Origin of the sequence: Sorangium aterium (assembly GCF_028368935.1) — a bacterium.
Lineage (GTDB): Bacteria > Myxococcota_A > Polyangia > Polyangiales > Polyangiaceae > Sorangium > Sorangium atrum.
The window spans coordinates 173,015-634,387 of sequence record NZ_JAQNDK010000001.1; the positions used below are offsets into that span (position 1 = coordinate 173,015).

The following is a 461,373-nucleotide window of genomic DNA, read 5'->3' on the forward strand; positions in this document are numbered from 1 at the left end:
GCGCCGCGGAGGTCGGCGCCCGAGAGATCGGCGCCCGAGAGATCGGCGAGAGAGAGGTCGGCGCCCTGCAGATCGGCGCGAGAGAAGCGCGCCCGCACGAGCTCCGCCCTGTGGAAGACCGCGGAGCGAAGGTTGGCCTCGCGGAGATCGGCGCCGCGGAGGTGAGCCCGAGAGAGCTTTGCGCCCACGAGGCTCGCGCCGCGGAAGCTCGCCTCGCGGAGGTCGCCCTCGCTGAGGTCGACCGCGTCGAGGCGGGCGCCGGCGAAGCTGAGCTCTCGAAAGTCCGCGCGCCGGAGGTCCGCGCCGCAAAGATCCACGCCATCCATCGGCCATAGCGGGAAATAGCCCGCGCGGTGTGCGCTCACGAGGAAGCGGGCCCCGCCGCTCGCGAGCGCGCGCACCTGCTCCTCGACCGTCCAGTCGCTCTCCGAGAGCCCATCGGGGTAAACACGGCGAAGCCAGCTCGGGGTGTCGATGTCGCCCGAGGAGCCAGCCTGCCCTCGGGACAGGGGCATCGGCTCGAGCGCGCGGACGCTCGTCACGGCGGCGTCGATGCTCGGAGCGTGCACCGCGCCCGGGACCGCAGCGAGATCGGGCCCGGCGTCGAGCAGCACGAGCCTCTTGCCGAGGCCGAAGGCGGTGCCGACGGCGACGATCTCCGCGCCGCTCCGAGGGCGCACGACGACCACGGCGTCAGCCCCGCCGAACGCCGCGGCGAGCTCGCCCAGCGACGCGCGGCCGGCGTCGATGCGCTCGACGTCGTGAGCGAAGGCCGAGAGCCCCGCTTCGATCTCCGTCGCAAGGATCTCCGTCGCGCTCGCCACAAGGATCACGTTCGGCACGGCTTTCCCCTGTCACCTGATGCGTATGATCTTGAGGAGACGCATGCATCTGGGCAGCGAGCTTGCGCCCTCCGTCTCCTGCGTCGACTCGCCGTTGAAGGTGCCTGATTGGAGGGGGTAATACTCTGACGTGCTCGCCGTGACCTGATGCTCGTGGTCCGCTCCGGCGAGCTCCTCCGTCCCGTAGTAGGAGCTCTCGTTCGCTGTCCCCTCCGGCCCCGTGCGCTCGAGCTCGACGCTGACCGGATGCGTGTGCTGGATGCCATGGCGGTGCGTGGTCTGCCACTTGAATTGGTGTGTGTGCGCCGCTCCGCCGCCCACCTCCCCGGGCGCCTGATCGCCGGCGATCGGCAACACGAGCCTCTCGTTCAGATCGGGGACACGCAGGCCTGCGAGCTCGCTTCTCGCATCGACGACCTCCGAGCCATCGCAGAGCTGGAACCCCGCGGGAAGCCTGGGGCTGTTGCGCTCCTCCGGCCACAGGTACCAGTCGAGGATCGCGCCGATCGGGAGCTCCCGCTCGCCCTCTGTTTGCCTCTCTCCGCTCTGAAAAACGAGCCCGTCCTTCGCATAGATGAGACCGTTGACGGTCAGCTCGCTCTCGGCGTCAGACGTGCCGATCCCGACGTGGCCGTGCTTTGCGGACACCACGAGCGTGGCGTCGGTCGTCTGAGCGTCCGCGCCCGAGATGAGCCGGATATCCCCCTTCGAGATCACCGCGAGCGAGCTCGCCTTGAAGGCGATCCCGTCGGAGAGATGATGGCTCTGCCCCGAATCGCCTTTTAAGATCCCAAGCTGCCCATTTTCCGGGAGCACCAGCGCGCAGCCGGCGCCGAGCGCGAGGGAGCCTTTGACGTGGAGCCTGGACTGTGGGTTCTCTGTGCCGATACCGACACACCCGTTGCCCGTCGCGGCGAGCAGCGGCCGCCCGTCTCCGAACCTCACCACGGCGAGCAGCTTGTTACAAGGCTTGGCGACGACCTCCAGGCCCACGTTCGAAGGAGCCACGCCGCTGCCGACGCTCATCGACCCGTGGACGGCCACGGAGCCGAAGACGTCCATCTCGCTCGCCTGGAACTGGAGCTCACCAGGCCCTATCGCGGAGATGCTCGTTCCGTCGTCCCCCGTGCCAGCGGGGTTGAAGGCCACCTGGTGGAGCCTCACGCCGCTGTATCGCCGGCCGTCTACGTCGATGGAGGCAACGTAACGTTCCTTCGATAAACCGATCGTTGCCAGCAGGATCTCGATCGACGGCTCCTCATCGCGATCGCGGCGGGTAGAGCGGCCGGAGACGCATCGGGAGGAGACGCGCGGCGCGACGACACACGATCTGAACTCGAGCCCGCGCGCGTCGCGCGCCGGCGACGCGGCGTCCTCGTGGTAGCAGATCGTGACGCGAAAATTCCACGGCGCGACAAAGGACTCCGGCTGTCGGACCACACCAAAGTCGATCTTCACGGGCGCGGCGAGGGCGATCTCGCGGCCGAGCGAGTCCAGCGCGAAGCCTGGCTGCACCACGACGCCTTTCGGGTTCTCCGGGTCGAGGACGACGTCGAGCCCGCTCGCGATGCCCCATGTGTGGAGCGCCCGATTGGCCGCTCGGTAGCTGTCGATCTGATAGCGCTGCTCCTGCGAGAGATCGATCGCCCGGAGGAGCTTGTCCGCGGTGAAGCTAGGCCTCTCCATTCCCGACCCTCTCGTTCCTACTGGATCCGCATGAGCTTGAGCAGCTTGACATACGGCGGCGTGATGGCCGCTGGCCCGGTTCGATAGGGGTTCGTCGACCCGGGGGCGCGCGATCCGCCCTCGCTGCTGGCGCCGGTCATCACGTTATCCGCTGGATCCACGAGAACGACCGGTGTGTGCTCGTGCGTGAGGATGCAGCTCGCCCCGGGCCCTGTCCCCTGGCCTGCGCCGTCGGCGCCGTTGTCGACCGTGGCCGAGCTGGTGTGCGAATGCCGAAAGAGGTGGTGATGCGTGAGCTCGCCGAACGTGTGAACGTGCTGTGTACCGTCGTTGCCCTGGCTACTGATCTGGCTCCCGTCCCACGCGCCGCGGACGAAGTAGCCCGTCAGGTCGGGGAGGGTCTTTCCGTCGAGCAAGCTCCCCGGCGCGCTCACCTTGGACCCGTCACAGACCGCAAATCCATCCGGGATCTGGCGCTTCGCATCCGGACGCCACCAGTCGATGATCCCTCCGATCGGCACCGCGATCACCGCCTCCTTCTGCTCCGTGCCGTCGGGGAAGATGAACCACTTCGACGCACGGATGGCGCCCTCCACGACGAGCTTCGGCTTCGAGCTCAGCTGGCCGTGCCCTCCGTTCACCTCGCCGAGCCTTACCGTGCCGTCCTCGGAGAGGTGAAGCGCCACCTGTCGCGCATCGGGCGGGCTCGCCGATGGCCGCGCCGTCAGCTCCATCCTCTTCTCGGTGCGCAGCTCGACACCGCCGCGCTCCTCGAAGCGGATCTCTGGCGCGATGGACGCTCTTAATTGGATTCCACCGCCGCCGGCAAAGACGATGTTGCCTCCTCCCGATTCACTGTCATCATACCGGTTCTGGTACGTTTGCCCTGCCCTGGCTTCGGCGCGCGTCAGCCGAACGTCGCCGCCGGACACCGCGAAGCACTCTTCGGGGCTCTCCGTCCCGAGCCCGACGCGCGGCTCCCCATCACCCACATTGCACACGAGCAGGGCAGCCTCGCTGCCGCACGCGAACCGCGCGACGCGCGCCCGCTGGAACGTCCACGTCGCGTCCTCGGCATTCAGCTCTTCGCTCGTGGACACCGTCTCGCCCGGTCCGACGGCCTTGACGTCGGCCTGGACCGGATTTCCGGCGAGGTTCTGGGTGAAGATCCGGTCTCCGGGCGCGACGATCCGATCGATGGGGATGCGGATGGGAGCGCCGTTACCGGGGACGGTGGCCGAGACGGCCTTGCCGCTGCTCCGTATCGTCCCAGGGCCCGCGAGCGGCGCGTTGGGGGCTCTCACCTCGAACACGGCCCTGTGGATCGTGGTACCGATCGTGACCGGCCCTCTCACCGAGAGCTTGACGGCGGGGGCGCCTCCGCTCCGCGGCCGGAAGCGCACCTCGTCGGCGCTCGCGCGCAGCCCCGTCGTCGCGCTCTCCTGGTCGCCGGCCGACCAGCCGACGATCCTCGGCTCCCTGTTGCTGGGGAGCAGCGCGTGCGCGAAGCGCAGCGCCCCGGCGCTCATGCTGACATAGCGGCGGCAGCGCGTCGTGAGGACCGGCGACGAGGACGGATGGCTGAGCTCGGCGAGGACGATCTCTCTCTCCACGTCGATTTCGGCCTTTTTGTACCAGGAGAAGCTCACTTGTTCGCGCGTCCACGGAACCCTGGTCTTGTTCGTGGCATAGACCGACTTCCTTGTGCTCCTGGCGACCAGGGTTGCGTCGTCCGACGGAGCCGGGCCTGACCACGGATCGTCGACGACCAGGATGTGCTCGCTCCTATCGAACGCGAGCCCCGGAGAAACGGTCACCGTGCCGCGCTCGAGCGTCACGTCGAGCCCGACCGCGATGCCCCACGTGTGCAGCCCGAAGTCGTGCGCGCAGCGGAGGGCGTCCACGTAGCCTTGCTCGGCGGTGTAATCGCCCACGGTGAGGAACTCTCCGGGGAAATAGTTGGGTCGGCGCAGTGACGTCTCATTCGCCATCAGGAGCACCTCGGTCACTTGATCCGTATGATCTTCAACAGGTCAAAGTGAGGCGGCAGAACCTCGTCGGAGCCACTACCCACCGGTGGAGAGCCTTCACCCTCCGCAGAGCCTTCTGCCACTGGAGGGCCCGTCTGCAGTTCGCCGGATGGTATCGCGGACTCGTCACACTCTAGCCCGCTGGTGGGATTGACCGTGACATCGATCATATGCGTATGCTTTTTTCCGCTGAGCCCGTTGGAGCCGCCGCCTTTGGATGGAGATGTGGTGCTCGCCTCGCCCGAGGCGAAGGCGAGCGGGCCGCCATGACCATGGTCAACCGAGTGCTTGTGCGGCGGGACGACCAGCTTGTGCCGGTGAGCACCGTCCTCTGTCTTTCCGACCTTTCGGGAGTCCGTGGTGCCCAGGACGAAATAGCGCCGAAGGTCGGGGACCGCTCTCCCGTGGAGCGGGCTATCCTTGTCGTAGACGGTCGCACCGTCGCAGAGCTGGAAGTTCTCGGGACATTGCTGCGCGAGGGAGCTCGGATCCGACCACCAATCGATCACAGTGCCGATGGGGAGCGTGGGGTGCGCGGTCGTTTGCGGGGTCTGCTGGGTTCCGATGAGGAAGCCGCCGCGCAGCGACTGCACGGCTCCCTCGACGTTGAGCATCGCGTCGAGAGACGCGCCAGCGTCGGGAGACACGACCTGATCGCTCGGGTCGATATTCACCCTGTCAGGGAAGATCTCCAGAACCGAGCGCCCGCTCCCCGAGTCGCCTCCGGTCTGGAGCGTGATCGTCAGAGGCCAAGGGACGGCCACCTTCAGGCCGCTCTTGCGGAAGGTGACGGTCTCCCCCTCCGGGCCACGAAGCGAACCCTCTTCTCGAAAGAATATCGTCTTGTCGCCGTCGAGGAGGAGGTCCCCGTTAATCTCGAGCTTGGCCGTCGGCGCTTCGACGCCCACGCCGAGATTGCCCTCGCAGGTAAGAGCGAGCACCGGCTCGATCATCCCCGGCGAGGTGCTCGCTTCGGTCCCCATGAACAGGACCTTGTCCAGCGGACCGCCCGTGCCGGTGACGTCGAGTTGCGCCTTCGGCCAGTCGCGCGGCGCCGGACCGAGCAGGTTCTCCTCACCGGGCGGGCGGCCCAGAAGGGTGGGGCTGTCCAGGCCGAGAGCGTTCGACACGGTGAGCGTCCCCGTGATCTTCAGCGCGCCCGTGAACGAGACCTGGTCCGCGCTGACCTCCAGCGCCGAGGCGCGAGGCTCTTCCTTGTCGACGCTCGCGCAGAGGCTCGGGGGCTCGGGGTCCGTGCCGTCGAGCACGAAGGCAGCCTGGCCGACGCGCACGCCGCTCCACGCGCGCGTGTTGGGATCAATCTCCACCTTGCCGTCGTCGTCGATCGTCAACTTTCCGAGCACGATGCTCGCCTCGCGTTGAGCCTCGCCCTTCTCCACGAGCTTGATGCGCGGCTCGAGCAAGAACCGCTTGAACCCCTGGGCCTCGTACCGGGAGGAAGCTGAAGCAGGGTCCGGTCGCTCCGCCAGGGCGAGGAGCACGTAGAGCTCCGTCCCCCGTCGATGCCCGAGGTCGAGGCTCTTCGGCTTGTCGAGGAAGAGCGGACGCCCCTGGTCGTCGATCGCCATCCCGGGGTTCACGTTCACGGCATTCTTCGGGCCCACCGTCAGCGAGAGCGTGAGCCCTTGAACGATGCCCGCGGAGTGAAGCGCAGCGTGGCGCTCCGCGATCAGCTGCTCGAAGTAGCGTTGGTCCGCGCGGAAGACCGAGGCGGTGAGCAGCTGGCCGTCGAAGAAGGCGATACGCTGGCACTCCGGCGATTTCACCCTCGCCCTCCGCCTCGCTGAGCGCCCTCGGCTTCGAGCTCCGCGACACGGGCGCTGAGCTCCTGGATCGACCGGATCAGCAGGGGCACGAGCTCCTGGTATGCGACCGTCTTCAAGCCCGCGGCGCTCTCCCCCACGATCTCGGGCACGACGCCCGCGACCTCCTGCGCGATGAGCCCCAGCCGGCGCCGGCGCGCGGGATCGGAGCGCCAGGCGAACGACACGGGATTCAGCTTGGCGACCCGAGCGAGGGCGCCATCGATAGTAGACACCTCGACCTTCAGCGCGGCGTCACTGGGTGAAGAGGTGGCCGACTCCGGGCCCCACGCGACAGATTCCCGTCCAGAAGTATCCGCGGTCGTGGGATTTGCATCTGCGTCGGTCTTGAATGAACCCAGAACAATCCCGATCGGCATTTCTATACCGTTCTCATCGGTCCATGCAGGATCCGTAGGCACCGGATCCCCGAATTTTACGTACGCCAGCAGAACACTCTCATTGATCAAGTGACCAGCTTGCAGGCCCTGCTCGTCGTCGGGATCTTCGCCATACGCTATGTAAACAGTGTACTCCGCGTCAGCCTCAAGCTCAGGATCACCCAGATCCAAAGACTGAATCAGATCGCCCACGGTCGCGTAGTCAAGGATCAGTGGCTTCCCCTGGTAGTCGAAGGCCATGCCGAGAGATACATAGACAGCACCATCCTGCACGGACAACTCAAGACCAGAGACGACACCCGGCCCAAACAAGAACAAGTTCTGCTGACGGACCAGATCACGAAGATACTTTTGCTCTCGATTGAAATCATCCTCGACGAGCAGCTCACCATCGTAATAATACGTACGCGTCAGCTGGTTGGTGGTTGCGAGGTAGTCAAATTTATCCGACATGATTCCTCTGAGCGCCGTCTGATCATGCTGGCGCTGAAGACCTGAGCGCTTCGGCCCGCGTGCACACCGGGATGGTTCAGCCGAGGCAGTCCGGCTTGCTCACATAGATGATAGAACAGCGCGCATGAACGGGCTTCTCCTCGTCCACAAACGAGCTCATGGTGCTCTTGAGCCGCTCCAGCTGCGCCTGGATCCGATACTTGTTTGCATTCAAATAAATCCCCACAACAAAACTATGTGGCCGCATCCCATCCAGCACGGGCAGGAGCGCGGGCGGCATGACGATCTTGTCGGGATCTTCCGGTTCAGGCGAGGCCGTCTCTGCGAGCGTCGTGTTCGTGCCGAGCTCGACGGGCTGCGCCGGCGTCATATCGACCACGCTGGTCTTGATCCATACTGTCTGACTGCCAGATTGCTCAACGACGACGTTGTCGAAAAATGCTTCCATGAGCCCCTTCAGCCCTTCCAGCGTCCCGCGCTTCCGGTAAAGAGGCATGATCCTTGAGAGCACATCTCGCCGCCTATCAACGCTCCAGTCGCGGATAGGCACGAGGGCGATCCACCCCGAGAGCCATTCCAGGAGCTGTGCCAGAGGTTCCAGGATGAGGCCCATTCGCTGCCGGCGCGTCGAGACGGAGAGGGACTCCGGGGGGACGAAGGGGACGACGCCCAGGAAATGGTTCAGCACCTCCAGGACCTCCTCCGTCGGGGCCAGGGGGAACTGGGCTGTCTGCTCCGCGACTTCGATCGGAGGTAGAAGCTCCGTCGAATCAGGGAACAGGAACGACAGGCGCGGAGAGAGGATCGAGGGTAGCGCATCCAGGAGCGCCGCCATCCCTTGTTGCACACCGGCCTCGCCCCCGTCCCTCCGCCCGAGCAAGCTCTCCGCGATCATCAGGTAGCGCTCGACGAACGACGGCGTGCCGTCCTCGCCGCGGCTCGCGTGAACCGCGGGGAGCAAGCGCAGGTACTCGGATTCCTCATCGCTCACGTTCCACCTACCTTCGCAACCATCGTATTTTTGCCGATCTGACTAGCACCTACCAGCATGCCATACGCGGAAGTCACGGCCTGGAGCGACAGCGACACGATCCATGGAAAGCCCAGGTCGCGAGCCGAGCGCAGCACGATCGTCGTGTAATTAACGCTCGCTTTCCCTACGCGCAGCCCGGTCATCCGCTCGATATATACACGGACCGGCTGGCTGGCATCGAGCCCGTCAACGCCCTGCAGGGCGGACGCGATGTCCTCGCTCGTGAGGGGGCGGCGGTACGGGTAGCCCTGCCCTGAAGGGCCTCCGATCAAGGGATCGAGCAGCGCCGTGATGCGCTCCCACGCTCTGCGCAGCACGGAGGCCGGGTTCGTGTCGATGATGCTCGGGTCACTCTTGCTGGGCGTCTGCGTGACCAGGGCGGCGACCGTGGCGACCACCCGGGTCGGATCGAACTGCGGCCTCACGACGGACGCGCTCGTGCCGATGAGACAGCGTGGCGCAAGGTACCGGCCGATGACATCCGTCAGATCGCCGTACTTGTCATAATAATCAGAGTGAGACACCGGGTCGTAATAGTCATCGATCGAAGCCAAACAATTGGACGAGTCATGCACGCTTGGCTCGCTCATGACGTAGGACAAAGTGGCTCCGGAGACGATGGTCACCTCGACGCTCTCCCCGCGCTTCCTGACGATGGCGCGCTCCGCTCTGGACGCGGCCTCGGAGACGCTCGCGGTGCACTCCAGGGCAAGCGCCGCGAAGTCCTGCTCCGTGATCGCCCGGCACGGGGAGCGCCAAAACCCTGACAAGGCTGTATACAGATCGGCCGGATCGGGGTTCTTTCGGCCAGAGCTCGAGCGGAGGGCCCGCAAGAGCTCGACGTACGAGGGATCGCGCAGGACCACGCTGCCAGCGAACTCCAGCGGATAGCCGTCCGCGTCCATCAGCACGTCCTGCTCCGCCTCTTGAAGCGTCTCGTCGAGGCCCTGCTCCGGCGTGCCGGCGGCAAGCAGGGCGAAATTGCGATAGGCCCCCGCCGGGACCCGATCGACACGGTAGGATGTCCCCTCCGCGATGAAGGCGAAGAGCTGAAGCAGCGTGATGCCTGGATCGGACGCGTTGTAGTCCGTCCAGTTCGAAGTCAGCGCGGGGATCGTCTCTCGAAGCCAGCGGAAGATCTCCGCGTAGCGTTCGGGCGCGAGGTTCGGGAGCTTCCGCTCAACCGCCACGGCGCACCTCGAGTCGGAGAGCGCCCGCCGCCGGTAGCTGGCGGTCCGCCATCGTGACGACGGCCCGCTGGATCGGGTCGCGCCTGGAGATCGCGACGTCGTGGATCCGGGCGACCCTGGGGATGCCCTGCAAGCCCCGAGCGACCATGTTGCAGGTCACCGTCGCGCGGAAATCCCAGCCCGCTGGTTGCTTCTCGCCGCCGAGCGGCTTGAAGAAGTCTTTGAGGCGGCTGATCATCCTCGCGCGGACATCGGTCTCGTTCGCGCCCGGATCGAGCGACGCGCCAACCTCGACGTCGATGGTCACGTACTCGGGCTCCACCACGGTGATCGCGTCCGCGACGGCGAAGAAGGCCCTCGCGTGCAGGTACGCCTCGACCTCCTCGATCAGAAACGACGTCGGCATCGGCTCTTCCGTGTCCTCGCGCGGCACGATCGCGACGATGAGCCGCTCGCCCGTTGCGTACGCCGTGGCCCGCCCGACGCTCGGCGACGACGCGAGCGCCAGGGTCGCGAAGTCCTCGGCGCTCATGGCCCTGTCCATCGCCTTGAGACGCTTCGGCCCAAGCCTCCGCAGGGTGTCGAGGTCGTCTGCGTCCATTCCGCCCTTGGCTGCGAGGACGTTGGTGACCGATTCGACGCCGGTGATCGCCTGCTCGAGCACAGCCAACTGTCCGGCGGGCAGGTTCCCGCGCGCGCCGCCGCCGCTCGAATAGCTCGCCGCGCGGATGTCGTTTTCGCCGAGCGGCGGGGCCATGCCGCGAATCCCATCCCCGAAAGAGAGCTCTCCGGTCGTGGAATCGAGCATGTAATGCCGGTCGTCCGCCTTCGAGAACGCGAAGGTGGTGACCTTCTCCCAGCGCCGCCAGGCGTAGAGCTCCCCCGGCGCCGCGCCTGCCTGCCCTGTCACCTGCTCGCGTACCTCCACGACCTCGCCGTCGAGGATCGGCTTGCGCGGGAACTCGAGCACGAGCCCCGGCGCGGCCGTGCCCGAGCCAAGGACGTCGTTCTTCCACAAGAGGGCATTTTCGGCCACAACTGCGTTCGGCACGACGCGCTTTATCCGCGGCAGCCACCTGGGCTCTCTCTGCGGCGCCGACAGCCGCAGCCATACAAGGGTCTTGTCGAACCGGGTGCTCTCGGTGATCCAGGTCGGGATCTGGATCTCGACCAATCCGCTGGTCGTGAAGCCGTCCGTGCGGTCCGTGACCGTGAGCGGGCGGAAGGCGGTGCCGTCCCAGCCTTCCCAGACAAGCTCGTCCTCGATCTGCTGCTCGACGCCCCGGCTCGGCGCGTCTTCGTCGAGCACGATGAAGAGCGACATCGTGCGGCCCAGCACATGACGGAGGAAGCTCGCCGGCGAAAACCCGAACGAGTACGACGACGCCGGCTCGAGCTCCGGCCGATAAGGAGCGACGATCCCGAGCGGCATCTCCACGACGTCGAACGCGTTGTGAGCGATGGTCGTGTCCGGCCGGCCGATCAGCTCGTAGGAGAGCCATAGCGACGATATGTACGGCGGCGTGTAGGCCGGAGGGAGGTAGACGCCGAAGTTGATGTTCTTCGTCCGGAGATCGGTGAGCGCCGCGCTCTTGTCGGCGACGTACTTGTCGAGCCACTCGTTGAGGGCATCGGCCTGCGGCGGGATCACCGAAACCTGCCCGGGCGATCCATAGCCGCCCGCCGCGATGCGCGCGCGCACCCAGCGGCTCTCGAGGCCGTGGATCGATACGGGATCCATGGCCGGGCAGGTGAAGGTCACCGTCCCGCCCTGGGTGAGCGCGTTCGTCCCGTCCTGCACCGTGCGGAGCGGTTGCCAGCCGGCATCGGTCCAGTACTCCCAGGCGAGCTGGACCGAGGGGCTCGGGGTGATGGTCTCCGCCTGGACCTCCAGGGTCACCGTGGCCCCGGCGCGCGAGAACACCTCCTCGGACGCGAGGTAGAATGCGTCCTCGACCGCGGGGGTATCGCCGAACGGGCGGCCACCCATCATCAGGTCGACCGGTGTGTTGTTGGCGTACGCCGCCTCGGCCTTCTGCCGCTGCGAGCTCGCTGTCACCGAGATGCTGAAGATCTGCGGCAGGATCTCCGCATCGGCGGCGCGAACGCCGACGGTCTCGGCGGGCCTCACCGCGATCCAGAACGAGGAGATGCCCTTGACCTCCGCCGGAGACGCCTGGAAAAAGTCGACGAAGCTTGCCTCGAGCACGGCATAACGCTCGGCATCCCCCTCGGTGTCGGAGCAATCCGGAGGCGAGTACGGTGAATCCGCCTCATTTGGTTCGTCGACCGCCACATCGGGCTCGACACCGAACCTCGGCCTGAGCTCGCGGCCCGCGCCGTCCGACCATCGGGCGAAGAAAACCTGGAACAGATTGATGCCCTCGAGCCGGACACGCAGCTCCTTGAGGGCGATCCGGTGCTTGAAGAGCGCCTCGCTGCCCAGGTAAAGGGCGTGCTCGAACGGCTGGAGCTGGGGCTCCACGTCGTCCGCCTCCGAGAGGACGTCCTCGCGGAGGACATCGCCGCGGTCGATCCATGCGTCCGCTGCCGGCAGGAGGGTGCACGCCGCCTCGAGCTCGGCCGGGAGCGCCAGGAGCTCGCCGGTCGTCTCGAACAAGAGCTCGGGGTCGGCGGCGGCGCCGACCTGCGTCCTTTCGGCGATGAGGACTGGCTCGTTCCCCTCCGCCAGCGTGAACGTCAAGACGACCTTGGCCGGGCGCGGCGCGCGCAGGTCCATGCCGAAGAAGCTCAGGAACGCGAGGAAGTGCTTGTCAGGCGCCCGGTTGAGCTGCGTGGCGAGCGAGGCGTGCAGCCGCGAGAGGAGCTTGAGGAGGACGAGCCCCGGATCGGTCGGGTCAAAGTAGCTCTCGCCTTCCGCCGTAGCTGGGTCCGGCCAGAGGAGGGACCACTCGGGAAGGTAGTAACGCGCGAGCCTGATGGCGTCGCGGTAGACGTCATCCGCGGAGCGGGCATCCAGCGTGTAAGGCTCACGGCGCATGGGCTGCGACTCAACTCTCCGGGAGGGCGGAGCGGAGCTGCGTGCCGTTGTTCTTCTCCGCGGCGATGCCCGGGGCGCGCGGCGGCTGCGACAGGACCTCCTCGAGCACCTGGATCGCGCCGCTGATGCGGAAGAGCGTGCTCTTGAGGTCATTCGTACGGACCTCTATGGCCGCGAGCTGCTTTTGCCCGGTCTCGAATTCTTCGCGAAGATCCCTGAGCCTCTGCTCCACATAGTCTCTCATGCCGTCTCTCCGGTTCTGGCTTGCGCCTGTCGTCACATCCGATCTGCCCGTCGCGCTCACTTCTGGCTGAGGTAAAACGGGTAAACGAGATTTTCGCGCTGGTTCTTCGAACGCACGAGATAATCGATGGCGATGAGCATCACCCCCGGCCGCTTCGGGTCCATCGAGGCGCGGACGTCCTCGACCTCCACGCGCGGCTCCCACCGCTCCAGCGCCTGCTTCACGTGGAACGAGGCGAGGGAGAACGTCGCCGGGCTCTGCGGAGCAAAGACGAGCTCCCAGATCCTGCTGCCGAACTCCGGCTCCATCACCCGCTCCCCGGGCGAGGTGCCGAGGATCAGCTGGATCGATTGACGCACCTTGAGCTCGTCGGACGCGAGCTCCACCTTCCCGCCCGAGAGCGTCACGGGGAACGACCACCCTGCGCCGAGGAAGCTCTTCGACCCTTTCACGCTACCCTCCGACGAGGACGCTGCTCTGCGCAAGGACGGTCCCCGAAGGCAGCGGCGCGGGATCGTTGCAGGTCAGGGCGCGGTCGGCCGCTCGCGCGGCCGGGCGCTCTCCGAACATCACCGTCGCGCTGCCCTTGACGATCTGCGCCTGGTTCGTCGGCGGCACCGCGAACGTACCGCCGACCGGGATGTGAGGGGGGATGTTGGTCGCGATCGATCCGAGGACGGCGGCCATCCTCCCCTCGATGAGGACGCTCGGGCAGAGGTCGCCGGTGATGATCCCGTTGAACGGGAACGGCTGCGCGACGGGCACCGGGCCCGTGGGCGAAGGCACGAGGACGATATGCGTGTCGATCGCCTGCACGCGATCTCCTTGCTTGGCTGCCGGTAGTCCCATAGATTTCCTCAGTTGAGCCGGATGAGCGCGCCCTTCACGGCGACATCGCCCGTCGAAGAGACTTCCACCTGAGCCTGCGCCGAGATCTTCACCGCCGCCGTCGCTGATAGCTCGATCTGCGTGGCCTTCAGCGTGATCTTCCCCGGTCCAGCGGACACGTCGATGTCCCCGCCCGCGGCGATGGTGACGCTCCTCTTCACGGCGTCGAGGACGACCTTGTCGCCGCTCTTGTCGGTCACCTCGATCCTCTCGGCGCCAGGCTTGGAATCGAGGACGATCTTGCCACCGCTCTTGTCGGTCACCTCGATCCTCTCGGCGCCGGGCGTGTCGTCGATGCAGATCTGGCTGCCGCTCCGCGTCTTGATCATGCGCACGTCCTGCTGCTTCTGCTCGCCGGCGACGGGAGGGCGATCCTGCCCGTTCCACAGCGAGCCGATCACATAAGGCACGTTCAGGTTGCCCGCCTCGAAGATGACCAGCACCTCGTCGCCCTTCGCGGGAAGAAAATACGCACCGACGTCCTTGCCGGCGAAGAAGGATGCGACGCGGCACCAGTTCGACATGATCGTGGCGCCAAACAGCGGGTATTGCACCTTGATGCGCCCGAGCCTCTCCGGGTCGCCCGTCGTCTCCTCGACGATCCCGACGATCACGCCGGTCATGGATCGCTCATGGTGCGCATTGCTCCCCTGCCACGCGCTCATACGCCGGTCCTCCGCAGCGAGATGGTGGTCGTATAGCCGTCCTGTTGCGTATAGACGTGCTTTGCCGCGGTCACGTAATAGAGGCCGCTGAAGCGGCCGCCGATGCCCTCGATCTCGACGTTGACCCCGGGCCGGAGCGCGGGGTTTCCGGCCGCGGACGCCTCGACCTCGATGAACCCCTCGACGTCGGCCTCGTACGTCGCCTCGGCGATGGCGCGCGCGCTCTTCTGGTCGAGGATCTCCGGGTCCATCGCCGACACGGGTGAGGCCGCGTAGGCAGCGGACAGCTCGTAGCCCGTCTTCTGGCCGCCCATGCGGAGCGACGCGGGGCCGGAGCTCACGGTCGCGACGATGGACTGCTTCTTCTTCGGATCCCAGCCCACGCGCGTCACGCGCGACCCCTGCTTGAGCGCCCGAGCTCGCACGGTCAGCGTCGTGAGATCCACGCCGAGGCGCAGCTTCGTCGTCGGCGACTGGCCCGCGATGCTCCGGCGAAAATAGAGCGTGCGCCCTGTCACAAAGAGCTCGAAATGGATCCGGGCCGCGCGCGCGGAGAGGAACGCGAAATCACTCTGATCGGCCTGGATCACGTACGGGTAGGTGACGCCGCTGTCGTCGGCGCGAATGTCGAGCCCGTTGTCGCGGGCGATGCGGGTCGCGATCTGGGTGTCGCTCGATCTCTCGAACGTGCGCGTCGTGGTCCCGAACTGGAGGCGGTAGAGCGCGTCATAGCCCTGGAGCTCGACGGCGCTCTCGTCGCCGAAGACCATCTCCAGCGCGCCGAGGCGGCCTTCGAAGATGGGCTTCGTGCTCTCCATGCCGAAGCCCACCACGACAGGGTCACCGATGCGGGCGGAGGTCAGATCGATCCCCTGAAAAACAGAGCGCTTGAAGTCGACGCTGCCGACCTCGACGGCGCACGTCGAGGGGAGGTTCAACTCCTGATCGACCTCGGCGCGGGCGAGCGCGGCGCTCATGCTGTCCGGAAGCGGCTTACCCGCAACGGTGACCGAGACGACGCCCATTACCGATCCGCTCCGGCAGCGTTGCCGCCCTGAGAGAGCGCGTCGCTCTTCGGTAGATCGGCCGCGTCGGGGATCGCGAGGAGCGTCCCGATCTGCTCCGGCATCGGGAAGCGCAGCGGATCATCGATGTTGTTGGCCCTGGCGATCCAGAGCCATGCGCTCGCGTCCCCGAGCTCCCGGGCCGCGATGGCGTCGAGCCGCTCTCCCACCTTGACCAGGTGGAGCTTTGGGCAGTTATCGAGGCCGGCGTCCTTCTCCACCTCGCTCGGCAGGAGCTGCTCCTGAAATGTGACCGTGAGATCGGCGCGGACCGGGGTGCCGGTCGAGAGGAACATGGTGAAGTGCTGGTCGAGCTGGCTGACGATCCCCTGGTAAGAAAAACCTCCCCAGCTGAAGAGGCAGACGGGCGGCCGGCGCTTCTCCCCCTCACCGACCGTCGGCCTCTGGAGCGCGGCGATGGGCTTGATCAACGCGCGCACGTCGGTGCCCTTTTCGTACGTATCAAAGAAGAGCTTCACGGTGAACGGCAGCCGCTCCAGGCGGTCGAACTGCAACGTTCCGGCCCTCCCCGAGTACAGGATCTGGGACGAGCTCGTGTATTGATCCGGGTTGTACATCACCTCGATCTGCTCGCCCGTATCGATATTCTTGATGATCGCTTTGCTCAGGGTCATCTCAGCCCCGTCCGCTCCTCGCGGTGGCGAATCCGCTTGTCCATCTCGGCCATCAGACGATCGACGAGCCTTCGCAGCTCCGCCTGCGAGGGCTGGTCGGCGAGCCGTGGCGCTCTCGAGGCAGCCGGTCGAGGCGCCCGCGCGCCTTCGAGCTCGGCCTGCATGTGCGGAAGAGAGAGCGGTGAGCGGGCGCGCGCAGCGGCAGGCGCGCTCTCGATCGGGCGGGCAGCCGCGGGAGCCCCCCGGTGCTCGAGCGAGCGCAAAGGACCAACCTGTAGGAGCTGCGAAGGATGGGTGAGTACGCGATCGGCAGGCGCGCGGAACGCTGCCGTCGGTCGGTGCGACGCGTGGGCGTCGGCTGCCGGCGCGGCTACGTGGGTGGTCGTCAAGGACAAAGGCCGGAAGGGAGCAGCCGACGTTTGCAGTGTTTGCCCCTTGCCGCCGAAACTGCCGTTCGAAGGGCCCGGGAGCGAGAGTGTGGTCGTGGAGGCAACGTGCACCGCCGCCGGCCGATGCCGAAAGACATGCCGGCTGAGGCGCCCGAGCGCCGCTCCAGCGCTGGCCGCGCTGCGCCCGGGCGCCGCTCGAGCGGCCGCGAAGCGGATGCTGGGGTTCCCAGCTTCGCGCCAGGGAAACAAGGCTCGGCCCGCGCGCAACGCCGCCGCGAAGCCGCCGCCCGTCGTGCGCCCGAACGCTTGATGGGCGGCGCTCGTCCGGTATCCCCGAAGCGCCTCTCCGGTTCGAGATAGCCGGGAACCCCGCGCCCCTCGCTCCCCCTCCCTCGCGCGCCGGCGCACGGCAACAGCGCGAGGAGCTACGCTCTTCGGCGCCGAGCGGACGGTGGCTGCGTCTGGGGCTCCAGGGAAGAGCATGAGAGACGCGGGGCTCTCGCGCCTGATCCCGCCCTGTCTCGGGTAGGTCGCGGGCACGCTTCGAGCTCGGGGGAGCATCACGGAGGGAGGGCGAACGACGAGCTGAAACGGCAAGGCGAACAGCGCCGCCGCCAGGCGGCGTGGCGTGTCAGAAGGCGCTGTCCGCGTGGCTTGCTCCGTGACGATCGAGAGCAACAGCCGGAGAGGCGCTGCCAACGTTCGCCACGCCTGGCCGGTGCCATACCGGCGCGGCGCCTGCGGGGAGGCAGCGGGTACATGCCACGAACGCGCGCCGCGCATCTCCGGTCGCGCGTGCTCTGAAACGCGCCCCTCGTCGAGGGGCTTTCGCACGAGCAGCACGCCTGGGGGCGACGAGCCGAGGAGTGGCAAGCGCGCGAGCAGCAGGCGTGCGACGGTCCGGCGCAGAAGGGCCGCAGCGGCTCGCACGCGCCGAGGCTCCGGGGAGCGCCACGTTCGCGCCGCGAGGGTGGCGCGCAGCACGGTCGCCACGGCGCGCGGCAGGCTCACCGCGAGCGCAGCGCCCACGCTGCGGGCACCGTCGCCCACGCTGCGGGCACCGTCGCCCACGCTGCGGGCACCGTCGCCCACGCTGCGAGCAGCGTGATCGGTCACACCCGCTCGGCCGCCCGTGGCGGCGACCCGAGGGCGCGCGTGCGAGGCACCGATCGCTGGCCGCAATTGCCGCCCGAGCCGCCCCGCCTCCGGGCCGACCTCGTCCATCGTCCGCCGCCGCAGCGCGGCTCGCTCGTATCGCTCGGCCCGCGTTCCGGGCGAGCTCCGGTGGGCGCTCGCGCGGAGCGCGGCGCCGAGCGCCTGAAACACCGCACGCTTGAGTGTGAGCCACACCGGCTGGATGACCGTGGATGCCCGGACGGCAACGTGGGTCAGGCCGAGCGGACGACGTCCGAGCGGCTCGCCTCGCCCGTACCGCTCGCGGATCTCGCGCGATGAGCGCATGGCGGCCCGAGCCGCGCTCGGCCACGCTGGACGATTGACCTGCTCGCGCTGAACCCGATCCAGCATCGCTCAGGCCCCTATGCCTCGAAGATCCCGTCGTGCGCCAGCGTGAGCGACTGGAACAGCACCTGGTTCGAGGCTGTGTCGAACTCGGGACCTTCCCAAGCGATCGGGTAGGCGCTGCGGAAGTGCCATTGCTTGAGGAACGCCCCCGTCCGGTCCATGAGGTGGACGGTCCCGTCGTAGCGGCTGAACCTCCCGGCGATGACCTGCTGGTACCAGCTCCATAGATTGTCCATATCGGACATCCCGCGCCGAAGGACGAGGTCCGTGTACGACGTGGGGCCGGGCAGCCGGTGCTCATGCGTGTTGACGCCGCCCTCGCGGCGCGACTCGACCGCCGTTTGGATCCGCAGGCCGCTGATGCTGCTGAACCCGCCCACGATCAGCGACCCGATCTCGACCTGAAAGTTGAAGCCCAAGTACGGATCCTTCCGAGCCGCGCGTCCGCCCGACGACGAGCCCCTGCCGCCGTTCGCCATACCGCCTCCTCACGCCACGGTTACACCCAGGACCGAAGGCCGTCCGCTCCCCTCGCGATCAGAGGTCGAGCAGCGACCGCTCCTTCTTTTCGGAACCCATGATCTCCCGGTTGATCTTGCTCGCCTCTTCGCACCACCGCCTGCGCTCGCGGTGCTCGAGCCTGAGCAGCGAGTCATACTCCCAGTGAAAATAGTACGCGAGAAAGGCTATCTCCTCGTGCATCGCATCGAGGGGATAGCCCTTCATTGGTCCCGGGACGTGTCCACCTCGAACTCGAACGCATGGTTGCATTTCGGACAGAGCACCTCGACTGCGTTTCGCCCCCGCTCGTTGATGCGGTTGTACATCTCCTGGAGAGCGGCGAAGTCCGCCGCGAACAGGCCCTCGATGACCTTGGGCGTGACGGCGGGCAGCGTGCCGAGCCGCGTCACGACGCGCGAGAGGAGGATGATGGAGAGGTAGCTCTGGTTCTGCTGAACGCGGCTGTCGCGCAGCGGCAGGATCTCATCGGCCGCGGTCGCGAGGCGCATGGTGCCTTCCTTGTGAAGATCGCCATTGTCGTCAGCGTAGCCGAGCTTCAAGACAAATGGGAATTCGGTGATTAGCGCGGTCATCTCAGCCTCCTCTCTCTGGCGCTGTCATTGCGTGCGCTTGATGTTCTCCACCGCGACCTCGAGCGTCTCGATGAGGACGTCGTTCCCCTTGCCGTCGAGATCGCCCGCCTGGTACTTCGACGGCCAGGCCCCGACCAGGTCCCAGCGCGCGGCGTCGTTGCCGGCGTCATCGACGAGGATGATCGATATATTCCTCCGAGCGTTCGGCACGCCGGTGCCGGTCTGGCGGATGATCTGCCACCACTCGTAAAGCTCCATCGACGTCGTGATGCCGCGCTTGAGGGTGAGCGACCCCACCTTGGGATACCCGGAGAGCTTGCGCGTGAAGGGATCGGTGCCCTCGCGGTACTCGATCGGGTCCGACGACTCGTCCGGGATCGTCGCGCTTGCGAAGGCGGCGACCTGAATGCTCGCGATCTCGACGCGGAACCGATAGTTCCTGTAAGGGTCCGTTCTCTCCGCCATGATAACTATAGCCTCTCTTGATGCCCGGCCCCGGAGGGCTCCACATCAGGCTCGATCAAGCCGATGGTAGCGTCTGCTGTTGAATGCGGAGCACGACAAACTCCGCAGGCCGCACGGGGGCCACCTTGATGTCGATGTAGAGGAGCCCCTGGTTCCTCGTCGCCGGAGGGTTGTTCGACGCGTCCACCTTCACCTCGAACGCGTCCGAGTCCTTGGCGCCGAAGAGGCCTCCTGCCGTCCACACCTGGGTCAGAAACACGGTCACGTCGCGACGGACCGTGCCCCAGAGCTTCTGATCGTTCGGCTCGAACACGACCCATTGCAGGCCCCGGTAGAGCGACATTTCGATGTACGTCAGCAGCCTGCGCACGCTGATGTAGATGAGGCTCGGGTCCGTCGACAAGGTGCGCGCGCCGTACGTCACGATGCCGTAGGTCGGCAGGCTCCGTATGGCGTTGATGCCATCCGGGTTGAGGATACCTTGAGCCTTCTCCGTGACGAGCGCCGTGAGGCTCACCGCCGACGACAGCCTGCCGTCGCGGATACCCGCCGGAGCCTTGAACACGCCGACGCGGCTATCGGTCTCGGCATAGGTCCCTGCGATGGCCCCGGCGGGAGGGATCGTGATGCTGCGCGCCGTCGACGCATTGAAGAAATCGATCCATGGATAGTAGATCGCGCCGCGGTCCGAGTTGAGCGCGTTTTCCAGGTCGATGGCCGCGGTTGCTCCCGGGGGAGTTATCGGTTCGCCCCTCTTGAACGACCTGAGCGTCGGCGGGTCCAGCCAGAAAGGGGCGTCTGCGATCATGAACATGTCGCAAGGAGTCCGACCTTCGCAGTAGTTTATACCCTGCTGGATCGTCGCTTGCTGCGTCTTGAGATCGTCCAACATGCCCGTGTCGGGCATCACGAGGAGGCTTGCGTCGGTGATCGGATCGAGCCTGGCGAGCGCGTCTTGGTAGTCGACCGGAGTGCCCGACGTGGAGTCAGCGCCGGTCACGAGCAGCGCCGGGGCGAGGGCTGTCGGCGCCGGCGGCGTCTCGGCGTTGACCGTGACACGGATGAAGAGCGATTGGCCGTTGATCTTGGCCTCCAGCGAGCTAGGCTGCCCGTTCGCCCCCTTCTTGAGATCCTTGATGGTCAGCCCAGGGAACTCTTCAATGACGTAATAATCGACAGTGCGGGTGATCTTGGCAGAATCGAGGTTGTTGTTCTTGATGTAGCGGGTGATGAGACGCTCGAGGACGGTCTTCTTGCTGTCGTCTTGGTCCACCTTTGCGGCGGAGTAGAGGACGCGGACGCCGAAGGTGGGCGTGAGGGTCGTGCTGGGCGTGTCCTCCCAAGGGTAGTTTTCGATCGCGATGGCGAGATCGTTGCCCCACAGGCCCGGTGACGACGCCGTGAACTGGAGAGGCGCATGCACGACCGTCGCCGCGGCGAGGCCATCGCTCGCCTTCGCGCGCACGACGTACGCGTACGCGCCGCCCTCGGCGAAGAAATTGTATACCGCAAACGGGACGTTATAGCCCCACGTGAAGTTCCCGAATTTCGCCAGGAAGGCGTTCCAGCTATCGATCAGCGTGGGCTCGTCCGGCCCTCTTTCTGTCCATCCCACGAAGGCGGTGGTGCTGGTGCCGACGCCAGAGATCTGCTGCGGTCCCCGGATTTCTTCGATGTAGATGCCCGGATACAAGTAGTTGGACACGGGTTCAACCTTTCCAGAGACGATTCGGACGAAGGAGGTTGCCAGATCCTCTTCGACACACGCCGCATCGCGACAGACCTCGGCCTCTTCCCCATGGCCTCTCGCCCATGGAGGGAACGGTGGAGGCCGCCTTCGAGGGCATCTCCCTCCACCTCTCTTTGAGGAGAGGGAGATGCTGGGAAGACAAGATCGCGAGGGCGGAGTCCGCCAGCTGATCTCGGCTACCCCCCCGAAGAGAGCCTGGACATTAGGTTTCCTTTGCCGGAGTTGTCAACGCGGTCTGAGGATGCCCGATCCGATCTTTCGTCACAATCATGGGGCCGGGTCTATCCCCCAGGCGCTCGTTTTGTCACCCTCATGGGACCAGCAGTACCGTTGTGGAACGGTGATCTCGTCAACCTCATGGGATCACCCCGGCGATCGGGGATCCGTGTCGATCACCCACTCTTCCGGGGAGGGCGGGCTCCCCTCGGTGGGCGAGTTCACGCGGAAGTTGGACTGGACCTTGCGGACGAGGGCGCCCTCCTCCGTGGCGGCTCGGGGGATGCGCACGGGCGTCACCGTATAGAAGAGCGAAAGTCGGTACGGCTTGTTGGGAAAACCCGCCCAGATTTGATGGATCTGCTCCATGCTCGGCGCGTCCGACAGGACGGGCAACCGTTCGTTGCCTGTAACGAACAGCACGCCGTTCGGGCTCTTGTCCTCGAGCACGGGGCAGTCGGAGAACAGCCGCTTGAGCTTGCTCACGAGCAGGAGCTCGTTCTCCGCGTTCTGGGCGTACGGGACCATCATGTAGGAGAGATCGACGGCGAGCGGCGCCGCTCGACGCACGAAGCCGGTCCCCGTTCTCACGATCGACGGGGGCTCGTTGATCAGGTAGGGATTGTCGGCTACCCGATACAGATAGACCAGGATAAGCGGAGAGCGCCCCTGCCCTGAATCAGGCTCGTCCGAGGGAGAGTGATACTTGACCTCCACCCTGTCCACGTCCTCCAGGTCTCCAGGTCGGCGGCCGTGGTAGAGCGAATCATGATCGTCATCAATCGGAGACGCCGGGCCCGGAGGATCGTTGAGAAATACGTTCTCGCGGATCAGCGTGCCCAGGCTCTCGCTCACCTGGCGGAGCACCCATCCTGCGGGATCTCTCATGGTAAACCGCTCCCTCGTGCGCGCTCGACCGCGCTTCATGGCCGGCCGATCGATCTTCACCGGCTGTGGGCTGTGACCTAACCGAAGGTCTCGTCCTTCACCACCTTGCCCATCTTCTGGAATTCGAGCCGCGCCGCCCGGAAGAGGTGCCACATCCCCACCGCCGCTGCTTGCTCCGCCGCGAGCATCGCCGCGGCGAGCGCCACGTTCCGGATCGAGCCCCCGGCGAGCTCCAGCCGGGCGCCGAGGCGCTCGAAATCGACGTCGGGATCGAGCGGCGTCTCGGCAGGAAAAGCCCTCTTCCAGATGGCCGCGCGTTCTTTGGGGCTCGGGAACGGGAAGTCGACGATGAAGGACAGCCGCCGCATGAAGGCCTCATCCATGTTCTTCAAGAGGTTGGTCGCCAGGATCACCACCCCCTCGTGCGCGTCGATGCGCTGGAGCAGGTAGCTCGTCTCGACGTTCGCATAGCGGTCGTGCGCGTCCCGCACCTCCGTCCGCTTGCCGAAGAGCGCGTCGGCTTCGTCGAAGAACAGGATCGCGCTCGTGGCCTCGGCCTCGTCGAACAGCTCGCCGAGGTGCTTCTCCGTCTCGCCGATGTATTTGCTCACCACCTGCGACAGATCGATCTGGTAGAGGTCGAGCTCAAGCTCGCTCGCGATCACCGCCGCGGCCATGGTCTTGCCCGTCCCCGGCGGGCCCGAGAAGAGGGCCGAGAGCCCCTTGCCCAGCGAGAGCTTGTCATCGAAGCCCCACGAGACAAAAACCTGGTTTCTCTGCTGCATGAACCGGCAGATGGCACGGAGGAGCTCCCGCCGATCCTCGCGGAGGACAACGTCGTCCCACCGATGCACGAGCGGCACCTTGCGCGCGAGGAAGCTCTGCTTGCCGCCGTGCCGGAGCCTGCACGCCTGGAGCACATCGGCCGTGCTCATGACAGCGCCCTGTCCGCGCGTGAGACAGAGGGCGCGCGCCGCGGCGACAGCGCCGTGGATCTGCCCGCCGGTCAAGCGGAAGCGGCTCGTCAGCGCTGCGACGTCGACGGCCATCGCCGGCGCGTCGCCGGCGCGGAGCGCGGCGTTCCACAGCGCTGCCTGCTCGGCCATGCGAGGCCGGGGGATCTCCAGGCGAAGGAGCGGACGCCCGCCCAGCGCGCCCGCGGGCGCCCACGGCCCACGCTCCAGAAGGAACACGGGCCCATCGTGCTCGGCGATCGCCGCCGCCACGGCGAGCTCGAGCGCCTTCCGGTCCGCGGCGCCGAGCGCGCCGGATCCATCCCAGCAAAGCGCCGCGCTCCACAGCCTCGCCTCGCGCGCGACGAGCGGCAGCGCCGCGCGAAAAGGCGCGTCTCCCTCGGCGAGGAGCGCCTCGAGATCCACAACGAGCACGGGGACGCCGATCTCCCCGCAAAGGGCCTCGACGAGCGACGTCTTCCCCACGCTCTCCGGCCCCTTCAGCGTCACCACGGGCCACGTCTGCCCCCGATGCGACGCGGCGAGCCGGAGCAGGCTCGCCTTGGTCTCCTCGGGCAGGAGCAGCTCCTCGAGCCGCGCTCGAGGATGCACGAGCCGCACACCGCGGCCGAGGCGCGGGTCGAGCTCCTCGCTGCCGAGCAGATACCAGATGATGCGCTCCTCCACCTCGAGCGGGGCGGCCAGGAGCGAGCCTTGCCGGGCGGCGGCATCGAGGCCGCGGAGCAGACCATGGCGCACGAGCGGGGCGCGCGGCGCGAAATGGCGTCGCGCGGCGAGGCGCTCCTCGAACGAAGCAGCGAGCAGGAAGAGCCCGATGTTCACCGTCGGGCGCTTGCGCGTGATATCGTCGTTGAGGTACGCAAAGAGGCGCTCGTAGCGAAGGTCGATCTCGGGCGCGAGCGCGAGCAGGAGCACATCCAGGTCGAAGCGCGTCAGCCCGAACCGCTCGGCGAGCGCCACGAGGCGAAGATGGACGCCGCGCCTCCCGCTCTCCGCCGCGCGGCGCGAAAGCACGGCGGCCTGCCTCTCGATCGCCTCTTTGACCGCGATCACCTCCGGCCCCTCGGGCCCGGTCGTCCAGTGGGGCTCGCCCGGCGCCCGATCGAGCAGCGCGTCGATCTCGGCCTCGGAGATGGTAAGGCCGGGGAGCGAATCCTCCTCTGCCACGAGACGTGCCTGAGCGACGCCGAGGCGCACCATCCGATCGACGCGGTCGAGCTCGGCCATGAGGTGATCGAGCGACCGCGCGAAGGGCGCATCGCCCGCTGGGTCCGGGGCGCCTTCCGGCTCTTCTGCGATGTTGTGATGCGGCTCCAGCATAGAAGAGGCGGTCGTCGTGGGACGCGGGGCGGCTCGCTCCAAGCTCTTGGGCTCGCTCCGTGGCTCTCATATTCACCCGGGTAGGGGGCGAGGCGCAATAGAGGGATCGGCAGAAGCGGCGCTGCCATGTAACTTTTCGGCTGACCCATGATCCTGACGACCGGCTGGCCCCATGAGGCTGCATAAATGGGGCTCAAGTGGCCCCATGAGGCTCATGACAGACAGAGTCCACGCTTGAGTGTCGAAAGCCCCTGCGTCATCACGGATCTTCGCCTGTGATTGCGGTCGAGGAGTACGGCTGTAGTGCTAGTACCTCTGCCGCCGGACGAGCTCTATCGCTTTCTTCTTCGCTTCCTTGGGCGGGAGGACGAGGATCTCCTTGAAGAAACTCTCCTGCTGCTCACGCGGGAGCGAATCGAGGAGCCTCTCAAGCATCTTGAGGCTGGTCAGCAGCTCCTCGTCGACGACGGTCCGCTTCCCGCCATACTCTGCGGGCGCCTTCGCGCCGAACAGCTTCGACGCTTTCTGCCCGCCCGTGGCCGAGAGCTTCATGGTTTGATCCTCGGCGCCGCTCGAGGCCGTGTGCGCCGTGCCGTACATGTTCGCGGTCAGGGGGGCCGACCCTTCCAGGCCGACCATTAGGGCCATCGTGTCGCCCCTCACGTGCTTGTTCATGTAGATGTGGCCGTGCTGATTCTTCCTGGGGATGGCCACGAGCTGGCGCTTCCGGAGGTACTCTCCGGTCGCGGGGTCGATCGGGTGGCCGCCGGGGCCGATGATGTCCCCCTTCACGTTGCGGTTCCCGATGCCCCCCAGCGGGACGTTCACGCCCCTGTGCCGGCGCAGACCCATCTGCGCGTGGAATGGGAGCTTCAGCTCCTCGACGCGCCTCGTCCCGTCCTTGCGCCTCTCGCCGACCTTCGTCGCGTGGGAGGCGAACCCGCGCCAGGCGCTCTTGTCCAGCACGTCGCGGCCATCCTGCGAAGGTCCGCGCCCCAGGTAGTCATAGAAGGCCTCGCCCAGGCCCTTCTTCTCCTGGATCTCGAAGAGTTGCCGCTGCCCGTGACCGAGGACGCTCGCCAGCGGCCACGGATATTCGGTCACCATGTCCTCGGACTTCGACAGATCGGGGTTGTTCCGCGTCGACATATCCACCCCGCCGAGCGCCATGGTCAGGTGGAGCCGTCGCATGAACTTCTGCTTCGCGAGCGTCATCTCCGCGGACGCCTCCAGCTTCTGCCTCGCACTGGCGCTCATGCTCTTGTCCGACCCCTTGGGATCGGCGAACATCGTCTGGAACATGACCGCCGGGTCAATCTCGTTGAGCTGGCGCACCATGAAGTCCTCTTCGGACTCGGTGTGCTCGCCGTCCGGCCCTTTTCTGCGCCCCTTCCAGGTCTCTTCATCCACCGCCCATGGGTCCTTGGCGGCCGCCGCTTGTCCGTCGGGCAGCCGCTGGATCAGGTGCCGCGTCGCGCGGTTGCCAATCTTCGCCTGGAGCTGCAAGACCGGGTGAACCGGGGGCGGGGCCGCCGGGGCGGCCGCTACCGCCGCCTTTCGAACGGTGGCTGCTCGGGCTGCTGCCGTCTGTCTCTGTGCCATCTAACGCACCTCGTCTCCAGGTTCGACGCTATTGAAGTGGTTCACGTTGATGCAGGAATCCTCCACGGTCCATCGACTTTGCCTTTGGTTGCATGCTGTCACACCGCGAGCTTGAAGCCGCCTCGGCTGCGAGTGATACGCCGGTTCTTTATGGCCCGTTTCAACGCAACCTTGAGCGCTCCGGGCTTGAGCTGAGGAGTGCTGGCGCCTCGATTTGCGTTGATGTGGTTCAGGATGTCCTTGAAAGGGTGCGTCGGCCCGAGGGCTTTGATCGCGCCGATCACCTCTTTCTCCAGAGGGCTCACCTTCGTCACATTTGGCACGCTCGGATAGGGCGGCACATTGTCTACGCGGTGCTTCGTCAGCTCGTTGGGGCCACCCTGCTGCTCCGGCCAGGGGTGGTTCTTGCCCGCGATGTCCTTGCGGATGGGCTTGAGGGTGATCTCCAGCCCGGAAGCCAGCTTCTTCTCGCTCGGGTCGTACGGAACGCTCCCGCTCGGGCTGGGAGGCAGGACCGTGACCGTGTACTCTGCCCCGTGCTGGTAGCGGGAGTCGCCCAGCCGGCTCCCTGGCCTGATCTGATCCGCAATTTGCGCGAGGGCCTTGACTTTCCCTTCCACGCCACGGTGCCTCTTGTTGGCGTCCGAGCTCAGCACGGTCAGGTTCTGGTTCTCGCCCCGCCCGCCCATGTTGTCGTTGAGCAGATGCCCCGCGATGTACCGAGGCTTCCCGCCCACGATCTTACCGACCTTCTTGATGATGGTCGGGGTGTCCGCGTTGGGCTTGGACCCATATTTCCATTCGCTTTCCGCGCCGATCTCGGCTTCCATCCTGGTGCCCCCGTAGTAGGGGCTTGGCTTTCCCCAGGTGGCTTTGACCGGGAACCGCTGGACGGCCGCGTCGGCTGGGGGGGTAGCTGAGTGTCCCTCTGTCCTCCCCACCCCCGCAGACACCCACGGCCCGCCGGCCTTCCCCCGCGCCGCCCTGGCCCCCATCGCGTCGGCCTCGGCCTCCAGTGCCGGGTCATCATTGAGCGCCACCCCCTTCATCTGTGCCGTCGCCCGCACGCGCCCCGCCCGCTGCTGCACCACGTGCGCGAGCTCGTGCCCGAGCAGTTCCTGTCCCCGCGTCGTCTCCGGCGCCCAGCGCCCCGGCGCCACGTGGATGTCGCTCCCCTGGGTGTATGCCGCCGCCCCCAGCGCCGTCGCGCGCGGCGAGCCCGGGTGTACCCGCACGTCCGAGAAGCCGGCGCCGAAAGCACCCTCCATCTTCTGCTGCACCGCCTCCGGCAGCGGCCGGCCCGACGTCGACGCGGGCACGTCGCGCTCGGTCTCCGCAGGCGCTCGCCCGGCGGACAGCCGCTGGATCACGTGCCGCGTCGCGCGGTTGCCGATCCTCGCCTGGAGCTGCAGCACAGGGTAAGCCGCGAACGGGGCCGCCGGGGCTCCCCGGGCCGCCGGCGCCGCTTCTGGGACCGGCCTCGCAATCGTCGGTGCGCGGTTCACGGCAGAAGCGCCTTCGCGGCGGATGGCTTGCTTGCTCATGGGGTATCGGGAGCCTATCGGGGATAGGAAGGCAAACGGCTTGTCGAGTCAAGCGGCCTCGCCCGGAGCTACGATAGCGCTCGAGCCACGAGGTATCCAGCTCGCCCGTGCGCATGTCCGCCGTGTCAACACAAATCCGTGCGCGCTCAGCACACCAATATTCAGAGTGATGGGGCCGCCCCTCTTTCAGCGTCATGGGGCCAGCGAGACAGGCCAGGAAAGAAGAAGCGCATGTCTATTGGTTCTTCGCTCTCCTGGAGCTCGGAGGATTGCCCACCACCACGCGCATCATCCAGCCTGCGCCACCGTCTGAGAATCGACGGAGAGGTGCCCCGGGGGGCGGCTCCCCCGGGCCCCTCGCCGGAGGCGGACAGTGCGAGTTCCGCCTCCGGCTCTTCCGCGGATCCCCGGTCAGAGCTCGTCAGGATGTTCCTGTTCGTCACGGCCGCTGACCGCGCTCTGGGCGAGCGCCTCGCTGGCCGGGGGCGCCTCCCTCGCGGACACCCCTGAAGGCCGCTCGCGCCAGCCGAGCTCCCTGTGCGCGAACCGCCGCAGCGTGCTGTATGTCACCTGCACGCCCTCGAGCGCCAATCGCTTCTGCACGCGGACCAGCTGTAACGGCTTTGGGCCCATGAGCCACCCTTCGATTTGAGCGCGGCGAGATTCGAGCGTCTGCCACGCCGATGACGGCGGGGGGTGCGGGCGCGCCTGCACCTTCCGCGCGACCTCGGCGACGAGCTCGTCGCTTATATCGCTCCGCGGTTCGATCCCGCATCGGCGCGCTGTCTCGATGTACCGGAGCGCCGTTTTTCGATCGACCACGCCGGCGCGTGCGATCTGCCGGGCGCTCTGCCCTTCCTGCCAGCGATGGATTACGCCTCGTACATCCGTCATGCTCAGCTGTCTAAAGCTCATTTGTATCTCCCAAGAGCGGCGTGAGCGGACGGAGGCCCGTCTCCGGACCTCGACCGCCAGCGGTGCGCGTCAGTCCGCGTCAGCGCTGAATCACTTCTTGTGCCGCCCAGTTAGCAACGCGTTGAAGATCGCGCTTGCCGGGGTGAGATCAGCGATCGGCGTGGAGATTGCAAGCCGTCTAGAGTGTTGATCGCCACGCACATGGGACCAGCCTGCGGCGTTTTTTCCACCCTTATGGGGCCAGTCGCGAGGTGGCGTGACATAAGTTCGCCAGGGTCATGGGGCCGGCAGATCGCCAGGATCATGGGGCCACCCTGGCGCGGATGACCCAGGGCTTGACGACCGAGAGCAAGGACATGGATCCGACCGGCGGCGCGGGTCGCCCTGTATGTCAGAGTCGCCCTGTATGTCAGAGAGGATGCCGTCTCCTCGGTCCGGCAGTCCGGCCTGTGGAGTTCAGGAGATCGCGATCAGGGCGAGCCCGGATAGCTCGCTTGAGGCCGCCGTACGAGGAGGCGTTTCGAGAAAGATGGTCCAGCGGATGGCCGGGCTGGGCGCCCTCGCCGCGACGCCAAGCAAGTCGGTGTCCCGCAGCCCGCCGTGTCGAGGTGGCTGCGCGAGGCCCATCGTCTGATGGTATCAGTTATCTCAAGACCACCGTTCGCGGTCGTTTCCACTTTCTGTAGGTGATCGTCGAGCGCGGCGGTGGCCGACTCTACCGCGACATACTTGATCGACACGCTCGGCTAGCAGACAGGGGACTGGACGCGACGGCCGCTGACCGAAGGCCAGGTCGCCTATGCCGCGCTGGACGCGGAGGTGCTGGTGCAGCTGTACGACGACTTCGAGGGGGCGAGGCTACAGGGAGAGACGCGCGCTTGGCACAACCGCCGGGCGGCGGATCCGATGCACAGTCCTGAGGACATCGAGCTCACGATGGCGATAAAGAGGGCTGCTGATCTAGTAAGCCGTGTCTTCGCGGTTCAGCTGCTCTGCAAGAACGGACATGGATCAGGCTACGGCGGTGATGGCGTGTCGTTCACCATCCCCGTGGTCAACGACTGAGAAGCGGAGCTCGAACGCGTGAAGATCTCCGAGCGCACGCACGAGCACCTGCTCACCAAAGCCCTCTCGGAAGAGCTGATCCTGGCGGTGCTCAAACAGCCACGCCATCGGCTCGCGGAGCGAGCCAAGCTGACGACGTCCGACGTCCCTCAGCTCGAAAAGGAAGCGGTGCGGCTCCGGACGGAGAGGAGCCGCCTGGTGCAAGCCCTCGCCAGCACCGACCAGAAGCACCGCAACCCCGAGGATGCCCGGCAGGTCCTCGCCCCCCTCTTCGAGACTCCCTTGAACGTCACGCCCGTCGAGACCGCCGAGGGGAGGTGCTTCTGGATCGAGGGCGCCGCGGTGGTCGGGCGGATGCTCGCGACCGATGCGGGATGTCTTAACTCTGCGTCCCCAGCGGGATTCGAACCCGCGTAGCAGCCTTGAAAGGGCTGAGTCCTGGGCCGGGCTAGACGATGGGGACCGGCGATTCGGCGCGGGACCCTACCGTCCGTCGTCGAGCAATGCAAGCCCAACTCGCGTCGCCCGTTGGGGTTTCCGCCGTCGGGCCCGCTCCCGCCCCGCGACCCCCGCGGCCGCGGCGAGCGCCGACCGCGCGGCCTCTCGTGGCGCACCGCAGGCCACCCGCCGAGGCGTTGGTCGCTCGGCGCCGCCGCCGTTCGCCGCTCGCCCGCCACGAGCCTCCGTCCCGACGCGAGCTCCTTCCCTGCTCCCGCTTCGCTGCACGCCATCTGCCCCGCCCACGGCGCCCGCGGCCTCCCGAACCGCTGGACGACCGCTCTGAATCGGGCGACCATCCCCCACCTCACCCGACCCACGGAACGCCGCACAGGCCGAGCCCTCCCCATGCTGCCGTCCCCGCGCCTCGAGCCTGCCGTTCCGATGTCCCAGGGAGGACCGTGCCCCGGCGTCGGCGCCTGACGCGCGCCGCGCTGCTCGCCTTCTGCCCGCTCCCGGCGCTCGTCCCAGCCGCGTTCTCGCGCCCTGCGCTCGCGCAGCTCTCTTCCGAGCAGCCCTCGGCCGCGCCCCCTTCCTCTTCGCCTCTTCCCGCTCCTCCGACTCCCTCTCCCGCTGCTCCTCCTCCCTCTCCACCGCCTCCCCCCTCGCCCGCCGCGCCGCCGCCCCTCGAGGTCGTCGTCACCGGCACCCGCACCCCCGAGAGCAGCCAGCGCGCCACGGTGCGCACGCGCGTCGTCACCCGCGACGAGGCCGAGCGCCGCGGCGCCACCAACGTCGGTGAGGCGCTCGACGGCGAGCTCGGCGTCCAGGTCAACCCGAGCGCCTACGGCGCGCTCGGCAACCCGAGCGCCATCCAGATCCAGGGCTTCGACCTCGACCGCGTCCTCGTCCTCGAGGACGGCGAGCGCGTCATCGGCGACGCCGGCGGCGCCATCGACCTCTCCTCCCTCCCGCTCGGCGACGTCTCCCGCATCGAGCTCGTCACCGGGCCGACCAGCTCGCTCTACGGCACGAGCGCCATCGGCGGCGTCGTCAACGTCCTCTCCGCGCCCCCCGAGCACCCAGGCTTCAGCGGCCGCGCCCGCCTCGAAGGCCGGAGCCGCGCCGGGCTCGTCCTCCATGGCTCGGGCGCCTACCGCGGCGAGCGCGCCTGGGTCAGCGCCGACGCCTCGTTCCAGCGGGAGGAGAGCCTCTCCCTCGTCGAGCCCAGCGACAACCTCGCCGATCCCGGCGCGGGCGCCGACGCCCCCACCGTCCTGCCCGAGCGCTCGCAGCGCCTCCTCGGCCTGCGCGCCGGCGCCACGCTCGGCAAGGGCATCGACGTGCGGCTCCGCGCGCGATGGATCCACGACGAGCAGAACGGCGTCGAGCAGAAGGTGTGGCCCGTCCTGGGGGCCTACCTCTACGACCTCCCCGAGGTGACCGACCGCGTCACCCTGCACCTCGCCGAGACGATCGACCTCGGCGGCGGCTCGAACCTGCGCCTCGCCGCGGGCCGGCAATGGGCCCTCCGGACGAGCGGCCGCGACCTGCGCGGCTCGCCCGACGAGGAGCTGCGCGAGCGCTCGGGCGCCCTCCACAGCTACGAGGCGATCGCCACCATCGCCGACGGGCCGCGCACCTGGGTCGCCGGGGCGCGCGCCGAGGTGGAGACGCTCGACCAGGTGCTCGAGATCACCAAGGTAACCCCCTCGGGCACCGAGGAGACCCCGCCGATCAAGGAGGTGCCCGACACCCGGCTCGGCAGCGCCGCGCTCTACGGCCAGCTCGCGTGGAAGCTCACCGACGAGCTCACCCTCATGCCCGGCGTCCGCGGCGAGCTCCGCCTCCGCTACGGCGGCGTCATCGCCCCACGCCTCGCCCTCGCCTACCGGCCCGCCCCGTCCCTCACCCTGCGCGTCTCCGGCGGGCGGGGATTCCGCGCCCCCAGCGCGAAGGAGCTCGGCTTCTCGTTCGACCACTCGAGCCTCGGCTACATCCTCGAGGGCAACCCGGCGCTCGCCCCCGAGACGTCCTGGGGCGTGAACGGCGATGTCACGTGGATCCCCCGAGAGGGCCTCACGGCGCGCGCCGGCGCCTTCGCGAACTGGGTCGACAACCTGATCGACGTCAACCCGAAGCCCCTCAGCTCCTCCGCCGGCGTCGACACGTACACCTACATGAACATCGCCGAGGCGCGCACCGCGGGCCTCGATCTCTCGGCCACGCTCCAGGCCACACCGTGGCTCCGCATCGAGGCCGGCTACGCCTACCTCTGGACGCGCGACGACACGGCCGATCCCAGACAGCCGCTCTCCGGCAAACCGCCGCACACGGCGCAGGCGGCGCTCCGCGCCGATCTGCCGTTCCAGTTCGAGCTCGTCGCCCGCCTACGGACCCTCAGCAGCGCGTTCGTCGAGAGAGACCCGAGCGAGGCGAGAGACGTGCGCGCCCCCGGGTTCACCACGCTCGACGCGCGGCTCGCGCGGCCGCTCTGGCCCTCGTCGCAGGCATATATCGGCGTCAGGAACCTGCTCGGCGCGCAAAAGGACCCTGATCGCCGCGGCGACCACCGGCCCCTCGAGGGGCGCACCGTTTACGTCGGCGTCCGCGCCGAGCTACCGTGGGAGGACTCATGACGAGAGCATCGGTGACGGCGGCGCTTCTCCTGCTCACCCCGGCGTGCAGCGACGGCACGGAGGACGGGACTTCGACCGGAACCCCCGGGACAACGAGCAGCGGCACGGGAGCCGGAAGCTCGACCGGAGACCCCGAGCCCCCGAACGACGGCGCGCTCCTCGAGGTCGACGTGCCGGCCGCCGGCCGCGTCTTCCTCCACCTCGCCACCCCGGAGATCGTGGTCCCGGAAGGCGACGGCGCGGCGTCCACCGACTGGGATCTCGCGCTCTCGGGCTACGACGTCTTCACCAACAGCGGCCTCAGCGGCCCCGGCGACGGCGGGGCCCTGCCCATCGGCCTCGACGACTACAGAGCGGGCGACCTGCCGAGCACCCCCTTCCTGCTCACGGACGACTCCGGCGGCGCCTTCTCGCGCTGGTACGCCTACGACGGCGAGGAGCACGTCGCCTTCAGCCGCTACCACGTCCACGCGATCGAGCACGAGGGCAGGTACTGGAAGCTCCAGATCTCCTCCTTTTACGGGGAGGTGAACGGGACGCCGGTCACGGCGCTCTATCAGCTCCGCTACGCCGAGGTGCTCCCCGACGGCTCCGGCCCGACCGTCGAGATTCAGGATCTCGACGCGACAGCGGGCGGCATCGACGCGGTCGAGACCGAGCCGAGCGCTTGCCTCGACCTCGCGGGCAACCGGCAGCTGATGCTCACGCCGGAAGAGGCGCGCGCGTCGACCGATTGGAACGTCTGCTTCCGAAGATCGCTCGTCAGCGTCAACGGCGAGCTCGGCGGCCCCGGGACCACGCGCGCCGCCGACCTCCAGGCAGAGGCGTCGGCCTCCGAGGAGCTCGCCGACGTCAAGGCGCGCACCGCCGCGTCGGAGCAGGCGCGGTTCGACGCGGCCGACCACGCGGCCCTCACCGATCCCGCCGTCCCGTACCGCGGCGACCACATCGCGACCGCCTTCACGGGGCGGTGGCTCGAGCCCGGCGCGACGCCCCCCGCGCCGGCCAAGGACGCCGCGTGGCTCGTCCAGAGCGCGGACGGCGTATCGCGCTTCGTGATCGTCATCGAGCGCTTCGAGGGCGCAACGGAAGCATCGCCAGGTCGCGTGAGAATGCGCGTCAAGCAAGTGGAATGAGCGCGGCATGCGCCATCGCGCACCCCGCCGAGGTCACGAGCGTGCGCAGCGCGTGACACCGCGCGAGGGCCCGCGCATACTGCGCGCGCGGTGAGGGAGGGCCCTTACCGACGCAGGAGCATGCTTATGTCAACGTCGCTTGCACCGGCATCGAGCGCCATCGATCCGTCTCGCGTGGACGGGAAGCCGGGCGGCGAGCGCCGGGCAACGCGGATGCGCGGTGGCGGTCTCCTCGCCGCGGGCGCGCTCGCTGCCCTCGTCGCGGGCGCCTGCGGCGGCAGGGTGGTGGTCGACGGGTTCGAGCCGCCGCCCGACGGCACGGGCGGCACCGGCGGCTCCTGGAGCTCGGGAGACACCACGAGCGCCGCGCCGCAAGGCTCCTCCGGGGCCGGTCAAGGCGGGAGCATCGGCGAGGGGGGGGCGCCACCGATTCCGCCCCTCGTCAAGGAAGAGCACAACAACGTCGGCGTCGACGGGTCCATCCCGGTCATCGTCCAGCCGGGCACCCTGGGCTTCACGGCCGTCGCCGAGATCATGGCGTCATCGCCGAGCTTCGATCCGATCGGGATCGAGAGCATCCGCGGCCCCGACGGCAGGCTGCTGGCGGCCGACTACACCATCCCAGGCACGATGGCCGCGTTCTTCAATCAGGGCATCGGCACGGCGGCCGTCCCCCAGACTGGCGCGGACGCATCCTCGCCGCTCGCGCCGGGCGTCTACTGGGTCAAGCTCGGCAACGGCGGAGCCGGCCCGCTGGCAGAGCCGGCGCGCCTCACGGTGTGGCACCGCCAGACGCTCGACGGGCGCTTTCACGGCGGGAAGATCGACATCAACGTCTTCATCGCCGGCGACGCGGTCTCCGAGCAGTACATGCGGCGCGTGCTGACCTCTGCATACGAGGGGTACGTGGGCCTCGGCGTGGGCAGCATCAACGTCCATCACATCGGCTCGGAGTGGGAGTTCGTCGACGAAGAGGTCCTCCCCGGCGTGCTCGAGCAGACGGCCGGCGCCCCCGGCAGGCCGGCCCTCAACGTGATCGCGGTGACGGCGTTCGGGGGGAGCCTTGCGCAGGCGTCCGGCGTGACGCCCGCCGTGCCCGCGGTCGCGGTCGAGCACGGCACCCACCTGAGCGGCATCGTGGTCACGCTCTACGAGGAGCCATCTGTTGACACCGTGATCCTGCGCCATGAGCTCGGCCACCTCGCCGGGCTGTTCCACACCACCGAGTTCGACGCCGACTTCGGCGACCCGCTGGACGACACCTCGCAGTGCAGCGACGTGAATGCGCTGATGGAGCGCTGCCCGGATTTCGGGAATCTCATGTTCCCGACAGGGGGCGATTTCTCGGGTGCGTTGACGCCGCAACAGACGACGATCGTACGGGCGAGCGCGCTCTACCGCGGGATCGTCGAGCAGGGCGGCGGGGCGGCCGTCCCGCTCCCGGCCGACGCGGACACGCCGGCGAGCGGAGCGCCCATCGCGCCGCCGGCTCCGGGCGAGCGTGCTCGCTCGTTTGCGCCTGACCGCCTCGCCTCCACCGCCGCGCTCCCGCCGCACGCCGCGGCGCTGCTCGCGGGGCACTTCTGCGGCCAGAGCGCGGCCAGAGGCGCCGATTTCGACGAGCTGCTCCGCGCGGCCGGCGGCGCCGACCCCGATCGGCTGCTCGCTGTCGGCCGCGATCCCGGCGCGCCGGCGTACATGAGGGCGCGCGCCCTCACCGCGGCGGGCCGCGCCGCCGCGCGCTCCTCCGCCTCGGCGCGCGTGATCGCCGAGCTCCAGGCCCTCGCCGCGGATCCGCGCCTCCCGCGCCGCGCGCGGCTCGGCGCCGTCGAGGGGGTCGCGTCCGCCTCGCCCGCCGCCGCCCGCGCGCTCGCCGCGCGCCTGACCGGCGACGCCGACAGGGTCGTCGAGCGGACGGCGACCCGCGCCGCACGGTGACGCCGCGCTCGCGCGGCGGGCGTCATCCCGCCCTGGATCTCGCGGCCACGGAGATCACGCCCGTCCCTGCGACGGCGCGCGCGAAGTCCAGCCCCGTCAGCACGCCGCGGAGCCGCCGCCCCTGCACCACGAGCACGCGCCGCGCCTGCGCCGCGTGCGCGGCGGCCGCGGCGCGGTGGAGCGGCGTCCGGACGTCGAGGCAGACCATGGCCGGGCTCATCACGTCCTCGACCGGTGAATCGGACAGCACGCCGTGCGCGAGCAGCGCCTCGGTCTGGGTGAACATCCCCACCGGCCACCCGCCGGGATCCACGACGACGAGCCCGCTCACCTGCGCCGTCGTCAGCCGGTCTGCGGCGAGCGCGAGCGGCGCGTCGAGCGGGATCGTGTATGCGGGCGCCGACATGAGCCCGGCGATCGGCGTCGGGTCCCGCGCCTCGACCAGGGAGAGCAGGAGATCCTTGGTGCTGAAGACTCCGGTCAAGGCTTCGTCCTCGCGCACGAACACGCGATGGATACGGTGCTTCAGCAGCACGCTCGCCGCCTGGACGACCAGCGTCGCGCGCCCGACGGTGATGATGCCCGGGCGCAGCACGGCCCGCGCCGGGACGTCGGGCAAGGTGAGCAGCATTCCTCGGCTGTTCGTCTTCGTCTCGAACCTGCCGAGCCGCAGCAGGTCGGTGCGGGACAGCACGCCGATCGCGCGCGACGCCGCGTCCAGGATCGGAACGCAGGAAATCGCGCGCTCGCCCAGCGTGCGGTGCACCTCGGGCAGCGGTGTCGTGTCGGACGCCGCGATGACTTCGCAGGTCATGTAACGCGAGACGGGTGTCGCAAAAGACATCATGGCGAACATTCCTCGAGGACGCCGGCGAACCGGCGCGCTCCGAGGGAGCAAGAAGCGATCCGCCATGCGACGAGGGCTGCCGGGCCTGGCACACGCGCAGGCACCGCGCATTGGCGCGCGATCTGCGCCGAGGTGTGCAACGGGCTGGGCAGCGGCTGGGCCGCCAGACCCAGGTGGGCGTGCCAGGCGGCGATGTCCTAAAATGCGACAGGTGGGGGCCCCGGAACGTGGCCGTCAGCCGCATGGCTCCCCGGGGCGCCTGGCCTCCAGGAGCTGCGCGTTTGCCGCGAGCTCCCGGAGGCCAGGGTCCCGGTGACTTCCCCCGGGCGACCCGTCAGACGACCCGCTGCTCAGGCATCGGGCGCGCAGGGGCCCCCTCGCCTTCCGAGGGCCCGTCACGCGCCCAGCCAGGGCCCGCGCTCGCCTTCGTCGCCGCGGATGGACTCCGGGCCCGTGGGCTAGAACCTATTGCAGCCGCCGCCCCAGCCGGGGGCGAAGCCGCCGATGCCGGAGCCGCCGCACCCCGGCCTCCAGCTGTTGCCCCAGGGGCTCCAGCCGCAAGGCTTGAAGTTCCCGAAGTTGCCCCAGTTGTTCCAGCCCGGGTTGCCCCAGTTGTTCCAGCCCGGGTTGCCCCAGTTGTTGCCGCAGCCCGGGACGCCGCCCCAGGTCCCGTTGGCCCAGCCCGCGTTGTTCCAGCCCCAGTTCGGGTCGGTGAAGCCGCCGGGGGCCCCGCAGCTCCGCGAGCCGCCGCACAGCGCCTGGGAGGTCTCCTCCACCGTCACGGCCTCGTCCGCGCCACTCTCGTCGACGCCCTCGTCGCCCACGCCCACCGCGCACCCGGTGGTCAGCGCCGCCATCGCCATCGCGACGCACATCAACCTGGTATTCAACAGCTCGATCATTTCTCCTCCTTGCCCTGCCCGCGACGTCTGCAAGACCGTCGCGCCAGTCGGGTTGCGGAGAGAGCAGCGCTCATGCCCGAGAGCTGGTGTGCAGAGCCTGCCGCCCAAGGGCGCGCGCGGCGGGCGCGAGGCAACGACAAACCGACATTCCTAAACAGCGCACGACCCCGCAGTGATCCGGCGCGTCCCCCCGCGCCGGATCACTGCGCAGAGAAGGCGCTTCCAGGCGCGCTCGGCGCCCGCCGGGAGCGCCGCGCGCGACGCGGCGGCTCCGGCAATAACACGCCTTTCGCGCGCTGCGGATTATTCGGCGCAGCGCGCCTCGACGAGGCGTCTCCGACGATGTCGAACCTCCACGCCGACAACATGAGACAAGGAGCGATAGCGCCGCAGATGCATTGGCCGTCCTCAGGCGATCAGCGCCGCGCCGCGCGGCGCGCTCAGCCCATCTCCTCTGCGCCCGTGTACGCAGGAGTGCTCAAAAAGGACGCTCCGGGCGTCCTGCGTTGAGAGCGTCAGGGGTCCTATCGAATCGGCTCATCCTCCGCCGGCGCCGGGCGAGCGCGGCGGCGGCGCGGGGCCGCTCAGGGCGCGGCGATCCAGGTCTCCCAGGCTCGAGAGAAGTCGTCGGCGTGGATCTCGTGGCCGCGCTCCGGGTGCACCACGAGCTCGTGCTCCCAGCCGTGCTGGGTCAGCACGTCGGCGAGGTTCTCGGCGCTCGCGATGGTGGAGGCGAGCTCGAGCTCGCCGACGGCGATGAAGATCGGCGGCCTCTCCTCGGAGAACAGGTCCTCCTCGATGACCATGCGCCCCGCGCCGACGAGCGCCGCGCCGTCGACGGCGACGAGGCCTTCGAGCGCCACGTAGCTCGCGAAATAGCCGCCGTTGGAGAAGCCCATGACATAACGCCCGCCGAACGTCTGGCCGAGGATCCGCTCCATCAGCGCCTCTGCGCGCATCCACTCTTCGAGCAGGGCGGGCGCCGCGGCGTCGACGGTCTCGCGGCGCGTTGGCCAGCAGGAGTAGGTCTCCACGGACGGATCCCATGTGCAGAGTCCTGGTTTCCCGCGCGGGAACACGGCGACGGCGCCGAGCGCCTCGGCGGCCTCCGCGGCGGTCGCCTGGAGGTCCACGGGCAGCGAGTCGGGCGCCATGGCCCCGTGCAGCACATAAAGGATCGGCGCGCCGCGGAGCGCGGTCTCCGGCACATGGAAGCAGGTGTGGTCGTCCAGGCCGATCCACCCTGCCGAGCACCAGTCCGTCTCGACCGGCTCCCAGCTCAGCGCCCCGCCCGCGCCGCCCTGCCCGCCCCCGCCACCCTGGCCGCCCGCGTTGCCTTGCTCGCTCGCGCCCGACGCGCCGCTGCTCGCCTCGATCGGGTCCGCGGCGGCGCCGCCCCCCCCGCCCTCGGGAGCGCCCGCGGCGCTGGATCCACGCGGCGCCTCGCTGGCAGCGCGCTCGCACGCGGCAAGCGCCAGCACCGCCATGCTCGCCACGATTGCCGCGCGGTCCGCCCTGTCCATGCGCGCGGCCAAGATGCCCTGTCGGCCGTGGCGCTGCAACACGCGCACGGCGCCGCAACACTCGCGCGGCGCTGCGCCGCGAGGACTCCCGCCAGCGAACCGACCCGCTCGGCGCGCCGGCGCCGGGGTGAGGGCGAAGACCGCCTGCCCTTGCCCTCCCGGCGATGCCGCACTACCGACCCAGCCATGACCCCGCTTCCCGGCCTCCCCGGCGCCTTCCTCGCGGCCGTCCAGCGCGAGTTCCCCGCGGATTTCCTCTCGACGGACGCTGCCGATCTCGCGACGTTCGGCCGCGACTGGACCAAGGTCCACGAGCCCAGGCCCTCGGCCCTCGCGCTCCCGCGGTCGACCGACGAGGTCTCGAGGCTGCTCCGCCTCTGCTCGGAGCACCGCGTCCCGGTCGTGCCCTCCGGCGGCCGCACGGGGCTCGCCGCCGGCGCCGTGGCGGCCAGGGGCGAGCTCGTCGTGTCGCTCGAGCGGATGCGCAAGATGGGCCCGGTCGATGTCCTCGGCGCGACCGTGCGCGTCGAGGCCGGCGCGGTCACCGAGGCGGTGCACCAGCACGTCGCGCCGCACGGCCTCACCTGGCCCGTCGACTTCGCCTCGAAGGGGTCGAGCCAGGTCGGCGGCAACATCGCCACGAACGCCGGCGGCGTGAAGGTCATCCGTTATGGCCTGACGCGCCAGTGGGTCCTCGGGCTCACCGTCGTCACCGCGAGCGGCTCCGTGCTCGAGCTGAACGGCGCGCTCGAGAAGAACAACACGGGGATCGACCTGCGCCAGCTGTTCATCGGCAGCGAGGGCACGCTCGGCATCATCACCGAGGCGACGCTCAAGCTCACGCGGGTGCCCGAGGCGCTCAACGTGTTCCTGTTCGCGGTGCCCGACCTCGCCGGCGTGCTCGCGCTGTTCCGCGAGGCCCGGACGGGGCCGTTCGTGGTGATGGCCTACGAGTTCTTCACCGAGAAGTGCCAGGCGCGCCTGCGCCGCCACCGGAACGTGCGCGTGCCGCTCTCGGCGCCGTCGGACTACTACGTGCTCATCGAGGTCGAGCGCGGCGAGCCCGAGGCGCTCGAGGCGTGGATCACCTCGCTGTTCGAGCGCGGGCTGGTCACCGACGGCACGCTCGCGCAGCACGGCGCGCAGGCCGCGGAGCTCTGGGCGCTCCGCGAGGGGATCAGCGAGAGCCTGTCGGCGACCGGGCTGCCGCACAAGAACGACGTGTCCCTCCCGATCCAGGAGCTCGAGGGCTTCTGCTCCGAGCTCGAGAGCCTCTTCGAGGCCCGCTATCCAGGGTGGGAGATCGCGCTCTTCGGCCACATCGGCGACGGCAACCTCCACATCAACGTGATGAAGCCCGACGACCTCACGCGCGAGGAGTTCCTGAAGCGCACCCACGAGGCGGATCACGCCATCTTCTCGCTCGTGAAGAAGTACCACGGCAGCATCTCCGCCGAGCACGGCATCGGCCTGCTCAAGAAGGATTACCTGCCCTACTCTCGCTCGGCCGAGGAGCTGGCGATCATGAGGTCGATCAAGCGGGCGCTCGATCCGCTGAACCTCATGAACCCAGGCAAGATCATCGACGTCTGAGCGCCCTCCGGCTCGCTCGCGACGCACGCGGACCCCCATGGTGCAACCAGCGATTCAACCCGTGACCGCACGGCAGAGCGCCGGCGGCCGTTCGATGGAATCAGCGCAAGGAGAGACGATGACCCTCGACGAATCCAAGCTCTCGCACCGGTTCACCGAGCACGGCGGCGTGCGCCTCCACTACGTCGAGGCGGGCGACGGGCCGCTCGTGGTGCTCCTCCATGGCTTTCCCGAGATCTGGTACTCGTGGCGCCATCAGATACCCGCGCTTGTGGAGGCGGGTTACCGCGTGATCGCGCCCGACATGCGCGGCTACAACCTCTCGGACAAGCCGGAGGGCGCCTCGGCCTACGGGGTTAACGAGCTCACCGCGGACGTGGCCGCGCTCGTCCAGGCTTCGGGCGCGGAGCGCGCCGCCGCGGTGGTCGGCCACGACTGGGGCGGCGGCGTCGCTTGGGAGTTCGCGGCGCGGTATCCGGCGCTCCTCGATCGGCTGGTGGTCCTCAACTGCCCTCACCCCGCGCGGCTGCTCGCCGGGTTCCGCACGGCGCAGCAGCTCCGCAAGAGCTGGTACATGTTCTTCTTCCAGCTCCCGAAGCTCCCGGAGCTCGCAGCGCGGAGGGACGGCTTCGCGTGGCTACGCGCGGCGGTGAAGGACGACCCGCGGCGTCCGGGCGCGGTGAGCGACGAGGATCTCGCCCATTACGTCGAGGCGTGGTCGCAGCCCGGCGCGCTCACGGCGATGATCAACTACTACCGCGCCCTCTTCCGTCCGGCCAGCCTCCGCGGGCTGGGCAGGCCGCCCCGCATCGACGCCCCGACGCTGGTGATCTGGGGCGAGCACGATCGCTACCTCGGCTCCGAGCTCGCCGAGCCGGATCCGGCGCTGGTCCCGAACGCCCGAGTCGCGCGCGTCCCCGACGCGAGCCACTTCGTGCACTACGACAGGCCCGAGAAGGTCAATCAGCTCCTCCTCGATTTCCTGCGCTGACGCGCTCGCTGCAGCGCGGTCGCGCCGCGCTGCCCCGCGAGCGGCGCTCGCGCGAGCGCGCGCGGCGCGACCGCCGGCGAGGCGCGTTTCCTGCCGTACGTACCCGTTTGACACGGCGGAGCGACCGATCGAACCTGGCGGGCGCTCATGCTCCGCCGCATCCCCGATCGCAATATCTGGCTCGTTTTTGGCGCGATTTTCCTCCTCGGTCTCGCGTACGGCATCGCCATCTCGCTCACGGCGGTCTTCCTCGATGCGCGCGGGTTCACCAAGACCGACATCGGCCTGCTCGCGTCGTGCTTCGCGCTCGGCATCGTCCTGCTCTCGCTGCCGATGGACACGCTCATCCGCCGGTTCTCGGCGAAGACCACGCTGATGCTCGCGCTGGCCGGGTACGCGGCGGCGGTCGGCGCCTTCCCCTTCCTGCCGAGCTTCGCCGCCATCGCCGCGGTGCGTTTCCTCGACGGGGCCTGCTCGGTCGGCATCTGGGTGAGCTGCGAGACGATCCTGCTTGCCCGGTCGGACAAGGACAACAAGGCGTTCGTCACGAGCCTCTACGCCGTCTCGATGGCGCTGGGCTACGTCCTCGGACCGCTCTGCGCGCCGCACATCGTCGCGCTCTCCTCGATGCCCGCGGCGTTCCTCCTCTCGTGCGTGATCTCGCTGATCTCGGCCGTCCTCGTGCTCGCGCGCCTCGACCGCGACCTGCCGGGCATGTCCGAAGCCCACGGGAAGGCCGGCGCGGCGAGCGCGGAGGATCCCTCGTCGTCCTCCGCCTCGATCCTCTGGCGCATCAAGACCGCGTGCTTCGCGACCTTCGCCTACGGGTATTTCCAGGCGTCGGTCGTGCTGTTCCTCCCGCTCTACCTGATGGCGTCCAAGGGGGTCACGCGCGATCAGACGATCCAGATCCCCGCCTACTTCGCGGTGGGCATGCTCCTCTTCACCAACGTCTTTGGCCGGATCGGCGACCGCCGCGGCCACCTCCTGCTCATGCGCGTGCTCGGCACGATCGGCACGCTGATGATCCTCGGCTTCGTGTACCTCGATCGTTACGACGCGATGTGCGCGGCCGTGTTCGTCGCGGGGGCGACGCTCGCGTCGATATCGCCGCTCAGCCTGGCGCTCCAGGGCGTCGTCACCGCGCCGCGCGACTACAGCCGCGCGAACTCGATCTACAACGTCTTCTACGCCGCCGGGATGCTCCTCGGCCCCCCCGCGTCGAGCGCCATCTACCAGGCCGCGGGCGGCATCGCGATGATCTACCACCTCGCGGTGCTGTGGGCCGCGTTCGTCGTATTCACCGTCGTCTTCGCGGGCGACGACCCGGCCTCGCGGCGCAGCGCCGGAGAGCGCGTCAGCGTCCCGGTCTGGAATGAATAGCGCCGGGGCGCGGCGGCGCCCCGGCTCGACGCGGCTTCAGTAGAGCACGCGGGTGCGGATGCTGGTCTCCAGCGCGCCGATGCGCCGGCTCACCTCGGCGGACACGTCCTGCGACAGGTCCATGATCAGGTAACCGATGTTGGCGTCGGTCGACAGGACCTGGCTGTCGATGTTGGCGTTCACGTCCGACACGATGCGGTTCACGTCGCGGAGCACGCCGGGCACGTTGCGGTGGACGTTGAGGACGCGGTGCGTGCCCTTGAGCGGCGGGAGCTCGACATTCGGAAAGTTCACAGCGCCCGTCGTCGCCCCGGTCGTCCCGAGCTGCGTCAGCGCGCGCGACACCTCGCGCCCGATGGCCTCCTGCGCCTCCTCGGTCGAGCCGCCGATGTGCGGCGTCAGGATCACGTTCGGGAGCTTCTGCAGCTCGGTCAGGAAGCCGTCAGAGTTCGACTCCGGCTCCTCCGGGTAGACGTCGATCGCCGCGCCCGCGAGGTGGCCGCTCTTCAGCGCCTCGGCCAGCGCCGGGATCACCACGACCGAGCCGCGGCTCGCGTTGAGCAGGTACGCGCCCTTGCGCATCTGCGCGAGCTCGGCGGCGCCGATCATGTCCCGCGTCTCCGACGTGGCCGGCACGTGGAGCGAGACGAAATCCGACTCCGCGAGCAGCGCCTGCAGCGTCGGCAGCGCGCGGTTGTTGCCCATCGGGAGCTTCTGGGCGATGTCGTAGTAGACGACGCGCATGCCCATCGCCTCGGCGAGCACCCCGAGCTGCTGGCCGATGTGGCCGTAGCCGATGAGGCCGATGGTCTTGCCGCGGATCTCGTAGCAGGCCTTCGAGACCTTCTTCCAGGTGCCCGCGTGCACCTCGCGCGACCTGTCCCCGAGCTGCCGGGCCAGCATGATGGACTCGCCGATGATCATCTCGGCGACGCTGCGCGTGTTGCTGAACGGCGCGTTGAACACAGGCACCCCGCGCCGGTTCGCTGCGTCGAGGTCGACCTGGTTCGTGCCGATGCAGAAGCACCCGATAGAGAGCAGCTTGTCCGCCTTCTCCAGCACGCGCGCGGTGACGTGCGTCTTGCTCCGGATGCCGAGAATGTCCACGCCCGCGAGCGCGGCGATGAGCTCGTCTTCCTTCAGCGCGGAGCTCCGCGTCTCGATCTCGAACGATCGCGACCGGAACAGCTCGTGCGCGCTCTGGTGAATGTTCTCGAGCAGGAGCACCTTGACGGGCTCCTTCACGACAGGGGGGGTCGTCTGGAATTTCGTTGCTGAGGGCGTCATGGGCTTCATCCGTCAAGGCCACATCTACCGCAACTTCGCCCTTTTGCATCCCAGGATCCGATGCGACGCCGATGCCAGGGCGCATCCGTTCCGCGCATCCGTTGCGCGCGGCAGACTGCCGCGCCGCCCCGCCGCGCGCCGCAGGGGAGACGCCTCGCCGATAGCAAGCTAGATTGCGCCGCATGCGCCACCGCAGACACGCTCGACTCCCTGCCGTCCTCGTCGTCGCCGCGCTCGCCGCCTCCGCTGGATGCAAGGGGAAGCCCGGCCCCAGCGGACCGTCGCCCAACGCGACGAAGGTCCCCGACGCGCCGACGGCGTCGGCGACGATCGACACGACGCCGCCGCCCGTCCCGCCGTCGAAGGGCGCGCTCATCGAGGACGAGCGCAACTCGATCGCCGTGTTCCGCGACGTCGCGCCCTCGACGGTCTTCGTGACCCAGCAGCGGCTCGTGGTGGACCGCTTCTGGGGTACCGCCGTCGAGGTGCCCGCGGGCTCGGGCTCGGGCTTCGTCTGGGACGCCGACGGGCACGTCGTCACGAACTACCACGTCGTGGCCGGCGCCCAGTCGCTCGTCGTCCGGCTCCAGGGGGAGAAGACGTTCCCGGCGAAGCTCGTCGGCGTCGAGCCGCGCAAGGACATCGCGGTCATCAAGATCGACGCCCCCAAGGACATGCTGAAGCCGATCCAGGTCGCGCCCCTGCGCGAGCCGCTGGAGGTCGGGCAGAAGGCGATCGCGATCGGCAACCCGTTCGGCCTCGATCACACGCTGACGACCGGCATCATCAGCGCGCTCGGGCGCCAGGTCCAGGGCGTGGGCGAGGTGACCATCCGCGACATGATCCAGACGGACGCCGCCATCAACCCCGGCAACTCCGGCGGCCCGCTGCTCGACTCGAGCGGGCACCTCATCGGGATGAACACGATGATCTTCTCGAAGAGCGGCAGCTCCGCTGGCATCGGCTTCGCCGTGCCGTCGACGACGATCGCGCGGATCGTCCCGCAGATCATCCGGACCGGGAAGGCCGAGCAGGTCGGCCTCGGCATCCAGCTCGATCAGTCCCGCCGCCTCGAGCGGCGCAACGGCATCCGCGGCCTCATCATCATGAGCGTCGTCCCGGGCGGCCCCGCCGAAAAGGCGGGCCTGCACGGCCTCTCCGAGGGCGACCGCGGGCTCGTCCTCGGCGACGTGATCGTCGGGATCGACGGCACGCCCGTCGCGGACTACGACGGGCTGTACCAGGTGCTCGACGGCAAGAAGCCGGGCGACAAGGTGAAGGTCGACGTGCTCCGCGGCCCCAACGGCGAGAAGGCCACCATCGAGGTCGCGGTAGAGCTCCTCGGCTGAGCCGCCCCGTCTCCGCCCCGTCCCCGATATATGCGAGCGCCTGTGGAGCTCGCCCGCTGCGGCGGGCTCCCCTCTCAGGCAATGATCGTATCGACGAGTCCACCTTCTAGGCTCTCGTCGCCGAAGTCGTCGAGCGGGCCGCCCTGGCCGTTCGTGCAGCCGACGGCCGCGCCGATCGTGTTGAGCAGCTTGTTGACGGTGATCCGCTCGTCGATGAACTGGCCGGTCTTCAGGTAGCCCGCGGCGCCGCCGGCGAGGATGTACGGGACCCTGGAGTAGGCGTGGTACTTGTCCGCGAGGTCGTTGAGCCACACGGCCACGCCGCGGTCGAGGAGCGTCCCCGAGCCGAGATCGTACGACGAGAGCCTGTCGAGCAGGTGCTTGAACATCCGCGCGTGGATCCGGTCGATCTGGTGGTGCAGCTCCTGCGCGCCCTCGATCGGCGGGCCGACCTCGCCGTCGCCGTCGATGCGGTGCGAGATCTTGTGGAAGCTCTTCTGCCGCACGCCGTGGATCGTGTACTCGGTCGAGTCGTTGCCGTCGCCGACCTGCAGGGTCGCCGCGCGCGTCGCGCCGCACGCCATCGCGAGCGCGATGATGTCCATCTGCATGCGGGTGACGGTCTCCACGTTGTCGTAGCTGCCGACGTTCGGGGAGATCGCCTCCATCTCCGCGACCCGCTCCGGCGGGAGCGCGCAGGCGAGCCCGACCTCGAGGTCACGGATGCTGTCGAAGTGGAGCTGTAGCCGCTCGCGGTCGCCCTTGCTGAGGTCCTTCCGGCGCATGAGCGCCTGCATCTGCTCCCGGACCAGGTCGTTCACGCTGGCGCGGCGCGCGGCCAGCGCCTCCGCGGCCGCGGCGTCCACCTCGGCGAGCCCGAAGAGCTTCTGGTACGCCTTGTACGGGTCGCGCTCGGCGGCGCGCAGCTGCTTCGGCCCGCGGTACGAGAGCACCTCGTTGATGTAGCCGGCCATCCTGCCCGCGTAGAGCGTCAGCGGCTCGACGCCCGCCGGGTTGAGCTCGGTCGCGATGCGGTTGTCGATCGACTCGCCCATCGCCAGCGACTCGTTGCCCGCCGGATCCTCCGACACCTGCGCGGCAGTCAGGCACTGGTTGCCGCCGCCGGAGTGGCCGCACCCGTTGCCCTGGAACGCGAAGCGGACGCCGCGCACCATGATCAGCCGGCTCGCGTAGTCCTTGAGCTCGCTCACCGCCCGATCGGCGTCCGCGGCCATCGACTCGGCGGTCAGCGGGCCTGTCGCGCTGGGCCAGAACATCTCCGGCTCGTCGCCGACCTGCTGCGCCACGCCGTTCGCCTGGCGCATGAAGATCGCGAAGGGCGGCACGTCGCCCGTACCGGCCGCCGCGCGGCGCGGCGCGAAGGTCTCCAGGAACGGGAGCGCCACCGTGACGCCGAACAGGCCTCGAAGCACACGTCGTCGGGTGATCATGGCGCCTCCGCGGGAACGCGAGCGAGGAACGGAGTCGAAGAGACGATCCGGACGATGAGCTCCTTGGTCGAGGCGCCGCCGCGCGACGCCTCGCCGAGCTCCTCGACGAGCGCCCGGTCCTCCGCGCGCACGCCGCGGCCGTGGGAGAACTCGATCCAGCGCTGCGCGTAGCACGCGTGCGCCTCGCTGCTCTCGGCAAGGAGCTGGCTGAACTCGACCGCATCCGCGTAGCTCCTCGGCTGGCCGCCGAGGGTGTAGACGTCCGCGGAGTCGACGGGCGCGCCATTGTCGGTCGTGCGGTACTTGCCGATCGCGTCGTAATGCTCGAAGGCGAACCCGGCGGGGTTGATGAGCACCCCGTGGCACGACGCGCCGCACGTCCCCTTGCCCGTGTGCGCCTCGACGCGCTCGCGGTTGGTCGCGAGCTCGCCCGGCGGCAGCGAGGTCGCGTTGTCGGGCGGCGGCGGCAGCGCCGCGCAGAGGATCCGGAGGTTCACGAACACGCCGCGGTGGATCGAGTCCGGCTGCCGCGCCGTCGCCTTCGCCGCGAGGAAGCCGAGGCGCGTGAGCAGCCCCGAGCGCTCCGCCTCGTCGAGCTCCACCCGCTTGAACTCGTCCGAGAAGTCGCCCTCGACGCCGTAGACCGCGGCGAGGTGATCGTTGACGAACGCCGTGCGCGCGGTGAGCAGGTCGGTGAGCCCGCCCTCCTCGTCGAAGACGACGTGATCCACGAAGAGCTCCGCCTCGCGCTGCATGTCGTCGCCCATCTCGGGGACGAACTCGGGGTAGAGCGCCTGGTCCTTGTTGAGGTCGTGGTACTGCTCGTAGTCGTAGAGCTGCCGGTGGAACGCGCCGACGACCTCGCGGGCGCGCTGGTCCTCGAGCATCCCCCCGGCGTAGGCGCGGACGGCCTCGCGGCTCGAGAGCTCGCCCGCCTTCGCCGCCTCGAGGAGCTCGTCGGAGGGCATCGTGTTCCACAGGGTGTAGGCGAGCTTGGTCGCGATCTCGTATCCGCCGAGCGGGATGAGCCCCCCCTCCGCCGGCCCGGCGCCGATCTCGACGCGGTAGACGAAATGGGGGGACTGCAGAAACGCCTCGATCGCCGCGCGGACGCCCGCGGCGAACGGGTCCTCGCCCTCGAAGAGCTCCTCGCCGCGCTGGAACAGCGCGACGTACGCATCCCGCTCCTCGGCCGTGAGCGGGCGCCGGAACGCCCGCTCGCCGAACCGCTCGACGAACGCCTGCGCCCGCGCCTCCGGCGCGTCCGGCAGGTCCGCGGGCGCGATCCGATCGAGCTTGCCCTGGTCGGCGGTCACCATCGCCGCGAGCTCCTCGGCGGCGCGCTGGTAATCGCCCCAGAGGCCCGGCGCCACCAAGAGCGCAGCCTCGTTGTTGTCGAACACGCCGCCGAGCGGGTCGCTCGTGAACGACGCCGAGAGCCCGGGCCGGTCGTCGAGGCGCAGGAGGTCGCGCACCGTGTTCTCCCACTGCGCGTGGGTCAGCCGCGGGAACATGCTGCGCTCGGCGACCTCGGGCCCTGTCGGCCCGCCCGGAATGACGCCATCCCCTTCGCCTTCCCGCGGATCACCCACGGCGCCCGTACACCCCGAGATCAGGAGCGCAGCGACGCTCAGCTGCGCGCCGAACAGCCGCCGCCACCGCGGGAAGGCGGTCAATCGACAAGCCGGTGAGATCATCGAGCTCTCCTGATGAGCAGATCGATTGTGTACGCAGGAGACACACCTTGGCCGCCACCGCGACGAGATGGTCAATCGATAAGCCGGTGAGGTCGCCGACCTCTCCTGAAGAAAGGCTCCGAACAAATCCGGACTGCACCAGGCAGCCGACGGTGGGCGCAACGCCGGGTGCAACGAGGCGCCCTGCTGAAGCAGGGCGTCGCGGAGCAACGACGCGACGCGCCGACCATCGGCTGCCTGGCGACAAGAGGTTTCGTTCGCTCTAAGCCAAGCAGCTAGATCCAGTTATGTAGGAAATACACTTTACTAACAACCCCAAAAAAATCTTGGTCGATGGCAGATGCGCGGCGATCGCCCTGGAGCAGACAAATCCAACGGCACCCAAAACTCTCCTTACTCGTGTGTGTGATCTCCCATGCATGCGGCCATGGCAGGAGATCTCGATGGCTGGCCAGGCCCGCCGAGGCGGGTGCGGTGTTGCCGCCGGGAAGTTCGCTGTTGCTGCCGAGCAGCGGGTTCAGCAAGCATCTCCGCGATGCGCCCCGCTCGCCTCCGCCGCTGCCACGCCTCGTCTGCGCTGGCGCTCGCGTCGCTCGCGTCGCTCGTCTTGCTCGCCGCGTGCGAGCGACGGGCAGCCCCGCCCGGGGGCGGCGCGGCGGGCACCGAGCAGCAGGCGCCTCCCCCCGCGCCTGCCGCGAGCGCGACGGCCCCCGCCGCCGCGGTCGAGTACCTCGAAGAGGTCACGGGCGGCGCGGACCGGAACGAGGCGCTCCCCCTCGTCATCGCGATTCACGGGCTCGGCGACCGGCCCGAGTCGTTCGCGGGCCTGCTGTCGGGCGCCGACTTCAAGGTGCGTCTCATCGTGCCGCGCGGGCTCGCGCCGTACGGCGGCGGCTACTCGTGGTTTCCGCTCCAGCAGGCGCTCGCGAGCGATGACGTGGGACAGGGCATCTTGCGCGCGGCTGCCGCGCTCGCGGCGGCGATCGAGCGGGTCGCCGCCGAGCGGCCGACGCGGGGGAAGGCCATCGTGACCGGCTTCTCCCAGGGCGGCGCGCTCACGTTCGCGCTCGCCCTGCACCACCCGCGCGTCGTCGGCGCCGCTTTCCCCATGGGCGGCTGGGTCCCCCCCGCGGTGCTCCCCGGCGCAGGCGCGACGGCTCCGGCGCTCGTCGCGCTCCACGGCGAGGACGATCGCCGCGTCCCGATCGGCCCGACCCGCGACGCGATCGCGGCGCTCGACGCGCGCGGCGTCAGGGCGAGGCTGGCGAGCTACCCTGGCGTCGGCCACACGGTGAGCGGCGAGATGCGGCGCGACCTCCTGCAGCTCATCCGCGACGCCGCCGCCGAGATGCGCTGACGGCCGTCCGGGCGCAGCTGCGCCCCTCGCCACGAGGGCCGCTACTTCCTCGCGTTCCGCACGGCCCCGAACCACTTCGCCAGCGACAAGGCCGAGATCTACGTGCTCAGCTCGACCGACCAGACGCGCTGGACGGTAAAGACCCGCGTCGCCCTCGGGACCGACGTGCGCGAGCCGCGGCGGCTCTCCTACGGCGGCGCGCTGTACCTCTACTTCGCCGTGCTCGGGAAGGATCCGACGAAGTTCGAGCCGCAGGGGACGACGTTCGCCGTGTACGAGGGGCCCGGCCCGCGACGAGATCCACCTGTTCGGCCGCCGCAACCTGAACGAGACGGGGAATTACGATCTCGACATGGATGAGCTGCCGCCCGCGCAGCAGGCGCAGAAGTACCTCGTCGAGTCCTCGTTCGAGCCCAGGCGCTGCTCGCTCTGGAAGGTCGACCCGGACGCGCTGTCGGTCTCCTTCGTCCTCGACCTGCCGTCGCGCGGGGACACGTGCTTCGCCTCGGCGCTCGACGCCGGCGAGCACGAGATGACGGTGTACAACTACACCTCTCCGCTGGACGGAGGGGATCTCGACTGGTTCCGGGCGCAGGGCGGGCCAACGATCATCTACCGGACGACGTTGACCCTGCCCTGACGCCGCGTTCGCCTCGATCACAAAGCCTCTAGGCCGAGCCCCCACGCGAGCACCGGACGTCGCTGGCTGCCTCCGGATGGCCTATCCGGAAGCAGTCAGCCACATCACCCTCGGGTCGGCTACTTTAGCGATCCTCCTCGGGAAGAACGGAAATTGGCGCAGTGGCACGCTCCGGGCTTCTGGCGTCCCACTGCTCGATTTCGTCGACCATGATGTGGCCATAACTGTCTGCGCTGCGATCCTCGATTCGAATCGACGCGCTCTTTCCTTTGAACTCGGAGATATCCCAGACGCGCCGTCCCATGATTTCGCTCATGCAGCCTGTCGCGCTGCGCACAGGCTGACCATCGACCAGGAGCGACACGGTCAGGCCCTGCGGGTCCATACCGCCGCCTATCTGCAATGTCATGATGTCGCCGACGATCATGAAGGGTGCTGAAACCGACGAACCCGTGGCTCCGTCGAGCAGGCGATCGGCCATGGAGTTCGCGAATGGCCCGATATGCCCCGCCACGAACTGCTGGTCAGGGACCGGGCTCGTCGTCGGAAACCGCACGAAGCTATCTCCCCAGGTCTCCCAGCGTTCGGGCGCATCGAAACCGAGCCGTGCTCGTGGGCGCATCGGCAGCGGAGCTCCACCACGTAGCAGCAGCACCTCGCTCACGTTCGCCAGGCTCGGCTCCCACTCGGTCACGCGCTGGAGCAGGCGCGCCTGGCGCTCCCGATCATCGTGATGCCGAAAGTAATACTGGTCGAAGAACCAGAGATCGCACGCCAGTCGCTCCGGGGTCGGCCGGTCACGCTCCGGGTAGTAGCGATCGATCGTGCGACGCACGTCGGTGAAGCGGACCTCGCGAGAGTCCTGCAGCCCTTCCAAGAACTCCGTGTGGAACCCGGTCATGAAATACTGCGTCCCCGCAAGCCTGAGCCTCGTCAGTTGATCGTAGGGTGCTGGGAACACGGGGTCGGTGGACAGGTCTACTTGGCGGTCGAATAGGTATGCACCGCCGCTGTTCTTCTCGTGGCCGGGGCGGCCGCGCCTCCGGATCGGCTGGTGGGCGATGGTGCGATCTGTAAGGCCAAATACATCCACGATGGGTACACGCGAGAGGTAGCCGAAGATGCCGATCGAACCAGCGGCGACCGTCGGCGTGCCCCAACGCTCCACGACGAGCCTGCGCAGGTCGCGCGCTTGCTGCGCAGCGGGAGACACGATGCCGTCCTCGGACAGCGCTCTCATTGCATAGAACGTGCGCTCGTCGGCGACATGCCAGTATTTCTCGCCCGCGCGCACGACGGTCGTCGGCCACATCACGGGGAGTATGCTGAGCAGAGCCAGCGCGCCCAGCGCGTTGACCGCCAGGTTGCATCGGGTCAGAAGCCAGCGCACAGCGGATTCGGCGAAGACAACGAGCAGCGGCAACAGGACAACCGCCAGCCGACCCAGCATGAAGTCGCCCCCGATCTTGGCGACATATACGGCGTACAGCGTACCTCCGATCAGCAGCTGTCGGGCCTCCGGAAGATGCCAACGGAGCACGGCGCCCTCGACCGCAAGCGGGACGACCGCCAACAGCCCGGCAGAGAAGACGGTGACGGCCCAGTACACCCTACCCTGGCTGAAATAAAGGAGCTCGGCCGATTTCGCGTAGTAGGTATTCGGAAACAGTTCACCGTAATAATGCCACCGCCATATGTAGTATGGCACGTATACGAGCGCGAGCGGCAGCACATAGCGGAAGATCTCGCGGCGGCGCTCCCGGTACGTCAAGAGCACCGCTCCGAGCGAAGCATAGAAGACCGCGTGGTCCGGGTGCGCCATCGTCGCCGCGATGCCCGCTGCCGCCGCGCTGAGCGGGCGGCGCCGCGCGGCGCAATCCATCGCGAGCAGAACCATGAACGCCCCAAACATGGTTTCAAGCCCGGAGGTCCCGAAGCTCCCCATCGTGTAGCTGCACGCGATGAGGAGCGCTGCGAGTGGCATGCCGAACCGCGACTCCGGATTGATTCGGGCGCTCAGCCGTGTCGAGAGGACGATCACGCCGGCGAAGCAGAGCAAGGACAAGACGATGGACGTCGTGATCGGTCCGACTCCGACGGCCATGGGCGCTGCGACCAACAGGGTCCAAAGGAAGTTCGTGTAACCTTCGACGCGCTCGCCTGGATTGAAGACGAGCCCATGCCCGCGTACCAGATTCTCTGCGTACCGGAACGAGATGAAGGCGTCGTCGGCGACCCACATCAAAGTCCAAGCCCGGATCACTCCGAAGGCAGCAGCGCCGAGCGTCAGCGCCCAGGACAGCCGGCCGATGACGCGGCTCTCCAGGGTTGCATGCAGCAGGCGCCGCGCAGCAGGGACCCGAAGGAGCACGAACGGCAATAGGAAGACGAACGCTGCGAAGAGCGACGCCAGCACCCACGGCAGGCACTGGGGCAGCGTGGCACGGTAGCGCTCGAGGAGTTCCGTCAGCAGAGGATGTTGCAACATGGCGTCACCGGCGGGGCAAATGAACTCTCGTTTCTGGCAACCCTGGCAAAACAGATGCCCTCTTTCGGTAGAAGGGCCGCATCACGACGACCCGGAAGCAATGGGGCTCTCGGGCGAGCGCGAGCGATTTGCGCTGTGGAAGGTCGACCCGGATGCGCTGCCGGTCTCCTTCGTCCTCGGCCTGCCGTAGCGCGGGGACACGTGCTTCGCCCCGGCGCTCGACGCCGGTGAGCACGAGATGACCGTGTACAACTACACGTCTCCCCTGGACGGCGAGGACCTCGATTGGTGCCGGGCGCAGGGCGGGCCAACGATCATCGGACGACGTTGACCCTGCCCTGACGCCGCGGTCACCTCAGCCTCGACAACGAGGGCGCGGGCGAGCACCGGACGTTGCAGGCTGGCTACGGACGGCCCTTTCCGAAGGCAGCCGGCCACACCCCGCCTGGCTCGCTCGCATCTGGTTCAGGATCGGTGGCTCAATCACACGAGTCGTGGCTGTCTACGTCCTTGCAGAAAGCCTTCACACACCACTTGAGCTCGTCCTTGACCTTGTCCAGGACCTCGTCGGCATGCTTGACCTTGCCGGCGCCATTCTTGTCAGCGTGCTTGATATCCTTCAGGACATCCTTCACGCAGTCACAGAGGCCGCTGAGGTCGTCTTGGCAATCCTCGCCCCCGGTGCCCCCGCCGCCGCCAGCGGTGCTCCCGCCGCCGCCAGCGGTGCTCCCGCCGCCGCCAGCGGTGCTCCCGCCGCCGCCAGCGGTGCTCCCGCCGCCGCCAGCGGTGCTCCCGCCACCGCCAGCGGTGCTCCCGCCGCCACCGGCGGTGCTCCCGCCGCCGCCCGAGGTGCTCCAGCCGGCTGAAGCCGACGTCGCGTCGAAGAACGTACTATACATAGCTCCAAGGAACAGAAGCGGAGCTGCATACCTGATAATGCTCTTCATAAATATCCCCCTATTATCGGATACCGCTGCGCCACCACGAGCGCGCTGACGTTCGTTCTCTAGGGCGACCAGGGTAGCTGCTCACAGCCTCGCGTCAATCGACATCTCAACCCAGCGACTCACATGCTTTCGATAGACGCTGCCGCCTTGAGCGATCGCCTCTGATGCCCTGGCCGCGTCGGTGACGCCTTGGCCTCAATCGCCACGCCGTCGCGCGCAGCCCGCGCTGAGCACAGGGCTGATCTGTTGTGTCTCGTTCGCATTGAATTCGACAGCCCTGACTCTCGTCTGTCGGCTACACGCGCCGCGCGGACGATCATGGCTCCGCCATCCCGCAATCCGAGGCCGAGCTGGCGGCCGTTCGGCGTAACCATCGCTCATGACGAGCCGACTCGTCCCACGCAGACAACACCGCAGTCACATCGTTTCAGCCCACCGACTCGCTACCGGTGGCGGTTTGCTCCAGGTGCTCGAGCGGTGCTCGGGCCGGACCTCGGGCCAGCATCGCGCCTTGCCGACCGCGTCGGTGCTGGTCGAGGACAAGCGAGCCGAGGATCGCAGCCATGCCCACAAAAAGAATGACCGTCGCGCCGTAGAAATGGGTATCGACCCGCGGCTCGAGAACGGTTTTGTATTGCGCGACACACATTCCCAGGAGACAGCACCAGATCCAGGCATCGAGCGCGCGCACCGGACGAATCTCTCCGTTCGCAGCGCCGGCGCGCTCGACAGCCAGGAGCGGGAACAGAAAGACCATATGAACATAGTAATTCATGGGATTGAAGACGATAGGAACCAGGAACAAGCCGAGCAGGGCCGACTGCTCGATCCGCTTCCCGCGAGCGGCGAGCACGACCGCCAACATGAACAGCGCGGCCACGACGGCGGTCAGCAAGGGAGCCACGCGCTGGATGAGCTGGTCAGAGGGCTCCCAGCCCAGCGCGCCCGCGATTCGGCCCAGCGCGGCGAACGTGTGGTGATCACCGTACCCCACGAGAACGCGCAAGCTCACCTGGTTCACGAGGTCCTCCCGGTTGAGCAGTGAGACCTTCCGCCCCCAGCTCGCCCAGGCCGCCGGATCGAGCACCACGAACGAGAGAAGGACGAGCGCCACGATGCAGAGGATCGCGCCGAGCACCGCGCGGATCGTGCCGCGCTGGTGCTCGAGGATGCGTCGCACCGACGGGAGCCTCCTTTCCTTCTTCCACTCGTGCCCGATCCACCACAAGGCCGGTAGCACCATGGTCACCAGCGCGAGCGCAGGGAATGCTCGGATCAATGCAGCATAGGCGAGGAGCGCACCGCCCAACATCCAGCGCTCGCGGCGCAGCGCACAAACGCCGAGCGCCAGCGCGACCATCCAGTCGTGGCGCAACGTCGCACCTGCCCAGTTGGTGCCGAACATATAGAAATCGTTCGCGCCAAAGATCGTCGCCGAGACCAGCATGGTCCGCACACCGAAGGTGCGCCACACGGCCACGAACGCGAGCAGGAGCAGCATGGGATCGAGCAAGCCGCTGAGGAGCAGCGTCTCGTCGCTCGCGTGCGTGTGGGCGAAGAGGAGCCTCGCCACCGTGAACCAGATCGGTGTCGCGTTGCCGCCGTGATCGATCAGCGTGCCGAGGTAGTCCCTGGTGCCCATCGTCTCGCGGAAGTAGCGCATATCCCGCGTGAACTCCTGCCAGCGCTCGGGTGAAAAACGTCGCTTCACCCCCTCGATCTGATCGGCGACGTCCCTCACCCGGACGACATGGTGCGTGTTCAGATCGCGCAGCTGCACGTCCCCGTAGCGCTTGATGGTGGCGCCCGGCACATCGTCCACCAGAGCGGCGACGCTGGCCAGATAGAGCCCATCGAACCGCAGCTCATGGAAGTACTTCGCCACGGGGTAATACACCCGCATGTCGTAGTTGTGAATGACGCTCGGTCGATGGTGCTTGTGATCCCAGAACTGGGGTTGGCCGAGGTTGTAGAAGGCGGCGATGGCCACGGCCGCCGTGAGGCCGAGCACGCCGACGGTCACCCGGGGCTCCGGCGCGTGGTCTCGCCGCGCGAGCGCCTCGCGCACGACCGCTGCCAGGGCCACCGCTGCGGCTGCGGCCCGGATCAGGGAGATCTCGAGTTGCCCCACCGGCCAGATCTCAGGATTCGACCCCGCGACGACGACGAAGATCGCCGCCAGGCACACCAGCGCGGCGAGCCACCAACGCTGGCCTCGCCGGGCCCAGAACACGAGGGCGGAAATAGCTATACCGAACCAGAGGACAGTCGAGCGGAACCAGGTGTCTCCCGGCGCGCCTCGACGCGCTGAGGGCTCGGGCGGAAACACGGCCGGCTGCTCGGAGAACAGCTGGAGCTCGCTGAGCGCGTAGGATCCATCGCCGCCAGAAGGCGAGATGCGAACGTACCGCGCCGTACCGTCCAAGCCGGCGTTGTGGCGCTGGCGCAACCCGGAACCACCCACAGGCGGGGCAGCCCAGATGGTCTCGAACTCCACTCCGTCCGACGAGGTGGAGACGATGTAGCGATCGTTGTTGTCTCCCTGGAGATATGCTGCTGTCACGCGGACGTCGCGGCCGAGGTCGTACTCGATGAATGACGCAGACGACTCGAACCGACAGGTCATGTCCGTCTTCCAGTCATCGCCTTCCTCCGAGACGACTCCATCAGTCAACCTGACTGGGCTCGTGACCCCGCGAGCGCTGCGCGGCTCGAGCCCGCTCAGCAGATTGCTGTCGACCGGAGCAGCCGTAGACGTGACGCTCTCGCTGGGGTGGCATCCCGAACCTGCCGCCATTAACCAGGAGAGGATCGACGCGACAACGAACAGCGACCAGACATTTTTCCACTTAATCCGCGTCATAGGACCGCACCTGCCAGAGAACGACGGCAGCGCAACCTTCGCTCCCATAGTTGACGTATCAATTTGACAATATTGAATTATGTTCGAGACCACGCTCTCTCCGGCACTGCCGACATGAACTCCGTCCAGGGGCAGAGCGCCATCGTTCATCACAAGGGCATGATTGGGCCCGCCCCCTCGACGTGCGCGGCGCGTGGGCGCGCATCAATCAGCCGCCGATGTGCATCGTCGCGAGCAGCAGCACTGCGCCTGCCGACAGCCCGACGAGGTAGCAGGCTCGGTCCTTGAGCGCGAACACCACCGGGTCGGCGTGCATCTCTCCGCGGTGCGCGAGGATCCACAATCGGCTCACACAGTAGACGAGCAGCGGACATAGGAGCCAGAGCAACATGGGCGTCTCGTATAGGCTCACGACCTGCGGCGAGTTGATGTACAGGCTCAGGATCGCCACGCTGAGGAGGCCGCTCGAGGTGCCGAGAGAACGGAGCGCGTCGGCGTCGCAGGACAGGTACCCTCTCCCCGCCACGACCTGGATCTCCTTCGCGCCGAGGTCGTGGACCTCGATGAAGCGCTTGAGCATGGCCAGGCTGAGGAACAGGAACATGCAGAATGCGAGCAGCCACGACGACGAAGGCAGCCCGGTCGCCGCGCTCCCGGCAAGGACCCGGATCGTGTACAGCCCCGCTAGCAGGTGTACGTCAATGAGGAGTTTTCGCTTCAGATACATCGAGTAAGCTACGGTCAGGGCGTAATAGAGCACGAGGATGGCCTGGAACGAGCCCGGCAGGAGGAGGCTCAGCCCGAGTCCGGCGGCGAGGCATCCCGTGCACATCCAGACGGCAGTCCCGAGCGGCAAGGCGCCCGAGGCGAGCGGCCGGTGACGCTTCACCGGGTGCCGGCGATCCGCCTCGAGATCGAACATGTCGTTCAGGAGGTAGACGCTGGAAGCACACAGGCTGAACGACGCGAACGCACACGCCGCCTGCGCCAGGAGCACGAGATCGAGCAGACGATGCGACGTCAGGAGCGGAACGAAGAGAAGCGCGTTCTTGGCCCACTGGTGGATCCGCAGCGCGCGGGGGAGCACGCGCAGGAGCCGCGGCGATTCTTCCATGATGTCGCGAAGGTGCGGCCCGCCGTGACGGCGGGCCAGGTACACGAACGGGCGGCCGCCGAGTGCGTCGTGAAGACAACGAGGCGCGCCGCTTTCGGATCTGTCGCCGGCGCTGGAGATCACCTGAGTGAAGACGCCGAGGTGCGCGGCGATCGCGTGCCCGATGCGGATGTCCGCCGATGTCGTGAGCGCGATCTCGCGCCCGAGACGGTGCTGCTGCTCGAGGTACGCGAGGAGCTGCTCGTCGTAGGGCAGCGACGCCACTTCGAGCGAGGCCCGGCGTTCCACCTCGCGCCAGAAGGATGCCCGGCTCCAGAGCAGCCAGAGCGGCCACACTATGGCGTAGACAATATTACACTTGATCAATGAGATAAGCGCCTCAACCGAGACATTGGTCTTTACCAGTGTGCTGTCCGCGTCGACCGCCAGCACCGCCTGCTGCGCAAGATCCACCTCTGCGAGCACAGACTTCTGCATGGTCCCTCTCCCCCCAAGGTAGCCAGCACTGTCCACGCTGTCCGAAATTGCTCGATGACGAAGGGTGTGAGGCCCTCGGTTAAGAATATCACAGCGCCTTAAATGCGGGTGTTCCCGAGAATTAATTGCATATACGGGAGCCACGTCAAGCGTTCGGGAGAGCGATTGAACGACGGTGCGCGCAGAGCTGACTCGAGAGCTCCGGATGTCGTGGGACACCGCGATGGCGTGCGTCTTGGTCGCCGTGCGCTGGCAGCGCAGAGGGAGCCTCGTGTGAATTTTCAAACAGAGGAGTCGGGCAGGAGCCGATACGGACTTGGGCATGATATCGACATCATCTGCTCGGTCCGAGTCCAGCCGGAACATCGACCGCGATGTCACGCTCGCCGCGAGCTCCGCATGGTTGTCACGGATCTGCGCGCGCTGGCCGTCTTGCGCGCGGAACGGAGGGAGCACGTGTCCGGGTCACGCCGCACGTTTCGTCAACAGAGCTCGATCAGCGCAGCGCTCCAGGAGACGTCGCCTTCGCACAAACGTAATACAAATCACACTTGCCTGCGGCCTATGCCTGAGGGCCGAGTAAGCCGTGGATACGACGGCGCCGCGCGTAGCGCCCCGGTCCATCTACACGGCGCGCGCGGCATACCCTACGTTGCGGGCCCGAATGAAACCGGATCCTTCCGATCGCTTCGCGCGGTGGCTCAGCCACCCTCGCTTCTTCACGGCTGTCTTGCTCGCCGCGCTCGCCCTGGCGCTGCCCACGGTGGCGATCGCCTTCTATGCCGATGACTACATCCTGTTCTGCTACCTCGCGAAGCTGATCCCTGGCTCGCCGCCCTGGTACGATCTCTACAACTTCTTCCCCGGCGCCCCGGAGGAGACACGGGCTGCCGTCTCCATCTCCGGGCTGCCGTGGTGGACCGATCCGGAGCTCAGGATCCACCTTGTCCGCCCCCTGGCGAGCGCGCTGTTCACGCTGGAGCGCGCGGTCTTCGGCGACACCCCGCTCGGGTACCACCTCGTCTCGATCGCGCTCTATGTCGCCCTGGTCGCGGCCGCAGGCAGGCTGTTCCTGCGCGTGCTCCCGGGCGCGACCGCGGCGCTCGCGCTGCTGATCTTCGCGATCAGCGGGAACCACGTTCACCCGGCCGGCTGGATCGCGTGCCAGCACCTGCTGCTCGCGGCGCTCCCGGTGGTGCTCGGGCTGCTTGCGGTTCTCCGCTACCGCGAGGAAGGGTGGCGGCCCGGGCTGTACCTCGGCCCGCTCGGGCTCGGGATCGGGCTCCTCGGGGGCGAGGCGGCGCTCGGGGGGGCGGCGTACTGGATCGCCTATCAGCTCGCCGGTCCCCTGCCGCCGGGCCGCGCGGACGGCTGGCGCGCCCGGGCGGCCGGCGTGCTCCCGGCGCTCGGCCTCCTCGGGTACTTCGCCGCGTACAAGGCGTTCGGCGGCGGCGCAGCGCACACCGGCGGGTATATCGACCCGCTCACAAGCCCCCTCGCCTTCGTGGCCGCCGCGGCGGAGCGGCTGCCCATCCTGATCGGCGGCGCCCTCGTGGCCGTGCCCGCGGATCTCTCCGTCCCGCTCCCCAAGCTCCCCTTCATCGCGGTCGGGCTCGCGGCGGCCGCCGGCGTCGCCCTCCTCTACCGCGCTTGCCTCCCCGCGGTCCCGGAGCGCGAGCGCGCCGCCTTGCGCTGGCTCGTCCCCGGGGCGCTCCTCGCGTTCTTCACGAGCCTCGGGGGCTTCCCCGGGTCGCGCCTGCTCCTGATGCCGGGCCTCGGGATCGCGCCGCTCCTCGCCGTCGTCGTCCTGCGCGGGCTGGGCCGCGCCGCCTCGCCCGGGGTCGCGTCATGGCCCCGCCGCGCCGGCGCCTGGTTCCTCGCCGCCGTGCACCTCGGGCTCGCGCCGCTCCTGTTCCTCGCCGCCACGGCATCGAGCATCGATATCGCGCGCAAGGTCGAGGACATCGCCCGCAGCGCGGAGATCGACGCGCCGCCACGCAAGCGGGTCTTCATCGCGGCCGCCTCGGATCCGATGGCGTCCATGTACCCTCAGGCGATCCGCGCCCTGGAGTCGCCCGATTCGTTCTCCTGCTGGTCGATCCTCTCCATGAACAAGGGCACGCAGCGCCTCACGCGCACGGGCCCGTCCTCGTTCTCCCTCGGGCCCATCGGCGGGACGATGCTGACCGGGGCGTTCGAGACCCTTTACCGCGCGCCGTCCTCGCCGATCGCCGCGGGCTACGAGGTCGGCCAGTGCGGCGCCACGATCCGGGTCGCCGAGGTCGCGGACGGGAGGCCGACGCGGCTCGAGGTCGACCTGGGCGCGCCGCTCGAGGATCCGGGGCTCGTCATCCTGGCGTGGCGCGACGGGAGGCTCCGCCGCGTCGCGCCGCCCGCTGTCGGCGAGGCGGTGGAGTTCCCGTGGTCGCCGGGGCCGATCGGGTTCTTCTGAGCGCGGCGCTGGCCCCACGGATGCCTGGCGCGCGCTCGAGCCGCCCGGCGCGCGTTCGAGCCGCCCGAGCGCGGCGCGATGGCCCCCGCGCCCGCTGTGATACCGTGGCCGCGTGCCCAGCAGACCTCCGAGCAAGGCGGCCGAAGGCGGCCCCGAGACGCTGACGCACACCGGCTCGCCCGCGGATGACGGCGCGGGCGCGGTGCGCCGCTTCCGTCTGGAGCTCGTCGAGGGGCCGGCCCGGGGCGTCGTGTGGGATTCCTCCGCCGATCGGTGCTCGCTCGGATCGGACGAAGGCAACGACCTCGTCGTCGCGGACCCCACCGTCTCGCGCTTCCACTGCGAGATCCGCATCGACGAGGCCGGCGCGCGCGTCCGCGACCTGAAGAGCCGCAACGGCACGGCCGTCGACGGCGTCTCCGTCGTCGAGGCGTTCCTGCGCACCGGCAGCCTCATCCGCGTCGGCAAGACCGTGGCGCGCTTCGAGTTCGGCACGGAGCACAACCGCCTCCCGCTGTGGGACGAGGCGCGGTTCGGCGCGCTCTCGGGCGCGTCGGCCGCCATGCGCGGGGTGTTCGCGCTCCTGGCCCGGGCGGCGGAGCGCGACGTCACCGTGCTGCTCGAGGGCGAGACCGGCACCGGCAAGAGCCAGGCGGCCCGCTCGATCCACGAGCGGGGCGCGCGGCGCGAGAAGCCGTTCGTTGTCGTCGACTGCGGGGCCATCCACGGCAACCTGATCGAGAGCGAGCTCTTCGGGCATGCGAAGGGCGCGTTCACGGGCGCGGCGGAGCAGCGCGTCGGCGCCTTCGAGGAGGCGTCGGGCGGGACCATCTTCCTCGACGAGATCGGCGAGCTGCCGCTCGACCTGCAGCCGAAGCTCCTGCGGGCGCTCGAGGCGCGCGAGATCCGCCGCGTCGGGACGAACACGGCGCGGACGGTCGACGTGCGCGTCATCGCGGCCACGCACCGGGACCTGCGCTCCGAGGTGAACGCGGGCCGCTTCCGGGCCGATCTCTACTTCCGGATCGCGGTCGTGCGGATCCCGATGCCGCCCCTCCGGCAGCGGCCGGAGGACATCCCGGCGCTGCTCGACGATCTCCTCGCCGCGCTCCACGCGACGCCGGAGGAGGCCGCGGCGCTGCGGGAGCCGAAGGTCATCACCCGCCTGAAGCGCGCGGCGTGGCCGGGCAACGTGCGCGAGCTCAGGAACTACGTGGAGCAGTACCTCGTGTTCCGCGCGCCGCCGCCCGTGAGCGAGCTCGCGCCGGTGAACGCCCCGCCGCCGGTCGACGCGAGCGTGCCGTACGCCGAGGCGCGCGACCGGGTCCTCGCGGACTTCGAGCGCCGCTACTTCGAGGCGCTGCTCCGCGCCCACGACGGCAAGGTCTCGCGGGCCGCGGCCGCCGCGGGGCTGGATCGGCGGTACCTGTACCGCCTGCTCCACCGGCACGGGCTGGGGCCGGAGCGCGATCCCGAGGGGTAGCGCCGCGGCGTCGGAAACTTGGACAGGGTTGGCGGGGGCCGGATAGGAGGGATACATGCTCGATCCCGCGCCGTGGTCGAATCGCTGCTACCGAGGGCGGGTATGCCTCTGAAGACGCCGCCCCTCGCCGTCCGCTCCCCCGCTCCGTTCGCCGACGCGGCGGCGGTGATCGAGATCGCGGCGCGCACCTTTGGCAATTACGCGAGCTTCCGCGCCGATTGCGCCGCCTGGTACGTGAACCACAGCCACTACGACTGGGACGCCTCGGCCGTCGGATTCCTCGGTGATGCGCTGGTCACCCACTGGGGCGTGTGGGGTTACCGGATGCGGATCGGTCGGGCGGAGGTGCGCTGCGGCGGCATCGGCGCGGTGGCCACCGAGGCGGCCCACCGCGGGAAAGGGCTCATGGCCCGCACGGCCCCGCACAGCCTCGAGCGCATGCGCGCTTGCGGCTATCACCTCTCGATCCTGTTCGGGATCGACGACTTCTACCACCGGTTCGGCTACGTGCCGGCCTGGCCCGAGTCGCGGTGGCGCGTGAAGCTCGCCGACCTCCCGGCCACGCTGCCTCCGCCACGGGGGCTCCGCCGGATCCCCGCGGCGCCCACGCAGGCGCTGGTGCGGCTGCACAACCGGTGGAACGCCGGCCTCACAGGCACGGCGGTGCGGCCGACCTTTCTGCGCTCGTGGAGCGGCATGCGCAAGGACGTCGAGGCCTGGTGTTGGGGCGCTGATCGAGAGCGCCCCGAAGGGCATGTCGTCGTCCAGGCGGGCAGGAACCGGCTCGTGTGCGCCGAGGCGACCGGCGCACCGGACGCGGTGCTCTCGGCGCTCGGGGCCCTCTGCCGGCGGAAGGCGCTCCCCGAGCTGCGCTTCGACACGCTCCCCTACCGCTCGGCGCTCGCCGCGCGGCTCCGGACCCTGAACAGCCGCTACGAGCAGCGGTATGCCGAAAGCGGCGCCGCGATGGTCCGGGTCGTCGACCTCCCGGGATGCCTCGCGGCGATGGCGCCGGAGCTCGCGGCCCGGCTCGCCGCGTCCGAGCTCGCGGGCTACCGCGGCGCGCTCACCCTCGCCAGCCCGGAGGAGACGGCGACGCTCCGCCTCGACCGCGGCCGCGTCGAGGTCGTCCACGGGCGGAGCGCCGCGGGGGCGCGCAGCGCCGTCCGCGGCGGCTGGGCGGTGGCGCGGCTCCTCCTCGGGTCGGACGCGCCGCTGGAGGTGTGCGACGCGGGGAAGCTCCGGCTCACCGGAGACGCCGCCCGGCTCGTCCCGGTGCTCTTCCCGGCGCAGCACCCGCAGCTCACGCTGGCAGACAGGTTTTGAAGGGCGCCGGCTCGTTCCCCCTCACCCCACCTGATAAAAAGCCGGTGTAACCACATCGCATGTCGCAGCAGAGGGGTACACCCGCGCCCGGGCAGGGTCACGGCGGCGCGGCATCGGCCTCGATGGGCCGGCTGGCCAGGAGGTCGTCCAGCAAGGCGCGCAGCGCCACCGATTGGCTGGCGGCCCGCGTATACAGGGCGGTCGCTTGGATCATCGGCAGATCGAGGTCGGGGAGCAGGCGTACCAGCGACCCTCGTTCCAGGTCAGGCAACGCGAGGAACTCGGGTACGAAAGCGATGCCCAGCCCCGCCCTCGCGGCATCCCGCGTGACGATCATGTTGCCAGTGCTCATGCGCCAGGGGACACGCACGGTCTCCCCGCCGACTTTCCAGTGAACGAGCTCGGGCCGCGTGACGATGGCGGCATGCCGGGCGAGGTCGGCGGGCCTCTGGGGCACGTCGTGCTGCTCCAGCCAGGTCGGCGAGGCAACGATGACCATGGTGATATCGGCCAGCTTGTGGCTGATCAGCTCGCTGTCCTCGATCGCCCCCATGCGGACCGCCATGTCGTAGCCGCCATTGACCAGGTTGACGCGCCCGTCATGGAGATGCAGGTCGATGCGGACCGCCGGATAACGCCTCATGAACGAGAGCAGCCGGGGCGCGATCGCCGCCTGACCGTAGGCGACGGGCGCGGTGATGCGCAGCAGCCCCGAGGGAGACGCGTGGAGGATCTTGACCTCGGCGGTCGCCTGCTGCGCCTCTCGAACGATGGGCTGGACCTTGTCGAAGAAGCGCCTGCCCGTATCCGTCAGGCTGAGCGCGCGCGTGGAGCGGATCAGCAGCGGAGCGCCGAGCCGCTTCTCCAGGAGCGCGAGGTTGCGGCTAAGGGTCGCCTTGGGCAGGCCGAGCGCCCGGCCGGCCGCGCTGAGCGAGCCTTCCTCGACGATGCGCACGAACATCGACAGACCGGACAGATCATCGGGCTCCCTCAACGTTCCACTCCTCGAACGCGGCCGTTCCAGGGCGCCCTCTAGCGCCGCCCCGGGCATCTTCGCATACTCCGGACGTGATCCCTAAGCGTGGCGGCGCCGGCGCGGCGTCCCGCCTCGCGGAGATCCGCGCGGATGCACGGGCCGCCATCGCGATGCCGGTCTCCCCGAGGCCCCTGAAGGCAGAGCGCGCACCATCGGCCCGCGCGCCGGCTTCTTTCGGCTGATGCAGCCGGCTCGCTACGGCGGCTACGAGTACGGCTTCACCGCGCTCCTCGACGTGATCAGCGAAATCGGGCGAGGCTGCACCTCGTCCGCCTAAGCATGCTCGCTCGGGGCGATCCATCAATGGCTGCTTGGGTTGTCCCCGGGGAAGGCGCAGGACGACGTGTGGAGGGAAAGTCCCCGGGCTATCCTGTGCGGCTCCTACTCGCCCGTTGCCGCAGCGCACGCGGTGGATGGCGGATACCTGATCTCGTCCTCGACCGCGACATCACCGAGGTGGAGCTGACAGCAGCCCAGGGGAGGTCCGTGAGCGTCGAGAAGCGCATCCGCAATCGGCGAGGCCACGCCTACGCGGCGAAGCTGTCGCACTCCGCCATCGATGCGTTGTTCTCGTGCGTCGGCGGCAGCAGCCTGGCGCGGCGGCCTCCGTGCCGAGGCGCGCCGGCCGCGCCGCGCGCCCGCTCCTACAAGCGCTCGATGATGAAGCTTCGGACCTTGTTGTCGAAGCTGAGGGGAGCGAGGTTCGCGTCCGCCGTGAGGACGCGCGTATTCGTGGGATACCCGATCCACCCGTCGGAGATCGTCACCTTGAAGCCGGGGGGGACGCGGACGGAGCTGATCCGCAAGTCCCATGCGGTCCATGGGCTGGCGAACAGGAGGGCGGCGCCGACGCCGAACGCGAACGAGTCGCCCGAGAAGTTGGCGTTCTCGTAGAAGGTGACGGCGTCCAGCTGCGGGTCCGAGGCGTGCGCGACGACGAGGCTCGAGATGGTGTTGTCGAAGCCCGCGGCCGCGAGGTCCGTGTCCGAGGTGAAGACGCGCACATCCCACCCGAAGTTGTCGCCGAAGAAGGCCGTCGCCCGGAGCCCGACGGGGACCGTGATCGCGCTCGCGGTATTGTCGCCGATGATCGCCATGTCCGCGAGCGTGTAGCGCCCGATCCCGAACCCCTGCGAGGCGCCGGAGAAGCTCGAGAGATCGTGGAGCACCACCTCGTTGGCGGCGATGATCTCGGACGACGCCGTCCCGAGCTCCTCGAGCGGCTCGTCCGACACGTCGGCGCCCGAGCAGGCCGTGAAGAGGCCGAGCGCGGCGCCGGCGCAGACCACGAGACCCAGCGTATTCCCAAGTTCTTTCGTCTTCATTCTGTCTCCGCATCATCCTTCTGCCCAGACGCTCGTTCGCGCCGGAGGAGCCCGCCTCTGCCATGCGGCTGCCAGCGTCATCGAGGTCGAGCAAGCGTTCTCAGCAATCAGATTGACGGCCCCTGTGATCGCGCTATGCCTGACCCGGCAACGGCGTCTCCGAGCAGGCCCATCGGGCACACCGGGTCGACCACGGTGGGGGACCACCGGTGCGGGAAGGCCACAGGCGGGCATACGAGACCTGCCCGCGACCGCTCAAGGATCACGTCCAGAGTATGCGGCGTTACCCGGAGCGACGCCAGACGGCGATCTGGAACGGCCGCGTTCGAGGCATGGAACAGGGCGCCATCTGTCGGGTCTGGCAGGCGAGCGGACCCGCGGGCCGGGAGGCCGCCTCTCCAAATGGATGGAAAACTGCCAACTCATTGGCAAGGCGCCACGCGCATCCACCGGGGCTGCTACGTTGCCGCCGGTTCGGCGACGTGGAGCGGCTGTCTGGCCGCGATGCGCGGACGTTCGATCCGTGGCCGGAGCGCCACCCGAAGGTCTTCGCCGAGCTACTCACAACAGGCTGCGACGAGCGCGAAGCCGTCGACAAGCAACACGAGGAACAGAACCATGGCCTTCACTCTTCCCGAGCTCCCCTACGCCAAAGACGCGCTGGTTCCGCACATCTCGGCGGAGACGCTCGACTTCCACCACGGCAAGCACCACAACGCCTATGTCACGAAGCTGAACGAGCTCGTGGCAGCGGACCCGGCGCTCGCGGGCAAGAGCCTCGAGGATCTCGTCCGCACGACGTCCGGCGGGGTCTTCAACCAGGCAGCTCAGGTGTGGAATCACACGTTCTACTGGCACAGCATGAAGCCGCAGGGTGGCGGTGAGCCTTCCGCCGCGCTCCGTGCGGCGATCGAGGAGGCGTTCGGAAGCGTGTCGTCGTTCAAGGAGAAGTTCAGCGCCGCGGCCGTCGGTCAGTTCGGCTCAGGCTGGGCCTGGCTGGTGAAGAACAGCTCCGGCAAGCTGGAGATCGTGCAGACGGGCAACGCCGGGAACCCGCTCACGGAGGGCAAGACGCCGCTGCTCACGTGCGACGTGTGGGAGCACGCGTATTACATCGATTACCGCAATGCCCGGCCGAAGTACGTCGAGGCATGGTGGAACCTGGTGAACTGGGACCACGCCGCCTCGAAGCTGTGACCCACGCGCTCCCGCAAAGGCGGCGTCGAGGCCGCCATGCTTCCAGGCGTCGGAGCGATCGGCCTGAGCTGACGCAGAGCGGGGCCGCGCGCGCGTCGGCCTCGTCAGGCTGAGATCGTTTGCCCGTCCCACGCCCGTGGGCCGGGCGCCTGGAGCGCCGCATTCTCCCCCCAAGACGATGATTCCGGCAACGGCGGGATGGGGATAAACCCGCCGGGGAGCGAGCGCTGGGCTTGACGATTCCGCTCGAGCCATTCCAAGCTTGGCGCGAGTCATGAGCCAGGCCCGCCACACGAGCGCCGAGATGGATGAGCTTGCCCACGCGGCGCAGCGCGATGGGTTCTGCCTCATCAAGAACCTCATTCCGAAGCGCCTGCTGCTCTCGTGGCGTGAGGCCTTCGCGCCGCTCCTCGACGCCCACATCGCGCGTGAGGGGCACCTCAAGAACCGGGGGCCGGGTCGCTATTACGTGACGCTCCCGTTCAGGGCCCCCTTCGCGGAGCCGCGCATCTACGAAGACGAGACGATCCTGGGCGTGGTGGAGCGCCTCGTCGGCGCCGACATGACCATGGTCCAGCTCGCGACCGACACCCCGCTCCTCGGGTCCGACTACCAGGATGTCCACCGCGACGCGCCGCCGCTCTTCCCCGAGACGGGGAAAGAGACGCCCGCGTTCCAGATCGCCGTCAACTTCCCCCTGGTCGACGTCACCGCCGAGAACGGCCCGATCGAGATCGCCCGCGGCACACACATGCTCTCCAAGGCCGAGGGGATGCGGCGCCTCGAGCAGGGCGAGGTCGCGCTCGATCCGATCCCCATGGAGCTCGGCGACGTCATGGTCCGCGACGTTCGCGGCCTCCACCGCGGAACCCCGAACCGCTCGCGCGAGCCGCGGCCCATGGTCGTCATCGGCTACAGCCGCCGCTGGCTCTTCCGCCCGGAGGTCTCGATCCGGGTGCCCCGCGAGAGCCTTTCCCACCTGTCGGAGCGGGCGAAGCGCATGCTCCGCTTCAATCCCATCATCGAGTCGCTCGCCGTGCGCGAGGAGACGGAGGAGACCGAGGTCTACCAGGCCTTCGCCTACTGACGCGACGCCGCTCGCCCGGTGGGGGTGACGCTCACGCCGCCCCGAACTTCTCGTCCAGCTTGCTGAGCTGGCTCGTGAAGCCTTCCTTCTGCATCTCGGTGAACTCGGGGCTGTGCATGGTGTCGAGCAGCACCACCATCTTCACGCGGTCGCCGAGCTCCGTGAGCTCGACCTCGATGTCGGCCTCGTAGGACGGTACGCCGGGCAAGAAGTCGATCACGTTGCGGAGCACGAGCCGACTCATGGGCCTCACCTCCGCGAAGGTGGAGGTCACGGCGTGCGAGGGCGGCTGGCCGATCTCCGCCATGGCGCGGACCATCTCGGGCGTGGCGGCGATCATCTCGTAGCGCAGGGTGCCGCCCGGCCTCGCGTCGAGCTCCGCCACGGCGGCCCGAAAATTTCGCGGCCCCCACCAGGACTCGAAGCCCTCGCGCGTGGTCCAGAGGTCCCAGACCTCCTGCAACGTGGCGCGGTAGGTGCGCTCGACTCTGACTTTTGATCGGGCCTGGACTTTGACTGCGCTGTTCATGATCGCTTTCTCCTGGTTGGGCCGTCTTGAGTGGCCGGGGTCTTCTGAGCTGACGCGCGCTTCTTCTCGAGCGCTGCACCGAAACGATCGAGCCGCTCCTCCCAGAGCTGCCGGTAGCGGCCGAGCCAGTCCTCGAGCTCGCGGAAAGGCTCGGGACGAAGGGAGTAGAGGCGCCGCTGCCCGTCGGGCCGCATCGAGACGAAGCCTGAGTCCGAGAGGATGCGCAGGTGCCGCGACACGCCCGACTGGTGGATGCCGGCCTTCTCCACGACCTCGGCCACCTGCTGCTCGCCAGAAACGAGAGCCTCGACGATGCGGCGGCGCGTGGGGTCGGCCAGGGCCTGGAAGACGTCCAGTTGCATGTCGAAACATATACACCACGGTGCATACGTCGGTCAAGCGCGATCGCCCGCGGGGCTGCGCGCGCGGCCGGACGTTGCCGGCCCGCGTGGAGCGCGCGTCGCGCGCGGCCAGCAAAACGTTCAAAACGTACGAATCCCTGATCCGCGGACAAGAACCCACAGCTCCAGCGGGATCACTCGTTTGAGCAATGTTATCCACACCACGCCGACAGGTATCCACGAGTCGCTCAAGACGTCATTCGAGGGATGTTCGACCAAACCCCGCCGGCGTATACTGCGCGTTTCGGAGGTTTCGTTCCCATGTCCACCCCTTCTCGATCCCAGATGAACGGCACCTTCACACTGCACAGCGCCGTTCTCCTCTCCCTCGCTCTGACCGATTATTCGTGCAACTCCACAGGCCCGGGCTCAGGCTCCGGCGCCTCCACGAGCGCGAGCTCGGCCGCGTCCGGCTCCGGAGGCTCCGCGAGCTCCGCCGCCTCCGGCGCCGGCGGCTCCACAACTTCGGGCTCCAGCGCGTCCGGCGCCGGCGGCTCCACAACTTCGAGCTCCAGCGCGTCCAGCGCCGGCGGCTCCACGAGCTCCGCCGCCTCCGGCACCGGCGGCTCCACGAGCTCGATCTCCGCTGGCTCCGGCACCGGCGCCGGGGGCGCAGCGGGCGACATGCCGAACCACATCGCCGCCGGTGGGCAACACACCTGCGCCGTGCTCTCCGATACCACGGTGCGGTGCTGGGGCGCAGGCAACGCGAGCCAGCTCGGCCAGGGACGCTCCGGAGACTCGAGCGTTGCCCTCGCCGTTCCGGGCGTCACCGGCGTCGTCCAGATAGGGCTCGGGTACGAGTTCACGTGCGTACGCACGAACGCGGCCGCCGCGAGCTGCTGGGGGGCGAATCCGAGCGGCGCGCTCGGCAACGGCGGGACGGCCATCGAGCCGTCGCCGGCGCCGGTCGCTCTCGCCGGCGTCGAGCGCCTCGGCGACTTCGCGCTCGGCCACTGGCACAACTGCGTGATCCATGGCGGCGGCACGCTCTCCTGCTCGGGCGACAACTCCCGCGGGCAGCTCGGGCTCGGCCATGTCGACATGAACGACCACCCGACGCCGACAGCGCTCTCGGTCAACGGCGTCGAGCGGCTCGCGCTCGGCTATTTTCATACCTGCGCGGCGAGCGACGACGGTTCGGTACATTGCTGGGGCTCCAACGGCTGGGGCGAGGTCGGCAACGGCACGTTCAGCGACGAGCCGGTGCCGACACCGACGCTCGTCAGCGGGATCGACCATCCGCTGCAGCTCGCGGCCGGCCAGCAGTTCTCATGTGCCCTGCTCCAGAGCCGTCGTGTCACGTGCTGGGGCGACAATCGGAACGGTCAGCTCGGTGACGGCAGCACCGTATTCCACACGGCGCCCACGACGATCGAGGGCCTCACCGACGTCGTGCAGATCGCGGCGGGGCGCAAGCACACGTGCGCGGTAAAGTCCGACGGAACTCTCTGGTGCTGGGGTCGCAACGACGTTGGTCAGCTCGGCGACGGCACGCAAACGGAGCGGCACATGCCGACCCAGATCACGGACCTCGAGGGCGTCGTCGAGGTCGCGCTCGGCGATCTGCACACCTGCGCGCTCGTCGACGCCGGTGCGATCCGCTGCTTCGGCTCGAACTCGAACGGGCAGCTCGGCGATGGAACGATGATGGATCGAAGCAGCCCGACCGACGTGGTGTGGCCGTAGCCGCGGAAGCGCGTCCGTCCGTCCGCCAGGGACCTCCTAAATCATTGAATAGACAGCGCTTTCATGTCACCACTGGCCAGCGAAAGAAAAAATTCGCCGGCGTGTCGATCCGGCCCCGGCTCGTTCGTCGCCACTTCAGAAGGACGGTCGTCACGAGGGTCGCAGGCGATGCCTGCGCCGGAAGGAGTTGCGCTCATGTCGAGGCTTCGGGTAAACGCGTTTTCGATCTCGATCGACGGTCATGGCGCCGGTCCCGGCCAGGATCTGGCCAATCCGATGGGTGTCGGAGGGATGGCGCTGCACCAGTGGGTCCTAGGCACGAAGACGTTCCAGAAGATGCACGCCGACTTCGCTGGCTCGCTGATCGGCGACACCGTCGGCCGAGCAGGCGTCGACGACGACTTCGCCGCGCGCGGCTTCGAGAACCTCGGCGCCTGGATCATGGGCCGCAACATGTTCGGGCCGCAGCGGGGCCCCTGGCCCGACGACGGTTGGCAGGGATGGTGGGGCAAGAACCCGCCCTACCACGTGCCCGTCTTCGTGCTCACGCACCACGCTCGTGAGTCCTTCACCATGGAGGGCGGAACGACATTCCACTTCGTGACCGAAGGCATCCACGCCGCGCTGAAGCGCGCGAAGGAGGCGGCCCAGGGCAAGGATATCCGGCTCGGCGGCGGCGTCGCCGCCGTTCGGCAGTACCTCACCGCGGGGCTGATCGACGAGCTCCACCTCGCGATCTCCCCCGTGCTCCTCGGCCGGGGCGAGCACCTCCTCGCCGGCATCGATACGGTGAGCCTCGGCTATCGATGCACGGAGCACGCGTCCACGGACCACGCCACCCACGTCGTCCTGACGAAGTAGCTTGATACCAAGGGAGAAGAGCTCCTTCGTGAATCCACCCGGCGCGGGTGGGAAGATGCGGCGCCGCCGCACAGGAGGGCGGCGCGCGAGCTGCGGAGGCGCGCTCCGGCTCGCGGTGCGGCGCGCATTCACGTTGACGCCATATCCGTACAACGCTATCGCACCGCCCCATGAATGGATACAGGTCGAAGGCATTGACGGCGATTCTGCTCCTCTCGTGCGCGGCGCCGCTCGGCTGCGGCGCGTTCATCGCGTCGCTCGGCCCCGAGGAGAAGGCTCAGCTCGACGAGTTCGCGAGGAGGTACAACGAGACGTCCGCCGCGTCGAAGAAGAGCCTCGACACGAACGAGGCGTATTTCAACGCGATCATCGTGGCCGCGAGCTGTGCGGACAAGACCAAGCTGGCGGTGGGCAACGAGTGGATGACCGAGACCGTGGACGGGAAGATGTACGTGGAGCAGGCGCGTGACAAATGCGCCGAGATGCTGACGGCGCTCCGCAAGAAGGACTCGGGAGAGCAGGGCTGCGGCTATGCCTCGCTCCGCGTGGAAGGCGGACAGCAGCGCCCCGGCATGGACTGGACAACCACCGTGAGCGGCGCCCTGAACTTCGGTACGAACGAGCGGACGAACCTCCGCGCCCAGGACGACGGCTCGCGCGAGCTCACGGCGTGCGACAAGGTGCCGGAGAAGGGCACGGCGCCTGCTCCCATCTGGAGGCCGGACCTCGTCAAGGAGGCCGAAAGGATGTGCGGGGAAGGCGCGATCATCCTCTACACGGGCACGGATTGGAAGACGAACGAGGCGTCGTCGACCGACGGGGACCACTACCTGACACGCTACCTCGACGCGGAGTGCTGGTACCCGAAGGGGACGGTCGGCAAGGACTACAAGGTGCCGGTGGACTGCGAATCTGGCGACACGCCGCCCGAGCCCAATAAGTCGTGCGTCACGTCGGCCGGGAAGCTCGTGGTGAGGTGAAATCGCCCTCGGCCGCCGCCGGCCTGAATTGAAATCTCAAACAGGCGCCCTCACGAAGCCGGCTAGCCCTCGTCGACCCCCGCGCGCACGGCTCTCGTGATCACGAGGCCGCGCCGGGGATGCCCTGCCGTCCATTCATTGAGGCGCAAGAGCTCTCCCCCCGCGACCCGCTCCCGCCCGTCCGGGCCCGTGACCGTCGCCGGCGCGGCGTGCAGCACCAGCGCGACCTGGACCGCAGGGCTCGGCCGCGGCCGCGACGCGAGGGTCGCATCGAGCGCGCGCGCCGCCCCGACCAGCCGGGCCCGGGCGGCGCGGCTGCCCTCCGGATCGCCGGGGAGCGTCGTCGCGCCGACAAGCACCCCGCCGCCGTCGACCAGCGTGACCAGGCCCGCCCCGGCCACGGCGCGCCGCGCCGCCGCGAGCACCGCCTCGGCGTCGTCGAAGGCCGCCTCGTCGAGCTCTTCCTCTCCCTCGATCTGCACCGCGACGTGCAGCGCCGCCGCCGGGCAGACGCGGGCCTCGTCCCTCGCGGCGAGCAGCGCCGCGCGGAGATCCGCGAGGAGCTCGGCGACGCCCGGGTAGCGCGCGTCCGGGGACTTCTCGAGGCAGCGCGCGATCGCGGCGTCGAAGGCCCGCGGCACGGTCACGAGATCGCCCGCCCGGGGCGGCGGCGCGAAGAGCTGGAGCTCCTCGAGCTCGACGATGTTGTCGGCGTGGAACGCGGGCTGCCCGGTGAGCAGCTCGTAGAGCAAGAGGCCGAGCGCGTAGACGTCTGTCCGCGCGTCGACGGGGCGGCCGGCGATCTGCTCGGGGGCCATGCTGCCTGGCGTCCCGAGCACGCTGCTCTGCGTGAAGATCGGCCCGCGGCCGAGCCGCTCGGGCTCCAGCAGCTTGGCGATCCCGAAGTCGACGAGCCGCGTCGTGAACCACCCGTCCCTCGGGATCGCCATGACGTTCTGCGCCTTGACGTCGCGGTGGACGATGCCCACCGCGTGCGCGGCGGAGAGCGCGCCGCCGACCTCCTCGAGCACGGCGAGCGCCTCGGCGGCCGAGAACGCGCCGCGCGCGCGGAGCTCCTGCTTCAGCGTGCGGCCCTCGATCCATTCCATCGCGATGTAGGGCCTGCCGTCCGGCAGGTCGCCCACGCCGACGCTCGCCACGATGTGCGGGTGCGCGAGGCCCCGGAGGGCCGCGGCCTCTTGCTGAAATCGCTCAAGGATACGCGTACTTGCGGCGAGCCGGCGCCGGAGGACCTTGAGCGCGACGGGCCGGCCCGTTCCGATCTGCGTGGCCAGGTAGACCACGGCGAAGCCCCCGTGGCTCCGCGCCGCCTCCACAAGGAATTCCCCGGCGAGGGTGCCGGGAGCGAGGTCGTCGGGCGCGCCCGGCTCCTCGTCGAGGAGCGTGGAGGCGGGGTCGAGGGATCGGGTCGGTGCGGTCACTGCATCGCCGAGATCGCAGCAGCTGGCCCGAGAGCGCAAGCCCCACGGTGGCGCTTCGGAGCGCGGCTCCGGCCGGGCGACCGCCGGACGGCAATCTCACGGCTTCTTCGGCCCGCTGAGCTGCGTCGGAACGGCCTTGCGCTGGGCGGGAAGACCATCCATGGGAGGAGGGTCCCCCTTGGGGACGCGAATGATGGGATCCGGCGGCTGCCTGGCGATGACGGGCGGCTGGCGAACGGCGACCGGGCCCGAGCCGTTCTCGTTGAGCTCCTGGCACCCCTTGGGGCCGAAGACATCACACGGCTGGCGCAGGTACACGGTCACGGGGTTCATCCACCGCTTGGCGTCGCCGGCTTCGCCGGTGCAGGGGCCCGTGTACGTCCCGTCGACCGGCGCTCCCTCGCAGACGTTTGCGCGCCCCATCTCTGCAGCCCCGGGCACGCTAGCCGCGTAGCTCTGGCACGCGCCGACATGCTTCGCGAGGCACCCCGGCTGACCTCCCCCCGTGGATCTGGCACACACGCGCCGCTGCATGTAAATGGTGTCGTCGTACTGCGGGCCCGCGGCGTGCTCTTGCGGATGACAGACGAACGCCTCCTTGTAGATCATATCGTCGAGGTGCGCTGTGGTCAGGCTCGGTCGGACGATCTTGCCCGCGACCAACGTGACCTCGAAATCCGTGTTGAGCGCGCTCGCATTGAAGATGTTGCCGAAGAACGCGCCCTCCCGCCAGGGATAATTCGTCTTCTCCGCCGCATCCACCTGGAGCATCCTGGTCGTCCCTGGCTTGTCCGAGGGCACACGTCCGCGAGCCGAGATATTGACCCGCACGCCGAAGGCGTTGTTCTTGGCGAGCAGGCAGGCCGAGACCAGCTCCTGGCAGCTCGCCCTCGTGGCGTTATGCGCCTTGTCCCGCTCGGGCCACAGCGGATCAGCCCACGCAGGGCAGAGCCCCATGGATCCGGAATAAGAGAGAGGGCTGTCGGGCTGCGCGCGCGCAGCGCGCTCCTCCGCCGTCGGGGCCCATGCTCCCTCGTACGCCGGCGGGGTCCACTCGACGCGCTGTTTCGTGGCGAGGGCACACGCGACGAGATCCTTCATCACATCGCGCGCCCAGGGGTCGAGCAGGGCGTCATGGAGGGGGCCGGCGGCGAACGACGCGGTCGTCAGCGGATTGCGGTCGAGCGCCAGGAGGCTCTGCCGGTTGGTCGTCAGCAGGTTGTGGCCCAGGTGGTCGAGCGTCAGGTGGTTGGCGATCACCATGAGCGGCACGGGGACCGCGCTGTTCGCGCTCGTGGCGCTGGCCGCGAGCACGATGCCCGCGGTCAGCGACAGGGTGGCCACTCCGAGACAAGCCGTTCGTCGATTCATCGTTGCCCCTTTCCGGTCATCGAGTCGGAAGCACGTCTAAAGCAGGTCTTGGACACGTCAGCTGCACGTCCACGTCAAAGCACGCCTCGCGCCACGCCGATCGGCCCCGGGAACGCGGGCTCTCCTCTCCGTGGGCCGGGCGCGATGTGGCGCGCGCCGCGACAGCCGGCGGGGGCCTGTCGCCTGGGCGGCGACAGAGGTCGTCGGGCGGCCGCTCACGGGAGCTCGTGCCCGTCGAGCTGCGCCGAGAGGCGCGAGAGCCGCCCCTTCCAGAACCGTGTTCCCCAGGTCTTCTGCGTCGCCTCTCCGAGGAAGCCGCGGGCGTCCTCGCGCCTGCCGCTCTCCAGCGCGGCGGCCGCGGCGAAGCAGAGGACCTCGATGTGCTCGCTGAGGAGCGCGGCCTCCCGCACCTCGGCGACGAGCGCCGCCCACGCCTCCGCCGGCGCGCCCGCGCCCTCCACGACCTGCGCGCACAGGCGGACCAGGACCCGCGTGACCGGCGGGGCGGCGCCGAGATCGCAGCGGGTCCGCACCCAGTCGAGGTGGCGCCTCGCCTCGGCGAGCTCGCCGCGCGCGCACTGGATCCGCGCGACGAGAAGCGCGTAGTCCGGCATGGCGCTCGCCTCGAAGAACCGCTGCTGGAGCTCGAGGGCGCGGAGCGCGAGGGGCAGCGCCTCGGCGAGCTCGCCGCCCCAGTAGAGCAGCTCGGCGAGGTTATGGGCCGGGCCGCGCTCGAGGTACGCGTTGCCGAGCTCGCGCGCCAGCGCGACCGCGGTCCTGAGGTCGTTCACGGCGCCCTCCGGGTCCTCGCGCATCAGCCGGATCGTCAGCCGGTTCTGGTAGGCGCCGCCGAGGTGCAGGCGGTCGCCCACGCGCTCGCAGCGCGCGATGATCTCGTCGAACCGGGCCTCGGCCTCCTCGAACCGGCCGGCGTAGACCAGCGCGGGCGCGAGCAGCAGCAGGGCGATCACCTGGCTCTCGTGGTCGCCGAGCGCCTCGGCGCGCCTCGCCGCGGGCGCGAGGCGCGCGATGGCGTCCTCGAGCTCTTGCCGGCGGAAGTGCCCGCGGCCGAGGGCCACGTCGCAGCGCACGTCGAGGCCGGGATCCGCGCGCTGCTCCAGGAGGGGCGCCGCGCGGTCCACGAGGACCTGCGAGCCGGCGAAGTCGTCGCACCAGTCCAGGATGGTCGCCTCTTCGAGGAGCAGATCGGCGACCGTGGCGTCGTCCCCGGAAGCCTCGGCGATGGCCCGCGCGCCGCGGAGGTCGTCCGCGGCGTCGTCGAAGCGCTGGATGCGGTAACGAACCTTGCCCCGGCCCGCGAGGGCCGCGCCCCGGCTCACGCGGCCTCGGAGCGCCGCCGCGGCCTCCGCAGGCGCCGCGCCCGCGCGCTCGGTCTCTGCGAGCGCCGCGAGGGCCGCTGTGTAGTGCCGCTCGGCGTCGACGTAGAGGTGCCGCCGCCGCGCCTCCTCGGCGAGCTCGAAGCAAGCCGCCGCCGCCTCGGCGTGCGCGCCCGCCGCCGCCGCGTGGCGCGCGATCCTGGCGAGCGCCGCGCCGCCCTCCCTGGGCGCCGCAAGCAGCCCCCGGAGCGCGATCCCGTGCAGCCGCCGCCGCTTCGCCGCGGGCACCTCCGCCTCGATCGCCCGGCGGAGCAGCGGGTGCGCGAACGCGAGCCGCCCCCCGTCCGCGGCGCGCAGCAATCCGCGGCGCAGGAGCCGCGACAGGCCGACGCCGGGGTCGAGCTCCGCGCACGCGTCGACCGCGCGCTCGCGCGCCGCTTCGTCGAGGAGCCTCCCGATCTCGTCGATCGCGAGCTCGTCACCCGCGAGGGCGCACACCTCCGCGAGCTCGGCGAGCGGCGGCGGTAAGCCGGCGAGCGCGCGCCTCGCGAGGCCGCTCATGACCGGCGCGGCCTCGCCCCGCGCGATCTCGTCGCCGGCGAGGTACCACCCCGGGCCGCCGCGCGCCTTCCTGATGGCGCCCGCCTGCCGGAGCGCGGCGGCCAGGTCGACGACGAAGAGCGGGACCCCCTGCGCGGCGCCGAGCAGGCTCGCGACGACCGGCTCCGGCGCGAACTCGACCGGGTGCAGCCGGTCGAGGAGCAACGCGCGCGCGGCGTCGGCGTCCAGCGGAGGGAGCGTCCGTTGCCGGGCGCGCGCCGCCCGCTCGCCGAGGAGCGGGCGCGCGGCGGCCAGCGCGGGGTGCGCCGCCACGATGACGGCGAGCGGCGCGCGCGCGCCCGCGAGGGTCGCGATCTCGATCGCGTCGAGGCCGCCCTGGTCGCCCCACTGCGCGTCGTCGACGACCAGCGCGAGCGGGCGCTCCCGCGCGAGCCGCTGGAGCGCCTCGCCGGCGGCCCGGGCGAGCGTCTGGCGGAGCGCGCCGGGCGCGGCGAGCATGGCGGCGACGGCGGGCTCGGTCTCGGGCAGGGCGTCGAGCGCGAACGCGACGGCGGGCCACGAGGCGAGGCCGAGCTCGGGGCCGAGCCGCGCGACGCAGGCGTCGCGCAGGGAGTCCGCCGCCGCGCTGGGGTCGACGTCGAGGCAGGCGCGGAGCAGCGCGCGGGCGAGCCCGGCCGGCTCGGCGAGGTCGGGCGGCCTCGCTGCGACCGCGATCGCGCGCGCGCCCGGCTCGGCGGAGAGCGCCGCGGTCACCGCCTCGCAGAGGCGCGTCTTGCCGTGGCCGACCTCGCCGAGCAGCGTGAAGAGGAGCGGCACGCCGTCGCGAAACGCCCCGCGCGCGTGCGCGACGATCTCGGCGACGAGATCGTCCCGCCCGCGGAGCGGCAGCGCGGGCGCCGGGGTGTCCAGCGCGGCGGAGCTCGCGCTCGGCGAAGCCTCGGCGCCCTCCTTGGCGGCCTCGGCGCCCTCGTCGAGGAGGGCGGCGGCCTCGGGGGTGACCACCACCGGATCCGGCGCGCCCGGAGGCCAGAAGTCGGCGGGCCGCGCGAGCGCGGCCCCGGCGAACATCATACCGCCCGCGCCCTCGCGCGCGTGGAGCTCGGCGACGTGCACCGCCGCCGAGGTCACGTCGTCCAGCGACGCGACGAGCCGCTGGGCCGCCTGGAAAGCGGCGCGCGCGCGCTGGCGGGCCGGCCCGGGAAAGGCGATGACGTAGAGGCCGTCCTGCACCCTGGCGAGCCGCCCACCGAAGGGGGCTGCGACGCCGACGACGCGGTCCATCGGCGCGTTGCCGCGCACCGCGACGAGCGCGACGGGGCTCCGCCGCGGCGGGGCGCGTCCGCTCGCCGCGGCGCCCTGGAGGGGCGAGGCGGCTCCCTCGCTCCCCGGATCGACCGCGTGGCGCGGCGAGGGGGCCGTGACGGCCTCGAGCGCCGCCCGCAGCGCCTCGCAGAAGGCGCGCGCCGACCCGAAGCGCTCCTCGCGCGCCTTGGCCAGCGCGCGCAGCAGCACCTCGTCGGCGCCCCGGGGCACGGGCGCGATCTCCGACGGCCGGGGCGGGCGCTGGGAGACGTGCGCGTGCACGACAGCCGACGCGTCCCCGGCGAAGGGCGGCCGCCCTGTGAGCAGCTCGAAGGCGACGATCCCGAGCGCGTACAGGTCCGCGCGGCCGTCGACGTCGCGCGCGTCGAGGCACTGCTCCGGGGCCATGTACAGCACGCTGCCGAGCCGGAGCCCCGTGTGCGTGACCTCGCTCCCCTCCTCCACCGCGCCGTTCGCCCCCGACCGCGCGAGCCCGAGATCGAGGAGCGCGACCTCCGGCCCCTCCATCCGCCGCAGCATCACGTTCTCCGGCTTCAGATCCCGGTGCACGACGCCGGCCGCGTGCACCGTGTCGACCGCGGCGCCGATCGCGTCGACGAGCCGCATGGCCTCCGCCGGCGCGGCGGCGCCCGCCCCGGGGAGCGCCTCCATCCATCGCGCCAGCGTCTCGCCGTCGAGGAGCTCGAGCACGAGATAAGGAAAACCTCCTTCCATCTCGCCTTCCCCGAGCAGCCGCGGCACCGCGGGCGGACCGACCCGGCGGAGCGCCGCCGCCTCGCGCGAGAACCGCGGATCGCCTCGATGGCGCGCGATCTTGAGCGCCACCGCGAGGCCGTCCTCGCGCCGCGAGGCCGCGAACACGCGGGCGAAGCCGCCCTCGTCGAGGAGGCGGAGCCCATCGAACCCCGGGACCCGGGGCACGACCTCCCCCGCCCCGGGCTCTTCCTTCGCGGCGCTCGCGGCCGTGCCGCCGTGCAGGGGGCACCCCGCGACGACACCGATCCTGCGGTGACAGAGGGTGCAGCGCATCCGAGGGGTTTCCTCCGGGGCGATGCTACTGCGCGCGTCGAGCCACCGGAAGCATGGATGCCTCCCCCGACCCGAAGAGGTCGCCATCCCGGGGTTTCGTCCGGTAGAGCCCATCCAGGTTCGCGTTATAGTGGCGCGCTTCGGCGGAGGGGGCGTGACGATCCGTCGAGGCGAACGAGCTGCTGACGCTCAGATGGAGGTGAACGGATGCGGACCTTTGTGCTTGGTCTCCAGGAGGTCGATCGAACGAAGGCCAGTTTGGTCGGGGGGAAGGGCGCGAACCTGGGGGAGCTCTCCAGGATCGAGGGGATCCGCGTGCCCCCTGGCTTTTGCGTCACGACCGAGGCCTTCCAGCGGATCATGGGAGGAGCGCCGTCGATCGACGGGTTGCTCGATCGGCTGTCGTCGCTCGCGGCGGAGGACCGGGACGGGATCCGGGAGCTCAGCGGCGAGCTGCGCGGGATCATCGAAGGGACGGCCATCCCCGAGGACCTGCAAGAGGCGCTCACCCGGGTTCTTTCGAGGCTCGGCGCGGGCGACGCCTACGCCGTACGGTCCAGCGCGACGGCGGAGGATCTGCCGGGGGCTTCCTTCGCGGGCCAGCAGGATACGTACCTGAACGTCATCGGGACGCAGGCGATCCTGCAGCACGTCCGCCGGTGCTGGGCATCGCTCTTCACCGAGCGGGCGGTGATTTACCGGATCCAGCACGGCTTCGATCACCGCAAGGTCCACATGGCGGTGGTGGTGCAGAAGATGGTCTTCCCGCAGGCGGCCGGGATCGTCTTCACGGCCGATCCCGTCACCTCGAACCGGAAGGTGTCGTCGATCGAGGCGGGCTTCGGCCTGGGGGAGGCCCTCGTCGCCGGCCTGGCGAGCGCCGATCGCTACAAGGTGCGGAACGGCCAGATCATCGAGAAGGCGATCGCCAGAAAGACGCTGGCCACGCGTGCCCTGGAGGAGGGCGGCACCGAAGAGCGGGCGATCGAGCCCGAGCGGCAGGACGGGCAGGTGCTGACGGACGCGCAGATCCTGCGGCTCGAGCGCCTGGGCCGGCAGATCGAAGGGCATTTCGGCCACCCGCAGGACATCGAGTGGTGCCTGGTCGAGGAGGAGCTCCACATCGTCCAGAGCCGGCCGATCACGACCCTGTACCCCATCCCCGAAGCCGGTGATCGAGGCAACCACGTCTACATCTCCGTCGGCCATCAACAGATGATGACCGACGCGATGAAGCCCCTGGGGCTGTCCTTGTTCCAGCTGACCTCGGGTGGCCGCATGCTCGCGGCGGGCGGCAGGTTGTTCGTCGATCCCACGAAGCAGCTGGCCTCACCGGCCAGCCGCGACGCCCTCCTGGATCTCCTTGGGCGCTCCCATCCGCCCCTCAGGGACGCCCTCTCGACGATCATCGAGCGGGGAGACTTCATCGAGCCCTTGCCCGACGAGCCGACGGGCTCGCGCCCCGGCCAGGGCAACCAGGCGCCGGGGCGCTTCGACGCGCAGGTCGATGACGACCCGGCGATCGTCGCGGAGCTGATCGAGCGCACCCAGGCCGCGCTGGCGGAGCTGAAGCGCGACATCCGGACCAAGACCGGAACGGCGTTGTTCGACTTCATCCAGGAGGACATCCAGCGACGGAGCGTGGCCATGTTCGGTCCGCAGAGCATGGGCGTGATCATGGCGGGCATGAACGCTTCATCGTGGATCAACGAGAAGATGATGGCGTGGCTCGGCGAGAAGAGCGTCGCGGATACGCTCTCCCAGTCCGTGTCGAACAACATCACGTCGGAGATGGGCCTGGCGCTCCTGGATGTCGCCGACGTGATCCGTCCTTATCCGGACGTTGTCGCTCATCTGCAGAACGTGAAGCACGATGGCTTCCTGGAGGAGCTGGTCGGGCTCGACGGCGGCAAGGAAGCCCGGGACGCCATCCAGGCTTACCTCGACAAATACGGTATGCGATGTGCGGGGGAAATCGACATCACGAGGCCCCGCTGGAGCGAGGAGCCAGCGACCCTGGTCCCCTTGATCCTGAGCAACATCAAGAACTTCGAGCCTCGCGCCGGCGAGCGGAGGTTCGAGCGGGGGCGCCAGGAGGCCTCGCAGCGAGCGCGAGCGCTGCTCGACCGGCTGAGGCAACTGCCGGACGGGGAGCAGAAGGCCAGCGAGGCCCAGCGGATGATCGACCGGCTCCGGAGCTTCATCGGCTATCGCGAGTATCCTAAGTACGGCCTCGTCAATCGCTACTTCGTTTACAAGCAGGCCTTGCTGCGAGAAGCCGAGCGGCTCGTGCAGGCCGGCGTGATCCACGACGCCGAAGACATCTACTACCTCACGTTCGACGAGCTCCGCGAGGTCGTGCGCACCCATCGGCTGGACGACCAGCTCGTCGGCAAACGGAGAGCGGAACACGCGCTCCACAAGAAGCTGTCGCCGCCGCTCGTCATCACGTCCGACGGGGAGGTCGTGGCAGCTGCGCACAAACGAGCCGATCTCCCCGCTGGAGCCATCGTCGGCCTGGCGGTCTCGTCGGGCGTCGTCGAGGGACGAGCCCGCGTCCTCCTGGACATGGCCGACGCGGAGCTGGATCCGGGGGACATCCTGGTCACCCCCTTCACCGACCCCAGCTGGACGCCCTTGTTCGTGTCCATCAAGGGCCTCGTGACCGAGGTGGGGGGCCTGATGACCCATGGCGCGGTGATCGCCCGGGAATACGGCTTGCCGGCCGTCGTCGGCGTGGAGAATGCAACCAGGTTGATCCGGGATGGACAACGCATCCGCGTGCATGGAACGGACGGGTATGTCGAGATCCTGACATGAGATCCGCGGCGCTCGCGCTCCTCGTCGGGGCCGCGCTGGGCACCTTCGATCGTCCTGCCGATGCGGGACCGCGCACCTCATCGCTCGCGTGGGTGCGGATGCCCGGGGCCGAGGCGTGCATCGACGCGCGGGCGCTCGCGCTCGCCGTGGAGCGGCGGCTCGGGCGGGTCGCGTTCGTGCCGCCCACCCTCGGCGAGGTGGCCATCGAGGGGCGGATCGAGCGCTCGCAGGAGGCCGGCGGCTGGCAGGCGACGATCCGGGTGTTCGACGCGGGTGGGACGGCGATCGGGTCGCGGGAGATCGAGGCCGATCAGGTCGATTGTCGGGCGATCGACGATCGGCTCGAGCTCGTGATCGCGTTGCTCGTCGACCCCGACGCCTCGCTCGTGCTCCCCCGCGCCGCCGGCAGCCCGGCCGCGAGCGCCGGCGGGGGAGCGCCGGGCGCGGGCGCGGCGGAGCGGCCCGCCCCGCTGCCCCCGGCGGAGCGGCCCGCCCCGCTGCCCCCTACCGCAAAGGCGGCTGCCCCGCTTCCGGCGTGTCCGCCTGCGCCAGCGGCGCCGAGCGCTTCCTGGCGGGTGGGAGGCGCGGTGGAGGCCGTGGGCGGGCTCGGGCTCGTGCCCGGGCCCGCGGGCGTGGGGGTCGGGGTGCGCGCGCACGCGACGCCGCCGCGCGGGCCGGGCTTCGAGCTGGGCGGCGCGCTGTGGGCGAGCCCGGACGTCCGCGAGGCGCCCGGATCGCCGGCGTTCTCGCTCGCCTACGGGAGGCTGTCCGTGTGCCCCATCGAGATCGCGCGCGGCAGGACGGCGCTCTCGGGCTGCGCTGGCGCGATGCTCGGATCGCTGCGCGTCGAGGGGCTCGCGGTGCCGAGCAGGTTCCGCCACGAGCGGCTCGTGTTCGATCTGAGCCTCGACACGCGCGTGCGGCGGCGCTTCGTGGGGCCGCTGTTCGGGGCCGTCGGGCTCGGGATCGCGGTGCCGACCGTGCAGGACGCCTATTTTTACACCGATGCGGCGGGGGCGCGGCGCGAGATCTTCCAGGTGTCGCCGGTATCGGCGATCCTGGACCTCGGCCTCGGCCTCGAGCTGCCGTGACCGGGCCGCGTCGATTCTTTCAAAACGCGTCCGCCGCGCGTCCACTCACCCCAGCGCATGTCCCTGCTCGCCACCGCGCGCGAACGCCGGCCGCGCGCGATCTCCGCGCCGGGAGGCCCGGTCCCGTCCTTCGAGCAGCTCTTCTTCGAACACGCGCCGTTCGTCTGGCGCGCGCTGCGGCGGCTCGGCGTCCATGAGGCCGACGCGGAGGACGTCTGCCAGGAGGTCTTCATGATCGTCCACCGGCGCCTCGCGAGCTTCGAGAGGCGATCGTCGGTCCAAACCTGGATCTACGGCATCTGCATCCGGGTCGCGGCCGACTACCGCAAGCGCGCCCACCGGCGCCGCGAGTCCGCGCGCGCCGAGCTGCCCGACCAGGAAGCGCACGAGGACCAGCACGGGGCGCTCGAGGACCGTGAGGCGCGCGCGCTCCTCGACGCGTGCGTCCAGACGCTGGACGACGACAAGCGCGCTGTGTTCGTGCTGTTCGAGCTGGAGGAGCTGCCGATGACGGAGGTCGCCGAGGCGGTGGGCTGCCCGCTCCAGACGGCGTACGCGCGGCTCTACGCGGCGCGCCGCGTGGTCGAGGCCGCCCTGCGGCGCGCCACGGCCGGGAGGAGGATGCCTTGAGCAAACCGAAGGATCCGCCGCGGCTCGTCGATGCGTCCTCGGACACGACCGACGCCGTGCGCGCCGTCCTGCGCGCGGGTCGGCGCGAGCTCCCCGGGCCTTCCGACCTCGCCCGCCTCGCCGCGCGCCTCCCGCTCGGGCCGCTCCCGCCTCCGGGCGCCTCGCCGCCGGGCGCCTCGCCGCCCCCGCCGCCTCCACCCGCGCCCGGGCACCTCACCGCGGCCGCCGCGGGGCCTTCCGTGGCCTCCAGCGCGCTCCTCGGCGCGCTCCTCGGCCTAGGCGTCGTGGGGGGCGTGTGGTGGCGCGACACCGCCACGGCGCCGCGCGACGCCGCGCCCAGCGCCATCGCGACCGCCTCCGGGCCGAGCGCCGCCGCGCCCACGCCGACCCCCCCGCGGCTCGCGGAGCCCGGCTTCGACGGCGCCGGACACGACGGCGCCGGACACGCCGGATCGGAGGCCGGCCGCGGCGCAGCGCGTGCGCCCTCGAGCGCGACCGCGCCGCGCGACGAGCTCCTCCCGCGCGCGAGCACCGCCGCGCCGCGCGCCGGCGGGGCGGCGATCCCCTCGCCGGGCGCGCCGAGCGGCGACGCCCCCGCGAGCGCGAGCCCGCCTTCCGCCGGCGCCGCCGAGACCGAGGTCCAGCTGCTCCATCGCGCGCAGGACGCGCTCGCCGCCGACGCTGGTTCGTCCTTCGCGCTCACGGTCGAGCACGCGCGGCGCTTCCCCACCGGCGCGCTCGCTCAAGAGCGCGAGATCATCGCCATCCGCGCCCTGCTCGCCCTCGGCCGCGCGGCCGAGGCGCGCGCCCGCGCCGCGAGCCTGCTCGAGCGGTTCCCCGGCTCCGCGTACCGCGGCAGGCTCGAATCGCTCGGCCTCGAGGAATCCTCTCCAAAAGATTGAGCCGATCTCTCCACGTACCAGGTGACCGCACGATGCGGTCCTTTCGACGGAGAACCCCCATGTCGAGTCGCTTTTCCTCGCGCGCCTCGTTCCCGCGGCGCGCCGCGAACCTCTTCCTTCTCGCCTCGCTCGCGGCGACTTCGCCGCTCCTCGGCGGCTGCGGGATCGAGCTCCAGATTGGCGAAGAGCCCAGAGAGGGTGATGGTCCCGGCGCCGCGACGGGCACGGGCGGCTCCCCGCCGGGCGCCAGCACCGCCACAGGCACGGGCGGCGGGGACGCCGCCGCGACGGGCACGGGCGGAGCCGGCGTTGCGGGTGGAGCCGGCGGTATGCTGCCCACCGGCGGCGGTGGCACGGGAGGCGGCGAAGGCGGAGGAGATAGCCTCCCAGGCAAGCCGACCGATCCGGAATGCGCGGACTCCGTCGCCTATCTCGCTCCAATCGAGGTGAAAACCCAGGCGCAGCTCGACGCGCTGCCGCTCATTCACAGCGCGGGTAACGTCGCGATCGCCGGCACCGTCGAGGACCTCCAGCACCTCAGGTGCCTGACCGGGGCGGACATCGTCGAGATCACGAGCGACTCGCTCGAGGATCTGAGCGGGCTCGAACGACTGCAGGTGGTCACGAACGACCTCACCGTCAAAAACACCCAAGCCTTGCGCTCCCTTTCGGGCCTCCAAGGACTTCGTCACGTGGGCCGCTACTTCAAGATCCTCGAGAACGCCGCCCTGCTCGATCTCCACGGCCTCGAGCTCTACGTCGAGGAATCGAACTACCTCGACCTCATCGGGAATCAGCGGCTCGAGAGCCTGGACGGCCTTGGCATCACGGACGCGCGACACCTCACCATCATGGACAACCCGGCGCTCGAAAGCCTCGACGGCCTCCGCGTGGAGCGAGCCGCCAGCTTCGTGATCGTCAGAAATAACTCCCTCACGGACCTCGACGCCCTGTCGTCGCTGACCGAGGTCCGCGATCAGCTCCACGTCAGCCAGAATCGCGAGCTGCTGAGCATCGCCGGCCTCCACGGTCTCACTCGCGGAGTCGAGGTGGTCATCGACGACAACGACAAACTCCGCGATCTCGCCGGCCTGCAAAACATGAGCGAGATAGACCTGCTTCGCGTGAGCCAGAACGACTCTCTCGAAAACATCGACGCGCTCGCGGGCATCGAGTTCGACCAGCTCTGTTTGCAGCGCAACGCCTCGCTCACGAACATCGATGGCTTGCAGGAACTCACGAGCATCGGAGCCATTCTGATCCTCAACCAGCCGAGCATCAAGTCCCTCCGGACCCTGAGCAATTTGACGCGAGCAGGCATCGTCATGATCCATGAAACGGGCGTAACGAACCTCGAGGGCCTCGAGAACGCCAAGATCGACGTGGAGCTCTACGTCAACGACAACGCAAATCTCCAGAGCCTCACCGGTCTCAACCCCGACAATCACGTCCTCGAGGCCGTGTGGGTCATGAGAAATCCGATACTGAGCGATCTCGTCGGACTCGAAATGATCGAGGCCGCGACCAAAGCCATCTACATCAGCGACAACGGTCGACTGGTCTCCCTCTCGGGCCTCGACAATCTGACCTCGGTCCCCTCGCTCCTGATCATGCAAAATCCGGCGCTCACGGACATCGCGGCGCTCGGCTCGGTCGAGACCGTGGTCCAAAGGCTCTCGATCATGGACAATGCGTCGCTTCCGAGCTGTCAGGCCTGGGCCATCGCCGATCAAATCGAACCCGGCACGGCCACCCTCGAGGTGAGCGGCAACTACCCGGGCGGCACCTGCGATTGATCTAAAAAATCAACAAATCCAACGAGTTCATTCGACTGCGCAGGTTTGTCTACACCACGCTGGCGCGGCGGCGTAACCTGCGGCGCATGACCTTCGGCCGCACCCTGCGTCGCGCGATCCCATGCCTCTGTCCGTTGGCCCTGCTCGCCGCGTGCACGGAGGAACAGCCCTCGGACGCGGGCGCCGGCGGAGGCACCGGGACCTCCGAGAGCACCGGGAGCACGAGCACCGCGACCGGGACCAGCGCGGGCACCGGCGGCGCTGGCGAGAGCGATGGCAGCGGCGGCAGTGGAGGCAGCGGCGGCGTGCCGTCACGGGACCCCGAGGAGGTCCCGGTGCTGGAGAACGTCGTGTTCTATGACGGCTACGCCGAGACGGTCGACGAACCGATCCCGGACGGCGTGATCCGCCACAACAACTCGCTGGTCGCGACCAGGTTGACCGACGAGCTGCTCGCCAAGGTCCAAACCACCCTGAAGGTCCGCGTGGTCGTGGGAGCGCTGTGCGACAACTACGACCGACTCGGCTCGGTCAACCTGGCGCTGGTCCCCAAGGGCGCCCAGACCTATGTTCCCGGCGAGGTCGACCGGATCGAGGTCGCGCGGTTCGTCACGCCGTTCATGGACATGAACAAGCAGCCGACGACGGTCCCCTACGAATGGGAGGCCAGCAACCTCGTACCGATCTTGAAGGACCCCGACCTCCTGGCCGATCACGATATTTGGTTCGAGCTGGGCATCTTCGGCGTGCCTTACGCCGCGAACGACGAGGTCCCCGGCTGCGCCGGTCGCAATGACACGCAGCTCGGATCCCTGATGTTGTACACCGACAGCACGAAGGAGGCCCAGGACTTCAGCGTCCTGTTGCCGCTCGCGATCAGCGAAGATTTCAACAATTACGCGACGGGCGCCAGCGACAAGGTCGGCACGACCCGCAAGACCGTCCGCTTCGAGCTGCCGGCAGACACACAGAACGCGCAGCTCGTATTGATCACATCGAATCACGGCGCCAACGAGGGCGGCGAGGAGTATATTCGCCGCGAGCACTACGTGTACGTCGACGGCGAGCTGGCCTTGCAGTACAAGCCCGGGCGCACGTCGTGCGAGCCGTTTCGCAAGTACAACACCCAGGGCAACGGCATCTACGGGCGGTCCCCGCGGTCGGACGCACAGTGGCAGTCGTTCAGCAACTGGTGCCCCGGCGACGCGATCGACACCCGGATCGTCCCGTGGGGGGCGGCGAGCGCCGGTATGCACGAATTCGTGATCGACGTCCCCGACGCGACCTTCGTCGGCGGGGAGGGCAACTTCCCGTTCTCGCTCTACGTGCAGGCTCAGTGAATTCGTCTCTTTGACCCTCTCGACGGCTCGCGTCGCGACGCCGTCGTCGTGCTCGATGTCTCGGGCTGGGGCTGCAGATCGAGCTGTGGCCGCGCAGGCCACACCCGCGCGGCGCGGTGCGACGGCCGCGCGACAAACTCGCCAAAGGCAGCGCGAATTCCGCGGTTCGCGGACGGTACGTCGATTGCTTGGCCGGGCCTCGAACGCACAGCGACCCAGGCGCGTCGCTGCGTGTCAGCCCACCAGCGCCGCGGCGCCGCGCGAGAGCGCAGGAGCCATGGAGACGATCATGTCGAAGCACCTCTTCCGCACCGCACCGTTCCTCGGAATCCTGATCACCACCGGCTGCGCCGCGACAGCCGGCGTCGATGAGCTCGACGATGAGCCGGTCGGAGAGGCCGAGAGCGCGCTCGCCGCCGAGATGACGCTCAGCCCGAACCAGCGGATCGTCAACGCCGCAAGCCTATACACCGCGAACCCGGACATCGCGGTGAGCCAGTTCGCCGAGGCGTCGCTGGGCGGCTACTGCAACGGCGTGATGATCGGCCCGAACGTCTTCTTCAGCGCGGCCCACTGCGGGGGCGGGCCGACGACCATCACCTTCCGGACGTACCGGAACGGCAGCACGGCCACGTCGGACACGGAGGCCTTCACGTGCGACGCGATGGAGCAGACGTTCAACGACACGGACGGCGTGCTCTTCTTCTGCTGGCCGAACGCCGCCGGCGAGAACCCGGGCGACAAGTACGGCTACGTCGATTTCGATGTGTCGCCGCCCGTCGTCGGACAGCAGATCTACAGCATCTCGGCGAACAACCAGCAGAACGGCAGCCTCCCCTTCGACACGCGCATGTTCGCGAACGGCCAGGTCACGAGCGTCACCGGCGCGGGGCACTGGTTCACCCCGTCCTCGGCGCCGAACACCGGCGTCGAGATGAACGTCTGGGGAGAAGGGGGCATGAGCGGCTCGCCCCATTTCAACGCGGCGAACGGAAAGATGATCATCGCCCCGCTCTCCACGGCGTGCTCCGCCGGGTGCTGGGGCCGCAACGCGCTCTCGATGCGCGATCTGCTCTACTGGGGGTACATCAACCCGAGCTTCGACCCCGCGGCCCAGGGCCCCACGGTCAACGTCTCGCTCGTCACGAGCCTCGGCCTCACCCCGGCCAGCTACTACGGCTGGGCGGACAAGGAGCTCGACTGGGAGTTCGACATCCAGCGCGACCTCGAGCGGCTGCGCGGCGAGGCCCGGCGCGACTGGTACAACCTCGGCTTCGACAGCCAGCGCCGCAACGCGCTCTGGGACCTCACCGCGCTCGCGACCTTCGACCTGGCGAACCGGTGGGCGCGCATCAACCGCACGACCGGCGCGGGCTACGCCGACGCGCTGTCGCACGGCAAGCTGAACCTGGCCGCGGGCAGCTACCGGATCACGCTCATGACCTACACGCAGGCGAGCCAGTACTCGAGCTCGCTGTGGGTGGGGCTGAAGAGCGGCGCGACGTGGGTCGGGGGCGAGTACGTGGCGAACACCGTGGGTTCGGGCTGGCAGATGCACACGCTCGAGGTGAACGCCCCGTCCGACGGGCTCACGCTCGGGCTCGGCGTGTACGGGACCGCCGATATCCTCGTGTCCGCGCCGAGCGTGGTGAAGAGCACCGCGGTCATGAACTTCGACACCTTCGACAAGCGCACGAACTGGCGCAATGACATCGACGGGAGCCGGGCGCAGGTGGTCCCTGACGGGCGGGTGACGGGTGCGCCCAACTGGGCGGTTCGCGTGACGCAGAGCGCGACGGGCTACCCGGTGCGCAACCGCCAGCTCGCGCTGGCCGCGGGGCGGCCGTACCAGATCTGCTTCGACGCGCGCAGGACCACCGCGAGCGGGTCTTCCCAGGCCGAGCTCCGCGTCGTGAGCGGCGGCGCCCAGGTGATGTGGACGAGCTTCTCGCCCTCGAGCGCCTGGAGCACCACCTGCTCGGCGTCGTTCACCCCGCCGTCGGACGACAACAACCTGCAGATCCGCGTCACGACCGGAGATCCGGTCCTCGTCGACAACATCGCGATCACCGCGATGTGACGCGGCGCCGGCACGACCACGACCACGACGGTGAAGGATGGTGGGGGGCGGGCTTCGTGCCCTGAGCCCTCGACCGCCTGGCGACGGGAGGCTTTGTCAGGCGCGATAACCTACCTGGGAACGGCCGAGTCGGATCACCGTCACGGGACGAACGCGATGTCGTCCACGAGCATGTCGAACACGGTCGACTTCGCCGTGTGGAACTCGATCGAGTAAGCGTGCGCAGCGTCGAACGCCGGGGGCGCAGGCACACCCCAGCCGTCCGTGCTGAGGATATCGAACATGACCGTGTACTGCGCCCACTCGGTCGTGATGTCGATCCCTTCACCGAAGTGGTCGCCGCAGCCCGTGCCTTCACACACGCCGCCCTCGCGATCGGTGTTGCGGTCGGGGAAGTTCACGTAGATGTGCGTCGGCGCTGCCGCCTTGGCCCAGAAGGTCAGGCCCGAGTAGGCAGAAGCGTCGTAGGTGAGCTTCGCTCCCCCTGGGGCGAGGTTCAGATCGAACCCCATGCCGGCCCCCCTCGTGACGAAGCCGCTCCCCGCGACGTGAGCGGCGTACTCGCTCGGACCGTGCCCGGGCGCGACCGGTACGAACGGGCGGCCGGGCAGAGGGGTCTGCGTGCCGCCCCGGGTGCCGTCGTTGTACGTGTACCAGCTGCCGATGCGGTCCTTGCACCGGACGATCGCGCCGTCGCCGTCCTCCAGGTCGTCGAGGAGCGCGGTGCAGGCAGGGAGCTCGGGCTCCGCGTCCGAGCCGCCCGAGCCGCCGGCGCCGCCCCTACCCTCGTCCGAGCCGCCGGCTCCCCCGGCCCCTCCAGCGAGGCCAAACGGATCGGGGTCGTACTCGCCGGGCGAGATGCCAAGGACGAGGCCGCACCCGTTCAGCACCACCGACGCGCAGAGGGCGACCGTGAGCACCTGGAAGCGCATCAGAAGCTGCCTTGTACGAGCGCTCCGCCCACCGCGGGCGAAAGCCCGAGCGACACGCCCTGGGTCGAGCTCTTCGCCGTGAGCCACAGCACGCCGCCGCCGGCGATGGCCGCGAGGCCGACGCCGAAGACCACGGTCGCGACGTTCGCGCGCGCCACGGCGCTGCCGCGGATGTCCATGCCGCGCCGATCGCAGCGGTCGCCGTTGCAGAACGGGCGCGACTCGTCGAACCTCGACTTCGCCGCGAAGCCGAGCGCCGCCCCGACGCCCACACCCACGACCCCTGCGCCTGCCGTGACGAGCGCGATCGTGCGGCGCCCATCCCCCGCGCCGCCCGCGTCCCTCGATGCAGGGTCGTCCTCCAGCGCGCGCACGACGAGGGTCGAGGTCTCGCCGCCCGGCTTCACCTCGACCTGCGCCGTCCAGGCCCGCTTGCCCGGCGCGCTCGCCTGGATCACGTGGGTCCCTGCGTCGACCGGCATGGGCACGCCCCACTGGCCGGGGCCGACCGGCGTGCCGTCGCGCTTCACCTCGAGGCCCGGCGTGCTCGCGGCCTCGACGACCACCGAGAGGCGGGAGACCTTCGGCTGGACGGCCGCCGCGCGCTCGCGCGCCTTCGCCTCCTTCACGCGGTCGCCGCTCGCGTGCACCCGCGCGGCGACCTCGAGGAACTGCGCCCACGCGGAGGCCATCTTGCCGATGCGCTCGTAGCAATCGGCGAGGAAATAGCGGGTGTTGACGCTGTCGTAGAGGCGCAGGCTCTCCTCGTACTTGGGGCAGGCGCGCGACGCCTGGCCAGCGTCGACGAGCGCTCCCGCCTCCCGGAACAGCGCCACGGCGCCCGCCTTGTCCTCGGCCCTCGCCGCGCGCCCTCCCGCGATCGCCGCCGCCAGGCCGATGCCGATCGCGCAGAGGCGCGCGGCGCGCCCGCGCTTCGGTCGGCTTTTCGTGTGCGGCAGCGTCATCGTGTCGGCGAAGGTATCAGAAGACATCGCGCGAGAACGGGTCGGTGCTGGAGGGCCGCTTCACCTGCGGCGCGCCGCGCTTCGCCGGCTGCGCGGAGCCGCCCGGCCTCGCGGGCTTCTGCGCGGCGGGGGCGGTGGCGCGCGCCTCGGGCGGCGGCCCCTCGGCCGACGCGCGGGGAGCGGCGCTGGACGGCGCGGCACCGGCGGCCGCGGCGACCGCAGCGTCCGGCGCGGCGCTGGCGGCAGGCTCGACGGCAGCGTCCGGCGCGGCGCTCGGCTGCGCGGGGCGCGGCTCCGGGGCCGCGCCCTGCGGGCCGGCCGCCGACGCGGCCTCGCGCTCGATGTCGCGCGGGGCCCGGTCCGGAAGGCGCCAGAGGAGCAAGCCGCCGCTCACGACCGCAAGCCCGATCCCGATCGCGATCGAAGCGGCGCGCCTGTCGCGCGACGCTGGCTTGCGGTTCGTCGTACCGAGCGGCGCGATCGTGAGCGCTCCCGCGTCGAGGGGCACGGTCGCCGCGGGCAGGGTCGCCCCGGCCGCCGTGACCGCCGGCGCCACGCGAGGAGCGCCGGGCGTCAGGGTCCCGGCCGGGAGCGCGCCGCGCAGCGCGCCGAAGAGGCGCTCGGCCGCCGCGCGCGCGTGCGGCGGGGCGAACGGCACGAGCGCGAGCGCGAGATCCGCGACGGTCGGGAACCGGCGATCGCGATCGCGCGCGATCGCAGCGAGGATCACCTGCTCCAGCGGCTCCGGGAGGTCCGGGCGGAGGGCGCGCGGCCGCTGCGGCTCCCCCTGCGTGACCAGGTAGACAAGCTGCGCGAGCTCCTGCGCGAAGAACGGCGTCCGCCCCGTGAGCAGCTCGAAGAGGACGACGCCCAGCGAATAGATGTCCGCGCGGCCGTCGACGTCGCTCGAGGAGCGGAGCTGCTCGGGGGACATGTAGAGGGGCGAGCCGAGCACTCCCCCCACCCGCGTCAACGCGTGGTCCTCCGCGTGCGTCATCTTGGAGATCCCGAAGTCGAGCACCTTGACGCACGGCGAACCGTCCGCGTTCCGCGTGACGAACAGGTTGCTCGGCTTCACGTCCCGGTGGACGATGCCTTGCGCGTGCGCCTCCGCGAGCGCCTCGCAGACCTGGAGCACGAGCTCGACGGCAACGGGCACCGCGAGGCGCCCGCTCTCCGCGAGCACGGCGGCGAGGTCCCTCCCCTCGAGGTGATCCATCACCATGTACGGCGCGCCGCTCTCGAGCGTGCCGACGTCGGCGACGCGCACGACGTGCTGGCTGCGAACGCGCACGGCGGCGCGCCCCTCCCTCAGAAAGCGCTGGAGGATCTCCGGATCCCGCACGTACTTCGGCAACAGCACCTTGATCGCGACGCGCTCGTCGAGGGCGAGGTGGCGCGCGGCGACGACGAGCCCCATGGCGCCCCGTCCGAGGACGCTCTCCACGCGATACTTGCCGAGGAGGACATCCCCGGGGGCAATCGTGGTCTCGTCGGGGCTCGACATGGCAGGCCAGGGCAGCAGAAGGGCATCCACTATGCCACGCCGTGGTCAGAGACTCATGCAATTTTCCACTGCACCGGCCTCGGCCGGGCAGCGCTGCCATGGATTGGCCCATGCTGTCCTGTCGCGGTCGCTCAACCCTGACTCGTCGCGACCCGCCGGGAGCAGAGAGACGACGACTTGATCTTCAGCGATGGCCGCGGCGCTGACAGGCCCTTCCATTCCTTCCACCGATTGTTACGAAACGACACACCCCCACGGATTGTTACGAAACGACACACCTCCTCGCCCAGCAATCGGGCTTGCCTCGACTACGCGCCTCGGCTTGCCTTAAAAAAAATGATATAAATGCTCTCACACATGGAGGCCGCACCGCGGCAATTCACGTCAGGATCGGGAGCGACAGCTCGGAGCTCGGTCCTTCGTGATTTATTTTCTACTCGTCGACTGTTATTGAAATAGCGATAGCGAGATAGCCAATGACCACCACCCTTCGATTCGTCGCGCCCGCCGCCGCTTCCCTCGCAACTGTATTGCTCGCGATCTCGCCGTCATTGGCGGCTTCGTGGCAGACCCGGGTCAACTACGGCGGGAACACGCCCATGGACCTCTATGTCCCGGACAAGGTCGACGCTTCGCCGGGGATCGTGGTCTCGCTGCACTACTGCAGCGGGAACGCAGGAAACGCTCATGGCTGGTTCCAGGGTCTGGCGGATCAGCACGGCTTCCTCATCATCACGCCGCAAGCGGGCGGCAACTGCTTTGACGCAACGCCCGCGCGCAGCGGTGAGCGAGAGGCCATCACCAAGATGGTCCAGTACGCCATCACACAGCACCACGCCGATCCGACCCGGGTCTTCGCTGCGGGGGCGTCCTCCGGCGCTTGCATGACGAACGCGCTCCTCGCTGCCTACCCCGACGTGTTCGCCGGGGGTTCGGTGCTGGCTGGTGTTCCCGCCGGCGCCTGGACGGGAGGAAACGCCTATGGCTGGACGACCCCTGCCAACAGGACCGCTGCCCAGTGGGGTGACATCGTGCGCAAGGCGAGCCCGAACTTCACGGGCGCGCGGCCTCGGATTCAGCTCTGGCACGGAACGGCTGACACCACCCTCAACTACGACCCGAATTTTCCTGCCGAGATCGCGCAGTGGACGAACGTCCTGGGTCTGAGTCAGTCCGACAGCAAGACGAGCAGCTTCAAGGGCTCCTCGGATACCTGGAGTCGGGCCTCTTACTCGAATGCTGCGGGGACGCTCGTCCTGGAGACGAACTCCGCGCAAGGCGCCCCGCACGATCTCTCGGGGCGAGGCTTGTGGGCCGACGCCGTGCGCTTCTTCGGGCTGGATATGGACCCTCCGTCCACCGGAGAAGGCGCGGGCGGCGGTGATGGCACCGGCGGCAGCGACGCGTCGGGCGGAGGCAGCAGCGCCTCCGGCGCAGGTGGCGAAGGTGGCAGCGCAAACGGCGCCACTTCAGGCGCAGGTGGCAACGCGAGCGGCAGCACTGCCAGCAGCGGAGCGACTAGTAGCGGAGCGACCACCGGAGGCGCGGCGCAAGGCACCAGCGGAGCCACCACGGGCGGCTCGACGAGCAACGCGGGTGGAAGCACCTCTTCCGGAGACAGCGATCCGACCACGACAGGCGGCGACAGCGCGTCGGACGACGGTGGGTGCAGCTTCAACGTGGCCTCCAGGGGTCGGCTGCCCGGCGGCGCGCTCGTCGGATTGCTCGTGGCAGGGCTTGGCGCGCTGGCCCGTCGTCGTCGCCGATCTGCGGCGTAAGACGGACTCACCGTTCATCTCCCGGGTCGACCGATGGATCCGGGAGCTCCCCGCCTCCTTTCAGGAAGGAAGCGGATCGCGTCGAAAGACGTCCTGTCAACCCGGTGCAGGTCCCGCAATCGGGGCTTGACGTTTCCGGGGCGTTTGGATTTCCTTCTCTCATCATGAAAACGGCTTTCACTCGCTTTCGACTCGTCGCATCGACGGCGTTCCTCGTCGCGGCCGCCGCGTCCTGCAGCAGCGAAGATGCCGCTCCTGGCACGCCAGGTTCGTCGGGCGGCTCACCGCCAGCGAGCGGGTCGGGCGGGACGGGTGGAGCAGCCGCGAGCAGCGGCGGTGCGGGTTCGGGCTCGGACGCCTCGAGCGCCGAAGGAACCGGCGGCACTTCTACGGGGGGGTCGTCAGCGGTCAGCACAGGCGCAGGGGGCGGAGGCGCGGCATCGGGGGGTTCGGGAGGGTCGACGCCCGAGACGGGCGATCGCTCGCCGGAGGGCACCTGCGCGCGCTTCAACGCCGACACCGCCGACATGAGCGAAGGCACGTGGAGCGGCTCGCTCGATCCCGAGTGCGACCCGGGAGACATCTCTGCCGAGGGTCGAGCGAACGCGCTCCGGCTCTTCAACCTGTACCGCTGGCTGGCGGACTTGCCCCCGGTCGTGACCGAGCCCACCCGCGACGCTCAGGCCCAGGCCTGCGCGCTCATGATGGACGCGAACAACTCGCTCTCGCACGAGCCGCCGGAGAGCTGGAAGTGCTACTCGAAGACAGGCGCGGACGGCGCGAGGACAAGCAACATCTCGAGCGGCCCCGGCGTTGCGAGCGTTCAGGGCTATCTGATCGACCCCGGGAACGAGACGACCTTCGGCCACCGGCGCATCATCCTTGCGAACGATCTCGGTCCGATCGGCCTCGGCTCCACCGGGAAGAGCGGCGCCTCCTGCATGCAGAACATCGGAGGGACGGGGCGCGCAGGCAAGGAGTGGACGGCATGGCCTCCGCCCGGGGTGTTCCCGATGCAGGCGTATGCCGACCGCTGGAGCTCCCTCAGCGACACCGGCTGGTCGATTCAAAGTGAGGACATCGAGCTCGAGAACGCCGAGGTGACGATCACGAGCGCCGGAGCCCCTCTGGCCGTCGACGTCGAGCCGCTCCAGGGGCGCTACGGCTCGACGAACGCCATTCGCATCGTGCCGAACGGCTGGGACCCTGAAGCCGGCAACACCTACTCCGTGAGCGTCTCCGGAATCTCGGCGACCATCGCCTACGACGTCGTGTTCGTCGACTGCGAGTAGAGGATCCTCGCCAACGCAGGGCAGTGGACCAGCGCCCGAACCCTGGCCGATTCCCTGACCGCCGCCCATCGCGCCACGGCATCGCTGCTCGACGCGATCGAGGCCCAGGGTTTTTCATGGGGTGTATCCGACGGTAACTGACGGCGCAGCCGGTCAGCGCACGGCGGAGAGGTCGAGAAGCAAGAGCGTCATTTCGGGACCTTGACGTCGAGCTTGCCGAGGCGCGCGAGCAGCGGGCCCCGATCCTCCATGGCCACGCCGACGAGCCTCCGCGCAGACGCATCGTCGAGCTTCGGGACGGATCGCGCTGCGAATCCTTCCTCGTCCGCGGAGGAGACCTGAAAGATCAGGTGGTAGACGCCGCTGTTCGAGACCGCGAGCACGCGCTGCATCTCCCCCAGGCCGAGCAATCGGCAGAGCGCCGCGGCAAGGAACCCCGCGGCAGCACGAGCGAGAGCGCCGCCGCGAAACGAGAGCGAGACGTGGTGCTCGCGTCCGTCCTTGCCGGCCTCGGCGACTGTATACACAACGGCGATGTCGGCAGACGTGATGAACGCATTGCCCTCGGCGAACGGGTCCGCCGGCGGGCCCTCCCCGGCGCGCCTGAGCGCTGTCTCCTTGGCGCGGCCGACCCCGCGCGAGAGCTCGATCAGGTGGTCCGGCGAGAACAGCCGATCGTAACGCGGCCGCTTCATCGCGAACCGGTAGACCAGGAACACAACGAGCCCGACGAGCAGCCATTTCAGCATCGGACCTTGCACCTCCGCGCCCACACGCCGAGACAGACCATCACGCCCGCGGCGAGCGGCAGGGCGGGCGCCTCGCTGGCCTGCGTCGAGCCCGGCGCGCACCCCTTATCCTGGATCGCCGCAGCATGCGCCTTCCGTCGTCCCATGGCGAGGCATCGTGCCGGTCCTGGCGCGATTCGTCCACGGGGAATCACCTCTGCCGTCGCCTCTCGCATACCCGCGCCTCACGCCCTTGCGGCTCGTCGGGCTGGCGGATCCTGGCCTCCCCCGGCTCGGGGCCGGGCGCCTGGCTCAGCTGGTGGATTGCTCTGGCGCACGTGCTGCTGGCGACGGTAGGCCCCCGGCGCCATGCCCGACCACTGTCGGAACGCGTGGCTGAACGAGGCCTCCGATGCGTAGCCGGTGAGCTGAGACGCCAACGCGAGCGTCGCGCCTTCGCGCAGCAACATCGTCGCCCTCTGCATGCGCATCCGCGTGAGGAAGCCGAGCGGCGGCTCGCCGACGAGGCTCGTGAAGCGCGCAGCGAAGGCGGACCGCGACAGCCCGACCTGCTCGGCGAGCGAGGCGACCGTCCACGGATGCTCCGGTCGGCCGCTCATCAGGCCCAGGGCCGTGGCCACGCCCGGATCGCGCAGCGCGCTCACCAGCTCGAGCGATCGACACGAGTGCGAAGGCTCGTCGCCCAGCGTCTCGACGTATGCCCGCATCACGTGGATGAACAGCACGTCTGCCATGCGGGCGAGCGCGAGATCGGAGCCGAACGGCCTCGACTCGATCTCGCGCGCGAGGAGACGGAGGTGCTCCACGAGCGCCGTCTGACCCGCGCCCGCACCCGCGAGCCGGAACACGGGCGGCAACGACGACACGATCGGGACGGAGAACGGATCCTCGAGCTCGACGAGCGCCGACGTGACCCTCGCCTCGGTCCCCACACCGCCCAGGGTCAGGCGCCACACGCGCTCGTCACCGCCCGCGCGGACCCCGGGCAGCGCTTCGAAAGCGACGAGCGGCGTATCGGCACGATCACGGAGCGAATGCGCCCGGCCATGCGGTACCACGGCGACATCACCGGTCGCCAGGGCGAGCGCGTGGCCGTCGTTCTCGGCCGAGACCCAGGCCGCGCCGCTCACCACATGGTGGACGCAGAAGGTCGAAGGCCTACCTCGAAGCGCGACGCCCCATGGCGCCCTCGCGTCGAGGCAAGCCCACGACGCCGACCTCGCTCGAACCGAGGACAGGAGTTCGCTCAGCGCGTCCATGAGCGGCCCCGGCTGGACGATTTCGCAAACAACGTGGACGCGCTCGGCTGGTCGCAGCCGCTCGAGCGCCGCATGGTTGGGGGGTGATTCGAGGCCTTCATTCGCCTCGGGAAGGGTAGCTCATGTCCATTGAAGCGACCACCGAGCCGGTGCTGGTCACCGGCGCCACGGGGAGGCAAGGCGGGGCCGTCGCCGCTGCGCTGCTCGGGCGAGGCGTCCCCGTGCGTGCGCTCGTTCGTGACCCTGGCGTGGCTCCTGCAATCGCGTTGCGCGCTCGAGGCGCGGCCCTCGTGCGGGGCAACTTCGACGACCCCGGCTCGCTGCGCATCGCCTGCGAGGGGGCGCGGGCGGTGTTCTCCGTGCAGCACCCGAGCATGGCCGATCCCGAGTCGGACTCCGAGCGACTACAGGGGAAGAACCTCGTCGAGGCAGCCCGGGCCGTCGGCGTGCCCCAGTTCATCCACACCTCGGTGTCCGGAGCCGGCGCGCACCACCGGCGAGCGCCGGGCTGGGAGCTCGAGCGAGGCCATATTCGCAATTACTGGGAGAGCAAGGCGTACACCGAAGAGCTTGTGAAGAACGCCGGATTCCGCTTCTGGACCCTCATCAAGCCGTCCTTCTTCATGGAGAACTTCGTCCGCCCTTCCATCATGTTCGAGGGGGGCACGGGGGACCGCCTGCTCACCACGATCGCGCCTGACACGGAGCTGGCCCTGGTCGCCGTGCAGGACATCGGGGCAGCGGCCGCAGCCGCTGTCCAGGAGCCGTCACGGTTCCACGGCGTGGAGCTCGAGCTCGCGAGCGAACGGTTGACGATGCGCGAGATCGCCCGTGCCCTGGCCCGTGCGCTCGACCTTCCCATCGAAGCTCCGTCGCTCACGGCCGACGAGGCCATCGCCCGGGGTCTGATGCCCACGATTGCGCGCCCGCACGAGCGGCTGAATCACCACGGCAGCCCGGCCACGCCCGAGGCGGCACGGGCGCTTGGCATTCCACTCACCAACTTCGAGACCTGGCTTCGACACCACCCTCTGTGAGGCCGGGGGCTCGCCCGATCACGCGCGTTGCTGCGACGCCGGGAGCCGCCCTGATCTGAACGCCGCGCGCGATGGCCCCGAGCTGGCGGAACTGGCGGCGCGCGTGGCGGCCGCCAGGTCCCGGAGCGCGGAGAGGGCCAGAAGATCCGGCAAAAAGGCCGCGGCACACCGCTCGCACTACGTGCCTACCAGAACGCCGCGAGGTCCGACCTCGCGCTGGTCCCGCCGTTGCGGGACGGCGCGAGGCCCGGAAGCGGCGTGCTAGCCCGAGCCGGCGTCACGCGCCGCGCTCGGATGGAGGCACCCATGTCGGTTCATCATGCCATGTCCATGCTTCTCCCTGTCCTCGCGGTCGCCTGCTCCGCAGCGCAAGGCGGCGCCCCGGAGCCATCGGAGAGCACCACACCGCAGCGCGACGACGCAGCGGCGCCGGCCAGCTCGACAGGCGCGAAGAGCTTCGTCGACGCCGAGTCGTACTTCACGAGCTCGGCCGAGATCGACGCCTGGTACGGGCTGCTCCGCGAGCTGAACGACGACTTCGACGTCGTGTGCGGCGACACGTTCTGCGAAGGCGATTTCACGAACTACATGCCGCTTCGACTCCGTTGCTCCGTCGAGGAGCACGCCGGGACGATAGGCAGCTGCGTGTGGGTCCTCGCCGCGAGCAACGAGGAGATCGTGCCTTCCACGGGCGAGGTGGAGGTGGACGCGAGGATCTTCCTCTGCGAGATGCCCGTCGCCCCGGACACCGCCGTGACCGACCTCGTCGAGGCGCTCTCGGCGCCGTCAGGTCGGGCGATCAACGCGGCGCTCCCTGGAACGGACCGATCGCTCTACGACGGCCTCGTCGAGTGCCTCTGACAGCTCGCCAGCGTCGGCCAGCGCGACCGTCGAGCCGCGCCGGCGGCGCCTAATCCTGCCCGTCGGTCGAGCGCCTCAGGCGCCGCTCTCGCCCGTCACCGGCTCGCCTTCGGCGAGCAGCCGCTTGAGCGTGCCGAGATCGACGGGCTTCACGATGTGCTCGTCAAACCCGGCTCCACGCGCCCTCTCGCGGTCGCCCTGCTGCCCGTAGCCGGTGAGCGCGATCAGATAGACGTTCTTGTGCTGGGGCTTCTCTCGAACGCGGCGCGCGAACTCGAGGCCGTCGATCCCCGGCAGCCCGATGTCCACGATGGCCACGTGCGGGAGCACCTCGTCCATGAGCTCGATCCCCGAGATCCCGTGATTCGCCGAATGGCACTCGAACCCGGCGCGCGTCAGGAGCGCGCAGAGCGCCTCGCGGCCGTCGTCGTTGTCCTCCACGACGACGACCCGCGATCTCCTGGGGAGCTTCCCGGGCAGCGAGCCGCGCGCCGCCTCCTGCTCGGATGGCGGCTCGGAGATCGGCAGCCGCACCTCGAACTCGCACCCTTTGCCCTCTCCCTCGCTCCGCGCGCTCACGGTGCCGCCGTGCTTTTCGACGAGGCCTCGGACGAGGGTGAGCCCCACGCCGAGCCCCCCCGCCGATCGGTCCAGGGTGCGGCTCGATTGCACGAAGAGCTCGAACACCGTGTCGAGCATCTCCTTCGGGATCCCGACGCCGTCGTCCTTCACGCGGACCACCGCGTGTCCGTCCACGCGCTTGGCCTCCAGCGTGACATGACCCCCTCGCGAGGTGTACTTCGCAGCGTTGTTGAGCAGGTTCACGTGAACCTGCTGGAGCCGCGCTGGGTCGCCCTCGACCCAGATCGGCTCGGGATCGACGATGACCGCGAAATCGACGCCGCGCGTGTCCATGAGGTTCTTGACCGCGTCGGCGGCGTCCTTCACCACCGAGCCGAGGTCGAGCACGCGCTTTCGAAGCTCGATCTTGTTCTGCGTGACGCGGCTCGCCTCCAGCAGATCGTCGAGCAGGCGCGCCATCTGCGCGGACTGACGCTCGAGGATCTGGACGACCTTCTCGTCAATCCCGGACGCGCCGGAAGGCGCGGAGCAGTCTTCCTTGAGCAGCGCCGTGGCGTGGACGATCGCGCCAAGAGGGTTGCGGAGCTCGTGCGACAGCATGGCGAGGAACTCGTCGCGCCTGCGCACGGCGTCCTTGATCTGCTCCTCCGATCGCTTTTGCGCGGTGACGCTCCGGAAGATCCCGATGATACCCACGATGTGGCGCGCCGCGTCGATGAGCGGGAGCCGCGTGACGAGGTCCCACTCCACGACGCCATCCTGCCGCACGCGCTTCTCCAGCTTGTAATGCTGCGCCTCGCCGGTCCGCAGCACCACCTCGTCCTGCTTGTGAACGGCGAGCGCCGCCTCGTACCCAGGCAGCTCGAAGCCGGTCTTACCCGCCGCTTCGCCTGGATCGGAGAGGCCGAGGCGCTCCGCCATGGCGTTGTTCGTGCGAATGAACCGGCCGCGCGCGTCCTTGAAGTAGATCGCGTCGGGCACGCTGCGGAGCAGGCTGTTCAGGAGATAGCGCTCGTGGAAGAGCGCGTCCTCCGCCGCCTTCAGGCCGCTCACGTCGATGAGCGTGAGCACGACCCCCGCGATGGTGCCCTTGGCACGGTAGGGGAGGATGCGAAGAAAGAACGAGCGACCATGCCGGTCGCGCAGCTCGCGCTCCACGCGCTCCCCCGTCGCGAGCACGCGCTTGAGATCCGCGGTGAGCTCCGGGTGGTCGACCGCATACGTGAACGTCTCGATCGGCCTGCCGACGTCCTGCAAGAGCAGGTTGAAGCTCTCCGCGATCTGCGGCGTGAATTTCCTGATCTTGAGCTCCCTGTCGAGGAAGATGGTGCCGATGTCCGTGCTCGACAGGAGGTTCTCCATGTCGTTTCCGAGCTCGGTGAGATCGGCGATCTTCCGCTGGTACTCCGCGTTCACCGAATAGAGCTCCTCGTTGACGCTCTGGAGCTCCTCGTTCGTGCTCTGCAGCTCCTCGTTGGAAGCGAGGAGCTCTTCGTTCGCCGCCTGCAGCTCCTCGTTGCTCGCCTCGAGCTGCTCGGTCATCGCCTGCAAGGTCTGCTTCGTGTAACCGAGCTCCGCCTCGAGCGCGCCGAGCTGCTCGCGCGACACGTCGTCCAGGTCGATCTCCTTCACCGGCACCGCCGCCCGGCGCGGCGCCCCGTCGTTCGCGTCGATCGCGTCGAACGTGATGAGGACGTGGGGCAAGGTGCCTCGTCGGCTCTCGACCCGGCGCATCGTGACCTTGTAGGTGCCTCCCTCCGCTTGCACCCCCTTGAACACGATCGCCGTGCGCTCCTTGATGACGCGCCCGAGGCCCCCCGTCAGCACCATCTTGAGGTCGCAGTCCAGCATCTCGAAGGCGTCGAGCCCCTGTCTGCCATCCTTGACCTTCAGGAACCGGCTCGCGCCGCCGAACGCGTGGACGAGCTCCCCTGTGTCATTGACGAGGAGGCTCGGAGGCATGAACTCGTCGAGCAGCGCGTCGTAGGTCCCGAGCAGGTACGACGCCGGGGGGCGCGCGATGGGCGCGGTGATCCCCGAGCGCGGGGCGCTCCGGGCCTTCGTCGATGCCGGCTGGAAGCGGGGCTCGACCTGCATCCGCCGGTCGCTGTACTTCCGGTAGATCCGCCATTGCTTGTCGACCATCTCGAAGTCGTGCGCGAGGTGCCCCGGCGTCTCGCTGGGCCCGAGGAAGACCACGCCCCCGCGGTTGAGCGCGAAGTGAAAGAGGCTCAGGACCTTCTGCTGCACCGCCGGCTGAAGGTAGATGAGCACGTTGCGGCAGCTGATGAAGTCGACGCGCGTGAACGGCGCGTCCTTGATCACGTTGTGGTGCGCGAAGACCACCGCCTGGCGGAGGTCCGGGACAACCTGGTAGCTGCGTCCGCGCCGGATGAAATACCGCTCGAGGCGCTCGGGGGAGACGTTCACCACCGCCTCTTCCTCGTAGAGCCCGCGCGTCGCGATCTCGAGCGATCCATGGTGCACGTCGGTCGCGAAGACCTTGAACGGTCGCTGGCCATTCCGGGACGTGAGCTCGTGGAGGAGGATGGCGAGCGAATAGACCTCTTCGCCCGTCGCGCAGCCGGCCACCCACACGCGGAACGGGGCGTCCCGCGGCCCCGCGCGCAGGAGCTCGGGGAGCACCGAGCGCTCGAGGATGCCGAACGCCTCCTCGTTCCGGAAGAAGCGCGTCACGCCGATGAGGAGATCACGGTAGAGCACGTCGAGCTCGCTCGACTTGCTCTTCAGGCGCTTGACGTACTGTTCGATATCGTCCGTATGCGCGAGCTGGATCCGCCGCTCGATGCGCCGGGTGACCGTGCTCGGTTTGTAGTGCGTGAAGTCGATGCCGAACTGCTCCTCGAGCATCCTGTAAACCGCGCTCATCCCCTGATCGACCCTGACCGCGTCCCGCTCCGGGCTACGCCCCTTGGACCTCACGTGATCGAGGAGGACGCGCGGCATGTCCTGGGGAGGCAGGACGCAGTCGGCCACACCGGCGTCTCGCGCGGTCTTCGGCATCCCGTCGAACTGCGCGCTGTCGACGTCCTGCACGACGACCAGCCCGCCCGCGTCGTGGACCGCGCGGATCCCCCGTGAGCCGTCGCTGCCACCCCCGGAGAGGACCACGGCGATCGCCCGCGGGCCGCAGTCCTGCGCGAGGGATCGAAAGAACACGTCGATGGGCAGCGCGAGCTCCTGGTCGCGATCCCGCTCGCTCAGGAGGAGGCGGTCGCCGGAGATGATCATCTCCTTCTTCGGCGGGATCAGATAGACGTGGTCGGGCTCGACCAGCATGCCGTTCTCGACGAGGTGAATGGGCAGCTCGGTGCGGCGCCCGAGGATCTCGTCCATCAGGCTCTTGAAGTCCGGCGACAGGTGCTGGACCACGACGAAGGCCATCCCGCTCTCCTTCGGGATGTTCTCGAAGAAGTGCTCGAGCGCCTCGAGCCCCCCCGCGGAAGCGCCGATCCCTACGACGTAAGGCGCCACCTCTGGCCGGACTGTGCGGGTTCTTGTCTTTGTGGCATCGCGCACCTCGCGCTCGGTCGACATGACCGACCTCGACGGCAGCAAGCGTGCCCAGGCTGGGCCCGCTGGCGAGCGCCTTCACCAGGGCCAAAATCCCCGGGATTCAGCCGTCGGACGGAGGTCGGATGTGTGGCAAATTGCCTCGCTGCGCGCCCCATGTGAGTCTTGCGGCCTCGCAACGGCTCAGGGACGGCGGGGTTCGTGCGCAGGGAGCGAGGCTCCCTCTCACGCGGGGTTCGTCAGAAGGTCGGTATCCCGGTGACGACGACCTTCTCCGGCCGGACGCCGCGGCGGACGAAGAGGTCGCGGTCTCCTCATCTCGTCGCCTCGCTTCCCGCCATGGGGGCGGGCGCGGGGCGGAACGCCGCCCGGCCGCCGAAGAACACGAGCAGGCCGAGCGCTATCCACACGAGCTCCTTGGCTCTCTTGATGAGGACGAAGGCGGCGCCCACCGTGGCGGCGGCGGGCACGCCGAGCGCGGTCAGGAAGGCGACATAGCCGGCGTCCTGCACGCCGAGCCCGGCAGGCACCATGAAGGCGGCGGCGCGGAGGAGCGCGAGGACGACCTCGAACGAGAGGACCTCGGGGAGCGAGACGTCGACCCCGAGGAGCCGGAGGAAGAAGTACGTCTCGGCGCCCTCGGCGAGCCACATCCCGAGCAGCAGCAGCGCCGCGGCCGCGAGCGCGGGGCGGCGCTCCGCGAGCGCGGCCGCGTGCCGGTCGGTCGCGGAGAAGGCCGCGGCCCTCGCGTCGATATAGGCCTTCACGCGCTGGCCGGGCAGGCGCTTGAGCCACGCGAAGACCCGAGACGCGACCGTCCCCGAGAGGAGCGCGCCCGCGAGCGCGAGCGCCACGGCGAGCAGGCCGAGCCCCGAGAGGACCACGAGCCACGGGAGCCCCGGCCCGCCGATCAGGGGGCGCGAGGCGCGCTCCAGGTGGCCGAAGCCGAGCGCGAGGGCGATCCCCACGTAGGCGGCGTTCGCGAGGACGATCAGCGCCCTGCGCACCGCGATGCCGGCGACGGCCTGCGGCCCCGGGGTCCCGCACCACCGGTGCAGCAGATAGAACGTGACCGACTCGGAGAGGGCAGCGCCGGCGGGGACGCTCATGTTGAGCGCCTCGGTCGACAGCGTGAGCGCGAGGTACCGGGAGAACGGCGCCGGCCGCCCGGACGCGGGGTTGCACGTGTCGAAGACGCGCCGGCTCGCCTCGGCCTGGAAGAGCCGCGCGACGAGGTTGGGAACCAGGGCGAGCGCCATCATCGGCGCCCCCACCGAGGCGATGAGCGCCGCGACGCTCGGGAGATCCGCGCCGCGCAGCGTGCTCCAGAGCGCCGCCGCCGCGATGGCGACCCCGAGCCACCTCAGCGCGACGGCGCCCGCGCCCGGGCGGGATCGCGCCCCGGGGACAGGCTCATCGTGGGCGTCACGGGCAGCGTCAGGGGCAAGGAGGGGCATCGCACGTTCGCGCTCCGGCGCCGGCCGAGGGCCTGAGGCCGAGGGCGCATGCTCGTATCGCGCAGGCGCGTCGCGCGCTGATGTCATGGGCGCAACGCCGCGGCGACACGTCGCGGCACGCCGCGACACGCGCGGTCGTGCGTCGAGCTCGTCCGCTCCGGTCGAGCGCGTCCGACGCGCTCGAGCAGCCGACGAACGCGCGGCGTGACGCGGGGATCGGCTATCTTCCTGGTTCGCTGAAGACGCGCGGGAGCGGAGAGCGGCTCCTCGGCGGGGTGGGAGGGGGCGGTCGGAAGGATGGAAGGAAGAGCGAACGTGGCGACGGATCAGGACAGCATCGAGCGGCTCCGGGTGGAGAACGCCGGATTGCGAAAGGAGATCGACAGGCTCCATGAGCAGCTGGGGCGCCGGGAGGAACGGACGCGGCTCATCCTGCAGGCGGCCGGCGAGGGCTTCCACGTCGTCGGGATGAACGGGGACATCCTCGACTGCAATCCATCCTTCGCCGGCATCGTGGGTTACGACCGGAGCGAGCTCCTGACGATGCACATCGGCGAGATCGACCCGCGGCCGCCGCACGAGGTCGCCATGGTCATCGAGGAGATCAAGGCCAAGGGGTCGCTCCGCTTCCTCGCGAGGCACCGCCACAAGGACGGCCACCTGATCGACGTCGAGGTCAGCTCTCACCTCGTCCAGAGCGGTGATGAGCAGTTCTTCTCCGCCTTCTCGCGGCCCCTCACGGAGCAGCTGAGGCGCGAGCAGGCGCTGCGCGAGAGCGAGCAGAAGTTCCGGGCGATCTTCGACGAGACCTCGATGTTCATCGGCCTGCTCACCCCGCACGGGGACCTGATCGAGCGCAACCGGACGATGGCCGATTTCACCGGGGCGCGGCCGGGCGAAGCGCGCGGCGGGCCGCTCTGGCAGGCGCCGTTCTGGGTCGGCGGAGCGAGCGCAGGGGAGCGGATCAAGGAGTGCGTCCGCCGGGCAGCGGCGGGCGCGCCGTCGTCGTGCGAGGTCCAGATCCACGGGCCCGGCGGGCGCGTGGCAACGCTCGACCTCAAGATGAAGCCGATCCTCGACACGCTGGGCCAGAGCGTCCTCCTGATCGCCGAGGGGTACGACGTGACCGAGCTCCGGCGGGCCGAGGCGGAGCGCGCGGCGCTTCAAGCGCAGATGATCGACGCGCAGGAGGCGACCATCCGGGAGCTCTCGACGCCGCTCATCCCGCTCGACGCGGGGATCCTGGTGATGCCCCTCGTCGGGCGGCTCGACCGGGTGCGCATCGAGCAGCTGCTGGAGCGCTTGCTCCAGGGGGTGGTGGCGCAGCGCGCGGTCACCGTCATCCTCGACGTCACCGGCGTGCCGGTGGTGGACGCCGAGATCGCGGACTCGCTGATCAGGGCGGCCCAGGCGGTGAAGCTGCTCGGCGCGGAGGTCATCCTCACCGGCGTCGGCCCCGAGGTGGCGCAGACGATGGTGAGCATCGGCATCGACCTGCGGGAGATCGTCACGCTGAGCTCGCTCCAGAGCGGGCTCCACCACGCGCTGGGGCGCTCTCGCCGTGGCGTCGGGAGGAGGTCGGGCGGCCCGCGGCGCCGCGACGGGTGACGGGCTGCAGAGCGCCTCCCCGGAGGGGCGTCGCCGTCAGGATCGCGCTGGGGTCAGCGGCGGATCGGCTCGGCGAGCCAGCGCACCAGCGCGTCGCTGTCGAGATCGAGCAGAGCATCCTCGACCTCGCCCGGCCCGAGGGCCTGTGCGCGCTCGACGATCGAGCGCTCCTCCTCGGCTGTGGGCCGGCGCCCGACCCGCCGCGCGAAGAGACGGCCGAGCAGCTGGGCGATGACCTGCTGCTCGGCCTCCCGCACGCGCTCGTCGAGCGCCTCTCTCATCCACGGTACGCTCCAGAGCAGCTCCTTCTCCGTCTCCGTGTCGTCCATCAACATGACGATCTCCTTCCGCAGATTGTGTCTCCAGGGGTCGATGGCCGCCATGACGAGGAGCGCTGTATATAACTCGACCCGCTCCTCGCCGGTCGCCACCCGCGCGTGGATCTCCGCGACGACCTCCCGCATCGCGGCGGCAGTGGCGTCCCGGGCAAGCGGGGCGAACACGAGCCAGAACACGCTGCCGCGCGCCCTGAGCTCGGCGACCGTGCGCTGGTAGACCGCGTCGATGCGGAAGCGCGCGCCGCTGAACTGCCGCTCGCGCCAGGCGGTGCGGCGCGTCCCTGTCGCGGGCAGGCGCTGCCTGCGGCCCGAGAGGACCACGGCGACGCTCTCGATGGGCGGCACCGGCTCTCCGGGGGCCTCGCGCCGAAGCGCGGCGAAGAGGAAGCCGAGGTACTCGAACATCTGGTCGGGCACGTCGTCGCGCCACGCGAAGCAGAACTCGACGTGCAGCACGCGCAGCTCGGCGCCGACGCGCAGGCGCAGCGCCTTGTCGAGGCGCCGCTCGAGCTTCGTGACCTGCGTGTCTATCCAACCGAGGACCTCGACCGGTCTGCCCTCGGGAACAAAGACGCGCGTCAGGTCGCCGGGGCACCTCCGGGCGATGTGTCGCAACGTGATGTCGGCGTCTCCCATGCAGCGCGACCTCGGCAGGTCGCATACCAGGGAGCGAATCGCTGAAATCAGCGGGTGCCGGGGGGGTGAGGCGCGCTTCGGGGCTGGCGCCGCCATGGCGGACGGCGGCCTCCCCCGCGCCGGCGGCGGCAGGACGGCGCCCGCGCGGCGCGCCGCTAGGCGGTGCGGCCGCGCGCCTCGCGCACCAGCGACACCATCGCCTTCCGCACCTCGTCCGTCGCCGAGACCGGCGCGCCGAACGGGAGGCGCGCCGCCTTCGGCCCCGCCGGCGTGATGACATCGAGCTCGAAGCCGTAACGATCGACCGAGGTCATCGTCGCGCCGGTGGCGTCCTTGATGCCGGCGAGGACCTTCGCGTATGCGAGGACCGCGTCGGCGTGATCGGTGTTCATGTGCTCGAGGATGCCCGCGGCGTCGGCGGCGAGCGGATCCGGCTCGGCGGCCGCGTAGGCGTCGGCCTCGACCCAGGACATGCGGCCGAAGCCGCCGACGTAGCGGATCGACACCGGGTCGAGCCGGTAGAAAGAAAAGTCTGTGAAATCGACGTAGTACGACGCGCGCGGGTGCGCCGCGAGGAAGCTCGTCCGGGCGGCGGCCGCCTCCGCGCCTTCGAGCGAGCGGCACGGGCCCATCAGGGTCATCCGGCCGAGCGCGAGCGGGTCGGCCAGGCCCTCGGCGGGCTCGGCGAGGAGCAGCGACGCCTCGGCGCGGACCTTGAGGTTGCCTGTGTGCTCGGCGAGCGCCGAGAGCAGCAGCAGCGGGCGCCCGTGACCGTCCACGGTGACAGCGACGAGCGAGCCGTACGGATAGCCGGCGGGATCCCGCGCGAGCGTGCACAGCGTGGCGGCGCGGGCCCGCTGCGCCAGCGTGCGGCAGCGCTCGGCGTGGCTCGGCGCCTTCGCGCCCTGGAGCGGTGGATCCGCCGCCGGCGCCGGGCCGGCGCCGGGGCGGCCATGGTCTGTGCTCGTCGACATGGAAGGGCGGGTAGCACGCCGGGAGGGCCGGAGGAACCGGGGCGCCGCGCCGCCCGGCGCTACGACGGCAGCACCCGGAGCCGCCCTCGCTGCGCCGCTGCGTCGCGTCCGCCCGCTTCGGCCGGACGCGCAGGCGCGGGCCGCGCCACGGCCTGCGGCCACGCCGCGAAGTCCTCCGGGAGCGGCCCCGGGAGCGCCGGCTGCGCGGTCCGCTCCAGGAGCTGGAAGTCGCAGCGCGCGACGAGATCGAGCGGGAGCCCCTTGCCCGGCCCGCCCTTCGCGAACCACGCGCGCGCCGCCTGCACGTTGCGGATGAGCACGGCGTGCTGCGGGTCGCGCTTCGCCGCCGCCGTGAAGTGGTCCTGCATCGCCTGCCAGTCGCGCCGGCCCGCCGCGACGCACGCGAGCGCGTTGAGCGCGAGCCCCGGCAGCGGGTGGCCGAGCTCCAGCGCGCGCGCGGCGTGCCGCTCCGCGAGGTCGAGCTGCCCCGCGTCGAGGTAGGCGACGCCGAGCTCCAGGTGCGCCGCGTGGTGGTCGCCGAGCCGCTCGAGGATCGCCAGGCGCTCCTCCACCCCCTCGCGGTAGAGCTCGCGCAGCCCCTTGTTCTGCTCGAACCAGGCGCTCATCAGCGCCGTGTCCTCCTCCGAGGCGTCGAACGGCGTCTTGAGCTCCTGGAAGTCGCCGCGGAAGTAGACGTCGCGCTCCAGCCAGCCCGCCGCCTCGGCGTCGTCGAAGTCACGCGTGCCGGGGTAGATGGACAGGCACGAGAAGATGTACTGGTGCGGCCTCGCCGCCTCCAGGAACGCGAGCGTCTCGCGGAACGTCTCCGCCGTCTCGCCGCGGTTGCCCAGCATCATGTAGTAGCGGACCTGGATCCCGTACTTCTTCGCGAGCTCCGTCGACTCGATGATCTTCTTGACCGTGATCTTCTTGTCGATGTTCTTCAGGATGGACGGCGAGCCCGACTCGACGCCGAGGCTCAGGCGCTGGCAGCCGGCGAGGCGCATCTCGCGGAGCAGCTCCTCGCCGAGCACGTCGACGCGCGTGTCGCAGCTCCACAGGAAAGAGATCTTCCTATCGCGGATGCCGCGGCAGATCTCGATGACGCGCTTGCGGTTCGTCGTGAAGGTGTCGTCCTTGATCTGGACCATCTTCACCGGCAGCTTCGCCACGGCGGCCTCGATGGAGTCGAGGACGTAGGGCACCGATTGACCCCGGAAGCCGCGGCCCCACGTCGCCTCGGCCCCGCAGAACGTGCACGCCCAGGCGCAGCCGCGCGAGGTCATCACGATGTGCGTGGCGAAGTGGTCGTGCGGCGACGCGAGCGCGTCGAGCTCCTCGATCGCGGGCCGGGGCGGGCCGAGCTCGACCCGGCCGTCGACGCGGTAAGCCGTGCCGGCGACGCCGAGCGCGGGGCGGCCGGCCTCGAGGCGCTCGAGGAGCTCGAGGAACGAGTGCTCGCTCTCGCCGAGCGTCACCGTGTCGATCTCGGGGTGGTGCCGCAGCATCTCGGCCGCGAGCGGGGTCGCGTGCGGCCCGCCGACGACGATGTGCGCCCCGGGGTGGAGCCGCCGGATGCACCGGGCGGTGAGCGCCACGCCGCGCCGGTTGGCGGTCCAGCACGACAGGCCGAACACGTCCGCACCGAGCTCGCGCACGACCCGCTCGACCTGCGAGAACGGGTACGACGAGAGGTTCAGCACCTTCACCTGGTGGCCCGCGCGGATGGCCTGCGCGCCCAGCGAGAAGAGCCCGTACGGGGTCTGGTGGAAGTCCGGGTCGAGGTCGCCCTCGCGGTACTCGGCCGGCGGGCCGTCGCCGCTCGCGTCGAGCGCCTCCCCGGGCGCGGGGATCTTCCAGGGCGGTGGGTAGAGCAGCGCGATGCGCATCGTTCCTGCCTTTCCGGTGCCGTCGATCACGCGGGCGCGGCGCCGCGCTCGCTCCGCGCGCCGCCGGGGCCGTCGGCGTCGATGCGGCGCGCGCGCGCGATCCGGGCGTAGAGCTCGGCGCTCGGCCGCGGGCTGCGCTCCTGGGTCACGCGGTCGACCTCGACGAGCCCGAAGCGCGGGGCGTACCCCTCGGCCCACTCGAAGCCGTCGAGCAGCGACCAGTGCATGTACCCGCGCACGTCGACGCCGCGCTCGATGGCCCGCGCGACCTCCGCGAGGTGCCGCACGAGGAACCGCGGGCGCTGGTCGTCGTCGGCGTCGGCGATGCCGTTCTCCGTGATGTAGATCGGGACCCGGGCGCGGGGCCACCAGGCGTCGAGCACGTGGCCGAGGCCCTCGGGGTAGATCTCCCAGCCGAGATCGCTGACCTCCGCCCCCTCGGGGACGAGCCGCCGGAGGAACCCCGCGCGCGCGTGCGCCGGCGAGAAGCGGACAAGGTCGCGGCTGTAGTAGTTCACGCCGAAGAAGTCGTGCAGGCCGCTGTCGCAGACGGCGCGCGCGAAGGCGTCGTTGAACAGCCGCTCGAAGAGGGCCGCCCACATGCGGTCGGCGAGCCGCCCGAACCGCTCGGGCTCGATGACGCGCAGGTGGTGCGCCACGCCGACCGAGATGGAATGCCCGCGCCGGCCCGCGGCCTCGTGCATAGCGCGGTACATGGCGGCGTGGGCGCGGAAGAGGTTCTGGTGGGCGCGCACCGCCTCGACGGGCGAGCTTCGCGCAGGCGGCCAGACGCCGAGCAGGTGGGCCTGCAGGGCGAGCATGTTGGGCTCGTTGATGGTGATCCAGAGCTGGCACAGGTCGCCGAGCGCCTCGACGGCGCGCTCGGCGAAGCGCGAGAGGAGCGCCGGCAGCTCCTGCGAGAGCAGGCCGCCCCGCTGCGCGACCCAGCGCGGCAGGGTGACGTGGTGGACGGTGACCATCGGGGTGATCCCGGCCTCCCGGTGCGCGCCGAGCACGTCCCGGTAGTGGTCCCACGTGGCGGGATCGAACTCGCCCGGCTCCCGCTCGACGCGGGCCCACTCGATGGAGAGCCGGTGCGCCCCCATACAGAGCCGCGCCTGGAGCGCGACGTCCTCGCGGAAGCGGTGCAGCTGGTCGCACGCGTCGTCCGGCGTGTCGCCGCCGCGGACGCGCCCCGGCTCGCGCGCGAACGCGGCCCAGTCGCTCTGCGCGCAGTGCCCCTCGACCTGTGTGGCGGAGGCGGCAGTGCCGAACAGGAACCCGTCCGGGAAGCGCAGATCCTCACCCATGAGCGCGCATCCTACGCGAACTCGCGCCGGGCGGCTGCCTTCCGGAGCAGCCGTCCGTTTGCTCGACGGGCCCGGCGCCGGTACGCTCGGCCCGGTGTGCGCGGCGCGGTGCGTAGATGCGGGGGGCGCGCGCCGCCGAGCGCGCGCCCTCGCCGCCGCCTCGCTCGCCGCGGCGCTGCTCCACGGGGCCGCGCCGGCCCGGGCGGACGGGGTCGGCTGGGCGACGGCCCAGGCCGCCGAGCTGACGCGCCAGGCCGAGGCCCGCGCCGCGGCCGGCGAGGCCGACGTGGCGCTGCAGCGGTACCTGGAGGCGGTCCGCTTCGACGCGACCTACGGCCCGGCGTACCTCGGGCTGGGCGCGCTGTACGAGCGGGCGGGCGATCCGCGCGAGGCGGAGCGCGCGTATACCGTGGGGCTGGACCACGTGAGCGCCTTCGTCGAGGGCCACCGCGCCAGGGCGGCGCTGCGGTCGCGCGAGGGGCGGCGCGAGGAGGCGATCGCCGACATGGAAGCGGCGGCGGCGCTGCGCGGCGACGACGGCGAGCTGCTCCAGGAGCTCGCAGCCGCGTACGTGGCGGCGGGCGCCCTGCCGGCGGCGCTCGGCGTCGCGCGGCGGCTCTCGGCGCTCGCCGCGCGGAACGGCGATCGCGCCCTCGCGGCCGCGGCGACGACGCAGGCGCGCGCGCTGTCGGTGCTTGTCGGCGAGGCCGATCCGGTGCGCGCCGGCGGCGCCGATCGCGGCCCGGTCCGGCGCGCGCTCGCGCGGTACGCCGCGGGGCCTGCGCGGGGGAGCGCGGCGGCTCGGCATCGCGAAGGGCGGTGATGCCACGACGCCGGCCCGGCGGCCGTATCGGCCACGGGGAGCGGCCTGCGGCGCGGCTCGCTCGACCTCCTGTCGGACGGGCCGCCTGCGGCTGAGCCCCTCTATCCAGGCCGGCGAGCCCGGATAACGGGGCTCGCCCGCGGCGAGCGGCCCCGGACGGGGCAGATTGTCACGTTCGCCCCGCCGCCCGAGGAGCAGCGCGCCGTGGTTGCGAGCAGCGCGCCGGGGCCGGATCTCCCCGGCGATGTCCCGCTGGCACCTCGGTTGCTGCAGCTTCTGTTGAAGCTCCGCGCCGCGGTTGCACGCGCAGGCTGGCACGGGATCGGCACGGATACCCCTCGTCCAGAACCTCGGCGCATCTCTGCAGAGCGCGGCGGCCTGCGCCTCTCGGCCGGCCGGCGCGCCGCCCCCCTGAAGGGAGAAAGCGAGAACCCATGAAGGCGGTAGTGTTTCACGGCATCGGCGACATCCGGATGGACGACGTCAAGGAGCCGAAGATCAAGGAGCCGACCGACGCGATCCTCCGGATCACGGCGAGCGCCATCTGCGGGACCGATCTCCACTTCGTCCGCGGCACGATGCCAGGGATGGTGCCGGGCACGGTCCTCGGCCACGAGGCGGTCGGCGTCGTCGAGGAGCTCGGCGCCGACGTGCGGAACCTGAAGAAGGGCGATCGCGTCGTCGTGCCCTCGACGATCGCGTGCGGCTATTGCTCGTACTGTCGCGCCGCGTACTACGCGCAGTGCGACAACGCGAACCCGAACGGCAAGCACGCGGGCACGGCGTTCTTCGGCGGCCCCGCCGCATCGGGCCCGTTCAACGGGCTGCAGGCCGAGCTCGCGCGCATCCCGTTCGCCGGCGTCGGCCTCGTCAAGCTGCCGAACGGCGTCAGCGACGACCAGGCCATTCTGCTCTCCGACATCTTCCCGACGGCGTACTTCGGCGCCGAGCTCGCCGAGATCAAGCCCGGCGACACGGTCGCGATCTTCGGCTGCGGCCCTGTCGGCCTGTTCACGATCGCGAGCGCCAAGCTCATGGGCGCGGGGCGCATCATCGCGGTCGATCGCGTGCCCGACCGCCTCGAGATGGCGCGCGAGCAGGGCGCCGAGACCGTCGACTTCTCCGCCGAGGACCCGATCGAGGCCATCCTGCGCCTCACCGGCGGCATCGGCGTGGACCGGGCGATCGACGCCGTGGGCGTCGACGCCGAGCGCCCGCACGAAGGCCCCGCCCACAAGGAGGCGAAGCAGCAGGCCAAGGCGTTCGACCTCGAGGTCAAGCAGATCGCCCCCGACGCGCGGACCACGGGCGACGCCTTCCGCGCCGGCGACGGGCCGTCGCAGGTGCTGCAGTGGGCCGTCCGGTGCGTGGCCAAGGCGGGGACCATCGCCGTCATCGGCGTCTATCCGCAGACGTCGCGCACGTTCCCCATCGGAGAGGCCATGAACAAGAACCTCACCCTCCAGATGGGCAACTGCAATCACAGGAAGTACATCCCGAAGCTCGTGGACCTCGTGCAGACGGGGCAGGTGGAGCCCACCGCGATCCTCACCAAGAAAGCGCCCCTGGAATCGGCGATCGACGCCTACAAGGCCTTCGATCGGCGAGACGCCGGGTGGGTGAAGGTCGAGCTCCGCCCGTCGCGGGCCGGGGCGCCTGCCCACCTGGACCGCGCCGTCGCGTAGTCCGGCGCCGCCGGATCGAGGCGGCTCGCGGCGCCCGCCCCCCGCCGGCGGCGCTCAGCTCGGCAGAGCGCTCGGATCGACCGTGCGCGGCGGCCCGGCGCGCGGCAGCTCGACGATGAACATGGCGCCGGCGCCGGGCGCGCTCTGGACGCGGATCGAGCCGCCGTGCGCCTCCGCGATCCTGCGGCTGATGTAGAGGCCGAGCCCCAGCCCGCCGTAGTGCCGGTTGGACACGGCGCGCTCGAAGCGCTCGAAGATGCACTCCTGGCGCGCCGGATCGACGCCGATCCCCTGATCCCTGACCGAGAGCCACGCCATTCCGGCCTCCTCGCCGAGGACGACCTCGATGGGCTTGCCTGCGCCGAACTTGATCGCATTGGCGAGCAGGTTCGTCACGATTTGATCGACGCGAGAGCGATCCCAGCGGCCCACGATCCGGCCGCCGTCCCGGAGCGAGGCCGAGCACCCGGCGCGCTCCAGATCCTGCCTAAACCGCGCGAGCACGTCGCGGGCGACCTCCCGGAGGTCGACCTCGGCGACGCTGAGCCTCAGCCGAGCCGCGTCGATCTGCGAGACATCGAGGAGCTCGCTGTTCAGGCGGGTCAGGCGCGCTCCCTGCCGCAGCGCGCGGTCGACCTGCCTGCCCATGGCCTGCGGATCCCAGATCCGACCCGACCGGATGGCCCTATCCATCGCCTCGAGCGTGAGCGTGAGCGACGTCATCGGCGTGTTGAGCTCGTGCGTCGCCACCGTCAGGAACTCGTCCCGCATCCGGACGGCCTCCTGGGCGGCACGGTAGAGCCGCGAATTGTCGATCGCCATCGCCGCCCGGCGCGCAACTTCCTGCACGAGCTCGAGATCTGCCTCCCCGTAGCGGCGCCCCGGTACGGACGAGACGACGTTCAGCACCCCGAGCGGCTGTCCCCGCGTCACGAGCGGCACGGTGATGGAGCTATGCGTCCCGAGCTCGCGGAGGAGCCTTTCGTGCCCGTCGTCCTCGGCGTATCTGCGGAGGAGCTCGTCGGAGATCTCGGGGAGCAGGAGCGGCTCGCAGTCCCCGAGGACGCGGGCCGCCCGGTGGGGCGAATCCCGGCCAGGAGGGTATCGCCGTCGTAGCTCCGCGAGCAAAAGCTGCTTCGCAGGATCTCTGTGAGCCGAGGCCGCGGGCCGGGCCTCTCCACTGTCGACGACATCGATGATGCACCAGTCGCAGAGCGATCGCACCGACAGCCGCGCGAGCCGCGACAGCGTCTCCCCGTAATCGAGCGACCCGGAAAGGATCTCCCCGGCCTCGGCCAGGAACGCCGCGCGCCGCACGGCCGTCTCCGCCGCGGTCCGGGCAGACTGCTCCTTCGAGAGGAGCCGCGCGTTCTCCAGGGAAATCGCCGCCTGCGAGGCGAGGAGCGAGAGGACGGTGAGCCTCTCCTGCGTGAACGCGCCGGCGAGGAGGTTGTTCTCGAGGAAGAGCAGGCCCACCACCTCGGCTCGCCTCAGGATGGGCATGCAGAGGAGCGATCTGGGCCGATTCCGCGCGAAGTAGACGTCGCCGGAGAACCTGCCCGCATCGGCGGTCGCGTCGTGCAGGATGACGCGCTCCTCCGTCCGCCACACGTAGTCGACCACCGACGAGGGGAGGCGCCGCGAGGAATCCACCGGCCCCGGCTCGAGGGTGCTCATCACCGCCCCTCCCTCCTCGAGCGCGGCCTCCGCTTCGATCGAGGGCCTTCCGTCCTGACTCAGGACGATGCAGGCCCTCTGCGCGCCGCCCTGCTCGAGCACGACCTCGAGCAGCGTGCGAAGGAGCCTGTCGAGGAAGATCTCGCCCGAGATGGCCTGCGAGGCCTTGGTCACCGAGAGCAGGTCGAGCTGCTCGGGCCGAGCCGCGAAGGTGGCGGTGAACGGGGTGGGCCTCGGCTCTCGGAGGTGCGGATTCTCCCTGTCGAGCTGCGCCACCTTGCCGTCGGCGCCCCAGCGGGCGTAGCAGGTCCGCGCGTCGCCCAGGTAGGTGTCGGCGAACCTGTCGAGCCCCCGTGCTCGGTAGAACCGAGACGCGACCTCGCAGGCGACCGCCTCGTTGTGGACGAAGCCGCTGGCGCGCGCCAGGTGGATGGCCTCTTCGTAGAGGCGCTCGGCGTCGAGGTGCCGGTCCTCGATTCGCGCGATCTCGGCGGCGACCAGCGCCGCGCGGTTCCCGAAGTTCTCGGGACAGCTCATCGCCCAGCGCTGGAGCTGCTGGTGGTGGGCGATGATGGCATCCCAGTGCCGGCAGCGCTCGTCGGCGGTCGCCGCGTCGTGGTGGGCTGCCCGCGCGAGCGCTCCATAGAAATGGTACTCCGCCGCCTCGAAGAACGACGCCGACGACCCGAGGAGCCGCTCTGCCTGCGAGGCTGCCTCGACGGCGGAGGCGTGGTCCGCCGCGTAGAAGCGCCCTTGCAGCTTGCGGATCCAGTACCAGCAGGCGGCGACCGTCAGCGCGGGATCGCTCATGAGGTGCCGCTCGAACCGGCCCTCGTCGAACTCCGCGTCGTTGAAGGTGGAGAAGTCCGGCGAGAGGCCCCGGAGCGCCCTGATGAGCCGGCGGTTTCCCGTATAGATGTCGACGATGAGATGGAACCTCGCCCTCCGCGCGAACTCGAGCTCTCTCTCGGCTTCGCGCTGCGCTTCGTCGAGCAGATCGCCGCCCGAGAGCAGGAGCGAGACCAGGGAGCTTCCGGTATAGGCCACATACGCGAGGTCGCCTGTCTCCTGCGCCACGTCGCGGGCGCGCCGCATGAGCTCGATGCTGGCGCGCAGGTGCCTCGTCCAGGGCAGGACCATGAACGCGAAGGTCGCGTAGACGCGGGCCTTGAAGCGGAGCAATCCGTGCTTCTCCACCAGATCGAAGCCCAGCTTGCCGAAGCGGTACGCCGCCTGGTAGTCGCCGAAGCGCGGGCCGAGGCACGTGCTGAGGTAGACGTAGGCGAAGGACGAGGCGTCGCTGTTTCCGTGCTCGATGCTGAGGTTCACGGCGCGACCCAGGATGAGGGCGAGCAGATTGGCGTCGGTGAAGAGCGCCGGCGGGATGGTCGACGTGAGGACGTCCACGGTCGCCCGCGAGACCGCATCGGTCATCGGGGGCAGATCGATGAGCTCCTCGATCGAGCGGCTCCCGAGCCGCTCCCCTAGCCGCTCGAACTCCCGCTGGACCTCCTCGTCCGTCGGGTGCGGCGACCACGCGACGCCGACGCGCCGGAGGTATTCAAGGCACGCGCCGACGGCGCGGTCGCTCCAGGTGAGGGTCGTGAAGAGCTCGACACGAGCGCGCGCGACGGCGGCCGCGTCGACGAGGTCCCGCGCGCGGCGCCAGAGCGCGGAGAGCCGCTCCTCCGCCGCCGGGGCGCCGGTGACGGTCTCGCACTCGGCCAGGTGGAGCTCGATCGCGAAGGCGAGCTCGTACCGCGTGTCCCAGCCTTCACCTCCGAGGAGCTCGGCGGCGACCGTGAGATAGCTCAGCGCCGAGGCGTACGCCGTGGCTCTCCTGGCGCGCTCGCCCGCGACGAGGTTGAGCTCGGCCACGCGCTCGCGCTCCTCCGGTGCCGTGATCAGCGAGGCGCCGCGGTTGAGCTGATTCACGATCTCGAAGATCGTTTCCTCGATCTCCTCGGGCGGCGTCCGCGATGAGAGCAGACGGCCGATCCCGAGGTGCATCGCCGCCCGCTCGTCCTCGGGGATGAGCGAATAGGCCGCCTCCTGGACGCGGTCGTGGAGAAAGCTGTACGCGCCGTCCGTGCGGACGACGAGCCCTGCGCGGACGGCCTCCCAGAGGGCCGCGTGCAACACCCCCTCCGAGCGGCCATGGACCATCGCCAGGAGCGCGATCTTTGCGGCGTGTCCCAGACAGGCGAGCTGCTTCACTCCTTCCTGGGTGCTGGCCGGGAGCCGCATGAGCTTCCCGACCATCAGGGCCACCACGTTGTCGGTGAAGCCCTTGGCGCGGATCTTCGTGACGTCCCACCGCCAGGCCTCTGCGTAGACGTCGAACTCGATCAGGCGCTCCTCGTGGAGCGCCATGAGAAACTGGATCGCGAAGAAGGGGTTGCCGCCCGTCCTCTCGTGGACGAGGTCCGAGAGCGGCGCGGCGTCCTCGCGGCGGCAGTGCAGCGTGTCGCTGACGAGCGCGGCGAGGTGCTCGCGCGAGAGCGGGCCAAGCACGATCTCCCGGACGCTCGCGCCCCCCTTCCGCATCCGATCGAGCGCCAGCATCAGCGGGTGGGAGCGGGTCACCTCGTTGTCGCGGTAGGCGCCGATGACGAGCAGACACCGCGTCTCGGGGTGCGTCATCAGATCTTCGAGGAGCCCGAGGCTCGCGGGATCGGCCCACTGGAGATCGTCGAGAAAGAGCGCGAGGGGGTGCGCCTTCCGGGTGAATACCCCGATGAATCGCCGGAACACGACGCGGAACCGGCTCTGCGCCTCGGTCGGCGGCAGCGCGGCGACCGGCGGCTGCCGCCCGATGACGAGCTCGACCTGCGGGATCACGTCCACGATGAGCTGTCCGTTGACCCCGAGGGCGGCGAGCAGCCGCTCCCGGACGACCGCGAGCCGCTCCTCGCTCTCGGCAAGGAGCTCGAGCACCAGCTCCCGGAAGGCCTGGACGAGCGTCGCGTACGGGATATCGCGCTTGTGCTGGTCGAACTTCCCCGAGATGAAGAATCCCCGCTCGCGGACGATCGGCTTGTACAGCTCGCTCACCAGCGCGCTCTTGCCGATCCCGGAATAACCAGAGACCATGACGATCTCCGGGGCTCCCGTGCCGACCACGCGATCGAACGCGGACAGCAGCGCGGCGACCTCGTCCTCGCGGCCATAGAGCTTCTGAGGGATCTGGAAGCAGCCGGAGACGTCGCGCTCGGCCAGGGGGAACGGATCGATCCTGCCGGTGGCCCGGAGCTCCGCCTGGCACCGCTCGAGGTCATGCAGCAGGCTGCTCGCGGTCTGGTAGCGATCCTCCGCCATCTTGGCGAGGAGCTTCAGGACGATCGCGGAGAGGATCTCGGGCAACTCGGGGACGAACGCGGAGGGCGGCTGCGGCTCGCGGGCGACATGGCAGTGCACCCACTCGAGTGGGTCGCGCGCCTCGAAGGGCAGGCGCCCCGTGAGCATCTCGTAGAAGGTCACGCCGAGCGCATAGAGGTCGGCGCGGCTGTCGATCGCGCGATTCATGCGCCCTGTCTGCTCCGGAGACAGGTACGGCAACGAGCCCTCGATGAGCCGCGGAGGCCCCGCCGGCGGCTGCTCGCGGGAGAGGCGGGACGCGAGGCCGAAGTCGGTGAGCTTGACCTGGCCGGTGGCCGCGTTCACGAGGATGTTCTGGGGCTTGAGATCCTTGTGAAGGATGCCCCGCGCGTGGAGCTCCGCCACGCCGGCCACGATACGGACCGCCAGGTCGAGGAACCGCTCGGTCTGCATCGGCGCGCCGATGAAGTGATCGAGCGACTCGCCGCCGAAATCCTCCATGACGAGCGCTGGCAGCCCCTCATACGTCTCGAGGGCGAGCGGCGTCACGATGGCCTCGTGATTCAGCGTCTTGCCGATCGCGTACTCGTTCTTCAGGCGCTCGACGTCCTGCGGGCGGCTGCGCCTCGCGTCGATGATCTTCAAGATCACCGAGCGGCCATCGGAGCTCCGGACCGCACGGAGCAGCCTGGTCCTCAGGCCCTCGTGGAGGGTCTCGATGATCGTGTATGGCGAGGCGGCGCTCATCCCCATGGGGGAGGCGCTCCGTGGAGCGGCGCTGGCGCCCGGCGGCCTGGCGGCCCCTGGGGGCTGCCGCCGACGCCGGAGCGCTCGAGTCCGCGCGCCCTGCCGAGACGACGCAGCCATACGACCGGCGTGAGCGCACGGCGCCCACCGGGGACCGCATTCTCTGTCACGGCCTCCCACGATCGTGTCACCCCAGCACCCCCTCTATCGATAGGTACCACGGGTCAGGCCCGGCAGTTCCGTGGTGCACGTCGCGGGCCCCGACGTGCGGGGACCTCCATGCTCTCGCGACGCGGCGATCAGGCGGGCTTCGCTGCAGCCGGGGCACGCTGCCGGACGGCGATCGCGGCCTTCAGGCCCGCCCGCAGGTCCCGGAAGGTCTCCACGCCCGACCAGTCGAGCCCGAGCCGCGTGAGCGCCTGCGCCATGGCCGGCGAGATGCCCACGAACGAGCACGCCGCGCCGAGCAGCCGCGCCGCCCGGACGGCCTTGAGCAGGTAGCCCGAGACGACCTCGTCCGCGACCGACACGCCCGTCACGTCGAGGATCACGCGGTCGGACGCGGTCTCCACGACGCTGCCGAGCAGGCTCTCCAGGATGAGCGACGATCGCCGGTGGTCGATGGTGCCCACGAGCGGCAGGACGAGCACGCCTTCCCAGACCTGGATCACCGGCGTGGAGAGCTCGAGCAGCGCCCGCTCCTGCTCCTCGACGAGGCGCAGCTTCCTCTGCAGCTCCTCGGTGCGCACGAGGACCGCGCTCTCCGCCTGCCGCTTGCTTTCGAGGAGCGCCCGCTCGGCCTGCTTCTCTCGCGTCACGTCGCGCAGCTCGACGAGGATCAGCTCCTCGCCCGCGGCGCTCACCTTGCGCGCGAGCACCTCGAGGTCGACCGCGCGGCCGTCCTCGCGCGCGGCGCGGCAGGTGAACCGCTTGCGCGCGCCGCCGAGCACGTCCGGCCACGCCCGCCCGAGCGGCTCGAGCGGGTGCCCGCTCGCCAGCGCCCCCCCGCGGATCGCCAGCGCCTCCGGCCCGGCGAGGCCGTCCCCGAGCAGCTCCCGGATCCGCGCGTTCGCGAACGCGACATCGCCCGTTCCGCTGTAGACGAGGACGCCGTCGCGGATCGCGTCGAGCACGCCCCGCAACGCCTCGAGCGCCGCGCCCTCCCCCGGCGTGTCGCGCTCGGTCATGCCGATGCCTCGCTCGCGGGCTCCGCCCTCACGCCGCCCCCGGCGGGTGGGCCCTGCGCAGCCAGGCCAGCGCCTCCTCCTCGGAGAAGAACGCGGCGATGTGCGCATCGTCCTCCGCGAACCGGCTGGCGGCGAACTCGTGGTTCTCGACGACCTGCTCCGCGCCCGGCGCGGCCTCCCTGGGCAGGAGCGTCGCGACCCGCTTCAGCCCGGCCGCGTAGGCCTTCGGCATGATCTCGTCTCGCTGCCAGTCGTTGATGCCGTCCCAGCTCGACTTGCAGTCGCGTATGTCGATGAGGCACAGCGGGCCCCCGCACTCCAGGAAAACATCGTAGAAATGACCGCCGATGATCTCCTTCATCTCCTCGTCGAGCGGCGTGCCATACCAGCGCGCCACGAAGACCCCGGGGATGCGGCCAGGCTTCTCGATGCGGTGGATGCGCTCGCCAACGACGTTGAAGGTCTCCACGACGTCGCCGTCGTGCACGACGCGGATGCCGGTCCGGGTCTCGATGGGCCTCTTGAGTGTCTTTGTCATCGGAGCTCCCCCGCCCCCCTGCCACCCAGGTCCCCCGGAGCGCCGCAGGGAGCGTCTGGATATACCTATCGAGCGCGACCTCTCCGTCGCAAGCGTCTTCGGGTCCCGGGCGCGCGAGCCGCCGGTGTCCTTGTGAGACAGCCCATGAGCGAGGCAGCCGAAGAGCTCGTTCAGCAGCTCGTGCTCCGCCATCTCGGCCAGGGCCGTCCCGTCGTTGATCAGAGACCTGCGGTTCAGGGCATCAGGCCTCCGCGTTGGCGAACTAGAGCCCGAGGTCGAGACCGACAGGAGGTTGAGCAGGACCTGCTCCAGGCGGCATGACGGGCAAGGGCGTCGCGAGGTAGCCTCCCGGCCATGAGCGGACCACGTCCTGCCGCCCGCGCCGCCCGCCCCGACCCCGCCGCCCGCCCCGACCCCGCCACCCGCCCCGACCCCGGCGTTGCGCCCGCCGGCCGCGCCGTCGTCGACCCCGGCGCCCCTGTCTCCGCCGACCGCCGCCTCGACCCTGCCGACCGCGCCCGCGCCGCGCTGCGGGCCGGGCGCATCGCGGCGCTGACCGCCGGCGGCCTCGCCCTCGGCAAGCTCCTCGCCGGCCAGCTCGGACAGTCGATGGCCGTGACCGCGAGCGCCGTCGACTCGCTCACGGATCTCTTCGCCTCCTCTGCGAACGCCCTCGCCATCCAGCTGGCGCACGCCGCGCCCGACCGCTCGCACCCGTTCGGCCACGCGAAGATCGAGACGCTCGCGACCGCCGGCCAGGGCCTGCTCATCGGCGGCTCGGGGGTCTACCTGCTCATCGAGGGGATCCGGCGGCTGCTCTCGCCCGAGCCGCTCCGCCTCGCCGCCGTCACGCTCGGCACGATGGCGGCCGCCGCGCTCGTCACCGCGGCGCTCGTGGCTTACCTCGGCCGCGTCGCCGCGCGCACCGGCTCGAGCGCCATCCAGGCCGACGCCGTCCACTACCGCACCGACATCGCCGCGAACCTCGCGGTCTTCGCCGGCGTCGCCGTCACGTACGCGACGGGCTTCTCCCGCATCGACGGCGTCCTCTCGGTCGCGGTCGCCGTCTACATCCTCACGTCCGCGGGGACCCTCCTCCGGCTCGGCGTGCGCGACCTCATCGACACGAGCGCCCCGGAGGAGCGCGTCGGCGCCATCGCGGCCGCGCTCGACGCCATGCGCGAGCGCGGCGAGCTCCTCGGCCACCACGCGCTCCGTACGCGGATCGCCGGGCGCACGCTGTTCGTCGAGGTGCACATCGAACTCTCGGGCGACCTCCCCCTCGCGCGCGCGCACGCGACCGGCGACCGCGCGCGCGACGCCATCCTCGCCATCGAGCCCGACGCGCAGGTGCTCGTGCACATCGATCCGGAGCGCGACGAGCCGGCGTGAGCGCGCCTGGCAGCGCCGCTAGCCCGGCAGGGCGCGCGGCGCTGCCCCGGGCGGCGGCCCGGTCCGCGGCAGCTCGACGATGAACGTCGCCCCGGCGCCGAGCGCGCTCTGGACACGGATCGAGCCGCCGTGCGCCTCCGCGATCCGGCGGCTGATGTACAGGCCGAGCCCCAGCCCGCCGTAGTGCCTGTCGGACACCGCTCGCTCGAACCGCTCGAAGATCTGCGCCTGGTGCGCCGGGTCGATCCCGATCCCGTGATCCCGCACCGAGAGCCGCGCCGTCCCGGCCTCCCCGCCGATGGAGATCTCCACGGGCTTGCCCGCCCCGAACTTGATCGCGTTGGCGAGAAGGTTCGAGACGATCTGGTCCACGCGGGAACCATCCCAGAGGCCCACGACCCGGCCGCGCTCGCGCAGCGAGACCGCACACCCGGCGCGCGCCAGATCCAGCTTGAACCGCGCGAGCGCGTCGCGGACGACCTCCCCGAGATCGACCTCCACCACATCGAGCCTCAGCCGAGCCGCGTTGATCCGCGAGACGTCGAGCAGCTCGCTGTTCAGTCGGGTCAAGCGCGCCGCCTGCCGCAGCGCGCGGTCGATCTGCCTGCCCATGGCCTGCGGATCCGAAGTTCGACCCGATCGGATGGTCCGATCCATGGCCTCGAGCGAGAGCGTGAGCGACGTCATCGGCGTGTTGAGCTCGTGCGTCGCCACGGTGAGGAACTCGTCCCGCGCGCGGATGGCCTCCTGGGCGGCGCGGTAGAGCCGCGCATTGTCGATCGCGATCGCCGCCCGGCGCGCCACTTCTTGCACGAGCTCGAGATCGGCATCCCCGTAGCGGCGCTCCGGCACGGACGAGATAATGCTCAGCGCCCCGATCGCCTGTCCCCGCGCCACGAGCGGTACGGTGATGAAGCCGTGGATCCCGAGCTCGCGGATGAGCCTGGCCTTCCCGTCGTCCTCGCAGTATTCCCGGAGGATTGCCTCGGAGACTTCGGGGACCAGGAGTGGCTCGCCGCTCCGCAGGATCCTGGCCGCCGGGCGGGGCGAAACCCGGCCAGGAGGATACCGCCGCTCTAGCTCCTCCAACAACGACTCCTTCGCAGGGTCCCTGTGTGCCCATGAGATTCGCCGGATCTCTCCGCCTTCCACCAGGTCGATCACGCACCAGTCGCAGAGCGATCGTACCGAGAGCTGCGCGACACGCGACAACGTCTCGGCGTAATCGAGCGACCCGGAGAGGATGTCCCCGGCCTCGGCCAGGAAGGCCGCGCGGCGCTCCGACGCCTCGGCCGCGGTCCGCGCGGCCTGCTCGTTTGCGAGCAGCCGCGCGTTCTCCAGGGAGATCGCTGCTTGTGTGGCGAGCAGCGAGAGGGCGGTCAGCCGCTCCGGCGTGAACGCGCCCTCGACGAGGTTGTTCTCGAGGTAGAGCAGGCCCACCACCTCGCCCTGCCTCAGGATGGGCGCGCAGAGCAGCGACTTGGGCCTGTATCGAGCGAAGTAGCCGTCGCCGGAGAACTTGCCCGCGTCCGCGGCGGCGTCGCTCAGGATGACACGCTCCTTCGTCCGCTGAACGTAGCGGACGAGCGACATGGGGACGCGCCGCGAGCCATCCTCCGCCTTCGGCGGGAGGAGGGTCATCGCCGCCCCTCTCTCTTCGAGGGTGGCCTCCGCCTCGATGGAGAGGCGCCCGTCCTTGTACAGGAGGAGGCAAACCCTCTGCGCCCCGCCCTGCTCGAGGACGACTGCGAGCAGCGTGCGGAGCAGCTTGTCGAGGACGAGCTCGCTCGACAGGGTCTGCGATGCCTTGGTCACCGAGAGCAGGTCGAGCTGCTCGGACCGCACCGCGAAGGAAGCGGTTGGGGCGAGCGGCGTCTTCTCCCAGAGGCGCGGATGTTGCTGGTCGATCTGCTTGACCTTGCCGTCCGCCCCCCAGCGGTCGTAACAGGCGCGGGCCTCGCGGAGGTACGTGTCGGCAATGAGGTTGAACCCTCGCGTCCGGTAAAACCTCGACGCGATCTCGTGGGCAAGCGCCTCGTTGTGGACAAAACCGCTTTCGCGCGCCGAGCGGATGGCCTGCTCGTACAGATGCTCCGCCTTGTCCCATTCGCTGCCGATGCGCGCAATCTCGGCGCCGACCAGCGCCGCGCGATTGCGGAAGTTCTCCGGGCAGCTCGAGGCCCAGATCTGGAGCTGATGGTGGTGGGCGACGAGCGCCGTGAGGTGCTGCGACCGCTCGTCGGCGGATGGGGGTGCCGCGTCGTGGCGCGCCGCCCGCGCGAGCGCGCTGTAGAAATGGTATTCGGTGAGCGCGAGGAACACCGGCGACGTCCGGAGGAGCCGCTGCGCCTTCGCCCCGGCCTCGAGGGCAGAGGCGTAATCACCCCCGTAGCAATGCGCTTGCAGCTTGTGGAGCCAGTACCAGCCCGCGGCGATCGAGAGGCGCGGATCTCGCTCGAGGCGCCGCTCGAACCGGCCCTCGTCGAAGTCGTCATCGTTGAAGGAGCCGAGGACCGGCAAGAGCCCCCGGAGCGTCCGGATGAACCCGAGCTGTCCGGTGATGAGATCGACGACGAGGCCGAACTTCGCCTTCCGCGTGAACTCGAGGGCTACCTCGGCCTCTCGCTGCACCTCGCCGAGCGGATCTCCCTCCGTGAGGAGGAGCGTCACCAAGACGGCGGACAGATAGGACGAATACGTGAGATCGCCGGTCTCCTGCGCCGCGCGAAAGCCGCGTCGTAATGGATCGAGGCAGGTGCGCACGTGCCTCGTCCAGGGGTTGATGGTGTACCAGAAGACAAAATAGACGCGGGCCTTGAAGCGGAGTATCGCGCGCTTCTCCATCAGATCGAGGCCGAGCTTGCCGAAGCGAAACCCCGCCTGATAATCGCCGAAGTGCGATCCGAGGAGCGAGCCGAGCCGGACGTAGGCGAGGCATGATGCGTCGCAGTTGCCATGCTCGAGGCTGAGGTTCACCATGCGAGCGACGAGGAGGCTCAGCAGGTTCTTGTCGGAGAACAAGGCCGGCACATCGCACGACGAGAGGACGTCCATGGTCGCGCGGCAGTCCGGGTCGGTCATCGTGGGCAAATCGAGGAGCGCCTCGAGCGGGCGGCTCCCGACCTTTCGCCACATCCGCTCGTATTCCTGCTGGAGTTCCGCGTCCGACGGGTGCGCCGGCCACGCGACGCCGACGCGCCGTAGGTACTCGAGGCACGCCTCCACGCTGCGGTCGCTCTGATCCAGGGTCGTGTAAAGCGCCATGCGCACGCACGTGACGGCGGCGAAGTCGACGACGTTCCGGGCACGGCGCGAGAGCATGGCCAGCCGCTCCTCCGCTGTCGGCAGCTCGCCGGTCAGGTACTCGCACTCGGCCCGGTAGAGCTCGAGCGCGAAGGCGAGCTCGTAACGAAGCGACCAGCTGTCCTCGGTGAGGAGCGCCGCGCCGGCGGCGAGGTACGCCAGCGCCGAGGCGTAGGCGGTCGACCCCTTGGCGCGCTTGCCCGCGACGAGGTTGAGCTCGGCGACCCGTTCTCGCTCGCGCCGCGACGTGATGAGCCCCGCGCCGCGGTTGAGCTGGTTCACGATTTCGAAGATCTTCTCCTCGAGCTCTTCGGGCGGCATATGCGACGCGAGCAGCCGGCCGATCCCGAGATGCACTGCCGCCCGCTCGCCTTCGGAGATGAGCGAATAAGCCGCCTCCTGGACGCGGTCGTGGAGGAACTTGTACGTGCCGTTCAAGCGAAAGACGAGCCCCTCATGAACTGCGTCCCAAAGATCCGTGTGCACGTCCTGCTCCGAGCCGCCCTGAACGATCGTCAGGAGAGTGACCTCCACGATGCCTCCCAGACAGGCGAGCTGCGTCAGCGCTCCCTGGGTGCGCCGGAGGAGCCGCGCGAGCTTGCCGACCATCAGGTCGACCACGTTGTCGGTGAACCCCTTCTCGCGGATCTTCGCCACGTCCCACCGGAAGGCCTCGGCACGCTCGTCGAACTCGATCAGCCGCTCTTCGTGCAGCGCGGAGAGGAACTGGATCGCGAAGAACGGGTTGCCAGCCGTCTTCTCGTAAACGAGGTTCGAGAGCGGCGCGGCGTCCTCGCGGCGGCAGCGAAGCGCGTCGCTGACGAGCGCGGCGAGGTGGTCCCGGGAGAGCGAGCCGAGCACGATGTCCGTGATGCGCGCCCCCTCCTTCCGCGCCTGGTCGAGCGCTCGCAGGAGCGGATGCGAGGGCGTCACCTCGTTGTCGCGGTACGCGCCGATGACGAGGAGAAATCGCGTTTCGGGGTGCGTCACCAGATCATGAAGGAGCCCGAGGCTCGCAGCATCGGTCCACTGAAGATCGTCGAGGAAGAGCGCGAGGGGGTGGTCCTTCCGGGCGAACACCCCGATGAAGTGCAGGAATACGATGCGGAACCGGTTCTGCGCCTCCGCCAGCGGGAGCTCAGGAACCGGCGGTTGCCGGCCGATGACGAGCTCGAGCTGAGGGATAACCTCTACGATGAGCTGTCCGTTGATCCCGAGGGCGCCGAGCAACCGCTGCCGGATGGCCGCGACCCCGTCCTCGTCCTCGGCGAGGATCTCCAGCACGAGCTCCCTGAAGGCCTGGACGAGCGTGAAGTACGGGATGTCGCGCTTGTATTGTTCGAACTTCCCCGAAAGAAAGACCGCTCGCTCCCGGACGATCGGCTTGTACAGCTCGTGGACCAGCGCCGACTTGCCGATGCCCGCATAGCCTGAGACCAGGACGAGCTCGGATGCGCCCGTGCCCATCACGCGCCCGAACGCGCGCAGCAGCGCGGCCACGTCCTCCTCGCGGCCATAGAGCTTCTGAGGGATCTCGAAGCGATCGGAGACGTCGTGCTCGACCAAGGGGAACGGCTCGATCCGGCCGGTGGCTCGCCACGCCGAAAGGCACCGATCGAGGTCGTGCTTGAGGCCGCGCGCGGTCTGATAGCGATCCTCCGCCATCTTCGCCAGGAGCTTCAGGACGAGCGCCGAGAGCACCCCAGGGAGCTCCGGAACGAGCACGGAGGGCGGCGGCGGGACGCGGGCGACGTGACAGTGCACCCACTCGAGCGGGTCCCGTGCCTCGAACGGCAGTCGCCCGGTGAGCATCTCGTAGAACGTCACGCCGAGCGCGTAGAGATCGGTGCGGCTGTCGATCGCCCGGTTCATCCGCCCCGTCTGCTCCGGAGCCAGGTACGGCAAGGAGCCCTCGATGAGCCGGGGAGGCCCTGCCGGCGACTGCTCGCGGGAGAGGCGGGACGCGAGGCCGAAGTCGGTGAGCTTGACCTGCCCGGTAGCTGCGTTGACGAGGATGTTCTGGGGCTTGAGATCCTTGTGGATGACGTCCCGCTGGTGGAGCTCCGCCACGCCGGCCACGATACGGACCGCGAGCTCGAGGAACCGATCGACCTTCATCGGGGCGCCGAGCAAGCGGTCGAGCGACTCACCGCCGAAATCCTCGACGACGAGCGCCGGCAGCCCCTCGTACGTCTCGAGGGCGAGCGGCGCCACGATGGCCTCGTGGCTCAGCGCCTTGCCGATCGCATACTCGTGCTTCAGGCGCTCGATGTCCTTCGGGCGGCTGCGCCTCGGGTCGAGGACCTTCAGGATCACCGGGCAGCCATCGGCGCTCCGGACGGCGCGGAGCAGGCGGGTCGTTTGGCCCTCGTGGAGGGTCTCGGTGATCGCGTAGGGGGAGGCCGGGCTCACCGCCATGGGGAAGACACGCCACGGAGCGCTGGCGCCCGGCGCGTCCGTGGGACACGAGAGCTGTCGACGCCGGAACGGTCGAGCCCGCGCGCCTCGCCGAGGCGGCGCAGCCGCACGGCCGGCGCGAGCACACGGCGCAGGCCGGGCACCGCATTCCCTGCCACAGTCTCCCGCCATCGTGCCACCCGAGGCCCCCCTATCGATAGATACCACGGCTGAGGCCCGGCAGTTCCGCGGCGCACCTCGCAGGCGCGGCGAGCAGGGATCCCCGGGCTCACGTGCATGCCCGCACCGCTCAGCCGGGCGGGCAGCTCGACTCGGCCCCGCGCGGCGGTCCGTTCCGCGGCAGCTCGACGATGAACGTCGCCCCGGCGCCGAGCGCGCTCTCGACGCGGATCGACCCGCCGTGCGCCTCCGCGATCCGGCGGCTGATATACAGGCCGAGCCCCAGCCCGCCGTAGTGCCTGTCCGACACCGCGCGCTCGAACCGCTCGAAGATCTGCGCCTGACGCGCCGGGTCGATCCCGATCCCGTGATCCCGGACCGAGAGACGCGCCGCCCCCGCCTCCTCGCCGATGGCGATCTCCACAGGCTTACCCGCCCCGAACTTGATCGCATTGGCGAGCAGGTTCGAGACGATCTGGTCCACGCGGGAACCATCCCAGAGGCCCACGACCCGGCCGCGCTCGCGCAGTGAGACCGCACACCCGGCGCGCGCCAGATCCAGCTTGAACCGCGCGAGCGCGTCGCGGACGACCTCCCCGAGATCGACCTCCACCACATCGAGCCTCAGCCGAGCCGCGTTGATCCGCGAGACGTCGAGCAGCTCGCTGTTCAGGCGGGCCAGGCGCGCCGCCTGCCGCAGTGCGCGGTCGACCTGCCGGCCCATGGCCTGTGGGTCCAAGGGACGGCACGAGCGGAGCGCCCGATCCATGGCCTCGAGCGTGAGCGTGAGCGACGTCATCGGCGTGTTGAGCTCGTGCGTCGCCACCGTCAGGAACTCGTCCCGAACGCGGACGGCCTCCTGGGCAGCGCCGTAGAGCCGCGCGTTGTCGATCGCTATCGCGGCCCGGCGCGCCACCTCCTGCACCAGCGCGAGATCAGCATCCCCGTAGCGGATCTCCGGCGCGGACGAGACAACGGTCAGCGCCCCGATCGGCTGTCCACGCGCCAGCAGCGGCACGACGATGACGCTGTGCGTCCCGAGCTCGCGCATAAGCCTCTCGTGACCGCCGTCCTCGCAGTACTGCCGGAGGACCTCTTCGGAGAGCTCGGGGAGCAGGAGCGGCTCGCCGAGCCGGAGGACCCTGGATGCAGGGCGACGCGATTCCCAGCGAGAGGGATACCGCCGCTCCAGCTCCTCGATAAGCGGCTCCTTCGACGGGTCCCTGTGCGCCCATGACAGCCGCCGGACCGCCCCACCTTCCAGGGCGTCGATGGCGCACCAGTCGCAGAGCGTCTGCACCGACAGCCGCGCGACGCGCGACAGCGTCTCTCCGCAATCGAGAGACGCAGAGAGGATCTCGCCTGCCTCGGCCAGGAAGGCCGCGCGCCGCTCCGCCGACTCGGCCACGGTCCGCGCGGACTGCTCCTTAGCGAGGAGCCGAGCGTTCTCCAGGGAGACGGCTGCCTGTGTGGCGAGGAGCGAGAGGGCGGTGAGCCGATCCGGCGTGAACGCGCCGGCGAGGAGGTTGTTCTCGAGGTAGAGCAGGCCCGCCACCTCGGACCGCCTCAGGATGGGCACACAGAGGAGTGATTTGGACCGACGCCGTGCGACGTAGTCGTCGCCGGAGAACTTGCCCGCATCAGCCACCGCGTCGTGCAGGATCACGCTCTCCTTCGTCCGCTGCACATAATGAACGAGCGATAGGGGGACCCGCTGCCATGAAGACTCCCCCGGCAAAGGCGCGAGGTGGATCGTCGTCCCCCCGCTCTCGTTCTCATCGAGCGTCGCCTCCGCTTCGATGGAGAGGCGCCCGTCCTGACACAGAATGAGGCAAGCTCGCTGCGCGCCCCCCTGCTCGAGGACGAACGTGAGCAGCGTGCGCAGGAGCTTCTCGAGGACGATCTCGCTTGAAATGGTCTGCGATGCCTTGAGCACCGAGAGCAGGTCGAGCTCCTCGGACCGCGCCGCGAAGGAGGCGGCCTGGGCGAGCAGCCTCGCGTCCCAGAGGCGCGGATTCTGCTGGTCGATCTGCTTGACCTTGCCGTCCGCCCCCCAGCGAGCGTAGCAGGCGCGGGCCTCGCGCAGGTACGTGTCCGCGATCAGATCGAACCCCCGCATCCGGTAAAACCTCGACGCGATCTCGTAGCCCAGCGCCTCGTTGTGGACGAAGCCGCTCTCGCGCGCAGAGCGGATCGCCTGCTCGTACAGCTGCGCCGCCTTGTCCCATTCCTCGCCGATGCGCGCGATCTCGGCGCTGACCAGCGCGGCGCAGGCGCCGAAGTTTTCGGGGCAGCTCGAAGCCCAGACCTCGAGCTGCCGGTGGTGGACGACGAGCTCGACGAGGTGCGAGGGCCGCTCATCGGCAGGTGCAGCGTCATGGCGGCCCGCCCGCGCGAGCGCACCATAGAAATGGTACTCGGCGACATCGAGAAACGACGGCATCATCCAGAGAACCCTCTGCGCTCTCGCCGCGGACTCGATGGCAGAAGCGTGATCGCCCGCGTGAAAGTGCGCTTGCACCTTGCGGATCCAATACAAGCACCGGGCATACGCGAGGCGCGGATCGTCCTCGAGGCGCCGTTCGAACCGGCGCTCGTCGAAGTGGTCGTCGTCGAACGAGCCGAAAGCCAGCGTCTGGCCTCTGAGCATCCGGGTGAGCTGCAGCAGCGTGGTGATGGTGTCCATGGAGAGACCGAACCTCGCCTTCCGCGTGAATTCGAGCCCCCTCTCGGCTTCTCGCTGCACTTCGCCGAGCGGATCTCCCTCGGCAAGGAGGAGCGCGACCAAGGCCGTGCGTATACAGGACGAATACGTGAGATCGCCGGTCTCCGCCGCCGCATAAAAGGAGCGTCGCAAGGGCCCGACGCCGGTGCGCATGTGTCTCGTCCAGGGATTGATCACGTACCAAAAGACCAGGTCGACGCGGGCCTTGAAGCGGAGCAGCCCGCCCTTCTCCGCGAGGTCGAAGCCGAGCTTGCCGAAGTGAAACCCCGCGCGGTAGTCGCCGAAGCGTGGCCCGAGGCTCGTCCCGACCCGAACGTAGGCGAGGCACGATCCGTCGCTGTTGCCACGCTCGAGGCTGAGGTTCACCACGCGAGCGTTCATGAGGCAGAGCAGGTTCTCGTCGGTGAACAATGCCGCCGCGTCGCACGACGTGAGGACGTCGATGGTTGCGCGGCAGTCCGGATCGGTCATCGGGGGCAAGTCGAGGATCTCCTCGAGCGGGCGGCTCCCGAGCTTTTGCCACATCCGCTCGTATTCTTGCCGGACCTCCTCGTCCGTCGGGTGCGGCGACCAGTCGACGCCAATGCGCCGCAGGTACTCGAGGCAGATCTCGACGGCGAGCTCGCTTCGATCCAGCGTCGTGTAGAGATCCACACGCGCGAACGTGACGGCGGCGACGTCGACGGTGCTCCGGGCGCGGCGCGCGAGCTCCGAGAGCCGCTCCTCCGCCGCCCCGAGCTCGCCAGTCAGAAATTCGCACGCGGCCCGGTGGAGCGCGAGCGCGAAGGCGAGATCGTACCGCCGGTCCCAGCTGTCCTCTTCCAGGAACGCCGCGCCCGCGGCGAGGTACTTCAGCGCCGACGCGTAGGCCGTCGACCCCTTCGCGCGCTTGCCCGCGATGAGATTGAGCTCAGCCGCCCGCTCCCGCTCCTCGCGCGACGTGAGCAGCGCGGCCCCCCGGTTGAGCTGGTTGACGATCTCGAAGATCTTCTCCTCGAGCTCCTCCGGCGGCGTCCGGGACGCGAGCAGCCTGCCTATTCCGAGGTGCGCCGCCGCCCGCTCGCCTTCAGGGATGAGCGAATAGGCCGCCTCCTGCACCCGATCGTGGAGGAACTTGTACGTGCCGTCCAGACGGAAGGCGAGCCCCTCGCGCGCTGCGTCCCGGAGATCCGCGTGCACGTCCTCCTCCGAGCCGCCGTGGACTATCGTCAGCAGGGCGACCTCCGCGGTGTTTCCCAGACAGGCGAGCTGCTTCAGCGCTCTCTGGGTGCGCGGAGAGAGCCGCACGAGCTTGCCGACCATCAGGTCGATGACGTTGTCGGTGAAGCCCTTTCCGCGGATCCTCGCCACGTCCCACCGGAAGGCCTCGGCACCCTCGTCGAACTCGATCAGCCGCTCTTCGTGGAGCTCGGTGAGGAACTGGATGGCGAAGAAGGGATTCCCGCCCGTCTTCTCGTGAATGAGGCGGGAGAGCGGCGCGGCGTCCTCGCGGCGGCAGTGCAGCGCGTCGCTGACGAGCGCGGCGAGGTCCTCGCGGGAGAGCGGGCCAAGCACGATGGCCGAGATGCGCGTGCCCTCGTTCCGCACGTGGTCGAGCGCCAGCATGAGCGGGTGCGAGGAGGTCACCTCGTTGTCGCGAAACGCGCCGATGACGAGGAGATGGCGTGTCTCGGGGTGCGTCACCAAATCGCGAAGGAGCTCGAGGCTCGCCGAATCGGTCCACTGGAGATCGTCGAGGAAGAGCGCGAGCGGGTGCTCCTGCCGGGCGAACACCCCGATGAAGTGTCGGAACACGACGCGGAACCGGTGCTGCGCCTCGGCCGGCGGGAGCTCGGGGACCGGCGGTTGCCGGCCGATGATGAGCTCGATCTGGGGGATGACGTCCACGATGAGCTGTCCGTTGCTCCCGAGCGCGCCGAGCAACCACTGCCGCCATGCCGCGATCCGGTCCTCCGCCTCGGCGAGGATCTCGAGCACGAGCTCCCGGAACGCCTGGACGAGCGTGGCGTAAGGGATATCGCGCTTGTATTGGTCGAATTTCCCCGAGAGGAAGAGCGCTCGTTCTCGGACGATCGGCCTGTAGAGCTCATGGACCAGCGTCGACTTGCCGATGCCGGAATAGCCGGAGACCAGGACGAGCTCGGGGGATCCCGTGGCCACCAGGCGGTCGAACGCGCGCAGCAGGATGGCCGCGTCGTCCTCGCGACCGTAGAGCTTCTGAGGGATCTGGAAGCGGCCGGAGACATCGCGCTCGGCCAGCGGGAACGGCTCGCTCCTGCCGATCGCTCGGCGCTGCGCCGCGCACCGCTCGAGGTCGTGCTTGAGGCCGCGGGCGGTCTGGTAACGATCCTCCGCCATCTTGGCCAGGAGCTTCAGCACGAGCGCCGAGAGCACCTCGGGCAGCTCTGGCACGAGCGCCGAGGGCGGCGGCGGGGCGCGGGCTACATGGCAGTGCACCCACTCCAGCGGGTCCCGCGCCTCGAAGGGCAGGCGTCCGGTGAGCATCTCGTAAAAGGTGACGCCGAGCGCGTACAGGTCGGCGCGGCTGTCGATCGCCCGGTTCATTCGCCCCGTCTGCTCCGGAGACAGGTACGGCAACGACCCCTCGATGAGCCGCGGAGGCCCTGTCGGCGGCTGCTCGCGGGAGAGGCCGGACGCGAGGCCGAAGTCGGCGAGCTTCACCTGGCCGGTGGCCGTGTTGACGAGGATGTTCTGCGGCTTGAGATTCTTGTGGATCACCTCCTGCTCGTGGATCGCCGCCACGCACGCCGCGATGCGGACCGCGAGGTCGAGGAACCGCTCGTCCTTCATGGGCGCGCCGATGAAGCGGTCGAGCGGCTCACCGCCGAAATCCTCGAGGACGAGCGCCGGCAGCCCCTCGTACGTCTCGAGGGCGAGCGGCGTCACGACGGCCTCGTGGTCCAGCGCCTTGCCGATCGCGTACTCGTGCTTCAGGTGCTCGATGTCCTTCGGGCGGCTGCGCCTCGGATCGAGGACCTTCAAGACCACCGGGAGGCCATCCGCGCTCCGGACCGCGCGCAGCAGGCTGACGCGTTGGCCCTCGTGAAGGGTTCCGGTGACCGTGTAGGAGGGAGCGCTCGTGTCCATGGGGAGCCCGTGCTGACGGCGCGCACGGGGCGCTGAAGCCTGGCGGTCTAGCAGGACCTAGGGGCTTCCGTCGACTCGGGCGCAGTCGAGCCCGCGCGCCTCGCCGGCACGACCCGGCCACACCACCGGCATATGCGCACGGCGCCCGCCGGGCGCCGTGTTCCCGGTCACCGCCTCCGACGGTCGTGCCGCCCCAGGCCCCCTCTATCGATAGACGACCATGGGGGAGGCCCGCCAGTTCTGCGGTGCGCCTCGCAGGTCCCGGCGTTCGGGATCGCCGTGCTCTCGTGCACGGCTCGCCCGGCAGGGCCGGGCCCACCGCGGTCGAGAACCGCCGCGCGTCGCCAGGCCGCGAACCCGTGACCGCCCCGTTCAGCCCGGTAGGGAGCCCGGCTCGGCCCCGCGCGGCGGTCCGGTCCGCGGCAGCTCGACGATGAACGTCGCCCCGGCGCCGAGCGCGCTCTCGACGCGGATCGAGCCGCCGTGCGCCTCCGCGATCCGGCGGCTGATGTACAGGCCGAGCCCCAGCCCGCCGTAGTGCCTGTCCGACACCGCGCGCTCGAACCGCTCGAAGATCTGCGCCTGACGCGCCGGGTCGATCCCGATCCCGTGATCCCGGACCGAGAGCCGCGCCGCCCCCGCCTCCTCGCCGATGGCGATCTCCACAGGCTTGCCCGCCCCGAACTTGATCGCGTTGGCGAGCAGGTTCGAGACGATCTGGTCCACGCGGGAACCATCCCAGAGGCCCACGACCCGGCCGCCCTCCCGCAGCGAGACCGCACACCCGGCGCGCGCCAGATCCAGCTTGAACCGCGCGAGCGCGTCGCGGACGACCTCCCCGAGGTCGACCTCCGCCACATCGAGCCTCAGCCGAGCCGCGTTGATCCGCGAGACGTCGAGCAGCTCGCTGTTCAGGCGGGTCAGGCGCGCCGCCTGCCGCAGCGCGCGGTCGACCCGCCTGCGCATGGCCTGCGGATCCCACGTGCGACCCGACTGGAGGGCTCGATCCACGGCCTCGAGCGTGAGCGTGAGCGACGTCATCGGCGTGTTGAGCTCGTGCGTCGCCACCGTCAGGAACTCGTCCCGCACGCAGACGGCATCCTGGGCAGCGCGGTAGAGCTGCGAATTGTCTATCGCGATCGCCGCCCGGCGCGCCACTTCCTGCACCAGCGCGAGATCGGCCTCCCCGTAGCGATGCCCCGGCACACACGAGACGATGTTCAGCACGCCGATCCTCTGTCCTCGCGCCACCAGCGGCACGATGATCGAGCTCACCGCCCCGAGCTCGCGGATGAGCCTCGCGTGCCCGTCGTCCTCGGCGTATTCCCGGAGGACCTCTTCGGAGAGCTCGGGGAACAGGAGCGGCTCACCGCCCCGCAGGGCCTTGAGCGCCGGGTGAGGCGAATCCCAGCCAGGCGGATACCGCCGCTGTAGCTCCGCGAGCAACGACTCCTTCGCAGCGTCTCGGTGCGCCCACGAGAGCCGGCGGATCACCCCGCCCTCCACGAGGTCGATGATGCACCAGTCGCAGAACGTTCGCACCGACAGCCGCGCGATGCGCGACAGCGTCTCTCCGTAATCGAGCGACCCGGAGAGGATGTCCCCGGCCTCCGCCAGGAAGGCTGCGCGCCGCTCCGCCGCCTCGGCCGCGTTCCGCGCCGACTGCTCCCTGGAGAGCAGCCGCGCGTTCTCCAGCGAGATCGCCGCCTGCGTGGCCAGGAGCGAGAGGGCGGTGAGCCGCTCCGGCGTGAATGCGCCGGCGAGAAGGTCGTTCTCGAGGTAGAGCAGGCCCGCCACCTCGGACCGCCTCAGGATGGGCGCGCAGAGGAGCGATCTGGGCCTGCGCCGCGCGAAGTAATCGTCGCTGGAGAACTTGCCCGCGTCCGCGATCGCGTCGTGCAGGATGACGCGCTCCTTCGTCCGTTGTACGTAGCGGACGAGCGACATGGGGACGCGCCGCGAGACGTCCTCTGTCGAACGCGAGAGGACGGTCGTCGCCGCCCCGCGCTCTTCGAGGGTCGCCTCGGCTTCGATGGAGAGGCGCTCGCCCTGAGCCACGACGAGGCAAGCTCGCTGCGCGCCGCCCTGCTCGAGGACGACCGTGAGCAGCGTACACAGGAGCCTGTCGAGGACGATGTCGCTCGAGATGGCCTGCGACGCCTTGAGCACCGAGAGCAGGTCGATCTCCTCGGACCGCGCCGCGAAGGTGGCGCTGTGAGGGTTCGTCCTCGCCTCCCAGAGTCGAGGATTCCGCTGCTCGATCTGCTTGACCTTGCCGTCCGCCCCCCAGCGCGCGTAGCAGGCGCGGGCCTCGCGGAGGTACGTGGCGGCGAATACGTCGAACCCTCGCGCCAGGTAGAACCTCGACGCGACCTCGTACGCGAGCGCCTCGCCGTGGACGAAGCCGCTGTCGCGCGCAGCGCGGATCGCCGCTTCGTAGAGGAGCTCTGCGTCGAGAGCCCGCCCCTCGAGGCGCGCGATCTCGGCGCCGATCAGCGCGGCGCGGCTGCCGAAGTTCTCGGGGCAGCTCGAAGCCCAGACCTCCAGCTGCTCGTGGTGGGCGGCGAGCGCCGCGAGGTGCTGGCGCCGCTCGTCGTTCGACGCGGGCGCCACCTCGCAGCACGCCGCCCGCGCGAGCGCGCCATAGAAATGGTAGTCGGTCACGTTGAGGAACGACCGCACCGCCCAGAGGAGCCGCTCCACCTTCATCGCCACGGCGAGGGCAGAAGCGTAGTGGCCGGCGTGAAAGTGCGCCTGGAGCCTGCAGATCCAGTACCAGCAGGCGGCGACCGAGAGGCGCGGATCGCTCTCCAGGTGCCGCTCGAACCTGGCCTCGTCAAAGCTCACGTCATTGAAGGAGGAGAAGCTGGGCGTCAGACCGCGGAGGCACCGGATGAGCTGCAGCTGCGCGACGATGCAATCGATGATGAGACCGAACCTCGCCTTCCGTACGAACGCGAGCGAGCTCTCGGCTTCGTGCTGCACGTCCCCGAGCGGCTCCGCCTTGGCGAGCCGCATCACGAGAGAGGCATTGCGGGCAAAGGCCGCGAACGTGAGGTCACCGGCCTCGCTCGCCATGTCGAAGACGCGCCGCATGAGCTCGATGCTGGTGCGCACGTGCCTCGTCCAGGGATTGACCAGGGAGCCGAAGTCCAGGTAGACGCGGGCCTTGAAGCGGTCGAGCCCATGCTTGTCCACCAGATCGAGGCCGAGCTTGCCGAAGCGGTACCCCGCGCGGTAGTCGCCGAAGCGCGAGCCGAGGACCACGCCGACATGGACATAGCCGAAGCACGATCCGTCGCTGTTGCCGTGCTCGAGGCTCAGGTTCGCCATGCGACCGACGAAGAGGCTGTGCAGCTTCTGGTCGGTGAACAAGGCCGGCGCCTGGCCCCAGTTGAGGATATCCATGATCGCGCGAATCGCCGGATCGGTCATCGGGCGCAAGTCCACGAGCGCCTCGATCGGCCGGCTCCCGAGCTGATCCCACAGCCGCTCGTACTCCTTTTGGACCTCCTCCTCCGTCGGGTGCGGCGACCACGTGACGCCGACGCGCCGCAGGACCTCGAGGCAGATCTCGACGGCGAGCTCGCTCCGATCCAGCGTCGTGTAGAGGTCCACGCGCACACACGCGACCGCTGCCGCGTCGACGAGGCTCCCTGCGCGGCGCGAGAGCATCGAGAGCCGCTCCTCCGCCGCCCCGAGCTCCCCGGTCAGGTACTCGCACTCGGCCCGGCGCAGCTCGAGCGCGAAGGCGAGCTCGTACTGCTGCTCCCAGCGGTCTTTCTCCAGGAACGCGGCGCCGGCGACGAGGTAGGTGAGCGCCGAGGCGAAGGCCGCCGACGCCATGGCGCGCCTGCCGGCAACGAGGTTGAGCCTGGCGCATCGCTCTCGCTCCTCCCGTGACGTGATCAGCGGAGCGCCGCGGTCGAGCTGATTGACGATCTCGAAGATCTTCTCCTCGAGCTCCTCCGGCGCCGTACGAGCGGCGAGCAGCCTGCCTATCCCGAGGTGCGCCTCCGCCCGCTCGCCTTCGGGGATGAGCGAATAGGCCGCCTCCTGCACCCGATCATGGATGAATTTGTACGAGCTGGGGAGGCGCTGGACGAGCCCCGCCGAGACGGCCTCCCACAGGTCCGCGTGCGCGTCCTGCTCCGTGCGCCCGCGGACCATCGCGAGGAGGGCGACCTCCGCGGTGCTCCCCAGACAGGCGAGCTGCTGCAGCGCCCTCTGGGTGCTCCGAGAGAGCCGCACGAGCTTGCCGGCCATCAGGTCGACCACGTTGTCGGTGAAGCCCTTTCCGCGGATCCTCGCCACGTCCCACCGGAAGGCCTCGGCACCCTCGTCGAACTCGATCAGCCGCTCTTCGTGCAGCGCGGTGAGGAACTGGATCGCGAAGAAGGGGTTGCCGCCCGTCTTTTCGTGGACGAGGTCCGAGAGCGGCGCGGCGTCCTCGGCGCTGCAGTGGAGCGCGTCGCTGACGAGCGCGCCGAGGTGCTCTCGGGAGAGCGGGCCGAGCGCGATGTCCGAGATGCGCGCGCCCTCCTTGCGCACCTGGTCGAGCGCCAGCATGAGCGGGTGCGAGGGGCTCACCTCGTTGTCGCGGTACGCGCCGATCACGAGGAGGTGGCGCGTCTCGGGGTGCGTCAACAGATCGCCAAGGAGCCCGAGGCTCGCCGAATCGGTCCACTGGAGATCATCGAGGAAGAGCGCGAGGGGGTGCTCCTGCCGGGCGAACACCCCGATGAAGTGCCGGAACGCGACGCGGAACCGGTTCTGCGCCTCGGCCGGCGGGAGCTCGGGGACCGGAGGCTGCCGGCCGATGACGAGCTCGATCTGGGGGATCACCTCCACGATGAGCTGTGCGCTGCCCCCGAGCGCGCCGAGCAATCGCTGCCGGAAGGCCGCGATCCGGTGCTCGCTCTCGGCGAGGATCTCGAGCACGAGCTCCCGGAACGCCTGGACGAGCGTGGAATAAGGGATGTCGCGCTTGTATTTGTCGAACTTGCCCGAAAGAAACAGGGCTCGTTCCCGGACGATCGGCCTGTAAAGCTCGTGGACCAGCGTCGACTTGCCGATGCCGGAATAGCCGAAGACCAGGACGAGCTCGGGGGAGCCCGTGTCCACCACGCGCTCGAACGCGCGGCGCAGAGCGGCCACGTCGTCCTCGCGGCCGTAGAGCTTCTGAGGGACCTGGAAGCGACCGGAGACATCGCGCTCGGCCAGCGGGAACGGCTCGATCCTGCCGGTCGTTCGCCACTGCGCCGCGCACCGCTCGAGGTCGTTCTTGAGGCCGCGGGCGGTCTGGTAGCGATCCTCCGCCATCTTGGCCAGGAGCTTCAGGACGAGCGCCGAGAGCACCTCGGGCAGCTCCGGCACCAGCGCCGAGGGCGCCGGCGGGGCGCGGGCGACGTGGCAGTGCACCCACTCGAGCGGGTCCCGCGCCTCGAACGGCAGGCGCCCGGTGAGCATCTCGTAGAACGTCACGCCGAGCGCGTAGAGGTCGGCGCGGCTGTCGATACCCCGGTTCATTCGCCCCGTCTGCTCAGGAGACAGGTACGGCAACGACCCCTCGATCAGCCGCGGGGGCCCTGCCGGCGGCTGCTCGCGGGAGAGGCGGGACGCGAGGCCGAAATCGGCGATCTTCACCTGACCGGTGGTTGCGTTGACGAGGATGTTCTGCGGCTTGAGATCCTTGTGGATGACGTCCCGCTCATGGATCACCGCCACGCAGGCCGCGATGCGGACCGCGATGTCGAGGAACCGCGCAGGGTTCATGGGCGCCCCGATGAAGTGATCGAGCGACTCGCCGCCGAAGTCCTCCACGACGAGCGCCGGAAGCCCCTCGTACGTCTCGAGGGCGAGCGGCGCCACGACGGCCTCGTGGTCCAGCAGCTTGCCGATCGCGTACTCGTGCTTCAGGCGCTCGATGTCCTGCGGGCGGCTGCGCCTCGGGTCGAGGACCTTCAAGACCACCGGGACGCCATCCGCGCTCCGGAGCGCGCGCAGCAGGCTGACCCGCTGCCCCTCGTGAAGGGTCTCGGTGACCAGGTAGGAGGGAGCGCTTACGTCCATGGGGAGCCCCCTGCGGAAGACGCGCCACGAAGCGTTGGAGTCTGGCTGTCCGGCAGGACATGGGGGCAGCTGTCGACCCAGGCGCGGTCGAGCCCGCGCGCCTCGCCGAGACGACCCGACCCCGCCGGCGGCGTGAGCGCGTGGCGCCCGCCGGGCGCCGCGTTCCCGGTCACCGCCTCCGACGGTCGTGCCACCCAACGCCCCCTCTATCGATAGACTACCACGGGGGGAGGCACGTCCATTCCGAGGCGCGCCTCTCGCTGGGTGCTCACCGCGCGGGCGCGCTCACCCGAGGAGGCCTCTACGCGCCGGGCTCGTCGATGTCGTCGTGGTCCTCGTGCTCCTCGAGGTAGCGCTCGGGCGCGAGCTCCCACCGCTCGGGCGAGCGCCAGAGCTGCGACAGGAGCAGCTCGCGCATCAGCAGGATCTCCTTGGGCAGCCGGTCGTAGAGCCGCTCGAAGAGCTCCCCGTGCGAGCCGAACTCGACCTTCCACGCCTCGCGGTCGACCGCCATCAGCTGGTAGAACTGCTCCTTCGAGAAGCGGTCCATGCCCCGCCACTCGATGTCTTCGTAGCGCGGCATCCAGCCGAGCGGGCTCTCCTCCGCGAAGCCGCGGCCGTGCACGCGGTCGACGATCCACTTGAGGACGCGCATGTTCTCCCCGAAGCCCGGCCAGAGGAAGTTGCCCTGGTCGTCCTTGCGGAACCAGTTCACCGCGAAGATGCGGGGCGGATTGACGATCTGGCGCCCCATCTGCAGCCAGTGGTTGAAGTAATCGCCCATGTGGTAGCCGCAGAAGGGCAGCATCGCCATCGGGTCGCGGCGCACCTGGCCGATGGTGCCGGCGGCCGCGGCCGTCATCTCCGAGCCGATCGTCGCGGCCGTGTAGACGCCGAAGCTCCAGTTGAACGACTGGACGACGAGCGGCACCGTCGTCGCCCGCCGCCCGCCGAAGACGATCGCGCTGATGGGCACCCCGTTCGGATCGTCCCAGCGCGCATCGATCGACGGACACTGCGACGCAGGCGTCGTGAAGCGCGCGTTCGGGTGCGCCGCCTTGCGGCCGCAGTCCGGGGTCCAGTGCTTCCCCTGCCAGTCGGTGAGCTCCGGCGGCGGCTCGTCGGTCATCCCTTCCCACCAGACGTCTCCGTCGGGCGTGAGCCCCACGTTGGTGAAGATCGTCCCCTTCCGGATGGTCGCCATCGCGTTCGCGTTCGACTTCTCCGACGTCCCGGGGGCCACGCCGAAATAGCCCGCCTCGGGGTTGATCGCATAGAGCTGCCCGTCCCGCCCCGGCTTCATCCAGGCGATGTCGTCGCCCACCGTCGTGACCTTCCAGCCCGCGAACGCCTTCGGCGGGATGAGCATGGCGAAGTTCGTCTTGCCGCACGCGCTCGGGAAGGCCGCGGCCACATACGTCTTCTCGCCCTTCGGCGACTCGACCCCCAGGATCAGCATGTGCTCCGCGAGCCACCCCTGCTCCCGGCCGAGGACCGAGGCGATGCGCAGCGCGAAGCACTTCTTGCCGAGCAACGCATTGCCGCCATAGCCGCTCCCGTAGGACCAGATCAGCCGCTCTCCCGGGAAGTGGACGATGTACTTGTGCTCCGCGTTGCACGGCCACGGCACGTCGGCCTGCCCCGGCGCGAGGGGCATGCCGACCGAGTGCAGACAGGGGACGAAATCGCCGTCGCCGAGCGCCTCGAGCACCTTGCGCCCCATGCGCGTCATGATCCGCATGCTCGCGGCGACGTACGGCGAGTCGCTGAGCTCCACGCCGATGTGCGAGTAAGGCGAGCCGATCGGGCCCATGCTGAAGGGGATGACGTAGAGCGTGCGCCCCCGCATCGACCCGGCGAAGAGCCGGCGCAGCGTGGCCTTCATCTCCTGCGGCTCGGCCCAGTTGTTCGTGGGGCCGGCGTCCTGCTTTCGCCGGCTACAGATGAACGTGCGGTCTTCGACCCGCGCGACGTCGCTCGGGTCCGAGCGCGCGAGGTAGCTGTCCGGGCGCTTCTCCGGGTTCAGGCGGATGAGCGTGCCCGCCTTGACCATCTGGTCGCACAGCGCGTCGTACTCCTCCTTCGAGCCGTCGCACACGTGCACGTTGTCCGGCTGGCACAGCGCGACGACCTCGGCGATCCATTGCCTGAGCTTCTCGTTCGCGATCTTCGCCCGCAGGCCGGGGATCGACACCGGCGGCGGCGGCTCCGAGTGGAACGAGCTCTGGCTGTTCTGGCTGGCTGCTACGGACACTTGCGTACCCTCCTGGCTCTCTGGGTCGAACGCGCTCTGCAAAGCGCAGGCCCTGCCCGCCCTCGACGCCAATTCTGGCCGAAATGCGGCCGCGAGGCTGCACTGATTCTTCCTGAGCCCGATCGCTACAGCAGGGCTGCGCGCACGAGGTGCGCCCCGGGGGCGAGCCCTGCGCCATGCGCTGGCTCGTCGAGCAGCCCGAAACCCGCCCGAAATCTGTCCCCCGGGCGTGACGCCCCTTCTCCGAGAGGAACAGCTTCCTCCTGAGCTCCCATGTCGCGCGGATACGTGTGCTTGGACGTGGGTGACGCGGGTGACGCGGGTGACGAGGACGACGCCGGCGGCCTGCCGTGATCCAGCCCACGGAGGCGTTGACAAGGATAACCGGCTTTGCTCACATACCCAGTCCGCTCGGAGCATCGCGCGTCCCTGGGGACGGCCGGTAACATGGTGGGCACGGGTCAAGACACCTCGGACGCGGAGCCGACCCAGGCGGCGATCCTGGGCAAGTACCGGCTGATCGCGAAGCTCGGCCGGGGCGGGATGGGGGACGTGTTCCTGGCGATCGCGCGGGGGCCGGGGTCCTTCAACAAGCTCGTCGTTGTCAAGCGCCATCGCGGCGTGGGCGGAGACGGCGAGAAGGTCGTCGCCATGTTCCTGGACGAGGCGAAGCTGTCCGCCCGCCTCAACCATCCCAACATCGTCCAGACCTACGAGGTCGATCACGACGACGACGGCTACTTCACCGTGATGGAGTACCTGGAGGGCCAGCCGCTCAGCGCGCTCATGAGGGCGGTGGCCGAGGGGGAGCCGGGCGCCGCGGGCTTCACGCGCGGCGTCTGGGTCAGGATCGTGGCCGACCTCTTGAGCGGCCTCCACTACGCGCACGAGCTCCGCGATTACGACGGCGCGCCGCTCGGCATCGTCCACCGCGACGTCTCCCCGCACAACATCTTCGTCACGTACGACGGCGCGGTGAAGCTGCTCGATTTCGGCATCGCCAAGGCGTCGATCAACGCCGACCTCACCGAGACCGGGAAGCTGAAGGGCAAGACCTCGTACATGGCGCCGGAGCAGGCCGTCGGCAGCGGCTCGACCGATCGGCGGGCCGACATCTTCGTCGCGGGGATCGTGCTCTGGGAGCTCCTCACGCGGGAGCGGCTCTTCGGGGGCGACGCCGTGAGCGCGCTCTGGAAGCTGGCGGCCGTGGACGAGATCCCGCGGCCCTCGCTCCTCCGGCCGGACATCCCGCCGGCCCTCGACGCCATCGTGGCGCGGGCGCTCGACCGCGATCCGGCGAAGCGGTTCGCGACCGCGCAGGAGATGCGCGCGGCGCTCGAGGACTACCTGCGCGCGGCGGGCGAGGACGTCGGGTCCGACGAGATCGGCGCGAGCATGCTGGCGGTGTTCGCGGAGCGCCGGGCGAGCATGCAGCGGCAGGTCAAGGCGTACCTCGATCAGAGCGCGCAGGGCGTGGACCGCCCGAGCACGCCCGCCGAGCCCCGCCCCTCTCGCGTGAGCCACTTCGAGGGCGCAGAAGGAAGGCGCATTCAGCCCGTGATCGCCCTCGACGAGGACCTCGGCCAGCGGACCTCGGGGACGCCGGGCCCCGGGCGCCCTGCCTCGGACTCGACGAGCCTGAGATCGAACCCCCGCACGGCCGCCGGGCCTCAGCAGCGCAGCTACTGGATCGGGGCGCTCGGCGCGGCCGCGCTCGTCGCGGCGGCGGCGTTCTCGACGCGCCGCCCTGGTGGGCAGGCGCCAGCCGCCGGCTCCGCCGCGGCCGTGCTCGTCGAGCCGGACGCCGGCGCTCGCTGCACCGGGGTGCTCCGCGTCCGGATCACGACGGGCGACACAGGGACGGCCACCGACATCTCGCCGCCGTACAACTACGGGGTCTACGACTACCTGCGTCACCTCAACGACAGTCAGGGAGGGCTCCGGGGCTGTCCCATCGACGTCGACATGAAGGACGCGCAGTACGACCCCGCCAAGACGGAGGAGGTCATCGAGGCGTGGCGGCAGCAGCCCGGGTGGAGCGAGGTCTCCACGCTGTTCGTGTTCGGCACCGGGCCGACCACCCGTGTCGCCCCGAGGCTCATGGAGGAGAAGAAGCTCATCATTCCCGGCTCGTACGCCGGCTCGCTCGCCACGCCGGTGCCCATCTCGGCGGACGTCTCCCATGCCGAGTTCAACGCCCTGGGCCAGAGCGCCGCCGCGACAGAGCACAAGACGAGCCCTGGATACCCCTACATCTTCTTCCCGGCGACGGACTACTCGACCGCCATCCGCATCGGCATCAAGGCCGCATGGAAGATCGCGCCCGGGCGCATCGCGATGGTGCACGACACCATCGACAAGTGTCTTTACTGCGTCGATCCGCTCGCCGCGGGCAAAGCCTACGTGGAGGAGCTGCCCGGGATGATGCTCGGCGAGGATCTGATCGTCCCGCAGACGTCGTCCCTCGAGGATGAGGGGCGCATCGTCGACGCGGTGCTCGGCTACGTGAAGCGCGAGATCGAGAAGAAGCGGGCGGACCCGTCGTATGTGCCGACGAGCTGGTTCTGGGCCGGCAACAGCGTCCTCCCCTCGTCCTTCGTCGGGAAGGGCGCGGCCGCGGCGCAGAAGCTCATCCAGCAGGCGTTCCCGGGGCCGGAGAAGAACCGCTGGCAGCTGCGCGTGATGGCGAACAACTGGGGTATCGGCGAGAGGACCCTGGCGATCTGCGGGGCCGACTGCGCGGGGATCTTTTATGGGCTGTTCCCCGTGCCCGTCTACGGCGACACCCAGCACTCGAGCGGGATGGCGGAGATGCTCCGGATCCACAGGGCCTACCGGGAGAAGGATGGCCACCCGCTGGAGCTGTACCAGGACCAGCCCTACGTCCAGGGCCACGCCGCGGCGCTCATGTGGCGAGAGGCCGTCGAGCGGGCCATCGACGCCGGCCGCACGCACCCGACCGGAGAGGACCTGAAGGCCGCGCTCGAGGGCTTCCAGAACGTGGTGCTCGACGGGATGACGGCGGGGCCCATCTCGTTCAGCGCGAAAGACCATCGGCCGCAGGCGAACGAGTCGGTGTACACGATCGGCGGGGGCGCGGACGGGGGTGGGGTCGGGTTTCGGTTCGTCGATCACTGCTCGATCGAGCTCGATGCGAAGTGGCTCGGGTACTGAGCTGAGCCCGCGCCGCGCTGCCGGGAGTGGCAGAGAGACCCGAGAGAATGGAACCGCCAAGACGCCACGAGACGCCAAGATTTTTCTGTGTTTCTTGGCGTCCTATGGCGTCTTGGCGGTTCCTCTCTTTCCGCGACGAACCTCCCGCAATAGGGCTAGGTCGGCCCAGAGATCCGCCAGAACCCGATCCTCGCCGCCCCCGTCAGATCCGGCCCGACCGGCCCCTTCCCCCAGAAATGGTCATCGTAGTTGGGCACCGTCCACCCCTGCCCGTACGCCCCCATCACCGCGTAGATCACCTCGTCGTCCGGCTGGACCTCGATCGCCGTCGTCACCCACGCCTGCCGCACCGGCGCCGGGCTCTCGTCGTCGAGCAGATAACGCGCGAACTTCGATCCTTCGGTCGTGTCGTCGAACGACTCCGTCGCATAGCCGAGCAGGAGGTGCAGCCCGTCGAACGCGCCCGCCCACCGGTAGCGCCACGCGCCGCCGTCGTCCTGGAGCGGGCCGCAGGCGGCCACCACCATCCACTCCAGGTTGGCGTTGCCCCAGCGGGCGTCGCTGAAATGGAGGACCCGGTCGTTCCTCGCGCTGCAGAACATGAACCCGACGCCGTTCGCGTGCCCCGTGTAGAACGTGAGGTCCACCGAATCCGCGAACGACGCGTCCTGGCCGCCCAGCGCCGGATCCTTGAAATCGACCTCCCACGCGCGCTGATCGCCCCAGTTGAAGCGGGACTCGATTCCCCCCTCCCGGAAGCCCTTCAGCAGCCCATCCACGTTCGCCGCCGAGTGATCGAGGCCGCCGCAGAGCCCGACCCACTCGGCGCCGACCACCGCGCGGCCGTCGTCGATCGGCGGCGGGAGCGGCGGGCGCGCCGCGTCGAGCCCCGTCGCCGCGCGGCCCAACGAGAGCTGCTGCGACGCCGTCGCGACAAGACCGTCGGCGTCCGTGACATAGAGCGAGAGCGTGTCCGTCTCCCCGCGAAGGCCAGAGACGCCAGACACCTTCACCTGCGAGCCGCCTTCTCCCCCTTCACCGACCGAGTCGAGCCCATCGAGCGAGCGCGCCGACGATACCCACCTGTACGTGTATGGAGCAGTACCTCCGGTGACGCTCGCCTCCGCGAGCGCGGTCGCGCCGTCCACACGCACAGAGATCTCGGCCCTCGGAGCGTCTATGACGGCCGGCACGATCCGCTTGCGGACGTCCACCACCTCCCCGCCGACGGTCCGCCGTGCGCTGCACACATAATGGGGCAGGATCCGCCGTACCTCGCGGGACAGCGGCGGCGCGTAATAGACGAGCTCCGGCTCGGCCGCGATCACCGCGCCGCTGCCCAGCGCGCCGGCGCACAGCGCGGGGGCCTCGGAGGCCGGGACGATCGCGACGTCCTCCCCTCGCTCGAGCTCGCGCCGCGCGTAGATCAGGTGGGTCACGGCGCCCTCGCCGTCGAACGTCACGCGGACCTTGGCCCCGGGGCCGATCAGCCGGATCCCCTCGAGCTCGTCGCGAAAGCTCACCTGCGTGTCGAGCTCGGCCCGCGCCACATAACGCCCCTCCGCGTCGACCGCCTCGAGCAGCGAGTGGCCGACGGCGAGCTCGCTCCCGACCGGCAGGCCCGCGGCGTCCAGCGCGGCCCACGCCCGCGCCGCCGCGTCCGGCTCCGGCAAAACCTGCAGCGCCGCGAGCGCCTCGAAATCCAGGGCGTCATCGCCCGCCGACGTGGCGAAGCCGCGCTCGTCGCGGAACCCGGGCGCAGGCGGCGCGTCGGCCTTCCTCGTGGGCAAGCGCTGGAATCGCGCGCCGTCGAGGTAGCGAATCGCGCCGTCGGCCACGAGCGCGGCGGCGCCTCCCCGCGCAGGATCCTCCGCGAGCCCGAGCGCGCCGGCGAGCGCCGACGCCCGCGCGACGTCGGCGCCGCCCCCGATCACGCGGTAGGCGGGCAGGGATCGCGCCTCCCTGCCTGGCGACCCCGCCGCGGGCGACGCCGCGCGGAACACGCCGCGATCGGCGCTCTCCGGGAGATCCTCGCGGGCGTCGCGGCCGCTGCACCCGGCGACGCCGAGGGTCACGAGGAGAAAGACGCCCAACACCCCATCCGGTGATCTCTTCATCAAAGTCTCCCTTTCCCTGCGGCGACGGCGAGGCTCGGCGCGCAACTCCGCACGAGCGATCTCGCAGGGAGCCTCCGCGCGGCGCTCGCGGCCCGCGACGCGAGCACCACGCATTGCACGACCCAAGCCACCTCGGCCGCGCCGCTCCGCGGCGCGACTCTCCGCGCTCCGCGCGCTCTCGGCCGAGATTGACCGCCTCGCGTCCGGCTCCTAGGCTGCCGCGCATTCCATGACAGCGCACACGAAGGACGGAGAGAGCGCGCCCGGCGCCGGCGATCGGACGCTCGAAGGCACGGCGGATCCCGGCGCACGCCTGTTCCTCGACTTCCTCTCCTCCATCCGCCCCCGCGTCGAGGCCGCGCTCGATCAGCGCTGGCGCGACAAGGCGGCCTCCGTGGAGCGCTACGGCCGCGAGGTCGCGGCCATGGTCTCCGAGGCGCGGAGCCTCACGCTGCGCGGCGGCAAGCGGTTCCGCGCGGGGCTGCTCATCGCCGCGTACCAGGGCGTCGCGCCGGACGCGCCGCTCGGCCCCGCGATCGACGCCGGCGCCGCGCTCGAGCTGCTCCAGACGTACCTGCTCATCCAGGACGACTGGATCGACGGCGACACCGTCCGGCGCGGAGACCGCACCGTCCACGTCGCGCTGACCGAGACGCTCGGCGATCCGCACCTCGGGGCCTCGTCCGCGATCCTCGCGGGCGACCTCACCTGGAGCTTCGCGCTGAGCACGCTCGCGGGCGCGGACGCGCCGCCGGAGACGGCGCTCGCGGCCGTCCGGCTGTTCTGCAAGATGCACGAGGACGTCGTGATCGGGCAGCACCTCGACGTGGTCGGCCGGGCCGAGGACGTCGAGCAGATGCACGCGCTCAAGACCGGCAGCTACACGGTGCGGGGCCCGCTCGCGCTCGGCGCCACGCTGGCCGGCGCGCCGGCCGAGACCGTGGCGGCGCTCGAGCGGTTCGCGGCGCCCGTGGGCGTCGCCTTCCAGCTACGCGACGACCTCCTCGGCACCTTCGGGAGCGCCGCCGCGACCGGCAAGCCGGTGGGCAACGACCTGCGCGCCGGCAAGCGCACCGCCGTGCTCGCCTCGGCCGAGGGGCGCCTCGACGCCGCGGGCCGGAGCGCCGTCGAGCGCGCGCTCGGCCGCAAGGACGCGAGCGACGACGCCGTGGCGGCCGCGACGGTCGCGCTCGAGGCGTGCGGCGCGCGGCGCGCCGTCGAGGAGCGGCTCTCCGCCCTGTGCGGCGAGGCCGAGGTCCTCGCGCGCTCGCTGCCGGTGAGCGCGTCGGCCCGGCAGATCCTGTGCGGAGCCGCGAGCGCGCTCCGGTGGACCGGCGCATGACCGAGGCGCTCGGCGAGGCGTCCGGCAAGGTCATCCTGCTCGGCGAGCACGCCGTCGTGTACGGGGCGCCCGCGCTCGCCGCCGGCATCGAGCGCGGCGCCCGCGCGCGGGCGACCCGCTGCTCCGGCGCGAGCGCGCTCCGGCTGGGCGGGCGCGAGCTCCGCGCGGCGCCGGCCGAGGAGGACGTGGCGCGGGCGTTCGCGGCGCTCCTCGGGGCGCTGCCCGACGTCGGCCCGGTGCGCGTCGAGGCGGAGAGCGATCTGCCGCCCGGCGGCGGCCTGGGCAGCTCGGCGGCGCTCGGGGTCGCGATCGCCCGGTCGGTGGCCGCGCTCGCGCCCGCGCCCGCGGCCGCCGCCGTCACCGACGCCGCGGCCGCCTGGGAGCGCGTGTTCCACGGCAACCCGTCGGGCATCGACACGACGGCCGCGGCCCGCGGCGGCTGCTTCCGCTTCACCCGGGCGCACGGCGCGACCTCCATCGCCCCGCGCGACGACCTGTGGCTCTGCGTGGGCTCGACCGGGGTGTCGTCGTCCACGCGCATCATGGTCGAGCTCGTGGCGAGGCTCTTCGAGCGCAAGCCCACGCTGGCCGCGACGTCCATCGCCGGCATCACCGCGCTCGTCGAGAACGCGGCCCTCGCGATCGAGGCGGGCGACGTGGTCGGCCTCGGCCGCCTCATGGACCTGAACCAGATGCTCCTCGCCGGCATGTTCGTCTCGACCGAGGCGATCGAGGCCCTGTGCAAGCTCGCGCGCGAGGCCGGCGCGCTCGGCGCCAAGATCACAGGCGCCGGCGGCGGCGGCTCGGTCATCGCGCTGCTCCCGCCGCCAGGCGGCGGCGCGACGTCGAACGTCGCCGCGGACCGCGTGCTCGCCGCCTGGCGCGACGCGGGGTACAGCGGCTTCGTCACCCGGGTGAAGGCGGGCGTGACGAGGACGGAGCCACAGGAGCAAGCATGACCGTCGTGAGCCGGGCGACCGCGATCGCCCATCCGAACATCGCCCTCGCGAAGTACTGGGGCAAGCGTGCCGATGGCCACAACCTGCCCGCCGTCCCGAGCCTCTCGGTGACGCTCGCCGGGATGGCGACGACGACCGAGGTCGCCTTCGACGCGTCGCTCGATCGCGACGAGCTCCACCTCGGCGGCGCGGCCTTGCCGCCGGACGCGGAGGCGACGCGCCGGGTCGCGGGGCTCCTCGACCGGGTCCGCGCGGCCTCGGGGCGGCGCGAGCGCGCCCGCGTCGTCAGCCGGAACGACTTCCCCACCGCGGCGGGCCTCGCCTCGAGCGCGTCGGCGTTCGCCGCGCTCGCGCTCGCCGCGAGCGCCGCCGCCGGCCTGCCCACCGCGCCTGCGCTGGTGAGCGATCTCGCGAGGAAGACCTCGGTATCGGCCGCGCGCTCCGCGTTCGGCGGCTTCGTCGAGCTCCGCGCCGGCCGCCCCGGGGACGAGGCGCTCGCCGCGACGCCGCTCGCGCCCGAGGACCACTGGCCGCTCGCGGTCGTGATCGCGGTGACGCGCGAGGGCCCGAAGGACGTGGGCTCCAGCGACGGCATGCGGCACACCGCGATGACGAGCCCGTACTTCCCCGCGTGGGTGGACGCCGCGCCGTCGCTCTTCGACGCGGTCCGCGCCGCGGTCCTCGCCCGCGACCTCGCCGCGCTCGGCGCCGCGGCCGAGGCGAGCGCCCTCTGCATGCACGCCTCGAGCATCGCCGCCTCGCCGGGCCTGCTCTACTGGACCGGCGCCACCGTCGAGGTGATCGCCGCGGTGCGGAGGCTCCGCGCCCAGGGAACGCCGGCGTTCTTCACGATCGACGCCGGCCCGCACGTGAAGGTCTTCACGACGCCCGAGGCGCAGGCCGCCGTGGGCGCGGCGCTGCTCGCCGTCCCCGGCGTCCTCCGCACCATCACGGCCGTCCCCGGCGGCGGAGCCCGCCTCGCGCCCTCGTCCGGGGGCGCGTGATCGTCCGCGCGCCTGGCAAGCTCGTCCTCTCGGGCGCCTACGCCGTGCTCGAGGGCGCGCCCGCGCTGGTGGCCGCCGTCGATCGGTACGTCCTCGTCGACCCGGCGCGGCCCGCCGCGCTCGTCACCGAGGAGGTCCAGGCCGCGATCGACGCCGGCGCGCTCGACGCGGCGGCGTGGTTCGACGCGTCCGCGCTCCGCTCGGCGGAGCCTGAGCCGCCTCCGGCCTCACCGGGCGCGCCGCCCCGCGAGGCGAGCCGCAAGCTGGGCCTCGGCTCGAGCGCCGCCATCCTCGTCGCGACGCTCGCCGCGCGCGCCGCGGCGGCCTCGGAAGCGCGGGCGGCGCGCGCGTTCAGCGAGGACCAGCGCGCGCCCGCGTGGGACCCCCGCGCGCTCTTCCTCGCCGCGCTCGCCGCGCACCGGCGCGCGCAGGGCGGAGGCAGCGGCGTCGACGTCGCGGCGAGCGTCTACGGCGGCGTGCTCTGCTGCCGGCTCGGGCCGGGCGGCGAGCTCGACGTGGCGCCGCACGCCCTGCCGGGCGGGCTCGTGATCGAGGTCTTCGCCAGCGACGCCTCGGCGCGCACGAGCGCCATGCTCGAGCGCGTGCGCGCGCTCGCCGCCCGCGAGCCGGAGGCGCACCGCGCGCTGCTCGGCGCGGCCGCCGAGGGGGCGCGCGCCGCGGCCTTTGCCGCGGACGCCCGCGCGCTCGTGGCCGCGCTGGATCGCCAGGTCGACGCGCTCGGCGAGCTCGGCGACCGCTCGGGCGCGCCGATCGTCACCCCCGCGCTCAGGCGCCTCCGCCCTGCCGCGGCCGCCGAGGGGGCAACACTCGCGCCGAGCGGCGCGGGCGGAGGCGACGTCTCCCTCTTCGTCGGCGGCGCGCCGCCCTCGACGGCATGGCTCGCCGCGGCGCGCGAAGCGGGCCTCGAGTGCGTGCCGATGTCGCTCGGCGCCCCCGGCGTCCACGTGCTGGACGCAGCCCGCCCGCTCCGCGCCTGAGCGCGCCCCCTCGTCGATCGTGCGCCGCGCGGTGCCGGAGCGCTTGGCACGGAGCCCGCTCTGCTCGCTCCCGGATCGACCGCGGTGCTGCGCTCGGGCGACGCACCGCGGTCCCCCATGAGGCCTTCGGGACGCGAACAGCAGGGAAAGCATGGACTTCGTGGAGCTGGCGATGCTGCAGCGCCGCCGTGAAAGCTTGAGTTTTCATGGTGATACCGCCTGGACGGCCGATGAGCGCGGTGAGCGCCGGGTCCTCCGAGGCGGGCTCCGCGGGCAGGTGGCTGCCAGCGCGGGCTCGGCGGGCGTGACCTGCGTTCACAGCGCGCTGAGACGCATCGGCGCGGGGGCGCGCGCAGGCGCGCCGGACCGCCGACCGTCGGTCGCGGTTCGGCCGCGGGGGGTGGTGAACGGGGTGAGGTGGCACGAGGACCACAGGACCAGGTGAGGAGGGGGGCTCCATGACGACGTGCGATCGAGAGCTTTGCCGATTGGAGGATGTGCTTGGCGCCAGCATGGCCGAGTCGAGGGCGATGCTGGCCGCGTTCGGCGTCCAGGTCGCACCGCTGCGGAGGCGCACCGCGAGCACGTACCTGGGGCGGGTGCTGGTCCACCCGTACAACCTGCTCGTCGTGGGGAGCGCGCTCCTCCTGAGCTTCATCGGCTGGAGCCCGCTGCTCCTGCTGCTCGGGCTCGGGGCGGAGCTCGTGATCCTGTGCGTCGTCCCCTGGCGCGGGTTCTTCCGGCGCAGCATCGACGCGCAGCTCGACGAGGTGGATCGGGCGGCCTGGTCGAGGGCGCGCGAGTCCTTGATCCGGCAGATGGACATCCGGCACCAGCAGGAGCTCGCGCGGCTCGATCGGCTGATCGATCGCACCCGCGAGAACATCCGGCGCCGCGGCGGCGCGGTCCCGCCCCTGCTCGACGAGGGCTTCGGCCTGAGCCGCCTCATCATGAGCTACATCCGCCTCGCGATCGCGCACAAGGCCGGCCAGGAGTCGCTCGCGATGACCAACCACGGCGAGCTCATGGACACGATCCGCTCGCTCGAGGCGGTCCGGAGCACGTCCGCGGGGCGGACCCGCGGGCTGTCCGAGCGGCGCCTCACGATCGCTTACCGCCGCGCCGAGTGCTGGAGCCAGACCCGCGACGGGCTCGAGGTCGTCTCGCAGAAGCTCGCCACCATCCTGGAGCTCATCCAGCTCATGCACGAGCAGTCGATGACGCCCGTCGATTCGCCGGCGACGTGCGTGGAGATCGACCGGTTCATGCGCGAGCTCGACGATCTCGACAACGGCGAGAGCACGCAGCGCGAGCTCGCGGAGCTCGACATGGATATGGACAGGGCGTTCGAGCTCGAGGAGCTCGAGGCCGAGCACATCCAGCACAGCCGCCCCCCGATGCGCCTCGTGGTGCGTTGAGCGGCGCGGATCGACGGCGCAGGCGGGCGCGATCGCTCGGCGACGCGGGGGAGCGCGCGGCGCTGCGCTCGGACCGCTGCCGTTGACGGCGCAGCGCGGCAGGCTAACGTCGGCGCGCGATGCTGAAGCTCAGGCGACTGCGGATCGAGAAGTTCCGGGGCGTGGCGCCGGGCACGGAGCTCCGGTTCTCGGACGGGCTCAACGTGCTGCTCGGCCAGAACGGGACCGGAAAGACGACGCTGCTCGAGCTGATCTCGATGGTGGTGAGGTCGGATTTCAGCAGCCTGGTCAGAGAAGAGTTCTCTATCGAGTACGAGCTCACGGTTCCGGGAGAAGCGACGGTGCTCGTTGCTATCAGCAACAAAGAAGATACGAGCCTCCCAGAGACGAAGCCTCGTACCGCGTTCGGCCTGCCGGAGCACTGGCACCCTGCTGCAGACATTACGATAGAGGAATCGTCGTCGGGCCGCCGTCACCATGTTCGGTACGATAGCGATCTTGGACTCATCATCGGAGACGGACACCCGACCGGGCGCGCTCGCGAGCTATCATGCCTGCAAGCCGGTTTCCTCTGGCTCTACATGCTGGAGGTAGCTGAGCCCGTCGCGATATCTGTACACCACAAGGTTCGGCGCGCGCGCACCGCGCGGCGATTCGACGAGTCACTGGAGCTATTCACGTGGCTCGTTGGTTCGGGCGACGCGCGCGGGATACTGCTGGTTCATCGGGACGAAACACTGATCGCCGAAGCCGAAGCGCACGTCATTGGCGTGCCGCAGGCGCTCTCTAGGCGACTGGCGGAGAGATACGAGAGGCCGAGGTCTGACTACACCTTCCAACACGCCGATTTCGCCTTCCTGACTACCATCAAGGAAACTATGAGGTTCGACGCCGCCGAGCTGAGGGTGGACATAACCGAGCGGCAACCGTGGGGCGAAGATCACGAGATGGTGACATTCGGGAATTTCGTGTTCCGGTTCTGGTGGGAGGGCGGCGAGTTCATCACCCACACGCGCCTGAGCTACGGGCAGAAGCGCCTGCTCACCTTCTTCTATTACCTCGCCTGCAACGACGACATCGTCATCGCCGACGAGCTGGTGAACGGCCTGCATCACCACTGGATCACGGCGTGTGTCGAGGCCATCGGAGCGCGTCAGGCGTTCTTGACGAGCCAGAACCCGCTCCTGCTCGACTACGTCCCCATCACGTCGCCAGAGCAGGTCCACCATAGCTTCGTGCTCTGTCGCGGCGAGCGGCGCGGCGGCAGACCGGCCTGGACCTGGACGAACATGAGCCACGAGGACGCCGCGGAGTTCTTCGCGGCATACGAGGTCGGCGTCGAGCACGTGAGCGAGATCCTGCAGTCGCGGGGCCTGTGGTGAGCCTGGAGGCAGCCCGCCTCTCGATCGTGATCCTCACGGAAGACAGCGGCGAGGACGGTCGCGCGACCGTCGAGGCGCTCGTCGGCCGGATGCTCGAGCTCGTCGTTCCCGGTTACGGGCGCCATCGGGTCGACTTCCTTCCGAGCGAGCCGAAGGAGGAGGAAGCGATGCGCGGCAACGTCTGGAAGACCGACGGGAAGAACCCGCGCGAGCACGAGCGACGCGTCCGGCTGCTCAGGTACATCGCGCGCAAGCTGTTATCGCCGAACACCTTCGTCGTTTTTCATGTCGACGGCGATCGGCCGTGGACCGAGCGGAACAGCAGCGAGAACCTCGACAAGTTCGATCGACGGGTCCTCACGCAGCTGCCGCAGGTCGCCGAGCGGGGTCGCGCGAACGCCCCTCGGACCAGGCTGCGAGCCAAGGACGACGCCGAGCCGCCTGCGCCAGCGCTGCAGATCGAGCATCTCCTTCTCGTCTGCCCGTTCCGGAGCATCGAGGCCTGGCTCTACCAGAACGTTCGACGCGCGAGCGAGATCTGCCGCCGCGAGCACGGGGGCCGCCACGTCGGGGACATCGAGGCATGGGAGGGAAAGCGTGCCGAGCTCGATGAGCTGCCCGCACCCGACCAGGCGCTGTGCCTGAAGAAGGCGCACAACAAGGAGCTCGCATCCCGTGGGTTTCCCACGCAGCTCGCCTACGACGTCGGGAAATCGTTCGCCGAGAGCGTGGACCGCATGGCTCGGTGTGGCTCGTTGCGCGCTGCGCTTGAACGCACACGCGTCTGGGAATGATGCGGCCGCTGCACCTGGGGCTCTGTTGACGACGAGGAGGGGTTCGGGCGCATCGCCGCGTCGGTGACGCGCCCCGGGTCACCGACGCCGCGTCGCCGACGCCCGCCGGGTCACCATCGCCGCATCGCCCACGCCCACCGCCGCCCACGTCGCAAAGCTGCCTCCCATGGCCGGAATCCTTGCCTGCCTCTTCCGCGCCCGCGCGACCGTGATGCCTCCGCCATCATGGGAAGAGCCGCGTTTCTCGCCAGCCGGCCCACGCCGAGCGGGTGCATCGTCGCAGGTACAAGGCTCGCCTCTCACCGAGAGGCGCTGAAATCGAAGAAGATCAAGCTCGCCCCAAGGACGAGACGCACGCGCTCCTCCGTGACCGCCTCCTGTAGCCTTACGAGGACGCGGCGGAAGAGGAGCGGCGCGCCGAGCGTGCCCGCGCCGCGAGCGCCAGCAGGAAGAAGAACGAGCCGTCCATTCCCGCCTGATCGAGGCTCATGGAACGATCCCACGGCGCCGACCGGGCGCGGGTCTCACGGCGGCGGCTTCCCCGGCGCACCGCCGCACCAGGACGGATCACCGGGACGCTGGCGCCTTCGCGAGGACCTCGGCGTTCTCGACCCACGCCGCGAAGACGGGCAGCTTGCTGCGCCGGGCGAGGACGAGGACCAGGAACGGCATGGCGCAGCTCAAGCGCCGCGGGGGTGACATCAGGCCGAAGGAACGCGATGGCGAGGGTGCATTTGCGCCCCCGTCGTCGAGGCGAAAGCGGATGACCTGCTCGAGAGGGCCCAAGCGAACGCGCCCGAGGGACGGACTCTCGAACACGCGGTCGGCGAGCTCGCTCGAGCGGGCGGCGCACGCGATGTCGATCACCGGCATGAACAGGCCCTCGTCGGCGGAGAAGCGCGCCCGGGGGTGCGCGTCGTCTTCTTGAAGAAGGGAGAGCGCGCGGCTGATGGTGCCCGCTAGCGTCGACCCGGCAGGCAACGTGGCCACGATGATCCTGACCTCTGGATCGGCCGCGCGGAGCTCGACGACGAACTGGTTGTATGCGGCGTCGATCTCCTCGTCCCAGAGACCCACGAGCTCGGCGTCCGTGTAGCGGGGGAAATGCACGAGCGCCTGCGTTGCCCGCGACTGCCAGACGGATTCGGGCTCGTCCGGGCTCGACCACACGCCGAAGCAGGGGACCTGAACGCCGTGATGAGATCGAGGGAACGGAGCGCGGGCCAGCGGAGGATCGAAGCGCGGGTGCATCGCGAAGCCGCTCCACAGGGCGATCCTGTCCGGGTCCGCGCCGGACGGCGCGCCCAGGGGCCAGTCCATGCCGAAGAGACGGCAGCTCTCCCGCTGGAGCGCCTCGGCCGAGCTCTCGGCGAGCGGCCCAGCCCAGGCGGCCCAGTACGCTGGGTCCAGGGTGGTCTCGTCGATCAGGCTCTCGCGCATGGCCCGCGTGAGGGGCGCCGGCGGCGCGTCGGTCCCGGCAGGCGCGATCTCGAGGGGAGCCCCTGCCAGCGAGGCGAGCCGTTGCCACGCGGTCGCGCTCACGCCGGTCCACACGAGGCTCACGCCCGGCCGGTGCTCGACGTCGAGGTGAGGGCAGACGCGCACACGCGCGAGCAGCGCGTCGTGGTGGCAGACCGCGAAGGCGGTAGGCGGCATGGCGACAAGGAGAGCCTAATCGCGGACGCTTGCCTCGCGGCGAGCAAAGCCGGTCGCGAAAGCTCGCCACCATCCTGGAGCTCATCCAGCTGATGCACGAGCAGTCGATGAGCCTGTGGATTCGCCGGCGAGAGCACCAAGCGCGAGCTCGCTGAGCTCGACATGGCCATGGACAGGGCGTTCGGAGATCGAGGCCGAGCACATCCAGCACAGCCGCCCCCCGATGCGCCTCGTGGTGCGCTGATCCGCTTCGTGACGCGCGGATCCCGCCGTCGCGCCGCGTGGCGCGCTGAGGATGTGCTCGCCGTTGCGGACCCCTTCAGGGGCGTGAGAGCATCCTTACCCACCATGGGAAAGGTCACCGCCCTCCACATGGACACCATCACCGAGAAATCCGGTCACCAGATGACCGGTATGGCGGTGAGCGTGTGTCTGACCCCGGCCGCTCCCAGCCCGTTGCCCATCCCCTACCCCACCATGGGCACGGTCTCGGAGGGGATCATCGACCCGTGCATGCGCACGAAGATCGAGGGCGCGAAGGTCCTCACGGTCGGCGGCTGCATGAAGGCGTGCCACGGCAACGAGCCCGGCACGCTCAAGGAGGTGGTCAGCCTCAACACCGGCGGGCCTTGCTTCCCGTGGCTCGGCGCGCCGAACGTCATCATCGAGCTCGGCATGGCCGGCATCACCGGCAGCATGGGCCAGATGAACAAGAGCATCACCGTCGGCGCCGGCGCCAGCGCGAGCGGCGCGGGCGGCGGCGGCGGCGGTGGAGGTGGCGGCGGCGGCGGCGCCGGGGGCCCGGGCGGCGGCGGCCCGCAGGGCGGCGGCAACGGCGGCGGGGGCGGCGGCGGGGGCAACGGCGGCGCCGGGCCGCCGAGCCCGCCGGCGCCGCCGGGCGCCGAGGGCCAGGCGGCCGCGGGCCACCCGATCGATGTCGTGACCGGCACGCTGTTCACGATCCCGTCAGCCGACTTCACGCTCACCGGGTTCCTCTGGGTCCAGTGGATCCGCACCTACAGCACCTCGGCCGTGCGCCAGCGCTGTGGCCTCGGGTGGGGCTGGTCGCACGGCCTCGCCTGGCACGCCGAGCGCAACGGCGATCGCCTCGTCCTCGTCGACGACCAGCAGCGCCGCACCGAGATGCGGCTGCCCGCGGCCGGTGAAACGCTGCTCCTCCCCCACGGCCGGAAGGTGCACCTCGAGGGGGACGCGATCGTCGTCGATCTGGACGACGATCTCGCGCGGGTCCTCCGGCCCACCGCCGATCCGCGGGCGTACGCGCTCTCCGAGCTGCGCGACGCCTTCGGCAACAGGGCCACGATCGACTGGGAGCAGGACGAGATCGTGGCCATCACGGACTCGGTCGGCCGCCGCGCGGAGGTCTCCCGCGACGGGAACCTGCGCATCTGGTCCGTCGCGGTCACCGACGAAGGCGGCAATGAGCATCGCCGGCGCCTCGTGACCTACGAGCTCGACGGTCGGGGCGACCTCGTCCGGGTCATCGACGTGGGCGGCGCGGAGACCCGGTTCAGCTACGACGACGAGCACTACCTGCGCTCGGAGACGCGCGCCGACGGGGTCGTCTTCCATTTCGTGTACCAGGACGTGGGCGGCGAGCGGCGCTGCGTCGAGACGTGGGGCGAGCTGCCCGGCGGCGACCTCCTCGCCGCGCTCGGCGCCCCCGAGGCGCACGTGGCCGGCGGCCCCCGCGGCATCTTCCACACGCGCGTCGCGTACGGGCCGGAGCCTCACCAGACGACGGTGACGGACGCGCTCGGCCACGTCCATCGCTACCAGGGCAACGCGCTGGGCCTCGTCGAGCGCTACGTCGACCCGCGCGGCTACGCCATGCTGTTCACGTACGACGGGGTCGGGCGCCTCATCGCCGTCACCGACGGCGCCGGGACCACGCAGCGGCGCCGCCACGATCTCGCCGGGCAGCTGATCTCCATCAGCGACGGCGGCGGCACGGTCCGGTACCAGACGGACGAGGAGCAACAGGGCGTCACCACCATCGCCCCGAACGGCCACCGCTCCACCGTGCGGCGCAGCCGGGGGCGCGTCGTCGAGATCGAGGACGCGCGCGGCAAGACGACGGCCGAGTACGACGCGCGCGGCAAGAACACGAAGATCACCTACCCGAGCGGCCTCGTCGACACGCTCGAGTACGACGCACACGGCAACCTCGTCCGCTACGCGCAGGGGGAGCGCGTATGGACCTATGTCTACGATCTCCTGGGCATGCCCGTGCGCATCGAGTCGCCCGGCGGCGCGGCGACCACGCTCGAGTACGACTCCTCGGGCAACATCGTCAGCGCCGTGGGGCCGACCGGGCAGCGCACCGAACGCGCGTTCGACGGGCTCGGGCTGTGCACGGCGACCTCGTACCCCGGCGGCGGCCGCGCGCAGTACCGCTACGTGGCCAGCGCGCTCGTCGAGCAGGTGCTGCCGGACGGCTCGCGCTGGACCATGGGCTACGACGCGCTCCTCCGGCTGAGCTGGATGCAGAACGCCGCGGGCGAGCGGCGCTCGTTCGAGTACGACGCCGCCGGCAACCTCGTCCGCGAGACGACGTTCACGGGGCTCCAGTACCGCTACGAGTACGACGGCGCGGACCGGCTCGTGTCGATCCTCCGCCCCGACGAGTCCATCGTGCGGCTCTCGCGCGACGGCGCGGGCAACGTCGTCGCGCGGGAGTACTCGTCGGGCCTCGTCGAGCGCTTCGAGTACGACGCCCTGGGGCGCGTCGCGCGCGCGACGAACGGCGCCTGCACGACGGAGCTCGCGTACGACGAGCGCGGCGCGATCCTGCGGGACACGCAGACGTGCGGCGGCTTCAAGTTCGTCACGAGCTACGACTACGACGAGGGCGGCCAGCTCGTGGGGCGCCGGTACTCGTCCGGCTGGCGCGTGGCGCTGGAGCACGACACGTACGGGCGGGTCGCCGCGATGGGCGTCGGCCATCCGGACGCCGCCGAGCGCTTCGTCTTCGAGCGCGACGAGCAGGACGGCGAGCGCGCCCGCCGGCGCGACGGCGGCGCCGGCGCCATCCTGACCCGGCGCAACGCCGAGGGCTTCCCCCTGGAGATCCAGGTGGAGGGCGCGCCGGGCGAGGTCGTCCGGTCCCGCGCCTACCGCTGGCACCCGACCGGGGCGCTGGCCGCCGTGATCGACAGCGAGCGCGGCGAGCGCCGCTACGAGCTCGACGCGCACGGGCGGCCCGTGGAGGTGCGCGGGCTCGGCGCGACCGAGGCGTTCTCCTACTCGCCGCACGGCACGGCGATCGCGCGCGGCGAAGGATCGGTCGGCGCCGGTGGACGGCCGCGCGCGGCGGGCGACCAGGTCCTGTACTGGGATCGGCTTGGCCGGCTCTCGGGCCGGGACGCGCCCGATCCGCAGCGCACGTGGCGGTACGCCTTCGACGAGAACGATCGCCTGACCGAGGCCGTGCGCGGCGACGGGCTGAAGGTCCAGTACATCTACGACGCGCTCGGCCGCCGCGTGGCCGAGATCGTCGGCCAGGGGAGCACGTGGTTCGGGTGGGACGGCGACAGCATCGTCGAGGAGCGCGCCTCGGGCGGGCAGGTCACGCGCCGTGTCTTCGACGCGTCAGGTCACACGCCGCTGCTCGAGTCGCAGGGCGGCGCGGGCTTCCGCCTCGTGGCGACCGACGCCGCGGGGACGCCGTGGCTCACCCTCGACGCGGCGGGCGAGATCTCCGAGATCGATCTCACCACCTGGGGCGAGGTCGCCCACGAGCGCGGCGAGCCGGGCGCGCTCCGCTTCGCCGGGCAGCGCGCCGATGAGCTCACCGGCCTCCACTACAACCGGTACCGCTACTACGCGCCCGACCTGCGCGTGTTCATCTCGCCGGATCCCATCGGCGTCTCGGGCTCGCTGCAGGAGATCGGCTTCGTCCCGAACCCGACGCTCTTCATCGACCCGCTCGGGCTGCTCACGATCATCACGGCCTCGAACGATCCCAAGCTCCACAACGCGTACTACTCGCAGTACGCGGCGAAGTACCCGGGCGCGACGATCCTCAAGCCGAACCAGGTCGTGCCTGGCAGCCTCAAGGGGGAGACCGATGTCGTCGTCGACACCCACGGCTGGCCGGGCAGCGTCGAGTGGGGGGGGAAGAAGATCTCGGGGGCGCAGCTCGCGGACAAGCTGAACGCCGCCGGGTTCAACGGGAAGATGCCCGGAGCGCGCGTCGAGGTCGTCACGTGCAACGGCGGGACGAAGCCGAACTTCATGGGCCGCAGCGTCGCCCAGGCGGTCGCGGACCGGACCGGCGCGACAACGTCCGGCTCGACAGCGAAGGGCGTCCCGGGCGTGGCCTCCGCTGGGCAGATGGGCAACGCGGGCGCCTCCGGCCTTGTCAGCGGAATGCCGACGGGACTCGGGTCCGGCAACGCCCCGGGTGGCCTGCACGTCAGCGGCGGCGGGCACCTGATCAAGGACATCAAGCCGCGCTGGTTCACGTTCGGGCAGTGACGGGCGCCCCGCCGCTCAGGGCGCGCCGGCGGCCGCGCCCTGCAGCGGCTCCGGCGACCCGATCCAGGCGGCCAGCCGCACCTCGTCCTGCGGCGGCGCGCCCAGGACGACGACGAGGAACGGGCCGTCGCACACGAAGTAGCGCTCGTACATATCTCCGCGCCCGAGGGTGAGCGGCCCGGGCTCGGTCGGCGGGAGCGCGTCCCAGCCGAGGCGGAAGCAGACGGTATGGCGGGCGTCGCCGATCCGGCGCCCCTCCCCGCCCGCGAGCGGCTTGCCGACGAGCTCTTCGTGCACACGGGCCGCGCACAGGTCGAGCAGGGGGATCTTCAGCGCGCAGCGCCGGTCGAAAGGCTTCACGCCGAACCATCTCCCGAGCCAGCCCCTCGGCCTCCGCGCCGTCGCGACGACCTCGGCGACGGCGGCCCCGAGCATCCCGGGGTGCGGGCACCGCGCGACAACCACGCGCTCATCCCCCCTGGCCTCCACCTCGATCACGAAGTCGTCAGGGCCGCTGTGGCGATGCACCGTCAGCTGCGCCGCGGCCCGCGACCACGTCGCGTCGTCGACGTCGTTCCAGAGCCCGAACGCGGGCAGGACGCGCTCGCCGAAGAGGACGCCCTCACGCCGGCTGGCGAAGGGCGCCGCGAACGACGGGCGCACGAACGAGAACGCGTACGCCCCGACGGCGTCTCCGGGCGCGCTCTCGGGCAGCGCGCCCTCAGGGAGCGGCCCGAACCTGCGCGCGCTCTCCTGCGCCACCTCCCGGAGCGCTTCTGCCGCGGCGCCGACGCGCGCGACCGACGTGGGCGACCCGGCGGCGCGGGGCGCGGCAAACGCTCCTCCCGCTCGCTCTTCCAGAGGGAAATCCGGCGAGAAGATCAGGGTCTGGTCTCGGGCGATGGGGGACGACAGCGACGGCACGAGCACGGTCGCGCGGCTCATCGTGGGCATGAGGTCCTCTGGTCCTGGCAGGAGGCGGGTAGTATACCGCTCTCCTCCTCTCTCATCGCCGCGCCCGCGACGATCGTGGACCGAGCCATGCCGCTGCCCGACTTCCTCCCTGCGCTGCTTCGTCCGGAGCTCGCCGAGCTCCACGCCTACACCCCGGTCGCGGGGCACTTCCCCGTGCGCCTCGACGCCAACGAGAGCCCGCCGTTGCTCTCGGCCGAGGCGCGGGCGGCCCTCGCGCGGGCCGCGGCGCCCGAGGACTGGGGCCGCTACCCCGACGCGCGCGCCCTCGATCTCCGCGAGGCCATCGCCGCCCACTGCGGCGCCGATCCCGACGAGATCGTGGCCGGCGTCGGCTCCGACGAGGTGATCTCGATCGTGCTCACCGCGCTCAGCCGCCCGCGGCAGGGCGCGGACGCGCCGAGCGTCGTCACGGTCAGCCCCACCTTCGTCATGTACAAGCTGAGCGCGCGCGCGCGCGGGATGCGCGTCGTCGAGGTCCCGCTCGACGCCGGCTGGGATCTCGACGTGGCGGGCCTCGCGCGCGCCGTCGATTTCGCGCGCCCCAACGTCGTCTTCATCGCCTCGCCGAACAACCCGACGGGCGCGCTCATGTCGGAGGACCGGCTCGAGGCGGTCGTGGCCGCGGCGAGGGACGCCCTCGTGATCGTCGACGAGGCGTACATCGACTTTGCCCCGCGCGACCAGCTCGCCCTCCTGCGCAAGCACCCGAACGTCGCCGTGCTGCGGACGCTCTCGAAGATCGGCCTCGCGTCGCTGCGGATCGGCTGGCTCATCGGCGCCCGGGAGCTCGTGGCCGAGCTCGACAAGGTCCGCCAGCCCTACAACCTGCCCACTCCGTCGCAGCGCGCGGCCGCCTTCGCCCTGCGGGAGCTCGGCGGCGAGCTCCGCCGCGCCGCCGCCGCCGTGACGTCCGAGCGCGAGCGCCTCGCGGCCGGGCTCGCCGAGCTCGGCCTCACGGTCGCGCCGAGCCACGCCAACTTCCTCTGGATCGGCACGCGCCGCCCTGCCGGCGAGGTCTTCGAGGCGCTCGCCGCGCGCGGCGTCCTCGTGCGCAGCTTCCACGCGGCGGGCGGACGCCTCGCGCACCGGCTCCGCATCACTGTCGGCCTCCCGGAGGAGAACGATCGCCTCCTCGCCGAGATCGCCGCGTGCGCGTAGCCGTGCCGCCCTCCGCCGCGCGGCGCGCGCCGCGTGCGTTCCTCGCAGCGATCGCGTCGCTCGCGGCGCTCACGTCCATGGCCGGCTGCGCCGCGCCCCGGGTCGCGCGCTCGATCGACGGCCAGATCATCGAGGGTCGCTTCATCGCGGCGCAAGCTTATGCGCTGTATGCGATCGGCGCCGAGGCCGAGGCGCGCGGCGATCTCGCGACGGCGCTGGAGGCGTACGAGCTGGCGGAGGACGGAGACCCCGACAGCGCGGACATCTGGACGCGTATCGGGTCCGTGCGCTGCCGGCTCGGGCGCGGGGAGGCGGCGGGCGCCGCCTTCGAGCGCGCCCGCGCGATCGAGCCCGACTACGAGCCGGCCTACCGCGAGCAGGCGCGCTGCGATCTCTCCGCGGGGCGGCTCGAGGCGGCGCTCGGGCGGATCGATCGGGCGATCTCGCTCGATCCGGATCGTGACGACGGCGCCCTGCTGCGGGCCGAGATCCTGCGGCGCCTGGGCCGAACGGGCGACGCGCGCCTCGCCTTGCGGGCGCTCGTGGTGCGGCGCCCGTGGTCGACGGAGGCGTGGCGCGCGCTGCACGCGGCGGCCGTCGAGGCGGGCGATCGCGCGGTGGCCGAGCAGGCTGCGCGGCGCCTGAGGGAGCTGGCTGCGCCGGGGGCACCCGTCCCGGGGCGGCGGGTGTCGTCAGGCGGGCACCTGGCCGAGGTCGACGAGGCGCTCGTCCTGGGCCAGCTGCGCCGCGCCCGCCGCCTGGCGCGCGACGCGGATCTGACGCCCGGCGAGGTCGCGGTGCGCGCAGCCGCGCTGGGCCGCCTCGGCGAGGCCCGCGAGCAGGCCGAGCTCGTCTCGGCGGCCGATCCGGCGAGCGCCTCGGCGCTCGTGGCGCTCGCGGTGGCGGCCGATCTGAGCGGCGATCTCGACGCGCTGACCCGGGCCTGCGACGCCCTCGACCTGTCCACGGCGGCGGGCGGCCCCACGGTGGCCCCCTCGCGGCTCGCCCGTCTCCTCTTCGCCGAGCTGCTCTTCCGTCGCGTAGGACGCGACGCCGCGCTCACCTGGCTCGGCCCGCCGCCCCCCGCGCTCGGCGCCCCGGACACGCTGTCCCAGGAGGTCGAGCGGCGCGTCCGCCGAGAGCTCGTGGGCGCGCCCTGATCGTGGCGGCGGGGGCGCGTGCCCCCGCCGTGTACCTCAAGGCGAGGGCTTGGTGTGCGGCTTCTCGTTGTACTTCTTGAGGTCGAAGTTGAGCTCGAAATCGAGCGTGTTATCGCCCTCCTTGATCTCGATCTCCCTCTTCACGTCCTGATCGATGGCCGGCAGCAGGGCGGCGGTGAGCACCTTGCCCACGGGGATGTTCTTGATCTCGAACTTGCCGTCGAGCCCGGTCACGTCGTGTGTCGCGAACTTGAGCACGAAGACCTCGGCCTTGAGGAACGGCTTCGGCAGCTTGTCCACGAGGTGGTAGTAGCCTGGCTGCGGCGGGTAGAACTTCACCGGGTCGCCCTGGGGCACGGCGACGAGGACCGCCATGAAGGGGGCGCCCTCGAGGTTCGGCATGTACGGCTCCAGGGGATCGAGGTTCGCGACCTCGAGCCGCTGACCATAGGACATGACCACGGTCCGCTTCGAGAACGCGCACCCGTGGATGGTCACCTTCTCCGCCTCTTCGCGCTCCGGCACGTAGCCGCTGTAGTTGACGACGGTGACGAGCGCGTCGGCGACCCCGTTCTGCTGTCCCACGCGGAACAGCCGCCCGTAGGTCGCGGCGGCCTCGCCGCACTTGCCGATCGGAAAGCTGAGCCCTGTATCGGGCGGCGGGTCGCCCTTGATGGTGACGCGTCCTCGCAGCGTCCCCGTGGGCCCGCTGTACGGCGCCAGTCGCTTCGGGTTCATCACCTTCGCGACGTCCTCGGAGGTCAGCGAGATCTCGTGCGCCGCGCCCGCCCCGGCCTGCGCGCTCCCCGCAGCGCCGGCGCTCGCGCTCCCCGCCGCCCCTGCGGCCGCCGGCGCCGCGCTCCCCACCTGCGCCGCGCTCCCCGCGGCCGCCGGCGCCGCGCTCCCCGCCGGCGCCGCGCTCCCCGCGGTTGCGCCGCCGCTCGCGTTCCCTCCCTGACACCCGAGCGCCCCGAGCAGCGCGACGCACGCCGCTCGCATCGTTCCATCCCCCGCTCTTCTCTGCAGCTTCTCGCCGGTTCGCATCGGCGCCGACTTTAGCAACTCGCGCGCCCCGCGCAGCACCGCGGTTTCATCGCAAAGTCACGCGCCCCCGACGCGAGCGCCGCCCCCCCGCCGCCAGATCAGTTGGCGGCGCAGTGCCCCGCGGATGACAGCGGTAGGCCCTCGGAGCCGCTGCGCGGCGCGCGGAGGACCGTTGTCTGAGCGGACTTGCCCACGTTCCACCGGCTTCGCCGGAGGAGCCCGGGCTCACGCGAGCTCGGTCCTCCGTGTGCCGCGCGACGAGCAGGGGCCCCGAGGGCCGGGCAGCTCGCCAAGGCGCCCCCCCACGGAAGCACCGACAGACGTGATCGAGGAGGAGGTCTAGCGAGAAGCGAGGACCGCGCGCACCGCGATCCCGAGCGAGGTCGTCGGCCAGATGCCGAGGACCATCACGAGCACCGCGGACACCACCAGGGCCGCGTTGACGTAGCCCGAGCGCATCGGCCGCGCGATCGGAGCGCCCGGGGCCGGCTCGCGCATGTACATGTACACGAGCACCCGCAGGTAGTAGTACGCCGACAGCACGCTGTTGAGCAGCAGCGCCACGGACAGCGTGTACAGCTCCGCGCCCATCGCCGCCTTGACGATGTAGAGCTTGCCGAAGAAGCCCGCCGTCGGCGGCACGCCGGCCAGCGACAGCAGGAAGAGCGAGAACGCGAGCGCCGCCACCGGGTGCCGCTTGCCGATCCCGGAGAGGTCCTCGTAGCTCACCGCCTCGGCCCCGCGGCTGCCGCAGAGGATGAGCGTCCCGAAGGCGCCGACCGTCGAGACCGTGTAGGCGAGCAGGTAGAACATCACGCTCGCCTGCGCGTCCTCGCTCGCCCGCACCGTCGCCGCCACGCCCACGAGCAGGTACCCGGCGTGCGCGATGCTCGAGTACGCGAGCATCCGCTTCACCGACTCCTGCCGGCCCGCGATGAGGTTCGCGACCGTCATCGTGAGCAGCGCCATCACCGCCACGGCCGGCGGCCAGCCCGCGGCCCACGACGAGAGCGCCGGGCTACCGAACGCCCCGAGCAGCACCCGCAGGAGCGTCGCGAACGCCGCGCCCTTCACGGCGACCGCCATGAACGTCGTTGCCGGCGTCGGGGCGCCCTCGTACGCGTCCGGCGTCCACATGTGGAACGGCACCGCGCTCACCTTGAACGCGAGCCCGACGAGCATCAGCGCCGCCCCGATGAGCAGCAGCGCCGGGTTCGGCGCCGCGGCCCCCTTCGCGCCCGCGATCGCCTCGCCGATCCCCGCGAGGTCGGTGTGCCCCGTCGCCCCGTAGATCAGCGCGCCGCCGTACAGCAGCAGCGCCGCCGCGAACGAGCCGAGCAGGAAGTACTTGATCGCCGCCTCGGTGCTCCTCGGCGACGTCCTGCGGAACCCGGTCAGCGCGTACGCCCCGAGCGACATCGTCTCCAGGCCGAGGAAGAGCGTCAGCAGATCCCCCGCGCCGGCGAGGATGATCGCCCCGATCGTCGAGAAGGTCAGCAGCGGGTAGAACTCCCCGCGATCGAGCCGGTGCTCCGGGAGGTAGCCCCCGGCGAGCAGCGCCGCGAGCGCGCCGCCCAGGCAGAGCACGAAGGAGAAGAACAGCGTGAACCGGTCCATGACCAGGTACGGGGCGAGCGAGTCGAACCCCTCCAGCGTCTCGGGGCCGACGAACCCGACAGCGCCCGAGAACACCGCCCCGGTGAGGAGCGTGATCGCGGTCCCGAGCGCCATGTCGGACGAGGGGCCGGAGCGGCGATCGTGCGACTCCTCGCGGCGGTGCGAGAACGCCTCCGCGAGCATCAGCAGCGCGCCGCCGAGCGAGACAACGATGAGCGGCGACACCGCGATGTACGGTCCGAGGATCATCGCGCCGCCTCCTCCGCGCGCGCCGCGAGCGCGCCGCCCGCCGCCCGATCGCGCCGAGCCTGCTCGTCTTCACCCGCCCCCGCCGCGCCCTGACCGGATCCCACCGAGGGCGCCCCCTTCAGGAAGGCGGGGGAGAACGTGTCCTCGGGCAGGAGCTTCGCGTTCCGTTCGTCCGCGAAGAGGATCGCCTGCCCGGAGACGACCTTGAACTGGTTGTAAGTAGACAGGACCGACTCCTTCATCCGATCGAGGAAGATCGCAGGGAACAGGCCGATCACGAAGATCATGAGGATCAGGGGCGCGAGCGCGAGACCCTCGCGGGGCGTCACGTCGGGCAGGTGCTTGTTCTTCGGGTTCGTGAGCGGCCCGAAGAACATCTTCTGCACGACGCTCAGCATGTAGACGGCGGCGAGGATGACGCCCGCCGCGGCGCCGATCGTGTGGATCCCGCTGAACGTCCCGAGGCGCTCGGACGCGTAGGTCCCCATGATGATCATGAACTCGCCGATGAACCCGTTCGTGCCGGGCACGCCCACGGAGGCGAACGTCACGATCAGGAAGAGCGTCGCGTAGGCGGGCATCACCTTGGCGAGGCCGCCGAACTCCGCGACCTCCCGGGTGTGGCGGCGGTCGTAGATCACGCCGACGAGGAGGAAGAGCGCGCCGGTGGAGACGCCGTGGTTCACCATCTGGAGCACCGCGCCCTGGATCCCGCTCGGCGTGACGCCGAAGAGCCCGAGCATCACGTAGCCCAGATGGGCGACCGACGAGTACGCCACGAGGCGCTTCACGTCGGACTGCTTCCAGGCGACCAGCGCGCCGTAGATCACCCCGCCGAGGATCGCGATGCCGGCCAGGTTGGCCGCGAGGCTGGAGGCCGGGCCGGGGAACAGGCCCATCGAGAAGCGCAGGTACGCGTACGTCCCGATCTTCAGCATCACCGCGGCCAGGATCACCGAGCCGCCGGTCGGCGCCTGCACGTGGGCGTCCGGCAGCCACGTGTGCACCGGCCACATCGGCACCTTGATGAAGAACGCGATCGAGAACGCCCAGAAGCAGAGCATCTGCGCGCCCCGGGGCAGCACGACGCGCGACAGCGCGAGGTAGTCGAACGTGTAGGCGCCCGTGAGCTTCTGGTTCGCCCACACGAGGTACACGATGCCCGCGAGCATCAGCATCGAGCCCGCCATCGTGTAGACGAAGAGCTTGATCGCCGCCTTGATCTTCTCGACGCCGCCCCAGATGCCGATCATCACGAACATCGGCACCAGCATCAGCTCCCAGAAGAGGAAGAACAGGAACAGGTCGAGCGCGACGAACGCGCCGAGCATCGCCCCCTGCAGGAACAGGAGGCAGAAGCAGAGCTCCTTGATCCGGCTCTTGATCGAGCCGAACGACGCGTACGCCGCGATGGGCGCGATGAACGTCGTCAGCAGGACGAGCCAGAGGCTGATGCCGTCGATGGCGACGTGCCACCGGATGCCCAGCGCCGGGATCCACTCCTTGATCGACTGGAAGTGCCAGCCCACGGTCATCGGCACGCTGAGCAGCCACAGCGACGCGAGGAGGCCCGCGCCGAGCACGGCCAGCGTGAAGCCCCGGAGCAGCGAGAGCAGCTGCCGCGGCATGAACAGCACCGCGGCGGCGCCCACGAACGGCAGCCCGATGAGCACGTTGAGCAGCGACGGCCACTCGTCGGTCGTACCCGCCGCTTCCGCCGCGGCGCCGGACGGCCAGAGCCACTGCACGAAGAGCACCGTGAGCGCCGCGATGAGCCCGAGGCCGACCCGCTGCCACAGGGTGTACCCCGCGGCGGCGTGGGCCTCGCCGTGCTCGTCGCCGCCGTGGTGGTCGTCACCATGGCCGTCGTGGTGATCGTCACCATGGCCGTCGTGGGCATCTTCGGCGCCCTGCCCGCCGCCCGGCGGGAGGATCGCCCCCACGACGCCGGCAGCGAGCGCCGGCCAGTACTGCGTTACGAGGTCGAGCACGCTCATTGCAGGCCTCTCGGCTTGATCAGGTCATGGATCTGCTCCGCCGGGGTCGCCCCCGGGGGCAGCGCGGGCACGTCCGGGCCCAGCAGGGTGGTCGGACCCGCGGGGGTCTTGCGGCTCGCCGGCCTGGAGAACGAGAAGGTCTCGGTCGCCTCGCGGTCGAACGCGTTCCGCACGCGGAGGACGACGTCCTTCGTCTCGCCGGGCTCGAGCTTCACCGTGACGTCGGTCGCCTCGGAGAACTCGCGCGCCGGCAGGCCGGGCGCCTCCCAGCGGTACCGGTAGCCGAGCCCCGGCGCCGCCGAGAGCCTCACCTCGCCGGACCGGCGCAGCTCAGCGTCGTCGACGTTCGCGTCCGCGTGCGGCTTGACGAGGAACCAGCCGACGCCGGCGAGGCCGACGACCATCGACGCGGCGTAGACCTGCACGCGGCCCGTCTGGAGCGCGCGCAGCACCGTGCCGAAGAACCCGACCAGCGCGGCCGAGAGCTTCGCGATGATGCCGTCGATGATCCACTTGTCGGCCATCGTGAAGATGTCGGCGATCGCGTCGACCATGCCGACCACCGTGGCGTTGTAGAGCTCGTCGATCCGCCACTTGTCGTAGATGAGCCGGTAGAGCCCAGGGACGCTCTCGGCGAAGCGCCGCTCGGGCTCGCCGCGCTTGTTCCAGTACACGAGCATCGCCAGGCCGATGCCGGTGAAGCACGCCGCGACGCCGGGCAGCATCATCGGGAAGAGCAGCCCCTCCACCCCCTCGCGCACCGTCACCGCCCGCTCCGTCAGCGAGAAGACCGGCTCGAGCAGGTGCGCGAGCGGCGCGAACGCGTGGTTGTGGGTGAGGTGCACGAGCGGCTCCGCCATGAGGAAGCCGGCGAAGACCGACAGCGCCCCGAGCACGATCAGCGGGATCGTCATCGGCAGCGGCGACTCGTACGGCTCCGGGCCCTCGAGCTTCTCGCCGTGCGCGTGCCCGTGGTGATCGTCGTGGTGGCCGTGCGGGTGCGGGTCCTTCCAGCCGCGCACGATCGTCCAGCCGCGGAACTCGCCGTGGAACGTCTGGAAGTACGCGCGGAACATGTAGAACGCGGTCATCGTCGCGGCCAGGATGCCGACCCAGTAGATCGCCGGGCCGAGCCACTCGGGCCACTGCCACACCGGCTGCCCGCGCGTCGAGACCGACTCGATCCGGCCGGAGAAGGCGCGCCACAGGATCTCGTCCTTCGACCAGAACCCGGCGAACCCGGGGAAGCCCGCGATCGAGAGGCACGCGAGGAGGAAGGTCCAGCGCGTCAGCGGCATGTAGTTCTTCAGGCCGCCCATGTTGCGCATGTCCTGGGACTGGTCGGTGTCGTGGATGCGGGCGTGCATCGCGTGGATCACCGAGCCGGCGCCGAGGAAGAGGCAGGCCTTGAAGAAGGCGTGCGTGAGCACGTGGAAGAAGCCGGCGGCGAACGCGCCGACGCCCACGCCGATGAACATGAACCCGAGCTGGCTCACCGTGGAGTAGGCGAGCACCTTCTTCAGGTCGTTCTGGAAGAGCCCGATCGAGGCCGCGAACAGCGCCGTGGCCACGCCGGTCACCGCGACGACCGCCATCGCGAACGGCGACAGCACGAACACCGCCGAGAGCCGCGCCACGAGGTAGACGCCCGCGGTCACCATCGTCGCGGCGTGGATCAGGGCGGAGACCGGCGTCGGGCCGGCCATCGCGTCGGGCAGCCAGACGTAGAGCGGGATCTGCGCGCTCTTGCCGGCGCAGCCGAGGAACAGCGCGAGCGCGGCCAGCGTCCCCGCGTAGACGAGCACCGGCTGCGACGGGACGAGGAAGCTCAGGAAGCCCGGCACGGTGTCGACCGACATGTTGCCGATCGGCCAGATCTTCACCGCGGAGAGCAGGTTGCCCGCGTTCGCCGCGATGCCGTCGAAGTTCAGCGTGCCCGTGTAGTAGGCGAGCATCGCCATCGCCACGAGGAGGCCGAAGTCGCCGATGCGGTTCACGACGAACGCCTTCTTGCCCGCGCTCGCGTTCTTGTCGTCCTTGAACCAGAACCCGATGAGCAGGTAGCTGCACATGCCGACGCCCTCCCATCCCACGAAGAGGACGGCGAGGTTGTCGCCCATGATCAGGACGAGCATCGAGAAGATGAACAGGTTCAGGTACGCGAAGAACCGGTAGTACCCCGGGTCCTCGCGCATGTACGCGGACGAGTAGAGGTGGATGAGGAAGCCGACGCCGGTGACGACGAGGATCATCGTCCCGCTCAGCCCGTCGACGCTGAAGGCGGCGTCGATCGCGATCGACTGGCCCATCCGGCCGGTGATCGAGAACCAGCGCCAGGCCGTCCAGGTGAGCTTGCCGCCTTCGTGCGGCAGCATCAGGAACGTCGTGACGGCCGCCAGGAAGGCGCCGCCGAGCGCGGCGAGCGCCATCAGCCGGACCGCGTCCTTGCCGAGCCGCTTGCCGAAGAGGCCGTTCACGAACGCGCCGAGCGCCGGCAGGCCGAGGATGACCGCGAGCAGCGCGAACTCGGACGCGGGGAATAAGACTCTCAGGGCTTCCACGCTAACTCCTCAGGAGATCGGCGTCGTCCGAGCGCATCGTCTTCCGGATGCGGTAGAACGCGAGCACGATCGCGAGACCGACTGCGGCTTCCGCCGCCGCGATGGCGATGACGAAGAAGGTGAAGATCTGCCCGGCGTGATCGTGCGGGTGCACGCGGTTGTACGCGACGAGCGTGAGGTTCACGGCGTTGAGCATCAGCTCGATGCTCATCAGGAGGACCAGGAGGTTCCTGCGCAGCAGGAAGCCGATCGACCCGATCACGAACAGCACCGCCGCGACGACGAGGTAGTACTCGATGGGGACGGAGATCATCAGTGCGGCTCCTTCGCCGACAGGGTGGCGTGCCCCGCGAGGGCGCCCGGCTGCGCGGCCCCCTGATCGCCCGGCTCCGGCGACGCGGTGTCCGGGCCTTCGCCGGCGGGCAGCAGCGTCGGGTCGACCTGCTTGCCGCGGGCGACGGCGACGGCGCCGATCACGGCGACGAGGAGCAGCGCGCCCGAGAGCTCGAACGGCACGATCCCCTTCGTGAAGAGCTCGTGCCCGAGCGCCTCGATGGTCCCGAGCGACTCGGGGGCGGCCGGGATGGCCGTGACCCCGGGCTTCGACGCGCTCGCGACCAGGGCGAGCGCGCCGATGCTGCTCGCCCCGAGGACGCCGGCGCCGACGTAGCGCGGCACCGCGGTGCGGGCGTCGCGCGGCGACGTCGCCGACGGGCCGAGGAGCATGATCACGAAGAGGAAGAGGATGACGATCGCGCCCGCGTACACGAGGATCTGGATCGCGGCGAGGAACTCCGCCGAGAGCATCAGGTAGAGCCCCGCGATGCCGACGATCGACGTGAGCAGGCCCATCGCGCCGCGGATCGGGTTCCTGGCCGCGACCGTGGCCAGGCCGCCGAGCAGGACGAGCAGCGACGCCAGCCCGAAGAAGGCGAACTCGAAGATTTTCACGGCGTGAGCACCCCTGTCGACGAGCGGCCCTTGGTCTGGATGTACGCCTCGAACTCCTTGCGGAACTTCCGGAGGAAGCCGAGCGCGGGCATCGCCGTGCCCTCGCCGAAGGCGCAGATGGTGTTGCCCATGATGTTGTCGGCGATCTCGTGCAGCCGATCGAGCTCCTCGAGCGTCCCCTCGCCGTGCACGATGCGATCGAGGATCCGGTGGATCCACGCGCTACCCTCGCGGCACGGCGTGCACTGGCCGCACGACTCGTGGCGGTAGAAGCGCATCAGGTTGTGCATCGCGAGGACGGGGCACGCCTTGTCGCTGAGCACGATGGCGCAGCAGGTCCCGAGCATCGTCCCGAGCGCGCGGAACGTGTCCACGCCGAGCGGCACGTCGAGCACGCTCTGGCCGTGCCACGGGTGGAGCGGCGACTTGTCGCTCGGCGCGTTGACGACCTCGTCGGCGCGCAGGATCGGGCACGACGAGCCGCCCGGGATGACCGCGAGGAGCTTCCCGTGCTTCACGCCGCCGCCGTACTCGTAGATGAGGTCGCGGAGCGTGACGCCGACGGCCGCCTCGAAGATCCCGGGGTTGTTCACGTGGCCGCTCACGCCGAAGAGCCGGCAGCCGCCGTCCTTCAGGTGGTGCAGCGAGGAGAGCTTCGAGAAGTTCTCCCCCCCGAGCTCGAGCGCCGTGGGCACGGCCGCGATCGTCTCCAGGTTGTTCACGGTCGTCGGCATCCCGAACGCGCCGAACTGGGCGGGGAACGGCGGCTTGAGCCGCGGCTCGCCGCGCTTGCCCTCGAGCGAGTTGAGCAGCGACGTCTCCTCGCCGCAGATGTAGGCGCCGGCGCCGGTGTGGACGTAGACCTCGACGGGGTAGTCGATCCCGAACGGGCGCTTGCCGAGGTAGCCCTTCGCGCGCGCCTCCTCGATGGCGCCCCAGAGCCGCGCCTTCGAGAGGTGCAGCTCGTCGCGCACGTAGATGTACGCGGCGTGGGCGCCGATCCCGAAGCACCCGATGATGCACCCCTCGACGACCGCGTGAGGGTTCTTCTCCATCAGGGTGCGGTCCTTGAAGGTCCCGGGCTCGCCCTCGTCCGCGTTGATGACGAGGTAGTGCGGCCGCTCGGGCTTCGGGGGCCACGGCATGAAGCTCCACTTCACGCCCATCGCGAAGCCCGCGCCGCCGCGGCCGCGGATGTTCGCCGCCTTCATCTCCTCGACGAGCGCCTCGCGCGTCATCCCGAGGGCGCGCTTCGCCTGCTGGTAGCCGCCGCCCTTCTCGTAGACGGCGAGCTTGTGGCCGTCGGGCGTGTCGTAGTTCTTGGTCAGATAGCGCGTCAGCCGGAGCATCTCGTCACCTCGTCAACCGATCGAGGATCGCGTCCACCTTCTCGAGCGTGAGGCCCTCGTGGTAGTCGCGATCGACCTGCATCATCGGGGCGGTGCCGCACGAGGCGAGGCACTCTGCGGTGCGCAGCGTGATCCTCCCGTCCTTCGTGGTCTCGCCGGCGTGGATCCCGAGCCGCTTCTCACAGTGGTGGAGCACCTGGTCCGCGCCGTTCAGCGCGCAGCTCAGCGTCCGGCACACCCAGACCTGGTGCTTGCCGACGGGCTCCTTGTTGAAGAGCGTGTAGAAGGTCGCGACCCCCTGGACGTGCGCCGCCGAGAGGCCGAGCTGCTCGGCGACCCAGCGGAGCACCCGCTCGGAGACCCACCCCTCTTGTTCCTGGCAGAGGTGGAGCACGGGGATGCACGCGGCCTGGCGGTTCGGGTAGCGCGCGAGGATCTTCTCGAGCTCGGTTCGCCGCTCGGCGGTCAGAGCAAATTGTTCGGTCATGTCGGCTGTTGGCACGGTCCGCTGGCTCCCTGGGCGCGCCGCGCTCGCGGCGTGCCCGCTTCCACATGCAGTCGGGACCCCGCAACGCGGGTCCCTTTCAACGAGGGTCCGCCCGGCAGACCGGGCGCTACCTCGTGCGCCTCCGATCTGGAGGCGCCTGCCGGAGGCGGACAGCCCCGCGCACCGGCGGCCGGGCATTCGGTTGTCCGTCGTACGGAGCCGTCCCGAGGCGCGGGCACGCTAGTGAGCGACGGTGGTCACTGTCAAGGCGCGCCGGGGGGAAACATAAAGCGGACCACACAAAGCCTGCCGCTGCCCAGAAACCGGACCGCTCCCCCCCGAGGTGCTCGTGCCCTCAATCGTGGCCGTGGCCGCGGACGTGGTCCTGGCCGTGGCCGTGGCCGCGGACGCGGACGCGGACGTGGACGTGGACGTGGACGTGGACGTGGACGTGGGCGCGGACGTGGGCGCGGACGTGGACGCGGTCGTGGTCGTGGTCGTGGTCGTGGTCGTGGTCGTGGACGTGGACGTAGACGCGGCCACCCGCCGGTCCCCGCCCCGCCAGCCCCCGCCCCGCCCCGCCCCCCTCCTGGAGCACGTGGCCACGCGGTACTCCCTGGGTTTTCTGACGAAGACCGCGTAGCCTGCGGAGAAGTCCGCAGCGTTCTTCGTCTTTCACTTGAGAACCGGAACGCGCTTCAACTACCCTCGGCGCCCATTACGACGCGCAGGGGCGCGGATATCCGTAGCAGCGAACCCCCCGCCGGAGGTGGTGCGTGTTCTGTCCGAATTGTGGGACGCAAAACTCGGAAACGGCGTCCACGTGCACGAAGTGCGGCTACAACCTGAAGAGCGCGGCCGCGCCGAAGTTCAAGGGCACCATGCTGATGAGTCAGCCGTCCTCCGGGGCGGGCGCGGCGGGTCCGCGCGCGCCGGGGGCGCCTCCGCCTCCGGCGCCTCCGGCCGGAGCGCCGCCGGGCATGGCCGCGATCCCGAGCCCGCCGCAGGGCCTCGCGGGCACGGTGGTCGGTGTCCCGCCGGCGGGGCTCGGCGCTTCGGCGGGGCCTCCCCCTGCCCCGCCGCCTCCCGGGATGGGCTACGGCTCGCCGCCCCCCGGCGGGCAGCAGCCGTCTGGCCCGGCCTTCGGCGGCGCGGCCGCGAGCCCGTCCGGCGGCTATGCGCCGTTCGGCCAGCAGCCCCAGGGCGTCAACCCGCTCGGCGGCACCATGGCGATCGACCAGCTGCCCGGATACGGCGCCCCGGGCCAGCCGCCCGGGGGCGCAGGCGCGCCGGCCGGCGCGTTTCCTCCGCCCGGCGGCTACGGGCAGCCCCCGCAGGGCGGCCCGGCCGGGAATCCTTTTGGACCGCCCCCGGGCCAGGACCCGATGGGCGGCCTCGGCGGCGCGCCTCCCGGCTACGGGCAGCCGCCCGGCTACGGGCAGCCACCCGGTTACGGGCAGCCGCCCGGCTACGGGCAGCCGCCTGGCGGCGCGCCTCCCGGCTACGGGCAGCCGCCCGGCGGCGCGCCTCCCGGCTACGGGCAGCCTCCGCAGCACGGCGCCAGCGGGTACGGTCCGCCTCCGGGCCAGGACCCGATGGGCGGCGGCTACGGCAGCCCTCCGGGCGGCGGCTACGGCAGCCCTCCGGGCGGCAGCTACGGCGGCCCTCCGGGCGGCGGCTACGGCGGCTCGCCGGCTGGCGGCTACGGCAGCCCTCCGGGCGGCGGCTACGGCGGCTCGCCCGGCGGCAGCTACGGCAGCCCTCCGGGCGTGAGCGATCCCGGCTATGGCGGGTCGCCCGGCGGCGCTCAGATGTCGGCGCCCGGCCAGTTCGGCCAGGCGGCCAGCAACCTGGGCGTGTACGGCGGCGGCGGCTCGATGGCCCCGGGCGCGAAGGGGGAGACCCGCAACCCGGTCACTGTGTGCGTGATCGGGATGGTCTGCTTCCTCTACGCCATCTGGCAGATGTGGGCGATGCTCAACGAGCTCCAGCAGGCGACGAAGGACCCCGAGTTCAAGCCCTGGTACCTCTTCATCCCGTTCCTCAACTACTACTTCCTCTGGGTGAAGGTGCCGGAGCAGGTGACCCGGGCCAAGCAGATGGCCGGCTCGCGCAACCAGCAGGCCGAGGGCATCGTGCTCTACGTCTTCCTCCCGCTCTACGCGCTCGCGAAGGACCTCAACGAGGTCTGGGACCCGAACGCCGGCTGATCCGCGCCGCGGTCCTCCGCCGTGTCGCCGTCCAGCTCGACCGAAGCCGGTCCGCCCGCTCCGTCGGCCCTGTCCCGATGGAGCGCCGCGCACGTGCGCGGCCGCGCCGCGCGACTAGGCACGGTGGCGGCGGTGCTCGGGATCCTCGTCGCGTGCGGCGCCCCGCTCTGCCCGTTCGCGATCGTCACCCGCCACCCCTGCCCCGGCTGCGGGCTCACGCGCGCGACGCTCGCCCTCGCGCAGGGCCACCTCGCGGACGCGCTGCGGCTCCACCCCCTCTCCCCGGTCATGGCGCCGCTCGTGATCGCCGCGCTCGCGTACAACGCGGCGATCTACGTGAAGGACGGCCGCATCGCGGCCGCCGAGGGGATGCAGGGCGCGTGGGTCACGCGGCTCGGCATCGCGCTCGCGATCCTGATGCTCACCGTCTGGATCGCGCGCTTCTTCGGCGCGTTCGGCGGCCCCGTCCCTGTGTAGAGCCAAGCCCGACCGCGTCGCCCCCATGCCGCGCAGAGCGGCGGTCACCCGCACAGGAGACGGGCCCAGATCGGCGTTTTCGGCGCGGAAGCGCACTCCGGTGCGCTGAGCACCGAAAACGTCGAGATGGGTCCGTATCCGAAGCGGGTGACCGCCGCTCTCTAGCAGCCGCGGACGCGGAGCGCTTCGCCCCTCCGCCGCGAGACGGGGCGCAGCGAGCGCACGGCGTGGGCGCCGCGCCGGGGCCAGCCGCGCTGCGAGCGCGCGAGCGGGGTGCCCGCGGGCACGCCGACGCGCAGCAGCACCTCGTAAGCGCGCTCCAGATCGCTGCCGATCACGTCGAGCTGCTCGTCCGTCAGGCCCCGCTTCGCCTTGGGGAACAGGATGTCCTCCTCCTCGTCGGCGTGGTGGGCGAAAATGTCCCGCAGGAGCCGGAGCCGCGCCTCGAAGCGCACATCGGTCACGCGCGTGCGCAGCAGGTTGTCCGCCGCGAAGCGCGCGAGGCCGTGCTTCTCGTACGCGTCGTGGAGCGGCTTCCTGTCGCCGGCCATCCGCTCGGCACACACCGGGTAGAGGTACGTCTCCTCGATGCGTACGTGCGCGTCGATCATCCGGGAGAGCTGCGCGACCATCGATGTCCGGAGGCCCGGGCTGGGCTCGGCGGCGATGCGCGCCATCAGGGCGCTGACTTCGAGATGCTGATGCTCCAAGAGATCGAGTGCGTCCATGGGGTTCCCCTCGCGTGAAGCTCACCGCCTCGCGCCGCCGCGCTTGAGCAGCGCGTGCACAGCCCCGGATCGCGGTGCCGGGCGGCGCGGTGCAGGCGGCACCGTCGTGGCAAGGAGCGGGCCGGCGCTGGGGCGCGCGGAGCGCGGGCGCTGCCTTGGCTACACCGGCACGCCGGCGAGGGCGTCGCGCATCGCCGAGGCGCTGGGGAAGCGGTGGTCGGGGTGCTTGGACAGGGCCCGCGAGAGCACCTCGTCGAGCACGCGCGGGACGTCACGGCGCTCCCGCCGGAGGGGCACGGGCGCGGACCGCACGATCGCGACGAGCACGTCGAGATCGCCCCGGCCCCGGAAGGGGAGCTTGCCCGAGAGCGCGTAGTAGATGAGCAGCGCGGCCGCGAACAGGTCGCTCCGCTCGGTGATCGCGCGGCTCCGCATCGCCTGCTCGGGCGACATGAAGAGCAGCGTGCCAACGAGCGACCCGGGGCTGTCCGGCGTCACGCCGTCGCCCGTGTCGACGCCGGGCTCGTGCGCGAAGCCGAGATCGATGAGCTTGACCGTCGTCGCGCCCTCCCCTGCCCCTGCGCCCCGCGCCCCGGGCACGAGCAGGATGTTGCCGGGCTGGAGGTCGCGGTGGACGACCTTCGCCGCGTGCATCGCCGCGAGCCCGGCGAGGATCTGATCCGCGAGGGCGAGCGCGCGGCCGATCGGCAAGGGGCCGCGCTGCCGGACCTCCTCGCTCAGCGTGACGCCGTCGAAGAGCGGCATCACGAAGAACGGCCGCCCGTCCTCGAGGCGCCCCTCGCCGAGCACGGGGCAGACGTTCGGGTGGTCGATGCGGCGGGCGAGCCGCACCTCGCGGGCGAACCGGCCCTCGATCCCGGAGTCCCCCGCGTGCACGCGCCGGAGCGCCTTGAGGGCGACCGGCTCCCCCGTCGCAACGCGGCGGGCCGCGTACACAGCGCCCATCCCCCCCTCGGCGATGAGCCGCTCGATGTGCAGTCCGTGCTCTGTACGACCGACGAGCGGGTCGACGGCCAGCCGCCCACACGCCGGGGCCCCCGTGGTGATCCCGCCTACCGCCCCGGCGCCACGCCCCGCCGGGAGCCCCTTCGGCGCCCCCCGCTCGCGGCCGGCGTGGCGGACGATCCCGGAACGAGGCAGCTGTCGCTCCTCGACCGGATCGCGGCCCGCGTCGGCAGGGTCAGGCAGCGCCTCAGCGATCATGGACCTCTCCCTGGCCGAACCGGAGGAGCAACGCAGTTGGGAGCCAGGATCCACGTAGAGAACCTCGTCAGAAATTACCTGACGAGTGTCCATGGACCAGGCCCGCCAAGCAAGCGGATTGGGTGCCTAAACGACCAACGACGTGTGGGTGCACCTCCGGCTTATGTCCCGTTTCTACTCAGTTTTTGCCCGGACGAAGCGAACCGCCCAAGGCGTTCCCGAACGGTCGGGAAAATCCTGAAGGAAATTGCGTCCCGATCCCCGTTACCTTCGCAGCGCACTCATCACTACATGCCGAGGACGACGACGTGGCGAAGCGTCTTGATCTCATTCTCGTGATCGACGTGGAATCGACCTGCTGGGAGGGCCACCCGCCGCCGGGCGAGGAGAACGAGATCATCGAGATCGGCGTGTGCCCGCTGGAGGTCGCCTCGTGCCGGCGCCGGGAGCGGCGCTCGATCCTGGTGCGCCCGGAGCGCTCGCGCGTGAGCCCGTTCTGTACGGCGCTCACGACGCTGACGCAGGCGGACGTCGACGCGGGCGTGTCGTTCAGGGACGCGTGCGCGACGCTCCGGAGCGAGCTCAAGGCGCAGGATCGCCTCTGGGCGAGCTACGGCGACTACGACCGGCGCATGTTCGAGCGGCAGTGCCAGTCGCGCGGCGTGCCGCTCCCGTTCGGGCCGAGCCACCTCAACGTGAAGAGCCTGTTCGCGGTGACGCACGCGCTGTCGCGCGAGGTGGGGATGGCCGAGGCCCTGGAGCGCGCCGGCCTGCCGCTCGCGGGCACGCACCACCGGGGCGTCGACGACGCTCACAACATCGCGGGCCTGCTCGCGCACCTCCTGCTGGCCGCGCGGCGGTGACGCCGGCGGCGCCGGCGGCGCCGGGCGCTCACGCGATCGGCGCCGCCTCGAGGGCCTCGGGCCGCGGCCCTGCGGCGTCCCGGGGCGGCGGATCGCTCGCGGCGGCGCCTCCGGAGGACGCCGCTCGCTCGTCGTCGCCCGCGGCGGTCGCCCCGGCCACGGCGGGCGGCACGGTCGCCGCGGCGAGGAGGTAAGCGAGGCCCGCGCCGAGCAGCAGGGCGCTGTAGCCGAGGTTCAGCGCGCACAGCGCCCCGAGGGCCATCCCGGTCGCGCCCGCGAGGGCGCAGAGCGCCCAGCACCACGGCAGCAGCGCCGGCGAGACCGAGTCCACGATCTTGACCCCGAGCGGCGCGAGCGAGCCCGCGAGCACGCCGAACGGAACGAGGATCGCGATGGCGAGGATCGCGCGCGGGAAGGCCCCGAGCCCGAGGCCCCACCGCGCGAGCGGCACGAGCCCCACCGCCGAGAGCGCCGCGGCCACGGCGAGCGCCTCCGCCACCCTCCCGGAGACCGCCGTCGCGGCGCCCGGGGACACCCGGGCGGTGAGGAAGCCGCCCACGCCGGCCGAGACAAGGAGGATCACGAGGACGGCGGGGAGCTCGTGCGCGGGCAGGTCGAGGAGGAGGAGACCATGCCGGAGCACGGCGAGCTCGACGAGCGCAAACCCCGCGCCGATCGCGGCGAAGAACGCGAGCGCTCTGGCGGGCGGCGCCGCCGCCGACGACGACGCGAGGGCCGCGGCGTCGTGCGGCGCGAGGCGCGCGCGCAGGCGGCGCGCGGCGAGCGCCGGGAGCAGCACGCCGAGCGCGAAGAGCGCCGCGCCGACGGCGAGCAGCAGCGCGAGCGCGAAGAGCGCCGTTTGCCCGGCGCGGAGGGCCCCGACGTCGCCGAGCACCGCGGGCAGGCGGCGCGCCGGGACGGTGTACGCGAAGAACGGCCTGTCGTCGGTGGGCGGCGTCAGATCGGCCTCCGCGGCCGCGCCCTCGGCGGCCGCGCCCTCGGCGCCGCGCGCGGCCACCGCGGAGGCCGAGGGCGCGGCCGCCGCGACGAGCAGGCTGCGGACCGGGGTCGCCGGGCGGTCGGGGGCGAGGACCTCCGAGAACTTGTGCTTGCGGCAGTGGCGGCGCAGGGCGTCGACGTCCTCGCGCGCGAGCGGCGTGCGCCGGGCGAGGAGCGCGGTCTTCTGCGCGGCGCTGCACGCGAAGAGGTGGTCCTTCGGCGCGGCGACGCCCGCGCGGCGCAGCGCCGCGGCCGCGAGGGAGAGCAGCCGATCGAAGTCCGCGTCCGCGCGGACCAGGACGAGCGTGCCCTCGGGCAGGAGGCGCGAGAAGAGGTCCCCGACGCCCTCGAGCGTGAGGAGCCGGCTCTCCGAGAGCGCGAGCGCGCCCGTCGTCGACGCCTCGACCGTGTCGGTCGACGGGATCACGATGTTCCTGAAGAGCAGCGGCGTGCGCCTGGCGAAGCTCCGCCCGTCGCTCACCACGAGGTGGACCTCGGGCTTGTCGAACAGGTTGCCGCTGAACGCGGCGTACTTCCCGCGCATCACCTCGAGGACGCCGCGGTCGCCCTCGACGGCGACAACGTCCTTCTGCCCGGCCTTGAGCGCGACGCGCACGTCGCGCCCGCCCCCGGCGCCGACGACGAGCGCGGGGCCCTGGTCCTTGTGCAGCGCGTACGCCATGTCCTCGGGCTGCGGCGGGGGCGTCGTCTTCGCGTCGAGGATCGGGCTCGCCGCGGCGCCGCCGAGCCGCATCAGCGCCGCGCCGGCCTTCGGTCGATCGACGGTGATCAGCGAGCGCTCGGTCCAGGCCTCGAGCTCGGTCCGGTCGGGCGACGCCCGGCGGATGCCGGCGAGCCGGAGCCACGGGGCGCCGACGTCGCCTGCGAGCAGCACGAAGGAGCCGAGCACGAACGTGGCGACGAGGCCGCCGGGCGCCCGCTCCTCGCCCTCGCAGCAGCGCGACCCGAGGTAGAAGAAGATGCCCGCCACGGCGAAGAAGATCGCCGCCGCGAGCGCGGCGCGGGGCGCGCCTGCGCGGAGCGCGCCGGCCGCGGCGAGCCCGCCGAGCGCGCCGCCGGCGAGATCGAGCAGGTAGAGCCGGGGCATCTCGCGCGCCGCGTGCCGGATCGCGGCCGCGAGCGCGAGGCCCGCGAGCGCGAACGGGACCGTGGAGGCCGCGTAGCACAGCGCGAGCCACGGGAGCGACCCCGGCGCGGGGACGGACAGGGGCTCGCGGTGCGCGAGCAGGATGACCGTGGCGAGGGTCGCGCCCGACGCGAGCGAGGCGAGGATCGCCATGCGGGCGAAGAGCGCCGGCGGGCGTGCGAGCGACGGGACGACGTAGAGCAGCGCGCCGCCCACGCCCGCGCCGACGAGCGACAGCGAGAGCGCGAGGAACGCGTGGGCCTCGCCGAACAGCGCCGCGTAGATCCGCGCGAGCGAGATCTCGAGCAGGACCGAGGCGCACGCGAGGGCTGCGACGCCGCTGAAGAGGCCGCTCCGCTGGGGGACCCGCATGGGCCCGCTCCTACCACAGCGCGAAGCGGCCTTTCACCTCTCTCGACCGAGCGGGGCGAGCGGCCACGGCGCGAGCAGCGGCACGGGGCCGCTCGGCCGGAACCCGGGCGCGCCGCCCGGCGCCTCCGCCGCGGCCCCCGCCGGAGGCGCCCCCCCGCCGCGCGGGGGGGGCCCGCCCAGGCGCGGGTCCGCCGCGCCGCTCTGTTGACCCGGCCGCGGCGCTGCCGCGCCGCTCTGGCGGATCGCGCGCGCGCACTCGTCGACGGTGAGGCGGCGCGGCCCGTACGCCGAGGCGTTGGCCGCGTCGGCGTCCATCAGCCGGGTCGGCGTGTCGATCCCGAAATCGTCCGGGTGCCCCGGCTCGTCGAGCAGCACGTGGCCGAGCTCGTGCGCCAGCGCGAACGACGCGCGATCCGCGCGCAGGCCGGCGCGATCCTCGATGATCGTGTTCCGGATCGCCCCGCCGTCGGCGAAGATGAACGACTCGCCGATCCGCCCGCCGCCGGCGAAGCTCGGGACCATCACGACGTCCACGGTCGCGGGGTCGCCGTCGTCGAACGCCTTGAGCAGCGCCCGCTCCTCGACCGTGCCGGCGATGGCGTCCGTGTCGCTGAAGTGCTGGAGGCCGTCGTCGAGATCCACGGCGCCGATGCACGCCGTGAGCGTCGCGTCGGTGCTCAGCGCGCCCGCCGCCGGCGGCTCGATGGTCGCGAGCGCGCCGCCCGGCCGCCGCACGAGCACGTCGGTGGTCCCGTAGGCGCCCGCGCCGATGGCCGGGTTGTCGGAGAGCCGCGCCGAGAACCCCGCCGCGCCGATCGCCGCGGCGACGGCCCGGGCCGCCGCGTCGGGGCGCGCGCGGGGCGCGATCGCCGCGGTCACCTCGTGGCCGTCGACGCGCACCCGGATCGCGCCGCCGCTGGCCGGCAGGCCGTGGTCGCAGCCGATCGCGAGCAGGTGCGGGCGCGGCGGATCGACGAAGGTGACGTCGAGCGCCTCGGGCGGGCCGAAGCTCACGCCGCACGCGCCCCAGAGGGCGTTCGCCCGCTCGACCTCCGCGCGCGCGATGGCGAGCGCGCCGGCGTCGTCCCCGCCCATCGGCGGCGGGCCGCCAGCGCGGGGGCGCACCATGACGATCCGGAGGCGCGCGCGCGTGCGCCCGAGCGGCCCGAGCGGCGAGGAGCGCGGGCCGGCGATGCGGATCATCTGGACCTTCGGCCCGCCGGGCAGGGCGACGACGAGCGCCCCGCCGACCTCGCCCTTCACGGAGCGATCGACGATCATCGGGTGGTTGCGATCGATGTCGTCCGCGACCGCCCGCAGGGGGCGCGTCGATCCGCACACGAGGCCCGGCGGCACGTCCTCCGGGCACCGCACGTGGCCGAGCGGCACGTCGGGCAGGCGATCGATCACCCCGCCCGACGGCGCGGCGGAGTGGATGTCGAGGGTGAGCGGCAGATCCTCGGGCGCGCCGATGACGAGCAGCCGGATCGCGTCGGGATCGTCGAGGTTCGCGAACGGATCGTCGCCGAGCCGGTCCGGCGGTGTCCGCTGAAGCGAGGCGTGGGAGCGCGCCATGTCGATGCGCCGCCCGGCGCCGTCGATCGCGCGCACCTCGAACGCGCTGATCGTCCGCGCCTCGCCGAAGAGCGCGATCTCGCTGCGCCCGGCGCGGACCGCCTGGATCTCGACCCGGCGGGCGCCCGCGGGGATCGCCGCGCCGGGCTTGACCGGGCTGCCGTCGACGAGGAGCCGCAGGCCCGCGGGGATCGCCGCGGGCGCCTGGCTCGCCCCGCGCGGCGCGCGCAGCGCGAGGAGCTCCGGGGCGGGCGGCACTCGAGGCTGCTCGCCGTCCGGCACGCCGTCGGCATCGTCGTCGTCCAGATCGACGGCGACCAGCGCGGGCTCGGCCGCTCGGGCGCTGGCCGGGCCGAGGAGCCCGCCGAGGAGGATCGCGAGTGCAGACAGCCGCCCATTCATGTCGTCATCGCCCTGCCCGCTCGCCCTCCCCGGCCAGTCTATCGCGACTCCGGCCGAGCGCAGCCGGCGCGGCGCGATGGGGCCGTCGGGAGCCCTCCGATGGCGGTGCGTCCCGCCCTGCGCCACGTGTCGCGCCATGGTCAGCGTCAGCGCCGTCATTTTCGGTGTCGACGGCACGATCCTCGACACCGTCGATCTGCACGCGGCCGCCTGGCAGCAGGCCTTCCGGCGGTTCGGCCGCGAGGTCCCGCGGGAGAAGCTGCGCAGCCAGGTCGGCAAGGGCGCGGACCAGCTGCTGCAGACGTTCCTCTCGCCCGAGGAGCTCGGCTGGATCGGCGCCGGCATCTCGTCGCTGCGCGACCAGATCTACGGGCGCGAGCTCCTCCCGGGCGCCCGGGCGTTCCCGTGTGTGCGCGAGCTGCTCCAGCGCGTCGCGCGCGACGGGCGCCGGATCGTGCTCGCCTCGCCGACGCCGCGCGGCGAGCTCGACGCGAGCGTCGCGCTCGCCCGGGTGGGCGATCTGGTCTCGTGGACGGTATCGGCCGACGACGCGGACAGATCGAAGCCGCGCCCCGACGTCCTCGAGGCCGCGCTCGATCGGCTCGGCAGCGTCGATCCTCGCGAGGTCGTGCTCGTCGGCGACGCGCCGTCGGACGCCGAGGCCGCGGCGAAGCTCGGCCTCCTCTCGGTGGGGCTCCTCTGCGGAGGCTTCCCCGAGATGGAGCTCCTCGAGGCCGGGTGCGCGGCGATCTACCTCGATCCGGAGGATCTCCTCGCGCGCTACGACGCGTCGCCGCTCGCGCCGCCGGGGGAGCGGCTCGCGGTCTAGCGACGGCGACGGTGGGTGCACAACGCCTCAGGCTGCGATGTCCTTCAGTGCGAGGAGGCGATGCTTCACATCCGGATGACGGAGGAAGCTGAGGATCTCCGTCTCGAGCGCGTCGAGGTTTTCACACTGGGGCTGCTGGCCGTCGAACAGGTCCAGGCTGACGGGGAAACCTTCGGCCGGAACGTAGACCCGGAGCAGCACAGTACGGAGGTCGGCTTTCGGGACGCGGACAACGAGGAGGAATTGCTGTCCCAAGTTCGCTCGATGCCCGGGCTCGATGCGCACCTCGATGGTGTCCGGCATCAACGACTCTTCGATGGCCGCCGCCATCGCCCGGAGCTCACGCAACACGTCGTGGTACGCCGGCGACACGACGCGCTCATCCTTGAGCACGCTCGCGACCTTCGTCCTCAATTCCTGCAATTTCTCGTCAGTCATCGGCCGTTCCTCCATTCATTCGAAATGTCGCGACGAGAGGGAAGTGATCCGAAGCGCCCGAGCCGCTGCCCGCGCCATAGGTCCATGGCAGCGGCCTCCGGTAGCCGCTGGACGTCGAGCTCGTGGTCGCGTCATCGGCGGCGTAAGCGACGCTGGACTCTCGGAGCGTGATGGGCCCGCCACGAAGGGCGTATCCGGAGACGAGGAGCTGATCGAAGAGGACAGGTGGCGACGCATTGAACGTCGTCCTCGGTCGCGATGCCACGTAGGCTTCGCCGCGTGCCTCGACCACCTCCCACCAGTCTGGCTCGGCGAGGAAACGCCAGGCTGTATTGTAGAGACAGGAGGCAGCTTCCCCGTCCCAGAGGCGCGGGTCGAAGTGACGCACGCTGCGGAGGCCAGCCTCGCCGAACGGCTCCTCGAACGGCTCGGCGTTGAAGTCGCCGAGGACGATCGCGCACCTATCGAGGCGCGAACGGGCCAGCTTGCCCCTGAGCGCTCGAGCCGTCTCGAGGCGCTCCTCAGCGGCATTGCTGGAGGCGTCGGTGACGCGGCTTCTCCAGTGGTTCACCACAAACAAGATCGACGCGCCGCCCTGGTCTTCCCTGAGCTGGCATCGCGCCATCAGCCAGCGCGGCATCGAGGTAACCCACGGGTGATAGGCCTCTTCGACGACGAGCCTGGTGAACGACCCCTCCCGCGCTAGCACCGCAAGACCTGTCCACCGGCCGTCCCCAGAGCGCTCGAAGAGCTTGAGGTACCGGTGACGCAACCGTTGCACCAGGAGATCGAGGATGCGCTGCGTATGGATCTCGGCGAGCCCGACGAGATCCGGCCCGGCGCCTGCAAAGAGACCGTCGAGGCTCCGCGCGATGACGTCGAGCTTGGCGAGCAGCTCTGGCTCGTCCGTGGGCCCGTATTTCGAGGTCCCCGGCTCGAAGAGGTTCTGGACGTTCCAGAAGGCAACGCGCAGGTCGGCCATGACGGGCCGATCCTGAACGCCCGCAACGAGCGGCGCACCCACAATCGCGACGACCGCCTGCGGCGCAAGGGGGGCGGCTACCGGGAGTACTCCGACATCAGCACGCTAGCGCCGGCGCGGGAGTCAGCGGGCGTCCGGCTCGACGTCGCCCGCCGCACGGCGGAGCGCGCTCACCCTTGGGCGGCGCCGAGGCGCTCCCAGAGCGCCCTCCGCCGCGGCTCGTCGATGGACGACGCGGCGGTCGAGCCGTCGCGGCGCTCCACCGAGTAGACGGCGTCGGGCGGCAGGAGGTCGAGGAGCGCGGGGCTCTCGGTCGTGAGCAGGAGCTGGCGCTGGGCGGACGCGCCGCGCAGGTATTCGAGGAGCGCAGGGAGCGCGGCGCGATCGACGCCCGCGTCCGGGTGCTCGAAGCCCGCGAACACGAGCGGGGGCTCCTGCGAGAGCGCCGTGACCATGGCGGCGAGCCGCAGCGTGGCGTCCGGCTCGTCCGCGGCGGCCCGCCAGCGCTCGCGCCCGTCGCCGTCGACGCCGTGGCGCAGCTCCGGGACCAGGTACCCGCCGGACGAGGACGCGCGGGCGCCGTCGACGTCGCCGATCACCTGGGACAGCCCCGCGAGGAACTGCTCCTGCCATCGCTCCTTCGCGAGCGCGCGGAGGACCGAGCCCCAGTTGTCGCCGCTCGCCTTGAGGCGCCGGGAAGCGCTGAGCTTCTGGGGCGAGCGCAGCGTGCGCGGCGCGAGGGAGTAGAGGACCGCCCGGCGCAGCTCGTCGAGCATCGGGGTGAGCGGTCCATCGGAGAGCAGCGGCAGGACGAGCTTCGTGCCGCTCACGGCGATCGGGGCGACGCCGCGGTACGCGAGCGTGCCGCTGCGCCCCTTGTCCTTGCGCGAGAACCCCTTCGGGCTGCCCTTCAGCCGGTCGAAGGAGACCTCGGGCGCGTCGCTGCCGGCGTCGAAGACCTCGCGCAGCCCCGGCTTGACGAGCCGCGTGAGCGCGCTGCGCTGCCACCACGCGGCCGTCTCGCTCTTGACGCGCGCCTCGCCCTCCCGCTCTCCCGGCGCGAGCTGCACGAGCCAGAACCCGTGGCCCTCGGTCCTGGAGACCGCGACCCCGAGCGTGGTGAGCGCGCCGTCGCCGCGAGCGCCCGCCAGCGCGCCGCCGCGCCGGTTCGCCGCCGCCAGATCGAACGCCCCGTTGGCGCACTCGGCGAGGAACCGCACCGCGTCGAGCAGGCAGCCCTTCCCCGAGCCGGGCGGACCGACGAGCGCGGTCAGCGACCCGAGCGTGAGCTCGAGCCCGGGCCCGACGCTGCCGTAGTTGCTGACGTAGACGTGGGTGATCATCGCGGCGCGGAGCCTCGGTTCGAGGACGTCCACCCCCCTGCCCGCGCTGGGAGACCGCTGGCCAGGCGCGCCGGGGAGACCTTCCGGGACGCGGGAGAGACCTTCCGGAACGATGGAGAGACCTTCCGGAACGATGGAGAGACCTTCCGGAACGATGGAGAGACCTTCCGGGGCGTTAGAGAGACCCTCCGGGACGCGAGAGAAACGTTCCGGGTGGCCAGAGAGACCCTCCGGGGCGCGGGAGAAACGTTCCGGGTGGCCAGAGAGACCCTCCGGGACGCTCGAACGACCTCCGGGGACCCAAGAACGACCTCCAGGGACACGCCGCCGCGCTCCCGGGGTGCGCCGCGCCGCGCTTCCGGGACATGGCTCCACGCTTTCGGGACATGGCGCCGAGCTCCAGGGACGTCACGTCGAGCTCCAGGGACGTCACGTCGGGCTCCCGGGACACCCGGACGGCGTGGGAGAGGTCCCTGGAACGCTACGTCCTTCGCGCCACGGAGAGAGCCTCCCGTCCGGGCAGGCCATCGCCCGTCATGGGCCGGCGATACGCGGCCCTCGGTCTCGGTACGGTCCTGAAAATCTCCGATGCGCCCCACCCGACGAGGATCATCGAACGCCTCACCAGCGATGTCCGCAACAAGATCCTTGCGGAAGGAGCACCGCCCCGCGATGCGAGGCGATCACCCCCGCAGGATCGTAAGGCCCGGCACGTAATCGCGCCGGCGCCTCACGATCCGCGCGCTCGCACCGAGCGCCCTGGAGCCCCTTGGAGCGTTCACCCGAGGCCTCCGCCTGAGCCGCTGCTCTCGCTCGTCGAGCGTCGCCTCATGAACGCCACCGGCGAGAGCCCCGCGAGCTCACGGAACTCCCTGACCAGGTGCGGCTGATCGCAGTACCCGCTCGCAAGGGCGAGCTCCGACCACGACCCGCGGGCGACCTGCGCGTTCGAGACGACGCGCTGGAAGCGGGCGATGCGCGCGTACTGCTTCGGCGAGACGCCGACGGTCGCAACGAAGGCGCGCCGCAGGTTCCGCGGGCTGACGTGGAGCGCGCTCGCCGTCTCTTCCACGGTGACCCCTCCGAGCGAGAGCTTCCGGAGCGCGGCGCGCGCGACGGCCGCCGACGCGGGCTCGAACACGTCGGGACCGAGCATGCGGCCCTCGAGGGCGCGCTCGATCGCCTCCAGGCGAGCTCGCGCGGGGTCCAGCGTGACGCCGGTCCCGACCGCCACCAGCTGCTCGAGCAGAGCGTCGGCGCCTCGGCCCCAGAGATCGCGCGCAGGGACGATGCGATCGACGAGCTCGTCCATCGGCACACCGAAGAAGGGGTACGCGCCGCCGGGTCGAAAGATCACCTGCACCGCGAGCAGGAAGCGCGGCACGCGCTTGTACACGGCGCGCGTCTTGGGCCCGAGGACGACGAGGTCGGCGCGGTCCGCGTCGAGCAGGCGAAAGACCAGCGACGTCGTGCCGTCGGGCAGCAGGTCGAGGTTCGTGATCGGCGGCGCGCTGGCGCGGACGGCGACGACGAAATTGCGGAGCACGCGCGACGCCGGCCCGCCGACCTCCGGGCGCGGGGCGCGGGGCGTGCTGCTCTGTTCGATCGATCCCAGCACGACGCGATCGTGCGCTCGCCCCCGGCCGCCATCAACCCACCCGGCCCCGTCCCGGCCGTTTCCTCCAAGATTGAACGCCGGCACGGGCGCAGCGTACGGTCCAGCAAGGGCTCTTCAGCCCGAACCTCCAGGAGGACCACGTTGAACCTCGACCACTACGTCACCCTCGGCCGCTCCGGCCTGCGCGTCAGCCCAATGTGCCTCGGCGCCATGACCTTCGGCGAAGACCACGGCTTCGGCTCCAGCGTCAAGGAGTCCGAGGCGATCCTCGATCGCTTCATCGAGCGCGGCGGCAACTTCATCGACACCGCCAACACCTACAACAAGGGCCACTCCGAGAAGATCATCGGCGACCACCTCGGCCGCCACCCGAGCAAGCGCGACCGGGCGGTGATCGCCACCAAGTTCACCGCCAACCTGTATCCCGGCGACCCCAACGGCGGCGGCGCCGGGAGGAAGGCCATCTTCGCGCAGTGCGAGCAGTCGCTGCGCCGCCTGCAGACCGACTACATCGACCTTTACTGGATGCACATCTGGGACAAGAACACGCCCATCGAGGAGACCGTGCATGCCCTCCACGATCTGGTGACGGCCGGCAAGGTCCGCTACGTCGGCGTCTCCGACACGCCGGCGTGGAAGGTGGCGCAGGCGCACGTCCTGGCGGGCTTCCGCGGGTGGGCGCAGTTCATCGCGCTCCAGATCGAGCACTCGCTCCTCGAGCGCAGCGTGGAAGGGGAGCTCATCCCCATGGCGCGCGAGCTGGGCCTCGGCGTCACGCCCTGGTCGCCCCTCAAGAGCGGCGTGCTCACGGGCAAGTACAGGCGGGAGAACGCCGGCAAGCACAAGTCCGATCGCGGCCCGTTCGCGCTCTCTGCGCTCACCGACAAGGCCTATGACGTCGTCGACAAGCTGGTCGAGATCGCCAGGGACCTGGACACCACGCCGGCCCGCGTGGCGCTCGCCTGGGTCGTGGCCCGGCCGGGCGTCACCTCCACCATCATCGGCGCGCGCACGCTGGCGCAGCTCGACGACAACCTGGGCTCGCTGGAGGTCAAGCTCGCGCCCGATCAGGTGGCCGCGCTCGACGCGCTCTCGGCGCCGGCGCTCGACTTCCCCGCCGCCTTCCTGCGCATGGCCGGCGCGTTCATGAACGGCGGCACGACGATCAACGGCGAGGGCGGGCCGGCGTCGCCGATGGCGCCGAAGAACGACAGCGAGCGGTACTGAGCGCGCACCAAGCGCCCGGGTGGGGGCGCTCGTGCGGGGCCGCCTCATCGTTGGTGCTAGGGCCGCGGAGGCGGGTAGATCTTGAGCGCTGAGGGCGCGGCGAGGAACCGCAGCGCGTTCTCGAGCGTGCGGAACGACCTCGCGCCGGAGGCGCGGAGCACGCCGAAGTCGATCCACTGGGTGAGCTTGAGCTGGTCGAGCGTGGGCTTGTAGATCTTGCCCGGTGGGAAGCGCTTCGAGAGCCATCCCTTCACGTCGCGGATGCCCTCGGGATCTTCCGGGCACGTCGTGCCCTCTGCGATGCGCACGTCAGGCCGGATCTCGCGCCCCGCCATGAGGTGGATGCACGGCAGGAACCACGCCTCGAACTCCCGGTGCGCCAGCACCACGGCGACCGGGAACGGGAGGCTCGCGGCCGCCACCCATGCCGCGGTCTCGGGGCCGGCGGTGGCTGGGCATCCGTCGTCCTCGTCACGGAGCAGCAGCGCGAACGCGCAGTCGCGCTCGCTTCGCAGGAGCTCGCAGGCTTGCAGCACCCCGGCGCGGGTGTTGAGCGCCTTGCCGCGCTTGGGAGCTCCCCAGACGGCGTGCGGCAGCCCGAGGTCGGCCCACAGCCGGATGACCAGGTTCCTCGCCGCCTCGACCTCGCCGTGGCCCTCGACGACCAGGTAGGCCTTAGCCATCGCTCGCGGAGCCTTCGGGGCGGAGGCCCTCGGCGTGTAGGAGATCGCTCGTCGACATCAGGCGCTTGCGCACGAGCTCGCGTTGACGCTCCTCGACCCGCGCCAGCGTCGTCGCGCCATGGCGCCGTTCCACGACGCGGATGTCGTCGATAGGCACCAAGTCCAGGAGGTCGGGGCTGTGCGTCGTGAGCAGGATCTGGCTGCGCGTTGACGCCTCCTTCAAGAAGTCGAAGAGGAGCGGGATCGCCCCTGGATGCACGCCAAGCTCCGGCTCTTCGAAGCCGAGGAGCGCGGGAGCGGGCTCCTGGAACAGCGCTGTCAGGAGGGCCGCTACGCGAAGGGTGCCGTCCGACTCCTGCGCAGCCCCATGCCAGCGCTCACGCCCTTGCTCGTCGAGGCCATGGCGGAACTCCGGGATCAGGAAGCCACCCGCCTGGGTGACGCGGTACTCGTCGATGTCCGAAGCGATGCGCCCGAGCGCGGCGACGAGCTCGGTTCCCCAGGTCGATCGCTCGATCGCCCTCAAGGTCGAGGCCCAGTTGCTGCCCCTCGTGCTCATCGGCCTGGATGGATCCGGGTGCTGAGGAACGCGCAGTACGTCCGGGAACAGCGAGTAAATCGCGATTTGACGCAGCTCCTCCATGAAGGGAACAAAGGTGCTGAGCTGCTTCCACTCCGCAGACGCGAAGAGCTCCTGACGGTGGATGAAGGGGAGCACGAGGACGTCGCGCCCCGGGTGCGCAGCGAAATAGCTGGGCACAGCAGGCTCGGTGGCGCCGTGCGCTGCAGTGCCCCGCACGCTGCCCACTATCGTCGCGCGCTCCTCTTCGGTCCACGTTTCCTCGTGCCTCTCGAGCAGCCCAAAGAGGTGCGAGCGGGTCGCGAGATCCGGCGCCGGCTCGGGAAACCATACAGCACGCTCGCACTTGACCAGCACAGGATCCCCGTCGCCAGACGAGGTGAACGTGAAGCCCCAGATGCCAGCGCCATGCTCGCTCTGAACATGGACCTCGATGGTCACATCACGAGGCTCTCGGGCATCGCCGTGCCTCAATGCACGAAGCCCGTGCCGGGCCGCGACCGCGCCGGCAAGCGACGTGTTCACGCACTCGGCGAGGAACCGCAGGACGTCCGCGACGTTGCTCTTGCCCGAGGCGTTCGGCCCCACGAGGACCGTCATCACCCCGAGCTCGAGCTCGATCCGCTCGCCGATGCTGCGGAAGTTACGGGCGCAGATCTTGGTGATCATCGCGGCAGAGCCCCCCCGGCGCCCTCACGCCGTCCGCGCGAGCGCTATCGCGAGCGCCTCGCCGTCGACGTTGACCTCGCGCCGCTCGGCCTGCCCCCACGCCGCGGGCGCCGCGCCCAGCACGAGCTCGGCGGCGAGCGCCTCCTGCATGAGCATCTCGCGCGCCGCCTCGGCGACCTTGCGGGCCCGCTCGCCGCCGTCGAGCGCGAGCCGGATCCGCTCGGTGAAGCCGAGGTCGAGCTCCTTCCGCATCCCCTGCACCCGCGAGAGGATCTCCCGGCCGAGCCCCTCGTCGCGGAGCGCGTCCGTGAGCGCCGTGTGCAGCACGACGACCCCCGCGCGGCCGCCGGCCGCCGCGAACCCCTCGCCCGCCTCGACCGCGACGTCGATCTCCTCGGGGCCGAGCTCGACCTGCTCGCCGTCGAGCGCGATCGCGATCTTGCCCTCGGTCGCGAGCGCCGCGCGGAGCGCCGCCGCGTCGGCCTTCGCCAGGACCTGCTTCGCGAGCTGCACCTTCTTGCCGAGCTTCGGCCCGAGCGCGCGGAAGTTCGGCTTGAGCACGTAGCGGACGGCGCTCCCCTCCTCGCCGGGCTTCAGGAAGCGCACCTCGTGGACGTTGAGCTCCTCGGCGATGAGCGGCACGTGCTCGGCGAGCGCCGCCGCGAGCCCCTGCTGCGACAGCACGACGTCGGCCCGCGAGAGCGGCTGCCGCACCTTGAGCTTGTTCGCCGTGCGCACCTGCAGGCCGAGCGAGACGAGCTCGCGCACGGCGCGCATCTCGATCGCGAGCGGCTCGTCCACCGCGGCGACGTCCGCCTCGGGGAACGCCACGAGGTGCACGCTCTCCGGCTGCGACGCGGGCCACGGCCGCCGCACCAGGTTCTGGTACATCGCCTCGGCGAGGAACGGCGTGAACGGCGCGCTCAGCTTGGCGATCGCGACGAGCACCTCGTACAGCGTGAAGTACGCGTCGCGCTTGTCCTGGGCCGCCCGCACGGTCCCCGGCGCGACCTCCAACGTATCGACGACCGAAGGGGCCCAGAAGCGCGCGCGGCTCCGGCGGACGTACCAGTTCGAGAGCGCGTCCACGAGATCGACCAGGCGCTGCGCCGCCTCGTACAGCCGGTACTCGTCGAGGTGCGCCGTCACCTCCCGCGTCGAGAGCGCGAGCTCGGACAGGATCCACCGGTCGAGGAGCGACCGCTCCCGCGCCGGCCGGTAGCCGGCGCTCGCCGCGAGCGCCGCGGGCGACGTGTCCGCCGCGCCCGGGTTCCCCTCCGCGGGCGAGAAGCCGTCGATGTTCGCGTAGATGGTAAAGAACGAGTAGACGTTCCGGAGCTTGACCGCGAACTCCTTCTGGTACGCGCGCACGTTGGTGAGCGAGTGGCGCGTGTTGGTCCACGGCGGGGAGGACGCGTAGAAGAACCAGCGGAACGCGTCGGCCCCGGGCGCGGGCGTCGCCGGGTCCTCGATGAAGACGCGCTGGTCCTGCGGCAGCCTGGGCACGTCGTTGGGCATCACCGAGAGCGCCTTGTCGGCCGGCGAGAGGCCCAGGCGATCGAGGTCCCCGCGGGAGAGCGCGACGATGCGGCGCGGGAGGCGCTTGTTGCCCGTCGCCGGCCTGAGCTCCAGCGTCAGCGCCGCGCCCTCGCGATCGGCGCGGTAGACCCGCACCTTCGCCGAGTCGCCCGTGAGATCGAGCCCCTCGTAGTCCTCGCGCGCGATGACGGCGACGCCGTCCTTCGCCGCGCCGAGCCCGGCGCCTCCGCCGTCGGCCGCCGCGAACTCCATCCGGACGCGCTCGAGGATGACCTCGGGCGGCGTGTAGTTGCCCTTCGACTTGCTCTCCTTCTTGCCCTCGCGATCGCAGACGTGCCCGAGCACGACGCACGTCTGGTACGGGTGCGGGTAGCTCCGGATCCGCGACAGCCCGAGCTTCTCCTGCGTGGCCTCGTCGAAGACCAGCGTCGAGACCATCAGCAGCGAGTAGAACCAGCCCCGCGTCTGATCGATCGCCTCGCTGATGAAGTCCGCCGGGAACGCGCGATCGAACAGCTCCTTCGAGCCCTCCGCGTGCGGGTAGCCCCACTGCGCGAACGGCATGCTCCCGCTGTCGAACCAGGCGTCGATCACCTCGGTCACGCGGCGCATCTCGCCGCTGCATGTCGGACAGGGGAACGTCACCTTGTCGATCCACGGCTTGTGGACGATGAGGTGATCGTTCAGGCCGGGGTCGGCCTTCTTGGCCTCGCGGAAGTGGTCGAAGGCGCGCGGGTTCAGCGCCTCGATCTCGGCGACCGAGGCCGGGGCGAGCTGGTGCTCCTCGTCGTTCGCGCAGACCCAGACGTTGAGCGGCGTCCCCCAGTACCGCTCGCGCGAGAGCGCCCAGTCCACGTTGTTGGCGAGGAAGTCGCCGAAGCGGCCCTCCTGGATGTGGGACGGGTGCCAGTGGACCGCGCGGTTGTTGGCGATCGCCTTGTCGATGTTGTCCCGGGTCCGGATGTACCAGGCCGGCCGCGCGAGCTGGATCAGCGGGTCGTCGTCCGCGCGCCAGCAGAACGGGTAGTCGTGGCGGTACTTCTCCTCGTGGACGAGCAGCCCGCGGGCCGCGAGATCCTTGATGATCAGCGGATCGGCGTCCTTCACCCAGAGGCCCGAGAACGCCGTGAGCCCCGGCTCGAACGTGCCGTCCGGTCGCACCGCGCAGAGCATCGGGACGTCGGCGCCCGGCTCGGCGAGCTCCGCGATCCGCCGCCTGTGCGCGTTGAAGTCGTCCTCGCCGAACGCGGGCGCGACGTGGACGATGCCGGTGCCGGAGTCGAGCGTGACGAAATCCGCGCCGAGGACGACCCAGTAGAGCGGCTCTGCCTTGCCGTCCTTCCTGCGCAGGGGGGTGTCGAACAGCGACCTCGCGAAGCTATCGAACGGCGGGCGGTAGCGCTTGCCGACGAGCTCGCTCCCCTTGAGCTCGCGGAGGACGGGCAGGTCCCGCTTGAACTTCTTGGCGAGCTCCTCGCGCAGCGCCGCCGCCACGATGAGCTTGCCGGCCACGGGCGCCGTGCCGCCCGCGGGCGCGCCCGCGTCCACGACGACGTAGTCGAACTCGGGCCGGACCGCGGCGTAGCCGTTCGAGGGCAAGGTCCACGGGGTCGTCGTCCAGGCGCAGAGCGCTGTGTCCGGCTCGTCGACCAGCGGGAACGCGACGAAGACGCTGGGGTCGTCGACCGTCTTGTAGTTCGAGCCGACCTCGGCCGCGCTGAGCGCCGTCCCGCCCTGGGGCCACCACCAGCAGACGCGGTGACCGCGGTAGAGGAGCCCCTTCCGGTGCAGCTGGGAGAGCGCCCACCAGACGCTCTCGACGTAGCTCCGGTGGTACGTGACGTAGGCGCTGTCGAGGTCGACCCAGAAGCCGATCTTGTCGGTCAGGTTCTCCCACGCCTCGGTGTACCGGAAGACGGAGTCGACGCAGCGCGAGATGAACGGCTCGACGCCGTACCGCTCGATGTCGGCCTTGCCGTGGATGCGCAGCTCCTTCTCGACCTCGACCTCGACCGGCAGCCCGTGCGTGTCCCAGCCGGCCTTCCGCGGCACGTCGTAGCCGCGCATGGTCTTGTACCGGGGGAAGACGTCCTTCACGGCGCGCGTGAGCACGTGGCCGTTGTGCGGCATGCCGTTGGCGGTCGGCGGGCCCTCGTAGAAGACGAACGTGCCCCGCGAGGGGCCGGTGGCGCGGGTCTCGGCGCGGAGCGTCTTCTCGAAGATGCGGCGCTGCTTCCAGAAGGCGAGGATCTTCGCCTCGTCGGCGGGGAAGTTCAGCTCGGTCGCCACCCTGTCGAACAGGGGCTCGTGCGGGCCGTCGGTCGGTTTCTTCGAGGACGCTTCGGACATGGCCCGGCCTAGTAGCAAGGCCCATTGCCAGCGTCGAGGGAAGCGCTGGGCCGGCGCGGAGCGCGCGCGACGAACGGCGGGGATGCTAAGATCTGACGATGAGCGCGCAGCACCCGCTATTTCCAGGCAATGCGCCCGAGGTCGAGGCCGCGTTCCAGGCCGTGCCTGACGAGATGGTCGCCGAGATCCTCGACGGGGAGCTGCACACGTTTCCGAGGCCGGCGCGGCCGCATACGCGCACGGCGTCGCGGCTGGGCCGTCGCCTCGGGCCGTTCGATGACGATCCGGGCGAGCCTGGCGGATGGGTGATCCTCGACGAACCCGAGCTCCACCTGGGACCACGGCCCGACAAGGTCGTGCCCGATCTCGCCGGCTGGCGCCGCGAGCGCATGCCCGACGCCCTCGGGCCCGAGGACGCGCCCGCGCATTACAACGTCGCGCCCGACTGGGTCTGCGAGGTGATCTCCCCGCGCACCGAGCGCGTCGACCGGGGCAAGAAGATGCGGATCTACCGGCGCGAAGGGGTCCGCCACGCCTGGCTGATCAACCCGGTCGCGCAGACGCTCGAGGTCTACCGGCTCGACGACGGCCCGTGGTCCTTGCTCGACACCTACGAAGGCGACGAGATCGTACGTCCCGAGCCGTTCGAGGCGGTCGAGCTGCCGCTCGCCTCGCTCTGGGCGCGGTAGCGCGCCGCGTGGCGCCGGCAGCGCGGCCGCGCGCGCCTCACCCCGTGAGCGGCGCCGGCAGCGCGCCGCCGAAGTCGGCGCGGATGGCGGCTACCCCGTCCGCGCCCGCCGCGAGGCAGGCCGGCGCCGAGGCCGCGTCGATGCCGCCCAGGGCGAGGAGCGCGACGCCGCGCGAGGCCGCGGCCAGGCGGGCCCGCGCCTCGCGCAGCGCCGCGAGGCCGAGCGGCGGGCCCTTGCCTGGCGTCGCGAAGATCGGCGAGAGCACCGCGGCGTCCGCGCCGGCCTCGGCCGCCCGGAGCACCTCGTCGACGCTGTGGCACGCGACGGAGACGAACGCGCCGGCCCCGAGCAGGGCGCGCGCGTCGGCCACCGCGACCGAGCGGCGGCCCAGGTGAACGCCGTCCGCGCCGAGGAGGAGCGCCAGATCCACGCGATCGTTGACGACGAACGAGGCGCCGAGCGCGGCGGTGGCGTCGCGCAGCCGCCCGCCGAGCGCGTGGAGCGCCGCGCCCGAGAGCTCGGGATCGCGGAGCTGCACCGCCACGCGGGCGCGGGCCTCGGGGGGCAGGGCGCCGAAGGCCGAGAGCCGCGCGAGCAGGACCGGCTCCGGGACGTCCGCCGCCTGGGTGATCAGGGTCAACTTCGGGGTCAGCATGGCCGTCCTCCAGCGCGCCGGCGGCGGCGCCTCATCGCGCTCCGTCGCCCGGAGGGCGCTCTGCCGGGGCGACCGCCTCGCCGAGCGCATCGAGATCCTGCCGGGCCATCCGGGCGAACCGGCTCGCAGGATACCGATCGACAAGGAAACGCAGCGTGTCGACCCGGGCACGGCGATCACCGCTCGCCTCGAAGCGCTCGGCCAGCGCGTACAGGGCCTCGCTCGGGTCCTCGTACACGCGGCGATCCGGGTCGACCTCGCTCGCGCACTGGTAAGGAGCCTGCGCGACGGCGGCGAAGATCGCGATGGAGCCGAAGGCCGCGCGGAAGCCGGTGAACACGAGCGGCATTCGCCGATGAACGAGCGCGAGCGTCAAGAGGACGCCGCGGTCGCGGCGACGCCGCTCCTCCGGCCGAGCCGCGCGGGCCCGCTCGTCCGCGCGGTCGGGAAGGTGGCTAGTTCAGGGAGACGCCCGTCCGGGCGGCGCCGTTCTCGAACCCGCCCTTCGAGGCCGGGGCGCCGAAGGGCGCGTCGCCCGTCTCCCGACCGCCGGTGCTCGACAGGGGCTCGCCGCGGGCGCGCAGGAGCGACTCGTGGAGGGCGCGCGCGCTGTCATCCCAGTCGCGCCTGCCGGCGAGCTCCGCGATCCGCGCCGGGTCGTAGTCGGCCCGGGCGGCGCGGAGCAGCGCATCCATCAGCACGCCCCGGTTCCCCGGCGGGATGAGCTCGCCGAGCTCGGGGCTGCACAGGACGTCGGGGATGCCTCCCACGCTCGTCGCGACCACGCGGCGCCCCGAGGCGAGCGCCTCGAGCAGGACGTTGGGCGTCCCCTCGTGCTTGCTCGGGAGCGCCAGAGCGTCGCACGCGCCGAGCCACAGCGACACCTGGTCGTGCGGCAAGTAGCCGGTCACCGTCAGCCGCCCGCCCAGCCGGGCGGCGGCGGCCCTGCACGCCTGCTCCTCGGCGCCGCTGCCGACGAGCGCCAGCTCGATGTCCGGGTGGACAGGCGCGAGCTGCTCGAACGCCTCGACCAGATCGAGCACGCCCTTGTCGCGGCTCAGGTGGCCGACGAAGACGATCAGCCGCGAGCTCGGCGACTTGCCGAGCGCGGCGCGCGCCTCGGCGCGGTTGCGAGGCTGGAACGTCTTCACGTCGACGCCGTTCATGACGATGTCGATGCGATCGCGCGGCACGCCGAGCGCCGCGACCCCGTCCGCGAGCTTGCGGCTGACCGTGACCACCCGGGCAGCGCGCGTGAGCCCCCAGCCGAGCGGCCGTCGCATCCGCGGGTCGCGCGGGATCACGTCGATGTCCGAGCCGTGCGTCTTGATCACGGCCGGCACCCCGAGCAATCGCCCCAGACAGACCGCGGCAAAGCCGTCCGGGTAGGCGAAAGCCCCGACGATGACGTCGGGCAACGGACCGCGCCCGATGAGCTCCGGGAGCATCGACGCCGCATACAGCGGGCCGTTCAGGGCGGGCGCGACCCTCGGCACATAGAGGTACCGCGGATGCCGGACCGGCAGCCCCTCGATGACCTCTTCGCGCGGCGCGCTGGCGCCGATAGGCCACTTCGAGAGGCGCTCGATGCCGGGGAACCACGGGATCGTCGCGAGCACCCGGACGTCGCAGTAGCGCGACAGCGCGGCGAACTGCCGCCGATTGTACGGCGCCTCGTCCGGGTGAACCGCGTTCGGGAAGATCTTCGTGATCAGCAAAACGCGCATCCGCCGCAAGAGCACCTCCTCTCCGAGCGAGCCGAGTCGGCGAGCGCCTCTGAAGAGGACGTCGTTCGCGCTCGGTCTCGCATTCGGTCCAACCAGTCTCGCTCAGTCTCGCTCAGTCTCGTCAATCCCGCCAGTCACACGCAGTCCCGCCCATCTCGCTCAGCCACGGTCAGCCACGTTCAGCGTCCCATTTTGCCTCGCTCAGCATCGCTCGGTGTCCCAATTTGCCTCGCTCAGCATCGTATTCGGCCTGGTCACCATCGATTCGGTCTCACCTGGTACCGTATGTCGTTACACGTCCAGACCGGCTCGATGACCGACCCGCTGGTTGCCGTCGTCCCGTCCAGCGGCCGGCCCGGAGGCCCCGGCGGGCGTCGACCACGCGCGCGCCCGGGACGGGGCGTCGACCCCGCGCCGCCTGGCGATGAGCTCGTCGAACAGGCGCACGTGCGCGTCGACCATCGCTTCCAGGCTGAACTGCTCGGTGAACTTCGCGGGGCCGCGCGCGCGCGCGCGCTCGCGGAGCTCTCCGTCGCGGGCGACGCGCGAGAGGTGCTCGGCCAGCGCGCCAGGGTCCTTCGACGGGACGAGGAACCCGTCGACGCCGTGCTCGACGATCTCGGGGACGCCGCCGACGCGGCTCGCCACGATCGGCTTGCCGAGCGCGAGCGCCTCGAGCAGCGCGAGCGGCAGCCCCTCCCAGAGCGACGGGAGCACGTAGGCGTCGAACGCGGAGACCAGCTCCGGCACGTCCGAGCGATATCCGGGGAAGATCACCCGGTCGCCGAGCCCCGCGTCCCTGGCGCGCTGCTCCAGCTCCGCCCGGAGCGGGCCGTCGCCGGCGATGACGAAGCGCGCCTCCGGGGCGCGCCGCAGCACCTCGGGCGCCGCCTCGAGGAGGTAGCGGAGCCCCTTCTGCTCGATGTGCACGACGGCGCACCCGAACACGAACTCCCGCTCGCCGATGCCGAGCTCCGCGCGGATGCGCGCGCCCGCGCCGCTCTCGCGGGCGCGGGCGAAGCGCGCCCCGTCGATGCCGTTGTGGATGACCCGGACGGGCGCGCGGACCTTCACGTCGTCGACAAGGATGCGCCTGAGGTCGTGCGACACCGCGACCATCTCGTCGGCGAGGTAGGCGTAGTAGCCGAACTTGCGCCGATCGAAGCCCTTCGCCCGGTTGATCTGGTTGTGCTCCGAGTAAAGGACCGCCGGCCGATCCCGGAGCAGGCGCGCGGCGAAGCCAGCGAAGATGAGCGGAGCACGGTTGTGGACATGGACGATATCGACCGAGCGCTGGTGAAAGAAGCGCCGGATCCAGAGCAGCGCCTCCGGATCGCTCTTGAGGCCCGGCAGCACCGGCCGCAGATCCTTCGTGATCACGAGGCACTTCGAGCGGGGGAGCTTGACCTCCGAGAAGAGCCGCCCCTCGCCGTCGAGGCAGATCAGCGAGAGGTCGAAGCCGTGATCGCCGAGGCGATCGAGGAGGCTCAGCACCACCTTCTCGAGCCCGCCGACCTCGAGGTTGTTCACGACCATGCAGACGTTGGGCTTGCTCATAGTCTCCTGAGCGGACCGTCAGGTCGCCGCGGTCGTCGTCGGAGCGCCGTGACGCGCCACGACAGCGTGTCGACCGTGCGATGAGCGTTCCGTGTCAATTTGGCTCAGGTAGGTGAGCGTATCATGACATGCGGATGCTGTTCGCTTGACTTGGCGTCGCGGCAGCGCCGTGCTGGACGTCGGAGTTGCTCGTTCATCATCCCTCATCGCGCCCGCGAGGGCTCCCGCATCTGTGGAATACGCCGGGAACGCGAGCTCGCGGGGCTCTGAGGTGCGGGGCCACACCCGCAGCGCCGCGCTACAGCGCGGCGATCTTGCCCTGCTCCGGCGACGAGGCCGTCGCATAGAGCTTCTTCGGCATCCGCCCCGCGAGATACGCCATCCGACCGGCCCTCACCGCGTCCTTCATCGCCTGCGCCATCAGGATCGGGTCCCGCGCGCCCGCGATGGCCGTGTTCATCAATACCCCATCACACCCGAGCTCCATCGCCACCGCGGCGTCGCTCGCTGTCCCGACTCCCGCGTCCACGATCACCGGCACCTTTGCTGTCTCTCGGATGATCATCAGGTTGTACGGGTTGCGGATGCCGAGCCCGCTGCCGATCGGCGCCGCCAGGGGCATCACGGCCGCGCACCCGATGTCTTCCAGCTTACGACAGACGATCGGGTCATCCATGCAGTAGGGCAGCACGGTGAACCCCTCCTTCACCAGGATCCGCGCCGCCTCGAGCGTCGCCTCGTTGTCCGGGAACAGCGTCCGTTCGTCGCCGATGACTTCGAGCTTCACGAGCTCGGACAGACCGAGCTCGCGCGCGAGCCGGCAGGTGCGGACCGCATCCTCGACGGTATAGCAACCGGCCGTGTTCGGCAGGATCGTGACGCGTCCCTGCTGGAGCAGCGACATCATCGACCCCTCGCCCCGCTCCTTCAGATTGACGCGGCGGAGGGCCACCGTGACCACCTCCGCGCCGGACGCTTCGAGCGCGCGACGGGTCTCATCCAGGTCCTTGTACTTGCCCGTCCCCACGAAGAGGCGGGAAGTGAACGTGTATCTGCCGATCGTCAACGCGTCGCTCGTCATCGCAGGCTCCTCGGGTCTCGACCCAGACGATCTGCTAGTCGGACCGGGACACAGGGTCCAGCGCGTCGACGAAAACCGGCGCTCCCGGCGCGCCGCGCTCGGCAGCATGGTATCTTTGCGCCCATGTCTCCCAGAGCTTTTGGCATAGCCCTCCTCGTCGCGTTGCCTCCAGCGCTCACGCTCACGCCCCTCCCGACAGCGGACAGCCGCGCGCAGGCCGACCCGGGAGGCGCCGGGGTGAGCCGCGGCGCGCTGCTGTCCGGTCCGCGCGCGGCGCAGGCGGCCGTGGCCGTTCAGCTCTCGCTGGACGAGCTCGTCGCCGCGGCCTCGTACGTGGTGGTCGCGACCGCGATCGAGCAGCGCAGCCAGTGGGAAGAGCTCGGCGGGGCCAGGAGGATCGTCACCTATACCCGCCTGTCGATCGACCGGACCGTGGCCGGACAGCCCGACGGCGAGGTCTGGGTCAGGACGCTCGGGGGCGTGGTCGGGGACGTCGGACAGCACGTGTCCGGCGACGCGCAGATCGCGATCGGCGCGCAGGCGATGGTCTTCGTCTCCAAGGTGGGATCCGCCCTGGTCGTCTCCGGGATGGCCCAGGGCCACTACCCCGTCGTCGACGGCGAGGAGAAGCCGAGCGTCGCCGGCGGCTCCGGCGCGCGGCGCGTCGCCGTGCGGCGGCTGGCCGCGAGCCCCGACAGCGGGACCGTCCTGTCCCGGCCGGGCCCCGCGATCTCGGCCAGCGAGCGGCTCGTCGGCGCGACGCTCGACACGGCGATCGACGCGGTGAACCAGGCATGGAAGGCGAAGCATGCGCAGAAGTGACCTCGCGCCCCGCCCCGCGGGCGCGCGCCACCCCGCGCGGGCCAACGCCATCGCCGCAGCCTGCAGCGCGCTCGTCGCCGCGGCGCTCGCCTACCCCGGGGACGCCCTGGCCTACTGCCGCACGAGCGTCTGTCCGCCGGAGAAGACGCCGTCGGGCAAGGCGGAGACCGCGGCGGTGTGCACGCCGCCGCAGGGCTCCGACTGCGGCACCCCGCTCGCCTGGCCTGCGCCGTGCGTGAGCTACTCCCTCCAGGAGGACGCCTCCGCCCAGGTGTCGCTCCAGGAGGCGGAGTCGATCTTCGAGGAGGCGTTCGCGGCGTGGACGGAGGCCGACTGCGGCGACGGGCAGACCCCGCGCATGGAGGTCACCTACCTGGGCCCTGTCGCGTGCGCCGCGCACGAGTACAACAAGGCCAAGGCGAACGCGAACATCATCATGTTCCGGGACGACGGGTGGCCGTACGCCGACAGCGGGAACACCCTCGCGCTCACGACCGTCACCTACCACCTCAAGACCGGCGAGATCTACGACGCGGACATGGAGATCAACTCGTTGGCGCTCTCCCAGGGAGCCGACGGCGTCGCGTTCGACCTCCTGAGCATCGCCACCCACGAGGCCGGCCATTTCCTCGGGCTCTCGCACTCGATCGAGCACGACGCGACCATGTTCGCCAACTACCGCTCTTCGCTCCGCGACCTCTCCCAGGACGACCGCGACGGGATCTGCGCGGTGTACCCGCCCGGGGAGCCGATCGAGGGCTGCGACCCCACGCCGCGCCACGGCTTCTCTTCGCTGTGCGCCGCGGATCAGCCCGCGGTGAAGGAGTCGGGCGGCTGCGCCGCGGCGCGGCGCGGCAACGCTGGCCAGGACGGGCGCGGTGGAGGGCTCGTCCTCGCCGCGCTCGCGCTGGTCGGCGTGGTCGCGCGGGCCCGGCGCGGCGCGGCCTCGCGGGCGGGCCGCGAGGAGGCCTGCTGAGCCAGAGCCCTCCCGTCCTGGTCGAGCGCGAAGGCGAGCTCGCCCGGCTGGTCGAGCGCGCCGCCCGCGCCGACGCGCTCGCGGTCGACGTGGAGGCCAACGGGCTGTTCGCGTACCGGGCGCGGCTCTGCACGGTCCAGCTCGCCTTTCGCGAGGGGGACGAGATCGCGATCGGGGTGGTCGACGCGCTCCGGGTGCCTGTCGCGCCGCTCGCGCCGCTCCTCGGGGCCGCTGGTCCGCCCAAGGTGCTGCACGACCTCACCTTCGACGCGCGCATGCTCGCCGAGGCGGGCGCGCCGCTCGCGGGCGCGCACGACACCTCGGTCGCCGCGCGCATGCTGGGGTGCGCGGCGACGGGGCTCGCCGCGCTGCTCCTGTCGGAGCTCGACGTGAAGGTCGACAAGCAGCTCCAGCAGCACGACTGGGGGCGCAGGCCGATCGAGGACGCCGAGCTGCGCTACCTGGCCGACGACGTGCGCCACCTGCTCTCGCTCCGCGCGCGGCTCGCCGAGCGCAGCCGCGCCCTCGGGATCGACGAGGAGATCGAGGAGGAGTGCGCCTACAAGCTCGCGAGCGCCCTCGGGCCGCCGCGCGATCCGCGGCCCGCTTACGCGCGCATCAAGGGGGCCCAGGCGCTCGATCCGCAGGGCCGGGCGATCCTGCGGCGGCTCGTGGCGGCGCGCGAGGCGGTCGCCGAGGGGGCCGACGTGCCCTCCTTCAAGATCGTCGCCAGCGAGGTGCTGCTCGAGCTCGCGCAGCGGAGGCCCGCCAGCGCAGACGACGTGCGCGCGATCCGCGGGGCCGCGGCGGGCCGCGCGGCCGCGTGCGTCGCGGCGTGGCTCCGCGCGATCGAGCAAGGGTGCAGCGACGGCGACGTGCCCGAGGAGGAGCGCGCCCTCTTCCAGCAAAGCCGCCCGCCCCGGAAGGAGCTCGCCGCGCGGCGCGCGGTGGAGACCCGGATCGCGGCGTGGCGCAGGGCGGAAGCGAAGGCGCGGAAGGTGGACGAGCAGGTCGTGCTGCCCGGTCACTGCGCGCAGGATCTCGCGGAGATCGCGCTGGCGACGGCCCACGCCCGGGACGAGGCGATCGCCGCCGCGATCGCGCGCATCCCGGGGCTCGGCGCGGGGCGGCTCGCGCGCTACGGCCGCGCGCTCGCGGCGCTCGTGGCCGCGGCGCAGCCGGGCGAGCCGCCTGCAGCCGTGACGTAGCTCCGCGCGTCGGTTGCGCCTGTCGGTTCCGCTTGTCGATTCCGCGTGTCGGTTCCGCCTGTCGGTTCCGCGCGTCCGCGATCCTCGGCGGGATCTCAGACACGTGGAGCCCGCTGCGAGCGAGCGCACGTGGCGCGCGCGCCGCCCGGTCGACAGAGCCGCCGGGCGATGGAATAGCAGGGCCCATGCCGTCGACCGATCATCCCAAGGGGCCGAGGCGGCTCCGCCTCTGGCCGCCGGCGAGGTGGCTCCGCGCTGCGTTCGCCTTCGCGCTCGTGTTCGGGTGCGCCCTCCTGGGAGCGAGCGCCGGAGAGCTGTCCCCTCCGCCGCCCCCGCCGTCGCCGCCGCCGCCCGCGGCGGGCGCCGAGGCCGGCCCTGAGCCGGAGGCGACCCCTGTCGCGCCCGACTCGCCTCGAGCCTCCATGCGCAGCTTCGTCGAGCTGTGCCGCGCGGGCGATTACGCCGAGGCCGCGCGCTACCTGGACGTGCCGCCGAGGGCGAACGGCGCGGAGCTCGCGCAGAAGCTCAAGGCGGTGCTCGATCGGCACCTCTGGCTGGAGGTGGAGACGCTCTCGCCGAACCCGCAGGGGGACACGCAGGACAACCTCGGGGCCGGCGTGGAGCAGCTCGGCAAGATCCCGACGCGGACGGGGCCCCAGCCGGTGCGCCTCGTGCGGCGCACCACGCCCGACGGCGTGCGCTGGATCTTCTCGCGCGCCACGGTGGAGCGCGTCGATGAGTGGTACGCACGGCTCGAAGATCGCTGGCTCCGCGATCACCTGCCGCCGGCGCTCCTGCGCCCCGGCCCGCGCGAGCTGCTCTGGTGGCAGTGGCTCGCGCTGCCGGTCCTCGCGCTGGCCGGCTGGCTCGTCGGCGCGGTGCTGAGCTACCTCGTCCGCGCCGCGCTCCGCCGCGTCATCGCCCGGACGGAGTCCACGCTCGACGACGTGCTCCTCGGGGGGGCGCGCGGTCCGTTCACGTTCGCGGCGGCGCTCCTGGTGATCACGGCCGTGCTCCCGTGGCTCGGGCTGTACCTGCCGGCCGAGGAGTTCCTCGGCCAGGTGCTGCGCGCCGGCGTCTTCGTCGCGGTCTTCTGGTTCGCACTGCGCGCGATCGACGCCTTCGGCGGCCGCCTGCTCGCCGCCCCCGCGACGCGCGACAACCCGGCGGCGCGCTCGCTCGTGCCGCTCATGGGGCGGATCGCGAAGGTCGCGATCGTGATCATCGGCGTGATCGCGGTGCTCTCGGAGCTCGGCTACCCCGTGGCGAGCCTCATCGCCGGCCTCGGCATCGGCGGCGTCGCGCTGGCCCTCGCCGCGCAGAAGACGGTGGAGAACCTCTTCGGCTCGGTCGCGATCGGCATCGACCGGCCGTTCCAGGTCGGCGACTTCGTGAAGGTCGACGCGCTCCTCGGCACGGTCGAGAGCATCGGGCTCCGCTCGACCCGGATCCGCACGGTCGACCGGACCATCGTCACGATCCCGAACGGCAAGCTGGCCGATCTCCACATCGAGTCGTTCACGGCGCGCGACCGCATCCGCCTCGCCTGCCTGCTGGGGATCGAGCGCGACACATCGCCCGAGCAGCTCCGCGCCATCGTGGAAGAGTGCGAGCGGGCGCTGCGGGAGCACCCGAAGGTCTGGCCCGAGGACGTCGTTGTGCGCTTCATCGGCGTCGGCCCGTCCTCGCTCGACGTGGAGGTGGTGGCCTGGTTCCAGACGACCGACTTCGCGGAGTTCCGGGACATCCGGCAGGCGATGCTGATCACCTTCCTGCAGATCATCGACATGGCCGGATCGAAGCTCGCCTACCCGACGCAGACGCTGCACGTCGCGCCGCGCGGAGGGGAGCGCCCGCAGCCGGAGGCGGCCGCGGCGGGGGGCTCGGCTAACGGGCGGCGCGCGCCGCGGCGGGCGCCATCGGCTGAAGCCCCGCCTTCTCGATGAGCGCGCGGTCCTCGTCCTCGCCGGGGTTCGGCGTGGTGAGCAGCTTGTCTCCGTAGAAGATCGAGTTCGCCCCCGCGTACATGCAGAGCAGCTGCGCCTCGCGCGAGAGCTCCGTCCGCCCGGCGGACAGGCGCACCATCGCGCGCGGCATCATGACCCGCGCGACCGCGATCATCCGGACGAACTCGATCGGATCGACCGGGGGGAGGCTCTCGAGGGGCGTCCCCGGCGAGCGCACGAGGGCGTTGATCGGCACGCTCTCCGGGTGGGGATCGAGGCGCGCGAGCTCGACGAGCATCTCGCAGCGGTCGGCGATCGACTCGCCCATGCCGATGATGCCGCCCGAGCAGACGGTGATGCCCGCCCGCCGGACGTTGCGCAGGGTGACGAGCCGCTCGTCGTACGTGCGCGTCGAGATGATCGATTTGTAGGCCTTCCGCGAGGTGTCGAGGTTGTGGTTGTAGGCGTCGAGGCCGGCCTCCTTGAGGCGGCGCGCCTGGTCGTCGGTGAGCATGCCGAGCGTGCAGCACGCCTCGAGGCCGAGGGCTTTCACGCCGCGCACCATGTCGAGGACGCGCTCGAAGGCGGGGCCGTCCTTCACCTCGCGCCACGCGGCGCCCATGCAGAACCGCGTCGAGCCGCCGTCGCGGGCGCGCCCTGCGGCGGCGAGGACCGCGCCGACGTCGAGCATGCGCTCCGGCCCGACCTCGGTCTCGTAGTGGCTCGACTGCGGGCAGTAGGCGCAGTCCTCGGGGCAGCCGCCCGTCTTGACGCTGAGCAGGGTGCAGAGCTGGACCTCGTGCTCGCCGTGGAACGCGCGGTGGACCGCGCGGGCGCGGTCGATCAGCTCGAAGAGCGGCAGGTCGTGCAGGGCGACCGCCTGCTCGACGGTCCAGTCGTGGCGGGGCGCGCCCGCCGACGGGGCGTGCCCGGCCGGGCCGCCGCATCCATTCCTGTGCTCCGCCCCTTCTCGTTCGATCCCTTCGAGCATGGGCTCGCTCATAGCCGGGCTTGAGGCGCCGCCGCAAGCGAGGCGCGAAAGGGAGGGATTTCCTGGCGTCCTTGGCGGCTTGGCGGCCCGAAATTCTGCTCTTTCGTGGCGGCTTGGTCCGCTCGTCGCTCTAGAGCGCGGTCACCGCCTTCGCCGTCTCCTTGGCGATCGTCCCCTGGGCGACGAGCTGCCTGAGGTGCGCGTCGAAGGTCTGCATGCCGTACGGCGTGACCCCCTTCTCCATCAGCTCGCGCAGCGAGGGGCTCCCCTCCGGCCGGCGGATCGCCTCGCGCACCGCGGCCGTACCGACGAGCACCTCGGCGGCGAGGACCTCCCCCGCGCCGTCGCGGCGAGGGAGCAGGCGCTGCGCGACGACGCCGTGGAGACAGTCGGCCAGCCGCTCGCGCGCCTCGCTCGGGCTCTTGCCGAGCGCGATCAGCCGCCCGAGCGTGCGCGTGACGTCCGCGGCGCTGACCGCCGCGAGCACGAGGTGCCCGGTCTCCGCGGCGTGGAGCGCGAGATCGAGCGACTCGCCGTCGCGGAGCGCGCTGATCAGCACGACGTCCGGGTCCTGCCGCAGCGCGGAGCGCAGCGCGGTCGGGAAATCCGCGGTGTCGACGCCGATCTCGCGCTGGCTCACGCTGGAGCGGTTGTCCTCGTGCACGTGCTCGACTGGATCTTCCAGGGTGATGATGTGGCGCGGCACGGTCGCGTTGATGTGCCCGACGAACGCGGCGAGGGTCGTGCTCTTGCCGCTGCCGGCCGTGCCCGCGACGAGGATGAGGCCGTGATCGTGCTCCACCATCGCCCGGACCGCCGAGGGCACGCCGAGCTCCTCGAACGTCGGGATCTTGAGCGGGATGCTCCGCAGGATGATCGCGAGCGAGCCGCGCTGGCGATAGATGTTCACCCGGAACCGGCCGAGGCCCGGGACGACGTACGAGGTGTCGAGCTCCTGGAGCGTGGCGAGCAGCTCGCGCGACGGGCGCCCGGCGAGCAGCACCCGCGCGGCGGCCTCGCTGTCCTCGGGCCGGATCCTGTCGACGCGGAAGTAGACCATGTCGCCGCGGACCCGCGCGCCCGGCGGCTGACCGACCTTGAGGTGGATGTCGCTGGCGTGGGCGGCAAGCGCCTTGCCGAGGAGCTGATGGAGGAAGGCCTCGGAGGTGTACGGCGTCGTCACGGGGGGCAAGGTACCAAATTGGAACCCGACCGGCCCAAAGGGCGGCTGCACGAAACGAAAGCGCAGAGGGCGCCGCGCCGCCGCGCGGGACGGCCGCGCGCGCCGGGACCGCCGCGACGGCTGCGCGGGACGTCAGGGCCGCGGCGCCGCAGGGCCTCCCGCGGCGCCCGCGACGGAGCCCTCGGGATCCAGATCTGCAGGAATACGGAGAGGATCGACGAGCCCCCGCTCGGCGAGCGCGCGCGCCGCCGAGATGGCGAGCGCGCGCTGGTCCGAAGGGAGGTCGCGCCGACCCGACAGCTCGACAAGGGCCGCGGCCGCGCTGCGCGCCCCGTCCGGGTCGAGCGGCTCGCGCGGGCGCGCTGGCCGCCCGGCGATCCCGAGGAGCGCTTCGAGCAGGGGCGGGAGCGGCGGCCCGGACGCCGCGCGGGCGCGCTCGGCGAGCGGCCCGAGCGCCAGATCGGCGTCGTCGGCGTACGGCAGCGCGCGCAGGGCCGTCAGCGCGATGTCGCCGCCGTCGTCGAGCGCGGCGAGGAGTCCGGCGGCGCCCTCGGCCTCGGCCAGCCGGGCGCACTCCAGCGGGTCGTCCCCCGCGGCGAGGCGCCAGCGCGGATCGGTGAGGCGAGGGCTCGGCGGGCGCGGCGCCAGGGAGGGCGACGCGGCGGCCGAGGCGGGCGCCTCGGCGGCGCGAGGGGCGCTCCCCTGCTCGCGGCGACAGCCGAGGGGCGCGAGCAGGGAGAGCGCGACGGGCACGGCGAAGGCGAGGCGCGCCGCGACAGGCGCCCTCCGCCGCGCGCGGCGGAGGCCGTCGCGGCCCCTCCCCTGCCTCACGGCTGATCGAGGATCGAGAGCGACCGCTTCGTAGGCGCGTTCTCGGGCTCCTGCCGCGCGTTGTACTCGTCGACCACCCGGTTGATGTGCATCGAGCAGAACTTCGGCCCGCACATCGAGCAGAACTCGGAGGTCTTGAAGTACTCCTGAGGGAGCGTCTCGTCGTGCATCGCCTGGGCCGTCTCCGGATCGAGCGAGAGCGCGAACTGCTGCTTCCAGTCGAAGGCGTAGCGGGCGCGGCTCAGCGCGTCGTCGCGATCCCGCGCGCCCGGGCGCTTCCGCGCCACGTCCGCGGCGTGGGCCGCGATCTTGTAGGCGATGAGGCCCTGCTTGACGTCCTCGGGGTTCGGAAGGCCGAGGTGCTCCTTCGGGGTCACGTAGCAGAGCATCGCGGCGCCCGCGAAGCCGGCCATCGTGGCGCCGATGCAGCTCGTGATGTGGTCATAGCCAGGCGCGAAGTCGGTGACGAGCGGGCCGAGCACGTAGAACGGCGCCTCGTGACAGAGCTCCATCTCCTTCTGCACGTTCATCGCGATCTGATCGAACGGCACGTGCCCGGGGCCCTCGATCATCACCTGCACGTCCTTCTCCCAGGCGCGCTTCGTGAGCTCGCCGAGCGTCTTCAGCTCGGCGAACTGGGCCGCGTCGCTGGCGTCGTGGAGGCAGCCGGGGCGGAGGCCGTCGCCCGCCGAGATCGTGACGTCGTACTTGGCGCAGACCTCGAGCACCTTGTCCCAGTGGGTGTAGAACGGGTTCTGCTTGTGGTGCTCGATCATCCACTGCGCCATGATCGAGCCGCCGCGCGAGACGATGCCGGTGATCCGGCCCTTCACGAGCGGCAGGTGCTCGAGCAGCACGCCCGCGTGGATCGTGAAGTAATCGACCCCCTGCTTCGCCTGGTGCTCGAGCATGTCGATGAGGTCCGCGGCCGTCATCTTGTCGGTGCCCTTGCACGCCTCGAGCGCCTGATAGATCGGCACCGTCCCGATCGGCACCGGGGAGTCGGCGATGATCGCGCGGCGGATGCCGTCGATGTCGCCCCCGGTCGACAGGTCCATCACGGTGTCCGCGCCGTACTTGATGGAGTAGCGCAGCTTCTCGAGCTCGCCGTTCACGTCGCTCGTGGTCTGGCTGTTGCCGATGTTCGCGTTCACCTTGCAGAGCGACGCGATGCCGATGCACATCGGCTCGAGGTTCAGGTGGTTCTTGTTCGCGGGGATGATCATCCGGCCGCGCGCGACCTCGCTGCGGATGAGCTCGGGCGCGAGCTTCTCACGGCGGGCGACGTACTCCATCTCCTCCGTGATGATGCCCTTCCTCGCGAAGTGCATCTGGCTCTGGTTCGGGCTCCCGGCGCGCTTGCTCACCCATTCGGACCGCAACATCGACGACCTCGCTTTCGAGGTGGCCGGTTTAGGTCGCGACGGCGCGCGACGCAAGCGCCGCGTCGCGCCTGGCCGCCCGGCCACGAGCCCGCGAGACTGCGCGCCTCTGCCGGCGCTCGCCCAGCGCTCCCCGCGAGCGCGCGGCGGTCAGGGAGGCGGCGCTTCGGGGAGCTCGGTCATCATGCCGAGCGTCTGGGCGCCGGCGGCCTTCGCGCCGTCGAGCACCTCCACGACGGTGCCATAGACGGCGCCGTCGTCGGCGACGACGAAGACGATCCTGTCCTGCGGCCTGCTGTAGCGCTCGAGCAGCGGCCTGAGCTTGCCCACGAGCTCGGCGCGCTCGACCGGCTCGTCGTTCACCCGCAGCTCACCTTGCGCGCTCACCCGGACGACGAGCTGGTCGGGCGGCGGCGGGGTGTCCTGCTTGACCTGCTCGGTGTCCGGCACGCGCACGCCGATGTCCTTCTCGAGGAGCGGCGTCACGACCATGAAGATGATGAGCAGCACCAGCACGACGTCGACGAGCGGCGTCACGTTGATGTCGGAGTTCAGGGGCACCACCGGCTTGATGACGAACTTCCTCTTCGCGCTCATCGCCGCTATCTCCCCTTCAGCTCCTCGACCGCCAGCGAGACGCTCTTCGCGCCCGACTTGCGCGCCGTCTCCATCACCCTGCGGACGTCGCCGAACGAGAGGCGCTGGTCCCCCTTGACCAGCACCTTGCGCCCCGGCTGCGCCGCGAACTCGCGCGTGAGCCGCTCGGCGAGCCCGGCGTCATCGTACCTGTCGTTCTCGACCCACACCGTCTTCTCCAGCGTCACGGAGAGGATCAGCGGGTCCACCTCCTTCTTCTCCTCGTCCACCTTCGCGGCCTGCGGCAGCTTCACGTCCTTGCCGCGCTGGAGCATCGGCGTGACGACCATGAAGATGATGAGCAGGACGAGGACGACGTCGACGAGCGGCGTGACGTTGATCTCGCTCTTGGGGCCCCTCTGCGGGCCGACACCCATCCCCATTGGAACGCTCGCTTCCCTTCTGGGCGCGTCACCGCGCGCCGCGCCGCGGGCGCGAGGCGCCGGGCGCCGCGCTCCGCGGAGAGGCGCGCGGCGTGTCGCGCGGGTCCCCTGTCAAGCAGCCTCTTCGGCGGCCGGCGCGAGGCGCCCGTCGAGCCGCTTCGCCACGACGTCGAGGAGCTCGTTCGACGACTCCGAGATGTCGATCGACCGGGCTTCGACCCAGCCCTGGAGATAGTTGTACCCCATGACGGCCGGGATCGCGACGATCAGCCCGAAGGCGGTCGTGATGAGCGCCTCCGCGATACCCGCCGAGACGGTGCCGAGGCCGCCGGAGCCGGAGGCCGCCATCTGCTGGAACGCCGTCACGATGCCCATGACCGTCCCGAGGAGGCCGACGAACGGCGCCGTGGATCCGACCGTGGCGAGCAGTCCATAACCTCGCTTCAGGCTGAGCACCTCGCGCTGCGCCTGCCGCTCGAGCGCCCGCGAGACCGACTCGAACACTCCCTCGCGCTCGTGCCCCTGCGCCGGCAGCCGCGAGGGCGCGTTCGAGGCAAAGGCGGCGAGCCCGGCGCCGATGACGCGCCCGAGATAGCCGAGCTCGCCGCCCGGCCTGGCGGCGGTCCAGGCCCCCTCGAGCTCGCCCCGGGCGAGCATCGGCCCGACCCGCGCCGCGAACGCGCGGGAGGCCGCGCGCGACAGGAACGACACGACGAGGCGCTCGCCCAAGACGATCAGCGACGCAACGGACATGATGGCCAGCGCGAAGACAATCAGCTTCGCGAAGACCCCCATGTGGCCCCACAGCTCGATCAACGTGAATTGCATCGTCTCGCGCCTCCTGGCGCCCCATGTCGCGTGATGGTTCTGGTGATGCTGGAGCAGCAACTCTGGTGGTGCTGGAGCAGCAGCTCCGGTGATGCTGGAGCAGCAACTCCGGTGATGCTGGAGCAGCAGCTCGGGTGATGCTGGAGCAGCAGCTCTGTGGATACGGAGCGGACTCGGCAGCACCGCAGCGCGGACCCACCCGTACCCTTACATGCTCCAGCGGTTCAATAACACTCCTGCGCGTCCGGACGTCAAGGGAGCTTGAGCCGGATGGGGAACACGTAGTCCACCGAGACCGGGCGCCCCTGGTACATGACGGGGGTGTAGCGATGCGTCGCGAGCGCATCGAGGATCGCCCGGTCCATGTGAGGAAGCGACTTGGCCATCCGGCAGCCGGTCAGCGAGCCGTCCAGCTTGATAATGCACTTGACAATCGCGAGCCCCTCGACCCGCGCGGCGAGCGCCTCGCGCGTGTACTGCGGGTCGCGCCCCGCGATCTTCGAAGGGCGGGTCATTCCGGCGCCGAACGCCAGCACCACGTTCTGCGGAGGCGCCGTGCTGCCCAGCTGGCCGCCGACCTTGCCGCCCAGCTGACCGCCCATCTGCCCGCCGACCTCGCCGCCGACGGTGCCCCCCTGAACGCCGCCCTGGACTCCCCCCTCGACGCCGCCCGGCTGCTCCGGCGCGTCCTCCTTGACCGGCTCCGGCTTCGGCTCTGGCTCAGGCGCCTTGGCCTTGGGCTTCTCCGGCATGTCGTAGATGGTGTCAGGCGTCTTGACGGGCTTCGGCTGCTCGACGCGCTCCACCTTCGGCGGGCGCTTCGCGCCGCCGCCCGGAGGAGGCGGCGGCGGCGGCGGAGGTGGCGGCGGCGCCGGGGCGAAAAATGTGACCTCGACGTCCTTCGGCTTCTCGGTTCGAGGGCGTGTGGCCTGCCAGAGGATCGCCCCCGCGATCGCCACGTGGGCGATGATGGAGAGCGCTGTCCCCGTCCCTAGCCGCCCCTGGGTGGCGGTAGCGCGACCTAGTACCGAGTCGAACATGAGGGGTCGTAACTCCTAGGACTCGAGCCGATCGAGGTAGAGAAGCCGCGACGTATGGAAGCGTGCGGCGCCTACCCGGAGTGTACAAGCGAGCGAGTCCTACAAAAAAGTCTATTGTCTGGCGCGATTCCTGTCTAGGGTAAGGAAGGACTCGAGGGGCATACACTTCTGGAGGGAATTCCGTGAAGTTTCTCGAAAAGAGGCTGGTACACGGAGGGCGCCCACGTGCGCCGTTGGGGCCGTGGGCGGCGTTGCTGCTGCTCGCGATGACTTTGTTGACCGCGTACCCTGCGTTCGCGCAGACGGGCAGCGGCGTGCTCCTCGGGCGGGTCGTCGACGCGTCGAACAGGGCGCCGGCCGCCGATGTGGTCGTGACGGCGACATCGCCAGCGCTGCAAGGGGAGCAGCTGGTCGTCACGGACGGCACTGGCCAGTACCGTATCCCGAACCTGCCGCCAGGCGACTACACACTGCGCTTCGAAAAGGACGCGTTCAAGCCGTACGCGCGCGGCGGGATCGCGGTCCGCGCCGCGACGACCATCCGCGTCAACGTCGAGCTGCTCCCGGAGGCGCTGAAGGCGGACGAGATCGTCGTTGTCGGCCGCGCGCCGACGGTCGACGTCGGCTCGAGCGGCGTGAGCCAGAGCATCACCCAGGACTTCACCCGGCGCATCGCCATCTCGCCCCCCACGGGGAAGGGCGCCACGACGCGCTCCTTCGAGTCGGTCGCCGCGACCACGCCCGGGGCGCAGGCCGATGAGTTCGGCACGTCCATCGCCGGCACCTCCTCCCCCGAGAACCAGTACGTGATCGACGGCCTGTCGGTGAACGACCCGGCCTACGGGATCGTCGGCACGCCGCTCACGATGGAGTTCATCAAGGAGGTCAACGTGGTGGCCGGCGGGTACATGCCCGAGTACGGCCGCGCGACCGGGGGCGTCCTCGATGTCGTCACGAAGAGCGGCGGCAACGCCTTCCATGGCTCGGTCTTCTTCAACATCACGCCAGGCGTCTTCGAGGGCGCGCCCAAGGCGGTCCGTCGCCAGGGCGAGACCATCCAGACGGACGAGACCCTGTCGTCCATCCGCGACTACGGGTTCGAGGTCGGCGGCCCCATCCTGAAGGACAAGCTCTGGTTCTACGCGGGCGCCGATCTCGCGTTCAAGAGCAACTCGATGGAGCGCAACCTGTTCGCCACGCGCTACGACCCCACCACGTTCGAGCCGGTGACGGATCCCAGGACCGGGCTCAACGTCGTCGATCGGCTGCCGGGGACGCAGCGCTTCTACCGCGCCGAGGAGCAGACGCTGCAGTACCTCGGGAAGCTGACCTACCAGATCGATCCGGACCACAGCGTCGCGCTCTCCGTCTACGGCTCGCCCTCCACCTCGGGCGGCAACGGCACGTTCGGGTTCGACCCGCAGCAGGGCCTGACCGAGCTCTCGAACATCATCGGCGAGTACGGCGCGATGGCGCACGAGTACGTGGCGTCGTCCACGGACGTCGCGCTGAAGTGGTCGTCTGCGTTCAAGAACAAGACCCTGCTCCTCGACGCGACGCTCGGCTGGCACGGCCAGCGGAGCGCGCGGCTGCCCCCGGACGGCTCGGAGCTCGGGACGCGCAATGGCCTGGCGGGCGTGCCCCTCATGGTCTGGCAGCGGTATTCCCCGAACCGGTATTCGATCGACGATTTCGAGAAGCTCTCGCCCGAGGCCCGGGCCATGTGCAAGCCGCTGCGCGCGGAGAACGGCGAGATCGCCGCGCTGCCCTGCGCGGTGCGCCAGTACTGGCAAGGCGGGCCCGACTACATCGACGACGCCTCGCTCAACCGCTTCCAGCTGAACGCGAAGGTGACGAGCATCTTCCAGGGGCTCGGGCACCACGTGGTCAAGGCCGGCATCGACGGCGAGATCACGACGTACAAGCACATCAAGGCGTACGCGGGCGGCACCACCTACGTGGAGGAGGGAGACTGGAATGCCTCCCATGACGAGCGAGCGTTCGGCTTCCTGACCGGGCCGGACGGCCTGGCGACCAGCCCTGACGAGAACGGCTTGATCAAGGACTACGTGATTCAGGACAAGATCACGGTGTCGTCGCTCGGAGCGACGATCGGCGCGTTCGCGCAGGACAGCTGGAGCATCCTGGACCGGGTGACGTTGAACATCGGCGTTCGCTACGACGCCCAGTACCTGTATGCCAACGACGGCAAGCTCGGGCTGGCGCTCGCGAACCAGTGGTCTCCGCGCGTGGGCGTCGTCTACGACATCACGCAGCAGGGCCGGTCGAAGGTGTTCGCGAACTACGCGCGGTATTACGAGAGCGTCCCCCTCGACATGCTGGATCGCGCGTTCGGCGACGAGCGGTACATCCGCTCTTACCACGCGGGGGGCGCCGGCGGCTGTAACCCTGGGAACGCCGAGGACGCGACGGGTTATGGCGAAGGGCAGTGCCGGAACGACGACACCCGGGTCCCGGTCGGCGGGTCGCACGACCCGAACAAGAACTGGCTCACGCTCGGCGGCGGCAAGTCCCCGGTGGATCCGGATCTCGTCCCGCAGTCGTCGGACGAGATCGTGCTCGGCGGCGAGTACGAGGTGCTCCCGAACGCGCGGGTCGGCGCGACGTACACGAAGCGCTGGATGAACAACGTCATCGAGGACATGAGCCGGGACGAGGCGAACACCTACTTCGTCGGCAACCCCGGGAAGGGGATCGCCAAGGACTTCCCCGAGGCCACGCGCGATTACGACGCGCTGACCCTCTATTTCAACAAGACATTCTCCGACCTGTGGCTCGCCCAGGTCAGCTATACGCTGTCGTACCTGCGAGGCAACTACCCGGGCCTCTTCAAGCCCGAGACCGACCAGCTCGATCCGAACATCAACACGGAGTTCGATCTGGCGTCGCTCCTCGTCAACCGCGAAGGGGCCCTGCCCGGCGACAACACGCACGAGATCAAGGTCTACGGCGCGAAGGCGATCGAGCTCCCGAAGGGAATGGTCCTCGACATCGGCCTCACGTACAGGTCCCGCTCCGGCGCCCCCATCGACTACTGGGGAGCGCACTACCTGTACGGCCCCGACGAGTCGTTCATCCTGCCCCGGGGCGCCGGCGGCCGCCTCCCCTGGATCCACAACGTCGACGGCCACATCGGCTATTCGGTCAAGCTCGCGAAGGACAGCGAGCTCACCGTCACCATGGATGTCTTCAACATCGCCAACTTCCAGCAGGTCGTCCAGGTGGACCAGCGTTACACGACAGCGTTCGTCGACCCCTGCGTCGGTGGGACGAAGGAAGATCTGAATCCGAGGAGCGGTCCGACGTGCGTGAAGGACCACAACACCGGCGAGCCGCTCGAGGCCAAGGCCGTGAACCCGAACTTCGGCAAGCCGACGCAGTTCCAGACGCCGCGGCAGTTCCGGTTCGGCGCGCGGGTGACGTTCTAGACGCGGCGCGCGCGGGAAAGGATGCAAGCGATGAAGAAGCGATGGCTTGTTTGGATGGCAGCGCTCGGGGCAGTCTCACCGCTCACGGCGATGTCTCCGGGCTGCTCGCAGCCCAAACCCGAGTGCACCGTGGCCACGGCCACCTTTTATCCGTACGCGACGAAGTTCACCCGGATCGGCGGGGATGCGGAGGGCCCCTGTGCTCGGAAGGATGGGACTGTCGAGCTGGTCGGGATGCAGACGTACAGCCCGGACGAGAACGGCGACCAGCTCCCCGACGAAGGCAGGAAGCGCGTCGCGATCCAGACGGCGGAGTTCGGCGACTGGTATCGCGGCGGCGCCACGATCGACCCGAACCCGGATCTGAACGCGTTCGCGCTCGGTGTCTTCGCCGCGCGCGAGCCGGATGACAGCGACATCTGCACGGTGCCGACGTTCGATCCCGCCGAGGTGGTGTTGCTGCCCGGCGGCGAGGGCGGCGCTGGCGGAGCAGGCGGTGATGGTGACGGCGGCGCCGGCGGAGCAGGCGACGGTGGCGCTGGCGGAGCCGGTGGTGCCGGCGACGGTGGCACCGGCGGTGCCGGTGGTGCCGGCGACGGTGGCGCTGGCGGAGCAGGCGGAGCCGGTGGTGCCGGCGACGGTGGCACCGGCGGTGCCGGTGGTGCCGGCGACGGCGGCGCTGGCGACGGCGGCGCACCGCCGTTGGCGCTGGGATCGCACAAGCTCGAGTGGCGCAACCTGCGCGTGTACGTGACGCCCGCCAACCTCGCGAATCAATTCGAGGCAGAAGTCACGTACTCCGAAGAGAGCTGCTCGGCGACGTACAAGGTCGTTGGGCTCTGGCCGACGGTCGACTGTCAGATCTACACCCCGAACCCCGACCCCGAGGGCGATCCCATCCCCACGGGCAAGTTCGACAACGACAAGTGCACGAATCCTAAGTCTGGCATCTCCCCGGATCTCAAGGTGAAGTGCGACACCAGCGTGGGCCTGTGCGTGCTCGACGCGGACAGCATTCCCGCCTTCAAATAGGCAGCCCGGCGGGCGGGGCGCCATCGCCCCGCCCGCGCTCCTCCGGCCCCTCTCCCCTCACCTTCCCTGGAACACCGTCGCCCCGGCGCACCCCCGGCTGTGCGCAGACAGCGGGCCAGGATCGCCGGCTCACGGCGCGGGTTTGACGGCCAGCCTCGCCAGCGCCGCGCAGCCGGCCCCGCTCGCGATCTCGAGCTTCGTCGTGAGCGCGCACAGGCGCGACGCCCGCCCGAGCGCCGCCGGATCGCCCGATACGATGGCCCGCTTGGACTCGTATCCGGTCCGGACCGCGAGCATCGTCTGCGCGCGGGGGGGCAGCTCCGCGCGCCGCGCCACGAGCAGATCGCCGAGCTTCGGCCCGGGATCGGCGGCCGGCGCCCACGTCCAGACCGACGCGACCAGCGCGTCCGCGAAGGCCGCGCGCAGCTCGTCGCCGCCGCGCGCGCCGTCGCACGGCAGCGCGGGCCCCGCCGGCCCGACGTCGGTGGCGAGGAGCCTCCGCCCCGCGATCCGCCGGAGCAGATCGTTCTCCACGCCGGCGATCTTGCCGTCGTCGTCCGAGAACGCCCCCGCCTTGAACCGCACGGCGAGCGCGGCGCACTTCTCGTCGCGCTCCGCGCGCAGCCGCTGCTCCTCGCGGGCCCTCTCCTCGGCGCGCAGCCGCTCCTCGCGCTCGCGCGCCTCGCGGGCCTCCACCGCGGCGCACTGCTCGAGCCGCGCGGCGACGCGCCGCTGCTGCTCGCTCGCCGCGCGGCCGAGATCGTCCTCCGCGATGTCGCGGACCGCGCACACCTCCGGGCGCTCCAGGACCGCATCGACGCGCGCGCGGGCGGCGCGGAGCCGCAGGATCACCGACAGCGCCGCGACGATCACGAGGGCCGACACGACGATCGACGCGATCCTCCGGTTCCGCCGCCGGCGATACGCCTTGGCGAGCGCGCCGCCGCCGCTCTCGTCGAGCAGCTTGCGGCAGCGGCCGATCATCGCCTGCCATTGCGCGATGTCCTCGGCGAGCACCTGGAGCGGCTCCGCGAACGGGCGATCGCGCCGGACCTTGTTCGCCAGCCGCTCGAGCCACATGCCGGCGTCGGGGGCCCGACCGTGGTCGGTCACCTCCGCGACGCCCTCGAGCAGCCCGCCGATGCGCCCGGCGTAGACGTCCCACGCGACGATGGCCTCGGACTGGCTGTCGCCGAGCCGCTCGATGGCCTCGCGCACGTCGGCCATCGGGAGGAGGCGCTCGACGTCCTCCCGGCGCACGCCCGCGAGCTTCGCGGCCTGATCGACGCCGCGCTGGAAGCCGCCGAGGAGCCCCTCCGGCGCCAGCTCGCGGAGCCCCTCCGGCACCCGGCTCGCCTGCATGCACGCGCCGGCGTGGTGCAGCGGCCCCATGGCGCAGGTCAGGAAGGTGCCGCCGAGCTTCACTTCCATCGAACCGTGGCTCTCCTCTCCACGAGATACCCTGGACAGCGCGGCGCGGAAAGGCTCGCCGCGCTGTCCACCGTGCATCACCGGCCGCTGCGCGAGACCTCGAGGTCCCAGAGCGCGTAGAGCACGTCGACGTCGTACTCGGTGTGTCGCCAGCCGGGGTGGAGCCGGTAGCTGCGCGGGAGCAGGCCAGAGCCCAGGATGGCGTCCGTCTGCTCGGCGAAGGTGTAAAGATACATCTTCACGCCGGTCAGCTCGGCGTCGGAGAGCGGGCGCGCGTGGCGCTCGTGGAGCCGGACGTTCGGCCTCCGCTCGACGATGCTCACCAGCAGGCGGCCGCCGGGGCGCATCGCGCCGGCGAGGTTCTTGAGCACGAGCGAGAGATCGTCGCAGAACTCGAGCGTGCCGAGCGCGAGGGCGACGTCGAACCGCCCCCAGGAGCGGGGGATCGGGAGGTGGTAGTCGTGCCGGTGATAGGCGCCGTGGGGCCGCTTCTTGCGCGCGATCTCGAGCATCCCCTCGGCGATGTCGAAGCCCACGACCTCGACGGACTGCGGGAGATCGCGCGTGAGGTGGCCCGGACCGCAGCCCGCGTCGAGCACGCGGGCGCCGTCTGTGACCACCTCGCGCAGGAACGCGCGCACGGGCTTCTCGTAGTGCTGGATGTCTTTCCAGGTGGAGACGTAGTCGGGCGCGAAGTCCTCGTAGTAGTCGACGAGCCGCTCGATCCGGGTCGCTCGCTTCATGACGCCTTTCAGGTGATGTCGTCGACCGCCTGGACGGTCTCCTGGATGTCGTGCTCGTGCGTGTAGCCGAGGATGTCGCGCGCCCGCCGGTCGTCGACCATGCACACGTAGCGGATGTGATCGAGCTCGGGGGCCGGGAACGACGTCGCCCTGAACCGCCAGAGCCGCGGGATGATCGTCTGCATGACGAAGTGGGGAATCGCCGCGCGGGCCCGGCCGGTCATCTCGATGACGCGCGAGAGCGGCAGCGGCGCGGGCCCCGCGAGGTTGAAGATCCCGCGCACGCCGGGGCGCAGCGCCGCGAGGATCGCGGAGACCACGTCGTCCTGGTGGATGACCTGCACCATCGGGTCGAAGCCGAGGAGGGTCGGGATCACGTTGAGCCGGAGGTAGTTCGACGGCGCGTTCCGCACGGAGCCCAGGATGTGGACCGGCCTGAGGATGACCGTCTCGGTCTGGGGGTGCTTCCAGAAGAACGACTGCGCCAGCATGTCGACCTCGATGAGGTCGCGGATCTCGCTGAACGACGCGCCGCCGAGCAGCGGGGCGTCCTCGGTGATGAACTGCGGGTTGTCGGGGCGCGGCCCGTAGGCGTTCGCGCTCGAGAGCACGATGAGCTTGGGCACGTCGTACTGCGCGACGAACTCGAGCAGCCGCTGGAACCCAGCGAGGTTCCAGCTGTGGTGCTCCATCTGGCTCACCCGCGGATCGTGCATGACCCCGAGGTGGACCACCGCGGCGAGCTGCTCCTGGCGGAAGATGTCCTGGGTCTTCTTGCGGCGGATGTCGATCTGGTGATGCTCGATGTCCTTGGGGCGCCCCTCGAAGCTGCGCCGGTCGACGCCGATCACGTGCCGCTCGCGGTGGAGGCGCCGCGCCAGGCGCCGCCCGAGGCGACCGCAGATGCCGGTGATGAGGATGGACCGGAGGGACGGATCGGTGTCCGCGGCGGGACGGCGACCTCGACCGAGCATGCGTTCGCTCATCGGAGCGACGGTCGCTTCGAGGAGGCCGATGGTCAAGCCCTTCGTGCCGGTGCAGGGCCACGCGAGTTTTGCTATCGTCCGCCGCCCATGGCCAGCAGAACGACGCTCGCCAGGCTGAGCCACTTCGTCACCCACAGCGCGCTGCCGCTCGCGCGCGTCGGGGTCGACAGCCTGCGCGGCACGATCGACGACGCGACCATCCGGCTGCTCGGCCAGGACTTCGAGGACCGGCTCCGCCGGGTCACGCTGCCGCACGCGGCGGACGGGGTCGACCCGTTCGGGCTCGACCGGGAGTGGGCGAAGTACGCGGTCGGGGTCGCCGCGTTCTTTCATCGCTTCTACTTCCGGACCGAGGTGTTCGGCATCGAGCGCGTCCCGGCCGGCCGTGTGCTCCTCATCGCGAACCACTCGGGCCAGCTCCCGTTCGACGGCATGCTCATCGCGGCCTCGATGTTCCTGGACGCGGAGCCGCCGCGCGTGATGCGGAGCATGGTCGAGAAGTGGACGCAGACGCTGCCGTTCGTGGCGACCTTCTTCTCGCGCGTGGGCCAGGTGGTCGGCGTCCCCGAGAACGCGCGCCGGCTGCTCGACATGGGCGCGGCGATCCTGGTGTTCCCGGAGGGGACGAAGGGGATCTCGAAGGGGTTCTCCAGCCGCTATCAGCTGCTCGATTTCGGGCTCGGCTTCATGCGGCTCGCGCTCGAGACCGACACGCCGATCGTGCCCATCGCGGTCATCGGGGGCGAGGAACAGTACATCTCGCTCGGCAACCTCGAGTCGGTCTCGAAGGCGCTCGGCATGCCGACGTTCCCGATCATCCCGCAGCTCCTGCTCCCCGGCGGCCAGCTGCCGCTGCCGACCCGATACCGGATCTACTTCGGCGAGCCGATGACGTTCCACGGCGACCCCGACGACGACGACGCGGTGATCCAGGAGAAGGTGGCGCTCGTGAAGGGTCGGATCCAGTCGATGCTGAACCGCGGCCTGAAGGAGCGGAAGAGCGTCTTCTGGTGACCGCGTGACCGCGTGACCGCGTGACCGCGTGATCGCGTGATCGCGTGATCGCGTGATCGCGTGATCGCGTGCGCGCGCGGGCGTTCAGGCGCCCGCCAGCGTGACCGCGGCGTCGGGGCCGTGAGCGAGGACGCGCGCGTGGCCGCCGAGGATGGCGGGCTCGTTGCGATGGCCGTGGCCGATCGGCAGCCCGGCGACGACGGGGATGCCCAGCGGGAGCAGCCTGTCGCGGAGGACCTCGTCCACCGTGATGCCGTCGGTGCCTGGCGCGCATTGCTCGAAGTCGCCGAGGACCACCGCCGTGGCCGGGGCGAGGTGGCCGCCGACCTCCAGCGTCGCCAGCATGCGATCGATGCGGTAGGGCCGCTCGGTGACGTCCTCGAGCAGGAGGATGCACCCCTCCGGGACCCGGAGCCGTCCCGCGGCGGCGCAGGCGTGGAGCAGGGCCAGGTTGCCGCCGAAGAGCGGCCCCTCGGCCACGCCGGCGCGCAGCGTGGTGAGGCCGTCGAAGCGGCGCTCCCCCAGCGGATCTTCGAGGGCGCGGATCAGCGCGGCGCGGGCGCGGGCGTCGCCGCGCCCGAGCGCGGTGACGTGGACGCCGTGGAGCGACGCCACGCCCGCGCGCGCAGCCTCGACGTGGAGGGCCGTGACGTCGGAGAAGCCGACGATCCAGCGGGGGTGCGCTGCGAGGACGCTCCAGTCGAGCCGGTGGACGAACCGGTTCGCGCCGTAGCCGCCGCGGGCCGCGAAGATGGCCCTGACGTCGGGTGCGAGAGAGCGCGGGCGAGCTCGTCGCTGCGTCGGGCGTCGCTGCCGGCCAGGTAACCGGCCCGCGCGAACAGCCCGTGATGGGAGGGCGCCGACAGCGATGGCGGCCCGCCCCGCCGGCCGTCGTCGTCGTCGAACGGAGGCCCCTCGCCCGCGTCGAAGAGGACGCGGTAGCGCTGGGCGAGCCAGCCGATGCCGACCCGCGCGAGGACGTGCTCGAACGGGCTGGAAGGGGCGATCACCGCGACGGTATCGCCCGGCCGGAGCGCCGGCGGCAGGATCGGCGGGGGAGAGCTAGCGAGCACCAGGATCGTCGTCGAGCAACTCCACGTCTTCCGCATCCGTGTCGACGTCGATCGCGTCGGAGCCAGGCAGGGGCGGCACGGGAGCAGCGGGCGCCTCGGGGAGCGCAGGGGCCGAGAGGGATACCTCCTCGTGCGCTCGATGGACCTCGCCATCGTCGATGTCGCCGAGCGCCGGCGGCGCTGCATGAGCGTCGAACTCCGACCATTGCGCGGGAGCGGCCGGCGCATCGGCATACGCAGCCGGAGCAACGTGGATGACCTGGGTGGCGCTATCCAGAGGGAGCCTCTGCCCCTCGCGCAGGGCCACATCGACATGGGCAGCGCCGCCGCTCGCGTCGGCCGCGTCGGCGTGCGAAGCGACGCCGTAGGTCCAGACCTGCTGCACCGGCTCGACAGGCAGCGCTTGCGGGGCGGCGGCATCCGCCGGGTACGCCTCCGCAGCCGGGTACGCCTCCGCAGCCGGGTACGCCTCCGCAGCCGGGTACGCCTCCGCAGCCGGGTACGCCTCCGCAACCGGGTACGCCTCCGCAGCCGGGTACGCCTCCGCAACCGAGTACGCCTCCGCAGCCGGGTACGCCTCCGCAACCGGGTACGCCTCCGCAGCCGGGTACGCCTCCGCAGCCGGCTGTGCCTCGGGAGCCGGCTGCGCCGCCGCAACCGACAGCGCCTCCGCGGCCGGCTGCGCCTCGGCGCCCTCGTGCGCCTCGGAGCCCGCGTAGCCGTTGCTCACCGCCGCCACCGCGCCGGCCTCGAGGCCGAGCGTCTCGAGCGCCGGCGCCCGGGGCGCGAGCGGCGGCTCGGTCAGCGGCGGGCCCGGCGCCCGGGTCGGGAGCGAAGGAGGCGGCGGGGTGCGCTTGAGCTTGCCGGTCTTGGCCCGCTCGAGGCCCGCGGTCGCGTCCGGATCGCCCGCCTTCATGCGGAGGACGCGGCGCCAGGCGTCCGCCGCCTCGCGCGCCTCGCCGAGCTCCTCCTCCCAGAGGCGCGCCACCTTGCGCGCGAGCTCCGCTCGCTGCGCCGGATCGCGGCCGCGGAGGATCTGGTCCTCGTACAGCTGGATCATGCCGCGGTGATCGCCGAGCTCCAGCAGGAGACCCGACAGGTCGTTCATCACGTCCTGATCCGAGGGCGACAGGTCATGAAGCTTCTTCAGGTCCGCCGCGGCGCCCTGCCTGTCGCCGAGCACATCGCGCCGCAGCCTGGCGCGACGCTGCAGGAGCTTGCGCACGAGCGGGCCGTCGAACACCTCGTCGAGCGCGCGGTCCAGCGTCGCGCTGACGCGGGGCAGATCGCCCACCTCGCGCCCGAGGGCCTCGAGCGCGTCGAGCGAAGCGTCGTCGACCTGCGCCAGCACGGCGTCGCCCAGCCAGCCGAAGGCGCGGTCGACGTCGCGGAGGTCCTGGTGCGCGATCGTGGCCGCGCGCCGCAGGAGCGCCGCCCGGGTGCGGCCGCCGTCGCGCGAGCCCTGGCCGCCGGCCGCGAGCGCCTCGACGAGGATCGTGCGCAGCGCCGTCGACCCCGATCGCTCGTCGTCGTCCCGCGCCACCTGCTCGAGCATGGCGATCGTCTCCTCCTGGACGCCGCCGCCGAGGGCCAGCTCGAAGAAGCTCCTCGCCCGGTCGATGGCGCCGCGCTCGCAGGCGATCTGGGCGGCGCGGACGAGCGCCGCCAGGCGATCGGCCGGCGTGCGGCACCGGCTCACCTGGCGCTCGAAGAGGTCGATGATGAGGCCAGGGGCCTCGGCCAGCGCCGCGAGCCGCTGGAGCAGCGGCTCGACCTCGGCGGTCGGCACGCTCGCGAGCGCGCCCTCGCCGTGGTGGATCGACTCCAGCGGATCGGCGCCCACGGAGACCCGGACCTCGGCCTGCCGCACGAGCTCGGCCGCCCGGGCCATGCCCGAGAGATCCCTGGCGAGGAGCTCGTGCGCGACGGTGAGGGCCTCGCGATCCTGGAGCTCCACCGCGATCGCCTCGAGCTTCTCCGCGAGGCCGGCGTCGGCGGTGCGCGAGCGCGCGAGCTCCATCGCCACGCGCGCGGCGTCCTTCTGGCGACCGACCTCCACGAAGCGCTCGAAGGCCCCGCGCAGGGCGAGCTCGCGCCCCGCGCGCGCGATCGACTCGTTCCAGGCGACCAGCTTGGTCGCGACGATCCCCTTCCACCCGACCCGATCGCCGAGCGCGACGTACGCGTCTCGGCACGGCTCGTCGCCCTGATCCGCGAGCCGCTCCAGGAGCGCCAGCGCCTCGTCGCTCTTGCCCAGCTGCTGGTCCAGGATGTCGGCGAGGCGGCGGGTCATCTGCGACGCCTCGTCGTCGTCGCCCTCCACCTCGATCAGGATCGCCATCAGGCGCGCGACCTTTGGCCAATCGTTCAGCCGCTCGGCGAGCCGCAGGAGCCGGGCGACCGCGTCGAGGTCGTCCGGCTCGACGGCGTGGACGATCTCGAGCGCCCGGACGGCGCCGCGCGGATCGTCGAGCGGGCCCTCGTACAGCGCCGCGAGCCGCTGCGCGATGTCGACCTGGTCGTGGCCGTACACGAGCACGAGCTCACGCTCGAGCGCGCCCGCGACCCCCCTCGGGTTGCCGCGCTGCTCCTCCAGATCGGCGATCCCCCGTAGCGCGATCCGGTTCTGCGGATCGAGCGTCGCCACGACCGCCTCGTAGCGCGCGATCGCGGCCTCGAGGTCGCCGGGGCCCTCCGCGAGCATGCGCGCCTCGCGCAGGGCGAGCGAGATCTTGCCGGGCTCGCTGTCCGTCAGATCGCCGAGCTTGCGGAGGAGCTCCGCGCCCTGCTGGTGATCGCCGCGCTCGCCGGCGTCCTGGGCCAGCCGCTCGATGGCCTCGGCGTCGTCGCCGTCGGCGAGCAGGAGCGTGAGCGTCGCGCGCTCCCCGTCGCGGTCACCGAGCTCGCGCTGCAGGGCCGCCGCGGCCCGTCGCGCCGCGACGCGCTCCGCCCTGTCGCCGAGCACCTCGGCCCGGCTCAGGAGGAACCGCACGAGCTCGGGCCGCCGGTGGGCGCGCCGGTAGAGGTCCTCGATCGCGGGGCCGGCGTCCGTCGCCGGATCGATCTCGATGGCGCGCTCGACGCGGTCGAGCGCGCCGTCGACGTCTCCGGCGCTGAGGAGCAGCTCGGCGGCCTCGACGAGGAGCGCCGGACGCGCCTTGCGGTCCGCGAGCAGCGCGCGCTCGCAGAGCGCCCTCGCCGCCTCGGCGAGCCGCCCCGCCGCGACGTAGGCCTTCTGCGCGAGCTCCCACAGCCTCGGCTGGCGCAGGAGCTCGGCGGCCTGGCCGTAGGCGTCGCCCGCGGCGCCCGGCTCGTCGAGCCGCATCCGGAGCTCGCCGAGCTTCTGAAGGAGCGGCCCGTGGGTCAGCTTCCCCTGGAACCAGGTCGTCGCGTCGGCGAGGACCCGCGCCGCGAGGTCGAAGCGCTCGCCGCGCTCGAAGAGCTTGACGGCGGACAGGAGCGCCGCGCCGTCGTCAGGCATGAGGCCCGCGATCCGCACCCACGCCTCCGCGGCCGCGATGGGGTCGCGGCGCTTCTGCTCGTGGAGCGCGACGAGCGCCCTCTCGAGCTCGACCCGCTGCGCGACGTCGGGCGTCGCGGCGGCGTCGTGCTCGAGCAGCGCGGCGAGGTCGTCCCACCGCGAGCTCCGCTCGAGCAGCCGCCTCAGCTCGGCCTGCGCCTGCGCGTCGCCTGGATCGAGCTCGGAGAGCAGCTTCCAGGCCTGGACCGCCGTGTCGACGTCGCGCAGCTGCGCCTCGCACAGCCCGGCGACGTCGCGCAGCTGCGCCTTCCTGCGCTCGATGGGCGCCTCGGGGACGCGCGCCGCCGCGAGCAGCACGTCCCGCAGCTCGACGAACATCCGCTTCTGGCGCAGCTGCTCCTCGACCTGCGCGAGCACGTCCGGGTTGGCCGGCTCGCCCTTGAGCACCTCACGGAGCCTGGCGAGCGTCATCGGCTTGCGAACCTCGGCCGGCTCCTCTCTCGGAGGCTGCAGCTCCTCCGAGGGAGCCGAGCTACCGAAGGCGCCGGGCGCCGGCGCGGCGCCGGCCAGGCCGTACGCCCCCGCGGGGGCCGGCGCTACGGCGTCCGCAGGTGAAGCCAGCGTGTCCGGCGCCGTCGACCCCGGCGCGGGAGCGAACGAAGACGCCGGCGCGAACGCGGCCACCGCCGGATCGACCAGCCCAGCGACGGCCGGCGACGAGAGGAGGCCCGAGGGGGGCACGGACGCGTGCGCATGGGCGGCTCCCGCGCTGGGCGGCACCGACGACCGGTGCGCAGGCGCGGCAGCCACGCCCATGGGCGGCGGCGGCGCCGACGGCAGCCGCGGGGGGGGCGCGACGGACGCCCGCTTGCGCGCCTCGGGGGCCATGAACCCGTTCGGGTTGACCTGGAGGTAGGCGAGGTAGCGCGGGCGAAGCTCCGCGATGCGGCCCAGCTGCTTCCCGTAATGGTCGGCGAGCTGCATGGCGCGATCGTGCCCCGGCGCCGCGCGGAGGGCGTAGACCGAGTACGAGTAGCCGTACTCCCCGTCGTACGTCTCCGCGAGCGCCACGAAGAGCTCCGCGGCCTCGTCGCGCTCTGGCTGCGGCACCGGCTCGCCCGCCTCGATGCGGTCGACGATGGCGACGCCGAGCGCCTGGATGAGCCCCACGTCGTGCGGCACGAACGCGCGCGCGTTCCGCAGCGCCACCGTGGAGCCCGCGAGGTCGCCGGCGCGGCGCCGGATGTCGGCCTCGTCGCGCAGCAGGGCGAGCCGCCGCTCCGGGTCGTCGACGAGCGCCTGCTCCATCGCGAAGTACGGGATCGCCTCGGCGTACTGCTGCTGGGCCTTCAGCATCTCGCGGGCGGCGTAGATGGCGTAGACGTTGTGCGGATCGAGCTCCGCCAGGCGGCGCCAGTTCTCGAGGGCGCGCTCCGGCCGCGAGAGCGGCGGCTCGCTCCACAGCCGGCCGAGCTCCTCGTGCAGGGTCGAGACCTGCGCGCGCACCTCGGGCCGCTCGAAGAGCAGCGGCGTGAGCGCCTTGACGAGCCGCTCCAGGAGCGCGACGAGCGCCTTCTGATCGCCCTTGTCGCGGTAGAGCTGCGCCAGCCGCTCCGCCGCGGTCCGCTGCGTCGGATCCTTGTCGATGGCGATCATGAGCGTCCGCGCGGCGTGGTGCGCGTCGCCGATGGTGGTCGACCACACGTTCGCGGCCTCGCTCAGCCAGTGCGCCGCGTACGATGGATCTGCGGTGGAGCTGCCTACGCGCTCGAGCAGCATGGCGTACGAGCGTGGGTCCTGCTCCCCGGCTCGGTGAGCATACGCCAGGGCTTCCCCGTCATGCGGATTCGTGACGAGCCGCTGGACGAGCGTTTCCATCTCCCGGGGATCCATCGGTGCGCGGCGAAGTTACACGTTAGCCTCCGGCTCGTACAGCGACTCTCGGCGTCCTTCGCGATCGGACGCCGCTGTCTCTCGCGCGACGGGACTCCATGGAAGAGCGGGCAGTCGGGGGCCGACGTCGGCCTCGCGCAGCGGTGCCGCGCGCGTGCCGTCATCAGTCGAATTTCACATACGGCTTGCGCGGCTGCGCTGTCTTTCGCTTCGGTATCGAAGCCGATGGGACGCCCGTCGGCGCGGGCGCCGCGCTGGCGACACCCGCGGGCGACGGAGGCGGCGCCGGCGCGGTCGTCGCGGCGGCGGGCGGCGGCGCCAGAGCGGTCGTCGTGGCGGCGGGTGACGGCGCCGGCGCGGTCGTCGCGGCGGGCATCGGCGGCGGCGACGGCGCGGTCGTCGCGGCGGGCGGCGACGGCGCGGTCGTCGTGCCGGGCGGCGACGGCGCGGTCGTCGTGCCGGGCGGCGACGGCGCCGCCGGCGGGGTCGTCGTGGCGGCGGGCGGCGGGTTGGCGCGCGCTATCGCGTCCGCGAGTACCCTCGCCTCCAGCGCTACCCCTTTCTGAAGACTGTGCGCGCCGCCGTCCGCGGGCCGGCGGAGCTCGCGCACGGCGAGCGCCATCACGATCAGGGACAGCGCGCCGGCGCCGACGGCCACGCGCGAGGTGCGCCTCCGTGGCGCGGAACGCAGCGTGCTCGGCGCCTGCGCGGCGTCGTCGCCCACGACCGCGAGCAGCTCGCTCGTGGCGCCGACCTCGGCGGGCTGAGCCGGGCCGAGGCGCTCGCGGTCGAGGCTCGGCCTGGCCTCGTCCATCGCGCGATCGAGCTCGGCGATGAACTCCTGGGCGCTCCGCGGCCGATCCTCGGGCCGCTTGGCCAGGGCGCGCTGCAGGAGCTGCGAGAGCGACGGCGGTATCCTGGCGTCCGGCGCGGCCTCGCTCGCCGGCACGGGCGACGACTTGATGTGCCTCGCCATCACGACGACCGCATCGTCGTCGATGAACGGCGGCCTCCCGACCAGCATCTGATAGAGCAGGACGCCGAGCGAATACAGGTCGCTCCGCGCATCGAGCGGCCTGCCCTGCGCCTGCTCCGGCGACATGTACCGCGGCGTCCCGAAGACGGTGCCTGCCTGGGTCTCGAGGGCGTCGACCGGCCGCTCTGTCCCGGTCATCACCTTCGCGATGCCGAAGTCGAGCACCTTGCAGATCTCCTCGTGCTCGCCCGCGGGGGGCCTCGCCAGGAACAGGTTGTCCGGCTTGAGGTCCCTGTGGATGATCCCCTTGTCGTGCGCCTCGGCCAGCGACAGGAGCGCGTGCCGCGCGAAGCGGGCGGCGTCGCCCATGCGCAGCCGCCGCAGGCGCTTGAGCCGCTGGCCGAGCGACTCGCCCTCGAGCAGCTCCATCGCGAGGTAGAGCGAGCCGCTGCTCGACGCCGTCCCCTCCATGGGCGAGCTCTGCTCTGCGGAGCGACCGCGGCCGAAGGCCGCGTCCGTCGCGTCGTCCACGACCTCGCCGAAATCGAACACGGTGACCGTGTGCGGCGACCGGAGGAGGCTCATCGCGCGCGCCTCGCGGGTGAAGCGCGCCTTCGCCTGCGCGTCGAACGCCCTGTCCGACCGCAGGATCTTGATGGCCACGTCGCGGCCCATCGCCTCCTGGCGCGCGCGGTACACCGTGCCCATCGAGCCGGCGCCGAGCTTGCCCACGATCACGAACCGATCCGCGATCGTGATCCCCAGCAGCGGATCTCCGTCGGTCTCGGCGAGCACCTCGCGGCTCACGAGGGCCAGCCCGTCGTGGGGGCAACGAGGTAGCCTCGCGCTCTGGCCGTCCTGGGAACCGCGCTCGCCGGCGGGGGACGGGAGCTGGCTGGACGAGGTCCTCCCAGCGACGGCCGCGAGGTGGTGACAGCGCGGGCAAATCAGCGCCATGGCCCTGCTGGGCTCGTCGGGCGACCCGGGGGCGCTGGCTGGGAACTGGCCGTCTGCTGCACGAACTACCACCGCGATGGGGGGATCGTCCGTTACTTGGGCTCGCATCGCAAGGCCCACGACTCGCCTGTCGCTCGCGGGCGACAGCCGAAGAACGCGGCGTCGCCGCAGGACGCATCGCTGCAGCAGACGTCGCTACAGAATCGCTGCGTTTGTTCAGGATCCTTGATGCACATACCACTCCGACAGTCCTCGGGCGTGGAGCACGGAGCGCCGATGGCCGCAAGGCTGTCCCCGGACAGCAGCCTGATGCACGCGCGGACGGTCGAGCGTTCGTCGATCGCGAGCTCGGCGCAGCCGACGCGCTGCCTCACCTCGCCGGGCGTGTCCGGGCACATCTCCGAGCCACAGCACGGGATGGTGCAGCGGCCTCTCCCTTCGACCTCGGCGCAGAGCCCGGACGCGCAGTCATCGTCCAGAGCGCAGGGCTCGAAGTAGCCTCCATCGCCCAGGGCGGCGGCCCGGCACGCCAGGGCCGGGCCGGGCGAGACGAGATCCGTCGTGAGCCGGCACGCCGCCCCGTTCGCGGCGCAGCTGGTGTCGGAGCAGCAGGCGTCGACGCAGACGCCGCCGCTGCAGATGCCAGATCGGCAGTCGCCGGGCGCGGCGCAGGACGCGCCGGAGAGCTGCGTGCCCACGTCGGGCCGGCCGACCTCCCGGCCGATGCGACAGAGGCCGCTCCCTCCGCCGTCGGGGATCCAGCAGACGGCATCCCGGACAGGATCGCAGTCGCTCGAGCTGCAGCAGGCGCGCGAGCATACGCGCGGCCCGTCGCCGTCGAACAGCGCTGGATCGAGGCAGAAATCGAGCGCGCCGCAGTCCTCGTGCCGCGCGCAGCGCGCGCCCAGCGCGCGCTCCAGCTGCTGCTCGACGCAGGCGCCCTCCCTGCAAACGGCGCCCTCGGGGCACGCCGGCGGCCCGATCGCGCCCTCGTCCGAGCAGCGCACCTGGCCCAGCGTCCCGTCGACGAGGACCTCGCACCCGGCGCCGAGCGACACGAGCGCGGCGAGCCCGCGGAGCAGCCTCCGCAGCGCGGCGCCGTGGCGCATCAGAACTGCACCCGGAGCCGGGCTCCATCGGCGCCCAGCGACAGGCGGATCGCCTGCGCCCCTGCGCCGGCGCCGCGCGGGAGAGGCCGGTGGTCCTGACCCGAGAGCAGCGCGCGCGAGCCGACGGCCGAGGCCGCGCGAGAGGCTGGGCTCGCCGCGGGCGCCCCCGGAGACAGGTACAGGTAGAGCGCCGCTGCCCCGGAGAGGCCGGCGACCAGCAAGGCGACGTCCGCGGCGACGGCGCACCGGTGAGCGGCGCTCGCGTCGGCCTGCAGATCGGCGATGGAGACGCCGGCCCCGGTGCGCTCGTCGGCGCCGGGATCCCGCGCCACGGCGAGCGCGGCGAAGACGCCGCCGACCACGAGCGACCCCGCGGCGATGCCCCCGCTGACGGCGAGCCAGGTCGCGCGCGGCCTCGCGCCGCCGACCGCCGCGGGAGGGCGCGGCAGGCGCGGCAAATACGGCAGCGCCGTGGAGACCGAGGCGGCTTTCTCGGGCGCTGGCGGCTTCGCGCTGGCGAGCTCCCGCTTCGCGCCCTTGAGCCGCTTGAGGACCGCGTGGACCTCCTCACGCGCCTTCGGGAGCGCCTCCATGTCGAGGTAGCGGCGGTAGTAGCGCTCGGCCTCGTCGATCTCGCCCAGCCGCTCGTGGATCATCGCCAGGTTGTAGATGAGCTCTTTGCCCTCGGGATCGAGCGCCACGGCGGCCTCCAGCTTCGCGATGGCCGCGCGGTACTCGCCGTGCTGGTAGCGCCGCTGCGCCTCGTCGTGCAGCGCGGTCGCTCGCTCGATGCGGAGCCGCTTCTCCTCCTCGTCACGGGAGAGCGGCGGCGGGGCGGGAGGGCTCGGTCCGCCGCCCTGCGGCAGCTGCGCGGGCGCGGCGGCGGGCGCGACCACAGGCGCGCCGAGCGGCGCCGGCGAGGACACCTGCGCGGCCAGCGCCGGCGGCGCGCCGTGGGCAACCGCCGCGGCCGCTGCGAGCGCGGAGGCGAAGCCCACGACGATGCGCGCGGCCTCGGGGCCGATCGAGCGAGGAAGGCGCGCTGTGTGGCTCGTCACGGCCGCCCACCATAGCGTAACTTCCGCGCGGATAACGGCCTCTTGCGGCGGGCGGGGTGAAGGCCGCCGCCGCGGCGATCACCGGAGCTTGCAGCTGTACTCGCCGGCGAACACGAGCGCGCGCTCGCACCTGACGTCCACGGTGCGCTTCGCCGTGGTGAACTCGAAGGTCTGGCCGAACGGCGTCCGCTCCAGCCGCGTCATCTGCGCTCTGCAGCCCTCGCTGGGGCGGCGCGGCTCCGGCGCGCTCGCGGCGCCGTCCTCGCCGCACGCGACGAGCGCCGCCCTCCGTTCGACGTCGGCGTTGTCCGAGACGACGTTGTAGACCGCCGAGACGCTGAACGCGACGCAGAGAGCGAAGAGGACGAGCTGGCCGAAGCGCTTCACAGCCCGAGCTTACCCTGTCCGGCGCGCGAGGGGCTCGTCGCCGCGCGCGACCCGGCTCAGAGCCGCATGCCCGAGCCGGGCAGCGGGTTCCACGGCTGCCGGCGGGTCGTGTACTGGCCCCGCACGAACGCCCCGAGCACGGGCGCGATGTTGCGCGCGATGTCGTCGTCCCACTCGCCGCCGTTGATCCCGTCCTGCGGGGAGAGATCCGGCGAGAGCAGGAAGAAGCCCGGATAGAGCCGCCGCGGCACCTTGATCTGGTCGAGGTCCTCCTTGAAGAGATCGATGTCCACGCGCACGAGCCGCACGCTCCGGAGGGCCGTCTGCATCAGCGGATCGGCGAGCGCGCGGTCGACCCCGCGGCACGGCTCGCAGGGATCGCTCGTCGTCATCACGAGGACCTTCTCGCCCTGGGCGTACGCCTCCGCGCGCTGCTTGGCGAGCTCCTCGCTGAGCACGGAGACGTCGACGCCGATATCGACGATCAAGACCCCCCCGACGCGCCGGTGGGTCGTGTGCTGAGGGACGCTGCCGCTCGGCTGCGCCGCCGGGGGAGGCGCCTCCGGCAGCGGCATCGACGGCGACGCCGTGCTCGCCGGCTCCGGCGAGGCCTCCCCCTCCGGGATGGCGGAGGCCGTCTCTCCGGTGCGATGGGTGCTCCACATCCACACGCCGAAGCCGATCGCCGAGCTCCAGCAGAGGGTGAGCAGGACGCCGAGCGCGAGCCCGACGCTGGCGAGCGCGTACCCCCTGCGCACGGCCGGGGCCTGCTCGATCTCGCGGCGCGCCGCCCAGCCGAAGGCGATCGCGGCGATCGCCCCGAGCGGCCCGAACAGCGCCGCGACGACCGAGCTCACGGCCAGCGTGGAGAGCTGCCGTCGCTCCGGCGGGGGCGGCGGCGTGAGGTAGGGATCCTGGATGATCAGCCGCGCCGCCTGCGCGCGGCTCAGCTGGGCTGCGGCCGGCACGAGCGCGACGCGCGCCGCGACGGGGTCGCAGGGCGGCGCGCCGGCAGGCGGCTCGTTTTCGAAGGGCAGGGCGGCCGTCTGCACGTCCCTGAGCGCTGCAGGCGGCTCGTTCGCATCGCGGTTCGGCGGTGGCTGAGTCGGGCCGAATGCGTGGCTCACGCTCTTCATCCTAGCGCCGGAGGCCGCGCTACGCCCGCCGCACCGGGCCTCTCGTCGCGTGAGCGCTCAGGGGATGCAGGTGCGCTCGATCACCCGCAAGACTGCGCGCTTCGTGCTCACACCGGTGCTCATGGGCTCCGTCCATGCGACGCCCACCCGCTCACCGGCGAGCGCGACGCTCGGAGAATCCTTTACGGGAAACACCCCATCCGACACCCGGATCCCTCGAGCAGAGGGCGCTCCGTCGGCGGCCAGCTTCACGAGCAGGGTTTGCCCCTCCACCTTGCCATCGTGGCCGACCCACGCCACGAGGGCCCCGTCGCCGCTCGGCGCGAGCGCGCGCCACTTGCCCTTACCGACGACCCAGGGCGCCCCGCGCGGCTGCGCCTCGGCGTCCAGAGCGCGGGCGATCAAGGTGGCTCCCTCGCTCCAGAGCAGCAGCGCGCCGGCGCTGCCTGTAGCCACGAGCCCGAGCCGCTGATCCCTGTCCGGTGTCTCCTGAGCCGCGCCAGCCGGTCGGTCGCCGCCCTGTCGCTTCGCAACGAGGTGGGCATTCCCTTCCCTGCCCGCGGCGTCGAACCGCGAGGCCCGGATGCTCCCGTCCTCCTCGTCCTGCCAGGCGACGAGGTAGCCGCCGGACGCGTCGGCAGCGACCGCAGGCCAGCGCGGCATCTTGGCGCTTCGCGTGACCCCGACCGCCTTGAGCTGCGGCTGCGCAGGATCCACCGGCGCGAACTGGAACACCCCCAGGCGATGGCGGTCCGGCCCGAAGGGCGCCGCTGCGACAAGGGCGCCACCTGGAGCGGGCGCGAGGGCGACATGGTCGCTGACCTCCCTCCCGATCGCGCCGACGCGCTGGATCCCCACCGGCGGGTTCGTCTCCCAGCGGGGCCTCGCATACGCGAGCCCCTCCGCGTCGAACCACGTGACCGCCCACTCGTCGCCCGAGGAGAAGATCCGGAGCCCTGCGTCTCGCGTGCTCGAGATCGCCCTCGCACGAGCGACCTGCCGGGCATCGCTATCGAAGCCGGCGAACGCGATCTGCGCGTCCCCTCCCTTGAGGTCCACGAGCCACACGGCCCCGAACGAACCGTCGGCGCGCCCGGCGATCCCCATCCCCTCGCGCAGGATGTAGGTCGCGATATCACCCGACTTCGTCTTGCACCCCTCGAGGGAGCCGACGGGCACGAACTCCTGCACGCCGGTCCCGCGCGGCACCTCGGGCTCGGCCGGCGCAGTGGCCACCGCGGGCTCGGTCGGGGCGCTCGACGCAGCGGCGGCTGCGAGGACCGCCCCCGAGGCGCTCGGACCAGGGGCGGCACTCGCGGCTCCTCCCGCCGAGGGGGAGGAGCGGCGATCACAGGAACTGCCGAAGACGGCAAGCAGGGACAGAGCCACGACCTTGGCAAGAGTCATGGCTAAAGAAGCAGGACAAGAAGAGCGCTTGGTGCGAAGCAGAGGACTTGAACCTCCACGGGAGTTACCCCACTGGAACCTGAATCCAGCGCGTCTGCCAATTCCGCCAGCTTCGCGAGCGGGGACGGCATCACTACCTCACCCTTTCGCGATCCGTCAAGCGCTGTGTCACGCCCCGAGCGTTTTTCTTCGCCGACCGTTCCGTCCGTTGTGCCTGTTGAGTTCGCCACGTCCGTTGCATCCATCACATTCGTCGCATCCGTCCCATCCGTCCCATCCGTCCCATCCGTCCCATCCGTTGCGCCCGTCGCGTTCCCGTCCTTCGCCTTGCTCAGGCCTCCCTGGCTTCCTCCGGCTGCCAGCTGACCCCGGCGCGCGGCCTCCTTGCCGGATTGGTTCCCCCGCTGACGCCGCACCGGTGCACGACGAGGAGCGCCTGTGCTAGGGGAGCGCGCTCCCATGGCGGCCATCGGCTCACCTCCTCCTCTCCTTCTCTTCGTCGGCGTGCGCGCCGTCGACCCGGCCCAACAGCTCGACGACGTGATCGATGTCGTCGTGGAAGACGGCGTCATCACCCGGGCGGGACGCGGCGCAGCGACCGACGAGCTGCGCCGCGCCGACCGGGCCGAGATCATCCAGGGCGATGGGCTCCTGCTCCTCCCCGCGTTCGTCGACCTCCACGCCCACCTCCGCGAGCCCGGGCAGGAGTACAAGGAAGACATCGCCTCCGGGCTGGCCGCCGCGGCGGCCGGCGGCTTCGCCCACGTGTGCGCGATGCCGAACACGCGGCCCGTCAACGACACCCGCTCCATCACCGAGGCCATGATCGCGCGAGCCCGCGCGATCGGGGGGCCCGCGCTCCACCCCATCGGCGCGATCACGATGGGCCAGAAGGGCGCCGAGCTCACCGAGATGGCCGATCTCAAGGACGCCGGCGCCGTGGCGGTCTCCGACGACGGCCGCTGCGTGACGTCGAGCTCCGTCATGCGCCGCGCGCTCGAGTACGCGAAGACCTTCGATCTCACGATCATCCAGCACGCCGAGGACCACGCGCTCACCGACGGGGCGCAGATGCACGAGGGGGCGATTTCGACGCGGCTCGGCCTCCGGGGCTGGCCGCGCGTGGCGGAGGACATCATCGTCGCGCGCGACGTGCTGCTCGCCGAGGCCACCGGCGCGCGCTACCACGTCGCGCACATCTCGTCGCTCGGGGCGGTCCGCATCCTCCGCGAGGCGAAGGCCCGCGGCATCGCCGTGACCGCCGAGGTGACGCCCCACCACCTGACGCTCACCGACGCCGCCGTGCTCGGCTACGACACGGCGTGCAAGGTCAACCCGCCCCTGCGTGAGCAGGCGGACGTCGACGCGCTCCGCGAGGCGCTCGCGGACGGCACCATCGACGCGGTCGCCACCGACCACGCGCCCCACTCCACGCTCGAGAAGGACTGCGAGTTCGCCGAGGCGTCGCCCGGCCTCATCGGCCTCGAGCTCGTCGTCCCGGTCCTGCTCGACCTCGTCCGGCAGGGCGCCCTCCCCCTCGGCCGGCTCGTCGACGCCCTCACCCGCGCCCCCGCCCGCATCGCGCGGCTCGAGGCGCCCACGATCAAGGCCGGCGCCCGCGCCGAGCTCTGCCTCGTGGATCCGAACCTGAGCTTCGTGCTCGACCCGGCGCGCCTGCGCTCGAAGAGCAAGAACACGCCGTTCCTCGGACGGCAGCTCACGGGCCGCGTCAAGATGACGCTCGCCTCGGGGCGGGTCGTCTTCGTCGACGGCGAAGGAGCGGCGACATGAGCTCGCGCAAGGTCCATTTCGTCAGCCTCGGCTGCCCCAAGAACCGCGTCGACTCCGAGGTGATGCTCGGCGTCGCCCGCGCGGCCGGCTACGCGCACGTCGACGACGCGGCCGAGGCCGAGGTGATCGTCGTCAACACCTGCGGCTTCATCGGCGAGGCGAAGAAGGAGTCGATCGACGCCATCTTCGAGATGGCGCAGCACAAGGAGCACGGCAGCTGCAAGCGCCTGGTCGTGGCCGGCTGCCTGTCGCAGCGCCACCCCGACGAGCTCGCCCGCGAGATGCCCGAGGTCGATCACTTCCTCGGGTCGAGCGACATGCTCAAGCTCGGCCGGGTGCTCGCGGGCGGCGCCGAGCGGATGCTCGTCGGCAACCCCGCCGAGTGGCTGATCCACGCCGGCGATCCGCGCACCCTCTCGACCCCCGGCGGCAGCGCTTACGTCAAGATCGCCGAGGGCTGCAACCGCACCTGCTCGTTCTGCGTGATCCCGGACCTGCGCGGCGCGCAGCGCTCCCGGCCCATCCCGGACGTGGTGCGCGAGGTGGAGCAGCTCGCGGCGGCGGGCGTCCGCGAGATCAACCTCATCTCGCAGGACACGATCGCCTACGGCCGCGACGCGGCCGGCCGCGCCGAGGACGGCGCGCGCGCGACGCTCGCGCAGCTCGTCGAGCGGGTCGCCGACGTGCCCGGCGTGCGCTGGGTGCGGCTCTTCTACCTGTACCCCGAGAAGATGACCGACGACCTCGTCGAGCTGCTCGCCGGCCACCCGCGGGTCGTGCCCTACGTCGACATGCCGCTCCAGCACGCCGCCGACGCGATGCTGAAGCGGATGCGGCGCGGCCACGGCGGCGATCGCCTCCGCCGGGTCGTCTCCACGCTGCGCGAGCACGTCCCCGACCTCACGTTCCGCACAGCGTTCATCGTCGGCCACCCCGGCGAGACGGACGCCGAGTTCGAGGAGCTCTGCGACTTCGTGCGCTGGGCCGAGTTCGAGCGCGTCGGCGTGTTCCGCTACTCCGACGAGGAGGCGAGCCGCAGCCACGAGCTCGAGGGCAAGGTCCCCGCGCGCACGGCCGCGAGCCGCTACCGCCGCCTCATGACGCTGCAGCGCCGCATCTCGCACAAGAAGAGCGCCGCCATGATCGGCCGCGAGCTCGAGGTGCTCGTCGAGGGGACGAGCGACGAGCACGAGTACGTGCTCATGGGCCGCCACGCCGGTCAGGCGCCCGAGATCGACGGACAGGTCTACCTCTCCGGCGGCGAGGTCCGCCCCGGCCAGATGTGCCGGGTCCGGATCACGCAGGCGAGCGACTACGATCTCGTCGGCGAGCTGCTCGACGACGAGGAGAGCGGGCGCGGCGCCGGGCTCCCCCCGGCCGCGGATCTCGGCGCGGCCACGGCGAAGCGGCGCGTCGCCCTGCGCGTGCTGCAAACCGATGGACGCGAGCGCCAACAGAATTGACGGTCCGGCGATCGGGTCGCGGCGCGATCGCTGAAAATCCGGCTGCATCAGGGCGCTCCGCGGCGGAGGGGGCGCGGCACATGGTGTGCTATGACGCCGTGCCGTGCCGATGCTCCGCCGCGCTGCGCTTCACCTCGCCGTCGCCCTCGCGATCTCGCTGCTCGCCGGTGCGGCGTGCCTGAGCCCGACGCTGCCGCTCCCCCCGCCCGAGCCGGCCGACACGATGCGGCCCGTCGCAGACCGCGAAGGGGTATGGCAGATCTCGGGCAACTGCAGCCCTGGCGCGCGCGTCAGCCTCTTCAACGAGCGGACGCAGCGGGGCGTGATCGAGGACGACACCGACAGGAACGGCCGTTACCTCCTCGAGATCGAGGCCGAGCTCTGCGACACCCTGCTCGTATGGCAGGAGCTGGAGGGCAACGGAGGCGAGGAGAGCGAGGCGCAATCGTTTGTCGTCGAGGAGCGCACACCGCTCGGCGTCGTGAGCGACGCCTGCCCCTGAGGGCGCGACGAAGCTCCATGCACCGAAGTGGGAGAGTGACGACGCGGCGAGGTGACGACACGGTGACGTGACGACGCGGCGCGCCGCGCCCGATGGCCGCCATCGACGCGTGAGCGGAGCATCGTGATACGGTGTTGGCGTGATGGCGTCGATCCCGCCGAGCATCCCGCAGAACGCCACCCGGGTGCTGGTCGTCGATGACGAGCCGGGCCTCCGCCAGGTGCTCCACATTGCCTTCCACCGTCAGGGCTACGAGGTCGTTGTCGCGCCCGGAGCGCGCGCCGCCATCGAGGCCATCCGCCAGAACCCGCAGCCGTTCCCGCTCGTCCTCACCGACCTCGTGATGCCCGACGGCTCGGGGATCGAGGTGCTCACGGCCGCGAAGGCGCGGAGCAACGCGACCGAGGTGATCGTGATGACCGCGCACTCCACGGTGGAGAGCGCGCTCGACGCGATGCGCCACGGCGCGTACGACTTCGTGACCAAGCCGTTCTCGCCGGCGGAGCTCACGGCGCTCGCCGCGAAGGCGCTCGAGAAGAGCTCGATCGTCGCGGAGAACCAGCGGCTGCGCGCCCAGCTCGAGCGGCTCGATCTCCCGTCGCGCGAGCCGCTCGGCACGAGCGTCGCGATGCAGCGGATCGCCGAGCTGATCGCCAAGATCGCGCCGACGCGCACCACCGTGCTGCTCACGGGCGAGAGCGGGACCGGCAAGGAGCGGGTCGCCCGCGCGATCCACGACCAGAGCGATCGCGCGGCCAAGCCGTTCCTGGTGGTCAACTGCGGGGCGCTCCCGGAGGCGCTCATGGAGAGCGAGCTGTTCGGCCACGAGAAGGGCTCGTTCACGGGCGCCGGCGCGCGCTCGATGGGGCTGTTCCGGGAGGCGGACGGCGGGACGCTGCTCCTCGACGAGATCGGGGAGCTGCCGGCCGCGCTTCAGGTGAAGCTCCTCCGCGTGCTCCAGGAGCGGAAGGTCCGCCCTGTCGGCGCCGCCGCGGAGATCTCGGTGGACGTCCGGGTCCTGGCCGCGACCAACAGGGACGTGGAGGCCGAGGTCCGCCAGGGCCGGTTCCGGCAGGATCTCTATTATCGGCTGAACGTCATCCGCATCGAGCTGCCGCCGCTGCGCGAGCGCCCCGGGGACGTCTCGCGGCTCGCCGAGCGCTTCCTCCGCCGCTTCGCCGCCGAGCTCGGCAAGGACGTCCGCGGCCTCACGACGGACGCGGTGCGCGCGCTCGACGCCTACAGCTTCCCGGGCAACGTGCGCGAGCTCGAGAACATGATGGAGCGCGCGGTGGCGCTCGCCGGAGGGCCCACGATCGGCCTCGGTGACCTCCCGGGCGCCGTCGCCGGCCTCAGCGCGAGCCCGGCGCCGCTGCTCGCGCAGCTCCCGCCCGAGGGGTGCGCGCTCGACGAGGTGCTCGGCGAGGTCGAGCGCCGGCTCATCCTCCAGGCGCTCGAGCGCACCGGCGGCGTCCGCAAGGCGGCCGCCAAGCTGCTCGGCGTCTCGTTCCGGTCGCTGCGTTACCGCCTCGCCAAGCATGCCCTTGCCGCCGATGGGGAGGGAGACGACGACCCGGAGGGAGGATCCCGACGAGAATCGTCACCGCCGGGCGCCCTGCAGTGACGGTTTTCGTCACCGCCGCAAAAGAACACAACCCCACACCTCCGGCACCCTGCCCTCCTCACCTCAAGGAAAACCGAGGCAACTCATGAGCTTCTCGCGCAACTCGAAGACGGCGCCGCGCCGCGCTCTCCTTGGCACGTCACCTGCTGGAGCAACAGGGCGCATGCGGAGCAGGCGGCGACAGCGAAGCGCAGCGAGGCGAGCGTTCACGCTCGTCGAGCTCCTCGTCGTCGTAGCGATGATCGGTGTCCTCGCGGCGATCGCCATGGTCGGATACCGCAGGTACATGGACGCGGCGGGCATCGCCGAGCCGAAGGCGGTCATGCAGGGCATCCGCGGTGCACAGGAGGCCTACAAGGCCGAGATGCTCGTGTACCTGAATGTGTCTCAGGGATCGCTCGATGCCTGGTACCCTGCGGGGACGCTCAACGATCGCAAGCGCGCGTGGGGCGGCGCTCACCCCCACGCCACGAACTGGCAGCTGCTCAACGTGACGACGGACGGCGCGGTCCGCTTCGGATACGCGACTGTGGCCGGCGACGCCCCCCCCTTCAGCGTGACGCCACACTCAGGCTTCACATGGTCGGGGCTGCCCGCTGGCAACCCGCTGGCAGATCCGCAGTTCGCGCCGAACGGCCCCTGGTACGTCGTCCAGGCGGCCGGTGATCGCGACTCGGATGGGACGTTGGCCTTGCTCCTGACGACATCCACGATGTCAGGGATCTACTGGGAGAACGAGACGGAGTGACGGACTAGAGGAGTTTTGCTCCGGTGAGGCGCAGAGAGCGCCTGTCCGTGGGAGAGGTTTTCGCGCTGCGGGCCGGCCGAGCCCGCACCAGGCGACATCATGGTCAGTCTCGGCAAAGCATCCAATTAAAGAAAGCATCACGGAGGATCGACACTCATGCGTGCAATCAAGCGATATGACAGGAGAGGCTTCACGCTCGTCGAGCTCATGATCGTCGTCGCCATCATCGGCGTCCTCGCCGCGCTGGCGATCTACGGCGTGCGCCGGTACCTCGCGACCGCGAAGACCTCGGAGGCCAAGAACACGGTGGGCGCGATCACCCGCGGTGCGGCTGCCGCCTACGAGCGGGAGAACGCCGCCGCGGCCATCTTGGGCGGCGGCGCCACCTCGACGGCCGCAAGCCACGAGCTCTGCGACTCGGCGACCGATCCGGTTCCGGGGACCGTCCCACAGGGCACGAAATACCAGCCGAACTCGGCCCCGACGGCCGATTTCAACGTGGGCACCTCGACCCAGGGCTGGCCGTGCCTCAAGTTCACGATGTCGCAGCCGATTTACTATCAGTACCACTATCTCCGGGGTGCGAACAACCCCAACCCCGCCCTCACAGGCGCGCCCCTGGTCGGCGGCGGGCTGACCGGCTTCGAGGCGAGCGCCATCGGCGACATCGACGGCGACGGCACTGCGTTCAGCGGCTTCGCCCGCGGCGGCACGATCACCAACGGCGAGCTGGCGCTGGCCACGCAGGTCTTCGTCAACAACGAGTTCGAGTGAGACCTCCCGGCTGCCCGGCTCACATGAGCCGGGCAGCCCCGGTCCATCGGCGTCGTCTGCGAGCGGAGAGGGCGTGTTATGTCGAGCACGACAGCGGTCCGTGGACGAGCCTTCACCCTCATCGAGGTCATGATCGTGGTCGCGATCGCCGGCGTGCTCGCCGCGCTGGCGATCTTCGGCGTGCGCAGCTATCTCGTCACGGCGAAGACGGCTGAAGCGAAGCAGACCGTCGGCGCCATCACCCGCACCGCGATCGCCCAGTACGAGCGCGAGCGCGACGTCTCGCAGATCCTGGCGGCCACGGGCGTCGCCTCGGCGAACACTCACCTCCTCTGCACCTCGGCGACGCCGGTCCCGCTCCTCTTCGCGTCCGTCGAGGGGAAGAAGTACCAGCCGGACGATGCGCCGGGCGCCGACTTCAACTCGGGCTCGACGCTCGCGGGCTGGCAGTGCCTCGGCTTCTCCATCAGCCAGCCCATCTACTTCCAGTACTCGTACCAGGTCGGCGGAAGCTACGTCAGCCAGGGCCTGCTTGGCGCTCCCATCCCCGGACCGGACGGCTTCGAGGTGGGCGCGGTCGGGGACCTGAAGGGCAACGGGCAGAGGTACACGATCGCCCGCACCGGGGAGGTGCGCGACGGCGAGATCGTGACCAGCACCGCGATCTTCGAATCCGAGTGATGCGAACCGTGCCTCCCTCACGCTTGTTCGATCGTGGAGGGGTGAGGTAGAGAGGAGCCCATGACCTGGCGCTCCTGGAGCGCGCTGGAGCTCAGCGCGGCCTTCGCGGTCGGCGGCAGCGTCCTCGCCGTCGCCGTCCCCGCGTTCTTCCGAAACCTCAGCGCATCCAAGCTGAGCGAGCCCATCGAGGGGCTCGACCGGCTGGTGACGAGCGCTGTCGCCTACGCCGAGTCGCGGCCGCAGGAGATCAGCTTCCCCCCGTCCGCCCCGCTGACCCCGGCCCAGGTGCCGCGCGGCGTGCGCGCGGTCGATCCGCCGGAGTCGTGGGAGCACCTCACGTGGCGGTCGCTCGACTTCCGCTTCGAGGGGCCCCACGCGTTCTCGTTCCAGTTCACGAGCGAGCTCGACGCGTCGAAGGCGATGCGCTTCACAGCGACCGCGCACGGCGACCTCGACGGCGACGGCGTGCTGTCCACGTTCGAGGTGCGCGGCGAGCGGATCCCCGGGGAGCCCGCCCGCGTGCTGCCGGGCATGTTCGTGGACCGCGAGGTGGAATGATGGGGGACCTTCCCGCGCCCGGGGCGGGGCCTCCTCCGGCAGCCCGCTCGCTCCTCGCCCGCCTCGCAGGCGCGCGCGAGGCGCTCGTCGCTGTCGCGCTCTCCGCCGCCGCCGCCGTCGCCATCGGGAGCGTGCGCGCGCCGGCCGCCGACCTGGCGCAGCGGGTCGCCGAGACCTCCGACGTGTACGTCCTGCCGCCGACGGACGAGGTGGTCGCCCTGTCGCTCGGCTACCGCTCCGCGCTGGCCGATCTGCTCTGGTCGCACGTGCTCGTCTCGCAGGGCATGCACACCATGGAGCGGCGCCGGTTCGAGAACCTCACCCTGCTGCTCGACGCCATCAACGCGCTCGACCCGACCTTCCGCGACCCGTACCTGTTCGCGGACGCGCTCATCACCTTCCAGACGAGCGAGACGCCGCACCGCGAGGTCGTCAAGGCGCGTGAGATCATGGAGCGCGGGGTCCAGAACCGCCCCCTCGACGGCGAGATCTGGCTCGCGCTCGGCCAGTTCGTCGGCTTCATCGCGCCGGCCGCGTACCTGACCGATCCCCAGGAGAAGGCGCAGTGGCGCCTCGATGGGGCCCGGATGCTCGCGCGCGCCGCGGAGCTCGGCGGCGGCGACGCGAACATCAGCTGGCAGGCGCTCGGCGGTGCGGGCATCCTGGGGCGCGCCGGCGAGCGAGAGGCGCAGATCCGGTTCCTCCAGCGCACGCTCGCCGTCACCGACGACGAGGAGCTCAAGCAGAAGATCCGCGCGCAGCTCGACAAGCTCCTCGACGCGCGCGACGCAGAGAAGTACCGCCGGCGCCTCGACGGGTTCCGCGATCTCTGGCGGCGCGATCTGCCGTTCGTCAGCAACACCGCGATCCTCGTGCTGGGCCCCCCGCGCGACCCGGCGTACTGCGCCGGCGGCGCGCACGCGGACGAGCCGCGCTGCGCGACCACCTGGCGCGCCTGGGCGGAGCGGGTCGAGGGCGAGCGGTGAGCTGCCGCGGGCGCTGAAGCGGCGCGCCGGACGCCGGCGCGACGCCCGGGCGTCCGCGGAGCAGGCGGAATGAACCGCCGGAGGCAGCGACGGCCAGCGCCCTGCAGCGCCCGGACTCGCTGACAGCTCGTCGGGGTGTCCCAGGCGGCTCTCCTGACGTCCCTGGCGGCTCTCCCGGCGCCCCGGGCAGCTGGCCTTGGCGTTCCAGACGGCTTTCCTGGTGTCCCTGGCGGCTTGTCTTGACGCCCCCTATGGCCTTCCTGGGTGTCCCTGGCGGCCTTCCTGGGCGCTCCTGGCGGTCTTCCGGAGCGTCCCGCCAGCTCTCCCGGCGTCCTTGGCGACCCTCCAGCGGTACTTGGCGGCTCTCCAGGCGTCCCTGGCGGCTCTCCAGGCGTCCCTGGCGGCTCTCGCGGCGTCCCTGGCGGCTGAATGTTCATTCGAACTTGACGGCCGCGGTCTTCGTCTCGCCTGCCTTCAGCGTGACGGTGACCGACTTCTTCCCGAGATCCGGATGGATGAACATCACCGTGTGCGACCCCGCAGGGACGCTGACGCCCACCTTGGGCGTGCTCCCCAGCGGCCGCCCGTCGAGGACCACCTTCGAGACCGGGATCGAGTTGATGTTCAGCGTCGCACCGCCGGCAGCAGCCGCGGGCTCCGGCGCTTCCGTCGGCGCTTCCGCCTTCGGCGCGGCGGCCACGGCCTCCGACTTCGGCGCAGCCGGCTCCGGCGCAGGCGCGGGCGCAGGCGAGGCGGCGGCCGGCTCGGACTTGCGCGCCTCGTCGAGCGCGATCCGGATCGTCCTCTCGGCCTGCCCGTCCTCGAACGAGATCGGCTGAGAGAAGTCGTTGTATCCCTTCTTCGTCGCCACGATCTTCCAGCGCTCGGACGCGGCGACATCCACCTTGACCGGCGGCTTCTTCCAGGCCGAATCGGGCAGCTTCTTCTCCGTGCCCTTGGCGCTCACCAGCTTGACCGAGGCGCCCGACGTGGCGAGCTCCAGCGTCACCTGCCCCTTCAGCACCTTGAGCGCGACCGCGCCGAGGTCCTTCATCTGACCCTGGCCGACGTCCACCGTCTGCTCCAGGGGCTCGAAGCGCTCGCCGCCGTCGAAGCGGATCTTGTGCTCCCCCGGCGGGACGCTGACCTCGACGGGCAGCGCGCCCTTCTCCTCGCCGTCGATGAAGACCTTCACGCCGGGCGCGCCCGACGCCTTCACGCCGGTCGTGGTGGACGCGCTGGTGGACGACCGCTCCGCGCTGGCCGCGTCGAGCGTGATCACGACGACCTTCTCCTTGCCGCCCTCGACGATCTCGACGGCGTCGCGCGGCGGGAAGTCGGGGGCGAGGATCTTGACCACCTTCGAGCCGGGCTCGAGATCGCGCACGACGCACGGCACGGTGTCGCAGCGCTTCTGGCCGTCGAGGAAGATCTCGGCCCGGTCGACGGAGCTGCCGCCCGGGGTCTTCAGGTCGATCGTGAGGGCGCCCTTCTTCGGCACCAGCAGGACCACCGCCAGGATGAGCACGGCGACCAGCGCGAGCCCGCCGAGGAGCACGCCCGCCTTGCCGGCGCCCTGCTGCACCACGTGGCGCGGGCGGATCTCCGTCGGCTCGTCCTTGCGCGACAGCGCGCGGAGCCCGAGGTCCGGCGGCATCGCCGGCGCGGGCGGGGCGCTCGGGATCGGCGGCGGCGCCGGGACGGGGGTGCGCACCCGCGAGGCCGACGCCGCGCCGCCAGAGCTCGCGACCAGCGCCGCGGCCGCCTTCGGGATCGACGGTGAGCCCGCCGCCGGCAGCGCGCTCGAGCGCCCATGATTGTAGTCGTTCCCCTGCTTGTCGTAGACGTGGGTCGACTCCTCGTCGTCGTCCCAGTTCATGTCGACCGCGGTGCCCTTGGCCGAGCGAGGCTTCGCGTCGTCACCCGCCTTCTGCGGCGGCTTCACCGACGGAAGGCGCACGGGCGGAGGGACCACCGGAGGCAGCGAGTTCGGGGCCCCGCTGACGGGCGCCGGCGGCAGCGGGCTCTTCGACGGCAGGGCCGGGGCGCTGATCGCGGGCAGGGACGGCTGGCGCGACCGAGGCGCCACCACGGGCGGCAGGGAGCCCGTCTTGACCGACGGAGGCATCGGCGGCGGAAGCGACCCCGGGCTCGTCCCCTTCGTCGTCACGGGCGGCGGAAGCGACGCCGGACCGGTCCCCTTCTGCGTCACGGCCGGCGGCGGGAGCGACGGCGGCGGGAGCGACGCCGGACCGGCCCCCTTCGCCGACAGGGGCGGCGGGAGCGACGCCGGACCGGTCCCCTTCGGCGGCACGGGCGGCGGGAGCGACCCCGGGCTCGTCCCCTTCGACGGCACGGGCGGCGGGAGCGACCCCGGGCTCGTCCCCTTCGACGGCACGGGCGGCGGGAGCGACGACGGGCCGGCCCCCTTCTGCGTCACGGGCGGAGGAAGCGGAGACGGCACGCCGCTCGGGAGCGTGGCCGCATGGTTCGGAGGCGGCGGCACCGCCGCGCCGACGAGGGTGCGCGACCGCGCAGGCGGCGAGGGAGGCACGAGGGCGGGGCTCGTGGCGGGCGACTTCTTCTTCGCGAGCCCCTCGAATACGTCCAGATCGCTGCCGCCCTTGTTGTCCGCCATGTTCGAGAACTCCTCAGGATATGCGGCGCCGTTCGCCACGGCGTCCCGGAAACGATCGCGCCTGCTCCGCGCGACGAGCGTGAACCCGATGTACAAGCGCTCGTCGCGGGCGAGCTCGGAGCGCGCTGCAATCGCCTGATCCGCTGCAGCGTACCGCTGGTCCGGTGACTTCGCGAGCGCCATCGGGAGGAGCTCGGCGGCGGCGAGGCGCCGCGCGCGCCGCGATCTCGCGCGGATCCAGCGCTCCACCGCCGGCGATGCGGCGCGCGACGTCCGCGGCGCTCGCGACGTCCGCTGCGCGCCGCAATGCGACGCTGCGCGCGATCCACCACCCGCGAATCGCGCGCGCGCCCCCGCCCGGCGAGCCCACGCAGATCCGCGCCGAGATGTCGCAAGCTCCGAAGGATCGCAATCGATGCACCGACCGCCGTGTATTAGTCCGTCGGGCCGTCAGCGCACAAGCGCCTACTGCACGTCAGGGAAGGGCCGGGGCGCCGCCCCGCTCAGTGATCGCCGTCAGGCGTTTCCTCTTTCTTCGGCTTTTTGAAGTACCGCACGCGCTTCTGCTGCAGCGGGTACCAGACGCTGTGCGGAACGATCGGTGTGGATTCGAACATCCGGCCAGCGCCGGGCGCCTCGGCGCGCGTGAGCCGGACGGCGCGCGGACCTGACGGCGGGTGGACGGCGGCGCCGGAGAGATCGGTATCGCCGCCGAGGGCCACCGTGAGCGGCCGGGGAAGGTAGATCCGCGAGGAGCAGCCGAGCCCCGCCAGGAAATCCTGGAGCAGCTTGGCGTCGCGCGGGTGCGGGTCGACGAGCGCCGGGGGCGGCGCCGATGCGTCCGGCGCCAGCGCGGCGTCCGGCGCGCTGGACGGCCCGGCCGCGACCCGCTCGACGTAGATCAGCATCCCGTCCTCGTCGTTGACGCCCAGCGCGGCCACGGCCCTCGCGCTGCCGAGCGCCCCCGTCGCGACCCGGACCGCGCCGCGCACCGGGGCTGTCGGCGAGGCGGAGAAGGACCCGGCCGAGTGCCAGATGCTCGATCCCTCGCCCTGCACCGCGCCGTGCGTCGCGGCGCCGTCGCTGAAGACCGCCACGGTCGCGCCCGCGCCGGCCGGCGCGGGCGCCCCGGGCTCGCCCACCGGCGCGGCCGTGACGGTCCGCGGATCCACCTTGAGCACCCGCAACCGGACGTCGGGCCGCGCGGGATCGGGGCGGATCTCGGTGAGCGCGAGCGCATAGGGGAAGCCGTGCTGCGGGAGCCCCTGGGTGCGCCAGGCGCCCTCCCCCGCCACGGCCGGCGCCGCGCGGGGCGCCAAGGGCGGCCCCGGCAACAGGTGGCGCAGGGTCATGTAGAAGAAGTCGCGCGCCTCCCGCCGGATATAGCGGGGAAAGTTCATCAGGCCCATGCCGCGGATGAGCCGGCGGCCGCGGAACCGGTAGCCCGAGAGCCCCGAGACGTCGCCCTCGGTCTCCCATTCCCCCTGGAGCGGGCGCCCCAGCGGCGGCAGCTCGCCGTTCGGCGCCACACGATAGAACTCGAGCCCGCTGTGGCCAGCGTTCATGTCGAGCGCGATCCCGTAGGCGCAACGGGCCTGGATCATCGCCTGGGCCAGGGCCTCGGGGCTGACGTCGGCGCCATAGAAATAGGCGACGAAGCGCTCGCGGGTCAGGCAGATGCCGGTCCTGACCGTGTGCGTCTTGTCGGCCCACCCGGGCGGCGTGCCTCCCCACCACGTCCGGCCGAAGGGATTGAATTTCTCGTCCTCGACCATGACCGTCATGTTCTGGCGGAACGACAGCATCCATTCGGGGACGGTCTCGTCCTCCGACCAGCTCCCGAAGACGGTGCTGCCGTCGCGCCGGACGGCCACCGTCGCGGCGTAGGGCTTCGGCGGCAGGTACATCACCCCGTCGGCCATCATGCCGAACTCGCCGTGCATCGCCTGGAAGCCGGCGTTCGACGCGGCGACCACGCGCTTCATGACCTCGGGCGTGCGCGGGATGAGCCCCGGCCCGGCCTCGCCCGTCGCGCCCTTGGGCTCCACCGTGCCCGCCATCATGTGGAGCTCCACCTGGCGCGGGTCCCAGAGCGCGATGTAGACGCGCGTCGCCTTGCGCGAGCGATCCGTCCGGAGGAACGTGGTCATGAACGCCGGCGGGAGCCCGTCGAGCTGGCGCACGAAGGCGTCGCCGCCCTGCGGGTTCCACTGCCCCTCGCCCGGCAGCGGCGGCGTCACCCAGGGCTCGAGCGGCGCCGGCGGCCAGCCGATCTCGGGATCGATCGGGATCTGGCGGACAGGCGGATCCAGCTCGCTCTGGCCGAGGTCCGAGGCGATGTCCTCCGCGCCGGTGTCGCCCGTCACCGCCTCCTTGTTGCGGAGGACGAAATCGAGCGCCGTGAACGCCACGGCCTTGACCGTCTGCATCGCGGCGTCGCCGATCACGAGGCGCACCCGGTCGACCGCCCAGGTGACGAGGTTCCCCGGCCGCGCGACCTCGGACGCCTCGGCGCGGATCCACGCGGGCAGCGCCGCGTCGTCCGCGCCGCGCACCGGCAGGCGCGCCTCGCGGCCGCCCGCGCGGACGACGACCGCGCTGTCGTCCTCCAGGGCGACGGCGACGTCCCCCGCGTCCGGGCCGCGGCGGCTCCGCGGCTCCTCGGCGCGCGGCTCTTCGGCGCCCGGCTCCTCGGGGTGCGGCTCCTCGGCGACGTCGATCACGAAGGTCCGCCGGCCGATCCCGCGCAGCCGGCCTGTCGCCTGCCAGCTCGTGACGGCGTGCTGGAGCCGCTCGACGAGGGACCAGTCCGCGCCGCCCGAGAGCTCTTGCCCGTCCAGATCGAGCACGTGCACCGTGGGCGACGCGGCCTCGATCAGCGGGCGCGAGACGTAGGCGAGGGCCTCGCCGCGGAGCACGGGCTTCGACTCGTCCGCGCCGCTCGTCTCGGTGAGGTTGTGGATCGCCGAGACGTCGAGCAGGACGCCCTCCGGCGAGAGCCTCGCGTCGACGAGGTACAGGTCGGTGGGCTCCCCGCGCTCGCCGCCGGCGCGCACGCCGCGCGCGACCGCGCGCGCGTCGACGCCGAACGGGTGGAGGCCGCCGCGCGGCGGATCCACCCACACCACGTCGCCCGCCGCCGCGGCGACGCCCCGCTCCGCGAGCTCCGCGGCGAGCGCGGTCGAGCGGTCGCGGGCGCCTCGGCCGACGGCGGACGACATCGCCACGGCCGCGGACGCGCAGAGGACGAGGAGGCCGATGCGCTCGCGGCGCAGGAAGGGCGTTTTCGGGGACTGCATTCGCGAACAACGCGCGGAGGGGCGGGGCTCTTGCCCGGGCGGCCGAGAACGACCGGACGCGCGCGCGGCAGCCGTTATCACCGTTTTTGTACCGCGGCCAGGTTCGGGGGCGCGCGGCGCTAGCGTCCGCCGAACCGGCGGTGCTACATCGGGCGCGCCCATGTCGAACGCTGACTCGCCCCCTCTCCGCCGCGACGAGGCGCTGACGATAGCGCGCCTCGCCCACCTCGACCTCTCCGCCGAGGAGATCGAGCGCCTCACCGGTGATCTCGGCAACATCCTCAGCTACGTCCGGCAGCTCGAGGAGCTCGACGTCTCGGCGGTGCCGCCGACGGCGCACGTGCAGATCGAGCGGCTGCCGCTCCGCGCCGACGAGGAGGCGCCGAGCCTGCCGCGCGAGGTGGCCCTGCGGGAGGCGCCGCGGGTCGAGGACGACGGGTTCGCCGTTCCGGCGTTCGTGGACGAGGGGTGACGCCGATGGACGCAGCGATCCTCGATCGATCCATCCCGGAGCTCGCGGCGCTCGTGCAGCGCGGCGAGGTGAGCGCCGAGGAGGTGGCCAGGGCCGCGCTCTCGCGCATCGAGCAGCGCGACGGCGCGCTGGGCGCCTTCCTCACCGTGCAGGGGGAGCAGGCCGTCGCGGCGGCGCGCGCGCTCGACGCGCGGCGCGCGCGCGGAGAGGCGCTCGGCCCGCTCGCCGGCGTGCCGATCGGGCTCAAGGACGCGCTCTGCACCGAGGGCGCGCCGACGACCGCCGGCTCGAAGATCCTCACGCGGGCGGCGGCGGGCGGGGACGGCGCGCCCAGGGCGCCCGACCCGGCGCGCGGGTTCCGCCCGCAGTTCGACGCGACGGTCGTCGCCCGCCTGCGCGAGGCCGGCGCGATCCTGCCGGGCAAGTGCAACATGGACGAGTTCGCGATGGGCTCGTCGAACGAGAACAGCGCCTTCGGGCCGGTGAAGAACCCGTGGGACCCGTCGCGCATCCCCGGCGGCTCGTCCGGCGGCAGCGCGGTCGCGGTGGCGGCGGGGATGACGCCCGGCTCGCTCGGGTCCGACACGGGGGGCTCCATCCGCCAGCCGGCGAGCCTCACCGGCGTCGTCGGCATCAAGCCGACGTACGGCCGCGTCTCCCGTTACGGCCTCATCGCGTTCGCCTCGAGCCTCGACCAGATCGGGCCGTTCGCGCAGGACGTGAAGGGCGCGGCGCGCCTGCTCGAGGTGATCTCGGGCCGCGATCCGCGCGACGCGACGAGCCTCGACGCCCCGGTGGGGGCCTACGAGGCCGCGTGCGGCCGCGACGTCGCGGGGCTGCGCATCGGGGTGCCCGAGGAGTACTTCGCGAAGGGCATCGACGCCCGGGTCGAGGCGAAGGTGCGGGAGGCCATCGAGGGCCTGCGCGGGCTCGGCTGCGAGATCAAGCCCGTGCGCCTGCCGCACACGCGGTACGCCGTGGCGGCCTACTACATCGTCGCGACGGCCGAGGCGTCGTCCAACCTGGCGCGCTTCGACGGCGTGCGCTTCGGGCTGCGCGTGGAGGGCGACCGCGGGGGGAAGGCGGACCTCCAGGGCCTCTACGGCCGGACGCGCGGCGAGGGGTTCGGCCGGGAGGTGAAGCGCCGGATCCTGCTCGGCACGTACGTGCTGTCCGCGGGCTACTACGACGCGTATTACCTGCGCGCGCAGAAGGTCAGGACGCTGATCCGGCGCGATTTCGACGAGGCCTTCCGCGAGGTCGATCTCATCGCGGCGCCGGTCTCGCCGACGGTCGCGTTCCGGCTGGGGGAGCGGGTGGACGATCCGCTGTCGATGTACCTGGCCGACGTCTACACGCTGCCCGCCAGCATGGCGGGGCTGCCCGCGATCAGCGTCCCGTGCGCGACCGCGCAGGCGCCGGACGGCGGGCCTGCGCTGCCCGTCGGCCTGCAGCTCATCGGCCCTGCGCTGGAGGAGGCGCGGCTCTGCCAGGCGGCCTACGCGTGGGAGCAGATCTCCCCGGTGCGCGGGCTGCGCGCGTGCGTGTCGAACGCGTGACGAGCGGGGCGCGCCGATGAGCTCCGCGATCACCGTGGCGGCGGCCGGCCCCGAGCACCTCCCGGGGCTCGAGGCGCTCTTCGAGGCCGCCGGCACGCCCTGCTACTGCCGGTACTACCACTTCGGCGGCACCAACAACGAGTGGCTCGCGCGGTGCTCGGACGGCCAGGGCGAGAACCGCCGGGAGTTCGCCGAGGCGCTCGCCTCGGGCAGCGACGAGGCGCGCGGCGTCGTGGCGCTCGCGCCGGAGGCGCCGCACGTCGTCGGGTGGCTCAAGGTCGCGCCCGCGGCGGCCGTGGCGAAGGCGTACGAGCGCCGCCTGTACCGCGGGCTTCCGTGCTTCGCGGGTGATCGCGCCGGCGTCTTCCTGATCGGCTGCGCCGTCGTGCACCCGGACTACCGGCGGCGAGGGGTCGCGACCGCGCTCGTCGCGGGCGCGGTGGAGCTCGCGCCCGCCTGGGGCGCGCGCGCCCTCGAGGCCCTGCCCCGCCGCCCGAAGGAGGCGGTGAGCGACGAGGAGCTGTGGACCGGCCCGGTCTCCGCGTTCACGCGGAACGGATTCGCCGAGGTGCACACGTTCGAGCCGTATCCGGTCCTGCGCCGGGTGTTGTGACAGCGCCGCGGCGGGCCCCGGCCAGGGTCGCGCTTCGCTTGCGCGCGCCGGCCGACCAGGTAGTGTCGCGCCCCGCGCATGGCTCCCACGTCCGAGCACCCTGAAGCCGCGGCCCACGACGCCGCCGAGCGAAGCTCCACCGCCGGCGCAGATCACGCGGAGCCTGCCTCCTCCGCAGGCGCGGCCACGACCGGCGGGAGCGAGCCCCCGGCGTCCGCGGCGGCGGAGTCCTCGCCGACCAGCCGGCGCGCGTCGCCCAGCTCGAGGGGCCGGGTCATCGCGCTCACCGGCGCAGCGTCCTTCCTCGGGCGCAACCTGATCGGGATCCTCGAGGAGGACCCGCGCATCGCGCGCGTGGTGGCCATCGACATCAAGCGGCCGGACACGGGCGGCTCCAAGCTGCGCATGCACACGGTCGACCTGACGGAGCCCGCGTCGGAGGAGCGCGTCGCCGAGGTGCTCGCGGCCGAGCAGGTGGACACGCTCGTCCACCTCTGCTTCCTGTCGTCGCCCACGCCGGCGACCGCCTGGGCCCACGAGCTCGAGTCGGTCGGCACGATGCACCTGCTCCACGGCGCGCGCCAGGCGAGCCTGCGCAAGCTGATCCTCTGGAGCCAGACGATCCTCTACGGCGCGCACCCGACCAACCCCAATTTCCTCACGGAGAAGCACCCGCTCCGGGCGGACCCGGACGAGCGCTTCTTCGCGGACAAGATGGCCGCCGAGCGGGAGCTCAACGCCTTCGGCGCGAAGGCCAAGGGCACGACCGTCACCATCCTGCGGACCGCGCCGATCCTCGGCCCGACGGTCCAGAACTACGTCACCCGGTTCCTGGCGCGGCGCCTGGTCATGACGATGCTCGGCTTCGATCCGCTGTGGCAGTTCATCCACGAGGTCGACGCCATCGCCGCCTTCAAGCTGGCCATCGACAGCGATTTTCCCGGGACCTTCAACATCGTGGGCGACGGCGTGCTGCCGCTGTCCACGATCGTGCGCCTCGCGGGCCGGACGGCGGTCCCCGTGCTGCACAGCGCCGCCGGGCCGCTCGTCTCCGCGCTCTGGGCGGCGCACGCGGCGATCGCCCCGCCCGGCTTCCTGCGGTACCTGCGCTATCTCTGCGTGGCGGACGGCGAGAAGGCGGCGCAGGTCATGGGGTTCCGGCCGGTCTACACGACGCGCGAGGCGTTGCTCGATTACACAAGCGCGCAGCGGCTGCGGGACGTGCGCCTCCTGCAAGAGACGCCTGCGTGATGCGGTTCGGGGGGTGAGCGATGGGCACGGAGCACGATCGAGAGCTCGAGGAAGCAGGGAACGGATCGCCGTCGACGCGCGGGCGCCCCGACAGGACGGGGCCCAGGCAGGTCGTGCCGAGCGCCGACGTCGAGGACGAGGAGGCCCGGTACCTGGCGCCGATCGGCCCGACGGAGCCCTCGGACGGGCGGAAGACGCAGTCGTCCGAGGGGCACGCCCCGGTGGTGCCGGTGACGACCGAGGAGCTCCAGCGCCAGATCACGGAGCTCGAGGCGCGGCTCAAGCGGATGCTCGCCGGGGGCCCGTCGCCCGACGCGAGCTGCGCGGCGGGAGGTGAGCCCGAGACCGAGCGGAGCCCGCGCCAGGGCGGAGCGCCCGCGGCGTCGGCCGGCTTCGCCAGCGAGCCGCCGCTCTCCGAGCCCGGGACGGCGCGCGACGTCCTGTCGACCGATTTCTACCTGCGGCAGTGGGGCCGCGCCGGCCTGCGCCGCCGCTCGGAGGAGGTCGACGAGTTCGGCTTCGATCCCAAGTACGAGGCCCGGTACAGGTCGCTCTTCGACTTCCTGCACAGGCACTATTTCAGGATCGAACTCGAGGGCATCGAGCGCATCCCCGCCGAGGGGCGGTGCCTCGTCGTGTCCAACCATTCGGGCGGGCCCATCCCCTACGACGGGCTCATGCTGCGGGCCGCGGTGCGGCGGGAGCACCCGGCGCGGCGGGAGCTCCGCTGGCTGGCCGACGATTTCGTGTACTACCTGCCGTTCGCCGGCACGATCATGAACCGGCTCGGGGCCGTGCGGGCCTGCCAGGAGAACGCCGAGCGGCTGCTCGCGGGCGAGCGGCTCATCGCGGTCTTCCCGGAGGGCGTCAAGGGCAGCGGGAAGCTCTACAAGGAGCGGTACCAGCTCCAGCGCTTCGGTCGCGGCGGCTTCATCCGGCTCTGCCTGCGCACGCGCACGCCGCTCGTCCCGTGCGCCATCGTGGGGGCCGAGGAGACGAACCCGCTGTTCTATCGGGTCGAGCACCTCACGCGCGCGCTCGGCATCCCGTACCTGCCCATCACCCCGACGTTCCCTGCGCTCGGGCCGCTGGGCCTCGTGCCGGCGCCCACCAAGTGGAAGATCCGCCTGGCCGATCCCGTGCGGTTCGACGCGTACGGCCCGGAGGCGGCGGACGATCAGATCCTGGTGCGGCGCCTCGCGGAGCGCGTGCGCGCCACGATCCAGGGGCTCATTGACGAGACCCTGGCCACCCGGAAGTCGATCTGGTTCGGATGAAGCGATCTGCCGAGGCGAATCCTCCCCCCATGCCCGAGAACACGACCGAAGGGGATCCGCCCGCCGAGCCCGAGCGAGCGACGAGCAGGGGCGCGCGGCCGGAGGGCGTGCTGGTGATCGACAAGCCGCGCGGGCCGACGAGCCACGACGTCGTGGCCCGCCTGCGCCGCGCCCTCGGCGTGAAGCGCATCGGGCACGCGGGGACGCTCGACCCGATGGCGTCCGGCGTCCTCGTGGTGCTCGTCGGCGAGGCCACCAAGCTCGCCCCGTACCTGACCGCGCAGGACAAGCGCTACACGGCGCGCGTCGTCCTCGGCGTGGGGACGGACACCCTCGACGCGGAGGGGGAGATCACCGCGGCGCAGCCCCTGCCGCCGTGGCTCGACGCGGAGCTCGGCGCCCTTGCGGGGGCCGGCGGGCCTCCCGGCGGTGAGGCGCTCGCGCTCGCGGCGCCGCGCATCGCCGCCGCGGTCGACGCGGAGCGGGCGCGGCGGGAGCAGGCGCCGCCGGCCTACTCGGCCATCAAGGTCGCCGGGCAGCGCAGCTACGCCCTGGCGCGCGCCGGCCAGGCGGTCGACCTGGCGGAGCGGGCCGTCGAGGTCCGGTCGCTCGAGGTGACCGGCGCCTCGCGCGGCGGGCCCGGCGCGCCGGCCGAGGGCGCCGCGCCGGCCGCCGATGCCGCGCCGGCCGCGGGTGCCGCGCCGGCCGCGGGCGCTGCGTCCGCCACCCTCGATCTCGAGCTCGGGGTGAGCAAGGGCTATTATGTGCGCTCGCTGGCGCGCGATCTGGGCGCGCACCTCGACGTCCCCGCGCACCTGTCTGCGCTCCGCCGCACGGCGAGCGGCAGCTTCACCGTGGAGCAGGCCGTGTCCCTCGATGCCGGCGCCGAGGTGCTGCGCGCGTCGCTGCGCCCGCTCGCCGACGCAGCCGCCGCGAGCCTCCCGGTCGCCCGCCTGACCGAGAACGGCGCCCGGCGCGCGCGCATGGGACAAGCGCTCACGGAATCCGACTTCTCGCTATCTCCTGCGCACCCTGGCGCTGCTGTATGGCTCGATCCGGACGGAGTTGTCGTGGCGCTCGGCGCTGCCGAGGTCGCCGATGAGAGCGCCGCTGATGGCCTTCCAGCGCCATCAGCGACTCGATTTTCCGTCCTGCGCGGCTTTTCTGGAGCGCCCGACATGCGTGGGAATGCTGCTAGATAAGAGAAACCCACAGCACACGGCAATTCCCTGGACTTCGGCAGATCTACGGCGCATGTCACTGGAAGCGCTCGGCAGGATCGGTCGAGCTGGGGAGTCCGCCTTCGGGCGAGAGCGGCAAGAACGCGTGGTTCCGTCATCTCCTGAGATTTCGCGTCCCGGTCCGGTTGCGCTCCCCTCGCCTGTTCCGTTACGATTCGTCCGTTAGGAGCCTCTGTTTGAGTCCCGATTTCGTTCCATTGCCAGCGCTCGGCGCTGCAGTTCTCTCCGCTGTACTTGGCTCGCTGTTCGTCGGTGCCGACACCGCACTGACGACGTTGAGCGCGACGAGGCTCGGCGCCCTGATTGAGCAGGCGACGGGCCCCACGAAGTCCGCCTACGAGCGGATTCGTCGAGAAGACGCCAAGCTCCGTTCCCGCTACCTGCTCGGCTGGGTCGTATCGACCAGCCTGACGGCCGCCTGCTTCGACCTCTTCTTCCGGCGGGTTGTCCCTGGCGCGGCGCTCTATCTCGGGCTGGCGACCACGATCGTCGTCAGCGGAGCCCTTTACGAGGTCAGCTCCACGCTGGGCCGCAAGCACGCCGATCGGGCCGCATCGATGGCGGTCCGCTTCTTGCGCCCTCTCGAAATCGCCATGCTGCCGCTCGCCGTACCGCTCGGCTGGATCGGCTCCAAGCTGGGGCCGCGGGACGGTGAGCAGCCGTCGGACCCGAGGGTTGCCGAGGCGGAGGTCGAGATCCTCGTCGATGAGGTCGAGCGCTCTGGTCTGTTCGGGCGGGAGCCGGCGGAGATGATCCGGAATGTGCTCGAGTTCGCCGATCTCACGGCGCGGGACGTGATGGTGCCGCGGTCCAAGGTCGAGGCCATCGAGATCTCCACTCCGCTGGAGAAGGTGCTGGAGATCGTCACCGAGAGCGGGCACTCGCGGTATCCGGTCTACAAGGATCAGACCGACAACATCGCTGGTCTTCTCTACGCGAAGGACCTGTTCAAGGTCCTCGAGGAGCGCCGGCTCAAGAACACGACGCTCCGGGAGATCACGCGGAGCCCTGCCAATTTCGTCGCCGAGTCGCAGCCTCTCTCCTCTCTGCTCCGGGAGATGAAGAGCCGGAGACAGCACCTCGCGATCGTGGTCGACGAGTTTGGCGGTATGTCGGGGATTGTCACCCTGGAGGACGTGCTCGAGGAGATCGTCGGAGACATCCGGGACGAGCATGACGAGACGGACGACGGTGCCGCCATCCAGGATCTTGGCGACGGCCGCTTGGTCGCCGACGCGGCCGTGTCGATGAGCGATCTCTCGGCCTACCTGGGCGCCGAGCTCGACCGGGAGGGAAAGTACGATTCCCTCGGCGGGATGATCACGCAGCACGTCGGCAAGGTGCCCGAGGTAGGCACGGCCGTGAGCAAGTTCGGCCTACGCTTCATCGTGCGCGACAGCGACGAGCGCCACATCGGCAAGGTCGAGATCGTCCGCCCCCGCGCCATGGGCGCCGGCGGCGCGGCCTGAAGCGGCGGGCCGCGCGGGAGGCATTGGCGAGCTGCCCGGCCCGGAGCGAGGGGGGGCGTCGCGCGGCACGGCGCGGGGCCCCGCCGAACTCGCCCAAGTGACAAAGCTCCTCCGGCTTCGCCGGAGGAGCTTTGTCACTTGGGCTCAGACATCGGCCCATCCCCGCGCCGTGCCGCGCGACGCCCCCCCTCGCTCCGGGCCTACCGTCCCACCTCACGCGCCGCGGGCGGCGCTCCAGATCTGCCGCGGCCGAGCGGCGCTCCAGATCTGCCGCGGCCGAGCGGCGCGCGCCCGCACAGGAGACGGGCCCAGATCGGCGTTTTCGGCGCGCAGGCGCACTCCGGTGCGCCGAGCACCGAAAACGTCGAGATGGGCCCGTATCCGAAGCGGGCGCGTGCCGCTCAGCGGGCGAGGGAGATTTTGTGGAGCTCGTTCGCGAGATCGTCGCCCTCCTTGATGAGGCCGGGCGTCTCTTCGACGGGGTTGTCCTTGTTGCCGTCGAGCGTCTTGCGGATGTCCGCCATCGCGCTGGCGAGCCGGAAGACCATCTGCTCGCTCGTGAGGCCTGCAACGGACTGAGGATCGACCGGGAGGGCCTGCAGATCGCCGCCGGCGATGTCGCCCTTCGTCCAGCGGGTGGCCTCCTTCTCGGCGGGCTTCAAGCCCTGCTGCGTGCGCTCGAGGCGGCTCACCGTGTACTTCGCCGGCCAGTCCTTGCCGAACGGGAACGGCGCCTTGTTGGGAACGAGCTCGGCCACCGTCTTGTCGCCGTCCCGGCGGAAGACCACCGAGAAGTTCACGACCGGCTCCTCCTGCTCCTTCCACGATTTCTCGACGGGAGCCTGCGCGGCGGAGAGGACGTTCTTGAGGCTGTCCTTGGTCTTGTTCAGATCCTGGACCGCCGTGGTGTAGGTGAGGAGCTGGCGCATCACCCGCCCCGGGAGGCTGCCGATCTGCTTGCCCTCCAGGTTGGTGGCGTCGAACGGGACGTTGATGCCGCCCAGCTCGTTCACGAGCTCCGCGGGGAACTTCTTCCCCTCGAGCGCCGCCCGGCCCGCCTCGAGCTTCTCCTTCAGCGCCGCCATCTTCTCGTTCGCGGCCTTCACGTCCTTCTCGAGCGCCGCGGCGCCCTCGACCGCGAGCTTGCCGCGATCGCCGCGCTCCTTCGCGCCGCCGATGGCGAAGCCCACGGCGATGCCGACGACCGCCGCGAGGCCGGCGTAGAGCGCCGTCTTCTTCGAGGCCTTCCGGCGCTCCTGCTCGACCTCCTCGCCGACCTCGACCTTGATGGTCTGCGCGGCCGCCGTCGGCTTGGGCGGGGGCGTCTGGATCACAGGACGCGGCGCCGGCGCGAACGGAGGCAACGGGATGCCTGGCGAGATCCCGGGCGGAGGCGCGATGCCCCCCACGGAGGGCATCGGCGGCCGCGCGCTCGGATGCGGAGAGGGCACGCCGATCGGGCCCGCGTTCATGTCGGGAGGCGGCCCCGATCCGGGCTGCGAGCCAGGCACGGGAAGGGGGACGGCCGCTCCCGGCGCCCCGCCTATCGCCGTTTTGCCAAGCCGAGCCTTCAGATCGATTTTGCTCTTCTTCTTTTCTTCAGCCATCGGCTCCTCGAGGACGGGATCGCTGCACCACTTCGCGCTGAAAACTCCAGCCCGCCCGAGGGAATCGACCCACCACGGCCCGAACCGGAGCTGCCGCTGCGCGAGCGGCAGCAGAAGACGACACGGGCCGGCCTCCAGCAGACCGACATGGGAGCGGGGAGGGAAAGATCAGCAACACGACGGGAGCGCCGGGCGAGCGGACAACCCGCCGGGCACGTTAGCGGCGCGCTGCCTGGAATGTCAACGCGATGGCGATCGCAGCGCGGGATGTGTTTCGACAGGCGATCGCCAGGCCACCCGGGCCCACGGCAGCCCCCGCTGGCCCGCAGCTGCGCCCTCGCCGGGTCGGTACCGTCGCTCCCGGCCCCCATCCTTTCCCATCACGCAGGCGACCGCCGGCAACCTGGCCCTCCGCGAAGGGACCGGGTAGGAAGCAGGGGGCTCATGGTCTCGTTCAAGTTCGGCGGGGGTCGGCCGCCGCGGCTCCGCTCTCCTTCCGGCAGCGGACCGCAGGCGCCGCCAGCTTCATCCACCGGCAACAGACCGCAGGCGCCGCCCGCGGCATCCTTTGGCGACGGGCGGCAGGCGGCACCCCCGCCTTCCAGCGGCGGGTGGCAGGCGCCGCCCCCTCCTGCCTCCAGCGGGGGCCGGCGGGGGCCGCCCTCGCGCCGGCCGTCGCTCCGGATGGAGACCCGGCGGGTCACGAGCTTCGATGGAACCGACATCACCTACCGCGTGACGCCGCCGCCGTTCGAGGGGGCGAAGACGGTGGTCCTGGTCAACGGTCTGGGCGGGCCGTACCTCGCCTGGCGGGCGCAGGTCGAGTACCTCTCCGACCAGTACCGGTTCATCACGTGGGACTACCGCGGGATGTACGCGTCGAGGCGCCCGTCGCCGGACGTTCCGGAGGCCTATGCGGTCGCGAACCATGTCCGCGACCTGGAGGCGATCCTCGCCGTCGAAGGGATCCGGCACGGCTCGCTGATGGGATGGAGCGTGGGCGTCCAGGTGGTGCTGGAGGCGTTCCACAGGCTCCCGGGGTTCGCCGCGAACCTGGTCCTGCTGAACGGCACCTACCGCCGGCCGCTGGGGACGATGGGGCCGCTGCCTGGGCTCGGGCGGCTGTTCCCGCCGTTCGTGGCGCTCGCGGCGCGTGCTCACACGCTGGCGGCCCGGGTGACGGGCAGCACCATGGCCCCGCCGGACGCGGTGCACTGGCTGAAGCGAATGGGGCTGCTCGGCAAGACGCTCGACGGCGATGCGTTCGCCGAGCTCGTGCAGCCTTTCGGCCGGCTCGACATGGACGCGCTCTTCAGCAACCTGCGCGCGCTGGACGCCCACGACGCCGAGCACGTGCTCGAGCAGATCGACGTCCCGACGCTGCTCATCACCGGCGACCGCGACGCGTTCACCCCGCGGGCGCTGGCGCAGTCGATGGCACGCCGCATCCCGATGGCGGAGATCCTCGTGGTCCGCGGCGGGACCCACACCACCGCGGTCGAGTTCCCCGAGCTCGTCTCGCTCCGGATCGAGCGCTTCTTCGCCGATCATGGGTTCTAGCGCCGCCCGCCCGCCTGGCCCGGGGCCAGGCGGGCATGCGCCGCTCACTTCCGGAGCAGATCGGCGAACGGGTTGTTGCGGAAGCCGCCCGACGAGCTCCCCTGCCCCTTCCCTTGCTGCCCCTGCCCCTGCCCCTGCCCCTGGGCCGGCCGGCGGCCGTCGCCGCGATCGTTGCGGCCGCGCGCGTCGCCGCCGGCGGACGGGCCGCCCGCCTGGGGACGCGCGCCGGCGGGAGCGCCGCCCTTCTTCGCGGTGAGCGAGATGCGCTTGCGCACGAGGTCGACCTCGAGCACGCGCACCTTGATCTTGTCGCCCACCTTCGCGACCTCGTTCGGGTCCTTCACGAACCTGTCCGCCAGCTGCGAGACGTGCACGAGGCCGTCCTGGTGGACGCCGATGTCGACGAAGGCGCCGAACGCCGTGACGTTGGTCACCACGCCCTCGAGCTCCATGCCCGGCTTGAGATCCTCCATGGTCCGCACGTCGTCGCGGAACTTCGGCGGCTCGAACGTGGCGCGCGGGTCGCGGCCCGGCTTCTTCAGCTCGCTCAGGATGTCGTTCAGCGTGAACGAGCCGACGTCGCCGGCCTCGTACTTCTTCGGATCGATCCGCGCGATCGCCGCCGTGTCGCCGATGAGCGACCCGACCGGCACGCCGAGGTCCGCCGCGATGCGCTCGACGAGGCCGTAGCGCTCCGGGTGCACGGCGCTCGCGTCGAGCGGGTGCTCCCCGCCCCGGACCCGCACGAAGCCCGCCGCCTGCTCGAACGTCCGCGGGCCGACGCCGGGCACGTCGAGCAGCGCCTTGCGGCTCTTGAACGCGCCGTTCAGGTCGCGGTGCGCGACGATCTTCTTCGCGAGGCTCGGGCCGATGCCGGCGACGCGGGCGAGCAGCGGGGCGCTCGCGGTGTTGAGCTCGACGCCGACCCGGTTCACGCAGCTCTCGACCACCTCGTCGAGCTTCCGCGCGAGCAGCCCCTGGTAGACGTCGTGCTGGTACTGGCCGACGCCGATGCTCTTCGGGTCGACCTTCACGAGCTCCGCGAGCGGGTCCTGCAGCCTGCGGGCGATGCTGATCGCGCCGCGCACCGTGAGATCGAGCTCGGGGAACTCCTCGCGCGCGACGTCGCTCGCCGAGTAGACGCTCGCGCCAGCCTCGCTCACCGGGACGCAGAACAGCTCCGTCAACCCCTCCGACGCGAGCACGTCCTTCACGAACGCCTCGGTCTCGCGGCCGTGCGTGCCGTTGCCCACGGCGACCGCGCGGAGCGGGTACTTGCGGCAGATGCGGCGCAGGTCCTGGCGCGCGCGCTCGAGCGAGTCGCCGCTCCCGACCAGGTAGATCGTCGTGTGCTCGAGGAGCTTGCCCGTCTCGTCGACGACGGCGCACTTGCAGCCGGTGCGCTGGCCGGGGTCGATGCCGAGCACCGCCTTCGTGCCGAAGGGCGCGGCGAGGAGGAGCTCGCGGAGGTTCTGGGCGAAGACCTCGACCGCGGCGCGATCGGCCTGCATCTTGAGGTCGACGCGCACGTCGCTCTGGACCGCCGGGAGCAGGAGCCGCTTCACGGCGTCGTCCGCGGCCTTCGTGAGCTCGCCGGCCCACGGCGATTTCGGCTTCAGCCCGACCGCGGCGTGGATGGGCGGGACGAGCGGCTCGGGCGCGAGCTCGATCGAGGCGCGGAGCACGCCCTCGGCCTCGCCGCGGCGGATCGCGAGGTAGCGGTGCGACGGGATGTTCGCGACGGGCTCTTCGAAGCTCCCGTACATGTCGAACTTCGTCTGCTTGGCCGCGTGCTCCTCGTTCTTCTGGACCTTGATGACGCCTTCCTTCGCGTAGGCCTCGCGGACGAGCTTGCGCACGTCGGCGTGCTCGGCGATGCGCTCGGCGCAGATGTCGCGCGCGCCGGCGAGGGCGGCCGCCGCGTCGGGGACCTCCTTCTCGGCGCTGACGAACGCGCGGGCCTCCTCCTCGGGGCTGCCGTCCCCCGGCTGCGACCACATGCGATCCGCGAGCGGCTCGAGGCCCCGCTCCTTCGCGATGATGGCCCGCGTGCGGCGCTTCGGCTTGAAGGGGAGGTAGAGGTCCTCGAGCTCGGCCTTCGTGTGGCAGGCGCGGATCTTCGAGGCGAGCGCGTCGGTGAGCTTGCCCTGCTTCTGGATCTCCGTGAGCACCGTGGCGCGGCGCTCCTCGAGCTCGATGAGGTAGGCGCGGCGCTCCTCGATGGCGCGGATCTGCACCTCGTCGAGCCCGCCGGTCGCTTCCTTGCGGTAGCGGGCGATGAACGGGACCGTCGCCCCCTCGGCGAGCAGCTTGGCCACCGCCGAGACCCCCTGGCGCGGGAGGCTCAGCTCCTCGGCCAGGAGCGGGACCGGATCGAACGAGCTGTCCGCGCGGCTCGGGACAGCGACAGGGCTCTGCGTCTCAGTCATGGGCGCGGCATACGCGCAGGGTGCACGCGCGTCCAGGCTTGACTTGCTGTCTGCCTCAGCACCCCGCCGCGATGATGTCGCCGTCGCGCAGCACGGCCCGCGCGCGCGGCGCGCCCCAGGGCTGCACGATCGCGTTCTCGTGGGGCAGGTCCCACACGGCGAGATCCGCGCGCAGCCCCGGACGGACGGCGCCGCACACGCCGCCGAGGCCGAGCGCGACCGCCGCCTCGCGCGTCGCGCCCAGGATCGCCTCGGCGACGGTGAGGCCGTAGAGCCGCACCCCGAGCGCGAGCGCGAGCGGCAGGCTCTCGGTCGGCGCCGTGCCGGGGTTCGCGTCGCTGCCCACGATCAGCGGGACGCCGGCGGCCCGGAGCGCGGCGACGGGCGGCGGCTCCTGCCGCAGCGTGAAGCTCGCGACGGGCAGCAGCGCGGCGGCGACGCCCGCCTGGGCGAGCGCCGCGATGCCGGCCGGGGCGACGTGCTCGAGGTGGTCGGCCGACGCGGCGCCGAGCGCGGCGGCGAGCTCGGCGCCGCCCACGTCCGCGAACTGCCCGACGTGCACGCGCACGCCGAGACCCAACCCGCGCGCGCGCTCGAGGACCGGCCGCGCCTCGTCCACCGAGAACGCGCCCCGGTCGATGTAGGCGTCGACGTAGCGCGCGAGGCCGGCCGCGGCGATCGCGGGGAGCCAGGAGCGCGCGACGGTCGCCGCGTAGGCCGCGCGGTCGCCGCCGGCCTCCGGGGGCAACGCGTGCAGCGCGAGGTACGTCGGAACGACGCGGGGCAGCCGCGCGTCCCTCCCCGCCTCGGCGACCGCCTCGAGCTGCTTGCGCTCCGTCGCCTCGTCGAGGCCGTAGCCGCTCTTGGCCTCGACGGCGGTCACGCCGAGCGCGGCCATCCGGCGGAGGCGGGCCCGGAGCGTGTCCGCGAGCTCGCCGGCGGCCGCGGCGCGCGCCGCGCGCATGCTCGCGACGATGCCGCCGCCGGCCGCGGCGATCGCCTCGTAGTCGCCGCCGGCCATGCGGATCGCGTACTCGGCGTCCCGCGAGCCGATCCAGGGCGCGTGCGTGTGGCAGTCGACGAGCCCGGGCGTGACGACCCCCCCGGCCTCGATCGCGATCGGCACGCCGGCCTCGGGCCGAAGGACCTCGTGCCGCGGTCCGACGGCGTCGATCGCGCCGCCTCGCACCACGATCGCGGCGTCTTCGATCACGCCGAGGGGGTCGCCGGCCGAGGCGCGGGACGGGTCGCAGGTGACGAGCCGGCGCGCCGTGATGGCGAACGGGCGCTCGGGGTGCTGCGCGGCCTCCGCGGGCGCGGCCCCCGGCGGCGCCGTCACGTCGCCGCCTCGGCGCCGCGCGCGCCGCGCGCCCGCTCGATGTCCTCGAGCACCGCCCGGGACGCGGGCCCGCCGACGATCTCGGCGAACGCCGCGGGCGAGGAGGCCGGCCGCGGCGGGCACCGCCGGCGCAGGCCCAGGCAGCGCGCGGCCGCCTCGGCGCAGCGCTCGCGGAAGCGCGGCTCGCGCTCGGCCTTGCGCACGAGCGCCTCGTGCACGCGATCCTGCAGGTCCTCGCGGTGGCAGACGAGCAGCGCGTCGCAGCCCGCCCAGACGGCCGCGGCGGCGGCCTCCTCGACGGCGTGGTGCGCGGCGATCGCGGCCATCTCGAGATCGTCCGAGAAGAGCACCCCCTCGAAGCCGATCTCGCCGCGCAGGAGGTCGGTGCAGATGGAGCGCGACAGCGTCGCCGGGACGCCGGGATCCAGCGCCTCGACGACGATGTGCGCCGTCATGAGCGACGCGACCCCGGCGCCGCAGGCGGCGCGGAACGGCGGCAGCTCGATCTCGTCGAGGCGGCCGCGCCCGTGGGCGATGGTCGGGAGCGCGAGGTGGCTGTCGAGCGCCGTGTCGCCGTGCCCCGGGAAGTGCTTGCCGCAGGCGAGCACGCCCTCCTCCTGGAGCCCCTCCAGGAACGCGACGGCGCTCCGCGCGACCGCGCCGGGATCGCGGCCGAACGCGCGATCGCCGATGATCGGGTTCGCCGGGTTCGAGTCGACGTCGAGCACCGGGGCGAAGTTCAGGTTGATGCCGACCGCCCGGAGCTCGGACGCGACGGCGCGCGCCGCGCGGCGCAGCAGCGGGAGGTCCGCGAGCTCGCCGAGGGAGCGCATCGACGGCAGCGTCAGGAACGGCGCGGGCAAGCGGGTGACGCGGCCCCCCTCCTGATCGATGCCGATGAAGGGAGGCCGTTCAGGGCCGCCCGCCGCGGCGAGCGCCTGGCAGAGCCGCGTCGTGGCGGCCGCGTCAGGGACGTTGCGCCGGAACAGGATCGCGCCGCCCCGCCGCCCCTCGGCGAGGGCCTTCAGGTACCGGGCCGGCGGCTCCACGCCGTCGAAGCCGCCCACGATGAGCTGACCACACAGGACCTCGAGCTCCAGATCGAGCCGCATCGTCCACCACCTCTCGCGCGGCGCAGGCGAGTGGCCGGCCGCGGAATCCGTTCGTAGACGACTCGTAAACGACTTGGGCCGACGAGGCCACTTCCGGGGGATGCCGGCGCGCCGGAGGGGAGGCCGCGGCGCCGGAGGGGCGCAGCCCGTCGCGGTCGGCTCCGTCAGAACCGGATCGCGATCTTCCCGAAGTGTGAGCCGCTCGCCATGGACTCGATCGCCTGGCGCACCTCGGCGAAGGGGACCACGCGGTCGACGACAGGCCGGAGCCCGCTCGCCGCGATCGCGCGGTTCATGTCCTCGAACATCGCCCGCGACCCGACGAAGATGCCCTGCGCGGTGATCTGCTTCATCAGGATGGGGAACAGGCCGACATCCCCCAGCGCGCCGCCCGTGAGCACGCCGATGAGGCTCACGCGGCCGCCGAACCGGACCGCGCGGAGCGAGCGGGCGAGCGTGCCCGCGCCGCCCACCTCGATCACGTGATCCACGCCGGCGCCGCCGGTGAACGAGCGCGCGGGCGCGTCCCAGTCGGGGTTCGTGCGGTAGTTGATGGTCTCCGACGCCCCGAGCGACCTGGCGCGCTCGAGCTTCTCGTCGCTGCTCGAGGTGACGATGACGCGGGCGCCCGCGAGCCGGGCGAACTGCAGCGCGAAGATCGAGACGCCGCCCGTGCCCTGGACGAGGACCGTGTCGCCCGCCTTGAGGTGGCTCGCCGCGAAGAGCGCGTTCCACGCGGTCACCGCGGCGCACGGCAGCGACGCGGCCTCCTCGTCCGTGAGGTGCTGCGGAACCTTGACGACCCCCTCCTCATCGAGCAGCACCCGCTCCGCCGCCACGCCCGGCAGCTCCCCGCCGAGCGCCGCCCGCGCCTTGTCCGCGGAGAGCTCCCCGTCGATCCAGCGCTGGTGGAAGGTCGGGCTCACGCGATCGCCGACCTTCACCCGCGTCACCCCGTCCCCCACGGCGACGACCTCGCCGACCCCATCGGAGAGCGGGATCAGCGGCAGCGAGAACTTCGGGTTGTAGAGCCCCTTCGCCACCAGCAGGTCGCGGAAGTTGAGCGACGCCGCCCTCATCTGGAGGACGACCTGCCCAGGCCCCGGCTCAGGATCCGGAAGATCGATCGGGCGGAGCGCGTCGAGACCGAACGAACCCTGGAGAGCGAACGCTTTCATGCAGATCCTCCTTGACCGGAGCTCCGCTATCCCACGCGGGATGGAGGCCGGTCAACGCGCCGGCCGCCGCGCGTCGCGCAGCGCCTGGGAAGCGAGCCACAGGCCGGCCGCCATCACGAGCGCCGTCCCGAGCAGCTGGTCCGCCGACGGGCTCTCGCCGAGCCAGGCGGCGGCGAGCACGTGCGACAGGACGACCCCGAGGTAACCGATCGCGCCGATGCGCGCCGCGCTGTCGAGCGCGTAGGCGCGCGTCATCGCGAGCTGCGCGAGGCCGCCGGCGAGCCCCGTCCCGATCAGCAGGACGGCGCCGAGCGCGTCGGGCGTCCGCCAGACCGGGATCGACAGCGCGACCATCGCGGCGCTCGCCACGAGCGAGAAGTGCAGCGCGATCGCCTCGGGGCTCGCGCGCTCCCCGCCGGCGCCGATCCTGCGCAGCCAGATCATGGCGAACGCGGAGAAGACGGCGCCGAGCGTGGCGATGAGCGCGATCTCGCCCGCGATCGCGAGCCTCGGCGCGGCGACCAGCCCGACGCCCGCGAAGGCGAGCAGGGTCGCGAGCCAGAGGCGCGGGCTCGTCCGCTCGCCGAGCAGCCGCGGGGCGAGGATCGCGACGAAGATCGGGCTCGTCGCGCCGAGCGTGACCGCGTCGCCGAGCGCGATCTGCGGCGTGCCGAGCGTGTAGAAGCCGCAGAGCATCGCCCCGGTGCCGCAGAGCGAGCGCGCCCACGCGAGCCGCCGGTCGCCCCGACCCATGGTGAGCGGCGCCCGGCGGACGAGCGCGACGCCGAGCGCGGTGGCCGCGCCCACCATCGTGCGCGACGCCGCCACCTCGGGCCACGGCGCGTGCGCCGAGGAGAGCCGCGCGAGGACGTTCATCGCGGCGAAGAGCGACTGGGCCAGGAGCATCCACAGGACGCCCGCGGTCGGGTGCGCCGCGCGCCCCTCGCGCTCCGCGGCGAGGACGATCGCGGAGGCCCCGGGCGGGTGCGCGGCGACGGCGCCCTGCGACGATGACGACGTGCTCACGTAGCGCATCGCTTACCACCTCGACCTCGCCGCCGTACACGCCGCCGTGCGCCCGGAGGCGTCGGCGCTCCTGGGTGCGTGCGCGGCATCGAGGCGCTACGGTCGCAGCGATGCGCGCGATCATCGGAGTCACCAGGGGATGCAGGACAGGAGCGATGGATGGTCAGCGAAGACGCCGGTCCGGAGCGCTCTGGCTCGGGCTCGTCGCCGTGAGCGCCCACGCGCTCGGGTGCGGCGCCAGCGCCGCGAAGGAGCCGGCGGAGGGGCCCTCCGGGGGCACGGCAAGAGAAGGCGCGACGGAGGAGAGCGCGCGCCCCTCGGAGGGCAAGGCCGCCGGCGTGGAGGCCAGCGGCGAGGCCCAGGGCGCCCAGGCCCCGCCCGCGCCGGGCCAGCAGATGACCCGCGCGGAGGCAGGCCGGTACGTGCTCGGCCTCGTGAACCGCGATCGCGCGGCGCACAAGCTGCCGCCCGTCCGGTGGGACGAGACAGCGGCGCGCGCGGGGCGGCGGCACGCCGAGGACATGGTCCGGATCGGCTTCACCGGCCATTGGGGCAGCGACGGCTCGGTCCCGGAGGAGCGCTACACGGCCGCGGGCGGCGACGGGTTCCCGATGGAGAACGCCGGCTGCTTCGCCGACGCGATCCCCCGCGAGCTCGATCCGGATCCGCGCTTCTCCGCGGAGAGCCTCGAGCGCGTGCACCAGGCCTTCATGAACGAGAGGCCCCCGGCCGACGGGCACCGGCGCAACGTGCTCACAGCGTCGCACACGTCGCTCGGGGTCGGGCTGGCCAAGGCGAAGGGGTTCGACATCGCCTGCGTGGCGCAGGAGTTCGTCGACGACTACGGGACGTACCAGCCGCTGCCCAGGCGGGCGAAGATCGGCGAGCGGATCCGGGTGGGCGGCGAGCTCGCCGCGCCGGCGAAGATCGCGGGCGTCGGGATCTCACGGGTCGAGGCGGGGAAGCCGCTCAAGCCGGAGAAGCTGCTCAAGATGGGCGGATACCCGATCCCGCCGCCCTACGCGACGTTCTTCCCGAAGGGCTTCAAGACGCCTATTCCTCTCCAGGTGACCGGCAATCGATTCGACATCCAGGTCCCGCTGGACGACCGCGGGCGGCCCGGGCTCTACGGCGTCAGCGTCTGGGCGACGTTCCCCCCCTCGGATGAGCTCAAGATGGTCTCGCTCCGCACGATCGACGTCGTCGGCAAGGGAGGCGCGCGATGAGCCAGAGCCGCCCCCCCTCGGCGTCCGAGGAGCTCGACGCGGTCAAGGTGCTCGATCACCTGGTCCGCCGCGCGGTCTCGATGGGCGCGAGCGACATCCACGTCGAGCCGAAGCGCGACGGCATCCGCGTGCGCTACCGCGTCGACGGCGTGATGGTGGCGCAGGGGCAGATCCCGATCGAGATCGCGCCGTCGCTCACCTCGCGCGTGAAGGTGCTCGCGCGGATGGACATGACCGAGCGGCGCCTGCCGCAGGACGGCCAGTTCAGCCTGGAGCTCCATGGCCACCCGCTCATCCACCTGCGCGCCTCGACGTTCCCCGCGATCCACGGCGAGACGCTCGTGCTGCGCGTGCTGCTGAGCCACCAGCTCATCGCGCTCGACAAGCTCGGGCTCTCCGAGGGGGACCTGCCGCGGCTCGAGCGCCTCGCCGACAGGCCCTCGGGGCTGATCGTCGTGTGCGGGCCGACCGGGTCCGGCAAGACCTCGACGCTCTACTCGCTGATCAAGGTCATGAAGACGAGCGAGCTGAGCATCGTCACGCTGGAAGATCCGATCGAGGTCGAGTTCGCCGACATCACGCAGGGGCAGACCAACCCGAGGCAGGGCTTCACGTTCGCGACGGGCCTGCGCGCGATCCTGCGGCAGGACCCGGACGTGATCATGGTGGGCGAGATGCGCGATCCCGAGACGGCGCAGATCGCGCTGCAGGCGAGCCTCACGGGGCACCTCGTGCTGTCGACGCTGCACACCTCCGACGCTGTCGACACGGTCGCGCGCCTCGTGGACCTCGGCGCGGAGTCGTGGATCGTGGCGAACGCCCTGCTCGCCGTGATCGCGCAGCGGCTCGTCCGCAAGCTCTGCGAGGAGTGCGCGGAGACGTACGAGCTCGAGACCGCCGTGACGGGCGAAGAGGACAAGGTCCTCATCGAGAAGGGCGCCGAGCTGAAGCGCGCCGTCGGGTGCCAGACGTGCCACATGACGGGCTACCGGGGGCGCATGGGGCTCTTCGAGATGCTGGAGCTCGACGACGACCTGCGGGATCTCGTGAAGGCGCGGGCGGGAAAGCGCGCCTACCGGGACGCCGCGCGCAGGGTAGGGCTCGTGCCGCTCCGCGAGGCCGGGCTCACCAAGGTGAAGGAGGGGAGCACCTCCCTGGACGAGGTGCTCCGCGTGACGTGAGATGGCTGGAGCGGTGCGCCGCGTGATCCGCGGCGCGCCGCCGGTCAGGTCGCCTGCGAGGAGCCGTCGTCGACCGCGTTGGCGGCGATGACGCCCTTGTACCAGAGCGCGCTGTCCTTCGGGATGCGCCGCTGCGTCTCGTAGTCCACCCAGACGATGCCGAACCGCTGCGAATAGCCGCGATCCCACTCGTAGTTGTCCATCAGCGACCACACGAAGTACCCCGCGAGCGGCGCCCCCGCGTCCATCGCGCGCCGCGCGGCGACGAAGTGATCGCGCAGGAACTCGAGCCGCCGCGTGTCCGGGATGCGGCCGTCCTTGTCGGGCTCGGTCGAGTAGGCCGCGCCGTTCTCGGTCACGTAGAGCTTCGGCACGCCGTACTCCACGTGCAGCCGGAGGAGCAGCCGCCGCAGCCCTTCCGGGTAGACCTCCCAGTGCATCTCCGTCTGCTCGGAGAGGGGCGCGACGTGCACCGTCCTCGGCAGGTTCTGCTCCTCGGGCACCTTGCTGCTCCGCAGGACCGCCCGCGAGTAGTAGTTGAGGCCGAGGAAGTCGCACTGCGTGGCGATGATGTCGAGATCGCCCGGCTTGCACACGGTCAGCCCCTCCGGAGGGAGGTAGCCCAGCGCGATGTAGTCCTCGATCATGTCCGCCGGGTAACGCCGGCCGTACAGCGGATCGAGGAACCAGCGGTTGAAATACCCGTCGTAGTGGCGGCACGCGTCGTAGTCGGCGGCGCTCGGCGACGCGGGCATCGCGTAGTTCATGTTCAGCGTGATGCCCACCTCGGCGCCGGGGCAGTTCTGGCGCAGCACGGGCACAGCGAGGCCGTGGGAGAGCAAGAGGTGATGGCTCACCGTCAGGGCCTTCTTGAAATCGCGCCCGCCCGGCGCGTGGATCCCCTTCTCGTAGCTGAGGAACGCCGTGCACCACGGCTCGTTGTGCGTGATCCACTTCTTCACGCGATCGCCGAGCTTCCGCGAGATGACGTCGGCGAACTCCACGAACGCATCCGCCGTCGAGCGGTGCTGCCAGCCCCCGACCTGGTCCTGGAGCACCTGCGGCAGGTCCCAGTGGAAGAGCGTCGCGTACGGCTCGATCCCGGCCGCGAGGAGGCCGTCCACGAGCCGGCTGTAGAAGTCGAGCCCCTTCTGGTTCACCGCGCCCCGGCCGTTCGGGAGGATGCGCGGCCACGCGATCGAGAACCTGTAGGCCATCATGCCCAGGCTCTTCATCAGCGCGATGTCCTCAGGCCACCGGTGGTAGTGGTCGCACGCGATGTCGCCGTTGGTCCCGTCGACGATCTGACCGGGCGTCTTCGCGAAGCGATCCCAGATGGACTCGCTGCGGCCGTCCTCGTTCGTAGCCCCCTCGATCTGATAGGAGGACGTCGCGGTCCCCCAGACGAAATTGTCGGGAAATCTCAGAGACGGCATGTCGGTTCGTGGTTCTCCTTAGAGAGGTCCGGCCTCGACGGAGGCGGGCACCTTGCGATCGTAGAGCGCTGAGGGAGCGATGACGGAGCCGGGCGCGTAGAGGTGGCAGCGGACCCAGTGCCCCGACCCGACGTCGACGGCCCCCGGCATCTGCTCCCGGCACGTGTTCATCACGCTCGGGCAGCGGTCTGCGAAGGGGCAGCCCGGCGGCGGGTTGATGAGCTTCGGCGCCCCGGAGCGGGCCGGGAGCTCGCCGCGGATCGAGCCGTTCGGATCCGGAACCGCCGAGAGCAGGAGCTTGGTGTACGGGTGCGCCGGCTGCTGCATCAGCTCCTCGCTCGGCGCGCCCTCCACGATGTGGCCGGCGTACATCACCATCGTGCGATCCGCGACGTAGCGCGCGCTCGCGATGTCGTGCGTGATGTAGAGGTACGAGATGCCGCGCTCCTCCTTGAGCTTCTCCATCAGGTTCAGGACGCCCATGCGGATCGAGACGTCGAGCATCGAGATCGGCTCGTCCGCGAGGATCACGCTGGGATCCACCGCGAGGGCACGGGCGATCGCCACGCGCTGCCGCTGACCGCCCGACAGCTGGTACGGGAACTTGAGCGCGACCTCCGCGGGGGGATTCAGATCGACCGTCTTGAGCAGCTCGTGCACCTTCTCCCGGAGGATCGCCGGGGTGGGCGCCTTGTTGTGGAGCAGGAGCGGCCGCTCGAGGTGGTAGCCGATGGTGTGCACCGGGTTGAGCGAGCCGAACGGGTCCTGGAAGATCATCTGCACCTGCCCGCGGTAAGCGAGCGAGGCGCGGGTCGGCTCCTCCTTCAGCACGTCGCGACCCTTGAACACGATCTGCCCGCTGCTCGGGGGCATCAGCCGCGCGAGGAGCCGTGCGATCGTGCTCTTGCCGCTGCCCGACTCGCCGACCAGCGCGATGACCTCACGCACTGCCAGCGAGAACGATGCGTCGTGCAGCGCCCGGAGCTGCTGCGCTCGCAGCCCGCCGCCGACAGGGAAGTACTTCCCCAGGCGCACCACGTCGAGGACAGGCGAGACAGAAGGTTGCGTCATCGTCATCGTCAGTAGAGGTGGCAGGCGCCGCGGTGCTCGGGCGCGATTTCACGAAGGACGGGCAGCTCGTTCTGGCAGGTCGCGAAGGCCTGCGGACACCGGGGGTGGAAGCGGCAGCCGGGAGGCGGGTTGCGCATGTCGGGCGGCGAACCCGGGATGCCCTGCAGCCTGCGGCGCGGCCCCCGGACCGAGGGGAACGACCCGAGCAGCCCCTGCGTGTACGGGTGCTTCGGATCGCTGAAGAGGTCCTTGGCGCGAGCGGTCTCCGCGAGCTTGCCCGCGTAGAGGATGGCGATGCGCGTCGAGAACTCGGCGATGAGCGAGAGGTCGTGCGTGATGAAGAGGATCGAGAAGCCGAGGCGCTCCTTGAGCTCGGCGATCTGCTGCAGGATCTCCTTCTGCACGACCACGTCGAGCGCCGTCGTGGGCTCATCCATGATGAGGAACGGCGGCTTGAGCGCCATCGCGATCGCGATCACCACGCGCTGGCGCATGCCGCCCGACAGCTGGTGCGGGTAGCTGTTCAGGCGCGACGAGTCGATGTTCACGAGCTTGAGCAGCGCGGCCGCGCGCTCCATCGCCTGAGCGGGCGTCACGCCGTCGTGCGCGATGATCGGATCCGCGATCTGCTCGCCGATCGTCAGCACCGGGTTGAGCGCGGTCATCGCGCTCTGGAACACCAGCGCCATCTTCCGCCAGCGGAAGGCGCGGAGCTGCTCCTCGTTCATCGCCAGGACGTCCTGCCCGGCGAAGTACACGTGCCCGCCCGTGATGACCGCCGGCGGACGGAGCAGCCGCATGATGGCCATCGCCACCGTCGACTTGCCGCTCCCCGACTCGCCCGCCAGGCCGAGCACCTCGCCCGGGGCGATGTCGAAGGAGACGTTATCGACCGCACACACCGGACCTGTCGGGGTGATGAACTCGACCCGGAGATCCTGAACCGAAAGAAGCGGACTAGGCGCCATGAGTCCTCACCACCGGCGTTGACGAACCCGCCGTGACCTTGCGGCTCCTGAGGAGACGAGACCAGGCTCCCTCCGCGCGGAGCCGCGGATTCGAGATCTCGTCGATCGCGTAATTGATGAGCGTGAGCGCGAACCCGACGAGCGCGACGCACACGCCGGTGGGCACGATGGTCCACCAGGCGCCCGTGAGGAGCGCGGCGTTGTTGCTCGCCCAGTAGAGGTTCGTCCCCCAGGTGACGGCGCTCAGGTCGCCGAGACCGAGGAACTCGAGGCCGACCTGGGCGCCGATGGCGTAGACCGTCGCGCCGATGAAGCCGGACATGAGGAGCGACGTCATGTTCGGCAGGATCTCCACGAAGATGATGCGCGCGCTGCTCTCGCCGCTCACGAGGGCCGCGGACACGAAGTCCTTGTCGCGCAGCGCGAGCACCTGCGAGCGGAGCACACGCGCGTTCCACGCCCAGCCCGTGAGGACGAGGACGAACAGGATCGTCAGCGGCCCGGCCGGCAGGTAGGCCGCGATGACCACGGCCATCGGCAGGCCAGGGATGATCAGGAACACGTTCGTGAGCAGCGAGAGCACGCTGTCGATCCAGCCGCCGAAGTAGCCCCCGGCCATGCCGATCGCCGCGCCGATCGCGATCACGGCGAAGCCCGTGGCGAAGCCGACGGCCAGTGAGGTCCGCGCGCCGACGATCGTCTGCGCGAGCACGTCCTGCCCCTGGCCGTTCGTGCCGAACAGGTGCTCGGCGGAGGGAGCCTCGTGCGGCATGCCCACGAACGCGTGCGGATCTTGGCCCACGATCGAGGGGCCGAGCAGCGAGAGGAGCAGGAAGAAGAGCACAATGAGCGTGCCCGCCATCGCCTTGCGATTCGAGAGGAGCAGGCGGAGCCATCCCGCCGCACGGGAGCCGCCGCCCCCGCTGTTGCCTTGTTGCGCAGCCATCGCTTCTCCTGGACCCAGCCGTCAGCGCCCGCGGGCGCGGGGATCAAGAAACACGTAGATCACGTCGACCAGGAAGTTCGCCCCCAGCACGGCGAACGTGATGGTGAGGAATATCCCCTGCATGAGCGGATAGTCCTGGTTTCGAACCGCCTGGATGAGCAGATAACCTTGCCCCGGATACGAGAAGACGATCTCGGTGAGCAACGAGCCGGCGAGGACGAAGCCGAGCGCCATGCCGAAGCCGGTGACGTTGGGCAGGAGCGCGTTCCTCGCGGCGTAGGTGAACATGACCCGCCACTGCGAGAGCCCCTTGGCCTGGGCCATCGTGATGTACTCCTCGGACAGCACGGTGACCATCGCGCTGCGCATACCGAGCATCCAGCCGCCGATGGTGGCGATGACGATCGACAGGGCGGGCAGGATCATGTGCGAGATCACGCTCCCGATGAACTCCAGGCTCCAGTCGGGCGAGAGCGTGTCGCTGTAGGCGTGGCGCAGCGGGAAGGCCCCGAGCACGAACCCGAGGATGTAGAGCGACACCATCGCGAGCCAGAAGTAGGGGAACGCGCCGAGGAACATCAGGACCGGCGGCATGACCGAGTCGAGCCAGCCGCCCCGCTTCCACGTCGCGATGATCCCGAGCAGCGTCCCCAGGCCGAAGCTGACGATCACGGCGGCGCCCGACAGGAGCAGCGTCCAGCCGAGGCCGGTCGCGATCACCTCCGTCACCTTCGCGGGGAAGTGCGCGACCGACGTGCCGAAATCGCCGACCAGGATGTGGCTCAGGTAGGTGAAGTACTGCTTGTAGAGCGGCTCACCCGTGAACCCGAACGCCTTCCGCAGCGCATCGATCGCCTCCGGCTGCAGCTGCCCCCGGAAGCGCACGAACATGGCCGAGGCTGGATCGCCCGGCATGGCGCGCGGAATAAGGAAGTTCAGGGTGAGCGAGGCCCACGCCGCGATGAAGTACAAGCCCAGCTGTCGCAGAAGGTAACGCACAGAAGCTCTCTCTTTTAACCTGCGCTCCGGATCAGGTCACGCCCAACTTCACTTCGGCTTGAGCTCGGTGAGGACCAGCAGGTACTCGGGCGGGTTGTTGGGCGACAGCTTCGCGTACGGGTTCTCCTTGCTGGGGAACCCCGTGAAGCGGCGTGTGTTGTACTCGCCCCAGGACGGCCCGGGGAACAGCGGGATCGAGGGCGCCGTCTCGGAGAAGATCTCCTGGAGCTGCTCGATGATCTTCTTCTGCTCCGCCGGATCGGTCGCGGCCTCGAACGCCTCGAAGAGGCTGTCGGCCTGCTTGGCGCCGAAGCGGTGCCAGTTGCGCGCCGACGTCTCGCCGACCGGCTTCGCGGTCGCGGTGCCGAGGAGGTCTCGGTAGAAATTGTAGGGGGTCGGCTCCTCGTTCGACCAGCCCATCGACAGGTCGAACGTGCCCTTCTGGAGCGCCTCGAAGAACGCGCTGAAGTCGTACGTCTTCAGCGTGGCCTCGACGCCGATCTGCTTCACCTGCTGCGTGACGATCTGCGCCGCGCGCACCCAGTCGGACCAGCCCGTGACGACGTTGAGATCGAAGCGCAGCGGCTTCCCGTCCTTCACGCGGATGCCGTCCGCTCCCTTGGCATAACCCGCCTCGTCGAGGATCTGGTTCGCCTTGGCCACGTTGAACTTGACCCAGTCGCCCGCCTCGACCGTCTTCTGGCTGCGCCAGCGCTCGTGCGCGTCGCTCAGCGCCGTCGCGTCCGCCGGCCGCGTGTAGTTGTTCATCGCGACCTTGACGATCTGCTCGCGGTCGAGCGACATGCTGATCGCCTTGCGCACCCGCGCGTCATCGAGGGGCTTCTTCGTCGTGTTCGTGTAGACGAACACGGTGCTGCCGACGAGCGGGAACCAGTAGTGGTGATTCGTCGGGTCCTTGCCGACGTAAACCTTCTCGATCTCCGGGACGAAGTTGCCGGCCCAGTCGACCTCGCCGTTCAAGAGCGCCAGGTTCGCCTGATCGTTGCCCGGGTACGCCGGGAAGCGGAGCCCCTTGATCGCCGGCTTGCCCTGCTGCCAGTAGTTCGGGTTCCGGCCGAGCTCGTAGATCTGGTTCTGGAAGGTCTTCACCTCGGTGAAGGGCCCCGTCGCGACCGGGTTCTCGTTCGTGTACGTGACCGGATCCGCCACGTCCTTCCACTTGTGCTCCGGCACGATCGGCTGGTGGCCGAGGAAGACGAGCCCGGGGACGTACGGCCGCGTGAGCGTGAACTCGACCGTGGAGTCGCTCTTCGCCTCAACCGAGGTCAGCCACTTCCAGACGCCTTGCAGATCGAGGGCGACGTGCTTCTTCAGGAGCCCGAAGGTGAAGGCCACGTCCTTCGCCGTGAACGGCTGGCCATCGGACCACTTGACGCCGGGCCGCGTCGTGACGGTGAGCGTCTTGTTCCCGTTGCCCCACTCGTACTTCGATGCGAGCCAGGGGGTGAACTCGCCCTTCATCGTGTTGTAAACGAGGAGCGGCTCGTAGATGCCAGCGACGGTTGGCCAGCGAACGTTGCCTGATGCGAGCAGGGGATTGAAGTTCCGCACCCATGACGCTTGCTGCTCGATCGAGACGGTCAGGAAGGTGTCGGCGGCCGGCGAGGGCTTGCCCGGCGCCGTGCTCGCGCCGCCCGTGGACTCCTTGGTCGGTTCGGTCTTCCCGCACCCCGCTGTGACACCGACCGAAAGCAGCAACGTCGACAACACGAAGGTCCGACGCGGCAACAACCAGTTCCTCATGAGAATGCTCCTCGCGGGGCCCTCGTGGTTACGCCCGAGCGCCCACCGTCCCTCTCCCACTCCTCGATCTCCCTGGAAGCCACCACGCGGCAGAGCGGCTCGCCGGAATTCGACACCGCGACGCAGTGCGCCATACCAGCATCCAGACGTCGGCACCGTAGCCGTTTTCGCACAGCAGTGTCAACGGGGATTCGAGGTCGCTGTCAAGTTCTCGCGCCGCTTACTCAGGCGCGTTTTCAAGGGAGATGTCGTGGCGCGTCATGTCTCGCAGCAGCAACTCCGTCTCACGCTCATGCTCATGGTGTCATCACGCTTCATGAGGAATGATGGCCTAAGCACTGACACTGTTATTTTCTTTGGACGCAGCAAGAAAGTAAGCAGTCACGGACTGCGTCGGTTCAGGCACCTCAGGTGCGCCGCGGTCCACGCGCGTCCGGGGCACGTCTATACAGACGTCCGCGGGCGATTACAAGACCAGAAATTTCCAACTTCGCGCCGGTGACGGGCGGGCACGCTTCCAGGGCGAGCGCGGACACCCCCTGGGCGAACGGCGCGGGAAGGCCGCCTCAGGGAGGCGGGCGCGGGCGGAGCGTCGGGTGCGCTCAGCGTCGTAGTGCGGGCCGCGATTCGACGCCTGATGCGCTGGTCCTCTCCGCCGTGGCCGCGAGTACCACGTATCAGGAAAGGCTCCCTTCGATGTCATCCATGTTTCGCGCGCAGGCGCGGGGGCAGGCGGGCGGACGCGAGCGCGCCTCAAGGGAGCGGGGGAGCGGACGCTGGCACGCGGAGCTCGCTGCCGGAGAGCTCTTCTGCGGTGCAGTCGTCGAGGAACGCGCTCTCCTTATCGTCATCATCGTCATCCCGCTTCAGCTCAGGTTCGGGCGAGCCCTGCACGATCAGCCCGAAGCGGTTGTCCAGGGCGCGAACCCGGGAGAGGCGACCCGAGCTCCGGTCGTACAGGATGCCGGCGCGCGCACAGCCTTCCACCCGCACGTCATCGAGCGCGACGGTGGAGCCGGCGAGCGCGAGGACACCATCGGCGACGAGCTCGTCGCGCCGCCTGCCCCGGGCGGCGCGGGGATCACCGGTCACCCCGTCGACGACGGTCTGCGAGATCTCCGCCTCGGAGGCGAACAGCACGACGCCGGCCGTGCGGCTCCCGCGGACGAGGGACGAGGCGAGCCGGATCTCGTACCCCGCGGCGGCGACGCCGATGCCCGTGCTGTCGTTGTGTGCTTCGTCGTCGTCCTCGCCGGATCCGCGGCCCGCGGTGCCGTCGATCAGGTTCCCGATGATCTCGACCCTGCTGCCGAGGACCTCCGTGCCGGCGAAGACGCCGACGGAGCGGTTGCCGCTCACGACATTGCCCTCGAGCACGGCGGTGGCGCCCCGGTGGATGACGATCCCCTGCCCCACCGGCGCGCGGCGGTCCGGCGCGACATGCCCCTCGACGAGGTTGCCAGTCACGGTCGCCTCGGACCCGTCATATCCCACGAGCAGACCGGTGCCCTCGTTGCTGCGAATGGCATTCGACGCGAGCGTCACTCGGCCCTCCGCCACGGTCAGCCCGGCGCCGTCCCCCCAGCCGCCGTCGGCGACGGTGCCTTCGATGAGGTTGCCGCTGGCGATCAGCTCGGCGGACGAGTCGCCGACGTGAACCCCGGTGCCGCGGTTCCGGACGACCGCGCTGTCGTGGAGGCGCATCGCCGCGCCGCGGGCGACGGCGACGCCGAATCCGCCGAGCAGCGACCCGGTCGGGGCCGCCACCGTGCCCTGCACCAGGCTGCGCGTCATCGTCGCCGCGGTGCCCTCGCCGATGACGGCGACGCCGATCTCCGTGTTGCCGAGGACCACGCTCGAGTCGATCGCGACGCGCGCTCGCCTCGTCGCATACACGCCGACGCCGTAAGGCGGGTCGGAGCTCCCGGGGCTGGTCCCCTCGACGAGGACGCCGGAGAGGGTCGCGGACGAGCTGGCCGCCACGAGGATCCCGGACAGCTGGTTACCGACGACAGCCGTGCTCTCGATCGACGCCTCGGCGCCGTCCTGCACGACGATCCCCTGGCCGTCCGCCGGGTAGCGCCCCGTCGACACGGTCCCCTCGACGAGGCTGCCCACCACGGACGCCGTGGCGCCCGCCTGGAGCGCCGCCACGCCGGCCGCGCGGTTGCCCGTCACGGCGCTCTCCTTCACGAGGAGCGCGCCGCCGGCGTCCGCAAAGGCGCCGATGCCGGCCCACGCGCCGCCGTCGCGCGTCCCCTCGATCCAGCTCTGCGCCACCGAGACGCGGGCGCCATCGCCCGACAGGACGCCGGCGTGCATGGCGTCCTTGATGTGAACGCGCTCGAGCGTCACGGCGCTCGCGCCGGTCGCCACGACGCCGGCGCCGTCTCCGCCGATCTCGATCCCCCGGAGCGTCACCTCCCCTGCGTCGAGCACGGCCACGATCGCGGGAGGACGCGCGGTCGAGCTCACCCCGCGGATCCGCACGCGCGAGGCGCACCGGCCAACGATCTCGAGCGGCTTCGTGACGACGACCGGCTCGTCGTAGGTCCCCTCCCCGAGCGCGATCGTCCCGCCGTCGGCGACGAGCCCGAGCGCCGCCTCGATCGTCGTGACCGGCCTCGCCTCGGATCCGTCGCCGTCCGCGCCGGAGTAGCTCGGATCCACATAGACGTTCCCGGACACGCGCGCGACGCTCCCCCACGGCCCGCGCCCGCAGCCGGCGGGGCCGTCGACCGGCACACACCCCGCTTCCGGCGTCGCGAACGTGCCTGTCGGGCACCTCGCCATGGCCGGCCTGCAGAGCCCGTCGTCGCCCGCGAGCTCCGGAGCGCAGCGCGGGATGCCCGCGGGAATACAGCCCTCATCGAACTTCGGGATCGTCCCCGCGGGGCATTTCGCCATCGATGGATGGCAGAGCCCGTCGTCCTCCACGAACAGCTCGGCGCACCCCTGGATGCCCACCGGCATGCACGCGTCCGCGGGGCCGAGGACGTGCCCGGGCGCGCAGCTCGGCGTCCGCGGCGCGACGCCCTCGCAACCGAGCGGGGCACCGGAGCTCTGCGAGGGGTCGCTGCACGCCGAGACGACCGATAGAAGGGCCGCGATGCTGGCGGCCAGGCAAGACGAACCCGCGCGCGTCGCGCAGAAGCGCATGCAATCCCCTCCTTGGAAAGCGCTGCCTCGCGGGCTCCGCTCCTCGGGCGAACAGCTCTCCAGAGCTCCCGCGGCAGCGCGGATACCGCGCGTAGCCTCCATGAACAGGCGCTCCGAGCGCCCGAGATCGTCGATGAGCCCGCGCCAGGATGACGAGGACGCCGCCTGTGCGCCTGAGCGCCCGAGCGGCGCCGCGCGAACTCCTTTAGCGTAATGAATCCTACAACGGGAGATGCGCTCCTGCCAGGCAAAGGGGTCGTGATCGCGCCGACTTTCCCTTCCCTGCAGCGCCGCGGACGGCTACGCCGCGCCGGGTCTCCCGGCGTGGGCGCGCGCGCCTCGCTGACACCGAGGCTCGCGCGCGCGGCCGAGCGTGTGGGTCAGACGTCTTCTGTCGACCACGTCGAGCCGGCCGAGCGCGGCGCAGGGATGCCTCGCCAAGGCGGCCGCTCCCGCTGCACCGCAGGCTCGCCGTCCGCGGCTGAAGGCGGCGGCCGCGCCGTCGTTCCGGACGACGTGGCGACGCGCGGCGCAGCGCAGAGCGCGGCACAGGCGCGCGACGACGACGAGGTTGCCGCAGGAGGAGCGCCGCACAGGGCCCTTGTCGGCCGAAGTGGGCTGAGCAGGGCGTGACCAGATGGCCGCAAGCGATGAGAACATCGCCGCCGACGAGCGCAGATGTCGAGTCTCCGCAGCCCTTGATTGCAGGGATCGACCAGGTCTTCGGAAATGCGGCTTGCCGAGCGCGATAAAGCCGCAAGTCGGGTCGTCCTCCCCCGTCTCATGCCGTCCCGCCGCGCGCGACGCGCGGGGGCGCCCCGCGATGGACGTCGACATTTGCCTTTCTCCAGCGCTCGAAAGGCTCCCACATCGGCGCTGCGAGGCGGCGTCGGCGCGCGCGGGGCGCGGCGGCTCCCCGGCGCGACGAAACGGGGCAGAACGCTCACCGGGCGTGGATTCAGACAATGCACTTTCGCCGTCGCCGACGCGGCAGGCTCTGCACACGCGCGGTCAGGCACGCAGCCTGCTCTCCACGCCGTTCAACATGCCGGCGCGGGCCCGAGGGCCGTAGCAGGGCATGGAAGGAGGACGGATGGTTCGCTCAATCGATATGAAGATGGCGCACGCGGCGATGCTCTTTTCTGTGTTGATGACCGGGTGCGCGGTCGACGCGGTGGCTCCGCAAGAGGCCGACTCGGACCAGGCTGACGTCGACGTGGCGTCGAGTGAGCAGGCGTTGGAGGCAGACGAAGCGACGGACGAGGAGACGCGGGGCGGCGGCCTGATCGGCGCGCCCGGGGTGCCGGGCAAGACCGATATCGGCCAGGGCCCCATCAAGGGCGGCCCGCTCCAGGGCCCCGGCGGCGTCGGACAGGGCCCCATCAAGGGTGGCCTCGGCGGCCCGCTCCAGGGCCCCGGTGGCCCGTTCCAGGGCCCCGGCGACGTCGGACAGGGCCCCATCAAGGGTGGCCTCGGCGGCCCGTTCCAGGGCCCCGGCGACATCGGCCAGGGCCCCATCAAGGGCGGCCCGCTCCAGGGCCCCGGCGGCGTCGGACAGGGCCCCATCAAGGGCGGCCTCGGCGGCGTCGGACAGGGGCCCGGCGGCCCGCTCCAGGGCCCCGGCGACATCAGCAAGGGCGGCCTCGGCGGCCCGCTCCAGGGCCCCGGCGACATCAGCAAGGGCGGCCTCGGCGGCCCGCTCCAGGGCCCCGGCGGCCCGCTCCAGGGCCCCGGCGGCCCCGTTGGTCAGGTCGGGCAGATGCCCGGCGGCCCGGTCGGGCAGACGGGCGGGATCCCCGGCCTCGGCGGGCCGTTCGGCGGCTACCCGGGGGGCCTGGGCGGCTACCCGGGGGGCATGGGCGGCTTCGGGTGGCCGCTCGGCATGGGCGGCTATCCGTACGGCGGCTTCGGCTTCCCCGGCGGCTTCGGCGCGCCGCTCGGTGGCTTCGGCGGCGGTGGGTGCTGCGGCGGCGGTGGTCTCGCTGGCTTTCCCTGACGTCGTTCCCTGGGCGCGACGGCCACGCTGCCGCCGCGAGCCGTGGTGAATCGATACGAGGATCCGCCCGAACCTGCGGGGAGAGTCACACCAGCTCCCCGCGAGGCGGGCGGCCCGCCCGTCGACCCCGCGAAACGTTGGACCCCCGCCGCGCGGTCGAGGCAGCATACGGGGATGGAAGACGCCCCCCTCCTAGAGCGCGAACCGGAGACCAACATCTTCGGCGAATCCATGGCGGTGTTTCACACCGCCGCGGACCTCATCGGCCTGGCTCCCCGCATCCGGCTGGAGCTCGAGCAGCCCGACTACGAGCACATCTTCTACATCACCACGCAGCTCCAGGACCGCCTCGTCCCCTTCCGCGGAGAGGCGGCCGCCGCCTACGAGCGGCTCCCTGCGTCGGTGATCCCGAACCGGGCCGCGATCACCCCGCTCTTCAACGGCAAGCTCATCCTCCGCCCCGAGGCGCTCCGGAGCGGCTCGATCCACGTGCAGGACGGAGCGATCCGCCTCGGCGACCAGGGACTTTACCGCATCCAGCCCGGCGCGTTCGTGCGCTTCAAGGCCTATCGCGTCCAGCACAACCAGGCGCGAGGGCCTTACAAGGGCGGGCTGCGCTTCCACAAGGCCGTGTCGCTCGACCTGTTCAACGCGCTCGCCGCCGAGATGACCTGGAAGACGGCCATCGCCGATGTCCCGTTCGGCGGCGCCAAGGGGGGTATTCGCATGGATCCGCGCGAGCACAGCAAGGAGGAGCTCGAGGCGATCTCGCTCCGGTACATGTACCGGCTGAAGCAGCTCGTCGGGCCCAACGTGGACATCCCCGCGCCGGACGTGGGCACGAACGCCGAGGTGATGGCGTGGCTCCTGCGCCAGTACAGCGACGGCGAGCGCGAGCGGGTCAATCACCGCGGCGTCGTCACGGGCAAGGACGTGCGCATCGGCGGCTCCGAGGGGCGCGTCAAGGCGACCGGGCAGGGGCTCGCGTACTGCATCGAGGAGTGGTACGCGCAGCGCGGCGCCTCCCTCGCGGGGGCGCGCTTCATCGTGCAGGGCTTCGGCAATGTCGGCTCCGCCGCCGCCGAGATCCTGTGCCGGATGGGCGCGCGGTGCGTGGCGGTGCAGGACGCCGACGGCGCGATCTACGACCCGAACGGCGTCGACGTCGGCGCGCTGATGACCCACGTCAACGAGAACCCGCAGAACCTCCGGCGGTCGGTCGCCGGCTACAGCGGCGCCCAGGCGATCGCGCGGGACGATTTCTGGAGCGTGGACGCGGACATCTGCATCCCGGCCGCGCTCGGCGACGCCATCACCGGCGAGGTGGCCGAGCGGCTCAAGGCGAAGCTCGTGGCCGAGGGCGCCAACCGGCCGACCACGACCGAGGGCGACAAGGTGCTCGCGGAGCGCGGCATCAGCGTCATCCCCGACATCATCGGCAACGCGGGGGGCGTGACCGTCTCCTATTACGAATGGGTCCAGAACAAGCGCATGGAGCACTGGACCGAGGGCGAGGTGAACGCGCGGCTGGAGCGCGCCATCAAGAGCAACTACCGCCTGATCTGCGACATCGCGGAGGACCGGCCGCGCCGCTCGGAAGATCACGACTCGACCAGGCTCGTCATGGGCAAGCGCCTGCCGATGCGGCTCGCCGCGATGGTGCTCGCGCTCAAGCGGATCGAGGCGCACTACATGCTGGAAGGGTTCTCCCAATGAGCTCGGCGAAATGACGAGAGCGGCGCGCGTCGGGCGCTCGATCGGCGATCGATCGGGCGGCCGGACGCCCGCCCGGCGAGGGCTAACGAGCGACGCCGTAGCCGAGCTTCTTGATGCCGTAGACCTTGATCTTGTGCTGGAGCGTTCGCAGCGGCAGCTCGAGGCGACGCGCCGCCTCCGTCTGGTTCCAGTCCGACGCGCGCAGCGCCTCAAGCAGGAGCTCGGCCTCGATCTGATCCAGGCGCGTCTTGAGGCCGACCGTGGGGGCCGCCGCCTGCCCCGGATCGGACGCGCGCGAGGGCAGCGGCTCGGACGGGCGCGAGGGCAGCGGCTCGGACGCGCGCTGGGAGAGGGCCGGCCCGACGCCGGGCTCGGACGAGCGCGAGACGTCGACGGCGCGGGAGGGCGTGGGCGGCGAGCTGGGAGAGGTCACCGCCAGGCGGATGCGCTCGGGGAGATCGCGCGCCATGATCGCCTCGCCCTCCGCGATCACCACCGCCCGCTCGATCGCGTTCCGGAGCTCACGCACGTTGCCCGGCCACGAGTAGCACTTCAGGAGGGCCAGCGCCTCGGGCGCGAGCGACTGGACCCTGCTGATGTTCGCCGAGTTCGCCTGCGCCAGGAAGCCCGCCGCGAGCGTCGCGATGTCGTCGCGACGCGCGCGGAGCGGCGGGATGCTCAGCGTCATCGCGTTCAGCCGGTAGAGCAGATCGAGCCGGAACGTGCCCGCGTCGCACATCGCGTCGAGATCGCGGTGCGTCGCCGCGATCACGCGGACATCGACCTCCAGCTCCTTGGTCGCGCCGACGCGCGTCACCCGCTTGGTCTCGAGCACGCGCAGGAGCGCGGCCTGCGCGGCCGCGGGCAGCTCGCCGATCTCGTCGAGCAGGACCGTGCCGCCGGTGGCCGCCTCGAAGACGCCCTTGTGCTGCTGGCTCGCCCCGGTGAAGGCGCCGCGCTCGTGGCCGAAGAGGGTGCTCTCGACGAGCAGCGCCGGGATCGCCCCGCAATTCACGCAGATGAGCGGCTCGCCGCGGCGCGGGCTGCGGTCGTGGATGAACCTCGCGAGCACCTCCTTGCCCGTCCCGGTCTCGCCGCGAAGGAGCACCGGTATCGAGGAGCGCGCGGCCCGCAGCGCCACCTCGACGAGCGAGCGCATGAGCGGGCTCTTGGTCGCGAGGAGGTGGCCGTCGGCCTCCCACTGGCTCTCCGGCGGCGCGCCCGGCGGGCCCGCCTCGTCGGGCGGCCGGGTGCTGTCGACCTTCGGCGCAACGTAGAACAGCGCGCCCTCCGGGGGCGCGAGGCGCACGGGCTCGGCGGGCGTGGCGCTCCGCGACGCCTCGTGGCTGACCTCGATGAGCTTGTCGATGGACGTCGCGGCGTCGGGGGACACGGCGACCCCCGAGACCAGCACGGGCTCGCCCTCGCGGCGCGCGACGATCGCCTTCGCGAGCTCCTCGGCGAGCTCGGGGGTGACCTCGGGGAGCAGGATCTCGAGGGTGTCGGCGCTGTAGAACGCGACGCGATCGACGGGCCTCAGCGCCTCGCGCACGCGGAGCCCCCAGTGGCGGAGGTGGCTCGCCTGCGCGCCGAGCGAGCGGACCACGACGAGCGCGAACTTGCGGCCGAAGAACCTGGACCGCACGATCTCGGCCTGGAGCGCGAAGCGGAGCGCGTCGGAGCCCTCCAGGCCGAACGGGGGCATCTCGCCCCCGGAGAGCACGTGGACCGACGCGACGATGCCGCCGAGCAGCACCTCGTCCCCGGCCTTGACCACGCCGCTCTCGACCCGCTGCCCTGAGATGCGCGTCCCGTTGCGCGAGCCGAGGTCCTCGACCACGACCTCGCCGCCCACGAGCGTGAAGCGCGCGTGCCGCCGCGAGATGCTCCTGTCCCGGATCACCACGTCGGCCGGGGGCTCCCTGCCGACGACGACGCCGACGCCGGGGTTCATCGGGGCCATCTCGACGCCGTCATGATGGTAGACGAGCAGGAGCACACGCCGCTTCTCCGAGCGCGCGCCCTGGAGGAGCTCCCCTGTCTTGATGGACAGCGGCGCGGTCGTCGCCATGGGGCCGGTCCTGTAACCGCTCACACTGCCCAACTACGCCTCATTCCTTCCAACGGCAACCGGGAAGCGGCGGCGCCCCCGGCCTTCGACGAAGGCGCGCGGGGGCGAGCAGTCCGCCTAGCGCTCGCGGCGCTCGCGGCGCTCGCCTCGCCGCGTGTCCGCGCCGCCGACGGGCGTTTTCGGCGTTTTCGCTGCCCGCGCGCGCTTTCGAAGGCCGGGGGCGCCGCGCGGGGCGTCCGCATGGTAAGGAGGTCGTATGCTCCGCCTCAACGCCGAATGGACACAGGTGCTCCGCCGGTACAAGGAAGACCACCAGGATCCACGCAACCAGGCGTGTCACCAGGTCGGCATACCGCTGATCGTCGCGAGCTTCCCGGTGGGCGCGACGCTCATCGGCCTCCCGCTCGCGGCCGCGATGTTCACGACGGGCTGGGGCTTCCAGTTCGTGGGCCACTACTTCGAGGGAAAGAAGCCGTCGTTCGTGGACGACAAGCGGAGCTTGGTCATCGGCGTGCTCTGGTGTCTCGAGAAATACGGCCTGCGCGTCTTCGAAGAGACGAAAGCCCCCTGACGCTCCTCGCCAGGCGCTTCCCAAGCGCGGTCCACGTGCACGGCTGTGACGTGGACAGATCGGCCTCCTGCCTCGGAAAACCATGGAACATGGTTTTCTCTGCCACTGTGCTGCATCGCGCAAAGCTTTCTTGACGTGATGAACGCACGGTCGTACCTGTGTCGCGGGCGGGCGACGACTCTTCCTCTCTCGGGTTCTCGGCAGGCACCGCGCCCGCCGGCGCATCGACGTCCGTCCAGCGCGTGCGCCTGTCCCAGCGAGCTCCCGGAGCTTTGTGACCGGCCCACCGCAGGCGATGAGATGGACGAGGACGAGGAGGCGGGGGATGGGGGGTGCGGGGAGCATGAGGGGGAAAGTCGCCGTGATCACGGGGGGCACCTCGGGGATCGGGCTCGCGACGGCATCCGCGCTGGCGCGGCAGGGCGCCCGGGTGACCGTGCTCTGTCGCCGGACCGGCTCCGACGGCGCGAGGAAGCTCGCCGCGCTGAAGGCGCTGGGCGAGGTCAGCCTCATCGAGTGTGACCTCGGCCGGCTCGCCTCCGTACGCGCGGCGGCCCGCCAGGTGGCCGACCGGTGTCGGGTCGTTCACCTGCTCGTGAACAACGCGGGCGTGTTCCTGCGTGAACGAGCGGAGTCGGCCGACGGCCTCGAGATGACGTTCCAGGTGAACTACCTGTCGCATTTCCTGCTGTCGAACCTGCTGCTCGACCGGCTCAAGGCCGCGCGCGACGCGCGCGTCGTCAACATGGTCGCGCCGGTGGACAGCATCCGGCTCGACTTCGACGATCTCATGTCGAAACGCTCCTATTCGTTCCTCTCCGCCTCCGCGCGGTCGAAGCTCGCGCTCGTGCTCGCGGCGCGCCGCCTCTCGGAGAGGCTCTCGAGCACCGGAGCCCAGGTGCTCTGCTACTACCCTGGCCTCGTGCGCTCAGGGCTGTTCGAGGGGACATCGCGCGTCCTCAAGGCGCTGATCGACGTCGTGGGCGCGACCCCGGCGCAGGCCGCCGCGAACCTCCTCGCGATCCTGGCCGACACGGCGCCCACCGGAAGCCCCGCCTTCTTCGAGCGGACCAGGGCGAGGCCGCTCAAGGGAATGGCGACCGACGCCGAGGCGGCCTCGCGGCTCTGGGAGATGAGCTCGAGGCTCGTCGGCTTCACCTGAACGGACGCCCCACCCGGCTCATCGAGGTCCGCGCTTCTTGAGCTCCGCAGCGAGCGACGACTGCACGCGCTCGACCTCCCGGCCGATGGCCCGCACCGCCTCCGTCGCGCTCTCGAGCGTCCCCGCGCGGGCCTCCCGATCGAGCCGCGCGCAGAGCTCCTTCAGGCTGAAGGCCGCGAGCGCGTCGGCGCTCTCGTAGAGCGCCCAGGCGAGCCGCTCGAGCTCGCCGAGCGCGCCCTGCGCCGCGGCGTCGCGCATCGAGGCCACCCGGGTCGGGGCCTCCGTGAGGAAGAGCTCGATCACCTCGGTGACGACGTCGGGCTCGACGGCGCGCAGCCCGCCCCGCGTCCGCAAGGAGGCGGGCTGGCCGCGCTTCGACGTCGACGGGGGCGAGGGCGTGACCAGGGTCGGCGGAGCGAGCTCCACGCTCGGCGGCGCGCCGTCGAGGTGGGCGGCCTCGTACGCGCCGGACCGCGACGCCGCGCCGGGAGGCCGCCGCGCGCGGTCGCCCTCGTCCTGCCTCGGCGGCTTCGATGAGGCCGCCGCTCGCGGCGACCTCGGCGGGTGCGCGCGCGCCCCGGCGGACATGTGCTCCGGCGGCAGCCCTGCGAGCAGCCGCAGGCTCGAGTGCAGCTGCGCGCGCCGGATCGGCTTGATGAGCACGGCGTCGACCTCGGCGCGGCTGGGCGCCTCCCTGCCGGGGTAGGTCATGAGGCCGACGCGAACGGGCGCGATCGCGGGGTCCGCCTTGATGTGCTGGAGCAGCCTCAGGCCGTCGAGATCGGTCAGCTCGAGGTCGATCAGCACCATGTCGTAGTCGGCGCCGGCGTCCGCCGCCTCGCGCAGCGCGGCCAGCGCGGCGGCGCCGCTGCCCGAGGTGCGGCAAGCGAGCCCGAGCTCCTCGATCAGCTTTCGCACCACCTGGCGCACCGAGCCGCTGTCGTCGACCACGAGCACCCGCTTCCCGGGCAGGTCGATGCGCGGGATGAGCGCGCGCTCCGCGCCGCGCGCGCGCCGCTCGAACGGCAGCGCGAACGAGATCCCATGCCGGCGCGCATCGATGTCCGCGGGCTCGCAGAGCTCGCCGCCCATCGCGACGACCAGGCGCTTCGCGACGGCCAACCCGGACGCCACGCCGAGATCCCGCCCGGGCGCAGGCCGCGCTCCCCCGGCCGGCGCGCCCGACGCGCCCGGCGCCGCCGCGCCGTCCGCGCGCCCTGCCCCGCCCGTGAGGCGGACATCGAAGCGCACCCGCGCGCGCGATCGCTCGGGCGCGGCGTCGAGCCTGCCCTTCGCCTCGTCGTTGCGGGCCGCGTCCAGCGCGGCGCGCACCAGCACCTCGCCTCGGGGCGCCGCGCCGATCGCGGTCGCCACGACGTTCTGCAGGATCTGCCGCAGCCGGGCGGCGTCTCCGCGCACCGCCGCCGGCACGTCCGGGTCGACGTCGAGCACGAGCTCGGTCCCGTCATCATGCGCGCGATCGCCGAGCAGCTCCGCCGCGTCCTCGATCGCCCGGCGCAGATCGAAGTCGGCGTGATCGACGTGCGGCCCGCGGCCGTCCGGCTGGCCGAGCGAGATGAGATCGTCGACCATCGAGAGCACCGCGTCGCCGCTGCTCCGGATGCGCCGCGCCCAGGAGCGCTGCTCCGGGTCGAGCTCGCTGTCGAGCAAGAGGCTGCTGAACCCGACGATCCCGCTGAGCAGCGCCCGGATCTCGTGCCGCATCTGCGCGACAGCGCTCGCCTCATCCTCCTCATGGGCGAGCGCCCACGGCCGCGCGGCCGGCTCCTGCGGCGCGAGCGCGCGCTCCGCGGACTCGCTGCTCCTCGTGCCGGGGCTGCTCTCTGGACCGCTCCGGCGCTGCTCTTTGCCTGCCATCGACGCCCCGCCACGCCTCAGCCGCCCGCCCCACGCGGACCCCACGGCGCCGGAGCTTCAAGTGTACTGCTTACAATGCCCCGGAGAGAAGCTCGCCGTGCGCGCCGCGATGAGCGCTCCGCGCCATCTCCACGTCATCCACGCCATCCACGTCATCCACGCCATCCACGCCATTTGCGCAATGTCAGCGCGCGATGTCAGCGTCCGTCAGCTCCGGCGCCCCGCATCCCGCGCCACGGCGGGGGCGCTCGGCGGCTTCTCCCGCGGCCCGCGAGGCGCGTGGGGGCGGCGCGCGTCCCCGAGCGCCGTCACGACGACGCGCTCGCGATCGACCGCCGCTTCCGCCGAGAGCACGCTGACGGCCGACGGGTCCTCGGACGACGCGAGCGCGCGCCGGCTGTGCCCGAACAGGCGCAGGAGCAGCTCCGGCGGGGCGAAGTCGAGGTCGCTCTCGTGGACGAAGAGCCGCCCGAGGTGCTCGGCGTAGGCGCTGGCGAGCACTTGGAAAGGGATCCTGTCGAAGGCGAGCGCGCGCCGGCGGCTCGCGGCCGCCGACCCGAGCAGCGCCGCGAAGAGGGTCGTGTAGATGGCGCGCAGCCTGATCCGCATCGAGGGCGGGCTGCGCTTCAGGGCCTCGCGCAGGAAGTGGACGTTGAGCGGGACGTGGAACGACTCGTCGCGCGTCAGGATCGTCAGCATCTGGCGCACCGCCGGGTACCGGGCTTCCCGCAGCGCGAGGCGGTAGGTCGTCGAGCCGATGGTCTCGAACATGAGGTTCGTGAGCACGATCGTCTCCACCCGCCTCGCGCGGCCGTACAGGCGGTAAAAGGTGCCGGTGACGCGGCCCATCGGCCGGACCTCGCCGCCGATGTGCGCGAGGAACTTCGTGAGCAGCTCGCGGTGCCACCCCTCCTCGTCGCCGTAGAGCCGCAGGCACTCGCCGAGCTCGGGGTCCCAGCCGCTCACCTCGTCGGCCAGGGCATGCGCCTGCATGAGGCCGGACTCCTCGGCGCGGAACGCGGCGTTGAAGAACGCGATCGCGGCCTGGCGCTCTCCCTCGCTCTCCCACGCGATCGGCCGGGAGAGGTCGAGCTCTTCCTCGTACATCCGCTCCGCGCGGCGGCGCAGCATGGTGAGCCACCACGAGGTGGGACGCTGGACGGGAGGCTTGCGGGAGATCGTCTGGGGCGCTGCAAAAAGCATCGGGCAAGGAGCCCGTCGGTGGCGGATGAGGAGCCGTCTCCTCGATCGCACAGGACGGGACGGGGCGGGCGGCACCATAGCGCAGTTGTTCGGCGCGGCGCACCCGGGTGCGCGGCGCGCGCGTCGCGAAGGCGCGCGCCGAGGGCGGAAGGCAGCTCGGGGTCGACGGCTCCCTGCGCGCTCGCGCGATCGCCCCGACGGGCGGCGCCGGGCGGACGACCCGGGGGGCATGTCGCTCGGGGGCACACGCCGTGCAACCGCCGTGCAACCGCCGTGCAACCGCCGTGCGTGGCCCGACTCGACGCCGCGCGGCGCCGCGCCAGACCACGCGACGCCCCCCCGCGCAGAGCGAGACGCGCGTTCGTCGCCGAGGCGCCCTTTGTACGCCCCCCCGGGTGGGATACCATAGTCGACCCACTGTGTTCTTCGAGCAGCTCGAGCTCCCCCTCGGAGGGCTCTATCCCCAGACCGAGCCCACGCGCATCCCACGGACCCGGCGCGTCTTCGTCAACCGCAACCTCAAGCTGGCGGGGATCGACTGGGTCGGCTTCGACATGGACTACACCCTGGCGATCTACAACCAGACCGAGATGGACAACCTCTCGATCCAGGGGACCGTCACGAAGCTCGCGGCGCGAGGCTACCCCGAGGAGCTCCTGCGGCGCCTCCGCTATCCGATCCACTTCCCGATCCGCGGCCTGCTGATCGACAAGCGCTTCGGCCACGTGCTCAAGATGGACCGGTTCAAGGTGGTCCAGCGCGGGTACCACGGCCTCCGGGAGCTCACGAAGGACGAGCTCCGGTCGCTCTACCAGCACCGCAAGATCCGGCCGAACACCGCCCGCTACCACTGGATCGACACGCTCTACGCGCTGAGCGAGGCCACGCTCTACGCCGGCATCGTCGACGCCCTCGAGGAGCGCGGCGTCGCGCTCGACTACGCGCGGCTGTTCACCGACATCCGCGAGTGCATCGACGAGGCGCACCGGGACGGCACCATCCTCGACGTCGTCCTGTCCGACCTGCCGCGCTTCGTCGAGCGGGACCCGAACCTGGCGCAGACGCTCCACAAGTTCCGCTCGGCGGGCAAGAAGCTCTTCTTGCTCACGAACTCGCGCTGGCCGTTCACCGAGAAGATGATGACGTACCTGCTCGGGGACGCGATGCCCGAGTACCCGAGCTTCCGGCACTACTTCGACGTCATCGTCGTCGCCGCGCAGAAGCCGGCGTTCTTCCAGGAGCGCCGCCCGCTGCTCATCCGCGACGGCGCCGAGCCCCGCCCCGCCACGGCGCCGCTCGAGCGCGGCGCCATCTACGAGGGCGGCAACCTCAACGACTTCGAGAAGTTCCTGAACATCTCCGGCGATCGGGTCCTCTACGTCGGCGATCACATCTACGGCGACATCCTCCGCTCCAAGAAGGAGAGCGCGTGGCGCACGGCGATGATCATCCAGGAGATGGAAGCGGAGGTCGCCGCCCACGAGTCCTGCCGCCGCGAGCACATGGAGAGCGCCCTGCTCGAGGGGCGCCGCGAGGAGCTCGAGGACCAGCTGCGCTTCTACCAGCAGCGCTACAAGGACCTCACCCGCAAGATCGAAGAGGAGCAGCAGAAGAGGAACGGCGCGACCAACGGGGGCGGAGCGCCGCTGCTCGCGGAGGCGAACGGCGAGCACGTCCGGATCGACTACGCGACGTCGTTCTACGAGGCCGAGCGGGGCCGCACCAAGCGCGCGGTCGAGCGCATCCGCGGCCAGCTCCGGGCCGTCGACGCGGAGGTCGGCAAGCTGGAGCGCGAGATCGCCCGCCGCTTCCACCCCTACTGGGGCTCGCTGCTCAAGGAGGCGAACGAGACGTCCAGCTTCGGCGATCAGGTCGAGGAGTACGCCTGCATCTACACGTCCCGCGTCTCGAACCTGCTCGCCTACTCGCCGCTGCAGTACTTCAGGAGCCCGCGCGACCTGATGCCGCACGAGCTCTGATCGCCGAGGCCTCCGCGCGGGTGCGCGGGCGCCGCATGAGGAGATCGCCATGAGCATCGCCCGCCCCCGCCCGCTGTTCGTCGCGCTCGTCGCCCCCGCCCTCCTCGTCGCCGGCTCCGCCGGCTGCGGCAAGCGGGCCTGCTTTCACTGGACAGAGCTCGAAGGGGCGTGCCCGTCGAGCGACGAGGCGCGCGTGTTCTTCGAGAACCCAGGCTGCGTGAGCTCCATCGAGTCCATCGACAGCGAGGCGGATTTCGACGGCGAGCTCTGCTGCTACGACGTCACCACGGTCGACACCGGCGACGAGGAGTGCACGACGGTGCAGGGGCCGATGTCCGGCGGCGCCGGCGGCGGACGCCCCCCCATACCCAAGTAGCCCGGGGCGCAGCGCGCGGCCTGCGCCGCGTCACTTGCAGCAGCGGAAGCCGGTCGAGTAGTCGTGGTACCCGGGCGAGTGCGCGGTGGTCTTGTACTCGCAGCCGTCGCCGTGCTTGGCGCTGTCGAGGTAGTAGCCGCCGCGGAAGGTCCCGCGCGGCGCGCTCGTCCACTCGTGCAGGTTGCCCACCATGTCGTTGACGCCGAAGCTGCTCCTGCAGCGGCGGAACGCGCCCGCGGGCGCCAGCGTGCCCGGGAGCTGGTTCAGGCGGTCGTCGTTCATGTTGGCCCACGTGAACGCCGACAGCGGGGCCTCGCCCCCCTGGCCGAAGTAGCGGTTGAACGACGAGACGCCGCTGTCGTTGCAGGCGCCGCGCTCCCGCTCGCGTCCGTAAGGGAACACCGTCGCGCGCTTGCCCTTGCACGCGGTGACCCACTCGTCGTCCGTGCAGAGCCGCTTGCCGGCGTTCTGGCAGGCGGCCTCGGCCTGATCCCGGCTGACGTACGCCTGCGGCTTCACGCCGCGCCGGCTCACCGCCTTCACCTTCAGCTTGCCGACCGGCTCGAACGGCGAGTGCCGGCGCTTTCCGCCGCCGGAGAGCAGCTCGACGGTGCTCGCCTCGAAGCGATCGATGCAGAACGTCCCGCGCACCGAGGCCATTCCTGCGGGGCACGCGGCGCGCGCGGCGGCGGCCGGCCGTGGGCTCGGCAGCCCGAGGACCGCGAGGCCGAGCGCCGCGACGCCCGCGGCGAAGAGCGGCGAGCGCGCGAGCGACAGGACGGGCCGGCGCGCGAGGGGGTGAGGCGGGAGAGGCGGTCGCATCGCGGAGAGGCCCAGACCCGGGGCGAGCTTCCGGCCATAGCCGATCCCCGGCGCGGCGGGCAAATTGCCGCAGCTCGCGGAGGCGGGCCCGGAGGCGCGTGTGCGCGCTGCTGCGTGCGCGCGCTGCTGGCGCTGGACGAGCGGGCGATTTCGGTCACGCTGCCGCTCCCATGACAGCCACCGCCCCGCCCGACGCGGGCGCCACGGCCGCGGGCTCGCGCGGCGACCTCCCCGCGCCCGCGGGCTCGCCCGACGATCTTCCCGCGGCCCTGCTCCGGAGCTCCCCCGCCGACTTCGTCGTCGAGGAGCTCCCCGCCTATGCGCCGAGCGGCCGCGGCGAGCACGTGTTCGTGACCTTCCGCAAGACGGGGCGCAACACCCCCGACGCGGTCCGGGCCATCGCGCTCGCGCTCGGGGCCGACCCGGGCGGCGCCGGCTTCGCCGGCATGAAGGACCGGCACGCGATCACGACGCAGACCGCGTCGTTCCAGCTCCCCCTCGCGCAGGACCCAGCGCCCCTGCTCGAGAAGGCGGAGCTGCCCGGGATCGAGGTCCTCGCGGTCACCCGCCACGACAACAAGCTCAAGCCGGGGCACCTCCTCGGCAACCGGTTCAGGATCGCGCTCCGGGGCATCGCCCCCGCGGCGCTCCCGCTCGCCGAGCAACGCCTCGCCGAGATCGGCCGCGCCGGCGTGCCGAACGCGTTCGGGCCTCAGCGGTTCGGAAGGAACGGCGACAACCCCGAGCGCGCGCTCGCGTGGATCTCGGGTCGGGAGCGCGGGCCCCGCGACAAGCGCGAGCAGCGGCTGCTCTTCTCGGCGCTCCAGTCGCTCTGGTTCAACGAGGTGCTCGCGCGCCGCGAGGCGGACGGCACCTGGAGCGCCGTGCTCCCCGGCGATCTCGCCAAGAAGCGCGACAGCGGCGGGCTGTTCCTCGTGCCGCTCGAGGGCCCGGAGCTCGCGGACGCCGAGGCGCGCGCCGCCGCGCTCGCGATCTCGGCGACGGGCCCGATGTTCGGCCGGAAGATGCGCTGGCCCGAGGGCGCCCCGGGCGCGCTGGAGCGCGAGGTGCTCACGGCGGCGATCGGCGACCCTCGCAAGCTCGACGCGTTCGCCCACGCCGGAGAAGGCACGCGGCGCCCGCTGCGCCTGGAGGTGGACGACCTCGAGGTGTCCGCCATGGAGGCGACCGCCGGGGACGCGGCGGTGAGAGCCACCACGCGAGAAGCCGCGGACGATCCGGATGTACGGCACGGAATCGTCGTCTCGTTTGTGCTACCGAAGGGCGGCTACGCGACGACCGTCCTTGGGCGAGTCTTCCGGCTCGTCGACGCCTCCGCCCCCCGGCCCCCCATCGGCAGGCCTGGGGCGGCGAGCGCCCCTCCTCCGGAGGAGGACGAAGTCGAGGAAGGGCAGCCCGCCGTCGATCCGTAAATGGTCTTCGAAGCGCGGCTCCCACCCACCCCCCATCGGAAAGGCACCAAGGAACAAGATGAACCTCGTCGAGTGGCTGCAGCGCATCATGGTCGGATTCGGGGCCGCCTGGGTCATGTGGTTGATGATCGCGCTCAGCGTCGTCTCGGTCGCCATCATCCTGGAGCGCGCCTGGTTCTTCTGGTCGCTCCGCGACGACCTCACCGTCCTCGCGCGGGATCTCAAGACGTCCCTCGACGATTCCATCGAGGCGGCGCGGCGGCGGATGGACGCCTCGCCCTCGGCCGAGGCGGCGGTCGTCGCGGCCGGCCTCGCGGTGGCGCACCAGGGCCCCGAGGCGGCCGAGGAGGCCATGGCCGGCGCCGCGGCGCTCCAGCGCATGAAGCTGGAGCGGCGCCTCGCCTACCTGGGCACGCTCGGCAACAACGCGCCGTTCATCGGGCTGTTCGGCACCGTCATCGGCGTCGTCGGCGCCTTCGACGCGCTCGGCCAGGCGGCGAAGACGCCCGTGGCGCAGGCGACGTCGCAGGCCATGGCGCCGCAGGCGGTCATGTCGAGCATCGCCGAGGCGCTCGTCGCGACCGCGGTCGGCCTCGCGGTCGCCATCCCGGCGGTCGCCGCGAACAACTTCTTCCAGCGCATGATCAAGTCGACGCTCGCCAACACCGAGGCGCTGACGCGCGTCCTGCTCGCGCACCTCAAGATCGATCCGGCGTTCGCCGGGGCCGCGCCCACCGCCGCCGTCGAGCAGCCGCGGGGCAAGGCCGCGAGGGCGTCGCGGCAGGAAGAGCACAAGAAGGGCGGCGCGGGCGAGGAGGAGCGCTGATGGCCGGCATGAGCCGCAACGACGATGACGAGATGATCAGCGGCATCAACGTCACGCCGCTCGTCGACATCACCCTCGTCCTCCTCATCATCTTCATGGTGACGGCCAAGATCATCGTCTCGCAGTCGCTCCCCCTCGATCTGCCGAAGGCGGCGCAGGGGCAGGAGGTGCAGCTCATCTTCGGTCTCGAGCTGCACGCGAACGGCGACACGCTCGCCGACGGCAAGAAGCTCGCGAGCGAGGACGCCATCCTGCCGATCGCGCGCGAGGCCCAGGCGAAGAACCCGGAGCTCCGCGCCGTGATCCGCGCCGACACGACGGTCCCGCACGGCCGGGTGATCCGCGCGCTCGATCTGCTGAAGCAGGCCGGCGTCTCCAAGATCGCGTTCGGCGTGACGCCGATCGCGCCCGAGCCCGGCGCGGCCCCGGGTACGGCGCCGGGCGCCCCTGCCGCGCCTGCCCCGGCGGCCCCCGCGCCCGCAACCCCGAGCCCCGCGCCGTGAGCGCGCCGAGCGAGACCTTATGAGCCAGGTCACGAGCGATCGCGCCGCGGGGGCGGTCCACGACGGCCGCCGCCGAGACGAGCGCGGCGGCGCCGAGCCCGGGGGAGCCAAAGATCCCTCGCCCGCCCTCGCCTCGCGCGCGCCGGGCCGCGCCGCCGATCGCCGGCGCGGCGCGGATCCGCTCGCCGCGGTGCTCGCCCTCGGCGACCGCGCGTCGCGCGTCGGCGCCTTTCTCGGGGTCACGCTGGCGGTCACGAGCCACGGCGCGGCCTCGGCCCGGGCCATCGTCTCGGGGTCGCTGCGCGACATGCGGCACGTGGTCGGGGAGATGCGCGCCGGCATCCACGACTACCTCTGGGCGATCTACGAGGTCGACGTCCCGCCGCCGAAGGTCGAGCAGCCCAAGCCGCCGGAGCCCGAGCCGCCGCCGCCGGCGCCCGAGCCCGAGCCTGTCCCCAAGGTCGCGCCGCCTCCCCAGGCGAACACCCCGCCGCCCAAGGACGACCCGTACGACCCGCCCCCCGCCGCCGCCGCGGCCGCGAAGGTCCTGACGAAAGAGCCGGATCCGGACGAGGTCCTCGACATGACCGATCGCGGGATCGCGAGCGGCGACGGGCAGGGCGTCGGCTACGGCCAGGTGGCCGGCGCGGGCACGGCGAAGACCCCCACGTTCAACCCGAACGCGAAGGTCGGGGGCGTCGTGGGCGGCAAGGGCACGGGCGACCCCGTCCCGCCCCCGCCCCCCGCGGGGCCGGACCGCTCCGCGCCGCCCGGGCTGATCGGCAGCAGCAACTGGAACTGTCCTTTCCCTCCGGAGGCCGACGTCGACCAGATCGACCAGGCGAAGGTCGTCCTCATGGTCACGGTGCGCCCCGACGGCAGCCCGCTCTCGGTCAAGGTCGTCAGTGATCCTGGCCACGGCTTCGGTCGCTCCGCGCGCATGTGCGCGCTCGGCCGCCGCTACAACCCCGGCAAAGATCGCTCCGGCGCCTCGATCGCCGCCACGACGCCGCCCATCACGGTGACGTTCACGCGCTAGCCGCTCGCCGCGAGCTCCCTTTAAATTCGCTCCGCGCCCTCCGCCTCGGTTATCCTCGCCGGCGGCTTGTGATCGTCCCCGAACGGATCGAGCAGCTCTCGAAGGTCCCTCTCTTCAAGGGCCTCACCCCGGCCGCGCTGGAGCTCATCTCACGCGTCGCGAGCGAAGAGACGCACGCCCTCGGCACCAAGATCTTTCAGCACGGGGATCCGGGCGACAAGCTCTACATCCTGCTCGAAGGCAAGGTCCGGATCAGCCGGGAGATCGCCGGGATCGGCGAGGAGGCGCTCGCGGTGCTCGGCCCGGGCGCCGTGTTCGGCGAGATGGCGCTGCTCGACGAGGCCCCCCGCTCCGCCGACGCGCGCGTCCACGAGCGCTGCCGGTTGCTCACCGTGTCGAAGGACGCGTTCGAGGACCTGCTCTTCCTGCACAAGGAGCTCGCGTACGAGGTCCTCTGGAACGTCGTCCGGATGCTCGTCCAGCGGCTCCGCGAGACGAACAACAAGCTCACGTTCCTCTCCGTCTCAGGCAAATTCGAGTAGAGTGCCGGCCAGATCGCCCGGCGACCGTGGGCGCGCGCGCCAGCGCGGCGCGGCCTGCCGCACGGGGGGCGGCGTTCGGCTCGAACTCAACGTTCCTTGGAGGACCATGGCAGCCAGAATGAAGCACGCAGCGCTCGCCCTCGCGCTCTGGATGGGCGCCTTCGCAGGAGCCTGCGGCTCCAGCACGCCGCCGCCCGAGACGGCGGCGGACAAGAACGACTTCGACGGCGAGTCGAGCCCGGACGAGGGCAAGGCGACCGCCGACGCCGAGGGCGCGAAGCCCGCGAAGCCGGGGAAGGACGCGGAGGCGCAAGAGCACCAGGAGGAGCCCGCGGCTCCCGCCAAGTCGACGCCGCTCCAGGCGACCAAGTTCGAGGCGGATCTGAAGAAGATCGGGATCAACCTCAAGAAGATCCCCGCGCTCGAGAAGCTCCCGGCGGGGCAGAAGAAGAAGGTGATGCCGCTGCTCCAGAAGGCGCTCGGCTACGACACCTGCGAGGGCTGCCACGTCGAGGGCGACTTCAAGAAAGAGACGCGGAACATGAAGGTCGCCCGCGAGATGTGGCGCAACTTCGTGGCGCCGCTCCGCAGCGAGAGCGGCGGAACCCTCTTCTGCGACAGCTGCCACGCCGGGAACGAGCACGTCCTGAACCGCAAGGACAAGAAGGCCCTCCAAGCGTTCATGGAGGAGGAGTACCAAAACAAGGTTTCCCGGGCGAGCAAGGAGGACATGGAGTGCGGCACGTGTCACGGCGACGCCATGGAGACCAAGATCATCGAGAAACTCTGGAACATCCCGAAATGACGGGAGCCATCTGGACGCCGCGCGAGGCGCTTGTCCAGCAGCGGGGCACGGCGGAATCCGGCGAAGCACCATCGCCGTGCCCGCCGGATATTCGTTAACCGCCTTACCTTTCAACCGGAGCGGCCTCGAGGCCTGCCTGCGCTCCGATCTCGCACCAGCGTCCACCTCCCGCCTGCGCCGGCGCTCGGCCGCCTCATCATTGACGAGAGATCGCCATGACGGTGGGTCATGCACCGTTTTCGTACTAGATAGGCGGCATGTGCGGTGTGTTCGGAATCTTTGGCCACCCCGAGGCGGCCAACATGACCTACCTCGGGTTGCACGCGCTCCAGCATCGAGGGCAGGAGTCGGCGGGTATCGTCAGCAGCGACGGGGAGCGCCTCTTCGGCCACCGCGCCATGGGGCGGGTGCAGTCCGGCTTCGCTCCGTCCGATCTCGCGACGCTGCCCGGCGAGCGCGCCATCGGCCACGTCCGCTACTCCACCGCGGGCGGCTCGCACCTGAAGAACGCGCAGCCGCTGGGCGTCGACTACGCGCGCGGCTCGCTGGCGGTCGCGCACAACGGCAACCTCACGAACCATGAGGCCCTGCGCGATCGGCTCGAGGCGCGCGGCTCGATCTACCAGACCGCGAGCGACACCGAGTCGATCGTCCACCTCATCGCGATGAGCAAGAAGGAAGCGCTGCGCGATCGCATCGCGGAGGCGCTCATGGAGGTGGAGGGCGCCTACTCGCTGCTCTTCTTGACCGAGCGCGAGCTCATCGCCGTGCGCGATCCGCGCGCGATCCGGCCGCTCTGCCTGGGCGAGATGGCGAGCGCGAGCGGCGTCGCCCACGTGGTCGCGAGCGAGTCGACGGCGTTCGACCTCATCGGCGCGCGCAAGGTGCGCGACGTCGCGCCGGGCGAGATGCTGATCATCAGCGCCGACGGCGTGCGCTCCGAGTTCCCCTTCGCGCAGGAGCAGCGCAAGCTCTGCATCTTCGAGCACGTCTACTTCGCCCGGCCCGACTCGACCCTCCAGGGCGTCAGCGTCTACGAGGTCCGCAAGGCGTTCGGCCGGCGCCTCGCCGCCGAGCAGCCGGTCGTGCCCGGCGACGATCTCGTCGTGATCCCCGTGCCCGACTCGGGCGTGCCGGCCGCGATCGGCTTCGCCGACCGCGCGCGCGCCCCCTTCGAGATGGGGCTCATCCGCAGCCACTACGTCGGCCGCACGTTCATCGAGCCGCAGCAGTCGATCCGGCACTTCGGCGTCCGGCTCAAGCTCAACCCGAACCGGGCGGTGATCGAGGGCAAGCGGGTCGTCGTCATCGACGACTCGATCGTCCGCGGGACGACGAGCCGGAAGATCGTCAAGATGATCCGCGACGCCGGCGCGCGCGAGGTGCACGTCCGCATCTCGAGCCCGCCCACGCGCTGGCCCTGCTACTACGGGATCGACACGCCGACGCGGTCGGAGCTCATCGCGTCGAGCCACTCGGTGGACGAGATCTCCAGCTACCTGACGGCCGACAGCGTCGGGTACCTGTCGCTGGAGGGCCTCGTCGAGAGCGTGCGATCCCTCGAGGTGCGCGCCGGGGACGCCGCCGGCGCGCGGCCGTCGGCGGACAGCTACTGCCACGCGTGCTTCTCCGGGAGCTACCCGATCTCCTTCACACCGGCCGCGCCGAACCGGCAGCTACGGATGGTGAGCGGTTGACGCTGCCCCGCTCCGGCGCCGAGGGTCCTCCGATGGCCGAGGGCACCGCCGCTCACGAGAGCGCGGATCGCGCCGCCGCCTCGGCGCCGCTCTTCGCCCGCGTCGCGGACGAGGTCTCGATCTTCGAGGTGAGCCCGCGGGACGGGCTCCAGAACGAGGCGGCGATGATCCCGATCGACGGCAAGCGGCGGCTCATCGCGGCGCTCGTCGCCGCCGGTCTCCGCAAGATCGAGATCACGAGCTTCGTCTCGCCGAAGTGGGTGCCGCAGCTCGCCGACGCCGAGGAGCTCGCGCGGACGCTCCCGGCCGAGCGGGGCGTGACCTTCAGCGCCCTGTGCCCGAACGCGCGCGGCCTCGAGCGCGCGCTCGCCGTGGGCCTGCGCGAGATCGCCGTCTTCCTGAGCTCGAGCGAGGCGCACAACCGCGCCAACATCAACAAGTCGATCGACGACACGCTCTCGGTGTTCTCGGAGATCGTCCCTCCGGCGCGCGAGGCGGGCCTCGCCGTGCGCGCCTACGTCTCGACCGTGTGGGGCTGCCCGTACGAGGGCGACGTCGACCCTGCCCGGGTCGTTCGCATCGCGGAGCGGCTCATCGACCTCGGCTGCTACCAGGTCTCCCTCGGCGACACGATCGGCGTCGGCACCCCGCGGCAGACGCACGACATCGTCCGCCGCTTCCTCGACGCGATGCCGCCCGAGCGGTTCGCGCTGCACCTGCACGACACGCGCGGCACGGCGCTCGCGAACATCCTGGTCGGCCTCGAGCTCGGGGTGCGCGACTTCGACGCGTCGGTGGCGGGCGTCGGCGGCTGCCCCTACGCGCCGGGCGCGGCGGGCAACATGGCGACGGAGGACCTCGTGTTCATGCTGCACGGGATGGGCGTCCGGACCGGCGTCGATCTCGACAAGCTGATCGAGGCGGGGAACGTCGCCGAGCAGGTCATCGGCCGCCCGCTCCCGGGCAAGGTCCACCGCGCCGGCCCGTTCCGGTTGCGCCGCCAGCCGACCCGGGACTGAGCGCGGCCCAGCGGGGCGCCGAGCCGGCGCGCCGCGCTCGGCCGCGAGGCCGCCCTCAGTCGCCCGCGATGCACCCGAGGCGCGTGAAGAAGACGTGGTGCTCGCCGCCCTCGCGATCGTCGCGGAAGAGGATGCCCACGTCGCCCTCCGGCCCGAACGTCGCGACCGGGCCGATGCTGTCGCGGGGCGCGAAGGTGAGCCGCTGCTCTGCGCTGATCGGCACGAGATCCGCGTTGACCGTGACCGCGTAGAGCTCGTAGCCGTCGTTCTGATCGCGATCGTCCGAGTAGATCGCGAGCAGCCGATCGCCGAGCGGGCGCAGGAACGGGTACCGGGAGCGGAAGGGCCCAGGGTCCGAGATGGGCGTGGGCGGCGTGAGGATCTGGCCGTCCTCCGAGACCGCCGCCGCATAGATGGCCTTGAGGCTCGCCGATTTGTCGAACCACGCGATGACGTAGCGATCGCGGTTCCAGACCACCGTCGGATAGACCGCGTCGGTCTCGCCGGTCGTCAGCGTGACGATCTCCGAGCGCGGATCGAGCTCGGCGGTGAACGTCCGGAACTGGATGAAATGCGTGGCCGCGTCGCCCGTGGACCACGCGACCCCGATGCCGCCCTGGCCGGCCGCCGCGGACGGCGCCTCGTTGCCGAGGCCGTTCGACGCCTCCGTGAGCTGGACGTTGTCGCCGATCAGGTTGCCGTCGATGTCGATGCGCTGCGCGAACAGATCGAAGAGGCCGTTGCGCTCGTCCTGCCAGACGGGGATGAACTCCGCGTCGTTCCAGGTGAGCGTCACGTTGACGGAGAAGCCGGGCGCCTTCGAGAGCCGCCGATCGCCGCCCTCCACCTTCTGGCCGTCCTCGTCGAGCAGGGAGAAGTACACCTCGTAGTCGCCGTCGCGCCGGTCCTGCCACGCGGCGCCGTACCGATCGCCGACCCACACGATCGGTCCGCCGGAGGCGTCGCCGTTCTTCGGCGTGATGACCTCCTCGCCCGGCGCGAGCGGCTGCCCGTCGACGCTGATCATCGAGCGGTACACGTTGAAGCCCTGCGTGGTCCCGGTGTAGAGCGACGCGTACGACGTCCCGCTCCAGGCGAGCCCGCCGGCGCCGGCCGGCGCGATGTCGCCCGAGATGCGGGTCGCGTCGGTGTCGAGCGGCACGAAGCGGGCCCCGTTGTCGACCGTGCCGTCGCAGTCGTTGTCGACGCCGTCGCAGATCTCGATCCCCCCAGGGAAGGCCGCGGCGCTCGCGTCGTCGCAGTCGTCGCCGCACGAGAGCGGCTCGCCGGGGATCGTGCCGGGCAGCGCCGCGCGGAAGCCGTCGCCGTCGATGTCGAGCGTCGACGGCCCGTAGATGCACGCCCCGGTCGCGCTCTCGCACGTGTCCTTGGTGCAGGGGTCGCCGTCGTCGCAGTCCACCGGCTCCAGCGCGACGCACTCCCCGCCGCGCCGCGGGGCCGCGCCCTCGGGCGAGGGCGCCGCGCCGCCGTCGGGCTGCCCCGCCTCGAAGAGCTGGCAGAACACGGGCTTGCAGAGATCCTCGACGCCGGGGCAGTCGGCGTCCACCTCGCACTCCGGCGCGGGCGGCGGGATGTTCAGCCCGGTCCGCGCCCCGCACCCCCCCGAGAGCGAGCCGCCGGCAAGGACCGTCCCGAGCAGGGCCGCCGCCAGCGCCGCCTTCCGGCGCGCGCGCCGACCCATGGCGTACCTCGTCACAGACATCCGCCCATCCCCGCGACGTCGATCGGCTCGCACACGAACCCGGGATCGCAGTTGACGTCGCCGCTGAGCGCGCAGAGCTCGACGCACTGGGTGCCCGAGCCGGTCACCACGCAGGCGAACCCGGCGCCGCACTGGCTGCCGCCGCTGCACGGATCGCCCTGCCGGCCTGGACCGGCCGGCGCGCAGTACGCGCCGTAGATCTCCTGCCCGCACGGCTCGTCCGGATACTGCACGTAGATGAAGCACCCCTCTCCCGGGGCGCAAAAGCCGCTCGACTGGTCGTACGGATCGCACGCGAAATCGGTGACCGGCGGCTCGGTGTCAGGACAGCCGGGGTCTTCGTACTCTTCGAGCGGATCCCTCCCCGCGTCGGAGCCGCCCCCCCCGCCGGTCGGGACCGGCGGAGCGCCGGCCTCGCCGCCGCCCCCGCCGTCTGCGGACGGATCGTCCACGATGACTGTCTGGCCGCAACCGACAGCGAGACCGAGCCCAGGGAGCGGTACGCAGAGGAGTGTCAGGAGGAGCGAGGAGCGCCGTCGCATGTCGCCATGCTATCGATTCCTCGCGCGCCCGCCATGCATTTGACAGCGATGGCAGTGTCCTGACGCCACGACGAGCGGTGGATCGTTTCCCCCAGGCTGCAATCCCACTTGCCTGTTGGCCGGCACTCTGATGTATCTCTCAACAATGCACACGCGCAACCTGCTCACCATCGCACTCCTCGCAGCCCCCCCTCTGGCGCTCGCCCCCCTCATGGCGTGCGGCGGTGACGACGAGACGGGAGGAGGTGGAGCGAGCTCCTCCAGCACCACCGCGAGCAGCTCCGGCGAAGGCGGCGGCGGCGGTGAGGCCGGCGCCGGCGGGGAAGGCGGCGCGGGCGGCGCCGGCGGCGCTGGCGGAGGAGACGGCGGCGGCGGCGCGGTCCCCGGTGAGCCGGCCGGCCACGTGCTGATCTCGGAGATCGTCGTCAGACCCGGAGCGGCCGAGTTCATCGAGATCTGGAACCCGACCGAGGCCGAGATCGACCTCACCAACTACTACCTTTCGGACAACAGCGTTTATTATGCCATCACCACGGGTACCGCCTGGGCGCCGACCGGCAGCGCAGGGACGGACTTCCTCGTCCAGTTCCCCCCCGGGACCATGATTCCTGCGGGCGGACGCCTCGTGCTGGCGAGCGATGACGGCTTCGAGCTCGAGTACCAGCGGTGCGCCGACTTCGCCCTGGACGAGACGCCCATCCCCTGCGGGGGGGACGACGTGCCGCCCATGATCGCGCCGACGAACGGCGCACTCGGGGCGCAATCGGGCGCGCTGCTCACCGACGGCGGAGAGATGGTGATCCTCTTCGAGTGGGACGGCACGGAGCGCAGCCCGCTCAAGGACATCGATTACGTCATCTGGGGCGAGGAGCTGGGGAACTCGGCGATGGCGTACAAGACCGGCAAGGCCGGTTATGCCGATGACACCGCGCGCGGCAGCCAGCGGCCGGCCGCTGCCGCCGGCAGCGGAGCGAGCCTGGTCCGCTGTAGCGATGTCGAGTTCGGCGAGCTCTTGACCGAAGGCAACGGCATCAGCGGGCACGACGAGACGAGCGAGTGGCTCGACATCAGCTTCACCGTGGCGTCCACGCCGACGCCCGGCGAAGAGAACGACTGCCCGTGAGCGCGCCCCCTCCGAGCTCGGCTCCTCGCCGCGGGGCGGCGGGAGCCCGGGCTCGGCGCGGGGCGCCCCGACGCGATCACTGCCGGGTGATCGTCACCTTCTTGATGACCGGCGGGGTGACCGGGCGTTCGCCCTTGACCTCGACGCCGGCCAGCTTGTGGACGAGCTCCTCGGGCCCGCACTCACCGAAGATGGTGTAGCCGTTGTCGAGGTGGAACGCCGCCGCGTCGGTGATGAAGAACTGCGCGGAGTTCGTGTTCTTGCCGCGGTTCGCCATGCACAGGAGCCCCGCGCGATCGTGGCTGCCGTCCTCCCAGACCTCGTCGGGGATGACGTAACCGGCCTCGCCGGTGCCGTTCTTCTTCGCGTCACCGCCCTGGATCATGAATCCCTTGATGATGCGGTGGAAGATCGTCCCGTCGTAAGCGGGCTTCTTCTCCCATGTCCCCTCCGGCGTCTTCCAGGGCCTGATCCCTCGCGCCAGGCCGACGAAATTGGCGACGGTGATCGGCGCCTTGTCGTCCAGCAGCTTGCAGGACAGCGTGCCGAGGTCGGTCTCGATCGACGCGGTCAACGTCTTGCCCGGCGGGAGCCCCTTGGTGGCGTCGTCGAGCGTCCACTTGCCCTTGACCGGGTCGTCCTCGCTGGGCTTGACCTCGGCGACCGGCTTCGCGGTGACCTTGCGCTTCTGCGGCTGAGGGCGCTCCTTCTCCGCCGTCTCCGCCTTGCCTCCGGCCAGCCCCGTCGACGCAGGCGTGGTCTTCGGCTTCGGCGCTTCTTCGGCCGTGGGCTCCGGGGTCTTCGAACATCCCGCGAGGGCCGAGAGCGTGGCGAGGGCGGCGATGGACTGAATGGCGAGGGTTCGAGCGTTCATCGTGCGACGATTTCCCGCGTCGCGGTCCAGCGGTCAAGGACGAGCGTCGCCGTGGTAGGAAGCGGCATGAGCTCGCGCTGCGCCCTCGCGACCCGTCCGTTCACCTCCGCGACGTCCGCCACGTCCGCCTCGCTCGCCATTCCCGCCGTGCTCGCCTCGCTCGTTCCCGCCCTGGGCACGCTGCTGCTCGGGCTCGCCCTTGGCGCATGCGAGCGCCGCGTCGACGAGCCCCTCCCGCTCACGCCCAGCAGCAACGTGGGCGACGTTGCGCCTCCCGCCTCGACCGGGACGCCTCCCGCCTCGACCGGGACGCCTCCCGCCTCGGCCGGGGGGCGGGAAGCCGGCCGCTGCATCCAGCCGACGGCGTCGACGCCGGAGCGACCGTCCCCGAAGCTCACCGGCCCGGATCCGGCGTGCCCCGACGACCCGACCGGCCCGTTCCAGCTCGCGACCGGCAAGGTGACCTTCCTCGAGGCCAAGGCCCCCGACGTCACCGTCGAGATCGCCAGGAGAGAGCAAGAGCGCATGCGCGGCCTCATGTACAGGACGAGCATGGGGGAGAACCGCGGGATGATCTTCGTCTTCCAGCAGCGGACCAATCACTCGTTCTGGATGCACAACACATGCATCCCGCTCGACATGCTGTTCATCGACAGCGACGGTACGATCGTGGGTATCGAGGAGAACACCCCGACGCTCAACGACTCGACCTTCGACGTCGGCTGTCCGTCGACGTACGTCCTCGAGCTGAACGCCGGCTGGGCGCGGCGCCACGGGGTCGTCGCAGGCCAGAAGGTGCGGCTCGACGGGATCTGACGCTCGCCCGAGCGGCGGCTCCTCGGCCGGCGCTCGCTCCTAGATCCCCGTGAACAGACCGAGCTGGCGCGGGGCAGCCGGCGGCCCGAGCGACGAGCGCGCCGCGCCGGGCGGAGGGGCCGGCGGCGGCGCCGCCGCGTCGAGGACGAGCGGCCCCCGAGGCGGCGCGGCGACGAGGCGCGCGCGCCGGCCGACGAGCGCGTCACGGGCGGCGTCGAGCGCGAGGTCCGGGCGGTTGTTGACCTCCGAAAGGTGCATCAGCGCGACCGTGTGGGTGCCGCCGGGCAGCGCCGCCAGCAGCTCGCACGCCTGCGCGTTCGACAGGTGGCCCCGCGCCGAGCGGATCCTGCGCTTGAGGTGCTGTGGGTACGGGCCGGCCTCGAGCAACCCGGGGTCGTAGTTCGACTCGAGCATCACCACATCGCAGCCGGCGACGTGCTCCAGGAGCCCCGGAGGGACCTCGCCGAGATCCGTCACGAGCGCGGCCCGCCGCGCGCCGTCGTCGACGACGAGCGCGACCTGCGCCGCGTCGTGCGGCAGCGGCTTCGGCGAGAAGGTGAGCGCGCCGACAGCGAACGGCTCGCGCGACGAGAAGCCCCGGACGCGCTCTGGATCGCCGAGCTCCGCCGCGCGCGCGGTCGCCTCCGAGGCGTAGATCGGGATCTTGTGCTTCTTGTTGTACCTGGCGGCCACGCCCACATGGTCGGCGTGCGCGTGTGTGATGACGATCGCGTCGGGCAGCAGCCTGCCGTCCGCGCCGCCCGCGGCCGCCGCCGAGAGGCACTGCTCGAGCACCCGCGGCCCGACGCCCGCGTCCACGAGGACCCGCGTGCCACGGGAAGCGAACAGCGTGGCGTTGCCTCCGCTCCCGCTCGCGATGATGGTGATCTTCATACCGGGCTCCGGGGACCGGACTACAGGCGGCTCCGTGACCCGTAGCGCAGGCGAGGGCTCGGCTGCAAGCGCGCTGAGCGGCGCGAAGCGCTCGCGACGGCGCGCGAACGACGCTACAGGGATCCCACTTCGTGGCGCCCTCCCCCCGCCCCTCCTCTGCCTCTTCCCCCGACACCGACGCGGAGGTGCCGCTCGCCGCGCCGCGTGCCTCTGGCGAGAGCGGTGCGCCGCGCGTCCCTGACGAGAACGCTGCGCCGCGCGCCCCTGGGGAGAGCGGCGGCGCGCCACACGGCGCGCGCGGCAGGCGGCGCCTCCGCGCCCTGATCGCGGCGCTCGTGGTCGTCGCCCTCATCGGGGCCGCCGTCGCCGCGATCCTCGTGCTCGGTCCGCCCGCGCTCCGCCGGCGCATCATCGCCGAGGCCCGCGCGCGCGGCGTCGCGCTCGATCCTGGCGTGATCGACGTCGATCTCCGCTCGATCCGCCTGCGCGACGGCCGCTTCTCGCTCCTCGGGGTGCGCGGGGTCTCGGGCACGGTCGCGCGCGCCACCATCGAGCTGCGCGGGCTCTCGCCCGCGCGGATCGCGACGGAAGGCGTCGAGCTCACCCTCGTGGGGACCGACGCCCTGGAGGATCTGCCGGCGTGGGTCGCGCAGTACGGCCCGCGCGCGGCGGCGCTGCCGCTCACCACGGGCCGCCTCCGCCTGGGTCTCCGGGATCGCGACGGCGGACCGGAGGTGCTCGTGCTGGCCGACGGCGCCCTCGAGCGGCGCGCGGCCGCCCCGGTCGAGGGCGCCGCCGCGCCGCCCGGCGCGCCGCGGCCGGAGATCGGCGTCCTGAAGCAGGCCCGCGTGCTCGTCGCCGGCAAGGAGATCGCGCGCACCGACATCGCCTGGTCCCTCGGCGCAGCCTCGATCGCCCTCGGCTTCGGCGGCGAGGACCTCGTCTCCGCGCCGCTCAGGGCCGAGCTCCGCCCACGCCCCTCGCCGAGCGCCGCGATCGAGCTCGCGCCGACGCCGCTCTCCGCCGTGGGCGCGCTCCTCGGCGTCGACGTCGGCGCCTCGACGATGGTCGTCGCCGGAACGCTCGAGCTGCGGCTCGCGGATGGGGCGGACCGGACCGCCCTGTCCGAGGCGCCGCTCGAAGGGCCGATCGCGCTCACGGTGAAGGGCTTCACCCTGCCCCACCCCAGGGAGCTCGACGGGCTCCTCTTCGGCAACACCACGACCGTCAAGGCGGACGCGAGCATCTCGGCGGACCGCCAGCGCGTCGCGCTGAGCGGCGTGGAGGTCGCCGCCGGCGCGCTGAAGCTCAAAGGAACGGGCACCGTCGAGCGCAGCGGCGCGGACGCCGCGATCGCGATGGATCTATCTGGATCCATCCCATGCTCGCTCCTGGCCGGCTCTGCTGCGATGTCGCACCTGACCGGCGCCGTGGGGCTGCTCGCGCGCGACCTGGTGAGCCGCGCGCTCGCAGGCTCGGTGGCGGTCCAGGTCCACGTCGACGCGCGCGCGAGCCGGCTGACCGCCGCGCGTGTCACGCCGAGCGCGATCCTCCGTTGTAAGCTCCGCTTCTAGCGGGTCGCTCCGCCGCGCCGGGTCCCGCGACCCGGAACCCAGAACCCGAATCCCGGGAGGAAAGGACGGTAGGGCGCCAACGAAGCGGATAGCCCTGGAATTTTCTCTTCCTGGCATTCAAGGTACCCCCGTCGCGGCTCGACGGTCGAACTGCTTTTCCCGGCGCTTTCGCTTCCAAGCACCGCTGTCGCGCCTTGCCGTCCCCTGCGGGAGCACTCCGTCCGAGAGCCGCGAGGATCGATGAGGGAGGAAGGCGGAGGGCGAATGTCTGTGTCGAGGACGATCCGATGCGATGAACCAGGGCGCGGAGCACGGGAGGCGCGGCGCGCGCTCGACGCGCGACCGCCGCTCTGACACGTTGTTCGATGAGGAGCCCGCAATGCGCTCTGGAGCTCTCCCCCTCGCCGCTCGGCTCACCTCGCTCCTAGGGCTCGTGGCGCTCTTCAGCGCTGCCTGCAACGGCGGTCTCGGCGCCGGCATGGACGACGCCCCGGGCGGCGGGGGCGCGGCGGCAGCGTCGTCGTCGTCGTCGGCCTCCGTGGCATCCTCGTCACCCTCCGTGACATCGGGCGGAGGCAGCGGCGCAGGCGACGGCGGGGGCCCCGGAGAAGGCGGCGGGGGAGGCAGCGGCGGAACCGACGAGCAGGACTTCCCCCTCGACTCGACGCCACCGGCGCCCTGCCCGCCCGACATGGCGGAGGTCGAGGGATACTGCATCGATCGCTTCGAGGCGCCGAACGTGGAAGGCGCCCTGCCGCTCGTCATGGAGAGCGCCGTCTCGGCGCACGCCTGGTGCGAGGAGCGCGGAAAGCGCCTCTGCACCGAGGACGAGTGGGACACGGCGTGCCAGGGCCCCGAGGCGTTCGTCTATCCCTACGGGAACACCCACGAAGCGGAGCGCTGCAACGACAACAAGACGTGGAGAGCGCCCGACGAGGGCGCGCTCAGCTCCTGGCCTTCGGATGGAGCGCTGGCCGAGGTCCAGGCGCTGTACCAGGCCGAGCCGAGGGCTCGCGACCCGGGTGCGCGAGCGCGTTCGGCGTCCACGACATGACGGGGAGCGTCGAGGAGTGGGTGGTGCGCACCCAATACCACGTCAACGAGTATCCTCACGTCCTCAAGGGCTGTTACTGGTCCGGCTGCTTCGGCGGCGCGAAGCCGCGGTGCGGCTCCACGAACCCGGCGCACGGGGACGGGTTTCGCTTCTACGAGACCGGCTTCCGGTGCTGCCGCGACGTCGAGTGAGCGACCCGGCGGCGACGCTCGGGCCCGCACAGGAGCGGCCCGACGGCGCGGCGCGCAGCGGACGTTCGGCGCGAGCGCAGGCGCAGCGCCGCCGGTGACCGACGCGATCCCGCGCCGTGGCCTCGCGACAGGCAACCTGAACGAACCGCTTCCCCTCGGTCCGGCCGCACGCTAGGGCACCCTGAACGGTGCTGACCTTACCGAGAGAGCCTCGCCCCAGCCTTGACCTCGTGAAGGACGCGATCGCGGCGTTCGCGCTCAAGGGCCGCGGGCGCGCCCGCCCGGACGATCTCGACGCGCGCGATCCGGCGTTCATCGCCCGGGTGCTCCCGCTGCTCGGCTTCCTCTACGACGACTACTTCCGCTGCGAGACCGAGCTCGAAGAGCAGCTGCCCGACGGCCCCTTCCTCGCCGTGAGCAACCACAACGCGATGACGGGAATGCCCGATATGTACTGCCACATGACGGCGTTCTGGCGCCTTTATGGGCCATCGCGGCTGTCCTACGGGCTGATGCACGATCTCCCGTTCAACGTCCCGAAGGCCGGCGCCTGGCTCAACGCCTGCGGCGCCATCGCGGCGAGCCCGGAGAACGGGCGGCGAGCGCTCGCCCGGGGCGCGGCGGTGCTGGTCTTCCCCGGCGGCGATCTCGACGCGTGCAAGCCGACCTCGGCGCAGTACACGATCCGCTTCGGCCGGCGCCGCGGCTTCGTCCGGCTCGCCATCCGCGAGGGCGTGCCGATCGTGCCGATCGTGAGCGCGGGCGCGCACCAATCCCTCTACATCGCCACGGACGGGAGCAGACTGGCCAGGTGGCTCCGCCTCCCCGAGCTCGCGCGCTCGAACGTGGCGCCGCTCGGCCTCGCCCTGCCGTGGGGGCTCATCGTCGGCATCCCGATCCCCCATGTGCCCCTGCCGGTGAAGATCCACACGCGGGTGCTCCGCCCGCTGCACCTCGGGCTCCCGAGAGAGGCCGCGAGCGACCCGGACGAGGTCGAGCGCGCATTCGCGCAGATCGTCGCGCGCATGGAGGCCGGGCTGGACGAGCTCCGGACGGCGGGCAGGCACGGTCTGTTCCCGCGTGGTTGATGGGCCGCAGGGTTGATGGGCCGCGCGGTTGATGGGCTGCGTGGTTGACGGGCCGCGCGGTTGACGGGCGAACCGCAGGAGAGTGGCGGCGCGGTGGCGTGCGTGGCGTCCGGAGCGCGCCCGGGGCCCGAGCGGGCAGCGCGCGGCGCTCCAAAACCAGCGGGCGCGCGACAAAGGGCGCTGGGCCTCGCGCAGCGCTCGGAAAACCGAGTCCGTTCATGTAGGCTTGAGCGCCAGCCGTGACCCCCGACCGCACCGCGCAGCTCCTCGCACCGCTGGCCCAGCCGGGAGAGCTCATCGCAGCCAAGTACCGCGTCGAGCGGGTCGTGGCCATCGGCGGTATGGGCGTCGTACTGGCGGCGCGCAACGAGGATCTCGACCAGAAGGTCGCCATCAAGATCCTGCGCCAGGACGCCCTCGCGAACCAGGAGGCCGTTACGCGCTTCCTGCGGGAGGCGAGGACGGCGGCGCGCCTGTCGGGCGAGCACGTCGCGCGCGTGTTCGACGTCGGCACCACCGAGACCGGCGTGCCCTTCATGGTGATGGAGTTCCTGACCGGGCTCGATCTCCAGCAGGTCATCGATACCCACGGTCCGCTGCCCATCCAGGACGCTGTCGACTACGTACTGCAGGCCCTCGAGGCCGTGGCCGAGGCGCACGCGGCCGGCGTCGTCCACCGGGACATCAAGCCTTCGAATCTGTTCCTCGCCGAGCACACGGACGGCACACGGCACATCAAGGTCCTCGATTTCGGCATCTCGAAGGGGCAAGGCCTCGACTCGCCGGCGGAACCGGGGCTCACGTCGACGAAGCAGGTGATGGGCTCGCCCGGGTACATGTCGCCCGAGCAGATGATGGCGCCGAGGACGGTCGACGGGCGCGCCGACGTCTGGTCGTTCGGTGTGCTGCTCTACACGCTGGTGACGGGCGAGCCGCCATTCCAGGGCGAGACCGTCGCCGCGGTGATGGCGAACATCCTGCACCAGCCGGTGCCGCGGCTGCGCGACAAGCGCAGCGACGCGCCCGCCACGCTGGAGCGCATCGTCTCGCGCTGCCTGGAGCGCGACGTGAGCGAGCGGTACGCCAACGTCGGCAAGCTCGCGCAGGCCCTCGAGCCGCTCGGGTCGAGCTTCGCGAAGCTCTCGACCTCGCGCATCCAGAGCGCGATCGGCGCGGCGTCGCCGGCCGGACAGACGTTGCTCAACTCGCGGGCGGCCGAGGACAGCGACAGGCTGTCCGGCGCGTCATGGTCGCACACGAGCAACCGGCGCCGCTCGCGGCGCAGGCTCCTCGTCGCCGCCGGCGTGGCCGCGCTGGTGGCCAGCGCGGCCGGGGCGGGCATGTGGCTCGTCGCGAGCGTGCACGTGGCGTCGCAGGCGCCGAGCGCCGCCGCGTCACGCCAGCCCGAGCGCGCCGCGGCCGACGCGCTCGGGCCCGAGCCGCCCGCCGCAGCGCCGAGCGCTCCAGCCGCGACCGCCAGCGCAACGACCGAGGCGTCGAGCTCGGCGGCGCCGCCGGCGTCTGCGCCGAGCGCGGCTCCCACGGGCAGCGCTGCGGCCGACGCGCGCCCGAAGGCGACCGCCTCCGGAGCGCCGCTCAAGCCGGGCCACCCGCCGAGACAGCCGAGGTCGATCAGCGAGGACGAGATGCTGAGGAGCCGCCATTGAGATCGTTACGAGCGCGACACGCGGGCGCATGGCTCGCGCTGCTCTGTGGGACCAGCCTGACCTCACCGCTCCTGGCGCAGCCGACCGCGGCGGACAAGGCGCTCGCCGAGGGGCTGTTCCAGGACGGCAAGAGGCTCATGGACGAGGGCAAGCTCCAGGAGGCCTGTCCGAAGCTCGCGGAGAGCCAGCGCGTGGATCCAACGGTCGGGACGCTGCTGAATCTGGCGGTTTGCCACGAGAAAGAGGGCAAGACGGCCAGCGCATGGGCCGAGTTCACGGAGGCGTCCTCGCTCGCGGCGAGCGCCGGGCAGCAGGATCGCGCCCAGTTCGCGGCCAAGCGCGCGTCCGAGCTGGAAGCCAGGCTGACGCGCCTCGTCCTCGACGCGGCGCAGGCGACGCAGACGGCTCCTGCGATGACAATCACGCTGAACGGCAAGGAGCTGAGCGCCGCCGCGGCCGCGGGCTCGGGCATCCCCGTGGATCCGGGCACGGCGACGATCGAGGCCAAGGCGCCGGGCAAGCAGCCCTGGTCGCAGCGGGTGACGCTCGACCCCGGGCCCAGCACGACGCGGGTGACCATCCCGCCGCTCGCGGACGTCGCCGTTCAGGCGGCGAAGGCGGCTCCCCCTGCCCCGCCGCGCCCGCCGCCCGCCCGTCCGGAGGCCGCGAGGCCCGAGGCGACAGGCAACCCGATGCGCGCGCTCGGCTTCGTCGCTGGCGGCGTCGGCATCGCCGGGCTGGGCGTGGGGGCGGTGTTCGGGGTGCTGACGATACAGAAAGCGGGTGATGTCGAGGAGGGGTGCAGCGGCAGCTTCCGCTGCAGCCGCGCGGACGTCGAGGCGAACGAGAGCGCCCAGACGAAGGCGATGGTCTCGAACATCGCGATCGGCGCGGGGCTGGTGTGCCTCGGGGCGGGCGTCGCGATGGTCCTGATGTCCCCTCGTTCACAGGAGCGGGCTGCCGCGGTCGAGCGCGTGTGGGTCGCGCCCAGCGTCGCTTCGGACGGGGGGCGCGTGGTGCTCGGAGGCCATTGGTGATGCGAAGCTCGAAGTGCTCTGCCGTGACGCTGGCGCTTGCCGCGCTCGCGCCGTGCCTCAACGGCTGCGCGGAGATCGCGGGGCTCGAAGATCGCCAGGTGATCCCGCTGCTCGTGATCGCCCAGAACCAGGCAGAGCCTCGCGCCATCGCGCTCGACGAGGAGGCGATCTACTGGACCAACGGGCGGAGCGACGGGACGCAGGAGAGCTCCACGGGCGGCGCGCTCCGGAGGCAGATCAAGGATGACTGGGAGGTCGTCGATCTGCTCGAGCCTTCCAGCGAGGCGCCCGAGGCCATCGCGGTGGACGCGGCGCACATCTACTGGTCGAGCACCGACACCCGATATGCCAACGAGAACTGCATGGGCACGGGGAGCACACGTGACAAGCTGCTGAGGCTGCCGAAGGACGCCAGGTTCCCCGCAGCTCCCGTGACCGCCGAGACAACCCTCTGGCAAGGTTGCGGCAAGATAAGCACCCTCGTGATCGGCAGCTCCCGGGTCTACGGAGCGCGGACCTCGGGCCACCGCGTCACGTGGGCCGACAAGGACGAGAGCGACGAGGGCAGTTACCCCACCGGGGTCTCCGAGCCGAACGGGGCCCCCATCGGCGTCGCGACGGACGGGAACATCGTCTATTTCACGGACAAGGCATCGGGGACGATCTTCGTCGACGACGTGGGCAACGACGAAAAGGAGAAGGCCGTCCTCGAAGGTCTCGTGGATCTGGGTCTGATCGTCATCGACGACACCAACCTCTACTGGGTCGCCGGGAACAGCGTATGGCGGTACCCGCGGAGCCAGCCGCCTGGCGAGGACCCGGTGCCCCTCCTCGAGGGGCTGTCGAGCCCGCCCACGGGGCTCGCCGCCCATGGGGACTACCTCTACGTCACCGTCGAGGCGACGGGGACGGTCTACCGGTTCCGCAAGGACACGGCCGGCGCTCAGGAGGAGATCGCGACGGGTCAGGAGGGGCCGAAGGGCATCGCCGCGGACGGGACGGGCGTTTACTGGACGAACTCCGTTTCGGGACAGATCGTCCGCTTCAACGACGAGTGACGCGCAGCCGCCAGCCAGGCGGCCTCCCCGCGCGGGCCGCTGGGCCCTCCTGGGCTCAATCGATCTGCAGGTGGTAATGCGGCGGCCGCGACTCCTCGAGCGCGAACACGCCCCCGACCTCGTCGACCCCCTCGAGGAAGGCGCGCTTCTCCGCGGGCGTCATGTCCCGGTTCCGGATGTCGACGGCGCCCTCCCGGAGGTGCGCGGAGATGAACACGCCGCGATCGATCTGGGCGCGGATCACCCGCTCGAGGGCGGCGATCATGGCCTCCGGCGGGTGCTCGGCCGAGCGCTGCTCGTCGTAGGCGCTCTTGATCTCGCGCACCGCCGTCTTGTCCTTGTAGAGGCCGAGGACGTCGGCGCCGTGCCGGAAGAGCTCGTGCATCGCCTCGGCCTGTCGCGCGGGATCCCGCGTGCCGCTCGTGACCACGAGCTCTTTTCCGGTTCGCCGGAAGTAGGCGGACGCGATCTTCTCGACCTTCTGCTCCACGGCGGGCGCGAGCTCGACGCCAGGCAGGAGCACGTAGCGGCGCTCCTCGTCGGCCTCCGCCGGCGCCGCGCCGGGCGCCGGAGCCCGCGCGGGCGGCTCGGCGTCGGAGGCCTCGGCGTCGGAAGCTTCGGCGTCGGGGGGCTCGACCTCGTCGTTCTCCTGGACGTGCAGCGAGAGCACCCTGGCGGCGGGGCCGTCGGGCACCCAGAAGCCGAACCCCACCTGCGCGCCGAGGGCGGGGGCGGTCACAGGCGGGCGTGGCGTCCCGACCAGCTCTGGCGCCGGCGCGGCCCGGGAGACGCAGCCGCCCGCAGCGAGCACGAGGGCGATGACGACGGCGCGGCGAGCGCCCTGGAGAGCAGAAGAGCGCGAGCACAACATGCGAGCCACGGGCGCCTCCTACTTCGTGATCGTGAACGAGGCGCGCGCGAGCTCCTTGCCCGCCGCGTCGCTGACCGTCACCGCCCAGAGCCCCGCCGAGCGCGCCTTCCGCGTGGCAGCCCACGTACGGAAGCGCCGTTGCGCGCCGACCGCGAGGGGGATGCGCAGGGGCGCGCTGCCATCGGGCGGCGTGAAGGTGACGCTGATCTCCGAGGTGGCCTGGTCCTTGTTCGAGAGCTCGACGAAGGCGTAGAGGCGGTCGATCTCCGCGCTCGCGAACGAGGTCGCCGGCTCGAGCGGCTCGCGGCCGGCGATGCCCTTCGAGACGACGAGCCGCATCACCTGGAGCTCGGGCGCTCGAGCGGCGCCCTCTCCCACGCCGCCCTGCGCCGCGCCGGCGGCCGTGCGCCCCTCCTGAGCCGACCCCGACCTGCGGCGACGCTCCCGTGCCGGGCCGCGGGCGGGCGACGCGTCCGCCGCGTCGCTGCGGCGCTCCTCCGCGGCAGCGCCGCTCGCGGCGGCCTGGGCCGCGTCCGGTCGCGCCTCTCCCGCCGCGGCCGCGCTCGCCTGCCCCTCGGCCCTGCCGCCCGGCCTCGCCTCTGCCAGGCGGTTCAGCGCGGGAAGCTCTTCCCGGGAGATCCGCGCGATCGCCTCGCTCGGATCGCTGCAACCGAGCCCCGCCCCGCCGAGAGCGGCGGCGGCGAGCGCCAGGACCATGGTTTTCCGTGTCGTTCCCCGGGTGTCCACACCGACGAGGTGCCACGATTCAGCAGAGGGGGCGAAAAAACGGCAACCCGACGGCCAGCGGCCCCGCGGCCCGCGCCGGACTCACGAGGGATCGTCGCCGCACGCTGAACGTGGGGTCCGGGGCGCAGCCATCTCGAGGTTCCGAGATTTCATCAGGGAATTCCTGATGTATGGCAGCACCGCGTCGCGGCGTGCCAACGCTCCGGTGGGAGCCCACGTCCGCGAGGGGCCTCGCGGCGCTCCGGGTCAGTGCTTCGGACGGGACCGACGCGGACCGTTGGTCGACTCGCCCTCTGGCGTCGTACCGAAGCTGGTGATCGCGCTGTCTTCGATCATCAGGATGAGCAGGCCCCCGCTCGCGCCTCGTGCCGTCTTCGCCCGGGATCCCTGGCTTGTCTCCCGCGACGAGTGGTCCGAGCTCTCCGCTGCGATCCGCTTCATCTCCAACTCCTTCAAGACTTCAGTCCTGCTGTTCACGCCCCGGCCGGCTGACCTGCGTGGACTTCCGTGCACCGCGTCTGGGGCGAAAACCGAACCGGGCGCGAGAACGCCAATATTCGCAGAATAGTCACGGACTCGACTGAAAATCACCTGGAAAGCGCCACGCCCGGCGGATTCGTTCCGGCAGAGGCTCGAGCGTCGGTTTCCACTTCCACTTCTACTTTCACCTGGATCTATCGAGATTTCATCGAGATTTCAGCGGAGGTCGCGAGGTGGCGCGACAGGGATTCAGCGGCGGCCGAAGCCGGGCAGCTGGCGGGTCGCGGCCACCACCTCGTCGCAATCGATACAGCGCATGAGCCCGTCGACCAGCTCCATGCTACCGAGGCTGCCGCACTCCGGGCAGCGGTTGGCGAGCTGGTGCTTGCTCTCCTCGCAGAGCCGGCTCTGCTCCGCCTCGGCCTCCGCCTCGACACGGAAGATCTCGGCCGGCGTGCGCGCCTCTCGCTTTCGGTCATCCATGGCGCGCAACGTATCATGTGCTCGGCGCGCGCTGCGAGCGCAGCGCGCCGCGCTCGCAGCGCGCACGGCCGCGCGGCCTCTGGGCCTCTCGATCGCTCACCGCGCGGACTCGATCATGCTCCGGAACGCCGACCGCGCCGACTGCACGGTCTCGTCGGGGCCGACGATCCTGAAGAACCAGTTTCCGCCATCCGGCGCCCTCACCGCCGCGCCGATGAGCCGGTAGTCGTCCTTCACCATCTCCACGGGCGATCGCTTGCGGGCGCCGGACTGCGGCCCGAGCGCGATCTTGTAGGTGCCGGCCACCTCGACCAGCTCGACCGGCATGCCGCGCACCTCGAACGACGCGCGTTTGGCCTTCGCCCCGACGTCGCCATCGAACTGCGCGAACCACTCGTCGAAGCGCGCGTCGACGTCTCCTTTGCTCCCCAGACCGAACGAGAGGACCTGCACCTCGGCGTCCTCCTTGTCGTTCGCCGCCCTCGGCACCTTGTAGAGGGCCTTGCGCGAGCCGTCGCGCGGCACGTCGAGCGCGGCCCAGCTCCCCGGAACGTCCCACGCGAGCCGCGCGGCGGCGGGCGCGCTGGAGACGGCCGGCGGCGGCTCCGGCTCCGCCGGGGTCCTCGAGCAGGCCGAGACCGCGAGCGCCATCATCGCCGCTCGAGCGAACGACACCCGGCGTCGGAGCATGGAGGCGGTTCTACCACCGTGCCCTCCGTCGAGGCGCAGGATTTCGATACCCCGCGCGGCCGGGAACCGCGATCCTCTCCTCGGGCGACGAGCCGCCCGAACGGGGGACGTTGCGCTCGCAGGAGGGACCCGGCGCGATCCGAGCCCAGGCTCAGGTGTAAGCCCTCGGCCTTGCTCGCACGTAGAAGAGACGCCCCGGCCAGGGAGAGGAGACGGCGCGCATGGATCAGATCGGCGAGTACCTCGTTCGACGCCTCGTCGGCGAGGGCGGGATGGGCAAGGTCTACGAGGGCGAGGAGCGCCTGTCGCGCCGGCGCGTCGCGCTGAAGGTGCTCCGTCCCGAGCTCGCCCGGAGCGAGCAGGGGCGCCGGCTCTTCCTGAACGAGATGCAGATCCTCGCCCACCTCGAGCACCCGAACATCGTCCGGAGCCTCGCCAGCATCGAGGCCTCCGGCGAGCTCGTGATGGTGCTCGAGTACCTGGACGGCCAGACGCTGCGGTCCGTCCTTGGCGCCGCCGGCCGCCTCCCCTGGCCGGAAGCTGTGCGGATCACCGCCAGCGTGGCGAGCGCCCTCGCGGCGGCCCACGGGCAGCAGCCGCCCGTGATCCACCGCGATCTCAAGCCCGAGAACATCATGGTGCAGCGGGACGGCGGCGTGAAGGTGATGGACTTCGGCATCGCCAAGGTCGTGGAGGCGATGAACCAGACCAACACGCAGAGCGTCGGCACCCTCCAGTACATGAGCCCGGAGCAGATCGACGCGCGATCCATCGATCACCGCTCGGATCTCTACTGCCTCGGGCTCATCCTGTACGAGGCGCTCTCCGGCAGCCCGCCGTTCCAGTCGGCCTCGCCGCGGGAGCTGCTCAACCTGCAGTGCACGGCAGAGCCGCCGCCGCTCAGCGACGAGGTGCGGAGCGGGCTGCCCCGCGGCGTCGAGCAGCTGCTCTTCCAGCTGCTCGAGAAGGCGCCCGAGGATCGGCCGTACCTCGCTCAGGACATCGTGGATCGGCTGGAGCCGTTCCAGACCGCGGTGAGCGCGCCGCACCGCGCCGGAGATCGCGTCCGCACGAGCGCGCCGCACCACGCCGGCGACCATGACCGCGAGATCGCCCCGCACCGCGCTGGCGACCGCGACCGCGCGAGCTCGCCGCATCGCACCGGAGATCGCGACCGCGCGAGCTCGACGCATCGCGCCGGCGACCGCGCGAGCTCGCCGCACCGCGCCGAGGACCACGACCGCGCGAGCTCACCGATCGCCGCGCGCGTCACCGGCGGAGCGGACGCGCCTCGCGCCGATACGATCGCGCTCGTCGAGCAGATCGACAGGCCGCGCGACGTCCCGATCAGGCTCGCGATCGCGATCATCGTGACGCTGTCGGCGCTCGCGGGCCTCGGGACCTGCGCGCTGCGCTCGACGAACGGCGCGCCGGAGCCGCCCGCCAGCACCGCGACCCCGGCCTCCCCGGAGGGGGCGCGGTGAGGCGGGCGTCGCCGGAGCAAGCGGGCTACACGGAAGGCGCGCCCCTCCCGGCCGTGGGCTGCGCCGCGCGATGGCGCTGCGGCGCAGGCGCAGTCGAAGAGCTGTGGCGGCTCGGCGGGGCGGACCAGGACGCTCCCGCTCCGGCAGGGCCCGAGCCCCAGGCCGTCGCGGCGCGCCTCCTGTCGCTCGGGAGCGCCGGCGTCGGGGGCTTCATCGACGGCGGCGTCGCCTCGCCGGCCGAGGGCGAGCGCGCCGCCGCGGCGAGCCCGGACGGCGCGCGCGTCTGGCTCGTGCGGCGGCTCGCGGGCGCGCCCTTCTCGGATTGGATGCGCGCGCGGCGCGGGCCCGTTCCCTTCCAGGAGGCGCTCGGGCTCGCCATCCAGGTCGCCCGCGCGCTCGCCGCGTGCGAGCGGGCCAGCCTGTTCCCCGGTCCGCTCTCGCCCGACGCGGTCCTCGTGGACGACGGAGGCCGCGTCACGCTGCCCGCGAGCGCGCTCGTCGCCGCCCTCGTCGGCGCGTCGCCGAGCCGCGGCGCCGCCACGGCGCCCCGCGGCGAGGGCGCGCGGGTGTCCTCGGAGATCCCGCCGCTCTGGACGCCGCCCGCGCAGGCCGACGGCGCGATCTGGGACAGCGCCGCGAACCGGTACGCGCTCGGGCTCGTGCTCTACCGCCTGCTCGCGGGAGAGCACCCGTTCGCTGGCGCTGGCCTGCGGCACGCGCTCGGCGAGGCCGCTCGCGCGGAGCCGCCGCCGTTCATCGAGGGCGTCGCGACCTCGCTCCCCGCGGGCCTGCAGGGCTACGTGCTGCGGCTGCTCCATCCGGACCCGTCGGAGCGGCCGCCGCGCGCCGAGGAGATCGCCGATGCGCTGAGCGGGTTTCTCGACGAGCGCCCGCCGGCGCTTCCCGTGCACGCCGGCCGGACCTCCCGCCGCGCTGGCGCGGCCACCCCGGCGAGGACCGGCCCCGCGCCGCGCGAGCGCGCGCGCCCGGGCGACGCGGGCGACGCGGGCGACCACCACCCGCCGCGCAGCCCAGCCGGCGCCGCGGCTCGGCTGTGGCGGATCGCCCCCCTCGGCGCCGGCGCGCTGATCGCGTCGGCCGCGCTGGCGCTCTCGCAGGGCGAGCCCGGTCCAGCGGCGCCGCGCGCGATCGCCGTCGCGCCGGTCGTGCCGCTCGCGCAGGCGCGGACGGCGGCGGAGGACTGCGCGGCGTGCCACGGCCGCCAGGCCGCGGAGTGGCGCCGCTCGGTGATGGCGCACTCGGTGAAGAGCCCGCTCTTCAACGCGCTCGAGAGCCTCATCGAGGAGCAGGTGGGCCGCACCGTCGACTGCCCGAACGGCGCGGGCATCCTGCGCAAGGCCGATCCCGCGCGCGCCTGCCGCGACGGGCGGAGCGGCGTCGCGGTGACCGGCTCGGGCGGCGAGCACTGGTGCGTGAACTGCCACAGCCCGGCGGAGAACCTCGACGCCGCCATGCCCGCGTGGGATGGCCGCGCCGGCGGCGATCCCCGCGCGCGCCTCCCCGTGCGCGACCTGCTCACCCGGCGTGGCCTGGAGGGGATCTCCTGCAGCTTCTGCCATCAGGTGCACGGCCCGGTCGGCCCGCGCGGGCGCGCCGGGTACCAGGGCAACCCGACGTGGACGTCCTTCGTGACGGGCGCCGTCTTCGCTGCGCGCCCCGAGGACGGCCGCGGCCTGTTCGGGATCGCCAACAGCGGCTACGACCTCCGCCCCGAGGAGCTGCTGCTCCCCTCGGGTCAGGGCGCGGCCCCGCGCGCCGCGCTCCAGCCGACGGGATCGGCGGGCGCCATCGAGCCCGTGGTGCACGGTCGACCGTCGGCGAGCGCGAGGGCGTACCTGCGCTCCAGCGAGTTCTGCGGGGCGTGCCACGACGTGCGCCTCTTCGGCAGCGACAGCCTCGCCGCGGCGCGGGGCGAGCACTTCAAGCGGCTGCGCAACGCCTATACCGAGTGGTCGGACTGGGCGAGGTCCGAGGAGCGCGCGGGCCGCCCGGCAGCGACCTGCCAGGACTGCCACATGAGCACCTACCCGGGCGTCTGCGAGGCGGCCCCGGCGGCGGGCGCCGCGCAGGCGTCGCCGGCAGATCCCGAGTGCCCGCCCGGCACGCGCTTCGCCCCGCGAAGGCCTGGCGCGCGCCCGCGGGGCCGGATCGCGGATCACTCGACCGCTCCGGCGGACGTCGCGACCCATTACTTCTCCGGCGTGGATGTACCGCTGTCGGACGAGTTCCCCGACGCGCTGATCGATGAGCCGTCCCTCGACGTACACGGCATTCCGGCGGGCGCGCGCCGCCGCCGCGATCTCTTGCTCCGCCACACGTTCCGCTTCGAGCTCGGCGCCGCGCGCCGCGCCGGCGCGGCCGGGGATCGCGTCGAGATCCCGGTCGAGATCGAGAACACCGGCGCCGGGCACAAGGTGCCGGCCGGCTTCAGCCAGGAGCGCGAGTTCTGGGTTCACCTCGTGGTGAGGGATGGAGAGGGGCGCGTGGTCTACGAGGTCGGCCGGATCGACCGCGCCGGCGAGGATCTGAGAGACAAGGTGTTCGCCCGGGTGACCACCGATCCGGACGCGAACAGCCCCTTCGCGCCGGCGGGCACTCCAGGCGGGTTGTTCGGCGCGGACGTGCGCGACGGGCCTGATGTCCCCCTCTGGACCCCATCCCCACGGCTCGGCGGCACCTCGTTCCGGGGGCTGGGGCTCATCAACTTTCAGAACGGCTTTCTGCGCTGTGTCCGATGCATCGGCATCGTGGCCGCGGACGGCACCTGCCAGGCCGGGCCCGGCCAGGGGCTGCACCACGCCGATCGGTTCGCGGACGGCGATTACGACCTGGACACGGGCGCTTGCGGCTCGAACCTGTCGGGGCAGAACGCCTTTCTCGAGACCTATTTTCCGGTCGGCGCGCTGGACGCGAGCCGCGGCGTCGTGAAAGGGCCGGACGCGATCATCGATACGCGCTCCGTGCCCCCCGGCGTGCCGATCCGGTACACCTACGATCTCGGCACCGGCCAGCGGCGCGGCCCGCTCCGGGCCGAGGCGAGGCTGCTCTTCCGGGCGTTTCCCCCGTTCCTGATCCGCGCCTTCGCCGCGTACGAGCGGGAGCAGGCGCGGCGCGGCCTGCGGCCGACCGGCCCGCTGGTCACCGATGCGATGCTCGAACGCCTCGAGATCGTCGAGCTCGCGCGGGCCGAGGTCGAGATCCCCTGAGCCGAGGTCGCCGCGATGGATCAACGGACGCAACAGACGCAACGGACGCAAACGATGCGACGGACGAGGCCGACACCTCGACGCGCCGGCCGACAGAAAGGGGCAAGCCCCTACCCCGGCCTGCGGGGTAAGGGCTTCGCTGGTCAGGCGCTGACGAGCTCAGCGCGCCGTGGTCATGAAAAGCGTCGCCGCCGATCAGGGAGGGGGCGGGGGCGGATCGGTCGGGATCGGATCCGGCAGCTTGAACAGCCTGCCGATCCGGTAGGGGCGCGTGGAGGGCGAGTAGTAGCTCGTCTGCGACGACGTGACGCTCCACGTGTAGCCGAGCAGGACGCCCGAGAGCGAGTCGGTGTACACACGCACGTAGCCCGTCCCGGCGCCCGGCTCCATGTAGCCACCGGTGCACGGACCGCTCCACCGGCTGTCCCTGTACTGGCCCTCGGAGCACCCGTGCGACGAGCTGGTCGAGTCCGCGATCGGCACGGCGTACTGCTTCGTCCCCGAGTAGCGGGGGTTGATCTGCGGGAGGATCTCCTGCGGCGCGCCGGTGATGATCATCGTGTGGCCGGCGTAGGTGATGCCCGTTTCGCCGCGCACCTCGCCGATGGTGAAGACATCGCCCTTCTGGATGTCGACCGCCCGTTCGACACGGCGGAAGAACGTCTCGAACCCGGAAGGGGTCGCGCCGACCTTCGGGCTCGTCTTGACGAGCTGGAAATAGTAATCGGACGTCGGGCTGTTCTTGCCCCACATCGCATAGATGTCCTGCTGGGTGTACCCCATCGCCTTCTGCAGCGACAACGTGAAGAAGCACGCGGCCTTGGTCGAGCCGGTCCACGCCTTCGACTGGTCAGGGTCGTCCCAGTTCACGAAGCAATCGGGGTCATTGCCCCACTCGTTGACGACAGCGTTGTCGATGAACTCGACCGCCCAGTCCTCGGGGCCCTTCGCGCTCGCGGAAGCCGAAGCGAGCGAGATGAAAGACGCGGCAGCCAGGGAAGCAACAGCCAAACTCGTCGTGCGCCTACTCATACTTCTACCTCGTTGATTTTGAATGACATTGCATGTGCACTCAAGAACAGATGCTAGTCATTTCATGCCGAACCCTCAAACGAACCCTGGCGCCGAAGATGCCGAGTCTAGCAGGATGGATATTCACTGTAATCGGCTTGGGTGTCAAGGCATTTTCGGGACGCTCGTCCTTTTTCTCCACCTTCTCGAACGTGAAGTAAGACCATGTCGTCCCTTAAGACAGCGGATGCGCGACGGTGTGGAGCGACGGTATCCGACGCCATGACACGCCGGCCTCGTCTGCTCCTCCGCGTCGGCACCCGCGCCCGCGTTCTTCGCGCCGGTTGTGTTCCTTGCGCCGCTTGCACGCCTTGCGCCGCTTGCACGCCTTGCGCCCCTTGCTGGGTTCCCGTCGACCTCGCTCCGCGGGGCGGCACGGGCCGTGATCGCACGGCGAGGGCGGGTCGGGAGGAGCGGCGGCCTGCGTGCTTCGACCAGGAGACCTGCTGATGCCCTCATCGGACCACACCCGCGGCGGCGCGCGCGACGCCGGGTCTGACCGCCCCCAGCCGTGGCCGCCGGCGGTGTTCGACGCCCCCTTGCTGCGAGGGCTCGACGAGCGCGCCCGGCGCGAGATCTCCGGAGCGGGGCGGCTCCGCTCCCTGTCGCCGGACGAGGTCGCCTATCGCGCGGGCGACGCCGGCGACGCCTTCTTCGTGGTCGCGTCCGGGCGCGTCGCCCTGCGCGCGACACGCCGCGGAGACGATCGCGATACCGAGGTGCGCACCGCGGCCGCGGGCGACGTCGTCGGCGAGGAGGCGGTCGTGGGGATGTCGCGCAGGACCACCGCAGTCGCGCTCGCCACCAGCGTGCTCGCCGAGATCCCGGTCCACCTGTTCCGCCGCGCCGCCGGCCGCTCCGGCAAGGCCGAGATCGCCGAGAGGCTCGAGCGCGCGCTGCGGAGGAGCGCGACACGCGACCTCCTCAGCACCCTCGCCTTCACGCGTGACCTGGACTCGGAGGACGTCGAAATTCTGCTTGACGCAACGAGTCATCGGCGCTTCGAGCGGGGTCAGGCCATCTATCGCACAGGCGATCCGGCCGCCGAGCTGTGGCTCATCGCCGAGGGGATGGTGCAAATTCAGACCGAGGACGGAGATCGGATTCATGTGCGCGCGTACCTCACCCGAGGTGATTTCTTTGGTGACGTCGAGCTCGACGAGAACCGCTGCCGGGCGGCGAGCGCCGTGGCCAGCGGCGCCACGGCGCTCCTGTCCGTGCCGTCGAAGACGTTCGCCGCGCTCGCGCGGAAGCACCCTGATCTGATCCCCCGACTCCGGCGCATCACCGGCGAGCACCACGAAAGGCAGGAGGCGGTCATCGCCGGCCATGCGCGCAATCACACGGCGCACATCTTCAGGGACCTCTATCGCCTTCAGGTCGCGCGGTCGCTCCTGGTCATCGATCTCGAGACGTGCGCCCGCTGCGGACACTGCGCGTGGTCGTGCGCCGACGTGCACGGGGTCTCACGGCTCGTGCGCCGCGGAGACAAGGTGCGCGCGCGGGTGGACGACGCGGAACCGGCCGCGCGGAAGGAGGCGCCGCGCAGCCTCCTCCTGCCGAACTCGTGCCAGCACTGCGAGAGCCCCGCCTGCATGATCGAGTGTCCCACCGGCGCGATCGGCAAGGACACCGGGGGAGAGGTGTTCATCCGGGACGCGCTCTGCACCGGCTGCGGCGCCTGCGCAAAGGCGTGCCCGTGGGAGAACATCGCGATGGCGCCGCGCCCCGCGGCCGCGCCGCGCCCGCGAGGCGCAGACTTCACGGAAATCGCCGTGAAGTGCGATCTCTGCCGCGACTACGATGGCCCCGCGTGCGTGAAGGCCTGTCCCACAGGCTCGATTTTCCGCGTCAACCCTGCGGAGGAGATCGCCGACGTGCGCGACCTGCTCGGCGGGGCACGGCGCGAACAGGAGCGCTCCGCCGCGCCACGGAGCGGCGCGGCGGTCGTCGCTGGCAGCGCGCTCGCGGCGGCCGGGCTCGGGGCGGCGGGGCTGTCGGCGCACGCGCGCGGCGGCGCGCGCCCGGGCGAGGGCGCCGCCTTCTCGGCGGGCGTCGCGGCCGCGGTGGGCATGGCGCTGCTCCTGCTCTACGCGGTCCCCAAGCGCGCCGGGCGATGGGCGTGGATGCGGCCCAGGCGGCGCGGCGGCGCGGCCGAGGAGGGCGGCGATGCCGCGCTGGTGAAGAGCCGCCTCCGCCCGCAGCTGACCGGGCACCTCGCCATCGGCCTCGTCACGGCCGGCCTCGCGCTCGCGCACGCGCCGTGGCCCCGGTCCGGCCGCCCGACGCTGGGCGCGGCGCTGCACCTCGTGTTCTGGGCCACTGCGGCGGCCGGCGCCTTCACGGCGATCGCGTACCGGCTCGCGCCTCGGCGCCTCGCCCGGATCGAGCGCACCGCCGCGCTGCCCGAGGATTTCAGCGCCGCCAGGCGCGAGCTGCTCGACCGCTTCTACCGCGAAGTGAGCGGGCGCAGCGACCTGGTCAAGAAGATCGTCGAGAAGATCCTCGTGCCCTACCTGCAGAGCCCCCTCGGCCCGCTCGTGCTGCTCGCCTCGGGGCGCGGCCTGCGCGAGGAGGAGCGCGCGCTGCGCGCCCGCGTCGACGCGGTCCTCGAAGGGCGCGGCGCGGAGCGGCTCGCCGGCCTGGCGGAGCTCATCCGCCTCGCCGTGGAGCTGCGCGCGCTCCCGGCCCAGCGCGCGCTCCTCGCCGCGCTCCGCGGAGGGCTGCCGGCGCACATCATCACCTTCGGCGTCGCCGCGGCGCTGCTCGTGCTCCACGCGATCACGGCGCTGAGCGTGCCTCGATGAGCGCGCACCGGACCGGGAGCTCGCGCACGCCGCCCCACACCGCCGCCGCGGCGTGCGACGGAGCGCCGAGATATCCCGGACTCGCTATGAAATGGTTGCGAGGCATGGCATTTCTTTGTGCGCCGCGCGCGTCTCTGCCGGCGCGGGGATGCCGGCGGCGACGCGCGCACGTGTGCGCCGCGACCGCTTTTCGCGCATCACGCAACGCGCAGGCGAGAGGCCTGGACTTTGCCTTCTGCGCCCAGGTACAATTTTCCCGACAGCACCCTAGTGGAAGGTAGAGAAGCCGATGGCTGGTCCTTCGACCAAGTGGATGGGAGCGCTCTCCCGATCAGGCTCCGCCAGCGCGTGGGCGCCGAGAGCGCTGCTGCTCGTGACGTTGCTTACCGCGTCGGCCCTCATCGCCGGTTCGTGCCATGGAGGCAACAACGCCGGTGAGCCGCCGCAAGGGGGGACGGACTGGCCCGACGGTGGGCCAGGAACGGGCGACCCGTGCGTCGACGGCGAAGAGATCGAGTGTCACGTCACCGTCGGCGAGCACGAAGGCGTGCTGACGTGCCTCGACGGGATCCGGCGCTGCGAGAACGGGCGTTACGGCAGCTGTGACGGGACGATGACGATGCGGAGATCGCCGTCCGGCTCGGCGCCGCAAGGGGGCGGTGAGAGCGGGTATCCCCACCCGCTCGCCAACTCCGATGCCTCCGACGGCGGCCTGTGCGCGACCAACCCGTGCGATCCGACGTGCCAGTCGTTCGAGGAGACGCCGGACGGGGGGCCCATCAGCCTCGGGGGGACCGGCCCGACGTACACGTGGTCGGTCGGCGACATCAACGAGCTGCCCGATAACGTGGCGCGGCAGGGCACGCGCCAGCCGTGCACGACCAGCGAAGACTGCCAGTTCGACCAGCACTGCGACGACCCCGCGCGGGGCGCGTGCGTTCACGATCCGTGCGGGACCGGCGTGTCGCTGCTGGAGAACTGCAGCGGGTGCGCCAAGAAGGTCTGCGCCGCGAACCCGAACTGCTGCACCTATACGACCATACCGGCCGACTGCGGACACGACGCCTGCGTGGACACCCCCGGCGTCGCGAGCAACATGACCACGACCTGCGGCGACGCGTGCGTCCAGACCATCTGCGCGAACCATCCGCGCTGCTGCGATATCACGTGCGCTACGACGATGGACTGCACGAACGCCATCGGGCCGTACAGCAATTGCGTCGCCCCAGGCCGCTGCACCTGGCCCACCATGGGGCCCTCCGCCATGATGTGTCCCACTGGAACCATCGTGTTGGGGACCGGCCGCTGCACCGGGACGTGGAGCGCGACCTGCGCGGGCTATGTCGCCACGGAGTGCGGTGGCAAGACGTGCAGCACGATCGCGCCGAAATGGGACGCGAGCTGCGTTGCCCTGGCCGGGTCGCTGTGCGGCTCCACCTGCGACACCGATCCCGGCTGCGCGCACGACAAGTGTTACACCGGCGAACGGCTCGTTGCGTCGTGCAATCCGTGCGTGCAGAGCATCTGCGCGACGGTGCAGGGCGCGAGCTGCTGCTCGCCGACGGGCGAGTGGACACAGAGCTGCGTCGACCTCGTGGAGAGCGTCTGCGGCGAGACCTGCCCTCAAAAAGGCCTCTGCAAGTCGTACATGCCGAACGAGACGGACCCCACGTGCGCCCTCCCGGACCTCACGATCGGCGTGCCCTGCGGCGGGACGGTCCCGGTCTGCAACCGTGGCACCACGGCGGCCCCCGCAGGCATCAACATCCACCGTTATCCTGCGGGCGCAAACCAGATTCCGTCCTCCGCCCCGAACCGGATCCTGAACGCGTGCAGCCCGAGCGGCGGCACCCCCGCCTGCACGACGACGCAGCCGATCGCCCCTGGCGAGTGCATCAGCGTGGCCGGCTGCACCGGCCTCACCGCGGGGATGGAGCTCGTCGTCAATCCCCCTGGCGCTGGGCATATCGCCGAGTGCCGGTGCGGCAACAACGGGAGCATCTATCAATCGGCCATGTGCGAGTCCCCCGCCTGCATCGCCACGGCCAGCGTGTCGCTGGTCAGGCCGGTCACCCTGTTCGTGGCGCTCGATCGCTCCAACTCGATGCGGCAAACGCTGGCGGGGGCGGACGTCAGCGCCCTGCGGTGGGACCCGGCGAGGAACGCGCTCAAGGCTTTCTTCCAGGATCCGGCGTCGGCCGGGCTCGGCGTCGCCTTGCGGTTCTGGCCGCACAACAATCCGGGCAACTGCGACGGCTCCTCCTGCGGCGTCCCCCTCGGAGACGGCTGCAGGAATGCGCTCATCCCGTTCGACGGCACAGCGGCCCGGCGGCTGACCGAGGACCCCGCGCCGTGGGATCAGCAAGAGAACGCGCTCGTCAACGCGCTCTTCCCCGGCCCCAGCACCAACGGCGATACGCCCATGTACCCGGCGCTGCAAGGCGCCACGACCTGGGCGATCAACTACAAGAACGCCCATCCCGAGGAGGAGGTCGCGGTCGTGCTCGTGACCGACGGCATCCCGTCGGACTGCGACACCGTCCCCAACCACATCGGGGCCCTGGCGCGAAACGCGTTCGCAAATTACGGCGTCCGCGTGCACGCGGTGGGCTTCGGCAACTCGAACACGGAGATCATCAACTCCATCGCGGATCAAGGCGGTGGACAGGCGTTCAACCTCAACGCCGGCGCGGGCTTGCAGACCACCCTCCTCAATGCGCTCGTCTCGATCCGCGGAGAGGCGCTGCCCTGCGACGTCACCGTCCCGACCGCGGGCGTCTCGGATCCCGCGTCGGTGTCCGTCGTCTACGAGACCGCCGCCGGCGTGGAGACGACGCTCACGCCCCGGGCCGGGATCGGCAGCTGCGGTACGGGCTGGTACTTCGAGTCCGGGAACACGAACGTGAAGCTCTGCCCGCAGACCTGCACCAACATCCGCGCGAACCCGGGCGGGAAGGTCCGGGCCATCGTGCCGTGCACGACGACGAGCGTCACGGCCATCACCACGAACTGGGAGCAGTACCACGGCGTCTGTCCGCCCGGGACCAAGACCCAGTGGGGATACCTCAGGTACAGGACGACGACCCCGGGCGACTCGAGCGTCGAGTTCTTCGTGAGAGCGGCGGATGACCCCGCCGACCTCGCCTCGGCGACCGTCAGGCTCGCCGCGACCGCCCACGCTGCGCCGACCGACACCCGGATCTGCGATGAGACCTCGGCGCCGCCGTGCGCGGTCGATCTCTTCGACGTGCTGCAAGAGTTGCCGGACGCTCGAACGGAGTACCTCGATGTCCGGATGAGGCTCAATCCGACGAGCAGCGGAGGGGGCGGCGTTCAGGTGCAGGACTGGGAGATCACCTATTCATGTCCGGATACAGAATGAGCCGAAGCACCATGGCAGCCGCGCTCTTGTGCGCGGCAGGGGTGGTCGCGGCGTGCGGCGGCGATGACGAGGCCGGGCGGCCGAGGCCCCCGGGGCTCTCGAGCGGGGCCGGCACGGCTGGAGGCGGCGACGGCGGCGGGGGCAGCGGGGGCGCCCCGCCGGGCGACTGCGGGAACGGCGTCGCCGAGCAGGGCGAGGCGTGCGACGGACCCGACCTCGGGGGCACGACCTGCCAGAGCCTCGGCTTCGATGCCGGCGAGGTCCGGTGCAGCCCCGAGTGCATCCCCGACGCCTCGGGCTGCTCGGGCGTCGAGGTGTGCCAGGACGGGCGGGACAACGACGGCGACGGCGCCGTCGACTGCGACGATCCGGAGTGCGACGAGGCCTGCGCGGACATGTGCGCCGCGCCCGTGGCGCTCGCGGATCCCGGGGCCGCGACCGGCAACACCAGCGGCCACGCGGCCGTCCAGAGCAGCTGCTCGCTGGAGAGCCCGGGCGTCGCCTACACGTTCACCGCGACGACAACCGGGTTCCTCGACGTGGTGCTGACCCCGCACACGGACGCGCCGCTCGTCGCCGAGCTGCGCAGCGCCTGCGACGATCCCGCGACCCGGGTCGAATGCGGCATGCCCAGCATAGGCGCGGGGATCGACAACCGGCTGACCGTGCCGGTTCGCGAGGGCGATGCGTTCTATGTGATCGTCACGGGAGCCGACGCGGACCAGGCAGGGGCGTTCGAGCTCGGCGTGCGGAGCCGACAGACCGCCTGCGGGGACGGGATCCAGGATCCGACGGAGCAGTGCGACAACGCCCTCGGTCAACCGGACGACGGCTGCAGCGATAGCTGCCAGCTCGAGGCGACCGAGGTGGAGCCCAACGACACCATCGCCACCGCCAACACCTACACCGTTCCGTTCTTCGCCGCGATTCATGCCCCGACCGATGACGATGTGGACGTCGATGTCGTGCGCGTCACCGTGCCGAGCGGGCCGACGGACCTGATCGCGGAGACCGCGGCCGTCACGAGCTCCGACTGCCTGACCGGCCGGATCGACAGCGTCATCGAGATCCTCGATGAGAGCGGCGGGCTGATCGTGCGGCGCGACCGCGGGGACAACGGCCTTTGCGCCCGCGCCGTCGCGCCGTCGCTCGCCGCGGGCGATTACTATGTTCGCGTCTCCTCCGTGCTCGGCTCCGGGGCGGCGACGTTCCCGTACCGCCTCGACGTGACGCTCGTCCACGAGGTGTGCGGGGATGGCACGATCAGCGCCGGAGAGCAGTGCGACGACGGCAACACGGACGCTCTCGACGGGTGCAGCGCCGGCTGCCGCTTCGAGTTCGACGAGACGGAGCCCAACGGCACCCCCGCGCAGGCCGACGCGTACGCCGCCTCGTGGCTCGCGGAGATCTCGCCCGCAGGCGACGTCGACGTGATCGCCGTGAGCGTGCCGGGGCCTCGCTCGACGCTGCACGTGAACGTCGGCGATAACAATACCGAGGCTTGCCTGAGGGGGCAGATCGACAGCTACATCGAGATTCTCGGCAATGACGGGACCACCGTGCTCGCGTCCGACGACGATTCGGGGGTCGGCTATTGCTCCTACGCCTCGCTCACCGACCTCGCCGCGGGCACTTACTATGTGAGGCTCCGCGCCGCGCCGCTCGTCCCCGATGCGACCTTCTTCTATCGATTGAATGTCACGCTCCTCTAGCCCGACCGGCGGAGGCCGCCGGGCGGCGGCGCCGCCATCCGGCGGCGCGGACGACGCGGCGCGCCCTCACGATCCCACGAGGACGCTCTACCGCGCCGATCTCTCCGATCCGCGCCAGCGCGCCGCCCAGCCACGGGAAGTCATGCGGGGGCGCGCCGCGCGCCGCGCCGAGGCGACCTCCGACGTCACCCGCTTCCGGGGCGTGCTGCCGGCCACGCTCGCGGGCGCCGTCGCGACCGGCGCGGCGGCGCTGCTCTTCCCGCCGCCGGGGGGACATGCGGCGCCGGGGCCGCTCTCGCTGCCCCACGCGCGCGCGCAGCTCGCGTGCGCGTCCTGCCACGCCGAGCAGGCGCCCTCCGCGCCGCAGGAGGCCGCCGCGGCGCGGGAAGCCGCGGCCTCGCGCGGAGCCGCTGCAGGCGCCCGCGTCGATCAAGCCTGCGTGGGGTGCCACGGCGCCCACGGCTCCACCCGCAGGAGCCACAGGCAGCTGCTCGCGAGCGGCGCGCTGAGCTGCGCCACCTGCCACCCCATCCACCGCGGCGATCAGGGCGTCGTGTTCGATCCAGCGAGGCCGCCGGTGCGCTTCGCGCCGGGCGCCGAGGTCGAGCTCCCGAGGTCGGCCTTCCGCCCGGGCCAGCCGGCCACCGTCGCGATCGTCACGGCCGGGAGCTGCGCGCCGTGCCACGACCTCGCCGCGCCGCGGGATCCCATCGCGCGCTGCCTCGTCGCGGCGCAGGCGCCGCTCGGCGACGCGCGTCCGATCACCTGCTTCGACGAGCACCGCCCTGCCCTCCCCGAGGACGCCGCGACTGGCCGCGCAGGCGGCGACACACGCCCCGCCGGCCGCAACGCCGGTCGCGCAGGCGGCGACACCAGCCCCGCCGGCCGCAACGCCGGTCGCGCAGGCGGCGGCACCAGTCCCGCCGGCGTCTGCAGCGGGCAGCACACCGAGGACCGCGCCCTCGCCTGGGATGCGGCGCGCGACGCCGCCACGGCCTTGCCCCTCGTGAAGGCCGGCGCCACGCCCGGCGCGCCCGCCCTGCTCTGGATGGGCGCAGGCCTCGCCGCCGCCGCCCTCGCGTTCGCGGGCGCCCGCGGCGGCCACGCGCTGCGCGCGCGCCGCGCGCGGCGATCGGCGCGCGACGCCGGGGGCGAGGACGCGATGCTCCGCCCCGCGGCGCGCGTGCGCCTGCCCCGGATCGACACGACCACCTGCCTCGGCTGCTACGCGTGCGTCGACGCGTGCCCGTACGACGTGCTCGCCGTCGAGAAGTACGTCGCGGTCGTGGCCCGCCCCGAGGCGTGCTGCGGCCTCACCCTGTGCGAGCAGCGCTGCCCCAACGGGTCGCTCACCATCGAGGGCGGCGCGCCGATCGCCGATCGCCCGCGCCTCGGCGACGACCTCGGCAGCCTCGATGTGCCAGGCCTGCACCTCGCCGGCGACGTCACCGGGCTCCCGCTCATCAAGAACGCCATCCACCAGGGCGCGCACGCCGCGACGCGCATCGCGGAGGACCTGCGGCAGGCCGGCCCGCGCGGCGCGAGCGGTCAGGAGCTCGACCTGATCATCGTGGGCGCAGGGCCCGCCGGGATCAGCGCCGCGCTGCGCGCCAAGGAGCTCGGCCTCTCGTTCGAGGTGATCGAGCAGGGCAGCGTGGCGCAGAGCATCCAGAGCTTCCCGCGCGGCAAGCTGGTCTTCGATCAGCCGCTCGACCTGCCGATGACCGGGAAGCTGTGGCTGAAGGAGTCGACCAAGGAAGAGCTGCTCTCCCACTGGCTCCGCATCGTGCGCAAGGAGCGGCTCCCGATCCTGCAGGACACCCGCATGGTGTCGGTCGCCCGCGCGGCCGGCGCCGGCGCGCCCGCCGTCGACGCGACGGCCGGCAGAGGCGCGCCCGCCGAGGCGAAGGCCACGGCCGGCTTCGTCGTCGTCACCGAGCCGCGCGAGGGCGGACCGCGCACCGAGCGCCACGCGCGGCGCGTGCTGCTCGCCATCGGCCAGCGCGGCTCGCCACGCCGGCTTCCGTTCGAGCTCTCCGCCGAGGTGGAAGGTCGGGTGTACTACCACCTCGCCGACGCCCGGAGCCTCGCCGGCAGCCGCGTGCTGATCGTCGGCCTCGGCGACGTCGCCATGGAAGCCGCGATCGCGCTGTCGCGCCAGCCGGCCACCGACGTCACCGTCGTCTACCGTGGCGCCGGGTTCCGCCGCGGGAAGACGCGAAATATCGAGGAGTTACGAAGGCTTGCAGCGGCGTCCCGCCTCTCGCTCCTGTTCGAGACCGACGTCTCCGCCCTCGCCCTAGATCCGGGCGGCGCGCTCGTGGCGACCCTCGCTTCGCCCTCGGGGGCCCGGGCGCATCCCTGCGACGCCGTGCTGGTCCTGATCGGGAGCATCCCGCCATGGAGCGCCCTCCGCGCCGCCGGCGTCCGGCCGACCGCAGAGCCGTCAGATCGTTCCGCGCTCGGCGACGTACAAGGGACCACGCCCGCGGTCCCCGCGCCGTGAGTCCGTCGTAAGCTCGGGGGGCCCAGGCCGTTCTCTGGAGGAGCCATGAAGCCGACCCACGTCGCCCTGTTCTCCGCCCTCGGCATGATGTTCACGAGCCTCTCCGTCTACTCCCTGGCGCCGTCCGGGGGCGGGAGCTCCGTCACGGCGGTCCGCGAGGTGATCACCGAGCCGCCCCGCCAGGTCCCCGAGGCGACGGGCGGCGCCGTGGCGGCGGTCGATCCGAGCCGCTTCACCACCGGATCGCGGCTGATGCTGGAGGGGCGCGTCGGTCACGCCCGCCTGCCTCGCTCGGCGCAGGAGACGTTCCTGATGTTCGAGGTCCGCGGCGACGGGGCGCCCGCGAGGTCGCAGGCGCAGGCGAACCTCTCGCTGGTCATCGATCGCTCCGGATCGATGAAGGGCACCCGCCTCACGAACGCCGTGCAGGCGGCGACGACGGCCGTGAGCCGCCTGAACGACGGCGACGTCGTGTCGGTGGTCACCTTCGACACGAGGACCAGCGTGGTCGTGCCGCCCACCACCGTCGGGCCGGACACGCGCGGCCGCATCCTCGCGAGCGTGCGCGGCATCTCGCTCGGCGGCGACACGTGCATCTCGTGCGGCATCGAGGAGGGCCTCTCGCTGCTCGGCCAGACGAGCGGCGGCGTGAGCCGGATGCTCGTCCTCAGCGACGGCGACGCCAACCACGGGGTCCGCGACGTCCCCGGCTTCCGCGCGATGGCGCAGCGGGCGCGCGATCGCGGCGTCGCCATCACGACCATCGGGGTCGACGTCGATTACAACGAGAAGATCCTGTCGGCGATCGCGCTCGACTCGAACGGCCGGCACTACTTCGTCGAGAACGACGCCGCGCTCGCGCGCATCTTCGAGGCGGAGGCCGAGCAGCTCACGGCGTCCGTCGCGAGCGGCGCGGAGCTCGCGATCGACCTCGCGCCCGGCGTGGAGCTCGACCGGGTCTTCGATCGCTCGTTCCGGCGGGCCGGCGGTCAGGTCATCGTGCCGCTCGGCGCGTTCGCGGCGGGGGAGGTGAAGACGGTCCTGCTCAAGGTGCGCCTCGGCGGCCTCGCCGGCGACGCGCGCGGCGACTCCCCCGTCGCCGACGTGGGCCTCACCTACCGGGACCTCGTCGCCAGGACCGACGCCCGGTGCGTGGGCAGGCTCGGCGTCGCGATCGCGGACCGCGACGCCGACGCGAGCGAGCTCGACGCGCTCGTCGCGGGGCGCGTGCAGCGCAGCGAGACGGCGGCGGCGCTGAAGCAGGCCAACTTCCTGTTCGAGCAGGGGCGGCTCGACGAGGCGCGCAGCAAGCTCGGCGCGCAGCAGGAGTCGCTCAAGAAGGCGGCCGACAAGGCGAAGGCCAGCGCCCCGGCGAACCGCGCGAAGGACGTGGCGTCCGATTTCGAGGGCCAGCTCGCCGCGCTGGAGCGGGCGGGCACGGACTTCGCCACGCCGCCGACGTTCGCCACGCCGCCGCCCGCCGCCGCCGCCGCGGAGCCGGGTGGCTTCGCGCAGGCCCCGGCGGCAGCGGCGCCGCGGCCCGCCCCGGCGCAGTCCCGCCAGGGCAAGAGCGCCGTCCGCCGCAACGAGGCGGAGGCCTTCGATCTCGCGCGCTGACGCGCCGCTCGGGACGAACGGCGCATGCCGCGCACGCCCTCAGGGAGTGAGCTGGGCGAGGAAGACGTCTCCGCTCCCCGCATCGATCAATGTCGTGCCACCGAAGTTCACTGACCCGAAGAACAACCCCGCAACGACAGCGTTCCCGTTGCTGTCGATCTTGAGGGACGAGACGCCCTGCACGTCCGTATCGCCGTACCTTTCACTCCAGATGTGGGTGCCGCTGTCATCGAACTGGGCCACGAACGCGTCGTTGTTGCCTGCGCTGGTCAGCGTACCGCCGCCGAAGTCCACCGCGCCCACGATGTCGCCGGCGACGAAGACGTCCCCCGAGCCGTTGATCGACACCGAGCTGGCCGCGTCCGAGTTCGTGTCGCCGAACGTGTGGTTCCAGAGATGCGTGCCGCTGTCGTCGAGCTGCGCCACGAAGATGTCGGAGTTCCCTGCGCTGGTCAGCGTGCTGCCGCCGATATCGATGTCGCCGTCGAAAGAACCGACGACGACCACGTTCCCGAGGCTGTCGGTCGCCACGTCCGTGGCTAGTACAGTTCCGGAATTGCCGAACTCGCTTTCCCACAGGTACGTCCCGGAGCTGTCGAAACTGGCCACGTAGCCATTGTAAAGAGCCGGGAAGGTGGTAGCAGCGGTCGGCCCGCCGCCGAAGTCCATCTTGCCGGCATACCACCCCGAGATGATGATGTTGTCGTTGCCGTCAACCGCGAGAGCGTAAGCCCCCCCGTCGTGAACGGCCGAGGGGGTGCCGAAGAACCGCCCGAAGATGGGACTCCCGGAGCTGTCGAGCTTCGCCAGGAAGACTTCATTGGAGGAGCTAGTCCCGGTGTCGCTGCCGAACGTGAGGGTACCCCAATAGTTCCCCGCGATGATCACGTTGTCCGAGGAGTCCACCGCGATCGCCGTTCCCTCGGCGTATTGGTTGGAGGTGAAGCCAGTACTCCACACCAGGTTGCCCGAGGCGTCGAATTGCTTGATGAAGATGTCGGCCAAGGTGAAGGTCGGGTCGTAGGCGGAGCCGATGACGTTGACGTTGCCCGCGCTGTCCGTAGCGACGTCCCTCACGACCATAGCCGGCATTATATGGCTCCAGAGATAGCCGCCGCTGTCATCGAGCTTCGCAATCATGCACTCGGATCCTGTCGGGACGAGCGGCCCACCGCCGAAGTCCATGGCCCCATCCGAGCACGCGGTGATGATGATGTTATCGGACCCGTCCACAGCGATCTTGCTGGCGTACTGAAAGGAGGTGTCGCCGTAGCGCTTGCTCCACCCGTGAACCAGCGGCTGCCGGGAGGTGGTGACAGGCTCCGAGGTGCGAGGCTCATCGCCATCGGGTAGCGTGCCGCAACCGGCATTCAAACAAACCACGGACGCCACACTGACCAGCTCAGCAAACCACGATTTTCGCATGATAATACGCTGCTCCTTCTCGGGTGAACCCGGGACATCACCGCCACACCGGCGACACGATCGACGCAACACCCCTGCACCGCAGATAGACCGCTAGGCACACGACTGGACGTCAACAGTTTGTATCCTTGGTCACATACATACAACTTGTCAAGCAATTTTGATTCTTGCGCATCCGGCAGATCCGGCGGTGATCTCCGCAGGCTGAGACCAGGCATCAGCCTGCGGGGCGCTGGCCCCACATTTCATCGCAAGGCCATATGACCGGCACTGCCATGCGGACATGACGATCGTGCGCCAGCGCCGGCGGAGAAGTCGCGTGCTTCGTAACCTGTGGGAGCTCACGGTGGTGTTCCGCAGATGCAGCCGTGACATGTCACGGTGGAGCGTGTTCATCACGGGAGCTTCGCGGGCACCTTGAGCTTCGGTGGCACGTCGCTGACCAGCCTGAGGACGAGCGACGGCTTCGTGATCCGGTACGGCAACGCAGGCCAGGCCCCAGCGGCAGCGGCGCCGCGGCCTGCCCCTGCGCAGTCCCGCCAGGGCAAGAGCGCCGTCCGCCGCAACGAGGCGGGGGCCTTCGATCTCGCGCGCCGACGCGGGTCGAGGCAGACGGCGCGCTCCAGCCCCAACCCTGAGCGCGCTCCAGCCCCAACCCTGAGCGCGCGCTCCAGCCGCTGCCCCGCAGCGACGCGGGGCGTTGACGGCGTTGACACGCGTCGGGCTTTCGGGTTTTGACTCCCGGCGGTGGGCGTTCGACCTAGGGCGAGTCGGCCGGGAAACCGCCGGACGGGTGGCGACGGCGCGCAAGGCTCGCCGCCGCGCGACCCGTCGTCCACGCGGAAGACAACCCCCGCGCGGCGCGCGCGGGGCGCGGGGCAGCGCTCGCCGGCGTCGCGGCGCCCCGCCCAGCCCCGGGCCGGGCGCGGGCGCGCGCTGCTCCTCGGGCTCGCGGGCGTGGTCGCGGCGGCGTGCGCCGCGCTCCTCGCGCTGGTGTTCGGCTTCGGGCGCGCGAGGGCGCCGGACCGGGGGCGCGTCGTGGAGATCAACTGGCCGGACGGGCTCGACGCGGGCGAGGCGGCCGCGCTCCTCGCGGCCGAGGGGCTCGTCGAGAGCGAGCGCGCCATGGCGCTCTACCTCGGCGCGACGGGCGGCACCGAGGCGTTCGTGCCGGGCCCTCACCTGCTCTTCGAGGGCGCGACGCCGCGGGAGCTCCGGCAGCTGCTCACGCGTGCGGAGGGGCGCCCCACGGCGAAGCTCACGATCCCCGAGGGATTTAGCCGCTTCGACATCGCCGCCCGGCTGGAGAAGCTGCGCATCGCCGGCCGGAAGACGTTCCTCGCGGCCACCGCCGACGGCGCGCTCCTCGACGCGCTCGGCATCGAGCGCGGCGGCGCCGTGGGCGCGGAGAGCGCGGAGGGGTACCTCTTCCCGGCGACGTACGAGCTCGCGCTGGACTCCGACGCGCGCGACGTGGCGCGGCGCCTCGTCGCCGAGTCCGACCGGCGGTGGAGCGCGCTCGCGGCGCAGGGCAAGGACGGGCTGGCGGCGCTCCAGGCGACGCTCGGCTGGGGTCGCCGCGAGGTGCTCACGCTGGCCTCCATCATCGAGAAGGAGGCCGTCGTCGAGGAGGAGCGGCCGCTCATCGCGAGCGTGTTCCTGAACCGGCTCCTCGATCCGAGCTTCCGCTCTCGCAAGCTGCAGTCCGACGCGACGGCGCTCTACGGCTGCGTCGCCTGGCCCGAGGAGGCGCCGTCGTGCGCAGAGTGGAGCGGCAAGCCCACGCCCGCCGTGGTGCGGGATCCGAAGAACCGCTACAGCACCTACGCGCACCCGGGGCTGCCGCCCGGGCCGATCGCCAACCCTGGTGCGCCGTCGATCGCGGCCGTGCTGGCGCCCGCGGCGACGAAGTACCTCTATTTCGTGGCCGCGGGCGGCGGTCGCCATCGGTTCAGCGAGAGCCTGGACGACCACAACGACGCCGTGCAGAAGCGCAGGGACGCGACGGCGCCCTAGGCGCGAGCGGCGCGACACGGGAAAGAGCTCTCCTGCGCGAGGCGCCGCTCTCGGGCACGACACGGGGCCGCAGAGAGAGAGCCGTCGGGCGAGCCGAGCCGGTCAAAGGGTAGCGCAGCTGCCCCCTCCGCCGTCCTCATCCACGCCGTGCCCTTGCGTTCCGAGCCGCCGGGGACGAGGGAGAGCGAGCGGCGGCGCGGAATGGGGGGACGTTTCATGGGACAGGCAGTCCGATTCCACGAGACCGGCGGGCCGGAGGTCCTGCGCTGCGAGGAGGCCATCGCCGGCGGCCCGGGCCCCGGCCAGGCGCGGGTCCGGCACGTCGCGGTGGGGCTCAACTTCGCCGATACCTACTTTCGCACCGGGATCTATCCCGTGCCGCTCCCCAGCGGCATCGGGGTCGAGGCCTCCGGCGTGGTGGAGGCGGTCGGCGAGGGCGTCACGAACGTCGCGCCGGGCGACCGGGTGACATACACCGGCTTCCTGGACACGCTCGGGGCGTACTGCACCGAGCGGATCGTCCTCGCCGCACCGCTGATCCGGCTGCCAGAGGGCATCAGCCACGAGACGGCCGCTGCGATGACCATGCGGGGCCTCACGGCGGCGTACCTGATGCGCCGCATCTGGCCTTTGAAGGCCGGCGACAGCATCCTGCTGCACGCGGCGGCGGGCGGCGTGGGCCTGATCGTGTCGCAGTGGGCGAAGCTCCTCGGGCTCACGGTGATCGGCGCGGTGTCGACCGAGGCCAAGGGGGAGATCGCCCGCGCCCACGGCGCCGATCACATCCTCATTTATGGCCGCGGCGACGTGGCCAGGCGCGTGCGCGATCTGACGGGCGGGGCCGGCGTGTCGGTCGCCTACGACGGCGTCGGCAAGGACACGTTCGCCGGCTCGCTCGGCTCGCTGAAGCGGCGCGGCCTGCTCGTGTGCCTGGGCGCGGCCTCGGGCCCGGTGCCGCCGCTCGACGTGGCGCTGCTGGGGGCCAAAGGATCGGTGTTCGTCACGCGCCCGGCGCTCGCCGACTACATCGCCGATCCCGAGGAGAAGAGAGCGCTCGCGGGCGAGCTGTTCGACCACGTCGCCGCGGGGCGGATCCGGGTCGAGATCAACCAGCGCTACAGGCTGGAGGACGCGGCGCAGGCGCACCGGGACCTCGAGTCGCGCAAGACCACGGGCTCGTCGATCTTCGTCGTGTAGCGCGTGTCGGGACCGCAGATCGCGCGCCGACGCCAGTGCATCCAGGAGGACCGGACATGACAAGCACAGCGACAGCCGGCTCGGGCGCCGCGCGCGCGGTGAGGCGCGGATCCATCGAGGTCGAGCCGCTCACCTGCACCATCGGCGCCGAGCTCCGCGACGTGAGCCTGGCCGACGCCGCGCGCGACGACGCGCTCTTCGCCGAGATCAAGGCGCTGCTGTTGAAGCACCGGGTCCTCTTCCTGCGCGACCAGGACATCACCCGCGCCGACCACGTCGCGTTCGCGAGGCGCTTCGGCGAGCTCGAGGACCACCCCGTCGCCGGCAGCGATCCCGATCATCCGGGGCTGGTTCGCATCTACAAGGACCTGAACAGCCCGCCGGAGCACTACGAGAACTCCTATCATTGCGACGCTACATGGCGCGAAGCGCCGCCGATGGGCTGCGTCCTGCGCTGCGTGGAGACGCCGGACGTCGGCGGCGACACCATCTGGGTCAACATGGTCGAGGCGTACAGCCGCCTGCCCGAGCACATCAAGCGGCAGATCGCCGGGCTGCGCGCCAGGCACAGCATGGAGGCCACCTTCGGCGCCGCCCTGCCGATGACGGAGCGCCACGCGCTCAAGGCGAGGTACCCCGACGCGGAGCACCCGGTGGTGCGCACCCACCCGGAGACCGGCGAAAAAGTCCTGTTCGTCAGCAGCTTCACGACGCACTTCGTCAACTTCCACACGCCGGACAACGTCCGCGTCGGCCAGGACTTCGCGCCCGGGGCGAGCCACCTGCTGAGCTACCTGCTCAGCCAGGCGGCGATCCCCGAGGTCCAGGTCCGCTTCCGCTGGAGGAAGAACAGCGTCGCGCTCTGGGACAACCGCTGCACCCAGCACTACGCGGTCCAGGATTACTGGCCTGCGGTGCGCAAGATGGAGCGCGCCGGGATCGTCGGCGACCGGCCCTACTGACCACCCCTCGGCGCCACGAGAGATCAGGGCGCCTTTGCTCTCGTCGCCTCGGGGGTGGCCGCGCAGCGCCCCGCTTCCTGGATCTGCGCGCGCCGCGGTGTAGATTCGCGCGCCATCATGCGCCGTCCCGCTCCGTTCCTCCTCGCGCTCTCCGCTCCCCTCGCCTTCTCTGCCGCTGTCGCCAGCTGCTCGCCCCGCACCGCGCCCCCGGCCGAAGTGACGCAGGCCGCCTCCGCGACCGCCGCTCCGGCAACTCCCCCCGACCCCGCCGCTTCGGCCTCGAGCGCTGCGCCCACCGCCAGCGCTGCCCCCGCCGCCAGCACTGCCCCCGCCGCCAGCGCCGCGCCTGCCACCAGCGCCGCGTCCGCCGCCAGCGCCGAGCCTGCCGCCAGCGCCGCGCCCGATCCGGCGGCGCCGGCCGACGCCGGGCCGCTCCCGAAGGTCAAGGTCGCCAACATCGGCATGCACATCGGCGGCGGCCCGCACGACGACTTCACCAAGGAGCCGATCAAGCGCTCGGTCGCGCCCCACTTCGACGAGTTCCGCCGCTGCTTCGCGCTCGCCGAGGACCCGACCAAGGGCGGCGACTTCGGCATCGATCTCCGGATCGAGAGGGACGGCGGCAAGGCCGAGGTGCGCAAGCCCCGGACGGCGCTCAAGGGCAAGGCGTTCACGCAATGCGTGGTCGGCGTCTTCGAGCGGATCGACTTCCTCAAGCCGAGGAAAGGCCCCACCGTGGTGAGCTACTCGCTCCGCTTCACCCCGTGACCGGGCCGCGGCTCACCCGTGGCGCCCGAGGTTCGGCAGCGACCCGCGCGAGGCCTCGACCGCCGTCTCGCCGGCGCGGTCGAGCGCGTACTTGAAGAGGATCGGGCCGAACACCTCGTTCAGCGCCACGCACCCGACGACGAGCGCGCGGAAGCCGGCGCCGAGGCTCGGGAACGCGCGCTCGATGGTCAGGCTGATCCCGAGCGTCAGCCCGGCCTGCGAGATCAGCCCGCACCACGACCACTTCCTCAAGAGCGGCGGATCGTCCGCCAGCCGGTTGCCGATGCGGTTCGCGACCCACGTCACCAGGGCGCGCGACGCGCCGAAGAGCAGCGCGACGGGCCACATCTGCCGCAAGAGCGGCAGGTCGAGGTGCGCGCCGGCCGTCGCGAAGAACAGCACGAACACCACGCTCGCCGCGTCCTCGACCGCGTGCACCAGCTTCTCGCCCTGCTTCGACAGGTTCGCCACGACGAAGCCGGCCACCACGAAGACGAGCAGCGCGTCGAAGCGGAGGTACCGCAGCACCTCCGTCGCGCCGAAGCCGAGCGCCACGAACACCAGGATGAGCTGGCGGCCGATCAGCCGCATGTAGGCCGCGAGCGCGAGGCCGAGCGTCGTGCCGATCGAGATGCTCCCCAGGATCTCGCGGCCGAGCAGCTCCATCTCGTGCATCGACATCGTCGTGCCCGGCTCGAGGAGCGGCCGCACCGTGGAGAGCGCGACCGCCGTCACGACGATGACGATGATGTCCGACGTCATCACGAACGCGAGCGTGTGCATCGCGACGGGGCCGGTCGCGCGCGTCTGGGAGAGGATCCCGAGCACGGCCGAGGGGCTGCGGGTCACCGCGATGACGCCCCACAGGACGGCCACGCCGAACGCCGCCGTGGTCGAGAGCTCGGCCGCGAACGGCACCAGCGAGCGCGCCGCGTAGAAGACGCCCGTCATCGCCACGAAGACGAGCGCCGTCTGGACGACGTTGTGCAAGAGGATGCTCTTCAGGCTCTTCTTGACGACGTCGATCCGAAGCTCGGCGCCGCCCGCGAGCGCGATGAGCGCCAGCGCCAGCGCGTTGACCCGCGAGATCTCCTCCACCGCGTGGTGGTCGACGAGCCCCAGGACGTGCGGGCCGGCGATGATGCCCGCGAGGATGTAGCCCGAGATGTGCGGCAGGCGGAGCGGCTCGACGAGCTCGCTCGCGAGCGTGCCCGCGAGCAGGAGAAAGCCGATCGAAGCGACGGCCCCTGCAGGCCCGTGTTCGTGAGGGACAGCGCGCGTCGTGGCGTAGAGCAGCCCGAACAGGATCACGAGCGCGACCGCGTGCGTGAGGTGGTTCAGCGGCCCCTTGGGGGCCGACCCGTGGTGGCGCGCGGCGGGCACGCCGTGCTGCTCGGCGGGCGCAGCCGGATCGGCCGGCGCAGCCGGGCCGGCGGGCGTGACCGGGCCGGCGGGCGCGGCCGGCTCGACCTCAGGGAGTGCTGCGGCGCTCACGGTGACACCTCTTCATTCCTCATCCCTCCCCCACGCTGCGCCGCGGGCGACGGCGGGGCGCCCCTCTCGCCTCCCTCGCCCGGCGCGGCGTCGCGCCCGGCGCGGCCCAGGCCGCGGCCGAAGAAGAGCGACTCCCGCTCGGGCGCGGCGAGCTCGCCGGCCTTGCGGAGCGTGGCGCGCAGCGCCTGCGGCCCGACGAGCTCGCCGAACACGGCCGCGGCCGCCGCGGCGAAGAGGACGGTGTGCCCGACCGGGCCCGGGAAGCGCAGCGCGAAGGCGAGCCCGACGCTCATCGCCACCGCGCCGGACGAGAGCAGCCCGAGGCCGAGCCACGGCGACGTCTCGCGCGCGTCGGGCGACACGACGCGGAAGACGAGCCCGGTCGCGAGCTTGCCCACGAGCCTCGCCCCGAGCGCGATCGCCACGATCCAGGGCAGGAACGGAGCCGCCTTCATGTTCACGTGCGCGCCCGCGAGCAGGAGCGCCGGCAGGATGACCGGCCGCTCGGTCGGCGCGACCATGGCGACGATCTCGTCGCGGTGCCGCGAGATGGCGGCGATCGTCACGCCCATCGCGAACGCCGCGAAGAGCGGCGACAGGCCGACCCGGGCGCTCGTGCCCATCGTCAACAGCGAGGTGCCGAGCAGCACGCCCCAGCTCTGGATCAGGCGGAAATCGCTCCCGAGGAGCACCACCGCGATGAGCCCGAGCACCACGCCGATGAGCGCCGTCACGACCGTCCACCCCCAGAACGGGATCGGCCACTGGGCCGTCGCCTGCGGGACGAGCGCGAACGCGCCGCCCATCATGAGCAGCGGGCCGAGATCGTCGCAGTCGGCGATGTCGGCGATGAGATCCGAGAGCTTGCCGCTCGCGCTGTAGCGCTGCGTGACCCACAGCACCGCGTGCCGCGTCGTCTCGGCGGAGACGGCGCCCACGCCCGCCGCGAGCAGCGCGCGGTCGCCGCGCTCGAGCGAGGGAACGCCGTACGCCGCCGCGAACCAGACCGCGGCGGCCACCGCGCCGCCGGTCAGGAGGCTCATGAGCACGCAGAGCGCCATGCGGGACGGCCGCACGCGGCGGCTGCCGACGAAGCCGAAGTCGAGGCCGACGACGAGCGCGAGCCAGCCGAGCGCGACGCCCGCCACGGGCTCGAACGCGGCGAGCGACGAGGGCTCGAGCAGCCCGAGCGCCGAGGGTCCCAGCACGAAGCCGAGCACGACGTACTCGGCGCCGGAGGGGAGGCCGATGCCCCGGAGCACGCGGCCGCTGACGAGCGAGCTGCCGAGGTACGACAGCACGAGGAGCCCCATCAGGAGCCAGACGGCGTTCACGAGGCGGCGCCCCGGTCGACCGGCGCGGGCGCGGCGCGCCGCGCGCCCCCGGAGGACGCCGGCGCGCGCCCGAGCGGGATCTCCGCGGTGACGAGGGCCTGCGCCACCGCGATGAGCCAGCGGCTGCGCACGTCGTCGCCGTCGCAGGCCATCGTGGCCCGGAAATGAGCGCCCCCCTCGTCGATCGCGACGAGCGCGGCGCGGGCCCGGCTGCCGAGGCCCGAGCCCGTCTTCAGGAGCAGCTCGCGCACCCGCTCGAGATCGGCGGCGGGGTCGACGCTGATCTCGACGGCCACGACCGGAGGGCGGCCGCGGATGCGCGTCGGGTGGAACAGGCTGAGCAGGTGCGGCACGCGAACGACGCAGCCGTCCTCGTCCTCGAGGCGCGCCTCGATCAGCGTCAGCTCGCGGACCCGCCCGGCGCGGCCGCCCACGTCGGCGATGTCGCCGACGCGCAGGCGCCGCCCGTAGATGACCGAGAGGCCCACGGCCGCCGACGCGATGAGCGGGGCGCTGGCGAGCCCGGCCGCCGCGAGCACGACGAAGCCGATCCGCGTGAGCGCCCCCTCGTCGGTGCCGGTGATGAGCGGGGCCGCGAGGAGCAGCGCGGCCACGAGGATGCCGAAGCGGACGAGGACGCCGGTGGCGACCGCGAGATCGGACGGGAGCCACCCGAGCGACGTCTCGCCCCGGCTCACGCTCCCGAAGAACAGCCCCACGAAGCGGATGAGGACGACGACCGCGAGCGTCGCGAGGATCGCGAGCACGAGCACCGGGACGCTCCGCGCGATGCGCCCCATGAGCTCCGACATGGGCGCGAGCACGAGGCCGGTCAGCTTCTCGCTGGTGCCGCGCGTGGAGGCGAACAGGGAGAGGGCGAAGAGGATCCAGATGTAGGCGATGCCCAGCCGGACGAGCACGCCGGCGGCGCCGAGCGCGACCGAGAGCGCGCCCTGCGACGCGGCGGGCCGGAGCATCTCGATGCCGCGGACGTGGAGCGCCGGGAGCCGCTCCGGGTGCTCGGCGACCCAGGCGTGCCCTCGCTCGACGAGCTCGCCGACCTTGCGGAGCAGGAGCAGCGCGATCAGCCCGGAGAAGACGAGCAGCGAGAACGAGAAGACGCTCGTCGCGAGGCGGCTCCGGCTTTGCTCCTTGGCGAGGACGTCGCGCACCGTGCCGGCGACCGCGGCGGCGTGGGCCGCGACCGTGGTGTGGCCCGCCGCCGCCGCGTCCTCGGGGCCGAGGTGGACGAGCGGGCGGTCGCCGACGTAGACGACCGCCACGCCGTCCTGCTCGTCGACGCGGACCTCGGGGACCGCCTTCTCCTGGGCGGCGCGCTCCAGCACGCGCGCCGCCTCACGGGCGCGCTCCGGGGGAGAGAGGCTGCCCCGGTGCACGCGGAGGGCGAAGACCGTCCTGCCGAGCAGCTCGACGCGCGCCTCGGGCTGCTCGACCACGGGAGGCGAAGGCTGGGGCTCGGGAGCCACCGGCTCGCCCTGGTCAGCGGCCGGGGCCGGCGGCCCGACCGACGCGGACGCCGGCGCGACCGGCGCAGGCGGCGGCGCGGGAGGCCGCGCGACCGGGGCGGGCGCCAGCACGACCTCCGCGGACGCGGGCGTGGCCGGCTCGGGCGATGGCACGACCTGGACGAGCGGAGGCTGCACGGAAGCCGGCGCGGGCGCGAGCTGCGTGGGCTCGAACGCGGCCTGCGGGGGCGCGAGCTGCGAGGGCGCGGGGGCCACCTGCGACGGCGCGGGCCAAGCCTGCGAGGGCGCGGGGGCCACCTGCGACGGCGCGGGCCAAGCGTGCGAGGGCGCGGGCCTGGCCTGTGAGGGCGCGGGGGCCACCTGCGACGGCGCGGACGCGGCTTGCGACGGCGCGGGAGCGACCTGCGACGCCACGGGCCTGGCCTGTGAGGGCGCGGGCGCGGCCTGCGACGCTGCGGGCGCGACCCGCGAGGGCGCGGACGCGGCCTGCGCCGGCCCGGCGAACGCAGCGCCGGCGGGAGCGATGAGGCCGGCAAGCGCGACCAGGAGCGCGGGGAACAACCGCTGCACGCTGGCACTCTCGGCCGGAGACAGGCCGCCGGTCAAGCGGCGCAGGACGCGAGACGGCCTCGGCCGCCAGCCCGCGACAGGCGACGCGCGATCGCCTCGCGGTGGTCACGCGCGCTCGAGCCCGCCCGGAAACCTCGATCCCTCCGCGCTCGCTCGATGATGGATCGCCTTGCCGCCGAGGCAGGGCGCTGGCAGGGCGCCCGCGTGGCAACGACCAAGAGATCGGTGGCCCCGTCGCTGCTCGTGGGCGACATCGGAGGCACCAACACCCGGCTCGCGCTCTACAGCGCCTCCGGCGGCCGGCCCCTCTCCGAGGCCGTCTTCCGCAGCCGCGAGCACGCGAGCTTCGAGGAGATCGCCCTCCCGTTCCTCGTGCGCAGCGACGCCCCCCACCCCGCCGTCGCCGTGCTCGGCGTCGCGGGCCCCATCAAGGACCAGGTCGCCACCGTCACGAACCTGCCCTGGCGACTCGCGGAGCGCGAGCTGTCGCGCCGGCTCAAGATCGCGCGCGTGCTCCTGGCGAACGACCTCGTCGTCGGCGCCACGGGCTGCCTGCACGTCGCCCGCGCGTCCATCGAGCCGCTCACGGAGCGCAGGCCGCGGCCGAAAGGGAACAACGTGGCCGTCATCGCCGCCGGCACGGGGCTCGGCGAGGCCCGGCTCATCTGGGACGGCGCCCGGCACGTCACGCTCCCGACCGAGGGAGGTCACGCCGACTTTGCCCCGCGCTCCGCGGTCGAGGCCGAGCTGTGGCGCTTCCTCGCCGAGCGCCACCCGGACCACGTGAGCTACGAGCGCGTCCTCTCCGGCGACGGGCTCGGCGCCCTCTTCGACTTCTTCGCCCGCGCCGCCCGCGTGCCGCGCGCGATCGAGCGCCGCCTCGCCGAGGGCGACCGCAACGCGGCGATCGCCGAGCTCGGGCTCGCCCGCGCGTTCCGGCCCGCCGCGCGCGCGGTCGATCTGTTCGTCGAGATCTACGGCGCCGAGGCCGGCAACCTCGCCCTGCGCGAGCTCGCGCTCGGCGGGATCTTCGTCCTCGGGAACATCGCGAGGAGCCTCGTCACCCAGAGGCGCGAGCTCTTCATGAAGTCCTTCCTGAAGAAGGGCCGCCTCACGCCGCTCCTCGAGGGGGTGCCCGTCGCGGTGGTCACCGATCCCCTGGTCGGCGTGCGGGGCGCGCTCGCCTTCGCCAGAGGGCTCTCCGCCGCGGAGCGGCCCCGGGCCCGCGCGGCGTCCCGGCGGTCCTGACGCCCCGTGTCCTCGCGCCCATGACGGAGGCATGGAGTCGCGCGCGCGACTCCATGCCTCCTGTCGAATCGGCGCCGTCGGTCCAAGGCGGATGAGCGCGAGTTCGCCCCGAGGCACCGAGAGGCCATATCGCCCCGCGCCGCCTCGCGCCGGGCGCGCTCCGAACAGGAGCGGACGAGCTCCTCGCGCTCGGCCTCACGCGTAACCTCACGCGTAGCCTCACGCGTAGCCTCACGCGTAGCCTCACGCGTAGCCTCACGCGTAGATCGAGCGGCCGCGCGCGGCCTCGCGGCGTTGACACGTTGGAGCCACGGTGCTTTAAGACCGCCCCACCTGACGCTCGTACAGTCGGGTAAAAGGAAAGAAAGGTCACGTCATGGCAACTTCGGTCATTCTACCTGATGGGAAGGCCCTCGCGCTCCAGGATGGCAACACGGCGTTCGACGCCGCCCGGGCCATCTCGCCGAGGCTCGCCGAGGCCGTCGTCGTCGCGCGCGTCGACGGGGTGATCCAGGACCTCCGCGTGCCCCTCCGGGACGGCGCGAAGCTGGAGTTGCTGAAGGCCGATACGCCCGAGGGCAGGGACACGATCAACCACTCGGCCGAGCACCTCCTGGCGACGGCCGTGCTGCGGCTGTTCCCGGGCGCCAAGGTCACGATGGGTCCGAAGAACCATGGTGACGAGTTCTATTACGACTTCGATGTTGCCGGTCGGACCTTCACCCCTTCCGACCTCGAGCTGATCGAGGCCGAGGTGAAGAAGCTCATCGAGCAGAAGATCAAGTTCGAGTGGCAGCTCGTCCCCAAGAAGGACGCGCTGGGCGTCTTCGAGGGGCTCGGGCAGAAGAACGAATACAAGACGGAGATCCTGTCCTGGATCCCCGAGGACAGCGTGTCGATCTACCGCTGCGGCGAGTTCGTGGATTTCTGCCGCGGCCCGCACCTGCCCCACGCGGGGTTCATCAAGGGGCTCAAGATCACGTCGTCCTCGGCGGCCTACTGGCGCGCCGACGCCACGAAGCAGTCGCTCCAGCGCGTGCGCGGCGTGGCCTTCCCCAACAAGGACGACCTCGACAAGTACGTGCGCCGCCTGGAGGAGGCGAAGAAGCGCGATCACAGGACGCTCGGGCGGGATCTCGAGCTCTACCTCGTCTCCGAGCGCTACGACACCCACGCGTACTCCGAGAAGGACGAGATCGACCTCTACGTCGGCGTGGACGCGGAGGCGCCCCTCGACCGCGCGCTCGTGGAGCACACCCTCGGCGCCGCGGCCTCGGCGTTCCCCGGGCGGACCATCCGGCGAACGGTGAAGTTCGGCGAGGCGCCGAAGGCGTCGGCGGACGGCGCGGGCGGCAGCAACGAAGAGGCGCGCCCGCGCCTGCACGTCCGGCTCCGCGGCGCGGCGGCGCAGGAGTCGAAGAGCGCCTTCAGGGCCGCGGTGAGCGCCCGGAAGGACGCCGACGTCGAGGTGCACTTCGAGCCGCACTTCGTCGAGGAGATCGGGGCCGGCCTCGTCATGTGGCTCCCGAAGGGCGGGCTCCTGCGCACAATCATCGAAGACCAGTGGCGCAAGATGCACCTCGAGGAGGGCTACGACATCGTCTACTCGCCGCACATCGCCAAGGCGGACCTGTGGAAGACGTCGGGCCACTGGGACTTCTACCGAGAGGGGATGTTCTCCCCCATGTCGGTCGACGGGCACGACTACTGCTGCAAGCCGATGAATTGCCCGTTTCACATCCTCATGGTCAAGAGCCGGACGCGGAGCTACCGCGAGTTCCCGATGCGCCTCGCGGAGCTCGGGACCGTGTACCGGTACGAGGCCGCGGGCGTCATGCACGGCCTGATGCGCGTGCGGGGGTTCACCCAGGACGACGCGCACCTGTTCTGCCGCGCGGACCAGGTCGAGCAGGAGATCCACCGCGTGCTCCGCTTCATCCTGAAGATGCTCCGCACGTTCGGATTCGAGCAGTTCGACATCAACCTCTCGACACGGCCTGAGAAGTACGTCGGCGGCCTGGAGGACTGGGCCAAGGCCGAGAGCACCCTCGCGGGGGCCCTAAAGGCCCTCGGCCTCGAGTACACGGTGGACCCGGGCGGCGGCGCGTTCTACGGGCCGAAGATCGACATCAAGCTGGTCGATGCGCTCGACCGCAGGTGGCAGTGCTCCACGCTCCAGTACGACTTCAACAACCCCGAGCGCTTCACGCTCGGGTTCGTGAACGCCAAGGGAGAGCTCGAGCAGCCGATCATGCTCCACCGGGCGCTCCTCGGCTCGATCGAGCGGTTCATCGGCGTGCTCCTGGAGCACCACGCGGGCGCCCTGCCGGCGTGGCTCTCACCGGAGCAGGCGCGCGTCGTCACGGTGTCGGACAAGCACAACGACCACGCCGAGCAGGTCACCCAGGCGCTGCGCGCTCACGGCATCCGGGCGAGCTTCGTCCGGAGCTCGGAGAAGCTCGGCGCGAAGATCCGCGAAGCGCAGGTCGAGAAGATCCCCCATATGCTGGTCATCGGCGACAAGGAGGTGGAGGCGAAGGGCGCCACCGTCCGGCTCCGTGACGGGAGCGACCGCGGCTTCATGAAGACCGAGGCGCTCGCCGAGTTCTTGCGCGAGCAGTGCGCGATCCCCGTCGTGACGTGACGTCCCCCGCGGCGCCGTGGGCCCTTCTCCAGGGCCCCCGGCGGCGGCGGTCTCGGCTGCCCGCTCGAACCGGCGGCGCGGCGCCCCGGACGCGCCGCGCTGCGCCAGCGCGGTCGCCCGCTGCTCGCTACCCGGCCTGCGCCGCGGCGGCGTCGAGCAGCCAGACGAGCCGCCCGGACCCGCCGCGCACGACCCGCGCCGGCACCTCGTCGACCGGACCGGACAGCTTCGCCTGCGCCACGACCCCGCGCTTTCCCGCCCCGCGGGCCAGGAGCAGCTTCAGCCGCGCCTCCTGGATCACCGGCGCCGTCAGCGTGAGCCGCGGCTCCAGCCCCTTGTCCGGCTGCGCCGGGATCGCGGCGACCAGGCGGTCCTCGATGCCCGCCGCCCCCGTCCCGGGGAACAGCGAGGCCGTGTGCGCGTCGTCGCCTATCCCGAGCGTCAGCACGTCGAACGAGACAGCCGACGCGACCCCGAACCGCGCCCGCAGGAGCCGCTCGTACCCAGCTGCTGCCCCGGCGAGGTCCGGCGACTCGCCCTCCATGCGGAAGAAGCGCTCCTCCGGGATGGGGGCCGCCGCCAGATCCCGGCGCGCGGCGCCGTAGTTCGAGCGGGGGTGATCGGGCGCGACCGCGCGCTCGTCCACCCAGAACCACTCGGTCTGGGCCCACGGGAGCGAGAGCGCCGCGAGCCGCTGGTACGCCTCCGACGGCGTGCTCCCGCCCGACAGCGCGACGCGCGCGACGCCGCGCGCGTCGACCGCCGCCGCGATGGCGCGCGCGATGAGCTCCGCCCCGAGCCGCGCCAGCTCCGCGGCGTCCGCCGCGACGAGGGTCTCCTCACCACCGTTCATCTCGGTCCTCCTGTCGGCCCTCGTCAAAGGGCGCTCCACTTCGCCGCGGCGAGCACCGCCTCGCGCAGCAGCCGATCGCCCTCCAGCGAGTCGATCGTCTTCGCCAGCACCCACGTCTCGTCCCGGTAGCCGAGCGGGTGCAGGTGCTCTGCCGACCGCGCCCCCTCCATCGTCCACCGCACCGTGCCGGGCGCCTTGTCGAGCCGCACGCAGCCGAGCGTCAGCGGCTCGCCGCGCAGCGACGTCCACAGGCGCACGCCGTCGAGCCGCCGCCACGCCTGCGCGTCCGCCGGCGGCCCGTCGACGAGCGCGATCTCGATCGGCGCCCCGTCCGCGCCGCGGGCGCGGCCGACCACGCCGCCGCCGGACTGCGCGGGCCCCCGCGACTCGAACGTCCAGCCGAGCCGCGACCCCATCCAGCCGAGGAACAGCGCCGCCGGATCCGGCTTCGCCCCCGCGCTGCGCGCGATCTCCACCCGCCGGATCGCCCGGCACGCCTCCGGCATGTCGTCGAAGAACCGGGCCACGAGCTCGCGGAACGAGAACGTCCGCACGAACGCCCGGTCCGCGAGCGGCGCCCTCGTCCCGCGCGCGACCTCCGCGATGCGCTCGATGCACGTCTCGGCCGAGTCGAACACCAGCCGATTGCAGATCGGCGCGAGCGCGTCGCCGAGCACGTTCGGCGCGCCAGGCGCGAGCTCGACGATCACCGGTACATCGGAGATCGTGAGCGCGCTCACGACCGAAGCGACGCGCTCGGCCGCGGCCACCCCGAACGTGATCTCCACGCGGTCGTAGCAGATCGGCACCTCGCCCGCGCGGCGGCACGTGGCCGACCAGTCGGCCTGGACGCTCGCCGGGTCGAGCCGGTCGTCGAGCGTGATGAGCAGGGTGCGGCCCGCGTGCGTCTCGGCGAGGTCCTCGGCCTGCTCCTTCAGGCGCTCGACCTCGGCGCGGCTCCCCACCGCCACGAAATTGAGGGTCGACGCGCGCGTCTTCGGCGCCGGCTCCGCCCGCGACTCGTCGGGCGCCGACCAGAACTCGGCGAGCTCCGACTCGACCCGCTTGATGACCTCGGCGACGCGGCTCACGGCCGCCTCCACGCCCGCTCCGGGGCCTTCCCCCCGTCGCCCGCCCCGCACACCGCGCGCGCATCCTCCGAGGACGGCTCCACGAGGGCGTCGGCCTCCGTCGGGCCCCAGCTGCCCGCGGCGTAGCGCGCGATCGGCGCGCTCTGGGTCCGCCACCCCTCGAAGATCGGATCGACGAAGCCCCACTGCGCCTCGACCTCGTCGGCGCGCGTGAACAGCGTGGCGTCGCCGCGCAGCGCGTCGAGCAGGAGCCGCTCGTACGCCTCGGGCGTGCTGGAGCCGAACGCGGCGCCGTAGCGGAAATCCATCGTGACGCCGCGGATCGCGATGCCACCGCCCGGGATCTTCGCCGCGAACCGGAGGGAGATGCCCTCGTCGGGCTGGAGGCGCATCACGAGCGCGTTCGGCTCCTCGGTCGCGCCGGGGGCGCCCTTGAACAGGCCGTGCGGGAGCGGCTTGAAGTGCAGCACCACCTCGGCCACCCGCTTCGCCAGCCGCTTGCCGGCGCGCAGGTAGAACGGCACCCCGCCCCAGCGCCAGCTGTCCAGGTGGAGCTTCATCGCGACGTAGGTCTCCGTCGTCGAGTCCTTCGCGACGTCGGGCTCCTCCGTGTAGCCGGGCACCTTCTCGCCGCGCACCATGCCGGGCCCGTACTGCCCGCGCACCGTCGACGACAGCGCGTCCGGGCCCGCGATCGGCCGGAGCGAGCGGAGCACCTTCACCTTCTCGTCGCGCACCGCGTCCGCGTCCCACGACGACGGCGGCTCCATCGCGACCAGCGTGAGCAGCTGGAGCGCGTGGTTCTGCACGATGTCCCGCGTGATGCCGACCTTCTCGTAGAACTTGCCGCGGCCCTCGACGCCGATCTCCTCGGCCACGGTGATCTGCACGTGATCGACGTGCTGGCGCGACCAGAGCGGCTCGAAGATCGTGTTGCCGAACCGCAGGACGAGGAGGTTCTGGACGGTCTCCTTCCCGAGGTAGTGATCGATCCGGTAGATCTGCGACTCCGCGAGGTGGGCGAGCAGGTCGCGGTTGAGGGTGCGGGCGCTCTCCAGGTCCTCGCCGAACGGCTTCTCGACGACGACGTGCTGGAACGGCGCGTCCTTCTCGTGCGACGGCGGCGCGACCAGGTTCGCCGCGCGCAGGCCGCGCACGATGGGCGCGAACTGGTCGGGCGCGACGGCCAGGTAGAAGACCCGGTTCTTGCGGGTGCCGCGCTCGGCGTCGAGCCGCTCGAGCTCCGCGGCGAGCCGGGTGTACGTCTCGGCCTCGTCGAACGATCCCTGGACGTAGCTGATGCCCTTCTCGAGCTCGCTCCAGGTGGCCTCCTCGAGCGGGCGCCGCGAGTGCTTCCCGACGGCCTCGCGCATCTCCTTCGCGAAATCCGGCTTCGGGCGCCGCGCCACGCCGACGACGGCGAAGCCGCCGGTGAGCAGCCGGCTGAGCGTCAGGTTGTAGACCGCGGGCAGCAGCTTGCGCCGGGTCAGGTCGCCCGAGGCGCCAAAGATCACGAGCGCGGCCGGCGAGGCGGTGCGCTCCTCGGGCATCCCTTCGCGAAGCGGGTTCTTCTCTGCTTGGGTCATGGTGGGTGAGCTCCGGTCGGTGACGGCGACGGGCACGATGCTCGCGCGCCTCCGCGGCGTAGGGTAGTCCGGATCGCGCGCGCGGGCGCGGGCGGAACGATGCGATGACGATGCGAGGACGATGCGATGACGATGCCGGAGGTCGCGCCACGCGGGGACGACCGCGGGCGTGCGGGCGGAGCGCCGCGCCCGCGCGCCCGCGCAGCCCGGCGCCGCGCCGAGCGTGCCCGCCGGCTCGCGGCGCCCTTCCATCCGATCGCGACCGGTACTAGGCTCCTCCGCGCGATGGCCGCGCCGGTGCTCCCGCGAATCCGCGTCCCCCACCCTCACGTGCGATGCGATAGCCAGGTGCTCGCCGGGAGCCCCCACGTCCTCGGCTCGCGCGTCCCGGTCCGGCGGCTCTGGGCGTGGCACCGCGGCGGCGCGTCGGTGGAGACGCTGCTCAAGCGCTACCCGAACCTCGGGCCCGCGCGCGTGCTCGACGCGCTCGCGTTCGCGTACGACAACCAGGACCTCGTCGAGGCCGACATCGCGCGCGAGCAGCTGCTCTTCAAGAAGCAGGGCGGGCCCACGGTCGGCGCGCGCCCGCTCGCCCAGCTGAACCTCCCCTTCGACGAGGACGAGGAGTAAGCGACGCCCGAGAGGGCGCGGCGGGCGAGGGACGGCGCGGCGGGCGAGGGACGGCGCGCGCGCCGCGCGTGGAGCGCCGCGGGCGAAATGCCGTGCGCGCCAAGTGAAACGCCTCGCGCGATTATATATGTGGAACCCCGCGCGCCACCTGCGATGCAGACCGCCATCCCCGCGCGATGAGCTCAGCTTGATTCTTTACAGCCATCCTGACTTGGGGCAATGAGGGCCGTCCGTCGCTGGAGCCCGCGGTGCGGGGCTGCTCGGCATCGTGAGCGACTGTCGCGCAGGATCGCGGCTGTCCCAGCTTTCAAGGTCGCGGCTGCTGGTGTAGGGTCCGCGCTCCATGGGGTACCCATCGAGGTGCCGGAGGGTTTCTGAGATGAGCGTCAATCGATGGAAGTTGTTCGCGATGCCCGTGGCCCTTCTCGGCCTGGCCTCGCCTCTCCTCGTGAACTGCGGCGGCAAGGGGTTCCCCGGTGCGGACAGCCTGCCCGGCCCCGCCGGTGACCTGGCGTCGGCCGCGAGCGGCTGCGACGAGCTGAAGAACGGCGGCATCGCGAACCTCAAGTTCGACGGCGGCGCCGAGGTCGAGGGCAAGATCAAGGGCTTCCTCGACGCGGCTGCGTCGCTCGACAAGCTCACCGCCAGCATGGAGGCGGACCTCATCGCCTCCTGCGGCAAGCTCGGCAAGGACCTCGGCATGAGCGAGGCGGAGCTCAAGGCCGACCCGAGCGGCGGCAAGGGCGCCGAGAAGGTCTGCGGCGCGGTCTCCGCGAAGGTCAGCGCCGCCGTGAAGGCGAACGCCGACGCGAAGATCACCGTCCAGATCGACCCCCCGAAGTGCTACGCCGACATCACCGCCATGCAGAAGTGCCTCGGCGAGTGCGGCTCGCCGGTGCAGCCCGGCAAGCTCGAGGCGAGCTGTGAGGGCGGCGAGATCAGCGGCAAGTGCGACGCCGAGTGCAAGGGCAAGTGCAGCGTCGAGGCCGGCGCGGCGTGCACCGGCACGTGCAGCGCGAGCTGCTCGGGCAAGTGCGAGGTGGGCTTCAAGGGCACCTGCGGCGGCAAGTGCGACGGCAAGTGCGACGGCAAGGACTCGAAGGGCGCGGCGTGCGCCGGCACCTGCGAGGGCAAGTGCGACGCCAAGGCCGAGGGGTCTTGCTCGGGCACCTGCGAGGGCACCTGCTCCGGCTCCTGCGAGGTCAAGGCCGCGGCGAAGTGCTCCGGCTCGTGCTCCGGCGGCTGCAGCGCCGAGATCAAGGAGCCGAAGTGCTCGGGCGAGTTCAAGCCCCCGAGCGTCGACCCGAGCTGCCAGGTGCAGTGCACGGCGAAGACCGCCGGCGAGGCGAAGTGCGATGCGCCGAACGTCCGCATCGTGGCGAACGGCAAGGTGAACGCCGACGCGCAGAAGCTCGTCGCCGCGCTCCGGACGTCGCTCCCGGCGATCGCCAAGGTGCAGCTCGGCTCCGGCAAGAAGCTGGCGGCGGCCGTGTCCGGCGTCGGCAAGGCCGGCGTCGAGGTGAAGGACGTGGCGCTCAAGGCCGGCGGCAAGGCGGTCGCCTGCGTCGCGGCCGCGGTCGACGCGTCGGCCAGCGCGTCGGCCTCGATCGACATCAACATCAAGGCGAGCGCGAGCGTCAGCGGCTCGGCGAGCGGTTCGGCCAGCGGCGGGACCTGATCCCCGACGCGGCCTGAGCGCGGACGCGGCGGCGGTCCCCTTCTGGGGGTCGCCGCCGTCGTCATTTCAGGCGCCGAATCCGGGCCCGCAGCGCAGTTCTGGGTGCGGGCTCACCTTTTCGGGCGCAGCGCGGCGCGCGATGGTCGAGCTCAGCGCCCGGTTCGCCGCCCGACGTTGCAGGCAGGTTTCTTGGCCAGACAGCCGCGATGCGGCAAGCCGTCGGGGCGGCGTGCCTCCGGCAGGCAGCCGGGCCATTGCGCGCTGTCGCGGCGCTCGTCCGGAGTATCATGGTGCGTCGGCGAACGATGACGGGGTACTCGGAAGGGCAGGAGCGATGGTCGGCGATCCCTTGATCGAGCGCGGCGCCAGGATCGGCGAGTACACGATCGCCGAGCGCCTCGGCGAGGGCGGCTTCGGCGCCGTGTTCCGCGGCCGTGACGGGGCCGGCAACGACGCCGCCATCAAGATCTTCAAGGATGTGAGCGCCCAGAACGCCGGGCAGCTCTTCGCCCAGCAGAACGAGATCGAGGCGCTGCTCCGCCTGCGCCACCCCTCGCTCGTCAAGCTCTCCTCGTACGGCGTCCTGGACGGCGTGGGCCTCTACCTCGCGATGGAGCTCGTGCAGGGCGAGACGCTCGACCGGTACCTCGCACGGATGGGCTCGCTCGACACGATCGAGGCCCTGCGCATCGCGCGCCGCGTGGCCGAGGCGCTCGCGCACTGCCACGCGCTCAACGTGCTCCACCTCGACCTCAAGCCGAGCAACATCGTCCTCACCGATCCGTACGAGCCCCGGCTCAAGATCCTCGATTTCGGCCTGGCGACGCTCACCGTGAGCTTCCAGCCCGAGCACGCCCGCGTCAACGCGGGCACCATCGCGTACCTGGCGCCCGAGTGCCTGAAGCGCGGCGCGCTCGGGCGCCCGAGCCCGCGGATGGACCTCTACGCGGTCGGCGTCATGCTCTACGAGCTGCTCGCCGGCCGGCTCCCGTTCTCGGACGGCACCGTCAACAGCGTCATCAACCAGAAGGTCTACGGCACGCTCGTGCCGCTCGCCCACGCGGCGCCCGAGACGCCGGCGCCCGTCGTCGCGCTGGTCGAGGAGCTCCTGGAGCGCGACCCGGCGCGGCGCTTCTCCAGCGCGGCCCGGCTCTGCGCGCGGCTCAAGGAGCTCTATTACGTCACGCTCCACGGCACCTCGCCGCCCCCGGCCGGGGCGGAGGCGGGAGCGCCCGAGCGCGACGCCGCCGCGCCGGAGACCTTCGACGACGCGCACGACGCGCCGTTCGTCGGCCGCGAGCAGGAGCTCGGGCGGCTCATCGAGCTCCTCCAGGGCGCGGTGCGCGGCGAGCCGCGGCCGGCCGTGGTGGTCGGCGACACGGGCGTCGGCAAGAGCCGCCTCGTCGCCGAGCTGCTCCGGAGCGCCGAGCAGGCGGGCACGGCGATCGTCGCGTACGGCCGGTGCAGGGAGCTCTCCGGGCTCGTGCCCTACTCCGCGATCCGCGAGGCGCTGACGCAGATCGCGCTCTGGCTCGAGCGGCACGGCGACAGCCGGGCGGCGCGCATCCGCCGGCTGGTGAGCCTCGTGATCGCCGACGACGCCGCGCTCCTCCAGGGGCTCGTGCCGGAGCTGACGCGCGCGGTCGGGCTCGCGGAGGAGGGCGGCGCCATCGGCCCGGGCGGCACGCGCTGGATCGCCGATCTGATCCTGCGGCTGCTCGGCGCGATCTCCGAGGAGATCCCGGTCGTCCTCGCGATCGAGGACGTGCACTGGGCCGACGAGGCGACGCAGGAGGTGCTGCTGCGCCTCTCGGATCAGCTCGGCGAGATGCCGGTGCTGCTGCTCGGCACGGCGCGGCCGCCCTTCGCTCGCGGCTCATCGATGCCTCCGCCCGGCTCGTCGCTGCCTCCGCCGGGCTCGTCCGCGCTGCGCGGCCCGCCGGGCTCGTCGCCGATGACGCCGCGCTCGGCGGGCTGGCTCGCGTGGAAGGACGTCGAGCGCCTCGACCTCGGCCCGCTCCGGCCCGACGCGAACCGGGCGCTCCTCTCCGCGCTCGGCCGCGGCGCGGGGGACGACCTCGTGCAGGAGCTCGTGCGCCGCGTCCCGCTGCTCGCCGCGGGCAACCCGCTCTTCAACATCCAGGTCGTCCGCAACATGGAGACCGAGGGCTTCCTGCAGCGCAGCCGGAGCGGCGCGCTCGAGATCTCCCGCGCCGACGCGAGCTACCTCGCGCCCGCGTCGGTCTCGGACGTCCTCTCGCGCAGCATCGACGCGCTCGATCCCACGACGGTCCAGGTACTCGGCGTCGCCGCGCTCATCGGCCGCCAGTTCCTGCGCGACGATCTGGTCGAGCTCGGGCTCTTCGATCCGGCGGAGGTCGACAGCGCCCTGCGCGACGCCGCGGCGCACTACGTCTGCCTCGGCGAGGACGGGGGCCTCGCGTCGTTCTCGCACGACACGGCGCGCGAGCAGCTCGCCGCCCGCGTGCCCGCCGAGGAGCGCCCCGACTACCACGGGCGCATCGCGCGGCGCATCGAGCTGCGCGGCGGCGATCCGGGGACGCTCGCGCACCACGTCGAGCGCGCCGGCGAGCTCGACCGCGCCGCCTCGACGTACCTGCTCGCGGCGGGCGAGGCCGATCGGCTCCAGGATCCGCACGGCGCCAGCCGGCGGCTGAAGCAGGCGCTCGCGCTGCTCGAGCGGCTGCCGCTCGACCCGGCGCGGATCGAGCTCAGGGCCCGCTGCGCGCACGAGTTCGCGCGGGTGGCGTGCCTGCTCGGCAGCACGGCGGAGCCCCTCGATCTGCTGCGCCGCACGCAGGGGGCGCTGCCGGAGACGCCGCTCGTCACGGCGGCCCTCTCCAGCGCGCTGTCGCGCGTCCACTACGTGCGGGGCGAGTTCGCCGACGCGGTGGCGCACAGCCGCAAGGCGCTCGAGGCGATCGGCGCGAGCCCGGAGCTGCGCCCGTACCAGTGCCTGCCGGCGAACATCCTCGGGCGCGCGCTGTGCGCGGCCGGCAAGGTGGGCCCGGCGACCGAGCCGCTCCGCCGCGGCTGTGAGCTCGCGGAGGCGGCCGGCGAGTACGTCGAGCTCTGCCACTCGCGCGGCATCCTCTGCGTCGCGCTGAGCCAGTCCGGCCTCTACGCCGAGGCCGAGCAGAACGCCGCGGACGCCGCGCGCTTCGCCGAGCGCCTGCGCGACCCGGTGCGGCTGCTCGGCACGTGGTTCTACCACGCGGTGCTCGCGGAGGGCCGCTTCGACTGGGATCTCGGGGTCCGGTCGACCGCGCAGCTGCTCTCGTACGCCGAGGAGCACGGCCTGAGCGGGCTCTACCTGTACATGGGGACGATGTACGCGGGCCGGCACCAGTTCCACATGGGCCAGCTCACGCGGGCCCGCGTGCTGATCGCGAACGCGGTCAACCTGAGCGGCGTGCTGGGCATTGGCATGGGGCGCGGCTGGGCGGAGGGGTACCTGGGCGACGTGTACTTCGTGCAGGGCCTGCTGCGGGAGGCGCTCGCCGCCTACGACCGGGCGATCGAGATCGGCTCGGCGGGGACGGGCGACGCGTACGCCGTGAGCCTCGGCCGGGTCGGCCGGATGCACGCGCGGGCGCTGCTCGCCGACGACGCCAGCGACGCCGGCCAGGCCGGCGAGCTCGCCGCGTACGGCCGGGAGACGCTCGATCTCATCCGCGCGTCGGGCAACCGGACGCTGCTGGTGACGGCGCTCGAGCGGTACGCCGAGGCGCTCGACGCGCTGGGTGACGGGGGGGCTGCGCGCGGCGTCCGCGCCGAGCGCGCGGCGCTCGTCGAGGAGCTCGGCGTGACGGATCCGACGTTCTGGCCGCGCGTCCCGGCCGAGGCGGCGTTCCAGGGCCCCCCGCGGGCGTACTGGGCCGAGCTGCCGCGCGAGGTCCGGAGCACGAACCCGAGCAGCGTCGGCACGACGCAGGTCGTGGGCGCGACGGTGGCGGAGCTCGCGGCGGCGGCGACGATCGCGGTCCCGGAGGAGGACCTCGGCGGGCCGACGATCGTGGCGATCCCGCGCCTCCGCCACGTCACGCTGCTGGAGACGCTGGCCTCGGTGGAGGGCTTCGTCCCGCGCTTCGACGGGCCGGAGGCCCCGCCGGTCGCCAAGTGACGGCGGAGGCTGCGCGGCCGGCGCCGGCCGGCCCTGTCGAGGTCGTCCGCACGGCGCTCGCCCACGCCTGGGCGATGCTGTTCCTGGTCGTGCTGCTCCCCGTCGGGCTGCTCTGCTTCCCCTTCGATCCCCGGCAGCGGATGCACGATCGGCTCTCGGTCGTGTGGGCGCGCGGGGCGCTCTGGCTGGTCGGCGTGCGCGTCGAGGCCGAGGGCGTCGAGCACGCCCGGCCGGGCGAGCGGTACGTGATCGCGGCGAACCACCAGAGCACGCTCGACATCCTCGCATTGCTCGTGGTGCTCCAGGGGCGAACGCCGCTCCGGTTCCTGGCGAAGCGCGCGCTGTTCCGCGTGCCGGTGCTGGGCTGGGGCATGCGCCTGTACGGCCACACCCCCGTCGACCGGCGGCGCGCCCGCGGCGCGCTCGCCGATCTCGGCGAGGCGCGGCGCAACGTGATGCAGCGGTGGTCGACGGTGTTCTTCCCCGAGGGCACGCGGAGCGCGACGGGCCGGCTCCTGCCCTTCCGGCTGGGCGCGTTCCGGACCGCCTCGGCCGCGGGCGCGCGCGTCCTGCCGGTGACCATCGACGGCGCGGGTGCGCTGCAGCCGAAGGGGCGTTATGCCGCCGCGCCCGGCGTCGTGCGGGTCGTGGTGCACCCGCCGCTCGATCCGCCGGGGGCGTCGGCCGAGGCGCTGCACGCCTCGATGGAGGCGTGCAGGTCCGCCGTGGCGTCGGCGCTGCCGGAGGCGCTCCGGGAGGGGGTCGAGAGGGCCGCTCTCCCGGAACACTCCGAGCAGCGTCGCTGAGGCGGGCATCACGGCAGTCCAGAGCCTCCGGGTCGAGCTTCAGCTCTCCCGGGAGGCTCCCGGCAGCTTCCGACCAGAGCTAGCCGCCGCCGGGCAGCTTGCCGAACCGCTGCTCGTACTCGGCCAGCCGCGCTGCGAGGAGCGTCGCCTCGTGCTGCGCCGCGCGTGCCCGCTCGTCGGCGGCCCGCGCCTGCTCCTCGCCCGTGGGCACCACGCGCCCTTCTGGGTCGAGCCAGCGCAGCCAGTCGGCCTCGAGGCCGTGGTAGGTGCCGCGGCGAACGCCGAGCCCGAGGTGCAGCCGCGGGCTCGCCACGTCGCCGCCCGCTCCGGGCGCGACGGGCGCGTACGCCATCGTGGCGAGATCGAGCGCGTAGGCCTCGAGGACGCCCGTGAACGGATCGAACAGGTAGTACTCGGGCACGCGCAGGAGCTTCGCGTAGATCCGCATCTTGTCGGTCCGATCGACCGTCTCGGTGCTCTCGGAGAGCAGCTCGATCACCACGTCGGGCGTCCTTCCGTCCTCCTGCCAGACGACCCAGGACTTGCGCTCGCGCCTCACCGTGTCGAGCACCACGAAGACGTCCGGCCCGCGAAAGTCGTTCTTCTTCGCCTGGAGATCGCTGAAGTAGACGGCCATGTTGCCGCCGACGTACACGTCGTCGCGCTCCTTCCACAGCAGATCCAGCGCCTCGATGAGGAGGTCCATCTGCTTGGGATGCCGCTCGGACTCCATCGGCTCCCCGTCGTCGTACGGCAGCTCGTCCTCGCCGGGCGGCGGGATCGGGACGAACGAGGTGTCGCTCTGAAAGGCCATGCGTCGCTCCTCCTGGAGAGAGTACCGCTCGTCGCCCTCGCGGTCGAACGCATCGCGGATCGCCCCCGTAGCACGGCTCCCCACCGGTCGTGACAGCGCTCCGCGACGATGCCAAGGCCGCCGACGGCCCGCCGCCCCCGGCGCGGTCTGCGCCTCTCGCGCCCGCGCCGCGCCGACAGGCGCCCCCCGGAAGAACTCTGCATGACAAAATTCTGGACGAGCGCGCAATGGCCCACGAGGGCGCCCCGCGAGTCGCGAGCTCTTGGAGCGAATCGCGAGCTCTTCCAGCGAATCACCAGCTCTTCACTCCATCCTCTTGCGGCTGTCAGTGAAGCCCGTCCGCAGCGTCGCCACGGTCTCCCCGCTCGAAGACGGCGTCGTTTATGTCGTGCCATCGGGGCGCGACGTGGAGATCAGCGACCATGAGCTCCGGCTCCGGCCCGACAACACCGATCGACCCAAGCCGTCCGTCGACATGCTCTTCCGCACTCGAGCCCCCTGCGGACGACGAGAAGCGGCTCCAGGAGCTCCTCGATCTCGTGCGCGAGCGGAGCGGGATCGATTTCAGGAAGTACAAGCAGGCGGCCATCCTGCGTCGGCTCCGGCGATCCGCGACATCACGGACCGGAGCCTCCGCAAGCTGCAGGATCGCTTCATCGCGATGGCGAGCCACGAGCTCCGCACGCCGCTCGTGCCCCTCCACGGCTACCTCGACATGCTGCTCGGCCTGCTCCCCAGGGACGGCGACCCACGCCTTCACCGCTTCGCATCGCTCGCCCGCACCCAGAGCGACCGCCTCGCGCGGCTGGTCGACGATCTCGTGAGCGCGAGGCCAACCTGCCTCATCTGTTCTCGAGCTTTTACCAGGTGGAGAGAGCTGGCCAATCCGCCGGCGGAGGCATGGGCCTCGGGCTCTTCATTTGCAGGGAGATCGTCAGGGCGCACGGCGGCCAGAGCTTCGTGCGCAGCACGGAAGGCAAGGAGGCGACCTTCACGGTCAGGTTGCCTCTGATAGAGGACGGACAAGCACACGACGGATGCGCTGAATCGACCCCGCTCTCCTGCGCTCACGCGCGGCCGGTCGAGCGGCGCTGCGGGGAGGGACCAGGCCCATGAAGGCGACGATCTTGGTGGTCGAAGACGACCTGGATTCGAGCAACATGCTCCGGGAGCTGCTGGGGATGGCCGACTATGCCGTCGAGTCGGCCGAGACCGCCGACGAGGCGATCGCCGCGATGACGGAGCGGCGCTACGACGCCGCGTTGGTCGACCTGACCGTGGCCGGCGCGACGACAGAGGAGCTGATCCAGCGGCTGCAGGGCGTGTCGGATCGACCGCCCATCGTGCTCTTCTCGGCGCGGACGCCCGATGATCTCCGGGCAGCGGCCGAGCAGCTCTCGGCGGCGGCCGTGATCCAGAAGCCGGCGAGCATGGGCGTGCTCCTCTCCACCGTGGCGCGGGTGATCCGCCCGCCTTCGTAGGCGGCGCCTGCGCGCGGGCCGCGTCGTTCCTCCCTCCTCTTCTCCTCCTCCCCGGCGAGGCGCACTTGTGCCGGAACACGACATCATCGCGGGTCTACGTCACGCCGATGGACAACCACCTCCTGCTCGAGGACGGCCTGGTGCGCGTGGTGCACAGCGCGCGCGAGAACGGGCACAGGCCGGCCGTGGACCCGCTGTTCAGGACCGCGGCGGCGGCGTACGGCGACCGCGTGGTCGGCGTGGTCCTTACGAGGAGCGAGCCCGGGTGGCCGAGGAGCGGGGCACCCTGGTGCGCCGGGCGCTGCTGGGCACCGGTACGGGCAACGGATCGACGAGGAGCGCCCGCCCGCCGCGCCCCGGGGGGCGGCTGCCGCCGACGGGGTGAGCGGTCGCTCGCGGAGCGGACCGAGCCGAGGCGCCATGGCGGGCGCGGCCGGGCGAGCGCGCAATGGCGCACGATGGACAGAAGGGCTAGGTGTGGCCCATGGATGTCACCGAGGTGATGGGCGAGCTGGAGCGGCTCGGCACCGAGCAGAACCGCAAGGTGTACCGGCGCCACGGGATGACCGATCCGCTCTTCGGCGTGAGCTTCGCCCACATGAACGCGCTGGAGAAGCGGATCAAGCGCGACCACGAGCTCGCCGAGGCGCTCTGGGCGACGGGCAACGCCGACGCGAGGACGCTGGCGGTGACGATCGCCGATCCGGAGCGCTTCACCTGGGACAAGCTCGAGGCGTGGCTCGACGGTCTGCGCTCTCCGGTGCTCATCGACCTGCTCATGAAGCGGATCGCGCTGAAGACGCCGTTCGCCCGGGACGCGATGGCGCGCTGGACCGCGTCGAACGACGAGTGGATCGGCCGCGCGGGCTGGACGCTCCTCGGCCTGCTCGCGACCGAGGACCCTTCGCTGCCCGACAGCCTGTTCGAGGAGCGGCTCTCGGTGATCGAGGCGTCGATCCACAGGGCCAGGAACCGCGCCCGCGAGGGGATGAACAGCGCGCTCATCAGCATCGGCGCGCGGAACGAGCCGCTGCGCGGCAAGGCGCTCACGGCCGCGCGGCGCATCGGCAAGGTCGAGATCGACCACGGCGAGACGAACTGCAAGACGCCCGACGCGACCGCCTACATCGAGAAGATCTGGGCCAGGAAGCCGGCCGCCGCGCCTGCCGCGAAGCCGGCCAGGGGCGCCGCTGCGAAGCCCGCCAAGGCCGCTGCGAAGCCCGCCAAGGCCGCTGCGAAGCCCGCCAAGGCCGCTGCGAAGCCCGCCAAGGCCGCTGCGAAGCCCGCCAAGGCCGCCGCCGCGAAGCGGGCCTAGCACGCTGGTTCCGCCATACGCGCCGCCCGGCGCCGGATCACGCCGGGTGCGCCGTCGTGAACAGCTCGCCTGGCGGCCCGAGCAGCTCCTTGCGGGTGAGCCGCTCGACGACCTTGCGCGTGAAGATCAGGTGATCTTCTTCCTCGTGCAGGCGGCGCCGGAACGCCTGCCTCGCCTCGCTGTCGTCCGCCTCGTCGGCGAGCTCGAGCAGCAGCTGCCAGCCGGAGTTGTCGACGAGCTCCGCGGTCAGCAGCGCGTGGAAGAGGTGGGTCGGGTTCATGTCCCCGTCGAGCACGATCTGCTCGATGCCTCGCGACTCGACCGTGATGAGCCGCGACATGTCCGTCTCGGCGTGCGCGTCCCCGCCCAGCGCGCGGATCTGCGCCTCGAGCCACTCCTCGTGCTCCTTCTCCTGGTCCCGGTGCTCCTTGAGCTCGCCGAGCCGGGCCATCAGGAAGGGATCGGCCGCGCGGCCGATCTTCTCCACGATGGAGTCGTACAGCTTGACGCCTGCGCGCTCGAAGGTCAGCCGCTCGCTGAGCAGGTCGATGGCCTTGTCTCTGTTCGTCTGTGCAAGCTTCTTCATACATCCCTCCGACCGGGGCGCATGCGATTCGCAGGCCGCCGCGCGCCACGCCGACGAGGCGGGCAGCGCGCCGGCCGGGCGCGGCGCGCGGCGATCAGAGGTGCTCTGTCAGGTACTCGACGATGGCGCGGTTCGCGTAATGGCTCGCGGCCGGCGACCGGTAACCGTGCCGCTCGCCCGGGAACACCAGGGTGTCGAACCGCTTGTCCGCGGCCATCAGCGCCTCGATCATCTTCGCCGTGTGCGCAAAGTGCACGTTCTCATCCATGAGCCCGTGCATGAGGAGCAGCTTGCCGCGCAGGTTGCCCGCGCGCTTCGTGAGATCGGTCGCCTCGTACCGCGCGGCGTCCTTGTCGAGGAGGCCCATGTAGCGCTCCGTGTAGCCCGTGTCGTACAGCCGATCGTCGGTCACCGGTGATCCCGCGACGCCCACGTGGAAGCGGTCCGGCGCCATGAGGAGCGCGTCCAGCGCCATCCTGCCGCCGTAGCTGTGGCCGTAGATCCCGACGCGGCCCGCGTCGACGTAAGGCAGCGTCTTCAGGAAATCGAGGCCCGCGATCTGATCGGCGAGCTCGACCTCGCCGAGGCGCCCGTAGATGGCCGACTCGAACGCGCGCCCGCGGTTCGCCGAGCCGCGGTTGTCGAGCTGAAAGACCACCACCCCGCGATCCGCGAGGTGATTCCACAGGAGCCACGGAGACCACGAGTTGAAGACCGTCTGGACGCCGGGCCCCCCGTACACGCTCACAACGACCGGATAGCGGCGGCCGGGCTCGATCCTCCGCGGCGCGAGCAGCGCGCCGTAGAGCGTGTCGCCGCTCGCGGCGCGCACCTCGACGATCTCGGGGGCGCGCAGCTCGAGTTCCGCGAGCTCGCGGTCCACGGGCGCCGGCAGCGCGCCGACCTCGGCGTTGTCCGCGCCCCTCACCGCCCCCTTCCACGGGCGATCCAGGGCCGCGTGGAGCTCGACGTACCCCGGCCCCCTCGGATCCACGGTGATCTGGTGCATCCCCGGGTCGGACGTGAGCCGCTTCACCTCGCCGCCCGCGAGCGGCACGGTGTAGAGATGGCGCTCGGTCGGGCGCTCCTTGGTCGCCACGAAGCGCGCGAGGCCGCGCTCCTCGTCCGGCGGAAGGAGCGAGGTGACGTCCCAGTCGCCCTCGGTGAGCCTGGCGATCTCGGCGCCCGAGTCGGCGTCCCGCAGCGCGAGGTGGCGATGGCCGCTCTCGGCGGTCGACCAGACGAACCTCGGCGAGCGCTCGAGGAGCCGCATGTCGGCGAAGTCCACCCAGGTCGGCGAGGTCTCGACGACGACCTCGGCGGCCTCGCCCGAGCGCGGCCTCGCGCGGAGGAGCGAGAGGCGCTTCTGGTCCCGCGAGAGCGTCTGGAACCAGAGCGCCTTGCCGTCTTCCGCCCAGGCGAACCGGCCGAGGTAGCGCTCGCCTTCGCCGTCGCCCCCCTTCCACGTGAGCCATGTCGTCTTTCTGGTGGCGAGATCGAGGATGCCCGCCCTGACGCGGGGGTTCTTGCCGCCGACGCGCGGGTAACGCGCCATCATGAGATCTTCCTTGCCGCCGCGGAAGCCGAGGACTGGCACCTTCTCGACCTGCCGCTCGTCGACCTCCAGGTACGCCACCCGGTCGCAGCCGGGGGAGATCCAGAAGCCGCTCGGCTCATCGAACTCCTCCTGACCGTTGAAGTCGCTCAGGCCGCGCGAGACCCCCTCGGGCGCCCCCCGGGTCAGCGCCGTCTCGCGGCGCGAGGCGACGTCGATCATGAAGAGCTCGCGCCCGCGCACGAACACGACGCGCTCGCCGCCGTCGCACACCTTCGGATCGATCTCCGGCTCGGGCGTGTCGGTGAGCCGCGCGATCGCGCCTTTCGGATCGCGCGAGTCGCGCAAGAAGACGTCGCCGCCGAAGGGGATGAGGGCGACCTCCGCCCGCTTCGCCCACGAATAGGCCGTGATCCCCTTGGAGAACATGCGCTGTCGCTCGCGGCGGAGCTCCTCCTCGCGCGACAGCGGCTTCGCGTCCTTCAGCAGATCGCCCGAGGCGACGAGCTGCCGAATCTCGCGCGACGTTGTGTCGAAGGCGAAGAGCGCCTGCTCCGGCCCGTCCGCCTGCCGCTGGAGGTAGGTGATCAGCTTGCCGCCGGGCGCGTACTGGATCGCCCTGGGCAGCCGCGCTCCGAGCGGCGGCTGCCGGCCGAGGTGGGCATACGTGATCCGGCTCGCCTCCGGCCCGGCGATGCGCGTCCTCTCCGGCAGGGCGGCCTGCTTCACCGCCGCGGCGGCCCCGGCCGGGGCGGCCTTGGCGGGCGGGGCGGCCCTCGGCGGGGACGAGCCGGTGGGCGGGGCGCACGCGGCGACCGAGAGGACGGAGAGCAACCCAAAGCGCGCGGGGAGCAGCGGACGTCGCATGGCCGCTATCTCTCCCGTCGCCACGGAGATGTCAAACAGCGCTGCGCGCCGCGGGCGAGCCGGGCGGGGCGCGCGAGCTCACCTTCGTCTTGATACTTTCTTGACGGCGCCCCTCCCCCATCTTGACGGCCCTTTGACCCGCGGAGCACTACGTTCAGTCCCGCTCGGCCGGCACGGACGAAGGCACGCCCGGTGCGGCCGATGAGGTCGCCATGGATATGGTTTACATGGGGCTGACGCTCCTCCTGTTCTCGCTGTTCGCAGGGCTCATCAAGCTCTGTGAGAGGGTTTGAGCGCCATGATCGCGTTCATCTGTATCTCGGCCATCCTCGCCCTGGGCCTGCTGTTCTATCTGCTCTTCGCCCTCCTCAAGCCGGAGAGCCTGTCATGACCGCCAGCGCGGCGCTGCAAGCCGCGATCTACCTGGCCGTCCTCATCGGCCTCTCCGTCCCGCTCGGCCTCTACATGGCGCGGGTCTACCAGGGCGGTCGGGGCCTCATGGCCCGCGTGCTCGGGCCGGTCGAGCGGCTCATCTACCGCGCGGCGGGCGTGCGCGCGGATCAGGAGATGCGCTGGCAGGACTACGCCTTTGCCGTGCTCGCGTTCAACCTGGCCGGGCTCGTCGCCGTCTATGCCCTCCAGCGGCTCCAGGGCGCCCTGCCCCTGAACCCGGAGGGGATGGCCGCCGTCCCGCCCGATCTCGCGTTCAACACCGCATCGAGCTTCGCCTCCAACACGAACTGGCAGGCGTACGGCGGCGAGTCGACGCTCAGCTACCTGACGCAGATGGCCGGGCTCGGCGTGCAGAACTTCGTCTCGGCCGCGACCGGGATGGCCGTGCTCGTCGCGCTGATCCGCGGGATCACACGGAAGACGGCGGACACCGTCGGGAGCTTCTGGGTCGATCTCGTCCGGAGCACCCTTTACATCCTCCTGCCGCTCTCGCTCCTGCTCACCGTCCTCCTCGTGTCCCAGGGGGTCGTGCAGGGCTTCGGGGGCTACCAGAGCGCGTCGCTGCTCCAGGCCGTCAAGGACCAGGGCGGCAGCGCGGTCGTTCATCAGGTGATCCCGATGGGGCCCGCGGCGTCGCAGATCGCGATCAAGCAGCTCGGGACGAACGGCGGCGGCTTCTTCAACGTGAACTCGGCCCATCCGCTCGAGAACCCCACGGCCCTCTCGAACTTCCTCGAGATGCTCGCGCTGCTCCTCATCCCCGCCGCGCTCTGCCACACGTTCGGCCGGATGGTGGGCGACAGGCGCCAGGGCTGGATGGTGCTCGCCGCGATGACGGCCATCTTCGCGGTCCTCCTCGTCGCCTGCATCGCCTCGGAGCAGGCGGGCAACCCTGCCCTCTCCGGCCTGGGCGTCGATCAGGCGGCGAGCGCGCTCCAGGCCGGCGGCAACATGGAGGGGAAGGAGGCGCGCTTCGGCATCGCGAGCTCCGCCATCTGGGCGACCGCCACAACGGCGGCCTCGAACGGCTCGGTCAACGCGATGCACGACTCCTTCACGCCCCTCGGCGGGCTCGTGCCGCTCTGGCTCATGCAGCTCGGCGAGGTGGTCTTCGGCGGGGTCGGCTCCGGCCTCTACGGCATGCTCATGTTCGTCGTCATCGCCGTCTTCGTGGCCGGCCTGATGGTCGGCCGCACGCCGGAATACCTCGGCAAGAAAATCGAGGCGTTCGAGATGAAGATGGCGTCCCTCGTCGTGCTCTTCCCCGCGATCACCGTCCTCCTCGGCACCGCCGTCGCGGTGATGACCGAGGAGGGGCGGAAGGGCGTCTTCAACCCCGGGCCGCACGGGTTCAGCGAGGTGCTCTATGCGTTCTCGTCCGGCGCGAACAACAACGGCAGCGCCTTCGGCGGCCTCGGCGCGAACAGCCCGTTCTACAACACCGCCCTCGGCGTCGCGATGCTCGTCGGCCGCTATGCGCTGATCGTCCCCGTGCTCGCGCTCGCGGGCTCGCTCGCGCGGAAGAAGCTCGTCCCCGCCGGCCCGGGCACGCTGCCCACGCACACACCGCTGTTCGTCGCGCTCCTGACAGGCACCGTCGTGCTCGTCGGGGCGCTCACGTACGTCCCCGCGCTCGCGCTCGGGCCGATCGTCGAGCACCTGGAGATGACCCGATGACCATGGACCTTCATCCCATCGGCGAGTCGAGCCCCAGGCGCGGCGCGCCTGCTCCCGTGCTCCCCGAGCTGTCGCCGCCGCCGAGGTCACGCCACCCGTCCCGCGACGTGGAGGGGAAGAAGACCGCGGCGAGGCCGCTCCTCGACCCCGCGATCCTGAGGCCGGCGATCGTCGCCGCGTTCCGCAAGCTCGACCCGCGCCACCAGGTCCGCAACCCGGTGATGTTCGTGGTCCTGGCCGGAAGCGCGCTCACCACGGCCCTGTTCGTGCACGCGCTCTTTCAGCGCGAGCGCCAGGGCAATGCGCCGGCCGGGTTCGTCCTCGCCATCTCCCTGTGGCTCTGGTTCACCGTGCTCTTCGCGAACTTCGCGGAGGCCATGGCCGAGGGGCGCGGAAAGGCGCAGGCGGACACGCTCCGCAAGGCGCGGCGCGACGTCGAGGCCGTGAAGCTCTCCGCCCCGGAGCGCGACGCGGCGCAGACCACCGTGCGGGCGTCGAGCCTCCGGCGAGGAGACCTCGTGCTCGTGGAGGCAGGCGCGATCATCCCCGGCGACGGCGACATCGTGGTCGGCGTCGCGTCCGTCGACGAGAGCGCCGTCACGGGCGAGAGCGCCCCCGTGGTGCGGGAGAGCGGCGGCGACAGGAGCGCTGTCACCGGCGGGACGCGCGTCCTGTCCGACTGGCTCATCCTCCGCATCTCCAGAAACCCCGGCGAGGCGTTCCTCGACCGCATGATCTCGATGGTGGAGGGCGCGAAGCGGAAGAAGACGCCGAACGAGATCGCGCTCGACATCCTGCTCGCCGCGCTCACCATCGTCTTCCTCCTCGCGACCGTGACGCTGCTGCCGTTCTCGATCTACGGCGTCCGGGCGGCAGGACAGGGAGCGCCGATCAGCATCGCCGTGCTCGTGGCGCTGCTCGTCTGCCTGATCCCCACCACCATCGGCGGGCTGCTCTCGGCCATCGGCATCGCCGGGATGGACCGCATGATCCAGGCGAACGTCATCGCCATGTCGGGCCGCGCCGTCGAGGCCGCGGGGGACGTGGACGTGCTGCTGCTCGACAAGACCGGCACGATCACGCTCGGCAACCGGCAGGCAACGGAGCTCATCCCGGCGGACGGGATCGGGGCGCAGGCGCTCGCCGACGCCGCGCAGCTCGCGTCGCTCGCCGACGAGACCCCCGAGGGGCGCAGCGTCGTCGTGCTCGCCAAGGAGAGGTACGGCCTGCGCGAGCGCGATCTCTCGACCCTCGGCGCCCGCTTCGTCCCCTTCACCGCGCAGACCCGGATGAGCGGCGTCGACAGCGGCGCGCGCGAGATCCGGAAGGGCGCCGTCGACGCGATCGAGGCCTACGTCAAGGAGAAGGGCGGCGCGGTCCCGCCCGCGGTGCGGGCGGCGACGGAGGCCATCGCCCGGAAGGGCGGCACGCCGCTCGTCGTCGCCGAGGGCAGCGCCGTGCTCGGCGTCATCCACCTCAAGGACATCGTGAAGGGCGGCATCAAGGAGCGCTTCGGCGACCTCCGGCGCATGGGCATCAAGACGGTGATGATCACGGGCGACAACCCGCTCACCGCCGCCGCCATCGCCGCCGAGGCCGGCGTCGACGACTTCCTGGCGCACGCCACGCCCGAGGCCAAGCTCTCGCTCATCCGCGATTACCAGATGGGCGGACGGCTCGTCGCCATGACCGGCGACGGGACGAACGACGCCCCCGCGCTGGCGCAGGCGGACGTCGCGGTCGCCATGAACACGGGCACCCAGGCCGCGAAGGAGGCCGGGAACATGGTCGATCTCGACTCGAACCCGACCAAGCTCATCGAGATCGTCGAGATCGGCAAGCAGCTCCTGATGACGCGGGGCGCGCTCACGACCTTCAGCCTGGCGAACGACGTCGCGAAGTACTTCGCCATCATCCCGGCGGCCTTCGTCTCGACGTATCCTGCGCTCGGGCGGCTCGACGTGATGGGGCTCGCCACGCCGCGGAGCGCCGTGCTCTCCGCGGTGATCTTCAACGCGCTCGTCATCGTCGCGCTCATCCCGCTCGCGCTCCGGGGCATCCGCTACCGGTCCGTCGGCGCGGAGCGGATGCTCCGCAGGAACCTGCTCGTCTACGGCCTCGGCGGGCTCATCGCGCCGTTCGTGGGCATCAAAGGGATCGATCTCCTCCTCTCCGCCCTCGGCCTCGCCTGAGCTCCCAAGGAAAGAACGCCATGCTCGCGCACCTGCGACCCGCCCTCGTCCTCCTCCTCGTCCTCACCGGCCTCACGGGGTTCGCCTACCCGCTGCTCTCGACCGCCGTCGCGCAGGCCGCGTTCCCGCACCAGGCGAACGGCAGCCTCGTGCTCCAGGGCGGCCGCGTGGTCGGATCGAGCCTGCTCGGCCAGCCGTTCAACGATCCGCGCTACTTCTGGGGCCGCCCCTCGGCGACGAGCCCCGTCCCCTACGCGGGGCAGGCCTCTGCCGGGAGCAACCTCGGGCCCACGAACCCTGCCCTGGCCGAGGCGGTCAAAGCCAGGATCGAGGCGCTCCGCGCCGCGGATCCGGAGGCCGCCGCGCCGGTGCCCGTCGACCTGGTGACCGCCTCCGGCAGCGGCCTCGATCCGCACATCAGCCCCGCGGCGGCGGAGTACCAGGTGCGGCGCGTGGCGCGCGCGCGGAGCCTGGGAGACGACGAGGTGCGCCGGCTCGTCGCGCGGCACACCGAGGGGCGCTTTCTCGGCCTCCTCGGCGAGCCCCACGTGAACGTGCTGCTCCTGAACCTCGCCCTCGACGGCGCCCGCTGAGGAGAGCGCGAGCGGTGGCGGACGCACGCGAAGACCGGCCGGATCCCGAGGCGCTGCTCGCCGCGGCCCGCGAGGAGGAGGAGCGCGAGGGGAAGGGCAAGCTCAAGATCTTCTTCGGCGCTGCGCCCGGCGTCGGCAAGACGTACGCGATGCTGGCGGCGGCGCGGTCGCTCCACGCCGAAGACGTCGACGTCGTCGTCGGGTGGGTCGAGACGCACGGGCGCGCCGAGACGGAGGCGCTCCTCGGCGGGCCTCCGCCGCTGCCGCGCCTGCCGGCGATCGAGGTCGAGCACCGCGGCAGGACGCTGCGCGACTTCGACCTCGAGGCCGCGCTGGAGCGCCGCCCGAAGCTCCTCCTCGTCGACGAGCTCGCGCACACGAACGCGCCGGGGCTCAGGCACCCGAAGCGCTGGCAGGACGTCATCGACCTCCTCGACGCGGGGATCGACGTCTACACAACCGTCAACGTCCAGCACATCGAGAGCCTGAACGACGTCGTGGCCCAGGTGACCGGCGTCGTGGTCCGGGAGACGGTGCCCGACTCGATGATCGAGCGCGCCGACGAGATCGAGCTCATCGACCTCCCGCCGGACGACCTCCTCGAGCGGCTGCGCGAGGGCAAGGTCTACCTCTCGGAGCAGATCGAGCGCGCGGCGAGCAACTTCTTCCGCAAGGGCAACCTGATCGCCCTGCGCGAGCTCGCCCTGCGGCGCACCGCCGAGCGCGTCGACGATCAGATGCGCGGCTACATGCGCGCCCACGGCATCCAGAAGACGTGGGCCGTCGCCGAGCGGATCGTCGTCTGCGTGGGGCCGAGCCCCATGTCGGCGCGGCTCATCCGGGCGACGCGGCGGATGGCCGGCAGCCTGAAGGCGGAGTGGCACGCGGTCACCGTGCAGACGCCGGCGCAGGCGCGGCTCTCCCAGGCCGACCGCGGGCGGGTCGACCGGAACCTCGCGCTCGCCGAGCGCCTCGGCGCCACCACGGTCCAGCTCCACGGCGCTCAGGTCGCCGGGGAGGTCCTGCGGTACGCCAGGCAGCACAACGTCAGCAAGATCGTCGTCGGCAAGCCGACCCACCCTCGCTGGAAGGACTTCGTCTACGGCTCGCTGCTCGACGATCTCGTGCGCCAGAGCGGCGACATCGACGTCTACGTCATCCAGGGGACGGCGGAGGCGCAGCGGTCCGAGGTCGGGTCGCCGGAGCGGCGCCGCGTCGCGCCGCTGGCCTACGCCCTCAGCGCGGGCGTCGTGGCGCTCTGCACGCTGGTCTCGTGGGTCATGCACCCGTCCTCCGACCTGGCGAACCTCATCATGGTGTACCTGCTCGGGGTCGTCTTCGTCGCGAGCCGCTTCGGGCGAGGCCCCTCGGTGCTCGCCTCGGTGCTCGGCGTCGCGGCCTTCGATTTCTTCTTCGTCAAGCCGTACCTGACCTTCGTCGTCAGCGACCTCCGGTACCTCGTCACGTTCGCGATCATGCTGCTCGTGGCGCTGATCATCGCCGGCCTCACCGTGCGCATCCGCCGCGACGCCGAGAGCGCCGGCCAGCGGGAGCAGCGCACAGCGGCGCTCTACGCGATGAGCAGGGAGCTGACCGCCCTGCGCGAGACCGACAAGCTCAGCCTCGCGGCGGCGCGCCACGTGCGCGACGTCTTCGAGGCCGATGCGGTGGTCCTCCTGCCCGGCCCCGACGGCCGCCTCGCCGTCTGCGCGGGGACGGCGGAGGGCGTTGTCGCCGGCGAGCAGGAGCGGGCTGTCGCGGAGTGGGCGTATGCGCGCGGCAAGGTCGCGGGGGCCGGGACCGACACGCTCCCGAGCGCGGGCGCGATGCACCTGCCGCTCCAGGGGTCCTCCGGGCCGATCGGCGTCCTCAGCGTCCGGCCGCGCGGGTCGTGGCAGTCCCTCGACCTGGGCCGGCGCGAGCTGCTCGGCGCCTTCGCCACGCAGACGTCGCTCGCGCTGGAGCGCGCCCTGCTCGCGCGGCAGGCCCAGCGCGCGCAGCTCCACGCCCAGGCGGAGGAGCTCCGCAACGCCCTCCTGAGCTCGGTCTCGCACGACCTGCGCACGCCGCTCGCCACGATCACCGGCGTCGCGGGCGCGCTGCTCGACGAGGGGGCCGCGCTCGACCCGGCGGCCCGGCGCGACCTGACGCAGACCGTGCTGGAGGAGGCGCAGCGGCTCGAGCGCCTCGTGCGCAACCTGCTCGACATGACGCGCCTGGAGTCCGGCGCGCTCGCGGTGAAGAAGGAGTGGCTGCCGCTCGAGGAGATCGTGGGGGCAGCGCTGAACCGGGTCGAGGAGCGCCTGGAAGGCCGGGAGGTCTCGATCGAGCTCGACCGGGCCACGGAGCTCGTCCCGATGGATGGCGTGCTGATGGAGCAGGTGCTCATCAACCTGCTCGAGAACGCGCTCAAGTACTCGCCGGCCGGCAGCCCGATCGGGATCCGGGGGTTCACCGAGCGGAGCACGGCGATGCTCGAGATCGCGGATCGCGGTCCGGGCCTACCGCCCGGCGAGGAGGAGGCCATCTTCGAGAAATTCCACCGAGGCCGCGGCCAGACGCAGCGCGGCCTCGGCCTCGGCCTCACCATCTGCCGCGGCATCGTGGCCGCGCACGGCGGACAGATCACGGCCGAGGATCGGCCTCATGGGGGCGCGGTCTTCCGCGTGACGTTGCCCATCGAGGGCCGCCCGCCGCACCTCGCCGCCCCGGAGCTGCCGGCGGCCGCGGGCGCTTGATATCGTGGGTGGGCGATGGCGGAAGCGTCTCCTCTCGTGCTGCTGATCGAGGACGAGCCGCAGATGCGCCGCTTCTTGCGCGCGATGCTGGCGGCCCGCGGCTACCGGCTCGTGGAGACGGAGACGGGCGCCGAGGGCATCGCCCAGGCGACGACGCGCAATCCGGATCTCGTGCTCCTCGATCTCGGGCTCCCTGACATGGACGGCCTGGAGGTGACCCGGCGGCTCCGGGAGTGGACCGCTGTCCCGATCATCGTGCTGTCGGCCCGCGGCCAGGAGCAGGACAAGATCGACGCGCTGGACGGCGGCGCCGACGATTACCTGACCAAGCCGTTCAGCGCGGGTGAGCTCCTGGCGCGGCTGCGCGTGGCCCTGCGCCACGCCGCCCACGCGGCGAAGGCGGAGAGCTCAACCTTCAAGGTGCAGGACGTCGATGTCGATCTCGCGCGCCGGGTCGTGCTGCGGGGCGGCGAGGAGATCCACCTGACACCGATCGAGTACAAGCTGCTCACGACGCTGATCCGACACGCCGGAAAGGTGCTGACGCACCGCCAGCTCCTCGGCGAGGTGTGGGGCCCTGCCTACGCGGGGCAGACACACTATCTGCGCGTCTACATGGCGCAGCTGCGGCACAAGCTGGAGCGCGACCCGGCGCGACCGCAGATCCTGATCACCGAGCCCGGCGTGGGCTACCGGCTCAAGGGGACTCGAGTCGAGCCGTAGCCAACGCGAGCGCGCTCTCAGCTCGCGATGCGCCGGAGCACGATGACCGGCCGCCCCGCGTCGCGCGAGCGATCGATATCCACCTTGCAGTCGAGCATCCAGTCGTTGTGGTCCTCCGGATCGGCGATGATCTGCTGGACCACCCAGGAGCCGCCGTCCTCGGCGGGGTGGATGATCGTGTTGCTCGGGCTCCGGGCCGCCGGATCGGTGCGGATCGCGGCGTGCTCCGCGTAATAGCCCCGGAGCGCCTCGTCCAGCCGCTCCGCCGTCCAGGGCGCCTCCTCCCCCTCCACCATCTCGGAGGCGACCTCGTAGTCGCGGCGGGCCAGCGCGCGCAGGAAGAAGAAGAGCTCGTTCCTCACGAGCACCGTGAAGTCCTTGACGTTCCGCGTGACGTCGAACGCGGCCGGCTCCCCGGCGCCGCCCGGGGCCGCCGAGCGCGGCTGGAACGACGGGTCGCGCAGCCGCTCCCACTCGTCGAGCAGGCTCGAGTCCACGCCCCGGATGAGCGCCCGGAAATAGGCGATCATGTCGATGGTGTCGCTGTCCTTCGCGTACTCGGGCACCGTCTGGACGAGCGCCTTGTACACCTCGGAGACGTACCTGAGGAGCAGCCCCTCCGCCCGCTCCAGGTTGTACTCCCGGATGTACTCGCTGAACGACAGGTATTGCTCGTACATCTCGCGCGCCACGCCCTTCGGGCGGATGTTCTCCTGCCCTACCCAGGGGTGCCGCCGCGCGAAGTCGTTGAAGGTCCCGTAGATGAACTCGCGGTTCGGCCTCGGATAATCGAGCTTCTCGAGCTCCTCCATCCGCTGCTCGTACTCCACGCCCGCCGCCTTCAGCTCCGCGAGCTTCTCTGTCTTCAGCCGATCGAGCTGCTTTTGCAGGATGAGATCGGGGTTCTCGAGGATCGACTCGACGAGCGTCAAGAGATCGAGCGGATACGTGCCGCTGTCGGGATCCAGCTTGCCCACCGTCTCGAGCACGTAGAGCGAGAGCGCGTGGTTCAGGGAGAAGTCCTCCTGGAGATCCGCGTTGATGCGGATGCGCTTGCCCGGCCCGTCTTCCCTGGGGACGAACTCGATGATGCGCGCCTCCACGAGCGAGCGGAAGAGGAGCATCGCCGTCCTCCCGTGCTGGCGCCGGACCGCCGGCCGATCGTGGGTGCTGCGGATGAGCCGCTTCAGCGCCTGACAGCCGCCCTCCTCGCGCCCGAGCACGTTGACGAGCATGCCGTGCGTGACCTGGAACCGGGACACGAGCGGCTCGGGCGGCGACTGGATCAGCTTCTCGAACGTCTGCCGGTCCCAGTGCACATAGCCCTTCTCCGGCGGCTTCTTCCTGACGATCTTCCGCCGCTTGGCCGGGTCGTTCCCCGCCTTCGCCTCGAGCCTCATGTTCTCGATGACGTGCTCCGGCGCCTGGGCGACGACGCTCCCCTGCGTGTCGAACCCTTTCCGGCCCGCCCGGCCGCTGATCTGCTGGAAGTCACGCACGCTCAGGATGGCCGTCTTCTCGCCGTCGAACTTGCAGAGCTTCGTGAACAGCACCGTTCGGATGGGGATGTTGACGCCGACGCCGAGCGTGTCCGTGCCACAGATGATCTTGAGGTGCCCCTGCTGGGCCAGCTTCTCGACGAGCAGCCTGTATTTCGGCAAGAGCCCCGCGTGGTGGAGCCCGATCCCGTGCCTGACGAAGCGCTGCACCTCGCGGCCGTAGGGGCTCGAGAACTTGAAGGGGCCCCCGAACGCGGACCCCGGCCCTGCGCCCGCGAGGGCGGCGGTGATCGCCCGCTTCTCCTCCTTGGTGCAGTAGTCCTGGCTCATCAGGTTCTGCGCCTCCTCGGCGCAGCCCCGCTGCGTGAAGCTCACGATGTAGATCGGCGCCTTGCCGCTCTTCACGAGGGTCGCGACGGTCTCGTGGAGCGGCGTCTCGCGGTACTCGAAGTCGAGCGGCACCGGGCGCACGGTCGACTTGACCACGGCCGTCTGCTCGCCCGTCAGGCGCGTGATCTCCTCCTGGAAGAACTCGGTGCCTCCGAGCGTGGCGCTCATGAGCAGGAACCTCGCCTGCGGCAGCGTGAGCAGCGGGATCTGCCAGGCCGCGCCGCGATCGCGATCCGAGTAGTAGTGGAACTCGTCCATGATCACGTAGTCGCAGAGCGCCTTCTCGCCCTCGCGGAGCGCGATGTTCGCGAGGATCTCCGCCGTGCAGCAGATGATGGGCGCGTCGCGGTTCACGGCCGCGTCGCCCGTCAACATGCCCACGTTCTCGGGGCCGAAGTCGTTGCAGAGCGAGAAGAACTTCTCGCTGACGAGCGCCTTGATCGGGCACGTGTAGTACGACTTCATCCCCTCCGCGATCGCCTTGAAGTGCATGGCGGCCGCGACGAGCGACTTGCCCGAGCCGGTCGGCGTGTTGAGGATCACGTTCTTGCCGCCGAAGATCTCGAGGATGGCCTCCTCCTGCGCCGGGTAGAGCTCGAGCCCCCGCTCGGCGACGTAGTCGAGGAAGCCGTTCAGCAGGTCGTCGGCCGTGAAGTCGTGAGATGACGGCGGGAGGCGAGCGAGGAGCGGAGCGGTGGCTTGATCCATGGCGGCTGTCGGGCGCGCGCCCGCGGGCGCGGGCGCACCCATGCAGAAGCCTGGTTTCAGCGCGAATGCAAGCAAACTCCTCCATGTCCAGGTCGGATCGCCGACGACGCGCTGTCGGAACGGGAGCGACGCAGCGGGCGGAACCGACACCGCTGACGCGCCGGCGCGACAGACACGGCAGACGGAAGAGGCGGAGCAGGCGCAGCAGGCTCCGTCCAGGCGATCCGGACGAGCAGAGGACGGAGGCGATCGGGTCGCCATGCCGCCCGCAGCGTCACGCGATCGTGATAGCGTGGCCGGACGAAACAGCAGGAGGGAACACCATGCACACACGGCCGATCGGGCCGGTGCATGGAGGATCGGGACGGGCGGGGATGGGGGAGAGGGCCGGACAGCCAGTCTGGGCGACGCGATCGCCCAGCAGGGGGACCGCGCAGATCGACGCGTCGAGCGGGCGGATCCTGCGCGTCAGCAGCTCGCTTTGCCTGCTGCTGGGGTACTCGGAGGACGAGCTTCGCCAGAAGAAGCTGTCGGATCTCGCCCTGCCGGAAGACCGCACGGGCTCGCTCGCGGCGTGGCGCTCGCTCCTCGAAGCGGACGAGGAGGACCTCACGTTCGAGATGCGCTGCCGCTGCAAGGACGGCGGCGTCCGCTGGCTCCACGTGACAGGCGTCTTCGTCCGTGACGTCCGGCAGAGGCCGTATCGCGCGGTGGTGCTCGTCGAGGACATCACCGAGCCAAGGAACGCGGAGGAGCGGGCGCTCGCCGCGGAGCAGGCGCTGGCGGAGAGCGAGGCCAGGCTGCGGAACATCTTCTACAGCGACATGGCCCCGATGGCCTTCTGGACGCATGACGGACGCATCGTCGAGGCGAACGACGCCTATCTGAAGCTCGTGGGCCACACGCGGGAAGAGGTCACGGCCGGCCTGGTCCGCTGGGATGCCGACATGTCGCCGGAGGATCGCGCCGCCGGCGACCGCGCCCTGGCGGAGCTGCGGTCGAGCAGGTGGGCGTTCACGCCCTTCGAGAGGACCTATGTGCTGCGCGACGGCACGCGCCTCAAGATGCTGGTGAGCGGCTGTCTGCTGCCCGGGGAGCGGTACGAGGAGGCCGGCTTCGCGATCGTGCTCGACATGACGGAGCTCCGGCAATCGGAGGCGGCGGTCCGGAGGTGTGAACAGATCTTCCGCGCCATCGGGGAATCCATCGATTATGGCGTCTGGGTCAGCGACGCCGAGGGGCGGAACGTCTACGCCAGCAACGCATTCCTCAGGATGGCCGGGATGATGCAAGAGCAATGCTCGGAGCACGGGTGGATCGAGACGCTCCACCCCGAGGATCGGCACAAGGTGGCGATCTTCGAGCGGTGCGTGCAGACGGGTGAGCCGTTCGAGGAGGAGCTCCGGTACCTCGGCCCTGACGGCGCCGTCCACCCCGTCCTCAATCGAGGCGTCCCGGTCCGCGACGAGCAAGGCAAGATCACCGCCTGGATCGGCATCTGTCTGGACGTCAGCAAGCTCAAGCGCACGGAGGAGGCGCTGCGCGAGAGCGAGGGCCGGCTGCTCGCGGCGCTCGACGAGGCGCAGCGGGTCCTCGCCGAGCGCGAGCGCCTGGAGGACGAGCTCCGCGCTCGCGAGCGGGAGCTCGCGTCGCTGATGGCGAACTCGCCCGACGTGATCTACCGCCTGGATCGCGGCCTGCGCTGCACCTTCATGTCGCCCACCTCGGCGACGGTGATGGGGTTCCCGCCGGAGCACTACCTCGGCAAGACGCCCCGCGAGAACGGGCTCCCGCCCGACGTTGTCGAGATGAGCGAGGCCGCGTGCCGCGAGGTGCTCGCGACGGTCAGACCGCAGCGGATGGAGTTCAGCATCGGCGAGCGGAGATTCCGCGCCCGGGTCATCCCCGAGCTCGGGCCGAGCGGCGCCGTGGACTCGTTCATGGGGATCACCGAGGACGTCACCGCGGAGTGGCTGGCCGAGGAAGAGCGCCAGAAGCTCCTCGACAGCGAGCGCGCCGCGCGCGACGAGGCGGAGCGCGTCAGCCGGGTCAAGGACGACTTCGTCGCGACGCTCTCGCACGAGCTGCGCTCGCCCATCAACGCCATCCTGGGCTGGGCGCGCATCCTGCGGGGCCGGGTGCCCGAGCCGCCGACGCTCGCGCGGGGGCTCGAGGTCATCGAGCGCAACGCGCGGCTCCAGGCCGACATGGTGTCCGAGCTGCTCGACATGAGCCGGATCGTCTCGGGGAAGCTGCGGCTCGACGTGCAGCCGGTCGACCTGCCGTCGGTCATCCGGAGCGCGCTCGAGGCGATCCAGCTCGCGGCCGAGACGAAGGAGATCGCCGTCGCCTCGAGCATCGACCCCGAGGCGAGCTCGCTGAGGGGGGACCCCGCGCGGATCCACCAGGTCGTCTGGAACCTCCTGTCGAACGCCGTGAAGTTCACGCCCCCCGGCGGGCGGATCGACGTCGCGCTGCGGCGCACGGGCGCGCACGCCGCGCTGTCGGTGACCGACACCGGGATGGGCATCGCCCCGCAGTTCCTCCCCCACCTGTTCGAGCGCTTCCGGCAGGCCGACGCGTCCTCGACGAGGAAGCACGGCGGGCTCGGCATCGGGCTCTCGATCGTCAAGCACCTGGTCGAGCTGCACGGCGGCACCGTGGAGGTCGCGAGCCGCGGCGAGCATCTGGGCGCGACCTTCACCGTGAGGCTGCCGCTCGCCGGCGTCTCGCAGGAGGCGCCGGACGCGGCGGCGCGCCCCAGCGAGGCGTGCGTCGAGGCGCTGGCCGACTACCCGGGCGCATCGCTCTCCGGCCTGCGGGTGCTGGTGGTCGACGACCAGCCCGACGCGCGCGAGGTCGCCCAGCGCGTGCTGGAGGAGTGCGAGGCGACGGTCACGACCGCGGGATCGGCCGCCGAGGCGCTGGCCATCCTGTCGCAGGAGCGGCCCGACGTCCTCGTCAGCGACCTCGGGATGCCGGGCGAGGACGGCTTCCAGCTCATCCGCAGGGTGCGGGGCCTCGGCGAGGCGCGCGGCGGGGCGACGCCGGCCGTCGCGCTCAGCGCGCTGGCGCGGGCCGAGGACAAGGCGCGGGCGCTCGGCGCCGGGTACCAGGCGCACGTCGCCAAGCCCCTGGATCCGGCGGAGCTCGTCGGGGTGATCGCGGCGCTCACCAAGGATCGAACGAATCGGACGAATCGGACGGAACCGACGAAACCGACGGGTTCAACGGGTTCGACGGGTTCGACGGATCGGACGAGCCGATGAGCGGCGGTTGCTCCCGGGGAGCTCCTTCGATTAGGTAGAAGCCTTTACGGCGCCGCCCCTGGCGGGATGGCGAGCAGGGCCATGGTCCAACAGATTTCCGTGAAAGAGCTCTTTCTGAAGCTGAAGGCGGGCGAGCCCGTGTACCTCCTCGACGTGCGCACGCCCGGCGAGCACGACATCGCCGCGCTGCCGGGCAGCACGCTGATCCCGCTGAACGAGCTCGTCGAGCGGGCCGACGAGGTGGCGCCCGGCGAGGGCGCGCTCGTCGTCGCCTACTGCCACCATGGCGTCCGGAGCCTCTCGGCCGCCGCCCTCCTGGAGAAGCTCGGCCACGAGCGTGTCGCCTCGCTCCAGGGCGGCATCGATGCGTGGTCGATCCACATCGACGAGAGCGTCCCGCGGTACTGATCCCCGTCGACGAGCTCAGTTGAGCGAGGCGGCGCCGAGCCGGAAGTAGAGCGATCGGGCTGCGCCGCACGCGCTGCAGGCGACCTTCGCGACGCGGAGGCGGACGCCGTCGAGCGTCTCGGCCGTGTGGTCTTCCACGCGGAAGGCGCCGCGGCAGCGCGGGCACGGGATCGACCGGGCGGCCACCTCGACCTGCGAGGCCGCGTCGAGGGCGATGGCGCGGCCGGGGGTGTGGCCCGGCTCGAGCAGCGCGAGCCGCTCGATATCGCGGGTGAGCTTCGCCGACGTGCGATCGCTTTCGCGCCGGGCGGCGCGGGCCGAGAGCTTCTTCTTCGCCATGATGCCTGTCCCTGCGGTCCGCCCGGTCCGGCGAGGCCGACCCGCGCGGGGAGCGCGGGGCCGGTCTACCGCTTGTCGCGGATCGGCTCCAGGCCCTCGTACACGTCCTCGGCCCCGCCGCCGTATGCGCCGCGCTCTGGCGAGACGGGCCCCGGGCGCGGGGGCGCGAGGGTGCCGGGCCGCCGCACCTTGGGAGGCCGGACCCCCTGCGGGCGGTGCGCGGGGACCGCTGCGGGATCGGGCGTCGTGGCGGCGGTGTCGCCGGCCCACGTGGAGGGCGCGTCGGCCCCGGCCGGATCCGCAGGTTGCGAGGGCGCTTCCGGGGCCGGCGCGCGCGCGACGCCGGAGGGCGCTGGCAGGGGCGTGGTGAACGGAGCGGGGCCGGCCGTGCTCGCGAGGGCCATCGGCGCGTCCTGGCCCGCCGGCGAGCTGGCGGCCACCGGCGCGCTCGAGCTCGCTGTCCACCGCGCCGCGCCGAGCGCCACCGCGCCGAGGAGCGCTGCGGCGGCCGCGATCCACGCGCCCGCGTTGCGGCGCCAGCGGAACGCGCGGGAGCGCCACCTATCGCGGCGGCGTTCGGTCCCTTCGCGCGGGCTCCCGGCGATCTCCTTCCCGTCCGGCTGGGTCAGCGGCACCGCCCGCTTGCCCGCACCGAGCTGCCGCGGCGTCGCCCCGGGCTTGCGCGCCATCGTCAGCGTGGGGGAGTCGTCGCGCGCCATGGTCAGCGTGGGGCCTTCCTCACGCGCCAACTTCAGCGTGGGACCTTCCTCGCGCGCCATCGTCAGCGTGGGGCCTTCCTCGCGCGCCATCGTCAGCGTGGGACCGTCTTCGGGAGCCGACTTCAGCGCGATGCCGCTGTCCTGCGCCGTCTTCAGCGTGGCACCGCTGTCCTGCGCTGTCGCCGGCGCGGGGCCGATGTCCTGCGCCATCTTCAGCGCGGCACCGCTGCCCTGCGGCGTCGCCAGCACGGAACCGCTGCCTTGCGCCATCGTCAGCGCGAGGATGTCGCTTCGGGGCATCGTCAGCGTGGGGCCGTCCTCGGAGCTCCCCCCGGGGGAGGACCGGTCGTTCCGCGCCATCTTCAGCGTGGGCCTGCTGTCCTGCGCCGGGGTCGTGGGGCCGGTGCTCCGCGCCAGCGCGAGCGCGGGTCGCTCGCCGGCGGCCACGCGCTCGCCGGCGGCCACGATGGGGAGCGTGCGACGCTCGCCGCTGGACGAGGCGTCGGCGCTGGACGAGGTCGCCACTGCGGCGCCCTGGCTGGGCAGGGTGGTCACGTGGTCGCCCCCGGGCGCGAGCGCCGTCGAGCAGGGACCTGCCCCGGATCCCGCCCCCTTGTCGGCGTCCGGCAGGGTCGACGACGCGCCCGGGCCGTCGTTGGCCGCGGCGGGGAGCGTGCTCGCGACGCCGTCGCCCGAGGGCCCGAGGGGCCGGGACGACGGAAAGGCCTTACCCCGGGCGATCGCCTCGATCTGCGCCAGGGCGCGGGCGGAGTGCTCCGTGCCGAACGGCGCGAGCTCTCGCGCCAGATCCGCCACGGTCTGGACGCGCACCTCCGGCTCTTTCTCGAGGCAGCGCAGGATGAGGTCCTCGAGCCGGGCCGGCAGCTCCATCCGGTGCACCCGCGGCGGCGTGGGCGCCTGCATCGCGATGGCGACGAAGAGCGCCGAGATCCTGGACACCTCGAAGGGAAACCGCGCCGTCAGGAGCTGGTAGAGGATGACGCCGAGCGACCAGATGTCGGTGCGCGCGTCGACGTCTTTCGAGCACCGCACCTGCTCGGGCGACATGTAGCAGGGGGAGCCGAGCATCATCTCCGACGCCGTGAGCTTGCCGTCGTCCTCGGCGCCGGCCGACTTGGAGAGGCCGAAATCGAGCACCTTGACGATGGGCGCGCCGGTCCCGCCGGTCGTGAGGAAGAGGTTCCCCGGCTTGAGGTCCCGGTGGACGATGCCGCGCGCGTGCGCCTCCGCGATGGCCTCGCAGCCCTGGATCACGTAATCGACCGCCTCGGACACGGGCAATGGGCCGCGCGCCTCGATCTCCCGCTGGAGATCGCGGCCGCGCAGGTACTCCATGACGAGGTAGGGGACGCCGCGGTCGGCCGTGCCGACGTCGATGACGCGGGCGACGTGCTCGCTGCGGATCGCCGCCGCGGCGCGCGCCTCGCGCAGGAAGCGGGCGCCCGCGCCGGGCAGCGTCATCGCGCGGGGGAGGAGGAATTTGACGGCCACGCGCTGGCGCAGCGAGACGTGCTCGGCGGCGAAGATGACGCCCATGGCGCCCCGGCCGAGGCTGCGCTCGAGGCGGTATTTCTGCGCGAAGACCTCGCCTATCGCTGGGATGCCCGCCGTCGACGCGGGGGCATCCGGTTCCGATGGCCCGACCTCCATGGGCACACTATAGCCGCGCTCACACGATTTTTGACGCGAAGATGCGGGGCGTCGGGGGTGGGGGCGGCCGGATGCGGGGGCAGCGGAACGCGGTCGCCGCGGCCGCGTGGGCGGGCGACGCACCTCCTACGCCACACCGCCGCCGCCTCTCCGACGGAGCGCCGAGTTCGGGCGCCGCGGCCGGCCACCCTCCAGGCGTCCCGCCTCGGTTGAATCATCGCTTGCGAGGACGAGTCTTCTTCTTGACCTTCATCGGAGTCCGCTGGCTGAGCAACTTCATCAGATCGTCACGAGCTCCGGCGAGTCCAGCGCCTCGGCAAACTCACGAACCGTCGAGACAACCCATTTCTCGTCGACATCGGCATGTGCGCTCAGGATGGATTCGATGTCCACCATGTCGCGCGAGCGATGGGCTACGGCCTTCATGACGAGGAGGTCCTCGGGCACGGGAAGCGGAACGCGCAAACCGCCTAGATCCGTCGGAACTGCGCGACGAACCGCGTTCTCCTCGAACGGCAAGGCCCCCATCGAAAGGTCGATGGGAACACCGGATCGCTCGTGTCGAAGCAGAAGGACGCGGGAGTTGAGGGCGAACCCCAGCGCATCTGGGATGCGGGGAACGATTCCATGCCGCTCCCCATCGGCCAGGAAAACCGGCCAAGCGCTTTGGTTCGGAAGCCATGCGACGACATCCACGTCTCTCGTCGTGCGCGGCTTACTCAGGATCGACACCGCGACCCCGCCGATGAGCAGCATGGGGACGCCGGATGCCTCCGACCAGGCGAGGAGCGCGCGTACCGCGTCCTCGAGCTCCGCCAGCGAGCGGCTCATCAGACACCCAGACGCTCGGCAAGCAGTTTCCAGCGCCGGCGCACCTCCTCCACCTCCGTGTCGGCATCGATCGAGCCACCGAGTCCCCGGGCCACTCCCATGAGCATGGCGAGATCGCCGAACTTCTTGGCCGGAGACATCGCCTCGAGCTCTTCCTGCTCGACCTCGGCCACCATCTCCCAGCGCCTCTTGTAGGCCCGGATGTCGTCCGCGTTCATCTGTCGATCCTACCACCTGGTGGTATGTTCGGCGTGGGATCGTCGATGTCTCCCCAGATCGCCGCGCGCTGGCTCCGCCCACGCACGCCGTGATGGCACGCTCCCGTTTCTCCCGACGTTGTAGAGCCGTGTGCCTCATGGGTCCGGAGACTCCCCGCCCTGCACGCTCGCCGAGCTTCGCCGCGCGTCCCCGCCCCCTCCAGCATTGCGACAGCCCGCTCGCCATGGCACGAGCCCGCCCTCATGCCGACCCGCCCCTTCACCCTGGGCCGCTCCCGCCCGCTCTCGGGCGATCCCGGCGCCGCCGGCGCGCGCCCGTTCGAGCTCCCGGCCCACCACCTCGTGACCCACGGCGTGGTCGTCGGCATGACCGGCAGCGGCAAGACGGGGCTCGTCATGGTCCTCGTCGAGGAGGCGCTGCGCTCGGGCGTCCCGGTGCTCATGGTCGACGTGAAGGGCGACCTGCCCAACCTGCTCTTCACGTTCCCGGAGCTCTCCGCGGCCGAGTTCGAGCCGTGGATCGACCCCTCGGCCGCCGCGCGCGACGGCCGCTCGACGGCCGACGTCGCCGAGGGGCTCGCGGCGCGGTGGCGAGACGGGCTCGCCTCCTCGGGGCTCGGGGCGGCCGACGTCGCCGCGCTCCGCGCCCGCATGGCCCCGCGCCTGCTGACGCCGGGCACCACGGCCGGCGAGCCGGTCCACGTGCTGTCGGCGCTCGAGACCCCCTCGCCGCTCTGGGACGAGGACGAGGAGGCCGCCCGCGAGGCGCTCTCGGCCTCGCTGTCGCTCCTGCTCCGGCTCGTCGGCCGCGACCCGGATCCGGCGCGGAGCCGCGAGCACGTGCTGCTCGCGCACCTCGCCGAGCGGCGGCTGCGCGCGCGGCGGGCCGCGGGGCTCGAGGAGCTTCTCGCGGACCTGGCCGATCCGCCGATCGCCGCCGTGGGCGCCCTCGGCGTCGACGAGTTCTTCGCCCCCAAGGAGCGCCATGCGCTCGCCCGCGAGCTCAACACCCTGCTCGCCTCGCCCACGTTCGCCACGTGGCGCAAGGGCGCGCCGCTCGACGTCGCGGGGTGGCTCGCGCCGCAGGCTGGAAGCGGCAGCGGCGGCGGCAAGACCCCGGCGGTGATCGTCAGCGTCGCGCACCTCGACGACGACGAGCGGCTCCTCGTCCTCGGGCTGCTGTTCGATCAGCTGCTCTCGTGGGTGCGCGGCCTCTCCGGCACGAGCGACCTGCGCGCCCTCGTCGTCTTCGACGAGGTCTTCGGCTTTCTGCCCCCGCACCCGGCGAACCCGCCAACGAAGCGGCCGCTGCTCGCGCTCCTGAAGCAGGCGCGCGCCTTCGGGGTCGGCGTCGTCCTCGCCACGCAGAACCCGATGGACCTCGACTACAAGGCCCTCTCGAACGCCGGCGCGTGGTTCGTCGGCCGGCTCCAGACGGACGCCGACCGCGAGCGCGTTGTCGAGGGGCTCTCGGGGGCCGACGGCGGCGCTGGCGGCGTCGGGGCCGCAGCCCTCTCGGCCACGCTGAAGGCGCTCCCCCCGCGCACGTTCTTCGTGCGCGACGTCCACATGCAGCCGCCGTCGTTCCTCGCCGAGACGCGCTTCAGCCTGTCGTGGCTGCGGGGCCCGGTCACCCGGCGCGAGGTGGGCCGCCTCGTCCGGAGCATCTCCCCTCCCCCGCCTGCTCCTGCACCCGCAGCGCCCAAGCCGGCGCCCGCCGCGCCCAAGCCCACACGCGATTCTCTCGATTCGAGGTCCGCACATCCAGACTCCAGAGTCGATTCTCTCGATTCGAGGTCCGCACATCCAGACTCCAGAGTCGATTCTCTGGATTCGAGGTCCGCATATCCAGATTCCAGAGATAATTCTCTGGATTCGAGGTCCATACATCCAGATTCCAGAGTCGATTCTCTCGATCCAGGGCTCGCACATCCAGATCCGAGACGCGCGTCGCCCGGCCCGTCGAGCCCAGCCCATCGCGCGCCGGTGGGCCCGGGCGGGACGGTCCTCCTCGACCCGCGCCACACGCCCTCCGCACCGCAGCCCGCGCTGCGCAGAGGTGCCGCTCGTGCGGACGCCGCTCCGCCCGCGCCGGCACCGCCGCCCCCGGCAGCGACGGCACCCCCGCCGCCGCCCGATGGCTGGCGGAGCCTCTACGCGCACGCCCCTGCCGCCGCGCCGGAGGGCTTCCGTTACATCCCCTGGGTGGCTGCCTCGGTGATCGCCCACCTGCGCGATACGAAGCTCGGCGTCGCCCTCAACCGGAGCCAGCTCCTCGCCGCCCCGCTCCTGCCCGACGGCAAGCCGGATCTCTCGCGCGTCACCCGGCTCGACGCGTCGCTGCTCGCCACGGCGCCCGCCGCGGGCGCCCGCTTCGCCGAGCTGCCCGCCCCGCTCGCGAAGCGCGCCGCCGCGCAGGCCGCGGCGCGCGCGCTCCGCGAGCACGCCTACCGCACGACCGAGGCCGCCGTGGCCGTCCACAAGGAGCTCGGGCTCGCGCAGGACGACGGCGAGCCCCTCGAGGCGTTCGCCGCCCGTTGCCGCGCCGCCGCGGCCCGGCTCGCCGCCGCCGAGCAGCAGCAGGTCGTCGGCCGGTTCGCGCCCAGGATCGCGCGCCTCGGCGAGCGCATCGCCGCCGCAAAGGCGCGGTACGACCAGGCCGAGGCCGAGGTGGCCGCGCTCCCCGGCGCGGTGGGCGCCGCGCTCCTCGGGCTCGTCGCCGGCCGGGACACCGCCCGGCGCGCCGGGACCCAGCGCGACAAGGCCGCCGCGAAGCTCGAGCGCGCGCGGCAGGAATGGAGCGAGGCGGACGCCGCGCTCCGGGATCTCCACGCCGCGCAGGCCGCCGAGCTCGCGGCGCTGGAGCAGCTCCCCCTCCGCGCCGGCGAGGGCATCGAGACGAAGCGCCTCGTCCCCAAGAAGAACGACGTCGAGGTCGCGTTCGTCGCGCTCGCCTGGGCCGCGACGCTCGCCGGCCCTGCGTGAGCCCGCGGCGCGACGCCCACGCCTCCCCCCACCGCGACGTCGCGGTATCGCTCCCTCCATCGAGGCGCTAGGCTCCCGCGCATGCAGCCGACGGGCTCACCCGAGCGACGCCTCGACGGGGAGCCCACGCGGCTCTGCCCCAGGTAACGCCATGCCGTCCTCCCGCTTCCGCGCCGGGCTCGGCCGTCCGAGCTCGGCGCCCGCCGAGATCGCGTGGTTCGCGTTCCACGGCGACGATCTCCTCGTCCGCGCGCCGGGCGACACCGGCGATGGCTTCGATATCCCGATCGCGGCCGATCTCGCCGACCTCGGCGTCATCGTCACGCGCGCGCAGACGCTCGGCGAGCTCGACGGGCGCGCCTGCCGGTCCGCCGAGCTCGCGCAGGGCGCGCCGGCGCCGACGGGATACGCCTACGTCTCGCTGCGGCGCCTCCACGGGCGCATCGATCCGGAGCTGTTCGAGATCGCGGGCACGGCGTACCAGGTGCAGCACTGGGACAAGGCGCACCAGTACTGCGCGGCGTGCGGCGCCGCGCTCGAGAGCGGACAGGACGAGCGCGTGAAGCGCTGCGTCCGCTGCGCGAGCAACTACTTCCCCCGGATCACGCCGGCGACGATCGTGCTCGTCGAGGACGGCCCGCGCGTCCTGATGACGCGCCAGGCGCGGTTCCCTGCGGGCATGTACGGCCTCGTCGCCGGGTTCGTCGAGCCGGGCGAGACGCTGGAGGCGTGCGTCGCGCGCGAGGTCCACGAGGAGACGGGCGTCGACGCCGCCGATATCGTCTATTTCGGCAGCCAGCCCTGGCCCTTCCCCCACCAGATCATGGTCGGCTTCACCGCGCGTTACGCCGGCGGCGACCTCCGCGTCGACACGCGCGAGCTGGAGGACGCGCGCTGGTTCCACCGCGACGCGCTGCCGCTCCTGCCGCCGCCGCTCAGCATCGCCCGGAAGCTCATCGAGGCCTGGCTCGCGCGGCCGGCGCGGTAGGCGACGCCGGGCGACCGCTTCGACGTGCGAGTCAATGTCGGCGCACGCCTAGCGTGCATCGGCGAGGTTCACATGCCGATACGCCCGGATCTTCGCGTCCGCGGTGAGCAGAGGACAGCCGTGAATCCGAGCCGTGGCCACGATGATCTGGTCCGCAGGATCGCTATGGAACTCGCCGGGCAACCGGGTCGATTCAGCAGCGATGCTCGGCGCGAGCGGTAGGAGCAGCACGCCGGGATACGCCAGCGCAGCTCTGAGCCAGGCGTCGATGTCACACGGCAGCGCGAGCCGTCCACGCTCGACGAGCTTCGCCACCTCCCAGCAGGAGATCGCGCTCACCCCGAGGCCATTCGCTTCGCTCTGCCGTATCAACTCCGCCCAGGCAGAGCTGAGGCGCTCATCGCGCTGGACCCACCATACCCAGACGTGGGTATCCAGAACGATCATCGTTCCGCCTCCCACCCTCCGGGCTCTGCCGGAGAGAACGGATCGTCAAAGCGGTATGGCGTTCCCTGCAGCGGGTATGCCGAAGACTGCGGCCGCTCCTTGACGAGCACGATCACCTCCACGCTCGTCCCGGGGCCGAGCGGCAGCCCCTCGATCGTCAGAGTTCCATCCGGCCGAACGGTCGCCTCGAGGCGGTGCGCTTCCATGGCTCAGTATAGCCTGGCGCCGCCCCGCTCGGCCCGGCGGCCGCCCGCCACGGCGCGCCTCAGACGCGCCGCAGCTTCCACGCGCCGCGGCGGAACACGAGCCCGCCCGCGACGGCAAACGTCGAGAACGCCACCGCGATCGCGACGAACACGCCCGCCGGGCCGAGCCCCGCGGCGCGAGCCAGCCCCCAGGCGAGCGGGATCTCCCACAGCCAGAAGCAGGCGAAGTTCAGCAGCGTGGGCGTCCAGGTGTCGCCGGCGCCGTTGAACGCCTGCGTGAACACCATGCCGAAGCCGTAGAACAGGAACCCGCACGAGACGATCTGCAGCGCCTGCGCGCCGAACCGGAGCACCTCGGCCTCGTCCGTGAACGCGCCGACGATGGCGCGCGCGCCGACCGCGAAGACGACGCCCACCGCGCCGAGCATGACGGTGGTCCAGATGCCCGCGCGGTACACGGCGGCCTCGGCCCGGTCGGGGCGCCCCGCGCCAAGGTTCTGCCCGACCATGGTCGCGGCGGCGTTCGAGAGCCCGAACGCCGGCAGGATCGCGAACACGATGACGCGCATCCCGATCGTGTAGCCGGCGAGCGCCGCGCTCCCGAAGGGCGCGAGGATGCGCGCCATGCCGATCCAGCTCGCCGTGCCGATGACGTTCTGCAACGCGCCGTTCGCGAAGAGCCGGAGCAGCGCCGCGAGCGCCCCCGGGTCGGGGACGAGGTGCCGCGCTCGCACCCTCACCCGGCCGCTGCCGCGCGTGAGGAAGAAGACCTGCAGCGCGACGCCGGCCCCGCGGCCAAGGGTCGTCCCGACCGCCGCGCCGGCCACGCCGAGCTCCGGGAACGGGCCGAGGCCGAAGATGAAGCACGGGCCGAGCGCCATGTTCAGCGCGTTCGAGAACCAGAGCACCCGCATCGAGAGCGCCGCGTCGCCCGCCCCGCGGAAGATCGCGTTGATGACGAACAGCATCAGGATCGACGCGTTGCCGAGCAGCATGATCGAGGCGAACGGCGCGCCGGTCGCGATCACCCCGGGCGTCGCCCCCATCACCGCGAGCAGCCGCGACGCGAGCAGCGCGCCGACCGCCGAGATCGGCAGCGAGATGAGCAGGCCGAGCGCGATCGCCTGCCCCGCCATCGCGGCGGCCTCCTCGGGGCGCCCCTCGCCGACCCGCCGCGCGACCGTGGCGGACGCGGCGACCGCGAGGCCCATCGCCATGGCGTAGACGATCGCGAGGAGCGACTCCGTGAGCCCGACGGCGGCGACGGCATCGGCCCCGAGCCGCGAGACCCAGAAGACGTCGACCACGACGAAGAGCGACTCCATGAGCATCTCCATGACCATGGGGATCGCGAGCAGGGCGATCGCCCGGTCGATGGAGCCGGTGGTGAAATCGTGCTCGCCGCCGCGGACCGCGTCGCGGAGCGTGGACCAGACGCCCGCGCCGCGGCCCGAGCCGGGCGAGGGCGGTGAGGGTGCAACAGCGTCCGCGCGCAGATCGGGGGCGGGTGGCGTGCCGTGGTCGCGCATGAGGGCCGGCAAGCTGATCGCGGCGGGCCGTTTCGTCCAGCGGCTTTGCACACCTTTGCCAACACTGCCGCCTCGGTGGGTCCCGTCCGAGCCAGGGACCTCGGTGCGCCGGGCGCGCCGCCGACCCCTGACGCGCGCCGCGCCCCGTCCCCCTCCCGGCGCAGCGCCGCGCCCTCGCGCGAGCCGTCAGCGGATCGAGAACGGATCCCGGTCGCGCGCGCTGAGCTCGACGCGCAGCGACGGCGCCGCGGCGCGCAGGCGCTCGGCGAGGCGCGTCAGCGCGGCGCGCTCGCTGTTCGAGTGCAGCGCGCACACGACGGTGACGCCCGCGCTCGCCGCGCGGAGGGCGTCGTGGTGGCGCAGCTCGCCGGTCAGGTAGAGCTCCGCGCCCTGCGCGATGGCGTCGTCGAGGAGCGCGCCGCCCGCGCCGGCGCACGTGGCCGCGCGGGAGACGGCGCGATCCTCGGGGCCGGCCACGAGCAAGGCGTCCACCCCCAGGCCCTCCTTGATGCGGCCGAGCAGCTCGGAGACCGGCGCTGCGCCGGTGAGCGGCCCGATCCGGCCGATGCCGGCCCGGAGCGGCTCCGCGGCGAGCTCGACGAGGTCGAACGCCACCTCCTCGTACGGGTGCGCGGCGCGCATCGCCTGCACGACCGCGGCGGTCCGGTCGCGGGGGAAGACCATCTCCAGCCGCACCTCGGCGACGCGCTCGAGCCGGCCCTTCTCGCCGACCGTGGGGCTCGCGCCCTCCTCCCCGAAGAACGTGCCGGTCCCCAGCGTGCGGAAGCTGCATCGCGAATACCGGCCGATCCGGCCCGCGCCCGCCTCGGCGAGGGCGTCCGCCACCGCGTCGGCGCGATCCTCCGGGACGAAGACGACCAGCTTGTGCTGCCACGCCTTGGAGGGCGCCCTCCTGAGCGGCGCGCGGTCCGCCGAGATCCCGAGCGCGTCGGCGAGGACGTCGTTGGTGCCCCCCTCGGCGACGTCGAGCGCCGTGTGGGGCGAGTACAGCGCGATGCCGTCGCGGATGGCCGCGAAGATGGGGCTCGGCGTGACCACGCGCTTCACGGCCTCGAAGAGGGGCGGATGGTAGGCGACGACGAGATCGCAGCCGAGATGGCGCGCCTCCTGGGCGACCTCGGGCGTGTAATCGATGGCGAGGAGCGCCGCCGACGAGGGCCGCGCCGGGTCGCCCGCGAGCAGGCCGACGTTGTCCCAGGACTCCGCGAACCGGAGCGGCGCGATCGACTCGAGCGCTGAAAGGACGTCTCGGAGGAGGGTCATGAGCGCCTCTATACCAGCGGCGACCGCGGTTCGGTGCGCAGCGGCGTCCGCTGAGCCGAGCGCAGCGGCGACCGCTGAGCCGAGCGCAGCGGCGACCGCAGGGCCGAGCGCAGCGGCGACCGCTGAGCCGAGCGCAGCCGGAGGCGCTGCGTCGCGCCGGAACCTGGACGGCCGGCTCGATGCCAGGCGGGCGCGGCGCAGCGCAGAGCGACGTCGACGCGCGCGCGGCAACGCCGCCCGCGAGCCGCGAGGGCTCGCCGCGGCAGCGGCGCAATCGATGCAGACCAGGCCTGTGCCATGCTGTGCCGGCCATTCCCCCGCTGAAAGGCTGCGCCCGCGGATCCTGCACTGGTATGGATGCTGCTGTTCTCTGGCACCATGGCCAGTATCCCCTCTTCTCCGGTTCAATTTCGGATCGCGCTCGCTCACCAGCTGACACGCGCGATCCTCGCCACGGCGACGCTCAACGTGGCTGTTGGAGGCGTCGCCTGCGGCGGCGACGTCACCCTGGAGCGCGCGCCGGGCGGCGGCGGTGGCCCCGCGTCCGACGACGAGAGCTCGGGGACGCGTGGAGGGATGGGCGGGAATGGCGGGCCAAGCAGCGATGCCGCCACGTCAATCCAGGCAGGCGGCGTCGAATGGACCGAGGAAGGGACGGTCTGTGTCGCCCTGGGGCCCTCGGGACAGGGAGGACAGGGCGGTGCCGGAGGCGCCGCCGGCGAAGGGGGGACTGCCGGCGAGGGGGGCATCGGCGGCTCACCCGCGGGCACGTGCCCGACCTTGGACCCCTACGGCTCCTCCGCCCCGCAACCGCTGCCCGGCGCGCCCGCGGGGTGCTGGTACACCACGCTCGGTGAAGGCGTCCTCCGGGGCGGCGAGTGCTGCTACGAGTTCACCGCGACCTGCGGCGGCGCAGGCCGTCCGTTCCTCGTGGGCGAGCGCGCGCGCACGGCGCGGGCGGAGCGGCGAGCGGCGAGCGCGTGGGGCGCCGGGGCGCGCCCGGACGTGGCGGCGTTGACGCAGGCGACCCGCGCCGCGCTGGCCGAGGCATGGCTCCGCGACGCCTTGCTCGAGCACGCGTCGGTCGCCTCCTTCGCGCGGTTCTCGCTGGAGTTGATGGCGGTCGGGGCCCCCCCGGACGTGCTCGCGGCCGCGCACGAGGCCGCGGGCGACGAGGTGCGCCACGCCGCGCTCTGCTTCGGCCTGGCGAGCGCGTACGCCGGCGCGGCGCTCGCGCCGGCGCCGTTCGCGTTCGGCGGGCGCGTCGAGGTCGCCTCGGACCTGCCCGAGCTCGCGGCGCGCGCCGTCCGCGAGGGCTGCGTCGGCGAGACGCTCGCCGCCCTGCAAGCCAGCGAGCAGCTCTCGCGCGCCACCGACGCCGCGGTCCGGAGCGCCCTTGCCACGATCGCCGAGGACGAGGCGCGGCACGCCGAGCTCGCATGGCGCTTCGTGGCCTGGGCGCTCCAGACGGGCGGAGAGCCGGTGCGCCGGGCGGTCTCCGAGGCCTTCGAGGCGGCCCTCGCCTCGCCTCCTCCGGCCGCCACGGCGCCGGACGCCGAGGCCGACGCCCTCGCCGCGCACGGGCGCCCTGACGGCGCGGCGCTTGCCACCTCCCACCGACGCGCGGTCGCCGAGGTCATCGCGCCTGCGATGGCCGCGCTGCTGGGCGCGTAGTACGTCATCGGGCACGACGATGCGCCGATCGATCACGGGCTATCATCAGGACGATGCGAACGACTGGGTGGCCGAGCTGAGCTGTGGACATGGCCAGCACGTCCGGCACAAGCCGCCGTTCCTCTCGCGCCCCTGGGTCGTCACGCCCGAGGGCCGCGCCTCGATGCTCGGCACCGAGCTCGACTGCGTGCGCTGCGATCGGCTCGAGATGCCCGACGGGCTGGTCGCGTACAAGCGGACGGCCGATTTCGACGAGGCCACGATCCCTGCCGGCCTGCGAAAGAACCATTCCACCAAGCCCGGCGTATGGGGGATGATCCACGTGATCTCGGGGCGGCTCCGCTACCGGATCGATGGGCTGGGCGGTCGAGAGCTCTCTCTCGATCCAGAGACCCCGGGCATCGTCGCGCCCGAGGTGCTGCACCACGTCGACCCCGACGGCCCGGTGCGGTTCTTCGTGGAGTTTCGACGCAAGGGCGGGTGACCCGACCTGCCGAATGTGACGGTTGCACCAAGCGTTCTGGGTCCTCATGAACCGATCCTCCATCGCCCTGCTGGTCGCCGTCGGCATCGGGTGTAGCTCGCCGTCTTCCACCTCGCCGGCGAGAGTCTCCGCGGCCCCCGCAGGTACGGGGCGAGCTCCGGCGCCCGGCGCGACCACGCCCCCGGCCGGCACCTCCGCGGTGGAAAGCCCGACGACCGCGGCAGCACCCCAGGCAGCTGCGGACAGCGCCGAGGGCCCCGAGGTGAGCCTCGACGATCCGCGGATCCAGAAGATCAGGGCCCTGTATCAGGACATCCAGGCCCGCAAGGACCTGAAGCGAAGCGAGCTCCGCTTCGAGTGCGCCGGCGGCGAGGGGCGCGGCGAGCTCCGGTTGTACCAGGCGGACGGCGCGGTCCAGAAAGCGGAGATCGCGGCCGCCGACGCGGGGCACGGCGAGTCGACGTACCAGCTCTACTACGACCAGGGCCAGCTGGTCTTCGCGCTGCACGACGATGGATCCTGGGCCTTCGACGGGACGAGGGGTACGCCGGACAAGCCGGCGACGACGAGCAGCGTCACGCAGCGCCGGTACTATCTTCAGGAGGGCGAGCCTGTGCTCTGCATCAAGAAGCAAGCGAAAGGTCCCACGGAGGAGCTCGGCCCCTTGCTGGAGCAGGCGCCCAACCGGCCAGACGATTGCTCCAGGGCCAAGAAGATACGAGAGCTCGCCATCACCGCCATGGCAGGCGCGAAGACCAAGACCAAGGATGAGCTGAAGAAGCTGCTCTGTACCTGATCCCAGCGGCACTACCGCACGGCCGGTCCTCCTTGGGATGAATCAGAGATCGGACCGGAAGAGATGCGGCGCGACCGCCCTGTCGTCCAGGTACGAGAACCCCAGATCGACGGCGGCGTGCTTGGGCGAGACGATCTCAGGAGGCGATGATCAGGACACCTCGCGCGGCTCCCGGCGCGCACGCCGGAACATCACGATCGCGAGCAGGATCCCGCCCGCCACGATGGCCATGTCAGCGACGTTGAACACCGGCCAGCTGTGAAGGTGGATGAAGTCGACGACATAGCCGCGGAAGGCGCGATCGATCGCGTTCCCGATCGCGCCGGCGACGATGAGCGCGTACCCGGCCTGCTCGGTGGCCGAGGCGCGGCGGCTGCTCCACCAGCCCGCGATGATCACGCCCAGGACGAGGATCGAGCACACAAAGAGGATCGCCACCTTCGCCGGCGACTCGATGCCCCGGAGCAGGCTGAAGGCCATGTCGCGGTTCTCGGCGTAGCGGAGATCGAGCACGCCCGGCACGATCGACAGGGGACCTCGCCGCTCCAGCGCGGCCTGCGCAGCCGCCTTGGTCGCATGATCGCACCCCACCAGGGCCAGCGTGAACAGAATCAGGACCCAGCCCATCACACGTCGCGCCATGGCCGATGGAACACGGGGCCCTGGCGGTTTGTTCCCGGCTCCTCACTCAAGAGAGGACGGTTGGGAGCCAGCGCAGCCCTGCCACGAGCACGCGTCAGGCGAGGAAGCCCGGCAGTGGTCCGCAGCTCGGCTCGATGCCGATGCCGGTCGCGGCGTAGCCGAGCGCATTCATCACCGACGTGAGCAGCTTGTTCGAGCTCTGCGCGGTGGTGTTGTTGATGTACTGGCCCACGTTCACGCCCAGGTTCTTCCCGCCGGTCTCGCCGCCAGCCGGACCCGAGGACGGATCGCCGAGCTGCCCGGTGCAGGCGGGCGCCAAGGAACCCAGAACGAAGATCCAGCCAGACGATCGAAGATGCATATCGGATCTCCACATGGGTACGCGGCGCCGATCGACACCGCTCCCGTCGAGGAGGCTGGAAGTCCAACGCTGTCCGCGAGTCACGCCTTCGCGCCTTCACATTCCCGAAGGTTTCGATTCTGATCATCGCCGCGCGCAGCGACCCAGACGTTTCCCGCCGGCGCGGCGTCACTCACGCTGTAAGTTTGTCTCTGAACGCTGGCCCGCTGCCTCCGGCAGGTCGAACCCAGGGTGAATCAGACCGCCTTTCGCGGCCTCTTCACCGCGCGGAGCTTGCCTGTCGCCGGGTCGCCGCACCACATGCGGCCGCTCGCGTCGGCCTCGACGCCGGAGAGGCGCACGCTCTCCGGCAGCGCGAGCCGGTCCAGGACCTCGCCGCTCCGGGGATCGACGCGGCGGAGCTCCGACGGTGCGCCCTCCTCCTCGCACATCACGCCGTGCCAGAGATCGCCGTCGGTCCACGTGACGCCTGTGACGAGCCGATCGGAGACGAGCGTGCGGAGGACGGCCCCGCGCTCGGGATCGATCTTGAGGATCTTCCGCTCGCGGTAGATGCCCGCATAGAGCGCGCCGTCGGCCCACGCGAGCCCGCTCACGGGCGTCGCGTCGAAGCCCGGCACCTCGCCGAGCGCGGCCCCGCTCGAGGGATCGATCTTCCGGATCCTGCCGCCCCCGACGACCCACAGGTGGCGCCCGTCGAACGCCACCCCGGCGCTCGCGGGCGCCTTCAGGCGACGCAGCACGCGGCCGCTCTCGGGCTCGGCGGACACGAGGTCTCCGCGATCGCCGTGCGCGAACCACACCGCCTGTCCGTCGAACGCGACCCCGTGAATCGACTCCACCCCCTCGAACGTGCGCTCCGCGATGATCTCGGCCTGCCGGGCTTTCATGGTCCACTCCTCCCTCGCCCCGCGCACCCAACGCGCACTCAACCAGGAAGCGCGAGCCCGAGGAGCAACATCTGTGACGCGATCGACAGCGCCGCTCGGGGCCTCGCGTAGCGCCGCGAGGGGCCGCTGCCGGTGACCTCGACCGCGCGCGCGAGCGAGAGCTCCGCCAGCGCGCGCTGCACCGTGCGCGCGCTCTTGCCGAGCGCGGCGCCGATGGCCGCGGCGCTCCACGCGGCGCCGTCCGAGAGGAGCGCGCGGATGGCGGCCGCGTCGCCCGGATCGAGCGGCGCGAGGACGACCACCTCCACGCCCGCGCCGAGCTCCCAGCGGTACGCGTTCCCGAGCGCCCGCACGACCCCGGCGCCGTGGATCGCGGCGCGCAGGCGCCCCACCTCGACGCGCAGCCGCCGCCGATGGGACTCGTTGACCGCGCGAACGCCGAACGCCGAACGCGCGAGGTCGTCGCTCGCGATCGCCGCCGGATGGGCGCGCGCGAGCGCCTCGATCAGGGCGAACAGGACCGGTCGGCGCGCGAGGTCGGCCCGCACCTCGCCGCCGTCGAGGACGCGGCGGCGGAGCGCGTCCACGACGACCCGCCCCGCAGGCGCGGCGACCAGGGCCTCGACATCGGCGAGGCGCACGGGCTCGTCGCGGCCACCCTGGACGCGGCGCGCCACGGGCTCGTCGTGCGCGCGGAGGAAGCGCTCGGCCTCGGTGATGAGCAGCGGGTGTCCGCTCGCCCGCGCCCACGCCGCGGCCTGCTCGGCGGCGCGCCGCGCCGAGGACGCGCGCACGAGCCGCGCGTGCGCCTCGGCGCGCACGAGCGCCAGCGCGGCCCTGGTGAACACCGGCGCGTCGCTCGTGACCGTGGCCTCGGCGGCCGCGAGCGCGCGCTCCGCCTCGGCGACGCGGCCTTCGAGGAGCGCGGCCCGCGCCGCGCCCAGGCGAGCCCACGCCGCGTTCGTGAGATCGCCGGCGCGCTCGAGGGCGTCACCCGCCTCGACGAGCCCCTGGCGCGCCTCGCCGAGCTCCCGCTGCGCGAGCGCGATCTCCGCGAGGGCGGCGCTCGCGCGCGCCCGGGCGCGCTCGGCGCCCGCCGCCGCGAACGCCCGCGCGGCGCGGCCGAGCGCTGCCTTCGCCTCCGGATAGGCGCCCATCTGCGCGAGCGCGATCCCGCGGAGCGCGAGCGCGTGTGGCCCTCCGAAGGGGCCGACCACATTGAGCGCGTCGAGCGCGTCGCCCGCCGCGAGCGAGCGGGCCGCCAGCGCGCCGAGCTCGGCGGGGACCTCGGCCGTCGCATCCATCGCGGCAGCGTCGCACGCCCGGCGGCGCGCGCCAACGGATCGCGACATCGATGTTGCTGTCGCGGCCAGAGGCGCCGTGGTCATTTCGGCGGGTCAGCGGCTGGCGCGGCGAGACGCCGCGCGCGCCGCCCACAGGAGGAGATCCCCATGTGCCCTGCGTGCCTAGCGTCCATCGGATGGGTCCTCGCCCAGGCGGCCTCCGCCGGCGCGGTGACCGCGATCGCCGTCAAGAGGCTCCGGAACCGGAACCAGAGCAGGAGCGCCGCCGGCGCCCCCGCGTCGAAGGGAGAGCGCCGATGAGCCGCGCCAAGGTCGTTTCGAGGGAAGAGTGGCTGGCGGCGCGCCTCGCGCTGCTGGAGAGAGAGAAAGAGCACGACCGGCGGCGCGACGCGCTGAGCGCCGCGCGCCGCGAGCTGCCGTGGGTGAGGGTCGAGAAGGCGTATGTGTTCGACGCGCCTTCAGGCAAGCTGACGCTGCGCGAGCTCTTCGGCGAGCGCCGGCAGCTCCTCGTCTACCATTTCATGTTCGCGCCGAGCTGGGACGAGGGCTGCAAGAGCTGCTCGTACGTGGCCGACAACATCCAGGGTGGCCACGTCCACCTCGCCGCCCGCGACACGGCGTATTGCGCCGTCTCCCGCGCGCCGCTCGCCAAGATCGAGCCGTTCAAGGCGCGAATGGGCTGGACGTTCCCGTGGGTCTCCTCGGGCGAGACGGACTTCAACTATGACTATCACGTCTCGTTCCGTGAGGAGGAGCGCGCTCGAGGCGATATGGAGTACAACTTCAAGAAGGCGAGCTCCCCCTTCCCGGAGGCTCCTGGGCTGAGCGTGTTCGCCCGCGAAGGCGATGAGGTCTTCCACACCTACTCGACCTACGCGCGCGGGCTCGATGTCCTGATCGGCACCTACAACTACCTGGATCTCACGCCCCTGGGCCGCGACGAGGCCGCGCTGCCTCACACGATGTCGTGGGTCCGCCATCACGATAGGTATCCCACGACGTGAGGCACCTCGCGGTGCGGAGCGGCGCGGAGGGAGCCCTGCGAGGGCGCGTCGCTCCGGAGCGCGGGCGCTGGTGACGCGCGGGTCACGCGGATTACGCACGGGTTCCGCGCAGGTCGCGCGCAGGTCGCGCGCGCAGGGGGCCATGGGCTCGGGAGGGCCCGACCCCCGGTTTGTTGGCCGATCCGACCGCCTCGACGGACACTGGCGAGACGGTCGCGATGAAGAAGTGGAGCTTCCTGGCCCTGGGGCGCAGCTACGAGATCACGGATTATGGCCCCAGCTTCGGGATCGAGGTCACACGGGACGGCTACACGGTGTGGACCGGCTACCGTGACGGAGCGCGGCTCGTGACGGACACGAGCACGCTGCCGACGCGTGAGCTCGTGGCGCTCCGCGAGGAGCTCGTGCAGCGGGCGAGCTCCCGGAGCGCCACGGGCGCGCGCCGGGCGCAGCGCGCGGTCGAGTAGCTCGACCTGCTCGGGGCGCCGCTGCTCGGCGGCTGCCCGCGCTGAGGCGACGCGAGCGCGTCCGCCTCCCTGTCGGAGCGCTCTACCAGCTCGCGACCGGCGCTCTACCAGCTCGCGACACGGGAAGCGCCGGTAATCGTTCATGTGATCGGGCTGGCCGTAGTTCATCTGCTCGCCGTCCCAGACCGCGTTCCGCCATTCCCGAGTCTGCATCCCTTCCGGCCCGTACAGGCACTGGACGCTCGAGGTGAACCTGTGGCCGCGGTTGTCGACGCCGTTCCGCTTGAGCACGTCTCGATAGAAGGCGGCGACGATGCAGGCGTTCGCATGCGCGCTGACGGCGCACTTCAACCACGGATCCGGAGGCGACGTGACATACGCTCCCGGCAGGCGCCCGCTCTCGGTTTCCGCGTCATGACGCAGGGTGCAAATACCGCGGAGATCGATGACAATGAAGGGATCGCAAGGAGGGTCCCTTGACCTCTCCGGCTCGCTGTTCGATGTGTTGGGTCGAAGGTCCCTTCGCGGCGATACTCCTCTGAAATTTCCCGGCCTACCCCCGGGCAGGTGCCGAGGCTGTTTCTGATCCCGGTCGCCGGGAATCGGCTCTCTGTCGGGCTTTTCGCCGCGTTCCTCCGCTCCGTGAGCCAGGTGCATCCCCGTCTCACGGGCGCAGGCCGCGAGCGGAGGCGAACGTGAAGATCCATGACGGGCCGAAGACGCCTCTGCCAAGGGGCGCCATGGGACAGCATCGAAGCAGGGGGGAGCCATGGGACAGCATCGAGCGATCGTGATCGGGACGGGTTTTGGTGGAGCGGTCTCCGCCTGTCGCCTCGCGCAGGCCGGATTTGCGGTGACCGTGTTCGAGCGCGGCCGCCGGTACGACCAGAAGGTCCCCGAGTTTCCGAGAGGTCGACTCGATCAGTGGCTCTGGGAAAAGACGAGAGGGCTGTATGACGTCCGGCCTATCGATCAGATGCGCGTCGTGCAGTCGGCGGGCTACGGCGGCGGCTCCCTGATCTACGCCAACGTGCACCTGCGCGCGCCGTCGGAGGTCTTCGCGCGCGGGTGGCCCGAGGGCTACAGCCGCGCGGCGCTCGATGCATACTACGACCTGGTCGCCTACATGCTGGACATCCAGCCGATCACCCGCTCGCCGGGCGGACTGCCGCCGAAGACGCGGCAGATGTCCGAGGCGCTCACCAAGCTGCGCCGCAAGGAGCAGCTCTTCTATCCGCCGCTGGCGATCAATTTCTCCAATAAGCCGGGGCTCCACCCGAACAAGTTCGGGGTGTTGCAGGGCGGGTGCGTCGAGTGCGGCGACTGCACCATCGGCTGCGTCCATCGGTCGAAGAACACCCTGGACATGAACTATCTCCCGCTTGCGGAGCGCGCTGGCGCGACGATGCGCACGGAGTGCGAGGTCACGCTGATAGAGCCGCTCTCCGGCGCGGAGGGACCACGGTACCGCGTCGCGTACCGCGATCACGGGCGCGGCGGACAGGAGCTGTTCGAGGAGGCCGAGCACGTCTTCGTCTGCGCGGGCTCGCTCGGCTCGACCGAGCTGCTCCTGCGTTGCAAGGAGGCGGGCGCGCTGCCTCGGCTCAGCGCGCAGCTCGGCGCGGGGTACTCGGGCAACGGGGATCTGCTCGCCCTCGGCTTCGATGTCGCCGCTCCGTTCGAGCCGGCGAGCGGGCCGCCCATCACCGCCGGCGTCGTCTACGCGGGCGGCCCCGGGCGCGACCAGGCGTGGTTCTTAATCGAAGACGGCGGCTTCCCGAGGCAGCTCTGGCCGATCATCAAGCTCTCGAGGCCGCACATCGACTGGCGCTCTTGGCCGGCGGCGGCGTTGGACAGGCCCTGGGCGACCCCGGCAGAGCCGCCGACCGGCGCCGCGCTCGACGAGATCATGCGGGCGGCGTCGGAGCGGGAGCCGCCCCCGGTCACGCCGGAGGAGATGCGGAACACCGCGATGTTCCTGGGCATGGGGAGGGACCTGGCCAACGGGCGGCTGGAGCTCGTGCGGGGCGGAAAGCTGTCGGTCCGGTGGGACGTCCCGTCGAACCTCCTGCTCTACAGCGTGGAAGAGCGGCTCGCCCAGGACATCGTGGCGCAGCTCGGCGGCGCTTACGCGGTCTCGCCTTTCTGGCGGTTCGCGCACCTGCCCATCACCGTCCACAGCCTCGGCGGCTGCCGGATGAGCGACAGCGAGGAGCACGGCGTCACGAGCGGCCTCGGCGAGGTGTTCAACTATCCAAACCTCTTCGTCCTCGACGGCGCGATCCTGCCAGCGGCGACCGGCGTGAACCCGTCGCACACCATCGCCGCGGTGACCGAGCGGAACATCGAGCGGATCATCCGCCGGATCACGGGCGAGCCGGGCTGGACACCGCCGGAGCGGGCGCACGCCGCGCCCTATGCGGATCCGCTGACGGCCATCGCGATACCGGCCGCAGGGACGGCGCCGCCGCGGCATCCGGGGCTTGGTCTGACGTTCCGGGAGCGCCTCTCCGGCTCCTGGGAGAGCACCCCAGGAGCGGCCGCCGACCGGCGAGCGGCGCCTCGCCAGGTGCGCCTTCACCTGCGCATCACGATCTCCTATCTGGCGAGGTTCATCTCCGATTCGGCGCACCCAGGGCTCGTGACGGGGACGCTGTCGGCGGGAGGGCTGACCGCGGGAGAGACTCCGATCAGGGAGGGCGTCTGGAATCTTTTCGTCGCCACAGGGACCGGCCCGGAGCGAGAGATACGCTACGTGCTTCCCTTCGACGGCGCCGACGGCCGGCGGTTCACGCTGCGCGGCGCGCGGGTGTTCCGGCCGCGCAGCGCCTTCGCCTTATGGCGGCTGTGGAGGGAGAGCGTCGTGCTCCCCTTCCGGATCCAGGAGGGGGATGACGAGCACGGGAGCGCGGTTGGCGAGGGGGTGGCGCGGCTCCGGCCGATTGACGTGGTGCTTCTCCTTCTGTCGTTCCGCGTCTCGGGGGCCGCGGCCCTGAGCGACAAGGCGCGTGCGCTTTTCGGCTTCGTCGCGTTTTTCCTCCTCTCTCTCCTCCGGATCGCGCGGGGGCGATCCTCAGGGGCCATCGAGCAGTAAAATCGGGGGGATCGCCGCGGTCGCTTCCGTCAGGGAAGGAGCGTCTCGAAATGCAGGGCTATACGGTTGGAGCGCCGCCTGAGCTGCTCCGGGTTTTCCGCGTGCTCAGCCTGATCACGGCGATCGCCAACGCTGGAGGAAACGTGCTCCTCCTGCTGTTCCACCGGCCGATCTTCGCCTTGCTGGGCGTCCCGCCGCCGATCGACGTCCCGAGCTTCGCGTTTGTCTCGGGGTTCTCGTTCACCATCGGCGTGCTGGCCTTCCTCATCTTCCGTGCCACCCAGGTGAGCACCGATCTGCTCGTCACGGGGATCGTGGCGAAAAGCATCTATTCTCTCTTCACCTTCTACTTCTATACCATCGGAGAGCTCCACTGGCTCTATCGGTTCTTCGGGATCTGGGACGGCGTCTTCGCGTTGATCTTCTTCTTCTTTCTCATCTATCTCGTCTCCCCCGACCTGAACGTGCTGAACGCGGGCGCGATCCTGCCCGGCGCGGAGCGCGCGCGAGGGCGCAGCGCGCTGCTGCTCTACTACTCGCTCACCGGCAACGGCCAGGTCGCGATGCAGCACGTCAAGGAGGGGCTCCTCCGCAAGGGGTACGCCGTCGACGAGAAGGTCGTCGAGGCCGAGGAGCCGCTCTTCCGATTCCCGCTGTCGTGGCGGCGGTTCTGGCGCATCACGTTCCGCGCCGTCTTCCGCCGCCCGGCCGCCATCAAGCCGCTCGGCATCCCCGCCGACCACGCCTATGATCTGATCGTCGTCGAGTGCCAGACCTGGTTCATCGGCATGGCGGCGCCGATGGAGGCGGTGTTCGAAGAACCGGCGAACCGCGCGATCTTCCGGGGCAGGGACGTGGCGACCGTCCATGTCTGCCGCGGTCTGTGGCGCCGAACCCAGGCGATGACGATCCGCTGGCTCAACCGGTGCGATGCCCACGTCGTCGGCGCGCGCGCCTACTCGAACCCCGGCTGGGAACCCGCGCGCTTGTTCTCGCTGTTCATCTTCCTCGGGACCGCCAGGGAGTGTTACCCGCGGTGGCTCTGCGGCTGGTTCCTCCAGAGACAGCGCCTCTCCGAAGACAAACTCGCCAGGCTCGTGCGCTTCGGTGAGGCGCTCGGCGAGCGCCCGTGCCCCGGTGAGCCGGCCACCCTGACAGGAGAAGTCTCCGGCTGACGGAGAGAGGAGCGAACGCCATGCATCTCATCCCCGGATTGACGACGGAGCCGTTCGAGGTGCTCTGGGCTCTCTTGAGCCTTCCGCCTGACCGGCTCCTCCCCGCGACCGGCCTGCTCGCGGCGTTCGTGATCGTGTGCGAGCTCGTGCGCGTCCTCCTCGGCTCGGAGCTCACGCGATCGGTGCTGGCGCACGTCACGATCTGCCTGCTCACGTTCCCCGCGCAGTCGATTGTCCTCGCGATCGTCCTCGTGCACGCGGCGCGCTCCTACCCGGGGCGCGGGCCGCTCAACCTGGCGATCGCTGCCGGCCTCTACGTCGTCTGGTATCTGACCGGGGAGGCCACGCGCCTCGTCCGGCCTATCAACGAGGGGGCCGATCTCGGCTTCATGACCGTGGGCGCGCTCATCACGTTCCCTGCAGGAGTCCTGGCCGCGCTGGTCTATGGGTGACCGATCACGGCAGGCGGTCCCCCGAGGCACGTACGCAAAGTCGACGCGCCGCGGTTTTCCTCGGCGCGTCGGCCTGTCGGGCCTTGCGTTCTCGTGCAGGACGACGGAGCGCTCATCGAGCGACCAGGAGCGGGAGTTCGTGTGCCTCCAGGAGGACGGGCGGAGGATCCTCGTCGACCTGGAGCTCAACATTCCCACGTTCGACTTCCGTTTTCATGACGCGTGGGCCGAGAGCGGGCGCTTGCCGGGCGCGTACGTCGTGTTGCCTCCGGAGCCGTGGCTGGCGGGCGAGCTCCCGGAGCGCCGCCCCGGGTGTGGGCGCGGGCGGGCGCGCGCGCCGGCCGCAGCGGGCGGTCGAGCAGCTCGATCTGCTCGGGGCGCCGCTGCTCGGCGGTTGCCAGCGCTGAGGCGACGCGAGCGCGCCCGGCGTCACCGTCGGAGCGGGTCGAAGCACTTCTCCGCGCGCGTCGGCGCGCCGTCCCGCGCCGCCTGCTCGTGCGCGAGGAAGCAGCGGAGACGCGCCTCGATGACCGGACTTTCACTCCCTTCCGGCACGAGATCGAGCGCGTGCCCCGCCGCGCTGATGGCCTCCGTGACTCGACCCTGCATGAGGAGCAGCATGCCGTAGGTGTCGTAGCAGGACGCGCAGCCCGGGTCGGTTTTCAGGGCGCGCCTTATGAACGTCTGTGCCTCGTCGAGCTCGCGGTGCTCGATGCGGTATCGGGCCACGAAATTGAGCTGCGTCGCGGTGGATGCGGCGCGGCTCAGACGGTCGACGAGCGGGGCGGCGCGTCCCATGGCGTCGAGGGTCGTGATGACGCGATGGCTCGCCAGCGTGTAGAGCAACCTCCCCATCGCCAGGAGATACCGAGGATCCATCGGCCTCGCCGCGAGCGCCACCGTGAGCTCCTGCTCCGCCTCCCTGAGGCGGCCCTCGGCGATCCAGAGGCGCCCGCGCCAGAGGCGGGCCTCGGGGCTGTTCGGTTCATGAGCGAGCGCCTCCTCGAGGTGCGCCGCCGCCCAGGCCCTCTCGTCACCATCCCACGACTTGAGACGCGCCCAGAGCACGTGGACCTCGGCGTCGTTCATCGCGCGCTCGGTCTGCGGCGGCGGAGGCGGCGGGGGCGCATAGGGGCCCACCTTCTTGATCAGCCGCGGGCCCACGAGGTAGCTCCGGAACTGCTGATCGAGCTGCTCGGACGGGATGTCGGCGATGGCTTGCTGGAAGGCCTGCCGCACGGGCACGCCTCGCGAGGCTGCCTCGAGAAATCCGGCGAAGCGCCGCACGTAGGGCTCGGGACCGTTGTTCAGCATGTGAACGAGCGCCCACGAGCTCAGGTAGTTGATCGCCGCTTGTGTCTCCGAGCGCGTTGTACGAGGTCTCGAACTCGGCGAGCGCGTTGCGCGCTTCGGAGCGGTCGAGATCAGTCCACATCACGAAGTGCTCCGAGGAGAGCTCCACCCACGGGGCACCACCCTGGGACGCGCAGGTGAGCGGCGGCTTGGGGAGCACACCCGAGCCCGCTGGCGGCCCAGGTCACGAGCGCGGCGGCGCGGAGGGAGCGCATGAGGAACGAAGTCGACATGAGCTGTCCTCAATTGCCCGTCGCCATGGGTGCGCGAGCGGTGGCGGGAGATACACCGTCGCTCCGCTCGCGTAAAGGCGTCATGGGCCGGTGAAGTAAGCGCCGGCGGCGCTCACCGGAGCGTAGGCACGCATTCCCGTGAGCGCCGGCCGATTCTCACGAAATGCGACGTGGAGCGTCGCGCCCCAGGGGCATCATCGACACTGACCGCAGATTTTGCGCCGATTCGCAGCTCGGTGCGTTCCACGTGCGGTGGGGCGGGGGCACGCCTGCGTGCTCGCAATGAACGAGTACGCAGGCGTGCTCGCAGTGAACGAGATCGACACGATAGCTTTTGTGCTACCCCCTCTCCTGAAGGAGTTCCATCGTGATGACCGGCTGGCCTACGAATCGCACCTGGCGAAGCTTGAGACGCCCAGCAATATCAATCACGCCCCTCGGCAGATCGACAATCCGAATGGGATCGACTGGCGCTGCGACCACGCGGTAGGGCCCGCCATGGGGGTCTGAGTCAAAGGCGAAGAGCCCGCGCTCCGCCACCATCCGCCACATATTCTTCAATCCCGGGGGTAGCTCTGGCGCGAACCGCGCCACAGTCGAAGCGGGTGATGCAAGGACAGCGTCGATCGCCGCGTCGTGTGCATCGGTGTCTCGTAGGAACTCATCCGGGGCGTAGCCACCGCCCGCGGTACTGAACAGGGCAACGTATCCATCAGCGTCACTGGCTAGCCAGTCGAACTCCAGTCCGAGAATCTCGTCGGCGGATTTTGCTCCTGTCATAGACATCACTGCCCTCCTCGGTCGGTTTGAAAGCCCGTGGCCGGATCCGGAAACGCACCGCGGCCGTACGTCGATTCGCAGGTTGAACATACATCGATTGGTTGCCCCGTGCGGGGCCTCACGGCCGGCGTGAAACGGATGTCAGGCGGATGCCCGAGAGCTTCTGAGCAGACGCCCTCTGCGCAGCCAAGTCCGCCACCCCGACTCGCTCCCGCTATCGCCCGCCCAACCGATGGAGAGTATGCGCCGACCACGGTTGCAGGCGGATGCCGTGTTTGGGCCAGCTCTGCCGCGAGCGCATCCCGCGCAGCAACCGCTTCTCCGTGAAGGTCGCGAGTCACACCCTTTGCGGCATCTGCCCCCGACGCCCCTCCCCCCAGCTTCGGCAGCACGGCGCCGAGGACCATCGCCACTCCGATGCCGCTCTCGACGGCAACCGTCCCGCACAGCGCCACGACATCCATCGCTGCCCGGAGGTCCAGCATGAACGCCTCGCCGTCATTGCCCGCGTGCCATGCCAGCCCCCCGAGTTCGAGGGAGTTGTGGAAGTCCCGCGCGACGGCCGCCGACCAGGTGAACCTCGGCACGATGTCCGGATCCCCCATCACCGACCCGCTCACCAGGTTCGGCATCGGCTTCTCTCCGGTCAGATCCGACAGCCTGACCCCGCGCTCCAGCGTCGCGGCCAGCGTGTCCCCGGCGCCCGAATAGTCGTCGCCGACCGAAGAGCCGCCGCCCTGCTCGAAGTACTCGTTTCCGGCCGCGAAGAACTGCGCCAAATCTCTCCTGATCTCCGGGCCCCCTCGCTCACGCGACCCACCGGGAGGCGGAGACTGCCCATCCCCAGATGGCGCAACGACCTCGATGGTCTCCGCCTCTATCCCGATCAGCGCTCCGGTGGTGTCGTCGAACTCCGCCCACCCCGTACTGCCGTCGGTATACGTGACCTTCTTCCAGTACAACCCCGTCGGATCCACGAGGTTCACCGGATCGTTCATCACATAGCTGTACCGGTTGTAGCTCTGCCCCCACAGCGGGTCGGTCACGAGCGGGTCCGGCGTCAAGAAGCGGCGCTGGTTCGGATCATACAGCCTCCCGCGCATGTCGATGAGCCCGAGCTCGTCGTCGTGCCGGTGCCCTGTGAACCCGTGCTTCACCTCGCCCTTCGCCACGCCCGGCGCCCTGCCGTCGGCCTCGATCCGCCGCCCGAACGGCTCGTAGTGCAGCCGCTCCACCTCCTTGCCCGCCGCGTCCGTCACGACCCCCACGCTCCCCAGCGGGTCACTGTGCACATACAGCGTCCGCTCGTCCTTGGGGGCCGCGAAGACCACCTGCGCCACCTCGCCCTCGGGCGACGCCACGCGGAACACGTGCCGCGTCCCGCCCGCGTCCGTGCGCCGCTCGTACACACCGCCGATGTAGACCGTCTCCTCCTCGCCGTGCGTCTTCTTCACCCGCGCCCCGAACGCGTCGTACAGGAACTCCCAGCGCTCGCCCTTCTTCTCTACCCACCTCGGCAGATCGAACGCGGTGTACCCGATGTTCAGCCCCTCGCTCGACCACTCCAGCCGCCCGGCCGCGTCGTGTTTGAACGCCACCCCACCGTGCGCCACGGCCACATGGGGCCGTCCCGCCGGATCGTGGCGGCTCTCCTCCGCCAGCACCCCGTCGACCGCGACCGTGCGCAGGTTGCCAAGCTCGTCGTAATTGTACTCCGTTCCCTGCGCACCATCCGGCGCGGCGAGGTCCCACCTCTCCAGCCGGCCCGCGTCGTCGTACTGGAACGTCTCGATCCGCAACGCGACGCTGTCGCGCCGCTCGCGCACCCGGCCGTCTTCGTAGTACCCGTACGTCAGCGCCTGCAGCGGCTCGCTCTTGGTCGCCTGCGCCGTCTCCAGCCGCCCCGTCACCGGATCGTACGTCCGCTGCACGAACACCTCGTTGCCGAAGGTCGCCGCCAGCAGCGCCCCATCCGCGTTCCTCTTGTGCACCTTCCACAGGAGCCGAGTCGTCCCGTCATCCTGGCTCGCGCGCAGCTCCGACAGCGACCCGTCCTCGTACACGTGCTTCACGCGAAAGCGATCCCGCCCCGGCACCTTCGGGTACAGGAGCTCATCGCGCAGCCCGTCAGGCGTGTACGTGACCCCGACCGCGAACTCCTCGCCCTCGACGCTCGTCCGCACCTCCGAGACCCGCCCCATCGCGCCATACGTATAGGAGACCGCGGTCCCATCCGGGCTCACCACGCCGGCGAGCTGACCCACCCCGTGCGGCGCCGTGTCCCACGTGAACGTCGTCACCTCGTCGACGCGCTTCACCTGGCGCCTCCGCCCCATCGCGTCCCGCACCACCACCGTCCACTCCCCTAGCGCGTTCACCTCCTCCCGGATCTCCCCATGACCGTTGTACCGCGTCCGCCGCGTCCCGGCGTCCGGGTCGCGCACGGTCGTGCGCCGCCCGCGGATGTCGTGCTGCATCTCCGTCACGTTCCCCTTCGGGTCGGTCACTTTCCACAGCTTGCTGTTCAGCCCGTAGGCGAACATCGTCGACTGCCACGCGCCGTCCACCTCCACCGCCGTCTCGCGCGGCCGCCCCTCGGGATCCACGACCCTCCGGCTGCGCCGCCCTTCCGGGTCGATCGTGATCGTCTGCAGCAGCTCGTGCTCGTACCGCTGGCGCGCGCCGTCCGGCCCAGTCTCCGAGAGCACACGGCCCAGGCTGTCGTACGTCCGCTCGGCCTTCTCCTCGGCGGCCGCGCCGAACCCGGGCCGACTCACCGACAGCAGCCGCCCGAACACGTCGTACGATCGCGCGCGCACCTTCATCCGCCCGTCGAACGACCGCTCCGCCTCTTCCACCACAAGGCCCCGCTCGTCCACCGTCGCCACCGCGCGGCCTCCGCGCGACAGCGTCGTCTCCACGGTCAGCCCCGCCGTCTTGCCGGCGTCCACCCACGCCGCCATCGCCGTCTCGCTCACCGCGCCGGTGCCGGAGATCGTCCTCCTCAGCCGCCCGAGATCGTCATGCACCCGCGTCGACCACGCGCCGTTCACGTCGATTTCGCCGATCAGCACCCCGTACGCCGGGTGCGTGTACGTCCAGTGCGACACACCGAGCCCGTTCCACGTCTGGCTGACGAAGATCCCTTCGCCCGACATATCGTCGTGCTCATAGTTCCAGATCCGCGGCGCTTCCCCGGGCGCCTCGCGCCTCTCCTGCGTCAGCCGCCCAGCCTCGTCGTAGACGAGCGAGGTCGTCTCCCGGACATCGGCGTCCGTGCTGTCCGGCTCGATCTTCACCTCGTCGAGCAGCCCGCGCTCGTCATGGTGGTAGTCGATGTGCAGCTTCCCCGGCAGGGTCGAGCCGACCTCGTACGCGCGCTCCGCCTGCGTGTCGATCAGCCCGACGAGCCACACACCAGGCCGCACGTCGAACGTCCTCGTCACCTCGCGGCGCACGCCTCCCTCGGTCTGAACGGTCTCCTTCCGCAGGTTGCCATAGTCGTCGACCTCATACGTCGCGCTCTGCCGGATCGGCGCCGCGCCGCCGGGGTCGTCCACGTCCACGCAGTGCGTGCGCGCCTCCTCGTTCCAGTCGATGCTCACCTCCGGGTCCTCGTACTCGCGTCGCGCCATCCCCTGCGTGGCAACGAAATAGCTGCGACCCCCGTTGAGCTGCACCACCTGGTAATCGAGCTCCTGGTGGACCACCCGCGCCCGCGCGCGCGCGGGGCCCTCCTCGAGCGTGCATGATCCGTCGGTCAGCGGCTCGCAGTCGCGCGCGCCCAGCGGGCCGTGGGGCAGAATCGGCGTGACCTCCTGGATCGACCGCGGGCGCCCGGCGAAGGGATAGGTCATGCCCACCCGCGTCGCATGGTCGAAGGTGGTGACCCGCTCCACGGGCCACGCGCTGCTCCACTCCATCATCCGCCCGAACCCGAGCGCTCCGCGCCCGAGCAGGTCCGTCCGCAGGTCCTCGAAGCGGTAGCGCGTCCCGCCGGGCCTCTCGAGCCCGCCCAGCCACGCCACCACCGGCACCCCACGGCGTACACACAGTTGCGGATACGTGCACATAGCCCGAGGCTCTGACGCCGGATCCGTCCGGCCGTACCGGACCTGCACGCGGTGGGATCTCGGCTGATCGCCGTCCGAGACGCCGCTGAGGAGCTCCACGTCCGGCCCGGCCGCGAGCGTGACCTCGAGCGAAGACCCGTCCCGTGTGAGCACGTCGGCGCGGCCGTCACCGTCGAAGTCGCCGCTCCACATCGCGTCTCCGGCGGGGATGGGCGAGTAGTGCGTCCCCATCTCCGGCTCCTCCCATCCGATCTCCTCGCGCAGGAACGTGCCATCGCCGCGCGAGAGGAGCGCGATGATGCGATCGATGTAGCGAGGCTCGGACGGCCAGGGGTTGAACGCGCCGGAGATCGACACGAGGAGATCGTCGCGCCCGTCGTGGTTCAGGTCGAACGGCTCGACCACCTTCCCTCCCGACTCGTTCGTCTCCAGGCCCAGCACCTCCACCATCCCGGGATCCGACAGCGGCACCGCGGGCCCGAGCCCGTTGCCCGTGTTCACGCTGAGCTCCACCGAGCCCGCGTGGACCCACAGCGCGTCGCTCAGCCCGTCGCCGTTGATGTCGGCGAGCGCCACCGGCGCCCCCTCTCGCTCGAGCGGGAACGCTGGCGTGGTCGTCACCTCCCCGGCCTCATCAAGCCCGATCGCCACCCCTCCCTGGCACGTGATCTCCTCGCCGACGACCACCTCGCCGACGACCAGCTCGCCGCGGCCATCGCCGTCGAGGTCGCCGCCGACCGCCCCCGGACACCTGCCGCGCGCGGCGCGCACGCCCGTCTCGATGCGCTCGCCGAACAAGCCGCCCTCGTTCAGCTGGATGCTCCAGAACGACTCGAGCTGGGACGGCGCGAACGCGATCACGACATCGAGCAACGCATCACCGTCCAGATCGACCAGCTCGAGCGCGGGCGGGGGCGACGAGAACTTGCCCGTACAGTAGAACTCCGTACCCGCCGACACCGTCGTGCGCGTGGCGAAGAACGCTTCCTTCGTATCGCTCCATTGGACGAGCTGGTAGCCACACGTCTTGGTGTCATAGGCGAGCAGCTCCACCTTGCCGTCCCCGTCGGCGTCGATCGGACGGCTGTGCTTGAGGTTGGTGTTCTCCAGCGCGGACCGCGCCGGATTGACGCGCACGGTCCGGAACGAAATGTCGCTGCCCGGCTGGGAGAGGCTCAGGTACAGCTCGTCCGGCGGCTCCGGCGGGTCGTAGGGATGGGGCAGCCCGATCACAGGGCGCGGGAGCCCCGGGGGCGTCGGAACGTCGATGGCGCGGAGGATGTCGTCCTTACCGTCCCCGTTGGCGTCGAAGACGCGCAGCGAGGTGACGACCCCGGAGACGGGGAGCACCGGACCACCGGCGAACTGCAAAGGGTCCTCGTGCACCCAGTGCAGCCGCTTCGGCCAGAGGCACGTCCCCTCCCGTCCGCACTTCTGCACGGAGGAGAGCAGGCTCCGGCCGAGCTGCCCCACCTCGTAATCGAGCGTGTACTCCCAGACCTTCCGCGTCGTCCCCGGATTCGGAGCCCACATCGAGATCGTCTTGAGCCGCCTCGTCGACCGCCAGCGGACCCCGCTCTTGTACGAGATGCTCGGGTCAGGGCGGTCCTCGTACTCGAACACGATCTTCCGGCGAGGCGATGAGCCCGGCCCATAGGCGATCGTCTCGATCAGGAACTCGTGCGAGTAAGGCGGTTCGGAGGCGATGTGCTTTTCGTACAGGTACCGGATCTCGTTCCCCGAGCGGTCCAGCTCGCGCGAGAGCAGCCAAAGCGGCGTCACGACGCGGGCCGACCGCTCGGCCACGCTGCGAGCCACGACCTGCGTGGCGTACGTCTCCTCGTAAATGCGGATCCGGCCGTCCTTGGTGCGCACCTCGAAGGCCCCCGGCCCGCCCGCGCTCGCCCCGCCGAGCTCGAAGATCCTCGACATCTCGTCGTCCTCGGTGCGGTATTCGCCTCGCTGATCGGACCACTTCACCGGGACGAGCTTCTTGCCGTCGAGGCAATAGCTATCGGACGCGTCGTAGTCCACGCCGTCGGCCCGCCCCTCCGTGGCGATCGTCGCATCGCAGCGCGCGATCACCGACGAGCTGCCGGCGACGCTCCACCCGCGCCCCACAGGGCCGTTGCCTCCGCGGCTCGAGTAGCGGAGCGCGAGGTCTGGCGTCACCCCGAGCCCCTGCGGAACGTCGAGCGGAATGGTGTAGGTGAAGGCGCCATCCGCAGTGACCTGCCCCTCGCCAGGGAGGTAGCCGACATCGTCGCCGCGGACGATCGATGCCTGCGGCATCTCCAGCGGATCGCGCAGGACAGGCGGCACGGTGACCGTCGCCGCGGAGACGGCCGTGCCGAGCCCGTCGACAGCCTGCCGCTCGTGCGTGCCGCACGCGACGAGGACCAGCACGAGAATGGCCAAAGACCAGCGTAGAGACGACGCCATCGAGGACGCCAGCGTCAATGCACGCATCGAGAACCGCCGAGGACGCTGCGAGGCCGTCCGGACGGCCTCGCGCCGAGGTTCAGTCTTCATATCGTCCACCCATGGGGCGGGGCTTCCACCGACGCAGCCCCGCCGAATCCGTTGCGCTCCGCTGCCATTGAAGAGCAGCTCGCCGGGGAGCTGGCAAACACCATGGTCATGGTGGCGAGTCAATCCACTTCCTGCAATCGACTCTCCGCCGAGATCGTTCCCCGTCTCCCGGCGAGACCCAACCCTTCCTCCGAGACCACCTCCGGTCGAAAGGTGGAGGGGCTCGTGTCCCTCCACGACGATCTCCCGTCTCCCGGCGAGACCCAACCCTTCCCTCGAGACCACCTCCGGTCTCGACGCGAAGGGTCCCCCCTTCGTCCGCGACGATCTCTCGTCTCCCCGCGAGACCTCACCCTCCCTTCGAGACGAGCCGCTGGCCGCCTGCTGGCCTCCCACTGGCCGCCTGCTGGCCTCCCACTGGCCGCCTGCTGGCCTCCCACTGGCCGCCTGCTGGCCTCCCACTGGCCGCCTGCTGGCCTCTCACTGGCCTCTCACTGGCCGCCTGCTGGCCTCCCACTGGCCTCCTGCCGACCTTCGACAGCGTGCTCCCCTCGCCCCCGTCGAAAACCTGCCTTCTCCCCCTGGGCACGAGATTCGAGATGACATGTGCTCGCGCGGCGCCTAGGTTGCGAGAATGGCCATGACCAAGACCCGATCGAAATCGAAGAACACCAATCCGTCTGTGTCAGCAAGCCAGATCTTCACCACGTCGGACGCGAACGAGGCCTACCGCCACTTCCTGCCTCTGGTGCAGGCGGAGGTCCCGGCCGATCGCGCCGAGATATGCCGGCTCTCGGTCGATCTCGTCCGCGCCAACGTCGACCGCGGCGTCGGCGCGATACGCCCCCACCTCGGCCGCGTCGTGGAGAAGCTGCCGCTGTGCCCGATCGACGGCATGCTCGAGCTCCCGAGCCTCGCGCTCGGGCTCGTCGCCGCCGCAGGGCGCGTCGTGGCCGCCGCGAGCGAGCGCGAGATCGAGACCCGCCTCGAGAAGTTCCGCCCCATGCGCGATCTCACGCTGCGACAACTCGAGATCTTCGCGGAGCTCAAGCTCGTGCCCAAGCAGCGTGTCGCCGCGATCCGCCGCGGTTCGGGCCCGGTCGACAGCGCGCGTGACGGCGTCGATATTGTCGGGGTGTTCCACGAGCTCGCGGAGACCCTGGACGGCAAACACCCGTTCTCGCCAGACTACCTCGCCGCGATGGCCGAGCACGCGAGCTGGCTCCTCGTCCAGCTCAAGCCCCGGGGCGCCCAGCAGAAGCCCTCCGAGCGCTCCCCAGAAGCCGTCGTCCGCGACCAGTTCTGGACCGTCGTGAACCGGCGTTACGACCACCTGCGAGAAGCCGGCGTCGCCGTGTTCGGGTTGCGCCAGCTCGACGCCCACGTGCCGCCGATCGGCGCCCGCACCCCATCGCCCTCGGCCGCGCAGCCGACCGTGAAGACGAAACCGGCCAGCGCCGCGCCTGCCCCGGCCGCGCCGCCCGGGATCACCGCCGATCCATGACCCGCACGGCGCCGTGCGCCCCCACCCCGGGCCCACACAGCGCCCTGCCCCGCGCCAGCCGTCCCCTACGCGCCAGCCGTCCCCTAGAGGACCCCTTCGGGTAGAGGACCCCTTCGGGACGCCTTCCCGCCCGCAGCTCCAGGCCGCCGGCCTGTATTCCGCTCGTATCGTACCGGCAGCCAGGAACGATCGGCAATCCCCGCCCACACGGAACCTCATCCGAGCACGTCGCGCAGCCAACCAGGGCGGGCCGGATCCGTCTAAAGTGCGCCGCCATGGCCAACCCGATCGACGCCGACCCCAACCGTCAGAGAGAAACCCCCGCCCAGCGAGACAACGTCACCCAGCAACGCGACACCCCCGCCGCATTTTTCCGCGGCAACTCGGCGCCGGACGCCCGTACCGGCATGCACCCCGTCGCGCTGCGCCGCGCCTTCGCCGATCACCTGCACTACTCGCGCGCCCGGGAGTCCATGACCGCCACGCCGTTCGACCGGTACGTGGCCCTCGCCCTGTCGGCGCGCGATCGCCTCGTCGACCGGTGGACGAAGACGCAGCACACCTACTACGAGCAGGACGTCAAGCGCGGCTACTACCTCTCCGCAGAGTTCCTCCTCGGCCGGGCGCTCGTCGCCAACCTGCAGGCGCTCGACATCTACGACAGCTACAAGACCGTGCTCGGCGAGCTCGGCCTCGACCTCGATGAGCTCGTCGAGCAAGAGCCCGACGCCGGGCTCGGCAATGGCGGCCTCGGTCGGCTCGCGGCGTGCTTCCTCGACTCCATGGCCACGATCGGCCTGCCCACCTACGGGTACGGCATCCGGTACGAGTTCGGCATCTTCGAGCAGGTCATCCGCGACGGCTACCAGGTCGAGCGCGCCGACGAGTGGCTGCGCTTCGGCAACCCCTGGGAGATCGAGCGCCCCGAGCACGCCGTCCCGGTCTCGTTCGGCGGCTACACCGAGCGCGTCCCCGACAAGCGCGGCGGCTTCCGCGTGGTCTGGCGCCACTCCGAGCAGGTCATCGGCGTCCCGTTCGACACGCCCATCGCGGGCTACCAGTCGAACACCGTCAACACGCTCCGCCTCTGGTCGGCCCGCGCGGGCGAGGAGTTCGACTTCGAGCTCTTCAACGCGGGCGACTACGTGCACGCCGTCCACGAGAAGAACCAGTCGGAGGTCATCTCCAAGGTCCTCTACCCGAACGACAACTTCGACAAGGGCAAGGAGCTGCGCCTCCGGCAGGAGTACTTCTTCGTCGCCTGCTCCATCGCCGACATCGTGAACCGCTACAACCGCGTCCACCCGGACTTCTCGCGCTTCGCCGAGAAGAACGCGATCCAGCTGAACGACACCCACCCCGCCATCGCGATCGCCGAGCTGATGCGCGTCCTCATCGACGACCACCTGCTCGCCTGGGAGGACGCGTGGAAGCAGACGGTCGGGGCCTTCGGGTACACGAACCACACCCTGCTGCCCGAGGCGCTCGAGCGCTGGCCCGTCGCGCTCTTCGAGCGGCTCCTGCCGCGGCACCTCGAGATCATCTACGAGATCAACCGGCGGTTCTTGCGCGAGGTGATGGACGCCCACCCGCAAGACCAGGACCGCGTCGCGAGGATGTCCCTCATCGAGGAAGGCCACGAGCGGCACGTGCGCATGGCCCACCTCGCGGTCGTCGGCTCGCACTCGGTGAACGGCGTGGCCAAGCTCCACTCCGAGCTCGTCAAGCGCGACCTGCTCCGCGACTTCTACGACCTCTGGCCCGAGCGGTTCAACAACAAGACGAACGGCGTCACGTTCAGGCGGTGGCTGCTCGCCTGTAACCCCGCGCTCGCCGCGCTCGTCACCGAGAAGGTCGGCCCGAAGTGGGTGACGGAGTTCGAGCGGCTGCGCGAGCTCGAGCGCCACCTCGAGGACCCGGAGTTCATCGAGCGGATCGCCGCGGTGAAGCGCGCGAACAAGGTGGCGCTCGCCAAGGTCATCGCGCAGGAGCTCGACATCAACGTCGACCCCGCCTCGATCTTCGACGTCCAGATCAAGCGCCTCCACGAGTACAAGCGCCAGCTGCTCAACGCGCTCCACATCGTCGCGCTCTACCTGCGCCAGAAGCGCGGCGAGCAGATCATGCCGCGGACCTTCATCTTCGGCGCCAAGGCGGCGCCCGGCTACCGGCAGGCGAAGCTCATCATCAAGTTCATCCACGCCGTCGCCTACGTCGTGAACGGCGACCGGCGCCACACCGGGCTCCGGGTCGCGTTCATGCCGAATTACCGCGTCTCGCTGGCCGAGCGCATCATCCCCGCCGCCGACGTCTCCGAGCAGATCTCGACCGCGGGCATGGAGGCGTCGGGCACCGGCAACATGAAGCTCGCGCTGAACGGCGCGCTCACCGTCGGCACGCTCGACGGCGCGAACATCGAGATCCGCGACGCCGTGGGCCCGGAGAACTTCTTCCTGTTCGGCCTGACCGCCGACGAGGTCATCGCCCGCCGCAACGAGCACTTCGAGGGGCGCTCCGCGGTCCTGGCCGACCCGGAGCTGCGCGAGGTGATCGAGCTCATCTCGTCGGGCTTCTTCTCCCCGGAGTACCGCGAGCTCTTCCAGCCCCTGCTCGACCGGCTCCTCGGCCGGGACGAGTACATGATGCTGGCCGACTTCAAGGCCTACTCCGCCTGTCAGCGCGACGTGGAGGCGGCCTACGCCGACCGGCAGAGCTGGCTGCGCAAGTCCGCGCTCAACATCGCGCGCGTGGGCGAGTTCTCCTCGGACCGCACGGTGCGCGAGTACGCGCGCGACATCTGGGGCCTCACGCCCGTCGAGATCGACCTCGGCGCGGCCATGTCGCTCGTGTGACGACGCCGGCGCGCCCTCCGCCGCAGGCCGCTCGCGCGCCCGCGGCGGGGCGGCGGCGCCCCGCCGGCCGGAGCCAGCCAGGCCAGGCCGGCGCCCGCGAACGAACCCAGCAGCACCTCGGCCCGGTTCCATGAGCCTGGCGCCACAGCGGACGGAAAATCCAGGCCCACGCGTGGCGAACGGCGCCGCGGCGGAGCATGCTTCCGGGGCATGAGCCAGCTTCGTCGGCCGCTCGCCGGGGCGGGGCTCTTGCTATCCTTCCCGACGGATTTATGCCGAACGATCCTGAGGAAAGAGAAGACAAGCAGGGCGACCTCGCGACCGAGCGGGAACGGAAGGTCGAGAAGGCCCGCCGCTACAAGGTCGTGTTTCACAACGACGACTACACGACGATGGAGTTCGTCGTGCTCGTCCTCATGAAGTTCTTCCACCGCACCGAGACGGAGGCCACGCACATCATGCTGAGCGTGCACCACCGCGGCCACGGGGTCGCCGGCGTGTACACGAAGGATGTCGCCGAGACCAAGGTCGCCCAAGTCCAGGACTTCGCCAAGGAGCACGCGATGCCCCTTCGGTTGACCGCCGAGCCGGAATGACCATGCGCATCAGCCCCGAAGTTGAGATCGCCTTTTCGCTCGCCACCCGGGAGGCCTCGCGCCGCCGGCACGAGTTCGTGACCATCGAGCACCTGCTCTACGCGCTGCTCTTCGACGAGGAGACGGCCGAGGTCCTCCGGCACGCGGGGGGCGACACCCCGCTGCTCAAGAAGAAGCTCGAGCGCTTCCTCGACGAGGAGATCGAGGTGCTGCCGGAGGACACGGACACGAGCCCGACGCTCTCGCTCGGGTTCCAGCGCGTGGTCGGCCGCGCCGCGATGCACGTGCAGTCCTCGGGCAAGAAGGAGCTCAAGGGGGCGAACGTGCTGGTGGCGATGTTCGCCGAGCGCGACTGCCCGGCGGTGACGCTCCTCGGCGAGCAGGGCATCAGCCGCTTCGACGTCGTGAACTACATCTCGCACGGCATCTCGAAGACGGGCCAGGACGACGGCCTCCGCGAGGAGCCGCCGGAGGAGGGCGGCGAGCCCGGCGCCGCGCAGCCGATCAAGGATCCGCTCGCGGCGTTCACGATGAACCTCAACAAGGAGGCGGCCGAGGGCCGCATCGACCCGCTGGTCGGCCGAGAGAACGAGGTCGCCCGCACGATCCAGGTGCTCGCGCGGCGGCGCAAGAACAACCCCCTGCTCATCGGCGACGCCGGGGTCGGCAAGACGGCGATCGTGGAGGGGCTCGCGCAGCGGATCGAGAAGAAGGACGTGCCCGCGCCGCTCAAGGACGCGACCGTCTACGCGCTCGACATGGGCGCGCTGCTCGCAGGCACGAAGTACCGCGGCGACTTCGAGAACCGCCTCAAGGCGGTGCTGCGCGCGCTCGAGAAGCAGCCGGGCTCGGTCCTCTTCATCGACGAGATCCACACGATCATCGGCGCCGGCGCGGCGAGCGGCGGGACCATGGACGCGTCGAACCTGCTCAAGCCCGCGCTGGCCTCGGGCCGCCTGCGCTGCATCGGGGCGACGACGTTCCAGGAATACCGCGGCCACCTCGAGCGCGACAGCGCGCTCGCGCGGCGCTTCCAGCGCATCGAGGTGTCGGAGCCCTCGGTCGACGACACGGCGCAGATCCTGAAGGGGCTGCAGAAGCGCTACGAGGAGTTCCACAAGATCACGTACACGGCCGAGGCGATCGAGGCCGCGGCCAAGCTGTCGGCGCGGTACCTGCAAGATCGCCGGCTGCCCGACAAGGCGATCGATCTGCTCGACGAGGCGGGCGCGGCGGCGCGCCTCCGCCACGGCGACGGGTACACGGTCGAGGCGTCCGACATCGAGCTCGTCATCGCGAAGATGGCGCAGATCCCGCCGCGCCAGGTGTCGACGTCGGACAAGGCGCAGCTCAAGGATCTCGAGGAATCGCTGCGCTCGGTGATCTTCGGGCAGGACGAGGCGGTGAAGCAGCTCGCGTCGGCGATCAAGCTGTCGCGCGCGGGGCTGCGCGCGCCGGAGAAGCCGATCGGCTCGTTCCTCTTCTCGGGGCCGACCGGCGTCGGCAAGACGGAGCTCGCGAAGCAGCTCGCCAAGGCGCTCGGCATCGGGTTCTTGCGGTTCGACATGAGCGAGTACCAGGAGCGCCACACCGTCTCCCGGCTCATCGGCGCGCCGCCCGGCTACGTCGGCTTCGACCGCGGCGGCCTGCTCACGGAGGCGGCGGCGAAGACGCCGCACGCGGTGCTCTTGCTCGACGAGATCGAGAAGGCGCACCCGGACGTGTTCCAGGTCCTGCTCCAGGTGATGGACCACGGCACGCTGACCGACAACAACGGCAAGAAGAGCGACTTCCGCCACATGGCGCTGATCATGACGAGCAACGTGGGCGCGCGGGAGCTCGCGCAGACGCGCGTCGGCTTCGGCGAGCGAGGGACGGCGGGCGACGACGACAAGGCCTACAAGAACACGTTCAGCCCGGAGTTCAGGAACCGGCTGGACGCGCGCATCATGTTCCGGCCGCTGGATCCGTCGGTGATGGGCAGCATCGTGGACAAGTTCATCGGCGAGCTCGCGGCGATGCTGGCGGATCGGTCGGTGACGGTCGAGGTGACGGACCGGGCGCGGGCGGAGCTCGCGACGCGAGGGTACGATCCGGCGAACGGGGCGCGGCCGCTCGGGCGCGTCATCGAGAACGACATCAAGCGACGGCTCGGGGACGAGCTGCTCTTCGGGGCCCTCGAGAACGGGGGGAACGTCGCCGTCGACTTCGAAGACGGGGAGTTCACGTTCAAGTTCTCGGCGGCGAACGGGGGGGGCGCGGAGGCGGAGAAGGCCAAGGCGAAGGGGGGGGCGGTCGAGCCGGAGACGGTCGGCTAGGACGGCTGCGACAGAGCCAGCGGGGAGGGTGTGCCCGTGCGCGCGGGCGGCGGGGGCCCCTCCCACGAACTCGCGCCTTTTGGGAGGCGATTGCCGTGGGTACGGGGAGACGCGGGTCGGGAGCGATGGGCTGCGATGCAGGCCGGCGCTCGGGTTCGTGGGGCCCTACCCCGCCGCCCGCGCGCACGGGCACACCCTCCCCGCTGGCTCTTCCTAGGGGGGCGGGGGGCGGGGCGGGGTCAGTTCAGGGAGTGGGGCATCGCCAGGGTGAACGACGCGATTTCGGCGTCGAAGACGCGGCCGTCGGGGCGGTGCATCTGGTAGGTGCCGCGCATCGTGCCGCGCGGGGTCTCGAGCACACAGCCGCTCGTGTACTCGAAGTGCTCGCCAGGCTTGAGCGAGGGCTGCTGGCCGACGACACCAGGGCCGCGCACTTCCTCCACCTTTCCGCTTCCGTGCGTGATGATCCAGTGCCGCGTCCTCAGCTGGGCGGGCTCGGTGCCTTCGTTGGCGATCCGCACGGTGTAAGCAAAGACGTAGCGGTGCTCCGTCGGGGATGACTGCGTGGGGACGTAGACCGTCGAGACGGTGACCCGGATGCCCTGCGTGATGGCCGTCGACACAACCACGCACTGCCACCGCTGCGGCGCGCGCACAAGGGCTCGGCCGCGCAGCGCGCGCACAGAGCCGGCGGCGAGAGCCGCGCTGGGCGTGACGACGAGACGGTCAGGCTCCCGGAGACCCGGCGTTGACAGCTTCCGGGCTCATCCGCACGTTTCGATGAACCTGGGGTCGACGAACCGTGGAGGACCCGCCGTGGGCGAACAGAACCGTGTCTGTGTTCGAGATGCAGTTGGCGAGCCGTTCGTCCCGATCGCGATCCTGCCGCCGGCGCGCTGGGAGAGGACGGCGATGATCCAGAACGGCGATGCCTCCTCCGGAGAGGCGGAAAATCACGGCCTCGGGCTCACGGCCATCGGCCCCGTCATGCCAGAGCGCAAGGTCCGCGAATGGGCCCTCGTCCTCCAGTCGAGCGAGCTTTGGCACGCCGTGCGGTACACGCCGGCGGGCTGGGTGATCCTCGTGCGCGACGAGGACTACGCCCTCGCCGCAGGCTCGATCGATCGGTACGAGGCGGAGAACCGCGACTGGCCCCCACGCCGCCCGCGCGAGCGCCTGCGCCACCCTCCGTCCATGGTCGCGGGCGTCGCGTTCGCCGCGCTCGCCCTCTTCTTCTTCCTCGTCACCGGGCCCGCGAGCGGCGGCGGACGCTGGTTCCAGCGCGGCACCTCCGTCGCCGACCTCGTCGTGGGACCGGAGCCGTGGCGCGCCATCACCGCGCTCACGCTGCACGCCGACTCGGCCCACGTGCTCGGCAACGTCATCTCCGGGACGGTCTTCGCGTCCGCGGTGCAGCGCCGCCTCGGGCCGGGCGGCGCCGCGCTCGCCGTGGTCGCCTCGGGCGCGATCGGGAACTTCGCGAACGCGCTCTGGCACCAGAGCATGGGACAGCACCACGCCTCGATCGGCGCCTCCACCGCGGTGTTCGGCGCGATCGGGCTGCTCGCCGCGACGCAGCTCATGCTCGACCGCGCGCACGACAGGGAGAGCGGCGAGAAGCGCCACCTCCTCCACCTCGTCGCGCCGCTCGTGGGAGGCCTCGCGCTCCTCGGCGCCCTCGGCGCGAGCCCACGCTCCGACCTCGGCGCGCACGCCTTCGGGTTGCTCAGCGGCGCCGCGATCGGGGTCGTCGCCGGCCTCTCGCTGCGCAACCGGCCCGCGCCGCGGCGCCCCGTCGTCCAGGTGGCGCTGGGAGCGACCGCGGCGGCGATCGTCCTCGGCGCGTGGCAGATCGCGCTCATCGCCTGAGCGCGCGCCGGCGCTCGTCCTCGGCGCGCGGCGCGCGTGAGACGCCCTCGCGCGCGACCTCAGTCGACAGGCCAGATCCCGACGGTGCCGCCGACCCAGGTCAGGTCGCGGTTCTGATCGACGCCGAGCATCCTCCCGCGCGAGAGCCGCACCAGGTTGAGCACCAGCGAGAGATCGGGCTCGTCCGGCGCGCGCAGGAACATCATCCGGACCTCGGCCTTCACCCCGTTCCCGTCGGGCATCACGAGCGCCGGCTCGTAAGCGACCTTCTCCTGGAGCAGCCAGCGCGATCGCTCCCCCTCCGGGATCGCGGCGATGTCCTCGGGCGTGACGTCGACCTTCACCCCGGAGCCCGCGAAGGAGAACAGCGGCTTGAGCACGTAGCGCTCGAGATCCAGGGGCGCGCCGTCCAGCGCGCTCAGCGTCCGCGACCGCGGGAGCGCGGGGTGATCGATGTAGGGCAGCGTGTACTTCGACCAGGTCCAGTACCAGTTCGGGTGCGAGCACCACGTGACGTCGAGCGGATCGCCGTACCGGAACGGGAGCTCGACCCGCTTCGACTCGAGCTCGTCGAACACGACGCGGTTGTACAGGCGGCGGACCTGGACGAGCCGCCCGCCCACGCGGCGGAACAGCCGGTTGCCCTCCCGAACGAGCGCCGTCGGACAGACGGCGTCGACGCCGACGAGGAGCTTCGTCGCCACGAAGTCGGGGTACGTCTTCTGCTTCTCCGGCGCGAGGTCGAGCAGGATCACCGACTCTTCGGGCTCTCCCGCGAGGATCGCGCGGCGCAGATGCGCGAGGACGTCGGCGGTGCTCCGGCCCCCGAAGCAGCACGACCAGCGCCGGTCGAGCCCGGGCATCCCGGCGAGCACCTCGGCCATGATCTCGACCTGGACGAGCATGAGCGCGTAGAGCGACGGGAACGCCTGCAGCTCGACCACCTTGCCCGTGAGCTCGCCGTCCGGGCCGCGCACGATCGCGAAGTCCACCTGCGCGCAGTTGGGGAGCGGATCCATGCCCGGGACGTCGAGGTGCGCAGGGATGGCGCGCTTCATCTGCTCGATGAGCTCAGGGCTCGATATCTGCCGAACGATCTCCGTCGCGGAGCGCTCGAGGTCCTCGCGCAGCCTGTCGGGCAGGAACAGCGGCGTCTCGGCGACACGGAACGGGATCGCGCACCCGAGCCGCCGCTCGAGCCGGCCGAGGTAGTCCGCGTAGGTCGACGGCCCGAAGGCAGCGTTGAACGCGCGCCGGAAGGTGGGGTCCATGAATTTGTATTTTGGTGGTATCACGGCAACGCGCGCGGCTGAACGACCCGCCGGGCGCCTCCGGCAAGAGCGCGCCGGGACTTCCCCGTGGTCCGATCCGGCTTGAGGCTGCGGGCACGGCGACTACAGTCGCCGCGAACCCCGCCGAGGCCTCCCACGATGATCAAGCTCCGCTCCGCCATGGTTTTGCCGCTCGTCGCCGCGCTCGCCGCGGCGTGCTCGAAGACCCCCGAGCCGACAGCCACATCAGCGCCCGAGCCGCCGACGACCAGCACGCCCGCCGCGCCCGCCGAGGCGACGCCCGCTCCGAAGCCGGCGCCGGCCAGCGGCCAGCAGGCGGGCGGCGGCGAGCTCGCGTGGGACGCCCCCGCGAGCTTCGAGAGCGCGCCGAACCCCAACGCGATGCGCAAGGCCACGTACAAGATCAAGCGCGCCGCCGGGGACACCGAGGACGCCGAGCTCAGCGTGAGCCAGGCGGGCGGCAGCGTGGATGCGAACATCACGCGCTGGGCTGGCCAGTTCTCCCAGAAGAGCGACGACTCCCCCAAGCGCACCGACCTCAAGGCCGGCGATCTCAAGGTCACGGTCGTCGAGGTGAAGGGGACGTTCGCCGGCTCCGGGATGCCCGGCATGCCCGCCTCGGATCCGAAGCCGAACTATGCCCTCCTGGGCGCGATCGCCGAGACGCCGTCCGGCGGGCTCTGGTTCTTCAAGATGACCGGCCCCGAGAAGACGGTCACCGGGGCGCGCGCCGACTTCGACAAGCTCGTGAACAGCCTGCGCCTGAAGTGACGCCACGGCGCGGCGCGTCGACCACGCCGCGCCCTCAGTACGCGATCTCCCCCTCGAAGAACCGCGCGAACGCCGGCGGGAGCGCCGCCGCGCCGCCCTCCGCGAGCGGCGGGCGCGCGCTCGAGAGCGTCTGCCAGAGGAGGATCGTCTCCCGCGGGCGCTCCTGCGCGATCCCGCGCAGCGCGGCGAGCGCCTTGGCGCTGTACGTGACCTCCCCCGGCACGCCGATCAGCCGCTCCACCTCGGGGATCGCGGCGATGGACGCGGGGGTCGGCATGCCGTACCCGGGGCCGATCGCGCGGTGATCGATCTCGAAGCGGACCGGCGGGAGCCGACGCCGCGTGAAGCGCGGCGCGCGCCGGGCGAGCAGGCGCTTCATGCTGCCGATCTCGTACCGGACGACGGCGCGGTTCGACGCGATGCGCTCGGTGATGCGAACGCCGACGATCGTGGTCGGCCAGCCGAGCACCGCGGCGCCCAGCGCGAGCCCCGCCAGCGTGCCGCCCGTCCCCGAGGGGACGACGATGCGATCGGGCCGGGGGGCCTCGCCGCGCTGGACCTGCTCCGCGAGCTCGAGCATCGCGTCGACGTAGCCGAGGCACGGGAGGGCGGACGAGGCGCCTGGCAGGATGAAATACGGCCGCTCGGCCCGTCGCAGCGCCCGGATCGCCCGGACCGCGGTGGTCGCGTAGCCGCCGCCATGGACGAGCTCGGCGCCGCTGGCCGCGTCGGCGAGGAGCGCGCCGCGGCCGAACCGGGTGATCGGCTGATCGAACAGGACCGCGGTGACGGCGAAGCCGAGCGCGCGGCCGAAGAGGGCCGTGGCGGTGACCTGCGTCGACGCCAGCCCGCCAACGGTGACGAGCGTCCTCGCCCCGCGCCGCTCCGCGTCCGCGAGCAGGAACTCGAAGCGACGCACCTTGTTGCCGCCGTAGAGCGGCGAGATCAGATCGTCGCGCTTCACCCAGACGCCGCCGCGCCCGAGGTACCCCTCGATCGCAGCGCACGGGACGACCGGCGTCGGCGCGTGCGCGAGGGGGCGCCACGGGATCTGCCCCGAGAGCTCGGGCAGCTCGGCGAAGAGCGGCAGCTCCCGCGACGCGGGCAACGCGGGCAAGACGGCGGGGCGCGCCCCGCGAGGCCCCGCCGCGAAGGCCGCCGGGGTGGCTCGCTCCTCGTCCTCGCCGTCAGCCACGCTCCACCTCGCGTTCAGGCGCGCGCCGCCGCGCCGTGCCCCGCCTGCGCGCCGCCCGGGCCCGCCTGCTCACCGGCGTCGCCCGGGTCGTCGTCCGTGCCAGCTTCCGCGCCAGCGCCGAGGCGGCCGCCGCGCGCGACCAGGGGATCGCTCAGGTAGGTGTCCGTCAGCCGCTTCGGCCCCGCGAGGCCGAGCAGCCGGAGCGGGAAGAGCAGCACCGAGAGCACCCACGACGCGAGGCCGAGCGCGAGCTTGCCCGCGTACGCCTCCGCCACCAGCGCGAGCTTGCGGCCGGCCGACATCGACGAGATCGGCGCCTCGGTCAGGCCGATCCGCATGAGCCGGAGCTCCGCGATCCGCACCGTATGGCGCACCAGATCGGGCAGGCGCTTGAGCGCCGGGTGATCCATCGGCAGGCGCTTCTTCATGAACGCCTCGAGCCGCGACACGCCCCAGAGCGACACCAGCGCGAGGCCGAGCAGCCGCCTCCGGAGCGCGGGCCTGCCCGCGATGGCCTTCCTCGTCTGCTGCTCGCCGAAGTCGACGTGCCGCTCTTCCTGCCGCACGCCGCGCTTCAGGATGGCGACGATCTCCGGCTCATCCACGGTCTCGATCATCGCGTAGAAGGCCTGGAGGACGAGCCCCTCGCCGAGGGCCATCTCGAGGGCGACATGCTCGGCCCAGTCCCCGCCCATCAGCCCGGTCGCGAGGAAGCGCACGCTCCAGGCGGCCTTGTCCGGCGGCGCGCCCAGGATCTCGAGGATGCGGAGGAAGTTGCCGACGTGCTGGAACTCCTCGACGGCCTGGCGCGCGAGGAAGCGCGCGGACTCCAGGTCGGGGGCGTTGTAGAGCCAGTGCCCTATCTGGACGCCGGTGATCTCCCCGTAGAGGAACTGCTGCACGGCCCAGACGATCACGTCCTTGTCCTTGACGGGATCGAGCCTGGCGCCCTGGAAATCGAACGCCATCTCTTCGCGGGTCACCAGCATCACTCGCCCTCCGGAGCGGTGAATTTAGCCCAGATCGCGGCCGCGGGCAGGTCCGAGACGCCGGACCCGGCGCGGCTCCATCCGCCGCGGCTGCGCTCCTGCTCGGCCCGTCCGGCGGAGGCGGTGCCCCCCGTGGTATACGGCCGATACGGCGGCATCAGGAATCGCCGACTTGAACCTCAGGAGAAGCACCATGGCGCGTGTCCACAACTTCAACGCCGGCCCTGCCGGGCTCCCCCTCCCCGCCCTCGAGCGCGCGCAGCGCGAGCTCCTCGATTTCGAGGGGACGGGCATGTCGATCATGGAGCACAGCCACCGCGGCAAAGCGTTCGAGGCGGTGCACAACGAGGCGATCTCGCTGCTCCGGCAGCTGCTCGGCCTGACCGACGACTACCACGTGCTGTTCATGCAGGGCGGCGCGGCCATGCAGTTCGCGGTCGTGCCGATGAACCTCCTGCCGCCCGGCAGGAGCGCCGATTACATCGTGACCGGCGGCTGGTCGGAGAAGGCGCTGGAGGAGGCGAAGCGCGTCGGGACGGTGCGCGTGGCCGGGAGCACAGCCGTCGACAAGCGGTACACCCGCATCCCCCACCAGGGAGAGCTCTCGCTCGATCCGAACGCCGCCTACGTCCACATGACGACGAACAACACGCTGTTCGGCACGCAGTGGCACTGGCTGCCCGATACGGGCGACGTGCCGCTCGTCGCGGATATGTCGTCCGACATCCTGTGGCGCAAGATGGATATCTCCAGGTTTGCCCTGGTTTACGCCGGCGCCCAGAAGAACATCGGGCCGAGCGGGATCACGGTCGTGATCGCCCGCAAGGATCTCGTTGACAGCGCGCGAAAAGACATTCCCGTCATTTTCCGTTATGCCACTTACGCTGCCAACAACTCGCTCTACAACACACCTCCGACATTCGCAATCTACCTCATGCGCAACGTGCTCGCGTATACGCTTGAGATCGGTGGGCTCGAGGAGGTCGAGCGACGGAATCGCAAGAAGGGTGAGCTGCTGTACGAAACCATCGACGCGCACCCGGACGTCTTCCGGGCGCCGGTCGAGAAGGAGAGCCGCTCGTTCATGAACGTGGTGTTCCGGCTGGCCAGCGAGGAGATGGAAAAACGCTTCGTCGCCGAGGCCGCAAAGGAGGGTATGGTGGGGCTCGCCGGACACAGGTCGACCGGGGGTATCCGGGTTTCGATCTACAACGCAGTACCCGTTGCATCGGTGGAGCGCCTCACGGCGTTCATGCGGGATTTCGCCAAGAGGGCTTGACTCGCTGCGGGAGCACGACGTTCTCGGTATTTCCAGGTTCGCCGCTGTTTCCAAAACACGCTAGGTGAACCTCCCCCTAATTCGTCGCGTCCCAACCTTCAGCCCGCTTGACGTTGTTCCGCCCGGCACAACAGGCCTTCGCGGAAAGGGTCTGTCGGCCTTTCCGCAGCTGGGAGGGAGGCGGTGAACGCCGCTCCCCGACCAGCGCCGGGAGGGGACGGCGAACGCCGCTCCCCGACCAACACCGGGAGGGGGCGGCGAACGCCGTTCCCCGACCGACACCGGGAGAGAGCGGCCATCGCCGGTCTCGACCGGCCCGGGAGGGGACGGGGGGAACGCCGTCCTTTACCGGCTCGCAGGCCCCGTTCGGAGACCTGAATCGAGCGAGCCAACCGTAAGGAGAGGATGATGGCGAGCATGGATGATCGTATGATTTCCAGGAGTGAGGAGGGGCAGGAGGAGAGAGGGGCCTCGCCGAGCGAACCCCCGCCTTCGTCAGCGTCGCAGCGAGCTGCCCACGAGCGGCAGCAGCGCGGCTTCGCTGCCATGGACGAGGAGCGTCAGCGCAAGATCGCCAGCAAGGGCGGGAAGGCAGCCCACGAGAAGGGCACGGCGCACGAGTTCACGCGCGACGAGGCCCGCGCGGCCGGCAAGAAGGGCGGCGAGGTCGTCAGCCAGAACCGCAAGCACATGGCCGAGATCGGTCGCCGGGGCGGCGAGCGCGTGAGCCAGGACCGGGCCCACATGGCCGAGATAGGCCGCAAAGGCGGCGAGGCCGTGAGCGGCGATCGCCAGCACATGGCCGAGATCGGCCGCCGGGGCGGCGAGTCGCGGGGAGACCAGCCGCGGGAGAATCAGCCGCGCTGACCGGGGGACGCGAAGGGCCCGGCGCCCCCGGCGCCGGGCCAGCCCCCTACCCCCTCGCGACGGCCACGACCCAGGCCTCCCGATCGTCGCCGCGAGGTGCCTCTCGGGAGGCGTCCAGGCGCCGCAGGACCGCGCGCCACACCGGCGTGGCCCCACCCCAGCAGAACTCGGCCAGGCGCCCGACGCGCCGCCCCAGGAGGGCGGCGCCGAGCCTCCAGCGCGGGGCAGGAGCCGGCGGGCTCAGCCGGGCGCGATCGCGCCCAGCGAGACGTCGCCGGGCGTCTCCTTCGGGCCAGGGATCCATTCCTCGTCGGGCTCCTCCGGCGGGAGCACGACCGGGGCGCCGTCGTAGCGCAGGCGCTTGCCAGGCCAGACGAAGCTGCGGAAGAGGTAGGCGAGGAGCGACGGCTGGTCGAGGCCCGGGTGGATGAAGGGCGCCACGCGCCTCGCGTGCTCGGCGGGAAGAAGGCTCCAGTGGAGGCCCGGCTCCATGTGATGGACGGAGTGGAAGCCGTTGTTGTACGTCCACCAGTTGACCAGGCGGCCGACGAAGTTGCGCGAGTGGTTGTACTCGCTGCTCTCGTCGCAGCCGTCGTGCTGGAGGTAGTTCATGGTCACGATCCCCCACGCGGCATACTGGTGCGGGATCAGGACGTAGAGGAGGAACTTCTGCCAGTCGAGCGCGAGCAGGGCCCCCATCGCGCCGAGGAAGACCGCCGACTCGAGGAGCATCTGACGGAACCACGGCGGGTTCCGTCGGTACATCGCCTTGAAGTAGCGCATGTCGGCGGGCAGGATGTCCCGCACCACGCGGCTCATGAAAAAGAGGCCGTTCAACAGGTTCCACCGATAGCGTACCTTCGTCGTCCGCATCACGTCGCGCGAGGACTGCGTGTACTTGTGGTGGCTGAGGTTGTGGCCCGGGACGTAGGCGCTGACGGGGTGTCCGTAGGTGAGCGTGAGCGCGATCTGGAACGCGCGGTTCATCCATCGCTGCCGGAACACCGGGCAATGGACCGCGTTGTGGGTCGCGACCGCTCCGAGGAACGAGAGCACGCACGTCGCGGCGAGGAGCGGAATCGCGAGCCATAGCGCGCGCGGCGCGTAGACCCATTGCACCGTCACGAGCACGAAATACGTCGCGACGAAGAGGAGCGTCTTGATATCGGCGCGGTACCGGAGCATGGCTGTTCTTCGCGGCTACTACCAGGACCGCGCGCCGGACCGACCGGCAGCGCCGAGCAGCGCTGGCCGGCCCGGACGGGCGCAGCGGCCCATCTTCTCGGCGCTCTTCCTAGCGCATTTCGTCGCAGCTGGAAGCCAGAAGTTGCATTTCCGACGCGCGCGTCGCGCCATCCTCACCCGACATCCGTGTTTCACGCCGATGTCTCGCGCTCGGTGCGATCGTCTCTACGCACCTCGCATCGGTGTGCAGGCGTGGGAGCCGCTCCGCCGGTGTGCCGGTGAGGAAGCCGCTCCGCCGGTGCTCGGCGGCGCGTGCGGTGGAGCGCTCCGGGGCGCTCCGGCGCGCTCCGGCGTGCGCTGGGCCGGAGGCGGCTCGCGCTTGACGACCTGGTCGCGAACCGCCAACGTGGCCGCGTGAGCTCATCCCCCCTCGGTTTCGATCCCAACGGTCCCGCCATCGGAAACGGGATTTACGGGCTGCCACATACTGCCGAGGACGCCCGGGTGGTCCTCGTTCCGGTGCCGTGGGAGCCGACGGTGTCCTACCGCCGCGGCGCCGCCAAGGGCCCGGGGGCGATCCTGCGGGCCAGCCGGCAGGTCGACCTCTTCGATCTGCACACGGGCAGACCGTACGAGCAGGGCATCGCGATGCTCGACGTCGATCCGGACATCGTGCGCTGGAACGCGGAGGCTTCCGCGGCGGCCGAGCCGGTGATCGCGGCGCACGGCGAGGTCGCCGGCGACCGGGACCTGGAGGCGCGCCTCGCGGCGGTCAACGCGCTGTCTCGCCGGCTGAACGAGCGCGTCACGGAGATCGCCATGAGATGGATGGAGCGGGGCAAGCTCGTCGGCGTCATCGGCGGCGACCACTCCTCCCCCTACGGCGCGATCGCGGCGCACGCCGCGCGTTACCCGGGAATGGGGATCCTGCACATCGACGCGCACGCCGATCTCCGCAACGCGTACGAGGGATTCACCGACTCCCACGCTTCGATCATGCACAACGTCGCGACGAACCACCCGAAGATCCCGCGGATCGTCCAGGTCGGGCTGCGCGACATGAGCGAAGACGAGCTCCGGTTCATCCGCGAGTCGAACGGGCGCATCGTCGCCCACATCGATGCATCGATCGCCGATCGGCTCTTCGAGGGGGAGCCGTTCCACCTGATCGCCGACTCGATCGTGGAGGATCTCCCCGACGACGTCTATGTGACCTTCGATATCGACGGCCTCGATCCGACGCTGTGCCCGAGCACCGGCACGCCCGTCCCCGGCGGCCTGACGTTCCAGCAAGCCGTCGCCCTGATCGGCCGCATCCAGAAGAGCGGCCGGCGCATCGTGGGCTTCGACCTGAACGAGGTCGCGCCGAAGGACGACAACGACGACTGGGACGGCAACGTCGGCGCCCGCCTCCTGTACAAGCTCATCGGCTTCACGCTCCTCTCCCACGACACCCGCGGCCGCTAGCGCGCGCGTCTCTTCCGCGCGCACTCTCCCCCCAACGAGGCGATCGCGGCGGGCCCCCGCACAGGAGACGGGCCCAGATCGGCGTTTTCGGCGCGGAAGCGTACTCTCGTACGCTGAGCACCGAAAACGCCGAGGTGGGCCCGTATCCGCCGCGGGCGCCCGCCTCATGAAAGCGCGCGGCGGTAGGTCTCTATAGAGAGGTGGACGTCGAGCGTGCCGGCCATCTCGCGGCAGGAGTGCATGCTGAGCATCGGCGCGCCGACGTCGACCGTGGCGATGCCGAGCGAGGCCGCGGTGATCGGGCCGATCGTGCTGCCGCAGGGGAGATCGCTGCGCACGACGAAGCGCTGGGGGGCGTAGCCCACGTCGTGACAGAGCGCCTCGAGCGCGGCGGCCGTCGCGCCGTCGGTCGCATAGGACTGGTTCACGTTCGACTTGATCACGAGCCCGCGGTTGATCTGCGGGGCGTGGCGCGGCTCGTGCTGATCGGCGTAGTTCGGGTGCACCGCGTGCGCCATGTCCGCCGAGACGAGCAGCGACCCGGCCATCGCGCGGGCGAACGCCTGCGGCTCGCGCGCCGGGTAGACGTCGACGATCCGCGCGAGCACGTCGCGGAGCACGCTCCCCGCTGCCCCCACGGCGCTCCGGCTGCCGCACTCCTCGTGATCGTAGAGCGCGATGACGCGCGTCGCGGCGGAAGGAGCGGCGCCGATCAGCGCGGCCGTCGCGGCGTGGCAGCTCGCGAGGTTGTCCAGGCGGGACGCGAAGATGAACTCGTCGGAGAGGCCGCCGAGCGACGCCTTGAGCGTGTCGTACAGGCAGAGATCGAAGCCGAGGATGGCGTCGCGCGGCGCGTCGATAGCGCGCGCGAGCAGGGCGTTGAGATCGGCCTCCCTGCCGAGGCCGATCACGGGGACGAGGTGCTTCTGCGCGTTCAGCACGAGCCCCTCGGAGTTGACCCCGCGGTTCAGGTGGATCGCGAGGTTCGGGACGCGGGCGACCGGGCGGACCAGGTCGACGAGGAGGCGCTCGATCCGCCCGTCCCTGCGCACGTGGACGCGGCCGGCCACGCTGAGATCGCGGTCGAGCCAGGTCGAGTACAGGACGCCGCCGTAGACCTCGACCCCGAGCTGCTGGTAGCCGCTCCGCGAGAGCTCGGCGCTCGGCTTCACCCGGAGGTTCGGCGAGTCGGTGTGCGCGCCGATCACGCGAAAGCCGCCGAGCGCCGGGTGCTCGGCCCCGACCACGAACGCGACGATCGTCGACCCGCCCCGGATGACGAAGCGGCGATCGCCCGGAGCGACCGCCCACGCGTCGCGCTCCCCGAGCTCCGAGAAGCCGGCCGCCACGAGCCGCGAGGCGACCTCGCGCACGGCGTGGTACGGCGTCGGCGAGCGATCGATGAACGCGCAGAGGTCGCGGGCGGCCGCGACGCCGCGCTCGCGCAGCGCCGCCATCTCGTCCGCGCTCCTCGCGAAGCGCTCGCCAAGGTCGGTCAGTGGCCTGGGATCGCCTGCGCGATCGAGGATCTCGGGGGACGTCATGGAGGGCGCGGAGTCTAGCAGAGCAGCCGAGCCCCGCCCGGCGCGCCGGCACGCCTCCCTGCGCACGCTTCCGTGCGCGGACGCGCTCGCTCACGCCGCACGCCGAGATGGCGGCCCACGCGGCCGGTGCGCCATGGTATCCGCCACCACCGCGCCGCTCGCAGGACCTCCCTCCGACGCCGCACGCCGCACGCCGCAACCCGCAACGGAGACGCGCCCCGATGTACCGCCTCGTCCGACCGCTCCTCTTCGCGCTGCCGCCCAGCCTTGCGCACGAGCTCGGCATGCTCGCGCTCGCCCCGCTCGAGCACGCCGCGCCGCTCCGCGCCCTCGTGCACGCCCGCCTCGCGCCCCGGGACGGCCGCATCGCGGTGCGCGCCATGGGGCTCGACTTCCCTTCCCCGCTCGGCGTGGCGGGCGGCTTCGACAAGGATGCGCGCCGGGCCCGCGCGCTCGCCGCCCTCGGGTTCGGCTTCGTCGAGCTCGGCACCGTCACGGCGCAGCCCCAGGCCGCGAACCCGCCGCCGAACCTCTTCCGGCTGCCGGCCGACCGGGCGCTCATCAACCGGCTCGGGTTCCCGAACCAGGGCGCGGCCCGCGTCACGGAGCGGCTCCTCGGCCGCGGCGGCGCGGCGGCCGTGGGCGTGCCGGTGGGCATCTCGATCGGCAAGTCCAGGGTCGCGCCGCTCGATCCCATCGAGCCCGCGATCGACGACTACCTCGCGAGCTTCCGGGAGGCGCGGCGCGCGGCCGACTTCGTCGTGATCAACGTGTCGTCGCCGAACACGAAGGACCTCCGCGCGATGCAGGGGCCGGCGATCGCGCGGGCGCTGCTCTCCGCGATCGCGCGGGAGAACCGCGCCGCCGGGGCGCCGCTGCCGCTGCTCATCAAGGTCGCCCCGGACCTCGGCGACGAGGAGCTCGAGGCGCTGCTCGCCGTGGTCGAGGAGGTGGGCCTCGCCGGCGTCATCGCGACCAACACGACCGTGCGGCGCGACGGGCTCGCGACGAGCCCGGAGGCCGTCGAGGCGATGGGCGCCGGCGGGCTGAGCGGCCCGCCCCTCCGGCAGCGCTCGCTCGCGATGGTGCGGCGCATCCGCGCGCGCCTCGGGAGCGGCGTCACGGTGATCGGCGCCGGGGGCATCGAGTCGGCGGAGCACGCGATGGACCAGCTCCAGGCGGGCGCCAACCTCGTGCAGCTCTACACGGGCTTCATCTACGGCGGCCCCCTCCTCCCCGCCGCGATCGCGCGCGGGCTGTCGGACCTCGTGGCCCGCTCCGGCGCGCGGTCGATCCAGGATCTCGTGAGCCGGCCAGGCGGCGCGACGCGCGCTGCTATGATCGGCCATGGAGCTTGAAGCGCACGTCCACGACACCATCCGCGACATCCCGGAGAGCGAGTGGAACGCGCTCCACGGGGTGAGCGAGGCGCCGTTCCTGACGTGGGCGTGGTTCGACGCGCTCGAGCGGACGGGGTGCGTGGGCGAGGAGGCGGGGTGGCTGCCCCACCACATCACGCTCCGGGCCGAGGGGGCGCTGCTCGCCGCGGCGCCCGCCTACCTCAAGGACAACAGCGAGGGAGAGTTCGTCTTCGACCACGGCTGGGCCTCTGCGTCCCACCAGATCGGCGCGCCGTACTACCCGAAGCTCGTCGTCGCGGTGCCGTTCACGCCCGCGACGACGCCGCGGCTGCTCGTGCGGCGGCCGGAGGACCGCCCGGCGCTCCTCCCCGTCCTCGCCGAGACGCTCCGCAAGCTGGTCGCGCGGAGCCGCATCTCGAGCGCCCACGTCCTGTTCCCGACCGAGGACGAGGCCGCCGCCCTCTCCGATGCCGCCATGGCGCACCGCTGCGGCGTCCAGTTCCAGTTCGAGAACGAGGGGTACCAGACGCTCGACGACTTCCTCGCGCGCTTCAACGCGAAGCGGCGGCACCAGATCCGGCGCGAAATGCGCGAGTCCACGAGGCAGGGGCTGTCGATCGATACGCTGCGCGGCGCGGAGATCACGCCGGAGATCGTCGATGCCATGTTCGGCTTCTACGTCTCCACCGTGGAGAAGTTCGCCTGGGGCCGGCAGTACCTGAACCGCGCCTTCTTCGAGGAGATCACGGCCCGCCTGCGCGGCGGCGGGGCCCAGGGAGGCGTCGAGATCGTCCTCGCGCGGGAGGGCAAACGCCCCATCGCGGGCGCGCTCAACCTCGCCGGGCCCACGACGCTCTATGGCCGTTACTGGGGCGCATCGGAGGAGCGCCCGTTCCTGCATTTCAACGTCTGCTATTATCACCCGGTCGAGGACTGCATCGCCCGGGGACTGCGCCGCTTCGAGCCGGGCGCAGGGGGGTCGCACAAGCTCGTTCGCGGCTTCGCGCCGAGCGTCACCCACAGCGCGCACCACATCGCGCATCCGCGCCTGGACGCCGCGGTGCGCGAGTTCCTCGCGCGCGAGCGCGCGGCCGTCCGCGCGAAGACGGCGGACAGGAGCGTGGCATTCCGCTGAGCGCCCTCCTGGCGCAGCGCGACGTGCGGTGTTGACGTGACGCGCGCTGGAGAGGGATGCTGCCGGACATGCGCGCCTTTCTTGCACTCCTCGTTTCCTCCATCGTCTTCGGGCTCGCCGCGAGCGGCGGCTGCTCGAGCAATGAAGCGACCGATACGACCTCGACGACGGTGGCGGCCACGGTCGCCGGCGCCGGCGGCTCGCTCGGCTTCGGCTGCTTCGGCGGCAGCCCGGATGGACGGTGTACGATCCTCGCCCAGGTCCCCGAGAGCTGCAGCTGCCCCGACTGCTCCGACACGGCGAGCTGCCTCGGCCGCTGCAACGACGACGGCGCCTGCGACATGCGGCCGGACGCCCCCGACGGCGAGGATTGCACCTGCCAGGACTGCGCGGGCACCGTCGCGGCCTGCAGCCCGAGGCGCGGGTGCAACGACGCGGAGGGATGCAACGTCAACGAGGATTGCACCTGCCCCGACTGCACGGGCACCCCGCGGTGCACGGATCACTGCACGGACAACGGCTCGTGCGCGGAGTACTTCGAGGGTTGCTCCTGCGCGGATTGCCGCGGCGTGGAGCGCTGCGGCGGGGGGCCGGCCACGACCACGGCCGCGGCCACGACGGGCAGCGGCGCGGGCGGCGACCCGGCCGGCAGCGGCGGCGCGGGCGGCGACCCGGCCGGCAGCGGCGGCGCGGGCGGCGGACCGACCGGCAGCGGCGGCGCGGGCGGCGCCTAGGACACGCTCGGCGCCCTCGCCCCGCCGAGCCCTCACTGCTTCGCGGTGAGCCCGTGCTTCCTCAAGAACATCCGCACGTGGTGGCGCTCCATGCCCGCGCGGCGCGCCATCTCGCTGACGTTGCCGCCCGTCGCGCGGATCAGCTCGCTGAAGTAACGCTGCTCGAACGCCGCGACGGCGCTCCGCTTCGCCTCGCCGAACGCCGACGTCGGCACGACCACGTCGCCGCCGCCCTCGAGCGGCAGGATCGAGGCGATCGCCTCGGCCCCGGGCGGCAGGCTCGCGGCCACGCTGGTGACGTTCATGAGCTCGCGGACGTTGCCGGGGAAATCGTGCTGGCCGAGCGTCGTGGTGATGAGATTGACCATCTCCACGGCGCGCTCGGGGCACCCCAGGCGCTCGCAGACGCGCTCGACGAGCAGCGGGATGTCCTCCCGCCGCTCGCGGAGCGGCGGCAGCTCGATGCGCATCTGGGCGATCCGGAAGAAGAGATCGCTCCGGAAGCGCCCAGTGTTCATGCTGCGGCCGAGGTCGCGGCGCGTCGCCCCGATGATCCGCACGTCGACGGGCTCGTAGATCCGCGACCCGACGCGCTTCACCTTCTGCTCGGTGAGCGCGCGCAGCAGCTTCGGCTGGAGATCGGGCGGCAGCTCGCCCAGTTCGTCGAGGAAGATCGTCCCGCCGTTCGCCTCGTGGAAGGCGCCGCTCCTCCGATCGTTCGCCCCGGGGAAGGCGCCGCGCTCGTGCCCGAAGAGGAAGCTCTCGGCCAGCGCGCCCGGCAGCGAGGCGCAGTCGACGACGACGAACGGGCCGCCGCGCCGGATCGAGACGTCATGGATGGCCTGCGCCGCGAGCTCCTTGCCCGTGCCCGTCTCCCCGGTGATGAGCAGCGAGAGCTCCGTCGAGGCCACCTCGCGCAGCAGGCGGAACAGGTGGCGCATCCGCGGCGAGGCGCCGATCAGCGGGCCGAAGCTCTCGTCGAAGCCGACGTCGACGCGCTCCTTCTCGAGCGGCTCGAAGCTCAGCACCGAGCCGCCGATCTGGATGGCGCACGCGGCCGTCAAGATCGCCTCGCGGATGCGGACCGTCGACACGAACGTCCCATTCTTGCTGCCGAGATCGCGGACGAGCACGCCCGGCCCCTCCGCGCGAAGATCGCAATGCGTCGAGCTGACCTCCGGATCGTCGACGACCACACCGCAGCTCGGATCGCGCCCCACCACGATCGGCGCGATGCCGATCTTGACGGGATCCCGGCCCGTCGACCGCAGCGTGCCGCCGCGAACAAACCACTGAACCGCGCGAGCGCGGGTCGCATCCCTCGTCGAGCTCATATCCAACGGTTATTCGATTTCCCTTGTCTTGACCACATCCACGCACGCTCCGCCCGCCCGCGGGAGCGAGCGCCCACCTGGGCGCACCGGGTACGTGGCTTCCGGAGGAGCCGCAGCCTCTCGTCGCAAAACTTCACAGTTACTACAGGCAACAACGAGAAATTCTGATCAAGCGATGTGCTGAGCGCATAGCGGGAGAGGCCCTCGAGAGGTTAGAGTACGTGGTCTACGCAAGCGATGAAGCGGGCGTTCGTCCAGCTCGCCTCATCGGGTGTCGATGGTCGATGAACGAGGACCCGACCATCGCGGGGCGGAGGCGCCCTGCGATAGGGCTGTCGGTGTGTGGTTCTTTCAACGCGGTTCGGGGCTCCGCTCTCCCGGTCCCCTCAACGTGGGAGTCGCGCGAGCGCTCCCGGCGAGGATGCTTATGCCGAGAATAGGATGGTCACTCCGGAAGCGCGCCGCGACGGCCCTGGGGCTCCTGGGGCTCTCCGCGGGCGCGAGCGCGCTCGCGTCCGTGTCCACCGGTTGCAGCAGCGAGGCCGAAGGCCCGTGCATCTCCGACGAGCAATTCTTCGCCGAGAAGGTGTGGGTCCCCATCCTCTCGACGAAATGCATCGGCTGCCATAACCCGCAGGGGCAGGCGGCGGAATCCAAGCTGATCCTCGCCGGGAGCAGCGAGGCGGGGTTCCTCGACAAGAACCTCGCGACGTTCAAGTCGCTCGCCGGGCTCGAGCTCGGCGGCGAGTCGTACGTCCTCCTCAAGCCGACGAAGGCCATCGAGCACGGCGGCGGCAAGGTCCTCGCCTCGGACAGCCCCGAGGTCGAGGCGCTCCGGGCGATGGTGGAGCGCACGAAGGAGCCGTCGTCCTGCGAGACGGACGTCAACGCGTCCTTCGCCGGCGTGGTGATGAGCGGGCCGGTGGAGACGCTCCGCACGGCGAGCCTCGAGCTCGCCGGGCGCCTGCCGACCGAGGCCGAGGAGGAGGCCGTCGCGCAGAGCGGCATGGCCGCGCTGGATCCGATCCTGGACCAGATGCTCACCGAGGAGACGTTCTATGTGCGGCTGAAGGAGATCTACAACGATCTCTTCCTCACCGATCGTTATCTGAACGGCGAGGAGGCCGTCGATCTGCTGCGGAGCGACGCGTACGATCCGAAGTGGTACAACAGCCTCCCTCAGGATCCGGCGCTGGTCGCGAGGTACGGCGCGCGGGACCTGGAGGACGTCGCCAACAAGCTGAAGAGCTGGACGAACCGGGCCGTCGGCAGGGAGCCGCTCGAGCTCATCGCCTACATCGTGCGGAACGACAGGTCCTTCAAGGAGGTCCTCACCGCGGACTACACGGTCGTGAGCCCCTTCTCCGCCAGGGCGTACGGCGTGACGGCCGAGTTCAAGAACGACGCGGATCCGGACGAGTTCGTCCCGGCGAAGCGCGATCCGATCCCGCTCGCCGGCGTGCTCACCTCCCCCGTCTTCCTGTCCAGGCACCCGACGACGAACACCAACAGGAACCGCCACCGCGCGAGGATGGTCTATCAGTTCTTCCTCGGCACCGACATCCTGAAGACGGCCGAGCAGCCGCTCGATCAGACGAAGATCACCGACTTCAACCCGACGATGAACAACGCGGCGTGCACCGTCTGCCACGCCGCCCTGGACCCGCTGTCAGGCGGGTTCCACAGCTTCGACTCCGCGGGCCGGTACAAGGAGGACGACACCTGGTACGAGGACATGCGGCCGCCGGGCTTCGGCGCCGAATCGGTGCCGTTCAGCGAGTTCCCGAGCGCGCTCTCGTGGGTGGCGAAGCGGGTCGCCGACGACCCCCGCTTCGCGCTCTCGGCGGTCTACACGATGTACAGCGGCCTCACCGGGCAACAGCCGCTCGTCGCGCCGACCAACGAAGATCCGGAGTTCAACGCCAAGTTCCGTGCGTACCTCGCCCAGTACCACGCGTTCAACACGATGGCGCACGACTTCGCCGACAGCGGCTACAACCTGAAGACGGTCGTCAAGGCCATCGTCAAGAGCCCCTATTTCCGGGCGCGCAACGTGGCGCAGGCGTCCCGGGGCGAGGCGCTCACGCAGCTCGGCGGCACGCGGTTCCTCGGGCCCGAGCAGCTGCACCGGAAGATCTGGGCGGTGACGGGGTACCCGTGGCGCCCGCGGGCGTTCGAGGACGACGGCGTCCGCTACGACTTCCTGCTCCGGCGCGACGCCTACCGCATGCTGTACGGCGGCATCGACTCGCAGGACGTGATCCAGCGGATCACGGAGCCGAACGGGATCATGGCCAACATCGCCGACCGGATGGCGAACGAGATGGCGTGCATCGCGGTGCCGCGCGATCTCTACCTGCCGCAGGAGGAGCGGCTCCTCTTCCCGTACGTCGAGACGACGTTCGAGCCGCGGGACACGAACGACTTCGACGTGCTGCCGGCCGTCGAGGGGATCAAGCAGAACATCCAGTACCTGCACAAGCGGGTGCTGGGCGAGTCGCTCGAGCTCGGTGATCCCGAGATCGAGCGGACGTACAAGGTCTTCCTCGAGACGTGGGAGGAGGGCAAGGCGGGCATGGCGAAGCCGGAGGGCGAGGAGGGCCGGCTCTCGAAATCGCTGCCCGGCCCCTGCCAGGTGCACAACGACTACTGGACTCGAGAGGGGCTCCCCGACGATCAGAAGCTCACGCGCGACGAGAACTACACGATCCGCGCGTGGATGAGCGTCATGACCTATCTCCTTTCGGACTTCAGGTTTCTTTACCAGTAGGAGCAGCCATGGAACGTCGAGATTTCCTCAAACTGGCATCTATGGCGGGCCTCGGCGTCGTCGCAGGGGGCGTGCTGTCCAGGGACGCCGCCGCGGCCGGCCCCTACGAGGGCCCGCTCTGGGTCCACATCCACGCGAGCGGCGGCTGGGACCCGACGAGCCTCTGCGATCCCAAGGGCGCGTTGGACGAAGAGGAGCAGAAGACCCGGCAAGCGATGAACCGCAGCTACCTGCGCGAGGCGATCGGGACCGCCGGCAACCTCAAGTACGCGCCGGTCGGCGGCAACGACGCGTTCTTCAAGAAGCATTACAGCAAGCTGCTCGTCATCAACGGCATCGACACCGGGACGAACAGCCACGACGCCGGCGTCCGCAACACGTGGTGCGGCACGCTCCGCGAGGGCAAACCGGGCTTCGCGGCGCTCGTGGCCGGCGTCCACGGCGGTTCGTTGCCGATGGGGTTCATCAGCAACGGCGGCTACGACGCGACGGCGAACGTCGTGGCCGTCACCCGCATACCCGACACCGGCCTCCTGCAGCGGCTCGCCTATCCGAACAGGATCGATCCGGGGAACGAAGAGAACCGCGAGCAGTACCACACCGACGCCACGATGACGCGGATCCTCGAGGCGCGGCAGGCGCGGCACGCGGCGAAGCTCGAGCAGCAGCGGCTGCCCCACGTCAAGCAGGCGATGAGCACGCTCTTCACGTCGCGCGTCGGGCAGAACGAGCTCAAGCAGCTCATCCAGTACCTGCCCGCCGAGTTCGAGCAGGCCTCGCTGCGGCGGCAAGCGCAGGTCGCGCTCGCGGCCTACCGCGCCGGCATCTGCGTGAGCGCCAACCTGTCGGTGGGCGGGTTCGACACGCACGGGAACCACGACGACAACCACATCCCGCGGCTCGACCAGATCTGCGACGGGATCGACTTCATCCTGACCGCCGCGGAGGAGCAGGGCCTCGCGGACCGGATCGTCCTCGTCGTGGGCTCGGACTTCGGGCGGACTCCGGGCTACAACGAGGGCAACGGCAAGGACCACTGGAACATCACCAGCATGATCCTGGCCGGCGCAGGCGTCGCGGGGAACCGGGTGATCGGCGCGACGGACGACCGGCATAACCCGCTCGATGTCGATCCGGTCACGCTCGAGCCCAAGGAGGGCGGCGTCCGGCTCAAGCCGGGGCACATCCACAAGGCGCTGCGCAAGCTGGCGGGGATCGCGGACGATCCGCTCGTGGAGCGATTCCCGCTCTCCGAGGAAGAAGACCTGCCCATCTTCGGGTGACGTGGCCCGCGGGCGGCGCGCCGCGCCGCACCGCCGTCGACGCCATCGTCTGCAGCGCGGGTGAGGAGACGGGATGTCGCCTCGCCCGCCGCTCACTCCACCGAGAACGCGATCTCCTCGGCGGCGACCGCTCCGTCCGCGTCGATGCGGAGCCGGTGCGCGCCGGGGACGAGCGGCCAGTCGAGCGCGAACGGCGGGCCGACCTCGATGGGGCGCCCGTCGAGCACGAAGCGCACGCGGGGCACGCCCGGAGGGACGTCGGCGCGCAGCCGGATCGCCTGCAGCGAGTTGATCGAGGGGTCGAGGACGAACCGGGCGCCGTCGGGAGGATACGCGACGCGGACGCGCGCGCCGGCGCCGGCCAGAGCGGCGCCGGGCGCGCCGTCGAGCCCGGCGAGCGCGCCGCAGAGGGGCGACGCCGACTCGGGCGCGAGGGGGCGGCCGGCGGCGCGCGCCCACGCGGTGAGCTCCGCGTCGTAGCGCTCGAAGACGCGCTCCTCGACCGCCGCGTCGGGGCAGGCCCCGGCGCGCAGGCCGTTGCGGCGATCGATGCGCACGGCCTCGTGCATGTCGCACGGCGAGAGCGCCGCGGCGTCGCCGCGCGGCAGGAGCTCGTGGCGGCGGTGCGGGCACGCGGCGGTAGGCCGCATGCCGGACAGGGCGCAGACCTCGACCTCGGCGAGCTGCTCGGGATCGGGGGGATCGAAGGGGCGCGGCGGCCGGACGCGCGCGGCGGCGAGCATGGCGTCGCGGAACAGCGGGCCCGCGCCGGTGATGCCGCTGACGCCGCCCATGGGTGAGCCGTCGAAGTTGCCGACCCAGACGGCGACGGTGACGTCCGGCGTGAAGCCGACCGCGACGTTGTCGCGGAAGCCCTTCGACGTGCCCGTCTTCGCGGCCACAGGGAACGGGAGCTCGAGCGCGTTGCCCTCGCCGAACGACGCGAGCCGCGCCCGGTCGTCGGCGAGGATGTCGACGATCACCCGGGCGCGCGCGGCGTCGAGGACACGCACGCCGCGCTCGGGAGGCGCCGCGGGCGCGTCGCTCTCGCCGCGCGCGGACACGGAAGAGGCCGCTTGCGAGGAGGGCGACGGAGGCGACGAGGGGGCGAACGAGCGCACCGCGCGCACCGGCAGGTAAAGGCCTCCCCGCGCGAGCGTGGCGTAGGCGTTCGCGAGGTCGATCAGGCGGACCTCGCCGTCGCCGAGCGCGACGGCGACGCCGTAGCGCGACGGCTCGCGATCGAGCGAGCGGAGGCCGAGCTCCCGGAGCCGCGCAATGACGCGCTCGGGGCCGAGCGCGGCCGCCGCCCAGACCGCAGGGACGTTGTAGGAATTGGCGAGCGCATCCCGCAGGCGTACGGGGCCGTGAAAGCGGCCGTCGTAGTTCCGCGGCGCGTAGTTGCCGTCCGCCGTCGGGAACGAGAGCTCGACGTCGGGAAGGACGGTCGCGGCGGTGAACCCGAGCTGCTCCATGGCGAGCTCGTAGACGAACGGCTTCAGCGCAGAGCCGGGCTGGCGCAGCGCGAGGACGCCATCGTTGTGGCCGAGCCCGGCGGCGTCGTCGATGTCGTGCGAGCCGACGTACGCGAGGATCTCGCCGGTCGCGTTCTCGATCACCACCACCGCCGCCGCGCCGACGTCGCGATCCGAGAGGCCGCGGACGGTCTGCTGCGCGAGGACCTCGATCTCGCGCTGGAGGCCGCGGTCGATCGTCAGGGTGATCGAGGTCGCCCGGACGAGGGGTGACGCGGCGCCGGGGCCCTCGGCGTGAAGGCCCGCGCCCGGGCCCAGGGCGCCGCCGAGCACGGCGCGGACGAGGTGCGGCGCGCCGAGGCCGCCCCCCTTCGGGGCGAGCGCGATGGGCTCCGCGCGGGCGCGGGCCACCTCGGCCTCGCCGGCGAGGCCGGCCGCGAGCATGCGATCGAGGACGCGGTTCCTGCGGCGCTCGAGCGGCCCGGTGCCGCGTCGCGGGTCGTACAGCGCCGGGCCACGCGGCATGCTGGCGAGCGCGGCGGCCTCGGCGAGCGACAGGTCGCGCGTGGGCTTGTCGAAGTAGAAGCGGCTCGCCGCCTCGACCCCGCGCAGGCCCGGGCCGAAAGCGACGCGGTTCAGGTACTGCTCGAGGATCTCGCGCTTCGAGAGCGACGCCTCGATGCGCAGCGCGAGCGCCGCCTCGCCGAGCTTGCCGCGCGCGGTGCGGGGGCGCGGCACGAGCGTGCGCGCGAGCTGCTGCGTGATCGTGGACCCGCCCGAGACGACGCGCCGCTCGGCCGCGAGCTGGCCGATGGCGCGCGCGATCGCGATCGGATCGACGCCGGGGTGGCGCGCGAACCGCTTGTCCTCCGCGGCCAGGAGCGCGCGCTGGATGCGATCGCCGGCCTCGGAGAGCGGAAGCCAGCGCGCGCGCGCGCCGTCTCCAGCGCGCAGCTCGCGGAGCACCGTGCCGTGGCGGTCGAGGAGGACCGTGGACACGGCGTGGTCCTCGGGCGCCCCGAGCTCGGGGGGCAGCGGCGTGAGCGCCGCGAGGGCGGCGAGCAGGAGCCACGGCGCGACGGCGAGGGCGAGCGCGATCTGCGCCGCGCGGCGCAGGATCCGCCGCGCGCGCGGGCCGAGCCGCGCAAGCCACCGCCCTGCGCGACCGGGCCCCGGCGGGGAGGGCGCGTTCACGGCTCAGCGCGGACGCGGCGCCGCGTCCGGCCCTCGGCTGGAGACCTGGACCGTGACGGCGCCCGTCCGGCCGAAGACCTCGGGGCTGTACATCTCCTCCGCGCGCGCGGGCGGGACCACGAACGAGCCGAGCGTCGTGGCGCGCGCGAGGTACCGGTACCGGTACATCCCGGCGGCCATGTGATCGACGAAGAACAGGACGCGATCGTCGCGGATCTCGCGGACGAAGCGGCTCGGGTCGTAGACGCGGCCGGTCGCGCGCTCGTCGTCCCGATCGACGTCGGCGTCATCCGCCTCGGCCTGAGCCTCGGCCGCGTCGACGTCCAGCGAGCGCGCGGACGTCGCGAGCCGCGCGTCGACCGCCTCGAGGCCGGCCGGCAGCGGATCGTCGATGACCACGAAGTCGCGCGGAGAGGGCGTCACCACGACGATCTCGCCGAGCACGAGGTCGCCGCCGGCGAACGCGACCGACGCGGGGGCCGCGCGCTCGCTCGACGTCGACGCGCCGCCGACGACGGCGGCGAGGTCCTCGGGAGCGAGGGCGCGGAGCGACTTCTCGACGAAGAAGCCGCGGTCGAGCGCCGCCGTCGGGAGCTGCTTGCGCGCGTAGCGGAGCCGCGCCTCGTAGAAGAGGCGGCCGCGCCCGTCGACCGCGAACGCGAGCGGCGCGCCCGCGGCGCTCGCGAGCCGCGCCGCGGGGATCGACGTCTTGACCTGCTCCGTCGTGGGGCCGTGGAACGGCGCGGAGAACAGCTCCGCCTGCCCCAGGAACACCCGCGCGTCGAAGTCCGGCGCCGTCTTCTCCTGCGCCTTGCGGTACTGATCGAGCGCGAGCAGCGCCCAGGCCGTCTCCTGCGTGCTGCGCCACGTGCCACCGCGGCGATCCGCGAGCAGCCCCGCCGCGAGCCGCGGCGCGAGCGGGTGCGCCGGCCGCGCCGCCAGCAGCGCGCGCAGCACGAGCGCCGAGGTGCGGGCCTCGGAGTCCATGAGGACCGCGTACGCGTCGCCGTGGTTGTCGACGGCCCGCGCGACCGGACCGTCGAGGCGCAGCGCGCCCTCGAGCTCGCGGACGAGCTGATCCACGGAGCCCCTGTCGCTCTTGCCGATCACCATCGCGTGCGCGAGGAGCGCCTTCGAGAAGAGCGGAAGCTTGTCGCGCTCGTCGAACAGCTGGCTCGCGCGCCCGGGGTCGGGGGCGCCGCTCGCCGCGAGGACGTCGACGAGGAACGGCGCCGTCGCCCGGAGGAGCGGGTCGGCGCCGGTCCGGTTGAGCTCCTGGCGCAGGTACGACGTCGCGCGCTCCACCGCGTCGGGCGGCACCGCGACCCCGTAGCGCCTGGCCTCGGTGAGGCCCCACAGCGCGTACGCCGTGGTCCACAGGTCCGCGCCGTCCGACTCGGCGAAGAAGCCGAAGCCCCCGTCCCCGCGCTGGTGCGAGACGATCTCCCGGACCGTCTTGCCGATGACGGCCGTGAGATCCTTCGGCAGTGCGATCCCGTAGGCCTTCGCGAGATCGCGAAGCGACAGGAGCGGCACCATCCGGCTCGTCAGCTGCTCGGTGCAGCCGTACGGGTACTCGAGGAGCTGCTCCACGCCGCCGCCGAGGCCCACGAGCGCGGTCGGCGCGAGGCTCACGGTGAGCCCGCCCGTGTCGTCGCGGATCGCCGACAGGTCCCCGAGCCGCTCTGCGCTCGCGGTCGTCGTGTCGCCGTAGAGCGCCACGGCCTCCGGCGCCATGGGCGCCTTGATCTCGCGGTTCACCTCGACGACGTCCGACGCGCCGCCGCCGGTCGCGCGGAAGCGCAGCGTCGCGGGGCCTGCCCGCGGCGCCGAGAGCGCGAAGCGGACCTCGGCCGACCCGCCCGGGGCCAGCTCGACCGTGCGCTTGGCGCTGCCCGCGAGCGTCAGCCCCGACGCGGTGACCTCCACCTCGACCGTCGCGGGCTTCCCGAGCCCCTTCGAGGTCACGACAACCCCCGCGTCGATCGCGTCGCCCGCGCGGAGGAAGCGGGGCAGCGCGGGCCGGGCCATGAGCGGGCGGCTCGCCGTCACCCGGGACTCGCCGTAGCCGAAGCGATCGTCCTCGGCGGCCACGACCGCCATGACCCGGTACGTCGTGAGCGAGTCCGGCAGCTTGAAGCTCGCGTGCACCTGCCCGGAGGCGTCGGTGACGAGCGCGGGGTTGTAGTAGGCGCTCTGCCGAAAATCGCGGCGCACGCCCGTGCCGCCCTCGGCGCCGCCGCCGCCCGCGCGCCCCTTGTCGGCGCCGAGGTCCGCGAACGGGTTGCGCACGCGGGCGAGGGCCTCGCGCGTCTCGATCGTCGCCACCTTCAAGGGGCGCGGCGCGCCGAACACGGGGATCGGATCCGGCGTCGTGTACCCCGTCAGCGACAGCACGCCCTCGTCCACGGCGTAGAGGGTGACCTCGGCGCGGGCCGGCTGGCCGGCGCGATCGCGGACGTCGACGTCCACGCGGATCGGATCGCCGGGGCGCGCGTCCGCCTTGTCGGCGCGGACGCGCACCGCGAGCCGCTGCGCCTCCGGGTTCACGCGGAGCGGGGCGTAGCCGAGGCGGAACGCCGGCGCGCCGACGTCGGGCCCAGGCACCCCGCCCTTCCCTGGCGCGGGCTGCGGCTTCGTCCGCCCGCGCAGGAGCAGCACCGAGACGAAGGCGTTCGGCCGGAGGTCCTCCGTGATCGGGACGTCGATCACGGGCATGGCGCCCGACAGCGTCACCTTCCGGTGCGTGGAGATGCCGGCGCGCTCGACCGTGACCAGCGCGTCGGCGGACGCGAACGGCGACTTCACGATGAGGCGCGCCGTCTGCCCGATCTCGTAGCTGTCGCGGTCGGGCACGAGGTCGACCTTGAGCTCGTCGCTGTCGCCGAAGCCCCCGCCGCCCTCGCCGAGCGCATAGACCCCGGCGGCGGCGCCGACGGGGTTGCCGCGGCGGTCCCTGGCCGTCGCGTGCAGGAGGTAATAGCCACCCGACGGGACCGTGAGCTCGCAGCTCCGCGGCGCCGCCGCCGTCGTGACGCCGCACCGCGCGACGATCTTGTCGACAGGCGCGCTCACGCTGCGGTACGCGCTGCCGCTCTCCTCCCGCGCGAGCGTCCACGTGCGGTGCACGAGCTCGACCCGGACCGCGACCTGCGCGACGCGCGCCCCCTTCGGATCGACCGCGAGGATCTCGGGCCGCAGCACGTCGCCCGCCTTCGCGAAGCGCTCGGGCTCCTTGAGGGCGACGTAGAACTCGGCCGGGTGCACGAGCGCCGTCGAGCTCCCGGCGATCGCCTGCCGCGACACGTCGGTGACCGACGCCTCGCACGTGACGAGCTCGGTGCCGCGCTGCCCGGGCATGGAGAGCGCCGCGCCGATCGCCGCCTGCCCGGCCGCGTCGAGCTTCTCGCGCGCGCTCTGCACCTCGAACTCGCGCGGCGCCTGGTCCCGCAGCGCGTCGGTGAGCTCGTCCTCGCGGACCGTGAACCCCTCGATCCCCGGCGGCGAGAACGACGCCGGCGCGCGCGTCACGGAGAGCGATGCCTCCGCGTTCGTCATCGGCGCCCCGAACAGGTAATCGCCGCGCGCGGTCCAGCGCGCCTTGTCGCCGCGGACATAGCTCGGCCTGTCGCTCTCGACGCCGACCTTGAACTCGGCGGGGCGGTACTCGGCGACCTCGACGCTGCCCCACACGTCCACCCACCCCGCCTCGCCGCCCTGGACCGCCGCGGCGAGGCTGTACGTGCCGAGCCGCGCGCTCTCGGGGATCTTCACGTCGGCCGAGAACGTGCCGAAGGCGCCGAGCGTCGGGGAGAGCGAGACGAGCGCCTCGCCGTCGGGCCCCTCGACCTTGAACGCGACACTCTTGCCGGCAGGCGTCCTCGCCCCGCGCGCGCCCTCCTCACGGAAGATCCCCTTCACGCGCACCGTGTCGCCCGGCCGGTAGATGCCGCGATCGGAGAACATCATCCCGAACGGGCGCGCCTCGCTGAAGTCCGACGCCGCGCCGAAGCGCCACCCGTTGAGCGAGTCGGCGACGCTCCGGTACGTCCAGTCGTCGCCCGCGCGCGCGAAGACCACGCTGCGCCCGAGCGTCGTCGTGGCCTCCGGACCGTGCGCCGTCGCGGGGACCATCGCGAACCCCTCGGCGTCGGTCGCCACCTCCGCGGGAGCGGGTGCGCCCGGTGCCCGGATCCACACGCGCGCCCCGGGCACCGGCGCGCCCGTCGACAGGCGCGTCACCCACACGAGCGAGCCGCTCGGCGACACCTTCGCGCTGATCCCGAGGTCGGTCACCTGCGCGATCACCGCCTCGGAGGTGGCGCGCGCGTGCCGCGTCCCGGGCCGGCTGGTGTAGCTGATCCCGATCGCGAGCGGCCCGCGCTTGCCCTCGCCGCCCAGCACCTCGGCGGCGCGCACGAGGTGCGTCGCCGGCGCGTTCGTCGCGGCGGCCGGGCGCAGGACCGTCTGCTTGCCGGAGGGCAGCGCCGCGATCTCGCTCATCTTCGGGCTGCGCCCCGGGCTGTGCGGATCGCCCTGGAGCGCGAGGATCATCTCCTCGGTCATCGCGCCGACCGCGAGCGAGAGCTCGCGCACGTTCACGGACACGACCGGGATCTCGCGCCGCTGGGCCGGCTCGAACACGCTCCCGACGAGGCCGATCTGCGCCTCGGGCCAGCGATCGTCGAAGGCGATCTCCTCGGTGACGACGCCGGCGAGCGCCTGCCCGTGCACGTCGCGCAGCCCGGCGGCCACGCGCACCCGGTAGCTGCGACCCGGGGCGAACGCGCCGCCGAGGGGGATGTGGCTCGTGGGCTCGTCGTCCTCGATCCACGACGGCCATCGCAGCTTGACGGCGGGCTCCACCGAGATCGCCCGCTTCGCGTCCGCGAACTTGATGGGGTTCGAGAAGGCGAGCGTGAACCCGCCGTCGGCCGCGCAGCGCCCCTGCGGCGTATCGCGATCGCACTCGGGGCGCAGCGCCCGGAGCGGCCCGTAGGTGCGGTACGTGAACCGCTGCTCCTCGCCGGCCGGCAGCGGCCCTTCGCGGCCGCGGAGGCCCTCCGCCACGGCGATCTCGATCTCGCTGTCGCGCGGCAGCGGCGCGCGCGGGACGAGCTCGGCGAGCATCTCGTTCTTCGCGTCGGGGCGCCGCACCTCGAACGCCACCTTGTCCTTTCGAGCACCCACCGTGAGAGACGCGCGCCGCGCGATCTCGGCGGTGTCGACCGGCTGGTTGAACCGGAGCTCGAACCGCGCGTCCGGCTTGAGATCGTCCTTGCCCGACCAGGGCTCGACGCGCGCGACCGCTGGCAGCTCGGTGCGGAAGGTGAAGGAGTACGGCTCGGCGAGCGCGCTGCCGTCGAGCGCGCGGGTGCCCGCAGGGACCTCGACGGTGAACTCCGTGCCGCGCGGCAGGCGCCCTTCGGGGACGAACGTGAGGCCGCTCGTGCCAACCCAGCGCCAGCTTCCAGGCGCGGACGGCTTCAGCACCGCGGGCGACGCGGCCTCGCTGCCCGCGAGATCGAGCGACCGCATCGGCCGGTTGAAGACCAGGCTGATCTCGGCGGGGCTCGTCGTCTGCCCGCGGGGCGCGCCGAACACCACCGCGAACGGCCCTGCCGCGGCCTTTCCGCCCGGTTCGAGCGCGCCGGGCGCGAGCGTCCCTCGAGGCGGGACGTTGGGGGCGCGCGCGCCCTGAACGCAGGCCAGGCTGAGGGCGAGGACCGCGAGAACGGCGGGCGCAGATCGGAGGCGCGGAGCGACGGACATGGCCGCGACTCAGCAATGGGGATGCCGCGGGCGCAAGAGGCGAGTCCGCGGCGGAATCCGGGCGGGTGATGTGGCAGGCGAGACACACCCGACGAGCGCCGGTGACGCGCGGCCCCCCGCCCCGGCGTCCTCGACGGTGCCCTTCATCCGGGCTGCGCGGCCAGGCGGCGGTGGAGGTCGGGGCGCGCGCCAGCCAGCTCGGCGCATGTCGTCTGCGCGCACCGGTGACTCCTTTGGACAGGATGAGAACGCCCATCACTCACGCTGTCGCATCGTCGTCCAAGTCGTTCCTTGAGTTCACAGCCAGGCCGTTCGCGCTCACCGCCGTCCCGCGCCCCGGGGGAGATCTCCCCTGACCCCCGGAGTTTGACGACATCACGCAGCGAAGCGATGTGCTTTGCGCATCGCTCGCAAACGGTAGAGAACAGCAAACCCACCTCTTCAACCACCTTGACCATCGCTGCTCCGTTCAGATTCTGAGAGGAGATGGTCGCAGCTCCTGTTCGAGATCGTCCGCTGCATCGAGCGCATGGCGCAGCTCGGGCGCGCTGCAGGTCGTCACGTGGAGGCGGCCCCTCCGGTGGACGTACAGGTCGTTGGTGCAGCGTCGTTTTTTTCAGGAGGCGAGCGGACCGCGCAATGGGTCTTCAATGGTGGCCGGATTTGGACATGAAGCGGAGATAGGGAGCACCAAGACATCATCTCGCCCACTGCCTGCTCCCTCCGGTCGACCCTCTCGGCCAACACGGCCATTGCCGCGCGTCCTCTTGAACTGACGCGAACTGTCGTGATAAATTCGTCTCTCTTGTTGCCGACACCAGCGCGACGAAGGGCTCGGGAGCGATCTGCGGCTCCGTCGAGGCATCACCGGAATTTTTGTTCGGCGCTCGTGCTCCTGATCGCGACCTTCGCGATCGCCTTCGGCGCGCCCGTGCCGGCGCTGGCGGACAACGCGCCGACGTCGGTCCTCGTGTTCCTATCGGATGATCCGGCCGCGCCGGCCATGTCGTCGATCACCGGCGAGCTCCGGGAATCGGTGCGGGTCGGGCGGGACGGGCCGGTCACGTTCAAGCTCGAGTACCTCGACCTGGCGTGGTTCGACACCCCCGACTACGCGCGCGAGCTCCGCCGCTTCTATCGGACCAAATACAGCAGCTATCACCCCGGCGTGATCGTCGCGCTCCGGCTCGACGTGCTCCGGGTCGTGCTCGATCTGCGGCGCGAGCTGTGGTCCGGCGTGCCCGTGCTCTTCCTGAGCGAGGACCGGAGCGCCGCCCTCGCGGTGCCCGCCGCGCCGGACGTCACCGGGATCTGGCTCGATTTCGCGTGGCTCCGCACGGCGGAGAGCGCGCTGCGCCTCCTCCCCGACACGCGAGAGGTCGCGCTCGTCATGGGCGCGAGCCCCTGGGAACGCGCGCGCCACGACGGGATCACCCGCGATCTCAGCGCCCTCGCCGGCCGCGTCGCGCTCCTGGACCTCGCGAGCCTGCCGCTCGCCGAGCTCGATCGGCGCCTCGCCGCGCTCCCGGAGAGCGCGATCGTTCTGTTCGACACGTTCTACATGGATGGCGCCGGGAACCGCTTCGTCGGGCTACAGGCCTTCGAGCGGATCCGAGCGCAGATCCAGCGCCCGTTCTTCTCCGTCCACGGCGTCGGGCTCGGCAAAGGGTTGGTCGGGGGCATGATCGTCGACTACGGGCGGGTCGGGCGCGATCTGGGCGGGATCACGCTGCGGCTCCTCGACCGCGAGCCCGCGGGGTCGATCCCGATCCGCGCCGCGGACGCGAACACGCTCGCCTTCGACGCCCGCGAGCTCGCCCTCTTCCGGATCCCCGAGGACCGCTTGCCGCCCGGCGCCGAGGTCCACTTCCGGGTGCCGTCCTTCTGGGATCTCTACCGCCGGTGGGCGGCGGGCGCCGCGGTCGCGGTGACCCTCCAGACCACGCTGATCGCCGGGCTCGTCATCGAGCGGCGGCGGCGCGGGCGCGCTCAGGCGATGAGCGACGCCGTGCTCGCCTCGATGGTCGGCTTCGTGGCCGTCGTGGACAGGACCGGGGTGCTGCACCGCACGAACCGGACCTGGGCGCGCGCGCCGCGCGAGGGCGCGCCGGGCCCGCTCGACAGCGTCGCCGAGGGGGAGAGCTACCTCGGCGCGTTCCGGCGGGCCGCGGCGGCGGGCGACGCTGGCGCCGGGCGGGTCGTGGAGCTCGTGGAGGGGGTGCTCGCCGGGCGCGACGTCGAGGGCACGGTCGAGTACCGCCACATCGGCGCCGAGCGCTGGACCGAGGTGCGGGCGCGGCGGCTCTCGTGGAAGGACGGGGGGGCGGTCGTCTCCCACTTCGACGTGACCGGCCGGAAGCGCGCCGAGAACCAGGC

Annotated in this window: 327 protein-coding genes, 2 tRNA genes and 8 pseudogenes (2 of these 337 only partly in view); 162 read left to right on the plus strand and 175 right to left on the minus strand. The window is 71.3% G+C overall.

Features of this window, described 5'->3' with window-relative positions:
• From POL72_RS50120 to POL72_RS00570, 24 genes are all read right to left on the minus strand, one after another.
• Positions 1–842, minus strand: partial view of a pentapeptide repeat-containing protein gene (locus tag POL72_RS50120; protein ID WP_272092899.1) — the 5' portion only. 247 nt of this gene lie to the left of the window's left edge; only the first 842 of its 1,089 coding nucleotides appear in the window; it begins with the start codon at positions 840–842; its stop codon lies beyond the left edge, outside the window.
• 12 nt (positions 843–854) lie between these two features.
• Complete coding sequence (locus POL72_RS00460; RefSeq protein ID WP_272092900.1) at positions 855–2,528, minus strand: hypothetical protein; 1,674 nt, start codon at positions 2,526–2,528, stop codon at positions 855–857.
• Between the two features lie 17 nt (positions 2,529–2,545).
• Positions 2,546–4,519, minus strand: coding sequence for a hypothetical protein (locus tag POL72_RS00465; protein ID WP_272092901.1), 1,974 nt, complete (start codon positions 4,517–4,519; stop codon positions 2,546–2,548).
• Between the two features lie 14 nt (positions 4,520–4,533).
• On the minus strand, positions 4,534–6,345 hold the full coding sequence (locus POL72_RS00470) for a hypothetical protein (protein WP_272092902.1): 1,812 nt from the start codon (positions 6,343–6,345) through the stop codon (positions 4,534–4,536).
• Positions 6,342–7,235 carry a tail fiber domain-containing protein gene (locus POL72_RS00475; RefSeq protein ID WP_272092903.1) on the minus strand — a complete coding sequence of 298 codons (894 nt, stop codon included), beginning with the start codon at positions 7,233–7,235 and terminating at the stop codon, positions 6,342–6,344. The genes POL72_RS00470 and POL72_RS00475 overlap by 4 nt, the downstream gene beginning before the upstream one ends.
• Positions 7,236–7,311: 76 nt before the next feature.
• Positions 7,312–8,226, minus strand: coding sequence for a phage tail protein (locus POL72_RS50125; protein ID WP_272092904.1), 915 nt, complete (start codon positions 8,224–8,226; stop codon positions 7,312–7,314).
• Entirely contained in the window at positions 8,223–9,458 is a 1,236-nt protein-coding gene (locus POL72_RS00485) for a baseplate J/gp47 family protein (protein ID WP_272092905.1), read from the minus strand. Before POL72_RS00485 ends, POL72_RS50125 begins: the two co-directional genes overlap by 4 nt.
• Entirely contained in the window at positions 9,448–12,459 is a 3,012-nt protein-coding gene (locus POL72_RS00490) for a putative baseplate assembly protein (protein ID WP_272092906.1), read from the minus strand. Before POL72_RS00490 ends, POL72_RS00485 begins: the two co-directional genes overlap by 11 nt.
• 10 nt (positions 12,460–12,469) lie before the next feature.
• Positions 12,470–12,703, minus strand: coding sequence for a hypothetical protein (locus POL72_RS00495; RefSeq protein WP_272092907.1), 234 nt, complete (start codon positions 12,701–12,703; stop codon positions 12,470–12,472).
• Between the two features lie 56 nt (positions 12,704–12,759).
• Positions 12,760–13,155, minus strand: coding sequence for a GPW/gp25 family protein (locus tag POL72_RS00500; protein WP_272092908.1), 396 nt, complete (start codon positions 13,153–13,155; stop codon positions 12,760–12,762).
• Position 13,156: 1 nt separating this feature from the next.
• Positions 13,157–13,519, minus strand: coding sequence for a PAAR domain-containing protein (locus POL72_RS00505; protein ID WP_272092909.1), 363 nt, complete (start codon positions 13,517–13,519; stop codon positions 13,157–13,159).
• A gap of 41 nt (positions 13,520–13,560) precedes the next feature.
• Positions 13,561–14,256, minus strand: a complete 696-nt coding sequence (locus tag POL72_RS00510; RefSeq protein ID WP_272092910.1) for a phage baseplate assembly protein V — start codon at positions 14,254–14,256, stop codon at positions 13,561–13,563.
• Positions 14,253–15,281: a phage late control D family protein gene (locus POL72_RS00515; protein ID WP_272092911.1), complete on the minus strand. Its 1,029-nt coding sequence runs from the start codon at positions 15,279–15,281 to the stop codon at positions 14,253–14,255. Before POL72_RS00515 ends, POL72_RS00510 begins: the two co-directional genes overlap by 4 nt.
• Positions 15,281–15,955: a CIS tube protein gene (locus POL72_RS00520; protein ID WP_272092912.1), complete on the minus strand. Its 675-nt coding sequence runs from the start codon at positions 15,953–15,955 to the stop codon at positions 15,281–15,283. The genes POL72_RS00515 and POL72_RS00520 overlap by 1 nt, the downstream gene beginning before the upstream one ends.
• Before the next feature lie 1,927 nt (positions 15,956–17,882).
• Positions 17,883–18,287 carry a phage tail protein gene (locus tag POL72_RS00525; protein ID WP_272092913.1) on the minus strand — a complete coding sequence of 135 codons (405 nt, stop codon included), beginning with the start codon at positions 18,285–18,287 and terminating at the stop codon, positions 17,883–17,885.
• Positions 18,288–18,405: 118 nt separating this feature from the next.
• On the minus strand, positions 18,406–18,594 hold the full coding sequence (locus POL72_RS00530; protein WP_272092914.1) for a DUF6760 family protein: 189 nt from the start codon (positions 18,592–18,594) through the stop codon (positions 18,406–18,408).
• Positions 18,591–18,962, minus strand: coding sequence for a phage tail assembly protein (locus POL72_RS00535; protein ID WP_272092915.1), 372 nt, complete (start codon positions 18,960–18,962; stop codon positions 18,591–18,593). Before POL72_RS00535 ends, POL72_RS00530 begins: the two co-directional genes overlap by 4 nt.
• Before the next feature lie 24 nt (positions 18,963–18,986).
• The gene (locus tag POL72_RS00540) at positions 18,987–19,427 is read right to left on the minus strand and encodes a phage tail protein (protein WP_272092916.1); all 441 of its coding nucleotides are present in this window, start codon (positions 19,425–19,427) and stop codon (positions 18,987–18,989) included.
• 55 nt (positions 19,428–19,482) lie between these two features.
• Positions 19,483–21,132, minus strand: coding sequence for a phage tail sheath family protein (locus tag POL72_RS51110; protein ID WP_272092917.1), 1,650 nt, complete (start codon positions 21,130–21,132; stop codon positions 19,483–19,485).
• Positions 21,133–21,540: 408 nt separating this feature from the next.
• Positions 21,541–22,281, minus strand: a complete 741-nt coding sequence (locus POL72_RS00550) for a Pvc16 family protein (protein WP_272092918.1) — start codon at positions 22,279–22,281, stop codon at positions 21,541–21,543.
• A gap of 77 nt (positions 22,282–22,358) precedes the next feature.
• The gene (locus POL72_RS00555) at positions 22,359–24,575 is read right to left on the minus strand and encodes an AAA family ATPase (RefSeq protein WP_272092919.1); all 2,217 of its coding nucleotides are present in this window, start codon (positions 24,573–24,575) and stop codon (positions 22,359–22,361) included.
• A 306-nt stretch (positions 24,576–24,881) separates the two neighbouring features.
• A complete protein-coding gene (locus POL72_RS00560) occupies positions 24,882–26,177 on the minus strand; it encodes a hypothetical protein (RefSeq protein WP_272092920.1) in 1,296 nt (431 codons plus the stop codon).
• Between the two features lie 98 nt (positions 26,178–26,275).
• Positions 26,276–27,721, minus strand: coding sequence for an eCIS core domain-containing protein (locus POL72_RS00565; protein WP_272092921.1), 1,446 nt, complete (start codon positions 27,719–27,721; stop codon positions 26,276–26,278).
• 411 nt (positions 27,722–28,132) lie between these two features.
• Positions 28,133–28,324 (minus strand): hypothetical protein, encoded by a 192-nt coding sequence (locus tag POL72_RS00570; RefSeq protein WP_272092922.1) that lies wholly within the window; start codon positions 28,322–28,324, stop codon positions 28,133–28,135.
• Positions 28,325–29,398: 1,074 nt separating this feature from the next.
• On the opposite strand from POL72_RS00570, the pseudogene POL72_RS00575 reads away from it, so the two are divergent.
• Both POL72_RS00575 and POL72_RS00580 read left to right on the plus strand, forming a co-directional pair.
• Positions 29,399–29,701: pseudogene (locus POL72_RS00575) on the plus strand (hypothetical protein); the annotation flags it as partial.
• A gap of 18 nt (positions 29,702–29,719) precedes the next feature.
• Entirely contained in the window at positions 29,720–30,118 is a 399-nt protein-coding gene (locus POL72_RS00580; RefSeq protein ID WP_272092923.1) for a hypothetical protein, read from the plus strand.
• Here the strand turns inward: POL72_RS00580 and POL72_RS00585 are convergent.
• Positions 30,090–30,164 (minus strand) — tRNA-Glu (locus POL72_RS00585). The genes POL72_RS00580 and POL72_RS00585 overlap by 29 nt on opposite strands.
• A gap of 436 nt (positions 30,165–30,600) precedes the next feature.
• Between POL72_RS00585 and POL72_RS00590 the strand changes: the two genes are divergently transcribed.
• From POL72_RS00590 to POL72_RS00600, 3 genes are all read left to right on the plus strand, one after another.
• Positions 30,601–32,778, plus strand: coding sequence for a TonB-dependent receptor plug domain-containing protein (locus tag POL72_RS00590; RefSeq protein ID WP_272092924.1), 2,178 nt, complete (start codon positions 30,601–30,603; stop codon positions 32,776–32,778).
• The gene (locus tag POL72_RS00595; protein WP_272092925.1) at positions 32,775–33,914 is read left to right on the plus strand and encodes an HmuY family protein; all 1,140 of its coding nucleotides are present in this window, start codon (positions 32,775–32,777) and stop codon (positions 33,912–33,914) included. Before POL72_RS00590 ends, POL72_RS00595 begins: the two co-directional genes overlap by 4 nt.
• Positions 33,915–34,040: 126 nt before the next feature.
• A complete protein-coding gene (locus POL72_RS00600; protein ID WP_272092926.1) occupies positions 34,041–35,852 on the plus strand; it encodes a hypothetical protein in 1,812 nt (603 codons plus the stop codon).
• Positions 35,853–35,874: 22 nt separating this feature from the next.
• Here POL72_RS00600 and POL72_RS00605 read toward each other — a convergent pair whose 3' ends face one another.
• From POL72_RS00605 to POL72_RS00615, 3 genes are all read right to left on the minus strand, one after another.
• On the minus strand, positions 35,875–36,699 hold the full coding sequence (locus tag POL72_RS00605) for a CBS domain-containing protein (protein WP_272092927.1): 825 nt from the start codon (positions 36,697–36,699) through the stop codon (positions 35,875–35,877).
• Between the two features lie 458 nt (positions 36,700–37,157).
• Positions 37,158–37,601 (minus strand): hypothetical protein, encoded by a 444-nt coding sequence (locus POL72_RS00610; RefSeq protein ID WP_272092928.1) that lies wholly within the window; start codon positions 37,599–37,601, stop codon positions 37,158–37,160.
• 584 nt (positions 37,602–38,185) lie between these two features.
• The gene (locus POL72_RS00615; RefSeq protein ID WP_272092929.1) at positions 38,186–39,088 is read right to left on the minus strand and encodes an alpha/beta hydrolase; all 903 of its coding nucleotides are present in this window, start codon (positions 39,086–39,088) and stop codon (positions 38,186–38,188) included.
• Positions 39,089–39,310: 222 nt separating this feature from the next.
• On the opposite strand from POL72_RS00615, the gene POL72_RS00620 reads away from it, so the two are divergent.
• From POL72_RS00620 to POL72_RS00630, 3 genes are all read left to right on the plus strand, one after another.
• On the plus strand, positions 39,311–40,717 hold the full coding sequence (locus POL72_RS00620; protein ID WP_272092930.1) for an FAD-binding oxidoreductase: 1,407 nt from the start codon (positions 39,311–39,313) through the stop codon (positions 40,715–40,717).
• A 118-nt stretch (positions 40,718–40,835) separates the two neighbouring features.
• Positions 40,836–41,708 carry an alpha/beta fold hydrolase gene (locus tag POL72_RS00625; RefSeq protein WP_272092931.1) on the plus strand — a complete coding sequence of 291 codons (873 nt, stop codon included), beginning with the start codon at positions 40,836–40,838 and terminating at the stop codon, positions 41,706–41,708.
• A 147-nt stretch (positions 41,709–41,855) separates the two neighbouring features.
• Positions 41,856–43,091: an MFS transporter gene (locus POL72_RS00630; protein ID WP_272092932.1), complete on the plus strand. Its 1,236-nt coding sequence runs from the start codon at positions 41,856–41,858 to the stop codon at positions 43,089–43,091.
• 36 nt (positions 43,092–43,127) lie between these two features.
• Here the strand turns inward: POL72_RS00630 and serA are convergent, their stop codons facing one another.
• Positions 43,128–44,378: a phosphoglycerate dehydrogenase gene (gene serA / locus POL72_RS00635; protein ID WP_276596356.1), complete on the minus strand. Its 1,251-nt coding sequence runs from the start codon at positions 44,376–44,378 to the stop codon at positions 43,128–43,130.
• 182 nt (positions 44,379–44,560) lie between these two features.
• On the opposite strand from serA, the gene POL72_RS00640 reads away from it, so the two are divergent.
• Complete coding sequence (locus POL72_RS00640; protein WP_272092934.1) at positions 44,561–45,727, plus strand: S1C family serine protease; 1,167 nt, start codon at positions 44,561–44,563, stop codon at positions 45,725–45,727.
• Between the two features lie 74 nt (positions 45,728–45,801).
• On the opposite strand, the gene POL72_RS00645 is transcribed toward POL72_RS00640, so the two are convergent.
• Both POL72_RS00645 and POL72_RS00650 read right to left on the minus strand, forming a co-directional pair.
• Positions 45,802–47,178: a DUF1552 domain-containing protein gene (locus tag POL72_RS00645; RefSeq protein WP_272092935.1), complete on the minus strand. Its 1,377-nt coding sequence runs from the start codon at positions 47,176–47,178 to the stop codon at positions 45,802–45,804.
• Positions 47,175–48,875, minus strand: a complete 1,701-nt coding sequence (locus POL72_RS00650; protein WP_272092936.1) for a DUF1592 domain-containing protein — start codon at positions 48,873–48,875, stop codon at positions 47,175–47,177. Before POL72_RS00650 ends, POL72_RS00645 begins: the two co-directional genes overlap by 4 nt.
• 535 nt (positions 48,876–49,410) lie before the next feature.
• Here POL72_RS00650 and POL72_RS00655 point away from each other — a divergent pair.
• The 3 genes from POL72_RS00655 to POL72_RS00665 all read left to right on the plus strand — a co-directional run bounded on the left by POL72_RS00655 (position 49,411) and on the right by POL72_RS00665 (position 50,872).
• The gene (locus POL72_RS00655) at positions 49,411–50,232 is read left to right on the plus strand and encodes an alpha/beta hydrolase (protein WP_272092937.1); all 822 of its coding nucleotides are present in this window, start codon (positions 49,411–49,413) and stop codon (positions 50,230–50,232) included.
• 102 nt (positions 50,233–50,334) lie between these two features.
• On the plus strand, positions 50,335–50,592 hold the full coding sequence (locus POL72_RS00660) for a hypothetical protein (protein ID WP_272092938.1): 258 nt from the start codon (positions 50,335–50,337) through the stop codon (positions 50,590–50,592).
• On the plus strand, positions 50,585–50,872 hold the full coding sequence (locus POL72_RS00665) for a hypothetical protein (protein ID WP_272092939.1): 288 nt from the start codon (positions 50,585–50,587) through the stop codon (positions 50,870–50,872). The genes POL72_RS00660 and POL72_RS00665 overlap by 8 nt, the downstream gene beginning before the upstream one ends.
• 124 nt (positions 50,873–50,996) lie before the next feature.
• Here POL72_RS00665 and POL72_RS00670 read toward each other — a convergent pair whose 3' ends face one another.
• The gene (locus tag POL72_RS00670) at positions 50,997–53,360 is read right to left on the minus strand and encodes a DUF8728 domain-containing protein (RefSeq protein WP_272092940.1); all 2,364 of its coding nucleotides are present in this window, start codon (positions 53,358–53,360) and stop codon (positions 50,997–50,999) included.
• Here POL72_RS00670 and POL72_RS00675 point away from each other — a divergent pair.
• Positions 53,359–53,550: a hypothetical protein gene (locus tag POL72_RS00675; RefSeq protein WP_272092941.1), complete on the plus strand. Its 192-nt coding sequence runs from the start codon at positions 53,359–53,361 to the stop codon at positions 53,548–53,550. The genes POL72_RS00670 and POL72_RS00675 overlap by 2 nt on opposite strands.
• A 289-nt stretch (positions 53,551–53,839) precedes the next feature.
• Here POL72_RS00675 and POL72_RS00680 read toward each other — a convergent pair whose 3' ends face one another.
• The 3 genes from POL72_RS00680 to POL72_RS50905 all read right to left on the minus strand — a co-directional run bounded on the left by POL72_RS00680 (position 53,840) and on the right by POL72_RS50905 (position 59,217).
• Positions 53,840–54,259, minus strand: a complete 420-nt coding sequence (locus POL72_RS00680; protein ID WP_272092942.1) for a hypothetical protein — start codon at positions 54,257–54,259, stop codon at positions 53,840–53,842.
• A gap of 475 nt (positions 54,260–54,734) precedes the next feature.
• Positions 54,735–57,170 carry a hypothetical protein gene (locus tag POL72_RS00685; protein WP_272092943.1) on the minus strand — a complete coding sequence of 812 codons (2,436 nt, stop codon included), beginning with the start codon at positions 57,168–57,170 and terminating at the stop codon, positions 54,735–54,737.
• A 208-nt stretch (positions 57,171–57,378) separates the two neighbouring features.
• On the minus strand, positions 57,379–59,217 hold the full coding sequence (locus POL72_RS50905) for a UbiA family prenyltransferase (RefSeq protein WP_272092944.1): 1,839 nt from the start codon (positions 59,215–59,217) through the stop codon (positions 57,379–57,381).
• Positions 59,218–59,425: 208 nt separating this feature from the next.
• On the opposite strand from POL72_RS50905, the gene POL72_RS00695 reads away from it, so the two are divergent.
• From POL72_RS00695 to POL72_RS00705, 3 genes are all read left to right on the plus strand, one after another.
• Positions 59,426–61,213: a hypothetical protein gene (locus POL72_RS00695; RefSeq protein WP_272092945.1), complete on the plus strand. Its 1,788-nt coding sequence runs from the start codon at positions 59,426–59,428 to the stop codon at positions 61,211–61,213.
• Positions 61,214–61,325: 112 nt separating this feature from the next.
• Positions 61,326–62,696, plus strand: a complete 1,371-nt coding sequence (locus POL72_RS00700) for an FHA and sigma-54 interaction domain-containing protein (RefSeq protein WP_308738103.1) — start codon at positions 61,326–61,328, stop codon at positions 62,694–62,696.
• A gap of 102 nt (positions 62,697–62,798) precedes the next feature.
• Positions 62,799–64,022, plus strand: coding sequence for a GNAT family N-acetyltransferase (locus tag POL72_RS00705; protein WP_272092946.1), 1,224 nt, complete (start codon positions 62,799–62,801; stop codon positions 64,020–64,022).
• A gap of 97 nt (positions 64,023–64,119) precedes the next feature.
• Here the strand turns inward: POL72_RS00705 and POL72_RS00710 are convergent, their stop codons facing one another.
• Entirely contained in the window at positions 64,120–65,016 is an 897-nt protein-coding gene (locus tag POL72_RS00710) for a LysR family transcriptional regulator (protein ID WP_272092947.1), read from the minus strand.
• Positions 65,017–65,361: 345 nt separating this feature from the next.
• On the opposite strand from POL72_RS00710, the pseudogene POL72_RS51510 reads away from it, so the two are divergent.
• Positions 65,362–65,598 (plus strand): annotated as a pseudogene (locus tag POL72_RS51510) (hypothetical protein); the annotation flags it as partial.
• A gap of 104 nt (positions 65,599–65,702) precedes the next feature.
• Here the strand turns inward: POL72_RS51510 and POL72_RS00715 are convergent.
• Complete coding sequence (locus POL72_RS00715; protein ID WP_272092948.1) at positions 65,703–66,383, minus strand: beta/gamma crystallin domain-containing protein; 681 nt, start codon at positions 66,381–66,383, stop codon at positions 65,703–65,705.
• A gap of 618 nt (positions 66,384–67,001) precedes the next feature.
• Between POL72_RS00715 and POL72_RS00720 the strand changes: the two genes are divergently transcribed.
• Both POL72_RS00720 and POL72_RS00725 read left to right on the plus strand, forming a co-directional pair.
• Positions 67,002–67,580 (plus strand): superoxide dismutase, encoded by a 579-nt coding sequence (locus POL72_RS00720; RefSeq protein WP_272092949.1) that lies wholly within the window; start codon positions 67,002–67,004, stop codon positions 67,578–67,580.
• 274 nt (positions 67,581–67,854) lie between these two features.
• Entirely contained in the window at positions 67,855–68,667 is an 813-nt protein-coding gene (locus tag POL72_RS00725) for a phytanoyl-CoA dioxygenase family protein (RefSeq protein WP_272092950.1), read from the plus strand.
• 31 nt (positions 68,668–68,698) lie between these two features.
• Here the strand turns inward: POL72_RS00725 and POL72_RS00730 are convergent, their stop codons facing one another.
• The 3 genes from POL72_RS00730 to POL72_RS00740 all read right to left on the minus strand — a co-directional run bounded on the left by POL72_RS00730 (position 68,699) and on the right by POL72_RS00740 (position 70,223).
• A complete protein-coding gene (locus POL72_RS00730; protein WP_272092951.1) occupies positions 68,699–69,196 on the minus strand; it encodes an SRPBCC family protein in 498 nt (165 codons plus the stop codon).
• Entirely contained in the window at positions 69,193–69,558 is a 366-nt protein-coding gene (locus POL72_RS00735; RefSeq protein ID WP_272092952.1) for an ArsR/SmtB family transcription factor, read from the minus strand. Before POL72_RS00735 ends, POL72_RS00730 begins: the two co-directional genes overlap by 4 nt.
• Positions 69,559–69,938: 380 nt before the next feature.
• Complete coding sequence (locus tag POL72_RS00740; protein ID WP_272092953.1) at positions 69,939–70,223, minus strand: hypothetical protein; 285 nt, start codon at positions 70,221–70,223, stop codon at positions 69,939–69,941.
• Between POL72_RS00740 and POL72_RS00745 the strand changes: the two genes are divergently transcribed.
• From POL72_RS00745 to POL72_RS00755, 3 genes are all read left to right on the plus strand, one after another.
• Positions 70,222–71,286, plus strand: a complete 1,065-nt coding sequence (locus tag POL72_RS00745) for an RCC1 domain-containing protein (RefSeq protein WP_272092954.1) — start codon at positions 70,222–70,224, stop codon at positions 71,284–71,286. The genes POL72_RS00740 and POL72_RS00745 overlap by 2 nt on opposite strands.
• Positions 71,287–71,481: 195 nt before the next feature.
• The gene (locus POL72_RS00750) at positions 71,482–72,147 is read left to right on the plus strand and encodes a dihydrofolate reductase family protein (protein WP_272092955.1); all 666 of its coding nucleotides are present in this window, start codon (positions 71,482–71,484) and stop codon (positions 72,145–72,147) included.
• Positions 72,148–72,341: 194 nt separating this feature from the next.
• Entirely contained in the window at positions 72,342–73,127 is a 786-nt protein-coding gene (locus POL72_RS00755) for a hypothetical protein (RefSeq protein ID WP_272092956.1), read from the plus strand.
• A gap of 62 nt (positions 73,128–73,189) precedes the next feature.
• Here POL72_RS00755 and POL72_RS00760 read toward each other — a convergent pair whose 3' ends face one another.
• The 3 genes from POL72_RS00760 to POL72_RS00770 all read right to left on the minus strand — a co-directional run bounded on the left by POL72_RS00760 (position 73,190) and on the right by POL72_RS00770 (position 80,190).
• Positions 73,190–74,569: a serine/threonine-protein kinase gene (locus tag POL72_RS00760; RefSeq protein ID WP_272092957.1), complete on the minus strand. Its 1,380-nt coding sequence runs from the start codon at positions 74,567–74,569 to the stop codon at positions 73,190–73,192.
• 96 nt (positions 74,570–74,665) lie between these two features.
• Positions 74,666–75,940, minus strand: coding sequence for a hypothetical protein (locus tag POL72_RS00765; protein ID WP_272092958.1), 1,275 nt, complete (start codon positions 75,938–75,940; stop codon positions 74,666–74,668).
• A gap of 215 nt (positions 75,941–76,155) precedes the next feature.
• The gene (locus POL72_RS00770) at positions 76,156–80,190 is read right to left on the minus strand and encodes a serine/threonine-protein kinase (RefSeq protein WP_272092959.1); all 4,035 of its coding nucleotides are present in this window, start codon (positions 80,188–80,190) and stop codon (positions 76,156–76,158) included.
• Between the two features lie 207 nt (positions 80,191–80,397).
• Here POL72_RS00770 and rph point away from each other — a divergent pair, with 207 nt between their 5' ends.
• The 7 genes from rph (at position 80,398) to POL72_RS00805 (ending at position 90,849) form a co-directional block, all read left to right on the plus strand.
• Complete coding sequence (rph, locus tag POL72_RS00775) at positions 80,398–83,010, plus strand: rifamycin-inactivating phosphotransferase (protein ID WP_272092960.1); 2,613 nt, start codon at positions 80,398–80,400, stop codon at positions 83,008–83,010.
• Entirely contained in the window at positions 83,007–84,101 is a 1,095-nt protein-coding gene (locus tag POL72_RS00780) for a hypothetical protein (RefSeq protein ID WP_272092961.1), read from the plus strand. Before rph ends, POL72_RS00780 begins: the two co-directional genes overlap by 4 nt.
• A 57-nt stretch (positions 84,102–84,158) precedes the next feature.
• Positions 84,159–84,731 (plus strand): RNA polymerase sigma factor, encoded by a 573-nt coding sequence (locus POL72_RS00785; RefSeq protein ID WP_272092962.1) that lies wholly within the window; start codon positions 84,159–84,161, stop codon positions 84,729–84,731.
• Entirely contained in the window at positions 84,728–85,633 is a 906-nt protein-coding gene (locus POL72_RS00790) for a hypothetical protein (protein WP_272092963.1), read from the plus strand. Before POL72_RS00785 ends, POL72_RS00790 begins: the two co-directional genes overlap by 4 nt.
• Before the next feature lie 617 nt (positions 85,634–86,250).
• Positions 86,251–87,429, plus strand: a complete 1,179-nt coding sequence (locus tag POL72_RS00795) for a hypothetical protein (RefSeq protein WP_272092964.1) — start codon at positions 86,251–86,253, stop codon at positions 87,427–87,429.
• 86 nt (positions 87,430–87,515) lie between these two features.
• Entirely contained in the window at positions 87,516–88,769 is a 1,254-nt protein-coding gene (locus POL72_RS00800; protein WP_272092965.1) for a peptide-N-glycosidase F-related protein, read from the plus strand.
• Positions 88,770–89,058: 289 nt separating this feature from the next.
• A complete protein-coding gene (locus tag POL72_RS00805; protein ID WP_272092966.1) occupies positions 89,059–90,849 on the plus strand; it encodes a trypsin-like serine peptidase in 1,791 nt (596 codons plus the stop codon).
• 140 nt (positions 90,850–90,989) lie between these two features.
• Here the strand turns inward: POL72_RS00805 and POL72_RS00810 are convergent, their stop codons facing one another.
• Genes POL72_RS00810 through POL72_RS00820 form a run of 3 tightly spaced genes read right to left on the minus strand, consistent with a single transcriptional unit; the run spans position 90,990 to position 94,253 of the window.
• Positions 90,990–91,781 carry a hypothetical protein gene (locus POL72_RS00810; protein WP_272092967.1) on the minus strand — a complete coding sequence of 264 codons (792 nt, stop codon included), beginning with the start codon at positions 91,779–91,781 and terminating at the stop codon, positions 90,990–90,992.
• Complete coding sequence (locus POL72_RS00815) at positions 91,781–92,773, minus strand: hypothetical protein (RefSeq protein ID WP_272092968.1); 993 nt, start codon at positions 92,771–92,773, stop codon at positions 91,781–91,783. The genes POL72_RS00810 and POL72_RS00815 overlap by 1 nt, the downstream gene beginning before the upstream one ends.
• The gene (locus tag POL72_RS00820; protein ID WP_272092969.1) at positions 92,763–94,253 is read right to left on the minus strand and encodes a serine/threonine-protein kinase; all 1,491 of its coding nucleotides are present in this window, start codon (positions 94,251–94,253) and stop codon (positions 92,763–92,765) included. The genes POL72_RS00815 and POL72_RS00820 overlap by 11 nt, the downstream gene beginning before the upstream one ends.
• 476 nt (positions 94,254–94,729) lie before the next feature.
• On the opposite strand from POL72_RS00820, the gene POL72_RS00825 reads away from it, so the two are divergent.
• Both POL72_RS00825 and POL72_RS00830 read left to right on the plus strand, forming a co-directional pair.
• Positions 94,730–96,031 carry an extracellular catalytic domain type 1 short-chain-length polyhydroxyalkanoate depolymerase gene (locus tag POL72_RS00825; RefSeq protein WP_272092970.1) on the plus strand — a complete coding sequence of 434 codons (1,302 nt, stop codon included), beginning with the start codon at positions 94,730–94,732 and terminating at the stop codon, positions 96,029–96,031.
• 527 nt (positions 96,032–96,558) lie between these two features.
• Entirely contained in the window at positions 96,559–97,323 is a 765-nt protein-coding gene (locus POL72_RS00830; protein ID WP_272092971.1) for a CAP domain-containing protein, read from the plus strand.
• 188 nt (positions 97,324–97,511) lie between these two features.
• Here the strand turns inward: POL72_RS00830 and POL72_RS00835 are convergent, their stop codons facing one another.
• The 3 genes from POL72_RS00835 to POL72_RS00845 form a co-directional block, all read right to left on the minus strand.
• On the minus strand, positions 97,512–98,072 hold the full coding sequence (locus POL72_RS00835) for a hypothetical protein (protein WP_272092972.1): 561 nt from the start codon (positions 98,070–98,072) through the stop codon (positions 97,512–97,514).
• On the minus strand, positions 98,066–98,218 hold the full coding sequence (locus POL72_RS00840; RefSeq protein WP_272092973.1) for a hypothetical protein: 153 nt from the start codon (positions 98,216–98,218) through the stop codon (positions 98,066–98,068). Before POL72_RS00840 ends, POL72_RS00835 begins: the two co-directional genes overlap by 7 nt.
• Positions 98,219–98,296: 78 nt before the next feature.
• The gene (locus POL72_RS00845) at positions 98,297–99,331 is read right to left on the minus strand and encodes an AraC family transcriptional regulator (protein WP_272092974.1); all 1,035 of its coding nucleotides are present in this window, start codon (positions 99,329–99,331) and stop codon (positions 98,297–98,299) included.
• Between the two features lie 122 nt (positions 99,332–99,453).
• Between POL72_RS00845 and POL72_RS00850 the strand changes: the two genes are divergently transcribed.
• Entirely contained in the window at positions 99,454–100,368 is a 915-nt protein-coding gene (locus POL72_RS00850) for an NmrA/HSCARG family protein (RefSeq protein ID WP_272092975.1), read from the plus strand.
• Between the two features lie 306 nt (positions 100,369–100,674).
• Positions 100,675–101,229 (plus strand): hypothetical protein, encoded by a 555-nt coding sequence (locus POL72_RS00855; RefSeq protein WP_272092976.1) that lies wholly within the window; start codon positions 100,675–100,677, stop codon positions 101,227–101,229.
• Positions 101,230–101,304: 75 nt separating this feature from the next.
• Here the strand turns inward: POL72_RS00855 and POL72_RS00860 are convergent, their stop codons facing one another.
• Positions 101,305–105,306 (minus strand): chemotaxis protein CheB, encoded by a 4,002-nt coding sequence (locus POL72_RS00860; protein ID WP_272092977.1) that lies wholly within the window; start codon positions 105,304–105,306, stop codon positions 101,305–101,307.
• 353 nt (positions 105,307–105,659) lie between these two features.
• Positions 105,660–106,802 carry a lysylphosphatidylglycerol synthase transmembrane domain-containing protein gene (locus POL72_RS00865; protein WP_272092978.1) on the minus strand — a complete coding sequence of 381 codons (1,143 nt, stop codon included), beginning with the start codon at positions 106,800–106,802 and terminating at the stop codon, positions 105,660–105,662.
• Positions 106,803–107,117: 315 nt separating this feature from the next.
• Here POL72_RS00865 and POL72_RS00870 point away from each other — a divergent pair, with 315 nt between their 5' ends.
• A complete protein-coding gene (locus tag POL72_RS00870) occupies positions 107,118–108,410 on the plus strand; it encodes a PAS domain S-box protein (protein ID WP_272092979.1) in 1,293 nt (430 codons plus the stop codon).
• 53 nt (positions 108,411–108,463) lie between these two features.
• Here POL72_RS00870 and POL72_RS00875 read toward each other — a convergent pair whose 3' ends face one another.
• The 4 genes from POL72_RS00875 to POL72_RS00890 form a co-directional block, all read right to left on the minus strand.
• Complete coding sequence (locus tag POL72_RS00875) at positions 108,464–109,384, minus strand: hypothetical protein (RefSeq protein WP_272092980.1); 921 nt, start codon at positions 109,382–109,384, stop codon at positions 108,464–108,466.
• A 155-nt stretch (positions 109,385–109,539) separates the two neighbouring features.
• The gene (locus POL72_RS00880) at positions 109,540–110,358 is read right to left on the minus strand and encodes a HugZ family pyridoxamine 5'-phosphate oxidase (protein WP_272092981.1); all 819 of its coding nucleotides are present in this window, start codon (positions 110,356–110,358) and stop codon (positions 109,540–109,542) included.
• 59 nt (positions 110,359–110,417) lie between these two features.
• Positions 110,418–112,247, minus strand: coding sequence for a B12-binding domain-containing radical SAM protein (locus POL72_RS00885; RefSeq protein WP_272092982.1), 1,830 nt, complete (start codon positions 112,245–112,247; stop codon positions 110,418–110,420).
• A 26-nt stretch (positions 112,248–112,273) separates the two neighbouring features.
• Positions 112,274–113,557, minus strand: coding sequence for a glycoside hydrolase family 1 protein (locus POL72_RS00890; protein WP_272092983.1), 1,284 nt, complete (start codon positions 113,555–113,557; stop codon positions 112,274–112,276).
• Between the two features lie 58 nt (positions 113,558–113,615).
• On the opposite strand from POL72_RS00890, the gene POL72_RS00895 reads away from it, so the two are divergent.
• On the plus strand, positions 113,616–114,380 hold the full coding sequence (locus POL72_RS00895; protein WP_272092984.1) for a tetratricopeptide repeat protein: 765 nt from the start codon (positions 113,616–113,618) through the stop codon (positions 114,378–114,380).
• A 434-nt stretch (positions 114,381–114,814) separates the two neighbouring features.
• Positions 114,815–116,065 (plus strand): zinc-dependent alcohol dehydrogenase, encoded by a 1,251-nt coding sequence (locus POL72_RS00900; protein ID WP_272092985.1) that lies wholly within the window; start codon positions 114,815–114,817, stop codon positions 116,063–116,065.
• 54 nt (positions 116,066–116,119) lie between these two features.
• On the opposite strand, the gene POL72_RS00905 is transcribed toward POL72_RS00900, so the two are convergent.
• The 3 genes from POL72_RS00905 to POL72_RS00915 form a co-directional block, all read right to left on the minus strand.
• Positions 116,120–121,813, minus strand: coding sequence for an AAA family ATPase (locus POL72_RS00905; RefSeq protein ID WP_272092986.1), 5,694 nt, complete (start codon positions 121,811–121,813; stop codon positions 116,120–116,122).
• A 293-nt stretch (positions 121,814–122,106) separates the two neighbouring features.
• The gene (locus POL72_RS00910) at positions 122,107–122,994 is read right to left on the minus strand and encodes an STAS domain-containing protein (RefSeq protein WP_272092987.1); all 888 of its coding nucleotides are present in this window, start codon (positions 122,992–122,994) and stop codon (positions 122,107–122,109) included.
• Between the two features lie 28 nt (positions 122,995–123,022).
• Positions 123,023–123,532: a hypothetical protein gene (locus tag POL72_RS00915; protein WP_272092988.1), complete on the minus strand. Its 510-nt coding sequence runs from the start codon at positions 123,530–123,532 to the stop codon at positions 123,023–123,025.
• Positions 123,533–123,886: 354 nt separating this feature from the next.
• Between POL72_RS00915 and POL72_RS00920 the strand changes: the two genes are divergently transcribed.
• Entirely contained in the window at positions 123,887–124,924 is a 1,038-nt protein-coding gene (locus tag POL72_RS00920; protein ID WP_272092989.1) for a cation diffusion facilitator family transporter, read from the plus strand.
• Positions 124,925–124,942: 18 nt separating this feature from the next.
• Here the strand turns inward: POL72_RS00920 and POL72_RS00925 are convergent, their stop codons facing one another.
• From POL72_RS00925 to POL72_RS00940, 4 genes are all read right to left on the minus strand, one after another.
• Positions 124,943–130,645 (minus strand): sensor histidine kinase, encoded by a 5,703-nt coding sequence (locus POL72_RS00925; RefSeq protein ID WP_272092990.1) that lies wholly within the window; start codon positions 130,643–130,645, stop codon positions 124,943–124,945.
• A gap of 289 nt (positions 130,646–130,934) precedes the next feature.
• Positions 130,935–136,637, minus strand: a complete 5,703-nt coding sequence (locus POL72_RS00930) for a sensor histidine kinase (RefSeq protein WP_272092991.1) — start codon at positions 136,635–136,637, stop codon at positions 130,935–130,937.
• A gap of 372 nt (positions 136,638–137,009) precedes the next feature.
• Positions 137,010–142,709: an AAA family ATPase gene (locus POL72_RS00935; protein WP_272092992.1), complete on the minus strand. Its 5,700-nt coding sequence runs from the start codon at positions 142,707–142,709 to the stop codon at positions 137,010–137,012.
• 301 nt (positions 142,710–143,010) lie between these two features.
• Positions 143,011–144,963, minus strand: coding sequence for a phosphoenolpyruvate carboxykinase (GTP) (locus POL72_RS00940; protein ID WP_272092993.1), 1,953 nt, complete (start codon positions 144,961–144,963; stop codon positions 143,011–143,013).
• A 390-nt stretch (positions 144,964–145,353) separates the two neighbouring features.
• On the opposite strand from POL72_RS00940, the gene POL72_RS00945 reads away from it, so the two are divergent.
• The gene (locus tag POL72_RS00945) at positions 145,354–148,137 is read left to right on the plus strand and encodes a bifunctional serine/threonine-protein kinase/ABC transporter substrate-binding protein (protein ID WP_272092994.1); all 2,784 of its coding nucleotides are present in this window, start codon (positions 145,354–145,356) and stop codon (positions 148,135–148,137) included.
• Positions 148,138–148,292: 155 nt separating this feature from the next.
• On the opposite strand, the gene POL72_RS00950 is transcribed toward POL72_RS00945, so the two are convergent.
• Positions 148,293–150,254 (minus strand): DUF6345 domain-containing protein, encoded by a 1,962-nt coding sequence (locus POL72_RS00950; RefSeq protein WP_272092995.1) that lies wholly within the window; start codon positions 150,252–150,254, stop codon positions 148,293–148,295.
• Between the two features lie 229 nt (positions 150,255–150,483).
• On the opposite strand from POL72_RS00950, the gene POL72_RS00955 reads away from it, so the two are divergent.
• The 7 genes from POL72_RS00955 to POL72_RS00985 all read left to right on the plus strand — a co-directional run bounded on the left by POL72_RS00955 (position 150,484) and on the right by POL72_RS00985 (position 158,151).
• Complete coding sequence (locus POL72_RS00955; protein WP_272092996.1) at positions 150,484–151,596, plus strand: polyprenyl synthetase family protein; 1,113 nt, start codon at positions 150,484–150,486, stop codon at positions 151,594–151,596.
• A complete protein-coding gene (gene mvk, locus POL72_RS00960; RefSeq protein WP_272092997.1) occupies positions 151,593–152,555 on the plus strand; it encodes a mevalonate kinase in 963 nt (320 codons plus the stop codon). The genes POL72_RS00955 and mvk overlap by 4 nt, the downstream gene beginning before the upstream one ends.
• Positions 152,552–153,559: a diphosphomevalonate decarboxylase gene (gene mvaD, locus POL72_RS00965; protein ID WP_272092998.1), complete on the plus strand. Its 1,008-nt coding sequence runs from the start codon at positions 152,552–152,554 to the stop codon at positions 153,557–153,559. The genes mvk and mvaD overlap by 4 nt, the downstream gene beginning before the upstream one ends.
• Positions 153,556–154,557: a hypothetical protein gene (locus POL72_RS00970; RefSeq protein WP_272092999.1), complete on the plus strand. Its 1,002-nt coding sequence runs from the start codon at positions 153,556–153,558 to the stop codon at positions 154,555–154,557. The genes mvaD and POL72_RS00970 overlap by 4 nt, the downstream gene beginning before the upstream one ends.
• Before the next feature lie 512 nt (positions 154,558–155,069).
• The gene (locus POL72_RS00975; protein ID WP_272093000.1) at positions 155,070–155,975 is read left to right on the plus strand and encodes a hypothetical protein; all 906 of its coding nucleotides are present in this window, start codon (positions 155,070–155,072) and stop codon (positions 155,973–155,975) included.
• A gap of 119 nt (positions 155,976–156,094) precedes the next feature.
• Positions 156,095–157,357 (plus strand): AAA family ATPase, encoded by a 1,263-nt coding sequence (locus POL72_RS00980; protein ID WP_272093001.1) that lies wholly within the window; start codon positions 156,095–156,097, stop codon positions 157,355–157,357.
• Complete coding sequence (locus POL72_RS00985; RefSeq protein ID WP_272093002.1) at positions 157,354–158,151, plus strand: hypothetical protein; 798 nt, start codon at positions 157,354–157,356, stop codon at positions 158,149–158,151. The genes POL72_RS00980 and POL72_RS00985 overlap by 4 nt, the downstream gene beginning before the upstream one ends.
• A gap of 567 nt (positions 158,152–158,718) precedes the next feature.
• Here the strand turns inward: POL72_RS00985 and POL72_RS00990 are convergent.
• On the minus strand, positions 158,719–159,807 hold the full coding sequence (locus POL72_RS00990) for a hypothetical protein (RefSeq protein ID WP_272093003.1): 1,089 nt from the start codon (positions 159,805–159,807) through the stop codon (positions 158,719–158,721).
• A 348-nt stretch (positions 159,808–160,155) separates the two neighbouring features.
• On the opposite strand from POL72_RS00990, the gene POL72_RS00995 reads away from it, so the two are divergent.
• Positions 160,156–164,307, plus strand: a complete 4,152-nt coding sequence (locus tag POL72_RS00995; RefSeq protein ID WP_272093004.1) for a PAAR-like domain-containing protein — start codon at positions 160,156–160,158, stop codon at positions 164,305–164,307.
• 15 nt (positions 164,308–164,322) lie between these two features.
• Here POL72_RS00995 and POL72_RS01000 read toward each other — a convergent pair whose 3' ends face one another.
• Positions 164,323–165,261 (minus strand): hypothetical protein, encoded by a 939-nt coding sequence (locus tag POL72_RS01000; RefSeq protein WP_272093005.1) that lies wholly within the window; start codon positions 165,259–165,261, stop codon positions 164,323–164,325.
• 87 nt (positions 165,262–165,348) lie between these two features.
• On the opposite strand from POL72_RS01000, the gene hisC reads away from it, so the two are divergent.
• Together hisC and POL72_RS01010 are read left to right on the plus strand one after the other, a co-directional pair.
• Positions 165,349–166,440, plus strand: coding sequence for a histidinol-phosphate transaminase (gene hisC / locus POL72_RS01005; RefSeq protein ID WP_272093006.1), 1,092 nt, complete (start codon positions 165,349–165,351; stop codon positions 166,438–166,440).
• Positions 166,431–167,600, plus strand: coding sequence for a tetratricopeptide repeat protein (locus POL72_RS01010; RefSeq protein ID WP_272093007.1), 1,170 nt, complete (start codon positions 166,431–166,433; stop codon positions 167,598–167,600). Before hisC ends, POL72_RS01010 begins: the two co-directional genes overlap by 10 nt.
• Positions 167,601–167,636: 36 nt before the next feature.
• Here the strand turns inward: POL72_RS01010 and POL72_RS01015 are convergent, their stop codons facing one another.
• The 8 genes from POL72_RS01015 to nuoE all read right to left on the minus strand — a co-directional run bounded on the left by POL72_RS01015 (position 167,637) and on the right by nuoE (position 177,855).
• Positions 167,637–168,599 carry a hypothetical protein gene (locus POL72_RS01015; protein WP_272093008.1) on the minus strand — a complete coding sequence of 321 codons (963 nt, stop codon included), beginning with the start codon at positions 168,597–168,599 and terminating at the stop codon, positions 167,637–167,639.
• Between the two features lie 384 nt (positions 168,600–168,983).
• On the minus strand, positions 168,984–170,510 hold the full coding sequence (locus POL72_RS01020) for an NADH-quinone oxidoreductase subunit N (RefSeq protein WP_272093009.1): 1,527 nt from the start codon (positions 170,508–170,510) through the stop codon (positions 168,984–168,986).
• The gene (locus tag POL72_RS01025; protein WP_272093010.1) at positions 170,507–172,507 is read right to left on the minus strand and encodes a complex I subunit 4 family protein; all 2,001 of its coding nucleotides are present in this window, start codon (positions 172,505–172,507) and stop codon (positions 170,507–170,509) included. The genes POL72_RS01020 and POL72_RS01025 overlap by 4 nt, the downstream gene beginning before the upstream one ends.
• Positions 172,504–175,068, minus strand: a complete 2,565-nt coding sequence (nuoL, locus tag POL72_RS01030) for an NADH-quinone oxidoreductase subunit L (protein ID WP_272093011.1) — start codon at positions 175,066–175,068, stop codon at positions 172,504–172,506. Before nuoL ends, POL72_RS01025 begins: the two co-directional genes overlap by 4 nt.
• Before the next feature lies 1 nt (position 175,069).
• A complete protein-coding gene (nuoK, locus tag POL72_RS01035) occupies positions 175,070–175,381 on the minus strand; it encodes an NADH-quinone oxidoreductase subunit NuoK (RefSeq protein ID WP_272093012.1) in 312 nt (103 codons plus the stop codon).
• Positions 175,381–176,019 carry an NADH-quinone oxidoreductase subunit J family protein gene (locus POL72_RS01040; protein WP_272093013.1) on the minus strand — a complete coding sequence of 213 codons (639 nt, stop codon included), beginning with the start codon at positions 176,017–176,019 and terminating at the stop codon, positions 175,381–175,383. Before POL72_RS01040 ends, nuoK begins: the two co-directional genes overlap by 1 nt.
• The gene (nuoF, locus tag POL72_RS01045; RefSeq protein ID WP_272093014.1) at positions 176,016–177,368 is read right to left on the minus strand and encodes an NADH-quinone oxidoreductase subunit NuoF; all 1,353 of its coding nucleotides are present in this window, start codon (positions 177,366–177,368) and stop codon (positions 176,016–176,018) included. Before nuoF ends, POL72_RS01040 begins: the two co-directional genes overlap by 4 nt.
• Before the next feature lie 4 nt (positions 177,369–177,372).
• Positions 177,373–177,855 (minus strand): NADH-quinone oxidoreductase subunit NuoE, encoded by a 483-nt coding sequence (gene nuoE / locus POL72_RS01050; protein ID WP_272093015.1) that lies wholly within the window; start codon positions 177,853–177,855, stop codon positions 177,373–177,375.
• Between the two features lie 349 nt (positions 177,856–178,204).
• Here nuoE and POL72_RS01055 point away from each other — a divergent pair, with 349 nt between their 5' ends.
• The 3 genes from POL72_RS01055 (at position 178,205) to POL72_RS01065 (ending at position 180,542) form a co-directional block, all read left to right on the plus strand.
• On the plus strand, positions 178,205–178,498 hold the full coding sequence (locus tag POL72_RS01055; RefSeq protein WP_272093016.1) for a hypothetical protein: 294 nt from the start codon (positions 178,205–178,207) through the stop codon (positions 178,496–178,498).
• A 133-nt stretch (positions 178,499–178,631) separates the two neighbouring features.
• Entirely contained in the window at positions 178,632–180,065 is a 1,434-nt protein-coding gene (locus tag POL72_RS01060; RefSeq protein ID WP_272093017.1) for a zinc ribbon domain-containing protein, read from the plus strand.
• Positions 180,066–180,158: 93 nt separating this feature from the next.
• Entirely contained in the window at positions 180,159–180,542 is a 384-nt protein-coding gene (locus POL72_RS01065) for a DUF2752 domain-containing protein (protein ID WP_272093018.1), read from the plus strand.
• A 161-nt stretch (positions 180,543–180,703) separates the two neighbouring features.
• Here POL72_RS01065 and POL72_RS01070 read toward each other — a convergent pair whose 3' ends face one another.
• Together POL72_RS01070 and POL72_RS01075 are read right to left on the minus strand one after the other, a co-directional pair.
• Entirely contained in the window at positions 180,704–181,270 is a 567-nt protein-coding gene (locus tag POL72_RS01070) for a hemerythrin domain-containing protein (protein ID WP_272093019.1), read from the minus strand.
• A gap of 159 nt (positions 181,271–181,429) precedes the next feature.
• Entirely contained in the window at positions 181,430–182,494 is a 1,065-nt protein-coding gene (locus tag POL72_RS01075; RefSeq protein ID WP_272093020.1) for a serine/threonine-protein kinase, read from the minus strand.
• A gap of 308 nt (positions 182,495–182,802) precedes the next feature.
• On the opposite strand from POL72_RS01075, the gene POL72_RS01080 reads away from it, so the two are divergent.
• Positions 182,803–183,357, plus strand: a complete 555-nt coding sequence (locus tag POL72_RS01080) for a 3'-5' exonuclease (RefSeq protein ID WP_272093021.1) — start codon at positions 182,803–182,805, stop codon at positions 183,355–183,357.
• Positions 183,358–183,385: 28 nt separating this feature from the next.
• Here POL72_RS01080 and POL72_RS01085 read toward each other — a convergent pair whose 3' ends face one another.
• Together POL72_RS01085 and POL72_RS01090 are read right to left on the minus strand one after the other, a co-directional pair.
• Complete coding sequence (locus tag POL72_RS01085) at positions 183,386–185,875, minus strand: polyamine aminopropyltransferase (RefSeq protein ID WP_272093022.1); 2,490 nt, start codon at positions 185,873–185,875, stop codon at positions 183,386–183,388.
• 33 nt (positions 185,876–185,908) lie between these two features.
• The gene (locus POL72_RS01090) at positions 185,909–187,852 is read right to left on the minus strand and encodes an ImmA/IrrE family metallo-endopeptidase (RefSeq protein ID WP_272093024.1); all 1,944 of its coding nucleotides are present in this window, start codon (positions 187,850–187,852) and stop codon (positions 185,909–185,911) included.
• 136 nt (positions 187,853–187,988) lie between these two features.
• Between POL72_RS01090 and POL72_RS01095 the strand changes: the two genes are divergently transcribed.
• Complete coding sequence (locus POL72_RS01095) at positions 187,989–188,681, plus strand: HAD family hydrolase (RefSeq protein WP_272093025.1); 693 nt, start codon at positions 187,989–187,991, stop codon at positions 188,679–188,681.
• A 27-nt stretch (positions 188,682–188,708) separates the two neighbouring features.
• Here POL72_RS01095 and POL72_RS01100 read toward each other — a convergent pair whose 3' ends face one another.
• The 4 genes from POL72_RS01100 to POL72_RS01115 all read right to left on the minus strand — a co-directional run bounded on the left by POL72_RS01100 (position 188,709) and on the right by POL72_RS01115 (position 193,062).
• A complete protein-coding gene (locus POL72_RS01100; RefSeq protein WP_272093027.1) occupies positions 188,709–189,119 on the minus strand; it encodes a hypothetical protein in 411 nt (136 codons plus the stop codon).
• On the minus strand, positions 189,112–190,101 hold the full coding sequence (locus POL72_RS01105) for an endonuclease/exonuclease/phosphatase family protein (protein WP_272093028.1): 990 nt from the start codon (positions 190,099–190,101) through the stop codon (positions 189,112–189,114). The genes POL72_RS01100 and POL72_RS01105 overlap by 8 nt, the downstream gene beginning before the upstream one ends.
• Before the next feature lie 170 nt (positions 190,102–190,271).
• Positions 190,272–191,477 (minus strand): AAA family ATPase, encoded by a 1,206-nt coding sequence (locus POL72_RS01110; RefSeq protein WP_272093029.1) that lies wholly within the window; start codon positions 191,475–191,477, stop codon positions 190,272–190,274.
• A gap of 745 nt (positions 191,478–192,222) precedes the next feature.
• Complete coding sequence (locus POL72_RS01115) at positions 192,223–193,062, minus strand: helix-turn-helix domain-containing protein (protein WP_272093031.1); 840 nt, start codon at positions 193,060–193,062, stop codon at positions 192,223–192,225.
• A 141-nt stretch (positions 193,063–193,203) separates the two neighbouring features.
• Between POL72_RS01115 and POL72_RS01120 the strand changes: the two genes are divergently transcribed.
• Entirely contained in the window at positions 193,204–194,289 is a 1,086-nt protein-coding gene (locus tag POL72_RS01120; RefSeq protein WP_272093032.1) for an aldo/keto reductase, read from the plus strand.
• A gap of 56 nt (positions 194,290–194,345) precedes the next feature.
• Here POL72_RS01120 and POL72_RS01125 read toward each other — a convergent pair whose 3' ends face one another.
• Genes POL72_RS01125 through ileS form a run of 3 tightly spaced genes read right to left on the minus strand, consistent with a single transcriptional unit; the run spans position 194,346 to position 200,109 of the window.
• Positions 194,346–194,972, minus strand: a complete 627-nt coding sequence (locus POL72_RS01125; protein WP_272093034.1) for a DUF4276 family protein — start codon at positions 194,970–194,972, stop codon at positions 194,346–194,348.
• Positions 194,965–196,221, minus strand: a complete 1,257-nt coding sequence (locus tag POL72_RS01130) for an AAA family ATPase (RefSeq protein WP_272093035.1) — start codon at positions 196,219–196,221, stop codon at positions 194,965–194,967. The genes POL72_RS01125 and POL72_RS01130 overlap by 8 nt, the downstream gene beginning before the upstream one ends.
• 24 nt (positions 196,222–196,245) lie before the next feature.
• The gene (ileS, locus tag POL72_RS01135) at positions 196,246–200,109 is read right to left on the minus strand and encodes an isoleucine--tRNA ligase (RefSeq protein WP_272093036.1); all 3,864 of its coding nucleotides are present in this window, start codon (positions 200,107–200,109) and stop codon (positions 196,246–196,248) included.
• Positions 200,110–200,207: 98 nt separating this feature from the next.
• Between ileS and POL72_RS01140 the strand changes: the two genes are divergently transcribed.
• A complete protein-coding gene (locus tag POL72_RS01140) occupies positions 200,208–200,798 on the plus strand; it encodes a Uma2 family endonuclease (RefSeq protein WP_272093038.1) in 591 nt (196 codons plus the stop codon).
• A gap of 37 nt (positions 200,799–200,835) precedes the next feature.
• Here POL72_RS01140 and POL72_RS01145 read toward each other — a convergent pair whose 3' ends face one another.
• The 5 genes from POL72_RS01145 to POL72_RS01165 all read right to left on the minus strand — a co-directional run bounded on the left by POL72_RS01145 (position 200,836) and on the right by POL72_RS01165 (position 205,818).
• A complete protein-coding gene (locus tag POL72_RS01145) occupies positions 200,836–201,453 on the minus strand; it encodes a thiamine phosphate synthase (RefSeq protein WP_272093040.1) in 618 nt (205 codons plus the stop codon).
• A gap of 31 nt (positions 201,454–201,484) precedes the next feature.
• A complete protein-coding gene (locus tag POL72_RS01150) occupies positions 201,485–201,802 on the minus strand; it encodes a tetratricopeptide repeat protein (protein WP_272093041.1) in 318 nt (105 codons plus the stop codon).
• A 106-nt stretch (positions 201,803–201,908) separates the two neighbouring features.
• Positions 201,909–203,180 (minus strand): glycosyltransferase family 4 protein, encoded by a 1,272-nt coding sequence (locus POL72_RS01155; protein ID WP_272093043.1) that lies wholly within the window; start codon positions 203,178–203,180, stop codon positions 201,909–201,911.
• Between the two features lie 291 nt (positions 203,181–203,471).
• Positions 203,472–204,737 (minus strand): glycosyltransferase family 4 protein, encoded by a 1,266-nt coding sequence (locus tag POL72_RS01160; protein ID WP_272093044.1) that lies wholly within the window; start codon positions 204,735–204,737, stop codon positions 203,472–203,474.
• A gap of 298 nt (positions 204,738–205,035) precedes the next feature.
• Positions 205,036–205,818 carry a thiazole synthase gene (locus tag POL72_RS01165; protein ID WP_272093046.1) on the minus strand — a complete coding sequence of 261 codons (783 nt, stop codon included), beginning with the start codon at positions 205,816–205,818 and terminating at the stop codon, positions 205,036–205,038.
• Between the two features lie 123 nt (positions 205,819–205,941).
• On the opposite strand from POL72_RS01165, the gene POL72_RS01170 reads away from it, so the two are divergent.
• The 4 genes from POL72_RS01170 to POL72_RS01185 all read left to right on the plus strand — a co-directional run bounded on the left by POL72_RS01170 (position 205,942) and on the right by POL72_RS01185 (position 210,770).
• Positions 205,942–206,640: a hypothetical protein gene (locus POL72_RS01170; protein ID WP_272093048.1), complete on the plus strand. Its 699-nt coding sequence runs from the start codon at positions 205,942–205,944 to the stop codon at positions 206,638–206,640.
• Positions 206,627–207,616, plus strand: a complete 990-nt coding sequence (locus POL72_RS01175; protein ID WP_272093049.1) for a matrixin family metalloprotease — start codon at positions 206,627–206,629, stop codon at positions 207,614–207,616. The genes POL72_RS01170 and POL72_RS01175 overlap by 14 nt, the downstream gene beginning before the upstream one ends.
• Positions 207,617–207,633: 17 nt before the next feature.
• Positions 207,634–208,824 (plus strand): HRDC domain-containing protein, encoded by a 1,191-nt coding sequence (locus POL72_RS01180; protein WP_272095894.1) that lies wholly within the window; start codon positions 207,634–207,636, stop codon positions 208,822–208,824.
• A gap of 185 nt (positions 208,825–209,009) precedes the next feature.
• Positions 209,010–210,770, plus strand: a complete 1,761-nt coding sequence (locus POL72_RS01185) for a mechanosensitive ion channel family protein (RefSeq protein ID WP_272093050.1) — start codon at positions 209,010–209,012, stop codon at positions 210,768–210,770.
• Here POL72_RS01185 and bioB read toward each other — a convergent pair.
• The 8 genes from bioB to POL72_RS01225 form a co-directional block, all read right to left on the minus strand.
• The gene (bioB, locus tag POL72_RS01190; RefSeq protein ID WP_272093051.1) at positions 210,712–211,761 is read right to left on the minus strand and encodes a biotin synthase BioB; all 1,050 of its coding nucleotides are present in this window, start codon (positions 211,759–211,761) and stop codon (positions 210,712–210,714) included. The two genes, POL72_RS01185 and bioB, sit on opposite strands and share 59 nt — an antisense overlap.
• A gap of 130 nt (positions 211,762–211,891) precedes the next feature.
• Positions 211,892–212,944, minus strand: a complete 1,053-nt coding sequence (locus POL72_RS01195; RefSeq protein ID WP_272093052.1) for a type IV pilus twitching motility protein PilT — start codon at positions 212,942–212,944, stop codon at positions 211,892–211,894.
• A 132-nt stretch (positions 212,945–213,076) separates the two neighbouring features.
• The gene (locus tag POL72_RS01200) at positions 213,077–213,775 is read right to left on the minus strand and encodes a thiamine biosynthesis protein (protein WP_272093053.1); all 699 of its coding nucleotides are present in this window, start codon (positions 213,773–213,775) and stop codon (positions 213,077–213,079) included.
• A complete protein-coding gene (gene thiC / locus POL72_RS01205) occupies positions 213,772–215,160 on the minus strand; it encodes a phosphomethylpyrimidine synthase ThiC (protein WP_276596364.1) in 1,389 nt (462 codons plus the stop codon). Before thiC ends, POL72_RS01200 begins: the two co-directional genes overlap by 4 nt.
• A 147-nt stretch (positions 215,161–215,307) precedes the next feature.
• Positions 215,308–215,754 (minus strand): ExbD/TolR family protein, encoded by a 447-nt coding sequence (locus tag POL72_RS01210; protein WP_272093055.1) that lies wholly within the window; start codon positions 215,752–215,754, stop codon positions 215,308–215,310.
• Positions 215,755–215,759: 5 nt separating this feature from the next.
• Complete coding sequence (locus tag POL72_RS01215; RefSeq protein WP_272093056.1) at positions 215,760–216,176, minus strand: ExbD/TolR family protein; 417 nt, start codon at positions 216,174–216,176, stop codon at positions 215,760–215,762.
• 111 nt (positions 216,177–216,287) lie between these two features.
• The gene (locus POL72_RS01220) at positions 216,288–217,004 is read right to left on the minus strand and encodes a MotA/TolQ/ExbB proton channel family protein (RefSeq protein ID WP_272093058.1); all 717 of its coding nucleotides are present in this window, start codon (positions 217,002–217,004) and stop codon (positions 216,288–216,290) included.
• 251 nt (positions 217,005–217,255) lie between these two features.
• Positions 217,256–218,044 (minus strand): energy transducer TonB, encoded by a 789-nt coding sequence (locus POL72_RS01225; RefSeq protein ID WP_272093059.1) that lies wholly within the window; start codon positions 218,042–218,044, stop codon positions 217,256–217,258.
• Positions 218,045–218,310: 266 nt separating this feature from the next.
• On the opposite strand from POL72_RS01225, the gene POL72_RS01230 reads away from it, so the two are divergent.
• Positions 218,311–221,493, plus strand: a complete 3,183-nt coding sequence (locus POL72_RS01230; protein ID WP_272093061.1) for a TonB-dependent receptor — start codon at positions 218,311–218,313, stop codon at positions 221,491–221,493.
• A gap of 30 nt (positions 221,494–221,523) precedes the next feature.
• Positions 221,524–222,525 (plus strand): hypothetical protein, encoded by a 1,002-nt coding sequence (locus tag POL72_RS01235; protein ID WP_272093062.1) that lies wholly within the window; start codon positions 221,524–221,526, stop codon positions 222,523–222,525.
• Between the two features lie 129 nt (positions 222,526–222,654).
• Here the strand turns inward: POL72_RS01235 and POL72_RS01240 are convergent, their stop codons facing one another.
• From POL72_RS01240 to POL72_RS01250, 3 genes are all read right to left on the minus strand, one after another.
• Entirely contained in the window at positions 222,655–223,956 is a 1,302-nt protein-coding gene (locus POL72_RS01240; RefSeq protein ID WP_272093063.1) for a hypothetical protein, read from the minus strand.
• A gap of 77 nt (positions 223,957–224,033) precedes the next feature.
• Positions 224,034–224,699 carry a class I SAM-dependent methyltransferase gene (locus POL72_RS01245; protein WP_272093065.1) on the minus strand — a complete coding sequence of 222 codons (666 nt, stop codon included), beginning with the start codon at positions 224,697–224,699 and terminating at the stop codon, positions 224,034–224,036.
• Positions 224,700–224,707: 8 nt separating this feature from the next.
• On the minus strand, positions 224,708–225,673 hold the full coding sequence (locus POL72_RS01250) for an NAD-dependent epimerase/dehydratase family protein (protein WP_272093067.1): 966 nt from the start codon (positions 225,671–225,673) through the stop codon (positions 224,708–224,710).
• A gap of 99 nt (positions 225,674–225,772) precedes the next feature.
• Between POL72_RS01250 and POL72_RS01255 the strand changes: the two genes are divergently transcribed.
• Positions 225,773–226,699 (plus strand): lysophospholipid acyltransferase family protein, encoded by a 927-nt coding sequence (locus tag POL72_RS01255; RefSeq protein ID WP_272093068.1) that lies wholly within the window; start codon positions 225,773–225,775, stop codon positions 226,697–226,699.
• An 84-nt stretch (positions 226,700–226,783) separates the two neighbouring features.
• On the opposite strand, the gene POL72_RS51115 is transcribed toward POL72_RS01255, so the two are convergent.
• The 10 genes and pseudogenes from POL72_RS51115 to POL72_RS01305 form a co-directional block, all read right to left on the minus strand.
• On the minus strand, positions 226,784–227,314 hold the full coding sequence (locus POL72_RS51115) for a S66 peptidase family protein (RefSeq protein ID WP_272093069.1): 531 nt from the start codon (positions 227,312–227,314) through the stop codon (positions 226,784–226,786).
• A 42-nt stretch (positions 227,315–227,356) separates the two neighbouring features.
• Positions 227,357–227,656: pseudogene (locus POL72_RS51120) on the minus strand (LD-carboxypeptidase); the annotation flags it as partial.
• Positions 227,657–227,761: 105 nt separating this feature from the next.
• Positions 227,762–233,131 (minus strand): tetratricopeptide repeat protein, encoded by a 5,370-nt coding sequence (locus POL72_RS01270; RefSeq protein ID WP_272093071.1) that lies wholly within the window; start codon positions 233,129–233,131, stop codon positions 227,762–227,764.
• A gap of 178 nt (positions 233,132–233,309) precedes the next feature.
• Entirely contained in the window at positions 233,310–235,079 is a 1,770-nt protein-coding gene (locus tag POL72_RS01275) for a serine/threonine-protein kinase (RefSeq protein WP_272093072.1), read from the minus strand.
• A gap of 92 nt (positions 235,080–235,171) precedes the next feature.
• Positions 235,172–236,188, minus strand: a complete 1,017-nt coding sequence (locus POL72_RS01280) for a hypothetical protein (protein WP_272093074.1) — start codon at positions 236,186–236,188, stop codon at positions 235,172–235,174.
• Positions 236,188–237,246, minus strand: coding sequence for a tetratricopeptide repeat protein (locus POL72_RS01285; protein WP_272093075.1), 1,059 nt, complete (start codon positions 237,244–237,246; stop codon positions 236,188–236,190). The genes POL72_RS01280 and POL72_RS01285 overlap by 1 nt, the downstream gene beginning before the upstream one ends.
• Positions 237,247–237,324: 78 nt before the next feature.
• Positions 237,325–237,633: a hypothetical protein gene (locus tag POL72_RS01290; protein WP_272093076.1), complete on the minus strand. Its 309-nt coding sequence runs from the start codon at positions 237,631–237,633 to the stop codon at positions 237,325–237,327.
• Positions 237,634–237,689: 56 nt separating this feature from the next.
• Entirely contained in the window at positions 237,690–238,760 is a 1,071-nt protein-coding gene (locus POL72_RS01295) for a DUF4190 domain-containing protein (protein ID WP_272093078.1), read from the minus strand.
• 66 nt (positions 238,761–238,826) lie between these two features.
• Positions 238,827–240,005, minus strand: coding sequence for a hypothetical protein (locus tag POL72_RS01300; RefSeq protein ID WP_272093079.1), 1,179 nt, complete (start codon positions 240,003–240,005; stop codon positions 238,827–238,829).
• Positions 240,006–240,205: 200 nt separating this feature from the next.
• Positions 240,206–240,292 (minus strand) — tRNA-Leu (locus POL72_RS01305).
• A gap of 343 nt (positions 240,293–240,635) precedes the next feature.
• Here POL72_RS01305 and POL72_RS01310 point away from each other — a divergent pair.
• The 9 genes from POL72_RS01310 (at position 240,636) to POL72_RS01350 (ending at position 249,303) form a co-directional block, all read left to right on the plus strand.
• A complete protein-coding gene (locus POL72_RS01310; RefSeq protein WP_272093081.1) occupies positions 240,636–241,967 on the plus strand; it encodes a dihydroorotase in 1,332 nt (443 codons plus the stop codon).
• A complete protein-coding gene (gene rimO, locus POL72_RS01315; RefSeq protein WP_272093082.1) occupies positions 241,964–243,430 on the plus strand; it encodes a 30S ribosomal protein S12 methylthiotransferase RimO in 1,467 nt (488 codons plus the stop codon). Before POL72_RS01310 ends, rimO begins: the two co-directional genes overlap by 4 nt.
• Before the next feature lie 109 nt (positions 243,431–243,539).
• Positions 243,540–243,932 (plus strand): hypothetical protein, encoded by a 393-nt coding sequence (locus POL72_RS01320; protein ID WP_272095897.1) that lies wholly within the window; start codon positions 243,540–243,542, stop codon positions 243,930–243,932.
• A 142-nt stretch (positions 243,933–244,074) separates the two neighbouring features.
• Complete coding sequence (locus POL72_RS01325) at positions 244,075–245,556, plus strand: sigma-54-dependent transcriptional regulator (protein ID WP_272093083.1); 1,482 nt, start codon at positions 244,075–244,077, stop codon at positions 245,554–245,556.
• Positions 245,557–245,719: 163 nt separating this feature from the next.
• Entirely contained in the window at positions 245,720–246,304 is a 585-nt protein-coding gene (locus POL72_RS01330) for a type IV pilin protein (protein WP_272093084.1), read from the plus strand.
• A 156-nt stretch (positions 246,305–246,460) separates the two neighbouring features.
• The gene (locus tag POL72_RS01335) at positions 246,461–247,078 is read left to right on the plus strand and encodes a type IV pilin protein (protein WP_272093086.1); all 618 of its coding nucleotides are present in this window, start codon (positions 246,461–246,463) and stop codon (positions 247,076–247,078) included.
• A 78-nt stretch (positions 247,079–247,156) separates the two neighbouring features.
• A complete protein-coding gene (locus tag POL72_RS01340) occupies positions 247,157–247,759 on the plus strand; it encodes a type IV pilin protein (protein ID WP_272093087.1) in 603 nt (200 codons plus the stop codon).
• Between the two features lie 60 nt (positions 247,760–247,819).
• A complete protein-coding gene (locus tag POL72_RS01345; protein ID WP_272093088.1) occupies positions 247,820–248,317 on the plus strand; it encodes a hypothetical protein in 498 nt (165 codons plus the stop codon).
• Positions 248,314–249,303: a hypothetical protein gene (locus POL72_RS01350; protein ID WP_272093089.1), complete on the plus strand. Its 990-nt coding sequence runs from the start codon at positions 248,314–248,316 to the stop codon at positions 249,301–249,303. Before POL72_RS01345 ends, POL72_RS01350 begins: the two co-directional genes overlap by 4 nt.
• A 433-nt stretch (positions 249,304–249,736) precedes the next feature.
• Here POL72_RS01350 and POL72_RS01355 read toward each other — a convergent pair whose 3' ends face one another.
• Positions 249,737–251,182: a PEGA domain-containing protein gene (locus POL72_RS01355; protein ID WP_272093090.1), complete on the minus strand. Its 1,446-nt coding sequence runs from the start codon at positions 251,180–251,182 to the stop codon at positions 249,737–249,739.
• Here POL72_RS01355 and POL72_RS01360 point away from each other — a divergent pair.
• Positions 251,181–252,080, plus strand: a complete 900-nt coding sequence (locus POL72_RS01360) for a hypothetical protein (protein ID WP_272093091.1) — start codon at positions 251,181–251,183, stop codon at positions 252,078–252,080. The two genes, POL72_RS01355 and POL72_RS01360, sit on opposite strands and share 2 nt — an antisense overlap.
• 364 nt (positions 252,081–252,444) lie before the next feature.
• Here POL72_RS01360 and POL72_RS01365 read toward each other — a convergent pair whose 3' ends face one another.
• The gene (locus tag POL72_RS01365; RefSeq protein ID WP_272093092.1) at positions 252,445–255,240 is read right to left on the minus strand and encodes a hypothetical protein; all 2,796 of its coding nucleotides are present in this window, start codon (positions 255,238–255,240) and stop codon (positions 252,445–252,447) included.
• Positions 255,241–255,400: 160 nt separating this feature from the next.
• Here POL72_RS01365 and gatC point away from each other — a divergent pair, with 160 nt between their 5' ends.
• The 7 genes from gatC (at position 255,401) to POL72_RS01400 (ending at position 263,122) form a co-directional block, all read left to right on the plus strand.
• Positions 255,401–255,712: an Asp-tRNA(Asn)/Glu-tRNA(Gln) amidotransferase subunit GatC gene (gene gatC, locus POL72_RS01370; protein ID WP_012236913.1), complete on the plus strand. Its 312-nt coding sequence runs from the start codon at positions 255,401–255,403 to the stop codon at positions 255,710–255,712.
• 5 nt (positions 255,713–255,717) lie between these two features.
• A complete protein-coding gene (gene gatA / locus POL72_RS01375; RefSeq protein ID WP_272093097.1) occupies positions 255,718–257,271 on the plus strand; it encodes an Asp-tRNA(Asn)/Glu-tRNA(Gln) amidotransferase subunit GatA in 1,554 nt (517 codons plus the stop codon).
• Positions 257,272–257,287: 16 nt separating this feature from the next.
• The gene (locus tag POL72_RS01380) at positions 257,288–257,884 is read left to right on the plus strand and encodes a GNAT family N-acetyltransferase (RefSeq protein ID WP_272093099.1); all 597 of its coding nucleotides are present in this window, start codon (positions 257,288–257,290) and stop codon (positions 257,882–257,884) included.
• Positions 257,885–257,962: 78 nt separating this feature from the next.
• On the plus strand, positions 257,963–259,135 hold the full coding sequence (locus tag POL72_RS01385) for an NAD-dependent epimerase/dehydratase family protein (RefSeq protein ID WP_272093100.1): 1,173 nt from the start codon (positions 257,963–257,965) through the stop codon (positions 259,133–259,135).
• Between the two features lie 20 nt (positions 259,136–259,155).
• Positions 259,156–260,412, plus strand: coding sequence for a lysophospholipid acyltransferase family protein (locus POL72_RS01390; protein ID WP_272093101.1), 1,257 nt, complete (start codon positions 259,156–259,158; stop codon positions 260,410–260,412).
• Positions 260,409–261,614: a tRNA pseudouridine synthase B gene (locus POL72_RS01395; RefSeq protein WP_272093102.1), complete on the plus strand. Its 1,206-nt coding sequence runs from the start codon at positions 260,409–260,411 to the stop codon at positions 261,612–261,614. Before POL72_RS01390 ends, POL72_RS01395 begins: the two co-directional genes overlap by 4 nt.
• A gap of 215 nt (positions 261,615–261,829) precedes the next feature.
• Positions 261,830–263,122 carry a hemolysin family protein gene (locus POL72_RS01400; RefSeq protein ID WP_272093104.1) on the plus strand — a complete coding sequence of 431 codons (1,293 nt, stop codon included), beginning with the start codon at positions 261,830–261,832 and terminating at the stop codon, positions 263,120–263,122.
• A gap of 401 nt (positions 263,123–263,523) precedes the next feature.
• Here the strand turns inward: POL72_RS01400 and POL72_RS01405 are convergent, their stop codons facing one another.
• Entirely contained in the window at positions 263,524–264,729 is a 1,206-nt protein-coding gene (locus tag POL72_RS01405) for a formin (protein ID WP_272093105.1), read from the minus strand.
• A 444-nt stretch (positions 264,730–265,173) separates the two neighbouring features.
• Here POL72_RS01405 and POL72_RS01410 point away from each other — a divergent pair, with 444 nt between their 5' ends.
• Positions 265,174–266,289: an alpha/beta fold hydrolase gene (locus tag POL72_RS01410; RefSeq protein WP_272093106.1), complete on the plus strand. Its 1,116-nt coding sequence runs from the start codon at positions 265,174–265,176 to the stop codon at positions 266,287–266,289.
• 44 nt (positions 266,290–266,333) lie between these two features.
• On the opposite strand, the gene POL72_RS01415 is transcribed toward POL72_RS01410, so the two are convergent.
• From POL72_RS01415 to POL72_RS01435, 5 genes are all read right to left on the minus strand, one after another.
• A complete protein-coding gene (locus POL72_RS01415) occupies positions 266,334–268,718 on the minus strand; it encodes a Tex family protein (protein WP_272093108.1) in 2,385 nt (794 codons plus the stop codon).
• Positions 268,719–268,773: 55 nt separating this feature from the next.
• Positions 268,774–270,057, minus strand: a complete 1,284-nt coding sequence (gene hutI / locus POL72_RS01420; protein WP_272093110.1) for an imidazolonepropionase — start codon at positions 270,055–270,057, stop codon at positions 268,774–268,776.
• The gene (nagZ, locus tag POL72_RS01425) at positions 270,054–271,169 is read right to left on the minus strand and encodes a beta-N-acetylhexosaminidase (RefSeq protein WP_272093111.1); all 1,116 of its coding nucleotides are present in this window, start codon (positions 271,167–271,169) and stop codon (positions 270,054–270,056) included. Before nagZ ends, hutI begins: the two co-directional genes overlap by 4 nt.
• A gap of 164 nt (positions 271,170–271,333) precedes the next feature.
• Positions 271,334–272,347 (minus strand): zinc-dependent alcohol dehydrogenase family protein, encoded by a 1,014-nt coding sequence (locus POL72_RS01430; RefSeq protein WP_272093112.1) that lies wholly within the window; start codon positions 272,345–272,347, stop codon positions 271,334–271,336.
• Between the two features lie 51 nt (positions 272,348–272,398).
• On the minus strand, positions 272,399–273,382 hold the full coding sequence (locus POL72_RS01435; protein ID WP_272093114.1) for a DMT family transporter: 984 nt from the start codon (positions 273,380–273,382) through the stop codon (positions 272,399–272,401).
• 146 nt (positions 273,383–273,528) lie between these two features.
• Here POL72_RS01435 and POL72_RS01440 point away from each other — a divergent pair, with 146 nt between their 5' ends.
• Together POL72_RS01440 and POL72_RS01445 are read left to right on the plus strand one after the other, a co-directional pair.
• Positions 273,529–274,599: a CAP domain-containing protein gene (locus POL72_RS01440; protein WP_272093116.1), complete on the plus strand. Its 1,071-nt coding sequence runs from the start codon at positions 273,529–273,531 to the stop codon at positions 274,597–274,599.
• A complete protein-coding gene (locus POL72_RS01445) occupies positions 274,596–275,780 on the plus strand; it encodes a GspE/PulE family protein (RefSeq protein WP_272093117.1) in 1,185 nt (394 codons plus the stop codon). Before POL72_RS01440 ends, POL72_RS01445 begins: the two co-directional genes overlap by 4 nt.
• Positions 275,781–275,824: 44 nt before the next feature.
• Here the strand turns inward: POL72_RS01445 and POL72_RS01450 are convergent, their stop codons facing one another.
• The 7 genes from POL72_RS01450 to POL72_RS01480 form a co-directional block, all read right to left on the minus strand.
• Positions 275,825–277,216 (minus strand): GH1 family beta-glucosidase, encoded by a 1,392-nt coding sequence (locus POL72_RS01450; protein ID WP_272093118.1) that lies wholly within the window; start codon positions 277,214–277,216, stop codon positions 275,825–275,827.
• 18 nt (positions 277,217–277,234) lie between these two features.
• On the minus strand, positions 277,235–278,287 hold the full coding sequence (locus POL72_RS01455) for an ABC transporter ATP-binding protein (RefSeq protein ID WP_276596366.1): 1,053 nt from the start codon (positions 278,285–278,287) through the stop codon (positions 277,235–277,237).
• 8 nt (positions 278,288–278,295) lie between these two features.
• Positions 278,296–279,255: an ABC transporter ATP-binding protein gene (locus tag POL72_RS01460; RefSeq protein WP_272093120.1), complete on the minus strand. Its 960-nt coding sequence runs from the start codon at positions 279,253–279,255 to the stop codon at positions 278,296–278,298.
• Positions 279,245–280,201, minus strand: a complete 957-nt coding sequence (locus POL72_RS01465) for an ABC transporter permease (RefSeq protein ID WP_272093121.1) — start codon at positions 280,199–280,201, stop codon at positions 279,245–279,247. The genes POL72_RS01460 and POL72_RS01465 overlap by 11 nt, the downstream gene beginning before the upstream one ends.
• Positions 280,202–280,222: 21 nt before the next feature.
• Positions 280,223–281,200, minus strand: a complete 978-nt coding sequence (locus POL72_RS01470) for an ABC transporter permease (RefSeq protein ID WP_272093122.1) — start codon at positions 281,198–281,200, stop codon at positions 280,223–280,225.
• A 48-nt stretch (positions 281,201–281,248) separates the two neighbouring features.
• Positions 281,249–282,964, minus strand: coding sequence for an ABC transporter substrate-binding protein (locus POL72_RS01475; RefSeq protein ID WP_272093124.1), 1,716 nt, complete (start codon positions 282,962–282,964; stop codon positions 281,249–281,251).
• Positions 282,965–283,717: 753 nt separating this feature from the next.
• Entirely contained in the window at positions 283,718–286,123 is a 2,406-nt protein-coding gene (locus POL72_RS01480; protein WP_272093125.1) for a right-handed parallel beta-helix repeat-containing protein, read from the minus strand.
• Positions 286,124–287,216: 1,093 nt separating this feature from the next.
• Here POL72_RS01480 and POL72_RS01485 point away from each other — a divergent pair.
• Positions 287,217–288,119: a hypothetical protein gene (locus POL72_RS01485; protein ID WP_272093126.1), complete on the plus strand. Its 903-nt coding sequence runs from the start codon at positions 287,217–287,219 to the stop codon at positions 288,117–288,119.
• 174 nt (positions 288,120–288,293) lie between these two features.
• The gene (locus tag POL72_RS01490) at positions 288,294–289,835 is read left to right on the plus strand and encodes a Glu/Leu/Phe/Val family dehydrogenase (protein WP_272093128.1); all 1,542 of its coding nucleotides are present in this window, start codon (positions 288,294–288,296) and stop codon (positions 289,833–289,835) included.
• Between the two features lie 82 nt (positions 289,836–289,917).
• Here POL72_RS01490 and POL72_RS01495 read toward each other — a convergent pair whose 3' ends face one another.
• A complete protein-coding gene (locus POL72_RS01495) occupies positions 289,918–291,906 on the minus strand; it encodes a sigma 54-interacting transcriptional regulator (protein WP_272093130.1) in 1,989 nt (662 codons plus the stop codon).
• Positions 291,907–292,162: 256 nt separating this feature from the next.
• Here POL72_RS01495 and POL72_RS01500 point away from each other — a divergent pair, with 256 nt between their 5' ends.
• Positions 292,163–292,477: an Mpo1-like protein gene (locus POL72_RS01500; RefSeq protein WP_272093131.1), complete on the plus strand. Its 315-nt coding sequence runs from the start codon at positions 292,163–292,165 to the stop codon at positions 292,475–292,477.
• 343 nt (positions 292,478–292,820) lie between these two features.
• Positions 292,821–293,639 carry an SDR family NAD(P)-dependent oxidoreductase gene (locus POL72_RS01505; protein ID WP_272093133.1) on the plus strand — a complete coding sequence of 273 codons (819 nt, stop codon included), beginning with the start codon at positions 292,821–292,823 and terminating at the stop codon, positions 293,637–293,639.
• Positions 293,640–293,657: 18 nt separating this feature from the next.
• On the opposite strand, the gene POL72_RS01510 is transcribed toward POL72_RS01505, so the two are convergent.
• Positions 293,658–295,517 carry a response regulator gene (locus tag POL72_RS01510; protein ID WP_272093134.1) on the minus strand — a complete coding sequence of 620 codons (1,860 nt, stop codon included), beginning with the start codon at positions 295,515–295,517 and terminating at the stop codon, positions 293,658–293,660.
• A gap of 207 nt (positions 295,518–295,724) precedes the next feature.
• Complete coding sequence (locus POL72_RS01515) at positions 295,725–296,648, minus strand: ferritin-like domain-containing protein (protein WP_272093136.1); 924 nt, start codon at positions 296,646–296,648, stop codon at positions 295,725–295,727.
• A gap of 491 nt (positions 296,649–297,139) precedes the next feature.
• Here POL72_RS01515 and POL72_RS01520 point away from each other — a divergent pair, with 491 nt between their 5' ends.
• A complete protein-coding gene (locus tag POL72_RS01520) occupies positions 297,140–298,699 on the plus strand; it encodes an HAD-IG family 5'-nucleotidase (RefSeq protein WP_272093138.1) in 1,560 nt (519 codons plus the stop codon).
• Between the two features lie 49 nt (positions 298,700–298,748).
• Complete coding sequence (locus POL72_RS01525) at positions 298,749–299,075, plus strand: hypothetical protein (protein ID WP_272093140.1); 327 nt, start codon at positions 298,749–298,751, stop codon at positions 299,073–299,075.
• A gap of 30 nt (positions 299,076–299,105) precedes the next feature.
• Here the strand turns inward: POL72_RS01525 and POL72_RS01530 are convergent, their stop codons facing one another.
• Entirely contained in the window at positions 299,106–299,897 is a 792-nt protein-coding gene (locus tag POL72_RS01530) for a formylglycine-generating enzyme family protein (RefSeq protein ID WP_272093142.1), read from the minus strand.
• A gap of 170 nt (positions 299,898–300,067) precedes the next feature.
• On the opposite strand from POL72_RS01530, the gene truD reads away from it, so the two are divergent.
• The 8 genes from truD (at position 300,068) to POL72_RS01570 (ending at position 307,761) form a co-directional block, all read left to right on the plus strand.
• Positions 300,068–301,330: a tRNA pseudouridine(13) synthase TruD gene (truD, locus tag POL72_RS01535; RefSeq protein ID WP_272093144.1), complete on the plus strand. Its 1,263-nt coding sequence runs from the start codon at positions 300,068–300,070 to the stop codon at positions 301,328–301,330.
• Positions 301,331–301,388: 58 nt separating this feature from the next.
• Positions 301,389–302,156, plus strand: a complete 768-nt coding sequence (locus POL72_RS01540) for a MotA/TolQ/ExbB proton channel family protein (protein WP_272093145.1) — start codon at positions 301,389–301,391, stop codon at positions 302,154–302,156.
• The gene (locus POL72_RS01545) at positions 302,156–302,659 is read left to right on the plus strand and encodes an ExbD/TolR family protein (RefSeq protein ID WP_272093147.1); all 504 of its coding nucleotides are present in this window, start codon (positions 302,156–302,158) and stop codon (positions 302,657–302,659) included. Before POL72_RS01540 ends, POL72_RS01545 begins: the two co-directional genes overlap by 1 nt.
• A 19-nt stretch (positions 302,660–302,678) precedes the next feature.
• A complete protein-coding gene (locus POL72_RS01550; protein ID WP_272093148.1) occupies positions 302,679–303,698 on the plus strand; it encodes an energy transducer TonB in 1,020 nt (339 codons plus the stop codon).
• A gap of 68 nt (positions 303,699–303,766) precedes the next feature.
• The gene (locus POL72_RS01555; protein WP_012236950.1) at positions 303,767–304,240 is read left to right on the plus strand and encodes a cyclic nucleotide-binding domain-containing protein; all 474 of its coding nucleotides are present in this window, start codon (positions 303,767–303,769) and stop codon (positions 304,238–304,240) included.
• Between the two features lie 106 nt (positions 304,241–304,346).
• Entirely contained in the window at positions 304,347–305,045 is a 699-nt protein-coding gene (locus tag POL72_RS01560) for a hypothetical protein (protein ID WP_272093150.1), read from the plus strand.
• A gap of 257 nt (positions 305,046–305,302) precedes the next feature.
• Entirely contained in the window at positions 305,303–306,742 is a 1,440-nt protein-coding gene (gene purF / locus POL72_RS01565; protein WP_272093152.1) for an amidophosphoribosyltransferase, read from the plus strand.
• Between the two features lie 32 nt (positions 306,743–306,774).
• Positions 306,775–307,761 carry a hydroxymethylglutaryl-CoA lyase gene (locus POL72_RS01570; RefSeq protein WP_272093153.1) on the plus strand — a complete coding sequence of 329 codons (987 nt, stop codon included), beginning with the start codon at positions 306,775–306,777 and terminating at the stop codon, positions 307,759–307,761.
• A gap of 55 nt (positions 307,762–307,816) precedes the next feature.
• Here the strand turns inward: POL72_RS01570 and POL72_RS01575 are convergent, their stop codons facing one another.
• Both POL72_RS01575 and POL72_RS01580 read right to left on the minus strand, forming a co-directional pair.
• Positions 307,817–309,463, minus strand: coding sequence for a putative metal-binding motif-containing protein (locus tag POL72_RS01575; RefSeq protein ID WP_272093155.1), 1,647 nt, complete (start codon positions 309,461–309,463; stop codon positions 307,817–307,819).
• A gap of 11 nt (positions 309,464–309,474) precedes the next feature.
• Complete coding sequence (locus POL72_RS01580; RefSeq protein WP_272093156.1) at positions 309,475–310,026, minus strand: hypothetical protein; 552 nt, start codon at positions 310,024–310,026, stop codon at positions 309,475–309,477.
• Positions 310,027–310,171: 145 nt separating this feature from the next.
• On the opposite strand from POL72_RS01580, the gene POL72_RS01585 reads away from it, so the two are divergent.
• Positions 310,172–311,149 (plus strand): lamin tail domain-containing protein, encoded by a 978-nt coding sequence (locus tag POL72_RS01585; RefSeq protein WP_272093158.1) that lies wholly within the window; start codon positions 310,172–310,174, stop codon positions 311,147–311,149.
• Between the two features lie 76 nt (positions 311,150–311,225).
• Here POL72_RS01585 and POL72_RS01590 read toward each other — a convergent pair whose 3' ends face one another.
• A complete protein-coding gene (locus POL72_RS01590; protein WP_272093159.1) occupies positions 311,226–312,023 on the minus strand; it encodes a peptidylprolyl isomerase in 798 nt (265 codons plus the stop codon).
• Positions 312,024–312,089: 66 nt separating this feature from the next.
• Here POL72_RS01590 and POL72_RS01595 point away from each other — a divergent pair, with 66 nt between their 5' ends.
• A complete protein-coding gene (locus POL72_RS01595; RefSeq protein ID WP_272093175.1) occupies positions 312,090–312,839 on the plus strand; it encodes a DUF192 domain-containing protein in 750 nt (249 codons plus the stop codon).
• A gap of 39 nt (positions 312,840–312,878) precedes the next feature.
• Here POL72_RS01595 and POL72_RS01600 read toward each other — a convergent pair whose 3' ends face one another.
• A complete protein-coding gene (locus POL72_RS01600; RefSeq protein WP_272093176.1) occupies positions 312,879–313,733 on the minus strand; it encodes an MBL fold metallo-hydrolase in 855 nt (284 codons plus the stop codon).
• A gap of 131 nt (positions 313,734–313,864) precedes the next feature.
• Here POL72_RS01600 and POL72_RS01605 point away from each other — a divergent pair, with 131 nt between their 5' ends.
• The 7 genes from POL72_RS01605 (at position 313,865) to POL72_RS01635 (ending at position 321,402) form a co-directional block, all read left to right on the plus strand.
• Positions 313,865–315,307, plus strand: coding sequence for a hypothetical protein (locus POL72_RS01605; RefSeq protein ID WP_272093177.1), 1,443 nt, complete (start codon positions 313,865–313,867; stop codon positions 315,305–315,307).
• Positions 315,308–315,686: 379 nt separating this feature from the next.
• Positions 315,687–316,361, plus strand: coding sequence for an SUMF1/EgtB/PvdO family nonheme iron enzyme (locus tag POL72_RS01610; protein ID WP_272093179.1), 675 nt, complete (start codon positions 315,687–315,689; stop codon positions 316,359–316,361).
• Positions 316,358–316,552 carry a hypothetical protein gene (locus tag POL72_RS01615; RefSeq protein WP_272093180.1) on the plus strand — a complete coding sequence of 65 codons (195 nt, stop codon included), beginning with the start codon at positions 316,358–316,360 and terminating at the stop codon, positions 316,550–316,552. The genes POL72_RS01610 and POL72_RS01615 overlap by 4 nt, the downstream gene beginning before the upstream one ends.
• Positions 316,553–316,782: 230 nt before the next feature.
• Complete coding sequence (locus POL72_RS01620) at positions 316,783–317,640, plus strand: 1-acyl-sn-glycerol-3-phosphate acyltransferase (protein WP_272093181.1); 858 nt, start codon at positions 316,783–316,785, stop codon at positions 317,638–317,640.
• 239 nt (positions 317,641–317,879) lie between these two features.
• Positions 317,880–319,307, plus strand: a complete 1,428-nt coding sequence (locus POL72_RS01625) for a serine/threonine-protein kinase (RefSeq protein WP_272093183.1) — start codon at positions 317,880–317,882, stop codon at positions 319,305–319,307.
• On the plus strand, positions 319,304–320,344 hold the full coding sequence (locus tag POL72_RS01630) for a hypothetical protein (RefSeq protein WP_272093184.1): 1,041 nt from the start codon (positions 319,304–319,306) through the stop codon (positions 320,342–320,344). Before POL72_RS01625 ends, POL72_RS01630 begins: the two co-directional genes overlap by 4 nt.
• A 23-nt stretch (positions 320,345–320,367) precedes the next feature.
• Positions 320,368–321,402: a YncE family protein gene (locus POL72_RS01635; protein WP_272093186.1), complete on the plus strand. Its 1,035-nt coding sequence runs from the start codon at positions 320,368–320,370 to the stop codon at positions 321,400–321,402.
• Between the two features lie 55 nt (positions 321,403–321,457).
• Here the strand turns inward: POL72_RS01635 and POL72_RS01640 are convergent, their stop codons facing one another.
• From POL72_RS01640 to POL72_RS01660, 5 genes are all read right to left on the minus strand, one after another.
• Positions 321,458–322,273, minus strand: coding sequence for a hypothetical protein (locus POL72_RS01640; protein ID WP_272095898.1), 816 nt, complete (start codon positions 322,271–322,273; stop codon positions 321,458–321,460).
• Positions 322,274–322,291: 18 nt separating this feature from the next.
• Positions 322,292–322,990: a DUF2914 domain-containing protein gene (locus POL72_RS01645; protein ID WP_272093187.1), complete on the minus strand. Its 699-nt coding sequence runs from the start codon at positions 322,988–322,990 to the stop codon at positions 322,292–322,294.
• A 276-nt stretch (positions 322,991–323,266) separates the two neighbouring features.
• The gene (locus POL72_RS01650; protein WP_272093189.1) at positions 323,267–323,461 is read right to left on the minus strand and encodes a hypothetical protein; all 195 of its coding nucleotides are present in this window, start codon (positions 323,459–323,461) and stop codon (positions 323,267–323,269) included.
• 288 nt (positions 323,462–323,749) lie between these two features.
• On the minus strand, positions 323,750–323,983 hold the full coding sequence (locus POL72_RS01655; RefSeq protein WP_012236968.1) for a hypothetical protein: 234 nt from the start codon (positions 323,981–323,983) through the stop codon (positions 323,750–323,752).
• Positions 323,984–324,079: 96 nt separating this feature from the next.
• Positions 324,080–324,673, minus strand: a complete 594-nt coding sequence (locus POL72_RS01660) for a hypothetical protein (protein WP_272093190.1) — start codon at positions 324,671–324,673, stop codon at positions 324,080–324,082.
• Positions 324,674–324,894: 221 nt separating this feature from the next.
• Here POL72_RS01660 and POL72_RS01665 point away from each other — a divergent pair, with 221 nt between their 5' ends.
• Both POL72_RS01665 and POL72_RS01670 read left to right on the plus strand, forming a co-directional pair.
• Positions 324,895–326,157: a serine/threonine protein kinase gene (locus tag POL72_RS01665; protein ID WP_272093191.1), complete on the plus strand. Its 1,263-nt coding sequence runs from the start codon at positions 324,895–324,897 to the stop codon at positions 326,155–326,157.
• On the plus strand, positions 326,154–329,384 hold the full coding sequence (locus POL72_RS01670; RefSeq protein ID WP_272093192.1) for a serine/threonine protein kinase: 3,231 nt from the start codon (positions 326,154–326,156) through the stop codon (positions 329,382–329,384). Before POL72_RS01665 ends, POL72_RS01670 begins: the two co-directional genes overlap by 4 nt.
• A gap of 195 nt (positions 329,385–329,579) precedes the next feature.
• Here the strand turns inward: POL72_RS01670 and POL72_RS01675 are convergent, their stop codons facing one another.
• Positions 329,580–330,395 (minus strand): hypothetical protein, encoded by an 816-nt coding sequence (locus POL72_RS01675; RefSeq protein WP_272093194.1) that lies wholly within the window; start codon positions 330,393–330,395, stop codon positions 329,580–329,582.
• Between the two features lie 509 nt (positions 330,396–330,904).
• Between POL72_RS01675 and POL72_RS01680 the strand changes: the two genes are divergently transcribed.
• The 5 genes from POL72_RS01680 (at position 330,905) to POL72_RS01700 (ending at position 342,479) form a co-directional block, all read left to right on the plus strand.
• Positions 330,905–333,262, plus strand: coding sequence for a cyclic nucleotide-binding domain-containing protein (locus tag POL72_RS01680; RefSeq protein ID WP_272093196.1), 2,358 nt, complete (start codon positions 330,905–330,907; stop codon positions 333,260–333,262).
• Positions 333,263–333,551: 289 nt separating this feature from the next.
• Positions 333,552–336,644 (plus strand): vWA domain-containing protein, encoded by a 3,093-nt coding sequence (locus POL72_RS01685; protein ID WP_272093198.1) that lies wholly within the window; start codon positions 333,552–333,554, stop codon positions 336,642–336,644.
• Entirely contained in the window at positions 336,641–338,356 is a 1,716-nt protein-coding gene (locus POL72_RS01690; protein ID WP_272093200.1) for a pre-peptidase C-terminal domain-containing protein, read from the plus strand. Before POL72_RS01685 ends, POL72_RS01690 begins: the two co-directional genes overlap by 4 nt.
• Entirely contained in the window at positions 338,340–340,862 is a 2,523-nt protein-coding gene (locus POL72_RS01695; protein WP_272093202.1) for an NAD(P)-binding domain-containing protein, read from the plus strand. The genes POL72_RS01690 and POL72_RS01695 overlap by 17 nt, the downstream gene beginning before the upstream one ends.
• Positions 340,863–340,907: 45 nt before the next feature.
• Positions 340,908–342,479, plus strand: a complete 1,572-nt coding sequence (locus POL72_RS01700) for a vWA domain-containing protein (RefSeq protein ID WP_272093203.1) — start codon at positions 340,908–340,910, stop codon at positions 342,477–342,479.
• 39 nt (positions 342,480–342,518) lie between these two features.
• Here POL72_RS01700 and POL72_RS01705 read toward each other — a convergent pair whose 3' ends face one another.
• A complete protein-coding gene (locus tag POL72_RS01705; RefSeq protein ID WP_272093205.1) occupies positions 342,519–343,904 on the minus strand; it encodes an NHL repeat-containing protein in 1,386 nt (461 codons plus the stop codon).
• A gap of 747 nt (positions 343,905–344,651) precedes the next feature.
• On the opposite strand from POL72_RS01705, the gene mltG reads away from it, so the two are divergent.
• The 4 genes from mltG to POL72_RS01725 all read left to right on the plus strand — a co-directional run bounded on the left by mltG (position 344,652) and on the right by POL72_RS01725 (position 348,847).
• Positions 344,652–345,920 carry an endolytic transglycosylase MltG gene (gene mltG / locus POL72_RS01710; protein WP_272093206.1) on the plus strand — a complete coding sequence of 423 codons (1,269 nt, stop codon included), beginning with the start codon at positions 344,652–344,654 and terminating at the stop codon, positions 345,918–345,920.
• Between the two features lie 216 nt (positions 345,921–346,136).
• Entirely contained in the window at positions 346,137–347,117 is a 981-nt protein-coding gene (locus POL72_RS01715; RefSeq protein ID WP_272093208.1) for a quinone oxidoreductase family protein, read from the plus strand.
• 56 nt (positions 347,118–347,173) lie between these two features.
• On the plus strand, positions 347,174–348,079 hold the full coding sequence (locus POL72_RS01720; protein ID WP_272093209.1) for a TauD/TfdA dioxygenase family protein: 906 nt from the start codon (positions 347,174–347,176) through the stop codon (positions 348,077–348,079).
• A 117-nt stretch (positions 348,080–348,196) separates the two neighbouring features.
• A complete protein-coding gene (locus POL72_RS01725) occupies positions 348,197–348,847 on the plus strand; it encodes a hypothetical protein (RefSeq protein ID WP_272093210.1) in 651 nt (216 codons plus the stop codon).
• 12 nt (positions 348,848–348,859) lie between these two features.
• Here POL72_RS01725 and POL72_RS01730 read toward each other — a convergent pair whose 3' ends face one another.
• From POL72_RS01730 to POL72_RS01740, 3 genes are read right to left on the minus strand one after another with little or no spacing between them, the layout of a single operon-like run.
• On the minus strand, positions 348,860–350,341 hold the full coding sequence (locus tag POL72_RS01730; protein ID WP_272093211.1) for a cation:proton antiporter: 1,482 nt from the start codon (positions 350,339–350,341) through the stop codon (positions 348,860–348,862).
• Positions 350,338–351,675: a cation:proton antiporter gene (locus POL72_RS01735; protein ID WP_272093213.1), complete on the minus strand. Its 1,338-nt coding sequence runs from the start codon at positions 351,673–351,675 to the stop codon at positions 350,338–350,340. The genes POL72_RS01730 and POL72_RS01735 overlap by 4 nt, the downstream gene beginning before the upstream one ends.
• Positions 351,672–353,732: a DUF8459 domain-containing protein gene (locus POL72_RS01740; RefSeq protein ID WP_272093215.1), complete on the minus strand. Its 2,061-nt coding sequence runs from the start codon at positions 353,730–353,732 to the stop codon at positions 351,672–351,674. Before POL72_RS01740 ends, POL72_RS01735 begins: the two co-directional genes overlap by 4 nt.
• Before the next feature lie 204 nt (positions 353,733–353,936).
• On the opposite strand from POL72_RS01740, the gene POL72_RS01745 reads away from it, so the two are divergent.
• Both POL72_RS01745 and thrS read left to right on the plus strand, forming a co-directional pair.
• Positions 353,937–354,980, plus strand: coding sequence for a glucokinase (locus POL72_RS01745; protein WP_272093217.1), 1,044 nt, complete (start codon positions 353,937–353,939; stop codon positions 354,978–354,980).
• 376 nt (positions 354,981–355,356) lie between these two features.
• Complete coding sequence (gene thrS, locus POL72_RS01750; RefSeq protein WP_272093219.1) at positions 355,357–357,624, plus strand: threonine--tRNA ligase; 2,268 nt, start codon at positions 355,357–355,359, stop codon at positions 357,622–357,624.
• A gap of 127 nt (positions 357,625–357,751) precedes the next feature.
• On the opposite strand, the gene pgl is transcribed toward thrS, so the two are convergent.
• The 3 genes from pgl to zwf are packed head-to-tail and all read right to left on the minus strand — an operon-like array spanning position 357,752 to position 361,154.
• Positions 357,752–358,477, minus strand: coding sequence for a 6-phosphogluconolactonase (pgl, locus tag POL72_RS01755; RefSeq protein ID WP_272093220.1), 726 nt, complete (start codon positions 358,475–358,477; stop codon positions 357,752–357,754).
• 23 nt (positions 358,478–358,500) lie between these two features.
• Positions 358,501–359,568 carry a glucose-6-phosphate dehydrogenase assembly protein OpcA gene (locus POL72_RS01760; protein WP_272093221.1) on the minus strand — a complete coding sequence of 356 codons (1,068 nt, stop codon included), beginning with the start codon at positions 359,566–359,568 and terminating at the stop codon, positions 358,501–358,503.
• Positions 359,565–361,154: a glucose-6-phosphate dehydrogenase gene (gene zwf / locus POL72_RS01765; protein WP_272093223.1), complete on the minus strand. Its 1,590-nt coding sequence runs from the start codon at positions 361,152–361,154 to the stop codon at positions 359,565–359,567. Before zwf ends, POL72_RS01760 begins: the two co-directional genes overlap by 4 nt.
• Positions 361,155–361,280: 126 nt before the next feature.
• On the opposite strand from zwf, the gene POL72_RS01770 reads away from it, so the two are divergent.
• The 4 genes from POL72_RS01770 (at position 361,281) to POL72_RS01785 (ending at position 368,412) form a co-directional block, all read left to right on the plus strand.
• A complete protein-coding gene (locus tag POL72_RS01770; protein WP_272093224.1) occupies positions 361,281–361,784 on the plus strand; it encodes a DUF433 domain-containing protein in 504 nt (167 codons plus the stop codon).
• 379 nt (positions 361,785–362,163) lie between these two features.
• Positions 362,164–363,462, plus strand: a complete 1,299-nt coding sequence (locus POL72_RS01775; RefSeq protein WP_272093226.1) for a hypothetical protein — start codon at positions 362,164–362,166, stop codon at positions 363,460–363,462.
• Between the two features lie 334 nt (positions 363,463–363,796).
• Positions 363,797–367,606: a serine/threonine-protein kinase gene (locus tag POL72_RS01780; protein WP_272093227.1), complete on the plus strand. Its 3,810-nt coding sequence runs from the start codon at positions 363,797–363,799 to the stop codon at positions 367,604–367,606.
• Positions 367,603–368,412, plus strand: coding sequence for a lysophospholipid acyltransferase family protein (locus POL72_RS01785; RefSeq protein ID WP_272093229.1), 810 nt, complete (start codon positions 367,603–367,605; stop codon positions 368,410–368,412). The genes POL72_RS01780 and POL72_RS01785 overlap by 4 nt, the downstream gene beginning before the upstream one ends.
• A gap of 79 nt (positions 368,413–368,491) precedes the next feature.
• Here POL72_RS01785 and POL72_RS01790 read toward each other — a convergent pair whose 3' ends face one another.
• On the minus strand, positions 368,492–369,226 hold the full coding sequence (locus POL72_RS01790) for a Uma2 family endonuclease (protein ID WP_272093230.1): 735 nt from the start codon (positions 369,224–369,226) through the stop codon (positions 368,492–368,494).
• Positions 369,227–369,488: 262 nt separating this feature from the next.
• Between POL72_RS01790 and POL72_RS51515 the strand changes: the two are divergent.
• The 7 genes and pseudogenes from POL72_RS51515 to POL72_RS01810 all read left to right on the plus strand — a co-directional run.
• Positions 369,489–369,716, plus strand: a pseudogene (locus POL72_RS51515) (chemotaxis protein CheB); the annotation flags it as partial.
• Positions 369,649–369,825: pseudogene (locus POL72_RS51520) on the plus strand (hypothetical protein); the annotation flags it as partial. The pseudogenes POL72_RS51515 and POL72_RS51520, both read left to right, overlap by 68 nt.
• A 56-nt stretch (positions 369,826–369,881) precedes the next feature.
• Positions 369,882–370,034 (plus strand): annotated as a pseudogene (locus tag POL72_RS51525) (histidine kinase dimerization/phospho-acceptor domain-containing protein); the annotation flags it as partial.
• Positions 370,035–370,063: 29 nt separating this feature from the next.
• Positions 370,064–370,342, plus strand: coding sequence for an ATP-binding protein (locus POL72_RS01795; RefSeq protein WP_272095899.1), 279 nt, complete (start codon positions 370,064–370,066; stop codon positions 370,340–370,342).
• Positions 370,339–370,707, plus strand: coding sequence for a response regulator (locus tag POL72_RS01800; protein ID WP_272093232.1), 369 nt, complete (start codon positions 370,339–370,341; stop codon positions 370,705–370,707). Before POL72_RS01795 ends, POL72_RS01800 begins: the two co-directional genes overlap by 4 nt.
• A 65-nt stretch (positions 370,708–370,772) precedes the next feature.
• A pseudogene (locus tag POL72_RS51530) lies at positions 370,773–370,946 on the plus strand (chemotaxis protein CheB); the annotation flags it as partial.
• A gap of 245 nt (positions 370,947–371,191) precedes the next feature.
• A complete protein-coding gene (locus POL72_RS01810) occupies positions 371,192–372,022 on the plus strand; it encodes a DNA alkylation repair protein (protein ID WP_272093233.1) in 831 nt (276 codons plus the stop codon).
• 37 nt (positions 372,023–372,059) lie between these two features.
• Here the strand turns inward: POL72_RS01810 and POL72_RS01815 are convergent, their stop codons facing one another.
• Positions 372,060–372,608: a DUF892 family protein gene (locus tag POL72_RS01815; protein WP_272093234.1), complete on the minus strand. Its 549-nt coding sequence runs from the start codon at positions 372,606–372,608 to the stop codon at positions 372,060–372,062.
• A gap of 94 nt (positions 372,609–372,702) precedes the next feature.
• The gene (locus POL72_RS01820) at positions 372,703–375,030 is read right to left on the minus strand and encodes a S9 family peptidase (protein WP_272093235.1); all 2,328 of its coding nucleotides are present in this window, start codon (positions 375,028–375,030) and stop codon (positions 372,703–372,705) included.
• Between the two features lie 298 nt (positions 375,031–375,328).
• Here POL72_RS01820 and kdpF point away from each other — a divergent pair, with 298 nt between their 5' ends.
• From kdpF to POL72_RS01850, 6 genes are read left to right on the plus strand one after another with little or no spacing between them, the layout of a single operon-like run.
• Positions 375,329–375,421, plus strand: a complete 93-nt coding sequence (kdpF, locus tag POL72_RS01825) for a K(+)-transporting ATPase subunit F (RefSeq protein WP_272093236.1) — start codon at positions 375,329–375,331, stop codon at positions 375,419–375,421.
• Positions 375,418–377,160 (plus strand): potassium-transporting ATPase subunit KdpA, encoded by a 1,743-nt coding sequence (gene kdpA, locus POL72_RS01830; RefSeq protein ID WP_272093237.1) that lies wholly within the window; start codon positions 375,418–375,420, stop codon positions 377,158–377,160. Before kdpF ends, kdpA begins: the two co-directional genes overlap by 4 nt.
• Positions 377,157–379,352, plus strand: coding sequence for a potassium-transporting ATPase subunit KdpB (kdpB, locus tag POL72_RS01835; RefSeq protein ID WP_272093238.1), 2,196 nt, complete (start codon positions 377,157–377,159; stop codon positions 379,350–379,352). Before kdpA ends, kdpB begins: the two co-directional genes overlap by 4 nt.
• 20 nt (positions 379,353–379,372) lie before the next feature.
• Positions 379,373–379,945, plus strand: a complete 573-nt coding sequence (gene kdpC / locus POL72_RS01840; protein WP_272093239.1) for a potassium-transporting ATPase subunit KdpC — start codon at positions 379,373–379,375, stop codon at positions 379,943–379,945.
• A 14-nt stretch (positions 379,946–379,959) separates the two neighbouring features.
• Entirely contained in the window at positions 379,960–382,683 is a 2,724-nt protein-coding gene (locus POL72_RS01845) for a DUF4118 domain-containing protein (protein WP_272093240.1), read from the plus strand.
• A 15-nt stretch (positions 382,684–382,698) separates the two neighbouring features.
• Positions 382,699–383,406 (plus strand): response regulator, encoded by a 708-nt coding sequence (locus tag POL72_RS01850; RefSeq protein WP_272093241.1) that lies wholly within the window; start codon positions 382,699–382,701, stop codon positions 383,404–383,406.
• Positions 383,407–383,423: 17 nt separating this feature from the next.
• Here POL72_RS01850 and POL72_RS01855 read toward each other — a convergent pair whose 3' ends face one another.
• Positions 383,424–386,003 carry a DEAD/DEAH box helicase gene (locus POL72_RS01855; protein ID WP_272093243.1) on the minus strand — a complete coding sequence of 860 codons (2,580 nt, stop codon included), beginning with the start codon at positions 386,001–386,003 and terminating at the stop codon, positions 383,424–383,426.
• A 323-nt stretch (positions 386,004–386,326) separates the two neighbouring features.
• On the opposite strand from POL72_RS01855, the gene POL72_RS01860 reads away from it, so the two are divergent.
• Both POL72_RS01860 and POL72_RS01865 read left to right on the plus strand, forming a co-directional pair.
• Positions 386,327–389,272, plus strand: coding sequence for a PAS domain-containing hybrid sensor histidine kinase/response regulator (locus tag POL72_RS01860; protein WP_272093245.1), 2,946 nt, complete (start codon positions 386,327–386,329; stop codon positions 389,270–389,272).
• 81 nt (positions 389,273–389,353) lie between these two features.
• Positions 389,354–389,680: a rhodanese-like domain-containing protein gene (locus POL72_RS01865; protein WP_272093246.1), complete on the plus strand. Its 327-nt coding sequence runs from the start codon at positions 389,354–389,356 to the stop codon at positions 389,678–389,680.
• 15 nt (positions 389,681–389,695) lie between these two features.
• Here the strand turns inward: POL72_RS01865 and POL72_RS01870 are convergent, their stop codons facing one another.
• The 4 genes from POL72_RS01870 to POL72_RS01885 form a co-directional block, all read right to left on the minus strand.
• Entirely contained in the window at positions 389,696–390,019 is a 324-nt protein-coding gene (locus POL72_RS01870; protein WP_272093248.1) for a hypothetical protein, read from the minus strand.
• Positions 390,020–390,084: 65 nt separating this feature from the next.
• Positions 390,085–392,409 carry a serine/threonine-protein kinase gene (locus tag POL72_RS01875; protein ID WP_272093249.1) on the minus strand — a complete coding sequence of 775 codons (2,325 nt, stop codon included), beginning with the start codon at positions 392,407–392,409 and terminating at the stop codon, positions 390,085–390,087.
• A gap of 279 nt (positions 392,410–392,688) precedes the next feature.
• The gene (locus POL72_RS01880; RefSeq protein WP_272093251.1) at positions 392,689–393,240 is read right to left on the minus strand and encodes a nucleotidyl transferase AbiEii/AbiGii toxin family protein; all 552 of its coding nucleotides are present in this window, start codon (positions 393,238–393,240) and stop codon (positions 392,689–392,691) included.
• Positions 393,240–393,458 (minus strand): hypothetical protein, encoded by a 219-nt coding sequence (locus POL72_RS01885; protein ID WP_272093252.1) that lies wholly within the window; start codon positions 393,456–393,458, stop codon positions 393,240–393,242. The genes POL72_RS01880 and POL72_RS01885 overlap by 1 nt, the downstream gene beginning before the upstream one ends.
• 243 nt (positions 393,459–393,701) lie before the next feature.
• On the opposite strand from POL72_RS01885, the gene POL72_RS01890 reads away from it, so the two are divergent.
• Positions 393,702–396,443 (plus strand): ATP-binding protein, encoded by a 2,742-nt coding sequence (locus POL72_RS01890; RefSeq protein ID WP_272093254.1) that lies wholly within the window; start codon positions 393,702–393,704, stop codon positions 396,441–396,443.
• 151 nt (positions 396,444–396,594) lie between these two features.
• Entirely contained in the window at positions 396,595–397,431 is an 837-nt protein-coding gene (nudC, locus tag POL72_RS01895) for an NAD(+) diphosphatase (protein WP_272093255.1), read from the plus strand.
• Positions 397,432–397,479: 48 nt separating this feature from the next.
• Here the strand turns inward: nudC and POL72_RS01900 are convergent, their stop codons facing one another.
• From POL72_RS01900 to POL72_RS01915, 4 genes are all read right to left on the minus strand, one after another.
• Positions 397,480–397,878 carry a type II toxin-antitoxin system VapC family toxin gene (locus tag POL72_RS01900; protein WP_272095900.1) on the minus strand — a complete coding sequence of 133 codons (399 nt, stop codon included), beginning with the start codon at positions 397,876–397,878 and terminating at the stop codon, positions 397,480–397,482.
• The gene (locus tag POL72_RS01905) at positions 397,875–398,084 is read right to left on the minus strand and encodes a hypothetical protein (protein WP_012237004.1); all 210 of its coding nucleotides are present in this window, start codon (positions 398,082–398,084) and stop codon (positions 397,875–397,877) included. The genes POL72_RS01900 and POL72_RS01905 overlap by 4 nt, the downstream gene beginning before the upstream one ends.
• A gap of 59 nt (positions 398,085–398,143) precedes the next feature.
• The gene (locus tag POL72_RS01910) at positions 398,144–399,613 is read right to left on the minus strand and encodes an MATE family efflux transporter (protein ID WP_272093257.1); all 1,470 of its coding nucleotides are present in this window, start codon (positions 399,611–399,613) and stop codon (positions 398,144–398,146) included.
• Between the two features lie 186 nt (positions 399,614–399,799).
• A complete protein-coding gene (locus tag POL72_RS01915) occupies positions 399,800–400,897 on the minus strand; it encodes a Nif3-like dinuclear metal center hexameric protein (RefSeq protein WP_272093259.1) in 1,098 nt (365 codons plus the stop codon).
• Positions 400,898–401,254: 357 nt separating this feature from the next.
• On the opposite strand from POL72_RS01915, the gene POL72_RS01920 reads away from it, so the two are divergent.
• Genes POL72_RS01920 through POL72_RS01930 form a run of 3 tightly spaced genes read left to right on the plus strand, consistent with a single transcriptional unit; the run spans position 401,255 to position 403,851 of the window.
• Complete coding sequence (locus tag POL72_RS01920; protein WP_272093260.1) at positions 401,255–402,571, plus strand: ferritin-like domain-containing protein; 1,317 nt, start codon at positions 401,255–401,257, stop codon at positions 402,569–402,571.
• 19 nt (positions 402,572–402,590) lie between these two features.
• Positions 402,591–403,055, plus strand: a complete 465-nt coding sequence (locus tag POL72_RS01925) for a DUF3565 domain-containing protein (RefSeq protein WP_272093262.1) — start codon at positions 402,591–402,593, stop codon at positions 403,053–403,055.
• Positions 403,056–403,101: 46 nt separating this feature from the next.
• The gene (locus tag POL72_RS01930) at positions 403,102–403,851 is read left to right on the plus strand and encodes a hypothetical protein (RefSeq protein WP_272093263.1); all 750 of its coding nucleotides are present in this window, start codon (positions 403,102–403,104) and stop codon (positions 403,849–403,851) included.
• A 150-nt stretch (positions 403,852–404,001) separates the two neighbouring features.
• On the opposite strand, the gene lspA is transcribed toward POL72_RS01930, so the two are convergent.
• From lspA to POL72_RS01950, 4 genes are all read right to left on the minus strand, one after another.
• Positions 404,002–404,493, minus strand: a complete 492-nt coding sequence (lspA, locus tag POL72_RS01935) for a signal peptidase II (protein WP_272093265.1) — start codon at positions 404,491–404,493, stop codon at positions 404,002–404,004.
• Between the two features lie 94 nt (positions 404,494–404,587).
• Positions 404,588–404,854, minus strand: coding sequence for a hypothetical protein (locus tag POL72_RS01940; protein WP_272093266.1), 267 nt, complete (start codon positions 404,852–404,854; stop codon positions 404,588–404,590).
• Positions 404,855–405,090: 236 nt separating this feature from the next.
• Positions 405,091–405,744 carry a Vgb family protein gene (locus tag POL72_RS01945; RefSeq protein ID WP_272093267.1) on the minus strand — a complete coding sequence of 218 codons (654 nt, stop codon included), beginning with the start codon at positions 405,742–405,744 and terminating at the stop codon, positions 405,091–405,093.
• 38 nt (positions 405,745–405,782) lie between these two features.
• Positions 405,783–407,096 (minus strand): helix-turn-helix domain-containing protein, encoded by a 1,314-nt coding sequence (locus POL72_RS01950; RefSeq protein WP_272093269.1) that lies wholly within the window; start codon positions 407,094–407,096, stop codon positions 405,783–405,785.
• A 248-nt stretch (positions 407,097–407,344) separates the two neighbouring features.
• Here POL72_RS01950 and POL72_RS01955 point away from each other — a divergent pair, with 248 nt between their 5' ends.
• Positions 407,345–408,052 (plus strand): DUF899 domain-containing protein, encoded by a 708-nt coding sequence (locus POL72_RS01955; RefSeq protein WP_272093271.1) that lies wholly within the window; start codon positions 407,345–407,347, stop codon positions 408,050–408,052.
• A gap of 218 nt (positions 408,053–408,270) precedes the next feature.
• The gene (locus tag POL72_RS01960) at positions 408,271–408,519 is read left to right on the plus strand and encodes a hypothetical protein (RefSeq protein ID WP_272093272.1); all 249 of its coding nucleotides are present in this window, start codon (positions 408,271–408,273) and stop codon (positions 408,517–408,519) included.
• A gap of 156 nt (positions 408,520–408,675) precedes the next feature.
• Here POL72_RS01960 and POL72_RS51535 read toward each other — a convergent pair.
• Positions 408,676–409,290, minus strand: a pseudogene (locus tag POL72_RS51535) (hypothetical protein); the annotation flags it as partial.
• On the opposite strand from POL72_RS51535, the gene POL72_RS01965 reads away from it, so the two are divergent.
• Genes POL72_RS01965 through POL72_RS01975 form a run of 3 tightly spaced genes read left to right on the plus strand, consistent with a single transcriptional unit; the run spans position 409,289 to position 413,240 of the window.
• The gene (locus POL72_RS01965; RefSeq protein WP_272093274.1) at positions 409,289–411,613 is read left to right on the plus strand and encodes an FAD-dependent oxidoreductase; all 2,325 of its coding nucleotides are present in this window, start codon (positions 409,289–409,291) and stop codon (positions 411,611–411,613) included. The pseudogene POL72_RS51535 and the gene POL72_RS01965 sit on opposite strands and share 2 nt — an antisense overlap.
• A 50-nt stretch (positions 411,614–411,663) precedes the next feature.
• Positions 411,664–412,788, plus strand: a complete 1,125-nt coding sequence (locus POL72_RS01970; protein WP_272093276.1) for a hypothetical protein — start codon at positions 411,664–411,666, stop codon at positions 412,786–412,788.
• Between the two features lie 20 nt (positions 412,789–412,808).
• Positions 412,809–413,240 (plus strand): hypothetical protein, encoded by a 432-nt coding sequence (locus POL72_RS01975; RefSeq protein WP_272093278.1) that lies wholly within the window; start codon positions 412,809–412,811, stop codon positions 413,238–413,240.
• 429 nt (positions 413,241–413,669) lie between these two features.
• On the opposite strand, the gene POL72_RS01980 is transcribed toward POL72_RS01975, so the two are convergent.
• The 3 genes from POL72_RS01980 to POL72_RS01990 form a co-directional block, all read right to left on the minus strand.
• Positions 413,670–414,554, minus strand: a complete 885-nt coding sequence (locus POL72_RS01980) for a tetratricopeptide repeat protein (protein WP_272093279.1) — start codon at positions 414,552–414,554, stop codon at positions 413,670–413,672.
• A 611-nt stretch (positions 414,555–415,165) separates the two neighbouring features.
• Positions 415,166–415,612 carry a hypothetical protein gene (locus POL72_RS01985; protein ID WP_272093281.1) on the minus strand — a complete coding sequence of 149 codons (447 nt, stop codon included), beginning with the start codon at positions 415,610–415,612 and terminating at the stop codon, positions 415,166–415,168.
• Positions 415,612–422,097 (minus strand): FG-GAP-like repeat-containing protein, encoded by a 6,486-nt coding sequence (locus tag POL72_RS01990; protein ID WP_272093282.1) that lies wholly within the window; start codon positions 422,095–422,097, stop codon positions 415,612–415,614. The genes POL72_RS01985 and POL72_RS01990 overlap by 1 nt, the downstream gene beginning before the upstream one ends.
• Positions 422,098–422,851: 754 nt before the next feature.
• Here POL72_RS01990 and POL72_RS01995 point away from each other — a divergent pair.
• The 4 genes from POL72_RS01995 to clpA all read left to right on the plus strand — a co-directional run bounded on the left by POL72_RS01995 (position 422,852) and on the right by clpA (position 429,481).
• Complete coding sequence (locus POL72_RS01995; RefSeq protein ID WP_272093283.1) at positions 422,852–423,715, plus strand: hypothetical protein; 864 nt, start codon at positions 422,852–422,854, stop codon at positions 423,713–423,715.
• Positions 423,716–423,990: 275 nt separating this feature from the next.
• On the plus strand, positions 423,991–426,567 hold the full coding sequence (locus tag POL72_RS02000) for a glycogen/starch/alpha-glucan phosphorylase (RefSeq protein ID WP_272093284.1): 2,577 nt from the start codon (positions 423,991–423,993) through the stop codon (positions 426,565–426,567).
• A 272-nt stretch (positions 426,568–426,839) separates the two neighbouring features.
• A complete protein-coding gene (gene clpS, locus POL72_RS02005) occupies positions 426,840–427,163 on the plus strand; it encodes an ATP-dependent Clp protease adapter ClpS (RefSeq protein ID WP_272093285.1) in 324 nt (107 codons plus the stop codon).
• Positions 427,160–429,481 carry an ATP-dependent Clp protease ATP-binding subunit ClpA gene (gene clpA / locus POL72_RS02010; protein ID WP_272093286.1) on the plus strand — a complete coding sequence of 774 codons (2,322 nt, stop codon included), beginning with the start codon at positions 427,160–427,162 and terminating at the stop codon, positions 429,479–429,481. Before clpS ends, clpA begins: the two co-directional genes overlap by 4 nt.
• 239 nt (positions 429,482–429,720) lie before the next feature.
• Here the strand turns inward: clpA and apaG are convergent, their stop codons facing one another.
• Positions 429,721–430,110, minus strand: a complete 390-nt coding sequence (apaG, locus tag POL72_RS02015) for a Co2+/Mg2+ efflux facilitator ApaG/CorD (protein WP_012237023.1) — start codon at positions 430,108–430,110, stop codon at positions 429,721–429,723.
• A gap of 187 nt (positions 430,111–430,297) precedes the next feature.
• On the opposite strand from apaG, the gene POL72_RS02020 reads away from it, so the two are divergent.
• Positions 430,298–431,350 carry a rhomboid family intramembrane serine protease gene (locus POL72_RS02020; RefSeq protein ID WP_272093287.1) on the plus strand — a complete coding sequence of 351 codons (1,053 nt, stop codon included), beginning with the start codon at positions 430,298–430,300 and terminating at the stop codon, positions 431,348–431,350.
• Positions 431,351–431,409: 59 nt separating this feature from the next.
• Here POL72_RS02020 and POL72_RS02025 read toward each other — a convergent pair whose 3' ends face one another.
• A complete protein-coding gene (locus POL72_RS02025; protein ID WP_272093288.1) occupies positions 431,410–432,621 on the minus strand; it encodes a hypothetical protein in 1,212 nt (403 codons plus the stop codon).
• Positions 432,622–432,780: 159 nt separating this feature from the next.
• On the opposite strand from POL72_RS02025, the gene POL72_RS02030 reads away from it, so the two are divergent.
• Entirely contained in the window at positions 432,781–433,413 is a 633-nt protein-coding gene (locus POL72_RS02030; RefSeq protein ID WP_272093289.1) for a hypothetical protein, read from the plus strand.
• 34 nt (positions 433,414–433,447) lie between these two features.
• Here the strand turns inward: POL72_RS02030 and POL72_RS02035 are convergent, their stop codons facing one another.
• Together POL72_RS02035 and POL72_RS02040 are read right to left on the minus strand one after the other, a co-directional pair.
• Positions 433,448–434,608: a 1-aminocyclopropane-1-carboxylate deaminase/D-cysteine desulfhydrase gene (locus POL72_RS02035; RefSeq protein WP_272093290.1), complete on the minus strand. Its 1,161-nt coding sequence runs from the start codon at positions 434,606–434,608 to the stop codon at positions 433,448–433,450.
• 14 nt (positions 434,609–434,622) lie between these two features.
• Positions 434,623–435,597: a ferritin-like domain-containing protein gene (locus POL72_RS02040; RefSeq protein ID WP_272093291.1), complete on the minus strand. Its 975-nt coding sequence runs from the start codon at positions 435,595–435,597 to the stop codon at positions 434,623–434,625.
• Between the two features lie 193 nt (positions 435,598–435,790).
• Between POL72_RS02040 and serC the strand changes: the two genes are divergently transcribed.
• Together serC and POL72_RS02050 are read left to right on the plus strand one after the other, a co-directional pair.
• On the plus strand, positions 435,791–436,876 hold the full coding sequence (gene serC, locus POL72_RS02045; protein WP_272093292.1) for a 3-phosphoserine/phosphohydroxythreonine transaminase: 1,086 nt from the start codon (positions 435,791–435,793) through the stop codon (positions 436,874–436,876).
• Between the two features lie 429 nt (positions 436,877–437,305).
• A complete protein-coding gene (locus POL72_RS02050; protein WP_272093293.1) occupies positions 437,306–437,743 on the plus strand; it encodes a KGG domain-containing protein in 438 nt (145 codons plus the stop codon).
• 240 nt (positions 437,744–437,983) lie between these two features.
• On the opposite strand, the gene POL72_RS02055 is transcribed toward POL72_RS02050, so the two are convergent.
• Entirely contained in the window at positions 437,984–438,928 is a 945-nt protein-coding gene (locus tag POL72_RS02055) for a fatty acid desaturase family protein (RefSeq protein ID WP_272093294.1), read from the minus strand.
• Positions 438,929–439,432: 504 nt separating this feature from the next.
• Here POL72_RS02055 and POL72_RS02060 point away from each other — a divergent pair.
• Positions 439,433–440,395 carry an agmatinase family protein gene (locus POL72_RS02060; RefSeq protein WP_308738105.1) on the plus strand — a complete coding sequence of 321 codons (963 nt, stop codon included), beginning with the start codon at positions 439,433–439,435 and terminating at the stop codon, positions 440,393–440,395.
• A 164-nt stretch (positions 440,396–440,559) separates the two neighbouring features.
• Here POL72_RS02060 and POL72_RS02065 read toward each other — a convergent pair whose 3' ends face one another.
• Entirely contained in the window at positions 440,560–441,939 is a 1,380-nt protein-coding gene (locus POL72_RS02065; RefSeq protein ID WP_276596368.1) for a M18 family aminopeptidase, read from the minus strand.
• A gap of 221 nt (positions 441,940–442,160) precedes the next feature.
• On the opposite strand from POL72_RS02065, the gene POL72_RS02070 reads away from it, so the two are divergent.
• From POL72_RS02070 to POL72_RS02080, 3 genes are all read left to right on the plus strand, one after another.
• The gene (locus tag POL72_RS02070) at positions 442,161–443,297 is read left to right on the plus strand and encodes a quinone-dependent dihydroorotate dehydrogenase (protein ID WP_272093296.1); all 1,137 of its coding nucleotides are present in this window, start codon (positions 442,161–442,163) and stop codon (positions 443,295–443,297) included.
• A complete protein-coding gene (locus POL72_RS02075) occupies positions 443,287–444,435 on the plus strand; it encodes a GNAT family N-acetyltransferase (RefSeq protein WP_272093297.1) in 1,149 nt (382 codons plus the stop codon). Before POL72_RS02070 ends, POL72_RS02075 begins: the two co-directional genes overlap by 11 nt.
• Positions 444,436–444,503: 68 nt before the next feature.
• Complete coding sequence (locus tag POL72_RS02080) at positions 444,504–445,169, plus strand: hypothetical protein (protein WP_272093298.1); 666 nt, start codon at positions 444,504–444,506, stop codon at positions 445,167–445,169.
• A 32-nt stretch (positions 445,170–445,201) separates the two neighbouring features.
• Here POL72_RS02080 and POL72_RS02085 read toward each other — a convergent pair whose 3' ends face one another.
• Positions 445,202–446,503 carry an FHA and sigma-54 interaction domain-containing protein gene (locus tag POL72_RS02085; RefSeq protein WP_272093299.1) on the minus strand — a complete coding sequence of 434 codons (1,302 nt, stop codon included), beginning with the start codon at positions 446,501–446,503 and terminating at the stop codon, positions 445,202–445,204.
• 427 nt (positions 446,504–446,930) lie between these two features.
• Between POL72_RS02085 and POL72_RS02090 the strand changes: the two genes are divergently transcribed.
• Both POL72_RS02090 and POL72_RS02095 read left to right on the plus strand, forming a co-directional pair.
• Positions 446,931–449,273: a DUF1588 domain-containing protein gene (locus tag POL72_RS02090; RefSeq protein ID WP_272093300.1), complete on the plus strand. Its 2,343-nt coding sequence runs from the start codon at positions 446,931–446,933 to the stop codon at positions 449,271–449,273.
• Positions 449,274–449,281: 8 nt separating this feature from the next.
• Positions 449,282–450,556: a DUF1501 domain-containing protein gene (locus tag POL72_RS02095; protein WP_272093301.1), complete on the plus strand. Its 1,275-nt coding sequence runs from the start codon at positions 449,282–449,284 to the stop codon at positions 450,554–450,556.
• Between the two features lie 92 nt (positions 450,557–450,648).
• Here POL72_RS02095 and pbpC read toward each other — a convergent pair whose 3' ends face one another.
• Both pbpC and POL72_RS02105 read right to left on the minus strand, forming a co-directional pair.
• A complete protein-coding gene (gene pbpC / locus POL72_RS02100; protein WP_272093302.1) occupies positions 450,649–453,225 on the minus strand; it encodes a penicillin-binding protein 1C in 2,577 nt (858 codons plus the stop codon).
• A 3-nt stretch (positions 453,226–453,228) separates the two neighbouring features.
• On the minus strand, positions 453,229–458,997 hold the full coding sequence (locus POL72_RS02105; protein ID WP_272093303.1) for an Ig-like domain-containing alpha-2-macroglobulin family protein: 5,769 nt from the start codon (positions 458,995–458,997) through the stop codon (positions 453,229–453,231).
• An 889-nt stretch (positions 458,998–459,886) separates the two neighbouring features.
• On the opposite strand from POL72_RS02105, the gene POL72_RS02110 reads away from it, so the two are divergent.
• Positions 459,887–461,373: the 5' portion of an ATP-binding protein gene (locus POL72_RS02110; protein ID WP_272093304.1), read on the plus strand. 730 nt of this gene lie beyond the right edge of the window; only the first 1,487 of its 2,217 coding nucleotides appear in the window; it begins with the start codon at positions 459,887–459,889; its stop codon lies off the right edge, out of view.

What these genes read in the sequence shown, in the direction of transcription:
- POL72_RS01480 (WP_272093125.1), bottom strand. Translation starts at nt 286,123, where the DNA reads ATGCGCTTCTGCGCGACGCGCGCGGGTTCGTCTTGCCTGGCCGCCAGC.
- POL72_RS01220 (WP_272093058.1), bottom strand. Translation starts at nt 217,004, where the DNA reads ATGCAATTCACGTTGATCGAGCTGTGGGGCCACATGGGGGTCTTCGCG.
- POL72_RS00460 (WP_272092900.1), bottom strand. Translation starts at nt 2,528, where the DNA reads ATGGAGAGGCCTAGCTTCACCGCGGACAAGCTCCTCCGGGCGATCGAT.
- POL72_RS01775 (WP_272093226.1), top strand. Translation starts at nt 362,164, where the DNA reads ATGAGCGTCAATCGATGGAAGTTGTTCGCGATGCCCGTGGCCCTTCTC.
- POL72_RS01465 (WP_272093121.1), bottom strand. Translation starts at nt 280,201, where the DNA reads ATGGCTGCGCAACAAGGCAACAGCGGGGGCGGCGGCTCCCGTGCGGCG.
- POL72_RS01145 (WP_272093040.1), bottom strand. Translation starts at nt 201,453, where the DNA reads ATGCTGACCCCGAAGTTGACCCTGATCACCCAGGCGGCGGACGTCCCG.
- POL72_RS01070 (WP_272093019.1), bottom strand. Translation starts at nt 181,270, where the DNA reads ATGGACGCACTCGATCTCTTGGAGCATCAGCATCTCGAAGTCAGCGCC.
- POL72_RS01985 (WP_272093281.1), bottom strand. Translation starts at nt 415,612, where the DNA reads ATGTCTATGACAGGAGCAAAATCCGCCGACGAGATTCTCGGACTGGAG.
- zwf (WP_272093223.1), bottom strand. Translation starts at nt 361,154, where the DNA reads ATGACCCAAGCAGAGAAGAACCCGCTTCGCGAAGGGATGCCCGAGGAG.
- POL72_RS00885 (WP_272092982.1), bottom strand. Translation starts at nt 112,247, where the DNA reads ATGCGCATCGCGCTGCTCTACCCACCGCCCTGGAAGATCCCCGCGCCC.
- POL72_RS01550 (WP_272093148.1), top strand. Translation starts at nt 302,679, where the DNA reads ATGAGCCAGGTCACGAGCGATCGCGCCGCGGGGGCGGTCCACGACGGC.
- POL72_RS01610 (WP_272093179.1), top strand. Translation starts at nt 315,687, where the DNA reads ATGCGCTCTGGAGCTCTCCCCCTCGCCGCTCGGCTCACCTCGCTCCTA.
- POL72_RS01940 (WP_272093266.1), bottom strand. Translation starts at nt 404,854, where the DNA reads ATGCATCTTCGATCGTCTGGCTGGATCTTCGTTCTGGGTTCCTTGGCG.
- POL72_RS01790 (WP_272093230.1), bottom strand. Translation starts at nt 369,226, where the DNA reads ATGGCCTTTCAGAGCGACACCTCGTTCGTCCCGATCCCGCCGCCCGGC.
- POL72_RS00925 (WP_272092990.1), bottom strand. Translation starts at nt 130,645, where the DNA reads ATGGCGGTGAGCCCGGCCTCCCCCTACGCGATCACCGAGACCCTCCAC.
- POL72_RS01685 (WP_272093198.1), top strand. Translation starts at nt 333,552, where the DNA reads ATGGCTGGTCCTTCGACCAAGTGGATGGGAGCGCTCTCCCGATCAGGC.
- mvaD (WP_272092998.1), top strand. Translation starts at nt 152,552, where the DNA reads ATGACCGTCGTGAGCCGGGCGACCGCGATCGCCCATCCGAACATCGCC.
- POL72_RS00540 (WP_272092916.1), bottom strand. Translation starts at nt 19,427, where the DNA reads ATGGCGGAGAGAACGGACCCTTACAGGAACTATCGGTTCCGCGTCGAG.
- bioB (WP_272093051.1), bottom strand. Translation starts at nt 211,761, where the DNA reads ATGCTCGAAGGGATCGAACGAGAAGGGGCGGAGCACAGGAATGGATGC.
- POL72_RS01025 (WP_272093010.1), bottom strand. Translation starts at nt 172,507, where the DNA reads ATGAGCGTGCTCGACCTCGTAACGCAGTACTGGCCGGCGCTCGCTGCC.
- POL72_RS01245 (WP_272093065.1), bottom strand. Translation starts at nt 224,699, where the DNA reads ATGAAGCGAGCGACCCGGATCGAGCGGCTCGTCGACTACTACGAGGAC.
- POL72_RS01855 (WP_272093243.1), bottom strand. Translation starts at nt 386,003, where the DNA reads ATGGATCAAGCCACCGCTCCGCTCCTCGCTCGCCTCCCGCCGTCATCT.
- POL72_RS01275 (WP_272093072.1), bottom strand. Translation starts at nt 235,079, where the DNA reads ATGGCGCTGATTTGCCCGCGCTGTCACCACCTCGCGGCCGTCGCTGGG.
- POL72_RS01385 (WP_272093100.1), top strand. Translation starts at nt 257,963, where the DNA reads ATGGCTCCCACGTCCGAGCACCCTGAAGCCGCGGCCCACGACGCCGCC.
- POL72_RS02075 (WP_272093297.1), top strand. Translation starts at nt 443,287, where the DNA reads ATGGAGCTTGAAGCGCACGTCCACGACACCATCCGCGACATCCCGGAG.
- POL72_RS01975 (WP_272093278.1), top strand. Translation starts at nt 412,809, where the DNA reads ATGCATCTCATCCCCGGATTGACGACGGAGCCGTTCGAGGTGCTCTGG.
- lspA (WP_272093265.1), bottom strand. Translation starts at nt 404,493, where the DNA reads ATGGCGCGACGTGTGATGGGCTGGGTCCTGATTCTGTTCACGCTGGCC.
- POL72_RS01000 (WP_272093005.1), bottom strand. Translation starts at nt 165,261, where the DNA reads ATGCCCACGATGAGCCGCGCGACCGTGCTCGTGCCGTCGCTGTCGTCC.
- POL72_RS01020 (WP_272093009.1), bottom strand. Translation starts at nt 170,510, where the DNA reads ATGATCCTCGGACCGTACATCGCGGTGTCGCCGCTCATCGTTGTCTCG.
- POL72_RS01970 (WP_272093276.1), top strand. Translation starts at nt 411,664, where the DNA reads ATGCAGGGCTATACGGTTGGAGCGCCGCCTGAGCTGCTCCGGGTTTTC.
- POL72_RS01090 (WP_272093024.1), bottom strand. Translation starts at nt 187,852, where the DNA reads ATGAATGGGCGGCTGTCTGCACTCGCGATCCTCCTCGGCGGGCTCCTC.
- POL72_RS01705 (WP_272093205.1), bottom strand. Translation starts at nt 343,904, where the DNA reads ATGCGAAAATCGTGGTTTGCTGAGCTGGTCAGTGTGGCGTCCGTGGTT.
- POL72_RS02095 (WP_272093301.1), top strand. Translation starts at nt 449,282, where the DNA reads ATGGAACGTCGAGATTTCCTCAAACTGGCATCTATGGCGGGCCTCGGC.
- POL72_RS02025 (WP_272093288.1), bottom strand. Translation starts at nt 432,621, where the DNA reads ATGGACCCCACCTTCCGGCGCGCGTTCAACGCTGCCTTCGGGCCGTCG.
- POL72_RS00680 (WP_272092942.1), bottom strand. Translation starts at nt 54,259, where the DNA reads ATGTATAGTACGTTCTTCGACGCGACGTCGGCTTCAGCCGGCTGGAGC.
- POL72_RS01485 (WP_272093126.1), top strand. Translation starts at nt 287,217, where the DNA reads ATGGTTCGCTCAATCGATATGAAGATGGCGCACGCGGCGATGCTCTTT.
- POL72_RS01875 (WP_272093249.1), bottom strand. Translation starts at nt 392,409, where the DNA reads ATGGAGGTCGGGCCATCGGAACCGGATGCCCCCGCGTCGACGGCGGGC.
- nuoK (WP_272093012.1), bottom strand. Translation starts at nt 175,381, where the DNA reads ATGATCTCCGTCCCCATCGAGTACTACCTCGTCGTCGCGGCGGTGCTG.
- POL72_RS01125 (WP_272093034.1), bottom strand. Translation starts at nt 194,972, where the DNA reads ATGGCTAAGGCCTACCTGGTCGTCGAGGGCCACGGCGAGGTCGAGGCG.
- nudC (WP_272093255.1), top strand. Translation starts at nt 396,595, where the DNA reads ATGCCGTCCTCCCGCTTCCGCGCCGGGCTCGGCCGTCCGAGCTCGGCG.
- rph (WP_272092960.1), top strand. Translation starts at nt 80,398, where the DNA reads ATGCGGACCTTTGTGCTTGGTCTCCAGGAGGTCGATCGAACGAAGGCC.
- POL72_RS00515 (WP_272092911.1), bottom strand. Translation starts at nt 15,281, where the DNA reads ATGGGCGTCGTCTCGGTCACCGTTGCGGGTAAGCCGCTTCCGGACAGC.
- POL72_RS01525 (WP_272093140.1), top strand. Translation starts at nt 298,749, where the DNA reads ATGAGCATCGCCCGCCCCCGCCCGCTGTTCGTCGCGCTCGTCGCCCCC.
- POL72_RS01515 (WP_272093136.1), bottom strand. Translation starts at nt 296,648, where the DNA reads ATGCTGCGCCGCCGCGCGGAGCGGATGTACGAGGAAGAGCTCGACCTC.
- POL72_RS01495 (WP_272093130.1), bottom strand. Translation starts at nt 291,906, where the DNA reads ATGGCGACGACCGCGCCGCTGTCCATCAAGACAGGGGAGCTCCTCCAG.
- POL72_RS00880 (WP_272092981.1), bottom strand. Translation starts at nt 110,358, where the DNA reads ATGTCGACGAGCACAGACCATGGCCGCCCCGGCGCCGGCCCGGCGCCG.
- clpS (WP_272093285.1), top strand. Translation starts at nt 426,840, where the DNA reads ATGCCGAACGATCCTGAGGAAAGAGAAGACAAGCAGGGCGACCTCGCG.
- POL72_RS00510 (WP_272092910.1), bottom strand. Translation starts at nt 14,256, where the DNA reads ATGAGCGCGTGGCAGGGGAGCAATGCGCACCATGAGCGATCCATGACC.
- POL72_RS01165 (WP_272093046.1), bottom strand. Translation starts at nt 205,818, where the DNA reads ATGACGAGCGACGCGTTGACGATCGGCAGATACACGTTCACTTCCCGC.
- POL72_RS00765 (WP_272092958.1), bottom strand. Translation starts at nt 75,940, where the DNA reads ATGAATCGACGAACGGCTTGTCTCGGAGTGGCCACCCTGTCGCTGACC.
- gatC (WP_012236913.1), top strand. Translation starts at nt 255,401, where the DNA reads ATGTCGAACGCTGACTCGCCCCCTCTCCGCCGCGACGAGGCGCTGACG.
- POL72_RS01820 (WP_272093235.1), bottom strand. Translation starts at nt 375,030, where the DNA reads ATGCGACGTCCGCTGCTCCCCGCGCGCTTTGGGTTGCTCTCCGTCCTC.
- POL72_RS01880 (WP_272093251.1), bottom strand. Translation starts at nt 393,240, where the DNA reads ATGAGCCGCTCGCTGGCGGAGCTCGAGGACGCGGTACGCGCGCTCCTC.
- POL72_RS00840 (WP_272092973.1), bottom strand. Translation starts at nt 98,218, where the DNA reads ATGGGACGACGGAAGGCGCATGCTGCGGCGATCCAGGATAAGGGGTGC.
- POL72_RS00820 (WP_272092969.1), bottom strand. Translation starts at nt 94,253, where the DNA reads ATGTCGAGCCCCGACGAGACCACGATTGCCCCCGGGGATGTCCTCCTC.
- hisC (WP_272093006.1), top strand. Translation starts at nt 165,349, where the DNA reads ATGCCGCTGCCCGACTTCCTCCCTGCGCTGCTTCGTCCGGAGCTCGCC.
- POL72_RS01270 (WP_272093071.1), bottom strand. Translation starts at nt 233,131, where the DNA reads ATGGAAACGCTCGTCCAGCGGCTCGTCACGAATCCGCATGACGGGGAA.
- purF (WP_272093152.1), top strand. Translation starts at nt 305,303, where the DNA reads ATGTGCGGTGTGTTCGGAATCTTTGGCCACCCCGAGGCGGCCAACATG.
- POL72_RS01955 (WP_272093271.1), top strand. Translation starts at nt 407,345, where the DNA reads ATGAGCCGCGCCAAGGTCGTTTCGAGGGAAGAGTGGCTGGCGGCGCGC.
- POL72_RS01980 (WP_272093279.1), bottom strand. Translation starts at nt 414,554, where the DNA reads ATGCTGAACAACGGTCCCGAGCCCTACGTGCGGCGCTTCGCCGGATTT.
- POL72_RS01540 (WP_272093145.1), top strand. Translation starts at nt 301,389, where the DNA reads ATGAACCTCGTCGAGTGGCTGCAGCGCATCATGGTCGGATTCGGGGCC.
- kdpC (WP_272093239.1), top strand. Translation starts at nt 379,373, where the DNA reads ATGCTCGCGCACCTGCGACCCGCCCTCGTCCTCCTCCTCGTCCTCACC.
- POL72_RS00605 (WP_272092927.1), bottom strand. Translation starts at nt 36,699, where the DNA reads ATGATGTCTTTTGCGACACCCGTCTCGCGTTACATGACCTGCGAAGTC.
- POL72_RS02070 (WP_272093296.1), top strand. Translation starts at nt 442,161, where the DNA reads ATGTACCGCCTCGTCCGACCGCTCCTCTTCGCGCTGCCGCCCAGCCTT.
- POL72_RS01930 (WP_272093263.1), top strand. Translation starts at nt 403,102, where the DNA reads ATGAACCGATCCTCCATCGCCCTGCTGGTCGCCGTCGGCATCGGGTGT.
- POL72_RS00990 (WP_272093003.1), bottom strand. Translation starts at nt 159,807, where the DNA reads ATGCCGCCTACCGCCTTCGCGGTCTGCCACCACGACGCGCTGCTCGCG.
- POL72_RS00910 (WP_272092987.1), bottom strand. Translation starts at nt 122,994, where the DNA reads ATGACCGAGCGCGACACGCCGGGGGAGGGCGCGGCGCTCGAGGCGTTG.
- POL72_RS01250 (WP_272093067.1), bottom strand. Translation starts at nt 225,673, where the DNA reads ATGCTCGGTCGAGGTCGCCGTCCCGCCGCGGACACCGATCCGTCCCTC.
- POL72_RS01780 (WP_272093227.1), top strand. Translation starts at nt 363,797, where the DNA reads ATGGTCGGCGATCCCTTGATCGAGCGCGGCGCCAGGATCGGCGAGTAC.
- POL72_RS00835 (WP_272092972.1), bottom strand. Translation starts at nt 98,072, where the DNA reads ATGCTGAAATGGCTGCTCGTCGGGCTCGTTGTGTTCCTGGTCTACCGG.
- POL72_RS00560 (WP_272092920.1), bottom strand. Translation starts at nt 26,177, where the DNA reads ATGGCACAGAGACAGACGGCAGCAGCCCGAGCAGCCACCGTTCGAAAG.
- POL72_RS01900 (WP_272095900.1), bottom strand. Translation starts at nt 397,878, where the DNA reads ATGATCGTTCTGGATACCCACGTCTGGGTATGGTGGGTCCAGCGCGAT.
- POL72_RS02030 (WP_272093289.1), top strand. Translation starts at nt 432,781, where the DNA reads ATGATCAAGCTCCGCTCCGCCATGGTTTTGCCGCTCGTCGCCGCGCTC.
- POL72_RS00920 (WP_272092989.1), top strand. Translation starts at nt 123,887, where the DNA reads ATGAGCGGACCACGTCCTGCCGCCCGCGCCGCCCGCCCCGACCCCGCC.
- kdpB (WP_272093238.1), top strand. Translation starts at nt 377,157, where the DNA reads ATGACCATGGACCTTCATCCCATCGGCGAGTCGAGCCCCAGGCGCGGC.
- clpA (WP_272093286.1), top strand. Translation starts at nt 427,160, where the DNA reads ATGACCATGCGCATCAGCCCCGAAGTTGAGATCGCCTTTTCGCTCGCC.
- POL72_RS01655 (WP_012236968.1), bottom strand. Translation starts at nt 323,983, where the DNA reads ATGGATGACCGAAAGCGAGAGGCGCGCACGCCGGCCGAGATCTTCCGT.
- POL72_RS02050 (WP_272093293.1), top strand. Translation starts at nt 437,306, where the DNA reads ATGATTTCCAGGAGTGAGGAGGGGCAGGAGGAGAGAGGGGCCTCGCCG.
- POL72_RS00530 (WP_272092914.1), bottom strand. Translation starts at nt 18,594, where the DNA reads ATGAAGGGCTATCCCCTCGATGCGATGCACGAGGAGATAGCCTTTCTC.
- POL72_RS02105 (WP_272093303.1), bottom strand. Translation starts at nt 458,997, where the DNA reads ATGTCCGTCGCTCCGCGCCTCCGATCTGCGCCCGCCGTTCTCGCGGTC.
- POL72_RS01215 (WP_272093056.1), bottom strand. Translation starts at nt 216,176, where the DNA reads ATGGGGATGGGTGTCGGCCCGCAGAGGGGCCCCAAGAGCGAGATCAAC.
- POL72_RS01905 (WP_012237004.1), bottom strand. Translation starts at nt 398,084, where the DNA reads ATGGAAGCGCACCGCCTCGAGGCGACCGTTCGGCCGGATGGAACTCTG.
- POL72_RS01925 (WP_272093262.1), top strand. Translation starts at nt 402,591, where the DNA reads ATGCGCCGATCGATCACGGGCTATCATCAGGACGATGCGAACGACTGG.
- POL72_RS00830 (WP_272092971.1), top strand. Translation starts at nt 96,559, where the DNA reads ATGAGCGAAGGCACGTGGAGCGGCTCGCTCGATCCCGAGTGCGACCCG.
- POL72_RS00780 (WP_272092961.1), top strand. Translation starts at nt 83,007, where the DNA reads ATGAGATCCGCGGCGCTCGCGCTCCTCGTCGGGGCCGCGCTGGGCACC.
- POL72_RS01075 (WP_272093020.1), bottom strand. Translation starts at nt 182,494, where the DNA reads ATGATCGCTGAGGCGCTGCCTGACCCTGCCGACGCGGGCCGCGATCCG.
- POL72_RS01210 (WP_272093055.1), bottom strand. Translation starts at nt 215,754, where the DNA reads ATGAGCGCGAAGAGGAAGTTCGTCATCAAGCCGGTGGTGCCCCTGAAC.
- POL72_RS01475 (WP_272093124.1), bottom strand. Translation starts at nt 282,964, where the DNA reads ATGAGGAACTGGTTGTTGCCGCGTCGGACCTTCGTGTTGTCGACGTTG.
- serC (WP_272093292.1), top strand. Translation starts at nt 435,791, where the DNA reads ATGGCGCGTGTCCACAACTTCAACGCCGGCCCTGCCGGGCTCCCCCTC.
- POL72_RS01410 (WP_272093106.1), top strand. Translation starts at nt 265,174, where the DNA reads ATGGTCTCGTTCAAGTTCGGCGGGGGTCGGCCGCCGCGGCTCCGCTCT.
- POL72_RS00850 (WP_272092975.1), top strand. Translation starts at nt 99,454, where the DNA reads ATGTCCATTGAAGCGACCACCGAGCCGGTGCTGGTCACCGGCGCCACG.
- POL72_RS00950 (WP_272092995.1), bottom strand. Translation starts at nt 150,254, where the DNA reads ATGAAGAGATCACCGGATGGGGTGTTGGGCGTCTTTCTCCTCGTGACC.
- POL72_RS01650 (WP_272093189.1), bottom strand. Translation starts at nt 323,461, where the DNA reads ATGAAGCGGATCGCAGCGGAGAGCTCGGACCACTCGTCGCGGGAGACA.
- kdpA (WP_272093237.1), top strand. Translation starts at nt 375,418, where the DNA reads ATGACCGCCAGCGCGGCGCTGCAAGCCGCGATCTACCTGGCCGTCCTC.
- POL72_RS00900 (WP_272092985.1), top strand. Translation starts at nt 114,815, where the DNA reads ATGAAGGCGGTAGTGTTTCACGGCATCGGCGACATCCGGATGGACGAC.
- POL72_RS00890 (WP_272092983.1), bottom strand. Translation starts at nt 113,557, where the DNA reads ATGGGTGAGGATCTGCGCTTCCCGGACGGGTTCCTGTTCGGCACTGCC.
- POL72_RS00935 (WP_272092992.1), bottom strand. Translation starts at nt 142,709, where the DNA reads ATGGACGTAAGCGCTCCCTCCTACCTGGTCACCGAGACCCTTCACGAG.
- POL72_RS01615 (WP_272093180.1), top strand. Translation starts at nt 316,358, where the DNA reads ATGACGGGGAGCGTCGAGGAGTGGGTGGTGCGCACCCAATACCACGTC.
- nuoE (WP_272093015.1), bottom strand. Translation starts at nt 177,855, where the DNA reads ATGACCGAACAATTTGCTCTGACCGCCGAGCGGCGAACCGAGCTCGAG.
- POL72_RS01810 (WP_272093233.1), top strand. Translation starts at nt 371,192, where the DNA reads ATGGATGTCACCGAGGTGATGGGCGAGCTGGAGCGGCTCGGCACCGAG.
- POL72_RS01510 (WP_272093134.1), bottom strand. Translation starts at nt 295,517, where the DNA reads ATGGCAGGCAAAGAGCAGCGCCGGAGCGGTCCAGAGAGCAGCCCCGGC.
- POL72_RS01560 (WP_272093150.1), top strand. Translation starts at nt 304,347, where the DNA reads ATGGCAGCCAGAATGAAGCACGCAGCGCTCGCCCTCGCGCTCTGGATG.
- POL72_RS01965 (WP_272093274.1), top strand. Translation starts at nt 409,289, where the DNA reads ATGGGACAGCATCGAGCGATCGTGATCGGGACGGGTTTTGGTGGAGCG.
- POL72_RS01380 (WP_272093099.1), top strand. Translation starts at nt 257,288, where the DNA reads ATGAGCTCCGCGATCACCGTGGCGGCGGCCGGCCCCGAGCACCTCCCG.
- POL72_RS01680 (WP_272093196.1), top strand. Translation starts at nt 330,905, where the DNA reads ATGCCCTCATCGGACCACACCCGCGGCGGCGCGCGCGACGCCGGGTCT.
- POL72_RS01325 (WP_272093083.1), top strand. Translation starts at nt 244,075, where the DNA reads ATGGCGTCGATCCCGCCGAGCATCCCGCAGAACGCCACCCGGGTGCTG.
- POL72_RS01335 (WP_272093086.1), top strand. Translation starts at nt 246,461, where the DNA reads ATGCGTGCAATCAAGCGATATGACAGGAGAGGCTTCACGCTCGTCGAG.
- POL72_RS00650 (WP_272092936.1), bottom strand. Translation starts at nt 48,875, where the DNA reads ATGATCTCACCGGCTTGTCGATTGACCGCCTTCCCGCGGTGGCGGCGG.
- POL72_RS00655 (WP_272092937.1), top strand. Translation starts at nt 49,411, where the DNA reads ATGCGCCCCGCTCGCCTCCGCCGCTGCCACGCCTCGTCTGCGCTGGCG.
- POL72_RS00665 (WP_272092939.1), top strand. Translation starts at nt 50,585, where the DNA reads ATGGATGAGCTGCCGCCCGCGCAGCAGGCGCAGAAGTACCTCGTCGAG.
- POL72_RS00715 (WP_272092948.1), bottom strand. Translation starts at nt 66,383, where the DNA reads ATGAAGACGAAAGAACTTGGGAATACGCTGGGTCTCGTGGTCTGCGCC.
- POL72_RS01580 (WP_272093156.1), bottom strand. Translation starts at nt 310,026, where the DNA reads ATGCGACGGCGCTCCTCGCTCCTCCTGACACTCCTCTGCGTACCGCTC.
- POL72_RS01725 (WP_272093210.1), top strand. Translation starts at nt 348,197, where the DNA reads ATGCGCCGTCCCGCTCCGTTCCTCCTCGCGCTCTCCGCTCCCCTCGCC.
- POL72_RS00600 (WP_272092926.1), top strand. Translation starts at nt 34,041, where the DNA reads ATGTCAACGTCGCTTGCACCGGCATCGAGCGCCATCGATCCGTCTCGC.
- POL72_RS00730 (WP_272092951.1), bottom strand. Translation starts at nt 69,196, where the DNA reads ATGAACAGCGCAGTCAAAGTCCAGGCCCGATCAAAAGTCAGAGTCGAG.
- rimO (WP_272093082.1), top strand. Translation starts at nt 241,964, where the DNA reads ATGAGCTCGCGCAAGGTCCATTTCGTCAGCCTCGGCTGCCCCAAGAAC.
- POL72_RS00875 (WP_272092980.1), bottom strand. Translation starts at nt 109,384, where the DNA reads ATGGGAGACGCCGACATCACGTTGCGACACATCGCCCGGAGGTGCCCC.
- POL72_RS01240 (WP_272093063.1), bottom strand. Translation starts at nt 223,956, where the DNA reads ATGGAAGTGAAGCTCGGCGGCACCTTCCTGACCTGCGCCATGGGGCCG.
- POL72_RS01390 (WP_272093101.1), top strand. Translation starts at nt 259,156, where the DNA reads ATGGGCACGGAGCACGATCGAGAGCTCGAGGAAGCAGGGAACGGATCG.
- POL72_RS01140 (WP_272093038.1), top strand. Translation starts at nt 200,208, where the DNA reads ATGAGCGCGCAGCACCCGCTATTTCCAGGCAATGCGCCCGAGGTCGAG.
- POL72_RS00825 (WP_272092970.1), top strand. Translation starts at nt 94,730, where the DNA reads ATGACCACCACCCTTCGATTCGTCGCGCCCGCCGCCGCTTCCCTCGCA.
- POL72_RS01860 (WP_272093245.1), top strand. Translation starts at nt 386,327, where the DNA reads ATGCACACACGGCCGATCGGGCCGGTGCATGGAGGATCGGGACGGGCG.
- POL72_RS00705 (WP_272092946.1), top strand. Translation starts at nt 62,799, where the DNA reads ATGCCTCTGAAGACGCCGCCCCTCGCCGTCCGCTCCCCCGCTCCGTTC.
- POL72_RS01945 (WP_272093267.1), bottom strand. Translation starts at nt 405,744, where the DNA reads ATGAAAGCCCGGCAGGCCGAGATCATCGCGGAGCGCACGTTCGAGGGG.
- POL72_RS01850 (WP_272093241.1), top strand. Translation starts at nt 382,699, where the DNA reads ATGGCGGAAGCGTCTCCTCTCGTGCTGCTGATCGAGGACGAGCCGCAG.
- POL72_RS00720 (WP_272092949.1), top strand. Translation starts at nt 67,002, where the DNA reads ATGGCCTTCACTCTTCCCGAGCTCCCCTACGCCAAAGACGCGCTGGTT.
- POL72_RS00915 (WP_272092988.1), bottom strand. Translation starts at nt 123,532, where the DNA reads ATGACAAAGACACTCAAGAGGCCCATCGAGACCCGGACCGGCATCCGC.
- POL72_RS01690 (WP_272093200.1), top strand. Translation starts at nt 336,641, where the DNA reads ATGAGCCGAAGCACCATGGCAGCCGCGCTCTTGTGCGCGGCAGGGGTG.
- POL72_RS00745 (WP_272092954.1), top strand. Translation starts at nt 70,222, where the DNA reads ATGCCGAACCACATCGCCGCCGGTGGGCAACACACCTGCGCCGTGCTC.
- thiC (WP_276596364.1), bottom strand. Translation starts at nt 215,160, where the DNA reads ATGTTGCGGTCCGAATGGGTGAGCAAGCGCGCCGGGAGCCCGAACCAG.
- POL72_RS01455 (WP_276596366.1), bottom strand. Translation starts at nt 278,287, where the DNA reads ATGACGCAACCTTCTGTCTCGCCTGTCCTCGACGTGGTGCGCCTGGGG.
- POL72_RS01640 (WP_272095898.1), bottom strand. Translation starts at nt 322,273, where the DNA reads ATGTTGTGCTCGCGCTCTTCTGCTCTCCAGGGCGCTCGCCGCGCCGTC.
- POL72_RS01395 (WP_272093102.1), top strand. Translation starts at nt 260,409, where the DNA reads ATGAAGCGATCTGCCGAGGCGAATCCTCCCCCCATGCCCGAGAACACG.
- POL72_RS00625 (WP_272092931.1), top strand. Translation starts at nt 40,836, where the DNA reads ATGACCCTCGACGAATCCAAGCTCTCGCACCGGTTCACCGAGCACGGC.
- POL72_RS01815 (WP_272093234.1), bottom strand. Translation starts at nt 372,608, where the DNA reads ATGAAGAAGCTTGCACAGACGAACAGAGACAAGGCCATCGACCTGCTC.
- POL72_RS00465 (WP_272092901.1), bottom strand. Translation starts at nt 4,519, where the DNA reads ATGGCGAATGAGACGTCACTGCGCCGACCCAACTATTTCCCCGGAGAG.
- POL72_RS01095 (WP_272093025.1), top strand. Translation starts at nt 187,989, where the DNA reads ATGGTCAGCGTCAGCGCCGTCATTTTCGGTGTCGACGGCACGATCCTC.
- POL72_RS00855 (WP_272092976.1), top strand. Translation starts at nt 100,675, where the DNA reads ATGTCGGTTCATCATGCCATGTCCATGCTTCTCCCTGTCCTCGCGGTC.
- POL72_RS00695 (WP_272092945.1), top strand. Translation starts at nt 59,426, where the DNA reads ATGAAACCGGATCCTTCCGATCGCTTCGCGCGGTGGCTCAGCCACCCT.
- POL72_RS01665 (WP_272093191.1), top strand. Translation starts at nt 324,895, where the DNA reads ATGGATCAGATCGGCGAGTACCTCGTTCGACGCCTCGTCGGCGAGGGC.
- POL72_RS01015 (WP_272093008.1), bottom strand. Translation starts at nt 168,599, where the DNA reads ATGCGAGCGGCGTGCGTCGCGCTGCTCGGGGCGCTCGGGTGTCAGGGA.
- POL72_RS00565 (WP_272092921.1), bottom strand. Translation starts at nt 27,721, where the DNA reads ATGAGCAAGCAAGCCATCCGCCGCGAAGGCGCTTCTGCCGTGAACCGC.
- POL72_RS01545 (WP_272093147.1), top strand. Translation starts at nt 302,156, where the DNA reads ATGGCCGGCATGAGCCGCAACGACGATGACGAGATGATCAGCGGCATC.
- POL72_RS01185 (WP_272093050.1), top strand. Translation starts at nt 209,010, where the DNA reads ATGCCGTCGACCGATCATCCCAAGGGGCCGAGGCGGCTCCGCCTCTGG.
- POL72_RS01150 (WP_272093041.1), bottom strand. Translation starts at nt 201,802, where the DNA reads ATGCCGCTCGTGTTCACCGGCTTCCGCGCGGCCTTCGGCTCCATCGCG.
- POL72_RS01800 (WP_272093232.1), top strand. Translation starts at nt 370,339, where the DNA reads ATGAAGGCGACGATCTTGGTGGTCGAAGACGACCTGGATTCGAGCAAC.
- POL72_RS00645 (WP_272092935.1), bottom strand. Translation starts at nt 47,178, where the DNA reads ATGATCACCCGACGACGTGTGCTTCGAGGCCTGTTCGGCGTCACGGTG.
- nuoF (WP_272093014.1), bottom strand. Translation starts at nt 177,368, where the DNA reads ATGCTCCGGCTGACGCGCTATCTGACCAAGAACTACGACACGCCCGAC.
- POL72_RS02080 (WP_272093298.1), top strand. Translation starts at nt 444,504, where the DNA reads ATGCGCGCCTTTCTTGCACTCCTCGTTTCCTCCATCGTCTTCGGGCTC.
- POL72_RS00550 (WP_272092918.1), bottom strand. Translation starts at nt 22,281, where the DNA reads ATGAGAGATCCCGCAGGATGGGTGCTCCGCCAGGTGAGCGAGAGCCTG.
- POL72_RS01600 (WP_272093176.1), bottom strand. Translation starts at nt 313,733, where the DNA reads ATGAAGATCACCATCATCGCGAGCGGGAGCGGAGGCAACGCCACGCTG.
- POL72_RS01920 (WP_272093260.1), top strand. Translation starts at nt 401,255, where the DNA reads ATGCTGCTGTTCTCTGGCACCATGGCCAGTATCCCCTCTTCTCCGGTT.
- POL72_RS00865 (WP_272092978.1), bottom strand. Translation starts at nt 106,802, where the DNA reads ATGCCCCTCCTTGCCCCTGACGCTGCCCGTGACGCCCACGATGAGCCT.
- POL72_RS01415 (WP_272093108.1), bottom strand. Translation starts at nt 268,718, where the DNA reads ATGACTGAGACGCAGAGCCCTGTCGCTGTCCCGAGCCGCGCGGACAGC.
- POL72_RS00980 (WP_272093001.1), top strand. Translation starts at nt 156,095, where the DNA reads ATGCTGAAGCTCAGGCGACTGCGGATCGAGAAGTTCCGGGGCGTGGCG.
- POL72_RS00595 (WP_272092925.1), top strand. Translation starts at nt 32,775, where the DNA reads ATGACGAGAGCATCGGTGACGGCGGCGCTTCTCCTGCTCACCCCGGCG.
- POL72_RS01355 (WP_272093090.1), bottom strand. Translation starts at nt 251,182, where the DNA reads ATGAACTGGGACGACGACGAGGAGTCGACCCACGTCTACGACAAGCAG.
- POL72_RS02055 (WP_272093294.1), bottom strand. Translation starts at nt 438,928, where the DNA reads ATGCTCCGGTACCGCGCCGATATCAAGACGCTCCTCTTCGTCGCGACG.
- POL72_RS01310 (WP_272093081.1), top strand. Translation starts at nt 240,636, where the DNA reads ATGGCGGCCATCGGCTCACCTCCTCCTCTCCTTCTCTTCGTCGGCGTG.
- POL72_RS00805 (WP_272092966.1), top strand. Translation starts at nt 89,059, where the DNA reads ATGTCGAAGCACCTCTTCCGCACCGCACCGTTCCTCGGAATCCTGATC.
- POL72_RS00975 (WP_272093000.1), top strand. Translation starts at nt 155,070, where the DNA reads ATGGCCGAGTCGAGGGCGATGCTGGCCGCGTTCGGCGTCCAGGTCGCA.
- POL72_RS02085 (WP_272093299.1), bottom strand. Translation starts at nt 446,503, where the DNA reads ATGAGCTCGACGAGGGATGCGACCCGCGCTCGCGCGGTTCAGTGGTTT.
- mvk (WP_272092997.1), top strand. Translation starts at nt 151,593, where the DNA reads ATGACCGAGGCGCTCGGCGAGGCGTCCGGCAAGGTCATCCTGCTCGGC.
- POL72_RS00535 (WP_272092915.1), bottom strand. Translation starts at nt 18,962, where the DNA reads ATGACCGCGCTAATCACCGAATTCCCATTTGTCTTGAAGCTCGGCTAC.
- POL72_RS00905 (WP_272092986.1), bottom strand. Translation starts at nt 121,813, where the DNA reads ATGGGGATGAGCGCCGCCTCGCCATACACGATCATCGAGACCCTCCAC.
- POL72_RS00750 (WP_272092955.1), top strand. Translation starts at nt 71,482, where the DNA reads ATGTCGAGGCTTCGGGTAAACGCGTTTTCGATCTCGATCGACGGTCAT.
- ileS (WP_272093036.1), bottom strand. Translation starts at nt 200,109, where the DNA reads ATGTCCGAAGCGTCCTCGAAGAAACCGACCGACGGCCCGCACGAGCCC.
- POL72_RS01320 (WP_272095897.1), top strand. Translation starts at nt 243,540, where the DNA reads ATGCTCCGCCGCGCTGCGCTTCACCTCGCCGTCGCCCTCGCGATCTCG.
- POL72_RS01225 (WP_272093059.1), bottom strand. Translation starts at nt 218,044, where the DNA reads ATGTTCGACTCGGTACTAGGTCGCGCTACCGCCACCCAGGGGCGGCTA.
- POL72_RS00735 (WP_272092952.1), bottom strand. Translation starts at nt 69,558, where the DNA reads ATGCAACTGGACGTCTTCCAGGCCCTGGCCGACCCCACGCGCCGCCGC.
- truD (WP_272093144.1), top strand. Translation starts at nt 300,068, where the DNA reads ATGACAGCCACCGCCCCGCCCGACGCGGGCGCCACGGCCGCGGGCTCG.
- POL72_RS01405 (WP_272093105.1), bottom strand. Translation starts at nt 264,729, where the DNA reads ATGGCTGAAGAAAAGAAGAAGAGCAAAATCGATCTGAAGGCTCGGCTT.
- POL72_RS00520 (WP_272092912.1), bottom strand. Translation starts at nt 15,955, where the DNA reads ATGACCCTGAGCAAAGCGATCATCAAGAATATCGATACGGGCGAGCAG.
- POL72_RS01915 (WP_272093259.1), bottom strand. Translation starts at nt 400,897, where the DNA reads ATGACCCTCCTCCGAGACGTCCTTTCAGCGCTCGAGTCGATCGCGCCG.
- POL72_RS01715 (WP_272093208.1), top strand. Translation starts at nt 346,137, where the DNA reads ATGGGACAGGCAGTCCGATTCCACGAGACCGGCGGGCCGGAGGTCCTG.
- POL72_RS00785 (WP_272092962.1), top strand. Translation starts at nt 84,159, where the DNA reads ATGTCCCTGCTCGCCACCGCGCGCGAACGCCGGCCGCGCGCGATCTCC.
- POL72_RS00845 (WP_272092974.1), bottom strand. Translation starts at nt 99,331, where the DNA reads ATGGACGCGCTGAGCGAACTCCTGTCCTCGGTTCGAGCGAGGTCGGCG.
- POL72_RS01585 (WP_272093158.1), top strand. Translation starts at nt 310,172, where the DNA reads ATGCACACGCGCAACCTGCTCACCATCGCACTCCTCGCAGCCCCCCCT.
- POL72_RS00555 (WP_272092919.1), bottom strand. Translation starts at nt 24,575, where the DNA reads ATGCTGGAGCCGCATCACAACATCGCAGAAGAGCCGGAAGGCGCCCCG.
- POL72_RS00815 (WP_272092968.1), bottom strand. Translation starts at nt 92,773, where the DNA reads ATGTCTTCTGATACCTTCGCCGACACGATGACGCTGCCGCACACGAAA.
- POL72_RS01890 (WP_272093254.1), top strand. Translation starts at nt 393,702, where the DNA reads ATGCCGACCCGCCCCTTCACCCTGGGCCGCTCCCGCCCGCTCTCGGGC.
- POL72_RS01645 (WP_272093187.1), bottom strand. Translation starts at nt 322,990, where the DNA reads ATGGTCCTGGCGCTCGCCGCCGCCGCTCTCGGCGGGGCGGGGCTCGGT.
- POL72_RS01595 (WP_272093175.1), top strand. Translation starts at nt 312,090, where the DNA reads ATGAGCTCGCGCTGCGCCCTCGCGACCCGTCCGTTCACCTCCGCGACG.
- POL72_RS01350 (WP_272093089.1), top strand. Translation starts at nt 248,314, where the DNA reads ATGATGGGGGACCTTCCCGCGCCCGGGGCGGGGCCTCCTCCGGCAGCC.
- nagZ (WP_272093111.1), bottom strand. Translation starts at nt 271,169, where the DNA reads ATGCGGCTCGATCTGGAGCTCGAGGTCCTGTGTGGTCAGCTCATCGTG.
- POL72_RS01230 (WP_272093061.1), top strand. Translation starts at nt 218,311, where the DNA reads ATGACTTTGTTGACCGCGTACCCTGCGTTCGCGCAGACGGGCAGCGGC.
- POL72_RS01360 (WP_272093091.1), top strand. Translation starts at nt 251,181, where the DNA reads ATGTCGACCGCGGTGCCCTTGGCCGAGCGAGGCTTCGCGTCGTCACCC.
- POL72_RS01575 (WP_272093155.1), bottom strand. Translation starts at nt 309,463, where the DNA reads ATGGGTCGGCGCGCGCGCCGGAAGGCGGCGCTGGCGGCGGCCCTGCTC.
- POL72_RS00620 (WP_272092930.1), top strand. Translation starts at nt 39,311, where the DNA reads ATGACCCCGCTTCCCGGCCTCCCCGGCGCCTTCCTCGCGGCCGTCCAG.
- POL72_RS01100 (WP_272093027.1), bottom strand. Translation starts at nt 189,119, where the DNA reads ATGACTGACGAGAAATTGCAGGAATTGAGGACGAAGGTCGCGAGCGTG.
- POL72_RS01445 (WP_272093117.1), top strand. Translation starts at nt 274,596, where the DNA reads ATGAGCCAGAGCCGCCCCCCCTCGGCGTCCGAGGAGCTCGACGCGGTC.
- POL72_RS00640 (WP_272092934.1), top strand. Translation starts at nt 44,561, where the DNA reads ATGCGCCACCGCAGACACGCTCGACTCCCTGCCGTCCTCGTCGTCGCC.
- POL72_RS00475 (WP_272092903.1), bottom strand. Translation starts at nt 7,235, where the DNA reads ATGTCGGATAAATTTGACTACCTCGCAACCACCAACCAGCTGACGCGT.
- POL72_RS01910 (WP_272093257.1), bottom strand. Translation starts at nt 399,613, where the DNA reads ATGCGCGACCACGGCACGCCACCCGCCCCCGATCTGCGCGCGGACGCT.
- POL72_RS00615 (WP_272092929.1), bottom strand. Translation starts at nt 39,088, where the DNA reads ATGGCGGTGCTGGCGCTTGCCGCGTGCGAGCGCGCTGCCAGCGAGGCG.
- POL72_RS01280 (WP_272093074.1), bottom strand. Translation starts at nt 236,188, where the DNA reads ATGCGCCACGGCGCCGCGCTGCGGAGGCTGCTCCGCGGGCTCGCCGCG.
- POL72_RS01995 (WP_272093283.1), top strand. Translation starts at nt 422,852, where the DNA reads ATGACCAAGACCCGATCGAAATCGAAGAACACCAATCCGTCTGTGTCA.
- POL72_RS01170 (WP_272093048.1), top strand. Translation starts at nt 205,942, where the DNA reads ATGTCTCCCAGAGCTTTTGGCATAGCCCTCCTCGTCGCGTTGCCTCCA.
- POL72_RS00610 (WP_272092928.1), bottom strand. Translation starts at nt 37,601, where the DNA reads ATGATCGAGCTGTTGAATACCAGGTTGATGTGCGTCGCGATGGCGATG.
- POL72_RS01700 (WP_272093203.1), top strand. Translation starts at nt 340,908, where the DNA reads ATGAAGCCGACCCACGTCGCCCTGTTCTCCGCCCTCGGCATGATGTTC.
- POL72_RS01500 (WP_272093131.1), top strand. Translation starts at nt 292,163, where the DNA reads ATGCTCCGCCTCAACGCCGAATGGACACAGGTGCTCCGCCGGTACAAG.
- POL72_RS01505 (WP_272093133.1), top strand. Translation starts at nt 292,821, where the DNA reads ATGAGGGGGAAAGTCGCCGTGATCACGGGGGGCACCTCGGGGATCGGG.
- POL72_RS01660 (WP_272093190.1), bottom strand. Translation starts at nt 324,673, where the DNA reads ATGCTCCGACGCCGGGTGTCGTTCGCTCGAGCGGCGATGATGGCGCTC.
- kdpF (WP_272093236.1), top strand. Translation starts at nt 375,329, where the DNA reads ATGATCGCGTTCATCTGTATCTCGGCCATCCTCGCCCTGGGCCTGCTG.
- pgl (WP_272093220.1), bottom strand. Translation starts at nt 358,477, where the DNA reads ATGAACGGTGGTGAGGAGACCCTCGTCGCGGCGGACGCCGCGGAGCTG.
- POL72_RS00675 (WP_272092941.1), top strand. Translation starts at nt 53,359, where the DNA reads ATGGCGTCACCGGCGGGGCAAATGAACTCTCGTTTCTGGCAACCCTGG.
- POL72_RS01085 (WP_272093022.1), bottom strand. Translation starts at nt 185,875, where the DNA reads ATGCGGGTCCCCCAGCGGAGCGGCCTCTTCAGCGGCGTCGCAGCCCTC.
- POL72_RS01255 (WP_272093068.1), top strand. Translation starts at nt 225,773, where the DNA reads ATGGCCAGCAGAACGACGCTCGCCAGGCTGAGCCACTTCGTCACCCAC.
- POL72_RS01345 (WP_272093088.1), top strand. Translation starts at nt 247,820, where the DNA reads ATGACCTGGCGCTCCTGGAGCGCGCTGGAGCTCAGCGCGGCCTTCGCG.
- POL72_RS00495 (WP_272092907.1), bottom strand. Translation starts at nt 12,703, where the DNA reads ATGAGAGACTATGTGGAGCAGAGGCTCAGGGATCTTCGCGAAGAATTC.
- POL72_RS01570 (WP_272093153.1), top strand. Translation starts at nt 306,775, where the DNA reads ATGGCCGAGGGCACCGCCGCTCACGAGAGCGCGGATCGCGCCGCCGCC.
- POL72_RS01590 (WP_272093159.1), bottom strand. Translation starts at nt 312,023, where the DNA reads ATGAACGCTCGAACCCTCGCCATTCAGTCCATCGCCGCCCTCGCCACG.
- POL72_RS01885 (WP_272093252.1), bottom strand. Translation starts at nt 393,458, where the DNA reads ATGAACGCGGACGACATCCGGGCCTACAAGAGGCGCTGGGAGATGGTG.
- POL72_RS01950 (WP_272093269.1), bottom strand. Translation starts at nt 407,096, where the DNA reads ATGTCGCGATCCGTTGGCGCGCGCCGCCGGGCGTGCGACGCTGCCGCG.
- POL72_RS01160 (WP_272093044.1), bottom strand. Translation starts at nt 204,737, where the DNA reads ATGAGCAAGCCCAACGTCTGCATGGTCGTGAACAACCTCGAGGTCGGC.
- POL72_RS01235 (WP_272093062.1), top strand. Translation starts at nt 221,524, where the DNA reads ATGAAGAAGCGATGGCTTGTTTGGATGGCAGCGCTCGGGGCAGTCTCA.
- POL72_RS00670 (WP_272092940.1), bottom strand. Translation starts at nt 53,360, where the DNA reads ATGTTGCAACATCCTCTGCTGACGGAACTCCTCGAGCGCTACCGTGCC.
- thrS (WP_272093219.1), top strand. Translation starts at nt 355,357, where the DNA reads ATGGCAACTTCGGTCATTCTACCTGATGGGAAGGCCCTCGCGCTCCAG.
- POL72_RS01865 (WP_272093246.1), top strand. Translation starts at nt 389,354, where the DNA reads ATGGTCCAACAGATTTCCGTGAAAGAGCTCTTTCTGAAGCTGAAGGCG.
- POL72_RS01870 (WP_272093248.1), bottom strand. Translation starts at nt 390,019, where the DNA reads ATGGCGAAGAAGAAGCTCTCGGCCCGCGCCGCCCGGCGCGAAAGCGAT.
- POL72_RS01490 (WP_272093128.1), top strand. Translation starts at nt 288,294, where the DNA reads ATGGAAGACGCCCCCCTCCTAGAGCGCGAACCGGAGACCAACATCTTC.
- POL72_RS00810 (WP_272092967.1), bottom strand. Translation starts at nt 91,781, where the DNA reads ATGCGCTTCCAGGTGCTCACGGTCGCCCTCTGCGCGTCGGTGGTGCTG.
- POL72_RS02000 (WP_272093284.1), top strand. Translation starts at nt 423,991, where the DNA reads ATGGCCAACCCGATCGACGCCGACCCCAACCGTCAGAGAGAAACCCCC.
- POL72_RS01770 (WP_272093224.1), top strand. Translation starts at nt 361,281, where the DNA reads ATGACGATGCCGGAGGTCGCGCCACGCGGGGACGACCGCGGGCGTGCG.
- POL72_RS02090 (WP_272093300.1), top strand. Translation starts at nt 446,931, where the DNA reads ATGCCGAGAATAGGATGGTCACTCCGGAAGCGCGCCGCGACGGCCCTG.
- POL72_RS00995 (WP_272093004.1), top strand. Translation starts at nt 160,156, where the DNA reads ATGGGAAAGGTCACCGCCCTCCACATGGACACCATCACCGAGAAATCC.
- POL72_RS01435 (WP_272093114.1), bottom strand. Translation starts at nt 273,382, where the DNA reads ATGCGCTACGTGAGCACGTCGTCATCGTCGCAGGGCGCCGTCGCCGCG.
- serA (WP_276596356.1), bottom strand. Translation starts at nt 44,378, where the DNA reads ATGACGCCCTCAGCAACGAAATTCCAGACGACCCCCCCTGTCGTGAAG.
- POL72_RS00955 (WP_272092996.1), top strand. Translation starts at nt 150,484, where the DNA reads ATGACAGCGCACACGAAGGACGGAGAGAGCGCGCCCGGCGCCGGCGAT.
- POL72_RS00930 (WP_272092991.1), bottom strand. Translation starts at nt 136,637, where the DNA reads ATGGACACGAGCGCTCCCTCCTACACGGTCACCGGAACCCTTCACGAG.
- POL72_RS00685 (WP_272092943.1), bottom strand. Translation starts at nt 57,170, where the DNA reads ATGACGCGGATTAAGTGGAAAAATGTCTGGTCGCTGTTCGTTGTCGCG.
- POL72_RS01720 (WP_272093209.1), top strand. Translation starts at nt 347,174, where the DNA reads ATGACAAGCACAGCGACAGCCGGCTCGGGCGCCGCGCGCGCGGTGAGG.
- POL72_RS01960 (WP_272093272.1), top strand. Translation starts at nt 408,271, where the DNA reads ATGAAGAAGTGGAGCTTCCTGGCCCTGGGGCGCAGCTACGAGATCACG.
- POL72_RS01155 (WP_272093043.1), bottom strand. Translation starts at nt 203,180, where the DNA reads ATGCGCGTTTTGCTGATCACGAAGATCTTCCCGAACGCGGTTCACCCG.
- POL72_RS01105 (WP_272093028.1), bottom strand. Translation starts at nt 190,101, where the DNA reads ATGGCCGACCTGCGCGTTGCCTTCTGGAACGTCCAGAACCTCTTCGAG.
- POL72_RS01430 (WP_272093112.1), bottom strand. Translation starts at nt 272,347, where the DNA reads ATGAAAGCGTTCGCTCTCCAGGGTTCGTTCGGTCTCGACGCGCTCCGC.
- POL72_RS00490 (WP_272092906.1), bottom strand. Translation starts at nt 12,459, where the DNA reads ATGCGCCGTGAGCCTTACACGCTGGATGCCCGCTCCGCGGATGACGTC.
- POL72_RS01365 (WP_272093092.1), bottom strand. Translation starts at nt 255,240, where the DNA reads ATGCAGTCCCCGAAAACGCCCTTCCTGCGCCGCGAGCGCATCGGCCTC.
- POL72_RS02065 (WP_276596368.1), bottom strand. Translation starts at nt 441,939, where the DNA reads ATGACGTCCCCCGAGATCCTCGATCGCGCAGGCGATCCCAGGCCACTG.
- POL72_RS00770 (WP_272092959.1), bottom strand. Translation starts at nt 80,190, where the DNA reads ATGCGCTGCACCCTCTGTCACCGCAGGATCGGTGTCGTCGCGGGGTGC.
- POL72_RS00800 (WP_272092965.1), top strand. Translation starts at nt 87,516, where the DNA reads ATGACCTTCGGCCGCACCCTGCGTCGCGCGATCCCATGCCTCTGTCCG.
- POL72_RS01440 (WP_272093116.1), top strand. Translation starts at nt 273,529, where the DNA reads ATGGATGGTCAGCGAAGACGCCGGTCCGGAGCGCTCTGGCTCGGGCTC.
- POL72_RS01130 (WP_272093035.1), bottom strand. Translation starts at nt 196,221, where the DNA reads ATGATCACCAAGATCTGCGCCCGTAACTTCCGCAGCATCGGCGAGCGG.
- POL72_RS01340 (WP_272093087.1), top strand. Translation starts at nt 247,157, where the DNA reads ATGTCGAGCACGACAGCGGTCCGTGGACGAGCCTTCACCCTCATCGAG.
- POL72_RS01530 (WP_272093142.1), bottom strand. Translation starts at nt 299,897, where the DNA reads ATGCGACCGCCTCTCCCGCCTCACCCCCTCGCGCGCCGGCCCGTCCTG.
- POL72_RS00740 (WP_272092953.1), bottom strand. Translation starts at nt 70,223, where the DNA reads ATGTCGCCCGCTGCGCCCCCGGCGCCGGTGCCGGAGCCAGCGGAGATC.
- gatA (WP_272093097.1), top strand. Translation starts at nt 255,718, where the DNA reads ATGGACGCAGCGATCCTCGATCGATCCATCCCGGAGCTCGCGGCGCTC.
- POL72_RS01695 (WP_272093202.1), top strand. Translation starts at nt 338,340, where the DNA reads ATGTCACGCTCCTCTAGCCCGACCGGCGGAGGCCGCCGGGCGGCGGCG.
- POL72_RS01330 (WP_272093084.1), top strand. Translation starts at nt 245,720, where the DNA reads ATGCGGAGCAGGCGGCGACAGCGAAGCGCAGCGAGGCGAGCGTTCACG.
- POL72_RS01175 (WP_272093049.1), top strand. Translation starts at nt 206,627, where the DNA reads ATGCGCAGAAGTGACCTCGCGCCCCGCCCCGCGGGCGCGCGCCACCCC.
- POL72_RS02040 (WP_272093291.1), bottom strand. Translation starts at nt 435,597, where the DNA reads ATGCTGGTGACCCGCGAAGAGATGGCGTTCGATTTCCAGGGCGCCAGG.
- POL72_RS00725 (WP_272092950.1), top strand. Translation starts at nt 67,855, where the DNA reads ATGAGCCAGGCCCGCCACACGAGCGCCGAGATGGATGAGCTTGCCCAC.
- POL72_RS00630 (WP_272092932.1), top strand. Translation starts at nt 41,856, where the DNA reads ATGCTCCGCCGCATCCCCGATCGCAATATCTGGCTCGTTTTTGGCGCG.
- POL72_RS01450 (WP_272093118.1), bottom strand. Translation starts at nt 277,216, where the DNA reads ATGCCGTCTCTGAGATTTCCCGACAATTTCGTCTGGGGGACCGCGACG.
- POL72_RS01460 (WP_272093120.1), bottom strand. Translation starts at nt 279,255, where the DNA reads ATGGCGCCTAGTCCGCTTCTTTCGGTTCAGGATCTCCGGGTCGAGTTC.